The organism is Mesorhizobium sp. C416B (genome assembly GCF_030323165.1).
Lineage (GTDB): Bacteria > Pseudomonadota > Alphaproteobacteria > Rhizobiales > Rhizobiaceae > Mesorhizobium.
The window spans coordinates 1,009,953-1,458,267 of record NZ_CP100471.1 but is presented as its reverse complement, the minus strand read 5'-3'; the positions used below and the strand labels follow the sequence as shown (position 1 = coordinate 1,458,267).

Here is a 448,315-nt window from a genome sequence, read left to right as displayed (position 1 = left end):
AGCGTGCGCAAGCCAACCCGTTCCGCCGCCAACTGCCCGTAGAAAGTGGTGCCATAGGCTGCCGCCTTGGTGAAATAATCCTTCGCATTGCCGGGACCGCCGACTTCCGCCGCGCGGCCAAGCCAGTAATAGGCGCGTGACAGCGACATCGGTCCCTGCGCGAGATCGGCGATGCGGGCAAAATGGGTCGAGGCCGTCGCAGGATCGTTGAGGCCGCGCAACGCATACCAGCCGGCGTGGAATTCGGCCTCGGCGGCGCTGGCGGGGCTTTCGGCGGCATGCGCGGCAACGATCTTGTAGGCGGTCTTCCAGTCGCCCTGGTCGACCAGTGCGCGCGACAGCACGCGGCGCTCGACCCACCAGGCATCGGGATCGACCAGCGCGTCGCGGCTCGTTGGCGCTTTCATCATCACCGCGGCGGCGTCCGCAAACTTCCGCTGCTTGCGCAGATATTCGGCTTGCGCGAAGAAATAGCCGGCCGATTGCTGCGCGGCAGGCACCGCTTTCAACAGCTTGGCCGCGTTCTTGTCGCCACGCGAGGCGGCGGCCCAGGCATCGGCCAGCGATTGCGCGCCGGCAAGTGCTGCGACCCGCAGTGCCGAATTCTCCCGGTCGGCATAAAACATCCGTTCCATGCGGAAACGATGGTCGGCAGCCGGAATGATGGCGCCAAACTCCTTGCTGACGGCCGCCTCGTCCCTGGCTTCCAGCTTCTCGGTGCGCCAGAATGGCGACAGCACGGAAAGCGCAGCCTTGGTGTTGCCAAGAGCTACATAAGAACGGGCAAGGATGACCACGCCTTGAAAGGTCAGCGGCTGGCTGCCGTCAAAGGCTTTCACCACGGTCTGCGGCGAGGGGTTTTCGCGATAAAGCGCGCGCTCGCTGTTCTTGCGCAGAGCGATGGTGCCCGGCCAATTCGGCAACATCTTTGCGGTATCGGCAATCTCGCTGCTCGGCACACGGCCGCCGCCATAGAGCGCGATCGCCCAGGCCAGGATATGGCGGTCCAGCGAATTGGCCGGCAATGTTTCGCGCACCGCTCGTGCCGCGGCGATATCGCCGGTCGCCAATGCGTCGAGACCGCTTTTCAGCACGACGATACTGGCGGAGGGCGCATCGGTCTGCGCTCTGTCTTGCATGTCAGGCATCGGGATCGATGAGGTCGTCTGCTCGTCGACGCTCTCGTTTGCCGCCGTCCCCACTATCAGCAGGGCAACGGCGCCAAGCAATTTGAAGCGGAGTGGCCGACCGGCCGGCATGATCCTGATCTTTCCCTGTTGCGGCACTTTAGATGGCAAGCCCAGGTGCCCGAGAGCCTAGACTTAGGTCGTGAAGAGCCCGTAAACAAAGGGTTATCGAGGCCGTTCGAATTGCGCTTGCTGGCACCATCGGCATGCTTGCCGCGCAACAGTGTCGAGACTATGGTGCGCGGCTTCGCTTTCGGCTAGAAGGCGCCCGATGCAGTCGCCCAAAAGTGGGAACCGGTTTTGGGACGACGACATGCATAAACAAACAAGTTCCAAGGAGTTGGACGACATGCTGAGAGGCTCGCTTACTGCGCTCGTGACACCGTTCGAAAAGAGCGGGCGTTTCGACGAGAAAGCCTTTCGCGCCTTCGTCGAATGGCAACTTGGCGAGGGCACGACGGGCCTCGTCCCGGTCGGCACCACCGGCGAGTCGCCGACGCTGTCCCATGACGAGCATCGCCATGTCGTCAAGGTCTGCATCGAGGTGGCCAAGGGCCGCGCTCCGGTCGTCGCCGGCGCCGGCTCCAACAACACCGCGGAAGCGGTCGGTCTGGTGCAATATGCCGAGCAGGCGGGCGCCGACGCCGCTCTGGTCGTGACACCCTATTACAACAGGCCGACGCAGCGCGGCCTGTACGAGCATTTCGCCGCCGTCGCCAGGGCGACCAAGCTGCCGATCATCATCTACAACATCCCGCCGCGCTCGGTGATCGACATGATGCCGGAGACGATGGGCAGGCTGGCGCACGACTTCAAGAACATCGTCGGCGTCAAGGATGCCACCGGCAAGGTCGAGCGCGTGTCCGAACAGCGCGCCACCTGCGGCAAGGAGTTCATCCAGCTTTCAGGTGAGGATGCCTCTGCCCTCGGCTTCAACGCTCATGGCGGTGTCGGCTGCATCTCGGTGACGTCGAATGTCGCGCCGCGGCTGTGCGCCGAATTCCAGGAAGCCACACTGTCCGGTGACAGCGCCAAGGCGCTGGAATTGCAGGACCGTCTGCTGCCGCTGCACAAGGCCATCTTCCTTGAGCCCGGCCTGTGCGGCGTCAAATACGCGCTGTCGAAGATTGGCAAGGTCGAGAACGTGGTGCGCTCGCCGCTGGTGACCATCGAGGCGTCGACCGCCGAGAAGATCGATGCGGCGATGAAGCACGCCGGCTTGATAAATTGAGGATGAGGCGCCACCTCTCCGCATCATGAACCAGGTCAGAAAAGCCGATCCAAACAACAAAACCGTTGCGGAAAACCGCAAGGCGCGGTTTTCCTATGAGGTGCTCGACACCGTCGAGGCCGGCCTGGTGCTGACCGGCACCGAGGTCAAGTCGCTGCGCCAGGGCCAGGCCAACATCCAGGACAGCTACGCCTCGGTCGAGGGTGGCGAGATCTGGCTGATCAATTCCTATCTGCCGGAATACCTGCAGGCCAACCGCTTCAACCACGAGCCCAGGCGGCGTCGCAAGCTGCTGCTCAACAAGCGCGAGATGGCAAAACTGGCGCAGAGCATCGACCGCGAAGGCATGACGCTGGTGCCGCTGAAAATCTACTTCAACGACCAGGGCCGTGCCAAGCTGCTGCTCGCCGTCGGCCGCGGCAAGAAACTGCACGACAAGCGCGAGAGCGAAAAGCAGCGCGACTGGTCGCGCGAAAAGGGCCGGCTCATGAAGGAACGCGGCTAGAATCTCAGGCAGCCCCAGAAAAGCCAGACATCGGCTTTCAAGTTTCGAACAGCTGCAACAGCAAAACACGATGGGGAAAGGTTTGAAGAACCGGATCATCCTCTGGGGTGCGGCCAGTCTGGTCTTTGCCGGCCTCGTCGCAGCAGGCGGCTTCTTCTATTTCCGGACCTTCTCGCCCGATCGTGACAGCTATCCGGTCAGGGGTATCGACGTTTCCCATCATCAGGGTGAAATCGACTGGCGCCGCGTTGCCGCCGACGATGTCGCCTTCGCTGTCATCAAGGCGACCGAGGGCGGCGACCATGTCGACGATGCCTTCGCCAAAAACCTGCGCGAGGCGCGCGCGGCCGGGCTTGCGGTCGGCGCCTATCACTTCTTCACCTTCTGCCGGCCGGGCGCCGACCAGGCGAAAAATTTCATCGCGGTGGTGCCGCACGACCAGCCGCTGCTGCCACCGGTCGTCGACATCGAATTCGGCGGCAACTGCCCGCAACGCCCGTCGCCGGAGCAGCTGAGCGCGGAACTCCAGGCCTTCCTCGGACCGGTTGAAGCTGCGTTCGGCAAGCCGGCGATCATCTACCTGACCGACGAGGCCGAGGACGCCTATGCCGGGAAAATCGACGTTCCCCCGCTCTGGCGTCGCTCGTTGCTCCTGGAGCCAGGTCGCAACGACTGGATCTACTGGCAGTACCACAATATGGGCCGCGTCGACGGCATCGTCGGCGATGTCGATCTGAATGTGCTGAAGGGCGGGCAGGAGAAGCTGGCTGAGTTGTTTGCCGCGCCTTGACCTGGCGTGCTCGACCGGCGCGAGATTGGAACCAAACATCGCGGCGCTGATCGGCCCTACCCAGCGTTCCGGCCAGTCTGCGCGCTAACGAAGGTCAGGTTCAGACCGAGCGCTTCCGGGATTTTCATGATTGTCGCAAATTCCGGGTTCCCGTCGCCGCTCAAGGCTTTGGAGAGCGCCTGTCTCGTCATGCCTGCCTCTCGGCAAGCTTCGTCATGTTCTGCGCCCGGGCAAGGCCAGGGGCAAGATCGTGCTGGCGGGGTTCTGAAGGCGTTAATTGCGCAGGAACTCAGCGATGTCGCTGAAAACCTTGACGAACATCGTCTCCGTCAAGACACCGGTGTTGGTGTTGTAGCGCGAGCAATGATAGCTGGAAAACAGCGTGACGCCGCCGGCCGGCAACCGACCGCCGTGCTTGAACGGATAGGCAGCGACGCGCTGACCGAGCGCCCTGACGGTCGACTGGTGGGCGATCGAGCCCAGCGCCAGCACGGCGCGCAATTTTGGAAAGCGCGCGATCGTCGGCACCAGAAAGCTGCGGCAAGTGGATATCTCGGCGCCGACCGGCTTGTTCTCCGGCGGCACGCAGCGCACCGCATTGGTGATCGCGGTGCCGATCAGTTCGAGCCCGTCATCCGGCCGCGCCTTGAACTCGCCGCGGGCAAGACCGTGAGCGATCATCGTTGAGTAGAGCAGGTCGCCGGCATAGTCGCCGGTGAACGGTCGCCCGGTGCGGTTGGCGCCGCGCAGGCCGGGCGCCAGCCCGACGATCAGCAGTTCGACGGCCTCGTCGCCCTCCGGCGGCAGGAAGCTCGGCACCGGCGCATTGAACCAGGACGGTTCGCGCTGCCGCCAGTCTGCGATGAAATCATGCAGGCGCGGGCAGAGCGGGCAGTCGCGGTCGGGTTCGGGAGCGGCGTCCAAGGCCGCCGCCGTCAATAGTCTTCCTCTTCGACTTCGGCCGGCTCGGGCCTGCGCACCGGCCGTTCGGAGGGATCGCGGCCGACCTCGTTCTTCAGCGAGGTCAAATCGATGAAATGGTCGGCCTGGCGGCGCAGATCGTCCGAGATCATCGGTGGTTGCGAGGCCATGGTGGAGACGATCGAGACCTTGCGGCCGCGCCGCTGCAGCGCTTCGACCAGTGTGCGGAAGTCGCCGTCGCCGGAGAAGATGACATAGTGGTCGACAACATCGGCAAGTTCGAGCGCATCGACGGTCAGTTCGATGTCCATATTGCCCTTGATCTTGCGGCGGCCGGTCGAGTCGGTGAACTCCTTGGCCGGCTTGGTCACCACCTTGAAGCCATTATAGTCGAGCCAGTCGATCAGGGGACGGATCGAAGAGTATTCCTGATCCTCGACCAGAGCGGTGTAGTAATAGGCCCGCAGCAAATAGCCGCGCTTCTGGAAGCTGGACAGCAGTTTGCGGTAGTCTATGTCGAAGCCGAGTGCGCGCGAGGTGGCGTAGAGATTGGCGCCGTCTATGAAAAGAGCGATTTTTTCACGGGGGTCGAACATGGCAATATTCCTTTTTCGAAATAGGTGGCGGACTAATCGAAATGGGTCGTTTATATCGCTCGGCTCGTAAATAAACCGGCTGACCTTTCGTCAACCGAGATAGCGCCAGTTTTACGGCAATCCAAGGGTGCCGGGGCGCACTGCAAGCAATTGTGATCGGAGCCGTGTCGTCGCCCGGTAGGCGGGCTTCGCCGGCAAGGCATTCAGCGGCGCCAGAAGCTGGCATTCGCCAGCCCATGGGGCCACAGAGCCATAATGCTTGTATTTTGGCGGCGTTCGGGTTATGGACCGCGCCTGTTTTCCATCAAATCCAGGCATGAAAGGGGCAATCAATGGCCCGCGTAACCGTTGAAGACTGCATCGACAAGGTCGACAACCGCTTCGAGCTCGTGCTGCTCGCCGGCCACCGTGCCCGCCAGATCAGCCAGGGCGCGCCGATCACCGTGCCCCGCGACAACGACAAGAACCCGGTCGTAGCGCTGCGCGAGATCGCCGACGAGACGCTGTCGCCCGACGACCTCAAGGAAGATCTGATCCACTCGCTGCAGAAGCATGTCGAGGTCGACGAGCCCGAGGCCGACGGCGAGGCGATCGCCGACCAGACCGGCAACGCAGTTGCAGCTACCGATGCCGACGACGCCGAAGAAAACGTCACCTTCGATCGCATGACCGAGGAAGACCTTTTGGCCGGCATCGAGGGCCTGGTTCCCCCGGAAAAGAGCGACGACTACTAATCGCTGCCCTGGACCTGCCGGGAATATGGTTCCGGCACTTCCGTCCCGTGAGTTTCGTGGCTATCTATGAGATGCGCCGTACATCAGTGCGGCGCATCAATCATTTCAGCACCGTGAGAACCCGCCCATGATGCGTCAGTATGAGCTTGTCGAGCGCGTCGCGCGCTACAAGCCTGACGTCAACGAGGCGCTGCTCAACAAGGCCTATGTCTACGCCATGCAGAAGCATGGCCACCAGAAGCGCGCTTCCGGCGATCCCTATTTCTCGCATCCGCTCGAAGTCGCCGCCATCCTCACCGAAATGCACATGGACGAGGCGACGATCGCCGTCGCCTTGCTGCATGACACGATCGAGGACACCACCGCGACGCGGGCCGAGATCGACGATCTGTTCGGCCCCGAAATGGGCAAGCTGGTCGAAGGCCTGACCAAGCTGAAGAAGCTCGATCTCGTCTCCAAGAAGGCCGAGCAGGCGGAAAACCTGCGCAAGCTGTTGCTGGCCATCTCGGAGGATGTCCGCGTTCTGCTGGTCAAGCTCGCCGACCGTTTGCACAACATGCGCACCCTCGACCACATGCCCGAGGCCAAGCGCCTGCGCATCGCCGAGGAGACGATGGACATCTACGCGCCGCTGGCCGGGCGCATGGGCATGCAAGGCATGCGCGAGGAACTGGAAGAGATCGCCTTCCGCTTCATCAATCCGGAAGCCTACCGCGCCGTCACCGCGCGGCTTGCCGAGATATTCGAGCGCAACAAGGGTGTGCTGACCGACATCGAAAAGGCGCTGTCGGCGCTGTTCGAGAAGCATGCCATCAATGCCGGGGTGAAGAGCCGGCAGAAGAAGCCGTGGTCGGTGTTCCGCAAGATGGAGGCCAAGGCGCTGTCCTTCGAGCAGCTCTCGGACATTTTCGGCTTCCGCGTCGTCGTCGACAGCGTCGAAGACTGTTACCGCGCGCTCGGCGCCATCCACACCACATGGTCGATGGTGCCTGGCCGCTTCAAGGATTACATTTCTACGCCCAAGCAGAACGACTACCGTTCGATCCACACCACCATTGTCGGCCCGTCGCGCCAGCGCGTCGAACTGCAGATCCGCACCCGCGAGATGAACAAGATCGCCGAATATGGCGTCGCCGCCCATTCGATCTACAAGGACACCGGCGGCAAGACGAACGGCGCCGCCCATGCGATCTCGAAGGAGACCAACGCCTATGCCTGGCTGCGGCGCACCATCGAGCAACTGGCAGAAGGCGACAACCCGGAAGACTTCCTCGAAAATACCAAGCTGGAGCTGTTCCAGGACCAGGTATTCTGCTTCACGCCGAAAGGCATGCTGATTGCGCTGCCGCGCGGCGCCACGCCCATCGACTTCGCCTATGCCGTGCACACCGATGTCGGCGACACCTGCGTCGGTGCCAAGGTCAACGGCCGCATCATGCCGCTAATGACGGAACTGAAGAACGGCGACGAGGTCGAGATCATCCGCTCCAAGGCGCAAGTGCCGCCGGCGGCCTGGGAGTCGGTGGTGGTCACCGGCAAGGCGCGCTCAGCCATCCGCCGCGCCACCAAGAACGCCATTCGCAAGCAATATTCAGGTCTTGGTGCCCGCATTCTCGAGCGCGCCTTCGAACGCGCCGGCAAGACCTTCACCAAGGAAAGCCTGAAGCCGGTGCTGCACCGGCTGGCGCGCAAGGACATCGAGGATGTGCTGGCCTCGGTCGGGCGCGGCGAACTTGCCTCGACCGACGTCATGAAGGCCGTCTTCCCAGACTACAAGGACGAGCGCGTCACCGTCAGCGCCCCCAAGCAGCGCGAGGAGGGCTGGTCGAAGATCCGCAACGCCGCCGGCATGCTGTTCCAGATGCCCGGCACACGAGCCGCGCGCAAGGACAAGGACCAGCCGCGCGATGGCGCGGTGCCGATCCGCGGCGTGCGCGGCGACCTGCCGGTGCGTTTCGCGCCGGAAGGGGCCGTGCCTGGCGACCGCATCGTCGGCATTGTCCAGCCGGGCACCGGCATCACCATCTATCCCATCCAGTCGCCGGCGCTGCAGGCCTTCGACGACCAGCCGGAGCGCTGGATCGACGTGCGCTGGGACATTGACGAGCAGACCAAGGAGCGCTTTCCGGCGCGCGTCTCGGTCACCGCCATCAACGCGCCGGGCTCGCTCGCCGACATCGCCCAGGTCGTTGCCTCCAACGACGCCAACATTCATACGCTGTCGATGGTGCGCACCGCGCCCGACTTCACCGAAATGCTGATCGATCTCGAAGTCTGGGATCTGAAGCACCTCAACCGGCTGCTGTCGCAGCTCAAGGATAATTCGAGCGTCAGCGATGCGCGGCGTGTGAATGGGTGAATAGTGAATAGTGAATAGTGAATAGTGAAAGAAGGCGTTCTCACTACCATTCACCATTCACCATTCACCATGGACATGGGGCGAGTTATGAATACCGACGAAGTTCTGGGCATTTTCCGCGAGGCAGGCGCTGTTCTGGAGGGACATTTCATCCTGACGTCGGGTCTGCGCAGCCCGGTCTTCCTGCAGAAGGCGCGCGTCTTCATGCATGCCGACAAGACCGAGCGGCTTTGCAAGGCGCTGGCCGAAAAGATCCGCAAGGCGGTGCCGGGCAAGGTCGACTACGTCGTCGGCCCGGCGATCGGCGGCCTGATCCCGGCCTATGAGACGTCGCGCCATCTCGGTGTGCCAGCAATCTGGGTGGAGCGCGAAGGCGGCGAGTTCAGGCTGCGCCGCTTTGAGATCGCGCCGGGATCGCGCGTCGTCATCGTCGAGGACATCGTCACCACTGGTCTTTCGATCCGCGAAACCATCGACTGCCTGCGCGCGATTGGCGCCGAGGTCGTGGCGGCGGCCTGCATCATCGACCGCTCGGCCGGCAAGACCAATGTCGGCGTGCCGCTGATCGCGCTTGCCGAATATGAGGTGCCGGCCTATCCCGCCGACCGCCTGCCGCCGGAACTTGCCGCCATCCCGGCGATCAAGCCGGGTAGCCGCAACATTTAGGGGACATCACCATGATCGCCGGCATCGATCATTTCGTGCTGACGGTCCGCTCGGTGGAGGACAGCTGCGCCTTCTACCAGCGGGTGCTTGGCCTCAAGCGCCTCGACGAGCCGAACCGGCCGACGGGGTTGCTGTTCGGATCGCAGAAGATCAATCTGCATCAGGCAACGCACACTTTCGAACCGAAAGCCAAGACGCCGATGCCTGGGTCCGGCGATTTCTGCCTGATCGCCGCAAGGCCGCTTGCCGAGATTTGCGCCAGTCTGGAAGCCAACGGCGTTGCCATCGAAGTCGGCCCGGTCGAGCGCACCGGCGCCCGCGGTAAGATGATGTCGGTCTATTTCCGCGATCCGGACAGCAATTTGGTCGAAGTCAGCGAATATCGGGAAGAGTCTATCCGCCTCGGCGTCGTCTTCGCGCGGACATTGCCGTCGTCAGGGAGCTTTCATCGATATTGTCCTCAGTTTCGCCCCAATGGCGCTCTTGTTACCCGCCTGCGGCAGACCATCGTTACCCGCCTGCGGCAGACCATCGCGGCGGCGTTTCATTGTTCCGCCGCAAGGCAGTCGCTATATCAAAGTCGTTGTTGCCTTTCTGCGCCCTCGAAGCGCAAGATGGAGCGACCGCGCCCGGCCAGGGATGGTTGCAATTTGGGCGTGACGAACCGGGAACTGGAACAGAGTGCTTTTTCGACGCCGAAAGCCTGATGGCATTCTGGAGCGGGTGCGTACCTATCTGTGGCCGCGCCGCTCGTTTTCGCGCTCGTTGCAATATTTCTCCAAGCGCATCCTGCGGCTGAAGGCGACACCGCATGCGGTCGCGGCCGGCGTCGCGGCCGGTGTTTTCGCCTCCTTCTTTCCGCTCGGCTTCCATTTCGCCGTCGCCGCCGTGCTCTGCTGGGTGGTCGCCGGCAATCTGGTGGCCGCCGCCCTCGGCGCGGTATTCTTCGGCAATCCGCTGACTTTCCCGCTGCTGTGGGGAGCGTCCTGGGAAGTCGGCAAGCTGATCCTGCATGAACGCCTGCCCAAGAACGGACCGCCTGCGCATCTTGGTGAGATGATGCACACGCTGTCGTTTGCAAAACTGTGGCATCCGGTGCTCGAGCCGATGCTGATCGGCGCTGTGCCGCTCGGCCTGATCTTCGGGCTGATCTTCTACGGTATCACCCGCTGGGGGATGACAGCCTTTCGCGAGCAGCGCAGGAAGCGCATGGCAGAGCGGGCGCATAAGGCCGAGCACCGCGGACGGGAAGTTCCGGCGGAATGATCATCGGCATCGGCAGCGACCTGATCGACATCAGACGCATCGAAAAGTCGCTGGAACGGCATGGTCAGCGCTTCATCCAGCGCATCTACACCGAGCTCGAACAGGTCCGCTCGGAAGGCCGCAAGGGCCGCGCAGCCTCCTATGCCAAGCGCTTCGCCGCCAAGGAGGCCTGCGCCAAGGCGCTTGGCACCGGCCTGGCGCAGGGCGTGTTCTGGCGCGACATGGGGGTCGCCAACCTGCCCAGCGGCGCGCCGACGATGGCGCTGACCGGGGGAGCGGCGGCACGGCTGGCCAAAATCCTGCCACAGGGGCACAGAGCGGCGATCCACCTCACAATCACCGATGATTTCCCGCTTGCTCAAGCCTTTGTGATCATCGAGGCGTTGCCCGCCGAACAAGCGCCACATTGATTGCATCAGACGACCGCTATCTAACGCCGACTTGACGTTGCCCAGCGCGCGCCGAGACTCTATACCATCCAACGCACAATCGAGGACGACATGAGCGTGGCTGAAAAATCCGAGAAGAAATCCGGCGGGCTTGGCGAAATCGTCAGCGTCATCATCCAGGCTTTGCTGCTGGCCATGGTCATCCGCACGTTGCTGTTCCAGCCCTTCTCGATCCCGTCCGGCTCTATGCGGCCGACCTTGCTCGAAGGCGACTATCTGTTCGTCACCAAATGGTCCTACGGCTTCTCGCGTTATTCGCTGCCATTCGGCCCCGACATCTTTTCCGGCCGCATCTGGGGTTCCGATCCGAAGCGCGGCGACGTGGTGGTCTTCAAGTTCCCGCCGGATCCGTCGCTCGACTACATCAAGCGCGTCGTCGGCCTGCCGGGGGACAAGATCCAGATGAAGGACGGCCAATTGTTCATCAACGGCCAGGGCGTGCCTCGTGTGAAAACCGGCCAGATCCAAAATCCTGATATCACGGAAGTGCCTGAGCCGGTCGACGTCTATCGCGAGACCCTGCCCAACGGCGTCAGCTACGACACGCTCGACCTGACACCGAATTCGATCACCGACAACACCCGCGAGTTCGTCGTGCCCCCCGGCAACTATTTCATGATGGGCGACAACCGCGACAATTCCTCCGACAGCCGCCTCAGCGTCGGCTACGTGCCGGCGGAGAACCTTGTCGGCCGCGCTAACATCGTCTTCTTCTCGATCGCCGGGAAGGCGAGCCCGCTCGAGATCTGGAAATGGCCGTCGCTGGTGCGCCTGTCGCGCCTGTTCCATTTCGTGAATTGATGGCTTTGAAGCGCCCGACGGGTGAAACTCTGGCCGATTTGGTGACAGCCAAAACCGGCCATTCCTTCCGGGATGTCCGTTTGCTCGAGACCGCGCTGACCCATTCCAGTGCGGTCAAGGCAAGCAGCAACAACCAGCGCCTCGAATTCCTTGGCGACCGCGTGCTCGGCCTGATCGTTGCCGACCTGCTTTTCGAAAAGTTTCCTGAAGCGCCGGAAGGTGAAATCGCCCCGCGCTTCAATGCCCTGGTCGATGCGCGGACATGCTCCGAGATCGGCATTGAAATGCAGCTCGAAGATCTGGTTCGGGCCGACGCTGCCTTGAAGGCGCGCTCGCGCGGCTCGGGCGGAAACTATCTGGCGGATGCGGTCGAGGCGCTGATCGCGGCGGTCTATATCGACGGCGGCCTCGATGCCGCAAGGCAATTCGTCCTGCGTTACTGGGAGCCGCGCTCGCAAAAGGTGGTGGCCAAGCCGCCCAATCCGAAATCCGACCTGCAGGAATGGATCGCCAAGACCAGCGATGTCAGGCCCGAATACGCGATCGAGAAACGCGAGGGACCTGAACATCAGCCGGTTTTCACGGTGTCCGTGAAGGTCGGCGGTTTTGCGCCGGCAAGCGGCACGGGCGGCTCTCGCCGCGCAGCCGAAGAAGCGGCGGCATCGGCGTTTCTTATGCGCGAGGGCATCTGGGCCAACCAAGGGAGTGCGGCGTGACCGGCAGCGAAGATCTCCCTCCGGCAGCGGAGGCCACGCATTCCGGCTTCGTTGCCCTGATTGGGGCGCCCAATGCCGGCAAGTCGACGCTGGTCAACCAACTGGTCGGCGCCAAGGTGTCGATCGTCACCCACAAGGTGCAGACCACCCGCGCCATCGTGCGCGGCATCGCCACGCATGACAACGCGCAGATCGTCTTTGTCGATACGCCCGGCATCTTCAAGCCGAAGCGCCGGCTCGACACCGCGATGGTGACCACCGCCTGGGGTGGCGCCAAGGACGCCGATATCGTGCTGCTGCTGATCGATGCCGAGCGCGGCATCAGGGGTGACGCCGACGCCATCCTCGAGCGGCTGAAGGACGTCCGCCAGCCGATGGTGCTGATCCTCAACAAGGTCGACCGGGTCAAGCACGAGGCGCTGCTGGCCCTGGCTGCGGCAGCAAACGAAAAGGTGCCGTTCAAGCGCACCTTCATGGTCTCGGCGCTGACCGGCTCCGGCTGCAAGGATTTGCTCGACTATCTCGCGCAAGCGCTGCCGGTCGGCCCCTGGTACTATCCGGAAGACCAGATCTCGGACCTGCCGATGCGCCAACTGGCCGCCGAGATCACCCGCGAGAAGCTGTATCTGCGGCTGCATCAGGAGTTGCCCTATTCCTCGCATATCGAGACCGAGAAATGGGAAGAGAAACCGGACGGCTCGGTGCGCATCGACCAGACCATCTATGTCGAGCGCGACAGCCAGAAGAAGATCGTGCTCGGCCACAAGGGCGAGACCATCCGCGCCATCGGCCAGTCGGCGCGCATGGAAATAGCCGGCATTCTCGAGCAGAAAGTGCACCTGTTCTTGTTCGTCAAAGTGCGTGAAAACTGGGGCGACGACCCCGAGCGCTACCGCGAGATGGGGCTTGAGTTTCCCCATTGAGCTTCATCGTCTAGAAATGCCGCCCGGCAGTTTGAGACGATGACATGCCTGATCCAAAACCGACCATCGATACCGATCTCGTGCGCCGGTTGATCGCCGCGCAATTTCCGCAATGGCGGCATCTGCCGGTGAGGCCGGTGGCGTTTGGCGGCTGGGACAACCGAACCTTCCACCTCGGCAATGATATGACTGTGCGGCTGCCGAGTGCCGCACCATATGCCTTGCAGGTCGAAAAAGAGCACCGCTGGCTGCCCAGGCTGGCGCCGCTTCTGCCGCTGCCGATCCCGGTTCCACTGGCGATGGGCGAGCCTGGGGAGGACTACCCCTGGCAATGGTCCGTCTACCGCTGGATCGACGGCGAAACAGCCAAGACCGCCGAAATCGCCGATCGCCGACAGTTCGCGGTCGATCTGGCCAAGTTCCTCATTGCGCTCCGGCGGATCGATCCGGCGGGCGGGCCGCCCGCGGGCCAGCACAATTTCTTCCGCGGCGGATCGCTGAGCGTGTATGACAACCAGACAAGGGAAGCACTCCAGGCGCTGGAGGGGCAGATCGACACCCAGGCGGCCACCGCTGTCTGGGATGCGGCCCTTGCCGCCACCTGGCAAGGGTCGCCCGTCTGGTTTCACGGCGACGTCGCCTGGGGCAACCTTCTGGTCCAAAACGGCCGCCTGAGCGCCGTCATCGACTTCGGCACCTCCGGCATCGGCGATCCATCCTGCGACCTGGCGATCGCCTGGACATTCTTCCAGGGCGAGAGCCGGGAGGCATTCCGGGCTGCCATCCACGTCGATGAAGCGACCTGGGCGCGCGGCCGCGGCTGGACGCTGTGGAAGGCGCTGATCACCGTTGCCGGACACGACGCCAACCAAGCCGAAGCCGAGCGATCGCGCCGCGTCATCGACGACGTCCTGGCCGATCACCGGGAATTCGTGTGATCAGAGCCTTTCGACGATGTGTGGGGATCCAATGTCAGCACAGATCGCACGCGGCGCGCCAAAATCTTGATTTCGCCACGCAACCGGTGACAAGCTCCTGCCATGGAATGGCGCGACGAGGGAATCATACTCGGCACCCGCAAGCATGGCGAAACCAGCGCCATTCTCGAGGTAATGACGCGTGCGCATGGCCGCCATCTCGGCCTGGTGCGCGGCGGCCGATCGCGCAAGCAGCAGCCGGTGCTGCAGCCCGGCAACCGCGTCGACCTTTTGTGGCGGGCACGCCTAGACGAGCATCTCGGCACCTTCCAGGCCGAGGCGATCGAGATGAACGCCGCCCGGTTGATGGACAGCGCTGTCGCCGTGTACGGCCTGCAGACCATGGCCGCGCATCTCAGGCTCCTGCCGGAGCGCGACGCCCATGGCGGCCTGTATGAGACGCTTGCCGTGATGATCGCCCATCTGGACGATTCGGATGCCGCCGGGGAACTGGTGGCGCGCTTCGAACTGCTCATCCTCGACGAACTCGGCTTCGGCCTCGATCTCAGCCAGTGCGCGGCGACCGGCGCCAGGCAGGATCTGGCCTATGTCTCGCCGAAATCCGGCCGTGCGGTGTCGCGAGCCGCCGGTGCGCCGTGGCGCGACAAGATGCTGGCGCTGCCGGCCTTCCTGCAGCGCGGCTCCGGCTTGCGGGCGGACCACGCGGCACTCGAGGACGCCTTCCATTTGACCGGTTTCTTTTTCACCCGCCATGTCTACGAGCCGCGCGGCATCGAACAGCCCGATGCCCGTGCCGGCTTCCTCGCCGCCTTGCGCAAGCATCATTCGGCCGGCAATGCCGCCACGACGGCAGACGCTGCGCCACAAGGGGGAGGGAGACTCGGTGGGTGCTGACCTCCGCAAACCGTCCAGGTTCACCGCAAAAGCTGCATGCGGCAGCATTCCCTCCCCTTGTGGGGAGGGTTAGGGTGGGGGTACTCGAAGGGCAAGGGCCTCAGCCGGCTTTGCGACGCTCCATGAAATCATCGAGGATGGCGCGCTGGCCGCCGAGGATCTTGCGGTTGGCCTCGGCCAAGGGAAACCAGCCGGCCCTGTCGATTTCGGGAAATTCCCTCGTCGCGCCTGACCTTGGCGGCCATTCGATCGTGAACATGTTGCTTTTAACGGCATCGGCATCGAAATCGGCTTCGACGCTCCAGGCGATGACGATCTTGCCGCCGGCTTGCCGATAGCTGCCGACAGGTTCGAAATCGCCATCGATGCTGACTCCGAGTTCTTCCCCAGCCTCGCGCCGGGCGGCGGCCAACTCATCTTCATTGTCCTCGACGAGGCCCTTGGGGATCGACCAAGCGCCTTCATCCTTCCTTGCCCAGAACGGGCCGCCGGGATGGACGAGCAGAAATTCGAGAATGCCGGCCCTTGTCCGGTGGATCAGCAGCCCTGCACTTCGTTTCGGCATTCGATTTCCTCGTAGTTCATCCGAGGATAGCATGGCTCCTGGGCAAGTGGCGGCGGCATGCCATTCCTGGCTATCTCAGATGATGGGTGAGGATAAAGACCGTAGGCCGCTGGAATTTGCCGACGAAACATGCTCGATAACTTCTTTTCGGCCACCATTGCGGTGGCGTGACTTGAATAGCCGTCTGGGTTGGCCGGGTGGCCGCCGCAATTGTCAGTGAAAACTGGCCTGGTTTGGGGGAACCGCCATGTTTGAAAGCCTGATTGGCGCCGTCGTCGTTATCGTGCTTTTTGTCCTCGTCTTGCGCCAGCAGGGCCGCGTCAGTCTGATCGAGCGCGAGCTCGGAGCGCTGCGCAGCCTGGTTCTGTCCGGAGTGCATGCGACACCGCCCGTTGCCAAACCGGCCGAGCAGGCTGCAAGCGCACCGGCGGATGCCGCTCACGCTAGCGCACCAGTTGCCGACATAGCTTCGCCAACAACAGCAGACGCGGCACATGCCCAGGCACCGGCCGCCGAAGCCGATGCGGCCACCAGCGAGGCCGTGCCAGAACTGTCAGCCGCGGCCAGGGCGGCATTCACCGGATCCGCGCCTGCCGCCACGGCGAAGGCAGCCCGCCAGTCCGAGGTCGAAACCGCGCTCGGCACACGATGGGCGGTCTGGGTCGGCGGCGTCGCGCTGGCCCTGGGCGGCCTGTTCCTGATCCGCTACACCATCGAGGCCGGCATTTTCGGCCCCGAAGTGCGGCTGTCCCTGGCTGCGCTGCTCGGCCTGGTGCTGATCGGCGGCGGCGAGTTCATCCGCCGCACCGGCTTCAAGGTGCCGGTGCAAGGGGCTGCAGGCGCCTATATTCCGGCGATCCTGACGGCTGCCGGCGCCTTCATTCTGTTCGGTACGGTCTATGCCGCGCACGCCATTTACGGTTTCGTCGGCCCGGCCTTCGCTTTCGCCGTGCTCGGCGCCATCGGCGTAGCGACCATTGTCGCCGCTCTCGTCCACGGTCAGGCCCTGGCCGGCATCGGCCTTGTCGGCTCGATGGCGACGCCGGCGCTTGTGTCCTCGCAGGCGCCCAACCCATGGGCGCTGTTCGTCTACCTGGCGATCGTGCTTGCCGCCACAGCCGTGATCGCCCGCATTCGCGACTGGAAATTCCTGATTGCGGCCGCCTTCTTCGGCACCGGCGCCTGGACCATCGCCTACATGATGAGTACGCTCGTCGCCGACCTTGCCGTCATCCGGTTCGCCGACCTTGCCGTCGTCCTGTTCATCGACGCGGTGACGCTGGCGGTGCTTGCCTTTGTTTGGCTGGGCAGTCGTGGCGGCGAAGCGGAACCTGCAAAGGCGGGCTTCGACTGGCCCTCGATCGTGCCTGGCGTTTTCGTTGCGTTTTCAGCGCTAGGCCTGTCCGTCGACACGACGCTGGTCGCCGCCGGTGGCGCCTTGCCGGGCGCCTTCGTCCTCGTCGCCCTTGTCGCCACCGCACTCTACCGGCCGCGCGCGCTGCCGCTGCTGCATGCCGCCGGCGTGGTGAGCGTGATGATCCATCTCGGCATCATTCCGCCCACCACCATCGGCTCCGACATAACCCAGGGGAATATCGGCTTTGACGGCATGCCGGTGGCGGCCGGAAATCCGTTGACGCTGCGCATCGGCATTGGCCTCGGCCTGGTCTTCATCGGCGCCGGCTTCTGGGCCGCACGCCGCTTCGCCGCCTCAGCACGGGTCCGCGCGGCATGCTGGGCGGCATGGGGCGTCGCTGCGCCGCTGCTTATTCTGCTGACGCTGTGGCTTGCCTACGGCAATCTCGACCGCGACCTTGTCTACGCAGCGATAGCTGCCCTTCTGGTTGTTGTCTTCGCTGCCGGTGGCGAATGGATCGCGCGCGCCGAACAGCCGCCGCTCAAGGGCGACATCGCCGTCTCCTTCGCGCTTTGCGGCTCGGCTCTGGCCGGCCTGCTGATGCTGCACATGGCCTTCGGATCCGGCTGGACGACCATTCTTGCCGGCGTTGCCGCCATCGTGCCGGCGCTGGCGACGCGGTGGCGCAGCTATCCGGTGCTTGGCTGGATTTCGGTCGGCGCGGTCGTTGCCGTGCTGGGCCGCGTCGCCTTCGATCCGACCATCGTCGGCGCCGAGTTCCTGACGACGACGCCGGTGTTCAACTGGCTGCTGCCGGGATACGGCGTACCGGCGCTGGCCTTCGGCTTTGCCGCCTGGCAACTCGCGCGTACCACCCCCGCGCTACCAACAACTGGCAATGGCCGGCCGCGCCTTGCGATGGAGGCGGGTGCAGCCCTGTTTGCGCTGCTCACCGTCGCCATGCTGGTGCGCCACGCCATGCATGGCGGCGTCATCGACACCGGCCCGGTGACGCTCGCCGAACAGGCGATCTATACGCTGATCGCCATCGGCGCCGGCGCGATACTGGTGGCCATCGACATGCGCTCGCCAAGCTCTGTGCTGCGCTACGGCTCGATGGCTGCCGGCGTGCTCTCGGTCGCCTTCATCGTCCTCCAGCATTTCCTGGTGCTCAATCCGCTGTTCACCGACGAATCGACCGGCCAGATCCCGGTGTTCAACCTCTTGTTCCTGGCTTATCTCCTGCCGGCCATCGCTGTCGGCGGGCTGGCGCTCTATGCCAGGGACAAGCGGCCGCCATGGTATGCGCAGATGCTGGCGGTGGTGGCGGCATTGCTTGTCTTCGCCTACGCCACACTGTCGGTCAGGCGCGTGTTCAAGGGCGAGTTCATCGGCCTGTGGAGCGGCCTCGGCCAGCTCGAGACCTACACCTATTCGGCGCTCTGGCTGGTCATTGGCGTCGTGCTGCTCACCGCCGGCGTCTGGCTGAAGTCGCAGGTGCTGCGCATTGCGTCGGCGGCGCTGATCGCGATCGCCGTGGTAAAAGTCTTCCTGTTCGACATGTCGGAACTGGAAGGCGTGCTCAGGGCGCTGTCCTTCATCGGTCTTGGCGCCGTGCTGATCGGCATCGGCCTATTCTACCAGCGGCTGCTGACGCGGGCGGCGAGGGAGGCCAACGCTGCAACTTGAAGTGATATACGAGATGGAATATATGAATATCCAACGGAGGATATTCGATGCCGCTCTATATCCGCGACGACGAAGTGGATGCGCTGGCCAGCAGATTGCAACGCGAGACGAACGCTCCGAGCAAAACGGAGGCGGTGCGGGTCGCGCTCGTGCACGAACTTGAGCGCAATCGGGCGAAGGTGCCGCTGCGCGATCGGATCGCCAGTCTTCAGGACAGGGCCAGGAAGCTTGGCCTGCCCAATCCCGATTTCGATATGAAGAAGTTCACCGACGAGATGTGGGAAGACTGATGTTTGTCGACGCGTCGGTGATCGTCGCCATTCTCAACCAGGAACCTGGGTGGGAGGAATTGCTGAAGCAGCTATCCGGTTTTTCCGGGCAGGTCTGGGTTTCTCCGTTGGTTCACTTCGAAGCAACACAGGCATTGGCAAGGGCCGGCGCCGGCCCGCGCAGACCCAGCGCTGAAGCCCTTCTCCATGCCCGCGATCTGATCGATGAGTTCATTGTGGAGATCATGGGAGAGAGTCTGACCATTGACGACAACATCAGCTCTCGGGCCATTGACGCGAGTGCCGGTTACGGCAAAGCCGTTGGCCACAAGGCGGATCTGAATCTCGGGGACTGTTTTGCTTACGCCTGCGCGAAAAGCCGCGATCTTCCACTGCTGTACAAAGGCCATGATTTCGCACTGACCGATTTAGGATAATTCGGCCCTTTTGTTGATTGCGGGGAATAATTTAGCCGATCAACTCGTTATCTCACTGCTTGGGTGACCGGGGCGGCAGACCGCTTCGCGCTGGCCGCTTGCGCCGCGCCGGGAAGGCGCGTTCAATCGGGTTAAACAAGGGCGACCTCAGAACCAGCGGTCATGGACGAAAAGAAGGCAGCAATCCTTGGCGAAATACCGCGCTTGCGCCGCTACGCACGCTCGCTTCTGCGCGACCGCGAATCCGCCGACGATCTCGTCCAGGATTGCCTCGAACGAGCGCTCTTGCGGCTTGAAAGCTGGCAGACAGGAGAAAGCCCCCGGAGGTGGCTGTTTACGATCATGCATCATTTGTTCATCGATCAGATGCGCAAGGTGAACCGGCGCGGTGAGGCGGCGATCCTGCCGCTTGACGCAAACGAGGCGCAGGCAGTCCCCGCCGAGCAGGCGGAGAACGCCGCCTCGCGCGAGATCATCGACGCATTGCAGGCGATCAGCCCCGACCGTCGCGCCGCTCTCGTCATGGTCGCCATCGAAGGATTCTCCTATGCCGAAGCCGCCAACATTCTCGGCGTGCCCGCCGGCACGCTGATGTCGCGCATAGCGCGCGGACGCGAGGAGCTGCGCAGCTTGCTCGATGACACGGCGCGCCGCCGCTCGATAAGGATCGTCGAGAAATGACCCGCCGCGATTTTTCCGAACGCGATATCCACATGGCTCTCGACGGCGAGTTGCCGGGCGACGAGCGCGCCGCCTACGACGCCTGGATCGACGCCAATCCCGAAATGAAGGCCAAAAGCGCCCGCTACACCGCCGACCGCACCGCGTTGCGCGCCGCCTTTGCCGGTGTGCTCGACGAGCCCGTGCCGGTGCTGTTCAAGCAGATCGTTAGCGGTGAAGGCGCGACCAAAGCGGCGGCGCGGCAGTCGCGCTGGTGGCTTGCGCCCGCGGCGGCCGCAGTGCTCGTCATCGGCGGTCTTGGCGGCTATTTTGCCGGCATCGACGGCATCGGCAGGGAAGATGGCGCCGATGACCAACTGGCCGAAGAGGCGATCGCCGCCCATGTCATCTATGCCGCCGAACAGCGCCATGCGGTGGAAGTGCCGGCAAGCGACAAGGATCACCTGCAGACCTGGCTGTCCAACCGCGTCGGCCTGAAACTGGTGGCGCCGGATCTGGTGGCGGAAGGCTTCCAGCTGGTTGGCGGCCGGCTGCTGCCCGCCGGCCAGGGCAAGGCAGCGATGCTGCTTTACGAGGACGCCAAGGGTCAGCGCATCTCCTTGTTCGTTACCGCTGATTCCTCAGCCAAGTCCAAGGGCACCTACATGGCCGAGGCCGACGGCCCCGAGGCGGTCTACTGGCTGGACAAGGGCTATGCCTGCGCCGTCGTCGGCTCGCTGCCGCGCGAGCAACTGGCTGCGGTCGCCAAGCGGGCCTACGGTCAGCTTCTGGCTGGTATCGCCAGTTGAGCACATTCGGTTTTGGCGTCATGCGCCGAGGCGGCGCCGCACCTGGCGGTGCCGCGGTCACCGCCCGCCACTCGCGGTGGAACTGTCACAATTCGGCCCTATTCAAGGTGCGATAGCGCTTGGCTGATATCGGCGTTTCGGCTGATGTTTGCGACGTTTTTGACCGCGGCCTTTTCCTCCACCCAATCGAGGTTTTCCAAACCCGCATGCCTGCCGAGATTCGCAAGGCCCGCGCGTCCGACGTCGATGACCTCGCCGCCATCGAGAAGGCGGTCTTTTCCAGTGACCGCATTTCCCGGCGCTCCTTCCGCCTGTTGATCGAACGCGAGACAGCCGAGATGCTGGTCGCCGAAAGCGATGGCCGTGTCGCCGGCTACGCCATCGTGCTGTTTCGCAAGGGCAGCGGCGTCGCCCGGCTCTATTCGCTTGCCACCAGCCCGTTTTTCAGCGGCCGCGGCATTGGCCGCATGCTGCTTGCAGCGGCCGAAGAAGCTGCCTTCGAGCACGACCGCATGATGTTGCGCCTCGAAGTGCGCGAGGACAATCTTCGCGCCATCGGCATCTATGAGCAGAGCGGCTACCGCAAGATCGGTCGCGAGCCTCACTATTACGAGGATGGCGCCACCGCGCTGCGCTACGAAAAGACCTTGCGCGGCGATATTCCGGTCGCCACCAAAGTCCCGTTCTACCAGCAGACCTGCGAGTTCACCTGCGGTCCATGCTGCCTGATGATGGCGATGGCCAATTTCGATTCCGGCTTCGTGCCCGATCCGGTCATGGAAATCCGCCTATGGCGCGAGGCAACGACCGTGTTCATGATGTCCGGCCCGGGCGGCTGCGAGCCCTTCGGCCTTGCGGTTTCCGGCTACGAAAGCGGGCTTGCGGCGGAAATCTTCGTGTCCTTCTATGGCGCGCTGTTCTTGCAATCGGTGCGCAGCGACGACAAGCGCCGGGTGATGGAACTTGCCCAGGTGGACTTTCGCCGCCGCGCGGAACTTTACGGCATCCCGGTGAATTACCGTCCATTCACCATCGACGATATCCGCGGCGCCCTGGCTCAGGGAAAACTGGTGCTTGTGCTGATCAGCGGCTTCCTGATGTTCGGCAAGAAGGTGCCGCATTGGGTGCTGGCTATCGGCGACGATGGCGACCACATCCTGATCCACGATCCCTGGGTCGAGGACGAAAGACAGGAGACCATCCTCGATGCCGCCAACATTCCCGTGCCGCACGGCATCTTCATGAACATGGCGCAATTTGGCCGCGACGGACTGCGTGCTGCCATCACTCTTGGGAAACGCTGATAACAATGACCTGGGTCATCCTCACCGGCCGTCAGAACGATCTCGACCCGGCGGCGACGCCGCACAAGATCATCACCAACCGTGACTATCTTGCGCATCCGGCGCTGTTTCGCGGCCAGCAGCCGAAGGTCATCAACCTGTCGAACAATTACGCCTACCAGAGCCGCGGCTATTATGCCTCTCTGCTCGCCGGTTCGCGCGGCCACAAGGTCATCCCGACGGTCGAGACGATGATCGACCTGTCCGAGCGCAAGCTCTACGAGCACGCGCTGCCGGAACTGGAGCTGGCGCTCAACAAATGCCGCAAGGATCTCGGAGGCGTTTTCCCGCAAAAAATCTGCATCTTCTTCGGCATCGGACCGTCGAAGGTCTGGGACCGCTTCGCCAAGCTGTTGTTCGACTGGTTCCGCGCTCCGGCGCTTGAGGTTCACATCAAGGACAGCGCCGAATGGGCTTCGATCCGCAAGATCGGATTCCTGCCGCTGGCCAGGATGGCCGAGGAGGAAGAAGCCTTATTCGTGCAGGCGCTCGAGACGTACACCAACCGCGAGTGGCGCGACACCAAGGGCCGCACCCCGGCACGGTACACCTTCGCCACGCTGGTCGATCCGCATGAGGAACTGCCGCCGTCGGAGATTTCCTCGCTGCGTTACTGGGCCAAGATCGCCGAAAAGATGGGCGTCGAAATCGAGCCGATCACCAGGAAGGACCTGGCCAAGCTCGCCAATTACGACGCGCTGTTCATCCGCGAGACCACCTCGATCTCAAACCACACCTACCGCTTCGCGCGCCGCGCCCAGCAGGAAGGCATGCCGGTGATCGACGACCCGCTGTCGATGATCCGCTGCACCAACAAGGTCTATCTCAACGAACTGATGGCCTACAACAAGGTGCCGGTGCCGCCGACGGTGATGATAGCCGGCACCTCGGATCTCGAACTGGCGGCGCAGACGCTCGGCTTTCCGCTGGTGCTGAAGATCCCGGATTCATCGTTCTCGCGCGGCGTCAAGAAATGCGGCAACTTCGAAGAACTGAAGACGCTCGCCACCGAGTGGCTGGAGGATTCCGATCTCCTGATCGCGCAGAAATTCATCCCGACCGAATATGACTGGCGCGTCGGCGTGCTCGGCGGGCAGCCGCTGTTTGCCGTGCATTATCTGATGGCGAAAAAACACTGGCAGATCGTCAACCACAAGGCCAGCGGCAAGCCCGACCAGGGCGGCATCAAGACCTTCACGCTGAAAGAGACGCCGCCGCATGTCGTCGACACCGCGGTGAAGGCGGCGCGCTGCATCGGCGACGGGCTTTACGGCGTCGATCTCAAGGAAACCAAGGATGGCGTCTTCGTCATCGAGGTCAACGACAACCCGAACCTCGACCATGGCTGGGAGGATTCCGGCGAAAAGGACGAAGTCTGGGTGCGGCTGACGCAATGGTTCCTGGAGCGGCTGGACCGTCCCGGGCGTTAGTTTGCCGTCCCGGGCGGCAATTCAACCGAGGGGGAAAAATGCAGTTCATCGTCATCGAGGATTTCACCGGCTGCGACCGCAAGGAGATCTACCGCCGTTTCGGCGAGCGCGGCAGATTGAAGCCGGACGCGCTTGTCGTGCATCACTCCTGGATCGCGGCTGATATGAGCCGCTGCTTCCTTTTGGTCGAAGCCGATGACGTCACGCTGCTGCAGCGCTGGGTCATCGAATGGTCTGACCTGGTGGAGTTCGAGATCATTCCCGTGGCGACGAACAAGGACATGGTCGCCGCACTGGCCGGCCATCTCTGAGCAGTTCGGTCCATCAGCCGAGCACCGGCGAACCCACCGACCGCCGGCATTCCTCAATCAGCCAATTGCGAAACGCCGCCACCAGGTCGCGCCTTGCACTGCGTTCCGGGATCGTCAGGCAATATGGCTGACGCAGCGCGATCGATAGGGCATTAGCCCGGACCAAACGGCCCTCTTCCAGCGCCCCGGCGCAATAAATGCCTTGCGCCAGCGCCACGCCCAGCCCTGAAATGGCAAGGTCGAGCGCTGCCCGCGACGAGTTCGCCGACAGGCCGCGCTGCACTGCGCGGCCGGGTTCTATGCCCGCCGCCTCGAACCAGGTGCGCCAAGACGGAAACGACGCGCCGGTCGGTCCCCAGTCGGTGTGAATCAGTGGCAGTCCGGCGAGGCTGTCGGTTTTGGCGGTGAGTTCTGGCGCGCAGACGGGGTAGACGGCGTCCCTGACGATCTCCTCGCTCGGGTGTTCACGATAGTGCGGGCCGAAGGACAGCCGGATGTCGATCAGTTCGCGGTCGAACGGCACCGGATCGTCATCGCCGCGCAGGGATATGTCGACGGCGCCGCGGCTGGCGACAAAGCCGGCGAGGCGTTCGGAAAGCCAGCCCATCGCCATGGACGGCGGCACCGATACGACAAGCCGCGGGCGGAAGGCATCGCTGCCACGCGCGATGCTGCCGATCTCCCGAAAAGCCAGGGTCAGCCGGGGCAGCATCTCGACACCGGCTTCCGTCAGCACCACGCGGCGGTTGACGCGATGGAACAGTTTTCGACCCATCTGCTCCTCGACGGTGCGAATGAGCTGGCTGACCGCAGCCGCCGAGATCGAGAGCTCATCCGCCGCTGCGGCGAAACTCCCCGAGCGCGCCGCCGCCTCGAAGGCTTGAAGTCCTCTCAGGGAAGGAAGCGCGGTCATTGGGTGATCCGATAGGTAAGGTCAGCTTATCTGTGTCGCAGAAATCCTCGTCTTTTGAAAGCTTTCTTATTCGAGTAGCTTGGCGCCATGACCGTATCGGCCCAGTTTGAACCCAGAGACCATCGCGACGTCATCGCGTTCCTGACCAATGAGCAGCGCAGCCGCCTGACCGGCAAGTCGGACGGGCCGGGTCTGGTCCAACTCGCCTTCCATCTCGGCGCGATTGTGGCTATCGGCGGGCTGATTGCGGCCAAGGTGTCGTACTGGCCGCTGTTGATGTTGCCGCAAGGCATTCTTATCGTCTTCCTGTTCACGCTGCTGCATGAGACGGTGCACAGGACGGCGTTCGAGACGCAGTGGCTCAACGATGCCGCCGCAAGGGTCTGCAGCCTGGCGATCGCGCTGCCCGCCGACTGGTTTCGCTATTTCCACTTCGCCCATCACCGTTTCACCCAGGATCCCGAGAACGATCCGGAACTCGCCTTCCCGAAACCGGAGACGATGCGGCAATACATCGTCCACGTCTCGGGCCTGCCGGTGTGGTGGGGGCATTTGCAGACACTCTACACCAACGCGATTGGCGGCTGCCACGACAGCTACGTGCCGCCGAAAGGCCTGCCCAAGGTGCGCACTGAAGCCCGCGCCATGATCGCTTTCTATGTCGTGGTCGCCGCGCTAGCCCTGTGGTTCGAGGCAAGTGTACTGCTCTATGTCTGGATCGTGCCGGCGCTGCTCGGCCAGCCCTTCCTCAGGCTCTATCTGCTGGCCGAGCATGGCCGCTGCCCGCTTGTCGCCAACATGCTGGAAAACACCCGCACCACGCTGACCAACTGGCTGGTGCGCAAAGTCGCCTGGAACATGCCGTATCACGCCGAGCACCACGCCTATCCCGGCGTGCCCTTCCATCAGCTGCCGGCCTTCCACCAGCTGATCGAGCGCCATCTCAAAGTCGTCGAACCCGGCTATGTCAGCTTCCACGAGAAATACGTCGAGACCTTGCGCTGAGGCGCTCGGCCGTCAGCGTAGCGTCTGCTCAACGAGCGTGACGAAATAGCGGAGCACGGTGGGGACGATGGCGTCGTTGAAGACATAGCGATCGCCGTGCAGCCCTTCGCCCGGTCTGACCGCTCCTGCGCCGACCCAGGCATAGCAGCCGCCGGCTTCGCGGACCATGTAGGCAAAATCCTCGCAGCCGAGGCTCGGGTTGAATGCGGTCTCGACCTGCTCGCGGCCGACAACCGCGGTTGCCGCCTGGACGGCCCGGTCAGTGGCAGCCGACGTGTTGACCAGCGGCGGGTAGCCTTTCTTGTAGGCGAGCTTGGCGGTGAGGGCATGCGCCGAGGCAATGCCTTGCGCGATGTCGCCGATCAGCCTTTCGCAATGGTCCGACAAAGTGGGCTCGAAGAAGCGGCAGGTTCCCTGCAGCCAGACCTTGCCCGGCACGATGTTGCCGACATTGCCGCCATGGATCTGGGTGATCGAAACGACCAGCGCCATTTGCGGGTCGACCGAACGGCTGACGATGCGCTGCACGGCTTGAACGAAGGCGCCGGCCGCGAGCACGGGATCGTCGCCTAGCTGCGGCATGGCAGCATGCGCGCCGGTCCCCTCAAAGTTCAGTTCGAAAGTGTCGACGGCCGCCATCATCGACCCGGCACGGGCCGCGATCTTTCCGAGCGGCAGCCCCGGCCAGTTGTGGACGGCGTAGACGGCTTCCACGGGGAAGCGCTCGAACAGTCCGTCCTCGATCATCCGCATGGCGCCGCCTTCATTTTCTTCCGCCGGCTGGAAGATGAAACAGACGGTGCCGTCGAAGGCTCTGTTGTCGGCGAGCAGCTTGGCGGCGCCGAGCAGCATCGCGATGTGCCCGTCGTGGCCGCAGGCATGCATCACGCCGTCTTTCTTCGACGCATATGGCAATCCTGTCTTATCCAGCACGGGCAAGGCATCGAGTTCGGCCCGAAGCCCGATGGCGCGCACGCCTGGCCGTCCTCTGAGGACGCCAACCACGCCGGTGCCGCCTATGCCTTCATGAACCTCGTCGAGCCCGAAGGTGCGCAGCTTGTCGGCGACGAAGCGCACGGTCTCATACTCTTGGAAACCGAGTTCGGGGTTGGCGTGGATGTGATGCCGCCATTCCACCACCTGCGGGGTGAGGGCGGCGATGGGGTCGTTGTGCAGCATTGCGCTCTCCTTGCCGGCTATCCTAAATTCGGCCTTGTCGATGCCAGCACGTAAAGGTTTTGCGCCGGCAGCGTCTTGAACAGGATTGACCGTGTCTGGAATTCAACAGCCTCAGGAGACGACGCAGTTCTGGCGTCATCCGCGCTTTCGCGATCTTGGCATGCTCAAGGCGCGCTTCACGCGGCATCGCTACCAGCTGCACACGCACCCGACCTATGTCGTCGCCCTGATCACGCAAGGGTGCGAGCGGGTCCGCATCGGCAACGAGACTGTCCTCGCGCCGTCGGGCACGGTTCTGCTCGTCGATCCGGAGATATGGCATGACGGCGAGGCGGGTGCCGACCAGGGTTGGGCTTACCGCACCTTCTATCCGTCGGCCTCGCTCATGGGTGCGATCGCGGACGAGCTCGGGCAGGATCGCCCGCCGTTGTTTTCGCAAGCGATCGTCGATGATGCCGATCTCGTCCAGGCAGTAGGCGTCGCGCACTTGGCTTCGACATCGAATGATGCCACCAGCGCCGAAACATCCATGCTGATCGCCTTGCGCAAGCTCATCCTGCGCCATGGCGATTGGGGCGGCCGGCGGCGCGAGGCGGTCGAAAGCTTCGGATCGAAAAGCCGGCTCCGGGTCTATGAACAGGTCATCGAAGACCATCTGAACTCGGACCTCGATTTGCAGCGGCTCGCTGAAGCCGCAGGCGTGACGCGCTTTCAAGTTATCCGCGATTTCAGGAAAGTGCTGGGTCTCACCCCTGCTGCCTTCATCCGTGACCGCAGGCTGCGCCGTGCCGATCTGCTGATCCGGCAAGGTTCAGATCTCGCCGGTGCCGCCTTTGCGGCCGGCTTCTCCGACCAAAGCCATCTCTCGCGCACCTTCCGCGCCGCGCATGGAATGACGCCGGGGATGTTCAGGCGCGCCGGGACGCTGCCCTCGTCTTGAGAAGTCGAGCCATGTCGGCGGCCTTTGACGGCATGCCGATCAGAAAGCCCTGCGCCTCGACGCAGCCAGCCTTGCGCAATATGTCGAGCTGCGCTTCGGTCTCGACGCCTTCGGCGGTGACGGTGATGCCAAGTTCGGCACCAAGCCCGATGATCGTGCGCACGATCGCCGCCGTGTCCTTGTTGTCGATATCGTGGATGAAGGAGCGGTCGATCTTGATCTTGTCGACGGGAAAACGCCTGAGATAGCCGAGCGACGAATAGCCGGTGCCGAAATCGTCGAGCGCGATGCGGATACCGAGTTCGCGCAGCTGCCTCAGCGTCTTCAGCACCGTCTCGCTCTCATCCATCAGCACGGTCTCGGTGATTTCCAGTTCGAGCCGGCTGGCCGGCACACCGGAAACGGCCAGCGCCGAAATCACGCTGCGGGCAAAGTCGGCGCTTCTGATCTGCACTGCCGAGACATTGACGGCGATGCGCATTCCAGGCGGCCAGCCGGCGGCCACGCTGCAGGCCTGTTTCAGCGCCCATTCGCCCAGCGGAACGATCAGCCCGCTGTCTTCGGCGGCTGCGATGAAATCGTCGGGCGCCACCAGGCCGCGCGTCGGTGAATTCCACCGCATCAACGCTTCGGCGCCGACGATCTTGCCCGACGCGATGTTGGTGATCGGCTGGAACTCCAGCACGAACTCCCGCCGTTTCAGTGCCGTCTCGAGATCGGTTTCGAGCGCCAGGCGCGCCCGCACCAAGGCATCCATGCCGGGCTCGAAAAAGCGGTAGACGTTGCGGCCTTCGCTCTTGCCGCTGTAAAGCGCCATGTCGGCGTTCTTCAAAAGCGTGTCGGCGTCCTTGCCGTCACCGGGATACAGCGCGATGCCAAGGCTGATGCCGACATGCATGTCGCGGCCCTTGTCGCGAAACGGCTGGCTGACGACAGCGACGATGCGTTTTGCCAGTTGTTCCGCATCGGTGGCGCCTTTGGGATTGAACTGCAGGATGGCGAACTCGTCGCCACCGAGGCGGGCGACCACATCGGTGTCGCTGCGCAGGCTGTGCCGCAACCGCTCCGCCACGCATTTCAGCAGCCAGTCACCGGCCGGGTGTCCCCAGGTGTCGTTAACGGCCTTGAAGCGATCGAGGTCGAGCGAGAAGATCGCCAACGGTGTATCGCCGGTCATCGCCTGGTCGAGCCGTTCGCGAAACATCGAGCGGTTGGGCAGGTCGGTCAGCGTGTCGTAATGGGCAAGGTGGCTCATGCGCTCTTCGGCGCGCCGGCGCTCGGTGATGTCTTCGAAGGTCGCCACCCAGCCGCCACCGGTAAGCGGCCGGCGCGCAACCAGCAGCGTTCGGCCATCGGCAAGGCTGCGGTCTGTCGAACGCTCCTCACCGGCCTGCAGGCTGGCTCTGGTGTTGGCGATCTCGCCGTCGATTTCCATCGACGGATAGATGCGCAGTCGCACCATCTGTTCGAGCAGGGCGCGCTGGCTCATGCCGAGCGGGAAGTCGTCAGGCGTGACCTTGTAGAGGTCGAGGAAGCGCTGGTTGCGCACGATCAGCGTGCCTTCGGCGTCGTACATCAACAGGCCTTGCGACATGTTGGCGAGCGCCGCATCGAAGCGGCGGTGCTGCTCCTTCAGTTCCTGCTCGGCCCGCCTTTGCTCCGTAATGTCCTCATAGATCGACACCCAGCCGCCTGAGGCCAGCGGCCGGTGCGTGATGGAAACGATGCGTCCGTCCGACAGTATTTCCTCGTAGGTCGAGGCTTGCGCGCGCTCGATATAGGGCTTGCGGATGGCATACAGGTCTTCGGCGCTCTGTGAGGCGACACCGATGTCGACGCTGTGCTTTAGAATGTCCAGGAACGCGATGCCGGGCCGCACGATCTTCGCGTCGAGGGAGAAGATGCTGATATAGTTGCCGTTGCAGATGATCATCCGCTCGTCGGCGTCGAACATGCACAGCCCATGCGACATATTCTCGACGGCCGCGGAAAAGCGCTCGTTCTGGTGGCGCAGTTCGTCGGCGATCTGCCGTGGCGCGGCGACGCCTCCGGCTCCCCGTCTGCGGACGGGCGAACCACCCTTGACGTGCGCAACGGACATGAGGCGTGCCTGCTGACCGTGATCGAAACCCGGTACTGTGGTTACCGCTGGTTAATTTAGCGTATGTTCACTGCGCCGAATGCACGGCAACCGTTGCCTGGCGTTGCTTTTCAAGCGTTGCGTAGCGTTTGAGGAAGGCAGCTTGCGCCGAGGTCACCGAGTGCGGCTTAAAGTCGAAGCGGTCGGCATTGAACCCGCGCGGCCGGCCGAAGAACTCGGTTGCTTCCGCGGTCGAGAAACCGGCAAGCAGCGTCGCCTCGTAATAGGCGGCGATCTGGTCGGCGCGCTTGATCTCCTTGCGCAAGCCGACGCCGAGTTCGGGCGGCAGCGAAAAGCGCTGATGGATGGCGCGCTGGAGACGCAGCTCACACTCCTTGTAGGAGCCGCCCATTACCGATTTGAACGGCGAGATCATGTCGCCGATGACATATTCCGGCGCGTCATGCAGCAGTGCTGCCAACTGAGCGTTGGCCGAGGCGTCCGGCTGCAACTCGCTGAACAGCGCCTCGACCAGCAGGGAATGCTGGGCGACCGAAAAGGCGTGATCGCCGCGGGTCTGCCCGTTCCAGCGGGCAACGCGGGCAAGCCCGTGGGCGATGTCTGAGATTTCGATGTCGAGCGGCGAGGGATCGAGCAGGTCGAGCCGCCGCCCCGACAGCATGCGCTGCCACGCGCGCGGTGGCGCTCCGACGCGATCGGCAGCCATCAGGCGTCCTCCGCGCCGATGGCTTCCCTGGGAAAGCTGAACTTCGCCCAGGACGGGATGGCGAGCGAGACGGTGACATCACCGGCCAGTACCGGCTGGCCAGCGTCGAGCGCCGCCTTGACCCGGTCGATGCGGGCAATGGCGAGTCCGGCCGTGCCCGCGCTGGAACCGAGCGTGCCGACCGGCCGCCCCGCAACCGTCAGCTCCGAGCCCGGCGCGGGCAAGGCATGGTCGGCCGAAACGATCAGCACGCGCCGCCTGGCGGTGCCGCGATGCTGCATGCGCGAGACCACTTCCTGGCCGACATAGCAGCCTTTCTTGAAGCCGACGCCGCCGGTCTCGTCGAGCAGCACGTCGTGAGGGAAGGCATCGCCGAGCTGATAATCGGGACCGCTTTCGGCAATGCCGTTGGCGATGCGGAGCGTCTGCCATGCAGCCGGATCGCCACCTACGGATGCGCCGCCATAGGAACGGCTCACAACCACATCGCGGAAGCGGGCATCGGCAAGTGTCGTTGAATCAGAAGGTGAGGCGCTTGAATCATCGCCCCACGCAACCGTCACAAGCACTTGATCCTGCTTCGCGATCTCGGCCTTGGCGCGCAGCTTGTAAAGCATCAGCCGGCGCAGGAAGTCGTCTGCGACGTCGGCACGGCAATCCAGCCGGAATCCGTCCTCGCCGCTACGCGAGATCAGGAAATCAAACAGGATCTTGCCTTGCGGCGAAAGCAGCGCACCGGGTTTTGCCGCACCGGCGCCCAGCGTGTCGAGGTCGGTGGTGAGGATGTTCTGCAAAAAATGCTCGGCCTCCGGGCCTGACACAGAAATGAGAGCGCGGTCTTTGAGCAGGGCAAAAGGCATGGGCGGCAAAGAACCTGATCTTGCAAAACGGTCGGCCTTTACGTAAGCCGACGATACTCCCCCCGCAAGAGACCGAACGCCCATGGCCACCACCTACGACCTCATCCTGACTGGCGGCACGGTGGTCAACCATGATGGCGAGGGCGCGGGCGATGTCGGCGTCAAGGGTGGTCGCATCGTCGCAATGGGCGATCTTCGCCAAGCTTCGGCCGGCGAAGCGATCGACTGTCGCGGGCTGCACGTCCTGCCAGGCGTCGTCGACAGTCAGGTGCATTTTCGCGAGCCGGGGCTGGAGCACAAGGAAGATCTGGAGACGGGCTCGCGCGCGGCTGTGCTGGGCGGGGTCACCGCCGTCTTCGAAATGCCCAACACCAATCCGCTGACCACCAGCGAGGCGGCGCTTGCCGACAAGGTGCGCCGCGCCACCAGCCGGATGCATTGCGACTTCGCCTTCTGGGTTGGCGGCACGCGCGAGAATGCCGATGATGTCGGTGAGCTCGAGCGGCTGCCGGGTGCTGCCGGGATAAAGGTGTTCATGGGCTCGTCCACCGGCGACCTGCTGGTCGAGGACGACGAGGGTGTCGCATCGATCCTGCGCAACACCCGCCGCCGTGCCGCCTTTCACTCGGAGGACGAGTTCCGGCTGCGCGAGCGCCTGGGCCTGCGCGTCGAGGGCGACCCGTCATCGCATCCCGTCTGGCGCGACGAGATCGCGGCGCTTCGCTGTACCGAGCGGCTGGTGCGCATCGCGCGAAACACCCGCGCCCGCATCCATGTGCTGCATATCTCCACTGCCGAGGAAATCATCTTCCTCCAACAGCACAAGGATGTCGCCACCTGCGAGGCGACGCCGCACCATTTGACACTCGCCGCCGACGACTATGCGCGGCTGGGCACGCTGATCCAGATGAATCCCCCGGTTCGCGCGGCCCGCCATCGCGACGGCGTCTGGCACGGCATTGCGCAAGGCATCATTGACGTGCTCGGCTCCGATCACGCCCCGCACACGCCGGCCGAGAAGGCAAAGCCCTATCCGGCCTCGCCGTCTGGCATGACCGGGGTGCAGACGCTGGTGCCGATCATGCTCGACCATGTCAATTCAGGCCTGCTGACCCTGCAGCGCTTCGTCGACCTCTCCAGCCACGGCCCGCAGCGCATCTTCGGCATGGCCAGGAAAGGCCGCATCGCCGCCGGCTACGATGCCGATTTCACCATTGTCGACCTCCAGCGGCGCGAGACCATCACCAATGCGCAAGCCGGCTCCAGGGCCGGCTGGACGCCCTATGACGGCAAGGAAGTCACCGGCTGGCCGATCGGCACCATCGTGCGCGGCCGTCGCGTGATGTGGGAAGGCGAGATCGTCACGCCCGGGCAGGGCAGGCCGGTAGAGTTTTCCGAGGCGCTGCCGGCTTAGCGGTTTCTTGCTGCGTTGGATTTTTTAAGCGCTATCCACTACGTTAAGGGCATTATGAACGCAGATATCGCGCCCATGATCGTCCCTGCGGAGTTTCCGGAGCTCCAGGCGCTCGCCTGGAACCGCGATGCGGCACGCCCGATTCCGGCCGAAGAGGCATTTGCGCTGTATGAGCGTAATTGGCGGTTTGTCGATCAAAAGCGTCTTACTGTGCGTGAGAAGATGCTTATCCAAAGTTTGGCAGACAAATTCGGTCACGGCGTGCTCTTGACCGCCGGCTGATTTCCCTCACCTGATCGTTCCTCGCAGCCGGAATATCAACAGGACACACCGCGAGCGTCATGATGGAATTCAAGAGGCCCGAGCACCAGATCATTGCCGAAGCGCTCGGGTTGATGGATCGCCATTTCCTGACCGCAAACCAGTGCTGGTTCGGCGGTGGCACTGCGATCGTTATGAAATTCGGGGAATATCGCCGCTCACTGGATGTGGACTTCCTGTGTGCCGACAGTGATGGCTATCGCGAATTGCGGACCTCCGCAGCCGAACGTGGCGTCAGAGCATTCTTTCCTGAGCCGGTCGAGGCTGTTCGGGACTTCCAGATCGATCAATATGGCTTGCGGACGATCGTGCGGTTGAAAGGCCAAACGATCAAGTTTGAAGTCATCCGCGAAGGCCGCATAAAACTGCGAGGCCATTTCGACGACGATCTGAATGTATCCGCCCTGGTCCCGGCGGATATGTTTGCCGAGAAGTTGCTGGCGAACGCGGATCGATGTCAGGACCGTGCAATTGCATATCGCGATGCCATCGATCTTGGAGTGCTGGTTGGCATCTATAAGGAAATCCCGAGCGACGCTGTTGGCAAGGCGAAGGCGGCCTATGGCGTGGATATCGAGCGCAAGGTGGCTTGGGTGGTAAACAGGCTGCGGGACAAGGAAGAATTGCGGCATGCCGCCGAGGTGCTGCAAATGGATCCCAACGCGGCGGTCGAAGCGATTTCGGCCCTTCGAAATGAAGGTATCCGCATATGGCCTGACACAGGCCTCGAGCTTTCTAGCCCTAGCCAGTAGCCATCCCAGGGGAATCGCCGTTCAATCCCCGGCGACGAAGAATGTCCACTGCCCGGCCGGCGTGATGCCGACGCGGTAGAAGATGTAGGCGCCGAACTGCTTCATGTCGTCATAGTCGCCGGCGGTGACGATCTTGAACAGTTCGACCCGCTGTCTGGCGTTGAGCTTGTCCAGCGGCAGGGCGAAGAAATACGGCCAGACATAGAGTTCCTGCGGTGTGCCGACGTCTACATGGACATAGCCGGCATTGAGCACCTCTTCCAGGATAGCGAGGATTTCCTGACCTTCCTTGTCGCCCGATAGCCCTTTCAGGAACGCGATCGGGTCGCCCTCGATTTCGCCCAGCGACAATTGGGTCATGGTGTCGCCCTTGCCGATCAGCGGCCGCAGCTTCTCGATGTCGCCGCTGACGCAGGCCTCGACCATCAGATCGCGCATGCGCCTGACGGGCTCCGGCAATTTGGAAAGGTCGTAGACGACTTCAGGCACCGGCCCTTCGGGATCGGCACTTGGGTTGGCCACGCCGCCATCGTTGGCGGGGGCTTCCGGTTGGCTTTGTTCGGGCTCCGTGGGCGATTTCGGCTGGCTGGCGGCCGGTGGCGCCGTGCCGGGCAGATCGGGCATTGGCACTGAATTTTCAGACGGCGCCGTCTCACCATTGGCTGGTGGCCCGGCAGGAGCTGGAAGCTCCTCGCGCTTGATCTCGCTCAGCGCATAGGCAGGGTTGCTGGTCAGGACAAGCGCCAGCGGAACCGCGGCGCAGGAAGCGGCAAGCCAGATGCTGAGGACCACGCCGCGAGGCCGGCCTGACATCGAAAAATTCACCGCTTGCCTCTCCTCGGGCCTAGGCTCTTCAGGCATGATGCCCAAACGACTCGCCGTCGTCAAAGAACCGGTAAGCTGGCAGTGCACCCTCTGAGACGCGCGACGCCTAGTGCCGAAACCGCTCCGGCTCAAAGGCGCCGGCGATCACCTTTTCACGCATGCGATCGAGCAGGGCAAGGGCCGAGGTTTCGCCATTGGCTCGCAGCATCTCGCCGAACGCGGTTTCAAGCGCTGCCTCGGCGATGATTTCAGGTTCTATGCCGGCCGACAGACCTTCCGCCCAGGCCTCGCTATGGCTTTCCACCGCGGTCAGGCGCTTTTCTTCCCTGACCAGCGCGTCGATGTCGTTGACGCCATGTTCCATTTGCGATGTCCACCTTTTCAAGCGGCGGTCCGACGGGTCGGATCCGGCTTGGGCTGCCCCTATCTCACGCAGGCTAAGTAAGTATCTGTAAATACGACATTTTTTTGATCGTCTTTACAAACTTCGTCGCCTGCGTTCGGTCCGATTCAAACTTAGCCGATTAGACCGGTGAGGGGGATGAAAACCTTCAGTTTGAGTTAATTCCGCATTCGCGCGCTAACGTTTCGTTAATGCTGTTGCGCAAGTGCAACACCAAGATTGCATCAACGTGCCGTGGATACAAGGCGGGTGCTCGAAAAGGCGTTGGCTAAACGCCGTCTGGCGCTCGTCAGTTGCCGTAACGCGAGGCGATGTCGCGCGACAGCGTCTCGCCTTCCTTCATGTAGCGGCTGATGGCTTCGGTCGCTGACGGCGTGCATTGGGTATAGGTGCCGCCGAAGGAACGGTAACCGCGGTTGAAGCTGGCGATGAAGCGGGCACGCCGCTCCGGATCGGGATTTTCCGAATCGATCAGCTTTTCCATCTCGGTGCGCCACTGGTCGCCCTTTTCGCCGCACAGATTGCGCAGGAAATGCAGCGACCCCAGCACCTCGGCCAGTCGCATCAGCCCGGGCTCGAACGGCGACTCGGCGGCCAGCGCCGGCTGCACGGCAAAAGCCGTGGCGGCGGCGATGCATGCGGCAAGGAACAGCGAGGTGCGGGTCATAAGTCTATCTGACGAAACATTTTGTCGCTTGCAAGGCGATTCTCGGAGCGGCAGATATCGGCCTGCTTCAGGCCAAAAGCTCTTCAGCCACCTCCATGACGTCACCCGCGAGCGGCAGCGTCGCCATTTCATCAAGACTATAGAAGGCGGCGGTCTCGGCATCGTCGCTGGCCGTCGCTTCGCCGCCGGCATAAACGGCGCCGAACACGGTCAGCAGATAGTCGACCGGGTGGTTCTCGCCGCTGCCGTCGATGTGGATGTCGCGAAGCGGACGATAGCCCTGCGCCCGCAGCCCGGTTTCCTCCAGCAATTCGCGCGACGCTGCTTCTTGCAGCGTCTCGCCGGGCTCGACCTTGCCGCCGGGAAAGGCATAAAGCCCCTGCGACGGCGGCCGCGCCCGTTTGACCAGCAGCACCGTCCTGCCGCGCACGACGGCGACCGAGACTGCGGGAAGTGTCTTGCGCTGCTCGTTCATCGATCTCGTTTTCGCCTATGTGAGGCCAGACCCTTGTGGACCGGCCGGCGGCATTGAGCTTTAGCGGTTGCGCAACGCCGGTTCCATCGCCACTTTCGCGATCGGATCATTTCATCGAGCTTGCCAATGTGCGGACGCTTTGCCCTGACGGCCAAGCCGGACCAGACCGCCGCCTTGCTCGGCCTGGCGGAGCTGGAGGATTTTCCGGCCCGCTACAACATCGCGCCGACGCAGCCGGTGCTAATGGCGCTGTCGGGACCGCCGCGCATGCCGGGCTCGAATTTCCCGGATCGCCAGGCGATGCTGGTGCGCTGGGGGCTGATCCCCACCTGGGTCAAGGACACCAGGGAATTTCCGCTGCTCATCAACGCGCGTTCGGAAGGCGCTATTGAAAAAGCCTCGTTCAAAGCCGCCATGCGCCATCGCCGTGCCTTGGTGCCGGCCTCCGGCTTCTATGAGTGGCAGCAATCCGGCAGCGGCAAGAAGGGCCAGCCCTACTGGATACGGCCGAGGCGTGGCGGGTTGATCGCCTTTGCCGGGCTGATTGAAACCTATTCCGAGCCGGGCGGTTCGGAAATGGACACCGGCGCCATTCTTACCGTCAACGCCAATGCCGGCATCGCCCATATCCATGACCGGATGCCGGTGGTGATCGCGCCTGAAGATTTTGACCGCTGGCTGGACTGCCGCACGCTCGAACCGCGCGATGTGGCCGACCTGCTCAAACCCGCGCTGCCCGATTTCTTCGAGGCAATTCCGGTCTCCGACCTCGTCAACAAGGTCGCCAACACCGGGCCGGAGATACAGGACATGGGCATCGTCGAGCCCGGCAAGGTCAGGCGCCAGAAGCCCGGCGCGGACGGCAGTCAGATGACGCTGTTTTAGAGCGCGTTCCCAAGAAGCCAGTCCGGCCTTCGGGAAGAACCTGCTCAATAGGAAGAGCTGTTGTTTCAGGCGCGCTATGGGGCCTCAGCCTTCCGTTCCGGCGCACGCCTTGTCGGCGGCGGCACGATGCCTGTTCAGGCAGCGCGGGGCGAAGTGATTTTCGGCGCCGGCTTTTTATTCTTCGCGGTATGGAGAAGGGCGGCGACGATCGCGGCCGGGCCGATCGCACGGTAGTGGTTGGCGAGCGCCGGTTGCTTGGCGCGGCTCGATTCCTGCTTGGTTCGTGACATCGATCTCTTCCCTGGTAACATTTCCGTGTCTGCGTTTGCCGGCCGAATCTGACCGAATCGTGACCTATGGTGGACTAGCCGGCGAATGTTTCATGACTGTGCCGACATGTTTAATAAAATGTTTCAGCGGCTCCTGACCTATGATCCAGCGACGCTTTTGCCGGAAGTTGCGACTTGACGGCAACACCGGCCAAGGCGATAAAGCCGCCGATGAAAACGTTTTTCGCCATTTGTGGCATTTGCATTATTGGCTAGCTTCGCGCTGGTCCGGACGTTTTCGCCTCATCTTTCCCCAGAGTGGACAAACGCCCCGGCCAGCAGGCTGGAGCCCGATTTGTGCCTTGGCACAGGTAGGCTCCATCCAGAACTTAACGGACCGGAAGGGCACGCATGTCTGACGCATCGAAGGGTCTCAGCCTCTACAACACGCTAACGCGGACGAAGGACGTGTTCGTCCCGATCGACCCGTCGAATGTGCGCATGTATGTCTGCGGTCCGACCGTCTACGACTTTGCCCATATCGGCAATGCGCGTCCGGCGATCGTCTTCGACGTGCTGTTCCGTTTGCTGCGTCACCTCTACGGCGAGGCTGGTGTCACGTATGTGCGCAACATCACAGATGTCGACGACAAGATTAACGCCCGCGCGCTGCGCGATTTCGGCGCCGAGATCGCGTCGGGAAACCTGACGCTCAACGAGGCGATCCGCCGCGTCACCGAAAAGACCGCCGACCAGTACCACAAGGATGTCGCCGCACTCGGTTGCTTGCCGCCTACGGTCGAGCCGCGCGCCACCGAGTTCGTTGCGCGCCGCGCCGACGGCAAGGTTGACATGATCACCCTCATCGAACGTTTGATCGAACGCGGCCACGCCTATGTCGCCGCCGGCGAAGTGCTGTTCGACACCGCCTCGATGCCGGATTATGGCGAGCTGTCGAAGCGCAATCTCGACGAACAGCAGGCCGGTGCGCGAATTGCCGTCGACGCTCACAAGAAGAACCCGGGCGATTTCGTGCTGTGGAAATTGTCGTCACCGGAAGAGCCCGGCTGGGACAGCCCGTGGGGCAGGGGCCGTCCGGGCTGGCACATCGAATGCTCGGCCATGTCGGCCGCCTATCTCGGCGATGTCTTCGACATTCATGGCGGCGGCCTCGATTTGATCTTCCCGCACCATGAGAACGAGATCGCCCAGTCGCGTTGCGCCCACGGCACCGACGTCATGGCCAATGTCTGGATGCACAACGGCTTCCTGCAGGTCGAGGGCCAGAAAATGTCGAAGAGCGTCGGCAATTTCTACGCGATCGCCGAACTGCTGGAGACCGAAACTTTCGGCGGCCGCAAATGGCCGGGCGAGGTGCTGCGTCTGGCGATGCTGATGACGCATTACCGCGAGCCGATCGATTTCTCCGTGCGCAAGCTGGAGGAAGCCGAGAACACGCTGCGCAAATGGAAACGCGCGGCTGACCTGGCGCCGTCGGCAGGGCAAGTCCCGGCGGAGATTGTGGCGGCGCTGTCGGACGACCTCGCCACCTATGCCGCCTTCCAGCAGCTCACGCAGCTTGCCGGTGAGGCCGCGGAGGGCAACGAAGCGGCCGCATCGCTGAAGGCATCGCTGTTGTTCCTCGGCTTCGATATCGGCGCGGCCGCCGTGGATGAGGACAGCGTTGCCAAGTCGATCGCGCAGCGCCTGGAGTTCATCGCCGCCAAAAACTGGGCCGAAGCTGACCGCATCCGCGACGAGCTTCTGGAGCAAGGCGTGCAGCTGAAGGACGGCAAGGATCCTGTCACCAACGAACGCGTGACGACGTGGGAGGTGAAGCGGTGAGGGTGGCGCTAGGCACCCACCTCTGTCCTGCCGGACATCTCCCCCTCAAGGGGGGAGATTGGACGGCGCGTCGGCTTTCGCCAATCGCCGACGTTCAAGGGTTGGAGCCGTCATTGAAACTGCTGATCTCCCCCCCTGAGGGGGAGATGTCCGGTAGGACAGAGGGGGGTGCCTCGCGATGAACCATTATCGCGTATCTCCCATCAATCGCGGCAACGCGCGCAAGATGCGCAAAGCCATGACAGAGGCAGAACTAAAAATCTGGAATGAGATACGCGCCCACCGGCTCATGGGACTGGCCTTCCGGCGCCAGATGCCGATCGCCGGTTACATCGTCGATTTCGCCTGCCCTATCAAAAAGCTGATCGTCGAGTTGGACGGTTCTCAGCACGCTCAGGCCGAAGCATCAGCATCTGACGCCGCGCGAACCGCCAAGCTGGAAGCGCTGGGCTGGACCATCCTGCGCTTCTGGAAGGACGACGTCATCCGCGATATCGACAATGCCTGCCAGCACATCGTCATCGGGGCCGGCTTGGCCGGCGCCGACGTGCCGGCGCCAGCAAGGGAGGAGCTTGTTTCATGATCGACCATCTCGGCATCAATGTCGCCGACTTCGACGCGTCGAAAGCCTTTTATGACCAGGCGATAGCGCCGCTTGGCGCCTCGCTGATCTACATGGTGCCACTGGAATATACCGGCGGCGCCAAGGTCGGTGGCTATGGCCGCGACCGGCCGGTGTTCTGGCTGCAGGCCAGCGATGACAAGCCGAGGACCCATCAGCACGTCGCCTTCACCGCGCGCAGCCGCGCCGAGGTCGACGCCTTCCATGCCGCGGCGCTCGCCGCCGGCGGCAAGGACAATGGCGGGCCGGGGCTGCGCCCGCATTATCACCCGGACTATTACGGCGCCTTCGTCTTGGATCCCGACGGCAACAATGTCGAGGCCGTCTGCCATGCGCCCGAATGACTATGAAACGGAGTGAGACGCCATGAGCCTCGACAACCGGCCGATCTACACCGGTGGCTGCCAGTGCGGCGCGGTGCGCTTTCGCGTCGAGGGTGCGCTGGGTGACGCCTCGATCTGCCATTGCCGCATGTGCCAGAAGGCGTTCGGCTCATTTTACGCGCCCCTGGTCTCGGTGCGTGGCGCCAAACTCGACTGGACGCGCGGCGAACCGAAATATTTCGCCTCGTCCAGCCATGTCGATCGCGGCTTTTGCGCCAATTGCGGCACGCCGCTGACCTTTACCGCGCCCGACGGCATCGGCCTCGCCATCGGCGCCTTCGACAATCCGGCTGATATCGTGCCGCTGATCCAGTGGGGCACGGAGGCAAAACTTCCCTATGTCGATACCATCCCGCAATTGCCGGGCGAGGACACTATGGCCGACATGTCGTCGGCGCCTTATCTCGCCGAGCTCGTCTCCTACCAGCATCCCGACCATGACACCGAACAATGGGACACCGAACACCGGCCGCCAGAGGGAAAATCATGACCGATGAAGTTCGAACCGGCGGCTGCCAGTGCGGTGCCGTGCGTTTCCGCATCAAGGGCAAGCTCGGCCGGGCGTCCATCTGCCATTGCCGCATGTGCCAGAAACAGTTCGGTTCGTTTTTCGGCGCGCTGGTGACAGTGCCCAAGGATGGCGTCGAATGGATGCGCGAAGAGCCCACCTATTTCCAGTCGTCGGTCAACATCGATCGCGGCTTCTGTGCCCGCTGCGGTACACCGCTGACCTATCGCCAACCTGGCGCACTGGAGATCGCCATCGGCGCCTTCGACGACCGCTCCGATCTGGCGCCGCAGATCCAGGTCAACTACGCGGTCCGATTGCCTTGGGTGGAAACGATCTTTGACCAGCCCATGCATCAGGATCCGGATTTCTACTCCCGCCAGGAGCAGATCATCTCCTTCCAGCATCCCGACCACGAAACCACGGACTGGCCCGCGCACGGCCTGAAGATATGAGCAATGAAATGAACAGTGAACTTCGTACTCTTTATCCAGAGATCGAGGCGTACGAGTCCGGCATGCTCGATGTCGGCGACGGCCATCATATCTACTGGGAGCGCTCCGGAACCAGGGGCGCCAAGCCGGCCGTTTTCCTGCATGGCGGTCCCGGCGGCGGCTTCTCGCCAAAACATCGGCAATTGTTCGACCCGAAGCTTTACGACGTCATCCTGTTCGACCAGCGCGGCTGCGGGAAATCGACACCCAACGCCTCGCTCGAGGCCAACACCACCTGGCACCTGGTTGCCGACATCGAGCGGCTGCGTGAGATGTGCGGCTTCGAAAAATGGCTGGTGTTCGGCGGCTCGTGGGGCTCGACGCTGGCGCTGGCCTATGCCGAGACGCATCCTAATCGCGTCAGCGAGCTTGTCGTGCGCGGCATCTACACGCTGACCCGCGCCGAACTCGAATGGTACTATCAGTTCGGCGTCTCCGAGATGTTCCCCGACAAATGGGAGCGTTTCCTGGCGCCAATTCCTGAAGCCGAGCGCGGCGACATGATGGCCGCTTACCGCAGGCGGTTGGTCGGCGCCGATGGCAAGGCGCAGCTGGAAGCCGCCCTTGCCTGGAGCCTGTGGGAAGGTGAGACGATCACGCTGCTACCGGAGCCGGAGACCAGCGACAAGTTCGGCGAGGACGACTTCGCCATCGCCTTTGCCCGCATCGAGAACCACTATTTCGTCCACGCCGGCTGGCTGGAGGAGGGGCAGCTTCTGCGCGATGCCTATAAGCTCGCGGATATTCCCGGCACAATCGTCCACGGCCGCTACGACATGCCGTGCCCGGCGCGCTATGCCTGGGCCCTGCACAAGGCCTGGCCGAAGGCGGATTTCCACCTCATCGAAGGCGCCGGCCATTCCTATTCGGAGCCGGGGATTCTGGATCGGCTGATACGCGCGACGGATGGGTTTGCGAGGAAATGACAGCGCGTGGCACCCCCCTCTGTCCTGCCGGACATCTCCCCCTCAAGGGGGGAGATTGGCTGTCATCGGCGCTTTCGCAAATCTTCATCGCTGCAGGAAACGATCCGACGCTAAAGCTGCCGATCTTCCCCCTTGAGGGGGAGATGGCCGGCAGGCCAGAGGGGGGTGCTCGCGCGCCAACAGAACAATGACCAAACAACGCCTCTATCTCTTCGACACAACCCTCCGCGATGGCCAGCAGACGCCGGGCATCGACTTTTCCGTCGAGGACAAGATCGCGATTGCCAAGCTGCTCGATGAGTTCGGCATGGACTATGTCGAAGGCGGCTATCCCGGCGCCAATCCGACCGACACCGCCTTCTTCCAGCAGAAGCGCACGGCGAAGGCAAAGTTCGTCGCCTTCGGCATGACCAAGCGGGCAGGCGTGTCGGCATCCAACGACCCGGGCCTGGCAGCGCTCGTGCAGTCCAAGTCCGACGCCATCTGCTTCGTCGCCAAGAGCTGGGACTATCATGTCCGCGTCGCGCTCGGCTGCACCAATGAGGAAAACCTCGACTCCATCAAGGCTTCGGTCGAAGCAGCAATCGCCGCGGGCAAGGAAGCGATGGTCGATTGCGAGCATTTCTTCGACGGCTTCAAGGCCAATCCGGACTACGCACTGGCCTGCGCCAGGACTGCCTATGAAGCCGGCGCGCGCTGGGTGGTGTTGTGCGACACCAATGGCGGCACGCAGCCCTCGGAAGTGCGCGCCATCGTCGACAAGGTCATTGTTTCAGGTATTCCGGGCGGCCATCTCGGCATCCATGCCCATGACGACACCGGCCAGGCGGTGGCCAATTCGCTCGCCGCCGTCGAGGCCGGCGTGCGCCAGATCCAAGGCACGCTGAACGGCATCGGCGAGCGCTGCGGCAACGCCAATCTGGTCTCGATCGTACCGACGCTGGCGCTGAAGCCGGCCTTCGCCGATCGGTTTGAAACCGGCATCTCGGCCGAGGCGCTGACCGGGATATCCCGGCTTTCCCGCGCCTTCGACGAATTGCTGAACCGTGCTCCGGAAGCGCAGGCGCCCTATGTCGGCGCCTCGGCCTTCGCCACCAAGGCCGGCATCCATGCCTCCGCACTGGCCAAGGAGCCGGCGACCTATGAACATGTGCCGCCCGAGGCGGTAGGCAACCGCCGCCGCGTTATGGTTTCGGACCAGGGCGGCAAGGCCAATTTCCTCGCCGAGCTGAAGCGGCGCGGCATCGATGTGCCCAGAGACGACCATCGTCTCGATGCGCTGATCTCGGTGGTCAAGGAGCGCGAGGCCGAGGGCTACGCCTATGAGGGCGCCGATGCCTCCTTCGAGCTGTTGGCGCGCAAAATGCTGCACGGCCTGCCGGAGTTCTTCAACGTCACTTCGTTCCGCTGCATGGTCGAGCGCCGCTTCGATGCCAACGGCCAGTTGAAGACGGTCTCCGAAGCCATCGTCAAGGTGATGGTCGAGGGCGAGGAGAAGATGTCGGTGGCCGAAGGCCACGGCCCGGTCAACGCGCTCGACATCGCGTTGCGCAAGGACCTCGGCAAATTCCAGAGCGAGATCGCCGACATGGAGCTCGCCGATTTCAAGGTGCGTATCCTCAATGGCGGCACCGAGGCGATCACTCGCGTCCTGATCGAATCGCATGACGGCACCGGCGCACGCTGGTGGACGGTCGGCGTGTCGGAAAACATAATCGACGCCTCCTTCCAGGCGCTGATGGATTCGATCGTCTACAAGCTGATGAAGAACCGCGACATGGCGGGATTGGTGGCGGCGGAGTAGGGTTGCAAGACGTGGGTTTCCTCGCCCCCCGAAGTGGGGCGAGGAACTGGCGCCGCCCCTTGAGCCATCAGCGGAAGTCCATTGATCCATCATAATTTTGCGATGGTTTTGGATGGCCCACTGGGCCATAGCGTTTGCCATGGCCAGCGACACGATCCAGCCCGACGCCGACTCCAAAGCCCGCAGCGGCTTTCTCCTCGCGCTCGGCGCTTATCTGCTATGGGGCCTGTTGCCCTTCTACATGAAGGCGGTTGCGCATCTGCCGCTGATCGAGGTGATCGCCCACCGCATCGTCTGGTCGGTGCCGATTGCTGCTGCAGTGCTGGTCTGGGCCGGCCGCACAGCCGATTTCAAGGCGGCGATCCGCTCGCCGCGCAGCATCGCCATGGCGGCGCTGACGGCGACCCTGATCTCCGTCAACTGGGCCATCTATGTCTGGGCGATCTCGGTCGACCGCACCGTCGAGACCGCGCTCGGATACTACATCAACCCATTAGTTAGCATCGTCGTCGGCGCGTTGTTGCTCGGCGAGAAGCTCGACCGGCTGCAGATCGCGGCCGTGTTGCTGGCGGCGGTCGCAGTTGCCGTTCTGACCGTCGATGCCGGCAAATTGCCTTGGGTGTCGTTGGCGCTGGCGTTTTCCTTCGCTGCCTATGGGTTCTTCCGCAAGACGCTGCCGATCGGCCCGAGCCAGGGCTTTCTGCTCGAAGTGCTTTTGCTGTCGGTGCCGGCGCTTGCCTACATCGTCTTCCTGGTCGTCAACGGCCAGGACCATTTCATCTCCAGCAACGGCACCGATATGGCTTTGCTCATCGGCTGCGGCCCAGTCACCTCGGTGCCGCTGCTTCTGTTCGCCTTCGGCGCCAAGCTTCTGCGCCTCTCCACCATCGGCATCATGCAGTACATCGCACCGACCATGGTGTTCCTGATAGCCGTGCTGATTTTCGACGAGCCGTTCGGCACCACGCAAGCAATTGCCTTCGCGCTGATCTGGGCGGCATTGGCGATGTATTCCTGGTCGATGTTTCGTGGCCGTGAAATCCGCCCGGTGGCGTTGGCCCCGAAGTAGGGAGCCTTTCGATGTACGTGCTGCATATCGCCAACAAGAACTATTCGTCATGGTCGCTGCGGCCATGGGTGCTGATGCGCACCCTCGACATTCCGTTCGAGGAGCAATTGACGCCGTTTCCGACCGGGCCCAGTTTCGATCTCTACCGGGCGTTCTCGCCCAGCGGGCGCGTGCCTTGCCTGGTGGATGACGGCTGGGCTGTCTGGGATTCGCTGGCTATTGCCGAGTATCTCGCCGAGCGCCACCATGGTGTGTGGCCTGCCGAGGCCAAGGCGCGAGCCTGGGCGCGCTCGGCCGCCGCCGAAATGCATTCTGGTTTCACGGCCTTGCGCGGCGCATGCCCGATGAATTGCGGCTTGCGGGTGAAACCGTTGCCGATGTCGGACGCGCTGAAGCAGGATCTGTTCCGTTTGGGCGATCTCTGGAACGATGGCCTTGCCCTGTTCGGCGGGCCGTTCCTTGCCGGCGGCCATTTTACCGCCGTCGACGCCTTCTTTGCTCCGGTGGCGTTCCGTGTGCTATCCTATGGGCTGTCTTTCGAAGGGGCAGCTGCAGCCTATCCCCCGCAATTGCTTGGCCTGCCGGCCATGCATGAATGGTATGCGGCGGGTCTCGCCGAGACCTGGCGGGAGCCGGACCATGAGGCGGAGGTCGCTGCCGCCGGCACCATCGTCGAGGATCTTCGCGCTACGGCGTGATGGGCATTCCAGGAAAAGCGCGTCGCGTTCCCTTGGGAATTGCGTGAAAACAAAGGGGTCGGGGCGTTACGTCCGCCCGAGCCGCCTTACGAACATGTAGGTCGCCGCGGCGATCACGATCGAAACCGCCGAGACCACCCAGAAGCCCATCGGCGTATTGACCATGGGCAGGCCACCGACATTCATGCCGAACAGGCCTGATATGATGGTCATCGGCAACAGCACCGCCGTCATCACCGACAGCACATAGAGCAGCTGGTTGGACTGCATTGTCAGCTTGGCCATCAACTCGTCCTGCAGCAACCTTGCGCGTGCCTGCAACTGCTCGCCGTCGTGATAGAGCGTGTGTGCCCGGTGCGAGAGCCTTGTCGCCATGTCATTGATCCGATCGGGCAGCTCATTGCGATGCGAATGGTCGAGATGGCGAAAAAGGTTTGTGAGCGTCGCCATCTGCCGGTGGATGACCACCAGTTGACGGCGCGCCTCGACCAGCGGCTGCCGCTCGCCGTGCCAGGCATCGCGCACGATACGGTCCTCGATGCCGTCCAGCGTATCGCCAAGACCGTGGAGCTCGGCCGCCATGCCGTCGAGCGACTGGCCCATGACCGCTTCGACCAGGTCGGCGGGGGAGCGGAATTTGCGCGAGCCGCTCTCCACCGCCTTGCGGATGAGATCGACCGATTCCAGTGGCTGCTTGCGCGCGCCGATCAGCGTCTTGTCGTTGAGCGCAAAACGGAAATGGCCGAGCCCGCGCGCTTCCGCCGAATAGTCGTGGCGCAGATCCGGCAGGTCGCCATAAAGCCAGGCATCCTCGAGATCGATGTGGCAACCCTGGCTGGCGCCGAGGAAAGCTTCGCGCACCGGCCCGGGCAGAGCCTGCTCGGCGGCGATCTCATGACGGGCGCGCAGGTCGGACAGCTGGTAGCTGCGCCATGTCCATGCAACCTCGGCCGCGTCCTTGGTGCGCAGGCCCTCGGCGGTGAAATGGTAGATGAAGAACAGCCCGTGCTCGTCGGGCAGGTAAGGCGACAGGCCTTCCGCGTTGAGAGCAATGTTCACGGCTCGCCTCGCCAAGAAATTTCGACCAGGTTCAGATTTCGACTATGCCGACGCGCGGATGCCGACCCGTCCTTCGTAACACGAGGGAGGCGGGTTCCGTGTGACGGTTTCTTGACAGGCGATCACAGTTTGTCGAGCAGCGTTTAGAGTGTTTGCTGCTATCGCCGACGAATGGAGCTCACCCATCGCAACGGTCCGGTCAATCGCCATCTGCGTGACGCAAGCGCCGCATCGCGCTCCGCCACCAGGTCGTCTCGGATCCTGGCCAGCGCGCTACGCTCGGCTACGAGGCCGTCTTGGCCCAGGGCGAGCGCGTCACGCTCCGCCATGAAGCTGTCTCGGGCTTGGATGAGGTCCTGCTGGGCGTGAGCAAGCGCATCACGCTCCGCCATGAAGCTGTCTCGGGCTTGGATGAGGTCCTGCTGGGCGTGAGCGAGCGCGTCACGCTCCGCCATGAAGCTGTCTCGGTCTCGGATGAGGGCCTGTTGGGCGTCAGCGAGGGCGTCACGCTCGACGATGCCCTTTCCCAGTTCGCCGTGTAGCCGTTTAGCGGCCAGGTTCCCTGCGGCAACGGCCTTGCCAACCACATCGCAGCTCTCATCGAACGTCGCCCGCACCCTGTCGAGCTGGTCGCGCAAGTCCTGGCTGTCGCCTTCAGACGCCATACTGCGCAAAATGGCATAGGCACTGCGGACTAACGGCGTGGCATCCGGATGGTTTTGCAGATCAGCGACCGAGGCCCGCTGATGATGCAGATCCTTGTCCAGGAACTCGGCGATTGCGGCGTCGGCGTGATCGGACGTGACAGGCCAGACGATTCCGGTCTCCCTGGCCGCGCGGTCCATCTGATGTCGCCAGTCGCTCAACAGGTCTTCGTGGCGCAGGATACAGCGCGGCATGTGTCGCGAATGATGCTCCGCTTCGAGCACGTGCCTGAGCCACAGCATGAACGCTGTCGGCAGTGCCATTTGATCCCGTTCCTGCAGCGAACAGGCGACTTCGAGCGGGTTGCGAACAGGCAGAAATGCGATCGGGTCAATCCTGAGATCGGCCAGGATCGAGGCTATGAAGGGAAGGAACCGGCAGATCCGCGGATCCTTGACGAAAAACAGGGGGGCATCGCCGAACTCGCTGGCAATGATCGCCGTCATCATGGGCCGAAATCGCTCGGCTGCCGGCGACTGCAGCCACTGCCGATCTAGCGGCAGCCAATCTTGCCAGGAGGAGGCCGCCGCCGTGAGCAGGTGGTCGTCGGCGATGGTGAGTGGGGTACTTTCCCAATGTCCCTTGGGATTGTGGAGGCTCCCGGGCAGCAGATGTTTCGGCGGCGTGGCTCCATGCGCGGCGACGAGGGCGCCGAGCGCCGAGGTGCCGCTGCGGTGCATTCCGAGGACCAGGATCGCCGTCCTTGGTTCCGACGCGATCTCGCCCTTCGCGGCCGTCAATCGCTCGCGCGGATTCATCTCCCCTTTGTCTCGCTCTCCAAATTTCCGTTCCCGCCCAATGTTCTCCGATAACCAACTGCGAAGCGGGTTGCAAATGGAAATCGTCGCCAACGTGCTTACATTGCGCACAAGACGGAACTCAAGAAAAGCTGGACAGATCGAAGTCAGCTGCCCCAACGCTACAGATCCTTGCCAAGCAGATGCAGTCGATCAGTGGCTTCGCATTGGACTTCTGCTTCTGGGCCAGGCTGGCCTTGTTGCTGTCGCCGATCCAGGTGTTGCCCAGTGTTTCGTAGCCGGCAGCCTTGAGCGCCAGCACGACGCGGCGCAGTTGGTGCGCCAGGCCGACGACACCAACCGGGCTCAATTCCTGGCCGCCTGCGCCAAGGCCGGCTTCGTCCTCACATCTTGTCAATTACAGACTGCACGCCTTCCGTCGGCGCATCGACCGACGACCCCGCCACCATGATGGCGGCGACGATGGCCTCGGGGTCTTCGACCACCAGCGGCTTGACCCGTTGCGCGGTGTGGATGAAGCCTTCGCTGGCCATATGGTCGAGCAGCGCCAGCATCGGATCCCAGAATCCTTGAACGTTGGCGAAGACGATCGGCTTGCGGTGATGGCCGAGCTGGCCCCAGGTCATGATCTCGACGATTTCCTCGACCGTGCCGATGCCGCCGGGCAGCGCCACAAAGGCGTCGGATTTCTCGAACATCTTGTGCTTGCGCTCGTGCATGTTGTCGGTGATCAGCAACTCGTCGAGCCGGTCAAGCGCGGTTTCGGTCGCCTCCTTGTTGATGAGGAAGCGCGGAATGATGCCCGTTACCTTGCCGCCGGCCTTGAGTGCGCCTTCGGCGACTGCGCCCATAATGCCTTTGGTGCCGCCGCCATAGACCAGCCGCAGGCCGGCTTTGGCGAGCGAGCGGCCAAGCAGGTGCCCGGCCTTGGCATAGATTTCATCGCGGCCCGGAGACGAGCCGCAATAGACGCAGACGGATCGAATCGTGTTCATTCGTGATTGGTGATTGGGTCTGAATGCGGGGTCAAGCCCCAAGGGCTGACAAGCCCGGGCTTTTTCTTGTCGGTGCCGGCAAAACACGCTAGACCGGCTTCAGGTGGCTAAGGGGTAGGGGAAATATGGCTGGTAATCCATTGAAGGCGTTTCTGTTCGCGGCCGGTGGGACCGTCGCGGTCGTCGGAACCGCCTATGTATCGGGCGCACTCGACCCGTATCTGAATCCCACGCCGCCTGCGGCGATTGCATCGCTGACGCCGCCGGCTGAAAAGCCGGCCGATCCGGGGACCGAGGGAAGGCTGCCGCCGGCGCCCGCCGCGCCCACCGATGCCAAGGCTCCCGCAGCACCCGCGCCTGCCGACGCAACGGCTCCCGCGACCGAAGCTGCGGCTCCGGCGGCACCTGCCGCGCCCGCTGCTGCCCCAACAACCCCAGCGCCGGCCGCGGCCGGCCCGGTTGCGCCGAGCTTCGACGTCGTGCGCGTCGAAAGCAACGGCTCGATCGTCGTTGCCGGCAATGCTGCGCCCAATTCGAAGATCGAGATCCTCAACGGCTCCTCGGTGCTTGGCTCGACTGTCGCCGGTCCGGACGGCGCCTTCGTCATCGTTCTCGACGATCCGCTGAAGCCCGGCGACTATACGATTGCGTTGCGCGCGACGGCCGGCGATGTGGTTACCCCTTCCGTGCAGACCGCCGTCGTTTCGGTTCCCAAGGACGCCGCCGGCCAGGTGCTGGCGATGGTCGAGGAACCCGGCAAGCCGGCCGAGCTGCTTAGCGTCCCGGCGCCTGAGACCAAGCCCGCGGCACCGGCCGCCGGCGATCAGGCCGCTGCCCCAGCCGCTGAGGCGCCTGCTACGGCTGCGCCTGCCGTGGCCGCTGAAACAGCACCTGCTGCTCCGGCTGTGGAAGCCGCAACTGCCCCTGCAGCGCCAGCAGTACCTGCAGCGCCGCCGGCGGCAGGCGTGGCTGCACCCAAGATCGTCGTCGAGGCGGTCGAGATCGACGGCAACAAGATCTTCGTCGCCGGTCTGGCTGACGCCGGCCGCAAGGTGCGCGCCTATGCCAACGATATCCTGCTTGGTGATGCGGTGACCTCGCCCGACGGTCATTTCCTGGTCGAGGCGACGCGCGACATCCCGGTCGGCAGCTACACCATCCATGTCGACGGTCTCGACGCCGACGGCGTGAAGGTCGTGGCCCGCGCCGCCGTGCCGTTCGAGCGCGAACCCGGCGAAGCGATCGCCGCCGTGGCGCCCGCGGAGGCCAAGCCCACCGAGACCAAGCCCGCCGAAGCAAAGCCTGCTGAGCCGGCCGCACCGGCTGCTGCCGAAGCACCGGCCGCTCCGAAGCCTGCGGCGCCAGCCACTATCGCGGCTGCCCCTGCGAAGCCCGCACCAGCTGCTGCCGCATCCGCACCAGCCGCACCGGCGGCTGAAGCGCCGGCTCCGGCTGCCCCGGCGGTTGCCGGGGCACCTGCGGCACCGGCAGCGCCCGCCGCTGAGGTTCCAGCCGTCGTCGCGGCGGCAACGCCCGATGTGCCAGAGACGGTGGCGCCAAAGCTTGAACATGCCGACGGCGCGGTGATCATCCGCAGACACGACACGCTGTGGCGGATCTCGCGGCGCGTCTACGGTCACGGCGTGCGCTTCTCGACCATCTATCTCGCCAACCAGGACCAGATCAGCGATCCCGACCGCATCTGGCCCGGGCAGGTGTTCAAGGTTCCGGAAAAGTCCAAGGAAGGCGAAGCCGCCGACCTCAAGGCGATGGGCGAGCAGGTGACAACGGCGCCGGTGAAGACGCAGTAGCGGCCGAGCGCTTGATCTCCCCCTTGAGGGGGAGATGGCCGGCAGGCCAGAGGGGGTCGCCGCGCATAGAACGCCGACCTTCTCTTTGCTGCAAACGACGTTGCGTCAGGACGTACCGACCCCCTCTGTCGCCTTCGGCGACATCTCCCCCTCGAGGGGGAGATTAGGTCGCTCTACCCATCGGGTTAGCTTGCCACGCACCCGTTCATCGTCTATCGCCGATGAACGATGGCAGACTCGCTCGCTGAACCAGACCACGCAAACTTGGCACCGCCTGAAAGCCGCGCCGTTGCCGCCCGCTTCGCGGCACTCTCGCATCCGGCGCGCATCGAGATCCTTAGACATCTCTCGGCCAGCAATTCCTGCTGCTGCCGCGAGGTGGTCGATCATCTCGATCTGGCGCAGTCCACCGTGTCCCAGCATCTGAAGATCCTGGTCGAAGCCGGGCTGGTCCGCTTCCAATCCGACCGTCAGCGCTCGCGCTACGAAGTCGACCGCGCCGCGCTCGCCGACGTTTCCGCATCGCTGACCGCACTCGTCAATTCCTGCTGCTCCGGCCGCTGACCTCTCACCCCAAAGGCAAGACAAGTGGCAGAAAAAACCGTTTCCGATAGCTCGACCTTCGGCACCTTGCGCAATCTGTGGCCCTATATGTGGCCGGCCGACCGCCCCGATCTCAGGGCACGCGTCACCTGGGCGACGCTGCTTCTGGTCGTTGCCAAGCTGACACTGGTTGCCGGGCCGTACTTCTTCAAATGGGCGACCGATTCTCTGGCCGGTGACGCCAAATCGCCGCCGCCGCTGCCATCCTTCCTGCTGGCGCCGGTGATGCTGGTCGTCGCCTACAATGTCGTGCGGCTGGTGCAACTCGGCTTCAACCAGCTGCGCGACGCGCTGTTTGCCCGCGTCGGCCAGTATGCGGTGCGTCAGCTTGCGTTCCGCACCTTCGTTCACATGCACCAGCTGTCGCTGCGCTTTCACCTCGAGCGCCGCACCGGCGGCCTGTCGCGCATCATAGAGCGCGGCACCAAGGGCATCGAGACGATCGTGCGCTTCATCATGCTGAACACGGCGCCGACCATCCTCGAATTCGCGCTGACCACCGGCATCTTCGCCTACACTTATGGCTGGAAATATGTGGTCGTGGTGGCGGCCACGGTGTGGCTCTACGTCTGGTTCACGGTGCGCGCCAGCGACTGGCGCATCTCGATCCGCCGCGACATGAACGACAGCGACACCGACGCCAATACCAAGGCGATCGACTCCCTGCTCAACTACGAGACCGTCAAATACTTCAACAACGAGGGTATGGAGGCCGAGCGCTTCGACCGTTCGATGGCGCGCTATGAAATGGCGGCGACCAGGATATGGACCTCGCTCGGTTGGCTGAATTTCGGCCAGGGCATCATCTTCGGTCTCGGCACCGTCATCGTCATGTGCATGTCGGCGCTGGAGGTGCAGGCCGGCACGCAGACGGTCGGCGATTTCGTCTTCATCAACGCCATGCTGATGCAGCTTTCGGTGCCGCTCAATTTCATCGGCTTCATCTACCGCGAAATCCGCCAGGGGCTGACCGACATCGAGCAAATGTTCGACCTGCTCGATGTGCCGCAGGAGATCACCGACAAGCCCGATGCCAAGCCACTCGCCGTTACAGCCGGCAAGGTCGAGTTCCGCGACGTGCACTTCGCCTACGATCCCAACCGCAAGATCCTGAAAGGTGTCTCGTTCGAGGTACCGGCCGGCAAGACGGTGGCCATTGTCGGACCGTCCGGCGCCGGCAAGTCGACGATTTCGCGGCTGCTATTCCGCTTCTACGACGTCCAGGGTGGTCAGGTGCTGATCGACGGCCAAGATGTCCGTGATGTGACGCAGGCGAGCCTGCGCGGCGCGATCGGCATGGTGCCGCAGGACACCGTGCTGTTCAACGACACCATCGCCTACAACATCCGTTACGGTCGCATCGGTGCCAGCGAAGAGGATATGCAGAAAGCCGCCGAGCTTGCCCAGATCGGCCCGTTTATCGAACGGCTGCCGGAAGGTTATCGCTCGATGGTCGGTGAGCGCGGGCTAAAGCTATCGGGCGGCGAAAAGCAGCGCGTGGCGATTGCCCGCACGATTTTGAAGGCGCCGCCGATCCTGATGCTCGACGAGGCGACCTCGGCGCTGGACAGCCACACCGAACAGGAGATCCAAGCCGCCCTCGACCTGGTCAGCAAGGGCCGCACCACCATCGTCATTGCCCACCGCCTGTCGACGGTGATCACCGCCGACGAGATCATCGTACTCAAGGACGGCGAGATCGCCGAACGCGGCACCCATGCCGAGCTGATGCGCCAACATGGCCTCTACGCCTCGATGTGGGATCGCCAGCGCGAGGCGACGGAAGCCGAAGAGAGGCTTCGGATTGCCAGGGAGAGCGATGAGTTGGGTGTGGTTGTGCGCAGAAGGACTTCGGAGGTGAACTAGGCGGCGGAGCGCCAATCTCCCCCCTTGAGGGGGAGATGTCGCCGAAGGCGACAGAGGGGGTCACCGCGCGTGGAGCGCTAACCTTCATCGGTCGCAAGGGGGCGCATCCAGTCGAACCGACCCCCTCTGGCCTGCCGGCCATCTCCCCCTCAAGGGGGGAGATATGCAGCGTCGTCGCCATCATCACCACCGAAAGTTTCCCCTTGACCTCAACCTAAGTTGAGATCGCAAACCCGTTCCTGAGCCACCGAACCCAAGTCGTTCAAGAACGGAGACAGATTCAAATGGATAAACTTGCCGAGGCAGCCGTGTTCAGGGTCGACAAATTCGTCGTTCCTGCCGAGGCCCGTGAAGAAATCCTTCGCAAGGTCAGGGCGACTCATGAATTGCTGCGTCTGCAGCAAGGCTTCGTCCAGGATTTCGTGCTCGAGCAATTTTCGGGCCCGGGCGAGTTCAACCTGGTCACCATTGTCGAATGGGAAAACCAGGCGGCCGTCGACTATGTCGTGCCGATCGTCAAGGCAGCCCATGAGCGGGCGGGCTTCAACCCGCAGGAGACCATTGCCCGGCTGGGTGTGAAGGCCGATATCGCCAACTATCAGCGTCTGCCTGAGATGTAGGAGGGCCAGTCCGTGCCAGGTGCGGGCGCTTCGACGCTCATTGCCTGGCCGGTGCGGGCATCGCTGATCATATGTTCGAAGCCGCGCCATTGGGCGGCAACGATGAACAGTGTCGTGCCATCCGGCCCGCCCAGCATGCAGGCAAAGCAGCCGCGATCGGCATCGACTGTCTGCAACACCTCGCCACCTTCGCGCACCCGCACGCAGCGCTTGTTGGGAACATCCGCGTACCAGGCAGCCCCTTCGGCATCGAGGCAGATGCCGTCGGGAAAGCCATCGAGATCGGCCCAGACCCGGCGGTTGGAAAGCCCGCCATCCTCCGCGATATCGAAGGCGGTCAGCCGGTTGGCATGCGACTCCGCCACGATCAGTGTCCTGTTGTCCGGCGTCACCGCCATGCCGTTGGCGAAAGCGATGTTCTCGGCCACTTGTCGAACCGAGCCGTCCGGCGTGATCAGCACGATGGTGCCGGGCCCGAAATGCTCGCTCGGTGCAGGCGCCGACCCGCCGCCATTGACATAGATGTTGCCGCGCCCGTCGACGACGATCTCGTTCCACGGGCTGTTTGACAGCGACCGAAGATCGGCATGGGTGGCCAGCGTTCCATCCGCCTCCTGCCGCAGCAACAAGCCATCCCGACCCGAGACGATCAGCAATCGGCCATCCGGCAACCAGTCGATCGAATAGGGCAGGATGGCCGGCACGGTGAGCATCACCTGGTTCCCGCCGTCCTCATCCACCGCGACGATCTCTCCGGTTCCCCAGTTGCAGAGCCACAGGCGTCCGTCGTGCCAGCGGGGAGACTCTCCGAAAGCGAGGCCTTCTGTAATGACCTTGGCGTTCAGGGCGACTGATTTCGAGGATGGCATCTCTGACCCTGGTTTGTCGACTCGCCGCAATTCGGCATTGTCGCGAAGCGCTTTCCTGCCAAGGACGTATGAATCTGTGGCGCCCCGACATGACCGTCGACAATTCGGCAAACCATCGTGCGAATGCCTCTGGATCAGAGTGCCTTTAATCCTTGAGGGCAGCTGATATTGTCGCGTCGGAAATAACCCGTTCGCGCAAGTTTTGCGACCAAGAGAGTATTTTCGATGTTCGGTTTCTTTTCCCGCAAATCCAAGAAAACGCCCGAGAAGTCGGCATCAGATTCTGGAAAGCAGTTGGAATTCGGCCTGCCGTTGCCAGTCGTCGTACTGCGTTCGAACGTCGAGGATCCTGATGAAAAGCCGTTTTTTCTCGTCTTCGCTGTCATGCAATTCGTCACAGCGATGGTTTCCAAAGGACTCTATCGTTATCCCGAAATCGACACCAAGGCGATGCAGGTCCTTCATGCCGACTCGTACTCTTCGGAGGTAAAGAACGGCGGCCATAGTCAATTCATCCACAATGCCGGGCAGGAAATCGGCGCCATGATTGCCAACGCACGAGCTGGACTCACTGCTTGTGGCGCAAAGGGCCAGCTTGCGACTTTGGAAAAGATGTCCAGCTGGATTGCAGACCATCCCAACGAAGCCGCCCAGCAGACGGGCTTCGAGGGCGGGCGGGATGATTTTCTCGATACACTTGATCATGCGTTCTACGTTGCGGATGAGGCCGCGCCCATGGAAAACCTTTTGGCGCGCTGGATCGCGTCATGGCCTGATCTGCAAGTTGTCGATAGTGACGATTACGACGACGTCATACACCGGCTGGTGATGGCCAATCCGAAGCGCGAAGGCAGGCTTCTTCATAAGTCCGTTGGCAGCTTGGCAGGCCAGATGATCTTGAGCTGGCGCGATGTCGGGGCCGGCCTTGCCTGCGCCAAGATCGCGCCGCCCGAGATCAAAATCGCGTTCGGCATGGCAAGGATGCTGAACATAGAAGGAGAGAAACAGCTGGTTTTTCAACTTCAGACCAGCGCGAAGAAGACCCGACTATGCAGTGCGACGGAGACACACGTCACGGTCTACGAGTACATCGCTCCAGAAGAGTTGCTTGTCATACCGCCAGGCGAGAGCCCGCTAGCGGCTAACGCCCCGAAAGTTGGCGCCAAGCTTGGCATTGCTGAAGAGCCCGAGATCACAGCGGTCATTGAGCTGGCGGAACGTTACCATGCTCCCGCCGCCGTCGACCTCCTGCTCCGCAAGGCAGGCTTCGACCCGACGGATGCCATCGTTTCTGCGAATTCGGTGGTGCAGAAGGAGGAAGGAGCAATCGTGAATTGGGTGGTGCTGCATCAGGCCAAGTCTTCCTTTTCCAATCGTTGCGGAACGGCGGTGTGCTCTTGCGCGGCAAGGATGATGAAAGCCTCGCTGAGGCCGCTATGGCCGAGCTCAATGCCCACTTTGATCTCTCCGCTGCGGCGGGTTAGCGACAGCAAGCCTACTTTTTCTCCGTCAGGAAGAACGTGCCATCGGCATGGCCGTTGGCACCGCATGACAGGGGCTCCGATTTGCCATCCTTGCCGGCGCCGCTCTGCTCGACGACAAGCGCATCGCCGTCGCGGCGAAAGGTGAAGACGAATCCAGTCGGTTTGTCGTTGTCGTCGGTGTCCTCAAGTCGAAGCGTATTGCGGTTTGCGACCGTGCCGTCGATCTCGCATGACCCACTTCCTGAGACTGGATTGGAAACGACATCTTCCGAGATCTCGACCTTGCCTCCGCCAACAGCCTTGATGTCGACGCTGCCGCGCACGCTGCTCCATGTGCCGATCAAACCTGCATCGGGGGGCTTGCGTATGCCGGACAGGAAGGTTGCGCGGTCGCGCAGGAATTCGCCGAGATCGAAAGTCTGTTGGTTCTTGGGCGAACTTTCGTTGAAACCGGCGATCTGATCGCGATAGGCGATGAAATCGCTTTGGTCGTCCCGCAGCGCCTTCCCGGCATGAGCATCGAGCCTCTTCAGCAGCGCGGTATAATTCTTCGCGACGTCGGCATCGGCTTGCGCCAGGACCGGATCGGCGCAAATGGCCTTTTCCGCCAAGCTGGCGGCCTTGGCGCAGTCGAAGGATGGCTTGCCTTGCGCAACTGCGTGGTCGCTCGCTGCCACAAGTACGGTCAAAACGGCACCCACGGCTGACGATCGTATGGCAACAAGATACGTTTTGCCTGAATTGGCGCCATGGCAGTCGGCCTTTTCGCCGCGCGTTCAGCCGGCGTTGGCCCGAACTCTGGCGGCAAAGCAGCCGACAGGCAAGCACGTCACCGTTCCTGCCGGCTGCGGACGATGCGGCCTTGCCCAATGTTGCGTTGCGGCAGCGGAGCCTTTCCGGTATTGAGGCCGGACCTGAAACAGGGACCGCCCCCATCCCATGAGCCCCATCCGATGAGCCTTGTCGATTCGATCAAGAATGCCTTCGTTCCGATCCATCGCGAGGGCTATCCGTTCATTGCCGCCTTTGGTGCGGGCACGCTGTTCCTCGGCTATTTCTCCTCGGTGCTGTTCTGGATCGGCCTGATCCTGACCGCCTGGTGCGTCTATTTCTTCCGTGACCCCGAGCGTGTCACCCCGGTCGATGACAGGCTGGTGGTCAGTCCCGCCGACGGCGTCATCTCGGCGGTCGGCCCGGCCGTGCCACCGCGCGAGCTCGGCCTCGGCAACACCGAAATGACCCGCATCTCGGTGTTCATGAATGTCTTCTCCTGCCATGTGAACCGTGCTCCCGTGCGCGGCCGCATCACCAAAATCGAGCACCGGCCGGGCAAGTTCCTGAATGCCGAACTCGACAAGGCAAGCTCGGAGAACGAGCGCAACGGGCTGGTCATAGACAGTCCCAACGGCATCGTTGTCGCCGTGCAGATTGCCGGCCTGGTGGCGCGCCGCATCGTCTGCTGGGCCGAGACCGGCGGCTCCATTGCCGTCGGCGAACGCTTTGGCCTGATCCGCTTCGGCTCGCGCGTCGATGTCTTCCTGCCGTCGACCGCGGTGCCGCGCGTCGCCGTCGGCCAGACGGCGGTCGGCGGCGAAACCGTGCTCGCCGAATTCGGCGGCGTCGCCGCAACCCCGCTCGTCAGGATTTCGTAAGCGGTGGGCGCGCCGTTCAAAAAGTTCGAGGCCCATGGCAGCGGCGGCCCGCGCATCCGCGAAATTCCGATGCGCATGGTGCTGCCTAATCTGGTCACCGTGCTTGCCATCTGCGCCGGCCTGTCCGGCATCCGCTTCGGCTTCGAGGGCCGTTTCGAGCCGGCCGTGGTGATGGTGCTGCTCGCCGCCTTCCTGGACGGCATAGACGGGCGCCTGGCGCGCATGTTGAAGGCGACATCCAAATTCGGCGCGCAGATGGATTCGCTGGCCGACATCGTCAATTTCGGCGTCGCGCCGGCACTGGTGCTCTACGCCTTCCTGCTCGACCGCGCCGGCTCCTTCGGCTGGATCGCAGCTCTTCTGTTCACCATCGCCTGTGGCCTGCGGCTGGCGCGCTTCAACGTGCTCGACGAAGACCATGACCGGCCGATCTGGCAGAGCGAATACTTCGTCGGCGTGCCGGCGCCGGCCGGCGCCGTGCTGGTTATGCTGCCGCTCTATCTGTCCTTCCTCCGGCTCGGTCTCGAGCCGGACCGCCTGACGGCATTCGTCGCCACCGGCTTCACTGTGCTGGTCGCTTTCCTGCTGGTCAGCCGGCTGCCGGTCTATTCCGGCAAAAGCCTGAAAGTGCCGGGCGACAAGGTGCTGCCGATCATCCTGGCGGTCGTTCTCTACGTCCTGCTGTTGATGACCTATCCCTGGTACACGCTGACCGCCTCTGTCGCAGGCTATCTCATCTTCCTGCCTTTCAGCGTGCGGGCGTATTCGAAGCGCGCCAAGCGCGAGGGCGAAAAAGTGCCGCCGTCGGATATTGGGTAGTTGCTATCTCCCCCCTTGAGGGGGAGATGTCGCCGAAGGCGACAGAGGGGGTCGGTACGCCCCGGACGCGACCTCGTTTGAGCGAAGAGGACGTCGGCGCTTCACGCGAGGCGACCCCCTCTGGCCTGCCGGCCATCTCCCCCTCAAGGAGGGAGATACGCTAAGCCGCCAGGCCCAGCCCCAGCTTCTCGATCGCCAGGTTCCGCGTCGAGACATAATCCGTCTTGCCGGAACCCAGCACCGGGATCTCCCCGACCTTGACGATGTCGTTGGGCACCATCAGTTCGGCCGCACCTGCCTTCTTGCCGAAGGCGCGCAGTTCTTCCGGATCGGCGTCGTCGGCGGTGGTGACCAGCACGATGCGCTCGCCGCGCCTCTTGTCCGGCACCGCCACCGCGGCGTGGCGCTCTTCCGGCCACAGCGACTGCACCAGCATCTCGACGGCGCCCAACGACACCATCTCGCCAGCGATCTTGGCGAAGCGTTTTGCCCGGCCGCGAATGGTGATGAAGCCTTCGCGGTCGACCGAGACGATGTCGCCGGTGTCGTGCCAGCCGTCCAGCGGCTGCAATTCGCCGGGCCGGTCAGCGGTCATGTAGCCCATCATCAAATTCGGCCCGTCGAGCCACAGGCGGCCGGCACCCTCGATACCCTCGACCGGTTCGAGCTTCATGCGCATCGCCGGCAACAGCCGTCCGACCGTGCCGTCGCGACCATGGATGGCGGTGTTGACGGCGACGACGGGAGCGGCCTCCGTCAGCCCGAACCCCTCGATGATCGAGGCATCGAAGCGCTCGCGATAAACGCGCCGCGTCTCCGGCTTCACCGCTTCCGCGCCGGCGACGACGAAGCGCAGGCTGGAGAAATCGCCATCCTTGGCGGTGCGGGCATAGTTGGCAAGGAAAGTGTCGGTGCCGAACATGATGGTCGGCTTCACCTTGCGGGCGATCTCCGGGATGATCTTGTAGTGCAGCGGTGACGGGTAGAGGAACAGTTTCACCCCGGTCACCAGCGGCAGGATGGTACCGCCGGTCAGGCCGAAAGAGTGAAAAACCGGCAGCACGTTGAGCAGGATGTCGGACGGCGAAATGGTAATGCGCGCCTCGGCCTGCATGGCGTTGGCCTGGAGATTGCGGTGCGACAGCACCACGGCCTTGGGCGTGCCTTCCGAGCCTGAGGTGAACAGGATTGCGGCGGGCTTGGCCGCATCCTGCCGCTGCAGCGGGAACCGCCACAGCACCGCTGCTGCGAGCTTTTCCAGCGTGGTGACGCTTGCGCGCACATCCTCCAGCCACAGCATTTTGGCGCCGCCGGCCTCGATGGAGGCGATGATGTCGGCAAGCGCCGCCTTCTCGACGAACGCGCGCGAGGAAACCACCGTTCGGATGACTGCCGCGCGCATCGCGGCGGTTACGCTGGCCGGCCCTGCCGTGTAGTTGATCATCGCCGCTACCCGGCCGACCGAGAGCAGGCCGACGAAGGACAGCACCACGCCATTGGCGTTGGGCAGCAAAACCCCGACCGCTTCGCCGGGCGCCGCCACCGCCTCGAAACGGCGGCCGAGCACGCGCGCGCCGATGAACATTTTTCGATAGCTGAGCGAGCCGCTGATCACATCCTCGATGATCGGATGCGAGGCGCCGGTGCGATCCGCGGCATCGCGCATGGCCAGGAACAGGCCGCGATAGAGGTTGCTGCCATAAAGCCGCGCCTCGGCGATGCGGTCGAACAACGCATTGGTGTTGGAAGCCTGGTCGGGGTTGCGCGCCACCAGTTCGGCAATCGTCATTGGCTCCAGTACGCTGATCGAGAGTTTTGGGAACCAGTGGCGCGGCGCCCGGTTCTTTGGCGTCAAGGAAACCGGCAGGTCGCGCGAGCCGGTGACGAAGATCGGCACGATGCGGGCGTCGGCCTGCATGGCGATGCGGGTGACGGCGCGGAACAGGCGAAACGTCTTCACATCGGGCTCGACGTCATCGGGCAGATAGACGGCAAGCCGGCCTTTACCCTTCAGCACCCTGACCAGCCGCCGGCTGACGAAGAGATGCTCGGCGTTGAAGGCGATGGTGCGGCCAAGCTCGCGCCAAGGCTCCATCCAGGGCGAGCGCGCCGAGGCCTCGTCGAGAATGTGCAGCGTGTCGTCGGGCAGCAGCGACAGCATCAGCGCCGGCTCGAAGCGTGACTGGTGCGAGACCACATAGATCACCGGCGTCGGCGCGTTGCGGGCAATGCGGATGCGCCGGTCATCGATCCGGTAGGCGAGCTTGAACGGCACATAGAGCAGCGCCTGGGTAAAGCGCAGGTCGAGACGAAACGTCTCGATAGCGCCAATCAGCAGCCAGGCCAGCACGAGGCCTGCAAGCAGCGCCAGTGTCAGGATCATGCCGCGTCTCTCCCAACGGTCCGGTATGCGGCTCTTCGTCCGCTTCGAGAGCAGAGGGTAGCGCAATGGGGAGCAAGGTCAATGCGCGGGTGCGAGGGAGCGGTGTTCCACCTGACCTCGCCAGGCAATGACCCAAACGCAGGCCTTGAAATGTTGCGACACGTGTCGTAAATAAAGCGACACGTGACGGAGAGGTAATATGGCCATTTCCCCGCTGGGTTTTGCCGAGGCACCACATATGGAGCCGGAGTTCGAACGAATGGTCGACCTGTTTGGTGGACGGAAGGTTCTTGGATTCTCGGTAGCCAGTCCTCTTGAGGCACATGAAATGATCCTGCATGGAATTCCGGGCCAGGCGCTCGAAAGCCTCGTCAGGCATCTGATGGTCATTGATCCCGCCGATGCGTTTGAGACCGCATTCGGCATGAGCGAGCGGACATTTCAGCGGCACAAATCGGATCACTCCAAGACCCTCAGTCGGGAGCAAGGTTCCAGAACCTGGAACTTCGCCAAGCTCCTGACAAAGGCCACGTCCGTGCTCGGGACTCAGGAAGACGCGGAAAAATGGATGATCGAGTCTGTCATGGGTTTGGACAATCGCCGGCCGATCGATCTGCTGGCCACGGCGGCGGGCACTGCGCTTGTGCAGGAGTTTCTTGAGCGGCTCGACTATGGTGTCTACGCGTGACGCCTTTGCCGGGCTCCCTCGGAACAGGGCAGTTGTTGGGCTGGAGGCTTGATCACAGACGCTTCAAGGCGAGCTGGGACAGTGGCGAAGGAGCCTTCAAGCTTGGGGGAAGGTGGAACAGCAAAGGGATCAGAGCCGTATATGCGTCCATCGACCCATCGACCGCCATCTTGGAGGTGGCGGTCCACAAGGGGTTTCGCACGCTGGATACTGTCCCTCACGTGCTGACGGCATTCGACATCGTCGATCCATCAGAGATTTATGTGGTCCAAACCGACGATATTCCGAACGCGAACTGGCTGCGTCCCGGCATCCCGGGCGCGGGACAGCAGCAGTTCGGCGATGGTCTGCTGGCAAAGCATCCGTTCTTTCTGATCCCCAGCGCGGTATCCCAGCACAGCTGGAACCTGGTGTTCGATCCCAACCGGGCGGCAGGCCTTTATAGCTTGCATCTCCGGGAGGATTTCGTGCTTGATACAAGGCTTCATCCTCCCGCTGGGTAGCAATCAGGCCGTGGCCTTCAGCCGCCCACTGATGAACCGGAACTCCTGCGACTTGCCGCCATAACCGTAAGCAGCGGCCGGGACTTCATGCACGAAGGCATAGCTTTCCTCGTGCACACCACCCAGCAACTTACCAAAGGCCTCAAAGATCGCCTTCAGATAAGCCTCCAGTTCCAGCTTGGTGTTGGTGCCGTCGACCACCTTGATGTCGAGCCAGAAGGTGTTGGCGCCATGCTCCGCCAGCGATTTGCCGCCGGCGAACCAATGCTGCGGGTCGACATAGGTGACGGCGACGGCGGTAATCGTCGGGTCCTTGCGCAGATGGGTTGCCGTCAGCTCGGTGATTTCCTTGGCGATTGTGGCGGACAGCTTGGCGTCGGGCTTGCCGGTGACGCTGATGTTGATGATGGGCATTTTTCTCTCCTTCGTTTGAGCGGCGTCTGTTTGCCGTTGGAGAGACAATGCCATCATCTTTGAATCAAAAAAATCGAATTGTTTCGAACAAAAGGTTCTGTATTATCGAAGCATGCAAGCTCTCGATCCCGATCTGCTCAAAACCTTCCTTGCCTTTGTCGATGGCGGCTCGCTGGCTCAGGCTGCGTCTGCTGTCGGCCGCTCGCCCTCGGCGGTGACCGCGCAGATGCAGCGTCTGGAGGAGATCGTCGGCGAACCGCTGCTGGTGGCGCAGGGGCGCGGGCGCGGGCTGACGCCGGCCGGCGAGGATCTTGTCGGTCATGCCCGCCGCATTCTTGCCGTGCACAGCGAGGCCTGGCTGGCGCTCAAGGGCGCGCGTGCCGCTGGTCGCGTCGCCATCGGCACGACACAGGATTTCGCCGATAGCGGCCTGCCGGAGCTGCTGCGCGCCTTCGCGACCAGCCATCCGCGCGTCAGGGTCGAACTCCGCGTTGGCCGTTCGGCCGAGCTTGGCGAGGCGCTGCAGGCCGGGCAGCTCGATCTGGCCGTTGTCATGCGCAAGACGCCGGCCAATGACGAAGTCGGGCTGTTCAGTGAGCCGATGCTGTGGCTGTGCTCGCAAAAAGGGCTTGCCGTGCGGGAAGAGGAATTGCCGCTGGCGCTGCTCGACCCCTATTGCGGCTTTCGCGAAGCAGCACTCGCGGCCCTCGATGCTGCCGGCCGCCGCTACCGCATCGCCGCCGGCAGCGCCAGCCTTGCCGGCTTGCGTACGGCGGTCAATGCCGGCATCGCGCTGACCTTGCGCACCGCCCGCTTTGCCCATTCAGGCATTGCCGAAGCACCGCGCGAATTCGCCCTGCCGCCGGTGCCGACAGCGCAATTCGCGATAAAACTCGGCCAGGGCGCTGAGCGGCCGGCACGCGATCTTGCCATCCTGCTCAGCGACAACCTCGCCTTGCCCGGCTTTGCCGGCTGATGTCCAAAGAAAAAGCCGACCTTTACGGTCGGCTTTGAGGAGGACGGGTCGAGGGGTTTGGGGGGACTTGGGGGGTGACCCGTCGCACATAAAACTGCCTGATCCGCATGATGGTTCCATGACTTGGAAAATAATTATTGGGTTGCCGCACTTTTTCTCGCAGCCAGCCAGTCGCGCCCCGCATGGGCGAAAACCGCGCAGAGTACTATGGCGCCGCCGATCAGGCTGGCGGCCGGCGCGATCTCGCCGAGGAACAGGAAGGCGAACAGGATCGCAAACGGCACTTCGGCGGCACCGAGAAGGCCGGACTCAGGCGCCGGGATCAGCCGCGAGCCTTCTGTCCACAGGATCGACGCCGCTGCGAACGATCCTCCGAAGGCGACGAGCAGCACGGCGTCGCGAGCAGAAATCGCCAGGGGGTCGGTGACGAACCAGCCGAGCACGAACAGCAGAAGCGCCGAGACTGCGCCCGCCCACACCACCGGCGTGTCGCGGAAGGCGCGCACCATGATCATGTAGAGCGCACTGCCGGCGGTCATCAGCAGCGCGAGCCCATCGCCAAACAGATGACCGCTGCCGAAGCCGGAGCCGACCATGATCACTACGCCGCACAGCGAAACGGCGGCGGCGGCAAGCGTCTGCGCCCGGAACGGCTCGCGCACCAGCACGAAGGCGAGCAGCGCGGTGATGAAAGGCGCGGTGGCGTAGATGACCGCGACATTGGCGACATAGGTGAATTTGAACGCCGAGATGAAGGCGATGCTGGCCGCGGCGCCCTCGAGGGCCAGCAGCCAGCCGCGCCAGCCAAGCCGCAAGCTTTCCCGCCCGCCGGAGCGGCGCCGGCGCCACAGCACATAGAAGGTGATCAGGATCGCGCCGACAAAGCCGCGCCAGCAAGTGATGGTCAGCGGGTCGGCGTGGATCGATTTGGTCAGCACGCCGGTGAGGGCGAAGAAAGCCGCCGAAGCCGCCACCAGCATGATGCCGAGCGTACGCTCGGCAGCGGTATCTGTGGTGCCTGGGCCGTCGAGCGCTTCCGTCATCTCAGCAGCCTATCCGTCTTCTCCTGCCACCATGCTGTCAGCACGGGGGTACTCATAGCCGCTTGCGGAAATGCTCGTTGCCGATGATCAGCAGGCCGGCGCCGACGATCAACGCCGCCCCCAGAAACACCTCGCGACGCGGCACGTCGCCCCAGATCGCAAAGCCGAGCCCGAAGGCCCAGACCAATGAGGTGTATTCGAACGGCGCCACGATCGACACCGGCGCCCGCTTCATGCCTTCGTACAGCATAAATTGCGCCACGCCGCCGAGCGCGCCGACGCTGATCAAAAGCAGCAACTGGCGCCAGTCCGGCATCTGCCAGACCAACAGCGCCGGCACCGCGGAAAACACCAGGAAGTAGAAATTGTTGAGCACAAGCTGGATCAGCGTGCGCTCGGCCAGCGCCGTCTTGCGCAACAGCACCACGGCAATGCCCCACAGCACTGCCGCAGCCAGTACCAAGAGCATCGGCACGGACAAGCCGAGACGAGTGGGATCACAGGCGATGAAGACGCCGACGAAGCCGATGAACACCGCCAGCCAGCGCAACAGCGGCACCTTTTCGCCAAGCATCACCACCGACAGCACGGTGACGATGATCGGGGCGGCGTAATAGATGGTGGTGAGTTCGGCCAGCTGCAGGGAGCGGGCCGCGTTGTAGTAGCAGAGCCAGGCGCCGAGCGTGAAGGCGCTGCGCACCAGCATCGGCCGCACGATGGGCGAGCGCATTGTGTCGGCAAAGATGGGCGGTCCGCCGATTGCAGCACAGCCGATAAGCACAGCGATCGAGCGGAAGAACATGATCTGCCAGACGCTGATGCCGACGACCAGAAGCTTGATCGCGGCGTCCTGCGTCGAAAACAGGAAATAGGCGCAGCCGGTGAACAGGATGCCGGCAAGCACCCTTTCGCGGGTTTCCAGAATGGCAATATCGGCCATGCGGCGTGTCCGGCGCTGTCAAGAGGACGAAGAAGAAGCCTGCGCCAATCAGGCTCCCATTGCAGGCTATACGGGCGAAAGCCCGCGGGGCGCTACGCCAGTGGCAAGCTTGCGTTGGCGCAGCCTGGCCGACAGCGTGGGCACGCCGTTCACTGTGTTGCCTGGTAGAGCTGTGAAGCGCCCTCCTTCAGGGCGCGTCGGCCGCCCGGCCTGAGATACATCATGTGGCCGCCCTCGATGACGTCGAGACGGATAGGTTTTGCCCCGCCGAGCGTCGGGATTTGGCTCACCAGATAGCGTGAGGCCAGATAGGGAGTGACCAGATCGGTGTCGCCGTTGACGATCACCACGCCGAGCCCCGGGTTGAGCGAGCGCGCCCGCTGCAGATCGTCCATCACCCCGGCATAGCCTTGCCGCGAGCCGCCATAGTCCCAGGCGCGGGTCACATCGCCATTGAGCAACCTGTAGCTGACATCGGTGCGAAAATTCAGCTCGTCGCGCGCATAACCGACAAAGGCCGAGGTCAGCGCCGGCACGCTGCGGTCGAGCACCGGATCCGGGCCGGCGCTGCGGGCGCTCTCCGGGGCGATGTCGCTGGTGGCGATGGTGCCGTCATACGGGCTGAGCACTTTGCCACTGGCGCGCTGGAATTCGCGCGCGAACAGGCCGGTCGGGATGCGGGCGAAATTGCGCTGCACGAGGTCGAGCGGCAGGCCGGTGATCTCGGCCACGCGCTGGCTGGCCAGCCGCCCGCCCTGTTCCAGCCCGCCGGTCAGAGCCGTGAGGTAGTCGCCCAGCGCATACTTTTCGACCTCCGCGAGCTTTTCGCGCAGTGCTTCGCCGCTGAGGCCTTCGCTGCGCAGGCGCACCGCCGCCAGCGAGGGCAGTTCCAGCGCCCAATGCAGTGGCTGGAATTCGTCGGGCAGCACCAGCGTGAACTCCAGTGCAGGCGAGATCAGCACGATGCCGTTGGGGCTCAGGCCGACATCTTCCTGCAGGGTCCTGACGAGAAGTGCCGCGCGGAACCCGCCATAGCTTTCGCCGGCGAGGAAGAGCGGCGATCCGGTGCGGCCGTTCTGGGCGAGATAGAGCCGGATGAAAGCGCCGATCGAACTGGCGTCCTGGCTGACGCCCCAAAAATCTTTCGTGTCCTGGCCGGGGGCCTCGCGGCTGTAGCCGGTGCCGACCGGATCGACGAAGACGAGGTCGGTCATGTCGAGCCAACTGTCGGGATTGTCGATCAGCTTTTGCGGCGGCGGCAGGAATTGGCCATCGGCGCCGGTCGCGACGACACGCGGGCCGAGTGCGCCGAGATGCAGATAGGCGGATGCCGCGCCCGGGCCGCCATTGAAGACGAAGGTGATGGGGCGAGCCTTCTCCGCGCCCGCCAGTGGCGGCAGCGTGTAGGCGACATAGAAGATTTCCGCGGTGACCTCGCCCTTGCCGGATAGCAGCGACAGCGTGCCGGCCTTTGCCTGATAGTCCAGCTTGCGCCCGGCAATGGTGATTGAATGGCTGGTCGTCTGCGGTGCCGGCAGCAGCGACAGCACGCCGCCTGCCGGGGCGGGGCGCTCGGGCGTTTCGGCGAGGCCGGGCTGCGCGAAGGCTGCAAGCACCAACAGGGTAAGCGAGATCAGTTTCAGCTTGAACGGCATGATGCCTCCGCGGGAATGACTCTGCTTAGGTATGGCTCGGGCGGTCGAAGTCAAAGTAACTCTTCGCGAGCTAGCGTTCCTTCACGCCCCCTCTGTCCTGCCGGACATCCCCCACAGGGATGGAGATTGGATGTCGCGACCGCCTTCGCTAATCGCCGGCGTAGAAAGCGCCATCGGCGGAGCTGCAGATCTCCCCCCTGTGGGGAGGTGGCCGGTAGGCAGAGGGGGGCGCTGTCTCGCCGGCATATCAGTGCTATCAAAGCGCGACGGACTCGAAAAGGAATGCAACATGGACGCCACCGCACTCAAGGCCATGCAGGCACCGATCAAGGAGGCTTATCGCGACGATTCCTCTCGAGCGCTGATCACGCTTCGCGCCAAAGGCTCCATCGACGACCAGTCGATTGCCTGCAAGGTCGAGACGGGCAGGGCGCTGGCGGTCGCCGGCCTGCATCCGGCGACCGGCGGTTCCGGGCTCGAATTGTGTTCGGGCGATATGCTTTTGGAGGCGCTGGTGGCGTGCGCCGGCGTGACGCTGAAGGCAGTGGCGACGGCGCTGGAATTCAGGCTTGGCGCAGCCACCGTCGAGGCCGAAGGCGATCTCGACTTTCGCGGCACGCTGGGCGTGGCCAAGGACGCCCCCGTGGGCTTTCGCGCCATCCGGCTGAATTTCAACCTCGACACGGATGAGCCGCAGGCGCGCATCGATTCGCTCATCAAGCTGACCGAACGCTATTGCGTGGTGTTCCAGACCATCAACAGCAAGCCGGAGCTGACGGTGAGTGCGCGCGCCTGATCTCCCCCCTTGAGGGGGAGATGTCGCCGAAGGCGACAGAGGGGGTCGGGCCGACTGGACGCGACGCCCTTTGTGCGGAAGGAGGTTGGCACTCTACGCGAGGCGACCCCCTCTGGCCTGCCGGCCATCTCCCCTCGAGGGGGGAGATTGCGCTACTGCGCCGCCGGCTCTTCCGCATCACCCTCATCGGTGAAAGGCGAGGCGCTCGGCACGCAGTTCACCGCCCAGCCGGCCGGCGTCGGCTGCTTCTGATATTCGGTGATGGCGTTGGTGCACTGTTCGCGTGTGTCGAAGGTGCTGGGCAGCACCACCATGCCGCCTTGCGGGCCGGCGATCACCAGGTACCAGACCAATGCTACGCTGGGAGCAGCCATGGGAATTCCTCGCTTTGCTGGGTGTCGGAGTCGGTTGACCCTAGCAACTCCCGGCTGATGGCGAAAGCAGGGTGATGGGGGAGCGGCTCGCCGGACCATCACAGACCCGTGAACAGAACCGCTCCCGAGCCCGCTTAGTTCGCGGCAAAGCAGTAGAACAGGCCGTCGCCGCCGGTGCCTTTCAGCGCCTCCTGGCTGCAGCCGCCGCGCGAGGCATGCGAGGAGTTCCAGGATTTCGCCGCCGCCGACTCGTCAAGGCCGGTGCGGTCGTGGTGGCCCATCATCGCCGCGCCCTCCGCCCCGCTCAAGGTCCAGTCGCCGCAGGTCTGGTCGGCGATCTTGGTGCCGTCGGGCTTCGAGCCGGTCAATATGTCGTGCCGGTTCGGCTTGTCGCCGCGGCCGTTGACCACCTCGCCCTTTTCGTTGAGCGCCGTCTGCTTGGTGATGGCGTTGGCGTCGCTGTGCAGCGAGGCGACGTCATCGGCAATCTTCTCGCCCTTGGCGTTGACCCAGGGACCCTTGCCGATACGGTCGCGCGCATCGACATTGGCGCTCGAGAGATAGGCGTGCCATTCCTTGCCGGTAACCCCAGCCGCTTCCGCCAGCGAGGCGCAATGCGCGTCGGCACCCTTGAGACCGCCGAGATCGGCGCCTTTGCCGGAACCGACGCTGGTGACGAAGAAACTTATCTTGGCGTCTTGCGCCAGCGCCACGCCGGCTGTGGCGGCAATCGCGGCGGCGGCAACGAGAAGAAGTCTACGCATGTCGGTCCTCCGGTTTCGAATGTCCTACATTCGAAGAAACGTAACTGGAGGCCTGTTTAATCCCGCTACAACCCGGTTTATTCCGGCTGCCGGTAGGCGACGAAGCGGTTGTTCTTGACCTGGAAGATCAGCCCCGTCTCTTTCAGCTCGGGGCTCGCCAGCGGCACGATGCGTTTTGCAACCTCTGAGGGGTGCGGCAGCGTTTCCGGATCCTCGCCGGGCGCGGCCTGTGCACGCATGGCGGTGCGGGTGGCGCCGGGGTCGACGGCATTGATGCGGAGCACCAGGCTCTGCGTCTCATGCGCCCAGGAACGCGTCATGGCTTCCACAGCCGCCTTCGACGCCGCATAGGGCGCCCAGAAGGCGCGCGCCGAATGCGCGGCCCCGGACGACATGAGAATGGCGCGGCCGGCGTCGGACAGCCTGAGCAGCGGGTCGACCGAGCGGATCAGCCGCCAGGTCGAGGTGACATTGATGGTCATAACCTTCTCGAAGGTTTTGGCCTCGACATGGCCGATCGGCGAGATGACGCCGAGCACACCGGCATTGGCCACCAGAATGTCGAGCTTGCCCCAGCGCTCGTGAATGGCGCCGCCCAGCCGGTCGATGCCGGCCATGTCTGAGAGGTCGAGAGGCACCAACGTCGCTTCGCCCTTGCCGGTTTTCGCGCGCTCGGCCTTGATCTGGTCGTCGAGTTCTTCCAGCCCGCCGACGGTCCGGGCTACCGCAATGACATGCGCGCCGGCGGCGGCAAGTTCCTTGGCGATGAAGTAGCCGATGCCGCGCGAGGCGCCGGTAACGACCGCGACGCGGCCGGAGAGGTCGAGGGTCATGCGAGCGCTTTCAAGGATAGCAGTTGGGCTTTACGCCCCGTTGTTCGCCAGCAGCGACAGCGTGCGCACATTGTCGTGGCCTTCGAAGTCGAGCAGGCGGGTCGGGTACTGGCCGGTGAAACAGGCGTCGCAGAATTGCGGCTGCTCATTGTCGCGGCTGGCTTCGCCGACGGCGCGGTAGAGCCCGTCAATGGTGAGGAAGCCGAGCGAATCGACACGGATGAACTCGGCCATTTCCTCGATCGACATGCGCGATGCCAAAAGCTTCGACTTCTCCGGCGTGTCGACGCCGTAGAAGCACGACGCGCTGGTCGGCGGCGAGGCGATTCGCATGTGCACTTCCTTGGCGCCGGCGTCGCGCACCATCTGCACGATCTTCTGGCTGGTGGTGCCGCGCACGATCGAATCGTCGACCAACACCACGCGCTTGCCCTCGATCATCCGGCGGTTGGCGTTGTGCTTGAGCTTGACGCCCATATGGCGGATCGAATCGCCGGGCTGGATGAAGGTTCGGCCGACATAGTGGTTGCGGATGATACCGAGTTCGAAGGGGATGCCTGCCGCCTGGGAAAAGCCGATTGCCGCCGGCGTGCCGGAATCCGGCACCGGCACGACGATATCGGCATCGACCGGGCTTTCCTGCGCCAATTCGGCGCCGATACGCTTGCGCACTTCGTAGACATTGCGGCCTTCGACCGAGGAGTCCGGGCGGGCGAAATAGACATATTCGAAGATGCAGAAGCGGGTCTTCTGCGGCTCGAAGGGGAACAGGCTCTCGATGCCCTTCGAGGTCACCACGACCATTTCGCCGGGCTTCAGGTCGCGCACGAAGCGGGCGCCGATAATGTCGAGCGCGCAGGTTTCGGAGGCCAGGATCCAGGCGCCGTCGAGGTCGCCGAGCACCAGCGGGCGGATGCCGAGCGGATCGCGGCAGCCGATCATCTTCTTGGAGGTCATCGCAACCAGCGAGAAAGCGCCTTCAACCTGACGCACGGCGTCGATGAAGCGCGAATTCAAATCGCGTTCCTTGCTGGTGGCAACGAGATGCAGCAGCGTCTCGGTGTCGGAGGTCGACGAGAAGATCGCGCCCTGTTTCTGCAGCGCGCGCTGCACGGTCATGGCGTTGGTGAGATTGCCGTTATGGGCGACGGCAAAGCCGCCATCGGCGAGTTCGGCGAAGAAGGGCTGGATGTTGCGCATGCCGGCGCCGCCCGTCGTGGCATAGCGCGTGTGGCCGATGGCACGGTTGCCTTGCAGGCTGTCGATGACGTGCTGCTTGGTGAAGGTGTCGCCGATCAGGCCGACATGGCGTTCGACATGGAACTGCGTGCCGTCATAGGAGACGATGCCGGCCGCTTCCTGGCCGCGATGCTGCAGCGCATGCAGGCCTAGTGTGACGATGGCCGCAGCGTCCTGCCGGCCGAAAATGCCGAACACCCCGCATTCATCGTGGAAATGATCGTCTGCTTCGGCGGAAAGGACGTCGTCCGCGTCTGCCTTCGAAACTGCCATGGGGCTCAAGCTCCGCTAAAATGGCCATATAGTGCGATAGCACCGCGAAAGCAACGCACGTCGTGCGCCGTTCACACCATAGTCAGGCCGGAACTGCCGGGATGGCGCCTGTCAGGCACCATCCGTCCGTATCAGTTTGCCGGCGCGGCTGGGGCCGGAGCCGGAGCAGCGGGTGCGTTATCGGCCGGAGCGTCGGTCTCGTCGTCGGGCGCCGGCGTATCGTCACCGGTTGCCGGAGCATCCGCCGCCGGTGCATCGGCCGCCGGAGGCGTCTCGGCTGCCGGCTGATTCGGATTGAGCTTCTTCAGGATGGCGTTTTCCGGATCTTCGGGCAGCAGGCTTTCCAGCTTGGCGCCGATGGTCTCGAGCAGCGGCTTCGACTTGGCGTTGGCGATCCAGGCAGGGGCCTTGGCGCCGGCCAGCCAGTTGAAGAACAGCAGTGCCACGGCGACGACGAGGACGCCGCGCGCGGCGCCATAGAGGAAGCCCAGCGTACGGTCGAGCGCGCCGATCCTGGAATCGATGATCCAGTCGGCTAGCTTCATGGTGATGACGGAAACGACGATCAGCGCGATGAGGAAGACGATGCCGGCGGATGCCGCCATGGCGATCTTGTCGCTTTCGACATAGGGCTGAACGTAAGGCAGCACCGGCTTGTAGAAGAAGAATGCCGCCGCGGCGGCAGCCGCCCAGGACACGACGGACAGGATTTCGCGTGACAGGCCGCGAACCATGGCGAGCATCGCCGAGACCAGGGTGAAGCCGACGAGAATTCCGTCCAGCAGCGTAATCGGCATGTCTTTCGCCCCACTCAGATTGTCTTTTCACGGCTCGGGCGAGCCGCGTCAATCTTCCACGTCGACACGGCTGCGCCGTGAGCCGGCTATGCGTGCGACGAGATCGGCAAGTTCGGTCGGCTGGAAAGCGCCGGCCCCGATCCCCCCGACAACCTCCTCGCTGCCCAAGGGCAGAACCGCACTTCCAAAACCCAGCTTTTCGGCCTCTTTAAGGCGCTGCTGCGCATGCGCAACCGGCCTCACTGCGCCCGACAGGCTGATTTCGCCGAAATAGACGCAATCGGCGGGAAGGGCAAGACCGGTGAGCGACGAAACCAGTGCAGCGGCAACCGCCAGATCGGCCGCCGGCTCGGAAATCCGGTAGCCGCCGGCGACGTTGAGGTAGACATCGTGGGTGCCGAAGCGCACGCCGCAATGGGCTTCGAGCACGGCAAGGATCATCGACAGCCGTGCGCCGTCCCAGCCGACGACGGCACGGCGCGGCGTGCCCAATGTGGACGGCGCCACCAGCGCCTGGATCTCGACCAGCACCGGACGTGTGCCTTCCATGCCGGCAAATACCGCGGCACCCGGCGATTTTGCGTGGCGTTCGCCGAGGAACAGCTCCGACGGATTGGCGACCTCGCGCAAGCCCTTGTCCGACATCTCGAAGACGCCGATCTCGTCGGTCGGCCCAAAACGGTTCTTCACCGTGCGCAGGATGCGGTAGTGATGGCCGCCTTCGCCTTCGAAATAGAGAACGGCGTCGACCATGTGCTCGACGACGCGCGGACCGGCGATCTGGCCTTCCTTGGTGACATGGCCGACCAGCACGATGGCAGCACCGGTGGATTTGGCGTAGCGGATCATCGCTTGCGCCGAGGCGCGCACCTGGGTGACGGTGCCGGGCGCCGAGTCGGCCATGTCGGTCCACAGCGTCTGGATGGAATCGAGGATGACGAGGTCCGGCCTTCTGCCGTCGGCTATTGTTGCCAGGATATCCTCGACATTGGTCTCGGCGGCAAGTTCGACCGGCGTGTCGGCGACGCCAAGCCGCTGCGCCCGCAGCCGGATCTGCGCGACAGCCTCTTCGCCCGAGACATAGACGATGCGGTGGCCTTTTGACGCCAATGCTGCTGCGGCCTGGGTAAGCAGCGTCGACTTGCCGATGCCGGGATCGCCGCCGACCAGCAGCGCCGAGCCGCGCACGAAACCGCCGCCGGTGGCGCGGTCGAGTTCGCCAATGCCGGAGATGATCCGCGGCGCATCCTCGATGTCACCGGACAGGCTGGTCAGCACCACGGCGCGGCCCTTGCGCGCATTGCGCGTGTTGGCCGGTCCCGAGCCGATGCCGCCGGCCGTGCCTTCCTCGACGAGTATGTTCCACTCGCCGCAGGCATCGCATTTGCCGGCCCAGCGCTGATGCACCGACCCGCAATTCTGGCAGATGAACTGGACGCGCGATTTAGCCATCAGCAGTCACCTACGCGCAGTGCTGAAGCTAGAAAGGCTGGTGGGGCAGCACCCCCCTCTGGCCTGCCGGCCATCTCCCCCTCAAGGGGGGAGATCAGCAGCTTTGGTCTCGGTGCCCACCCTGCCACGTTGAAAATTGGCGAAAGCCGACATGACATCCAATCTCCCCCCTTGAGGGGGAGATGTCCGGCAGGACAGAGGGGGATGCGAAGGAATGAGGCCTTTCTCAACAGACTACTCGAACCTCTCCGCAATATGATGCTCTTCGGCGAGGTCGGAAAACCGTGTGAACTCGCCATGGAAGGCGAGGCTCACCGAACCTGTCGGGCCGTGGCGCTGCTTGGCGACGATGACTTCGGCCTTGCCGCGCATCTCGTTCATCTCGTGTTCCCACTTGATGTACTCGTCGGTGCCGGGCTTCGGCTCGCGGTTCTTCAGATAATATTCCTCGCGATAGACGAACATCACCACGTCGGCGTCCTGCTCGATCGAACCGGATTCGCGAAGATCGGACAGCTGCGGGCGCTTGTCTTCGCGGCTTTCGACCTGACGCGACAGCTGCGACAGCGCGATGATCGGAACGGAGAGTTCCTTGGCCAGCGCCTTGAGGCCGGTGGTGATCTCGGTGATTTCCTGCACCCGGTTCTGCGACGATTTCGCGCTCGACCCCTGCATCAGCTGGATATAGTCGATGACGATGAGGTCGAGGCCGCGCTGACGCTTCAGCCGCCGCGCCCGCGCCGACAGCTGCGCGATCGAGATACCGCCGGTCTGGTCGATGAACAGCGGGATCTTCTGCATGGTCTGCGAGCAGGCGACCAGCTTTTCGAAATCCATCTCTGAAATCTCGCCGCGGCGGATTTTTGACGACGAAATTTCCGTCTGTTCGGAAATGATGCGGGTGGCGAGCTGCTCGGACGACATTTCCAGTGAGAAGAAGCCGACGACGCCGCCATTGGCTGCCTTGAACGAGCCGTCGGCCTGTTGCGCCGGCTCATACATCTCGGCGATGTTGAAGGCGATGTTGGTGGCTAGCGATGTCTTACCCATGCCCGGACGGCCGGCAATGATGATCAGATCCGACGCCTGCAGGCCACCCATGCGGCGGTCGAGATCGCGCATGCCGGTGGCGAGGCCCGACAAATGGCCGTCGCGCATATAGGCGGCGTTGGCCATGTCGACGGCGGTCTTGACCGCGTCGGTGAAGCTCTCGAAGCCGCCGTCGTAACGGCCGGTTTCGGCCAGTTCGAACAGCCGCCGCTCGGCATCCTCGATCTGTTCGGACGGCGCCATGTCGACCGGCGCGTCATAGGCGATGTTGACCATGTCCTCGCCGACGGTGATCAGCGCCCGGCGCGTGGCCAGATCGTAGATGGCGCGGCCATAGTCGGTGGCATTGACGACGGTGACGGCTTCGACCGCCAGACGAACCACATATTGCGCCACCGTCATGTCGCCGACCTTCTCGTCGGCCGGCAGGAAGGTTTTCAGCGTGATCGGCGTCGCCACCTTGCCCATGCGGATGAGCTCGGCCGCGACCTCGAAGATTTTCCGGTGCAGCGGCTCGTAGAAATGGCCGGCCTTGAGGAAGTCGGAGACGCGGTAGAAGGCATCGTTGTTGACGAGGATGGCGCCGAGCAGCGCCTGTTCGGCCTCGATGTTGTTCGGCGCTTCACGATAAAGCGATTGCTGCTCCGCCACGCCGAATTTTCGCGCTGCCTCTGCCATGATGTCCCCGATTTTGATCCCGGCTTCTCGATATCAGAACGAGATAAATCGGTGCTGACCTTTCTGCATCACCGCACGACCAATCAACCTCGATGCCCCGTTTGTTCACAGGGGCGGCAAACCGTCCACAGAAGAGTGTTTCCGCGCCCCGATTCCGGTTGACTCAGAAAGGCGCTGACTTTTATCCGAGTCGTTGGAACAAAGCAAGAACAATCTCGGTGATTATCAGCTTCTTCCGTCCAATGTATCACCCCAGTCCAGCCGCCGCGCTGCCTTGAACAGCTCGCCTTCGCGCTTGGTGAAAAGTGTCTCGCCGACGCCGCCATCCGGCTGGCACAGTTTGAGCAGCACCTTGCCGGAGCCCGATTTCGGCGGCGCAATCACGCGCGGCTGACGTACAGGCGCGGGTTGCCGCGACGCCACGACGTAGATGAATTTCTCGTCCTCCCACGGCACGTCGGCGTCTTTGGCCAGGCGATGCAGGCGCGAGCGGGCGACGCGGCGCGAAAAATGGCACCAGTCGGGCGGCTCAAGTGGGCAGGGCGCCTCATGCGGACAAGGCGCCAGCACATGCGCCCCGGCCTCCAGCAATTGCCTGCGCACTGCCAGGATGCGCTGCCAGCCGGCCGGTGTGCCGGGCTCGACGATCAGCAGTGTGTCGCCGGTCAAATGCCAGAGCCGGCCGACAAGCTTCGGCAGCGATGCCGGCGCGATCTCGTCCAGCACATAGGCGCAGGTGACGAGGTCGGCAGGCTTAAGATCGGCAAGGTCGATGGTCACGTCGCCGGCGCGCCAGTCCATTCTGGTGGCGATGGTATCAAGGGCGAGCGACTGGCCAACCTTGCGCACCGCGGCGCTTGCTTCAACCAGAACCGCCTCTTCGAGGTCGGGCCACAGGTCTGTAGTGGCCCAAAGCACCGTGCCAGGACCGGCGCCGACATCGAGCAAGCTCGTTGGCTGGAAATCGGGCTGCGCATAGGCGAGTTCGTCGAGACCGGCCCGTACCGCCGCGTAGGTCGCCGGCAGCCGCGTCGCCAGATAGGCTTTTACCGCCATCTCTTCGGCCATGTGCAGGCGGCCGTCGCGCAATTCGGCGCGGTAGCGGTCAGACAGCGTCTTCGCCGCCTGGCGCAGCACCGCCAGCGGTATCGTTTCGAGCAGGCGCTCGACGCCTTGTCGCAGCGAGGCGGGGAGTTCCACGCTCAGGCTCCGCGTGGCGCGAGCACCGGGGCGCCGGCGATCTCGACAAGGGTGGTGGCGATGGTGGGCAGGCAGGTCATTAAAAAAGGTCTCGCGAGAACGAGACCTTTTTCAGTGTCAGAGCCGTCAATGGCAAGCGGCAATCGCAATCGAGGCGTTATTCGCGATCCGCCACCTTGCGACGGCGCGCTGGCTTGGCCGCAACGGACCTGACAGCAACGGACCTGGCAGGCACAGACCTGGCGACAGCAGGCTCGGCGCCCGCCGTCTCCTGGCGATGCCCCATTTCGCGCATTTCCAGCGCCTTTTCACACTTGGCCATGTAGTCGCGCGTCATCGGCAGCGAGTCGTTCTTCTTGGCGATCTGGATCTGGAAGATCACCAGATCCTGCCAGCGGAAGGCGGCTTCCGAAGCCGCCAGATAGAACTCCCACATCCTGCAGAAGCGCTCGTCATAGATGGCCTTGGCCTTGTCGCGGTTGGCGGCAAAGCGCTGGCCCCAATGCTTCAGCGTATCGGCGTAGTGCAGCCGCAGAATCTCGATGTCGGTGACCACAAGCCCCGACTTCTCGATCGCCGGCATCACCTCCGACAGCGAGGGAATGTAGCCGCCCGGAAAAATGTACTTGCGGATGAATGCGCTGGTCGCCCACGGCACGCCGGAGCGGCCGATCGTGTGCAAGAGCATGACGCCGTCGGGCTTCAACAACGTCGCCGACTTGTCGAAGAAAGTGCGGAAGTGGTTGACGCCGACATGCTCGAACATGCCGACCGAGACGATGCGGTCGAAGCGTTCATTGAGTTCGCGGTAGTCCTTGAGGTCGAAATGCACGCGGTCCTGCAAGCCTTGCGCATGCGCCCGGTCGGTGGCGACGCCGTGCTGCTCGGTCGACAGCGTCACGCCTTGCACGTCGACATCGAAAGCCTTGGCGAGATAGAGGCCGAGTCCACCCCAGCCGGAGCCGATATCGAGCACGGTCTGGCCGGCCTTCAGCCTGAGCTTGGCGGCGATATGGCGTTTCTTGGCCATCTGCGCCTCGTCGAGCGTCATGTCCGGCTGTTCGAAGTAGGCGCAGGAATACTGCATGTCGTCGTCGAGGAAGAGCCGGTAGAGGTCACCCGACAAATCATAGTGGCGCTGCACGTTGCGGCGCGCCCGTGATGCGGTGTTGATCTGCTGCAGGCGGCGAAAGGCGTGGCGCAGACCCTCGATGGCCTTCGACCAGGTGGCGTCGATACCGCCGCTGCCCATGTTCTGGAAGGCGATGCGCATCATACCCAGTACGCCGCCCTCGATGATGTCGAGTTCGCCGTCCATATAGGCTTCCGGCACGGCCAGCATCGGATCGAAGGTAATGGCGCGCTCGGCATGCGCGGTCTTGATGTGCATATGAACCGGCTCGCCGCTGCCGTCGCCGAAAACCACTGTCGAGCCCTTCGGCCCGGTGACTTTCAGATTGCCCGTACGCACCAGGCGGTCGAGAACGCGCTTCAACAGAATATTCATCACCAAATGTCCCCTCACGGTCAGACTGGCGGACCAATTCTGCAACAATATATAGGGGTTCGAAAAGTTCCATTTGGCACAAAAATGCCCGGGCGAGAGGCCCGGGCATTGGTCCAGAAAGGCTGGATGACGAGGAAGTGATTGGAGCGCTGCTCCCCTCGCTTCCCGATCAGGCCCCGTGCGGGATCAGGCGTTGTCTTCTTCGCCGCCTTCGAACTCGGTGTTCGGGTCGAAGAAGTTCTCCGGCCGTGCGTTGTCGTTGATGTCATCGCCATAGATGGCTTCGGCGGTGGTCAGCGTCTCGCCCTTGGCCTGGCGCTCGGCTTCGTCGGCCGTGCGGGCGATGTTGAGGCTGATGGTGACCTCGACTTCCGGATGCAGCGCAATCGCCACATTGGTGACGCCGATAGTCTTGATCGGCTGGTTGAGCTGGATCTGGTTGCGGTTGACCGAGAACCCTTCGGCGGTCAGCAGGTCGGCGATGTCGCGGGTCGACACCGAACCGTAGAGCTGGCCGGTCTCGCCTGCGGAACGCACGGCGATGAAGCTCTTGCCGTCGAGCTTTTCGGCAACCTGGCTAGCTTCCGACTTGCGCTCGAGGTTGCGGGCTTCGAGCTGCGCGCGCTGTCCTTCGAACTTCTTCTTATTGGCTTCGTTGGCGCGCAGCGCCTTGCCCTGCGGCAAGAGGAAGTTGCGGGCAAAGCCGTCCTTGACCTTGACGGTATCGCCCATCTGGCCGAGGCGGGAAACGCGTTCGAGAAGAATCACTTGCATGGTCTTGTTCCTTCGTCTGGGCACCGACCGCGGGATCGGCGCCGAATTGAATGGAACAGGTCAGGAAGCTCTGAGCGCCTTGGCGCCGGTGTCGCTGTCCTGCCTGTCGCGGCAGTTAGAGGCTTTTCACCTCAACTCGGGATTTCAATGCATGTCGCCAAGAGTGGTCCCGGTTTTGGGACAACGACATGCATCATCAAATTACCCCTGCGGCGCCCGTCGCCGTGGGAGAAGGAAGCGGGCGGCGAACCGCCCGCCCGAAAGTCTTAGCGAACCACGTAGGGCAGCAGGCCGAGGAAGCGGGCGCGCTTGATCGCCTTGGCGAGTTCGCGCTGCTTCTTCTGGCTGACGGCGGTGATGCGCGACGGCACGATCTTGCCGCGCTCGGAAATGTAGCGCTGCAGAAGACGCACGTCCTTGTAGTCGATCTTGGGCGCGTTGGCGCCGGAGAACGGGCAGGTCTTGCGGCGGCGATGGAACGGGCGCCGGGTCGGGATCTGATTGATGTCGACCATTATTCTGCACCTCCTTCAACGCCTTCGCGCGGACGGCGCGGACCACGATCACCACCGGCGTCGCCAAATGAGCGCGGCGGACGATCGCCACGGTCGCCGCGATCACGGTCGCCGAACGAGCGCGGACCACGATCACCACGGTCGCGGTCGCCAAAGCCGCCGCGTTCCGAGCGCTCTTCGCGCTTCTGCATCATGGCCGACGGGCCTTCCTCATGCGCCTCGACCTTGACGGTCAGGAAACGCAGCACGTCCTCGGACAGGCCCATCTGGCGCTCCATCTCGTTGAGCGCTGCCGGCGGGCAGTTGAGGTCCATAAGCGTGTAGTAAGCCTTCCGGTTCTTGTTGACCCGGTAGGTGAGGGACTTCAGTCCCCAGTTCTCGACCCGGCCGACGGACCCGCCATTTGCGGAGATGACGCCCTTGTACTGTTCGACAAGCGCATCGACCTGCTGCTGCGAGAGGTCCTGCCGGGCAAGGAACACATGTTCGTATAGAGCCATAGTGGTTCAGTGCCTTTCTTCGTTTCTCTCCCGGATCCTCGCGGCAAAAGCCTCTGCAACTTCTCTGACCCGCTGGTCCCGAGGGGGCGAGGAAGAAAGGAGCATTTCGAGACGGTCGAGAGCGGAGACACGGGAGGCGGAAGCGCTTCTGGCTTCACACGAAGGTTTTGGATAAAACCTCCGGCCCTCCGTTCAGCCCCCAGCAAGGACCGGCAGATTGCGGGCGTCTATATAGCAATTTGGCTGGAAGGCAAGGGTAACGCATGCTCCGGACAGCGTCCTGGCGTCGCAGGGTTGGAAAGACCAGGCATCAACTCGTATGCGGGGTACGACCGTTGATCGTTTCGGGGAAGAAGTCCGGAGCCGCCTTACGCTTGCCGAACATCATATCGTATTGCAGCAGGCGGAAATCGTTGATCGCCGGATCGATGTCCTTCTGCCGCGCCCAGTCCGCCGTGGCCTCACCTGACGGTGTCAAAAGCAGATTGCGATCCACGACGCGATAGCGTTCGCGCAGCGCGCCTAAGAAGCCGGTATAGTAGGGGTGCGTGATCCCGGCCGTGGTAAGGATATGGTAGGGCAGGAAGGCCGGGCTCACCGCGCCCATATCCTGCGCCGGACCGGTGCGGTTAGACCAGATGACCAGCGGCGTCTGATGATGCTCCAGTGCCGCCTCCGGCGTCGGTTCCTTGCGCGGCGCGACATTGTCTTTCAGGTAACCGGTTTCGACATAGACGGGGCCGAGCGGCGGCAGATGGTCGCCGAAGAAGGCGATGACCGTCGGCCGCTCGCGCTTCTTCGCCCATTCGATCAATCGTTCGAGGCCACGGTCGGCATCGGCGGAGCCTTCGGCGTAGCTGAGCAGCGATTCCCGCGCCCATGTGCTGATCGGCGCCGCGACCTTGTGGGTCGGATTGTAATAGCGGTACGGCTCGTAGGGACCGTGGTTCTGCAGGCTGACGGCGAAGAAGAACACCGGCCGCTCGCTGGCGTCGGCCTCTGCGATGATCTCGTCGGTCATCGAGGCATCGGAAGCCAGCGGCCCGCGCTTTTCCAGTGGCGGCAGCGTCTCTTCCGAGCGGAAATCGTTGAAGCCGAAATCGGCATAGACGGCGCCCCTGTTCCAGAACCAGTTGGTGCCCGGATGGATGGCGCGCGCCCGGTATCCCTCGCTTTTCAGGAAGGTCGCCAGCGACGGCGTCGGCGTGCGCACATATTGCTGATAGGGGATCGAGCCCGCCGGCAGGAAGGCATTGGAAAAGCCGGTCAGCGCCTCGAATTCGATGTTGGCGGTCATGCCGCCGAATTCCGGCGAGAACATATAGCCGGAACGCAGCGCCCGCACATTGGGGATCGGGTCAGGCGTGATTGTGACGCCGGGCAGCTTGGTCGGATCCCAGAAAGATTCGCTCATCACCACGATGATGTCGGGTTTCTCATCCGGTACCGAGGCCGCCACATCAGGCCTGTCGATCGCGTCGATCGCCTTGTCGGAATAGCCCGCCGGCGCCGAGACATGCGCCATCGGCACGTTGAGCGCGAAGGCCAGCGCAAACCCGTTGGAGGCGTAGTTCTCCTTCTGGTCCCACATGATCGGGATGATCTGCAGCCGGTCGCGGGTCCACGAGAAGGTGGCGTAGTCCATGATCGAGACGAAGAAGGCGAGCAGCGGCACTGCCAGCGTCAGCCGCGCCAGCCGCCCTTTGCGGCTGAGGATCGGAACCTTGCGGCGCCACAACCGCCAGCCATAGATCAGCAGCGACAGGCCGGCGACGATGCCGACCGCCATGGCGAGCGCCGTCCAGGGCCGCTCGCGCACCAGGAGCGGCATCAGTGCCATGATCTGGCGCGAATAAAGAAAATCGGTTGGGTAGAGCGGATCGCCGAGATAATGCGACTTCTGATGCCCGACAAAGGCCAGCGCCAGCGTCAGCGGCGCCACGATCATCAGGCTCTGGTGACTGCGGCCAAGCACGGCGTCCAGTCCCATCAGCACCAATGCAAAGACAATGATGGTGGTCCAGCCCGGCTTGAATGGCTGCAGGAAGAAGTCGACTGTGCCGAAGAAGTCGCCGCGCACGATCCATTCGATGGCGAACACCAGGATGGCGGAGGCAAGCAGCGTGACCAGACCGTAGCGGATGACCGGCCATCTGCGCCCCGGCAGGTAGCCGGTGGACGGATCGTCTTCCAAGAACTGTGGCGCTGGTACGGCCGCGCCCTTCCTGATCCTAGCCACGTCTCTTCCCCCGGCCCAAGCAACGCGCATTTCCACTCGCGCCACCGTTCTGTCATAGAACTGTCATGCAAAAGCTAGCGCCTGTGGCGAAAATAAGAAGAGCCAGCAAACGATTCGTGAGCGGTTTTCATCAGGTGTGATCGGCGACAAGTTTTACCACCCTAGAAGCTTGTATCAACAAAACAGGCTTCATACATGGCTGGTGGACAGGCGGAACCCTATGAAAACACTGCATTTTTCTACAGAAGGCGTATATTCGGAAAAGATAGCGTATTCCTACATCCGATGGTCATCAGTCATCCAAGGTGCTGGCGATTCACTACGTCGCCAAAAACACTTGGCTGAACAGTGGTGCCAGCGAAATGGTGTCAAGCTGGCTGATGATAAAATTATGGTTGATGCCGGTGTGTCAGCTTACCATGGCAAGAACCTTGCCGAAGGTGCCATGGGTGCGTTCGTCACCGCTGCCAAGGAAGGCAAAATTGTCAAAGGTTCGTACCTATTAGTGGAAGCCCTTGACCGCCTAAGCCGTATGCGAACGGTGGAAGTGTTGTCAGTGTTCCTTGAAATTCTCAAAGCTGGAATCGTGCTGGTCACGCTCGGTGAAGAGTCCGAAAGGGTGTTCCGTTGGGAAGACATCATCGAACGGGATTTGGAAGACGCCATTGACGAAATGCGGGCAAGCCATCGCTTTTCGCAGAAGCTTTCAAGGCGTGTGAAAGACAGTTGGATTGGCAGGACCAAGACGGCACGTGATACCGGCAAACCAATTCCCGGCAACCTTCCTGCATGGCTCTATTACGATGCCAATGGGGATTTGCAGATTGACGAAGCGAAGGCTGAAATCGTTCGCCGCATTTTCGATATGTGCATTTCCGGAATGGGTCTGAATGTGATCGCCCAGACTCTGAATCGAGCCGGTGTTCCACCACTAGGTTTGGCGAAGAGGAAGACGATCAAGAACCGTTCCAACTTCTGGACCGTCACCAGCGTTGCCTATTTGCTTCGCTACAAGGCGGTGTTCGGGGAATATCATCGCAAAACCGGTGAAGTTCTGACTGGCATCTTTCCAGTAATCGTTTCGAAGGATGATTTTTACCGGGCAGAAGCAGCACGGGCAACCCGGCTCACAGTGGCAAAGGGCAGGAACGGGAAGGCATACACCAATCTGTTTAAGGGCATCGCCATCTGTCACGATTGCGGTGAACCCATGAACATCAGGAACAACACCAACAAGCGGCTCCAATTCCGTTGCAAGGGAGTGCCCGTCAAGACGTGCAACGCCAAGCCGTGGAACTATCAGGTGTTTGAAGATGCCTTCCTGAATTTCGTCAAAGAGATTGATTTGAACGCCATCATGCACGGTGGTTCGGAGTCCAAGCTGGCTGAAATCACAAGGCAGCTTCAAAGCCTAGACGGTGAACGCCTTAGCCTTGTGAAGTTGGAAGAAACCTATCTGACGGCCATTGATAAAAATGAGAAATTGGAACCGATCTATCAAGGCCGGGTGTTGGCAAACCGTCAAAAGATGGATGCCATAGCCGTGCAGGTGAAGGTGTTGGAAGCTGAACGGAACCAGATACAGGTGGAGCGTAGGGCATCAAACGAATTACTGCCTGCCGAGTTGCCAAGAGATATCAAGGTGCGGGCAAAGGTGGCTGAACACATCAGGACCATTGTGGAATGGGTGACGCTAAAACGTGATCCCAGTTCCAAGTTCGGTTCCAACTTCATGGTGCAGTTCAAGGGCGGTGATAGCCGTTTGGTTCACGTGGATTACACCAATCCCCGCAAGCCGTTTGCGATCACCAACGGTGTCAATTCCGATAAGCCCAATGTGATACCAGAAGATAGCGAGACAGCCTTTGAAATGGCCAAGTACATGATGAAGGCGGTATTTGATGGAGCCAAATGGTTAGCAGAGAATGGGCGAGTGGATGACGCAAATGAAACGATGGAAAAGTTAAAAAGTTTGATGATACCCTCAGTTGCAGGCGTTGCTAAACGATGGTCTCAAGGGACCATCAAGTGATGTTCTTTATGGTTGGTTCGGCTGGTTTGGAAACGAACACGTTTGCCATTGCCCGTGTTATCTTGGTGAAGATGGCTATGGTTGTGCTACCGCTCCAAGAGCAGGAGAAGATGAAACCTGCCACTCAGGGCGGCAAGGTTGGCATTAAGCTCTGGCGACCGCTTCGGCGCTAGCACGATCACGTTTGGCGCATAGGGTCGGTTTGTAGAAGGCTTCACGCCGCCAACCGGGGGCTTTACCGACTCTGATTGTTCGGGAAGTCACTTGCTCCCAGCCGCCAGTGCGCCAGCATGAGCTGCCGGCGGGTTGAAACCAACCATTATGATCGACTCGATGGGGTAATCAGCGCCGACGTTTTTCAGCGCATAGCAGGCGATGGCTTCCTTCGATACGGCTTGTTCAATTTGACAGCCGATTGGCGTCCCGAAGTGGCGGATTCCGATGCTTGCCCAGAAGTCGTTCGAAGCCTGTCGGAATAGGTCCTCTTGGGCACAGGGAAGGGCAAGGAGGCAGTGATAATGAAGGTAGGTGGTATCCACCCCATTCTTCTTCATCGTCTCACTGACGCCTAGCGCAGGCAGAGTGCCGTGTACGCCAAACTTTCTGCGCATGGCCGAGAAATAGGCTCTCACCAATAGGTCTCCTATTGGGCGATCATTTTTGAAAAGGATGAAACGACCAAGTGGTTGCGCTGTCGTCGTGACCCTGCCGGCCAACTGCCTGTATGCAGCGTCGGGACTGTTGGATGCGACGAACGAGATTGTGACGAAGTGGGTCATCTCATGTTTTCGGATATGGTCGAGGATGAGTTCCTTGGCGACATTGGTAGGATTTTTGGCCAGATAATCATTCAGAATTCTGCGAACTAAAAGCGCTGGTGTTGCCGGATGAAGATCGCTTTGCCAGTATGCCAAGGCCTGCATGGGTGGCAGGGTCGAGGCGTACATTAAACATACTGTTTCGGGTCCAAATCGGCGGATTGCAGGATAAAAAGCAATGATAGGTTCATTTCAAACAGCACCTGTGACAGTTCGAAGTTCGCTATTTGATGCCGATCATCTCTGGTTGATGTCCTAAACTTCATATATATAACCCGGTATTGTTCTCGGTATTCGTCGATTATGGCCTTTATAGATTGTGGTTTTTTCTCGATTCCAAGTATGGAATTGATGTCATATGTATCTTCGTCCATTTATTTCTTTCTATAATTATGAATACAATTATTCTGTTGGTGGCTTTTGCCGTTCAAAAAGATTCATGGTAAATCGCTTGGCGAAATTTGCATTTGCAATACGCTCTAGAATACGCTTGGCGTAAAATCGGAGTGTTTTCGTATTACAAATATCAGCCTTATTTATACGTCTGCTCGCATTGCATTAGCGAAATATTATTGCGTTATTTTGCATTATTGCGAAATAATAACAGTCTATGGAAGACTGTGGGTAATAACGTCCAAAATATCAAGGAGCACGTAATTACAGCGTCGCCTGACACGATGATGGGCGATGCTACTCACGTTAAAATGTTGCGGCGCATCGGAATGGCATCGCCAGTCAAAGACTTAAGCTCTTTGAAAATGGCCGCACACAAACGCCCGTGTTGGCACTATGGGCAAACCCAGCGTGTCTTTCTTTCCCAGCGGCGACAGGATTGCGTTGCGATTGTCGGGATGCGCACATCGAGCGCCGAGTCCCAGCGCCACCAGCCACGCCAAATACTGGCAATTCCCGCAGTTGTCGGCTTCGATTGTGGCCATGTTCATTCCGGTGCCGGGTCTGTTGCGTTGCCTGCCTTTTTCAAGGCTTTTCCGCTTGCCAGCTATTTGGCAAACGAGGCAATGAAATAGGTGAATGGACGAGGGGGTTCCAGAGGTCGGAATAGTGGCAGGAAGGGGCCGCTCCTGGCCAGGAGCGGCCCCTATTGCTAGCTATTTTGCAGAGAATGGCTGGGAAGCAGAACCAGTGGCCAACACTTTTCCTGATGCGTCCAAAGCCTTCACGGAAATGTTGTAGAAATGGGTTCCGCTATCCGGGCATGGCCCCTTGTATCGGAACGCTCCGTACTGCAAGGCCGTTTGCCCTTTGTAAGCAACGGTTCCGCCGCCGTGGTTGTAGGCAGAACTGCTGTCCGTCATCGTGATTTGGAGTTTTGTCGTACCTTGAGGCACGCCCGACAATGCTATTGGTGGCGACTTCGGGTCAAAGCATTTTTTCGTCGGACCCCATTCAAACGAAACACCAAGCCCGGAAGCGAACGCTCCCGATGTCGCCACTGAAAACGCAAGTGCAAGCAACAGTTTCTTCATGGTTTCCTCTGCGGACAAGGCGGAGGGAATTGCCCCTATCCAAAACACCAGCCCGGGAGGAAAGTTAAACGATTCCTTTGAAGCAGCAAAACGACAAATGAACGTGCCTAACCCCGACAGTATAGCCGGTTATAAGCGGCAATCAGTCCGTATTCTTCGTCGCTTCCTTCCTTTCTTCATCTAAGGCCAATCGTTCCAGTGGGTCCCTCAGATGGCTGTAGGGCGGGATTTTTCCGGCTTCCTCCAATTCCTTAAGGTTGAACATAGGAATCTTGCGCCGCCTCGATTTGGTGGATTTGCTGTTCATCTAACCGGCTTCCGCCAAAATCCGATATACGGACGAGCGACCCACGCCGAGTGCCACGGCAATCTCGGTGGGCTTCTTGCCAGTTTGATGCATCGAGATGACATCAGATGTTTTGCGCCGGGCGGTGGGGGCACGGCCACGAAACTTGTGTTCAGCCTTTGCCTTTGCAATGCCCTCTCTTTGGCGTGCCAGCATAATCTCACGTTCAAACTGGGCAATCGATCCCACGAGATTCATCAGAAGGCGACCTGTGGGCGATGTCGTATCGATAGCCATATCCAGAATCTTCAGGCCGACCTGTTTGGCTTCGAGCCGGGCGACAATCTGGCTCAGGTCCGCAACCGAGCGGGCGAGACGATCCAAGCGGGTGACAACGAGAACATCGTTCTCTCGTACAAAGTCGATTACCCGCTCCAACTCCGGGCGATTGGAGTTGACCGACGAAACTTGCTCGCTGAACACCTTGTCGCATCCTTGCGACTTCAAGTCTCGTAACTGGGCCTCATAACCTGCGATCTGCTCAACGGTGCTGGTCCTCGCATATCCCACAATCATGCCCGATCCTTTCCCAATAGCGCCTAAGACGTCATAGGATAATATTCCTAAAATGTCAAACCGACTTGTGTGGGACGAGCAGTGGGGGTTACGGTCATTCCCAAAAGAGCAGGGGTTACTGGGAACGGGGCAACCTCCATCCAAACCGTTTGCGTGCTACACGGCGGCAACATGCGCCAAGCGCTGTTCGAGATAGCTTCTCAGTAACGCCGGCTTACGGATGCGGGGCGCAAGGATCTCCAAAAGTGGACGATTTCGCAATATGGCGGGTAGTTCGCCCGCTCGGGCAGCGAGTGGCATACTGTCGAATGCGCCGATAAGTAGCTCTTTGAAAAACCACAACTCAAACTTGCCCCGTAGCCACGTTTTTTGGCCTTCGATAGGGAGGCGACGCATCCAAGTCCGGACGAGCGCCTTTGATACTCCGGAGTCTGTCAAGCCGCACTCCCTTGCGAAGACGCTAATAGCTCCCGGCCTTTTGCTTACTTTGCCGTCGCCTCGGATTTCGAAGATGAGGTGCAGGCGTACATTGTTGTAGTTAGGCTTCTCTCCCAATGATCTCGCAGCGATACACCATGCCATAAAAGGCCGAATCCTCGATGCGAAGGCTATGGAGCTCAGGTTCAGAACGGAGAGGAGTCTTTTAAATTCGGCGTCTCGTCGCCGAAGCTCAGAATATAGCCCCACTAAAATTCTGACCGCCTCTTCACTGACTATTGTATTTTCGATAGAATATGTCTCTGTTACGTATACTATTTGCGGCAGCGGGGGAAGTCCTAACAAATCGTCATTGTCTTTGTCAGCAAAAAACAGGCATCTATCCGTATCAATCCCAGAATCTTCGATTGCCCTTATTACTTCAACAAGTTCCTTCTTTCCTCGGCAGACATAAACCTCTATGTCGGAACCAGTGATAGTCGATCCAATCGCATCAAGATAGTAATGCTTATCATGTTTTCCTTCCAAGAAGGCGTGAAATGCAGAGTCGCCCGGGCTATAGGTTATACGGAACTCATGAAAGACAGCGATGCTGGAGCGTGCCTCACGGATTAACTGTTCTGCGTAATCTCCCTCCATAGAAGCCAACCTTATTTTTCGCTACGGATTTGGGTTAGGCGACGCAGGTCGACAGCATATGGCCTAAGCTCGTTGTCATAAATGAATGGGCTATGGGTAACAGCAAGAACGAATTTACAGCGTTCACTTAGCACGATGTCGGATAGAAACTTCTTTTGCCACCGAACAGACAATGAGAGTTCGGGCTCGTCAATCACCATTATCTGGTCGGCATGGTCATCTAGATAGAGATTCGAAAAAACGGATACTATCTGCTTTTCTCCAGATGAAAGCATGCTGAGGTCTATATTATTTCCTTGTTCGTCCAATATAGACAATCGAAATGAGATCTCGTCATAGACGAACTTTTTTCCGGGCTGCAGATATTGATTGCACACATCAATAAACGAAGATATATTTCGTTCTCTACCTTCGATATCACGTGTGGCTGAAACTAGCCTGCTAAAATAATGCGCAAGATAATTCTCATTGCTTGTAAGCTCAGACTTATCTTTCTCTTGTATCGCCTGTATCTTCACAAGAAGGTGAACTTTGTCGGCTTTTGAGAGAGCATCTTCGCTAACTCTATCCAATATGGACACGATATTTTCGTCCGTCAGTTTGTCAATTGACCGTTTGTTAAACCGGTCCGCTCTGCCTCGGATGACGTCTCTTAAATAGCTGCCCGATAGGTTGTTGTATTGCGCCAGCGAGTAATCTCGGAGCGAGCGAGTGGCGTTCTCGATGTTCCGCCTCACATCCTCCATGCCGAAACTGACTAATTCAACGTAGTAGGTGCCGGAGCGGGATTTCGCCATCTCCGACCAGCCAGATAGCCCTTCAAATTGCCGCATGCGTTTTTCAAAGTCAGGGAATATGTCTTTGATGTCCTTCTCGATGCGGCGATAGGTCGGGAGATATAGAAGGCGTGATCCAACCAACTCAGAAAGCTGTCGCTCTATCTGCAGACGACCCGCTGAGAATAGGTCGTTTTCGGTAGAGAATCGCCGGACCAGAGAGCGCCGAAATTGAGTTAGTTCCTCAACTGGCATGTCTAGGGCAGCGGCAAGGGTGTTTCGAACCGACTGGGACCATTGCCGCTGGTCGAAGAACGGCTCTAAAAGGTTGTGTCTCGACAATCGCTCGAAGTATATTTTATACCGAGACGAAGACGGCAATGATGTGAATGCCTGCTGAAATTCGACAATTCCACTAATATCCTCTCTTTTGGCAATAATTTCGACATCGCCAACAGTTACACTAAGCCGGGAGAACCGATACTCAAGGAGTCTAACCCACTGCCTGCTTAGAAACAGATAAAAAATGTTAGCAACTGTACTCTTGCCAATCCCGTTTGGCCCTACAAGGATTAGAGCGTTGTCCTCTAATACTAATTCAACGTCTCTCGTTTCGAACAAGCCGCTGATAGAGAAATTCGTAATCGCAGCCAAAATGTCACTCCGAGTTCTAGGTCCAAAGCTAACTAGTTCCCCTCCCATACCGCTCCACTGCGACCATGGGCACACAGATAAGGTGCCGTCGATCTTCCCTCACCAGCACGAACACCGCATTGAAAACCAATGTCGGCCCTAACCCGAGCCGGTTTGGCCGCTTCCTGCTGTCAGCCGGTTTTAAGAAGGCGTGATCTGGTTCGACGAAGGGGGGCCGGCATACCGAGGATCGACGGTTATATTAATGACGGGTGCCACAACATTGTTGTTGTGAACGTAAGCCGATGCACCCGCCAAACCCCTCATCATGTTTGCCTGTCGGACCATTGAGCCAAGCATGAAAAGATCGACAATCTGTCCAATGCCAAGCAGCCCAAACGTCAGAAGCCACAAGATACCAGAACCGGTGCGCCCTGTGTAGAAACGATGGAGTCCGCAAACGAGAAAAAAACCACCACACCATAGTACGAAAGCTACAACACCGGATTTCATTTTGTTCCCCCAAGAGATTCTAACAATAACTCAAATCGAGAATTTGGAAAGGGTGGCGACAGCAAATCCGCAAGCTTTGCGGTACTGTCTGCAATTCGCTTCTTAGATGCCGGTTTGGTCTAACCAGATCGCCGTTTTGCATGCCTTGGTGCGGGAGTGCATCTGCTTTGCGCTGACGCACTTCCGAAGGTATTTAAAGGAAGCATCGCAGCCAGCCGGAAGGCCAGAAGAGGCCGTTCACCGCTGCCGAATTGACGGGAATGGGTTTGACAAAGGTCTGATCGTGAAGCCAAGAGGCAGACTCTAGAATGGTCGATGGGAGAAAATTTCTCTCTGACGACAACTCGAACACCACGTGGCAGGAAATGCCGAACGGGAGTCAACCGCCAGATAGTGGCCAAGCAGGAAGCGGACCTAATTCGACTCCTTGCGTTCCAGCCAAAATAGCTAGCCAACCCACACATTTCAGAACCACCTTGTCACAGCCGGGTTCTTTTTTACCGCCCGCCAGCCGCCGCATTTGCGCAATACAGAGCAGCTTTACCGTCCTTGTTTTCGAGCGAGCGAAGACACGTATGGAAAGGGCTGAAATAGATGTACATGGCCATCGCAACCAAAATGGCAGCGCCGATGATAGAGGCCACCTTGATATGAACGTTCATATGGGGCCTACGGCGAGAGTTGGAGATATCGGCAGTTGGCGTAAAATTTGCCGGTCTGCCATATGAATTTGTGTTCCCGCTGGTCTACCGTGGTGCAGCTAGCGCCTAGCATGGTTTTCCCGGTCTGGTTTGTCACCAGCGTCTTGGCGGTATAATTCCAAAAATTGTAATCACCCTTTGTATCCGTTGCCTTCGATAGCTCGGCATAGTCGATGGTTCCGCAAGGGTCAGAGTTTTGAACCGTCGATTGCCACTTCTCGGTTGAGAAGTTCAACCTAAAGGTCTTGTCGAACGTCCAGTTTGTGATCGAGCAGGTCGAACCCTCGACGTTTTCGGAAGCTCTTGCGACCGCTTCGGCGCTAGCAGGATCACGTTTGGCACATAGGGTCACGAACGCTTTCATAATTGCTAGCGTGTCTGTTTTTGATTGCGGCGGTTCCTTACCCCATTTTTCTTTGAACGCTTCCGGATCGCCTTCCGGTGGCGGCTTGCCAGATTCCATCGCCTCGACCAGCGCAGCGAATTTCGGGCAATCCTTGAACTCCCTGTCGGAAGCTTTGCTCAAGTCGCCAACGGCTTTGGAAATGCGTTCTTCGGATTTTGCTTCGTCGGGTTTGGAAACCGTCATTTGCCTGAAATGGCATGTCATCTCACTGTCAACGGGAACATCACAATCAGCGACAATGGCTGTCTTTTCGTCCTCATTGAGAGCGTAAACTGTTCCCGGTGGCTTATCGTCTGCGAACGCTAGCGAAGGCAGGAATGCCAAGGTGAAAAAGACGAACTTGCGCATTTCCGATTGTCTCCCACCACACCATCAGAATTTCTAACTGTACAGCATTCCAGTACCATCGAAATCAGGGTGGCTAATTGATTTGCGGAGTGTGATCGGCAAAAAGCCTTTGGGAACAGGGACTCGAGGTCAGCTCCGGTTCAAGCGAGAGCCGAAATGCCGCCTCCGGGCTTGACTTGGCGGTCCGCCTTGCGTCACAGGCAGGAAAAATCAGCCGCTGGAGAGCGCCCAAATGGCCGTCGCATTCACCTTTCCGGGACAGGGCAGCCAGGCTGTCGGCATGGGGAAGGACCTCGCCGACGCCTTCCCCGAGGCACGCAGGGTGTTCGAGGAAGTCGATGATGCGCTGGGCGAAAAGCTGTCGAAACTGATCTGGGAAGGCCCGGAAGAGGCGCTGACCCTGACTGCCAATGCCCAGCCGGCGCTGATGGCGGTCTCGCTGGCGGCGATCCGCTCGCTGGAAGCGCGCGGCTTTTCGCTGAAGGACAAGGTTGCCTACGTTGCCGGTCATTCGCTCGGCGAATATTCCGCCCTTGCCGCGGCCGGTTTCGTTTCGGTCGCCGATGCCGCCCGGCTGCTGCGCATCCGCGGCAACGCCATGCAGGCGGCGGTGCCGGCCGGCGAGGGCGCCATGGCGGCGATCATCGGACTGGAACAGCCCGACGTCGAAGCCGCTTGCACCGAGGCCGCAACGGGATCCGGCAAAGTCTGCCAGATCGCCAACGACAATGGCGGCGGCCAGCTGGTGATCTCCGGCGCCAGGGCGGCGGTGGAACTCGCCGCGAAACTGTGCACCGAAAAGGGCGCGAAGCGGGCGCTGATGCTGCAGGTCTCGGCCCCCTTCCATTCGGCGCTGATGGCGCCGGCGGCCGATGTCATGCGCGAGGCGCTGGCCGGCGTGACCAAGAATGCACCGGTGGTGCCCGTCGTCTCCAACGTCACTGTAGTCCCGACCAGCGACCCCGACGAGATCGCGCGCCGCCTGGTTGAGCAGATCACCGGCCGCGTGCGCTGGCGCGAAACGGTGGAGTGGTTCGGCGCCAATGGCGTCGCCACGCTCTTTGAGATCGGCGCCGGCAAGGTGCTTTCCGGCCTGGCGCGGCGGATCAACCGCGACATCGCCACGTCAGCCGTCGGAACGCCGGCCGATGTCGAGGCGGCGCTGGCCGCGCTTGCATAATCCACTGGCGATTCAACCCCTCCCGTGGGAAGGGTGTTCTCTTAAGATCAGGAGACGAAAATGTTCGAACTGACCGGCCGCAAGGCGCTCGTCACCGGCGCATCCGGCGGCATTGGCGAGGCGATTGCCCGGGTGCTGCATGCGCAAGGCGCCATTGTCGGCCTGCACGGCACCCGCATCGAGAAACTGGAGACCCTGGCCGGCGAACTCGGCGACCGGGTAAAGCTGTTCCCGGCCAATCTTGCCGACCGTGACGAGGTCAAGGCGCTTGGTCAGAAGGCCGAAGCCGAACTCGAAGGCGTCGACATACTGGTCAACAATGCCGGCATCACCAAGGACGGCCTGTTCGTGCGCATGGCGGACGCGGATTGGGACAGCGTGCTGGAGGTGAACCTCACCGCCGTGTTCCGGCTGACCCGCGAGCTGACCCATCCGATGATGCGCCGCCGCCATGGCCGCATCATCAACATCACCTCGGTGGTCGGCGTCACCGGCAATCCTGGCCAGACCAATTATTGCGCCTCCAAGGCCGGCATGATCGGCTTTTCCAAGTCGCTGGCGCAGGAGATCGCCACCCGCAACATCACCGTCAACTGCGTCGCCCCGGGCTTTATCGAATCGGCCATGACCGACAAGCTCAACGACAAGCAGAAAGACGCGATAATGGCCGCGATCCCGACGCGCCGCATGGGCACGAGTGTTGAAGTGGGGTCGGCCGTCGCCTATCTCGCCTCCAACGAGGCAGCCTACGTCACCGGCCAGACCATCCATGTCAACGGCGGCATGGCCATGATCTGACGGGATACTGCCGGGTGATAAGAAGACATGGCCGGCTTGTGAAAAGAGACCATTTCGCCTTGGACCTCAGCCATTTTTCGTGTAATGCGGCCCGCAACCCGGCGGTTCGGGCAAAAACCGGTCCGGCATCGTTGCGTTTCCGGCAGGACCATCTTTCAGCTTGATTAGCGGCATTCTGCCCGCTAACGAAGACAGACAAACAAAAGACGAGGATGCCCCAAATGAGTGACACCGCAGAGCGCGTCAAGAAGATCGTCATCGAACATCTTGGCGTCGATGCCGACAAGGTGACGGAGCAGGCGAGCTTCATCGATGATCTGGGCGCGGACAGCCTCGACACGGTCGAACTCGTCATGGCCTTCGAAGAAGAGTTCGGCGTCGAGATCCCGGACGATGCGGCCGAGACCATCCTGACCGTCGGCGATGCCGTGAAGTACATCGACAAGGCTTCGGCCTGACACTATCCGCAGTCATCACCGGGGAGGACCTGCGATGAGGCGTGTCGTCGTCACGGGCCTTGGCCTGGTTTCGCCGTTCGGCATGGGCTTCGAGCACAGCTGGAAGGAACTTCTGACCGGCCGCAGCGCCGCCAAGCGCGTCACCGAGTTCGAAGTGGAAGATCTTGCCTGCAAGATAGCCCACGTCATTCCGCGCGGTGACGGCACCAACGGCACGCTCAATCCCGAAGCCGTGCTCGAGCCCAAGGAACTGCGCAAGATCGGCGACTTCATCCTTTACGGGATTGCGGCCGCCGACGAAGCGCTGAAGGATTCCGGCTGGGAGCCCAGCACCGAAGCCGAGCGCTGCGCCACCGGCGTCATGATCGGCTCCGGCATTGGCGGCCTCGAGGGCATCGCCGAGAACGCTATCATCCTGAAAGAGCGCGGACCGCGCCGTATCAGTCCATTCTTCATTCCCGGCAACATTATCAACCTGGTATCTGGCCAGGTATCGATCCGGCATGGGCTGAAAGGCCCCAATCACGCCGTCGTCACCGCCTGCTCGACCGGCGCGCACGCCATTGGCGATGCCGCCCGGCTGATCATCTTCGGCGATGCCGACGTGATGCTGGCCGGCGGCGCGGAATCGCCGGTGACCAGACTATCGCTTGCCGGCTTCGCTGCTTGCCGGGCACTGTCCACCGACCGCAACGACACGCCTGAGAAGGCCTCGCGTCCCTATGACCGCGACCGTGACGGCTTCGTCATGGGCGAGGGCGCCGGGGTCGTCGTGCTGGAAGAACTCGAACACGCCAAGGCGCGCGGCGCCAAGATCTATGCCGAGGTCACCGGCTACGGCCTGACCGGCGATGCCTATCACATCACTGCACCCGCCGAAGACGGCGACGGCGCCTTCCGCTGCATGACGGCGGCGCTGAACCGGGCAAAGCTGACGCCCGCCGACGTCGACTACATCAACGCGCACGGCACCTCGACCATGGCCGACACGATCGAACTCGGCGCCGTCGAGCGGCTGGTCGGCAACGCCGCCTCGAAAATCTCGATGTCATCGACCAAGTCGTCGATCGGCCATCTCCTGGGTGCCGCGGGCGCCGCCGAGGCGATCTTTTCGATCCTCGCTATCAGAGACAACATCGCGCCAGCCACCATCAATCTTGACAACCCGGAACGCGAAACCGCGATCGATCTTGTTCCGAACACGCCACGGCATCGCCAGGTCGACGTGGCGCTGTCCAACTCCTTCGGCTTCGGCGGCACCAACGCTTCGCTGGTATTCCAGCGTTATACAGGCTGATTGCGGTATCGACCGGCGCGCCAGCGGTCTGTCGTCAATTTTGCCATATTCAAGCATACTCTGCCGCTGGGGATTCGTCGCATCGGCCTGAAACCGAAGGCGCTTTTTTTAAAAGCACGATGCGTAGGCTTGAAATGTTAGGGCACGCTGTGCGTCCAATCGGGCGCATGGTCGCTCTAAGAGATCAGATGGTAGGGCGCTAATGAACACCAATCCGGGCGGCAGCGGACAATTCGGACAAAACCAGCAGACCGGCCCGATCGTGCCGAAGACCGCGGCCGAAGCTTTGCGCCCGGAAGCCGGCACACCACCACCAAAGCGCTCGCGCGCCTCGCGCAGCCAAGTCGTCGTGTTCATGAACTTCGTCATCTCCGCGGTGATGTTGATGATCCTCGCCGCCGGCGTTTCGCTCTATTTCGGCAAGCAGGCATTCAACGAACCGGGCCCGTCGGTGGCCGGCGACACCTTCCTGGTCAAGCCGAGCACCGGCGTCCAGGATATTGCCGACCAGCTCGAACGGCGTGGGCTGATCAGCGATGCCCGCATCTTCCGCATCGCCGTGCGGGTCTATGGCAATGATTCAGCGCTGAAGGCAGGCGAATACGAGATAAAGCCGCGCGCCTCCATGCGCGACATCATGGAGCTTCTGAAGAGCGGCAAGTCGGTGATGTATTCGCTGACCATTCCCGAGGGCCTGACGGTCGAGCAGGCGCTGCAGCGCATCGCCGAGCAGGATGCGCTGACCGGCGACATGCCGGCCGCCAAGCCGGCTGAGGGCAGCCTCGCCACCGACACGCTGCGCTTTACCCGCGGCGCCACGCGCCAACAGATGGTCGACAAGCTGCTCGCCGACCAGAAGAAGTTGGTCGACGAGGTCTGGCAGCGGCGCGCGCCCGACCTGCCTCTGGCCAATGTCGACGACTTCGTCACCTTGGCCTCGATCGTCGAAAAGGAAACCGGCCGGGGCGACGAGCGCTCGCGCGTTGCCGCCGTCTTCCTCAACCGTCTGGCCAAGGGCATGCGGCTGCAATCCGATCCGACCATCATTTACGGCCTGTTCGGCGGCAAGGGCAAACCCGCCGACCGGCCGATTTATCAATCTGACATCCAGAAACAGACGCCTTACAACACCTATCTGATCAACGGCCTGCCGCCGACGCCGATCGCCAATCCCGGCCGCGCCGCGCTCGAAGCCGTCGCCAACCCGTCGAAGACCGATGATCTCTATTTCGTCGCCGACGGCACCGGCGGCCACGTCTTTGCCACCACGCTTGCCGAGCACAATGAGAACGTTGCCCGCTACCGGGCACTGCAGAAGAAGCAGGCTGAAGACGCCGCCAAGGGCGCCAAGACTCCGGGCCAGACCGATGCGCCGGCGGATGGCGACGACAACGGTGACGCAAGTGGCGATGCCGCCGGTGACAGCGGTGATGCCGGCGGCGATACGGGTGCCGCCCAGTAGCAGGTCGGCGCTTTCAGACGGATCGACCTTAAGCAACGCGGACAGAGGCGGACGCGCTGCTGCTTGAACGAACAGCGCGGTTCGAAGCGTTTTCGGTCTTGCTCGGGTGCCTCTGCTTCTCGATTTCAGCCCTGCGAGATCGAAAACGACAGCGGAAATCAACATCTTGCCGGTATTGCGATTCTGACATTCGCGCCGCCCGTGATATCGAACGCATGCGCAATTATTAGAATCGGACCATCAGGGAGACACGAGCCGCATCATGAATTTGCAGAGCATGACCGGATTTGCACGCACTGTTGCCGAACATGACGGCGCCTCGATCGCCTGGGAGGTCAAGTCGGTCAACGGCAAGAGCGTCGAGGTCAGGTTGCGGCTGCCGCAAGGTTTCGAGCGGCTCGAACCGACTGTGCGGCAGACGCTGCAGAAGCGCTTTTCGCGTGGCAATTTCCAGGCGACGCTGACCGTCGGCCGCGCCGCCGGCCAGCAGGCGCAGCCAGTGGTCAACGAAGCCTTCCTCAGGGATCTGGCGGGCTTGGCCAAGCGGCTGCAGGACCAGTTCGGTGTTGGTCCGGCAACTGCCGACGGTCTGCTTTCCCTGCGCGGCGTGCTCGATATCCCTGAAACCAGCGAAACCGAGGAGGTGCGGGCAGCACTCGACGCGTCAATCCTGTCCGCACTGGAAACGGCGCTTACAGGCCTCGAGCAGGCACGCCAGAGCGAGGGCGAAGCGCTGCGTTCGCTGCTTTCCGGCCATATCGACGCCATCGAGGCGTTGACGCTTCAAGCCGAGGCCGACCCGTCGCGCGAACCGGCGGCGATCCGCGAGCGGATCGCCGAACAGGTGCGGCTGCTGATGGATGCGTCTGCCAATCTCGATGCCGGCCGGCTGCACATGGAAGCGGCGTTCCTGGCCACCAAGGCCGATATCCGTGAAGAGATCGATCGGCTGAAGACGCATGTGGCGTCGGGCAGAGCGCTGCTGGCAAATGGCGGCGCCATCGGCCGCAAGCTCGATTTTCTGGCGCAGGAATTCAACCGCGAATCGAATACGCTGTGTTCCAAGTCGAACGCCGCCACTGTCACCGCCATCGGGCTGGAACTGAAGGCGGTGGTCGACCAGTTTCGCGAACAGGTCCAGAATCTGGAGTAAACCCGAATGGGTGGCAAGGAGCCGATGGTTGCCAGGGATCTCGGATCCCGCATTCGCCGCCGCGGGCTGATGCTGGTCCTGTCGTCGCCGTCGGGCGCCGGCAAGTCGACGATCGCGCGCAACCTGCTGGAAAGCGACGGCAGCCTGGAATTATCCGTCTCGGTCACCACCAGGCCACGCCGCGGCTCGGAGATCGAGGGCGTCCACTATCACTTCCGCACCACGCGCGAGTTCGAGCGGCTGCGCGATTCCGACGCGTTGCTCGAATGGGCCGAGGTGCACGGCAATTGCTACGCGACGCCGCGCGAGCCGGCTGAACTGGCGCTGGCGCAGGGCCGTGACATGCTCTTCGACATCGACTGGCAAGGCGCCCAGCAGCTCAAGGAGAAGATGCGCGCCGACATCGTCTCGATCTTCATCCTGCCGCCGTCGATGAAGGAATTGAAGTCGCGCCTCAAGCGCCGCGCCGAGGACCAGGAGCACGTGATCGAGACCAGGCTGAAGAACGCCCGCAACGAGATCGAGCACTGGAAGGAATATGACTTTGTCATCGTCAACGACGATCTCGACCGCGCCTTCGCCGAAGTGCGTGGAATCGTGACGGCGGAAAGGCTGCGGCGCGACCGCCGGCCCGGGCTGTTCGATTTCGTCTCGGGGTTGCTGGACGAGAAGACGGAATAGGCAGCTGTCGTTCCCGATGGCCGGCTGTCCCCATGAAGGCGTCTTTGGCAAAGGATCTGGCAATATGACGCTGTGGGCATCTGTTACTGGCTGGCGATATCTTTTATGAGTTCTGCCAATGGGGTTTCCTCGCCAGCAAAGCTCTCAATCATCGCATTCAGGACGTTTTCGCGACCGAGCATATCGGCATTGAATGGGAATCCCGCATTCTCCATCAGCATTGCCAGAAAGGTAAGCTGCGTGCGGCCGTTGCCTTCGCGAAACGGGTGGACGGCATTGATTTCGGCCAAAACATGCGCGGCCCGAACGGCGAAGGCGTCGAGGTCGAGTTCGCAGAGATAATCACCGTCGGCGAGTTCGCCGAAAATTCTATGCATTTCCTGGTTGATATACTCAGGATAGCAGAACCAGTTGCCCCCCTTGCCGATGCGGATGGTGCGAACCTCTCCCGCCCATTCATAAACGTCCTGGAACAGGTGATGATGGACAGCCTTGTAGTGCTCGAAATCCAGACGGCCTGCGGCGATATGTTCGTCGGCCCTGGTCAGGAAAAGTGCCAACTCGAATTCATCGAGTTGGGCTTGGTCTTTGATATTCAGCCTGTTGCGGAGAACGGTCGTGCCTGGGTAGCACAGCGGATCATGTTCAGCGGCATAGACCACCTGCCGATCCTACTTCTTGCGGGTTACTTGGTCCTTGATAAGCGCCCTGCGCTCATCCCCGCTCAGGCCGCGCTCACGGCTTTCCTTCAGAATGAAGCCCATACGTTGCGATAGCTTCAAGCCTTCAACCGCGCTGATTTTTTCGCCCCTGCCGCTGGTCAGGACAAACTGGCCATTTTGGGTCGGCCGGAGGCTTGAGGTACTCTTTTTCATATGACGACAATATCACGCTCGGCGACTCACCGGCAACTGCATGCCGCTATATGCTGCTTGTCGTCGCTGTCACACAGGATGCGATTTGGGTCCTCGGCCGCGCTAGCGCCGCCGGTCAAACCGCGTTCGTCAGCCGCACGAATTCCTCGACGCTGAGCGTCTCCGCACGCCGGGTCGGATCGATGCCGGCGCGCGTCAGCAGTGCCTCGCCACCCAGGCTCTTCACGCTCTGCCGCAGCATCTTCCGGCGCTGGCCGAAAGCGGCTTCGGTGACGCGGCCGAGTTTTTTCACGTCGGTTGACAAAGGGTTGGCGCGCGGCACCAGATGCACCACCGACGACGTTACCTTGGGTGGCGGCGTGAACGCTTGCGGCGGCACGTCGAAGGCGATCCTCGCCTCGGTCCGCCAGCCCGCCAGCACGCCGAGCCGGCCATAAGCATCGCTGCCGGCACCGGCGACAATGCGCTCGGCCACCTCGCGCTGGAACATCAGCGTCATCGATTGATAGAAGGGTGGCCAGCCCGCCACGGTCAGCCAACGGATCAACAGCTCGGTGCCGATATTGTAGGGCAGGTTGGCGGCAATCCTCACCGGGCCGCCTTGTGACGCGGTCTTGGCAAGAGCGGCAAAATCCGTCTTCAGAGCATCGCCGCTGATCACCTCGAGCCGGCCCGGATAGTGGTTGGAGACCTCGGCCAAGGCCGCAAGGCAGCGTTCGTCGCGCTCGATGGCCACGACCCGGCGGGCACCGGCAGCGAGCAGCGCCCTGGTCAGCCCGCCGGGGCCGGGGCCGACCTCGATTACCGTACTGTCGCTAAGGTCCCCGGCGACGCGCGCGATCTTGCCGGTCAAATTGAGGTCGAGCAGGAAATTCTGGCCAAGCGCCTTCTTTGCCTGCAGTCCATGGCGCTCGATCACCTCGCGCAGCGGCGGCAGCCCGTCAATGCTCATGGATTTTGGGCTCATGAATTTTGGGCTCATGATTTGGGCTCATGATTTTTGGCTCATGCAACTGCGGGCTTTGCGCCGGTATCGGCCAGCCGGCGGGCCAGCTTCAGCGCCGCGATCAGGCTGTCGGGACGTGCGATGCCCTTGCCGGCGATGTCGAAGGCTGTGCCGTGATCGGGCGAGGTGCGGATGAACGGCAGGCCAAGCGTGACGTTGACGGCCTCGTCGAAGGCCAGCGCCTTGGCCGGGATCAAGGCCTGGTCATGATACATGCAGACCGCCACGTCGTAGCCGGCGCGGGCGCGCGCATGAAACATCGTATCGGCCGGCAGCGGTCCGAAGGCATCGATGCCTTGCGCCCGCAACATGTCGACCGCAGGACGAATGATGCGCTCGTCCTCTGTCCCCATGGCGCCGCTTTCGCCGGCATGCGGATTGAGGCCGGCAAGCGCGAGCCTCGGCCTGGCGATGCCGAAACGGCGTGCAAGATCGCCGGCGGTGATGCGCGCGATGGCAACGATCAGCTCCGTCGTCAGCGTCTTCGGCACCTCGGCCAGCGCGATGTGGATGGTGACCGGAACGGTGCGCAATTCGGGGCCGGCGAGCAGCATCACCGGCGTCACCGTGCCGCCGGTGTGGAGCGAGGCCAGATGCGCCAGATATTCGGTGTGACCGGGAAAGCCGAAGCCGGCATCGTAAAGCGGCTTCTTCGCGATCGGACAGGTGACGACCGCGGCCGCGTGACCGGCAAGGCAGTCGGCGACGGCGCGATCGATGGCCTCGATGATGCCGGCGGCATTGGCCGGGTCGGGCCGGCCGGGATCGTCGGTGAAGTGGGCCGCCAGCGGCACCACGGGCAAGGCGTGTCGAAAGACACCAGCTGCTTGGGCCGGCACCGTCTCGGCGATTGCCACCGCCGCGCCGAGCCGGCGCGCCCGCGCGGCAATCAGCGCCGGATCGGCGAGAAGATAGAAGGGCGCGGCACCGGAACCGCGGGCGCTCTGCCACGCGGCAATGGCGATTTCCGGACCGACGCCGGATGGATCGCCGACGCTCAGCGCCAGCGGAAGCTCTGTCTCACGCACGGCTGGGCCGGTTCAGCGCGTAACGATCTTGGCTTTCGCCTTCAGCTCTTCGACATATTTGGCCGAGAGCTCGTCGGCGTTCTTGTCGCCGCTGCGTTCGCTCTGGAACACCATCTGGGCCGCCTTGTCGTCGGAAACCTCGCGCGACGAGCAGATGCCGATGAATTCAATGCCGCGATCGGTCTCGCGCACGGCCGTGGCGCCGCCCAGCTTGGTGGCCTTGATCTGCTCAGCCCAGTCCGGCGGCAGTTGCGGCGCCAGCAATCGGGGGAGGTCGCGAACGGTGACGTCGATCAGGCCCTTGGCGAATTCACGCGTGGTGTTGCAGCCATTGAAGCGGGCGCGCATGGCTTCGGCCTCGCGCTTGCGTTTGGCGAGTGTGGCACTGCGCTCGGCCTTCGGTACCACGAAGATCACCTGCTGCAGCATGTACTCGGTGGCACTTGGCTTGGCGCCGCCTTTTTCGAGCATGCGCTTGACCAGATCCTGTTCGCTCACCTGCCCGCCGCCGCCGCTATAGCGTGCGCTCAGCGCCTGATTCCACGCCATCTGGGAGCGGATGAATTCCTTGAAATGCTCCTTGGTCACGCCGGACTGCGCCATGACACCGTCGAGCTGCTTGAACTGCATCTTGTTGCTCGAGGCAAAGCGCTGATAGGCAGCCTCTACCTGGGCGTCGGAGATGCGGATGCCGAGACGCCTGGCCTCCGCCATACGCAGCGTCTGGTCGATCATTTCCTGACCCGCGTCACCCTTCTTGCGCTGCAGTTTCAGGAAGGCAGCCCGGTGCGCGATGTCGCCGGTGGTGATCGGCATGTTGTTGACGACATACTTGATTTCACTGGCGAAGGCCGGCGGTACCATCATGGTGACAGAGACCGAGGTCGCCGCGAACAGGAGCGCGAATCCTGCCGAAAACAGGTATTTCCTCATCGAAAGCATCCCAATTCTAGCCCGGTTTTGGCCGATTCCAGCCCGATATTGGCGAAATCCGTGCCCGCTTTATGCGGCAAAACGATGTCGTCAGCCGGCTCTACTGGATGGAGTCGATCGAGCTTTGGGACGAGCCGAAATCGCCGAGCGTGCGGAACGACAGGTTGAAGCCGACATTCTGCGACACCTCCTTGGTGTTGATGTCGCGTGATTCCGAGTACGTCATCAGGTAGGTGAAGCAGGAATCATTGTAGGCAAAGCCGACGCCGTCCTTGACCAGCACGCTTTGTTGCAGGTCGTAGGTGCCGGTGCCGAAGACGCGCCAGTTTTCGGCCAGGTGCGTCGAGGCGCCGAGCGTGACTTCGTGGCGATCGGTGGTGAAACCATAGAGCGGCTGCGCCTGGATGAAGGCGTATTTGGCGCTCAGCGAAACCGGCAGCCCGGAATAGGCGGCCTTCACCTCGGCACGGCGAACTTCGAAGGTCTGCTCGTCGAAGCGGCCGCTGAGCGAACCGGAGAAGCCGCTCGGGCTGCTGAAGCCGACAAGGCCGACATAGTCGGAGGTCGAAGTCTCCAAGCCGGAATCGGCGCCCGCATTGACCAGATCCGGTGAATCGAACGAGTTGCGGCCGCCCAGCTGGTAGGATTGGCCGAAGATGGCATTGGTGCCCCAGCCATTGTCATAGGCGCCGGAATAGCGGAATCCGACATTGGCGCGGCTGCCGCCTTCGACGCGGTCGTAGCCGGAGAACTTGTCGCGCTCGAACAGCGTCGTGGCATCGAAGACGAAGCTCTGTGCGTCCTCGTTGGGAACGGCGAGCCCGCCGACATACTGCTCGTTCGGGCGCATGAAGACCTGCGCCATCGGCTCGACGATATGGCTGGAGCCGGCCATCGAAAACAGCACCGGCCAGCGCATCTCAAGGCCGGCGGTCGCCATGTAACGGGCGAAGGAAGACCGCATGTCGTCGGCGGCACCGACATTCGTTGCCATCTGGTTTACCGCAGTCAGCGAAGCCGAAGAAGCGTTGAGATAGTCGACGTCGCCCTGCAGAGCCAGAAGGGGCGTCAACTGCAATCCGCCGTCCGTGGTGAAGGTACGCTTCCATTCGGCTTCGGCGGTGAGGCGACCGGATTCGCCCTCGATGCCGCGCACGCGCTGGACGCCTGAGCCCGGCACATAGGGGGTAAAATAGGCCTGATCGAGATCGTCGCGGCGAATGACTCGTGCATTGACGTTGAACGACAGCTGGCCGCCGGCCACCGACATGTCGGGGATGTAGGCATAGTCGAGCGACGGCAACACCCAGGGCTGCTTGTCGCTGCGCGATGCGACGTTGCCGTCCGGTGTGTTTTCCTGAACCTGGAAGCGCATGGCGCGCACATCGAAATAATTGCGGTCGTTTAGGCCGGTCAGGTAGACCGACGATTGATGCACGGCGTCGTTGTAGCCTTCGATCGTGTAGGTACGCGAAAAATTTTTGTCGGTCTGAAGCAGGATATCCCAGCCGAAGTCCCAGCGCGGATTGATGGCGAACTGGCCTTTGGTGCCCATCATCCCGCGGAATTTGTTCGGATCGCCTGCTGGCCCCGAATTGACATTGTAGCCGCCGGGGAAAGCCGCGAAATCACGGAAAGCGCCAGGGTCCTGCTGGTTGATTCCGGCAAGCTTCAGCGTGTATTGGCCATTGTTGAAGCGCTGGCGCCACTCGGCCTCGCCGAGGAAACCCTGCTTGGTGTAGCCGCTGCCGGTAACGGTGAGGTCGTAGGTCGGCGACAAAGCGAAGTAGTAGGGGACTTTGACGCCGACGCCGAGACGATTGTTGTAGCCGATGCTGGGGATCAGGAAGCCGCTTTTGCGCTTGACCGTCGGGTCGGCGATCTCGAACGCCGGCAGATAAGCCAGCGGGAAACCGAAGAATTCGAAATTCGCGTTCTCGAAGCGAACCGTTTTCTTTTCGCCGTTCCAGATGATCTTCCTGGCTTTGATCCGCCAGGTCGGCGCCTTGTCCGGCTTGTCTTCGCAAGGCTCGCAGGCCGTATAGACGCCGTTGTGGAACGTTGTCAGCACCCCGCCCATGCGCTCGGCGCTTTCGGCGGCGAAATAGGCTTTTTCGGGCGTTTCGACGCGCAGCGCATTGACGAAACCGTCAGCGAAATCGTCGGTAATATCGATATGCTGCGAGTTGATCTTGGTGCCGTCGCTGTTGACGATCTCGACATTGCCGCTGGCAACCAGCCGCTTGGTGTTTCGATCATAGACGACGCGCTGGGCGACGAGCTTGTTGCCGCCATAGTCGATCTGGACGCCGCCGATGGCGGTGACCGTCTGGTTGTCGTTGTTATAGACGAGCGTGTCGGCCGCCAGCAGCATCTGGGAGCCGGAGGGAACCTTCGTTGCCACGTCGGTGACGTCCTGCGCCAGCGCAGGGGCCGTCAGCACGCCACAGGCGAGCAGGCATGCCAAGGCGCTCGCCGAATAGAGGCGCGCCAAACCGGCCTGCCTATGGCTGCGCAAAGCCGCCTCCCTCACTAGCCGTCTTCCTTGTATAGCAGGAATGTCACCCCAAAGAACATAGCCACGACAACCGGAACCCATGCAGCCACGGATGTGGGCACGAATCCCGCCACGCCGAATGCCTTGACCAATACCGAAACGACATAAAGCAGAAAGCCGGCGAGGACGCCACCCAGAATCATCGTTGCCGACTGCCCCATCCTCGCAAATCGCATTGAAACTGTTGCCGCAATCAGCGTCATGGCCACAAGCAGGAACGGTAACGCCACCAGCGAATCGAACTGCATGGCGAAGGCATTTGCCTTGAGGCCGAAGGAGCGGGCAACCTCAATCTTGCCGGGAAGGTCGTAAAACGGGATGGTTTCGGGGCGCGCCAGCCGTTCCTGCACGAATTCCGGCTTGAGGTTGGTCGGCAACTGGTCGGTCGTTTCGGAACGGATGTTGCCGTCCTTGAACACCTTGACGTCCTGCAATTCCCAGTAGCCGTCGCGCAGAAAGGCCCGCGCCGCGTCCTTGCGCTCGACGATATTGCCCTGCGGATCGAGGACGAAGAACACGGTGTCGGCCATTTCCAGGCCCTGGTTCAGGATGGCGCGGGCGCCGATGATGGTGTCGCCCGAGTTGGTTTTCTGGCGGATCCACGGCGTGGCATCGGCCGCCACCACGTTCGAATTGCCGGATCGCAGCTGGTTTTCCATCTGCTCCGACCATGAGAAGCCATGCGCGGCGATCGGATTGAGCACGCCGACCGACAATATGCCGAATATCAGCGCACCGATGCAGCAGGGCAACAGAAACTGCCAGGCCGACACTCCGGCCGATCGCGCAATCACCAGCTCGTATTTGCGGTTGAGCGACACCAGCGTCGCCATCGCCGAGAACAGGCCGACGAACGGCACCGTCTGCAGCATGATCATCGGCATCCTCAGCGCCGAGATCGCGACCGCCGTGCCGTAGGTGAAGCCCGGCAGGCCGGTGATGCGGCCGGACAGCTCGGTGAAGTCGATCAGGAACACCAGCGCCAGAAGGCCGATGAAGAACCAGATCGTGATCGACACGTAGCGAAAGAAGAAGTAGCGGCCCAGGGTCCAGCCCATCGTCAGGCTCCCTGGCCGGATGTGTAGCGCCGATTTAGGCGCAGCTTGAGCGCGGTCCAGCCATCGCTGACGCGGCCGGCGAAATTCGTCATCCAGTCGGCCCAGCTGCCGGGCAGTTCCATGCTTCGCGAGGTGACGATGAACCAGATGGCGACCGCCGAGGCGATGACCGGCACGCCATAGACCATATAGGCGTATTGCGGGATCTTGTCCGCCTTGCCGGCGGCAAAGAAGCCCAGCCAGCGCACGAACAGCGCAATGGCGATGGCTGTGATCAGCGGGTGGATGCGCGCCTCGCGGTGTGAGCGCGCATCGCCTGCGACCGCCAGCGCGATCAGCGCGAACACCAGCGAATAGGACCATTCGGAAAAGCGCTGGTCGAGCTCGGCCTTGTAGGCGCCGGGCCTGCGCTGGAAGATCTTGTCGTTCGGATCCGGGTTGAGCAGGTATTGCGTCGTTCGGTCCTTGGGCAGGAGCATGATATCGTTCGCCGCCGACATGAAGGCGGAAAGGTCGAAGGCGTAGGACGTGAAGCGGATGACCGACAGATCGCCGGTCAGCGTCTTGCGATGAATGACGCCGTCATTCATCATCAGCACCTTCTCATCACCCTTTTCGACGACGCTGCCGCTCTTGGCATAATAGATCAGATTGGCGCCTTCCTCGCGCGAATCGGCCACGAAGATGCCGCCGAGCCGGTTGTCCGGCAGCCGCTCGCCTATCTGCAGGAACAGCCCGTCGTCGATCTTGCGGAACGTGCCTTCCTGGATGATCAGCGACAAGAGATCGGCGCGCGAGGATGCGATCAGCTGGCGGTTCTTCTGCCTGGCATAGGGTTCGACGCCATTGTCGACCGCGAAGGAAAAGACGCTGGCCGCCAGCGCGATCAGCAGGACCGGCCGCACAATCGTCCAGCGCGAGGCGCCGGCGGCGTTGATGACGGCCAATTCCGAATCGGAGTTCATGACGCTGAGCGTCTGGGCCACCGCCACCACCAGGGCGAACGGGACCACGATCGGGATGATGGTGGGGATGATGAGGCCCGCGACCTCGAAAAAAGTCAGCGCCGATTGGCCACTATCGGTGACCAGGTCGATGCGGGCAAGCACCTGCGTCGTCCAGACAATGGCCAGCGTCCAGATCAGCGCAGCGAGAAACACCGCCAGTGCGCGACGCATGATGTAGCGTTCAACGACCTTCATGTAAGGCTTTTCTCGATTTGCCGAACGGCATCATGCCCGCGGACAAGGTAGTCGTCCGGCTGCGGCTGTACAACTGGGTGCGTTTGGCCATTTCTTTCAGGCGGTTCGATCCGATTCTCCGTCCCACATCGCCCGTCCCGCAGGCCGGAGTGTCGGCGGCAATGGATAAGAAAGGGAGAACATCGATGGTTAACAACAGGTTGCGGCAGGAAAGCGGGGCCGTGCCGCGACGAATCGTTATCGATTCCGTTGCGCATATGAGCCCCGATTCCGGCAAAGTCTTGCCAAATCAAGGAAAACGACCAAATGTCGCGCATCTTCCCTGAGAATGCATTTTTCCTGAAAATCTGAGCCGTTTCCCGAAAGCAGGACCTGATGACTTTGAGACCATTGATCGCCTTCGCCAAATTTGCCGCACCCAAAAAGGGCAGCATCTTCGTGCTGGCGGCCGACGATGGTGGTCTTGGCGAACCGGCAAAGGCCTGCGACCCCTCAGCAACGCTGGCGCGGGCGTTTCCGGTGGCGGAGTTTTCCGGAAAATTCGCCGGTGTCGTCGAAGTGCTGGCGCCGCAGGGAACATCGCTCGACCGACTGGTGGCGGTCGGCGCCGGCAAGGTCGCCGGCCTCGATGACTTTGCCTGGCTGAAGCTTGGCGGCACCATCGCCGCGTCCCTGCGCAAGGCAGCGGAGGTGGCCGTCATCCTCGATGTGCCGGGCGCAAAGATTGGCGGCAGGCAAGCGGCGAACCTTGCCGCCGGCATCATTCTTCGCAGCTACTCCTTCGACAAATACAAGACCAGGAAAGACAAGGACGATGCCGAGCCGAACAAACCGGTCAAGGTGACCATCCACACCGCCGATCCTGCCGCGGCGAAAAAGGCCTTCGCCGACGAGGTTGCGGTCATCGACGGCGTGCTTCTGGCGCGCGACCTTGTCAACGAACCGGCCAATACGCTCGGCCCGATCGAATTCGCCGCCCGCGCCAAGGAACTGGAAGCGCTCGGCGTCGAGGTCGAAATCCTCACCGAGAAGGAAATGAAGAAGCTCGGCATGGGCTCGCTCCTCGGTGTCGCGCAAGGCTCGCCACGCGGCGCCCGGATGGCTGTCATGCAATGGAAGGGCGGCAAGGCCAAGGACGCACCGGTCGCCTTCGTCGGCAAGGGCGTCACCTTCGACACCGGCGGCAATTCGATGAAACCGGCTTCCGGCATGGAGGACATGAAGGGCGACATGGGCGGCGCCGCGGCCGTCATCGGGCTCATTCAGGCGCTAGCCGCGCGCAAGGCCAAGGCCAATGTCGTCGGCATCGTCGGGCTGGTGGAAAATGCCGTCGACGGCCATGCCCAGCGCCCCGGCGACATCGTCACCTCGATGTCGGGTCAGACCATCGAGGTGCTCAACACCGATGCCGAAGGACGCCTCGTTCTGGCCGACGCGCTGTGGTATTGCAACGACCGCTTCCAGCCGAAATTCATGGTCAATCTGGCGACGCTGACCGGCGCCATCATGGTCGCGCTCGGCCAGCATTATGCCGGCCTGTTCTCCAACAATGACGAACTTTCGGACAGGTTGACGGCGGCCGGCCAGGCGAGTCAGGAGCGGCTGTGGCGCATGCCGCTTGGGCCCGAATACGACAAGCTGATCGATTCCAAGAACGCCGACATGAAGAACATCGGCGGCCGCTATGGCGGCGCCATCATCGCCGCGCAGTTCCTGCAGCGCTTCGTCAAGGAAACGCCGTGGGCGCATCTCGACATCGCCGGCACCGCGATGGGCTCTCCGCCGAGCGAGATCAACCAGTCCTGGGGCTCGGGTTTCGGCGTCAGGCTGCTCGACCGGCTGGTGCGCGACAATTACGAGGGATAAGGCAGGGAATGGCCGATGTCCTGTTCTACCACCTGACCGAATCGACGCTGGAGGATGCGCTTCCCGGCCTGCTCGAGCGCAGCGTCGATCGCGGCTGGCGCGCCGTGGTGCAGACAGGGACCGAGGAGCGGCGCGATGCGCTCGACCTGCATCTGTGGACATTCAGGGACGATTCGTTCCTCGCGCACGCGACCGACCGTGAAGCCCATCCGGCCGAACAGCCAATCCTGCTCACCACGAGCGACGCCAACCCCAACCAGGCGCAGATACGCTTCCTCGTCGATGGCGCCGCACCCGCCGATCTCGCCGGCTACGAACGCGCCGTGTTCCTGTTCGACGGCCATGACGCGGCCCAGGTCGAAGGGGCGCGGACGCATTGGAAGGTGTTGAAAGAAGCGGGCCACGCTGTCACCTACTGGCAGCAGACGCCCGACCGTCGCTGGGAGCGCAAGGCGTAAGTCGCGTTATCGGTCGCTGATCGTAACCTTGTTTATCTTCGCGCCCTGCGGGAGATCTTTCACCTGCCGATGGATTTGGCCGGCGATATGCACCTTCACAACGAAAAACGTCGTTTCCATCTCTCGCAGACTCATTTCGCCGCCAAGCACCGGCGGCTTCTTGAAATCATAGCATTGGCCGGCTGCCGGAATCAGTCCGTTCTTTCGGGCGGCAACGACAAGGCCCGCCAGCAGCAACTCGTCGCGGCGCGCTTCATTCTGCAAGTCGGCCTGAAATTCCGCCCAATGACCCGCAATTCTGGTCAATTTCCCGTCGAGCATATCGAGATGACGAACCGACCCGTCGCCGGCACGGAAAAATATGTCGCCGAAAGCTGACACCGCAGCTGGTTCAAGGCCATCCAGTCCGATCCACTTCCAGCCGTCCAACGCTTCCGCGACTTCGTTCGCAGGTGGTTCGATAAAGAGGAACTGATAGTCATGGGGCCATTCGGCTCTGATCAAGCCCCCTGTATTGGCTCTGTTGGCCTCGGCTTTTCCTTCCTGTCTGGCGTCGGACGCGCCAAAAATTGAAGAAATAAAGCGGAAAAAAGATCTGGCCATAATCGCCCCCGTACGGGTCTTTATACGTGCGAGAGATTCTAGCCGCAATCCACTGAAGGCTCCATAGTTCCCACGCATTCGTCTTGATGATGGCCATCACATTGGATCCGTTTTATGGATTGACTGGATGCAGGCTCATTGGGCGGGCTGAGAATGCGGATCAGGATCATCGGAACCGGGCGGGCCGTGCCGGCTCGATGCGTGACGTCGCGCGCCCTCGATGCGCGGCTGGGGTTTGGCGATGGACATTTCGAGGCCGCGACCGGCGTCATCGAACGCTATGTCTGCGACGCCGAATCGCAGGTCGACCTTGCTTGTGCCGCAGCCCGTCTGGCGCTTGCCGATGCCGAACTTGAGGCAGGCAGTGTCGATCTGGTCATCGGCGGTTGCGGCGTGCCTTACCAGCCGTTGCCGTCGACGGCGCCGCTGGTCATGCAGCGCCTCGGCCTTGCCGATGGGTCGGCGGCCGCTTTCGACGTCAACAGCACCTGCCTGGGCTTCCTCACAGCCTTCGAGACCGCGTCGCGCCTGATCGAGGCCGGGCAATGCCGGACGGCGCTGGTGTTCTCGTCTGAAATCGCCTCGCGCGCGCTGCCGTGGCAGGACCAGCCGGAAATTGCGGCCCTCTTCGGCGATGGCGCGGCGGCCGCCGTGCTGCAACAGGCAGCCCCTGCCGAGGGTCGAGTCGCGGCCAACCTGATGCGCACCTACCCTTCCGCCTATGCGGCCTGCAGCATCGGCTCCGGCGGCACCCGGTTCGACTTTCATCGTGAGCCTGAGGAATTTGCCCGCCACAGCCTGTTCCACATGGAGGGTAAGGAACTGTTTCGCGTCACGTCACGCCATTTCAACGGCTTTGTAGCGGAGTTGCTCGATCGCGCCGGCTGGCGGCACGACGATGTCGACCTCGTCGTGCCGCATCAGGCAAGCCCTTTCGCGCTCGCCCACATGGCGCGCCAGACGGGCTTCGCCAGGGAAAAGCTCGTCGACATCGCGGCGCGCTACGGCAATCAGATCGCCGCTTCCATCCCCTTTGCGCTCGACGTCGCGCGCCGCGAACAACGCATTGTGCCCGGCGCCAAAGTGCTGTTCCTCGGCACCTCGGCCGGCGTGTCGTTCGGCGGCATGGCGCTGGAAGCATGACCGTGGGACGCGTCCTCGTCACCGGCGCTAGCGGCTTCCTCGGCGCGCATGTCATGGCGCGGCTGGCTGCACTGGGCACACCGGCGCTGGGTCTTGGCAGGGACGCCAAACGCTGCGCGGCGCTCGAAGCCGCTGGTCATCGGGTCGTTCGGCTCGATTTGTCTCAACCATTCGATGCAGCTGCCGCGCGCGCTCTCGACGGCGTCGATGCGATCATCCACTGCGCGGCACTTTCCGCGCCCTTCGGCAGGTTGGCGGATTTCCAGACGGCAAATGTCACAGCTACCCGCAACCTCAGCGATTTCGCGCGCGGGCAAGGCGTGCGCCGCTTCGTCCATATCTCCAGCCCGACGGTCTGTTTCGCCTATCGCGACCAGCTCGGAGTTTCCGAGAATGCGGCCTTGCCCCCTCCGGTCAACCACTATGCCCGCACCAAGCGGCAGGCCGAGGAGATCGTGCTGGCGGCGCCTGAGATCAGCCCGGTGGTGCTGCGGCCGCGCGGCCTCTACGGTCCCGGCGACCGCACGCTGCTGCCGCGTCTGCTGCAGGTGGCACGGCAGCGCCCGCTGCCGCTGTTTCGCGACGGCAAGGCGCGCATGGATCTCACTTATATAGAGGATGTCGTCGATGCGGTGCTTGCCGCGCTGTCCGCCGGCAGCGCTGCCGAGGGACAGATATTCAACATCTCCGGCGGCGAAGTGGTGCCGGTCCGCCGCGTTGCCGAGGCGGCCTGCGCCCGCGCCGGCGTGCAGCCGCGCTGGCGCAGAATGCCGCTCTGGCCCGCCATGCTGGCGGCCGGGATAGCGGAGACGGTAGCGAATATATTGCCCGGCCGCCCGGAACCGCCGGTGACGCGCTACGGTCTTGGCCTGTTCGCCTATGCGCAGAGCCTCGATCTTTCCAAGGCAGGCCGCATCCTCGGCTGGGCGCCGAAAGTGTCGTTCGAGGAAGGGCTCGATCGCACATTCGGCAAGGCGATGGAAAGCAGGGGGGCAGCGTGAAGATCGTCTTCGCCAACAGCGCCTCTGTCGGCGCAGCCGAGCGCCTGATCCTGCGCGGCGGCAGCTGGGCGAAGGTCAGGCTACGTGTCCGCTACGGCCTGATCATGCATCCGCGGGCCGGCCCCGTCCTGATCGACACCGGCTACACGCCGCATGTGACACAAGGCAGTGGGCGCAGCACGGCGCTGCGTCTTTACAGTGCGATCCTCCGGCCCCAGCTCAACGAAGCCGAGCAGCCGCTCGCGGTACTGGCGCGCTTCGGCCTGTCTTTGCAGGATGTGCGCACCGTCATCGTCACGCATTTCCATGCCGACCACATGTCGGGCCTGTCGCTGTTTCCCAACGCTCGGCTTATCGCCAATGACACCGCCTGGGCGCGGGCGAAGGCCAAGACTTCCCGGCAGAATCTGCGCCATGGCGTCTTCAAGGAACTGTTCCCGGCCGATTTCGAGAGCCGGCTCGACGGGCTGTCGTCGAAGCGGCGGATCGAACCTCGCGGCGGCGTGCCAGGCGGCGCCGATCTGTTCGGCGACGGCAGCGTCATCGCAGTCGGTCTGCCCGGCCATGCCGATGGCCAGTTCGGCCTTTCGTTCCCAAATCTCGAGCGGCCGCTGCTCTACGCCGTCGACGCGCAATGGTTGTTCGCGGCCCTTGTCGAAAACCGAACTCCCGGTCTGCCGGCAACCCTGCTGGCCGAGGATGCCGCCGCGATCGAGCCGACCAGCGTAATGTTGCGCCGGTTTCTGGCGACCGGCGGCGAGGTTGTTCTTTGTCATGATCCGGCGGTGACGGCCTACGATCTGGCCGGAGAGAGCGCATGAACGGGCCGACGGAAGCGGCCCGTTCGTTTGTGTTGACGCAATGGCTCTCGCGCAAGAGCCGTGAGAATTTCGAACGCTGGCAAGGTCATGCCTTGCGCCGCTTTCTCGACCGCGACCTGCCGCGCGCGCCGTTCTACGGCAAGACGCCGCGTCATCTCGGCGATCTGCCGGTGACCGACAAGGCGACGCTGATGGGCAATTTCGAGCGCTTCAACATCCGCGGCGTCTCGGCCGCCGAGGCCTGGAAGGCGCAGGCAGGCGATGGCCGCATTGGTGAACTGACAGTCGGCGCCAGCACCGGCACGTCGGGCAATCGTGGCCTGTTCATCATTTCCGAAGCGGAAAAATACCGCTGGCTGGGCACCATCCTGGCCAAAGCAGTGCCCGATCTGCTCTGGCGCCGGCAGCGGGTTGCGGTGATCCTGCCGCAAAACACCGGGCTCTACGATAGCGCGCGCAAATCGCGGCGTATCGACCTGCGCTTCTTCGATCTGACGCGCGGTCCGGAGAGCTGGCGCGGCGCTCTCGAAGGTTTCGCGCCGACGGTGATCATCGCGCCGCCGAAGATGCTGCGGCACTTCGCGGTCGAGGGCTTTAGGCTCAAGCCGCAGCGTGTCTTCAGCGCCGCCGAAACGCTCGACCCGGTTGACCGGCCGGTCATCCAGGCATTCTTTGGTCGTCAGCTCGACCAGATCTACATGGCGACCGAAGGGCTGTTCGCCGTCACCTGCCGCCAGGGCGGGCTGCATCTGGCCGAGGATTCGGTGTTCTTCGAGTTCGAACCGGCCGGCGACGGCCTGGCCATGCCGCTGATCACCGCCTTTCGCCGCCGGACCCAGATCATGGCGCGCTACCGGATGAACGATCTGCTGCGGCTGTCCGAAAAGCCATGCCGCTGCGGCTCGCCGCTGCGCACGCTGGACGAGATCGTCGGCCGCATGGACGACGCTTTCCGGCTCGCCTCGCCGCACGGGCAGCTCCTCGTCACGCCCGACATACTACGCAATGCGGTGCTCAAGGCCGACCGGCGCATCGACGATTTCCGCCTGGTCCAGACCGCTGCCGACGTCATCGAACTTAGCCTTGCGCCCGAGCTCGCCGACGAAGCCGCCACTGCCGCGCATGCAGCCGTGCGAACGCTACTGGCCGCGCGCCAGGCGACGGTGAGAGTCAGCCTCCTGCGCAAGAGCCTGCCGTTGGAGACCGGCCGCAAACTGCGTCGGGTCGAATGCCACCTGGGAGCGGCATCATGAACCGGCTCGCTATGTTGCCACTCGATCAGACGAACCGGGTAGAAAACAGCCCGCGTGAGGTCGAAGCCTTCGTTCAGCTTTTCAACGAGGTGCCGGTGCGCGACCTCGTGCGCAATCTGACAGTGGCTGTCGAAACCTTCGAGATCGCCGGCCGCTCCTTTCCGCTGACGCTGAACGACAGAAGCGAAGCGCCGAACTGCTATATCTGCTGCCCGTCCAGCGCCTATATCGACTATGCCATCGACGAGACCCGCAATTTCGTCTCCTCGCCCTTGCTGCAAAAAACGATGCGGATGCTGATCGGCCTGTGCGCGCCGCTGGTCAGGATGAGCGGCCTTGACCATCAGGTTCAGGTCAACAACTGGCTCTATTCGACCAATCCGGTGCCGCTGCTCGATCGCAACGCGGTCGCGGCGATGCGCGACGATCTCACCGCGCGTTTTCCAGATCGCGCTGTTTTCATCCGCTCCCTGAACGAGATCGCCGATCCCTCGACAATCGCAGCGCTGAAGGCGGAGGGTTTTCGAATGCTGGCGGCGCGGCAGATCTACATCTTCGCAGGCGACGGTTCGGCGATGACCAACGACATGAAGCGCGACCGCAAGCGGCTGCCCACGACGCCTTTCGAGCAGGTCGGCAATGGCGACTTCACCGAGGCCGACTATGCGCGCGCCGAAGCGCTCTACCGGATGCTCTATCTCGACAAATACACGCCGCTCAACCCGCACTACACGGCCCGCTATATCGGCGAGACGCACCGTCGCGGCATCCTGCAACTGGCAGGCCTGCGTCGTCCCGGCGGTGAACTGGTCGCCGTCGCCGCTTTGTCTCAGAACGGCAGGACACTGACGCAGCCCATCGTCGGCTACGACACCGGCCTCCCGGTGAGCGAAGGCCTTTACCGCATGATGATGGCGCTGGCGCAGGATCATGCGATGGCGCACAGCCTGTTCTTCAACATGAGCGCCGGTGCCGCCGCCTTCAAACGCTTGCGCGGCGCCGTGGCGACGGTGGAATACAACGCCGTCTATGCTGCCCATCTGCCGCGCCGCCAACGCATGGCGGTGCGGATCATGGAATTTGTGCTCGCGAAGATCGGCATTCCCCTGCTCAGGAGATTTGAACTTTGAGCGACACCCGGCAGCAGAAAGACAAAGACTATTGGCAGGCGGTGATGCGGTCTGCCGACATCAAAGCCAAGCCGAAGCGCATCCTGTTCGACGGCGCGCCACTGGTGCTGTTCCGCTCGGCGAAAGGCATTGCCGCCCTCTTCGACCGCTGCGCTCACCGCCTGGTCGAACTCTCGACCGGCAAGGTCGTCGGTGGCGAGATCGAATGTCCCTATCATGGCTGGCGCTACAATGGGGAAGGGCGCTGCACCGCCATTCCCGGCCATGTCGGCGACGTCCCGCATTACCGTATCCGCCGCTACAGCGCGATCGAGCGCGACGGCGTCGTCTTCGTCTCGGCAGGCACGCCTGGGGGCGAGCCCTATCTCCATTGCATGCAAGGCAAGGATGTCGTCGTGAAGCGGGTGCGAAGCTCGGCGCGATCGACGGTGCTCGACGCCGCCGAGAACATTCTCGACGCCACTCACACCCACTTCACCCACAAGGGTGTCCTGCGCGGCCTGACCGCAAAGCGCCATCTCGTGCGCGTCGAGGTGACCGGCGGCAAGGGCTGGGTCGAAAGCTGCTACACCGGCGAGGACCGCCAACAGGGGCTGGTCAGCCGGCTGCTGGAAGGCGAGCGCGCCAAGACCATCGGCCGCTACCGCCATCCCGGCATCGTCGAACTCGAATATTGGGGCAAGGGCGGCTTGGCGCTGGCGACCACTTTCCATTTGCGTCAGACGGACGAACGGACCGTCGAAGGCGTCGGCTGGCTGATCGGCCCGCGACAGGGCCTGTTCGGCGAACTCAAGGCGCTTGCTTTCCGGCCGCTCTTTGCCTTTGCCCTGCAGCAGGATCGCCGTGTGCTGAAATCGGCCAGCGACAACGCCCGTATATCGCCGCAGGTTCAGCCGGCGATCGGCCCGCTGGATTTCCTGCGCCGCGACATAGCGGCGATCATCGACGGCAAGATGCCACCGGCGGCGGCAGAGCCGCGGGTGCACCAAATCGAGTTGTAATCTAAAGTTCACGGCACTTGATTCCAGTTCTGCTGTAAATTATAGTTCACGGATGATCGAAGTTCGATCCACTGACGAATTCCGAAAATGGCTCAGAGGGCTCACGGACATTCGCGCCGTAAAGAAGATCACCCAACGGATTGTCCGCGTTCAGGCTGGGCTGTTGGGAGACGCCAAGTTCTTCGATGGCATAGGAGAATTGCGCGTAGATTACGGTCCGGGATACCGCGTGTACTTCGTCCGGCGCGGCAACACGGTCATTATCCTGCTCTGCGGCGGTGACAAAGGCTCGCAGGACAGGGACATCGGAAAAGCCAGGAAAATGGCAAAGGAAGTTTGATATGACCCTCAGAACCACACCATTCGACGCCGCCGAATATCTTGATGATGCTGAGTCTCAAGCCGAACTGCTCGCTGATGCGTTCGAGACCGGGGACGCGACTTATATTGCGCACGCCCTCGGCATTGTCGCGCGCGCCCGCGGCATGACAAGCATAGCGAAGGACGCCGGCGTGACCCGAGAGGCACTCTACAAGGCGCTGAGCGAAAAGGGCGATCCGCGCCTCAGTACATTGCTGGGCGTAACCAAGGCGCTTGGCCTGCAATTGTCCGCAAAGCCAGTTAATCCCGTTTAGGCAACCTTAGCAGGACTTACGCACTCAGCTGAAAACGGGAAGTTCCGCTTCAACTCGACTAGTCCTGCTCCGGCCCATTCCACTCGATATCGCGCGTCGACGCAGCCTGAAGGCTGATGCGCTGGCGCAGTGCTGTGCCGGCGATCTCGGCCAGCGTGCGCCACTGCGCCCGCTTCGGCGCGGGGTCGCCCGGCCAGTCGAGCAGCTCATCGGCATCGTGCATCGCCTGACGGAAGCGGCCGAGACCACCGGAGCGCAGTGCCGCCGGCATCCCGTAGATCCACATCGCCAGCCTCACCGTCTGCGGCGCCGTCACGTCGGGCTTCACCTCGGCGCCATCCTCCAGGACCGCGTCGGCGAAGCGCCGCGGATCGCGAAAGAAGTGCAGGCCGCTCACGGCGCGCGGATTGCACTCCAGTGGCAGCACCGTGCCGTTATTCTCGCGCATCAGGTCGAAGGAGATCTGGCCGGTCCAGCCGGCGCCGGCGACGAAGGTTTCGACGAAGCGCCGGGCAGCCGCATCCCCGACTGGCTCGAAACAGATGCCGGCGCCCTTGCCGGCGCAATAAAGCGAACGGTAGAGCGCCAGCGCTTTGAGTTCACCCTCGATCGCCACCGCATAGGCGCTGATCTCTTCACCGGTGATGTAGCGCTGCGCCACCCAAGGAGCGGCGGGCGAGGGGCGGACGGCGTCGAGTTCGTCCGGCGATGGCCGCAGCAGTACGTCACGGGCAAAACGCGACCACACCGGTTTGAACACCAATTCGCGCGATTGGCCACGAACGCCGTCGAGATCGGCCTCGCTTTGCAGCAGTATCGTTTCCGGCACGTCGAGCCCAAGGCTCTGCGCCAGCCGGATGAAGGCATGCTTGTCGTGAACGCGGGCGAGCATCGCCATCTCGGGTGCGAAGAGGCGGGCCGGCATGGCGCGGTGCTGCCAGAGACGACCGAGATAAAAGACTTCCTCGCAGGTCGGGATAACGAGTTCGATGCCTTCCGCGCGGACAAGCGCTTCCACCGCCTTGGCATAGGCGTCGGCGGCAAAGCGCGGCGGCGGCAGGCGATGGTAGGCGGCGCAGGCCGTGCTCGCTGCGGCGATCGGCCGGGCCGGGCTGTCGGCCAGGATCACCCGGCGACCGGCGCCATGCAGCAGCCGCGCCAGGTGCAGCGCCACCGGCGCGCGGGCACCGGTGATCAGCACGGTGCTATTGGGCATGAGCCACCGGCATCGGTTGGAAAAGACGAGTCGATGCTTCTGCGGAAGGCTTCATTCGCCATAAGTGCCACATGGCTTGCGTGCCGCCAACGGACTCCACAAAGGTGGCTCCGCTGCGTCAGCCATCGCTTTTTGGCCTTCAGGGCGTTATTGGCAATCTGTCGAACACCCGGATCTCCTCAATGCGCTTTCTGTTTGTCCTGATACTGCTTGCCGGCGCCGCCATTGGCTTCGTCTATCCCTGGGCCATGAGCAATTTCTCCGGCCACGAGATCGGCGCCTGGCGCGTCTACGACCAGGGACGGTTTAGGCCTGTGACGGTGACGCTGAAAGCTGGCGACGCGCCGGTCAGAGTGCTGGTCGACCTGAGGGCAAAGGCCGAGCGCATTGTCTCGCAGCAGCGCACCGTGCTGACGCTGACTGCCGCCACAGCCGGGCGCACGGTGCTTGCCTCGACGCTGCAATTCAACCACGCCGACAATCCGCGCCAGGTCAGCCCGCAACTGCCCGACAAGATCTTTCGCGACGAGGCCGGCGTGATCGAAACCGTCAGTCCCGGCGCCTATCTCTTCACCGCCGGCCCGGGCGACGCCGACGATATCCCGATACGCGCAGTGGATCTGATACTGCGCTCCGGCGCCGGTGAGATCGATCGACGCGCACGGCCGGTTGGCTATGGGCTGATGGCCGTCGGCCTGATCGGCTTCCTGCTTACTCTGGCTTTCGGCGGTCGCCGGCCGGAGAACCCGAACTCGAAGCCGCCACCGCCGCGTTGGGGCAGAGGCTCCTCGACATGAGCGCGGCATGAACTACCGTCACGCCTATCACGCCGGCAATTTCGCCGACGTCGTCAAGCATGTCGTGCTCAGCCTTCTGCTCGACTATCTGAAGCAGAAGGACAAAGCGTTCCGTGTCCTCGACACTCATGCCGGCATTGGCCGCTACGATTTTTCGTCGGCGGAAGCGCAAAAGACCGGCGAATGGCAAGGCGGCATCGGCCGCCTCATCGACGCCCCGATCGAAAAATCGGCGGCTGCGCTGCTTGCCCCCTATCTTGAAGCGGTGCGTTCGCTCAATCCCGATGGCGGGGTGAAGAAATATCCGGGCTCGCCATTGATCGCCAGGCACCTCATGCGAAAGCAGGACCGGTTGTCGGCGATCGAACTGCACGGCGCAGATGCCGCCAGGCTGAAGACGCTGTTTGCCGGCGATTTCCAGACAAGGGTGATCGAACTCGACGGCTGGCTGGCGCTTGGCGCGCATCTGCCGCCAAAGGAAAAGCGCGGCCTGGTGCTGATCGATCCGCCGTTCGAGGAAGCCGGCGAATTCGACCGCCTCGTCGACGGCATGCAGAAAGCGCACAGGCGCTGGCCGGGTGGCATCTACGCGCTGTGGTATCCGATCAAGGATCGCAAAGCGATCATCGCCTTCCGCAAGGCGCTCAAGCAATCCGGCGTCCCAAAATTGCTCGACATCGAGTTCGAGATCCGGCCGGCATCGCGTGAACCAAGCCTCGACGGCAGCGGCATGGTGGTGGTCAACCCGCCCTTCACGCTGGAGCGCGAACTGCGCATCGTGCTGCCGGTCCTGCACAGATTGCTGGCGGTCGAAAAGCCGGCGCACTGGTCGCTGGAATGGCTGGCCGGGGAGTAGCGACGCTTCGCAGCGGGCGACGCCCGCGGCAAAGACACAAAGTCGCTAGAGGTTTTGACGGTGGCGCCATCCGCGAATGCTCAGCTGTGTTCAACGAACCGAAACCATGGAGATGCACATCTAATCGGCTCGGCGTTGACGCTAATCCCAGAATCCGAGAGATAGATATCTAATTATTAGATTTCGAATCGAATGCCAAGATCGACAGAAGAGGAACTGGTCAACGCGATAGGCTTCGCGATGTCGCGCTGGCAGGATGCCGTCGAAACGTTCGATGGGACCGTCGCCGAAATCTATGTGCTGAGCGCTGCCGAGCGCCGCTGTGTCTCGGTGCGATCAATCACGGCCGGCGGGGCCGGCAAACCTCGTAGCGAGGGAGACAAATCTCACGCCGGCGGCGGTCACGACGTTGATTGACCGGCTGGAAAAGCGCGGCTTCGTCAGCCGCCAGCCGGATCCCGATGACAGGCGCAAGGTCATGGTCGCGGCGGGCAAGAAGACCGAGGAACTCGTCCGGCGCTGCTACCATCCGATCCTCGAGGCGGGCGCCGCATTGCTGGAGAATATTCGGCGGCCGAGATGCAGTTTTTGCTCGGCTTATCAAGAGGTCGAAGCGATGCAGGAGGCGCAGACCGAGAGGGTGCGCGGCAAAGCAAAACCGGTGCGTTGAGAGAAGGCATCGGAGGATGGTCCGGCGAAACGCCGGTCCGGTTTCAAGTGTGTACTGTCAAGGAGACCCTATGCCCCCCATGATCTTCGTCAACCTGCCCGTCGCCGATCTCGCTGCGTCGATGGCATTCTACAAAGCCCTCGGCTTCGACAACAACCCGCACTTCACCGACGACACCGCAGCCTGCATGGTGCTGAGCGAAACGATCAACGTCATGCTGCTCACCCACGCCAAATGGCGTCAGTTCACCGATCGCCCCATCCCGCCGGCCACCTCGAGCGAGGTCATGCTTGCCGTGTCCTGCGACAGCCGCGCGGCGGTCGATGCGATGAACGAGGCGGCGGCGAAAAATGGCGGCGCCGCCGACATCAACGCCCAACAGGATTATGGCTTCATGTACAATCGCAGCCTGGCCGATCCTGACGGCCACGTCTGGGAAGCGATGTGGATGGACCCGGCCGCCATACCGCAGGGCGACGCCAAGCAAGGCTGAACCGGGTTTCGGCGGCCCGCCGGCCATGGGCAGGCCGCTTTTCCTAATGGGCAAGGCGAGCTTTTTCGAAGGTCAGGACGTGGTTTCGCAGCTTCGCACCGGCAAAACCGGTTGCGGAGCGGGAAACCATCGTCAGGGCGACCGCTTGACCGCGCGCCGCCGAATCCGCAAAGTGGGCGCAGTCGACCTTTGAGAGGCTGCCATGACTCGCTTTGCCAAATCCGCTGTTGCTGCCCTGATTTCGCTTTGCACGCCGCTGGCCGCACCCTTTGGCCAGCCAGCGCAGGCCGCCGATCTTTCCGTCTATTCCGACGAGGACAGCGGCGTTTGCGGCGAGGCCTGGGTGCTAAGCAAAATCTCCAGCCGCTTCTCCTACCAGGTGCATCACGTGCCGCATCTGCCGGATGTTTCGATCACCGATTTCCAACGCATCCACCAGCATCGCTATCTCCCGGCCAGCGAAGAATGGCCGATCGGCCGCCGCTATTGCGGCGCCACCGTCAGCCTTTCCGACGGCCGCGCCCGCACCATCTGGTACTTGATCGAGGAAGGCCAGGGTTTTGCCTCGATCGGCGACAATGTCGAATTCTGCGTCTCGGGCTTCGACCGCTGGATGGTCTACAACGGCCGCTGCCGCGTCCTGCGCTAAGGTCGGATAAGAACCGCCGTTGCACCTGCCATCTCCTGCAAGGGGGAGATCTGATGTCGCTCCGGTTTCGCCAATCTCCGAACTGCTGCCGCTGCCTCACATCGCCTTCCCACCAGATACGTAAGCGCAGATCAGCTCGACCAACTGCTTCTGCAGTTCCGGCGCGTCGAGCATGTCTCGCCGCGCGGCATTGTGGATGACGCCCTCGACCGCTGAGGACAGCACCCGGGCCACGGTCTCATTGTCCTTTCTGCGCCTGCGATATTGCGCCACCGCCGCCGTGTAGTGATCCAGATAGCGCGACTGGAACGAGGCATGGGCGGCGCGTGAGCCGCGATCGCCCGGCGCCTCGTCGAGCAGCACCTGATGCAGCGTCGGATGGATGCTGTGCGCATCGATCATGCCGCGCACCAGCTCCTGCGCGAATCGCTTGAGCGGCTTGTCGCCTTCTGCTGATTCGGCGATCACCGACAGCACCTGATCGAAATGTCGCCGGCGAATTGCTTCGACCAGCGACAGCTTGTCGGGAAAATATTGATAGAGCGAGCCGATGCTGACGCCGGCCGCATCGGCCACCTTGTTGGTGGTGAAGCCGGCCCAGCCGAGCGCGCTCAGAACATGAGCACCGGCTTCGATGAGCGCCTCGACCGTCGCTCTCGAACGCGCCTGGCGCGGCTGCTTGCGCATGCGTGAGCGCGGCTTTGCAATGCGAGTAGACATGTCTGCTCCAGCAGCCAAGAATATAGATAACATACTCACATTTTTTGCAAAGGATATAGACCATGGACGCGCTGGATTTGCTCCGCAACCTCTTCGTTTATCAAGCCTGGGCGAATGGTGAATTGCTGGAGAAGCTTGCGGGCCTCGACCAGCAGGAGCATATCGATCAGCGCCACACGGCGACCCGTCTCATCAACCACAACCTTGTCGTATCGAAGATATTCGCCGCGCATCTTTCCGGCACGCGTCATGGCTATGCGTCCGACAACACCGAGGACACACCGGCACTCGATGAATTGAGCGCTGATGTCGCTGCGATGGATCGTTGGTATCTCGACTATATCGAAGCCGTCTCGCCAAAGCTCATGTCAGAGTCTGTGCCTTTCACCTTCACCGACGGCGACAGGGCGATGATGTCACGCCAGGAAATGCTGACACATGTCGTCACGCATGGCGGCTATCACCGCGGCGAGATCGGGCGGATCCTGATGCAGATCGGAATTGCGCCGCCGTGGGATACGTTTGCCGTCCACCTCCACCACGCCGAGCCTTCGCGCCGGCTGCAGGTGCGCGAGCGGGTTGGCGCTTAGGGGCCTGCACCCCTTGGCTTCCAAGGGATCGCGGCTTCCTGGGAGGAGGATTCCCCGATCTTCGTTTCCCATTTCCGTTAGGCATCTCTTGCGCCGAAGCTGGTGATCCCCCTTCTCGTCTGGGAGACGTCCGACACACAACAGGCTGTCCTTCAAGTGCTGTCTTTCCTGGCTTTCATCCAACCACTTTCGATATACGAGTAAAAAGCTCGCGTCTAGTTTAGTGCTGTTCCTGCAACCGTTGGGATGAAGCAAGATCAGCCTCTGCTGTGCGATGATTGTTGCCATCTGATAGGCCGCCGATGACCGCGTGAGATCGACGGCGTTGCAAGAGAATGTGAGCTTGACGAGAAGATCGTGTGAGTCGCGATATCAGAGATTTCTCTCGCAATAGTTCGCTGCGAAGCGGGAAGATTCTTTGCCGATTTCTGTGCCGATCATTGCGATCATGCTCTCAGCGTAACCGAAACTTAATCTGCGAAATTCTATGTAATGCTTCGCTGGCTAGATACGCACGAGTCAGATATGCATTAGCTCGCCGGGTCACTCACGGCCATCGGCACAAACGCAAGGGGCATCGCATGGCAAAGATCACGACGAAGGCGCCGGCGGCGAAAGCGCCGGCAAAGAAAGCGGCACCGAAAGCTGCCGCGAAACCTGCAGCAGTAAAGAAGGCAGCACCGAAGGCAGCGGCAAAGCCGGCCGCCAAGGCAGCGGCAAAGCCGGCAGCTAAGGCAGTAGCAAAACCCGCCGCCAAGGCAGCAGCGAAACCCGCCGCCAAGAAGCCGGCCGCCAAGGCTGTGGCGAAGCCTGCTGCGAAGGCAGCAGCCAAGCCCGCCGCCAAGAAGCCGGCAGCCAAGGCAGCGGCAAAACCCGCCGCCAAGGCTCCGATGAAGGCCGCCGCCGCCAAGTCGACGGCAGCTGTGAAGAAGGCTGCACCGGCCAAGAAGCCAGCCGCCAAGAAGAAGTAACAGCGGACCATCTCAAAGCTCCCGGGAACTTTGCCGACTGGCAGATTTCCGGGAGCTTTTTTGTTGTGATTTAGGTCTCGTTTTGATCCACGTCGTTCTCTCGCAATCGACGCCAATTCTATGCGACATGCATTGGCGACTTCATTGTCGGCGGATTGGCCGCCTGGTTTTGCCCTTCTGGCAGTTGCCCCTCAGGGAAGATCGGCCAACACTAAGGCGGTCGCATCCGATGGGGTTCAGGCGACGCGCTCTAGACCTTTGTTTTACGCGCGTCGTTCTCAAGACCGGAACCGCATTTTTGAGCGACATGCACTGGCCGTCCGAAAACAGGAAACCGATCATGCCGAAGCTGCTCTACGCGTCCTCATCCCCCTACAGTTCCAAGGTGCGCATGGCAGCACTCCATGCCGGCATTGCCGTCGAGCTGGTGCCGGTCAAGACCGAGGACAAGCCTGCTGAACTGATGTCAGCCAATCCTCTCGGCAAGATTCCGGTGCTGGTGCTCGACGACGGCCGCTCGATCCATGACAGCCGCGCGATCACCCAGCATCTCAACCGCGCTTCGAAGAGCCTGTTGTTGCCGCGCAATGCCGACAAGCGCCTCGAGGCCGAAGTGCTGGAGGCGCTGGCCGACGGCATATGCGACTGCGCGCTGTCGATGGTCTATGAGCGGCGCACGCGTCCGGAGGAGATGGTCTATCAACCCTGGCTCGATCGCCAGTGGACCAAGATCACCGCCGCACTCGATTTCCTCAACGCCAATCCGCCGAAGCTGCCGAAGAAGATCACGCTTGGCCAGCTGGCGTTGCGTGCCTGCCTCGGCTACCTCTCTCTGCGCTTCGCCGGCAAATGGGAAAAGGGCCGCGGCCGCCTGACCCGCTGGGCAGCGCGTTTCGATGAGAAGTTTCCGGGGCTGAAGGTGGCTGTGCCGGCCTGACGGGCGAAACAAAAAAAGCCGGGCGCGAGGCCCGGCTTTCTTGTGTCGTGGCTTGAACGACAGTTAGAACTTCATACCGACGCCGAAGGTGACGCGGTTGTCGCTCTCTTTGACCTTGGTGCCGACACTGTCGAAGCTCTTGGAACCGAAGTCGGTGTATCGGTACTCGACACGGCCGAACACATTGTCGGTGATCTTGATGTCGGTGCCGACGCCGGCCGTCCAGCCGAGCATGGTGTTGCTGTCGCTGTCGCCGGGGACCGAGACCTTCTGGTTCTTCAGGGCGCCGCCGCCGGTGCCGTAGAGCAGGATTTCCGGGGTCACGGCGTAACCCAGACGGGCGCGCAGCGAGCCTTCGAAGCCGCCCTTGGAATTGACGCCGCCGCTGTCACCCTTGACGCCATTGTAGCCGAGATCGGCTTCAGCACCGTACACGAAGTTTTCCTGCTGCCACTGGTAGCCGCCGAAAACGCCGCCGACAAAGCCCTTGGTCTTGATGTCGGGGCCGCCGTCCTGGACTTTGGCATGACCGCTGAAGCCGTAGCCGGCGCTGAGACCGGCATACGGGCCGGCCCAGGAAGCGACGGGGAGCTCGGCGATCGGGGCCGGCGCCGGGGGCTCTTCCGAGACGACATCGGCAGCAAAAGCGGTACCGCTGAGGGCGAAGAGCCCGAGCGCAACCGCGAGCGGCGCGAATTTGAGATTGGTTTGCATTGTTGTTTACTCCTTAAGCCACAAGACACGTAGGCTTGTTTGTCCTGAGCGCCATCAACCCGTCCGGGGGGTGAAACGGATCTGGCACTCAACGGTTCCGAATGTCGTGTCAAAATGCGGCGGCAGCGAACCTGAAAATGGGTCATTCCCCGGCACGAATGAGGCCGAAGCTTGACGTTGCATCTTCGCAACAGCGAAATGTCAGTACGCAGGCGATGCTGCACCGCACTCGGCTTGGTGCAACGGGTTCAGCGTCCTATATTGCGGTCCTGCCGACCCGAATCCGGGGCGGTGCCGGCGGCGAAAAAGCCGTTTCGCCACATTCCTGCCCCAGGTGGAAACGGCATTTAACCCCTGGACGCGTCACAATGTGCCGCTAGCCGAATTGAGGCGCAGATTGAGGATTGACAGATGATCGAAGCCGCCGGAACGGCGCTGGTGACGGGCGGGGCGAAGCGGATCGGCAAGGCGATCGTCGAGGATCTGGCCGCGCACGGTTTTGCCGTCGCCATCCACGCCAACCGCTCGACCGCCGAGGCCGACGCGCTGGCTGCGAGCATCAGGGACGGAGGCGGCCGCGCCGGCGTGGTAGCCGCCGATCTGACCGACATGGATGCGGTTGGCGATCTCGTCGGCCGCGCCGCGGCAGCGCTCGGCCCGGTCACGCTTCTTGTCAACAATGCGTCGCTGTTCGTCGACGATAGCGTCGAGGACTTCGACTGGGCGGCATGGGACCTTCACTTCGCCATCCATGTGAAGACGCCGGCGCTGTTGGCGCAAAACTTCGCCCGCGCCTTGCCGCAAGGGCAGGAGGGGCTGATCGTCAACATCATCGACCAGCGCGTCTGGCGGCCGACGCCGCGCTATTTCTCCTATGCGCTGTCGAAGTCGGCCTTGTGGACGCAGACCGAAATGCTGGCACAGGCGCTCGGTCCGCGCATCCGCGTCAACGCCATCGGTCCCGGTCCGGCGCTGAAGAATGCCCGCCAGGACGATGATGATTTCCAAAAGCAGGTCGATGGCCTGATTCTGAAGCGCGGCCCGCAATTGGCCGAATTCGGCGCCACCATCCGCTATCTCTGGGAGGCGCGCTCGGTGACCGGCCAGATGATCGCGCTCGACGGCGGCCAGCATCTTGCATGGCAGACGCCGGATGTGACAGGCATGGTGGAATGAGTCCCGCAGACCAGAAACACAAGACGCGCGCCGGCGCCGCCGACGATATGCCGCCCGACATCGAGCTTGAGGATGAAGCGGTCGAGGAGATCGTCGAGCCCGAGGCCACCGGGCCCGATGTCGCCTTCACAGCGATAGACTGGCAGCCGCATGCCGGCGACGCCGACGGCATGGTCGGCGCGGAGGTCATCCAGACACTGGTCAAGCGGCTGCCCAATGCGCCCGGCGTCTACCGCATGATGAACGCTGCCGGCGACGTGCTTTATGTCGGCAAGGCGCGCAGCCTGAAGAAGCGGGTGACCAACTACGCGCAAGGCCGGTTCCACACCGCCCGCATCGGCCGCATGGTGCGCGAGACATCGACGATGGAGTTCGTCGTCACCCGCACCGAAATCGAAGCGCTGCTGCTCGAGGCCAATCTCATCAAGCGCTTGCGGCCGCGTTTCAATGTGCTGATGCGGGACGACAAGTCGTTCCCTTACATCCTGTTGACTGGCGATCACGTCTCGCCCGGCATCTACAAGCATCGCGGTGCGCGCTCGCGCAAGGGGGACTATTTCGGACCTTTTGCGTCGGCCGGCGCGGTCGGGCGCACCATCAATTCGCTGCAGCGCGCCTTCCTGCTCAGGAGCTGCACCAACTCCTTCTACGAAAACCGCACCCGGCCGTGCCTGCTCTACCAGATCAAGCGCTGTGCCGGTCCCTGCACCGGCGAAATCTCGCATGGCGACTATGCCGAGCTGGTCAGCGAGGCGAAGGATTTTCTGTCGGGCCGCAGCCAGAAGGTGAAGACCGAAATCTCTGCCGCCATGCAGCAGGCCTCGCAGGAGCTCGATTTCGAGCGCGCCGCCATTTATCGTGATCGGCTGGCAGCGCTGTCGCATGTGCAGAGCCATCAGGGCATCAACCCGGCCACCGTCGACGAGGCCGATGTCTTTGCCATCCATCAGGAGGGCGGCCAGGTCTGTATCCAGGTGTTTTTCTTCCGCACCGGCCAGAACTGGGGCAACCGCGCCTATTTCCCCAAGGCCGATCCGGCACTGGAGGGGGCGGAAGTGCTGGGCTCGTTCCTGGCGCAGTTCTATGACGACAAGCCGACGCCACGGAACATTCTGCTGTCGCGAGGCGTCCAGGATCAGGAACTGCTGGCCGAAGCGCTGTCCACCCGCGCCGGCCGTAAAGTGTCGATCTCGGTGCCGCAGCGCGGCGAGAAGAAGGATTTGACCGACAACGCGCTGCAGAATGCCCGCGAGGCGCTCGGCCGCCGGCTGGCCGAAACCTCCACGCAAGGCCGGCTGCTCGCCGGCTTTGCCGAGACCTTCGGCCTGCCGAAGCCGCCGGTGCGCATCGAGGTCTATGACAATTCGCATATTATGGGCACCAACGCCGTTGGCGCCATGGTCGTCGCCGGGCCGGAAGGGTTTGTGAAGAACCAGTACCGCAAATTCAACATCCGCTCGACCGAGATCACGCCCGGTGACGATTTCGGCATGATGCGCGAGGTGATGGAACGGCGCTTTTCGCGGCTGCTGAAGGAACATGGCGATGTCGTTCCCGACGACGCGGCAGCCGGTGGAGCAGGCGACGACATCGAGGAAGACATCTCCGGCAGCTTCCCGGCCTGGCCGGACGTCATCCTGATCGATGGCGGCCAGGGCCAGATGAGCGCGGTGCGCAAGATCCTCGCCGACCTCGGCATCGAGGATCGCGTGGCGGCCATCGGCATCGCCAAGGGCCAGGACCGCGATGCCGGCCGCGAGCGTTTTTTCGTCAGAGGCAGGGACTCGTTTTCGCTCCCTGTGCGGGATCCCGTGCTCTATTTCGTCCAGCGGCTGCGCGACGAGGTCCATCGCTTCGCTATCGGTTCGCACCGCGCGCGGCGCAAGAAGGAATTGGTCAAGAGCCCGCTCGACGAGATCGCCGGCATCGGTCCCGGTCGCAAGCGCGCGCTGCTGCTGGCCTTCGGCACTGCCAAGGCGGTCAGCCGCGCGGCAGTCGAGGATCTGGTCAAGGTCGACGGTATTTCAGAGCAGGTCGCCAAGCTCGTCTACAATCATTTCCATGAGAGCTGAGCGCCGGTGACGCCGCTGTCCCGATGAAATGGCAGCAGCCGTTCTTTTCTCGCAGGCCACTCGAATCCCGGCAATCGCGCGCTATTTTCGTCTGGCCAATCGAATCTCGCCTGTTGACCCCCTACATCCGGTTCTGATTTGAGTACGCAGGCAGAAAGAGTCCCTGAGATATGGCCAAGCGCGCGTTCAACCTGCCCAACATGCTTACCTATGCCCGCATCGTCGCGGTGCCGCTGGTGGTGCTGTGCTTTTTTCTCGAGGGGCATCTGAAATCGAGCGACTTCGCCCGCTGGTCGGCGTTGATCATCTTCCTGCTGGCTTCGATCACCGACTATCTCGACGGCTATCTGGCGCGCGCCTGGCAGCAGACGTCGAACATCGGCAAGATGCTGGATCCGATCGCCGATAAACTGCTGGTCGCCACGTGCCTGCTGCTGCTCGCCGCCGACACCGACCGCCATGCCGGCATCGCAGGCTGGTCGCTGTGGGCGGCAATCATCATCCTGTGCCGCGAAATCCTGGTCTCGGGGCTGCGCGAATATCTGGCGGCATTGAAAGTCTCGGTGCCGGTGACGCAGCTCGCCAAATGGAAGACCGCCATCCAGATGGTCGCCATCGCCTTCCTGCTGGCCGGGCCTGCCGGCGACAAGATCTTCCCGCTGACCACGCAGACCGGACTGGTGCTGCTGTGGATCGCAGCCCTCGTCACGCTCTACACCGGCTACGACTATTTCCGCGCCGGCCTCAAGCACATCATGGACGAGTGAGATGATCACCCGGCTCATTTATTTTGCCTGGGTGCGCGAACGGATCGGCAAGCCTGAGGAAGACGTCGAATTGCCCGCGGGCATCGAGACGGTCGCCGACCTCCTGCGCTGGCTAAAATCGCGGGGCGAGGAATATGGGCACGCGCTGCAATATCCTGATGTAATCCGCGTCGCCATCAATCAGGAACATGTCGAGCATCGCGAAAAGATAGCCGGCGCGCGCGAGATCGCGCTGTTTCCGCCGATGACCGGGGGCTGACACCATGTCCGGCGCGCCGACGGTGCGCATCCAGCGCGACGATTTCGACGTTGCCGCCGAGATCGCGAAACTGACCGAGGGGCGCGCCGACATCGGCGCCGTGGTGTCCTTCTCAGGACTTTGCCGCGACGAGCAGGGCCAGCTGTCGGCGCTGGAACTCGAGCACTATCCCGGCATGGCCGAGGCCGAAATCACCCGCATCGCCGGCGAGGCACTTCAGCGCTGGCCGCTGCAAGGGCTGACCGTCATCCATCGCCACGGCAAGATCGCACCGGGCGAAAACATCGTGCTGGTGGTGGCGGCGTCCTCGCACCGGCAGGCGGCGTTCGAAGCGGCCAATTTCCTGATGGATTTCCTGAAATCGCGTGCACCCTTCTGGAAGAAGGAGCACCGCGTGGACGGCACCGATGGCGGCTGGGTCGAGGCCAAGGACGCCGACGACCAGGCTGCGGCGCGCTGGAAGGCGCGGCCCGAATAAATCTCGGCGCAGCCATGTATTGACCGCATTCCCTTGGCCAAATCGCATCGGCAAAAAGGGAGCAAGGGCATGCTGGACAGGATCGCCGAATTCTTCGTCTTCGGTTTTGTGCCGCTGGTTATCGGCGTTCTGGCCGTTCCCGAGCCTTCCGTCGCCGCCGAGAAAACCCTGAAGGGCGAGGTGATGTATCGCGAGCGCATCGCGCTGCCGCCCAACGCCGTGCTGTCGGTTCAACTTGCCGATGTATCGCTGGCCGATGCGCCGGCCGCCATTGTCGGCGAGCGCAAGGTAGCGCCGGCCGGCCAGGTGCCGATCAAGTTCGAGATCAGCTTCGATCCAACGGTGATCCGGCCCAACATGACCTATGCGCTGCAGGCGCGCATCACCGCCGACGACAAGCTGCTGTTCGTCACGGACTCGCGCTATCAGGTCGATCCGCTCAGCGAGGCGCCGCAGGCCATTGTGCTGAAAATGGTGGCGCCGAGCGACAAGCCGACCTCGGCCTCGCTGTTCGGCCAGAGCTGGCTAGTCGAATATATCGACGGTATCGGCGTGATTTCGGAGCCGCAGGCGACGTTCCGGGTCAGCGAAGCCGGCAAGGCGGGAGGCAGCGGCCCGTGCAACGCCTATTTCGCCACCGCCGAGGTCGAAGGATCGACGATCGCGGTCAACGACATCGGCTCGACCTACAAGGCCTGCGCGCCGGAGGTGATGGCCGAGGAAAAGGCGCTGTTCGAGGCGCTCGCCAAGGCGGCGTCATACCGTGTCGATGGCGGCAAGCTGATCATCGCCGACAAGGACGGCCGTGACATTTTGCGATTCAACGCAGCGAGCTAAGAATCAAGACTGCGGCGGCGGGGGCGCCGGCGTCAGGCCGAACCGGCGCATCAGGTCCATCAGCCTGGTGCGGTCTGGCGGGCCGCCAGTGCTGAAGATGGCGAAGGCCTCGCGAAAATATTCCGGGCCGATCGCCGCCGGTGTCACCACGCACAGCACCTTGGCGGTCGCGGCGGTGTCGTTGTCGAAGCGATGGACCGCGCCGCGCGGAATGCACAGCGCCTGGCCCGGCCCGATATCGTGCCGGTGTCCGTCGACGGTCAGCATCAGCACGCCTTCGATCCCGTACATCGTCTCTTCATAGTGATCGTGGCTGTGCGCCGGGGCGGGCAGGCGCTGCGAGCCGGCGACCGTCAGTTCGAAGGCGGCGATGCTGCCGTTCGACTGGTCGCCGGTAAGCAGGAAGCGCACGGCAAGGCCGCCATGGCTGATTGTCTCGTCGGCCGGATTGACGCTGATCTGGCTAGCTCTGTCTAGCATTTCACCCTCCCATGTGGTAAATCCGATTTACCGAAATGAGTAAACTCGATTTACCCGAGTGTCAATGCCATTATCCAGGGAAGAACCACCAAAGAAGCCACCGCTGATCGGTGCACTGCTGCGCGTTCCGGCCATGGCCATTCACCGCAAGCTGATCAGGGATCTCAGGGCGTCGGGTTTCGAGGACCTCAGCCCGCCGCATATGGCGGTGATCCAATATCCCGGCCCGGATGGCCTTCGGCCGAGCGCGCTCGCCGAGCGCGCCGCGATGAGCAAGCAGGCCATGAATCAACTGCTGAAGACGCTGGAAGCGATGGGTTATATCACTCGCTCGGCGGCACCCGATGAGAGCGGCGGGACCGTCGTCCACTTCACCGACCGCGGGCGCGCCGCATACCAGAAGATGGCCGACATCCTGCTCGACGTCGAGCGGGAATGGGCCGAGGAACTGGGCGAGAAGCGTTTCACGGAGCTGAAAACGCTGCTCGGCGACCTCTGGGACACGCCGCTCATCCGTTGAAAGCGGCATGAAGCCGAAGCCGGGACCTGACCAAAGAAAAAGGCCGGCGAAGTGCCGGCCTCTTGCATACATTGGTTCGCGTCGGCTCAGCCGACGATCTCGGTGTCGGAGAACCAGTACTTGATCTCCTGCGCGGCGGTTTCCGGCGCGTCGGAGCCGTGCACGGAATTCTCGCCGATCGACAGCGCGTGGACCTTGCGGATGGTTCCTTCGGCGGCGTTGGCCGGGTTGGTCGCGCCCATCACTTCGCGGTTCCTGGCAATGGCGTTTTCGCCTTCCAGAACTTGCACGATCGTCGGCGCCGACGACATGAATTCCACCAGTTCGCCGAAGAACGGACGATCCTTGTGGACGGCGTAAAAGCCTTCGGCCTCGCGGCGGCTCATCCACACGCGACGTGAGGCGACGACGCGCAGGCCGGCCTCTTCCAGCATCCTGGTGATGGCGCCGGTAAGATTGCGCCGGGTCGCGTCCGGCTTGATCATGGAAAAGGTGCGTTCGAGCGCCATGGGGTCGTCCTTGTCTTGAGATGGAAAGTCTTGAGATCGGAATGTGGAGTGGCGGGCTCTATACAAGCCGCCCGGCCCATTGCCAAGGGGAGGCGCCCCGGCAGCGTTATTCGACCGCGACCGCCCGCATGGCCGTTCGCAACGCTGTGGTCAAAGGCAAGGCTTTGCGGGAAAATGGCGATTGCGCAGGCACGCACGGTTTCGAAGGGAAACCAGCGGAATGGAAAGACATCGGACCATGTTTGACGGGACGCGCTGGCCCTACCACCACCTCAGGCCGGGCGACATAAAAGGGAGCCTATTGATTATCGGCATTTTTGCTGCCGTGGGCCTTGTTATGCTGCTCTTTCCGGGACTCCGCACAGATACGAACTTCGGCTTCGGCCCCGAATGGCAATGCACGCTGATGCCGAAGGGCGACCCGATCTGCGTCAAGCTGGTCGGCAAAGAGGGCGCGAAGTGACTGTCAGTATCACTACCGCCTGATAACAACGGGCGGCCGCCGGCGCTCCCAGCCCTCGCGCTCCAGCGTCGGCATCTCATGCTCCTCGCTGGGATAGCCGAGGCAGAAATAGCCGATCAGCGTCCACTCAGGCGGGGTGTCCAGGATTGCGGCCATCTCGGCGGCGTCGAGGATCGACACCCAGCCCATGCCGATGCCTTCCGCCCGCGCCGCCAGCCACAGTGTGTGCACCGCCATGACGGCCGAATAGTCGATGGTCGCCGGCATGGTCATGCGGCCGAGCCCGTGGCCCTGTTGCGTCGTGCGGTCGGCGAAAACCGCGAACTGGCAGGGCGCTTCATTGAGACCGGCGAGCTTCAGCCGGGCATAGAGAGCGGCGCGCTCGCCCGAAAAGCATGCCAGCGCCTCGGCATTGCAGCGCTCGAAACAGTCTCTCACCGCGCCCCGCCGCTCGGCGCTCTCGACCACCACGAAGCGCCACGGCTGGCTGAGACCGACGGACGGCGCGACGCTGGCAAGCTCCAGCAGCCGCTCCAGCGTATCCTCGGGCAAAGCCGTCCGCTCGAAGCGCCGCACATCCCGGCGCCAGCGCAGCAGCGTGACCAGCCCGGCGCGAAAATCATCGGTGAAATCGGGGGGTGGTGGCATGGCGATCAGGAGACTTGTGTGGGGAATAGGCAGTAGGCAGTAGGCAGCAGGCAGTAGGCAGTACAGCGCTCAGACCCTATTGCCTACTGCCTATTCCCTAAGCTGCTGCCGCCGCCTCCTTCCAGCAATGCCGGTTGAGCGGACGGGTCGCGTCGTGTCCGACGAGTTCATAGAACAGAATGGTCATTGGCGGCTGCGTCCTCGCGGTCTAATTAGGCGCCTGCGGCTGAAGCGGAACTCGTCGGCGGGAAAAAGATGAAACAGCATTTCATGATGTTCGCGGCCTACAATCAATGGGCCAATGGCCGCATCTACGATGCCGTCGCCGCACTTGACGAAGAAGAGTTCAACCGCGATGTCGGCGCATTTTTCGGCTCGATGATGGGCACGCTCAACCATCTGCTGGCCACCGACCGCATCTGGATGAAACGCTTCACCGGCGAGGGCGACGCGCCGGCAAAGCTCGACGCCATCCTGCACCGCGCATTGCCTGGTCTAAAGCTGGCGCGTGAGGCCGAGGACAGGCGGATCGTCGACTGGGTCGGCGGTTTGACCGAAAAAGCTTTGTCCGGCCGCTTCTCCTACATGACCGTTTCCGACATGCGCACCGTCTCGCAGCGGCTGGCGCCGGCGCTGGGACACGTCTTCAACCACCAGACCCATCACCGCGGCCAGGCGCATACCATCCTGACCATTCTCGGCCGGCCTTCGGTGCAGCTCGACCTGGCGTTTTTCCAACGCACCGACGAAGGCCGCGCCTACGCCTGATCTCCTGACCGCGCTTCCCGTTTAAACGCACGGGAGCGTTAACCGGTGCATTTGCGCGGCCGTCGATGCCCGGCACCAGCTCTGGATCCAAGCCGGGTTTGAGGACCCTGTCGGCACAACGCTGCCCGGTGACTGGGCCAGATGGCTGGGCTGTCAGTGGCCCGCCTTTTGTGGGCCTTCGGCTCCAGGCCGCCGCAGCCACAACCCGCTCCAACTCCGGTGGAATTTCTGTCGAGAGAATTAAACAAAGTTTAAATATTGAAGCAAAAACATATTTTTTTTTAGCAGACCAGTGCACGCCTTGAGAACTACAATCCTTATTCTTGGAAAAAATAAAGAAACTATAAGGAAGACTCGTGCGTAGCTGTGAGTGCATAAGCATATGTCTGCTTTGGTTTGCTGGCATGTTGCAATGCACAAAGCAGAACGGCAACAAGGAGAGTGTCATGGTTAATATCACTCAAAAAATCGCTAGAACACTGGCGGCGGGTGCAATTATCGTCATTTTTGCCGCTCCCGCGAATGCAGGCGGCGGAATTGGCGTCGGTGTCGGCGCATCTATCGGCGGTGCTGGCGGCATCAATGCCGGTGTTGGCGCTTCGATCGGCGGCAGCGGCGGGGTCAAGGCCGGTGCCGGCGCCTCGGTTGGCGGCAGCGGCGGTATCAAGGCGGGTGCTGGCGCAACGGTCGGCGGCAATAGCGGCGTTACAGCAGGCCTCGGCGCCTCAGTCGGCGGTAGCAGCGGCATTAAGGCTGGCGCTGGCGCGACGGTCGGCGGAGCCGGTGGCATCAATGCCGGTGTTGGGGCCACGGTCGGCGGCAGCGGAGGTATCAATGCCGGTGTCGGCGTCAACGTCGGCAGCGGCATCAACGTCGGTGTCGGCGTCGGCATTGGCGGAACGCCGGGCACGCCCGGTACCCCCGGCACTCCAGGAACTCCTGGAACACCAGGCACCCCTGGGACACCCGGTATCGTCGCTAGCATGTCGAACAGCCAGCTGACACGTATGAAGAAGCGCTGCGTCGATGTGCTCGCCAGCGAGGGCACCTACGACAGCGATCTGCGGCAGCTATGCCTTATGATCTCGCGTCGCTGAGACAGGTTTCGCCGGGAGTGTCGAGCCAGCCGTGAGGCTTTACGGCACTCTCCTACCGCATGGCCCAGACTTCCCGAGGGACATGCGCTGACGAGAAGCCTCCGGCCAGTCGGAAAGCCCGCCGCGCAAGTGGCGGGCTTTTTGTCGCCACTCACAAGGCAACCGATCGCGCCTTTCGATTGCCGGAGTTTTTTATCGTTTAACGGAAACGGTGAAACGCGCTATCCCTTTGTCTTGGTAATTCTCAGGGAAAGCGCCCACGCGCTTCTCCCGGGAAAGCTGCTCACACTTTCCTGGAATTGTTCTGGTTAACCACATTCGAATTGCAGGTAAGATTTTAGGGTTTCATTTGTGTTCCCGCTGCAAAATGGCGAACACAGTGGGAGAAATGGCATGCGGGTCGATCTTTCGCCCACGAGCTTGGGCAGGGTCATAGCAGTCACGGTTGTCGGCACGGCGATCTGTATCGCGGCGGCCTTCCTTGTCGATTCCTACAATTTTCCGTCGCTGTCGCCCGAAGCGTTGCGCTGGGCGCAGCTCACCGACCTGTTGCTGCCGCTCGTGCTGGGTGGATCGTTCTTCTCTTTCCTGATGTACAAGATGCGCCAGCTGGCGATCGCCCAGAAGAATCTGAGCATCGTCGCGGCGACCGACAGCCTGACCGCGGTGTTCAACCGCGGCGCGTTTTCGATGCTGGTCGAGGCCTATCTCGAACAGGCGCGCAGCCAGGCCGTCGTCGATGCCGGCGCCCTGCTGATCGTCGACGCCGATCATTTCAAGACCATCAACGATCGATTGGGCCACGATTGCGGCGATCAGGCGCTCAAGCTGATTGCGCAGACGATCAAGGCCCAGCTGCGCGGCGCCGACATCGTCGGACGCATCGGCGGCGAGGAGTTCGCCATCTTCCTGCCCGGCGCCGACCCGTCGCAGTCCTGGCTGGTTGCCGAGGGGATCCGGCGGCGCATCCGCGAGGTCGAGTTTGCCCCGGATGGGCGGCCCTGTCCGCTCTCGGTAAGCATAGGCGGCGTCGCCTTCAGCGGACCCACCACCTATGCCGACATGTTCCTGACGGCCGACCGGCACCTCTACAAGGCCAAGTCCAACGGCCGCGACCAGGTCAGTTTCGAAACGACCGGGCCGCGCGGCCTGCTCGCCGGTGATCCGACGTTGCATTGAGGGCTGGGACCGGTGCGCCGACAGCTCGGCGTAGCGCCTTACGCAATTCCAAGAAAAGTGTGTGTTCCCAGGAAAGCGCTTAGCGCTTTCCTTCGGAATTGCGTCAGAACAAGAAATAGAGTGTTTCGCCGTTTCCCTAAACGATGAAACGCTCTAGAGATAAGCATTTACAGATCAGGCGAGGCGTCTACTATCTGAGTAGGGATGATTCAGAGAGAATTGCCGAATGCTCATACATTTTGTCGATATTTTCGCCGTTGGGACATGTTTTTGTATTTTGGCCGATCCTTGCGCGCTATATTCGATATAGATGGTGAGGTCTTGGGTGGCAAACTTGGCTCTTAGAGCTGAGGTGGTCACCGAGCGTGGGCGTGGTTGGAGGCAGGATGGTATTTTCGGCAAGTAATTTTCTTTTCTTCTTCCTGCCTATCGCACTTGCCATAGCTCTTTTTGCCAAGCCCTCTGCCTTTCGGCCAAGCCTGCTCGTTCTGAGCTTGGCATTCTACTATTGGTCGTCAGGGTCCTATGTAATCATACTCATCGCGGATGTAGTCATCGCCTATTTCGGCGCGCTGGCTGTCGACCTTTGCAAAAGCGCGAGATTGAGAAATGCAGTTGTCGGGGCGGCAATCGTGCTGCTGGTCGGCATTCTCGTGTTCTTCAAATATCTCAATTTCATAGCGGTGAACGTTGACCTCACTTCAGGCAGCAATCTGTCGGCGACATTCGCCGGCATAATCCTCCCCATCGGCATATCCTTTTTTACCTTTCAGGCATTGTCTTACCTGATCGACGTCTACCGTCGTGAAATTCCTGCAGAGCGCAATGTCGTGCTCTTCAGTACGTACTTCACATTTTTTCCGCACCTGATTGCCGGCCCGATTGTGCGGTTCCGGGACGTCGTGGATGATTTTCGAGCGCCGAGAATATCTCTCGAGAACTTCTCCACTGGGGCCACCCGCTTCGCTCACGGCCTCATGAAAAAGGTGATCATAGCCGATGGTATTGCGCCGATCCCCGATGCCATTTTCGCCGCACCCCACGACACCATAGGTTTTGCCACGGCATGGCTGGCGGCCGCGACCTACGGCATCCAGTTGTATTTCGACTTCTCCGGCTATTCCGACATGGCCATCGGGCTTGCCCGCATGTTCGGCATCCGCTTTGCGGAAAATTTTGAGAGACCCTACGCCAGCCGTTCGATCACCGAATTCTGGCGACGCTGGCACATCTCGCTTTCAAGCTGGTTTCGCGACTATCTCTACATCCCGCTGGGGGGAAGCCGGCATGGCAGGATCGCGACCTATCGAAACCTGTTGATCGTCTTCGCGGTAACCGGCCTCTGGCATGGCGCCTCCTGGACGTTTTTCTGCTGGGGTATGTTCCACGGGCTTTTCATCCTGGTCGAGCGCGTGGCCACCGGCACCTGGCCGAAAGTGCTGGAGAAGGGGTGGCTGCGATATGCCTATTTCCTGCCGGTCGTGATGCTGAGCTGGCCGCTGTTCCGCGCGACGTCGCTTGAACAGGCAATGTCTTTGTGGAAGGCGATGGCTTCGCCCGTCGCCGCTGGTGCATTCAGCCTCGATGCGGCTGCGCCGATAGCCACGACCAGCCTGATCGCCCTTGTGGCCGGTGCGGCAATTTACGTTTTGCCCGGCCGGCTTTCGTTCGGCCAGTTGCTGACAAGCGAGACCAGAGGCGATAAGCTGTATGTCGCCGGCGCCTGCTACACGGTTGTTGCCCTGATGGTATGTCAGGTGTTGGCGCTGAGCGGTGGCTACACTCCGTTCCTGTATTTCCAATTCTGATGAAAACAGCCAGAAAAATATGCAGCGCAATAGTCACCGCGGCCTTCGTGGTCATCATCGCGTCGCCGCTGTTGGTGCTGGCTGTTCGCGGCGCCGTTGAACCTTATGGTCAGAAGGACTTTACCGCTTTTCCTGCGCCGGAATCTCTGCGGGCAAGTTCAAGCGGCGCTTTCGATCAACTGGCTTCCGCCCTTCTGGAGCGTTCCTGGTTAAAGCGGTCCGCCATTTCCATTCGAAATACCGTATTACTCAAAGTCGTTCGCCAATACGACCACAACAACATCGCTACTGGAAGAGACGGCTGGATATACTGGAAAGGCGACTGGTTCGAGGGGAAATGTCAGGAACGGTATAACGTGGAATTGGCTGTCTCACGTATGGATGCCATGATTGACGTCGCCGGTGCTTCCGGCATTGAGATGTATTTTACGATAGCGCCTGATAAGTCGACAGTATATCCAGAATTTCTCGACCCTCACTTTGAAAAATACTGGGCCTGCAAACAGCAGAGTGCCGACCTTCTGCGATCGACGATCAGAGCCAAAGCACCTCGGATTGTTGATCACTTAAGCGCACTGCAGGAGGCAAAAGGACGTTCAAACGGCACCGATCTGTATCGCAAGACAGACACCCACTGGAGCTACTTTGGTGCGGCCATCGCCTTTCGCCAATTGCTCGTAGCGATCTTCCCCGATGGCAACGGGGTGCGGCCGCCAGTACTAGCCGGGAAAATGGCTCAGAATCCGACAGATCTCGAGACGCGTATGCTGCTGGTAGGTAACGGCGAACCCGAAAGTGAGATAGACACCCCGGCGGAAATAGAGGCGCTTTCTTCGTTCAAGCAGGTCGACCAAGCGGTCTCCACCGTAATCTTGCATGATTCGTTCTACAATAAAGTCATAGGCTTGACGCAGCCATTCCGACACGCCGTCGAATACTTTATGGACCTTTCCGATCCACAGGGGATCACGAACGCGGTGCTCGCCAGCCAGCGGCTGATCGTCAGCCGCGTCGAGCGAGCGGTCGTCGATTCGGTGTTGATCGGCCCTCTTTCGTGGTCCAGCACGCTGGGTCAGGCTCTGGTCGCGCGCGACGAGTTGGCTGCTAGGGAATGCAGAGATTTTGCCCCTGCCACCGGTGAGCCGAAGCTTCAAGCTATGGTTGTTGGCGCGAGTGGTTTTCTTGCGACCGCCCCTGATCCACAAATGATAGCCACCGTGCCCGTCTCGGATATCAGCCGAACAACCCCCTGCGTTCGCCTGCAGCTTACGCTGAACAGCCCAGATGTGTTCGAGATCTTTTTTTCACCACACGGAGGCGAGGATGGAGCTTTTGTGGCCGGCCGGTCGATTCAACTACCCCTCGGTGCTGGCGACCACGCGATTGCGCTGGTTCTGCCCAACTATCTTGCCGGAAGCTCCATTCGTATCGACCCAGGTGATTCCGGGCAGCAAACGATCATGAGGGATTTAGAGTTTGGCTGGCATTCGAGCGAAGCGACTCCATGATCCTGTTCCTGGGCAGGTCATTTTCGCGACAATGCCGGAACCCTTGACGGTGAAGTGATGGCTACGACGCAGAAAGAGAGAAACATCAATGTTGAAAGCCAGGGGGATAATGGGAAGAAGGACCGCGGGCATTCAGATCAGCAGTATGCTGGGGAGCGAGCCTAATATATTCTGTGAGGCCCGGTGGAGATATCAGGATCAGTAATTGTCCAAGAACTGCTTGAGGCCTCCGCCGCACTCGGTGAATTAAAGGCAAAAGGAAGGAGTCAACGATGTTGCCAATGAAGGAACCGAGTCACAACAGCCCGCCGGTCCGGTCGTCAAAGGCGTTTGAAACCAACGATTTTCTGCGCGCCCTCGCCAAAGTATGGGCGGACAGATACTCGGTCACTCCGGAACTTCATGAATATGATCACATTTTCGGCCATCTGGTCGCTCGATTGTCGACAGGCGAGGAAATAAAGTTATTCGAAGCACTGAAGCACTACTTTGAGAATGGCGCCGCCAATGCGCAACAGGTTCGAGAGCTTATGACATCATTGGGCTTGCCCAGGGATGCCAGGGCGCTGGAATTTGCAAGCGGCTATGGTCGCGTGACGCGACATTTGAAGGACCTGAATTTAGTTGCCTGCGACATTCATCCCGAAGCGGTGTCCTTTTGCACTGAGGTGCTGAGTGTTGCGGCTATTCCTTCGGCCAGCATTCCCGAACACTGGAAACCTGGCGAAAAGTTCGATTTCATCTTCGCCATTTCGCTATGGTCGCATCTTCCGGACGGCTTGTTTCAGCGCTGGCTGTCTGCGGTGTGCGCCGCTCTCAAACCGGGCGGGTACCTGATGTTCTCCACACACGGCGCGCATGCTGCAAGCGTTGTTCCACAACTTGCCGAAGTCATCAGCAATGGCCAACAATATGGCTATCTTGACGGGTCTGATCAGAAGGATCTAGATCCGTCTATCTATGGCTCCACCGTCGTGTTGCCACCGTATGTCATCAAGGCGATCTACGATGCCACGAATGCACGCATCGTATCGTTCAAGCCAGCCGGATGGTGGGGCTTGCAGGATGAGTGGGTCGTTAGGGTTCCCTGACCGGCTTCCTCCGGTGATATAAGGCAGCGGGGCGGTGATGACCGGCCGCCGCAGCGCGAACTGAGTCCAGTCCATTCGGAGGCGAGCGGATCGGAACGGACAGGGTCGGCCGATCAGACAGGAAGTCGACGATCTTCTTCATCGCTGCTGGCGAGAACGCGTCGTCCCAGTCTGTCGGCCAATTGAAGCGCGAGCCCTGCAGCCGCTTGTCGTATTGATCGACGCGCGAGATGGCGTCCTTGAGCCCGGCGACCACGCCCTCCAGTGTCGGTTCCACCGGGATCAGATTGGTCGAGATATCCCGCAGGCTCTCCGCCGTCTTGTTTTCGAACGTGTTGGTCACGGTCCACATACCGGCCGAGGCCATCTCGAGCGGCACCAGGCTGGGATGCGGCGTCAGCATCAACGAGAGGCCGACATCGTGGTGCGGCAGACGTTGAGTATACGTCTGCAGGTCGGTCTTGGGCATCATCTCCAGAACCACGTCGCGCGTCAGCCTGATCTTGCTGGCGCCGCCGATCGAGCCCATGCCGTAGAATTTCCACTTGTCGGCGTCAAAATCAGGAGAACGAGCTAGCTCTGCAAGCGCCATCATTCCGAGCTCAAACATATTGCGCGCGGCGTGGGCCTCCGGGCGGGCGTAGAAAAGAATGCGCCGCTCGCGATCACGCATGTCGTTTATCGATGGTTTGAATTTCTGAATGGCATTGCGGAATACGGCGTGGTTCTTGTCCGCGCCGGGCTTCGAGAAGACGCCGATCCTGTTCAGCTTGAAAAAATCGCGCAGCAAGGGCGTCGAAAAAAGCTGGAATTGCGGAAAGCGGTAAGACTGCTGGAAAAGCGCGGCGATTGTGTTCATAGGCAGGAAATAGGGTTCATATTCCTGGACCATGAACATGAAACGGTCCTGTCCCAATTCTCGGCTGGCGCGGTGCGCGACATGAGCCCCCCAGCCATTGGTCGCGATGAAGCGATCGTCGGGGCTGACGAACAATTCCTCTTTGCGGTCATGCCGATGCTCGATTTCGATGTCGTCGAACAATCGCTCGATGCCTGGATAGCCCTTGATGCGCTCGCGGGCGAGCGTCATGTCCAACTCCGTACGTTCCATAGTCACGATCCGGACGAGAAAACCTTCCCGGCGCAAGCGAAGCGCCAAGCTGAACATGCCGATATAGCCGCCGAAAATGTATTTGAAGTCGATCGTGGCCAGAAGGATGTTGACGCGCTTTGGCTCGTGGCGCGATACGTGCAACGTCAACGGCTGGATATTGCGAAAAATCCAGTTGTTCTCCATATCTTCGATGCTCAGTATCCCGCCGGCGGCGACGGCCATCGGTAGAGCTTCGGACCCTGTCTTGATCTTGCGGACATATCGCAAGTATTTGGTTTTCCTTAATCGATAGGCGAGATTTCTTGCTCTGGCCCCCAAGGCGGCGTTCATCAGCAGGCCCTCGACGTTCAATGTCGAATGACGCCGCAATATTCTTGAAATTTTCAGACGTATCGGTTCGAAGATACCGGTCGTCAAACGTGGGATTCGGTTGGCCGTCTTCTTGAGGGTGCTCGACATTCCAGGGTTTCGCAGCCGAAGTGTTTCGGCGAATACTGCCTTTTCCAGCGCCCCCGAAAAATCCGCGCGTGCTTGCTGCAGCAAGGTCCTGCCTGCGTCGAGCAGGGCGCGCTTGTTTTTTGCGCCTTTCAGGATGGCTCCTATTGAATAGGAGACCCCGCGGTAGCGCTTGATAACCTGCCCGATAACGTTGGCACCGTGCTGATGGTAATCGTACAGAGGCTCCTCGATATAGGAAATCCCGCCGGCAACCTCGGCGGCAAGCGCGATCCATTGGTCGTGGTAGGCGTCCATCAGTCGCTGCGGAAACGGCAGGATACGGTCTAGGATGTCGCTGCGAAAAAGGCTCGCGGCGCCGGTCACGCTATTGGCAAGGAACAGCGAAAGAAAATCCGTATATTCGTTTTTGCGGTCGGTCCAATATGTGTCGGAGATAACCTCGCGGCCGGTCACGATGCGACAATCGCTGAATGCAAGTTTCTTGCTTTCCGGCAAAGCATGGATGAGCTTCGTCAGTTTGTCGGAGTGCCAATAGTCGTCCTGATCCGCCAGTGCGACGAACTCGGCGTTGACGGGCACCAGCGAAAGGCATTCCTCGAAATTGTTGTAGAAGCCTTTGCGCTCCTTGTTTTTGACATAGACGAACCGGCTGTCGTTTTCGATCAGGTCCAGAATGTCGTTGCGGGAGGCTGCGCTGGAACTGTCGTCGGTGATGATGCAGATCCAGTTCCTATGGTTTTGCTCCCGAATCGATCCGATTTGCCGTTTCAGAAGCTCAAGCGGCGGATTGTAAGCCGCCATGCAGATGGCAACCTTGGCCCCTTTGGCAGGCCACTTCACCTTCACCGGACGACGGTTGGCTCCAGGCTGGAACTCGAAGACAGCAAGCGACTGCTCGATCATCTCTCCCGATTTAAGCTCGGCGAGCAGTCGCAGTTCGCGGCTCTCCGGCTCGGCAATCTCCTCGATCGGCAATATCGTGATGAATTCGGAAAACAGGCTGCCGCCGGTCGGATCCTGTGCGGGATGGAAGTAGTGCACGACATCGGGCCGAGCCCAGGAATGGTTCTTGATTTCGTGCTGCCTGGTTCCGTCCAGGACATAGAGCCGTCTGATCGCGTTGCCGGGACAGAAAGCCCAGCCCTGCAGGTACAAAGCAAGCCCCTTGCCGACGTGAAACGAGCGGCTCGACGGAACGTCGAGTCCGCACATAAGCTTGGGATGCTGAGGCGTATTTTCTCCTAAATCTGGCTGCCCGGTTATAGGGATTCCGGCGACCGGAATTTCGGCAGGTAGTGAGTTGTCTTTGTCGGCGACAGGTTCTTTGCGGAAGTCAAAAAACTGCTGGATGCCGAGTTGCGTTACCGCAGCGAACAGGGCGCCGATATTGGCGCTATTCCACCGGTTACTTGTCGTGCGCGATAATACATCTCGTGTATTCGCCAAGTGTCCACCCATCTGCGCGCCGATATTGTTTTTCCATACCGGTCTATGACATGAGGATCTAGAAAAATATCGTGCCGTTCCTCATGCTGTGATGGCAGGGTAGCCATGAGAGCTCAATTTCACAACATGAATTCGAAGCTTGTCGTCATGTTTCATCTTATACTTTTAACAGAATACCGATCTCAGCTTTCAAATCGCAGAAATTTGCACATAAATTAGGCTCTGTTGTGAAAAGTTATATTTTGTCGTTTATGTCTGGCAATGTACATCCTGGGCGGATGAACACGAACAACCGCGAAATTCAATTTGTTTGGCGGAAAATATCGTTTTTCATAGGTGGGCATGCGGAGTGGGGACGAGGCGCCACGCATGCCCTTCTCGAAACCTGTTCAAAAGGCCGGCGCGATCCGGGCCGATGGCGGCAAGCTCTCCAGTCGCCGCAGTGCCGCTGCCTGCGTCTGCGCTGTCGGATGGACTGGTTCGCCAAACCTGGGACCTGATTTGGCCAGACATGCAGCCCGTGCCGGCAAATGGCAGCAATCCGTGGCCAGCCACCGTCAGCAATTGGCGCTAATCTCCGGCGAGCTGATCTTCGGCCACAACGAGGGCAGGGTGTCCAATCTCATGGACCTCAAGGCGGTGCTGGTCATCGCGCTTATCTTCATTCCGCTGGAGCGGCTGTTGCCGCTGCATGCGGAGCACTCGTCGGCGCGCGGGCATTGGCCGAACGACGTCGTCTACCTCTTGTTCAACGGCATCATCATCAAGATTGCCCTGATCATCGTCATCGGCACAGCCATGCTGCTGCTGCACCAGCTTGTTCCGGCCGGACTTACGCAGGCGGTGCGGTTGCAACCGGTCTGGCTGCAGGCGATGGAGGTTCTGGTGCTGGCCGATACCGGCTTCTACCTGTCGCATCGCGCCTTTCACGCCGTCCCGTTCCTGCGGCGCTTCCATTCGATCCACCACAGCGTCGAGGAGATGGATTGGCTGGCAGCGCACCGCGTCCATCCTGTCGACCAGATCCTAACCAAATCGGCGTCGTTCCTGCCGGTCTTCGCGCTCGATTTTCGACCCCCGCCATACTGATCTTCACATTGGTCTGTCAGTGGCAGTCGCTGTTCATCCATTCGACACGCGTATCAGGGTCGGACCGTTGAAATGGCTGCTGGCGTCACCGCAATTTCATCACTGGCATCATGCCAATGAGCGCGAAGCCTGGGACAAGAATTTCGCCGGGCAGCTGCCTTTGCTCGACATGCTGGGAGGCACATTGTTCATGCCCGACAGGATGCCGCAGAATACGACACCGATGACCCGGTTCCCTCGCTCTATCATCAGCAGCTTGCCTATCCCTTTGTCGGCGATCAACTCTTTGTCGGCAACACCGAACAGACCGCCCCGTCGGCAAGGCTGGCAGAGGCCTCGCCGACGTCTGCCGGCAAGTCCGAGTGATCTTTTTGCTGGGCAGGCCCGGTCCCGGCCGTCTCAGACGGCGTAGCCGCCATAACCATGTGCGACCGGCTTGACCGAGACGGCCGGCTGGACCGCGGGCCAGAGGATGCCTGCCGTGACTGCAAAGGTGATCAGGGCATCGCGTGCGGCCTCAGTCGAGATTTCGCCGGCGCGTGCCGCCTCGCAAGCCCTCACGGCCGCGCCATAGCTCAGGCGCCGGCGTGACGGCGGAAATTCGGTCAGGAAATCATGCATCTCGAACAGCGAGGCGAGCATGCGTTTGTGGCCGGCGCCAACGCTAACGGCAACCGGGGTGAAGAACATCGCGTCGTGCATTCTGGCCTCTCTGGATGGGCGGAAGGCGGCGGTCGCCGCTCTCCGATCGCGGGTTGGACGCCAGAAAACGCGGCCGGCGGCCCGAGGTTCCCTGAGAGATGCCATGACAGGACGATTTGCTCTTGAGGTCGCTCCCTGCCGGCTTTCGCGGTTGCGGCTATTTCCACATGCCGCGCATGCGGGCGCCGAGGTCGACGCGGACTTCAGGTCTGTGGCGCGGATCGTCCTTGGCGTGGACGCTCGCCCACGACGTCTGCTCGAAGGCGCCGAGGATCGAGGCCGGGATGAAACGGGTTCGCGAGGCATAGACGTGGCGGTCGCCGCGCGCTGCCTGGCCGTGAGTGAAGAAGCGCTGCGGCGTCACCAGATGCAGGCCGTCCTTGGCCCGCGTCATCGCGACGTAAAGCAGCCGGCGCTCCTCCTCGATGTCTTCCTTGGTGCCGACGCCGAGATCGGCCGGGATGCAGCCATCGACGGTGTTGAGCACGAAGACGTTCTTCCATTCCTGGCCCTTGGCCGAATGGATGGTCGATAGGATCAGATAGTCCTCGTCGCGGTGCGGCGGCCCGGCCTGGTCGCTGGTCGCATCCGGTGGATCCAGCGTCAGCTCGGTCAGGAAGCGCTCGCGCGAAGCATAGCCTGAACCGATCTGCTCGAGCTGCATGAGGTCGGCCCGCCGCGTCGTCGCATCATCGTGCATGCGCTCGAGATGCGGCTCGTACCACAGCCTGACCTGTTCGAGATCGGCCGGCCATTTCCCCGACCGGGCGCGCAGGCCGGAATAGAGTGCAACGAAGGCCGGCCAGTCCTCAGCCGCGCGTTGCGGCGGCCGGTAGCGGGCCAGCCCCATCGCGTCATCGAGCGATGTCGCCATGGTCTCGACGATGGTGCTCGCCGCCGAAGGGCCGATGCCGGGCAGCAGTTGCAGCACGCGGAAGCCGGCGACGCGGTCGCGCGGGTTCTCGGCAAAACGCAGCACCGAAAGCACGTCCTTGACATGGGCGGCGTCGAGGAATTTGAGCCCGCCGAACTTGACGAAGGGGATGTTGCGGCGCGTCAATTCGATCTCCAGCGGGCCGCTGTGGTGCGAGGCGCGAAACAACACCGCCTGCGATTTCAGCACCGTGCCGGCCTCGCGCTCGGCCAGGATGGCCTGGCAGACATAGTTCGCCTGCTCCGCCTCGTCGCGCACGCTGACCAGTTTCGGCCTTTGCGAGGATTTGCGCTCCGACCAGAGGTTCTTGGTGAATCGCTCCGACGCCTCCGAGATGACCGCATTGGCTGCCGCCAAAATAGTCTCGGTCGAGCGGTAATTGCGCTCCAGCATGATGACATCGGCGGCTCGCGCGAATTGTTGCGGGAAATCGAGGATGTTGCGCACTTCCGCGGCGCGAAACGAATAGATCGACTGCGCGTCGTCGCCCACCACCGTCAGTCCGGCGCCGTCCGGCTTCAGCGCCGAAAGGATCGAGGCCTGCAGCCGGTTGGTGTCCTGGTATTCGTCGACCAGCACATGGTCGAAACGCGAGCCCAGATGCGCCGCGATCTCCGGCTCGGCGGCCATCTGCGCCCAGTAGAGCAGGAGGTCGTCGTAATCGAGCACGTTCTGCGCCTGCTTGGCCTCGACATATCCGGCGAACAGCGCCTTCAGTTGTTCGGCCCAGCCGGCACACCACGGAAAGGCCGAACCCAGCACCTCGCCAAGCGGCGCCTGCGCGTTGACGGCGCGCGAATAGATCGCCAGGCAGGTGCCCTTGGTCGGAAAACGGCTTTCGGTCTTCGAGAATCCAAGTTCATGCCGGGCAAGATTCATCAGGTCGGCGGAATCCTCGCGGTCGTGAATGGTAAAGGCCGGGTCAAGGCCGATCGTCAGCGCATAGTCGCGCAGCAGCCTGGCGCCGATGCCGTGAAACGTACCGGCCCAGGCCAGCGCGTCGGCGATGACGGCCGCGTCTCGGCCCAGCACCTCGCCGGCGATGCGTTCGACCCGCCTGGCCATTTCGGTGGCGGCGCGGCGCGAGAATGTCATAAGCAGAATGCGTCTGGGATCAGCTCCCTTGACGATCAGATGCGCGACCCGGTGGGCGAGCGTGTTGGTCTTGCCGGAGCCGGCGCCGGCGATCACCAGCAGCGGCCCGGCGATCTGGCCGTCGCCATGTTCGACGGCGAGCCGCTGCTCGGCGTTGAGCTTCGCCAGATAGGCGGGCTGCAAGGACGAATCAATGATGGCGATGGTCATCGCCTATCAAGCATCGTTTCCGCTTTGTTCGCAACGGGCCGAAGTCGCCCTTATCGCCGTGGCGCGACACCCGTCGCCGCCGACGGGCGCCGCAAGGTGGCGCGTTCGTCGCCAGGCACCGGCAACGGATCGAAATTGTCGGGCACGTCCTTGATGATCTCCTTGGCGATGCGATAGGTCGCGTAAGCGAAAAGGCCGGTAATGAGCAGACGGATCATGGCGCGATCTCCTTTGGGCAACCAACCTCAGAGCCGCCGTTTGGTTCCAGCCGACGCGGTCCGTTTGCGAGCGTGCAACCAAAGCTGAACCACCTCGTTGCCTTACGAAGGAGAGGGCAGACCTAGGAGGTCGCCATGAAGAGGCTTCTGATTCTATTGGCCGCCAGCTTGGCGCTCGCCGCCTGCGACGGCGACATCCAGCCAACCAAAGCCCCGGTGCTCGATCAAACTCCGCAGACGGATTCGGCGCCAAAGCCGGCGGCCAGCGGCGATCAGCCGGCGCAATGATCGTTTTCCGGCGGGAGACGAGAAATGGCTTTCAGGAGAAGAAGGCCGGCGCCGCTTGGGAGGTGAGCTGATAGCGCCGGCCAGGCGGATATCAGGTCCGCCGCAACAACCGAAGATAGCTGAGTCTCTCGCCTGCGTCATGAGGTGGCAGTTTTCGTGCCGGTTCTGCTCATGCCGTCTGCGCAAAACCAGCAGAAAAGACGACAAATCCCGCAAGGCCGCGGAAAGAATCCGACCTCAGGCAATGGCCTTGCGCAGCACCGGGCCGCCGGCAATCCCGGCGTCCAGCTGGCACTGCGTCAGCGCCGCCTCGGCCATGATCCACTGCTTGAACAATTCCACCTTGCGCGTGTAGGGCGCGGTGACCGGGCAGACGAAATACCAGCCGGCGGTGTTGGGGTGATGCACGGCAAACGGCGCGACCAGCCGCTCTGCGCGGATCTCGCTCGCCATATAGGCGCGGTTGGCGACTGCAAAGCCCATGCCGGCATTGGCCGCCTCATAGGACATCATGCAGGAATCGAAATAGATGCTCTTGGTCTCACCGAGCACGGAACTCGCGCCGGCAAAACCCAGCCACGACTGCCAGTTCTGCGTGCAGGTGTCGGAATGCAGCAGCGTGAAATGCCTGAGGTCGTCGGGCGTCACCTGTGACGGCGGCCTATCGCCGAGAACCTCGTGGAACAGCTTCCTGCTGCACACCGGCGTCAAATCCTCCTTGAACAGCAGGTCCGCCTTGAGGTCGGGAAAGCTGCCGTCGCCATAGCGGATCTCGAGGTCGAACTCGGAGGTGGCGAACTCATTGGTGGCGTAGGAGGTCGAGACCCGCATTTCGATTTCGGGATATTGCCGCTGGAACAGCGGCAGGCGGGCAAACAGCCAGCGCGCCGCGAACGTCGGCAGCACCGAAATCTTCAGCACATGCGCCTGCGACTGTCCGGTCGCCTCCATGCTGGCCGCCACGATGCGCTCCAGCGCCTCGCGAACGCGCGACACATAGGTCTCGCCTTCGGGTGTCAGCGACACCGCATTGCCGCCGCGCTGGAAGATCTTGAAGCGCAGCTGTTCCTCGAGGCTTTTGACGCGCTGGCTGACGGCGGAAGCAGTAATAAACTGCTCTTCGCCCGCGCGCGTGAAGTTACGGTGCCGGGCGGCACTTTCGACAATCTTCAGCGAATTGAGGTTGACCTGACTGAGCAGACGCACGCGTTTCGACCTTAAGCTGGGCTTACACTAGCACCAGCATTCCTAATTTTACAGGGGTGGGGAAATTAATCGACAGTTTACCAAGTGATGCCCCCATCCTGGAGAAGTAGAATGAACGCCCATACCATACCTGAACTGCGCTACGCGATGAGCCGAGAAGCCATTATCGGCCATGAGACGGCCTGGAAAGTGTCGGGTTTCGGCGTTGCGCAGTATCTGCATGGCTACGACCCGGCGCTGCTGGCGGCGATCGAAGAGGCGGCGTTGAAGCTCAAGGCCAGCCACGCCGTCCACAAGCACCTCGACCTTACCTTCATCACCGGCGCCGACCGTTTTATCCCGGAGATCAAGGAGTTGCTGCATGACAAGCTGCGCCTGGAACGTCTGTCCGACATGATGGGCACCAAGCTCGAGCCCTATCCGCTGTCGATCGTCGGCTCGACCGTCACTTTCATGAATCCCAAGGACGGCGCCGTCGATTGGCATTGCGACGGTGTCCCGGTCACCGAACTCATTCCGCTGTCGATCAGCAATCCGCTGGTCGGCGGCCATCTCGAAATCTACTGCGACGATTCCGAGACCGGCCGCGCCATCCTTGAATCCGGCCGCGAGATTCCGCGCAACCAGGTCATGCGCATCGACCACAAGATGAACTACGCCACGCTCGGCCAGTTTCTCGGCGTCCTGCACCGCACCGCGCCGATCCAGCTCGGCTCGCGCGTCACGCTGGTCCTCAACCAGCGCTCGGTGGCCAAGCCTTATGTCGACGACAATCGCATGTTCTATCTCGCAGCCGACAATGATCAAGATCGCGAATGGGTCAACGAGCTCGCCGAAGACGTCTGGACGAACCAGCTGCCGGCCTATCGCCGCTTCGAGGAAGAACGTCCGGTTACGGCGGCGGCCGATGCGCCGGTCCCGGGCGGGTCAAGGGAATCCTGGTAGCCAGAGCATAGAAGTGGACGCCGGTTTGGCCGTCGGTAACATCATGGTCGGCGATAATGACAAGGCACCGTCTCGGCGATTCCGGGATGGATCGGGCTCGCCATCGGCCCTGGTCTTCGCCGCCGGCGCGGTCGCCCTGTGGTCGACCAACGCGCTGGTCGGCAAATCGCTGCTGGCCAGCCATCCGGTGTCGCTGGTGCAGTTGCTGCAATTTTGTGGAGCGGCTCTGGTGTTCGCCGTCATCCATCTGGCGAGCCGGAAGAGGGGCCTGCAAGACGCAGCCTTTTCCAAGGGTGCTGACGGCACCCTGGCGCCGGTCGCGGTCGGCTTTATTGGCCTGGTCGGCACCATGGTGCTGCAATACATCGCCTTTGCGTCCATGCCGGTGATCGAGGCCAATCTCGTCGCCTACACCTGGCCGCTGATGGTCGCGGCGGCGGTCATCGTGCTGGGCAAGCGGCAACGCCCCGTGCTTCTGGGTTTGACTGCCGTGCTCGGCTTTGTCGGCGTGGCGCTGGTGATCTCGGGTGGCCGCGGCCAGCCTTTTCTCCAGGGCAGCATCGTCGGCTATCTCGCTGCCTTCGGCTCGGCGCTGTGCATGGCCTTCTATTCGATTGCGGTCGCCCGCCTGGCCACACCGTCGGAGCGTTTGCTTTTGCCTTCGGCATTGGTCGGCGTCGGCCTGACCTTGCTGTGGTGTATTCACGACGGCGCAGCCTGGCCATCCAGCGAGCACCTCCTGCTTGGCCTCTATCTCGGCGCCGGTCCGATGGGGCTGGGATATTATTTCTGGTCGCGCGCCTTGAAGCTTGAAGGCGGTGGCAAGGTTGCGGTCATCGCCTATCTGACGCCGATCGCGTCGACGCTGCTGCTGACACTGTCGGGCGAAAGGCTGACGCTGACCGCGATAGCCGGTGCGGTCCTCGTCATCGGCAGCTGTATTGCGGTGGGCATAGAACGCTCGGAGGCTGAACATGCTTGACGACGATGAACGCCTCGCCAGACAGGAAGCATTCTGGCTGATCAAGGAGTTCGGCGCCGAGGCGCCGCTCTATGCCGCCATGAAGGCCGAAAAGGCGATAGAGCAAAAAGATTTCGGCCGGTGCGCCCGCTGGAAGCGCATTCTGGAGATACTGGCCGACTCCAAACCTGCCGGGTCCGTGCAGTTGAAATCTGCTGGCGCGAAGTCGGCCGTTTCCAAGTATTAGATTTTCTAATTTGCAACGTTGCAACCTGTTGTGGAAACATCCTCCTGTTCCGATTCTTGATCGTTTATTGAGACTTAGCGACCCGTTGGGGGGTGCAGCTAGGTCGATACATCAAGAGAAGTCTTAAAAAAAGCCGGCAACTTCATGACCGGCGGGAGAAACAGAATTGCACACCATCGACAGCAAGACCGCTATTGAACTGACTGCTGACATCGTCTCGGCCTATGTCGGCAACAATCCTCTCCCTGCGTCCGGCCTGCCGGATCTGATCGCCAGCGTCAGCGCATCGGTGCGCAAGCTGGGCAGCATTGCCGCCGTGGAAAGCCCCGCGCTGAACCCCGCTGTCAATCCGAAGCGGTCGGTGTTTCCCGACCACATCGTCTGTCTGGAAGATGGCAAGAAATTCAAGTCGCTGAAACGCCACCTGATGACCGACCATGGTCTCAGCCCGGAGGAATATCGTGGCAAATGGGGCTTGCCGTCGGACTATCCGATGGTGGCGCCGAACTACTCCGCGACCCGTTCGGCACTGGCCAAGTCCTCGGGCCTCGGCCGCAAGCCGGCCGTTCCGGCCGCCGCGGCCAAGGTGACGAAGCGCAAACCCAAAGCCTGAACCAGGCAGCCTCTGAAAAGTCGGTCTGCTGTTTGCAATGGACGGCGCGCTTAAGGCGCGCCGTTTTCATGCCTTATGCCCCCCCGGCGCCCAGGCCCTTGCGAAGCGCCGCCCTCCCGTGCAAAAGCCCCGGCATGCTTATCATCAACGATCTTTCGCTCCGCATGGCCGGACGCTTGCTTCTCGATCATGCCTCGCTGACCTTGCCGGCCGGCACAAAGGCCGGCCTCGTCGGCCGCAACGGCACCGGCAAGACGACGCTGTTCAAGGCCATCACCGGCGACTTTCCCTCCGAGACCGGCTCGATAAGCCTGCCCAAGAACACCCGCATCGGCCAGGTGGCGCAGGAAGCGCCCGGCACCGAGGAGCCGCTGATCGAGATCGTGCTCAAGGCCGATCTCGAGCGCACCGCATTGCTCGAGGAGGAAAAGACCGCCACCGACGCGCACCGCATTGCCGACATCCATATGCGGCTGGCGGATATCGATGCGCATTCGGCGGAATCCCGCGCGGCCACCATCCTCGCCGGCCTTGGCTTCGACGACGCCGCGCAGCGCCGCCCGGCCTCGTCCTTCTCCGGCGGCTGGCGCATGCGTGTGGCGCTCGCCGCGGTGCTGTTTGCCGAGCCCGACCTTCTGCTGCTCGACGAGCCGACCAACTATCTCGATCTCGAAGGCACGCTTTGGTTGGAAAACTACGTGTCGAAATATCCGCACACCGTGCTTCTGATCTCGCACGATCGCGACCTGCTCAACCGCGCCGTCAATTCCATCGTTCATCTCGACCAGAAGAAGCTGACCTTCTGGCGCGGCGGCTACGACCAGTTCGAGCGCCAGTACACCGAGCAGAAGGAATTGCAGGAGAAGGGCCGCGTCAAGCAGGAAGCCGCGCGCAAACACATGGAGTCCTTCGTCGAACGCTTCCGCGCCAAGGCTTCGAAGGCGAGACAGGCGCAGTCGCGCATCAAGGCGCTGGAGAAGATGAAGCCGATTGCCGCGATCGTGAACGACACGGTGCGGCCGTTCTCTTTCCCCGAACCGGTGAAAACGGTGGCGTCGCCGATCATTGCCTTGAACAACGTCAATGTCGGCTACACCGAGGGCCAGCCGATCCTCAAGAAGATGACGTTGCGCATCGATGCCGACGACCGCATCGCCCTGCTCGGCGCCAACGGCAACGGCAAGTCGACCTTCGCCAAGCTTCTGTCGGGCCGGTTGAAGCAGGAGAGCGGCACCATGACGGTGGCGCCGGGCCTGAAAGTGGCGATCTTCGCCCAGCACCAACTCGACGACCTACGCCCGGATGAAAACGCCTATGAGCATGTCCGCCGGCTGATGCCGGAAGCGCCGGAATCCAAGGTGCGCGGCCGCGTCGCCCAGTTCGGTCTGACCACCGAAAAGATGAACACCGCCGCCAAGGACCTGTCCGGCGGCGAGAAGGCGCGCCTGCTCATGGGCCTGTCGGCCTTCGAGGGTCCAAACCTGTTCATCCTCGACGAACCGACCAACCATTTGGACATCGACAGCCGCGAGTCCTTGATCCATGCGCTGAACGAGTTTCCCGGCGCCGTCATCCTGATCTCGCATGACCGGCATCTGCTGGAAGCGACCGCCGACCGCCTGTGGCTGGTCAAGGATGGTGCGGTCAACCCGTATGACGGCGACCTAGAGGACTACAAGACGCTCGTCACCGGCGTGTCCGGCGATCGACGCGGCAAGCGCGAGGCCGAGAAGGCATCAAAGGCCGATCGCCGCCGCGATGCCGCGGCGCGCCGCGCCGCCTTCGAGCCGCTGGCCAAGGAAATCCGCGCCACCGAAGCGCTGATGGACCGCATCCGCAAACGCATCGACCTGATCGAGGATGAACTCGCCAATCCGGCGGTGTACGAAAAGGATCCGTCGACCGCGACCCGGCTCGCCAAGGAGCGCTCGCAGCTGGCACAGCAGTTGGCTGGCCACGAGGAAAAGTGGCTGACCATGTCGGCCGAGTACGAGGAAGGCACGGCGGAGTGATTTACCCTCCCCCTTGTGGGGAGGGTCGATCCGCGAAGCGGAGCGGGGTGGGGGTCCGCGCCGCACCCCACCCCGTCGCTGCGCGCCGACCCTCCCCATCAAGGGGAGGGTAAGATCTGGCCCTACACGCCGCCCGCGAAACCCGCTAAAAACGCCGCATGAACCAGCACGCCAAGGTCAGAATCGGCCACTCCGCCTGTCCGCATGATTGCCCTTCGACCTGCGCGCTCGAGGTCGAACTGCTCGATGGCAACCGCATCGGCCGTGTCCATGGCGCCAAGTCCAATACGTATACGGCTGGTGTGGTCTGCGCCAAGGTCGCGCGCTATGCCGACCGTGTCCACCATCCCGACCGGCTGCTGAAGCCGCTTGTTCGCGCCGACGCCAAGGGCGCCGGCATCTGGAAAGAATCCAGCTGGGAAGCGGCACTCGACCTCGTCGCCGAGAAATTCATCGCGGCCGAGGAAAAATACGGCTCCGAGACCGTCTGGCCTTATTTCTATGCCGGCACGATGGGGCTGGTGCAGCGCGACGGCATCGACCGGCTGCGCCATGCGAAAAAATACTCCGGCTTCTTCGGCTCGATCTGCACCAATCTGGCCTGGACCGGCTGGATGATGGGAGCGGGCGCCTTGCGTGGTCCCGATCCGCGCGAGATGGCGAAGTCCGACTGCGTGGTGATCTGGGGCACCAATGCCGTGGTCACGCAGGTCAATGTCATGACCCACGCCATCAAGGCGCGGAAGGAGCGTGGCGCCAGGATCGTCGTCATCGATGTCTACGAGAACGCGACGATGAAGCAGGCCGATATAGGCCTTGTGCTGAAGCCCGGCACCGATGGCGCGCTGGCCTGCGCGGTCATGCATGTGCTGTTCAGGGAAGGCATGGCCGACCGCGCCTATCTCGAAAGATACACCGACGATCCGAAGGGGCTGGAAGCGCATCTGGAGACGCGCACGCCGGAATGGGCTTCCGCCATCACCGGTCTTGCCGTCACCGAGATCGAGGCTTTCGCACGCCTCGTCGGCACGACGAGGAAAACCTATTTCCGCCTCGGCTATGGCTTTGCCCGCCAGCGCAATGGCTCGGTCAACATGCACGCGGCATCCTGCATCGCCGCCGTCACCGGCGCCTGGCAATATGAGGGTGGCGGTGCCTTCCATTCCAATTCCGGCATCTTCAAGCTCAACCAGGATGTGCTGGAAGGCGCCGCGATGCGCGATCCCAATATTCGCCATCTCGACCAGTCGCGTATCGGCCCGGTGCTGACCGGTGCAGCGGACGCGCTTTACGGTGGCCCGCCGGTGACGGCGATGCTGATCCAGAACACCAACCCGGTGAATGTCGCGCCCGAGCAGCGGCTGGTGAAGCAGGGTTTCCTGCGTGACGACCTGTTCACCTGCGTGCACGAGCAGTTCATGACCGACACGGCAAAGCTCGCCGATGTCGTTTTGCCGGCAACGATGTTTCTCGAGCATGACGACGTCTACAAGGGCGGTGGCAACCAGCACATCACGCTCGGCCCCAAGCTGATCGAACCGCCGGAAGGGCCGCGCACCAACCATTTCGTCATCGAGCAATTGGCGCAGCGTCTCGGCGTCGCAGACCGGCCGGGCTTTGGCCTGACCGAGCAGCAGCATATCGACATCATCCTCGGCAAGCGCGGGCTGGGCTCCTTCGCCAGCCTCAAGGAAGACAAATGGGTCGACCTGCAGCCGGATTTCGAGGCGGCGCATTTCATCGATGGTTTCGGCCATGCCGACAAGAAATTTCACTTCCGCGCCAATTGGAGCGGGCAGGCGGCGCCCAACCGGCCGCCGAAAATCATGGGCCTGTTCGGGCCGGTGGCGGAGCTCCCGGAATTCCCCGACCATGTCGACCTGATCGAGGTCGCGGATGCGGAGCATCCGTTCCGGCTCGCCACATCGCCGGCGCGCAACTTTCTCAATTCGACATTCGCCGAGACACCTGTGTCGAGAGCCAAGGAAGGCCGGCCGGAACTCCTGGTGCACCCGGACGATGCCGCCGCGCTTGGATTGGGCGACGGCGACCGTATCGAGGTCGGCAACCGGCGTGGCGAGGTGGTGCTGCACGCAAAGCTGTTCGAAGGCCTCAAGCGCGGCGTGGTGATCGGCGAGGGCATCTGGCCAAACAGCGCCCATGAGCGTGGCGAAGGCATCAATGTGCTCACCGGCGCCGATGCGCCGGCACCTTATGGCGGCGCTGCCTTTCACGACAACAAGGTCTGGCTGCGGCCGGCGGGCTAAAGCAATTCCAGGAAAAGTGTGAGCGGTTTTCCGTCCGGAATTGCGTAAAAGAGACTGGCTATCCCGGCAGAGGCACCGTCAGCCCCACCTTGACACGGTCCATGGCAACGAAGGTGCGGAATTTTCGGACATTCTTGCTGTCGAAGAACAGTCTGCGCGTCAGGGCCTCATAGGCCCCCATGTCGGCCGCGGTGATGACTAGGATGAAGTCGGCCTCGCCGGTGACGTAGTAGCATTGCTGCACTTCGGGCTCTGCCGAGAATTGCCGCTTGGCCGCGTCGATCAGGTCCGAGCGTTCGCTCTCCAGTTCGACCTCGACGAAAATGTTGATGGGCTGGCCGACCACAACGGGGTTGATGACAGCGACGTTGCCGGCAATGACGCCGGACTGTTCCATGCGCTTGATGCGCCGCTGCACCGCCGGCGCCGACAGGTTGACGGCTTCGCCGATCAGCCGCTGCGGCGTCGTGTTGTCCCGCTGCAGGATGGCAAGGATGGCGAGGTCGAAACTGTCGAGCGAAGGCGATCGAGGCAAAGCGCTATCCTGGCGAAACAAACTTGCATTTCGAAGCGCCAATAACAGCGCTATTTGCGCCTCGGCTGCAATATGATTTCGTCACACCCAAAGGAGGCCACCCGTGTTCCTGCTCAACAGCAATGCCTTGCACCGCCGGCCGCTCGATCCGGTCGATGCCGAAACGCTGGGGAATGCCGGTGCCGATAAGGTCGAGCGCTTTCTTGCCCATCGCGACAATCACCTCGCAACTCCGTTGCATGCATTGCCGACGCTGGCCGGCGAACTCGGCCTCGGCGCCGTCCACATCAAGGATGAAGGCTTTCGCCTCGGTCTCGGCAGTTTCAAGGCGCTCGGCGGCGCCTATGCCGTTTTTCGACTGGTGCTGGAGGAGGCGAGCCGATCGCTTGGTCGGCCCGTTGACGTGGCCGATCTCAACCGGTTCGACGTCCGGGCGGTCGCTGCCGGCATGACGGTTGCCTGCGCCACCGACGGCAATCATGGCCGCTCGGTCGCGGAAGGTGCACAGTTGGTTGGCGCGAAAGCGGCAATCTTCGTTCACGCCGGCGTCAGCGAGGCGCGCATTGCAGCAATAGCCCGCTATGGCGCCGAGATGATCCGCGTCGACGGCAATTATGACGACTCGGTCAGGCAGGCCGCCGAGGTTTCAGCTGAGCAAGGTTGGACCGTGGTGTCCGACACCTCCTGGCCGGGCTACGAGCGCATCCCCGGTCTGGTCATGCAGGGCTATTCGACGATCGTGCGTGAAGCGTTGGGCCAGTTGCCGCAGCCGCCGACCCATGTCTTCGTGCAGGCCGGTGTCGGCGGCATTGCCGCCGCCCTGGCCGGCCATCTCGCCATCGTGCTCGGTGACGCCAGGCCGATTTTCATCGTCGTCGAGCCGGCCCGCGCCGCCTGCGTTGTCGCAGCCGCCCGGGTGGGCCACGTGGTCAAGGTCGCACACGATCAGCCGACGGTGATGGCGATGCTCGAATGCTACGAGGCCTCGCAAGTTGCCTGGCGCGTTCTGGCGCGGGTTGCCGATGCCTTCATGACGGTGGATGAGGAGGAGGCGGTCGCGGTGATGCGGCGGCTGGCACGGCCGGCTGGCAATGATCCAGTGATCGTCGCCGGCGAAAGCGGCGGCGTCGGTCTGGCCGGGCTGATCCGGGCGGTGGCCGACCACAAGGCCGCGCTCGGGCTCGACGACAAATCCCGCGTGCTGCTGATCAACACCGAAGGCGCCACAGACCCGCATCGCTATACCGAGCTGGTCGGGCAGAGCCCCGCCGATGTGCTGGCCGGCAAGCTGAAGGCCGAGGCATAGCCATGATCGGGATCGATGCACAGCGTCTGCTTGGCCGCATCCGGGAACTCGGCGCCGTCGGCCGCGACAGTGAGGAGAGGCTGATCCGGCTCGCCGCCTCCGACACAGACAGACAGGGCCGTGACCTCTTTGTCGGCTGGCTCAGGCAGGCCGGGCTGGAAGTCGCCATCGACCGGGTCGGTAATATCTTCGGCATCTGGCAAAGCCCCGACAATGCCGGGCAGGCGCCGCTGCTCATCGGTTCGCATATCGACACCGTTATCGATGCCGGCATCTATGATGGCTGCTACGGCGTGCTGGCCGGGCTGGAGGTGATCGAGACGCTGCAGGCTTCGGGCTTTTCGCCGTCGCGCCCGGTCGCGGTCGCCGCTTTCACCAATGAGGAAGGCGTGCGCTACACGCCTGACATGATGGGCTCGCTATGCCATGCCGGTGGCGTCAGCGCCAAGGCCGTGCTGGCCGCCATCGGCACGGATGGCAGCGTGCTCGGCCAGGAGCTCGCCCGCATCGGCTATGCCGGCGACCGCGAACCCGGCTTCCTCAAGCCGCATGCCTATCTCGAACTTCATATCGAGCAAGGGCCGGTGCTGGAGCGTGAAGGCGTGCCGATCGGCGCGGTCGAGAATTTGCAAGGCATTTCCTGGCAGCGCATCACCATCGACGGCGCCGCCAACCATGCCGGCACCACGCCGATGTCGATGCGCAGCGACGCCGGCCACGCCGCCGCCCGCATCATCACCTTCCTGCACGATCGGGCCAGGGCTTCAAATGGGCCAACCGTGGCCACGGTCGGCACGATGCGCTTCGAACCCAACGCCATCAACGTCATTCCCGCGCGCGCCGTCTTCACCATCGACCTGCGCGATCCCGACGAACAGCGCCTGCAGGCGCATGAGGCGGCCCTTGCTGCCTATCTCGAGGAGCTTGAGGTTTCGGAGAACGTATCGATCTCGGTCGAGCGGCTCGCCCGCTTCGAACCGGTGCTGTTCGACATCGGCATCGTCGAGCGGATCGAGGCGGCCGCGAAGAACCGCGGTCGCGGCGTCAGGCGCATGACATCGGGCGCCGGCCATGACGCGCAGATGATGGCCCGCCTCGCGCCGGCGGCAATGATCTTCGTGCCGAGCGCCGGTGGCATCAGCCACAATCCGCGCGAACACACTGAAGATGCCGAGCTTGTCGCCGGCGCCAACATCCTGCTTGATGTCGCCAGTGAGCTTGCAAAATAGGTCGGGGAGAAAATGGCTGAGCTCGATCGTGATGTGCTGAAGCAGGAAATGACCGGCTGGCGGCGCGATTTGCACGCGCACCCCGAGTTCGGCTTTGAGGAAAAGCGCACCGCTGCCTTTGTCGCCGCGAAGCTGCGCGAATTCGGGCTGGACGATGTTGCAGAGGGGGTCGGCGGCACCGGCGTCGTTGGCACATTGAAGCGCGGCAGCGGCAACCGGGCGATTGCGCTCAGGGCCGAAATGGATGCGCTGCGCATCACCGAGCAGTCCGCGACCGCCCATCGCTCGCAGAACCCCGGCATCATGCATGCCTGCGGCCATGACGGCCACACCACCATGCTGCTCGGCGCGGCAAAGCTGCTGGCCGCCGAGGGCGGTTTCGACGGCACCGTGCGCTTCATCTTCCAGCCCGCCGAGGAATGGGGCAGGGGAGCGCTGGCGATGCTGGACGACGGGCTGCTGCAGCGCTTTCCCTTCGACGAGATTTTTGGCCTGCACAACATGCCTGGCCTGCCCGTCGGGCATTTCGAGACCCGTGCCGGCCCGTTCATGTCGGCGGAGGACAATTTCGAGATCGTGCTCAAGGGCACCGGCGGCCATGCGGCGCGGCCACATTCCGGGAACGAGACCTTGGTCGCCGCCTGCGCGCTGGTCACCAATCTGCAGACCATCGTCTCGCGCCGGCTGAGTCCCGCCGACATTTCGGTGGTTTCGGTGACCGAGCTGATCACCGACGGCACCCGCAACGCATTGCCCGGCCTCGCCCGCATCCTTGGTGACGCCCGCAGTTTTCGTCCCGAGGTCAGCGCCGAGATCGAGCGCCAGATGCGGGTCATCGCGGCAGGCACCGCCGGTGCCTACAATGTCACCGCCGACGTGACCTATAGCAGGGAATTCGTGCCGCTGCAGAACGATGCCGACCTGGTGGACGCGGCCTTTGTCGCCGCAAGGCGCGTGCTGGCCTATGGCGCCGCCAGCATCGCGGCGGAGCCGATGACCGCCTCGGAGGATTTCGCCCGCTTCCTCGATCACGTACCGGGCTGCTTCGTCTTTCTCGGCAATGGCGAGACCTCGCCGCCGCTGCACAATTCCAGCTACGACTTCAACGATGACGGGCTGTTGCACGGCACGAATTTCCACGCCGCGATCGTCAGGCAAAGGCTGGGCGGCGCGATCGTGAAGTGACGCCTGATCGCCTTCGCAACTGGCCCAAGCGGCACTGCTATCGCCAGCCAGCTGCCGGGTTTAGGGAGATGGCCTGTTGCCGGAGATCGCACGCCGATGGCCAGGGTTTCGCTTCTGGGAATACCGCATGACGAGAACTCGTCCTATCTCAAGGGCGCGGCCGCAGCACCGGCCCTGATCCGGCGCGAACTCAAAAGCGACGCGCACAACTCGTGGAGCGAAACCGGCTTCGATGTGGCGGACAGTTTCGTCGACCACGGCGACATCGACTTTTCAGGCGCCGGCGGTCCATGGGAGCGGATCGAGGCCGAGGTCGGCCGCGCGCTGGATGCCGGCCACCCGTTGATCAGCCTCGGTGGCGATCATGCCATCGCCTGGCCGGTGCTGCGTGCCGTGCGCCGCCGCCATGCCAGGCTAACGATCGTCCAGATCGACGCCCATCCCGACATCTACGATGCCTATCAGGGCAACAGGCGGTCCCACACCTCGTCCTTCGCGCGCATCCTGGAGGAGGGGCTGGCCGACCGGCTGATCCAGATCGGCTCGCACACCCTCGATGATGAGCTTCGTGACCAGCTCAAGCGCTTCGGCGTCGAAATGATCGAGGCGCGGCATTTCAGCGAGGATCTGCAGCTCGATCTCAAGACGCCGGTCTATCTCTCGGTCGATCTCGACGGCCTCGACCCGGCTTGTGCGCCCGGCGTGTCGCACCGCGAGCCCGGTGGTCTTACAACCCGGCAAGTGATCAACCTGATCCAGCGGATCGACCAGCCCATCGTCGGCGCCGATGTCGTCGAATACAATGCAAGCCAGGACGTCTCCAATCTCACCGCGCTGGTTGCCGCCAAGCTGGTCAAGGAGATCGCCGGCATGATGCTCAAGACGCATGGCGCCGGCTGAATCAATCTGGCAGGGCGGCATGGTAGATCATTGTTGCGACTCGCATTTCCAGTGAAAGCCGCCATGCAGCATCCATTGAAAATAGCCATAGCCGGTGCGCTCGGCCGCATGGGCAGGGAGATGGCGCTGGCCGTCGAGACCGATCCCAGGCTGGCGCTCGTCGCCCGCTTTCACAGGCCGGGCAGCGCCGGCGAGGGGCTGGTCGAGCGCGACGAAGCACTGGCGCTTGCGGACGTCGTCATCGATTTCACCACGCCTGCGGCCTCCATCGAATTGGCGAAGACTTGCGCGGCCCGCGGCGGCCCGGCGCTGGTCATCGGCTCGACCGGCTTCGAGCCGGCCGATCTCGCCGCCATCGCTGCTGCTTCGAAGTCCGTCGCCATCGTTCGCTCAGGCAGCTACTCGCTGGGGCTCAACATGCTGGCCGGGCTGGTCGAACAGGCGGCGCGAGCACTTGGTCCCGACACCGACATCGAAATCCTGGAAGCGCATCACCGCATGAAGGTCGACGCACCGTCGGGCACGGCGCTGATGCTGGGCGAGGCGGCCGCTCGCGGACATGGCGTCAGGCTGGACGATGTGGCGAAACGCATCCGCGACGGCCTTACAGGTCCACGCCCTGCCGGCGAGATCGGCTTTGCCGTGCTGCGCGGCGGCAGCATCGTCGGCGAGCACAGCGTGAGCTTGCTGGCCGAGGGCGAGACGCTCACGCTTTCCCATTCGGCGGGCCACCGCTCGATGTTCGCGCGCGGCGCCATTGCGGCAGCACGCTGGGTCGCCGTCCGGCCGCCCCGCGAATACGACATGCGCGACGTACTGGGCTTCACGACCTTTTGAGATGCAAGGGTAACGCAACGAGGGGCGTTGGAGGTCGGAGCCGCCTAGAGAATAGAATATAGCAACAACTACGCCATTTCGCGCCTTCCAACACCGAACCGAACGGTTCGGTTCGCACATTTTTGTGATTGGCAATGGCAGCAACGCACACCCATTTCGGGGTGGTCCGAGCGACGCGAATTCCTCCCAAGGCACGCCACTTGACGGACAGAACTGAAAAATCTGGATTACCTGAAATGACCAAGATCGCACTTACCGCTGCTGCCATCCTCCTTGCCACCGGCACCGCTTTCGCAGGCAGCGACCACTACGGCTCCGACGGCGTCAACCAGCCTGCTGTGACAGCGCCCGCCGGCAACATCGATCACAGTTATACCGCCTCAATCCGCAAGCCGGCCAGCCTCGGCGATTTCACGATCAAGGGCGACTCGAACCAGCCGGAATCCGGCCAGGGCATCTGGGGTCGTTGATTTTCTGGGAAATCGACGACCACAAAGAGCGGTGGGCCCGGCCCACCGCTCTTGTTTTTATGCAATTGATCGGGCCGCAAAGATCTTGAATCAATCCGCCAGCAATTGGTCCTATCTCCTTGTTTGACCGTGGTCTTTTCAAAACACGGTTTGCGGCTGTCACCTGCGGCTAGCCCGTTAGGCAGCTTGGTCTAGCTTAGATCCTTCGGCTTGATGCAATGCGTCAACCGGGCCGCGCCGAAGCCGAGATTCGCCCAGTCGCCGTCGATGACAGAGCGGGCAAGGGCGCCGGTCGGGAATTTCTCTTCAAGTTTCCTGAGAGCAGCCACACTCGATCGCGGACCGGCGAGCCGGCGGGCAAAGTCCTCCAGGCCGGGATTATGGCCGAGCACCAGGAGACAGCCAGCCGATGCGACTGCCTGCTGCACCTCGGCCAGAATGTCGCCAGCCGTGCCTTCGAAAAGCGCCTCGGCGAACTCCACTGTTACGCTCGCCGAAAGTTCCGCCGAGACCAGCCGCCATGTCTCGCGCGTGCGCAGCGCCGGCGACACCAGCGCCAGGTCAGGCAGCCAACTGCGCCGGGCCAGTTCGCGCCCCATCAGCGGCGCCGTCTTCAGCCCGCGCGGCCCGAGCGGCCGGTCGAAATCAGCAAGCGCCGGGTCGTCCCAGCTCGACTTGGCGTGGCGAAGAAGAAGCAGCTGTTTCATCTGTTAGATCTCAGGACCAGGGAATTTCGCGCTGGAAGTCCATGCCGTATCCGCCACCGTATTTAGCGCCAGTAGCGGCATCAAAGGCTGCCGACAAAGTGCCGAAGACGAAAAGGCCGACGCGCCTCTCATCATTGTCCCATTGGACGGCAATATCCGCTTCGGTGATCGCCCAGGCACCCGATCGAATATGAATTGCGCCGATGATCCGCCCAACTACCTCGTCATGCGCTTCGTATAGGTAAAAATAAGCCGTGGCGTTTGCTGGCCCTTCAGTGTCGTCATGTTCAAAGACGCCGGCGAGATCGCCTTTTCTCCGGATCGCGCTGTCAAAAATATCCAAGGGCTTTCAGGTCCTGAAGCGCCTACGGCGTGATCCGCGCCAGATGTTCGAGATCGCGTTCTTCGCGCAGCGGGTCGGGCGCCATCACCACGGAAGTTCCGTTTTCGGCATCGTCGGCGAAATGTGCCAGCACGGTGCGACCGCCTTCCATGTGCGCCTTGCCGTCAGCGACCAGCCCGAGCGCCAGCGCATAAAGCCGGTGCTCGGCCTTCAGCACTCTGGCGGCCAGCGTGTCTTCGTTGTCGCCGACCATCACCGGCACCGCTGCCTGCGCGATGATCGGGCCGTCATCCATCTCTGATGTGACGAAATGCACCGTGCAGCCATGAATGCGAATGCCGGCGCGCAGGGCGCGCGCATGCGTATCGAGCCCTTTGAAGGCCGGCAGCAGGGCAGGGTGGATGTTGAGCATGCGCCCTTGCCACTTCTCGACCAGGCCGCGGGAGAGAATGCGCAGATAGCCGGCCAGCGCCACGATCTCGGCGTTGAACGCAATCAGCGCGGCGTCGATCGCCGCATCATGGGCTTCCTTGCTGGCATGGTCGGCGCGCACGATGACCTTGGTCGGGATACCGCGCGCGGCCGCGATGCCGAGGCCGGCGGCGTTGGCCCGGTCGGAAATGACGCCAACGATCTCGGCCGGATAGGCCGGGTCGCTCGCCGCCGCGATCAGCGCCGTCATGTTCGAGCCGCGTCCCGAGACCAGAACAACCGTGCGTTTCCTGCTCATAGGCCGATCGAGCCCCGATAGATGACGCCGGCGTCGCGCCGCGGAACGATGCGGCCGATCGGCGTCACAGTCTCGCCGGCCTCCTGCAGCACGGCTGCGACCTGTGCCGCCTGGCCGGAGGCGACGACGAGGATCATGCCGATGCCGCAGTTGAAGGTGCGCATCATCTCCTCGGGCGCCACGCCGCCAGTCTTCGCCAGCCAGGAAAACACGGGCGGCACATCGATGGCATTGAGATCGAGTTCTGCGGAAAAGTCCTTCGGCAGGACGCGCGGAATGTTTTCGGGAAAGCCGCCGCCGGTGATATGGGCCAGCGCCTTGATGCCATGCGTGTTGCGGATCGCCTTCAAGATCGACTTCACATAGATGCGGGTCGGCTCGAGCAGCGCTTCGGCCAGCGTCGCCTCATCGTTGAACGGCGCCGGATCGCTCCAGGCAAGCCCGCTGACGCCAACGATGCGGCGCACCAGCGAAAAGCCATTGGAATGCAGGCCCGAGGAAGCCAGGCCAAGCAGCACGTCGCCTTCGACGATATCGTCGGTCGGCAGCAACTGGCCGCGTTCGGCAGCACCGACGGCGAAACCGGCAAGGTCGTAATCCTTGTCGTTATACATGCCGGGCATTTCGGCGGTCTCGCCGCCGATCAGCGCGCAGCCGGCCTGTCGGCAGCCGATTGCTATGCCGCCGACGATTGCCGTCCCCTGGTCGGGGTCGAGCTTGCCGGTGGCGAGATAGTCGAGGAAGAACAGGGGCTCGGCGCCCTGCACGACGATGTCGTTGACGCACATGGCGACGAGGTCGATGCCGATCGTGTCGTGCTTGCCGGCATCGATGGCGATCTTCAGCTTGGTGCCGACGCCGTCATTGGCGGCAACCAGCACCGGATCCGTGAAACCCGCCGCCTTGAGGTCGAACAGGCCGCCAAAACCGCCGATCTCGCCATCGGCGCCCGGCCGGCGCGTCGCGCGCACCAGCGGCTTGATCTTCTCGACCATGAGGTTGCCGGCATCGATGTCGACGCCCGCCTCGGCATAGGTGAGCCCGTTCTTGCGCTTGGCCCGGTCGCCCTTGCTCATCGTCGGCGCATCCCTGTTTCCCTCGGCGGCTCTTCGCATGAATGGTTTCGGGGGGCAAGGATGACGACAGGATACCGGGCTTTTGCCCAAGATAAATACGTGGACAGTCGCCCCTTCACCGCTGGTCCTGCAGCCACAATCCATCTCCATCATCGATCTGCAGAACAAGCATGGCGGGACATGCCTTTGACCATTCCCAACCTCATCACCATCCTGCGCTTCGTGCTGGTGCTGGCAATGCTGAACATGCGCTGGGACTGGGCCTTTGCCGGATTTCTCGTTGCCGGAATTCCGATGGCCCGACGGCTTCATCGCCCGCCGCTTCAACCAGCATTCGAACTCGGCGCCTATCTCGATCCGATGGCCGACAAGGTGCTTCTGGTCTCGATGTTCGTGGTCATGGGCTCCATCGGGCAATTGCCGCTGTGGCTGGTGGTGACCATGGTGTCACGCGATGCGCTGATCATCTGCGCCGTGCTTTTGTCCACGGTCATGGCGCATCCGGTCGAGATGAAGCCGCTCTATGTGTCGAAGGCCAACACCGCCGCCCAGATCGTGCTGGCGCCGTGGTGCTGGGCGAACTTGCCCTTGGCCTCCACCTCGACCCGCTCAGGCCTGCGCTCATATTGCTGTCCGGGGTCTTGACCGTGGCTTCGGCCGCGGCCTATCTCGTGGCTTGGCTGAGGCATATGAGCGGCTATGGCGAAGGCTCCACCCCGGGTAGTTGACAAGAATGCCGCGACTGCCGCGTTAGCAGACGCGGCTGCGTCCCTGGCGTTTCGCCGCCAGATTTTCTTCTGGCTGGGCACGGCAATCTTCCTGGCGCTGTTCCTCTACATTTTTTCCAGCATCCTGTTGCCGTTCGTTGCCGGCATGGTGCTGGCCTATTTTCTCGACCCGGTCGCCGACCGGCTGCAACGCCTCGGCCTCTCCCGGCTGATGGCGACGGTGGTCATCCTGATTGCCTTCATCGTTCTTTTGGTGCTGGCCTTCGTCATCCTGGTTCCGGTACTGGCCACGCAGATGGCCGATTTCGCCAGCAAGCTGCCGGAATATCTGACCCGGCTGCAGTCGCTGATCACCAGCTTCGATCCGAAATGGCTGGAGCAGAAATTCGGCGTCAATGCCAATGGCCTGCGCGACGGGCTGAATTCGCTGCTCACTTCCGGTTTCGGCTTGCTGAGCACCGTCTTCACCTCGATCTGGAGTTCCGGCGTTGCTCTGGTGTCGGTGGTCAGCCTGTTCGTGGTCACTCCGGTTGTCGCTTTCTACATGCTGCTCGACTGGGATCGCATGGTGGCGGTCGTCGACAGCTGGGTGCCGCGCGATTATGTCGGGACGGTCAGGGCGATCTCCAGGGACATCAACACCGCGACCGCCGGCTTCGTGCGCGGCCAGGGCACGCTGTGCCTGGTGCTCGGCGGCATGTATGCCACCGGCCTGACGCTGACCGGGCTGAATTTCGCCATCCTCATCGGCCTCTTCGCCGGGCTGATCTCGTTCATCCCTTATGTCGGCTCGCTGACCGGACTGGTCCTGGCCGTCGGCGTCGCCTTCGTCCAGTTCTGGCCGGACTGGACCATGATCGTTGCTGTCGCCGTGGTGTTCTTCATCGGCCAGTTCATCGAAGGCAACATCCTGCAGCCCAGATTGGTCGGAAAAAGCGTCGGCCTGCACCCGGTCTGGCTGATGTTTGCGCTGTTCGCTTTCGGCGCCCTGTTCGGCTTCGTCGGCCTTTTGATCGCCGTTCCTGCTTCGGCGGCGGTTGCCGTGCTGGTGCGGTTTGCCATTGCCCGCTATCTCGAATCGCCGCTCTACAAGGGACACTCCACCGAGCCCGTCCCGCCGCTGCCCGCCGCTCGCGGTGGCGGGCACCGGTCGCCGCGCGGCTGAACGTGACGGATCATAAGACCGAACCGCCGCGCCAACTGCCGCTCGACCTTGGCCACGGCACCGGCTACTCGCGCGACGAACTGGTGGTGTCGGCCACCAACCGCGAGGCGGCAGCCCTTGTCGATCGCTGGCCGGACTGGCCGTCGCCGGTGATCGTGCTCGCTGGCCCGGCCGGTTCCGGCAAGACACATCTGGGCTCGATCTGGCAGGCGCGGGCCAACGCTGTGGCGGTCGATGCCCAGCGCATCGGCAATGCCATCACCGGGCTTGGCGGCAGGCCCGCGCTGATCGACGATGTCGACAAGACAGCCATCGACGAGGCGGGCCTGTTCCATCTCATCAATGAAGTGCGCGGCGCCGGGGCCACCTTGCTGTTGACGGCGCGGCGCTTCCCCGCCGCCTGGAGGGTGACGTTGCCCGATCTTGCCTCGCGGCTGAAGGCGGCGGCAACCGTCGAGATCCATGAGCCGGACGATTTGCTTCTGGCCGGTGTCATCGCCAAACTCTTCGCCGACCGCCAGGTCGAGGTCGAGCCGCATGTCGTGCAATATCTGGTGCGCCGCATCGAGCGCTCGCTGGCCACCGCCATGCGCGTGGTCGAACGCCTCGACCGCACGGCGCTCGAGCGCAAGACGCCGATCACCAGGGCGCTCGCCGCCGAGATCGTCAGCGCCATGGATGAAGGGCAGGGCGAGTTCGAGGTTTAGGCAGTGGAAGGAGAAGACTCCGCTCCTGTCCCATTTCGAGAAGAAACCTCTGGCATCCATCTTGCAACACTGCGTTTGCCGGCTGACCCCGGTCCTGATCGCGTTCCTGATCGGGTTGTAGGCTCGCCGGGAGTGATGATTGGGGTTCTCGCCCGGCGAGCTTACCTTCAGATAGAATCGCCGCAAGGCCTACGATTGCGCGCCAGCTGTCATTCAGACTTCACCAAGCCGCAAGATCTCATCGTCCTGCATTGAAATGGACCATTAGATGGTCTACTTTTTGGATATGGACCAGAGCATGGTCCATAAAGGAGCGGTCAATGCAGGTATCCGTTACAGACGCCAAGGGGCAGCTCACCGAACTGGTGCGTCGTGCCGAGGCTGGGGATGAAATTATCCTGACCCGCCATGGTCATGCAGCCGTGCGCCTTGTTCCCGTGAAGGCTGCCCCTGACAGGAAAGGCCGCCGGGCATTGCTGGAGGCAATGCGAGCATCCGGCGCTGCCAAGGCAAAGGCCGGGTCGGATGCCGCGCGGAGCCAGGATTTCCTCTATGGCGCTGATGGCCTGCCCGAATGATCGTGGTCGATACCTCGGCCCTGATGGCGATCGTTCTTGCCGAATCTCAATCCAGTGCCTGCATTGCGGCGCTGGAAGCCGAAGACGATATTTTGATCTCGGCTGGCACAGTGGCCGAGGCGCTGATCGTGGCGGATAGGCGCAATGTCGGTGAGGAAATGGCCGGCCTGATCGACGGGCTCGGCTTCGAGGTCACGGCGGTGACACCAGCCTCTGGCCGACGCATAGCCGAGGCGTATGGGCGATGGGGCAAGGGTATTCATCCGGCCGGGCTCAATTTCGGCGATTGCTTTGCCTATGAAGTGGCAAAGGATCGAGCCTGCCGCTTACTCTATGTTGGCGACGATTTTTCGAAGACCGATATCGAGAGCGCTCTATAGAGCTACGTTTATGCCCACAACGCCGCCAGATACCGGACCAGCAGATAGACCACCGTATGCGCTGCCACGTAGCACGCGGCAACGACGACAAAGAACAGCACGCTGGCGGGCCACGAGCGGGGAGGGCCTTGCCTCTTGCTCGGCCGGTTGTTCCAGATCCACAGGGCCGCACAGATAATGGCCCAGACGACGACGAACGGAACCGTGATGCCGATGTAAGCGAAGTAGGCAGGGCCAATCAGCGAAAGCCATGCCTCGAGACCAAGCATCCAGAATCTCCCCTTGCCCGGAGTCTAATGCATGTCGCTCAAAAGTGGTCCCGGTTTTGAGAGAACGACATGCATCAAAACAAAAATCAAAGCGCGTCGCCTGGATACGTTTCAGCGCGACGCGCTTTTAGACCGGCGATAGAAGTGGAAGCGAGGGGATTATCCCTGCGTCGATTTTTAGCCAAACCCGCCGAAGGGATGCTGTTCGATGACACGGGCGCCTGATGCATGTCGCTCAAGTGGCCCCGGTTTTGAGAGAACCGCATGCATCAAACATGCATCAAACAAGACCTCAAGCGCGTCGCGTGAGTCCGTTCAAATGAGACGCGCTTTAGGTCAGATTGGTGCTCCGGTCGCCAAACTCGGCCGTAGCAGGTCTAAAGCGATCGGATCAGCCGCAGACCCTGACCTCTTCGACGACCCTGTGGTGATGGCGCCAGTGCCTGACCAGTTCGATATGGCAGCGGTGATGGCGATGGTGGCGCCGCCATTGGCCATCCTGGTTGTCGCTGTAGTCGTCGCCATAGTCGTCGCTATAGTCTTTGTGGCGCTGGTGATGGCGAAGAATCTGTATATCGCCATCGTCGGACGAATATTGATCGTCGTCATCGGACTGGATAGTCAGACTGGCGGCTTGCGCCGGTGCGATCAAAGCCGCCGTTCCGGCGAACGCGATCATCGAGGCGATGAGAAGGGTTTTCATTGTTTGCTCCTTGGGTTGAACATACACAACTCTCGGAGCGAACTGGTGTTCCAATGTAGGGTCCGATCGGCGAGCGGCTGCTGCTTGGGCAATGCGTGCCGCCATGCGCTACCGGCGAGGCAGCCATTGGCGACCTTGGGAGTGACCTTGGGCAAGGACTGGCTTTGTGGGAAAAAATGGTCGGAGTGGAGAGATTCGAACTCCCGACCCTCTGGTCCCAAACCAGATGCGCTACCAGGCTGCGCTACACTCCGAGCCCTGCGGCGTATACGGTTCCGGACCCTGTCGCGCAACCCCTAAAACATCAAACGGGGCTTGGCGGTCTGCGCTCCCGCGCAATCCTGGCTGCGATCGCCTTGGCCTGGATGCGAGCATTGGCGAAGCAGCCGCGGATGCTTGGCCGCATGCCGGTGAACCACAGGCCCGGCAGTTTCGGGTCGCTGTCGGCGCCGTTGAACAGCGGCACGCCCTTTTGGTCGAGCACGCCGAGCTTGCCCAGCATGGCCTCGAGCCCGGTGCGGTAGCCGGTCGCGGCGATGACGATATCGGGCTGGATCGTCGCGCCATCGTCGAAAACGACCGTGTCGCCGGTAAATTCCCGCACGGTTGGCAGCACGATGATCCTGCGGTCCTTGATGGCATCGACGGCGCCGTCATCGGTGGCGATGGCGGTATAATCCGACGCCAGCCGGCTTGCGCCGCCCGAAGGCGTCGGCGGCAGGCCGTAGGCCGTGAGGTCGCCGAAGGCCCATCGCTGCGTCGCCGCCATCACCGCATCGGCGAGCTTGAACGGCAGCCGCGCCAGGATCGGCGAAAACCGGTGGACGGCGATCTGGCCGAGGCGCTTGGGCAGCAGTGCCGGACCGTTGCGCGCCGACAGCCAGATCTGTCCCGTGCCGGCTGCCGCCAGGTGATTGAGCACGTCGAAGCCGGAATTGCCGGCGCCGACGACCAGCACTTTCTTGCCCGCATAGGCCTTGGCGTCGCCGAATGCGGCCGAATGGATGATGCGTCCGGCAAAGGCCTTCATGCCTTTCCAGGCCGGGATGAAGGGCTGCCGGTCGCGCCCGGTGGCGATGACGACATGGCGCGCCAGCCGCGGCCCGGCACTGGTCCGCACAAGCCAGTGGTCGCCCTCGAAGCCTATCTCCTCGACCGCAATGCCGAACTCGACCGGCAGCCGGTGCATGGCGTGGAATTCGTTCAAATGGCCGATGATGGTGTTTCGGTGCGGAAAGGCAGGGGTGCCGGCAGGAAAGGAAACGCCCGGCAGCGCCGAAAGGTCGCGATGCGTGTTGAGATGCAGTCGCTCGTGCCGCCCGTGCCATGGCTCGGCCAGCCGGGCTTCCTTTTCCAACACCATCACAGGCACGCCGGTCTTGAGCAGCGCATGGGCTGCGGTCAAGCCGGCTGCCCCGGCGCCGATCACGATCGCGCCGTCGAAAATCGCTTGGCTGTCGGCCTCGGCGTGCAAAATCCCTGCGTCCATGCCTCTTTGTGTCACCATCATGACCATGACTTTTGATGCTACGCCAGTGTATCGGGCCGATGCCGCTGCCGAAGCGGCCTGGTTGCAGGCCGCTTCGGCCTTGCCGTCGGCAGTGTTGCACAGTATTGACTGAAATAAGGCGGCGCTACCGCCAACGCAGCTACGAGGTGCCCATGTCCGCGCGAATTTTCAGCCCAGCCAAAACCGCGATGCAGTCCGGCAAGGCCAAGACCGGCCATTGGGTGCTGGAATTCGATCCCGCCCAACGCAAGAAGATCGACCCGCTGATGGGCTACACCACATCGGGCGACATGCTGAGCCAGATCAGGCTGACCTTCGACACCAGGGAAGAGGCGGTGGCCTATGCCGAAAAGCAGGGCCTGGCCTTCCGTGTCGAGGAGCCGAAAGAGACCAAGCGCCGGCAGATTTCCTATGCGGAAAATTTCCGCTATGACCGCAGGATACCCTGGACGCATTGACCGGCGGTCAGCGCCTGGCACATAGACACCAGCCGGCCAAGATATCAAATGCCGGCCAGCGGTCCCGTAGCTCAGCTGGATAGAGCACCGGCCTTCTAAGCCGATGGTCACAGGTTCGAATCCTGTCGGGATCGCCAATTTTGCCGGGTCCATTCCGGACACATAGGTTACGGTTTGTACCTGGCATATGGGTAGCACTCTGAAGGTGTACGAACGAAACAGAACGACCGAGCGCTGCCCTTCCCATCCTGGCGCGTTGCTCGACGACATCGTTCCCGCCGCCGGCAAGACCAAGGTGGAAATCGCCAATCTGCTCGGAATCTCGCGCCCAGCAGCTCTACGATATCATCCGTGAGAAGAAGCCGGTATCGCCTGCCGTGGCCGCCCGCCTTGGCAAGATGTTCGGCGATGGTGCCGCGATCTGGCTCAGGATGCAGGCCGCGTATGATGCCTGGCATGCGGAGCGCGAAGTTGACGTTAGCGCCATCCCGACCCTGCATGCTGCCTGAAGGTAGAGCGCGTTCGCTGACGGCAGCGGTCCCGTAGCTCCGCCGGATAGAGCACCGGCCTTCTAAGCCGATGGTCACAGCTTCGAATCCTGCCAATAATTTCAATACCTTAGGTGAGGCGTCGCGGCGCCGGAGACTGAAGGTCGTCCTTGTTAGCCATCTACCGGTAAAGTTTCGGGTATTTGGCCCTCTCGCTTTGGCAACTTGCCGATCTCTGGGCCGCCATTGCGAAAGCCCTCTCATAGGTATGGATGGCCATGTTGAACTTTCGGGGGTCTGGGGTCAGGTGTTTGTCCCGCCCATCATACAAAAGGACCGGGACGGCGAAAATTGCTTTTCCGTCTTCCGTTGGCCTCAACGCCGGACATCTTTGCCTTACGCCAACGAGGTCACCGGCCATTCTGGCGGCCGAATTTAACCTTGCATCGGACATCCGAGCCAGGAAGTTGATGTTTTGCTGTTCCCCTTGTCCGGCCGAGGCAGCCGACAATGCGAAGAAAATTCCTGCGGTGAATACAGCGAAAGCTAGACGTAGTTTCATTGTGCCCTCCCAAGTTGAGCACAAGAGAGCACGTTTGGACTTGACAGGATAGCCGCGTGTCCAGTGCAAGTTACTGTACGGAACCTTTGCCATACGTCGACTATCAGCCAGTTGTGCGGCCAGTCAGGATAGTCGGAACGCGGCGCGCCTTCGGGTGTTATAGGAGATGGCACCGAAAACCCCGACCATTGCGCGCATCTGGCGCGGCAGGACCTCGCCCGGCAGGGCCGACGCCTATGAGCGCTACAATTACGAGGCTGGTATCAAGCCGCTGATCGAGAAAGCGCTTGGCGTGCAGACTTTTCGCGAGGACACGCCGACGCATTCGGAATTCATCACCATCTCCTATTGGGAGAGCGTCGAGGCGATGGCCGCCTTTACCGGCGGCGATCCGCAAAGCATCCACCATCTCGACCGCGACAAGGAGTTCCTGATCGAATTGCCGAAGGGTGTCCAGGTGCTGCGAATCCGTTCCAGCCACGGACTGGTTGGCGGCAGCTGATGTTTGCGGGCTTTGACGCCAGGACCGTTCAAATGGAGGAGACATCGATCTTTGTCAGGGCCGGTGGCTCAGGGCCGCCGTTGCTGCTCCTGCATGGCTTTCCCGAAACGCATGTGATGTGGCGGGACATCGCCGTGGCCCTGGCGCCGCATTTCAGCGTGGTCGCCGCCGATCTGAGAGGCTACGGACAAAGCGGCTGTCCGGCTTCCGGAGCCAATCATGCCGCCTATTCCAAACGAGCGATGGCGCGCGACATGGTGCAGGTTATGGACGTTCTCGGTTTCGACCGTTTCATGGTTGCCGGCCACGACCGTGGCGGTCGCGTCGCCTACCGGCTGGCGCTCGACCATCCCGAAACCGTGTCGAAAGTCGCCGTTCTCGACATCGTCCCCACGGCCTCCGCCTGGGATCGGGCCGATGCCAGGTTGGCGCTGGCCTTCTGGCCGTGGAGCCTGCTCGCCCAGCCGGAACCGCTGCCTGAGCGCCTGTTGTCCGCAGCACCCGACGCAGTTGTCGACAATGCGATCGCCGGCTGGGGCTCGGCTCCAGATGCTTTTCCCGCTGAGGTCAGGGCCGCCTATATCGAGGCGCTGCGTGATCCCGCCCATGCCCACGCCATCTGCGAGGAATATCGCGCCGCCGCAGGCATCGACCGCGAGCACGACGCGCAGGACCAGGCTGATGGCTGTCGCATCAGATGCCCGCTGCTTGCGCTCTGGAGCGGCGAGGGCGGGTTGGAGAACTGGTATGCGGAGGAGGGCGGCCCGTTGGCGATCTGGCGGCAATGGGCTGATAACGTCGGAGGCGGCTCGGTCAAGGGTGGGCATTTCTTCCCGGAAGAGCACCCCGAAGACACGGCTGCAAGGCTGTCGAGATTCTTCGCAAGCTGACTACGGGCCGATTGCTAAATCCGGCCCTGTGTAGTCCTGTGTCGACTATCTCAGATGCCCGAGGGATTGCAGGATCAAAGTGCTCGAAAGACCAAGCAGGGCGATACCGTACAACCGGTCGATCCACACGGCGTTTGGCCCAGCCAGAAGCCTTGCAGCCCGCGCGCCAAGGGCTGCGTAAAACGTCAGCACAAACACATCGGCAAGCGCGGCGATAATGGCCAGGATGCCATACTGGATCGCGATCGGCTCATCCACGCGGACAAAATGCGGCAGGATCGCGGGGAAAAGCAGCCAGGCCGCCGGATTTGTGACCGCCACCAGGAAGCAGCGCCCAATGAGTGCCTTGGCTGAATGGCGTGTTTCGGGAACGTTAGGGTTGAACGAAGGTCGGGACGCGGTGCGCAGGGTACCGATGGCGACGAAAAGCAGATAGCCCGCGCCGAACATCCTGAGAGCCGAGAGATAGAATTCCGAAGCCAGCAGAAGAGCGCCGAAGCCCAGCGCGACGATGCTGATAAGAACGAAATCAGACAGTACGACGCCGGCCATGCCGAGAAACGCGCGTCGAAAACCGTAGCGGGAGCCGTTGGTGATGGCGAGCACGACGTCCGGTCCCGGAACCGCCATTCCGAGCACCGACACGAAGGCAAATGTCACCAGCGGCAGGTTTCCCATGACGCCGCGTAATGCACCCGGCGCTCACCGTCCGTAACGCCCTTCACACAGCGGCTTGGCTATCGCCGATTGTTGTTGGCCACCTTGGCTCAGTGCCCGCCGCGCATCTTCACCACCACAGTCCTCACCGCCAGGACCAGCACGGTGATGATGATCAGGATCACCGAAAGGGCTGCGATCGCCGGGTCGATGTTGTCGCGCAGGCCCATCCACATCAGCCGCGGCAGCGTGATGGCGTTGACCGAGGTGATGAACAGGGTCACGCCGATCTCTTCCCAAGACAGCACGAAGGAGAGAAGTGCAGCGGTGACGATGCCGAACTTGATGTTGGGCATGATGATGCGCGTCGCGCGTTCCCACACGCCGGCGCCAAGGCCGCGCGCGGCAAGGTCGATGCGGCGGTCGAACTGGCTGAGCGAGACCAGGATCAGCACCGTGGCGAAAGGCACCGTCATCACCGAATGCGCCATGGCGACGCCGAGCCATGTGTCATAGCCAAAGAACGAGCTCATGCCCGAGATCGACGTCAGCAGGAAGTAGAGCGTGATCGCCGAGACCACCGGCGGCACCACCATCGGCAACAGCACGAAGCCGACAAGGGTGGCCGTGAAGCGCGGCTGGAACATCCAGACGCCAAGGCTGAAGCACAGCGCCAGCACGGTGGAGATGACGCTGCTGACGATGCCGATGCGGATCGACAGCAGGATGGCGTCGAGCCAGCGCGGATCCTCGATCAGCGCGCGGTAGTGGCGCAGCGACAGTTCGCCCGTCGGCATAGCCAGCATGCGGCTTGGCGTCAGCGACACCGGGATGACCGCCAGCAGCGGCAGCAGCAGGAACAGTGCCACCAGCACGGCGAGGATCAGCGAGACGGGACCGGGGCGATAGGTCGGCATCAGATCAGTTGCTTCGGTCTGACATAGCGGAACAGCAGCGCCATGAGCGCGCCGACGAACAGCACCAGCACGACGCTGATCGCCGCGCCCAGTCCCCAATCGGGACTCTGGAAGATGCGCAGATAGATCAGCTCGGCGATCATCACGCTGCGGCCGCCGCCGAGGATCGCCGGCGTGACGAAGAAGCCGAGCGAGAAGACGAACACGATCATCGCCGAACCGATGATGCCGGAGCGCGTCATCGGCACGAACACGGTCCAGAAGGTGCGCATACGGCTGGAGCCGAGCCCGCGCGCCGCGAGCAGCACGCGCTCGTCGAGGCTGCGCATGGCGGAGGCCAGCGGGAACACCGCGAAGGGAATGAGGAAATGCGTCATGCCGACGATGACGCCGAACTCGTTGCGCACCAGCGCCAGCGGCTCGGAGATGAAGCCGATCGATTGTAGCCAGGTGTTGATCAGGCCGCGGTTGGACAAAAGCGCCACCCAGCCGAAGGCGCGGGTCAGCACCGAGATCCAGAAGGGGACGAGAATGCAGAATTCAGCGATTATGCGCTGTGCCGGGCTGCCGCGCACCCACACCATGGTGATGGCGTATGCCGCCGCCACGGAAACCACGGTGACGATCAGCGCGATGCGCAGCGTGCGGATGAACACAGACTGCACCAGGGCATCGGTGGCGAGCGCGCCATACTGGCCGAGCCCCGGTGTCGGCAAGGTGACGCTCCACTTGACGACGCCGAGGAACGGCCAGGCGTAGGCCAGCACAAGGAACAGAAGCAGCGGCGCCATCAGCACCGCCGCGCCCATCCTGTCGGAGAGGGTGCCTCTCATCGAAGCTCGTGCCCGGCCTGGTCAGGCCGAGATGATCTTGGTGTATTCGTCGAGTGCTGCCCCGTAATTCTTGGCGTACCAGTCCATGTCGAGCGCGATCTGCTTCTTCATGTTTTCGGGATCGACCGGGTTGATGCGCTTCTTGTCGGCGGGGATCAGCGCATCGGCGGCCGGATTGGCCGGACCCTGTCCGAGCTTGTCGAACATCACCAGTTGCTTTTGCGGATCCTGGGCGCTGGCGATGAACTTCATCGCTGCGTCCTTGCCGCCGGGGTTGCCCTTGAGCACGGCCAGCGCGCCGGGCGAAATCAGGCCCTGATCCCAGATGAACTTGATCTTGCCGCCCGAGTCCTGCTCGATCAGCGAGGCGCGGGTCGACCACACGATCGCCATCGAGGCTTCGCCGTTGAGCAGCACGCTCTGGCTCTCGGCGCCGCCGCCCCAGTAAGCCACGACGTTTTCCTTCAAAGCGGCGATCTTGTCATGCGCTCGCTTCAGGTCGAGCGGGTAGAGCGAGGCCGGCGCGATGCCGTCTGCAAGCAGCGCTGCTTCCCAGCTCGACACGCCCCATTTGTAGAGCGAGCGCTTGCCCGGAAACTTCTTCACGTCGAAGAAGTCGGCCATGCCGGTCGGCGCGTCCTTGCCGTATTTCTCCGAGTCATAGGCGATGACGTAGGAGAAGAAATAGGTCGAGGCCGCGTATTCCCAGCCGAAGCCTTCTCGCATCTTCTTCTTGTCGACGACGGCGTAGTCGATCGGCTCGAGCGCACCCTGGGCGCCGAGCGTGATGGCCGAGAACGGGTCGACATCGACGAGATCCCAGGTCGGCGCGCCGCTCTTGAACTGTGCGGCAATCGCGCCTTCGGTCGGGCCCGAACCGTCCATCTTGACGGCGATGCCGGTCTCCTTAGTGAAGGCCTGGCCATAGGCGGCGTCATAAGCGGTGAGGGCATCGCCGCCCCAGTTCACCAGCACCAGCTCCTTGGCCGCGGCGAAGGCTCCGGTCGAGCGCAAGAGCATCGGCGTGCCGGCCAGCACAAGTGCGGCGAGCTGCGTGAATTGCCGGCGCGAAATCTCGCCGCGCGCTGCCCTAGCGGACAAGCCGTCCATGGCTTGTTTTTTGGTTTCGTTTGTCATGTCAGTTCCCCTTTTTGTTGTTGATAATTCCGGTAGTTGGCGCGAATCCCAGATTCATTGCTGGAAGCCCGCTTTGGTCGTCATCCTCCGTCCGGAAGGAGGAAACCTTTTTCCGCCGGCCAGGTCAGCCAGACGGAATTGCCTTTGCTCAGCGCCGCGGCCGCGACCTCGTTCGGCACCGACACCGTCACCTTGGCGCCCTGGCGCGTCGTCAGGTCGAGCTTGGTCGCCGCACCCAGATAGGTCGAGCCGATGGCGGTGGCGGCGATGCCATTCTCGCCGGTGGCGGCTTCGCGCGCGATCGACATATGTTCGGGCCGGATCGCCAATATGGCGTTGCCGTTCACCGCCTCGGCATTGCCGCGCAGCGTGATCGCGCGGTCTTCGCAGAGCGCGGTCGCGCCATTGTCGGCGCGCTTCACGCCCTTGAGCGGCAGCATGTTGATCTCGCCCAGGAACTCAGCGACGAAACGATTGGCCGGCCGGTCATACACCTCGTCCGGTGCACCGACCTGCAGCAATTTGCCATGGTTGAAGATGGCGACGCGCGACGACAGCGCCAGCGCCTCGCTCTGGTCGTGGGTAACGAAGACGAAGGTGGTGCCGGTCTCCTGATGCAGCCGCTTCATCTCGGCCTGCATCTGGCCGCGCAGGCTCTTGTCGAGCGCTGAGAACGGCTCGTCGAGGAGCAGCACGCCGGGTTCGAACACCAAAGCGCGGGCCAACGCCACGCGCTGCTGCTGGCCGCCGGAAAGCTGCGCCGGCAGTTTCGTCTCATGGCCCTTGAGGCCGACGCGCTCGATCATCTCGGCAACGCGGCGCTTGATCTCGCCAGCCGATTTCTTGCGTACCTTGAGCGGGAAGGCGATGTTGGCCTCGACCGACATGTGCGGGAACAGCGCATAGCCCTGGAAGACCATGCCGGCGGCACGCTGTTCGGCCGGCCGCTCGGTGATGTCGATGCCGTCGCTGAAAAGCTTGCCGGCGGTCGGTTGCACGAAGCCGGCGAGGATCATCAGGAATGTGGTCTTGCCCGAGCCGGAGGGACCGAGCAGCGTCAAAAACTCGCCGCGGCCGATATTGAGCGTCAGGTCGTCCAGCGCCTGGAACGAGCCGAAGCTCTTGCCGATCCCGATTGCCTTGATCTCTGCGGCCCGGCCGGGTTGCTGCATCCTGCCTCTTCCTTGATCGTGGCTTGAGCGTAGGGCAGTGCGCCGGCTCACCGCAACCGAATAGTTTTCGCCTGATCGGCAAATTTGATTCACGGATGGGAGGCTAGTACGGGCTGATCCGGTTCTCCGACAGCTTCGAACTCAACCACCCATTGAATGCTTCCAGCACCGGGTGGCTGGCCTTGGCATGTTCCGACACCAGGAAATACGAGCGCGGCGAGGGGATCGCGATGTCGAAGGGGCGCACCAGACGGCCTTCGCTCAGCGCCCGGCGGCTGGTCAGCTCGTCGCCCATGGCGATGCCCTGGCCGGCGATCGCCGCGGAAAAAACGAGGTTCATGTCCGAGAAGAAGATGCCGCCTTCGGTGTCGGGGTTTTCCACCTTGGACAGCGCCAGCCAGCGCGCCCAGTCCTCGGTGTCGCCGAGATGCAGGAGATTGGCGCGCAGCACGTCGGCCGGTTTTGAAAAGCCGCCGACCTTGTTGAGCAGTGTCGGGCTGCAAAGTGGCGTGAACGAGATTTCGCACAGCAACTCCACCGAGCGGTTCGGCCAGTTGCCGACGCCGAAGGCAATGAAGGCATCGGCGTCCGGATTGCTGACATCGTCCAGCCGCCGCGGCGTCAGGATCGACAGCGCCACGTCCGGATACATCTGCCGGAACTCGCCGATGTGCGTGCACAGGAACAGAGAGGCGAAGCCCGGCGTGCAGGAAACGGCGAACGAACCGCCGACGCCCGTGCCGGCCTGGCGCGTCACCGCATCGCCGAGCACCGTCAGCGCCTTTCTCACATCGGCGGCATAGCGCTGGCCGCGCGGTGTCAGCGCCACGCCCTTGCCGATGCGCTCCAGCAGGTCGAAGCCGAGGTCGCGTTCGAGCAGCCGCAACTGATGGCTGACGGCGCTGCGGGTCAAATGCAGTTCATCGGCTGCGCGCCAGACACTGCCGTGACGGGCAAAACTGTCGAGGGCGCGCAGCGCCTGTGTGGAAGGTATTCGCAAGAGGCCTCAGGTGAACCGAATTTGCATGAACCGGAAAAACATATCACTTTTTGCAATGCCGCTTCACTGCTTTCTTGGGCCGCATGGAGAAACCGGTGACGACCTCGGCGCAAGCCACCGCGCTTGCCTGTCTCGATAGCATCCAGCCGTCGCTGTCGGCGTGGACGCGCACCATTTTCGATTTCGGCGAAACAGCCTGGCGCGAATACCAGTCGGCGGCCTGGTATGTCGCGCGGCTGAAGCATGAGGGCTTTTCGGTCGAGGAAGGGTCGGCCGGCATGCCGACCGCCTTTTGCGCCCACTGGACGAACGGCCCGGGGCCGACCATCGGCATGTACGGCGAATACGACGCCGTGCCCGGCAACTGCCAGGACGCGGCAACGGTGAAGCGATCGCGGCCGGGCCTCGGCAGCGAGGCCGGCGGCCACACCGATCCGCATTCCGGGCTTGGCATTGCCGGCCTCGGCGGACTTCTCGCCACCAAGGCGGCAATGCAACGCCACGGCATCGAGGGGACGCTGCGCTTCACCGGCGAGCCGGCCGAGAAGGTCAGGGGCTCGAAGCCGATCCATGCAGCCAAAGGCTATTATGACGGCCTTGCCGGCATGATCTCGTTCCATCCCTTCTATATGCTGCCGCTCTGCAACACGGCGCGTTGGGACACGCATTGCGGCGCGGCCTATGCGATGATCTACCGTTTTGTCTGCGACGAACCCGAAAACTGGGTTCGCGCAAGCGATGGCGCGCCGATCCCGCAGGCGCATTCGGCGGTGCGGGCGCCCGGCGCCAATGACGCGCTGATGACGATGTACATGACCTCCAAGGCGCTGCGCGATTCCATGCTGCCTCACCAGGGCGGCTGGTCGATCAGCGAGGCGATCCTCACCGCCGGGCAGGCGACCGCCGACAATCTGCCGGCGGGGCTGGCCGAGATCCAGTACATGATCCGCGTGCCGACCATTGCCATGGCAGAGCAGGTCACCGCGGTGCTCGACCGTAATGCGGCCGCGGCCGCGGCGATCAGCGGTTGTCGCTATGAGCGCCATTGGGTGTCGAAGTCGCGGCCGGGCCTCGCCAATCACGCCATGGCAGGGATTGCCTATGAGGCGCTGTCCACCGTTGGCGCTCCGAACTGGGACGACGCGGCGAAAGCGATCGGTCGCGAGGTCCAGGTCAATGCCGGCGGCACCGCGACCGACAACCCTTTCATGGACGAGATGGAGCGGCTGGTTGCGCCGCAAGAGGCCGAGGCAATCCTGCGCCGCGATTTGCCTCCGTCGCAGATCAACTCGACCTCCGACGACTACACCGACATGTCGTGGCACACGCCGACCGCACGCTTCTATGTCGCCCGCCCGGCGCTGCGCTCGGCGAATGGCCATGCCTATCCATCCTGGGCGATGAACGCGCTGGGCGGTATCTCGGCCACCATCGACCCGATGGTCATTTGCGCCGCCAAGACGGTTGCGCTTGCAGCCCTCCGCCTGCTCGAGGACAAGGCCGCGCGCGATGCGGCGATGGACGAATTCGTCACCCGCACCGGCGGCGGCATTGGTGGCTCCAACTGGATCGCGCCGCTTTGCGACTATGACCCGCCGATCAATTTCCGCTGGCCGGAATATGTCACCACCGCGCGGGGGCGCGATTGGTGGATTCCGAGCAGCCAACCCAATCAAGCTGCATAGTCAAATCGAGGAGAACCTTATGACCGTCCATGATCGCATCATCGCCGAACCGTTCTCGCTGCAGCGCCGCAATCCCGCCGGCGGCACCAAGCCGCTGACATCATGGGGCTTTGCCAACGAGACCGACGTGCTGACAGACGTGTTGCTCGGCTCGCCAAACTTCCTGCGCCACCTCTCGACCAGCTCGCTGTCGCGCAAGCATTTGCGCGAAGCGCCCTGCAACGTTCAGATCGCCCAGGCGCAGCACAAGGACCTCGTCGCCGCCTATGAGCATTTCGGCGTCAACATCCACTGGCACGAGCCGACGCCGGAACTGCCGATGCAGGTCTATTCCAGAGACTCCAGCGTCATGACGCCCTACGGCGCCTTCATCACCGCCATGGCCAATTGGTGGCGGCGCGGCGAGAACTATGCCGCCATCCGCACCTATGAAAAGCTCGGCATCCCCATCTACGACATGGTCACGGCTGGCACCTTCGAAGGCGGCGACTTCAACGTCATCGAGGAGGGCGTGGTGCTGATCGGCTGCGGCGGCGCCCGGACGCAGGAAGAGGGCGCCCGCCAGGTGCAGGACTGGTTCGAAAAGGAAGGCTGGGAAACGCGCCTCGCCTTCATCGACGAATATTACGTCCATATCGACCTGATGGTGGTGCCGATCGCCGAGAAGCTCACCGCGGTGTGCCTCGCCTGCACCGAGCCCGGCATTGTCGACTGGCTGAAGGGCAAGGGCCACGAGATCATCGACGTGCCCTTCCAGGACACGATGGCGCTCGGCTGCAACTTCATGTCGCTCGGCAAGGACAGGGTGATCGCGCCGACGTCGAGCCAGTCGCTGATCGGCCAACTCAAGGCGCGCGGCTTCGAGGTTGCTGCCGTCGACATGAGCGAGATTTCCAAGACCGGCGGCGGCATTCACTGCATGGCGCAGGCGCTCAAGCGCGAGCCGGCGTAAGGGCACGAATTGCCGCCGGGACCTGTGACGAACTGCTGCCAGATTTGACAAAACAGGCCCGGCAGAGGAAATTGATGCCGTTAGAGGAGGGATTCTGTGAAGAAAACTTACGAAAAGCCGAGTCTGGCCAAAGCCGGCAAACTCGGATCGCTGGTCGCTTCAAACCCGTCGAAGCCCGCCCCCTGAGCGCAACCAGCCGCTGAGGCCGAAATTCGGTCGTCCTGGTTATCGGCGACCGGATCGCGCTGTATGATTGAAGGGAGCCCGCCGGCTTTGAACGGCGGGCTTTTTGCTTGCGCCAGAGCGCTGCCGCGTCTGCCGGCTAGTCCAATCTGCCCGAACCTGAATTGAACTTGCGCCGGGCGTTTTCCAGATGCGCCCGCATCGCTTGGCCGGCCGCTTCCGGGTCGCGGCGCTCGATCGCCTCGAGCACCGCCTGGTGGCCGGCAAAACTCGTGCGGTTTTCGATCTCCGTATTGGCTACGTGGATGCGCTGATTGATCAGCCATTCGACCTAGCCGTTGATTTTGAAACCAAGCCAGCTTCCCCAAAAGATCATGCCCAAACAAAGCCATAGCGCGAAGACCACATGCGCGCCGTTCCCGCCCACCCGGCGATCAGGGAGTGGCTGGCGTGAGATGGCCGCGCTGACGACGGAACGAGATCGCCTCGTCTGGCCGGCCGGACTCTCGACGGCGTGGTCCGGCCGGAATTCCATCTGCTATGCGGGTATCAATACGGCGATGCGATGCACGCCGACCTCCTTGCTTGTATTCGTCGCTTCATCGGTCTTGCCCTTGGAGCAGGTGTACATATCACCCGTCTTTAGCTTGAATTCCTTGTCCGCTTTCTTGATCGTGAATGCACCTGAGGTAATGGTGCACACCATGTCGTTGTCCATCACGGTTTGAGGAGCATGTGCTCCGGGCTGAAACACAACGTCGATAATTGCGATGCTCTTGTAGGCGGGAATGTCTGCATTGCCGGTGCCGACCTCCACCACCCTGACACCGGGCGCAATCTCCTTGCCCTCTTTCGGGCCGTATTTCTTGATTTTTGCCGATGCCGCCAAGGTGAACAAAGGCGCTACCGCGGCGGTCGTCAGACCGAGGGCAATTGCAGACCTGCGATTCATGGTTTTCATTGCATCCTCCCGATGCTCGTCATGCATGGATATGCACGATCCTCGATATATTAGCACAAACGAATTTACTTGTATGCAAAGTGGCTGTGGCGCAGGCCAGCAAGGAAATGCTCCGCCGGATAATGTCGCTTCACTGTACCTTTTGCCGGAATTTCGAATGACAGGTCGAGCAATCCTGCAGGATGAGATGCAGGATATGCTCCGCCGGCAGTTTGGTCGGATCGGCTTCCTCTGGAATCGAGCGCTTGCCGAGCAGGCTGCCGCCGCCCATCGCCAGGCCGGTGCCCATGCGCATGTCATCGGTGATGACGGCCGGCGCGCTTTCGGCCTTGGCGGCCAGAGCGTCGGCCAGCGTTCCGATATGATTTGCCAGGGCCTCGAATTCCGCCCGTGACTGATCGATCTCCAGCCTGGCCTGCGAAGGCGGTCCAAGCGAGCCGCTCGGAAATTCGGCAATCAGGGCAGGGCCGGTGCGAGCGCGCAGCGTGTCCGCTGCCGCCTTGAAGGCTGCGGCGTCATAGGGTTGCCTGCGGTCGAACATGCCGGCAATGGTTTTCGCAGCCGCCGCCATCTCCTTCATCGACGCCTGGCGGGCCGCGACGATCGGCCCGCTGCCGACGGAGGCGCCCATCGTAAGGGCACAGACCAGCCACAGCAGCGCCGCTTTCACAGTCCATCTCACGGCGCCATGTCCTTGCCCCATCCATCCGTGCTCAGCCAGCCGCAGCAGGGGTTCGACCTGCAGTCGGATTCTTCGGTCGTGATGCCGGTTCTCATCGGTAAATTCCCGTCGCCGGAGGTCTCCGTCTCTGAGCAGATAGACCTTCCAGCCGCCGGAAGGTCAACTGATTGAGAAGGCCGATCAGCGGGCAATCAGCACAGGCTTGCAGCAGGCTGACGCAGCGTTTCCTTGACTTGGATCGCAAAAACGGGCAGCAAGGCGGGGGTGAGGGAGAGCATTCTACCGTGGCGCAGACCATGGAGTGCTCTTTTTTTCGTATCAGGCGCCGCATAATCGGTGGCTGATGGAGGGATTGGTTAACCAACTTTGTCCATCTTTTGATTCAATCGGCAACAGACGCGAAAGGTGCAGGGGGCACCAGCGAACTGTGGATGTCACGGATGCGAGGGTCGCAAGCCTGCATGCCGATTGAGAGTGGTTGTATGGCGTTTTTGCGTTTGAAAGACCGGGGCGATACTCCTGAACGGGGTTTGACTTCGAAGAGATCCGGCCAGCGCTGGGTGGTGGTGCCGGTTGTCGGCGCGGCCTTGGCGCTGTGGTCGGTGGCAACTATGGCCGGCCTCTATTCGCTCGGTACCTCGCTCACCGCAGCCTCCAACAGCCTTCCGCACAGTCTGCTTCTGCCGAACGCAGCACTTGCCGATTCGCGCCGCAGCCTCGCCAATTCGTGGGCGCCGCGGCTTTCGGCGCAAAAATCACAGGCCTCGCTGCTCAGCCAATGCGACGCCGGCTGCGCGCATGCCGCCGCGAACTTCGCGCATGACGGCAAGATGGCGCGGCTGAAGCCGGCCACGCACGCTGTGGCCCCGAGCAGTGTCGCCTCAAACATTGCGCCAAACACCAGCGTCGCTCTCGCCACTTCGCGCGGCATGCGCTTCGACGGCGTGGTGGCCAAGGCAGAGCTGTCGCCGCAAAAGCTGGCTGCCGCCTTCGCCAAGGCCTCGAATGCGCCCTTCATGCTTGCCAGCCTTCCGGTCGCTGCCCGTTTCGCCGAAGTCCGGCTGCCCGATCAGCATGGCCCGGCCTCGGAACGCTTTGGGCCGGAAGTGGCTGAGATCGAACGCTCATCGCGCCTGGCGCTGGCGCTGGCCAACAGCTTGCCGGAAGACGCTGACATGCTGGCCCCGCCGCCGGCCGTTGAAGCAATCGCCGGAGGGCAGGATCCTGAGCAGGCCGAGGTTCAGGTCGCTTCGCTGCCGCCGCAGGACGATCTGCCCGACAACATTGCGTTGCCCGGTTGGCGTCCACGCGCCGAAACCGCTCAGCCTGCCGAGGCTCGGCAAGCCAGCAAGCCCAGGGCAGCCAAGCCACAGACCGACAGGACGCCCGAGAGCCCCGCACCCCAGTCGCCGGGCAATTCGTCGCCGCGCTCGCCACGCAGTACTTCGGAGGTCGCCGCACTGCCTGGCGTGCCAGACAGCCAGAGCATCCAATCAAGCCGGATCAAGCCTGGCAAACGGTCGAAGACACAGGCCGGCGAGATGCTGGCCTATGCCAAGCCGGACGTCCCGGCGGGCGGTGTCGGTCGCGCCTTCAAGGATCTGTTCGCCACGCCCGGAATGGGCGGCGGCGTCGCCGTGTACGATATCTCGGCCAAGACCGTCTATATGCCGGACGGCTCGCGGCTGGAGGCCCATTCGGGGCTGGGTTCGATGGTCGACCAGCCGCGCTTCGTGCACAAGAAGAATGTCGGCCCGACGCCGCCCAACACCTATGATCTGCGACTGCGCGAATCCCGCTTCCATGGCGTCGAGGCGCTCCGTCTCACTCCCGTCAGCGGCGGCAATAAATACGGCCGCGACGGCCTGCTCGCCCACACCTACATGCTGCGCGGCGGCCGTGCGGAATCCAATGGCTGCGTCGTCTTCAAGGACTACGCCCGCTTCCTTGCCGCCTACAAGAAGGGCAAGATCAAGCGCCTCGTCGTCGTGCCGCGCCTGACCAAGCCGCTGACGCGGGTCGCTCAGGAAGGCCGGGGAGCGTAAGGCAGTAGGCAGTAGGCAGTAGGCAGTAGGCAGTAGGGCCCAGGAGCGTCCATCGTCTGTTCCTTGTTTTTCTGCCCCTATTGCCTATTCCCCACTGCCTATTCCCTTTTCACCCCCAGGCAGACTATGAGTGACCCCTGCGGGTCGGCTTCACCACGAGGACATCCATGACAATACGCGCTGTCGTTTGGGGCGAGAACATCCATGAGCGGACCAATGAGGTGGTCGCAGCCCTCTATCCCGAGGGCATGCACACGACCATCGCCAAGGCGCTGAATGCCGACAAGGCGATCTCCGCCTCGACCGCCACGCTCGAGCAGCCGGAGCACGGCCTGCCGGCCGACCGTCTGGCCGAGACCGACGTGCTGGTCTGGTGGGGCCACAAGGATCATGGCGCGGTGGCCGACGAGATCGTCGAGCGCGTCGCCCGCCGCGTTTGGGAGGGGATGGGGCTGATCGTTCTCCATTCCGGCCATTTCTCGAAAATCTTCAAGCGGCTGATGGGCACGCCCTGCACGCTGAAATGGCGCGAGGCGGGCGAGCGCGAGCGGCTTTGGGTGACCAGTCCCAGCCATCCGATCGCCGAAGGCGTCGGCGAATATTTCGAGCTCGAGAATGAAGAAATGTATGGCGAGCAGTTCGCCGTGCCCGAACCGCTGGAGACCGTCTTCATCTCCTGGTTCCAGGGCGGCGAGGTGTTCCGTTCTGGGCTGACCTATCGCCGCGGCGCCGGCAATGTCTTCTACTTCCGCCCGGGCCACGAGACCTATCCGACCTATCACGACGCCAATGTGCACAAGGTGCTGCGCAATGCGGTGAAGTGGGCGCACAATCCGCAGGGCACCAAGTCGGCGATCCTTGAGGCGCCGAACGTACCGGTCGAGAAGGCGCTGGAGCCGATCGTCGAGCGCGGCGGCAAGCTGCACGCTTCGGGCGAGGCCGGCTTCCGCTAAAGCAAAATCCAGGAAAAAAGGCGTAGCGGCTTTCCGCATGGGTTTCCTAGACCGTATCTGCGCCATATGATTGAATCGAACCAATTCGCTCGGAGTGCAGAGAATGCGGCTTTTGATACTGGGTACCGGCTGGATGGCGCAGGAGCATGCCCGCCGCTTCGGCGGTATCGACGGCGTCGAGATCGTCGGTGCTGTCGACGTCGATGAACAGCGCGTTGGCGAATTTGCCGACGGGTTCAAGATACCGAAGCGATTCACATCGCTGGAAGACGCGCTGGCGTGGGGCGAGTTCGATGCGGTCGCCAACGTCACGCCCGACCGCATTCACCACCCGACCACCATGGCGCTGATCGCGGCCGGCAAGCCGGTGCTGTGCGAAAAGCCGCTGGCCGAAGACTTCGGCAAGGCAAGCGAGATGGCCAAAGCGGCTGAGGCCGCCGGCATCGTCAACATGGTCAATCTCACCTATCGCAATGTCGCTGCCTTGCAGAAGGCGCGGCAGATGGTGCTGGCCGGCGAGATCGGCACCGTCCGCCACGTCGAGTCCTCCTATCTGCAGAGCTGGCTGGTGTCGAAATTCTGGGGCGACTGGCGCACCGACCCGAAATGGCTGTGGCGGCTGTCGCGTGACCACGGCTCCAACGGCGTGCTCGGCGATGTCGGCATCCACATCCTCGATTTCGCCAGCTATGGCGCCGCACTCGACATCGACCACGTGTTTTGCCGGCTGCGCACCTTCGACAAGGCGCCAGGCAACCGCATCGGCGAATACGACCTCGACGCCAATGACAGCTTCGCCATGACGCTGGATTTCTCCAACAGCGCCTTTGGCGTCGTTCACGGCAGCCGCTGGGCGACCGGCCACATCAACGAATTGCGCCTGCGCATCTATGGCGACAAGGGCGGCATCGAAGTCGTGCACAATCTCGAGGGTTCGGAACTGAAGGCGTGTGTCGGCGAGGATATCGAGAACGGCAAATGGCAGGTGCTCGACGCCGGCACGGTGCCGACCAATTACCAGCGCTTCGTCGATGCGGTTCGCAGCGGCGTGCAGGCCGAGCCTTCATTCCACCATGCCGCCGAACTGCAGAAGGTGCTGGATCTGGCCATGGTTTCGGAACAGAAGCGGACGGAACTGAGGGCCAGCGCCGATACGCAGTGATGTGAAGGGGAGGAAGAAACTATGGTCTCGCGCCGCGCGCAATGTCTCTGCGGCCAGCTTTCAGCCGTCTGTTCGGGCGAGCCGGTGCGCATCTCGGTCTGCCACTGCCTCGACTGCAAGCGCCGCACCGGCAGCGCCTTCAGCTACAATGTCCGGTTTGCGCAAGCTGATGTATCGATCGAGGGGCGGGCGAAGCAGTTCACGCGCACCGGCGACGAGGGCGGCCGCGTCATCTACAATTTCTGTCCGGAGTGCGGCGCCGCCGTCCACTATCGCATCGACACGCAACCCGGCGTGATCGCCATTCCCGTCGGCGCCTTCGCCGACCCGTCGTTCCCGCCGCCATTTCAGTCTTTTTACCACGAAAGCCGGCGCTGTGAGTGGGTCGAGATCAATGCCGAGCCGCTGGCGACGTTCGACTGAAGGCCGCTTTTTGGATACCCGGAACCGTCCGCACGCTCCGCGCCTTCAAGAGGGCATCGCCCCTGATTGCCATTGCCGGGCCGTTAGCCATCGCGCTCGGCTGCCCCATGAATAGGCATAAGTCAAGACGAATCCGGCTTGCGGCCCGATTGCTGACATGCTTACCTGACGGCATGTGTTCAATGGGGGTATATGGATGGCTAAGGAATCTTCGAATTCCGCTTCTTCAGAAAAGAAGGCGGACGTAAATCTGATAGGTAACACAGAAGGAAACGGGCTGAACTTCATGGGAGTTCAGGCTCGCGAAAACGGAACCGCCGGCGACGCCGTCGGTGTCGACAAGATCCGTGACCTGCTGTTCGGCAACCAGATGCAGGACTATGACCGCCGTTTTTCCAAGCTTGAAGAACGGGTGTTGCAGCGCTTCAAGGATGTCGAGTCCGAGGCCAAGCGCAATCTCGAAATGTACGAGTCGAATGCAAAGAAGCAGATCGATTCGCTTGCAGGGCAATTACGGAGCGAAAAAGATTCACGAGCCGATGCCGACAAAGAGATCGACCGGAATCTTCGCGAGCAAAACCAGGCTCTTGAAAAGCAGGTGCGCACGTTGTCGGATCAGTTGAGCGCGCTCGAGCGCGACGTTTCGGACCGGATAAATCGAAACGATCATTTGCTGCGTGAGGAAATCAAGCAGAAGAATGAAGGCGTTCAGATGCTGATCGAGAAGATGTTTGCCGACCTCAGCAACGTCAAGACCGACCGAAATCTTTTGGCTGGCCTGTTTGTCGAGGTTGCAAAGTGTCTCAATCAGGATCCCGTCGGGAGCAAGAGCAACTCGGACCGTAGCTGGAAAGTGAGTTGATGGGACCTTGACGTCCACCGTCGACCCATTCAACCTTCCGCAAAGAACAGCCTCGAACGATACAGAGATTGATCGCGAGGCTCTGGCTCGTCTTTTGATCGAAATTGCCCGGAACGTTGATCCGGACTACCGTGCGCAGTTCGAGGCGGTTCCAACCGCCGATCCGCGCATGGAAACGCTGCGGCAGTTGCTGGTCAGCCGCGAAATCTCCGAGCTTTCACGCGTCACGCATCTGCTCGACGAACCCGAGCAGCTTGCGGCGGCCGTGGGCGACGTTCTTCCCAGTGCTGCCGGACGAGCGCCTTACGCGCAACTCGGCGAGGCGCTTGCGCCAGCTGTCGAACGGGCTGTGCAACGGTCGATCCAGAAGAGCCCGCGCACGCTGACGGACATATTGTACCCGGTGTTTCTGCCGGCAATTCGCAAGTCGATCGGCGAAAAGATCGACCAGACCTTTCAGTCGCTGAATGAAACTCTAAGGCACATATTCACCTGGCACGGGCTCAAGTGGAGACTTGAAGCCTGGAGAACAGGGGCAAGCTTCTCCGCAGTTGTTCTGAAGCATTCCCTTGTCTACCGTGTGGAACATGCCTTTCTCATTCATCGGAATTCAGGCCTTTTGATAGCGCATGTAACTGCCGACAATGCGACGAGCGAAGATCCTCAGCTCATTTCTTCGATGCTCAGTGCGATTCAGGATTTTGTAAAAGACTCATTTAACGAGAAAGAGCAGAGCGGCCTGGACACAATCCGTTTCGGCGAGCTTCGTCTCTGGTCGGAAGTTGGACCGTTTGCGACCCTGGTTTCGGTGATCCGGGGAAATCCGCCGGAGGAATTGCATGAAATCGTTCGCGATGTGTTGCTTCGCATCCATGAGGAAAGCTCACAGGCCTTAGAGCAGTTTGACGGCGACGGTTCGCAGCTGGCCAGCGTAGAGGCGCAGTTGCAGACCTGCGTCGAGCTGAAGCAGGAGGAATCAAACGACGGATTTCCGTGGCTGGTGGCGGCCGTTGCCCTGCTGCTTTTGAGTCTGGCAGGCGGTTGGTACTTTCTTTCCTGGCAATCAGCGCAGCGCTGGCAGGCTTACGTGTCGCGCTGGCAGGCTTACGTGTCGCGAGTGGAGGCCCAGCCGGGCATCATCGTTGCCGAACAGCAGGTACGCGATGGCCAGTTCTATATTGCCGGCCTGAGGGACCCGCTTGCCGTCGACCCGCAGTCGCTGTTGTCAGGCACGGGAGTCGATCCGGCCGGGGTTCATTCGCAATGGCAATTTTATCAGAGCCTTGAGCCGGAGTTCGTGCTGAAGCGGCTGACGGCGTCGCTGGCTCCGCCGGATTCAGTGCGACTTTCGATTGTCGATGGCCGCATCGTCGCCGAGGGTGAGGCTCCCGACACCTGGATCAGCCGGGCGCGCGCGGCGGCCCAGCAGCTTTCGGCAGGCGGGCCGGTCTTCGATATCTCGGGGGTTCGTGACGTAAGTCCCCAAGTGCGCGAGGCGGAGCGCTGGCACGCCTATGTGTCGCGACTGGAGACCCAGCCGGGCATCATCGTTGCAGACCAAAAGATAAGCGACGGCCAATTCTATATTGCCGGCCTGCGAGACCCGCTTGGCGCCGATCCGCAGTCGCTGTTGTCGGGAACAGAGGTCGATCCCGCCCGGGTTCATGCGCAGTGGCAGTTCTATCAGAGCCTTGAGCCGGAGTTCGTGCTGAAGCGGCTGACGGCGTCACTGTATCCGCCGGAAACAGTACGACTTTCGATCGTCGATGATCGCATCGTTGCCGAGGGTGAGGCTCCCGACACCTGGATCGATCGCGCGCGCGCGGCGGCCCGGCAGCTTTCGGCAGGCGGACCCGAATTCGACATCTCCAAGGTTCGTGACGTGAGCCCCGAAGCACGCGCGGCGGAGCACTGGCAGTATTACGTGTCGCGACTTGAGGCCCAACCGGGAATCATCGTCGCCCAACAAACGGCGAGGGGCGGACATTTCTATATTTCCGGCTTGAGAGACCCGCTTGCCGCCGACCCGCAAGCCCTGCTGTCCGGAACGGACGTTGATCCTGCCCGCGTTCATGCACAGTGGCAATTCTATCAGAGCCTTGATCCGAAGTTTGTGGTGAAGCGGCTGACGGCGGCGCTGTCCCCGCCGAAAACCGTTCAGCTCTCGATCATCCAGGGTCGCATTGTGGCCGTGGGTGAGGCTCCTGCCGGCTGGATCAACCGCGCGCGGGCCGCCGCTGAACAACTTTCGGCGGACGGAGTGGTTCTGGATGTCTCGCAGCTGCGTGAGCTGAACCTCGCAGAACTTAATCATTTGAGGCAGGCGATCCAGACGACCGATATTTTCTTCTCTTCCGGCAAGGTTGTGCCGGGACCGGAGCAGACGCCGGTTCTCGACAGGTTGGCGGATCAAATAAAGGAATTCGCCCAGAGTGCCCGCAATTCCGGCGTAACGGCGCGGTTCATGTTGACCGGGCATTCGGACACCACGGGCCGTGAGACGGCCAACGCGTCGATCAGCGCCGCCCGCGCCGAGACAGTTCGTGCGCTTCTCAACAAGCGCGGCGTTGCTCCCGAACTGCTGCTGGTTCGGGGCGCGGGCACTTTTGAGCCGGCTGTACCTGAAAACAGTCTAACCGGTAGCTCCACCAATCGCCGGGTTTCGATTACGGTAAACCTGGACTAGCGGAGCCCAGCATGTTGCAAAAAAAGATCTGCATGCTGGGCGGCTTCGCCGTCGGAAAGACGAGTCTGGTCCGCAGGTTTGTGCAGAGCATCTTCTCAGAAACCTACTTGACCACCGTCGGAGTGAAAATCGACAAGAAAAGCGTCGCGCTCCCGGACAAAACCGTGGATCTGATTTTGTGGGATTTGGCCGGCGAGGACGATATCGGCTCATTCCGCGTCAGCTATGTTCGAGGTGCAACCGGGCTCGTGCTAGTCGTCGATGGAACCCGCGCTGCTACTCTTGCCGTGGCACTCACGCTGCGCGAACGGGTCGAGGCCGAATTCGGCGCCATGCCGTTCGTATTGCTGTTCAACAAGTCCGATCTGGCCGATCGGTGGGCGATATCGGATCGTGAGATCAACGAGTTGAGGCAACGTGGATGGCAAATCTATCTAACAAGTGCGCTCTCGGGCGAGCAGGTAGATGACGCCTTTCGTCAACTTGCCTTGATGGTCACCAAATAGACCATGCATGAATTGCCAAAAGAAGTCAGAAATTGGTTTTTCAATTTCTTCTTCGACGGGCACGCTGTCGCTTATCTGAAAATCGACCCTGAGCTTTGCATAGCTGCCAAGGGCGGTAATGTTGAACATTACGGGCTGTCATCACTTCGCATCGGCAAGCCTGTTGCCGAGCAGCTTGAATTCATGGAGGGTTTGCTGCCTTGCCCGGAGCTTCCGTTTCGCATGGACATGGTTGAACTGCCCGGCGGGCGTGTCGCCGACCTCCATTTTTTTGCTGACAATGCGTTCGTGTGGCTGCTTTTTCTGGACGCCACTGCCGAACGAGACAACAGGCAGCGGCTTCAACAGAAGGCCTATGAAATGACGCTCCTGCAAGAGAGGGAGCGTCAACTCAACGAAAAATTGCAATCGACGAACGAGGCGTTGAGGAAGAGCCAGGAGGGATTGGCGCGTGAATATCAGCGCGCCGAAAACCTGCTCCTCAACATTCTCCCGGCCTCGATCGCGGAGCGATTGAAAGCGCAAAAGAAAATTGCCGACAACCACGCAGAGGTGAGTGTGCTTTTTGCCGACATCGTCGGTTTTACGGAACGAGCGCGCAGCGTCGGAGCGGTGACGACGCTCGCTATTTTAAACTACTTCTTCAAGGCGGCGGATCGGCTCTCTGAGCGATACGGCTGCGAAAAGATCAAAACAATTGGCGATTGTGTGATGGTGGTCGCCGGCCTGCCCACGGCGCGATCCGATCATGCAAAGGCCCTCACGCGCTATGCGATTGAGCTGCGCAAAGCGGTCAAGCGGGAACGCTTCGCAGGAGAACCGATAAGGCTGAGAATTGGAATTCACTCAGGACCGATCGTCGCCGGCGTCATAGGCAAGAGGCGGTTCGCCTATGACCTGTGGGGTGAGACCGTTAATCTCGCCTCACGTATTCAAACGTCCGCGGAGCCCGATGAAATCCGTATTTCCGATGCAACTTACCAACTGCTTGGACCGAAATTTGCCTGCGACCCACTCGAGGAAACGGAATTGCGCGGTGCGGGTCGCGTGCGAATGTGGCGGCTCCCGAGCTGATCCGTCGCCTGCGGTGCGACCGTGGAGCGCCGATAGCGGCGCCCGAAAGCCATTGGCGTGACCTGATCTTGCGATCGCAAAGCACCCTTTGCGCTTGCCCGGAAGGCCTCTATTCTGGAGCACAGTGGCCGCTGGTGGGATAGAATGTCGGTACTGCCTTTTTTGAGAATCTACGCACCGCTAAATGCGGTGCTGGCTGCGCCTGGGCTTCTGGCGGTGGCTGCGCTCACGATGCCGAACATGTCCGGACGAAGCAGACTGGCTCTGGCTGCCGTGCTCGCTGTCATTTGGGCCGCCTATCTTCTGCAGATGGCCGAGACCCTGCTCAAGCGCTGGGCGGGAGACCTCAGGGACAGGACACCGGCAATCGCGATCGATGTGCTCGCGGTTTTGGTTCCACTCGCCGCATTCCTGCTCGACGGCACGCCCGACCGCAGCCTCTACTGTGCTGTCTGGCTGCTGAAGCCGCTGCGCGACTCGACGTTCTTCCCGCTGCTTGGCAGGGTTCTGGCCAACGAAGCGCGCAACCTGGTCGGCGTCACCACGGTCTTCGGCCTGGTTCTGTTCGGTGTCGCACTCGCGGCCTATGTCATCGAGCGCGACGTCCAACCGGAAAAGTTCGGCAGCATCCCCGAGACAATGTGGTGGGCGGTGGTCACGCTGTCCACTACCGGCTATGGCGACGACATTCCGCAAAGCTTCGCCGGCCGCGTCCTTGCCGGGGCTGTCATGATGTGTGGCATCGGCATCTTCGGGCTCTGGGCCGGCATTCTTGCCTCCGGCTTTTATCAAGAAGTCCGTCGCGAGGATTTCGTCCGCAATTGGCAATTGATTGCCGGCGTTCCGTTGTTTCAGAAGCTTGGCCCGGCCACGCTGGTCGAGATCGTGCGCGCGTTAAGACCCCGCACGGTGCCGGCGGGCGCCGTGATCTGCCGCAGCGGCGAGACCGGCGATCGGATGTTCTTCGTCGTGGAGGGCCGCGTCAGCGTCGCGACGCCGAACCCGGTGGAGCTTGGCCCTGGCGCCTTCTTCGGCGAGATGGCGCTGATCAGCGGCGAACCGCGTATGGCGACCGTCACTGCCGCAACTTCTGTCTCACTGCTGTCGCTGCACGCGGCGGATTTCCAGATGCTGTGCAGCAGCAGCCCGGAAATTGCGGAAATCATCCGCAGGACAGCGCTCGAGCGGCGCGGCGCGGCGCCGGTGGCTTGACCGTACAGCCGATGGTGGCCCGGCTGGAACTGGATGGTACGGCTCTATCGACCACGCGCGAAGGTTCTGGACGGCACGTGGAAGGTCCCAGAGGCGTAGCCGGAGACCTAAACGTAGCCGATCCACTCTACCGGCGGCTCGTTGTTTGGCGCTGTGCGTCGACAGTTCCTGCCCCGCGGCCTTTCGGACGACCGGCTTTGGCTAAGCTCTAATGCCTTAGAATCTTGCTTAGAAAAGCCCGGCTGCGGTCGGTCTTCGGGTCGGAGAAAAACGCTTCCGGCGTGCCGCTTTCGACGATGGCGCCGGCGTCCATGAACACCACGCGCTGCGCCACCTTGCGGGCAAAGCCCATTTCGTGCGTTACCACCATCATGGTCATGCCTTCCTCGGCCACCGCGACCATGACGTCGAGCACTTCGGAAATCATCTCGGGATCGAGCGCCGAGGTCGGTTCGTCAAACAGCATGATCTTGGGGCGCATGCCGAGGCAGCGCGCGATGGCCACACGCTGCTGCTGGCCGCCGGACAGCTGTGACGGGTAGGCGTTGACCTTGTCGGCGAGGCCGACCTTGGCCAGCAAGTCGCGCCCGGCCTGCTCGGCCTCGGCGCGGGGGATCTTGCGCACATGGATCGGCGCCAGCGTGACGTTTTCCAGCGCCGTCTTGTGCGGGTAGAGGTTGAACGACTGGAAGACGAAGCCGATCTCGGTGCGCAGCTGCGTCATGTTGGTGGCGGGGTCGCCGAGGCGCTGGCCGTCGACGACGAGGTCGCCATCCTTGATCGCTTCCAGGCCGTTGATGCAGCGGATCAGCGTCGACTTGCCCGAACCACTTGGGCCGCAGACGACGACCACTTCGCGCGGCTCGACGCTGAGCGTGATGTCCTTCAGCACATTGAGCGAGCCGAACCATTTGTTGACGCCGCGAAAGTCGATCATGCCCGTTTTGGTCAGGTTTGTCTTGGTCGGGCTTGGATTGGTCATGGCGGTCAGCCCTTTGGGTTCGATGTCACAGCTGCACCTCGCCATGCGCCGCGCCCATGCGGCGCTCCAGCCGGCGGGCGAGCATGATCAGCGGATAGCAGACGACGAAATAGCCGACGCCGACCAGGAAGAAGACCAGCAGGCCGTTGGGCACACGCTGCACCACAAGCCAGCCGACGCGGGTGAGGTCGGTCAGCCCGATCGCCGAGACGACGGAGGAATCCTTGATCAACAGTACATATTGCCCGACCAGCGGCGGCAGCACGATGCGCATCGCCTGCGGCAGCACCACCTGGCGCATGCGTTGCCAGCGCGACAGGCCAGACGCCAGAGCTGCCTCAACCTGGCCGGTCGGCACCGAGCGGATGCCGGCGGCGACGATCTCGCAGATGAAGCACGCGGCGAGGTTGGTGAGCGCGATGATGCCGGCCGTGAAGGCATCGAGCTCGATGCCGAATTCCGGCAGGATGAAGAAGATCAGAAAGATCTGCACCAGAAACGGCGTGCCGCGGATCAGGTCGACCCAGGCGCCGATCACGCTCGAGATCAGCCGGTTGCCGCCGGTGCGCAATATGCCGAGGCCGAAGCCAAGCAGCGTGCCCAGCACCAGGCTGATCGCCGACAGCATCACGGTCATGCCAAGGCCGCGCAAGGCGAGGGGGTAGCTGCCGGCCAGGCTTTGCAGCTGTTGCCAGATCATGTGCTGCTCCTTGCCGGCTGCAGACCGAGCCACCGACTGGACAGCCCCGCCAGCCCTTTGAGGCAGTAATAGAGCAGCAGATAGAAAGCGGCGATGGTGAGAAAGCCTTCCGCCGGCATGAAGCGGTCGGACGCCAGCAACTGGCCGGCGCGCGTCAGTTCGGAAACCGAGATCAGCGACAAAAGCGCGGAATCCTTGACCAGCACGATCGCCTGGCCGAGCAGCGGCGGGATCGTCACCTTGAAGGCTTGTGGCAGGATGACCAGGCGCATGCGCTGGACATAGGTCATTCCCGAGGCAACCCCGGCCTCGACCTGGCCGCGCGGGATCGACAGGATGCCGGCGCGGATGATTTCCGCGACATAGGCGCCGCTGTTCAGCGACAAAGCGATGATGCCGACGACGAGCTCGGGCAGGACGAAGCCGAGACGCGGCAGGCCGAAATAGAGGAAGTAGAGCTGCGCCAGCAACGGCGTGGCGCGCACGGCATCGATATAGCCCTTGGCCAGCACGCGAAACAGCTGGCCGCGCTGCAGGTTCATGGCGGCGAGCACGATGCCGACGGCCAGCGCGCCCGCAAAAGACAGCGCCGACAGCCACACGGTCGTGATCAGACCCTGCCCGAACAGCGGCAGATATTCGACGATGGTGCGGAAGCTGAAATTTTCGAGCATGGCGGTGAATTGTGAATGGTGAATGGGCAGTAGTGAGTAGTGAGTGGTGAGCAGTGAAGGGCGTCCGGAATGGCCATTCACCATTCACCATTCACTACTTCCTACTCACTACTCCCTGCTTACCTCTGCTTAGTGATCCTTCTTCCAGGCGTCGGAATTGACCCAGTAGTCGAGGTTCTTCTGCAGGCGGCCGTCGATGCTGACCTGGTTGAGGAACAGGTTCATCCAGATCAACAGGTCCGGCTCGTCGTAGCGGGTGGCGAAGGCAAGCGGCTCCTTCGACAACAGGTCCGGCATGATGGTGAAGGTGCCGACGGGATAGGCTGTCGACTGACCCTTGACCGCCGAGACGTCGTTGACGCCGCAATCGGCTTGGCCGTTGTTGACCGCGTCGAGCAGCAGCGGGCCGCCGCCCTTGTAGCTCTTGATGTCGGCATCCGGGAAGGCGTTCTTGGCTTCCTTTTCGCCGGTGGCGCCCAACAGCACGGCGATCTTGGTGCCCTTGGCCTTGCAGTCCTCGGTTGTCTTGAACTTGCTGTCGGCCTTGGTGAAGACGGTGCTGCCCGTATACATGTAAGGTGTGGTGAAGGCGACCTTCATGCCGCGCGCCAGCGTCGGCGTCATGTCGGCGACGAGCAGGTCGGCCTTGCCCGAAAGCAGCGCCGGGATCAGCCCGTCCCAATCATAGTCGAGGAAGGTGATCTTGACACCCATTTCCTTGGCCATCAGTTCGGCGAGTTCGACCGAACTGCCGGTGCGCTCGCCGGCCGCGCCGACCAGCGAGAAGGGAGGTCCTTGCGTCTGTACCGCGACGCGCAGTTCGCCGCGCTTGGTGATCTCGTCGAGCGTTCCGGCACTGGCAGCAGCGGTCAGGCCCGCAAGCGCAAGTCCGGCGATGAAAAGCTTGGCAATCTTCATTTGGCATTCCTCCTGTTATCGTTGTTGTTCCACTTTGTTATTCCACCCTTTTGGGTGTTTTTTGAGCGGCGGCACCGTTTGCCGGCGGCAGCCACCGTTCGAAAATCCTCAGTCCCAGGCCACCGTCTCGGCAACCTTGATGCCACGCCTGGCCAGCTCGTCGAAGAACGGCCCGTCCGGCACATGCAGCAGCGGGTTCAAAAGCCCTGGTGTGGCGATCTCGCGCCGCGCCAGCATCTGCGCCACGATGCTGGCGGGATAGCCGACGCCAAGGCTCATGCCGAACAGGCCTGATGCCAGGTCGCGTTCGATGATCAGGTCCGACGTAACCGTTTTGGCGCGACCGCCCTCGAGACCGGAAAAGACATTGCGCATCACGCAAAGGTCCTTCTCGTCAGCGCCATACTGCAATTGCGGGCCGAGCAGCCGGCCGAGAAATTCGCGGGGGCTGGCGCCGGTGCCGGGCACCTTGTCTTCGGAGAGGAAGCCGAGTTCCTTCAGCGGCGCCCAGAACGCCGACCATCCCGGCCAGCGCAGTGTATAGCGGCCCGAGCGTTGCAATCCCTTGGCGGCCGCCAGCATCTCGACATAGTGCAGCGCGTCGCCATTGGGGAAAGCTTCCAGCCGGCCGAGGCCCGCGACCTCGATCTCGTGGATGAAGGCATTGTCGTGCTGCCGCCCGGCCGGCACTTCGACGCGCTTGCCATGCTCGATCATCACGCTGTCGCGGTTCTGGCTGACCAGAACCATGTCGAAATTCCAGCTCACCTTGTAGCAGAGCGGCTTCGCCATCGCCTTCGGTTCGGGGATGCCGCCGCAATAGGAATCGATCGAGGAGATCCTAGAGAACTGCTTTGCGGCGCGCGCGTAGAGCACGAGGTCGATGCCGGGATCGAGCCCGCATTCGGTCATGATCGAAACGCCGGCCTGTTCAGCCTCCGCCGCCAGATCGGCAATCGCCTTGCCGTAATTGGTGGTGACCAGCGGCGTGCGCGTTGCGATCGCGGCCTGCACCGCCTCGCGCATCAATGGCTGTGGCAACAGATCGATGGCGGCGTCGACATCCGCCAGCACGGTGGCAAGTGCCGGGCCGATGGGGCCTTCGGGCACGACGAAACGCACGCGGGAAAGGTCGGTCAGCCCGGCAAGCCGTGCAGGGCCGTCAGCCGACGTATCGACGCAGACGACTTCCTCGACACCGGCGCTGGCGACGAGATCGGCGATGGCCGCCCGTCCCTGCAGGCCGAGGCCGCCGAGAACAGCTATTCTCATGCCGGCTCCTTGCGTGACGGTGTTTCTTCCGACCAGCAGCCTTCGGGAAGGCTGACCCATTTGTTGCATGAAGCCATGACGACGAAGGTTTCGCTGCGCACGACTTCCCCGGGAATGCCGGCGCCCGGAATCAGCTCGCTGGTGATGCGGTAGAGGTCGGCGACATCGCCGGCGACGGTCACGTCGACGATGATGTCGAAGCGCCCGGTAACCACCGAGGCCGAGTTGACGAAAGGCAGTTCGGCAATGCGCTGCGCCAGTTCCCGGGCGCGGCCACGTCCCTGAGCGTTGATGCCGACAATGGCAGAGATCAACTCGGGGCGTTCGGTCAGATTGAGCAGCCCGACGATCTTCAAGAGGTTGCGGTCGAGCAGATTGCGCAACCTTGAGCGCACCGTCGGCACCGAGATCGCCATCGTCTCGGCGAGCCGGTTGATGCCGGGCTGGGCATCCTGCGACAACAGCTTTACCAGCCGTCGATCGGTTTGATCGAGATGCTCACGCAAAGGCAAGCCTTTCATAAAGGGAAAGAAACGATCGGATTTTCTTTCGGATATGAAAAATACCTTATGGGGAATTTTTTACAGCAGCAAGAGCTATGTCATCCCTCTGTGTCCCTTCCGTGTGCGTTCGGGCAAGACAGGATCAGGGGCCTCTGTCCTGCTGGACATCTCCTCACAAGAGGGAAATCGCTAGTTTCGTCGAGGTTGCCACATTTGTTCTTGTTTTGTTCCAGCAGCTATGCTACTAATTTGGGGTAGGTGCTGATTCGCGCCGCCAGCCCGCCTTCCGAGGCGGGTTTTTTGTTTTCAGCATACCTTTGAAGGTTCATCGCCGCCTTTGAGGCTGGCGGGACAGCGCCGTTCGGGGCGCTGTGTTCGAAGGCGAAAAAGCAAACGGCGCAAGAGGTGTGCTTCGAATTTCATGGAAAGGAACGGTGAATCGATATGAAGAAGATTTTTCATCTGTTGGTGCTAACTGCAATCTGCACCATTGCTGCTACCATGGTGCCAATTGGCGCCGCATATGCCCAGAATGCGCCCTACTGGCGTGCGGACTGGGAGGAGGGGCCTTGCACCGGAGCCTCGTGCTATACCGACTGGTCTTTCGTTCAGGCGGAGGATCCCGCGGAAGCTGATCCCAACCTGAACGCAATTGTCAGCGGCTTGGTCTCGACCGGCGCGGGGAATGTATCCTCGCACGGCGGCAACAGCTTCGGAAAGTTCGAAACGACGGTGGCTGCCATCAATGCTGGAAAGCCCCATTCCAAAGTCTACAAAGAGTGGCTCTTTCCAGGCGGCCTGGCCAAGAACGACGCTTTCGGACGTCCGCTCCAGGCCGTGTCGCCATCAGGGATCGATGGGACCTATGTCTCGTGGTTTTTCATTCCGTCCAATTACCAGGCGGCCAATGGCTGGACGAATATCTTCCAGTTCAAGGTGACCGAGCAATCGCCTTTCTCGCAGGAACCAACGTGGTGGGTCAACTTGCGCGACAGTCAGACTGAGGATTTGCTGCTGCTGCATGTGGAAAATGCGGCACCCGGAACCTACAATCCGGCTAATGATGTTCCCGCACCGAAGGGCCGTTGGTTTCAGCTGCGCGCGGATCTCTATGAAGGGGTGGGCATCGATTGGTATCTGGACGGGGTGTTTTGGCAATCATCGTCAAACGCAACGTGGCCGGTCGGGCGGGATTCAGACGGATCAGGTACACCTCAGTCATTTGTGTTTGGCGTGGGTCACTATGGTGGAGTTGGCAAGATCTATACGGACGATGCCTATTTGATCGCAAAATAGCTACTGCCAAATTGCCCTGGCGCATAAAACACTAAGCTGCTTCGGGTCCAAACGGGGCAGCTTTTTTTGCACTTGAGCACGTCGCGTTTGAACGGGACCCCTGCGACGCGCTTAAGTCTCTGTTCATGCATGTCGTCGTCCCAAAACCGCTGTGCATTTTGGGGCGACAGGCAGTCGAGGATGTGCGCGACAGCACTAGGCGACGGAGTTCGGAGACGATCTTGCCGCCGCCGTGGTCGCTTGAACGCGACGCGAGGTCGTAGTGAGCAACGCACCCGCATAGCAGGCCGACCGAGTTGCGGCGTAGCCGCAACTCACGCCTTCACCTGATAAGCGGAGAGGCTCATTCGCGACATGGCCAAAAGCGGCCTTTCAATAAAACTATAACTCGCCAGGGACACGGCGATGCAGGCGGTGACAATAGCTATGCCTGCAAGCCATGGTGACACATTGGCGGTTGCAACGACAGGAGCGATCGCGAGCAGCACGATAGGATGGGTCAAATAGAGAGAGTAGGAAGCATCTCCCAGCCTTGCCAGCACGCGAGGAGCAAAAAGTCGGAAGTAGCTCTCCAGGCTGATGCAACCCGCGACAAGGATCAGCGCCGGGATACCTTGAGCAAGGGTTCGCGGCAAGTTGAAGCCAAGTACCATCACCAGTGTGGACACAATAGCGAACCCGACAGCCGAGGCACCCAGGAAAGCGGGCAAACGCACCAGTCTGCCGACCAGATGGCCGACAGCCATGCCGGCAAGGAACTCAAACAGGATTGGCGTGGTATAGAAAAACAGCACAGTGTCGGCGGCGGGTTTGAAGATAATGCGTGCGGCTACGGCGATTGCAAAGACAACGCCAATCGTGGCCATTTGCGTCAGCGCACCAAAACCCATAGTCGCCGCGAACAGAATGTAAAACAGGATTTCCAGATTGAGCGTCCAACCCACGCCAAGCACTGGCTGGACATAGCCTGTGGCCGTATCGAGATAGGGCACGAAAAGCAGGCTGTTGGTAATCTGCTCAAAGGACACTCCACGACCGGCAAACAGCCAAAGTGCGGCGACCATGAGGAAGGTCATGACCCAATAGAACGGAACGACGCGCGTGAACCGCTGCATCAAAAAAGCACGGTGGTCGCGATGTCTGTTCTCCGTCGAGAGAACCATGACGAAACCGCTGATGACGAAAAACAGGTCGACGCCGCTGTTTAGAATGGGAATAGGCAAATCGAGCACGCCTAGTGCGGCCGGAAGATGATAGATAACAACCATAAGGGCTGCTAGCCCCCGCAGGGTCTGTATCGATGTATATTGTTGAATCCGACGCGGCGCAGCCTGATCATTATCCGGAATGACGTTCATTAAAAAATGTCCCCGATACCGGAGAATATTAACACAGATGAGATCGTTGATGCGACGATTAACTGCCGGTTTAATTAATACATAAAATTTGAATAGCTTTCACCGACTTTCGCGGCCTGGGCCTTGCGATCGCCATCGTCTCGGCGATGCCTTGGCGCGCTGCTTGTATGCGCTATCGCCCGGCCTGGAAGATCGCCACCGCTGCCGCCGTCAGCGCGGCATTGCCGGCCGCAACCGTGCCATCCGGCAGATGCTTCCCATCCTCCAGCCCGACGCGCGTCGACCAGTTGCGATCCGCCGCACGGCGCACGAACGGCCACACCGTCGCGTTCTCGCCATGCAGCAGGATGGCACGGCGAATGCCGGCGCGCTCCAGGACCTGTTCGATGCCGTCGGCGACCGCAAAAGCCTCGTCTAGCGTCTGCTCGGAAATCTCGATCAGCACGCGCAGCACGCGCCCGCCATGGTCGAGGCCGACGAGGCGCTCGGCGTCGGCGACCGAGGCCAGACCCGCCTCGATGCCGATGCCGCGCTGGCGCAGGCTCTCCATGACGATCGGTGCCGCCGCCTCGCTGAGATTGACCGAGGCATAGTCCGGCAATTCGCGCCAGCCGGCGATGGCGACCAGCGTGCTTGTATCGTCATTCTCGATCCAGGCGCCGGTAGAAACGCCGATCAGCGTGCCGGGGCAGGCGCGGCGCAGCGCTGCGATCGTCGGGTCCATCGCCGCCGGCGAAACGCTTTCGCGGCGGTCCGCTCCGCGCGCATGGACATGCAACTCGGCCGCGCCCGCGGCAATAGAAGCCGCCCCATCGCGCGCCATCGCCTCGGCATCGAGCGGCAGCGTGGGGTGAAAATCGGCGGCGCGCGCGCCGTTGATGCAGGTCTGGACGATCATGGCTCTCGCGATCCTGTTGCCGATGGGCGAGCCTAGCAAAGGGCAGGGTGGAGAGGAAACGGGCGCGGTAAAGACTGCTGACAGTGTGTTGCGCCAAACCTGGGCAATGCCGAGTTCCTTCGCACCCCCCTCTGGCCTGCCGGCCATCTCCCCCTCAAGGGGAGAGATCAGCTGCGTCTACGGCGTTGCAACGTTGGAGACCGGCGAAGGCAGAGGTGAGGTCCAATCTCCCCCCTTGAGGGGGAGATGCCCGGTAGGGCAGAGGGGGGTGTCTCGCGGAAACCTCAGGTGGTGTTCGGCGTCGCCGCGCCCATCATCGCTACGATCAGCACCGAAGCACCCCGGCCTCCCTTTCAATCGCTGTCCTCGCTCCAGATCAGCCGTAACAGCCGCAGCAGTGTTGCCCGATCTTTTTTCGTCAGCCGTTGCAGGAACCGGTCCTCGTGGTTGCGCACTTTGAGCCGCCATGGCGGCATGGCGGCTTTGGCTGCCTTGGTCAGAGCGAGCACCTGCACGCGCCTGTCCTGCGCATGGTCGTCGCGCTCGACCAGCCCGCGCTCCTCGAGTTCGGCCAGCAGCGGCGCCATGTTGGCGCTTTTCATGCCCAGCCGGCGGCAAAGCTCGGCGGCGCTGATGCCGGGCCGTTCGTCGATTAGCGCCAGCATCCCGTAGGTGACCAGGCGCAGTGAGGCATCGGCCATCTCGGCGGTGAAATCATTGAGCGCCAGTGTCGAAGCGCGCCGCAGATTGTAGCCGATCTGTGCGTCGAGCCTGTCTTCAGGCGCCACCCTAGCCACCTTGCCGCTGCGGTCCGATGTCTCGTCCATGCTGCAACCGATCGCTGCGACCAAGGTTCTTGTCAAGCAAAAAAGACTATGCAACATAGCAATTCTAAAAGCTATGTCACATAGCGATTGATGCAGGGGAAGAGCACAACTCTTCTCCCCGCCACACAGGAACGCAAGCCGGAGGAGAGTTGCCATGACCGAAGAGACCGTTGCCTTCGACATCGAGGACGGCATCGCCTGGGTGCGCTTCAACCGGCCTGAAAAACGAAATTGCATGAACCCGGCGCTCAACCGGCGCATGATGGAGGTGCTCGACCAGCTGGAATACCGCGATGATGTCGGCGTGCTGGTGCTGTCGGGCGAGGGCAGTGCGTGGTCGGCGGGCATGGACCTCAAGGAGTATTTTCGCGAAACCGAGGCCAAGGGGCTGGGCGCCGTCCGCAAGGCGCAAGGCGAGGCCTATGGCTGGTGGCGGCGGCTGCGCTGGTATCGCAAGCCGACCATCGCCATGGTCAATGGCTGGTGCTTTGGCGGCGGCTACGGCCCGCTGTTTGCCTGCGACCTCGCTTTCGCCGCCGACGAGGCGCAATTCGCTCTGTCGGAGATCAACTGGGGTATCTTGCCCGGCGGCGGCGCCACCAAGGTGGTGGTCGATCTCCTGTCGATGCGCGACGCCATGTATCACGCGCTGACCGGTGAGTTGATCGACGGCAGGAAGGCGGCGGCCTGGAAGCTGGTCAATGAAAGCCTGCCGCTGGCGGAGCTGAAGCCACGAGTTACCGAGGTGGCGAACATCCTGCTGAAGAAAAACCCGGTGGCGCTGAAGGCGACAAAGGACGCCATCCGCCGCGTCGGCGAGATGACCTATGACAATGCCGAGGACTATCTGGTGCGCGCGCAGGAAGCGGCCAATTCCTACGACAATGACGGCCGCAAGGAAGGCATCCGCCAGTTCATCGACGAAAAGAGCTACAAGCCCGGGCTCGGCGCCTATGACAAGGCGAGGTGATCAGCCAATATCCAATCGGGGAGGAGAAGCGAGATGCCGGCCTGGACGACTTCAGACCCCGTGGCGCTGCACGCGGGCGCGCAGCCGCAGCGCGTCGCCTGCGTCGATCTCGCATCCGGGCGGCGCTGGACTTACCGTACGCTCGACGAGGCCATCCAGCGCGCCATGGCTGTGCTGGAAGACTACGGCATCGAGCCGGGACAACGCATCGCGACGCTCGCCCGCAACAGCGCCGATCTACTCATCGCGCAGCAGGCCGCCATGCGGCTCGGCGCCATCTTCGTGCCGGTCAACTGGCGCCTTTCCGCCGTCGAGCAGCAGACGGTCCTGGCCGATTGCGAGCCGGTGCTGCTGCTGCACGACGCGGCGCTGATTACGGCGCTGCCAAAAGGCTGTGTACCTGTGGAGGTCAGGGCCTTTGCCGCGGCGGCCGAAGCGCAAGCGCCCGCGCTACGACGCGCTTTGCCGGCGGGCGATGTACCGTCGATCATCCTCTACACCTCCGGCACATCGGGCCGGCCCAAGGGTGTCATCCTGACCGAGGCCAATGCGTTCGCCACCGCGGTCAATTTCGGCGTGCTCGGCCGCGTCGGCAATTCCAGCATCTTCCTCTGCGACGCGCCGATGTTCCATGTCATCGGCCTTATCACCAGCCTGCGTCCGCCCTTGCTGCAGGGCGGCACCGTGCTGATCTCGCCCGGCTTCGAGGCCGGTCTCACCAACCGCCGTCTGGCAGACCCGGACCTCGGCGTCACCCACTATTTCTGCGTCCCGCAAATGGCACGGATGCTGCGCGACGGCACCGCGTTCGCGCCGGCGAACTGGACCACGCTGACGGCCATCTTTACCGGTGGCGCGCCCAATCCCGCCGCCGACATCCTTTGGTGGCTGGAGCAGGGCGTGCGCATGGTCGACGGCTTCGGCATGACCGAAGCCGGCACCGTGCTCGGCATGCCGGTCGAGGCACACCAGATCGCCCGCAAGGCCGGCTCCGCCGGCCTGCCGGCGCCGTCTTTGTCGCTGCGCATCGTGGACGAAGATGGCCACGACGCCGCAGCCGGCGAGCCGGGTGAGATATGGCTGTCAGGCCCCAATGTCACGCCGGGCTACTGGAACCGGCCCGATGAGACGGCGCAGGCCTTTACATCGGATGGCTGGTTCCGCACCGGCGACATTGCGCGCCGCGACGAAGATGGTTTCGTCACCCTCGTCGACCGCCGCAAGGACATGTTCATTTCGGGCGGGGAGAACGTCTATCCAACCGAGGTCGAGATGACGCTGCTCGATCATCCCGACATTTCGGACGTCGCCGTCATCGGCATCGCCGACGGGCGCTGGGGCGAGGTCGGCCGCGCCTTCGTCGTGCTAAAGGCTGGCTGCGTCCTCGATCCGACGGCGCTCGCGGCGCACTGTGCGGCTCGCATCGCCCGCTACAAGGTGCCGAAGGAATTCCTGCTCACCGACGCGTTGCCCCGCACCGCCTCCGGCAAGATTCAGAAACACATCTTGCGCGGGCGGTGAGATCGGGCTTCACCGCCGTCCTCACTGCGCCCGCGCCTTGGCGACGTCGGCCGGCGTGATGGCGGATTGCTTGCCGCCGAAATGCGCCAGCACATAGTTGCCGAGCGCCGCGATCTCGACATTCGAATAGGCATTGGCGAAAGCCGGCATCGCCTGCTTGCCGAGCGGCGTCGTCATATGCGCGCCCTTCAGGATGACCTGGATGAGGTTTGTGCCATCGGGGTCATTGACCGTGCGGCTGCCGCGCAGCGCCGCATAAGGTGTCTGCAGCCCTTCGCCGTTCCATCCGTGACAGCTGGCACAGGCGCCCTGGAACAGCTTCAGGCCGAGCCCGCCTTGCGCCACTGAATCGGCAGACGGAGCGTAGGCGATGGACGTCGTCAGTGTTGCCGGCGGCTCGACTTCGACGATCGCCTTGTCGCTGCTGACTTGCGGCGGAACGGTTTTTACGTAAGTGACGATCGCCTTGATGTCTTCCGGCGTCAAATGGCGCAGGCTGTAGTCGACGGCTTCGCCCATGTTGCCGGTGGCCGCACCACGCCCTTCCGCATGACCCTTGGAGAGATAGTTGGACAGCTGCTCCTCGCTCCAGCTTCCGATGCCGGTCGTCTTGTCCGAACTGATGTTGTAGGCCTTCCAGCCCTGCAGTTCGGCGCCGGCGAATTTCTTGCTGTTGTCGAGCCCATAGAACAGGTTGCGGGGCGTGTGGCATTCGCCGCAATGCGCCATCGCTTCGGTGAGATAGGCGCCGCGGTTCCATTCCGCGCTCTGCTTTTCGTCTTGCTGCAACGGACCGTCGGGAACGAACAACAGGTTCCAGAACCGCAGGACATAACGCTGGTTGAACGGAAAACTCAGATCGTTCTTCGGCGCCTCGGCGTGCACCGGCGGCAGGCTGAACAGATAGGCCTTGATCGCCAGCGCATCTTCCGTGGTCATCCTGGCGTAGGCCGCATAGGAAAAGGCCGGATAGAGATTGCGGCCTTGCTTGTCGATGCCCTGATGCAAGGCACGCACGAACTCCGCGTCGCTCCAGTCGCCGATGCCGGTTTCCTTGTCGGCGGTGATGTTTGGGGAATAGACGGTGCCGAACGGCAGTTTGAAGGCAAGGCCCCCGGCATAGCGCGTGCCGCCTCCGGTTGTGTGGCAGGCGACGCAATCGGCCGCGCGCGTCAGATATTCGCCGCGATCGATCAGCGCCTGACCGGTCGGCAGTTTCGCTGCCGCCACGGAGACGTCCGGCAGCGACGCCGGTTTGAACAGGAAGATCGCAGCGCCGGCGGCGATGACGACCACGACAGCGAGGAGGATGCGGACCAAACTTCTCATGGCCTGGCCCTCACAGCGCTTCGGCTTCGGTTACGATGCCGGTCTCCGGGCGCTCCCTGCTGTTCGCCAGCACCGCCAGCAAGGGTGCTGCGGGCGGCGGCACCATCGACACGCTGGTCTTGTCGGCGCCGTCGCTCTTCAGCTGGTTGCGGTCGATGGGCAGGCTGCGCAGGCGTTTTCCCGTCGCGGCAAAGATCGCGTTGGCAAGGGCAGGCCCGGCCGAAACCGTTGCTGTCTCGCCGATGCCGCCGGGCGATTCCAGGCTCTTGACGTGATAGACCTCGATCTTCGGCGCCTCATTGTTGCGCAGGATGCGGTAGTCGTGAAAATTACTCTGGTCGACGCGGCCATTGCTGAAAGTGATGCCGCTGTAGAGCGCCGCCGACAGGCCGAAGATCAACCCGCCTTCGATCTGGGCTTCGACCGTGTTTGGGTTGATGGCGATGCCGCAATCGACGGCCACCACCGCGCGCTGCAGCGTAATCTCGCCGGCCGCTGAAACCGAGATCTCCAGCACCGCGGCCATGAAGCTGCCGAAGGCATCGTGCAGGGAAATGCCGCGGCCGCTGCCGGCCGGAAGCGGCGAGCCCCATCCCGACTTTTCGGCCGCAAGCTCGAGCACGCCTGCGGCCCGCGGCTGGTTCTTGGTCAGCGCCCGGCGATACTCCACCGGATCCCTGCCCACCGCATAGGCGAGTTCGTCCATGAAACTTTCGACCACGAAGACATTGTGCGTCGGCCCGACACCGCGCCACCAGGTGATCGGCACCGGCGGATCCTCGCGCACCCAGTCGACCTGGATGACCGGCAGATCATAGGGCGGTTTGGCGGCGCCCTCGACGGCATCGTCGTCAAGCTTGTCCTGAGGCCAGCCGCCGGGGATGTAATTACCCAACACCGAACCGCCGGCGACATGGTCGATCCACACGGTTGGCAAGCCGTCGGCGCCGAGACCGGCTGATATCCGGTCGTAGTAGGTCGGCCGGTAGAGATCGTGCTGGATGTCTTCTTCACGCGTCCAGATAACTTTGACCGGGTAGCTCACCTGTTTGGCGATCGCCACCGCCTGGCCGACATATTCAGCGACAAGCCGGCGGCCGAAGCCGCCGCCGATCAGGTGATTGTGCACGATGATCTTGTCGAGCGGAAAGCCCGTGACCTGTGCCGCCCAGCCTTGCGCCTGGGTGGGCACCTGGGTGCCGAGCCAGATCTCGCATTCATCGGCGCGCACATGCACGACGCAGTTGACCGGCTCCATCGGCGCATGGGCCAGGAACGGCAGCTCATAGCTTGCCTCGACCGTGTTGACGGCAGCCTTCAGCGCGCCGGCGACGTCGCCTTCCTGGCGCGCCATGATCGGTGTCTTGTTTTTGGACGCAGCCTTCAAGGTGTTCATCATATCGTCGCTTGAAAGCCTGGCGTTGGCGCCTTCGTCCCAGGTGATGGTGAGGGCCTCGAGGCCTTTCTTGGCAGCCCAGAAATGATCGCCGATCACGGCGACCGCATTGTCCAGCCTGACGATATCGCGCACGCCTGGAACGGCGCGTGCCGCCGTCTCGTCCACATCGCCGAGCTTGCCGCCGATCACCGGACAGGCGGCGACCGTCGCCACCTTCATGCCGGGCACGCGCACATCGATGCCGTAGACCACTGCGCCATTTACCTTGCCCGCCGTGTCGACCCGGCGCAGCGACTTGCCGATCAGCTGGAAATCCGTGGGGGCCTTGAGCTTGACGTCGCTCGGCACCGGTTGCTTGCCGGCTGCGTCGGCGAGCGCGCCATAGGCCAGCTGCCGGCCTGTCGGCTGATGCGTGACCACGCCAAGCTTGGCGCTGCATTCCGAAATCGGAACCGCCCATTGCGCGGCTGCTGCCGCAACCAGCATCGTGCGGGCGACGGCGCCTGCCTTGCGCAGCGATTCCCAGGTAGCCCGCATCGAGGTCGAGCCGCCCGTTGCCTGGCCGCCAAGCGCAGCGGTGGCGTACAGCTTGTCGTTGGGCGGTGCGTCGACGACCTTCACCTGGTCGAGGCCGACTTCCAGTTCCTCGGCAATCAGCGTCGCTTCGCCGGTGTGGGTGCCTTGTCCCATCTCGATGTTGGGCAGGATGAAAGTGATCTTGCCGTCGCTGTCGATGCGGATAAAGGCATCGGGTGAAAAGGCGGCGGTGACGTCGCCCTCGACGGGCTCGGCGGCGGCAAAACCGGGCCTGGTGCCGGCGCCCAGCATGGTGAAGCCGAGCAGAAGGCCGCTGCCCTGCAGGAAGGCACGGCGCGAGGTGAATTTTTGGGTGGGGGAGGAGGACGGCTTGCTCATGGCTGGCTATCTCCCTCAGGCCTTCGCGGCCTGTTTTATGGCCGCTCTTATTCGCGTGTAGGTGCCGCACCTGCAGATATTGCCGGACATGGCGGCATCGATATCGCTGTCGCTCGGGTCGGGGTTGCGCTCCAGCAGCGCCGAGGCCGACATGATCTGGCCGGACTGGCAATAGCCGCACTGGATCACTTCAAGGTCGAGCCATGCCTGTTGCACTTTTTTGCCCGACGGCGTCGCACCGATCGCCTCGACGGTGGTGACATGGCGCGACCCAACCGACGCGACCGGCAACACGCAGGATCGCACCGGTTGCCCGTCAAGCTGCACCGTGCAGGCGCCGCACTGGGCGATGCCGCAACCGAACTTTGTGCCGGTCAGGCCGATGACATCGCGTAGCACCCACAGCAATGGCATATCGCCCGGCACGTCGACACTGCGATCCTCGCCGTTTACATTGAGCGCAATCATGGGCCTCTCCTCGGTTATCCGGATCCCCGTGGACAATGCAGTAGGCACCTGTTTGCCGGTAGTGTCTAATCACATGCATGTTGTTCGGCACCGCAACGCGTGTGCAAATCGCACTCGTGTGCGCGCCACAGTGCCCCTGATCTTTGCCGGGCTGCCAGCTGAAAGGTTTTTGCGATGGCTGAGTTGAAGGTCAGGACCCGCGTCACCGGCGCGACGGCGACGCTGCAGCCCGGCGGCTTGCCTTCCATCACCACTCCGACCGGCGGTGCAGTCGATGTCGTCACCGGCGTCAGCGCGCCGGGCTTCAATCCGCTCGACCTGCTCTACGCCTCGCTCGCCGCCTGCATGGTGCTGAGCGCGCGCATCGCCGCCTCCCGCCTCGGGGTTGCCGCCGCGCTTGGCGAGGTGCGCGCCGAGGTCAGCGGCGAGAAGGCCAAGGACGAGCCGTCGCGCGTCGAAAGGCTCAACATCAGGCTCGACATCTCAGGCGATCTCGACGCTGCGACCAAGCAGCGGATCGTCGAGGACGCCGAAGCGATCTGCACGGTGTCCAACACGCTGCGCGCCGCGCCGCAATTGCATACGACGCTTGGGTGAGGGCTTCGCAGAATGCCTCGCTGCCACCAACCAAGGACCGTCCCATGGCCATGATCCCGCCGATCGACTACGCCTCGGCATCGCATGACATCCGCGCCGAGCACGACAGGGAGCTTGGCCTGCGCGGACGCATGACCAACATGAAGCGCATCCTGCTGCATTCACCGGCGGCCCACCGCATCTATGCCGAATGGTTCACCCTGCGCGATCTGCTCAAGCCCGCACTCGACGACCGCGCTGTCTGGCTGTTGTCGCTGGCGATCTCCGAGAGATGCCGCGCCGAGATACCGCTTACCTTCTTCCGCCGCGCGCTGATCGATGGTGGCCTTGATCCCGAGGCAATCCAGCCAACCTCCGACGAGGCGTTGCTGATCGAATTTGGCAAGGCAGTCGCCGCCGATGCCAATGTCATTCCGAACGACATCTGGGCAGCGCTGAAGGCTCGCTATGACGACACGCTGCTGGTCAACCTCGTCGCCTTCGCCGGCATCATGGTGGCGACCTGCCTGTTCACAAACGCGGTGAGGGTCGATCTGGACCCTGAGTTGGAGGCGTATCGCCGCAAGGGTGCCGATCCGGTCTGATGCGATCGATACGCAGTCGATCTGCAGTGGATATCGCCCGGAAGGATCAGCCGTAGTAGCCGGCTCCAAACAGCAAAAGTGTTTCCACCTGGGAGTCCGCTTCTTTTCCTATGGCTGTCCAGATGCTGATGCCGAGAGCATTCGAAATCGCGCTATCGATCTCGACCTTCACATGGGGGTCGGTTTGTCTCAAGAACCTCAGCGCAACCTCCATGGAAATCGGAAACAGCGACGCGCCACCCAGTTCCAAGATCGCAGGCGAGGTGAATTCTAGCGCTTCGAGTGCGCCATCGGCCTTGTAATAGGCGAATACTCCAAGGTCCGGCCAATGGTCGGCCGGAACGCTGGTTGGGCTCCGCCGGAAGACCTTGAGCTCTCCTGAAAAGAAGGATCTGACAGTCGCCTTAGACGATCCGAGAGGAAGCCCTTTGACGCCATTTAGCGGTTCGATCGAAAGATGCATGTACACAGTTAATCGCTGCCGGCAGCAGATGACAATGTTCATCGCAGGAATCGGGTGGCCCAGGCGCCTCGTTCGCCCCACTTTGACCGCAAGCAAAGGAGGCATCCATGACCATCCATTCGATAAGCACCAAACGCGCAGCCCATTCGGCCGAAGCGCGCATCGCAGCGCAGGACTGGAGTGCTCTGATCGGCGAACTGAACAGCCACGGCAGCACCGTCATGCCGGCGCTGCTTTCACCCGAGGAGTGCACCGAGATCGCCGGTCTCTATCCGCATGAGGACCATTTCCGCAGCCATGTGGTGATGGCCCGCCATGGCTTCGGCAAGGGCGAGTACCGCTATTTCCGCTATCCGCTGCCGGATCTGGTCGGTGGCCTGCGCACCGCGCTCTATCCGAGGCTGGCCGGCGTCGCCAACGACTGGAACGAACGCATGGGCGTGGCACGGCGCTATCCCGATGACCATGCCGCCTTCCTCCAGCTTTGCCACGAAAGCGGCCAAACGCGGCCGACGCCGCTTCTCCTCCAGTATGGCCCCGGCGACTTTAACTGCCTCCATCAGGACCTCTATGGCGACCTCGCTTTTCCGCTGCAGGTCGCAATCCTGTTGTCGCAGCCGGGCGAGGATTTCGCCGGCGGCGAATTCGTGCTGACCGAGCAGCGCCCGCGCATGCAAAGCCGTGCCGAAGTGGTGCCGCTGACCCGGGGCGATGCGGTGATCTTTGCTGTCCACAACCGCCCGGTGCAAGGCACGAAAGGCCATTACCGGGTCAACCTCAGGCACGGCGTCAGCCGCCTGCGCTCGGGACGGCGGCATACGGTGGGAATCATTTTCCACGACGCGAAGTGACAATTCGTCGGACACTGCCAAAGCACTTCACTACCGGCTGCTTATTGACATGGCGAGTTCGGCGGAACAGTCTCCGCTTGTGTAAGAGAGGGGAATTTATGAAACGATCCTATGAGAAGCCGACACTCGTCAGACGGGGCAAGCTCGCCTCGCTCGCCGCCCAGCAGGTGCCGTCAATAGAAGCGGAAGTGCCCGCACCGAACTGAGTACAGAAGCTGGTTCAAAAACAGCCCGTTGCGCAAATCGCGCGGCGGGCTGTTTTGCATTCTGGAGGTGCGGACCGCAGCGGCTTTTGCGCGCGGCGTCAAATGGGCGCTTCCTCTGGCGCGGCCGATCGCGTAAGGGCCGGGGAAAATCCTCCAAGGTTCTTCCAGTCGCATGATCCGTCTTGAAAGCATCATCAAACAGAACGGCCGCCAGCTTGTCTTCATCGAGGCCTCGGCCTCGCTACAGAAGGGCGAGAAGATCGGCCTTGTCGGTCCGAACGGCGCCGGCAAGACGACTTTGTTTCGCATGATTACCGGCCAGGAGCAGCCCGACGAGGGCCAGGTGCAGGTCGATCGCGGCGTCACCATCGGCTATTTCAGCCAGGATGTCGGCGACATGGCCGGCCACAGTGCTGTGGCCGAAGTGATGAACGGCGCCGGGCCGGTCAGCGACGTGGCGGCCGAAATGGCCGAACTCGAGGCGGCCATGGCCGATCCCGAGCAGGCCGACCGGATGGATGAGATCATCGAGAAATATGGCGAGGCGCAGCACCGTTTCGAGGAACTCGACGGCTATGCGCTCGATGGCCGCGCCCGCGAAGTGCTGGACGGCCTGGGCTTCAGCCAGGAAATGATGGACGGCGATGTCGGCAAACTGTCCGGCGGCTGGAAGATGCGCGTGGCGCTGGCCCGCATCCTGTTGATGCGGCCCGATGTCATGCTGCTCGACGAACCGTCCAACCATCTCGATCTCGAAAGCCTGATCTGGCTGGAGCAGTTCCTGAAAGGTTATGAGGGCGCGCTGCTGATGACCTCGCATGACCGCGAGTTCATGAACCGCATCGTCAACAAGGTGGTCGAGATCGACGCCGGTTCGCTCACCGCCTATTCCGGCAATTACGAATTCTACCAGCAGCAGCGGGCGATCGCCGACAAGCAGCAGCAGGCGCAGTTCGAGCGCCAGCAGGCCATGCTGGCCAAGGAGATCGCTTTCATCGAGCGCTTCAAGGCGCGGGCGTCACACGCCGCCCAGGTGCAGAGCCGGGTGAAGAAGCTCGACAAGATCGATCGTGTCGAGCCGCCCAAGCGCCGTCAGATCGTGAATTTCGATTTTCAGCCGGCGCCGCGCTGCGGCGAGGATGTCGTGACGCTGAAGAACGTCCACAAGGGCTATGGCAGCCGCTCGATCTATGAGGGGCTGGACTTCCAGGTCCGCCGCCGCGAGCGCTGGTGCATCATGGGCGTCAACGGCGCCGGCAAGTCGACACTGCTGAAGCTGGTGGCCGGCGCGTCTGACCCGGATGCCGGCACAGTTGCTCGGGGGCCGAGTGTGAAAATGGGCTATTTCGCCCAGCACGCCATGGAGGTGTTGGAGGGCGAACGCACCGTGTTCCAGACGCTGGAGGACGCGTTTCCGCAAGCCGGCCAGGCGCCGCTCAGGGCACTCGCCGGCTGCTTCGGCTTTTCCGGCGACGAGATCGAGAAGAAATGCCGGGTGCTGTCGGGCGGCGAAAAGGCGCGCCTGGTAATGGCGCTGATGCTGTTCGACCCGCCCAACCTGCTGGTGCTGGACGAGCCGACCAACCATTTGGACATCGCCACAAAGGAGATGCTGATCACGGCGCTGTCGCAATACGAAGGCACCATGCTGTTCGTCTCGCACGACCGCCATTTCCTGGCCGCACTCTCCAACCGCGTGCTGGAACTGACGCCAGAAGGCATCCACACCTATGGCGGCGGCTATACCGAATATGTGGAGAGGACCGGGCACGAGGCGCCGGGGCTGCGGACCTGACGCAGGTCCTGCGTCCGCATTTGCGTCCGGCAAAGCCAGGATTTGTCAGCTCGCCGCCAGCCATTTGCGCGACTGCGCGAAGGCCTTGAAGGCTTTGGCATCCATCGGGTAGCCGAACAGGAAGCCTTGCAGGATGTCGCAGCCAAGCTCTTTCAGGATGCGCGCGTGCTCCATCGTCTCGACGCCCTCGGCGATCACTTCGATCCCGAGCGACTTGCCGATGTCGATGATGGACGACACAAGCTGCCGCTGTGCGGTTGAGCTGGTGATGGGGGTGACCAGCTGGCGGTCGATCTTGAGGCGACGGGGCCGCAACTTCAACAGCGAGACGATCGAGGCATGCCCGGTGCCGAAATCGTCGATCTCGACGTCGATGCCGAGCCCCTTGATGTGTTCGATGTTCCAGCTGACCAGCTCGTCGTTTTCGTCGAGGAAAATCGACTCCACCAGTTCGAACGACACGGTCCCTTCCTTGATCGGAAGCTTGCGCAAACCCTTGATCAGGTCCCTGTCTTCCAGGCGCCGTGCGGAAACGTTGACCGAGACGCGCGGGATGTTGAGGTGGCTGCGCGACCAACGCTCGAAATTATCGAGCGCCTGCTCCAGGACGGTGCGGTCGATAAGCGCCACGACATTGAGTTCTTCAGCCAACTTGATGTAGGCGTCGGGGGTCAGCATGCCGCGTTGCGGGTGATCCCAACGCGAGAGCGCCTCGACGCCGACGATCTCCAGCGTCTTGGCGTCGAACTGCGGCTGATAGTAGACGACGAATTCGTTCCGCTCGAGCCCGCCCAGAATCTCGTCGGCGGTCTGCTTGGTCCGCACGATCTCGCTCTGCAGCTCTTCGTTGAAAAACTCGTAGCGGTTGCGGCCGCGGCCTTTCGCCCGGTACAGCGCCAGATCGGCATTGACAAGCAACTGCCTTGCATCGACGCCGCTATTGGCCGCAATGCCGATGCTGACGCCGAACCGGCACTGGTGACCCAGATAGTCGACCGGCTGGCGCATCGCATCGATAATGTGGTCGGCCAGCGCGGCGAGTTCCTTGTCGTCGCGTCCATGGCTCAGCACGACAAACTCGTCGCCGCCGATGCGCGCAACGAAATCGGCACTGCCGACGCTGGCCTTGATGACTTTCGAAGCATGCACCAGCAAAGCATCGCCCGCTGCATGGCCGAGCGTGTCGTTGATCTGCTTGAACCGGTCAAGGTCGAGATGCAGCAACGCCGCACGGCCGTCGGCTTCGCGGTTTTCGGCAAGCATCTCGTCCAGATACCGACGGTTGGGCAGACCGGTCAGCGAATCATGCATCGCGACATGCTCGATGCGGGCTTTGGCCAGGTTCAGTTCGGCATTTTTCGATTCTGAAAGGCGACGTTCACGCATGAGATTCTCGTTGAGCAGCACGTCGCCTGTCACATCCCATTCGGCGCCGATCATTTTTGGCGTGCCGTCGATGTCCCGGAAGAAACTGGCGCGGGTGCGCACATGGCGAATGGTGCCGTCCGGCCGCAGGAGCCGATACTGCGAAGAGTAGGGGCCTTGTGTTGCAACAGCCGAATCGAAATCTGCTTTAGCCCGTTCGAAGTCTTCGGGATGGATCGCCAAGGCCCAGTCGTCATAGCTACGGGTCTTGCCGCCGGCGGGTTTGCCATAGATTTCGTTGATGCGGTCGTCCCATACGAGTTCGTTGCTGACGGTATCGTGCTCCCACACGCCTATAGCAGAGGCTTCCAACGCCAGCTCCAGCCGCCGGGACAGGCGCCTCAACTCGGCGTCATTTTTCTGCCGCTCACCGAAAAGACGTCCTGCCACGAGGATCGGCAGCACCACCAGCGCGCCGGCAAGCGCCATGAGCAGACGCAACAGCCACTCATTTTTCGGAGCGGTCGGCCAACCGCCCTTCGGTATGGCTGAAATTTGCCAGGAGCCTGAAGGCAATTGCACCTCTGCCATCACCGGATTGCCGGACACGACATTATCGCCGCCGAAGAACAGTTCCCCGCCGCCGCCGAGCGCATCCTTGCCGATAAGCGCCACATCGATATCCAGATCAGGGTCGGTCAGTCCGCTGGCAGCGTAGAGCCGATCGACATCGATCACGGCCGAGACGATACCCCAGAAACGGTCGCCGCCACCCGCCGTCGGCACGAAGACCGGGATACGGCCGATGAAGCCACGTCCGCCTTGCGCCAGTTTGACCGGCCCGGCGAGCACCAGCGCGCGCTGGTCACGGGCGCGAAGCGCGGCCGTGCGTTGCGTATCGCTCTTGCGGTAGTCCAGCCCGATGGCTTTTTCATTGCCTTCCAGCGGATATATCAGCGCGATGACGAGGTCGGGGGCGCCGGCAATATCGCGCAACTGCGATTTTTGCTCGAACAAATTACGGGCGAGTGCCCCAAATCTTTGCTGGCCCATATAGGGCTCGGTAACGATTGTCGAAACGAGACCCTGAACCAGCTGGAGATTGCCGCCTATGTTGCCTTCGAGCTTGGCGCGTATGATGTTGACCTTGGCGAGGACGTCGGCGCGCGCCAGCTGATCGGAGACCTCTCTGTTCCTCTGGTCGGCAACCAGGGCGCAGACGAGAAGCACGACAAAGGCAATCGCCGCCGGCAAGTTGGCGGAAGAAAAAACGGCCCGTTTCAACCGGCCGGAATTGAGCATTGCACCTGCCAACTCGATCCGAAGACCTTTCCAGGACAGTAGTCCTTCGGTCGACCATAGTAGCTAAAGCTTAAGTTTGAGCTTCGAGACGAATCCGAGAACAAACGGTAAGCTTTTGGCTGCCAGGGTCCAGCCGAAATCTGAATGAGTGTCCGAAAGTAGGACGCCAGGTTGCAGAGTTCTGCAACCCAGCGGCGAAGTCATATTCGCCTCAGATTGCAACAAGCCGCCTTATCTTGCCGCGCGGGCCCTTGCGGGAGGCTTACTTCCCAGCCATTTGATCGGCCAGCGCCTGCGCCTGGGCGAGCAGCGCCGGGAAAGCCGGGTCAGCCGGCAGGCGCTCCGCCATGCAGGCCCGGTAGTCGCTGTCGCCCTTGTCCCAGGCGGCGTTGGAGGAATCGAACGCTTTTTCGTCCTTCAGGTCCGATGCCTGGTAGGCCTCCTGGAATTTCTGCGCGGCGGCGTCCGCAGCAGCCCACACGGCGTCGCAAGCGGCGATCTTCGGAACGGCAGGGGCTGCCGGCGCTGCGACAATTCTCACGCTGTTGCCTTTGACGAGCGTAACGATGACTTCCTGCTCATAGATCGGCCCGACGTCCTGCGTCCAGCCGCCGAGCCGTGCGAAGGCGATGTCGGCGCCTTCGGGTTTCTTCAATGGAAAGTCGAGCGTTCCCTCGAAGGCGGCGTCGCTGTTGATCGCCTGGGTATAGAAGGCATCCAGCTTAAGCGCCTCATCGATGCCGGCGGGCAGTTTGAAACTTTCGTCGGTCTCGGCGGTTCTGGACTGGAGCCAGCGCTCCAGCAGCCCTCGCGTCGTTGCCACCAGGCTGGGCCCGTCGTCGCCCTTGGTGTATCGCAGCCCATCGAGCATGCCATAGCCGATATCGGAGTCGCTGAGGCTTTCGATATTGATTGTGCCGGTTGGCGGAAAGTCCTTGACCGCCAGCGGCCCGATAATGCCGGCAAGACGCTGCTGGAGGTCGGCCAGCGCCTTCTCGTTCTCAGCGTCGATGGTCTCGATTGCCGCGTTCGCGCTGTTCAGCGCCGCGATATCAGCCATCGCCTTGTCACGCGCGGCGACATAGTCGTCCTCCGGCGAGGCCGCGAAAGCCACGCTGCTCACCAGCGCAAACAGAAACGTCCAGACCCACCGCATGATATAAACCCTGCTCTACGTTCGATATAGTCGTCCTCCGGCGAGGCCGCGAAAGCCACGCTGCTCACCAGCGCAAACAGAAACGTCCAGACCCACCGCATGATATAAACCCTGCTCTACGTTCGATTCCAAGGATACATGACAACATCGGGCTGAAAAAAGACGGCGTTGGAGCTGCCCCCTTGAGGGAGGAGATGGCCGGCAGGCCAGAGGGGGTCGCCGCGCGTGAAGCGCTGACTCCTTTTGCAGCGCGAGACGACGTTAGCGCTTCACGCGCAACGACCCCCTCTGTCGCCTTCGGCGACATCTCCCCCTCGAGGGGGGAGATTGGCGCCTAATCACGCCTTGCGCTTCTCCACCTCCGCCTTCCTCAGCAGGAAGCGCTGGATCTTGCCGCTTGGGGTCTTCGGCAGTTCCGTGATGAACTCGACCTCGCGCGGGTAGGCGTGCGCCGACAGCCGTTTCTTGACGTGCTGGGCCAGCTCTTCGGCGAGCTCCGAATTGCCCTTGTAAGCCGGCGCCAGGACGACGAAGGCCTTGACGATCTCGGTGCGCTGCGGATCGGGCACGCCGACGACAGCCGCCTCGTTGACCGCCGGATGCTCGATCAGCGCGCTTTCGACGTCGAACGGGCCGATGCGATAGCCGGCCGAAGTGATGACATCGTCGGCGCGGCCGATGAAGGAGACCGAACCGTCCGGCTCGTACTCCACCGTGTCGCCGGTGCGGTAGTAGCCGCCCGTGATCGCTGGCGTCTCGGCTTGGTGATAGCCGTCGAACCAGCGCAGCGGCGACTTCGCGATGTCGACGGCGAGGATGCCGGGCTGGTTGGGGCCGAGCTCGTTGCCGGCCTCGTCCAATACCACCATGCGATATCCGGGCATTGCGAAGCCGGCCGAGCCCACGCGCACGACGTGCGAGAGCCCATGATGGTTGTTGACCATCATGCCGTTCTCGGTCTGGCCGTAATGGTCGTGAATGGGCGCGGCGAGATTTGCGTCGAACCAGCGGATGACTTCCGGGTTGAGCGGCTCGCCGGCGCTGCTCACCACGCGCAGTCTGCCTTTGACACGGGCCGCAGCTTCCGCGCCTTCCGCCATCAGCAGGCGATAGGCGGTCGGCGAGCCGGCAAGGCTGGTGACGCCGAGCCGCTCGATGATGTCGTAAGTGCTCTTGGCGTTGAAGGCGCCTTCATGGAAGGTCGTGGCGATGCCGAGCTGCAACGGGCCGGTGATGGCGTAATAGAGGCCGTAGGCCCAGCCGGGATCGGCGATATTCCAGAAGATGTCGTCGGGCAGCAAGCCGATCGCGTCGCGCATATAGGCGCCGAAGGCGAGCAGGGCGCGGAGCGGCACCGGGACGCCCTTGGGCAGGCCGGTCGTTCCCGACGTCGACATCATCATGAACAAGTCGTCGCCCTTGCGCATCACCGGCTGGCAGTCGGGCGAGGCGGTGCCAAGCGCGGCGCGGAAATCGATGTCGCCTGCAGGCAGCACATCGCCATTGCCAAGGATGTTGGCGATTTGCGCTGATGTTTCGACCTCGTCGAGCTTGCCGCGATTGGTCGGGTTGGTCACCACGATCCTGGCGCCGCTATAGCCGAGGCGGTGCTCGATGGCTTTCGGACCGAAGGCGGTGAACAGCGGCTGGTAGACCGCGCCGATGCGCCATGTCCCGAGGATCAGCGCCACCAGTTCGGGGACGCGCGGCAGCATGCCGGCGACGACATCGCCGGCACGGACGCCGGCGGCCTTGAGCACATTGGCGGCGCGCCCCGACATGTCGGCGAGATCGTCGAAGCTGAATTCGCGAAGCTCACCACCGGCCGAGATCGCGCGCAGCGCCAGCCGGTCTTCTCCGGTGTAGCGGCCGCAGCATTCGACATAGGCATTGATGCCGGTCCCAGGGTTGCCATACAACCGCGCGATCTCATCTTCGATGCGAAAGCGCTGAACGGCATCCTCATAGCGCGGCATTTTGCTCATCGCGGTCCTCCCTAAGCGGCGCCCATCTCCCCTTGGAGCGCCTTATCGGTCAGATTGCCTGAAATTGCTGCGCTGGTCGATTACGGCGATAGTCGGGGGATGCGAAGGATCGCAGCGCAGCGACAATCCGCGCGCAGCCACTGGAGTTGACCGAACCGTCCATCCGGCCGATAGCACCGCCAGAATTGCCCCGAGGCCCCAATGACCCCAGACTCAACTTTCGATGACGCGGCCACAGCCGACGAAGAACGCGATGCCGACACCGCCTGGCAAAACGACATCCGCGCGGGCGTGCGCCGCGTCCGCGATCTCGCCTCCCTGCCGCTGTCACCCGCCGAGCGCGCGGCGGCGCAGGAGGCGGTCGTACGCCACAAGGTGCGTGCCCCCAAAACCTATCTCGACCTGATCGACTGGAACGATCCCGCCGACCCGATCCGCGCGCAAATCATTCCATCGCCGGATGAGCTGACGGAAACGGAAGGCGAGCTCGACGATCCGATCGCCGACCATGCCTTCAGTCCGGTGCCGCGACTGACGCACCGCCACGCCGACCGGGTGCTGTTGTTTGCGACCTACCAATGCGCGGTCTATTGCCGTTTCTGCTTCCGCAAGGAATCCCTGACCTCGATCGGCCGCGGCTATACGCGAGAAGCGCTCGAAGAGGCTTTTGCCTATATCGAAGGCCATACCGAAATCCGCGAAGTGATCCTGACCGGCGGCGATCCGCTTTCGCTGCCGGACAAGGCGCTGGCCGAAATCCGCGCCCGCATCGAGACGATCGCGCATGTCAGGCTGCTGCGTATCCACACGCGCGTGCCTGTCGTACTGCCCGCGCGCATCACGCCGGGGCTGGTTGGCGCCTTGCAGGGCCGGCTGATGGTCACAATCGTCACCCATTTCAACCATGCGCGGGAGATCACGCCGGCCACCGAATTGGCCTGCCGCGTCATGCGCCAGGCAGGCTTCGTGCTGCTCAACCAGAGTGTCCTGCTCAAGGGCGTCAACGACACGGTCGAGGTGCTGGAGGAACTCTGCCGCGAACTGATGTACCGGCTCGGCGTCAAACCCTATTACCTGCACCATGGCGACCTCGCGCGCGGCATGGCGCACAGGCGCACCACGATTGCGCAGGGACAGGCGCTGGCCGGCGCGCTGCGCGCCCGCCTGTCGGGCATCTGCAATCCGGTCTATGTGCTGGACCTGCCGGAAGGCGGCGGCAAGGTGCCGCTCGGGCCATGCCATGTCGAGGGGCGGGAAGAGCAGGACTGGCGCATCCGCGGCCAGGATGGCGAGGTGAGGCTGTATCGGGACGTCGTGGTGTAGGCAGGGCGCAGCGGCACGATGACCGCCGCCGTCACATTGTCGATCGGGATGACCATCGCACCAAACTCTCGCCACGACGCGTTCGCCTGCATTCCGTATGTTGACATAAAGATATCCTTATGTGATGGTTGTCGCCTCAAGGATAAAAAATGTCGCAGAATTCTGCATCGCTGGACGTTTTGTTCGGCCCCGTCGCGGCCAAGCCCGACGGTTCGGAAGTGCTTGCGGTGCTCACCGCGGCGGCACGCGAGCGCATCCTCATCCTCGACGGCGCCATGGGCACGCAGATCCAGGGCCTCGGTTTCGACGAGGAGCATTTTCGCGGCGAGGCTTTCGCCGGCTGCGCCTGCCACCAGCAAGGCAACAATGACCTCTTGATCCTGACGCAGCCGAAGGCGATCGAGGAGATCCATTATCAATACGCCATCGCTGGCGCTGATATCCTCGAGACCAACACCTTCTCCTCGACCTCGATCGCCCAGGCCGATTACGGCATGGAGGATGCCGTCTACGCGCTGAACCGGGACGGCGCGCGACTGGTGCGTCGGGCAGCGGCGAGGGCACAGCAGGAAGACGGCAAGCGGCGCTTCGTCGCCGGCGCGCTCGGGCCGACCAACCGCACCGCCTCGATGTCCCCCGACGTCAACAATCCAGGCTACCGCGCCGTCACCTTCGACGATCTGCGCCTGGCCTATGGCGAGCAGCTGCGCGGCCTGATCGACGGCGGCGCCGACATCATTCTCATTGAAACCATCTTCGACACGCTGAACGCCAAGGCGGCGATCTTCGCCTGCAACGAGATATTCATCGAAAAGGGCGTGCGCCTGCCGGTGATGATTTCCGGCACCATCACCGATCTCTCCGGCCGCACGCTGTCGGGCCAGACGCCGACCGCCTTCTGGCATTCGGTGCGCCATGCGAGCCCCTTCACCATCGGCCTCAACTGCGCGCTCGGCGCCAACGCCATGCGCGCGCATCTGGCTGAAATATCGGGCGTCGCCGACACCTTCGTCTGCGCGTATCCGAATGCCGGCCTGCCCAATGAATTCGGACGCTATGACGAGAGCCCGGACTTCATGGCCGCGCAGATCGAGGATTTCGCGCGGGAAGGGCTGGTCAATGTCGTCGGCGGCTGCTGCGGCTCGACGCCGGAGCACATCCGCGCCATCGCCGAAGCGGTGAAAAAATACCCGCCGCGCGCCATTCCCGAGATCGAGCGCACGATGCGGCTGTCCGGGCTGGAGCCATTCACGCTGACCGACGAGATTCCCTTCGTTAATGTCGGCGAGCGCACCAATGTCACCGGCTCGGCCAGGTTCCGTAAACTGATCACGGCGGGCGATTATGTCCCCGCGCTCGACGTGGCGCGCGACCAGGTCACCAATGGCGCCCAGATCATCGACATCAACATGGACGAAGGCCTGATCGATTCGAAGAAGGCGATGGTCGAGTATCTCAACCTCATCGCCGCCGAGCCTGATATCGCCCGTGTCCCGGTGATGGTCGACTCCTCGAAATGGGAGATCATCGAGGCCGGGCTTAAATGCGTGCAGGGCAAGCCGCTGGTCAATTCCATCTCGATGAAGGAAGGCGAGGAAGCGTTCCTGCACCACGCGAAGCTGGTGCGCGCCTATGGCGCGGCCGTGGTCGTCATGGCCTTCGACGAGGCCGGTCAGGCCGACACCAGGGCGCGCAAGGTCGAGATCTGCACCCGCGCCTACAAGCTGCTCACCGAACAGGCCGGCTTCCCGCCCGAAGACATCGTCTTCGACCCCAACGTCTTCGCGGTCGCCACCGGCATCGAGGAGCACGACAATTACGGCGTCGACTTCATCGAGGCCACCGGCGAGATCACCGCCACGCTGCCGCATGTCCACATCTCGGGCGGCGTCTCGAACCTGTCCTTCTCGTTTCGCGGCAACGAGCCCGTGCGCGAGGCGATGCACGCCGTGTTCCTCTACCACGCCATCCAGCGCGGCATGGATATGGGCATCGTCAATGCCGGCCAGCTCGCCGTCTACGACACGATCGAGCCGGAGCTGCGCGAAGCGTGCCAGGACGTCGTGCTCAACCGCGCGCCCAGGGCCGGCGGCACCGCCACCGAACGCATGCTGGAGATCGCCGAGCGTTTCAAGGGCACGGCCGGCAAGGACGCCAGGGAGCGCGATCTCGCCTGGCGCGACTGGACAGTCGAGCAGCGGATTTCCCATGCGCTGGTCAACGGCATCACCGAATTCATCGACGCCGACACCGAAGAGGCGCGGCTTGCGGCCGAGCGGCCTCTGCATGTCATCGAAGGCCCGCTGATGGCCGGCATGAATGTCGTCGGCGATCTGTTCGGCGCTGGAAAGATGTTTCTGCCGCAAGTGGTGAAGTCGGCGCGCGTGATGAAGCAGGCGGTGGCCGGATTGCTGCCGCACATGGAGGCCGAAAAACTGGCCAACGCCGCCAATGGCATCGACAATGGCGAGCGCCAGACAGCCGGCAAAATCCTGATGGCGACGGTGAAGGGCGATGTCCACGACATCGGCAAGAACATCGTCGGCGTCGTTCTGGCCTGCAACAATTACGAGATCATCGATCTCGGCGTCATGGTGCCGGCGGCGAAGATCCTGCAGACGGCTCGCGAGCAAAATGTCGACATCATCGGCCTGTCCGGCCTGATCACCCCGTCGCTGGACGAGATGGTGCACATGGCCGCCGAGATGGAGCGCGAAGGCTTCGACATTCCGCTTTTGATCGGCGGCGCGACAACCAGCCGCGTGCACACGGCGGTGAAGATCCATCCCCGCTACTCCAAGGGACAGACGGTCTATGTCAATGACGCCAGCCGCGCCGTCGGCGTCGTGTCATCCTTGCTGTCGAACGAGACCAAGGGCGGCTACGTCGACACAGTGCGGGCCGAGTACAAAAAGGTCGCCGACGCGCATGCCCGCTCCGAGGCCGACAAGCAGCGGCTGCCGCTGGCCAAGGCCAGGGCCAATGCGCACAAGGTCGACTGGTCGACCTATGAGCCGCCGAAGCCGTCCTTCACCGGCGTCAAGGTTTTCGGCAACTGGGACCTGACGGAGCTCGCGCGCTACATCGACTGGACGCCGTTCTTCCAGACCTGGGAGTTGAAAGGGCGTTACCCCAAGATCCTCGACGACGAGAAGCAGGGACCGGCGGCACGCCAGCTTTTCGAGGATGCGCAGGCGATGCTGACAAAAATCATCGCGGAAAAATGGTTCGCGCCGCGCGGCGTCATCGGCTTCTGGCCGTCCAATGCCGTCGGCGACGACATCAGGCTGTTCACGGATGAGGCGCGCTCGCAGGAGCTTGCCACTTTCTTCACGCTGCGCCAGCAGCTGATCAAGCGCGACAGCAAGGCCAATGTCGCGCTGTCGGATTTCGTCGCACCGGCCGACAGCGGCAAGCCGGACTATATCGGCGGCTTCATCGTCACCGCGGGGATCGAGGAGGTGGCGATCGCCGAGCGCTTCGAGCGCGCCAATGACGATTATTCCTCGATCATGGTCAAGGCGCTGGCCGATCGTTTCGCCGAAGCTTTTGCCGAGCGCATGCACGAGAAGGTGCGCAAGGAATTCTGGGGCTATGCATCAGACGAGAAGCTGGCGCCCGACGAACTGATCGGCGAGCCTTATCGCGGCATCCGCCCCGCGCCCGGCTATCCCGCGCAGCCCGATCATACCGAGAAGGCGACCTTGTTCCGGCTGCTCGACGGCGAGCGCAATGCCGGCGTCAGCCTGACCGAGAGCTATGCGATGTGGCCGGGCTCCTCGGTCTCCGGCATCTATCTCGCCCATCCCGAAAGCTATTATTTCGGCGTCGCCAAAGTCGAGCGCGACCAGGTCGAGGACTATGCCCGCCGCAAAGCCATGCCGCTGGCCGATGTCGAGCGCTGGCTCGGCCCGATCCTCAACTATGTCCCTCAGCACTATGCCGAGGCGGCGGAATAGCGGCTGCGACGTGGCCCAATGGCTGCTCGACCGCTCCCTTGATTTTTCACCGTCGACAAAAATCGCGCCGCACCCGGTTCTCGGCGAGCTGCCGGTTGTCGGTCGGTCAGACTTAGGTCCCTCGCGCCTGCTTTTCTGGAACAAGCCGTGATGTCCCGCATTTTATTGGCAGGGACACAAGGAGTGTCGAGTGAAAGCGATTTTGGGACTGGTCGGCGGCTTCGTGCTGACCCTTGCGGTGTTCGGCAGCGGGCTGGTTTTCGCAGCCTGGCTGCTTGCCGCCAAGCCAGCGCGGGAGGCAAGGCCGACCGTCAGCGTGGCGGAACTGTGGACCCGGAAAGCGCGGCCGGTGGACAAGACGGCGCAGGACTTCGAACGTGTGCCGCCCGAGCAGTCCGCGCCTGCCGACATCGCCGCCAGGGAGCCAGCCCAGGACCCGGCCAGGCAGCAGCCCGATCCCACCGTCACCGGCGCCATCCCGCGGACCGAACTGCCGCCGCCGCATCTCGCCTGGTGCGCCAGCCGCTACCGCTCTTACGATCCCGAGGACAACAGCTACATGTCCTATAGCGGACAGCAGCGCACCTGCGTATCGCCCTATCTCGCCGCCGACCGCGCCGCGCCGCGAGAGGCAAGCTATGTCGAGGGCGCGGGCGCCTACGCGGCCGCCGGCGGCGAACCGGACCATGTCGCCTCCTGCTTCAGCCGCTATCGCTCCTACCGTCCGGAAGACAACAGCTACCAGCCATATTCCGGCGGGCCGAGACGGCAATGCGAGTAGCCAGCGCGAAGGGCGCCGCGAACGATTGCGACCGCGGGATTTCTGGGGTCGTTCGGATCGTCCTCAAAGCCCAGGGGAGGAACCACCATGGAAGACGACCGGCATCACAAGATACAGCAGCGCGCCTACCAGATCTGGGAGCGCGAAGGCACTGGTGACCCCGAACACCACTGGCACCGGGCCGAGGCCGAAATCGACCGCGAGGCGGCGCTGCCGCTGACCGCCGACGACGCCCTGCCGCGCGAGATCGCCAGCACCGACGTCCTGACCGTCGAGGAACTCGCCGTGCGCACCGGCATATCGGGCGACGAGGCGCAGGAGCTGATCGACAGACTGGACACGGACAGGGCGGCGGTTGAGCAGGCGGCGAGGGGGATTGAGGGAAAGAGGCGGGCAACGTCCTGATCGGAGGGCTAGGACGATCTTTCAGAGTGTCTTGTTGACACTTATCACTTGGCAGTCGCGACAGAGGCCGTCATTTCCGACAGCTTTGCGCCCAAATTGATCCGTGCTGGCCATAGCAACATCCGTAAGCGGACGGTGCCGACGCCGGCGAAGCAGCCCAGATGCCGCGATACGAAGTGCCAACCACTTCGCGGCACCAGCGTGCCTGTAGACACTCTCGCCACTTTCTCTATACGACGTCGAGACGGGGTGGCGAGCAACGATGATCACAGTGTTGGTGCACGAGTTGAATCAGACGCCGATGCGGCGGCTGATTTCGTCGGCAGGGCACTTGTTGCCGCTTTTGCGCATGGAAACCTATCAGTCAGTCTTCCGCCGGCTAAACTTTCCCGCGGGTACCTTGGTTTTTACTGATTTTGAGTATCTGAATGGCATGGAAATGATGGCGGCGGCGGATATTGCCGAAGCCGCAAAGCGCGCCGACCCTGATGCTCGAATTCTAAACCATCCCGCGACTGTCCTGGAGCGGTTCGCCCTGCTCCGCCGGCTTCGTATTAGAGGAAGCAACCCGGTCGAAGTATCGCGTCTGGAGCAGGATGAGCGACCAACCCGTTACCCTGTTTTTATCCGGATGGAAGATGGCTTTTGGGGGCCGGAAACCAAGCTTCTGGAAAACCCACGCCAACTTGAAGAGGCGATCGCCGTGCTCCAGGGCAACGCCAAGCCGATGAAGCGGCGCATCGCCGTCTCCTTCGAAGCCGATCGCGATTCGAACGGCTACTATCGAAAGTATGGCGCATTCCGCATTGGGGACGCGATTGTGTCCCAGCACATACTTAGGTCCGTCGACTGGAACGTTAAGTCATCGGCAAGCAGCACCGACCCGGATTTCGTGCGCGAGGAACTCGCCTTCGTAAAGGACAATCCGCACGCTGAGGACCTGCTTCGCGCCTGCAATACGGGCCATATCCAGTTCGGCCGCGTGGACTACACGTTGCGAGACGGCGCATTGGTGATATTCGAGGTCAACCCCAATCCGACTTTTCCGAAGTTCAAAGGTGGCGCAGCCGCCCGTGAGGAACGACGTGGCCACATTATCGCGGCGTTGAAAGTTGCATTCGAGGCAATCGACAGTTCCGGCACCGGGAGAATCGACTTCCTGCCTTCAGCCGGATCTTACCAATTCATTCAGTCGGGCCGCTGGATATGGCCGGTGAGATGGCTTTGGAGAACAAGAATGGCCCGGCGAAGGAAGATGCAATCGCAATGAACGGCCCGCGAGAAAGCCCACCGGCAGGACAACGGCTCTCGATTTACACCGACGAACCACTCACGCAACTTGCCCGTTTTTCGTTTGATTGGGCTGAGGTGCTGTGTGACCCGAGCCATGGGTGTATGCCCTACCATCGCACGTGGAGCATGATCCGCCTGCTGGAATCGAAAGGTGCCAAGCCGGCCGGCGGGGGGTTCTTTGGGCGTGAATTGGCTGCCGTGGCCCAGGAGGGACGCTGTCGCATTCTCCTGTCGGGCGCGGCCGACACCGGCCTGGCGGCAATGGTTCTGGGCCAAACGAGGCCGGTCGGCATCGAGCCCGAATTTGTGCTGATCGATCGCTGTGAAACGACGGTCGAACAGAACAGGCTGTTTGCCCGCTCCGCCGGTTTTGCGCTCGAGACCCACCGCGCCGACATTCGCGGTTGCGACTGTGCGCCGGTGCAGGCAGTTGTCGCGCATAGCGTTCTTAATTTCTTCGACCGCAGCACACGCCAGCAGGTGGTCGACAGTTGGGCGCGTAGTCTCAAGCCTGGCGGACGCCTGCTTCTCTCCCAGAGGTTGCTATCGGAAAAAGACCAGCCGAGGGGGCCTCGCGGCAGCGCTGAAATCGGCCGAAGGCTTTCGACCATCGAGAAGGCCGCCGTCGCGGCGCATTTTCCTGCCGCTGCCGTGGCGGAGCTGAAGACGGCCGTCGAAGCGCTCTGGGGTGAACCGCTGCATGAAGATCGCACTACATATTCAGACCTTGCGGATATGCTGAAGCAATCCAACCTGACGATTGTCGGCTCGGAGCAGCATCATACCGGGAAAAGCGTTTCCCCGCTTGCCGCTGCCGACAGCGTCCAGACAATTCCAAGATACGAAATCGTCGCCGTCAGGATGTAGCCCGACCACTAGAATAAGTGCGACATCGCAGAAGCGGGAAGGTCGATAGCGGCTATCCGATCGAGATAAAACCAGGTCGCCACTGCGACCGCAACCGAGGTGCAAGATGCCAGTGTCGCCGACTTCAAGGTCAGCTTCTGACCGGCTGAAATCCATACCAGGGTAAACAGGGACAGCGCCGGCGGGAGGCCCGCCAGCCAGACAGCGACCGGCAACAGGAGCATCATCATCAACGGCACACGATGGCTTTCCGGGATCGTATGGGTCCGTTCGCCTCCCTGTTTCTCGTGGCCAACAAGCGAGATCGTTTGCACAAGGGCGACCGCGAGCATCGCAAACAGACAACACCAGGCCACGGCCTGCGCGAAGATCGAATAGCCTGGCTGCCCTTGGAGCGATATCGCTGCCATCACAGCGCATCCACCGGTCAACAGCCATGCGACTGCGGCATCGGCACGCTTTGGCTTGACACGTCGCGGCGGCAAAACACCACCGCGCACGATCCATGCGAGGGAAAGCGCGATTATGACCATGATCGTCAACGACGCCGGCCGTTGTAGAGGGTTCAGCCTGCCGACACGGGCCAACTCCACACTGAGCGCCAGGTTTCGCTCGATGAAGCCGCCCAGGACGAATGATATGACAAAAGGAATTTGCGGCCAGGCGAGGCGCTTCAGCATGTAGCCGGCCAGCCCGAAAGCGACGGCTACGTACAGATCGATCAGCAGCCCGTTTAGCTGCACGATCGTCACGAAGCTGACGACAATGATCGGGAGCGCGATGCGGTCGATCCTGAGAGCAGTCAGGCGCGCAAAATATGGTGTCAACACCAATCCCACTGCGGACGTCAGCAGGTTCGACAGCAGCAGCGCGGTAATCAACGTGAACGTCAGGGGCAAGCCGGTCGTCAGCATCGGTATGCCCGGAACGATGCCGTGTACCGTCAGGACTGTCAGCAGGATCAAGCCGCCCTCGCTGCCGGGAAGGCCGAAGGCAACGGTCGGCAGAAGCGAGCCTCCGTCCTTCGAATCGACGGCCGCTTCCGGCGCAATGATGCCCCTGATGTCACCAGATCCGAACCTTGAGCGCTGGTCCTTGGGGGTTGTCTGGATCGCCTGCCCGTAGGCAACGAAGCTGGCGACCGTTCCTCCAACACCTGGAATGATGCCGACCAACACGCCGATGGCCGACGATCGCATTGTTAGTCCCCAATGACGAAAGACAGCAAGCATACCGGTCCAGATCGAGTCGTTCGCGTTTTCCAGGCCAGCCGCTTTTTCAAGCTGCAATCTTTTTCGCCACGAGATGATTTCAGAAACGGTGAAAAAGCCAAGCAGCAGCGCGACCATGTCGACGCCGTCGAAGAGAGCGATGCTCCCAAACGTCCAGCGTGGTTGGCCATAGGTCGGATCAGTTCCGACAAGACCGACCAAAAGCCCCAGCAGCGCCATCGCCAGCGCTTTCAGACGGGACGCGCTTGGAACCGCAATGATCGTCGACAGGCCCCACACGCCGAGCAGCACGTATTCAAACGGTCCGAATTGCAGGATGAACGGCCGAATGATCGGCATGAGCGCTATGAGGACGAGGACGCCAAAAACCGATCCGACGGCCGAGGCCGTTGCCGCGGCGGCTATCGCGGTGCGAGGCAGGCCGGCCCTGGACATCGGATGGCCGTCGAGCAGGGTTGCCGCGCTTGGCGCGTTGCCAGGTATGTTGAAGAGGATAGCCGTTATAGATCCCATGAAGGTCGCGCCGCCGGTCAGGGCGCCAAACAGCAACAACACCGATACCGGATCCCAATGCACGGTTGCGACCAGCAGAAGGGTTGCAAGGCTGGCGCCGCCAATCCCTGGAAGAAAGGACGTAGCCATGGCAACCAAGGTGCCAAGCACCGGGATCAGTATGTTCGGCCAGGAGAATACATTGCCCAGTCCAGTGCCGAGGGCAGCCCAATATCCGGTCATCAGCGCGTTGCTCGCGCATCCCGCTCGAGTTCCGGGTGTTTTTTCAGATACGCTTCCGCCTCATGGAAGGCACTGAGCATATCGTTGATCACGATGACGGTCTCGTCGGCGTCGCGCGGCTCGATTGGACGTTTCTGAGCTTCAAGCGCCACCTTGAACCCATCGCTCTTGACCGCGGCGGAGACGGCGTCACGAAGACAACCTAGCGATTTCTGCTCCATGTCGGCAGGGGCAAAAAATCCCCGCGCTGTCGCCGAAGCTTTCGCGACGGCGATGGCCAACCGCAATCGTTCTTCCTGCTTCTCCTTGGAAAGGCCTTGGCTGCGCTGCCACACCAACCCTCCTTCACCCGCCAGGAAAGCCACGCCTGGCGCGTTCGGGTCAGGTCCCTCCGTGAGAACCAGACCGACTTTGGCTTCGCCTGCGGCGGTCGAGCGCAAGCCTGTCGTCAATGAATTGGATGTCATATCGCCTTCGCCACGCAGGAGCGCGGACATGAGTGCGCCGCTGCCTTCATAGCCCGAGACCACGTCGACCTTGATATCGAGGAGGTGCGCGGTGAGCACTATCGGCAGGATGCCGGCTTCAAGCGATGAAACCGACGCGACCAGATGTTTGGCGCTTTGCAAATCGACATCGTTCCGAACGATCCACGCTTCGGGATCGATGTGAATCAGTCCTATCGGATTTAGCCGATTCATCCAGTTGTCGACGCCAGCCGGAATGTCACCTTGCGAAATTATGTCGGAGACGCTTTCAATCATAAGGACCAGTTCGTCGGATGGCGCATTGGTTACACGCTTTAGCGCCGCAAATCCGCCTGCCGCGGGCATATTCACGACCCTGACATCGAGCTCGGTCGTGCTGGCAAGGGCCGGCGCAAATGCACGGGCATAGGTATCATAGCCGCCGCCGGCAGCGTTGGGGACAACGAGGGTGATTCGCCGGCCGGCGTAGGTGGTTGCGCAAGCGATCTCGCCGCCGCTTGCCGCGGACGGCAGGTAGATTGCCGCGGCGGTGATTGCCGCCAACGCCACACGAAAGAACTTCATCTCGCCAAGCCCCAGATTTCACCCAGTGGTGATACTTTAGATAGCCCTTGCAACGCCAGCGTTGTTCCTTAGCAATCGCGCTTAGTTTCGTGAATGTCGCGGTCTGTGTCGCCAATTGGCGTCCGATCTGCCATGCGGTTATTCAGTTCATTAACCTTTCATTAACCATACCACGGCTAGCGTTTACCTCTCAGTAAGGAATCGCCCGCTGTGACCTTTGCCGCTCCCCTCGAGGCCAAATCCATTCGCTTTCGCGCCCGCTCCTTCGTCGCATTCACGCTGACGCCGGAGGCGCCTTTGGACGTTTGGCTGGAGAGCCTCGATCGCTGGGTCGGCAATTCGCCGGGCTATTTTGCCGGGCGCCCGGTGGTGCTCGACCTGAACGTGCTGAAGCCCGATGTCGTGGCCATCGAAGCGCTGGTCGATCTGCTCGGCCAGCGCGGAATCCGCATCTATGCCATGGAACTCGATGGTGGCGCCGAGCTTGGCACGCATCTGCCGCCGGTGCTGGTCGGCGCCAAGGAGGCGACCACCGACGGGCTGCTGCAGCCGAGCCGCAAGGCGGGCAGGGCGGAGGAGGACACTGCGGTAAGCGACATGAAGGCGGCCGGTGACATCAAGGCAGAGGCCGGCGATTTGAAGGCGGGCGATTTGAAACCGGCGAGCGATGCCAAGGCACAGCCGAAAGACGCCAAAATTGCCGCACCCGACGCTGGCACGCTGATGATCCGCTCGCCGATCCGTTCAGGGCAGCTGATCTTCCATCCGCATGGCGATGTCATCGTGCTGGGCTCCGTCGCGTCCGGCTCCGAGATCGTCGCCACCGGTTCCATCCACGTCTATGGCACGCTGCGCGGCCGCGCTTCGGCAGGCGCTCAAGGGAACACGGCGGCGCGTGTCTTCTGCCGCAGGAACGAAGCCGAACTTCTCTCGGTCGATGGCTGGTATTGCACCGCCGAGGAGATGGACCCGTCAGTCCGGGGCAAGCCTGTGCAGGCATTTCTCGAAAACGGCATGCTGCGCATCGCCCCTTTCAGCTAATGCGTCTCGCCCGACAACGACATAACGAACAACAACGGAGGCTTTATTGATGGGCAAGGTAGTGGTGGTCACCTCGGGCAAGGGGGGCGTCGGCAAGACGACCTCTACCGCGGCTCTGGGGGCGGCGGTCGCCAAGACCGGCAAGAAGGTGGCGCTGGTCGATTTCGATGTCGGCCTGCGCAACCTCGATTTGATCATGGGCGCCGAACGGCGCGTGGTGTTCGATCTCGTCAACGTCATCCAGGGCTCGGCAAAGCTGTCGCAGGCGCTGATCCGCGACAAGCGGGTCGAGACGCTGTTCCTGCTGCCGGCCTCGCAGACGCGCGACAAAGATGCGCTGACCGAGGAGGGCGTGGCCGAGGTCATCGGCAAGCTGCGCTCGGTCTTCGATTATGTCTTCTGCGACAGCCCGGCCGGCATCGAGCGCGGCGCGCAGCTCGCCATGCGCTTTGCCGACGAGGCGGTCATCGTCACCAATCCTGAAGTGTCGTCGGTGCGCGATTCCGACCGCATCATCGGCCTGCTCGATTCCCGCACCTTGCGCGCCGAGGAGGGCGAGCAGATCGCCAAGCACGTGCTGGTCACGCGCTACGATGCGGGACGCGCCGCGCGCGGTGAAATGCTGTCCATCGACGATGTGCTGGAGATCCTGTCGGTGCCGCTGCTCGGCATTATCCCCGAGAGCCAGGATGTGCTGCGCGCCTCCAACCTCGGTTCGCCGGTGACGCTGTCGGAGCCGCTGAACGCCGCTGCCAAGGCTTACATCGACGCGGCCAAGCGGCTCGAGGGCGAACAGCTGCCGGTCATCGTGCCCTTCGAGCGCAAGGGCTTCCTGGATCGTCTTTTGGGAAGGAGGGCGGCATGAACCTGCTCGACATCTTCAAGCGGCGCACCAGCGCGCCGGTGGCGCGCGAACGGCTGCAAGTGCTTCTCGCCTATGAGCGCCGCAACCGCAGCCAGCCCGATCTCGTCTCCATCCTGCGCGAAGAGATCATGGCGGTGATCGCCAAGCATGTGCAGATCGACCAGGATTATCTGCAAGTCTCGATGGACCGCGGCGAGACCATGTCGACGCTGGAGATCGACATCCAGATCCCCAACAAGAGCGCAGTGCCGCTGGCCATGGCGGGGTGAGATTGAAGCTGCTGATCTCCCCCACGAGGGGGGAGATTGCGCTCCTCGCGCTCGCCTGCGCCAAGCACCCCCACCCGGACCTGCGGTCCGACCTCCCCACAAGGGGGAGGTAGGGGGCCAGCGCCTCTCCCCAAAACATTCAACCAACTAGTTGACTATCTAAAATCTCGCCTCTATATTCAACTACATGGTTGAATTAGAGACGCCCCAGATGGACCAGGTTTTTCACGCCCTCGGCGACGCCACGCGCCGGAACATGCTTAACCACCTCGCCGGCGGCGAGCGTACGGTGAGCGAGCTGGCTCAACCCTTTGCCATGTCGCTGGCCGCCGCCTCCAAGCACATCAAGGCGCTGGAGCATGCCGGGCTGATCCGGCGCGAAGTGCGCGGGCGCACCCATGTCTGCCGCCTCGAGGCCCGCCCGCTGGCCACCGCCTATCAGTGGCTCGGCCAATACGCGCGTTTCTGGAACAGCCGGTTCGATGTCCTCGAACAGCTTTTGCGCGAGGAGGCGGGGCGCAAAACGTCGACAACGCCGTCAACGCCGGCACCGGCAAATCCAGAACCATCCAAGCCGGAATCACCCAAGCCAGACACATCCAGGCCAACATCATCCGAGGGAGACGACCGATGAATCAGATGAACAGCTTCGACGGCTACGCCCAGCTGATCCAGCCGGCCACATTGAGGATCGAACGGCTTTTGCCCGGAACCAGGGAGCGCGTCTGGGAATATCTGACGCAGAGCGATCTGCGCCGCCAATGGCTGGCGGCCGGCGACATGGAGATGGAGGAAGGCTCTTCCTTCGAGCTGGTCTGGCGCAATGACGAACTGACCGACCCGCCCGGCGACAGGCCGGCCAGCTTCAGTGGCGGCGAGCAGCGGATGCACAACCAGATCGTCGAGTGCGATCCGCCGCGCAAGCTCACCATCACCTGGAACGGCAGCGGCAATGTCACGTTCGAATTGGCGCAGCGCGGCGACGACGTTCTGCTCACCCTGGTCCACCGCCGCCTGCCGGACCGCTCGAGCCTGATGATGCATGCCGCAGGCTGGCACGTGCATCTCGACCTCCTGGTTGCCCGCGTGGCGGCCGAGAAACCCGAACCGTTCTGGGACAGCTTTAGCCGTCTCGTGGCGGACTACGACCGGCGCCTGCCGGCCTGACCTGACCTGACGCATCGCCCGGTCCAACCGGGCACCATCGATCCCTTGCGCCGGATGCCGGCGCAAGGGCCGGCGAAACACGCGCCTTCGCCAGACACCGCGGCGCGTCATCGGAAGTGAAACCAGGCAACGTGCTTGCATCCCGCAAGCCCGAAGGAGGAAGTCATGCGTAAATTGATCACCGGAATGAAGATCTCCATCGACGGCAAGATCGAAGGCCCCGAAGGCTTCGCCGACTGGGTCGACAACTGGTCGGAGGAATACGGCCTGATGCCTGAGATCGACGCCTGCCTGCTCGGCGGCGTCATGTATGCCGGTTATGAGCGCTACTGGAGCGCGATCCAACAGAACGAGCCGGACCAGCCATTGCCGATGACCGGCAGACTGGTCGACCCGGCCGAACTCGAATGGGCGCGCTTTGCCGCGAAAACCCCGCACTATGTGCTGTCGAACACCATGACGACGTCAGCCTGGGCCTCGACGCGCTTCCTGCGCCGCCTCGACGACGTCGCGGCGCTGAAGCGCGAGCCCGGCAAGAACATCTACCTCATGGGCGGCGCCCGCATCACCGCCAACCTGATCGAAGCCGGCCTGGTCGATGAAATGCGGCTGATCGTCTATCCGCTGCTCGCCGGCGACGGCAAGGCGCTGTTCGGCATGGTGCACGCCCGGCACGGACTGGAACTGCGCAAGGCCGAGGCGCTTTCGGATGGACGTGTGAGCCTGGTGTATGGGCTGGCGAGCTAGCTTCTTTTCCTCTCCCCCGATCGACGGGGGAGAGGAAATGCGTCGGCGTTCGCCTCCCACCCTTGCCCTATCAACAGCCCGCTCGTGCCACACGACAGCCAGGCCCTTTATCCCTATCTCCAGCCTGCGCTACGGCCTGCTGGTCGCGTGGGGAGGGACTGGAATTGACGTCGACGTCGATTGCCGCAGCTGAAGCGAAGGCCTTGCCGATCGGCGCGTTGCTTGGCGCCATGGTGTCGATCCAGATCGGCGCCACCTTCGCCAAGAGCCTGTTTCCGCTGATCGGCGCCAACGGCACCACGGCGCTGCGGCTGGCCTTGGGCGCGCTGATGCTGGCGGCGGTGCTGAGGCCGTGGCGGGTGCGGCCGTCGCGCGCCGTGCTGCCCTGGCTCATCGCCTATGGCGTCAACCTCGCGGCGCTGAACCTGCTGTTTTATGCAGCGCTCGCCAGAATCCCGCTCGGCGTCGCGGTGGCGCTCGAATTCTCCGGCCCGCTGCTCGTGGCGACGCTGTCGTCGCGGCGCGCCACCGACTTCGTCTGGGTGGTGCTGGCCGTTGCCGGCATATTGCTGTTGTCGCCCTTCATCCACTCCGGCAGTGCACTCGACCCGATCGGCGTGATGCTGGCGCTGGCCGCCGGCGGCTGCTGGGCGCTCTACATCGTCTTTGCGCAAAAGGCGGGCGCCGAGCTTGGCAGCCAGACCACGGCTTACGGGCTGGTCATTGCCGCTGCTCTCGCCCTGCCGTTCGGCCTCGCCGAGGCGGGTACCGGCCTGATCGCACCCGCGATCCTGGTCAGCGCGCTGCTGGTCGGGCTGTTCTCCAGCGCCTTGCCGTTCTGGCTGGAGATGGTGGCGCTGACCCGGATGCCGGCCAGGCTCTACGGCACGCTGACTTGTCTGGAGCCGGCGCTGGGCGCGCTGGCCGGCTTCCTGTTCCTGCACGAGATCCTGAGCCCGTTGCAATGCGCGGGCATCGCCGCCGTGGTCGTCGCCGCCTTCGGAGCCGCGCTGACCACCAAGCCGCCGGTGCCATCGCCGGAATAAGTGCCTGAAATGGGTATGTGACGCCGATGCCGTGGTCCGCCGGTCCCGTGTCCGGTTGCTCAAGCGCCTGCAGCATCGATATATGGAACGATGTATGTGCACGAGATCCAGATGAGCAGGGCCGACAGCATTGCTTGAGCCGTCCGTGATCAAGGCAATACTCCTTGTCGGGTTCGCCGCTGTCGTTGCGGCTCTCGCCTGGCGGCTGGCGCGGTCTCGTCTCAGAGCCCGGCTTCGTGAAGATCCGGCCAACGACTACGCCGTGCGCCGGGACTGGTCGGGCAACCACGGCAAGCTCAATCATTCGTCCTTTGTCTATTTCGATGCCGATCGCGACGGCCGCTACGGGCTCGGCGACCGCCCGATGGCCGGCATCATGGTCAGACTGCATGATGGCGACGGCCGCTTCGTCGCCGCGGCGCGGAGCAACCGCGGCGGCTTTGCCAATTTCCTGGCGTCGGCGAAACGTCGGGCCGCGCCCATCCATGTGCCGGGCAGCTACCGCTTCACCGTGTCGGTTCCGCCCGGCTGGCGCTCCAGCAGCGCCAACGAGGTCCAGTCGCAGCACCTCCGGCCGCTGCCGGGCTCGCCCACCGGGCTGGCCTCGGAAGCAATGCTGCAGCCGGTCGGCCTGTTTGCGATACGCCGGCTCAGCGGCCGCGTAGCGGACGGTGTCTCGGCGAGCATCTCGGTGATGGCGAAAGGGCAAGAGGTGGCGGTGCATCCGCTAAGTGCTGGCGCTGGCTTCCGTCTCGATCTGCCCGATGACGCCGACGCGATCGAAGTCACCGGCGATGGCAGGGAACGACGACTGGTCTTGTCGGCCTACCCGACCGAGCTCGGCCTGCTGTCGCCCGAGAACGCGGCTGTCGACAGCGCCGCGTCCTTGCAGGCCATCGGTTTCGACGATGTCACGACGCGCGGCCTGCGCAAGGTGCCGTCCGGTTATGCCGGGTTGACCTGGTTCAACCTGAACGCACTGGCGCGCGATCATACCGAAGGCAGCGAAGGCTACGTCAACGGCAATATCTCGGGAGACCATGTCTGCTATACGAGCAGCGGACACCCGGCCGAATTCTCGAGCGACAAACCGTTCGGGTTCCATTCCGTGATGCTGACGGCGGCATGGTTGAAGTCCGAAGGCGAAACCGCACTGGTCGAGAGCTGGCTTGGCGACCGGCTGATCGCCAGCGACACGATCGTCCTGTCGGCACTGGCGCCCGTCCACTATGCGCCGATGTTGGCGGCGGTGACGCGCGTGCGCCTCTCCACGAGCCACTATTGGCAGCTCGTGCTCGACGATCTGGTGGTTGCGCGCTAAAGCGTGTCGCGATTAATCGGGGTGAAAGGGTTTAGCGCGGATTGGAAGCACCGTTCGCGGTGACCTGCGAGAGCTTGCCTTTTTTGACCAGCACCGGCTTCAGATAGGTTTTCTTCATTATCCACTCTCCACGTCGGGCACCCAAAGCCCTGTTCCCGGCCAGACGGCACGAGGCGTCGGATAATCGGCTGCTAGACTGCGACCGGCCCGGAGCCGTTACCATTGTCGGCTGTAACCTGCGAGAGCTTGCCCTTCTTGACCAGCACCGGCTTCGAATAGGTCTTCTTCATGCCGCATCTCCAGTGTCAGGCGAGGCCGCCAGATCAGGCGACAGTCCGACTCAACGACCTCACTCGATCGGGCCGGAACCCGCTCCATTGGCGAGCGCCGTAACCTGCGAAAGCTTGCCTTTTTTGACCAGAACAGGCTTCGAATAGGTTTTCTTCATAGTGAATCCTCCAAGCTTACGCGATAATGCCAGACGGATCGGCACTGTCAACCTTCGCGGCCTCGCTGTCCCATCCCGGTTTTTCTTGGCGCCGATGCGCTAACTGCAAGTCCACCTTCATCGACAAAGCGTTGTTCTTGGGCGTGCATGGCGTGGCCGGGTTGCGGTGCGAAAAATGTCCGAAACTGCGGCGGGTCTGGCCTGGTTGGTCGGCCTGCTCAAACAGAGCGGCAATGCAGCGCGGAGGGGTCCAGCCTAAACATTGGCCTTGCCGTCGCGCCGCACTCACAGTTCCTTCTCCGCCAGTTCGCGGAAGGCGTCGGGAACCGAGCGCCGGGCTTCCAGCGCCACGGCGCCATAGCCGACAGCCTCTCTGCCAAAGCGCTGGCGGATCTTGTCGATGGCGCGGTCGGCGCCAAAGCGCGCCAGGCCTTGCCTGCTGCCGGGCCGTTGCTTTTCGTCGGCAAGCCCGAGCGGCAGCTCCAACTGTAGCTCGACACTTTCTTCCAGCTGCGACACCGAGATCGCCAGCAGCGAGATGGTCTTCTCCCGAGGGTTGGCGGCCAGCACGCCGCGCACCAGCTCCCCGGCGATTTCGGCCAGCATCGCGGTTGCCGAAATCGGCTGCTCGAGCATCAGCGAGCGTGTGACAGCGTGCAGATCGGCGAAACGCACGCGCACCGTCACCGTGCGCCCGGGCCGTGATTTCGCCCTGAGCCGGCTGGCGACCCGGTCTGCCAGATGCAGCAGGACGGGTCCGAAGATACGCGCCTCGGCCGGCCGTCTGCCAAGCGCCGACTGCGCGCCGGCGGAATGCGACCGCCTGTGGGTTTCGAGCTTTCGCGGGTCGCGGTTCCATGCCAGCGACGACAGCTTTTCGCCGGCGGCGGGCCCGAGCAATCTTCGCAGCGCCCCACCATGCGTCTTTGCCAACTGGCCGATGATCTCGATGCCGATCTCGGCCAGCCGCGCTCTGGTCGCCGGGCCGACGCCCCACATCAGCCCGACCGGCAGATCATGCAGGAAGGCAAGTTCGGTGTCCGGATCGACCACCACCAGCCCGTCGGGCTTGGCCACCTGCGAGGCGATCTTGGCCAGATGCTTGGTGCGCGCCACGCCGATCGAGATCGGCAGGCCGAGCTCTGCCCGGACGCGCCGACGCACCGTGGCGGCGATCTCGGCCGGCGGCCCGAACAGATGCGTGCAGCCGGCGACGTCGGCAAAGGCTTCATCGATGGAAATCCGCTCGACCAGCGGCGTGAAATCGTCGAGCACCGTGATGGCGGCGTCGCCCAGCCGCTGATAGTCGGCGAAATGGCCGCCGACGAAAATCAGTCCGGGGCAAAGCTCGCGCGCGCGTCGTCCGGGCATGCCGCCGCGCACGCCGAAAACCCTGGCTTCGTAGGAGGCGGCAAGCACGACGCCGCCGCCGACGGCGATCGGCTTGCCCCTGAGCGCCGGGTCGAGCAACTGCTCGACCGAGGCGTAGAAGGCGTCGAGATCCGCATGCAGGATGGTGGGCTCCATCCCGACCGTTCCCTTTGCGGCGTTGCAGCATTAGCCGCGTCTGTTGTGAGAGGCGTTTTTGCCGAACAAATAGAGAACAAACAGGGCCTATTGTCAAGCGAAGCGGTTGTCGCCGGCCGGTCCGTTCCAGATCGGGCTGTCGAGTGCTCCGCCTGGGCATCGGACCTGCGGAACATTGTCTCTCGCCTCAGCGTTCATATCCGCGACGGGACGCTGTTTTTGTGGAGGCCGGTATGGGCCAGTTCGAGATGATCGACCTCGTCAGCGTCGTTGACGCCTGCACGAGCGATCGCGTTGCCGGGCACTGCGTGTCAATGGCCAGGGCGGTAGAGGAGTTGCGAGTGCTGACCGGTGATTTCGTATCGCCGGACGAGACGGTGGCCAACGCGCTGTCGGCAGTGGCGCTGGGGCGCGGCTGCGCGGTGGTGTTCGATGAGCGAGCGGGCGCCGACATCTTGCTGACGCCGTAGCGGGCGGCGCCGGGTTGTGGCAGCCAGAAAAGTCGAACAGCGTGCAAAAAGCTGTGCAGGCATGGCCCCATAAGCGGGGCGTGGAAAATTTCTGCGCGTGGGTGTATTCTCCAGGACGCAAGCGGTCGCAGACCGCATAGGGGGAGAAATGACATGCCGAGGGTTTCGGAACTCTTTTTCAAAACTGCCATCTTGTTCCTGATGTTGGGGATTGCGGCCGGCCTGCAGATGGCGATCTCGGGCGACCACGCCGCTTTTCCGGCGCACGCGCATATCAATCTGCTCGGTTGGGTGACGAGCGCCATCTTCGGCGGCTACTACGCGCTCAATCCGCAAAAGGCGGCGCGTCGCGTCGCCATGATCCACTACGGGCTCTACACTCTCGGCTTGGTGATCATGCTGCCGGCGCTGTATGTGATGCTGCAGGGAAACCCGGCGCTTGAACCGATCGTCGCCGGCGGCTCGCTCATTATCGCCGCTGCCGTTCTGGTTTTTGCTTTCGTGGTGTTTTCGCCCGAAACGGCGCGCTCGGTGTCCGGCGTGGTTCCGGCCTCTCGCTGACTGTTCGCGCGCGGCGATCAAAGTCCGACCCGCATTCGCGACCCGCGACACGGGTTGCCAGGCCGATGGCCGCAGCCGCTGGCTGCGGTGTCTATCGCCGCGTCGGCGCTCAACATACCCGAGTCCCACCACGTATTATTTCGTGACTATTTGGCGCCGGAACCTTCCCAGATATCGCGCGTTGCGGCGACTGTATTCGCGCTGCCTTATATATAGGCAGACTTGAGTACGTCCACAGCATGGGTTGGGGGAGGAGCAGGCCACCATGTCGAACAGAGAAATCGGAACGTCGGCCTCACTGGGCCGACGCATCGCCGATCTGAAAGCCAGGATGCGAGACGCCAGCGTTACTGAACACGAGATGCAGACCTTCCAGAAGGTCGCGGCCATCATGGGGGGTGTCGAAGGCTCCCTACGCCTCGACGCCGACGACCTGATCGCGGCGTCCTTCGTCACCGAGGCGCTCGGCGATCCCGGGTCGAACTGAAGGTCAGAGCCCGTCGGCACTCAAGTGCCGGCGGGCGATGGCCCGGTTCGCAGCGTTGCGATGCTGGAGCGTGTCTGCACCGCCCGCGGCGGGGATTTCTTGCGCACTTTGAAGATTTCAGGCGAGCGGCCTCGACGGCGCTTGAAATATTGGGCTTCGCGTTCGTGCTTCTCGGCTGCTTCTCGGCTGTCGAAGGTGCCGAGATTGTCGCCGTCCAGCCCTTGACCACAAGGGCTAAGCCAAACCGCCAAGGCGCCTTAAACGAAGGATCCGGCCAGCCGGATCCTTCGAAATATCGCGATGCTCCGGCATCGCCTTCAGCTCATCCTTGGTCCAACTGGTGACGGCGTGGACGTCCCGGGAAACCTCTCGAAAGTCCGCGGTCGCTGCCTTACACGTCGTCGAACGGGCCGCCGCGCCTCGCCAGATCGTGACCAATGGCGGCTTCCTCGGCGTCGTCGGGCAAGGCATCGTCACTGTCCTGGTAGGGATTGTCGTCATCCTCCTCGGGCAATTCGCCTTCCTTCTCGACACCGGTGGTGTCCGGCAGGCTTTCCTCATCTGCTCCGTCGGGCAGGACCGTTGCGCCACGCAGCGCATCCCAATCCTGCCGGCGCGGCGTCGGCGCTTCCACCTCGTCATTGGCGATCCTGTCGCGGGCATCGTTTTTGCTCGGTGGCGCCTCGACCTCGTCATTGGGTTTTCTGTTTCGTTCTTCCATGATTGCCTCCTCCGGGCGGCTTTGCGTCGAGAAGGTGGAACTCACTTCCGGCTGTCAGGTTCCGGCAACCACTCCATCTCCGTGGAACCAATTGCCGCCAGTCTGCTTTGCCAAGGACTAGTCTGCTTTGCCAAGGAGATGAATCCAGAGGAGCTGGACCATGAAGACTTTCCCCCTCATCCCATGCGTGCTGCTCCTGGCGCTGGCCGACCCGGCGGCTGCGCAGGACAATGGCGACCAGCACGGCCCTGCCGCGCCTTGCCAGGCGCAGCCTCAGGACGATGGTCAGAAGCCGCCGGTCGCCAATGGCGGCGGCGAATCGACCAGCACGCTCGGTCCCTGCGGCGGCGTGCTGCAGCCGCCGCCCAGTGGTGACCAGGGTATGACGCAGCCGCCGCCGGACCAGGGCAAGACGCCGGTGATCAAGCCTGGCGAGGTGCCTGCGCAGCCGCCGAAGCAATGACCTTTGCTTGAAACTTCACGGCGTGGCACGAAGGCGGTCGGTTCCCGTCTTGGCCGGGCGACGCGGTCACCGGATCAATGCCGGCGCCGGCCGCAATCGCCCGGAATTGGAGCCGTGCATCATCCATGTCGAAGGTCTCCTGAGGGATTGTGCTTCAATGCGAATCTTGCGGGTGCGGGTTCTGCTGGCATGACCGGGAAGCCGATCAATTTAGTCTCCGCTTGCGGAACAAGACCGTACCGGCTGCGTTTGCCTCCAGGAGCCCGCCACCTCGATCTGCGCTGTTTTCGCCTCATGCGGGAACACGGCGGAGCTCGCCAACAACGACAGGAGACGAAGATGAAAACCATCCTTATTCCCGCCGTCGCCGGGCTCGCCATGATCGCTGGTATCGGCATTGCCGCCGCCGACGAGGTCATCGTCACGCAGCCGGCACAGCAGCAGGTGATCATCACCCCGGAACAGCGCACGGTCGTGCACCAGTACGTAAAGAAACATCCGCTTGCCTCGGTCAATCTGCTCGGCGTCGAATTGAATGTCGGCACTGCCTTGCCTGATACTGTCGAGCTGCAGGAGGTTCCCGACGTTCAGTACAGATACGCCGTCGTCGACAACCATACCGTGTTGGTCGACCCCAGCACGCGCAGGATTGTCGAGGTGGTCGAGTAACGCTCGACAACCTAACCATTCATCGGTGATACGGCCCTGTCGTTCTTCCTAAAAGGGCGGCAGGGCCGAATGATGAACATGATGAAAGGAGAATTGCCATGTTGCCGCATGTCGAGACCCCGAACTCCGCCAATGTTGCGGCGTGTTGCGACAAGTTGCTGGCCGAGCGCAACACGGCGCTGTTATCGATGAAGGAAGCGATCGCGCTCCTGCGGGAGCGCACCGGCACCGATCGTTCGGATGCCGACCTCGCGGGGCTGATCGTCAAGAAGGCGGCGCTGCTCGGCGTTGCGGTGATTTCCGACCCGCGCTGAGATGTCTCGTCACTCAAGACGCCGGCCGAATTTTCGGCTAATGTTTTCGTGGAATCTGGACCAACCGACCGGACCCAACCACGGAGGCTTAAGTGACGGACGACAAACAGGACCGCATTCGCCAGCGCGCGCACGAGATCTGGGAAAAGGCCGGCCGGCCTGAAGGCGCGCATCAGGAACACTGGGAGCAGGCCACGGCTGAAGTCGATGGCGCGGTCGCCAAGCCCAAAAAGGCGGCGAAGAAAGCTGACGCCAAGCCCGCCAAGGCAGCCGCCAAGCCAAAGGCCGCGAAGCCTGCCGCCGCAAAGTCCGGCAAAGCCAAATCGAAATAAGGCCAGAAATAAGGCCAGTCGAAATAAAGCAAGGCCGGAATTCGCTGGCCGGGCCATCCTTGGCGCCCGCCGTTCAGGCGCGCCCGAGCCTCTCAACCTGACGAATTGCGCCTGCGACGGGCAGCGCAATTCCTTGTGTTTGGCGACAGCCGCCCCTCATGCCTCCCAGGCATAACTCGACAGCGCAAAGCGAATCCCGGCAGCTGTCATAGCCAGTTCGCATTCGGTGATCTGGCGCAGGTGGCGCAGATAGCGCGTTACAGTCTGTGGCAGCCAGCCGGCGCAGGCCTCGACATAGGCGCGGCTGTGAACAAGGGTGCCGGTCGACAGCCTCTCGTCCTTCTCGGCAACGACTTTCAGATATTGGCGGATGAAGCGGATGTCGTCGGCGATGTCCTGGCTGGCCATTCGCCAGGCCCCGGCGAGACGTTGGCACTGATCGAATGACAAGGGCAACAAAGGCGGCGGCAACGACGGGGGTGACGGCAAAGGACGAGAGAGATCGGCGAAGGCAACATGGTTCGCTGTGCTCAAGGACATTCCTCTCTGCAAAAAGAGATATCGTACTTTATGTACGAATCAGCGTCAAGCCAATTTCGTACAATTGGGACGATGGCAATGAATATAGCAGCGGTCGCTTCAGCTAATCACGCATCGTGAATCCTTCAGGAGTCGCACCAATCTCGCGGAGGGCTTTTCCCACGATGGTGTTGACTGTTTCCCTCGTGTCGGCGTCGAACAGGTTCAGGCCGCGCCGGATCGTCTCGCGCCAGTTTTCGCCCTTGTCCCACGCTTCCATGAAGGCGAAGGCAAGGTCGTCCTGGCGACGCGTGGCTTCGAGCGCTTGGGTCAGCAGGCGCGCTTGATGGAGATCCTTCTCCCGCTTGGCCCCAGCGCTCGGCCGAGTCGCGAGGCGACGATCAGCTTGTGGATGGCGTAGCGCTGGGGCGAGGGGACCAGCACAGGCAAGCCCGAGCGATGCAGGAGCGCAGTCCGGATGGGGTCGCGGATAAGGAAATCCAGAAACCGTTTATCAGCTTGAATTTCAACGCAGTTATAAGAAGTTCGTGGAAACCTTATAACGCAACGAACTGACGAGTCGCTCTGAACGCCCGGGCGCCCGGCCCGTCTGGCCCAAAACACTTTGCCGCAGTGCCTTCAACAAACGGCTTCCCCAATGTCGCGAACAATGCTTTAACCCGCTCATCCACAGGGGTGCTCCGTATGGTCGGGGCTGAGATGAGGGCGGCAAGCCTTCGGACCCTAAAGCTGATCTGGATAATACCAGCGGAGCGAGGCGGGCGATGTTTTCAGGCGCACAGATTTCCCTTTATCCCATGACCGACGATTTCGTCGGCGTGATCCTTGGCGCGCTCGGCGCGCTCGATCCGTGGCGCGACCGGCTGCGGATCGAAACCGACGACATCTCGACGCTTATGGTCGGGCCGCCCGAGGTGTTGTTTCCCGCCATGCGCGACCTGTTCGTCGCGGCGGCCAGAAGCGGCAAGCACTGCGTGCTTTCGGCAGCGGTCTCGCGCGGCTGTCCGGGCGAGCCCGACGATCCGATCTGCCGCTCCGACGAGACCGGCGGCCCCGCCATTCCGCTGCACGAGCGCAAGATCGCCGCGATCCGCGCTGTCCAGGCCACGCCGTCGACCGGCCAGCCGGTGGCGGCGCAGTTCTCGCTCTATGTGATGGGCACAGGCGACCATATGGACGAGATCTATGGCTGCATCGATTTCCTGAAGCAGTCCGGCGTCTTTGAACGCTCAAAGAACTTCTGCACCAAACTGCGCGGCGATGCCGGTGCGGTGTTTGCCACGCTCAACGAGGCCTTCTGCCGCTTCGGCCCCGGCGCCGGCCACGTCACCCTCGACATCACGATTTCGGCGAACAGCCCGAGCGGGGTCTGAGCCGCGGCTCAAGCGTCGTTCCTCGAGGATGTTGCCGTGGCTGGTTTATCTGACCCATTGCGTGGAGGAGATGCCTCTGACCCCTCAGCACAAAGAGGAGGGGAGCCATTGGCGATTGGCGAAGACCGCGATGCCCACGAATCTCCCCCCTTGAGCGGGAGATGGCCGGCAGGCCAGAGGGGGTCCCACCGCGTGGAGCGCCGACTTCCTTTTCGCATAGGCAAGGCGTGGGCGCTCTATGCGAGACGACCCCCTCTGTCGCCTTCGGCGACATCTCCCCCTCGAGGGGGGAGATTAGCCGCAGCCATCGCCAAGACCATCCCCGCCGCCTGCGCCTTCGCCCTGCTCCTCGCGGCCTGGGAACTCTACGCCCGCTATGGCGGCGCTGCCCCCATCATTCTGCCGGCGCCGTCGCGCGTGCTGCAGCAGGCCTGGGAGCATCGCGCCGCCCTGGCCGAGAACACGCTGCCCACCATCCGCGCCACATCAGCCGGCTTCGCCTGCTCGTTGGTCGCTGCCTTCATGCTTTCGGCGCTGGTCGATTTCTTGGCCCCGCTGCGCCGCGCGCTGTTCCCGCTGCTGATCGTCAGCCAGACCTTGCCGCTGGTCGCGATCGCGCCGCTCATCGTGCTGTGGTTCGGCTTCGGGCTGATGCCAAAAATCCTGCTTGTGGCGCTCGTCACCTTCTTCCCGATGATGGTGGCGCTGGTCGAAGGTTTTGCTGCGACCAGCAAGGAGATTTCGCAGATGCTCGCCGCCATGGGGGCAGGGCGCTGGCGTATCTTCTGGCTGGCGCGCCTGCCTTCGGCGCTGCCCTATTTCTTCGCTGGGCTGCGCATCTCCATCACCTACGCCGTGGTCGGCGCGATCTTCGCCGAATATGCGGGGGCGGCGAAGGGGCTGGGCATCTACATGCTCAATGCCAAGAACAACTTTCGGCCCGATCTGGTGCTCGCCGCAGTCGCCGTCAGCGCCGCGCTCACGCTTGTCTTGTTCGCCATTGCGGTGCTCGTCCAGCGTCTCGCCATGCCTTGGGAAAATGCGGGGAGCGAGAGCCGCGACGTCAAATCTTCGGGAGACAGCAGCCAATGACACGGCTTGAACTCCGCGACATCAGCAAAAGCTTCGGCGCGCTTGAGGTGCTCGCCGGCATTTGGCTTCATGTCGCGGCCGGCGAGTTCGTCTCCATTATCGGCCCTTCCGGCGCCGGCAAGTCGACGCTGTTCCAGTTGCTGACCGGCGCGCTGAAAGGCGAGGGCGACATGCGCTTCGACGGCGCACCATTGCAGGGCAGCCCCTTCGCCTTCATGCCGCAGCGCGACGCGCTGATGCCGTGGCGGCGCGTCATCGACAACGTGACGCTGGGGCTGGAAGTTCAGGGTCTTGGCCGCAAGGCTGCACGCGAGCACGTCGCGCCGCTGTTTGCCGAGTTCGGCCTTGCCGGCTTTGAGCGCGCCTGGCCGGCGGAACTTTCCGGCGGCATGCGCCAGCGCGCGGCGCTTTTACGCACCGTGGTGCAGCAGCGCGACATGCTGCTGCTCGACGAGCCCTTTGGCGCGCTGGATGCACTGACCCGCGCGGGTATGCAGCGCTGGCTGGAAGGCATGTGGCAGCGCCACCGCTGGACCGCGCTGCTGATCACCCATGACGTGCGCGAAGCCGTCTACCTCTCCGATCGAATCTATCTGATGTCGGCGCGGCCGGCCCGTATCATCGGCGAGATTGCCGTGCCGCTGCCGCGCCCGCGCACCACCGGCAGCGATGCCGCGCGCCAGGCCGCCGCGCTCGAAGCCGACATCCTCGACACGCTGCTCAATCCCGGGACTGACCGGGGCTTGTTTCCGCAGACCGCTCAAAGGAGTTTTTCATGACCGAATTCACACGCCGGCAGGCTTTGCTGCTGACGCTGGCCGCCGGATTGCCGCTGGCCTCGCGCGCTCATGCGGCTGCGCAAAAAATCACCGTCGCGCTCGACTGGACGGTCAACACCAACCATGTCGGCCTGTTCGTTGCCCGCGACAAAGGGTTTTACGGCGAGGCCGGGCTCGATGTTGAGATCCTGCCCTATGGCGATACTGGCGCCGGCACGCTGGTCGCCAACCGCATCGCCGATTTCGGCATTGCCGGCGTCGGCCTGTTTACCCAGCGGGCTGCCGGCGCCGATCTTAAGGCGGTCTACGCCGTGGTCCAGCAGGAGACCGGCCGGTTGGTCTTCAACGCGGATCGCGGCGAGATCAAGAGTCCCAGGAATCTCGACGGTCTGACCTATGGCGGCTTCGGCAGCGCCTGGGAAAACACGCTGATCTCGACCATCATCCGCCACGATGGCGGCAAGGGCGTTTTCGAGACGGTGACATTAGGCACCTCGGCCTATGAGGCGCTGGCCAACGGCTCGGTCGACTTCACGCTGGAGGTCTCGACCTGGGAAGGCGTCGATGCGGAGCTGAAAGGCGTCAGGCAGCGCGGCTTCCGCTACGCCGACTACGGCGTGCCCGACGAGCACACCACCTTGATCGCCTCCAGCAATGCATATCTCCAGGCAAACCCGAAGGCCGCATCGGCCTTCGTCGAAGCAACGCGGCGCGGCTACCAGTTTGCCTGCGATCACCCGCAGGAGGCTGGCGACCTGCTGATCGCGTCCAACAAGGACGCGCTGACCGACCCGGCGCTGATCCACGCTTCGCTGAAGATGCTCGTCGACGGGCACTTCCTCAGAAGCCATGCCGGCGTCATCGGCACCGTCGACAAGGCCAAGATCGAGGCGATCGGAACCTACCTCTTCAGGGCCGGCATATTGCTCGATGGCGATGGCAAGGTTCTGAAGGAGAAGCCGGATTTTGGAGCGTATTTCACGAACGAGTTTTTGGGCGCGTAATCTCCCCCTGGAGGGCATAGGCGCTAAGATAGCTTTGGCATGGACTGAAATTTGCGCTTTCGTGGTGGTTCGCGCCAGCGATATCGCAAGGCATGGAGATTTTGGCGCAGGGCCGCCAAGGAAGGTTGAGTAAAGATGGTCGCGATCAGAGAGGCGACGATCTGGCGGGTTGCGCGCCACAGCAGCGGGCGCCCGTCGCTCAAGGGGGAGAGACACCCAACTCCTGCGAGAGGGGTTCGGTCACAAGCGCGATGAGGAAGTGTGCAAGGATCCAAGGCTTTGCGATCCTTGGGTCCTTGGCGGGAGGAGAGCGCAGCCCGATCAGGCTCTTCAGGCGCTTGAAGGCGAGTTCGATGCGCCAGCGCATGCGGTAGAGCTTGAGGACCGTATCGGCGGGAAACTCCTCCCGGTCAAGCGAGGTCACAAGCAGGACGAAGCCGGCCGCAATCAGCGTCTGCGGTTGAACCTTGTTGCCCTTGGCCCTGGCTTCCTTGTTGATTTTGCGCCGCGCTTCTTGTGCCGCGGCCTCGGATTTGCGCAAGGCGATCAGGCGCATATTCACAGGCTCGCCCTTCTTGAGTGCCAGCCGGGCAGGCGTTTCGCAGACTTCCTCCCGGCAGTTCTCCAGGTAGCCGATGAGATCGAACGCCCTGCCGTTGGCGTCGAGCCATCGCGCGTTTTTCCACGACGCGCGCACAACAACATCGCCGCCTTGCGCCATCACCTTTGCGATCCGCTCGGCCTGCAGATAGGCGCGGTCACCGATGCGGATCTCGCCCGCCACCACCGGCACGCGGTCGATCAACTCGGCCTCGCTCTGGTCGGTGATCTCGATGAAGTCGAACTGCTCGCGCTCAAGCTCGAAGGCGCAGTGCATGCGCCAAAGACCATTGTTCTTCTTCTCATACGCACCGGCCTTGGCAACCGCTGTCGCATCGAGGATGCGGATCAGCCGGCCTTTGGCCAAACCTGCATCCTCGCGCTTCAAAAGGTGCCCAATCAACTGCTGCAGCCATGGTCCTGCATTGCGCAGCCGGCCAAGCAACGCCACGTCCGAAATGTCGGCAATCCCGCTCGCCGCCGCCCAGGCCACGACGCCCCGCATGCCAACCTTGCCAAGGCAGTAAGCCAGTGTCAGGCGCAACAGGTCGCTCGCCGACCTGACGCCGCGCGGGCGCAGGAACGCCTTCGTCTCGCGGGCGCTCTGCGTGAGCAAATCTTCGCCGCCGAGAAGCTCAATCGTCTCGGCCCAGCCGTCATCAACAAGCGATTCGTGTGTCATCGCAGTGTAGAATCACACCCGATTCCGCAGGGCAATACCTATCTTAGCGCCTATGCCCTGGAGGGGGAGATGTCGCCGAAGGCGACAGAGGGGGTCGGTACGTCCTGACGCGACTTCCTATCGCGGACAGAGGACGTCAGCGCCTTACGCGCGGCGACCCCCTCTGGCCTGCCGGCCATCTCCCCCTCGAGGGGGGAGATTGCGCCTCACCGCCTTCTCCCTCACATATCGATCATCGAGCGCTTCACCCGGCCGATGATGGTGATGGCGCCTTCGAGCGCCGGCGGCGGGATGTCCATGTAGGAGGCCGGCTGGAAGGGCGGGTTCTCGTTGGGGCGGTAGCGCTTGTAGGTGGCCTGGCCGGATTCGTCCGAAATGACGTAGCAGCCATTGGTCACCAGCCGCTTGTCCCTGAGGTTGACGAAGATGATCGAATCCGGTGGCGAGATCTTGTTCATCGACGGGCCGTCGACGCGTAGCGCAATCCATTGGCCCTGCTCCAGATCGGTGGTGGGGATGGTCGGATAGTCGCTGAGATTGACCACCATGTCCTGGCTACCGAGTTCGCCGGCGCTGATCCATGAGACAATGGGCACGTCGACGGTGGCCAGCGACGGCATCGGGATCTGCCGGCCCGACTCGTCAAAGCCGAAATGGCCACCCGAAAGGCTGCCGCCGTCGCCGTTGAACAAGAGCCAGCCGGGATCGACGCCGAACAGGCGGCCGTATTTCTCCGCCGCCTTGCGCGACAGCGGCCGGTTGCCGTTCTCGTGACTGATCAGCGTGTTCTTGTTGATGTCGCGCAATGCCCGCGCGGCGTCGCTCGGCGAGGCATAACCCGCCTCCGCCCGTGCCTGCTGCAATCTGTGCCTCGGTTCCTGCATCGTACAAATTGCCTGAAATTTATCGTCCAATACGTACGATTTCGCTTGCGTACGTTTCGTACATATCGTACGCTTAGCGCATGATCGAACAAACCGCAAGCGTTTCCGCAGACATCCTCAGCTTTCTCCCATCGTCCGGGCTGTCCTCCTCCCCGGTCCGGACGCAAACCGGGGCTTCTGCCCCGGATCCGGTCGAACCGTCGTCCCCCCGATCGACCGGAACGGCCGGAGCCGCTCCTCTCCCGGCTCCGGCCACCTCTTCAGCCCATGGCGCCGCCGGTGCGCCAAGGGCTGTCTCCGGCGGGCAGGGTATTTCCTGCATCCGCACGGAAGATGGCACCGTCATCCTGTTCGACCGGCTGACGGGCAGGGCGGTTTCCGCCCTCACCAAAGCGGCCGCCGAAGCCGCCTTGCGGCATCTCGCCGGCTCGCTGCCGGCCGCCAGTATCGGCTGACCGCACCGACCATCCGCTCTGATTTTTTCCCGTGGGCCCTCGGGGCCGGCGCTCGGCCTTTGCGCGCGCAATCAATGGATACCGACATGACTGCCTATACCGACACCGAATTGCAGGAGATCGCCGTCTGGCTGAGGGATGGCCTGTCGGCCACAGGGATCGCCGTCCGCTTCACGGCGCTGCGCGGCAGTCCGGTCTCGCGCAATGCCATCATCGGCATCGTCCACCGCAACAGCGCGTTGAAGACCATCGGCTTCGCCAACCCCAGAGGCGGCAGGTCCGGCGGCCGACCGAGGAAGAATGCGACGGGGAAGACTGCGGCAAACGAGAATACCGCCAAGAGGAATCCGCCGGCGCAGCCAAGCAAGCTCGTAAGGGAAGTAGGAGTTTCGAAGCAGGCCGCGCCGGTCAAACCGGCCGCCAAACCGAGCCGTCAGCCATCGGCCAGGCCTCTGTTGCCAGCCCGTCCGGCGCCCTCGATCCCGGGCGAAGGACGGCTGGTGGTGGACGGCGAAATCTACCGCTTCAATGTGCCGGCGCCGCTCCCTGCCTCGCTCGGGCGTCAGCCGCATGTCGCCGCCATGCGCTTCATCGACTGCCTGTTCGACCGCTGCCGCGCGCCGCTCGACCTGACGCTGGAGGAAGACCCCGACAACGATGCTCCCGGCAGTCGGCCGGGGCTCGAGATGCTGTGCTGCGGCCTGCGCACAAGGGCGCTGAAAAGCTACTGCGAATACCACCAGGCGCGCTTCCACCGGCCTGTGGCGGAGGTGGTGTGAGCGGCTGGGCTCCGTTCCTCGCCTTCGGACGACCCCACCAATGATCGAAAGCCGGCGGGACAGCGCCCCCCTCTGTCCTGCCGGACGTTCGTCGCTCGGAAAGCCAAGCAATTGGCTTTCCGTCCGCTTCGCGGACCACTCCTCAACCCCCACGAGGGGGGCGATCGGATATCGCCGCCGATTTCGCCAATTGCCAACGTTGCAGAGGCGCAGCCGCCGAAACTGCCAATCTCCCCCCAAGTGGGGGAGATGCCCGGCAGGGCAGAGGGGGGCGCGAAGGAACGCCAACCTTCCGGCTCAACAACCCAATCCCACAAGGATCCCCCGATGAGCAAAAAAACCGCGCAGAAAGCCAAACCGCCGAAATTGCCTGCGGGCGAAGCCGAGCAGGTGCGCATCCGCCGCGAGATCGGCCATGATTTCGCGCTGAAGGACGATCGCTTCGGCCGCAAGCGGTTGAGCGTCGGCACCGAAGAGGCGTGGCGCGTCTACGAGGTCTCCAATGACGGCTACACCGCGACCGGCGGCATCGTGCGGGTGCGCAATGTCGATCCGCTGGTCGGCATCACCTCGCTGACCCGCCAGCAGCGTGAGGCCGGCCAGCGGTTTCGCGACGATTTCGAGCGCGCCTCGCGTGACGGGCTGCGGCCGATGCCGTGGGAAGAGCGCATTGACGGCGGCCGCATCAATGGCGGCATCCCCGACCGCGTGCTCAACGCCGGCCGCGCCCACACCCATGCCATCGCCGCCATGGCCCACTGGGAAGTGGCGGAGGTGGTTCGCAAAATCTGCCTCGAAGGCCAGTCGGTGAAGGCGCTCGCCGAACGCACCGGCGAGGGACGAGATGTGGTGGTGAAGCTGTTGAAGGTCGGGCTCGACCTTTTGGCCGTGGATTACGGGATGATGCTGATGCGGAAGCCGCGATAAGGCCGGCAGCCGCGTAGTGAAGCGGCCGGCCGGCAGATGCCGGTCGAACCGGTTTCACCCTATCGGATCACCGTTCGCAAACGCGAATTTCCTCGACGATCCTGTGATGATGGCGCCAATGCTTGACCAACTCTATACGGCAATGGCGATGGTGCCTGTGATACCTGTGGTACCTGAAGCCGTTGTCGTAGGCATCATACTGGTAGTAGGGGCGAGGAGCGTAGCGATCGTAATAGTCGCCATAGCTGTCATTGTAGTCATCGTCATAGTAGCCGTTGCCGATGCCGATCACGACGCGCCCGCCGGCATTCGCCGGGGCGATCATCGCCGCCGCCGCAGTGATAGCGATAGCCGAAGCAAGCAGGAGCTTTCTCATAGCTGCCTCCTATTCAAGGTTGCGCTAATATAACTCGCTGGGCACGACCTCGTTCCATAATTTTGCAAGATGCGAACGACCCCTGCGCCGTGCATTGCGAGGAAAGTCAGCGTCACCTCCTGTCAGCATCGTCCCCCGATTTTTGAACCCTTCGCCGCCCCAGCCATTAATCCGGCATGAAATCAGCAAGGGAAGGACGAGACCATGCATGTCATTCTTGGAGGTACCGGCCATGTCGGCTCGGCGGCGGCAATGGCGCTGTTGCGGCAGGGCGAGGATGTCACGGTGGTGACGCGCGACGAGGCGAAGGCCGCATGGTTGGTTGAACAGGGCGCGGAGGCCGCGGTTGCCGATGTGCTCGATGTCGAGGCACTGCGTGAAATCTTGCGGCGCGGCAAGCGGGCGTTTCTGCTCAACCCGCCGGCCGATCCATCGACCGACACCGACGCCGAGGAGCGCAAGACGGTTGCCGCGATTGCGACGGCACTGGAGGGGTCCGGCCTCGAAAAAGTGGTAGCGGAATCGACCTACGGCGCGCAGGCCGGCGAGGGTGTCGGCGATCTCACCGTCCTTTACGGCCTCGAGCAGAAGCTGAAGGCCCAGGCCATTCCGGCAAGCATCAACCGCGCCGCCTATTACATGAGCAACTGGGATCAGGCCCTGGAGACGGCGCGGCGCGACGGCGTCATCACCTCCTTCTTCCCGGCGGATTTCGAGCTGCCGATGGTGGCGCCGCAGGATCTCGGCGAGGCCGCGGCGAGACGTCTGCTGGAGCCGGCGGACAAGACCGGCACGCACTATATCGAGGGCCCTCGGCGCTACTCAGCCGCCGATGTCGCCGCAGCCTTCAGTGCGGCGTTGCGCAAAAACGTGCGCGTGGTCACGGTGCCGCGCGAGCGCTGGACAGAAACCTACGAAAAACTCGGCTTCTCCAAAGCGGCGGCCGAGTCCTACACCCGCATGACCGGGGCCACGCTGGACAAGCCGGCGGAGCCGGAAAACCCGGAGCGCGGCACGACCAGCCTGGAAAGCTATATTGCTGCGCTCGTCGAGGGCCGGCCGGAAGACCTGTTGAAGGGTGCCGCGTAAAGTGAAGGGTTGCTGTTGAGAAACAGGCGCTTCGACGACCTACGTGGCCCGCTATTCCTATTGCCTGACCGTTCGGCAGTTGCCCGCCGGCGGCGTGGTCTTGCAGATATCGATGGAGGTGCGCGTGTCGCCGTGACCGGTTTCGGTTATCAGATTCAGGTCCAAAAGTTCGTATGTCACGAGGTATCGTATGCTGTCGTCGGGTATTTTTTGCATGGCCGATACGATCCACGAACCTGCTTTCATCTCGGTGAAATAGCTGTCGACCTTGCGTTCATACCATTTGGGTATCGGAACGAGGACGATGGTCTTCTTGCCGTGGATTTTCTTGGCGGTCGGCAGCATGATCCGGTGAATGCCGACAAAGGCGCGGCTGTCTGCCAGGCGCCGTACGCCGCCCGCAAGAACCATCGTACAAGCTGACGAACAGACTGCGCCGACGGGGTTGGCGACGCCGAAGCGGAGGTCGCCCGGCCCGCAGGCTTTTGTGTCTGGCGCGCATTCGGAGAACTCCGTCTTGCCAACCATCGTGTCGAGCCCGCTGGCGCGGATCATATGGCCAAGCGCCATCGCCGCATCGGTCTCGCCGCCCGGGGAATTCAACGCCAAAGGCAATTTGCGGGGGCCGAGTTTTTTCAGCAAAGCCTTCAGCAAAGCTGGCGTGCCGGCCACGATGTGACCTTCCGCCGAAATCCATTCCGGGCATGTCGGCTCGCATCCTGGCGTGCTGTTGCGTACAACGACGAAGTGCATCGGCGGTGTATATGCCAGTATGGCAGGCTCAGGCGTCGTTTGGGCGATCGCGCCGCCAATCGCCAGCAGCACGAAAACCAACGTCCATGCGAATGTCTTCATGCCGAGCCTCGCCTGGCAGAGCATCACTTGAGAAATGGGTCTTTGCAAGCATTATCAAAACAAGCCGAGCACGTGTTTCTATGGGCCGCGCACTATCTCTGCATGATGGACAGGCAGCTACTGGCGGCCCCTGTCTGAACCGTCGTCGCTTTCCGCCGCCCCCTCCCACCCGAACACACTGCGCCCTCCAAGCAGATGCGACTGGTCGAACTCGCCGGCGACGATCTCCTTAAGGCTTGGCCCGGTGACGTAGCGCTCCAGCCGCCGCGCTTCGCCATCCAGCCGCTGCAGCGCGCCGAGCTCTTCCTCGCGGCCGAGCTTGGCCTTGCCGACGGCCGATTTCAGCACCGCGATCGTCTCGTCATAGACTTTCAGCGGCACCGGGAAGGGGTGCCGGTCCTTGCCGCCATGGGCAAGCGAAAAGCGCGCCGGATCGGAGAAGCGGCAAGGCGCGCCATGCACCACTTCCGCCACCATGGCCAGCGCCCTCACTGTGCGCGCGCCGACGCCGGGCACCAGCAGCAGTTCGGGAAAATCGGCCGGCCCGCTTTCTATTGCCGCGGAAATGTTGCCGTGCAGCCGGTGCATGACGATGTCGCTCTCGCGCACGTCATGATGTGCCGGCATCACCAGATTGGGCAGCATCGGCTGCGCCGGGGGCTTCGCAGGCTCCGCTTTCGGCGGCGGCTCCAGCAGGGCAAGCTCGTCAAGGATCCGCTCCGGGCTCATGGTCTTCAACAAATCGAGCTGTCCGGTCCGCGACGGCTCGGCGCGATGGTCGGTGAGGTTGACGATCTCGCCCTGCCGCTCGCCCTCGATCGCCGCATGCGGCTGGTCGACGAAGCTTGTCAGCCCTTCCGACAGCCAGTGATAGCGCCGCGCCTGGCGGCTGTCGCCGTTCATGCCTTGCTGCACCACCACCCAGCGGCTGTCGTCGGTGACGATGAAGCCGTGCAGATAGAGGTCGAAACCGTCCTGCACGGCCGCACTGTCCACCTTGGCGACCAGGCGGCTGGCGGTGGCAAGCGCCGCACCATCGATGCCGACGCGCTCGCCGATCGCGGTCAGCTCCTGCGGCGTCTTGCGCGAATGCGCGCCGCGCCCGCCGCAGACATGGATGCCGAGCTCCCGCGACATCGGGTTCAGCCCGCGCTTCAGCGCGCCGACGACCGAGGTGGTGATGCCCGAGGAGTGCCAGTCCATGCCCATGACGGCGCCGAAAGACTGGAACCAGAACGGATGCGCCAGCCGCCGCAACAGCTCGTCGCGGCCATAGTGATGGATGATCGCCTCGCACAACACCGCGCCCAGTCGCGTCATACGATCGCCCAGCCATTTCGGAACCCGCCCGCCATGCAGCGGCAAGTCCGCACTGCCGCTTCGCTGCGTCAAGTGAATGCTCCGTGGATGCCGCGCACCGGCGGTGCGCCTGTGATGTAGATGGCATTTGGGTGGGGATTTGCAAGCGGGGTGGGGGCGGCGACTATCGTCGCCCTACGCTCTTCTTGGCGTCTCGCCGAAAGATGCAGTTACGCCGCCTGTCGCACCTGGCAATAAGGTCGGCTCCATGCTTGTAGGCGAGACAGGTCTCGAATAGAGCTTACCCAGCCGACGGCAACTATTAAAATCAAAAACGATGTCGCAATTCTGGTGGGTAAATCACAGTCAGACCGCCTGCCAAGAGATCGACGGGCAATATCTCTGGTCGCCCAAAACTCAGAAGAATGGGGCACGCAGCGAGTTCTACAAAAATATGCGTCGGGCGACACCTGGTGACCTCGTGTTGTCTTTTTTCGGTCAAGCCGTGCGCTATATTGGTCGGGTAGCGGAGTTTGCATTCACAGCACCGAAACCACCGGAGTTCAAGAACACTGGAGCCAATTGGAACGAGGAAGGTTGGCTTCTCCCGGTGTATTGGGCGCCGCTCCTGCCGACGGTGCGCCCGTCGGACATAATTGGCGAATTGGGTCCGCTTCTGCCTCCCCGATATTCGCCCATCGACCCAAACTCCGGATCAGGCCGTCAAAACGCCTATCTCGCGAGCGTATCGCAAGAGGTGTTTCACACCATTGTCGCGGGTACAGCTTTCGACCGCGAAGCTCTGAGGCGTGGTGGCGCAAACAGTCTCACTTTCGAAGTCGTCAATGAAATTTTAGAGGACGTCGTTGAGCGCCGTATCCGAGACGACCTCCAACTCGAGGACACTGTAAAGACGAGCGTCATTCAAGCTCGTCGCGGCCAAGGTAAATTTCGTTCCAATGTCGAAGCCATGGAGCGCTCGTGCCGACTCACAGGGGTCACCAATCCCTCGTTGCTGATTGCAAGCCACATCAAGCCTTGGCGCCTATGCGCTTCCGCGCAGGAGCGCTTGGACGGCATGAACGGGCTGCTCCTCACGCCTGATGCCGACCACCTCTTTGACCGTGGCTTCATCAGTTTTGAAGATAGCGGGCAGGTCCTCATATCCCAGCGCGTCGACAAGACTGATTTGCGGCGGCTCGGTTTCGAGCAATTGGTGATGCAGAGTTTCGGCTTTGCCGAAGCCCCCGCCGTCTGGCGCACTAGCACCTTCACCCCGCCGCAGCAGGCTTACCTCGCTCACCATCGAGAGGATGTGTTTGTGGCATAGCTCGCATCAACTGAGCGGTCAGCCGTCAGGTCCCCCTACCTCGCCGCCCCCTAAAACACCGCCTTCTCCAAGACCGGCTCCAGTGATTCAGCAAATGGCGTCGCCAGGTGGTGTCGGTCGCGGAAGGCGAGTTGGCCGTTGATGAACACGTGGCAGGTTTGGGCGTCGCAGAACTGGCTGGTCAGGTCGACATAGGTGGCGCCGGGCACGCTGCGCACGACGTCGCGCTCGGCCGCGGCGATGTCGTCGTTCGCCGCCGCGTCCCTCGGCGTGTCGCAGACTTCAGGCACCTGCCCGCGCCACAGCGCCCGCGCCACGCATTTGTCGGCATAGCTTCCATTGTAGGGAACGTCCCGGATTACCGCGACCTTGATCCCGGCCCGGCTGAATGCCGCCAGCGTCCAGCGCAGGCCGGCCTTCCACTCCTCGTTCCAATCGGCGTGCTTCAGTTCCTCGGGCGATTCCTTCATCACATTGCCGATCGAGAATTCCGAGATCACCACCATGTGCGGGTGCAACGCGATAATGTCCTTGACCGATTGCTCCCGCCACTGGTCGCATTCGGTGTAGTCGCGCTTCAGCCGCCAGTTCCAGGTCGTCACCCGCGAGGCACGGCAGGACGATTTGAGATAGGTGACGAGGCGATAATTGTTCTTGGCCGCCGCGTCGATCAGCGGCGTCGACCAGTGGTCGGCATGCGAATCGCCGAACAGCGCAATCGAGCGCCCGGCGTCCTTGTTGCCGAACACGCAGGCCTTCGGCGTCACCGTCTCAAAGGAGAGAATACAGCCGGCCGCGCGCGCCGTGGACGGCTGCGCGGCGCTGGCGGCAATGCTGCGCTGCTCAGGGTCCAGATCGTGGACGGCAAGCCTGGCATTGGCGTAGGCGGCTGCGACGCCGGTGCCGGTCAGGAGGACGGCCGGCACCAGCGCCCGCGCCGCACTGGCCATCAGCCAGCCATTGCGGCGGATCGGGTTTTCGATGACATGATAGGTGAACCCCGACAGCGCCAGCGTCAGCGCCAAGCAGCCGAGCCGCTGCAGCGGCGAAAGTTCCGGCGTCAGCATCGTGGCATACACGATCACCGGCCAGTGCCAGAGATAGAGCGAGTAGGAGAGTTTGCCGACCCATTGCAGCGGCGCCAGCGCCAGTGCCTCGATCGGGCTTTTCTTAGCGCTCTCCTGCTGCGCGTGCGCCGCTCCTGCCAGCAGCAACAGCACGGTGCCGGCCACCGGCACCAGGGCGAGGAAACCCGGGAAGGGCGTTTCGTCGCTGAAGGAAAGATAGGCGCCGGCAATCAGCGCTAGGCCGAGCCACGCCAGCGGCGTGGCGAGCCGCGGGCGGTTTTGCCAGACTTGCTGCGGCACCATGCTGGCCAGCCCGCCGGCGGCGAACTCCCAGGCGCGTAGCGGCGAGAAATAGAAGGCCCAGGGCTGCGAGACCGTGGTGAGCCACGCGCAGACGGCGAACGAGACGAGGCCGGCAATGCCGATCACCAGGATCGCGCCGCGCTTGCCGGGGCGCAGCCATGCCGCCAGCACAAGCAGCGCCGGCCAGGCGACATAGAACTGCTCCTCCACCGACAGCGACCAGAAATGGACAAACGGGTTGCTGGCCGCATCGGCGGCGAAATAATCAAACGACCAGCGGATCAGCCACAGATTGATCATGTAGGCCGAGGCGAACATGGCGCCTTTGGAATAGAGCGATTGTTCCTCCGGCGACAGGATGAAGGCGCCGGCCACCAGTGTGGCGAGGATGACGAACAGCGACGCCGGCAACAGCCGCCGAGCGCGCCTGGCATAGAAGCGCCACAGGTTGAGCCGCCCGGTCTCGGTGATTTCGGCAAGCAGGTGTTTTGTGATCAGATAGCCCGAGATGACGAAGAAGATGTCGACGCCGGTGAAGCCGCCGGGCAGGCCGGTGAAGCCGAAATGAAAGGCGATCACGCCTGCCACCGCCAAGGCACGCAGTCCTTCGATATCGGGCCGGAACGATGCTGACACGATTTGCCACCTCGTGCTGGTGCATGACCCCGCCTCGGCGAGTAACGATCGCGCCGGGATCATACGTGCGGCAGCTTTGCGCCCAACGGGACACGGCGCTGCAACCGTTCACAGTCGGACCAAGACTCCGCCCTATGGGTCGATATCGCAATGCAACAAATCTAACGCAGTGCAACATTGGAGGAGGCGACGCCGCTGATCTCCCCCCTTGAGGGGGAGATGGCCGGCAGGCCAGAGGGGGTCGGTTCGACCGGACTCGGCCCAATCCTGCAAGTGAAGGCAGGCGCTCCACGCGCGGCGACCCCCTCTGTCGCCTTCGGCGACATCTCCCCCTCGATGGGGGAGATTAGGTCCCCGCCTCCTTCGCCAAATCTCCGACATCCGGGGTCGGCCCTTGCGTTGCCCCCGTCACACGCATCGGCTATCCAACCGGCAGCCATGCAATTCAAACGGAGCCTCCCATGACCAACACCACCATTTTCAAATTCGGCGCTGTCGAGCATGCCGAGGGCGGCGACTTACCGGGCTGGATCGTTGTCGCGGGCCGGCCGACCATGCAGACCGCCGTGCAGCACACCACCGCCGACGGCAAGGTGCTGTCGGGCACCTGGCGGGCCTCGCCCGGCACTTATCACGCCACCTACACCGACTATGAGTTCGTGCACATGATCGCCGGCCGCATCATCATCACGCCCGATGGCGGCACGCCTGTCGAGGTCGGTCCGGGCGATGCGTTCGTGGTCGAAGCCGATTTCAAGGGCACCTGGCAGATCCTCGAGCCGGTAACCAAGCACTTCGTCGTCAAGCTTGCTTGATCGACGTAGTCAAGCTTGCTTGATCGACGTCGCCAGGGTCGCCTGATCGGCTCGTCGTCAGGCTTGCTTGATCGCGTCGTCAGGAGTGCCTGATCGGTGCCGATACACGTCGGCCGGCGCGGTTCATCGCCAGCGTCCCCCTCGCCCAGCAGGGGGAGGGGGACGTAGCGAAGCGAATATCGGTTAAGAGGGCGTCACCTCGTTCGCTTCGAACCGATGCGGATCGAAAAGCTGAGACGATGGCGTTCTGCGGAGCCTGGTCGAGATAACGCAGGCCAGGACTGCTGCCGGGTCGCCGGCGCGTCAGCCAAGAGCGAGCGGCGCACTTCGAGAGTGCATGCCGCCCGTCCGGCGCCGGGCCGTCAATGCTGTTGTTACGAAACCCCCCAGCCCCGTCTCAACCGCCACGGCCATGGCGTGACCCATGGCTTGCTATACGCATGCAGCACCGCGGTCTGTCAACGCCGCCCGCGATGGCCGCGGGGGGTCGCCTTTGCACCTCCCGGCCAGCTTCCAACCGGCCGCGCGGACGCCATTCGCCGCTACAAAATGCGCTTGAAATGGCGGTTTTCCGGGTGTTCCGGCCGCTCCGGAGCGGCCCTTTGGCGCGACAGAGGTCGCGATCTAGGCGATTGGATGAATTTGTCTTTCGCGGCTGAAACGTTTCAGGAGCCGATTTGTAAACCTGACTTTTTTTGGGTGTATTTCCCTCACGTCAGTTTTGCACTCCAGCCGGCCCGATCGACCCGCCGGAGGGCAAGCCTCAGGGGCCGGCGTCGGCGCTCTGAGTCTCTCGGACCGACGGGCGCCGGACCATGCCGCTGACGACATAGGCCGCCGCGCCCAGCGCCGTGATCCAGAAGCTCGTCGGCCAGTCGGTCAGGAAGGCGAGCGTCAGGCTGATCCAGGCGATGATCACGGCAAGCGCGATGGACGTCAGCACGCCGGCTCCGACGCCGCTAGTAAGCCTGAGCGCGGTGGCTGCAGGCGCCACCATCAGCGCGAAGACGAGCAGCACGCCGACGATCTGCACCGCCTCGGACGTGGCGACGGCGACCAGCACCATGAACAGGGTCGAGACAAGAGTGAGCGGCACGCCGCGCGCTTCGGCGAGTTCCGGCTGCAGGCTGGCGAACAGCAGCGGCCGCGCGATCAGCAAAAGCGCGACAAGGATCGCCACCGCCAGCACCGCAAGCACGATAACGGTGCGCAGGCTGATGCCCAGCACATTGCCGAACAGCACGTTGGTCGCCTGCGAGGCGAAGGCGGTGTAGAAATGCAGAAACAGCAAGCCCAAGCCGAGCGACAGCGTCAAAACGATGCCGATGGCGACGTCGCGATGCGCGCGTTCGCCGAGCAGGCCGATGCCGATGCCGGCGGCGACGGTAAACACGGTGAGGCCGAGAAACGGCGACAGCCCGATCAGGCCGGCGCCGGTGGCGCCGGGAAAGCCGACATGGGAGAGCGCATGACCGGCGAAGGTCTGGCCCCGGAGCACGAGGAAATAGCCGACCGCGCCCGAAACGATGCCGACGATGGTGCAGGCATAGAAGGCGTTGCGCATGAATTCATAGTCAAAGATCGTGGACATGCGCCCCGCTCTCCAGTTCGACATCGTCGGCCATGACGAAGATGCGGCCGGCAACCCGCACCACATTGATATGCGTGCCATAGAGTTTCGACAGCACCGGACCGCTGATGACCTCGTCGACGGAACCGATCGCCGCCTTGCGGTTGCCGAGATAGAGCACGCGGTCGACGGCGCGCAGCAGCGGGTTGATCTCGTGCGAGCAGAACAGCACGGCAATGCCGAGCCGCTCGCCGATCTGATGCACCAGGTCGATGATCGCGCGCTGATGGCCTGCATCGAGGCTGATCAGCGGCTCGTCGAGCAAAAGCAGTTGCGGATTGCCGATCAAGGATTGCGCGATCAGGATGCGCTGGCGCTCGCCTCCGGAAAGCTCGCCCAGCGGCCGCCGCGCAAGGTCGCCGGCGCCCACCTCTTCAAGAGCCTTCCACGCCGCCTCCTTCTCGGCAGCCGATGCGACGGGCCAGCCCCAGCGATGCCCGCCGGCGGCACTCAGCACGAAGTCGAGGCCGCTGACGCCGACATCGCCAAGCGCGCGCCGCGCCTGCGGCATATAGCCGATGTCGGCGTTGCCGCGCGTCGGCGATTTGCCAAGCACCGAAATGGCGCCGCCGGCCGGTTTGATCAGGCCGAGAATGGCGCGCAGCATCGTCGTCTTGCCGGCGCCATTGGCGCCGAGCAGGCCGACAAAGGCGCCTTGCGGTAGAGAAAAGGAGACGTCGGATAAAACCCGGCGTCCCCCATAGGTCAGCGTGACCTTGTCGAATTCGATTGCGTTCATTTAGTCACATTCATTCGCAGTCACATTCATTGTGTGCGGGCGGCGAGCGCCTTCTGGACCGCGTCGATCTGGCCGCCGAACCAGGTCTGGATCGTCTGGCCCGCCGGTTCCGTCTCGGTGACGCCGATGACCGTGACCTTGTTCTGCTTGGCGATGTCGAGCAGCCTTGTCGTTGCCTCGTCGGTCACCTGCGAATTGTAGAACAGGATCTTGGCCGAGCCGTCCTTCAGGCTGTTTTCGAACGCCGCCACCTGCGTGGCGCTCGGCTCCGCATCGTTCATCAAGGCCACCTGGAAATCGTAGTTCAGCATCTTGAGACCGAGCGCTTCCGCCATGTAGCCGAAGACCGGCTCGGTAGCCGTCACCTCGGTGCCGGCATAGGTGTTCTTGACGTCGGTGATTTCCTTGTCAATGGCCTCGAGCGAGGTCTGGAATGCCTTCAGGTTCGTCTCATAATACACGGCATTGGCCGGATCGCGCTTGGCAAGGTCGGCGCTCAGCGCCTTGGCGATGGCCGGCAGCGTCGCCGGGTCGTACCACAGATGCGGGTTGTCGCCCGACTTCTTGCCGATCAGGTCGGCGGCGACGATGGTCGTGCGATCCTTGGCTGTCGAGGCCGACAGCAGCTTGTCCATCCACGGATCGTAGTCGGCGCCGTTATAGATGACGATCTTGGCGTCGGCGATGGTGCGCGCCGTCGACGGGCTGGTCTCGAACAGATGCGGATCGTCATCGGGATTGGCCAGGATGCTGGTGACGGTGACGTTGCTGCCGCCGATCTGGCGGGCAAGGTCGCCATAGAAATTCTCGGCCGCCACGATGGTCAGCTTGTCTTCGGCGCGGGCAGCCGTGCCGGTCAAAAGCGGCACCGCGACGAGCAGCGCGGCGAGAAAGGGAATGCGACGCATCCGTGGTCTCCTTGCAGTCTGAAAGGTATGTCGCCGGAGAGGCGGGCTGTGTAACTGTATAACAGTAACAATATAACGTTTGCGTCGAAAATACGGCTGATGTCAATGGGCTTTTCGAGCCGCGCAGTTTTTCACGCGCACAAATGCGTGAGCGGCCTGCGCCGATCAGGCGGAGCCACTCGTGGCGGTATCCTGATGAATTCGCGGCGGGTAAGTTCCTTGCTTGTTGCCGTCAGTTTTGCGGGCGCCTTCCCTCCCACGCGTCCTGCAACAGGGCGCGGATTGCGGCGCGGTCGAAAGGCCGCGGATTCCAGTATGGGTTCCTGGTCGCAATCTCAGCGGCGCGGTCGAGATCGGCCTGCTTGAGGCCGAGTTCTTTCAATGTAAGGGGCGCGCCGACCGCCTTGGCGAAATCCTGGAGACCGCTACCGGCGCTGCCGCCAAACAAGTCGGCGACCGGCTTCAACAAGTCGGGCACCGCGGCGGCGTTGAAGCCGATCGTGTGCGGCAACATCACCGCATGCGTCTCGGCATGCGGCATGTCGAAAGAGCCGCCGAGCGTGTGACAGATCTTGTGATGCAGCGCCATGCCGACGGCGCCGAGCACCGTACCGCACAGCCAGGCGCCGTAAAGCGCATCGCCGCGTGCATCGATGTTTCCAGGCTCCTTGGTCAACACCGGCAGCGCAGTCTTCATGGCGCGCAATCCTTCTTTCGCCATCAGGGTGGAAATCGGATTGCGATCCTGCGCGTAAAGCGCTTCGGCCGAGTGCGCCATGGCGTTGAGTCCTGACGCGACGCTCATCGCTATCGGCAGGCCGACGGTCAGCTCTGGATCGTAGATCACCACTTCCGGCAGGATCCTTGCGTCACGCATTGTGGTTTTTTCGCCGTTCTCGGTTTGACCGAGGATCGGCGTCACCTCCGAGCCGGCATAGGTGGTCGGGATGACGATCTGCGGCAGGTCGGTGCGCCAGGCGATCGCCTTGCCGAGACCGGTGGTAGAGCCGCCGCCAAGCGCGACAACGCAGTCAGCGTTGACCTCGGTCGCCTTGGCCATTGCCGTTTGGGTTACCTCGACCGGCGTGTGCATGGCGGCGCCCGAAAAGGTGCCGGCCGCCAACGCGCCGAGGGACTTAGCAAGCGCCTCGCCGTCGGCAGCCCGATGCGGCGTCGACAGCACCAGCGCGCGATTGCAGCCGAGTTTTTCGATCCAGGTGCCCACCTCGGACGACGCGCCATTGCCGAAGACAATATGCGCAGGGCTGCCGGAGTAGGTGAACGTCCTTGTCATGCCGATCCGCTCCCTTTGCATATTATCACTGTGACGGAGCCGAAATCGAGCGACCAGCTCTCGCCGCCGGCGACATCGTTTGCGTCGTCACCGTCTCGCAAGCGGGGCCTGATCTCTCCCGCGTACTCGCAAACGTATCGCCTTGACCACAAAAACGTCAAAAAAGTATCAGTGAGGTGGACACACCGTGGTGGCGGCTGCATGAATTGCCGCCTAAGCTTCGATCACTGCAGAGAGCGGCAAACGCGGCCTGCGGGAGATGGCACTGCAACTGGTCGCATGACCGGACCGGCGCCGGGAGGAACTGACATGAATCCGGACTTGGAAGTCGTCCAGATCAGACGCGGCGAGTCGTTCAAGGCCTGGGCCCACGGCTACCCCTTCCACACGGTGCGCTGGCACTTCCACCCCGAATACGAAATCCATCACGTCGTCGCCACCACGGGCCATTATTTCGTCGGTGACTTCATCGGCGAGTTCGAGCCCGGCAATCTCGTGCTGACTGGCCCGAACCTGCCGCACAACTGGGTCAGCGACGTGCCGGCAGGCGCCAGCGTGCCGCTGCGCGGCCGCGTCGTGCAGTTCTCGCAAGAGTTCATTGCCGACGCCACCGCCGCGCTGCCGGAACTTGCCGGTTGTGAAAACATACTCGAGCTCAGCCGCCGCGGCGCGCTGTTCTCCACCGCTACCGCCAAGCTCGCCGCACCTGTGCTGGCCGAACTGGTCGAGGCGCAAGGCGTTCGCCGCATCGCGCTGTTCATGGAGCTGATCGATATTCTGAGCCGCGCCGCCGATGTACGGACGCTGACCAGCGCCAGCTATCTGCCAGATCCCTCAGGCTTCATGTCGGCCGGCGTCAACAAGGCGCTTGCCTATATCAACGCCAACCTGACCGAGCCGTTCAGCGAAAGCGATCTGGCGGCGATCGCCGGCCGCAGCCCGAGCGCGTTTTCGCGCAGCTTCCGCCGCCATACCGGCATGGCGCTGGTGCAGTATGTCAACCGGTTGCGCATCAACCTCGCCTGCCAACTGCTGATGAGCGAGGCCGACATGCCGATCACCGAGATCTGCTATGCCGCCGGCTACAACAACATCTCGAATTTCAACCGCCAGTTCCTGACCCAGAAAGGCATGTCGCCTTCGCGCTTCAGGGCCCTGCTGGCGGAAAACGTCAGCGCGGAGATTGCCGCCTAACAGGGAGGACCGGGAGGAGCCTAGACATTTACTGAGGTAAGAACGCGGGGTGCGTTGGAGGCGCTCCGTGCTGGAGATCGCTTGTCCCGAAATCCAGAGATATCTAGAGGATGCGCAGCACGGATCAAGTGCTCCGTTGTTCCTCGCAACAGCCCGACTGCAGTCAAGGCCCGGTGCCATATGGTGTCCAGGGCTTCATGAAACCATTCCTTGAAACGGAGCTATCGAAATGACCAGATTTGCCTGGAAATCGACGGGAGCCATCGCGCTCACTCTTTCTCTTCTTGGCGGCACCGCTGCCTTTGCTGCCCCGGTTACCGACGCCACGGTCGCCTTCTTGATGCCCGACCAGGCCTCGACGCGCTACGAGCAGCACGACTATCCCGGCTTCGTCGCCGAGATGAAAAAACTCTGCCCCGGCTGCAAGGTGATCTACCAGAACGCCGATGCCGACGCCTCGCGCCAGCAGCAGCAGTTCAACTCGGTGATCTCGCAAGGCGCCAAGGCGATCGTGCTCGACCCTGTCGACTCGACCGCCGCCGCCTCGCTGGTCAAGCTGGCGCAGAGCCAGGGCGTCAAGGTCATCGCCTATGATCGCCCGATCCCGACCGCACCTGCCGACTTCTACGTCTCGTTCAACAATGAAGGCATCGGCAAGGCCATTGCCGACTCGCTCGTCGAACACCTCAAGGCGCTAAAGGTCGACCCCGCCAGCGGCGGCCTGCTGCAGATCAACGGCTCGCCGACCGACGCGGCCGCCGGGCTGATCAAGAAGGGCATCCATTCCAGCCTCGACAACAGCGGCTACAAGATCCTTGCCGAATACGACACGCCGGAATGGGCGCCGCCGAAGGCGCAGCAATGGGCAAGCGGCCAGATCACCCGCTTCTCCACGCAGATCGTCGGCGTCGTTGCGGCCAATGACGGCACCGGTGGTGGCGCCATCGCCGCCTTCAAGGCCGCCGGTGTCGATCCGGTGCCGCCGGTGACCGGCAATGACGCGACCATCGCCGCCCTGCAGCTGATCATCGCCGGCGATCAGTACAACACCATCTCCAAGCCGAGCGAGATCGTTGCGGCGGCTGCCGCCAACGTCGCCGTCCAGCTTCTGTCGGGCGAGACGCCGAAGGCCGAAATGACCCTCTACGACACCCCATCGCAGCTGTTCACGCCGGCGGTGGTGACGCAGGAAAACCTCAAGGCCGAGATCATCGACAAGAAGATCAACACCGCCGAAGAGCTCTGCGTCGACCGCTATGCCGAAGGCTGCAAGAAGCTCGGCATTACAAAGTGACAATGCAGGTCGCCCAAAAGTGCGCAGCGGTTTTGGGATAAGACATGCATAAAAGGATGACCTAGAATCCTGATCCTGCTTTCCGGCCGCCCTTGCGGCGGCCGGAAGTTCGCAGTCACTCTTGACCGCCCATCCGGAAAGGTTTGCCACCATGTCTGACATCTCTGACGGACCGGTTTCGGCAGGCGAGCTGGTGCTCAGCCTGCGCGGCATCTCGAAGAATTTCGGCGCCGTTTCGGCGCTCACCGATATCGATCTCGACGTCCATGCCGGCGAGGTGGTGGCGCTGGTCGGCGACAATGGCGCCGGCAAGTCGACGCTGGTCAAGATTCTGGCCGGCGTCCACCAGCCGAGCTCGGGCACCATCAATTTCCGCGGCAGGCAAGTGACGATGCCCGACCCGAGCGCCGCGCTGACGCTCGGCATCGCCACCGTCTTCCAGGATCTCGCACTGTGCGAAAACCTCGACGTCGTCGCCAACATCTTTCTCGGCAAGGAGATCAACCCGCTGCGGCTGGACGAGGTGGCGATGGAAATTCGCGCCTGGACGCTGCTCAACGAATTGTCGGCGCGTATTCCAAGCGTCCGCGAGGCGGTCGCCTCGCTGTCCGGCGGCCAGCGCCAGACGGTGGCGATCGCCCGCTCGCTGCTGCTCGACCCCAAGGTCATCCTCCTCGACGAGCCGACCGCCGCGCTTGGCGTCGCCCAGACGGCGGAAGTGCTGAACCTCATCGACCGGGTGCGCGAGCGTGGGCTCGGCGTGCTGATGATCAGTCACAATATGGAGGACGTGCGCGCCGTCGCCGATCGCATCGTGGTGCTCAGGCTCGGCCGCAACAACGGCGTCTTCGAACCCGACGCCTCGAACCAGGAACTGGTCAGCGCCATCACCGGCGCCGCCAACAATGCAGTGTCGCGCCGCGCCGAACGGCGCAAGGCCGCCGAACAAGCGAACAATCAGGAGCAGCGGCCATGAGCGCGGAGCCCAAGCAGGACACCTCCTCGTCGACGGCGCTCGACCGCAGCGACGTGCGCGTCAAGCACCAGGCCGGCGTTGGTGGCGCCATCAGCGCCTTCTTCGACCGCGTCCGCTCCGGCGACCTCGGCTCGTTGCCGGTCATCGTCGGCCTGGTCATCATCTGGAGCGTGTTCACCGCCCTCAATCCGGTCTTCGTCTCGTCGAGCAACCTCGTTAATCTCCTGTTCGACTGCTCGACCGTCGGCGTCATCGCGCTCGGCATCGTCTGTGTGCTGATGGTCGGCGAGATCGACCTGTCGGTCGGCTCGATCAGCGGCTTTGCTTCGGCCATGGTGGGCACGCTGTGGGTCAACCAGGGCTGGCCGGTGGCGCTCGCCATCCTCGCCGCGATCGCCGTCGGCGGCTTCATCGGCGCGCTCTATGCCTTGCTGTTCAACCGGCTCGGCATGCCAAGCTTCGTCTCGACGCTCGCCGGCCTGCTCGCCGTGCTCGGCCTGCAACTGTATATTCTGGGCTCCACCGGCTCGATCAATCTGCCCTATGGCTCGAACCTGGTGAATTTCGGCCAGTTGCTGGTCATGCCGGACTGGCTGTCCTATGCACTGGCGGCATTGCCCGGCATCGTCATGCTGATCAGCGGCCTGCGCACCGTCAGCCGCCGCCGGGCCGTCAATTTGTCGGCGCCGTCTGTCGGCGGCCTCATCGTGCGCGTCGCCGCCCTGACCATCCTGCTCGAACTGATCGTCGGTTATCTCAACCAGGCGCGCGGCATACCGTGGATGTTCGGCCTGTTCGTCGGCCTGGTGGTGGCGATGAACTATGCGCTGACCCGCACCCAATGGGGCCGCTCGATGACCGCCGTCGGCGGCAACCGCGAAGCGGCGCGCCGCGCCGGCATCAAGGTGCGCTCGATCTACCTCAGCGCCTTCGTCATGTGCTCGATGTTTGCCGCGCTCGGCGGCGTGCTGTCGGCGGCGCGACTGGCCTCGGCCAGCCAGCAGGCCGGCACCGGCGACGTCAACCTCAACGCCATTGCGGCGGCGGTCATAGGCGGCACCAGCCTGTTTGGCGGCCGTGGCAGCGCCTATTCCGCGCTGCTCGGCATCATCGTCATCCAGTCGATCGCCAGCGGGCTGACCTTGCTCGATCTGTCATCGTCGCTTCGCTACATGATCACCGGCGCCGTTCTGGCAATTGCGGTCATCGTCGACTCCCTGGCACGCCGCTCGCGGGTTTCCCACGGCCGCGCCTGAACGCAACCGCAATCGATACGAGGATAGAATGGCTCAGGATTTGAGTGGAAAGGTCGCGGCGATCACCGGCGCCGCGTCGGGCATAGGCCTGGAATGCGCGAGAGCGCTGATTGCCGCCGGCGTTCGCGTTGTGCTCGTCGACCGCGCCGAAGACGCGCTGAAAAGCGTCTGCACCGAACTCGGTCCCGACGCGATCCCGCTGGTGATCGATCTGATGAAGCCGGCCAGCGTCGCGACGATGATGCCGCAAATCCTGGACAAGGCCGGCCCGCTCGATATCTTCCACGCCAATGCCGGCGCCTATGTCGGCGGCCCGGTGCTCGAAGGCGACCCCGATGTGTGGGACCGCATGCTGAACCTCAACATCAATGCGGTGTTCCGCTCCATACACGCCGTGCTGCCGCACATGGTCGAGCGCAAGACCGGCGACATCATCGTCACGTCTTCGATCGCCGGACTGGTGCCCGTGGTATGGGAGCCGATCTACACAGCGTCGAAACACGCCGTGCAGGCCTTCGTCCATACGGTGCGCCGCCAGGTCGCCCCGCATGGCCTGCGCGTCGGCGCGGTGCAGCCGGGGCCGGTGGTGACAGCGCTGATCAGCGACTGGCCGAAGGACAAGCTTGAGGATGAACTGGCCAAGGGCGGTCTGATACAACCGGTCGAGGTCGCCGAAGCCGTGCTGTTCATGCTGACTAGGCCACGCAACGTCACCATCCGGGACCTGGTGATCCTGCCGCAGAGCAATGATTTGTGAGGCAATAGGCATTAGGCAGCAGGGAATGGGGAGAGGCTCTTGCAACTGACGGTTCACTGCTGACCATCTCGCCTGCCTACTGCCTACTGCCTACTGCCTACTGCCTACTGCCTACTGCCTACTGCCTAACTTCTGAGGTTCCCCATGTCCCACTTCCTCGGCATTGATGTCGGCACTGGCAGCGCCAGGGCAGGGGTGTTCGACAGCAAGGGCACCATGCTCGCCTCGGCGAAGCGTGACATCGCACTGTTTATCGAACCCGGTGAGATCGCCGAGCAGTCGAGCGAGGATATCTGGCGCGCGGTGTGCGCCAGCGTGCGTGAAGCCGTGACCAAGTCGGGGCTCGCCGGGCGCGACATTGCCGGCATTGGCTTCGACGCCACCTGTTCGCTGGTCGTGGTCGGCCAGGACGGTGCGCCGCTGGCGGTCGGCGGCTCCGGCGACAGCCAGCGCAACATCATCGTCTGGATGGACCACCGCGCGCTCGACCAGGCGCAGCGCATCAATGCCGGCAAGCACGCCGTGCTCGACTATGTCGGCGGCACCATCTCGCCGGAAATGGAAACGCCGAAGCTGCTGTGGCTGCGCGAGAACCTGCCCGCCACCTTCGATGCGGCCGAGCATTTCTTCGACCTGACTGACTATCTGACCTGGCGCTCAACCGGCAGCCTGGCGCGCTCGATCTGCACGCTGACCTGCAAATGGACCTATCTCGGTCATGAGCGGCGCTGGGACGATGCCTATTTCCGTGCCATCGGCCTCGGCGCACTCGCCGATGAAGGCTTTGCCCGCATCGGCACCGAGATCGTCGAGGGCGGCACCGCGCTTGCCCAAGGCCTGACTGGGGCCGCCGCGACTAATCTCGGCCTGCTGCCGGGAACGCCGGTTGCGGCCGGTCTGATCGATGCCCATGCCGGCGGCGTCGGCACGGTTGGTGGGCAGGGCTCGGTCGGCACCTTGCAGTCGCGCATGGCCTATGTGTTCGGCACTTCGGCCTGCACCATGGCCAGCACCAGCGAGCCGGCCTTCGTGCCCGGCGTCTGGGGTCCGTATTTTTCCTCGATGGTGCCGGGGCTTTGGCTCAATGAAGGCGGGCAATCGGCGGCGGGTGCTGCAATCGACCACCTCGTCGCTTTCCATCCGGCCACGGCTGAGGCATCCGCAAAAGCCAAGGCGGAAGGTCTCGGCCTGACCGCTTGGCTTGGTCAGCAGGCGGCGAAACAGTCCGCCGACCTGTCCGCAGTAGCGCACCTAGCCGATGGACTGCATGTCGTGCCGGAATTCCTCGGCAACCGCTCGCCCTTCGCCGATCCCGAGTCCAAGGCCCTGATCGCCGGGCTTGGCATGGACACGTCCCTCGACAGTCTGGTCGCGCTCTATGTCGCCGGCCTGCTGGGCATCGGCTACGGCGTTCGCCAGATCCTGGCGGCGATGGCCAAAAAAGGCATTGCCATCGACACTATCGTCGTCAGCGGCGGTGCGGCGCAAAGCGAGCTGGTACGTCAGCTTTTGGCCGACACCACAGGCCTGACCGTCGCCGGTTCGACCTCGCCCGAACCGGTGCTGCTCGGCTCAGCCATATTGGCTGCGGTGGCGGCGCAAAAATTTCCCGATGTGATCGCGGCGATGACCGGCATGTCGCGCATCGGCGACATCTATCGCCCGGCCGGTGGCGACCTCGTGCCCTGGCACGACAAGCGCTTCGCCGCCTTCGAATTGCTGCAGCAGGCAGGCCGCGCCATCCGCGATTGAACGGCTTAGCTCACGTCCAGAAATAGCGGACGATGTGGAAGAACACCGGTGCGGCGAAGACCAGGCTGTCGGCGCGGTCCATCATGCCGCCGTGACCCTCGATCAGGTGACCCCAGTCCTTGACGCCCTGGTCGCGCTTGATCGCCGACGCCACCAGCCCGCCGAGGAACCCCATCAGGCAGGCGATGAAGGCGACGCCTGCCGCCGCGAGCGGCGAGAACGGCGTCAGGAACGACAGCAGCGCGCCGAGCAGGCTCGATGACACCAGCCCGCCGATCAGCCCTTCCCAAGTCTTTGATGGCGAAACGGACGGCGACAAAAAATGCCGGCCGAACAGCTTGCCGAAAATGTATTGCAGCACGTCGCTGCCTTGCACGGTGATGATCAGGAAGGCGATGAGCAGGAGGTTGCGGCCCTCGAAACCGGGCACGTTGAGCGTCAGCAGCGCCGGCACATGGCTGACGCAGTAGACCGAGATCATGACCGCCCATTGCTGCGCGGACACGCGCTCGAGGAAGCGCTCGGTGTCGCCGTTGAGCGCGGTGATCGCCGGCATCAAGAGGAAGCAGTAGACGGGGATGAAGATAGTGAACAGCCCGTACCAGGCGGTCCACACCAGCCAGTACTGGAAGGGAATGATGATGCCGAACATGCCGAGCAGCACCCAGTGGTCGCTGCGCCGGCTGTGCGTCAGCGTCACGAACTCGCGCAGCGCGGCAAACGAGATCAGCGCAAACAGGATGGTCATGCCGGTGCGGCCGAAGAAGAAGGCGACGGTGATCGCCAGCACCATCACCCACCAGGCGTTGACGCGCTGGTTCAAGTTGACGAGCGTCGAGGGCAACGGCTTCGGCGCCCGCCACGACAGGATGCCGGCAATGACGCTCGCCGTGGTCAGCACGCAGACAAGGCCGGCCAGCAGGATGACGGTTTCATGCATCGGTGGAAGCGTGAGTGGCATCAGTCGTCTCGATCCGGACGCGGGTTGAGCGACAGCAGCGTCTGGCGCGCGCGCTCGAGGAAGGTGCGGCGTTCTTCGCCGGGCGCGATCGCCACCGGCGGACCAAAGACGACGCGGCACAGAAGCGGCACCGGCAGGAACTGGCCCTTGGGCAGCACGCGCGACATGTTCTCGATCCAGCACGGGATGAGTTCGACATCGGGCCGCGCCATCGACAGATTGTAGAGGCCGGAGCGGAACGGCAGCAGATCCGCCTCCGTCGTGTTGCGAGTGCCTTCGGGAAACAGGATCAGCGAGTGGCCGTCGTCGAGCACCGACAGCATGATCGAGATCGGGTGTTGCGTTTCGTCGGTCCACTGCCGGTGGATGAGCACGGACGACAGCATGTCCTGCGCGATGAAGCGGCGCAGCCGCGACTTGCCCCAATATTCGGCCGCCGCGATCGCATGGGTCCGGGCGCGCACCTTCTCACTCAGACAGGCCGACAGTAGGATGAAATCACCATGGCTGGCATGGTTGGCGAAGTAGATGCGCTGCCGCTCCGACGGCTGGCTGCCGTTCCAGATTGGTCTGACGCCGGTTACCACCCAGGCCGCCGCCGACAGGCCGACCGACGTCACCGTCTGCAGCAAGGTGAAGGTGTTGGCGCGCAGGTGAAGTTTTGTCATGGCTCAAACAAATGCTGCGAAAAGGGATGCCGCAGCAAACATGGCGAGCGCCATGCGCTGCCTTGTCAGCAGGCGGCGCGTGCCTGCCATGCGATGGTCGAGCGAGCGGCCGCCGGCAGTGGTGGATTTCAGGCGCATGCGCGACAGCACATCGTCGACCGCGGCACCCCCGGCGGCCTCGCTGGCGTGGCTTGCCATCAGCCGGAACAGCAGCGCATCGAACAAAAGCAAGGCCGAAAGAGCCAGCGTGGCCACGGCGCTCGCCGCCGCGACCAGCCAGGCCGCCGCCGACAGCGCTGTCGTCTGCGGTCCGGCCACCAGGCCGATGACCGGCGCTGCCATCACAGCCGCGACCACCAGCAGGATCGGCCACACCGCCTGCACCATCAGCCCGGCGGCGAATATTTCGGCCTTCTCGGGAAAATTGTCGCCACTCATGCCGGCCAACTCATGTCGGTTCTTCCAGCCCCGGTTCATCCAGCCCGATCTGAAGGTGCACGGGCCTGCCCGACGCGGCGAGTTTCTTGCGCGCCTGTGCAGCTGTGTACGAGCGCCCCGTCACCACCAGCCAGTCGGCGACGACGGCTGCACTGCGCTGGAAGCCGAGCGCGCAGCAGACCAGGACGGTGCCGCGCCGGCGCGCCAGCTCGATTGCCGCCACCGCTCGCTCCAGCCTGTCGTGAGGCGGCGCCACGAGGTCGAGCATCGCGTAGCTGATCCAGCGGCAGGTCACGCCGCGCGGCCGTTCCATCTCGCCGGCAAGGTCGATCACTGTGCCGAAGCGGTTGGCCTCGTCGGCACTCGGAAACCGGCCGAGGAAAACACCGTCGGTGATCTCCGCTTGCGGCGCCAGTTGGCGGGTCCATACCCACACATTGATCCGGGCGCCAAGCCGGTAGGGCAGGAGCAGGATACGGTTGGCCAGTGAGACGCTACCATCGGCTGCCTTCTGGAACACTTTGGCGCCGGCCCCAGCATAGCCGAAGGCGACGATGGCCAGCGCCAATGCCGGCCACAACAGGATGAGAAAATCGGCGGAGACCAACGCGCCCTCGGCAGCGCCGGCCAGGGCAAGGGCCGCCCCCAGCCCGTAATAACCCGCCAGCCGCCGCGCCCTTGGGTCGGCGGTCAACCGAAAACCCCAGAATGGCAGCTCGCCCTTGGACGGAAACAGCCACAGCGCAAACAGGCCGAGCAGGGCGCCGGTCGGAATGTCGATGAAATGATGCTGCCAGGTCGTCAGCACCGAGGCGCCGATGAGAAAACACCAGACGTGCCAGACCGGGCGGAGAATGCCGCCGAGACGGTGACGTGCCAGAACGTGACGCCAATGGTCCCAGATGATCACCAGGAGTGCGATGTGCAGGGATGGCGCTTGGTTGAACGGCTTGTCGAAACCACCGAGCACCGCAAACAGGAAACCCGGCAGGCCGGTGGTTTCCGGCCGCACGAAGGTCGCCGTCAGCGGGAACGCGATGAAGCAGGCGACGGCAATGATCTGCGCCGAGAGATAGCGGCCGGCGAGCCGGTCGACGCCGCGCCTGGTCGTGTTGAGCAGCAGCGATAGGCCGTAGAACAGATTGATCGACCAATAGGGCACGATCGTCCAGGCGACGAACGGGATGGCGTATTCCCAGGCAAACACGATGCTGCCGACATGGTCGCGCCGCGACGCCAGCCAGTTGGCAAAGCCATAGGTCGAATAGAAGAATGGCGCCAGCAGCGCCAGCCAAAGGGCTGCCCTCAGCACGATGCCCAAATAGGGTTCCCGCGCCGGGGCAGGGTCAGCGACAGGCAGGGCCATGGTCTCAGACGCGCCGTGCGACCGAGACGGTGAAGATGCCCCATTGGTCGATGCGCTGGTCGATCTTTGCGAAACCGGCAGCCGTCACCAACTGGTCCATCTCGCCTTGCGTGCGCCGCCGCATCACCCAGGCCTGTCCGCCGCGATGCGAGGTCAGGCTGCGCGCGATCATCTCCAGCTGCGGATGCCATGGCTGGTTGGTGTAGACGAGCAGGCTGCCGGGTTGCATGGCGCTGGCCAGCCCGCCGAGCGAGCGGGAAATCATCGTGTTGTCGGCGAACAATTCGTAAAGCCCGGAGACGATGGCGAGGTCCGGCGCCGGCTTTTGCCCGGCCAGCATGTCGGCATCGAAGGCGTCGGCCTGGTGGAAGCTGACGCTGGTCGGCAGACGCCGCTCGGCGATCAGCTTCGAACCCAACCCGACATTGAGCTCGGAATAATCCTGCAGCCGCACGCTTGCTGGTGGTTCAGTGCATTTGGCGACGGCATCGAGCACATAGCGGCCGTGACCGGCGGCGATGTCGAGCATGTGGACGGGACGGCCGGCTGCCTTCAGGCTGGCGGCGGCGTTGCCGATCAGCTCTTCCAGATGCAGCTTGCGCTGGCGGATGCCGCGCCAGCCGATGGCGTCGAGGAAGGTGCGGTCGATCATGCGGCCGATGAAGCCGATGCCGCGCGCGTCGTTCTCGTAGACATAGTCGAGCGTCGAGCCGGAATCGAAGCCGGTGGCGATGCCAATCTTCATGCCCGAAGACAGCCAGGCGCCGATGCCGATCGAGGCGCGGCTTATCGCCCAGTAGATACCCTTTGGCGACAGCAGCGCCAGCGGCGAGGCCAGCCTCTCGGCCTCGTCGCGGGTGTAGCCGGCGCGGTCGGCCTGAAGCAAGTCGATGGTTTTCTCCGGCGTGGCAAATTGCTTTTCGAGGAATGGCCGGATCAGGTCCAGCGCCTGCTTGCGATCGCGCTCGCCCAGCGTGTCGTGGAAGAAGCCGGGCAGCACATGCCGCTCCTTGGCGCTGCTGCCGAGATTGACGAAGAACTCGTGCTGCGGTCCATGCCGCACCACCCAATCGCTGCCGGAGATCAAGAGCTGCGTCGGCACGGTGATGGCGCGCGCGTCCGAGACGATGCGGGCAGCGTGGTCGTAAAGCTCGACCAGGATGTTGGAGGCGATCGGTCGCGTGATCAGCGGATCGGCGTCGAAGGAAGCGATGCGCTCGGCATCATGCGTCAGGAACTTCGCCTTGACGTAGGAATTGACGAAGAAGCGGCCCTTGAGCTTCTGCCACAGCGCAATGCCCTCTTTGGCGAAGGGCACGTAGAGCTTGACCGAAAAGGCCGGTGAAGCCACCACCAGCGCGCGGATGTCGGGCGCATAGTCATGCACCCAGGCAGCAGCCAGCACGGCGCCGAACGACTGCGCGATCAGCGCGATGTCGCGCTGGCCAAAACCATCCCGGCCGATCTCACGCACCAGGCAGTCGATGTCACGAACCAGGGCGGCAAAGGATGGCGCATAGCCGCGCTCGCCGGCCGAGCGGCCATTGCCGCGCACGTCCCAGGCGTAGAAGGCATGGTCGGGCATGGCGAGTTCGTCGACCAGATGCGCCATGCGGCCGCCATGCTCGTGGCCGCGATGGAACAGAAGGATCGCACCCTTTGGCGTCGACCCGGCGGCCGGCCAGTAGCGGTAGAAGATCTCGGTGCCGTCATGGCTCTTGAACGTGCGCTCCAGCGCGATGCGCTCGAGGCTTGCCGGTGCTCCGGCTGCAATGGTCTGGTGGATCATGGTTTCCCTCTGGCGGTCGGGCGCCTGACGCTTTGGCATCATGCGCCGCCCGCTCTAAGGCCGCCGCGTATCCGGTTGATGGCGGTTACGACTGACAGTGTAGCCATGACCGGAAACACAAAGGGCACAATCGCTTGGAACCACAGGCCGCAGGCGATGAGGAAGGCGATGACGCCGAGCGCCAGGGCCCGGTCGCTCTTGCCGAACGGCCCGGCATAGTTGCGCCCGCTGCCTGCGGCAACGCCAAGCACGCCGGCGAACTCGACCAGCATGGCGGTAATAGCGAAGGCGACGACACCCCAGGCCGGGAACAAGGTGGCAAAGGCCAGGATCAGCGCTAGGTCCGAGACGACGTCGCAGAGTTCGTTGAGATACATGCCGAGTTTTGATGCTTGTCCATGTTCCCTGGCCAGCATCCCGTCAACGGCGTTGAGCGCCATGCGCACAAACAGCACCACCGGCATCAACAGGAACACCAGGGGACGGAGGGCAAAGGCAGTGACCACCAGGCCTGTGGCGATGGACAGTGCTGCGGCGAGAAGCGTGATCTGGTTGGCGGTGACGCCGGCATCGGCCAGCCGGTCGGCCAACGGCCGCAGCCTGGCCTGAAAGGCCGGTTTCAGTTGATAAAGCGTTGGCATGTGCGATCCCCCAACCGCGGCTCATGACAGTGTCGGCCAGATTGGTCAATCGGCAGGCAGGGCGCAAGGGCTCGCACCAGTATCCGCACCGTTGCGGGACTCGAAACTCCCGAAATGGATGCTGAGGCGGAGCCGAAGATCTCGGCCAAGCAGGATGTTGCGCGCTACAAACCGTCTCGCAAATGAGAACTTTACAAATATTCGTATTTGTGTGAAGTAAATCACTGAAAGGTCGATCATGACAAACAGTCGCTTCGCCACCCGCCTGAATTCCTTCGCCTCGCGGCCGCAAGCCGAATGGCCTGATCTCACCGGCAAGCCGTCCATGCTGCAGATGGCAGCCCGCGCGGCCAAGGTCGACGGGCTGACCGATCTTGATCTTAATTTCCCCGACCATCTCAGTGAAAAGCCGGCTGAAATCCCCCGAAGGCTCGGCGATCTCGGGCTTTCCATCAATGGCTTTGCCATGCGTTACTACTCCAATCCGGCCTTCAAGCTCGGCGCCTTCACCAATCCGGACCCAGCGGTGCGCCGCGAAGCCATCGACTTGACCAAGGCCGGTATCGATGCGGTGCGCGCGGCCGGCGCCAGTCTGATGACGCTGTGGCTGGGCCAGGATGGCTTCGACTATGCATTTCAAACTGACTATGCGACGCTCTGGCAGCACGAAATCGAGGGGATTCGTGAAGTTGCCGCGCATGATCCCGGCTGCCAGATCAGCCTGGAGTACAAGCCTAACGAACCGCGCTCCTACTCGCTGATGCCGGATGCGGCGACCACCTTGCTGGCGATCCGCGAGGTCGGCCTACCCAATCTCGGCGTCACGCTCGATTTCGCCCATGTGCTCTATGCCGACGAACAGCCGGCCTTCGCCGCGGCGCTGATCGCTCGCCACAGCAAGCTGCTCGGCGTCCATCTCAACGATGGCTATGCCAAGCGCGACGACGGCCTGATGGTCGGCGCGGTGCACACGCTGCAGACCATCGAACTGCTGCGCCAGATCCGCCGCGACGGCTACGCCGGCGCCATCTACTTCGACACCTTCCCCGACATGACCGGGCTCGATCCGGTGCGCGAATGCGAAGTCAACATCGCCACCGTCAAGCGCCTGCTGCGCGTTGTCGACCGGCTGGAGAAGGATAACCGCCTGTCCGCCGCCATGGACAGCCAGGACGCCGTGACGTCGCAGGCTATCGTCCAGGAAGCCATGCTCGGGTCGTGACGAGGGGACGTGGATGACGTTGAGCAATCTCGATCTGAAAGCCGTGGGGCCGCGCATCCGCATGATGATGCCGCATCTCACCCCGCTTGAGGCCAAGGTGGTGGAAACCGTCTTCGGCCGGCGCGGTTTCGACGAGACCATTCCGCTCAAGCAGATCGCCGAGGAGGCCGGCGTGTCGGAGGCGATGGTGGTCAAGATCGCCAAGAAACTCGGCTTCTCCGGCTACCGCGACTTCCGCACCGCCGTCTATGAATACAGCCGCCTCCCGACCGCCGAGATGCACCAGGAACTGTCGGTCGACGACAGCTTGGCCGAGATCGTGCAGAAAGTGTTCCGCACCTCGATCCAGGCGCTGGAGGAGACGCTCGCGATCCTCGACATGGACGATTTCGACCGTGCCGCCGATCTGCTCTACCGCGCCAGGAACCGCGATTTCTATGGTGTCGGCGGCTCCGCCCAGATCGCCCGCGACGTCTCGCACAAATTCCTGCGCATCGGCATCCGCGCGTCTGTCTATGACGACTCGCACATGATGCTGATGTCGGCCTCGCTGCTCGGCGCCGACGACATCGCCGTCGGCTTTTCGCATTCCGGCAACACGTCGGCCGTCATCGACGCCATCCATCTTGCCCGCAAGAGCGGCGCCCGCACGCTGGCCATCACCAACTACGACAACTCGCCGCTGGCCCGGATTGCCGACATCGTGCTGTGCTCGACCGCGCAAGGCTCGCCGCTGATGGGCGAAAACGCAGCGGCGCGCATCGCGCAACTCAACATCCTCGACGCTTTGTTCGTGGCGGTGGCGCAGCGCGACTACCAGGCGGCGGAGCGCAATCTCGGCCGCACCATGTCGGCGGTCACCTCGAAACGAAAAGACCGGGGCACATGACGGTTCCGCTGGTCACCGTCTTCGGCAGCCTGCACTACGACATCATGGTCGACGCGCCCGACCGTCCGCGCAAGGGCGAGACGGTGACCGGCCATGCCTGGCAGCCGAAATGCGGCGGCAAGGGCGGCAACCAGGCGGTCTCGGCGGCACGCGCCGGCGTGCGTGCGGCGATGATCGGCGCCGTCGGCGACGACGATTTCGGCACGGCGCTGCTGGCCAATCTCGATCGCGCCGGCGTTGATCGCCGCTTCGTGCGCGTGGCGGCAGGCGCAGGCTCCGGCATCAGCGTGGCGATCTTCGACAGCGATGGCGACTATGGTGCGGTGATCGTCTCCGGCAGCAATCTCACCCTGGGCAGTGATGACATCGCGGCTGCGGGCGAGGTGGTGGTACAGACGGCAGTGCTGTTGCTGCAGAACGAAGTGCCCGATGCCGCCAACATCGCTGCCGCGCGCGCGGTGAGGGCATCCGGAGGCCGCGTCGTGCTCAACGCCGCACCGGCGCGAACACTGTCGGCCGAATTGACCGCGCTGATAGACATCGTCATCGTCAACGCCATCGAAGCGGAATTTTTGGCCGGCGTTCCGGTCGTCGATACGCTCGCCGGCGCAACCGAAGCCGCGCGGCGGCTGATCGATGCCTACCCCTCGGCGATCGTCACCGCCGGCGGCGAAGGTGTCGCCTATTGCGACCGGACCGGCGCGGCCTTCGCACTGGCGGCCGTCCCGGTCAAGGTCGTCAGCACCCATGGCGCCGGCGACGAATTCGTCGGCGCCTTCGCGGCAGGCCTCGCCCGTGGCCATCCGATGGAAGCGGCGATCGCCACGGCCAATGCCGCCGCCGCCTCGCTGGTGGCGACACCGGAGGGAAAGCGCAGCTCGCGTTGAAAACTCAGGCCGCATATTGCCGCCTCCAAACCCGTGCCCCCGTCGATGAGCGAAACGGCAAACCGGGCGCGGCGAGAACCTGCTTGGCTTTGCCCTGATGGAGGCGCGGGACCAAGCTGCGTGGTCGAAAGTAGGGAGCTTCAGTCCGCTTCGCCGGCCGAACTTTTGCCGCACTGCGCCAGCACCTTACCGATCGCAGCGCTCGAGCCCGTCAGCGGAAAGCTGTTCTCGCCATATTTGTCGGCCGTAACCGTGACGTCGCCCTTGCCGCGCAACAGGCCGAGCAGTGGATCGTCTTTGCTCAGCTCAGCCGTGAAGTAATTATACATGGCCTCGAGGTCGAGCTTTTTGGTCACGCTCTTGTCACCGCCCTTGAAGGTGAAGGAAGCGCTGATGCCGGGTTCCAGCTGCTGGCCGGCCGCACCCAGATCGTAGCTCAGCACCGGCTTGTCGAAACAGACGAGCATCAGATGCGCATCGGCCTTCGGTCCGCCGCACACCGAAGCCGTCAGCACGCTGCCGCCTTCGTCTTCTTCCATCTTGGCGCTCCAGTTGCAGGATGCGGCAAAAGCCGGCTGCGCGGCTTGCAGCGCGGCCAGAACGGAACCTGCCATCATGAACTTCGCCAATGCACTTTGCATGATCCCCTCCCAAGCTACATTCAACGAGATCATACAGGACAAAAGGCCTGGTGACAGCGGCATATGCCGTCTTAGCCCCCGGCGCGCCCCATTGATCAAGCCTTTGAGACCGGCCTCGACGTCCAGGGCGGCTCCGGCGCGAAGCGCTTGCCGATCCACTCGGCGAAGGCGCGTGTCTTGGCGGCTTGTCCCTTGGCCGAGGGCATGACGACATAGACCGCGCCTTCGTCGGCCAGCGTCCAGTCCGCCAGCACCGGCACCAGCCGTCCGTCGGCGAGTTCGCGTCCGACAAGCCAGTCGGTGCTCATCATCAGGCCGAGGCCTTGCACCGCGGCTTCGACCAGCACCTCGGCATCGTCGCACACCATCGGCCCCGAGACGTCGACGTTGACGCGGCGTCCCGAACTGTCGGTCATCTCCCAGGTTGGAAAGGTCTGGAAGCCGGAGAAGCCGAGGCAGGCGTGTTCTGTGAGCGCTTCCGGCGCTTCCGGCGTGCCCCGGCGGGCGAGGTAGGAGGGAGCAGCGCACAGCAACCGCCGCCGTGTCGCGATCTTGCGCGCCACCAGGCGCGAGTCCTCCAGCGCGCCGAGACGGACGGCGACATCGAAGTTCTCTGCAACGAGATCGACGAACCGGTTGGAGAACTCGGCCTCGATGCGGACATCCGGGAACGTCGCTAGAAATTGCGGCAGCAGCGGCCCGATCCACATACGGCCAAAGGTTCCCGGCATCGCCAGCCGCAGCAAGCCCCGCGGAGCCCCGCTGGCATGCGCGGAAGCAGCAGCCTCAGCTTCGTCTACCGAGGCCAGGATGGCGCGGACACGCACCAGGAACTCCGCTCCGGCCTCCGTCAACGACACGCTTCGGGTGGTCCGGTGCAGCAGCCGCACGCCGAGCCGCTCCTCCAGCGATTGCAGGCGGCGTGACAGAACCGTCGAGTCGCGCCCGACGCGCAACGCTGCCTTGGTGAAGGAGCGCGCTTCCGTGATGGCCGCAAAGGCGGCCATTTCGGCAAGGCTGGCGGGGTCGTGTGATTGCTGCATAAAGCACAGGATTCAAATGTAAAAATTCCAGATTATCTGCTTGTAGCGCAGCAGATAGCTTCACTCAATCCTGACGATTGACCCCTTAAACAGGAATGCGTGAGCCATGAAAGCCATCGAACTGACCGCCGCCAAGCTGGACGCCTTTCGCGCCACCACCATTGCCACGCCTGAACCGCAGCGCGGCGAAGTGCTGATCCGCCAGCGCGCCGCGAGCCTGAATTTCGTCGATGTGGCGGTGGCCAGCGGCAATTATCGCGTGCCCGGCTTTCCGCTCATTCCCGTCGCCGACGGCGCCGGCGAGATCGTCGCGCTGGGGGAGGGCGTTACGGATTTCGCCGTCGGCGATCGCGTCGTTGCCCATGCCAAGCCGCGCTGGATCGGCGGTCCGCCCCGGCCTAACGAGATGACGCAGATGCGCGGAATTTCGCTGCCGGGGTCGCTCGCCGAATATGTCGCGCTGCCGGCCAACTCGCTCGTGCCGGTACCGGCCCGTCTCTCTTTCGAGGCGGCGTCGACCCTGCCGATCGCCGCGACCACCGCCTGGAACGCCGTCCGCGCCGCCGATGTCGGGCCGGGCTCGGTCGTCGTGCTGCTCGGCACCGGCGGCGTCTCCATCTTCACCCTTCAGCTGGCGAAAGCCGCCGGCGCCACCGTCATCATCACTTCTTCGTCGGACGAGAAGCTGGAGCGGGCGAAGGCACTCGGCGCCGATCATCTCATCAACTACCGCGCAACGCCCGACTGGGACGGCAAGGTGCTGGAACTGACCGGCGGCCTCGGCGCCGACCTCGTCGTCGAGACCGCCGGCACCGCCACCTTCGCCCGCGCCGTCAACGCCACCGCGCCTGGCGGCACGCTGTTCACCATCGGTTTCGTCACCGGCGCCGAGGCCACGGTCGACCTGCTGCCGATCATCATCAAGGCGCTGAAGGTGGTCGGCAACAACACCGGGTCGGTATCTGACCTTCGCGCCGCCGTCCGCGCCATCGCCGCCGCCCGCATCGACCCCGTCGTCGACAAGGTGTTCAGCCAGGAGCAGGCGGCCGAAGCCTACGCGCACATGTCGGCAGGCGGGCAGCATTTCGGCAAACTTGCGTTCAAGCTCGACTGGTAGCCGAGGCGCGCGAGCTGCCAATCTCCCCCCTTGAGGGGGAGATGCCCGGCAGGGCCGAGGGGGTGGTCCGACCGGGCTCGACCTACTGCGGCGGAAGGAGGTTGGCGATCTACGAGAGGGGACCCCCTCTGTCGCCTTCGGCGACATCTCCCCCTCGAGGGGGGAGATTACGCACGCCGCTTCCTAGATCAACTTCTCCAGCGTGATCGGGAGGTCGCGTATCCTTTTTCCAGTTGCGTGGAACACCGCGTTGGCGATCGCCGGCGCTACGCCGACGATGGCCAGTTCGCCGACACCCTTGCCGCCGAGCACAGAGGAGTGCAGGTCGGGAATGCCGACCGAGATGACCTCGATATCGGGGATGTCGGCATTGGTCGGCACCAGATAGTCGCCGAGATTGTTGTTGACGATGCGGCCATGCCTGCGGTCGACAATGCCTTCTTCAAGCAGCGCCTGGCCGATGCCCATGATGATGCCGCCCTTCCACTGGCTTTCGGCCAGCTTGGGGTTGTAGAGCCGGCCGGAATCCAGTGCCGATACCACGCGCGACACGCGCACCGTGCCGAAATCCTCGTCGACGCGCACCTCGATGAAATGCGCGCACCAGGAGTGGCGCGAATAGTCGCCCTCGGTGTGCGGCAGCGCCGCCGCGATGGTGGTGTAGTTCTTGTAGCGATCCTCGGCCGTCGAGTTCGCCGGCATGGTGTCGCCTGTGGCCTCGATGCGGTCGCGGCCGACGCTGGCCAGCAGGTCGGCGATCGAGACATCGGGACCATCGCCGCGCGGCGACCTGATGCGGCCATTGGCGACGACCAGCGTGTTGGCCTGCAGCGCGTGGAAGGGCGAGCGCGGATCGCTGATCGCCAGCCCGACAAGCTGGTCGAGCGCCGATGTCGCCGCCTTGTAGACCGCGCCCGTCATCACGCCGGCCAGCCGCGACCCGCCGGCTACGCCGGCGCGGGGATACCGGGAATCACCGAGCTTCACCACGACATGGTCGGCCGCCACGCCGACCGTTTCGGCCGCCGTCTGCGCCAGGATCGTGTAGGTGCCCTGGCCCATGTCGATCGAGGAGCTTTCGACCTCGACCGAGCCGTTGGCAAGGATACGCACGATGGCCTCGCCGTAAGCGCGCCGCACGGGATAGGTGCCGGCGGCGACGCCCCAGCCGATCAGCTGGTTGCCGTTGCGCATCGAACGCGGTTTGGGCGTGCGCTGGGCCCAGCCGAAGCGTTCGGCGCCAGCCGCGAAAGCCTCGCGCAACTGCCGCGTCGACCAAGCCTTTTTTGCGTGCGGATCCTGCTCGGCGTAATTCCTCAGCCGGATCTCCAGCGGATCGATGCCGACCTCATAGGCGAGCTCGTCAATGGCGCTTTCGATGCCGAAGGCGCTAGGGTTTTCGCCCGGCGCGCGCATGGCGCCAGGCACCACCGAATTCACCCGCACGACATTCTGCTTCGAGGAGAAGTTGGGCGTCGCATACATGATCGAGGTGACCACGCCCAAAGGCTCGACCCACATGCCGTCGATCGACGTTTCATTGACGCCGCGATGCACGATCGACTGGATCTTTCCGTCACGGTCGGCGCCGATCGTCACCGTCTGGCGGGTCGCGGCGCGGCCGCCATAGCCGGTAAAAGTCTGCGGCCGCGTCATCACGACCCGCACCGGACGTCCCAGCATCTTGGCTGCGGCAGCAGCCACCGCGCCATGGCCGAGCGCCAGCGCCTTGGAGCCGAAGCCGCCGCCAATATAGGGCGAGACCAGGCGCACATTCTCGAACGGCACGCCGAACCATTCGGCATAGGTGCGGGCCATGCCGTCGAGCCACTGGCTCGGTTCCCACACGGTGAGCTTGTCGCCCTCCCAGCGGGCGATGAGGCCATGCGGCTCCATCGGCGCCTGGTATTCGCGCGGCGTGTTATAGGCGCCGCAGACGCGCACCGGGGCAGCGGCGAAAGCGGCCTGCGCATCGCCCCATTCCTTGGTCATGGCGGCGATCGGAATGCCGTCGCCCGCCTTGGCGTCGCTGAGGTCGACGATGGCCGGCGTCTCGTCATAGCTGACCTTGACCAGGGCTGCGGCCGCAACGGCCTGCTCGAAGGTCTCCGCGATGACCGCGGCGACATGCTGGCCCGAAAAGGTGATATCGCGCGCCAGCGGGCAGTAGGGCTTGTCCGGCGGCGGTGTGCCGAACCAGTCCGATGCAGTCTTCAGCGGCATGATGGTGTCCGGCGTCAGCACCTTGAGCACACCAGGTGCCGCCTCGGCGGCTGACGTGTCGATCGAGCGCACCTTGCCTGATGCGATCGTGCTTTCGACCAGGACGCCGTAGGTTAGCCCGTCGAGCTGCTGCTCGACGGCATATTTTGCCGCACCGGTAATCTTGGCCGGGCCGTCGACGCGCGACAGCCGCCCGCCAACCTGATCGGCAGTGCCGTCCGAAGCGTCGCCGTGCCGAGTTCTTGGGTCGTGAATGGTCATGCCATGGCTCCCGTCTTGAGGATCGCGCGGGCGACGACGCGCGGCGCCAGTTCGATCTTGTAGTGGTTGGCGCCGTGGTCGACGGCGCCTTCCACGGCGAGCAAGCTGGCGGCCCGCACCCTGTCTTCGCTGGGCACCTTGCCCTTCAACGCCGCTTCCACGGCGTGCGCCCGCCACGGCTTCGTCGCGACGCCGCCCAGCGCGACGCGCAGGTCGCGAATGGTGCGGCCATCGGCTTCGAAGTCGATGCCGACCGCGGCGCTTGCAGCCGCGAACTCATAGGACTGCCGGTCGCGAACCTTGAGATAGGTCGACCGCCGGGCGGCGGCTGAAGCCGGGATGCTGATGGCCGTGATCATCTCGCCCGGTTGGATGGCATGTTCCCTGTCGGGCGTGGCGCCGGGCAGGAGAAAGAAGTCGTCGACGGCAACCTGGCGTTCGCCAAGATGAACCACGGCGTCGAAGGCGACCAGCGCGGTGGCGAGATCGCCGGGATACATGGCGATGCAGGCGTCGCTGGTGCCGAGCACGGCATGGCCGCGGGTGACGCCGCCGATCGCCGAGCAGCCGCTGCCGGCCGAGCGCTTGTTGCAGGCGGAAAAATTCGCGGGATCGCGGAAATAGGGGCAGCGCGTGCGCTGCATCAGATTGCCGCCGATGGTCGCCATGTTGCGCAGTTGCGCGGAAGCCGCCTGCCACAGCGCTTCGGAGACCGCGGGAAAGCGGCTCTTGATCTCGGCATGGTCGGCGACGTGGCTCATCTTGGCCAGCGCGCCGATGATGGCACTGTCAGCGTCGACCTTGATGGCGTCGAGCCCTTTGAGATGGGTGATGTCGACAAGGCTGTCGGGTTCGGCAACGCCGCATTTGGCGAGATCGACCAGCGTCGTGCCGCCGGCAAGCAGCATGGCGCCGGGCAGGGCGGCAGCTTGGCGTGCGGCGTCGATGCTATGGGCGCGAACGTAGGAAAAATCCCTCATGACGCGACCTCCAGTGCCGCCTGGCGCACGGCGGCAACGATGTGCGGATAGGCGCCGCAGCGGCACAGATTGCCCGCCATGTATTCGCGGATCTCGTCATCCGAGCCGGCATGGCCCTCGCGGATGCAGGCGACCGCCGACATGATCTGTCCCGGCGTGCAGTAGCCGCACTGGAAAGCATCCTGGTCGAGGAAAGCAGCCTGAACCGCGTTGAGCGTGCCGTCATCGCCGGCCAATCCTTCGATGGTGGTGATCTCGCGGCCTTCGACCTGTGCTGCAAGCGTCAGGCAGGACAGCACGCGCTGGCCGTCGACATGCACCGTGCAGGCGCCGCACTGGCCCTGGTCGCAACCCTTCTTGGTGCCGGTCAGGTCGAGGCGATCACGCAATGCATCGAGCAGCGTGACGCGCGGCTCGACCTGCAGTTCGTGACTGTGTCCGTTGATGGTGAGACGGATTGGGATAGTGGTGGATTTGGTTTGGTCGGTCATGAGGCGTCTGGCTCCAGTTGCTTGACGCTAGGGGATTGAGATGGCGTCCGAGTGGGAGAGGACAAGGGAAGAGGCGACGGTGCGCCTAATCTCCCCCCTTGTGGGGGAGATGCCCGGCAGGGCAGAGGGGGGCGCGAAGGAATGCGACGTTCCCGATTTACATGCGTCGAAACGAATCTTGGCCGAGGAGGCGCCAGTCAGGCCTCGATAGGCTGGCGGGACAGGGCCCCCCTCTGTCCTGCCGGACATCTCCCCCACGAGGGGGGAGATTGACAGCTCTGCCGCCCCGACTCTCCAGCGGGCAGGGGATGCTTCAGTCTTCACAATCTCAACACGTGACATACCGGCTCCCCTGATTATATGATAAGACTGCTCCACTAAAACGGAGGCGCCTCCGTTTATCTAGCTGGGGGCTTACCCCTTTGGGTTCAATCCCCCATATATCGACAGTGGAGAAAAAATTGACCGAGCAGTCGCAAGCAATTGCCGACGAGAAGCGCGAAGCCGCAGCGCCAAGGCCGCTGCGCGCCGATGCGCAGCGCAACCGCGACCGGCTGGTCGAGGTCGCGGCAGCGGCCTTTGCCGAGCACGGCGTCGATGCCTCGCTGGAGGAGATCGCGCGCCAGGCGGGCGTCGGTATCGGCACGCTCTACCGGCATTTTCCAACCCGCGAGCATCTGGTCGAAGTGGTCTATCGGCGTGAAGTCGAGGCGCTCTGCGCGGCTGCCGATGACCTCGCCAGCCACCATTCGGCCGATGTGGCGCTGGAGCAATGGATGCAGCGCTTCGTCGACTACATCGCCACCAAGCGCGGCCTGGCGGCCAGCCTGCGCATCCTGTTCAACACGAATTCCGCCGTGTTCTCCGACATGTCGGGCCGGGTGTCGCTGGCCTTGCGGCAACTGGTCGAGGCGGCAGTGGCCGAAGGCTCGATCCGCAGCGACGTCGACGCCTCCGATGTGCTGCATGCACTCGGCGGCATCTACTCGGCCCCCGACACCAAGGACTGGCGCGACCGCTCGCGCCGGCTGGTCAAGCTGCTGATGGACGGGCTGCGGTTCGGGGCAGGGAAGAGGTGACCTAGCGGCTCAAGCCGAACCATCGACCGCATAGAACGGAAACGCGCCGGGCAGCCCGCTTGCCGCCATTTCGCCACGCTTCTCGAACCGCAGGCCGGAGCCGACCACGAGATCGCGCACCGTCCTTGATGCGATGATTTCGCCCGGCCGCGCATGGTCAAGCAGACGCGATGACAGTTCGATCGCCGCGCCTGAAAATTGATGGCCCCGCTGCTCGCACTCGCCGATATGCACCGCCGAGCGGACCTCGACACCGGATTGCCGCAAGCGATCGCGGATGGCGATCGCGCACTGGATCGACCGCGTTGGCCGCTGGAACACCGCGAGCACCTTGCCGTCCGATCGCCTGATCTCTCTGCCTTCGGCCGCGAGGAGTTCGCCACGGAGCGCTTCGGCGTGCCGCTCGGCCGGGTCGATGCCGAAAGGCGAGCCCGTCATATCGAGGGACAGCACCGACACAAGCAGCCGTTCGCCTGGGGCCGCCGGCAAGGCGCCGGTGACGAAAGCCTGGATCTCGTCGACGATCCGATCGGAATTCTCGCCCCAGATGACGTGGTCGCGGCCGGCGAACTCAATGTATCGGGCGCCCTCGATGTGCGTCGCCAGGTAACGTCCTTCTTCCCGCTTCACCCAGCCGTCGCCAGTCGTCTGCATGATCAGTGTCGGAACATGGACAGCAGGCAGAATGTCGCGAACATCGATTTCGGCTCCCCAGCGCCACAGGGCGATCGCGTCGGCGGGCGAGGCAGAATTCCTGAGATAGGCGGCGAACCATTCTGTCTCGAACGTGTCGCTCATCAGACTGGGCGCCGCGTTGCTCATATCCGCCGCCGCTCCCCATTCTTTCTCGACGATCGCCAGATCCTCTTCCACCTGCTCGCTTGTCTTCGCCCACGGATAGTCTTGTGACCACCTGCCGCGGGCGTAGGCCCCATTGAGCACGAGTGCCGCTGTGCGCTCGGGATAGGTCGCCGCGAACAGCATGCACATCGGGCCGCCCTCGGAGCTGCCGAAAAGCACCGTGCGCTTTGAGCCAACCGCATCCAGCACTGCCCGCACATCTTCCATCCGCTCTTCCAGGGTCGGCAGACCGACATTGCGGTCCGAGAGCCCGGTGCCGCGCTTGTCCATGCGGATTAGGCGCGAGAAAGTGCCGAGCCGCCGGTGCACATGCGAAAGCCGCGGCGAGCCCCAGGCGTGGTCGAGGTTGGAGACCCATCCCGGCACATGGATCAGGTCGACCGGACCGTCGCCGGTCACCTGATACGCGATGTTGATCCCGGCCGATTTGACATAGTGGGTCGGGGGGGCTGCGAGTTCGTGGCTGAAGCCGGTAGCGTCATCCGCATCAGTCGTGGGTGGCCGTGCCGGCGCCATTGTGCGGCGTGTGCGCAGCGTCTCGAACAATTGCCGCGTCTCCGGCTCCGGCTGCAGCTTGAGATCGCGTAGAAGCGCGGTGCGGCAGTGCTCATATTGCTTCAGCGCGAGATTGGTCCTGCCTTGCGCCGCATAGGCGCGCATCAGGGCACGGTGGACATCCTCCCTCAACGGGTCCATGGCCAGCAGGCGCGCCGCCGCGCGCACGCATGCGGCAGGATCGTTCGTCGCTGCATAATGCGCGACGAGCCTGTCGAGCGCCGCGACGGCCAGTGCCCGCAGCCGCTCGCGTTCGATCCTCAGCCAGTCCTCGAATGGCTCCTCCTTCAGGCCGAAGCCGTCGAGCAGGTCGCCGCGGTAGACATTGAGCGCCAGTTCGAGGTCTTCGGGTGCCGGGCTGGCGACCAGCGCCTCGAACCGCGCGACGTCGAAATCAAGGCCGTCGAGATGCAGAGCGACGCTGTTGCCATCGGTGAGGAAGCGGCCGCCGCCGCACGTCTGCATGGCCTTCCTGACAGACGATACCGCTTGCCGCAGGCTCATTCGCGCCTGCGCCTCGCTGTTGATGCCCCAGAGCAGGGTCGCCAGCTTCTCGCGCGACTGCGAATGCCCCGACTGCAGCGCGAGATAGGCGACCATCGCACGCGCCTTGCGGCTGATGGCTGGAACCGTGGCCCCGACGCCGGCAAAGTCGAAACCACCCAGCAGGTGAAGATAAGGTCCGGTCATCGGATCCGCCACGGTCACAGCGCGACGACGATCCGCTCAAGCTCACTCCATTTCAACACTTATTCCGCCGCCGAGGCGCTTTTCACGATTCCATCACGCAGGTTCCCACGCGTTGCTCACGGCGCTTGAGGAGATTGTTCGCACTGGATCTCTTTTCGCAGGAGGATACCGTGCATCACCCTGGCCCGACCGAGTGGCCCATCTGGCATGACGACCCCGGGCGCGACCGGCAGGAGCTTGGCGCACCATCGCGTCACGATATTGCGCTGGCCCGCTATCTCGAAACACAACAGGCCCATCGGGCATTGGCGGCTCGCAGACTCGATCCGGCGGCGGTCGTGGCCTCTGCACTGGCAGCGTTCGTCCGCTGCCTTTTCCGTGCAGCGCTGCGCCGAATTGTCCGCTGGCCAACCGATGCCGCGACAGGGATGGACGATTTCGGCTTGACGTTGTCCAAGGCTCATGCGGATCTTAGCAAGACCCTTTGGGGCCGCTGAGTGCAGCGCCCTTGGTCGACGATCTCATCCCCAACCGCCGCCGCCGCCGCCAGCCCCACCGCCGCCTCCGCTGCCGCCGAGAGAAGGAATCACGGGCGGCTTTTGCGGGATCTCCTCGGCCGGCTTCACCACTTTGCCGGTGGTCGCCTTCTTGTATCTGACCACCTTTGGCTGAGGTGCTACGCGAACCACCTTGCGATGTTTCACCGGCGGTGCCGGCTCAAACATCGGCGACACCGAGGTGCAGCCCATGAGCCCGGCCAGAACGCCGGATAGAATTATCCCGATGAATGCCTGCCCGATGAATGTCTGCTTGAATGCCTTGCCCACCATGGCCTCCTTATTGTTCAGAACAAATCCCGACGCGGATTGGCTTCTTCCCAGACCCCCCGGGCCGCATTGACCAGTTGCGTGTCCAGCGAACCGGACGCGGGAATCTTCGACTTGAGCTCTCGACGCAGGGCGTCCAAAGCTGCCGTTTTCGGCTTGGTGCCGAACTGCGCCAGGCCCTTTTTGGCGTCCGGCAGCTCCTTGCGCAGATCGAGCGCGACGGCGAATGCCAGGAAGCGCACCGCGACAGCCTGATCGGCCTTGTCGCCTTTCGCCATTTCAAGCGCCGCGCGATCATAGGCGCTCGACGGATCGCCGCGCGTGGTCGCCAGTTCGAACAGCCTTTGCGCTTCCGCCGGGTCCTGGCGCACACCGGCGCCGTCCCTGTACATGCGGGCGAGGCTGCCCGGAGCGTAGGGCTGGCCAAGATCGGTGGCCTGCTGGAACAACGCCTGCGCCGTCTTCGGATCCTTGTCGATGCCCTGGCCGGCCAGGTAATTGCGGCCGAGCAGGTTCATCGAATACATGTCCTGGCGCTGCACCCCCGCTTGCAGGAAGGCGACGGCGCGGGCCGGATCGGCAGGCACGCCGTTGCGGCCCTCGGTGAAGATGGCGGCAAGATCGTTCATGGCATAGGTGTGCCCCATGGCCGCCGCCTTGAGCAGCAGGTCGAGGCCCTTGGCCGTATCGCGGTTGACGCCATAGCCATTGAACAGCGCGCGTCCCCACGAGGTCATGCCGTAAGGATCGCCCTTGTCTGCGGCAGCCTTGTAGAGAGCGTTGGCCTGGGTGCGGTCTATGGTCGTTCCGGTTCCGGTTGCGTTGAGATAGCCGAGTTCGAAGACGGCGCGCACATGGCCTTTCTTGGCGGCGTCCTCGATGGCTGTCCTGGCCTCTCTAACCTGGCCTGCCGCAAGCAGGGCGCGGCCGAGCTCGTAGTGGAAGCGGGCGACGTCTGGATAGGTTTTCACGGCCGCCTCGCAGGCTGCCACCGCACCGGCGCCGATCTCGTTCGGCAGCAGGCCGGGCACCACCCCTTGCAGGTCGAGAGGCTCGCCGGCGGCGGTATCGCAGGCATCGACCGTCGGCGACAGCTTCATTGTCGCGGGCTTAGCCGAGCTGCTGTCGGCCCGGATTTCGAAGCCGACCTCGACCGGCGCGCCGGCGCCGATCTGCGGCTCGTAACGGAGATGGTCGACTTCACCGGCCAGAAGGCTGGATTGCGGCGACAAGGTTCGATCAGGCAATGACAGCGTTCCCGTTGCCGGATACCCCGAGACCTTCAGGCTGACCGCCGGATCGTCGGTGGGGAAATCCAGATTGAGCGCGACCGGGCCGACGCCGACGGGAATATCAAGCTTGCGGTTCTCGATTGCTTCGGCAGCGCCGGTGATGTGGATGCCGCGCTCCAGCACCTGCTGCTTCTGCTCGGCCTCGAGCGAAGCCATGATCTGCTGACCCGCCGCACCTTCGCCGCTCTTGACGCGGAACACCAATATGCCCTGGCTCCCGCCGCCCCAATTGTCATGCGTGGCATAGGCCAGCATATCCACCTCGTCCTGCGTGGCGGCCCCTTTGGGGACATCCATTTGCAGGCGCGGCAGGTCCTTGCCGGCGATCGGTTCGCCCACCGCGACGTCTTTGCCGTCCAGCACCAGACGGCCCATTGCCGGCGGACGTTCGATGCTGACGCTGATAGCGCCGCCATCGACATCGACCGGCTCCGGCAGGCCGAGAGCGACAGGACCGACCCCCGAGAGCACTACCTTCTCCAGCACTGGCGGCAGCGAAGGCCGGTTGTTGCGGCGCACCAGCACCACGTCATCGATCAGCGAGGAATTTTCCCAGGGCACCTGCATGCCGTTGGTGGCCTGCACGACATCGCGGCGCACCGCCGACATGACCGTGCGGATCTCCTGGTTCGGCGCCAGCGCGCGCCGCGAAAAGGCCGATGAAAACGGGCTGAGGTCGCCGCTGCCGTCATAGGCGACCGCGCCTGGTTCGGTGGCGAAGGCAATCAGCGTGTTGAGCGAGCTTCGCACCTGCGCCAGCCCGGTATTGCCGGCGGTGACAAGCTGGTCGCGCAGCCAGTAATTGTTGCGCGGGAAGGGGTTGTTGCGGCAGGCATCGAGGATGATCACCTGGATCTTCGACTTCGAGCGCAGCTGCTCCAGCACGTCATTGAGCTTAATGGCCTGGACCTCGATATCGGCCGCCTTCTTCAACGAGGCGTCGACCGGTATTAGGAAATTCTCGCCGCCGATCTGAAAGCCGTGCCCGGAATAGTAGACGACGGCGAGATCGGCGCCGTCGGCGGCGGCCAGATAGTCCCGGAACTGGCGTTCGAACTGCTGCTTGGTGAGATTCTCGGCGACGAAAACCTCGAACCCCGCCAGCCGGAACGTGGCCGATACGTCCTGGGCATCCTTGGCCGGGTTCTTCAGCGCCGGGGTGTCGCGATAATCGGAATTGCCGATGACGAGCGCGACCCTTCGATCGGCGAAGGCCTCGAAGCTTGTGAGGCCGGCAAGGATGAAGGCCGCGATGAATCCGCAAAGTCGGAGCATGACAAAACTCCTGGTCGCGGCCTGACGCCGAGAACACCGCTTGCGGCATCAAGGTCCGTTGAGAGTATGCAACCTGCCACAGCATAAAGTGAAAGGCCCGTCACCGCCAGACCATGGCAGGCGATTTCTTTCGGCGTTGACCAACCGCAGAGTGCAAGTAGCACGCGCTTCACGAGCAGGTATGTGACAAGTCTCACAGTTCGCTGTTTTGGGGAAATGCCTGGTGCCGGCGGCTGCGCGCCTATTCCTTGAAGAGCAATTCCTTGTCGTTCGAATATTTCACCAGCAGCGGAATGCTGGCGCCGCCGATAACGGGGCCGAGATGGCCAAACGTCCCCTCGATGACGGAGAACGGCTCGGGGCGATCGACAAGGATCCGTGCCAGCTTTCTGCGCATGGCCTTGGCGATCTCCTTGCGCACGCCATTCGGTATGGCGCCATCGATCACCACATTGTCGATGTCGAGCAAGGCAACGGCACTGCGGGCGGCATAGGCAAGCCCGTCCGAAACCTCATCGATCCACGCGGTGAGCGGCTCTCCAAGGTCGCCCCAATCGTCGGGCGACGACCAGATGCGGCCGGCGCCCTCGTCCCCATTGTCCTGGTCGTTGAGCTTGCCGGCCAGCGAATGCAGCGAAGCGACGCGCAGCAACGGGGTCATCCGGTCGCCCTTGCGCCCCGGCGCGGGCACCGGCATGTCGCCCAGCGCCCCGGCCAGCTTGTTGCGGCCGGGGAACAAGTGATGATCGAGCACCAGGCCGCCGCCGATGAAGTGCCCGACATAGGCATAGAGAAAGTCGGCGCGCGATCCGCCGGCGCCAAACATCAGTTCGGCCGCGGCCGACACCGTGGCGTCGTTGTAGAGGAACACCGGCCAGTCGAACGCCCGGTCCAGTTCGGCGCGAATGTCGATTTCCCTCCAGGCATCCAGCCTGCTCGCCGGCACCGCGCCCTCTTCGCTCAGGTTCCACTGATGGAATGGCGAGGCGATGCCAAGACCCGCGATGCGGTCTTGCTCTATCGATCTGTGCTTGCGGCACATGCGCGCGATGGCGCCCTTGGCGAATTTCATCACCTCGACGGGCGTCGGGTAGTCGAACAGTGTGCGTTCGAACGCCATCACGTCGCCGACGAAATTGACCAGGGCGACATCGGCGCTGCGATGGTCGACCTTGAGGCCGAAGGCGTACGCGGCTTTCGGGTTCAACGCATAGGGAACCGAGGGTTGCCCCAGCCGTCCGCGCAAAGGCTCCAGGCGCAGCAGCAGCTTGTTGTCGGCGGCGCGGTTGACGATGGTGGTGATGGTTTGCGCGGCCAGCCCGGTCAGCCGCGTCAAATCGGTCTTGGCCAGCTGCCCGTGCCGGCGGATGAGCGAGACGATCAGGCGTTCGTTGTAGATGCGGCTCTCGGCCTGCGTGGTTCCGCCGCTGCGGCCCTCGGCGATCTTTTCGAGACTGAAGAAGCTGGTTCCGGTCACGCTTTCCCCTGCGCAAGGAGTTTGGCCGCAAGGCGAGCCGATCAAAGCGCTGACGTAGCAATGCGGGCATGGCAAGGCAACACTTAAATCCACCCGATGGAAAAATGTAGTTGACGCCGGCCGGCCTGCTGTCGTTCAAAGTATGCAGGCCTGGAGGAGCAATGCCGTGACGCAGACCCGGACCATCATGTGCTTTGGCGATTCCAATACCTATGGCGCCATTCCCACCCTGGCCCGGGTCGGACGGCACCGCTTCACGCCCGACCGGCGCTGGCCGGGCATCATGCGCCGCCAGCTCGGCAGCGGATGGGATGTGATCGAAGAAGGGCAGGGCGGGCGCACCACCGTGCACGACGATCCGATCGAAGGTCTCCACAAGAACGGGCTCAAATCGCTCCCAGTGTGCCTGGAAACGCATATGCCGCTCGACCTCGTTGTCCTTATGCTCGGCACCAACGATCTCAAGCATAGGTTCTCGGTAACGCCGAATGATGTCGCTGATTCTATTGAGATCTTGGCCAGAATTGTGCTGCGCAGCGAAGCTGGCCCCGCAGGCGTGGCGCCCGCGGTCCTGATTGTTGCGCCGCCGCCGATGCTGGAGGTCGACTGGTTCGGCCAGATGTTCCTGGGCGGCGCTTCAAAGTCGATGCACTTTGCCGGCCTGTTCCGCGATGCGGCCCGGCGCGCCGGCGCCGCCTTCTTCAACGCCGGCGACGTCGTCGAATCGAGCGCGGTAGACGGCATTCACCTCGACAGCGACGCGCATCGCGTGCTCGGCACGGAATTGGCCAAAGCCGTCCAGTCGCTGATCGCCAAGGCGTGATCGCGTGGGCGAGTCACCCGACTATCTCTGATTAATTAATTCCACTGGAAAAACTTTTGACTTGCAAGTGGGAAGGTGGGTATCTGGGGAGACTGGGAAGAGTAGCGACCGCGAGGCTTACGAAGCGCGGCAACAATCAACGACAGGGAGGAAGTAAAATGCGATCTGACAGGAACATGATGCTGGCGACGCTGCTCGGCGTTGCCGCTGTGCTCGCGGGCGGTACCGTCCTGGCAAGCGCGCAGGACGGCCCGGCCGGGCTCACCAAGCCGGCGGTATTTGCGCCGTTCGACCCGAAGGCGCCGGCCTGCAGCCCACCGCCCGGCCTGAGCAAGGTGCTGGCCTTCGCGCAGGACAACGAGCGTGAATTCATGCAGGGCGTCGACCGCGGCCTGGCCGCCGCCGCCAAGGATCGCAGCCTGGAATATCGCCGCGCGCTTGCCAACAATGACGCCGCCAAGGGGGTCGAGCAGGTGCAATTGTTTCTCGCCTCCAAGATCGGCGGTCTGGTCGCAGCCCCCGTGGACCCGGCCTCGATGAGCCGCAGCCTGCAGGAGCTTATCTGGTCGGGCGCCTATGTCGGCACCATCGTGCCGCCGCCGGCGACGTCGCTGCTCAACGCGCCGCAATACGAGACCGGCAAGGTGCTGGCCGAAGCGGCCGCGGCCTACATAAAGGACAAGCTCGGCGGCAAGGCCAATGTCGTCATCCTGTCGCATGACAGCATGGAATTCCTGGCGCCGCGCTTTGCCGCCATGCGCGACATCTTCAAGGCTATGCCAGGCGTCACCATCGTCGCCGACATCTCGCCCAATCCCGTCAACAAGGAAGGCGGCTTTGCCACGATGAGCACTATTCTCCAGGCCCATCCCGACGTCGATGTCGTGCTCGGCGCCGACACCGTCGTGCTCGGCGCGCTGGCTGCGCTGGAAGCGGCGGGCAAGGCGCGGCCGGACCAGTTCCTTGGCGGCATCGACGGCGAGCCGGAGGCGGTCGCCGCGATCAAGAAAGGCGGCAGTCCCTACAAGGCAAGCATCAGCCTGGCGTCGCCGGTCTTCGCTTATGCCATGGGCCAGCACGCCGCCGACTGGCTGGAGGGCAAGAGCATCCCGCAGGCGATGGATATCCTCCCCGTGGCGCTGACCAGCGACTACATGGCCCAATACGAGGCCGACGTGGCCGATCCGGCCGCGGTCTACAAGGACCCGAAGCGCCGCGACATCTATCTCAGGATGTACGGCAACATCTGCTACGATACGCGCGACCAGTATGTGAATTTCCCCTGGTCATCCGAGGCAAAGTAGCGCCTGTTTTTCCCGCGCGATACGGGCGGGTCAGCCTGACCTGAAACCGCCCGCTTCAGTCAGAGGCAAGCATGAGCACAGACAGCCTTCGAACGGGGACGACACCGCTGCAAACGGGCCGGTTTTCATCCTTGCTGCCGGGCGTCAAGGCACCGGGCGAAGCGTCTGGCCGCATCGGGCTGGCGCTGGTCGCGCTGGGCTTGATCGTCGCCTTCTCGCTGTTGAACAAATCGTTCTTCAGCCTCGACAATTTCGTCGTCATCGGCGTCAACTCGACCTCGATCTTGATCGCCGTGCTCGGCACCTCCGCGCTGCTGATCGCCGGCTATGTCGACCTCTCCATCGGCAGCATGGTCGCCTTGATCGGCATCATCACCGCCAAGGTTGCGGTGGCGACGCAGAGTGCGCTGCTGGCGATCTGCGTCGGCCTGGGTCTCGGCCTTTTGCTCGGTCTGCTCAACGGCCTGCTGGTGCGCAGGCTGAGCATCTCGCCGCTGATCGTCACGCTGGCGATGCTGGCGCTCTATGGCGGCCTTGCCTTCGTCGTCTCCAGCACCGCGGTCTATGGTTTTCCCGAGGCTCTGCTCGAATTGGGGCGGGGCAAGATCTTCGGCATCCAGTACACCGTAATCATCGCCGCATCTGTCTTTGTGACCGGAGCCTTTGTCCTGACCACCACGGTCACCGGCTTGAGGCTCTATGCCATAGGCGGGGACCCACGCGCGGCCGAACTCTGCGGCATTCCGGTGGGGCGCACGGTGGTTGGCCTCTACGCCGCCAATGGCTTGCTGATCGGCCTGGTCTCGGTTCTGATCGCCGGTCGTCTCGGCAGCATCACGCCGACCATCGGCGTTCGCTTCGAGCTCGACGTGCTCACCGCCGCGATCCTCGGCGGCGTTGCGTTTTCCGGCGGCTCCGGACGGCCGCTCGGCATCGCCATCGGCGTTGCCACCATCGGCATCCTCAATGCAGGACTGATCTTCGTCGGCCTGCAATCATGGTGGCAATCCATTTCGGTGGGAAGCATGCTGTTGCTGGCGTTGGTGGCCGACCAGGCTGCGATCGGTTTTCGCGGCCGGCGCGCTCGGGCGGCCGCGACCAACTTCACGGTGGCGGACAATGGTGCCGTCGCCTCGGCCGGCCCTGCCGTGACGGCGGGCAATGCAGAAGCCCCGCAAGGTCCGGCATTCTCGATTGCCGGCGCCCGCAAATCCTACGGCGCGCTGACGGCCGTGGAAGAGGCGAGCTTCACGGTCGGCAAAGGCGAGATCGTCTGTCTGCTCGGCGACAATGGCGCCGGCAAGTCGACGCTGGTAAAGATTATTTCGGGCGCCATCCAGCCCGATGCCGGCGCGATGACCCTTGAGAGCCAGCCGATTTCCTTCAGGAGCCCGCAGGATGCACGCGGCGCCGGCCTGGAGACGGTCTACCAGGATTTGGCGCTCTGCCCAAACCTCAGCGTCGCCCACAACATGATCCTCGGGCGTGAGGAAACGCGGCGTTGGCTCGGTGTCTTCCCGGTTCGCGACGACCGAAAGGCCGCCGAGCAGTGTCGTGCCCGGCTTGCCGCGCTGGGCGTCACGCTTCGCGACGAAAACGTTCTGGTGCGCTCGCTGTCGGGCGGCCAGCGGCAGTCCATCGCCATTGCCCGCGCGCTTGCCGATCACGTCAAGCTGATCTGCCTCGACGAGCCTACCGCCGCGCTCGGCGTCAAGCAGACCGCGCAGGTCGTCAAGCTGATCCGTTCGATCGCCCTCAGCGGCACCGGCGTCATCCTGGTCACGCACGACCTGTCCACAGTGCGGGCGCTGGCCGACAGGATCGTGGTGCTCAGCCTCGGCCGAGTGGCCTACGACGGCTCGGCCAGACAGCTGACGGCCGATCAACTCTGGGGCCTGATGGCAAGCGGGACGCTGGCGCCGGCCGCTGGGTAGGAATGCCGATCGCAGGGTCTAAAGCTCGAGGCAGATCTTGCCGAAATGCCTTTGCGCTTCGTAATGCCTGAAGGCGGCGGCGATATCCTGCAGTGGAAAGCTGCTGTCGATGACTGGCTTCAGGCGGTTGACCTCTATGGCACGGATCATGTCCTGCTGGTCGGCTTTGCTGCCGATGGAAATTCCGCTGATGCGGATCTGGTTCGAAAACAGCGCCGGGATCGAAACTTCTGCTGCAAAGCCGGTCAGGACGCCGATGAGTGCGATATGCCCGCCCGTCCGGCAGGCCGTTATCGACTGCGCCAGCGTCGCCGGTCCGCCGACCTCGATCACATGATCGACGCCGCGTCCGTCCGTCAGTTCCTTGGCCCTGCCGCCCCACTCCGGCACCGCCTTGTAGTTGATGACGCTGTCGGCCCCGAGTCGTCTGAGCTTCTCCAGCTTCTCTTCATCGGACGACGTGGCGATGACCCTTGCGCCGGCGGCCTTGGCAAATTGCAGCGCAAACAATGACACGCTGCCGGTGCCAAGGATCAGCACCGTGTCGCCGGGCTTTACCTTGCCGCATGTCACCAGGCCGCGCCAGGCGGTGACGCCCGTGCAGGTCAGCGTTGCCGCCTCGAGATGCGTATAGCCCGCCGGCGCCTTGGTGAAGGCCTGCGCCGGCATGCACACATACTCGCTGGCGAAGCCGTCGAAACTGTCTCCGGGAATGTCGCGGCTTGTATCGGATCTCATGTCGCCGGCCAGCCACCAGGGGTAGAAAACACTGACGACGCTGTCGCCCGGCTTGAACGTGTCGACGCCGTCACCGATCGCGATCACCTCGCCGGCGCCATCCGACAGCGGCACGCGGCCTTCGGCGAGCGGCACCTTGCCTTGTACGGCGAAATCGTCGCGCATGTTCAGCGCGCAGGCGCGAATCCTGACCAGCATTTCTCCCCGCCCAGGCCGGGGCTGATCCTCCTCGACCAGGTCGAGCTTGTCCAACCCGCCCGGCGCTCTCAGCCTGACCAGCTTCATAGTCTCTCTCCGACGTAAAGAGCGTTAGCATGGCGGCGGCGGTCCAGCCTATCGCCGGACCGGCCGGCCGGAAATCACGCGCAGCCAAGGCGCCAGATGGACGGCGCTCATCAAGAGATACATCAGCGGCATGCCGGTGAACGGGGAGGCATCGGCCCCCAGGCACGACATGACGCCGTCGCCAGCGTGAATGCAGGTAAGCAGCGCCATCACGGCGAAAACAGGGGCCGCGGCGAGGCACAGCCAGTCGGCGGTGCGGAGAGAAACTGCATCGGAGCGTTGAGGGACCTCACTGCCGGTGCCTGTGCCGATATCGCTCATGGTCGTAATCCCTTGATGATCAATGGCCGAGTTTCCTGTCCCGTGAGGGACAGGAAACCAAGCTGGATGGGCGCCGCTCCAGGTCCTTACTTGCCGTCCTTGTTGCGGAACGCGGCTTCGCCGGCCGCCGACACTTCCTCCCACGTCTTGTCGGGTGCGGCGTCGTAATTGTCGTGCCAGTTCCACCAGCTGTAGAGCTCGGTCTGCGGATAGCCTTCGGGCGAATCCTCCCAGATTTCCTGGCGGCCGAGCGGCGTTGCGTCGAGGTAGCTCCAGACCGTGCCCATCTGCTCGTCGCCGCGGTTGTTGATGAAGTAGGTGCGATACACTTTCTTGCCGTCCTGGATGAACACGTTGTGGCCGTGCCATTCGTCGACGCCGAAATCCTTGTCGAAACTGTCGGTGATTGTGTACCAGGGCATCTCCCAACCCATCCGCTGCTTCAAGCTGGCAATGTCGGCCTGCGGCGCGCGCGAGGCATAGGCAAGCGTGGTGTTGCGGGCGTTCAGATGGGCGAGATGGCCGACCTGGTCGGCGCCGAGCGAACAGCCGCGGCAGGCATGTTCGGGCCAGCCGTGGACGCCGGGTTCGTAGAAGGCGCGGTAGACGATCAACTGCCGCCGGCCCTCGAACAAATCGAGCAGGCTCGCTTTGCCGTTGGGACCCTCAAACACATAGGCCTTGTCTACTTCCATCCATGGCATGCGCCGGCGCTCGGCCGACAGCGCGTCCCTGGCGCGCATCGTTGCCTTTTCCTTCACCAGCATCTTTTCGCGCTCGGCTTCCCATTCCTGCCTTGAAACGACCGGTGGGGTCTTCATTGCCACGTGCTGGGTCATTGCTTGTTTCCTTTGCCAGTTGTTGAGCCGTTGTGGCTTGTCGTTGCCTGTTGATCGTGAGGCAGGCTAGGGCCGCGAGGCGGCGAGGGCGGAGTTACAAATGTGACGGCATTTGCAGGCGGGCCACCGCAGCAGGGGTGGCGAGGCCGCACGGTGGGCTCGAGGTCCTCGGAAGCAGGCATGGTCGGTTTTTCCTTATTGAGAAGCTTAACGAGACTGTCTGAGATGCTCAGGCTAGCGAATGCGAATATTGCCGTCAACGCAGGCCTGGGCGTCTTCAACCAGTCCAGATGGCTAGGTCGCCGTCCGCGGCTTGCTGCTTGGCGGTGGTGACTTAAGTTAGGGCCGGTAAGGGGAGCGGTGGGAGTTACAAATGTGACGGGATTTGCATGGACTCGCTGATCACCGCGGCAGGGCTGGCGCTGGCGGCGGGCAACCCGCTGGCGGCACTCGACCGCGTCGCCTTGCGCGAGGATGCCCCGGCGCTGGCGTTGCGCGGCATTGCCATGGCGCAGCTCGGCGATTTCCATCGCGCCAAAGTACTGTTGCGTAGGGCCGGCCGTGCCTTCGGTCCAAAGGAGGCGGTGGCGCGCGCCAGGTGCGTTGTCGCCGAAGCCGAGATCGCGCTTGTTTCGCGTGATCTCGGCTGGCCGTCCAAGGCGCTCGACGCGGCGCGGTCGACATTGGAAAAGCATGGCGACCGGCTGAACGCGGCGCATGCCGGGCATCTCAAAGTGCGCCGCCTGCTGCTGATCGGCCGCCTCGACGAAGCTGAAGACGTGCTGGCTGGGCTCGATCCGTCGCCGCTTCCGCCGGCCTCACGCGCCGCGCATGAACTCGCGGTTGCCGGCATCGCCATGCGGCGCCTGAAGACGAAGGCCGCGCGCGCAGCCCTTGAGTGGGCGCGCCATGCCGCCCGCCGGGCCGGCATTCCGGGTCTCATGGCGGAGGTCGACAGCGCCTTCCTGGCGCTGGAGACGCCGGCGGCGCGGCTGATCGCGGGCGGCGAGGAGCATCCGCTGTTGCTCGAAGAGGTCGAGGCGCTGCAGGCGTCGCGCGCGCTGGTCGTCGATACGTTCCGCTATATCGTGCACAAGCAGGAAGCAACGATCTCGCTGGCAACGCGGCCGGTGCTGTTTGCGCTGGCGCGCGCGCTTGCCGAAGCCTGGCCGGCGGATGTGCCGAGGGCGACGCTGATTGCCCGCGCCTTTGGCGGCCGGCATGCCGATGAATCGCATCGCGCCAGGCTGCGGGTCGAGATCGGCCGGCTGCGCGCCGAATTGCGGCCGCTGGCGGGCATCGGCGCGACCAGCCAGGGCTTTGCGCTAAAGCCGCGCGAAGCAGGCTCCGTGGCGGTGTTGGCGCGGCCGATCGAGGAGCGGCACGCCGCGGTGCTGGCCTTCCTGGCCGATGGTGAATCCTGGGCCAGCTCGGCGTTGGCGCTGGCGCTGGGCGCCGGACAGCGCAGCGTACAGCGGGCGCTCGAGCAGTTGGCCGAGACCGGCAAAGTGCAGTCCTTCGGCCACGGCCGGGCGCGGCGCTGGATGACGCCACCGGTCGCTGGTTTCACGACCACCTTGTTACTCCCGTCGCCGCTGCCGAACGGCTAGGAAAGGTGACCATGATCGAGGACCAGGACATGAAACATTCAGCAGCGGAAATCCTGCGCGAATACGGGCCCTTTCCTGATGTCGACACCGTGCACGGCGTGAGCTTCGACGGACAGAATGTCTGGTTTGCGACGGGCGAGCGGCTGACCGCCTTCGATCCGGCAAGCGGTGAGACGCTGCGCTCGATCGATGTCGCCGCCCATGCCGGCACCGCCTATGACGGCCGGCATCTGTTTCAGCTCGCCGGGGACCGCATCCAGAAGATCGACCCGGATACCGGCAAGGTGCTCTCCACCATCCCGGCGCCCGGCGACGGCCGCGATTCCGGCATGACCTGGGCCGAGGGCACGCTCTGGGTGGGGCAGAACCGGGAGCGCAAGATCCACCAGATCGATCCCGAGACCGGGAAAATCCTGCGGACCATCGACTCAAACCGCTTCGTCACCGGAGTGACCTGGGTCGATGGCGAGCTCTGGCACGGCACCTGGGAAGGCGACCAGAGCGATGTCCGGCGCGTCGATCCGCAAAGCGGAAAGGTGCTGGAACGGCTCGACATGCCGGCAGGGGTGGGCGTTTCCGGGCTCGAATCCGACGGCGGCGACCGCTTCTTCTGCGGCAGCGGCCCCGGCGGCATGGTGCGATCGGTGCGCCGGCCCAGATCGGCCGGCAGCGTATAAGGCCGCGGCCGGCGGCGTTCGCCTTATGGTGCGAAACGTCCCGCCGAGATCATATCCCGGAGCCGTCGAGCAGCGGGACGTCTTCGCCTTGCCACGGACTTGGCATTGAAGCCCGGCTCAGATTGGCCGTCGGCAGCGGCATCCAGCATTTCAACTCCGGTTCGGGGTATTCGATCACCCGTCCTGGCGACGAATCGGAAGAGCGCCAGCCCTCCGTGCCGAACTGGTCGCGCGACCAGTAAGCGAGGTCGACCTCGGCCGGCCCCTGTTCCGATGGCCTGACCGTGACCAGGATGCGGCTGCCGTCCTTGGGCGCGCTCGCCATGTGCCGCCAGCGATCGGGTTCGTCCATTCTCATGTCCTCCTGCACGTTGCAGGGATAGTCGCCGCGCTCTTGGCAGCGGTCAACCCGAACTTTGCCCAAGCACGAGATCTGTTTAGTACTCCCGCGCCGTCGGCCGAAACAAGATCTGGTTCATGTCGACCTCGTCGGGCTGGCTCACGGCGAACGCCCCCATGGCGAAAGAATCCGGATGCCGGGCCGCAACAGGAAAATCGAAGCCGGCATGTGAACGGGCTCACATGCCGCCACTGCAAGGAACGCTATGGGACGTCCGGCCATGACAGGGGTTTCGGATGACACTTGCTGATCTGTCTTTTTATCTCTTCACTATTTTCAATGGCTTGCGCGTGGTGTCCTACCTGCCGCAGATCGTGCGGGTGGCCCGGGACAGGCACGGGGCGTCGGCGATTTCCTACGCGACCTGGCTGTTGTGGACAGGCGCCAACGCCACGACGGGACTCTACGCCCACATCAATCTGAACGATCCCGCTCTGGCGGCGATCAACTGGCTGAACGCCGTATGCTGCGTGCTGGTCATCGCGCTCACCGCCTACAAGCGCCATCGCGCACGGCTTCCAGTTGAGGAAGCCGCAAGCCGGTCGGAAGCGACCGCTCTGATGGTCGACAATGTCTGCTGAAGATCACCGCGGCAGATTGCGCTTTTCGAGGCCGCTCTCAGACATGCACGGTGCCATGCGAAAGCTCGCCCTCGTCGCTTGAGATGAGGAAAGCGGCTGCGAGCAGGCCGACATAGAACAGCCCGACCATGCACGCGACATAGATGCCTGGAACCGGGCCGAGCTGCGCCACGCGCGCGGCGTCGAGAAATGACGCGCCCAAGCCTATCGGCGACCCTTCGCGCTGCAGACTGGGCGTCGTGATCTTCAGCACCCACGCCAGCATCAGGATCGTGTACATGAAAATGTAGTTGCGGCGCAGCCGGTGCACCAGCGCCGCGCGTTGCGAGATCAGGAAGCGCGGCGAACGCAGGCCTTCGCCGACGATGGCCAGCCAGTTGGAGGCGTAGTCGGGCTGCGGCGAGAAGATCTGCGCGAAATAATAGCGCTCGAACTGGCGCACCCTGGCCCGGTAGACGTCGAAGAAACGATAGCGCCGCGCCTCGATCCATAGCAGCAGCGTGGTCAGCAGCATGGCAAAGAGCAGCACCCCGTGATGGGCGCTGGGCGTCGACAGTGAGACTGAGAGCATGGCGGCGACGACAGTAATCGCCCAGTTGCTGGTACGGTCCAGCCGGTCGCGCCAGCCGGCCATGCGGGCGATTTCGGCGCGGTGGAAATGCGACATGGTGGCCACGAATTCCGATGAGGTGAGCTTCAGCGCGAACGCATCAGAGGCCCGCGGCGCTGCAGCCGCTTCGTCGGTTTTCATGGTCTTGACCTGGGACATCCCTTGCCACGCGCCTCCCAACGCCATGGCCGGCCGAAACGACGCCGGTCATCCCCATCCGCGCAACGCGCAATCGGTTGAAAATGTTCCGTCGCCGGCCCGGGTCTCGGCGGTTTATCCGCAGTCAGATAGGCCCGTTATGCGATTCAGGTAATGAAGGAACCTGCGGCGCGCCAAGGGAGCGTGGCGTGCAACCGATCTCGCCCGCAAACGTTATACCGGGCACGATGAGGGGGTGCATGTCCTTCGTGGTCAACCGGCGCCGGCCGGTCGCGCTTGCCGCGGCAGCTTTCGCATTCATGCCGGCCGCATCGTTGGCAGCCGAAAAGACCGGCATGTCCAGCGAGGGCATTTTCGTTCTCGAAATCCTCCTTCTGCTTCTCGTCGGCCGCGGCATCGGCGAATTGCTGGAGCGTCTCGGCCAGCCGGCGGTGATGGGTCAGCTCATCGGCGGCATCCTGCTCGGGCCATCGCTGCTCGGCTGGCTATTGCCGGAAGCAGAACGCGTGATCTTTTCAGGCGACGCCACCCAAAAGAGCATGATCAGCGCCATCGCCCAGCTCGGCGTGTTGATGCTTCTGTTGCTCACCGGGATGGAGACGGATCTGCGGCTGGTGCGCAGGGTCGGCCGTGCGTGCTTTTCCATCTCCGCCGCGGGCGTCGCCGTGCCTTTCGCGCTCGGCTTCACCGCCGCACAGTTCATGCCGGCCTCGCTGCTGGCCGACGGAACCGAGCGCATTGTCGCCGGTCTCTTCCTCGGCACGGCGCTGTCGATCTCCTCGGTCAAGATCGTCGCCATGGTGGTGCGGGAGATGAACTTCATGCGCCGCGATCTCGGTCAGATCATCGTCTCGTCGGCCATCATCGAGGACACGATCGGCTGGGTGATCATCGCCATCACCATCGGCATCGCCACCAAGGGGCGCATCGAGCTCGGCAGCCTTGCCTTCACCATTGTCGGCGTCGCCGCCTTCATGGGGTTTTCCTTCACGATTGGCCGCCGCATCGTCTTCGACGCCATCCGCTGGACCAACGATACGTTCCGCAGCGAATACGCCGTCGTCACCGTCATTCTCGCCATCATGGGCGCAATGGCGCTGATCACCGATCTGATCGGCGTCCACACCGTGCTCGGCGCCTTCGTCGCCGGCATACTGGTTGGGGAATCGCCGATCCTGTCGCGTCATATCGAAGGGCAATTGCGCGGCGTCATCATGGCGCTGTTCATGCCGGTTTTCTTCGGCGTCGCCGGTCTTTCGGCGGATCTCACCGTGCTTGTCGACCACGAGCTTGCGCTACTCACGGCCGCTTTGGTGCTGATCGCCAGCTTCGGCAAATTCGCCGGCGCCTTCATCGGCGCCGAGCTTGCCGGCATGAGCCGCAAGGAAGGCATCGCCGTCGGTTGCGGCATGAACGCGCGCGGCTCGACCGAAGTCATCGTCGCCTCGATTGGCCTGTCGATCGGCGTTCTGTCGCACAATCTTTTCACCATGATCGTGACCATGGCCGTCATCACCACGCTCGCCATGCCGCCGACCTTGCGTTGGGCACTCGGCCGCTTGCCGATGGGCGAGAACGAGAAGAAGCGTCTGGAGCGCGAGGAGATCGACCAACGCGGCTTCATCGCCAATCTGGAACGACTGCTGGTGGTGACCGATGAGGGCGTTGTCGGCCGCTTTGCTGCTTACCTCGCCGGAGTCGTGGGCGCCGGCAGGCCGACGACGGTGCTGCATGCCCGAGGCGAGGGGGAGGAGGCCGAGCCCGGCACGGATGCGAAGCTCGAGCCGATCGAAAAGGGTGCCGAGGACAGCCGCGAGGCCGCCAGGAGTTCGGACGAGGAGCTGGCCCGCGCGGCGCCTGTCACGCGGCGCCACGAGGCCGAGCTTTCGGCCGAAACGGTTGCCAAGGAGGCGCGCAAAGGCTATGGGCTGCTGCTGATCGGGCTCGGCCGCGCGGTCACGTCGAAAGGTGGGTTTGCCCGCCGCATCAACGAGATCGCCGGCGCCTTCGAGGGCCCGCTATGCCTGGTGCTGAAGGCGACCGGCGCCGGCCGCCAGATGCCAAGGCTAGGACCTGAAGGCGGGAAGATTCTGGTTCCGGTCAACGGCACCGCGATCGCCCGCCGGGGTGCCGAAATGGCACTGGCGATTGCAGCGGTCACGGGTGCGCGGGTCAAGATACTTTATGTCGCGCGCGTCGGCCGCGACGAACCGCGCGACACTGTCTCGCATCGCCGCAGGGAGGCGGTGCTGAAGGATACCGTCGCACTAGCCGACCGCTATGGCGTCGAGATCGAGACGGCCATCCGCAGCCGGGCTGCCGCCGCCGATGCCATTGCCCGCCAGGCCGGCAGGGGGGCGGCGCTGATCGTCATGGGCGTGGCGCGGCGCCCTGGCGAGGAACTCTTCTTCGGCGAGACGACCACCGGCGTGCTGCAGCGCTGCCAATGCCCGGTGGTGCTGAACTCGGACGCCAGGCTCAGCCGCGACGACGAGGGCAGGGAAGAGCTGCGCTCGGGAACGGGGACAGGGTGATGAGTATTTCCCCTCGAGGGGAAATTTCGCTCATGCCGCCTGCAGCCTCTCTCGGCCGGGCTGCGGCGGGAAGGCGATGGCGATGCCGGCAGCACCGAGGCCGATCAGCGCCGAGCCGATGAACAGCCAGGAATAGCTGGCATAGGCGTCGAAGATCATGCCGCCGGCGAGCGGGCCGAACGACATGCCGAGGCTGGACAACAGGGTCGCGGCGCCAAGTATCGTGCCGATGATGCGCGGCCCGAAATAGTCGCGCGCCAGAACCGCATAGAGCGGCATGACGCCGCCATAGGTGGCGCCGAAGATGATCGCCAGGAGATAGAACTGCTCGAGATTGCCGACGGCGAGATAGGCGGCGATCACCACCGCCTGGATGGCGAGGCCCACGATCAGCACCGGCTTGGCGCCCAGCCTGTCGCCGAGCACGCCGTAGAGCACGCGCCCGCCAAGGCCGGCAAGGCCCTCGACGCTGTAGATCGACACGGCTGCCATCGGCGCCACGCCGCACGACATGGCATAGCTCACCATGTGGAAGATCGGCCCCGAATGCGCCGCGCAACAGGCGAAGAAGGTCATGCCCAGCACCAGGAATTGCGGCGAGCGCAACGCCTGGCCGACTGACATGCCGGGGGCCGCGGCAGGTGCGGGCGCGCTGCCATCCGCTGCCGCGACCGCCGCCGACGGCTGGCGCACCAGGAAGACGGCCGGCAGCAACAGCACCCAAGCCATGATCCCGATGTCGAACATGGCGGTACGCCAGTCATAGGCCGTGATCAGCCAGCGCGCGAAGGGCGAAATGGTCATCGGCGCCACGCCCATGCCGGCCGAGACCAGCGACACGGCCAGGCTGCGATGGGTCTCGAACCAGGCGGTGGTCAGCGCGATCATCGGCGCGAAGAAGGCGCTGGCCGCCATCCCGACGATGACGCCATAGCTCAGCTGGAAGACCAGCAGCGATTGGGCTCGGCTCGCCACCACCAGCGACAGGCCGAGCAGCACCGCGCCGGCAAAAACCACCGGGCGGGCGCCGACACGGTCATAGATGGCGCCCCAGGCAAAACCGCCGGCCCCCATCACCAAGAAATTCAGCGTCATGGCGCTGGAAATGCCGGTTCGCGACCAGTTGGTTTCGAGCGCCATCGGCTCGAGAAAGATCGCCAGCGAAAACATCGCGCCGAGCGCCACACAGGTCATCAGCGCGCCGCACGCGACGATCACCCAACGGTAGGAACTGTTCATGCTCTTCTCCCGAGATCGGTTCCGATGCAGCGCCACTCGCTCCAGCTCCGTTGCGCCGCTTGCGTCCGAAGGACGTTGGCGGGATTTCGAATCCGACAATCCGGTTGCATTTTTTATCCGGTCTGCGTGGAAGTCCATCCGGATATGACAAAAGCAGGGGTGTAAGGCTGCCAAGCGCGCCGACAAGATAGACTGCCGAATTGACGAGCCGCTCCGCGGCACTAGCTTTGTGGTCTCGCGACGGGAGATATCGCTCATGGAACTGCATCGCGGCCGCCTCATCGACCACGTCCAGCTGGTGGTCAGGGACCTCGCGGCGAGCCGGCGCTTCTATGAAGCCGTCTTCAAGATGCTCGGCATTCCGATCGGCGGCGAGGCCGAGGACTATTTCTGGGCCGACGAGCTGTTCATCTCAAGCCTCGACAGCCGGGCGGCGAGGGGACAACTGACCGGGCGCCATCATCTGGCCTTCCAGGCCAGCGATAACGCCATGGTCGATGCCTTCTACAGGGCCGGCCTCGATGCCGGCGGGGCCGACAATGGCGCGCCGGGTGAGCGGCCCTACCACCCCGGCTATTACGCCGCCTTCCTGCTCGACCCCGACGGCAACAACATCGAGGCGGTGTTTCACGGGCCGGCAAAGCGAAGTGCCGCTTCGGTCGAGATCAATTTCTAGCGCAGGTTCACGAGGAGTGGGTTGCGGTGATCCGTCCGGAGTTCTCGTAAAAACAAAGAGTTGAAGCGGTCCACGGATTCAATCGCTGAACTGCTTCACATTGGCGGCGCGTAGCGGTTCACCACCATTCCGCAGGCATAGGCTTTAGAGCCGAGCAGGCGCAATTTCCGGAAGCCGCCACGGTCGAAAATCCGCTCGCCGTCGCCCAGCGCGGCCGGATTGATGAACAGCTGGAACTCATCGACCAGTCCCGCTGCAATCAGCGCCGAGGCAAAGCCGGCGCCGCCGAACACCGCCATGTCGCCTTCACCTTCAGCTTTCAGCGCCTTGACCTCGCGCGGCAGGTCGCCGCTGGCAAGCGTCGTGCGCTCCCACCGCGATGCCGCGAGCTTGTCGCTCAGCACCACCTTGCGCGCCTCGACGATGCGCTGCGCAAAGGCGTAGAAGGGATCGCGCGGATAGTTTTTTGCCGCATTGCCCCAATGGGTTAGATAGCCTTCTTCGGCCATCTTGCGGCTGAGCAGAATGGTGTCGATGCCGGCGAACACCGCGTTGAAATCCTGCTTCAAGTCGTCGTCCCACGGGCAGTTGGCGCCCCATTCCCAGAGCTGCCAGTGCTCATCGCCGGCCGCGCCGACAAAACCGTCGACCGATATCTGCATCTGCAGGATCAGTTTTCTCATCGTCGTTCTCCTGATTGAGCTCTGGTGTCAACAGCGCCAGGTCAGGCGGCGTTGGTTATTGCTTTACTTTCGGAACCATTGACATGAGTGAAAAATGATGTCAATTGTAAAGTGATTTAAAAATGGAAGCATTTAAATGTCGACCAGGGAAAGATCCGGCTGTCCCATCAGCCTGTCGCTCGAATTGCTCGGTGACCGCTGGACGCTGCTGATCATCCGCGACATGATTTTCGCGGAAAAAAGGCACTTCCGGGAGTTCCTGCTATCAGGCGAAGGCATCTCGTCGCGCACCCTGGCCGAGCGGCTGCAGACCTTGCAGGATGAGGGCATCGTCACAAGAAGCGACGACCCCACGCACAAGCTCAAGGCGATCTATAAGCTGACCGAGGCGGGCATCGACCTGTTGCCGGTGCTGGCGACGCTCGGCGCCTGGGGCAGCAAGTACCGCAACGCCGATGACGAGCTGGCAAGGATCGCCGACGAACTGGCCGCGGGCGGCGAGGCGGGCATGGAGCAGATAAAGAAGAAGCTGCGCGCCGAGCATATCGGCTAGCGAGCAAGGCCAGCCCTCCCTTCGGGCCGATGGCGGGCTAGATCGACACGACGTCGCGCAGCCTCACCCTTCCCATCCCGCAAATCGCTGTGGCCGGAGCCATGTCTGCTTCGGATTGCCATCGCCCGAACCACGGCCTCTTCCAGCCAGCGCGCGGTGGGGGGGCGGCATGCATGCCGATTGGGCCCCATGCCGCCATGCACGTAGAGCTCTTCGACCGCGGTGCGGCCGGCGACAGGCAGCCCGTCCGACAGCATGGGCGATTGCCGGGATAGACATTCGTCACCGGGGGTGAGCCGAGACCGGACAGGATGCGCAGCGTGCGCGCCGCGATGCGAAGGCGTCTCGGCGCTAGCGCGCCGATCCACCTTCTCCAACAAGGGGAGAAGGTGAGGCGCGCCTTGTCCCGCCTGCGCTTCTACACGTAGCCTAAGGAGCTAGCGGGAGGAGAATCGCTTGGACACCACTGTCGTTATTGTCGGCGCCGGGCCCGCCGGCCTTGCGGTCGGTGCCTGCCTGAAGCGGGCAGGAGTGGATTTCATCCTGCTCGAAAAATCGCAGGAGATCGCGCCCGCCTGGCGGCGGCACTATCGGCGGCTGCATCTGCATACGGTCAAGTCGTTCTCGTCGCTGCCGTTCCTGCCCTTTCCCAAAAATTATCCGCGCTACGTGCCGCGCGAAATGGTGGTCCGCTATCTCGACGACTACGCGGAAAAATTCGATCTGCGCCCGCGCTTCGGTGTGACGGTGAAAGCCATTCGCCTCGGGGACGGCGGTTTTCTGGTCGAGACAGGATCGGACAACCTCAAGGCGCGCCATGTCGTTATCGCCAGCGGTAACAATGCCGAGCCGATCATCCCCCGGCTCCCTGCCATCGAGGCTTTCAACGGCGAGGTGCTGCACAGCGCCGACTATACGCAAGCGGCGCCTTTTGCCGGCCGCTCGGTGCTGATCGTCGGCATGGGCAACACCGGCGCCGAGATCGCGCTCGACTTGGCGGAAAGTGGCGCGCGTCCGACCATTTCGGTGCGCAAGGGCGTCCACATCGTGCCGCGCCAGCTGTTTGGCGTGCCGATCCAGATGGTCGGCATCGCCAGCCGGCCAATGCCGCAGGCGCTGAACGACTGGATGTTTCCGATCATCCTCGATTTCGCGCTGGGCAAGCTCGAGAAATACGGCATCGTCAGGCCGAAGCAGGGCATCCTGCAACAGATCGACGAAGTCGGCCGCATCCCGGTCATCGACGTCGGCACGGTCGACGCCATCACCAAAGGCGCCATCAAGATCGCGCCCGACATAGCGGGCTTCACCGAGCGTAGCGCTGCGTTCACCGACGGCAGTCAGGAAAATTTCGACGCCGTCATCCTCGCCACCGGCTATCGCCCGGGCTACGAAAAGTTTCTGCCCATGGAATTGCAGCCGGAGCGCAGTGGCGTCAACGCCCGCGCCTCGCAACTCGGCCTCTACCTCGTCGGCTTCTACAATCCGGTCACCGGTCTGCTCAGGGAAATTGGACGCGAGGCGAAGGCAGTGGCGGCCGACATTGCTCGGCGAGGCTGAAGGGGCGGCGTCGGCCAAGCTGCGGATCTCCCGCCTTGCGGGGAGATCGGCTATCCATCACAGCCGCGCCGCATCGCCCTCATCCAGCAGCCATTGCCGCACGGCTTGCGTCGGTTCTGGGTGCCGTTGCTTGCGCGGCATCACGACATAGAAATCGTGCGTCCCCCGCATCTCCGCGTTGATCGGCTGCACCAGCCGGCCGGCGGCAATGTCGGCGGATACGAGAAACCGGCTGGCCAGCGCGATGCCCTGGCCGGCAATGGCGGCGTCGATCGCGAGGCCTGTCTGGTTGAAGCGCATGCGTTTGGCCTCGGTGGCCATCCTCAGGCCGAGTACTATCTCCATGAATTCCGGCCACAGATTGTGCGAGTCGTGCAGCAGGACGTGATGCTGGATATCGGCCGCCGCGATCTCGTTCGCGCCGGTCGGCAGCAGGGCAGGGCTGCAGATGGCGATGATCTGCTGTGGAAACAAAAGATCCACCATCAGGCCGGCGCCGGAGGGCAGGCGGCCTTGCCTGACCGCAATGTCGACGCCATCGGCCTGAAAACTCGACAGGCTTTCGCTGGCCAGGATTCGCAAATCGACCAGCGGGTTGTGCGCGACGAACTCCGGCAGTTTGGGGATCAGCCATTTGGTGGCAAAGCTCGGCGTGACGCTGATCGTCAGCCGCGCCGGTTCGGGCCGCAGCAGCAAGGTGGCCTCCGAGATCAGCTCGAAGGCGCGGCGGATGTTGGGCATATAGGCGCGGCCCTCATCGGTCAGCGCCAGGCCGCGCGGCAGCCGGTCGAAGAGTTTTGTGCCGAGATCGGCCTCCAGCCCGCGTATATGCTGCGCCACCGCCCCTTGCGTCACGTTCAGCTCTTCGGCGGCGATGCGGAAGTTGAGATGACGCGCGGCGGCTTCGAAGGCACGCAGCGCATTCAATGGTGGCAGGCTCAGGAAGGCTTCAGGCATGCAGGAGTTTTTCTACAGCTTGATTTCAGGCTTTCTGGTTCGAACCAGATGGCAACACCGTTTATAGCATTGCTCGAAGGTCGGAAACATGGGCTTCAGAGTCCCGCCAACCCGTGCGAAGGAAAATCGAGATGAGTGTAGAAAAAGTAGCAGTCGTCGTCGCCGGTGGCAGCGGTATGGGCGCGGCGGCGGCCAAGCGGCTGGCGGCGGACGGGTTCAAGGTCGCGATCCTGTCGTCCTCCGGTAAGGGCGAGGCTCTGGCCAAGGAGCTTGGCGGCCTCGGCGTCACCGGCTCCAACCAGTCGAATGACGATCTGCAGCGGCTCGCCGACCTGACGCTCGAGCGCTACGGCCGCATCGACGTGCTGGTCAACAGCGGCGGCCACGGGCCACGCGCGCCGATCCTCGAGATCTCGGACGAGCAGTGGCACACCGGTCTCGACGTCTATCTGATGAACGTCATCCGGCCGGTGCGCATCGTGGCGCCGCAGATGGTCAAGCAGAAGGCCGGCGCCATCATCAACATCTCGACCGCCTGGGTGGTCGAGCCGAGCCCGATGTTCCCGACATCCGCCGTGTTCCGCGCCGGTCTTGCCGCCTACACCAAGATCTTCGCCAACACCTACGCCGCCGACAATGTGCGCATGAACAATGTGCTGCCCGGCTGGATCGACAGCCTGCCGGCCACCGAGGAGCGCCGCGACAGCGTGCCGATGCAGCGCTACGGCACCTCGGAGGAAATTGCCGCGACCATCGCCTTCCTCGCTTCCGAAGGTGCGGGCTACATTACCGGCCAGAACATCCGCGTCGACGGCGGCATCATCGGCGCGATCTGACCGCGCCGGTCGCCTTGCGTGAGCCGGCGCGTCACTCCTTCACCGCGCCGGTCATCGACGAGACATAGTGCTCGACGAAGAACGAATAGAGCACCACCACCGGAAGCGAGCCGATCAGCGCTCCCGCCATCAGCGCCCCCCATTCGTAGACGTCGGAGCGCACCAACTCGGTCAGCACACCCACCGGCACGGTCTTGTTTTCCGAGGACTGGATGAATGTCAGCGCGTAGATGAACTCGTTCCATGACAGGGTGAAGGCGAATATGCCGGCGGAGATCAGGCCCGGCACCGAGAGCGGCAGCACGATTTTGGTGAGGATCTGCCACCGGCTCGCTCCGTCTATCAGCGCGCATTCTTCCAGTTCGAACGGGATGGAGCGGAAGTAACCCATCAACAGCCACGTGCAGAACGGCACCAGGAAGGTTGGATAGGTAAGGATGAGCGCGAAGGGCGTGTCGTAGAGCCCGAGGTTGAACACCATTACCGACAGCGGAATGAACAGGATCGAGGGCGGCACCAGATAGGCGAGGAAGATGCCGAGGCCGACCTGCCGCGCCCCGGAAAACCGCAGCCGCTCGATCGCATAGGCGGCGAACACCGACGCCAGCAGCGACAGGAAAGTAGCGGCGGTCGAGATGATGATCGTGTTGAGCAGCCAGCCCGGATAGGAGGTCTCGAACAGGAGATAGCGGATATGCTCCAATGTCGGATGCACCACCCAGAACGGATTGAACTGCGCATAGTCGGTCATCTCGAGATTGGGCTTAACCGCCGTGATCGTCATCCAGTAAAACGGAAACAACAGCACGAAGACGAACACCAGCAGCGGCAGATAGACCGTCACCACGCGGCGCGGCAGGCTCTGCAGGTAGCCCATGCCGCCTTCGTCGATATCCCCACGTTTCGCCTTCCTTGTCGCGGCCGTCTTGACCATGTCAGTCTCCGCCGCCTTGTTGCCATTTGCGGCGTTGCAGGCCGAAATAGCTGAACAGGATCGCCGCCAGCAGGAACGGGATCATGGCCACCGCGATGGCCGCGCCCTCGCCAAGCTGGCCGCCGGAAATGCCGCGCTGGAAAGACAATGTCGCCATCAGATGCGTGGCATTCACCGGTCCGCCCCGGGTCAGCACGTAGATCAGCTGGAAATCGGTGAAAGTGAACAGCACCGAGAAGGTCATGGTGATGGCGATGATCGGCGTCAGCAGCGGCAGAGTCACATAACGAAACAACTGCCAGCGACTGGCGCCGTCGAGCGTGGCCGCCTCGTAGAGCGACTGCGGAATGGTCTGCAGGCCGGCGAGCAGCGTGATGGCGACGAAAGGAATGCCGCGCCAGACGTTGGCGGCGATAACCGAAGCGCGCGCATTCTCCGGATCGCCGAGGAAATTGATGCGGTGGTCGATCAGGCCCATTTGCTGCAGCGCCCAGGACAGGATCGAGAACTGCGAATCGTAGATCCACCAGAAGGCAATGGCTGACAGTACGGTGGGCACCACCCACGGCAGCAGGACTATCGCGCGGAAGAACGATTTGAACGGCAGGTTTTCATTGAGGATGAGCGCCAGCCAGAGGCCGAGCACGAACTTCAGGATCGAGGCGCTGACCGTGTAGAGCAGCGTGTTGAAGACGGAGAGCCAGAAGACGGTGTCATTCCAAAGGTACTGATAATTCTCGACGCCGATGAAGATGCCGGGGCGGCCGATCCGGGCATCGGTGAAACCGAGCCAGACGCCCAGCCCGAGCGGATAGGTCAGGAAGACCAGCAGCAGCGCCGCCGCCGGCAGCATGAAGCCGAAGCCCAGCGCGTTGCGGCTTTCGGAGATCCGCGAAAGCATCGACGGACGCGGCTGGGCGGCAACGGACGGCACGGCCATGGAGGGCTCCTCATCGGGGAATCAGGTCACGGCGTCAACGGCCGCCATGGGATTGTGCGACGGGCCGGGCAGCGCACTAGACGCTGCCCGGCGGTGCCGTGATCAAACGCGGTAGTAGTGGTTGGCGCGCTTCTCCGCCTCCTCCATCGCCTCCTGCGGCGTCGCCTGGCCGGTCACCGCCTTGGCAAACATGTCGACCAGGACATAGTCGGCCATGGTCGCCGCCGAGGCATAGCCGAGCGGCCCGGCATAGCCGTTGGGGCGCAGCGTCGCCGAGGCCTTGGCATAGGCGGCATTGTTCGGGTCGGCCGTCCACACTGGATTGTTGTCGAAGGCCTTCAGCGTCTGGCAGCAATAGCCCGCCGAGGAGGTGATCCAGTCGGTCATCTGCGGATCCTCGAACATGAACTGCAGATAGGCCTTGGCCGCATTGGGGTAGGGCGTGTAGTTGAAGATGACGGCGGTGGTCACCTGGAACAGTTCGACCGATTTCCCGACGGGACCGATCGGCAGGTTGGTGGTGCGGATGTCCTTGGCGATCTCAGCCAGCTTCGGATCGTTGTCCTTGTTGATCTTGGCCGTATTGTAGGCGGAAATGCCGTTGGCGATGACGCCGAGTTCGCCGGCCAGGAAGGCGCGGTTGTTATTGACGTCGAGCCAGCTTTCGGTCCCGGGAATGAAGGTCTTGTAGAGTTCCTGCGCGTATCCGATCGCCTTTAGCGTCTCGGGGCTGTTGATCGCCACCTTGCCGCTCTCGTCGACCATCTGGCCGCCATGGCTCCACAGCAGCCAGTGCGCGTAATTGTTGCCGTCGCCGACGCCGTGGCCGTGCGTGAAGCCGGCCGGATGTCCCTTCGCCTGCAACGCCTTGCAAAGCTCGAGGAAGCCTGCCGTGTCCTTCGGAAATTCGGAGAAGCCGGCCTCCTTCACCCAGCTTTCGCGATAGACGATGGCATTGCCGATCGTGGCCAGCGGCAGGCCGACGAACTTGCCGTCCCGCGTCGCATATTGCTTTGGTCCGTCGTGCCAGCCGCCATATTTCGAGCCCAGATAGTCGCCGAGCTCGGTCACGTCGTGCAGCTTGTCGGGATATTGATGCGGGTCGTCGAACCAGACGAACATGAGGTCCGGCCCGGAACCGACATTGGCGGCGACCGCTGCCTTGGGGCGAATGTCCTCCCAGCTTTCCTTGTCGACACGAACCTCGACACCTGTCGCCTCGGTGAAGCGCTTGGTGTTGGCCAGCCATTGATCCTCATCGCCCTTGACGAAGGGCGACCAGCGCAGCAGCCGCAGCTTTGCGCCTTCCTCGGGCTTGTATTTCAAGCCCTCCTGGGCAAAAGCCGGCGAGCCGACGAACCGGCTTCCCAGAGCTCCCGCCGCGGCACCTGCGGTCGTGCGGATTACATCGCGTCTCGTGAATTTCATGGTCGTCTCCTCCGGTTTATCTTCCTTGCTATGCGGTCCTTACCATCCGTTACGCGTTTCAAATCGTGTTCCGGTCTTGCCGTCAAAGAGATGAATCAGGCCAGGCGCGGCAGAGAGCCGTATGGATTCGCCCGGTGTTAAGGCATGGCGTTCGCGGAAATTGGCGACGATCTCGTCGCCGCCGGCGGTGCGGCCGATGATCTGCACTTCCGACCCGGTCGGCTCGACCACCGCGACGGTGACTGGAATGCCTTGGTCTGACGATAGCCGCAAATGCTCGGGCCGTATTCCCAGCACCACCGGATGACCGTTGCCAACGGCCGGCGCGCCGGCCAGCGGCACGGAAATTCCCCCGGCGCCGCGAAAGGACGGAGACCCGTCGGTGACGATCTCGCCCTTGATCAGGTTCATGGCGGGCGAGCCGATGAAACTGGCAACGAAGAGATTGTTGGGCCTGTCGTAGAGCTCCAGCGGCGGGCCGATCTGTTCGACGATGCCGTCATGCATGACGACGATCTTGTCGGCCATGGTCATGGCCTCGATCTGGTCGTGGGTGACATAGACTGTCGTCGTCTTGAGCCGCTGGTGCAGTTCCTTGATCTCGGCGCGCATCTGCACCCTGAGCTTGGCGTCGAGATTGGAGAGCGGTTCGTCGAACAGGAAAACCTGTGGATCGCGCACGATCGCCCGGCCCATGGCGACGCGCTGGCGCTGGCCGCCGGAAAGTTGGCGCGGATATCGCGTCAGCAATGGCACCAGCCCGAGGATTTCGGCGGCGCGCTGAATGCTGGTAGCGCAATCGGCCTTCGAAACACCTTTGAGCATGAGCGAGAACGCCATGTTCTCGGCGACCGTCATGTGCGGGTAGAGCGCGTAGTTCTGGAACACCATGGCAACGTCGCGCTCTTTCGGCGCAACGTTGTTGACGACCCGATCCCCGATCGCGATCTCGCCCCGAGAAATCTTTTCCAGGCCGGCGATCATCCTGAGAAGGGTCGATTTTCCGCAACCCGACGGGCCGACCAGCGTGACGAATTCGCCGTCGTCGATATCCACACTGACGCCATGCAGGACCTCGACGGTACCGAACGATTTGTAAACATCGCCGATCGCGACAGACGCCATCGATCTCCTCCCGAATGCTTCTTGCGACGCCCCGAAGGAAACCGCTCCTCTCCCGCCTCGCGACCGTCTCCCATTCCCCCAACAGGTCGCGTGACGATCAGACGGTAGCGCTACCAAGCCTGCCTGTAAAGCGGCCATGCGGCCGGTGCTCTTGTCGTTCGGAACACCGGCGCAATGACCGGTTCGCCGGCAAACTACCCCCCATTCACAAAAGCCAGCACCAGCTTCTGCAGGTTTCCGCCGGGGCCGAATTCGACCCGGTCGAAGTCGCGGCTCGCCTGCCGCTGAGCCAGCGAGATCTGGGCGAGTTGCCTCGTCAGCTCGGTTCTGATCTTGCTGCAGGCGGGGTCATCAGTAACGGTCAGGCCGACGCTCACCGCCTCGATCTTGCGCACCATCTCGGCGATGGCTGCGCCATGCACTCTCTCGTGGGCGGCGAGCCCGGCGATGAACACCGTCCAGTTCTTCTGGACGGAAGCCGGCAACGGTTCGGCCGGCTTCGGCAAGGTGTAGGTGATGATCAGTTTCGGGCGCGCCGATTTGAGCACGCAGGCGTCGCCTTGCGGCCTGTAGTCCCTGGTCCAGGTCAGCTTGAAATTGGTGTGCGCAATGACCCGACCCTTGCCGAGCAAGGGGCCGGCTTCGCCGATCGCGGCATAGAGTTCCGGGCCGGTCCGCCCTGCGATGGCGTAGGTCTCGACCTTTTCGACCGGCTTCCAGTCGGCGCGTGCCGGCGACGCCAGCAGGGAGGCCGCGAACAGGAGAAAGAACATGGCTGGTTTCATGGAAACGTCAGAGACACTGGGCTGAGGCAAAGATCAACCCGGCGCAATGCACTCAGGTCCCACGGCAGGCCGCGTCATAGTCGGCCAGCACCTGATCGACAGCTTCGAGAAGGATAGCCTCGGGATTGCCCGCCGGCCCGAGTTCGGCCGGCAGCGCCGGCAGGAATTGCCGCATCAGCGTTTCGGGAATGGCAACGTCGTCCAGCGCCTTGCGCAGGCGCTCGACGGCCGCGACAGCGGTGGGGTTGCTCCAATAATAGCGGATGCGGTCGCTGTAGCTGTAATGCCGCTGCACATAGAGCTCTGCTTCATTGCCATGATAGTGGCTGTGCCAATGGCCGGGGGCTGCCAGCATCGCGCTTTCCATGGTCCGGGCGAGCGACCGGTCGCCATAGTCCCTGGCCATTTCGGAGGCGATCAGGTCGAGCCCGTAAAGCGCCTCGCGCAAGGCGAAGGTCAGGCCGGGGCCGACCTTGAGGATAGGAAAGCCGTTTGCGATCAGCGCGGTCAAAGCCGCACGGGTCTGGTAGTCGGTCGAATGCGCCTCGTAGACGAGCGACGGCTGCTCATCGAGCAAGCCGGTCAGGCCCTTGGATTTTTCGGGCGCGTAGGCGACGACATTCTGGCTGCCGAATTCCACGCCCGGCTGCACCACCACGGCCATGACGCGGCTGAACGCCTCGGTCAGGCCTTCGCGGGCAAAGATCTCCCGGTGAACCTCGATCGTGCGCCGCGCCGCCGCCGCCTCGGTCGGCTTCAACTCGCTGATCGCATGGTCGACGCCGCCGGGGGCGGGGACTTCGGTGCCGATGATGTAGACCGGCAAGGTGCTGCCTGCGGCGTGCGCGCCCGTTTCGGCCGCCTTTGCCAGTCGCGCCGCCCGGGTGGCGATGGTCTCGTCGTCAAGCGCCGCCGGCTCGCCGGCGCAGCCCATCGATGCGTCGAGATGGATCTTGGTGAAGCCGGCCGCGATATAGGCGCCGACCATGGCCTCGGCCTTGTCCATCGCCTGCGCCGCCGGCTCTGCGCGCCACGGGTTCGGTCCCAGATGGTCGCCGCCGAAGATGATGCGCGAGGCTTCCAGCCCCTCGCGACAGGCGATCTCCAGCACGAAGGCGACGAACAGCGCCGGGGTCATTCCGGTATAGCCGCCGAACTGGTTGACCTGATTGCAGGTTGCCTCAATCAGCAGGTTTTTCTCCCTGTCGGCAACGGCGCGCCTGATCGCCGTCTGGATCACCAGCGGATGCGCGGAGCAGATCGAGGTGATGCCGTAGGGCGAGCCGTTTTTGCGCGCGCTGGCGAGGCCTGCAAGCGGGTTGGCGCTCATGTCCGTCTCGCTGTTCCCTTGATGAATTGGTCAAGCGCATCGAAGCCGGCGGTGCCTTCCATCGGGCCGCGCCGGGTGATGTTGCGGGCGCCGGCGGCATTGGCATAAAGCAGCGCCTTGCCGGGCTCCATCCCCTGGCGGCGGCAAGTCAGGTAGGTGGCGCCAAAGCAGTCGCCGGCGCCCGTCGGGTCGACTTCCTCGACTTGGAAACCGGCGCAGTCGATCCTGGCGCCGTCGGCGCCGAACCAGGAAGAGCCGTCAGCACCGCGCTTCAGCACGATCTCGCCGACGCCCCTGGCAAACAGCGCCGCCACCGCCTGATGCTCGTCATCGACGCCCGCCGTAGCGAGCAATTCGTCGCCGGACGGCAGCAGCAGGTCGGCATCGTCGATGAGGGCGGAAAACAGTGCGCCGTCGGAGCCGTCGATCAGCTCCTTGCGCACATTCGGGTCGAATGAGGTCGAGCCGCCGCGGGCACGAACCGCCTGCACTGCGTAGCTGACGATCTCCTTCAGCCCTGCCACCGACAGCGTCGATCCCATGATATGCAGATGGCCGGCCCTGTCCGCCAGCAGGCGCGCAGCAGTGGTCAGGTGGATCTGCCCGGCGGCGGATTCGGCGATGTTGTAGACGAAGTCCCTGATACCATCGGGCCGGTAGCGCACGAAGGCGCATCCCGTCGGGAAGCGGTCGCTGATATCGACGGCTGAGACGTCGACGCCGTCGAGCTCCAGCCTGTCCAGGTTGAGCGTGCCGAAATCGTCGCGGCCGACGCAGCCGATAATGCCGGCGCCGCCTCCCAGCCGGGCGACCTGATCGATGAAGATCGCCGGCGCACCGCTGGGGAATGGCCCGACAAGCGATTGCGGCTCGAGGAAGCCGAAACCCAGTTCCGTCGCCATGATCTCGACCAGGATTTCGCCGGCGACAATCGTTGGCCCCACGGCCTCGGCGGCGATCTCGCTTCGGCGCGAAAGGCTCATGCTTGCGATTCCTCTCACACGCAAACTGATTGCTTGCCCGCGCAGTTATCCGACGCAAATGTTTATCGGGTAAATCGCACATACAGCGAAGTCAATAAAACTCTACATGCGTATAGTTTATCTGTTTCCGCGCGTACACATTGCAGGATTCGGGTGGCTGGGATCGTGGCACCGTGCAAATCAGGCGTCGACCGCAGCGAAAGGACAGCCATGCTCACGCTTCATGATTATTTGCCGTCGCAAAACGGTTGGAAGGCGAGGGTCGTGCTCGGCCTGCTCAACATTCCCTATGAAAGCCGCCTGGTGTCGATTTTCGAGGGCGAGAGCCACACCGACGCCTTCCTGAAGCTCAACCCGGCCGGCGCCGTTCCTGTGCTCGAACTCGAGGATGGCCGTGCGATCGCCGAATCGAATGCGATCCTCATTTATCTCGCCGAAGGCACGCCCTTGCTGCCGGCGGATCGCTATGTCAGCGCGAAAGTTATGCAATGGCTGTTCTTCGAACAGTACCATGTCGAGCCGGTCATCGGCTCCCTGCGCTTCTGGACGCTGGCCGGAAGGCTGGAGCGCAACCAGGCGACGCTTCCGGCCAAGCGCGAAGCCGGCGCCCGCACGCTGGCAGCGCTGGAGCGGAGCCTGAACGACACGCCGTTCCTTGTCGGCGACATGCTCACCATCGCCGACATTGCTGTCTATGCCTACGGCCACCGTGCCGAAGATTGCGGCTTTGCGCTGGCGGCTTATCCGGCGGTTCGTGCCTGGACGGGCCGGGTACGCGACGCCATCGGTCCCGGCTATCCCGTGCATCTCTACAGCATCGATCGGCATTCGGCTGCTTGAAGGCAAAAGGCGCGTTCACCTTGCTTAGTCGAAAAGAAGACCCAGATTCTGCTTTGTCGGCGGCTTTCGCTTGCAATCCGTTGACTGGATGGCCGGATCCCGGCGTCAACTCGACGACCGGCCGGCACTTAGCATGGAGGTGACCATGACACGCGACGACATCATTTCGGTGTTGGGGCCGGTAGACGAGGCGGTCATAGCCGACATCGCGCTGACCGGCGCCACCCTTCAAGAACTGCGCGAGGCGTTCGCCTGGCTCGGTGCCGACGAGGCGCTGGTCAACGAGGGCCGCCCCTTGCCGGGAACGAAGGTGGCGCGGCTGATCGAACTCCTCGATATGCCGGACGACGAGGACGGTCCACAGGCGGTGGCGGCGCAGGGGTTAGGGCAGTAGGGCCCTGACTACTGCGGTTTCCCATTCACTTCACGCCCTCGACAGCAGCCGGCGCATGATCAGCGAGGCATGGCCGGCGACGCCGTGCGCGGCCGGGCGGTGTTCGACCACCTCGAAACCGTGCTTGCGATAGAAGGCGATCGCCCGGTCGTTGCCCTCGATCACTTCCAGCGCAATGCTGGGGATGCCGGCATGCGCGACAAGCACCGCGTGCAGCAGGTCGGTGGCGAGCCCGCTGCCGAACTCTGACTTGTCGATGTGCAGCCGGTCGAGCAGGACATCGCCACGATCGTCCATCGCCGCCATCGCGTAGCCGGCGATCGAACCGTCCGGCCGTTCGGCCACGAACGACATCTTGTTGTCGTCCAGAAGTTCGGCTGCCAGCCGCTCGGGCGCATGCTTGTCGTCCGAGAGGCGTGCCGTGGTCTCGGGTCCCAGGATCGGCGAATAGGTGCGCCGCCAGGAGTCTCCCAGCAGCCGCGACACCGACGGCACGTCCTTTGCGGTCATGGTTCTGATCTCGGTCATGGCTGTGCCATCATGCCAAGCTCGCGCCGGCAATCAAGCTGCACGACGCGCGATCTGCTTCTTCGTCGTCTTGGTGCGATCTGGGCTGCGCGACGTTTCTGCGAGACGTACATCACCCAATCCTGCCAACACCACCGGAGCATGGTCCTTGAATCTGACGACAAGGTCGAGTTCGCCCCCGAGAGCCTTAACGTAGCCGCGCAAGGTCGACAGAAGAAAATCCGACCGCTTTTCGAGCTGGGCAACGGAGACCTGTTTCTTGCCCAACTTGCGGCCGACATGCTCCTGTGTGAGTGCCCGAGCCTTGCGAAGCTGCTGAAGGGTTTCAAACTCCTCAAGCAGCTCCCTGGTACGGAGGTCGGACGCCTTGATCAGTTCGGGAGACATCGTTTCGGCAAATACGTCATCGGCGGAAATGGCCATCACTTCTTCTCCTTCTTGTGCCCTTCCTTGGCAGTTTTCTGCCCCTCTTTCACGCGCTTTAAATGGACGTCGAACCTCTTATCGGCGATCTCGATCAGCTTCTTGTAGAAGCGCTTCTCGTTGACGCCCGATTTATCTCCCGCAACAAGGAAAATGGCCTTTCTCTCAGGATCGAACGCGAACGCCACTCTCCACACGCCATCAGCAGCATCGAACCGCAATTCCTTCATGTTCGCGTGCCTTGAGTCGTTCAGCGTATCGACCCTCGGCCTGCCATAAGACGGACCCAGCTGCTTCAGAACATTTGCCAAAGCACGGATTTCGACCTTTACGTCGTCCTTCAGCTTGGAGAATTCCGTTCTGAAGTCATCATCGAATTCCACAATCCATGTCATTAAAGATAGCTTTCACCTTATATAATGTCAAGTGAATGTCATGGACGACATTATCTCGGTGTGCCGAAATCCTTACCGCCTCACCCGCGACTTCAGCCAACGATCGAAGGCCACGGCCAGGATCAGGATCAGGCCAATGACGATGCTTTGCGTGTAGGACGAGACATTGTTGAACTGCAGCCCGTTCTGCAGCACGCCGATCAGTGCAGCGCCCACCACCGTGCCGCCGACCGAGCCGATGCCACCGAATAGCGAGGTGCCGCCGATGACGACGGCGGAAATCACCGTAAGTTCGTAACCGATCCCGGCTACGGCTTCGGAGGAGTTGAGCCGTGCTGACAAAACGAAGGCCGCCAGCCCGGCGAAGAAGCCGACGATGACATAGACCGAGATCAGAATGCGGTCGACGCGCAGGCCCGACAGGCGTGCGGCCTCGGCATTGCCGCCGACGGCATAGACGGCGCGGCCATAGCGCGTATAGCGCAGCACGATGTGGCACAGGATGGCCGCCGCCGCGAAGATGATCGCCGGCACCGGCACCGGTCCGATGAGCCCGGTGCCGAACCAGCGCATCGAGGCGTCGAAACCGGAGATCGGTCCGCCATTGGAGATGGTCAGCGTCAGGCCGCGAAACACGGTGAGCCCACCCAGCGTGACGACGAAGGGCGGCACTTTCAGCCGGGTGATGGCAAAGCCCTGGACGCCGCCGGCCAGCGCCCCGACAGTGACGGCGGCAAGCAAGGCGGCGAACCAGCCATAGCCTTGCGTGCCCGTGGTCGACAGCGACAGCGTGTTGGCGGTGCCGCCCTTGGCCACCACCGCGGCCACCATGCCGCAGAAGGCGAGCAGTGAGCCGACCGACAGGTCGATGCCGGCAGTGAGGATGACGAAGGTCATGCCGAGCGCGATCAGCCCGGTGATCGAGATCTGCCTCAAAATGTTGAACAGGTTGATTGGATCGATGAAGCTCGGCTTCAGCACGGTGAAGATGACGATCAACACCGCCAGGAACATCAGCGGCCCAAAACTCATCAGAAGCCGCGCGATGTTGATGCCGCTGCGCTGGGTCTGTTCGGTGGTGCTGGTCATTGCGTTGCGTCCTGCTTGCGGTCGAGCGCCATCAGTTCCATCAGTTTTTCCTCGGTCGCTTCGATGCCCGGCATTTCGCCAGTGATACGGCCGCGCCGCATCGTAACGATGCGATCCGACACTGCCAGCACCTCCGGCAGTTCCGACGAGATCATCATGATGGCGATGCCGCGCGCAGCCAACTGGACCAGGATCTGGTGCACTTCGGCCTTGGCGCCGACATCGACGCCGCGCGTCGGCTCGTCGACGATCAGTACTTTCGGGTCGCGCGCCAGCCAGCGGGCCAGGATCACCTTTTGCTGATTGCCGCCGGACAGGCCCTCGATCGCCTGCTCGGGCGAGGCCATGCGGATCGACAGTGCCTTGCGATAGCCGGCCAGCGCCTCGCGCTCGCGCCGTTCGGCCATGAAGCCGGCCCCATTGCTGTAGCGGCCGAGCGAGGCGATCGAGAAATTGTTGAGAATGCCCAGTGCTGCAAAGATCGCCTGGTGCTTGCGGTCTTCCGGCACCAGCCCGATGCCGAGTTTGATGGCGTCTGCGGGGGAGGCCGGGGCGATCGGCTTACCGTCGAGCGCAATCGTGCCGGCGGCGATGCGGTCGGCGCCGAAAATGGCGCGGGCAAGCTCGGTGCGGCCGGAACCGACGAGGCCGGCAACGCCGAGGATTTCGCCGGCCTTCAGATCGAGGTTGACGCCTTCGAGTACGATGGCATGCGGCGCCAACGGGTCGCGTACCGTCCGCAGCCCGCGCACCGAGAGCCTGACCTCGCCGGCGACATCGCGCTGCGTCGGCCGCGCGTAGAGCTCGGAGGCGGCGCGGCCGACCATCTTCTCGATGATCTTCGGGATCTGGATCGGCTGGCCGTCACGGTCGAGATGACCGGCCAGCCTGCCATCCCGCAGCACGGTCATGCGGTCGCAAATGGCGGACGCTTCCTCCAGCCGGTGGGTGACGAACATGATGGCGACACCGTCCTTGCGCAGCCTGTCCATGATCGACATCAGTTTCTGCACCTCGGTCTCGGTCAGCGCCGAGGTCGGCTCGTCCATGATGATCAGGCGGCTTTCCAGCGACAGAGCGCGGGCGATTTCGACCAGCTGCTGTTCGGCTACCGACAGCGAGGACACCGGCGTCGCCGGATCGATGTCGAGACCGACGCGGGCGATGATCGCGCGCGAGGCGTCCTCCATCCTGCGCCAGCTGACCAGCCCGAGCGGCCCGAGCGGCGCGCGGCCGATGAAAATGTTTTCCGCAACCGTCAGCGTCGGGATCAGGCTCAGTTCCTGATAGATGGTGACGATGCCATGCCGCTTCGCATCCTGCGGACTGGACGGCGCGTAGTCGGCGCCGTCGAAGACGATGCGGCCGCTTGACGGCGGCATCACGCCGGACAGGATTTTCAACAGCGTCGACTTGCCGGCGCCGTTCTCGCCGAGCAGGCCAAGGATCTCACTGGGCCGCACCTCGAGCGAAACGTCGATGAGCGCGGTGACGCCGGAAAAATGCTTGGTCACGCCTTCGACGGAAAGGAGCGGTGGCGATGATGCGGTGGGTTCAACGGCGGACAAGCATTGCTCCCGGATTGCGATAGGCAGCGGGACAGCGCCCCCCTCTGTCCTGCCGGACATCTCCCCCACACGGGGGGAGATCAGCAGTTTTGCCGGCAGCACTATTTCTATAACGTTGGCGATTGGCGAAAGCAGACGTGACGGCCAATCTCCCCCCAAGTGGGGGCGGTGTCCGGCAGGACAGAGGGGGGCGCGACAGAGCGCGACCTCCACCCGTCATGGGCCCTACTCTCACTTCGTCTCGTTCAACCTCTCCGCCTTGTCGAGATTGTCCTTGCCGATGACGATCGGCGTCAACAGCACCAGCTTCTCCTTCGGCTGGGTCTTGTCCCTGGCGAAGGCGACCGCTATCTGCACCGCCTTGCGCGACTGTTCGCCGGGGAACTGCTCGACCGTGCCGGCGAGCTTGCCGTCGCGCACGGCGACCAGCGCTTCCGGCAGCGCGTCGAAGCCGTAGATCTTGACGTCGGTGAAGTTGCGCGCGGCACAGGCTTCGAGCGCGCCGAGCGCCATGTCGTCATTGGCGCAGATGATGGCGTCCGGCTTGCCGTTGGCGGCAAGCCCGGCCTCGGTCACCGACAGCGCTTCGGCGCGGGCGAAGTTGGCGGTCTGCTCGAAGATGATCTGGTACTTGTCCTTGAGCGGATCGAGCACATTGTGGACGCCTTTGTTGCGGTCGATCGCGGGCCCGGCACCCGGCTGGCCCTGCAAATGGAACAGCTTGGCGCCGTTCGGGAACGCCGCCACCATGGCCTGCGCCTCGGCTTCGCCACCCTTGACATTGTCAGCGCCGACATGGGCGAGAATGCCCTCGACGCCGTCGACGCGGCGGTCGATCGTCACCACCGGAACGCCGGCCTTGACCGCTTCCTCGATCGCCGGCGCCAGCGCGTTGACGTCAAGCGGCGAAATCACGATGGCGTTGACCTTCTGCACAAGTGCGGCCTCGATGTCGGCGGTCTGCTTCGGCGCCGAGTTCTGGCCGTCGCTCTCGGTCAGATTGACGCCTTGCGCCTGCGCCTCCGCCTTGATCTCGTTCAGCATGTGCACAAAGAACGGAAAGCCGAGATTGGGCACCGAGCCCAATATGGTCAATTTGTCGGCGGCAAAGGCCATGGGCGCGGCCAGCGCCATGGCGCCGGTCGCCACGGTCGACAACAGGAATTCGCGTCTGTTCATCAGATATCCTCCACATGAACGCAGGAGCCCGAAACCGGGAGCGGCTCGGGACGGTCCTTGCGTCAATTCAAAAATGGAGTGTCCTGTGAACGCCCCGAGGGGACGCGAGGCGCTCCAGCCGGTCCGCCGCAACGTTCTCCTCCGCACGGCGCCGACCGGAGGATGCTAGCCAAGGAAAATCGATTACGCAAGGTGAGGCGAGGGGCTGAAACTGCTAATCTCCCCCCTTGTGGGGGAGATGTCCGGCAGGACAGAGGGGGGCGCTGTCCTGCCGACATTGGCCAATTTCACTTACATCTTTGAGCTAACCTCTACGCAGAATACTTGATGCGGGCGATCCTTCGCGCCCCCCTCTGCCTTGCCAGGCATCTCCCCCACGAGGGGGGAGATTGGCAGCTTAGACGCCTCTACCGATCGATCGTCGTCATCACCCGCTCATTGTAGCGCGGCCCTGAGACCTTGCCGGGCGCAAGGGCTGCGTCGAGCGCAGCAGTCTCGGCCGGGTCGAGCTGGATCGCGGCCGCAGCAACATTTTCTTCGAGATACTTGCGCCGCTTTGTCCCCGGGATCGGCACGATGTCAATGCCGAAACCGTCGCCCTTGCCGAGCACCCAGGCCAGCGCGATCTGTGCGGGCTTTGCCCCTTTGGCCGCGGCCACCTCCTGCACCGCAGCCGCAGCCGCGACATTAGCGTCGTAGTTGGCGCCCTGGTAGCGGGGGTCGCCGCGGCGGAAATCGCCTTCCGGATAATCCTCGGCGCGCTTGACGTCGCCGGCGAGGAAACCGCGGCCGAGCGGCGCGAACGGCACCAGGCCGATGCCGAGCTTTTTGAGCAGCGGGATGATCTCCGGCTCCAGATTGCGCTCCCAAAGCGAATACTCGCTCTGCAGCGCCGAGACAGGGTGCACGGCATGCGCACGGCCGATATTCGCCGCGCCCGCTTCCGACAGGCCGAAGAAGCGCACCTTGCCATCGGCAACCAGCCGGCCGACCGTGCCGGCGACGTCTTCCATCGGCACCGCCGGATCGACGCGATGCTGGTAGTAAAGGTCGATATGGTCGGTGCCGAGCCGCTTCAGCGAGCCCTCCAGCGCCTCGCGGATATGGTCGGGCCGGCTGTCACGCTCCGTGCCGACCTGTCTGCCGTTTTCGATGCGGAAGCCGAATTTGGTGGCAAGGGTTACCTCATCGCGCCGGCCCTTCAGCGCCCGCCCGAGCAGTTCTTCATTGGCATAGGCGCCGTAGACTTCCGCCGTGTCGAGGAAGGTACAGCCGAGTTCGATGGCTCGGTGCAGGGTGGCGATCGATTCCGCCTCGTCGGCAGGGCCGTAGGACTGGCTCATGCCCATGCAGCCGAGGCCGATCACCGAGACCTGCAGCCCCTGGCTGCCGAGTTTGCGGGTGCTGAGGGTCATTGCCGTTCTCCTTGGGGCTGAGGAAAACTATAGCGGCCGCTCCTCCAGTTTCCATAGCTGTTCGGCGGAAGAACAGCGCTTCCCTTGACAAAACCCAGCCGCAAGCGCCTTTGCTGGCGGCCATTGGGGGCCATGGGGATACCAATGAAGAAGATCTACGAGAAGCCGACGCGGAACCGGCGTCAGCAGCTCTCGCGCGTCACCGCGCTCATAATTCCTTCGGACCACTAACCGAATATTGTCGTCGTCATTGCAAAGCCCACTGCCGAGGCGCAGCGGTTTTTTGCTGCCGCCGGATCGTAGCGCTGCCAGAAGCAGGCGGTCAAAATTGACAGAGCAGCCGATCTCCAGCATCCTTATGCCGCCGCCATGTCTTGCGGTCGTGTGTATGAGTGAGCCATGGCCAGTTCCGTCACCAGCCAGAATTCCAAGCGCGCCGCGGTGCGCAAGGCGCTCGACCGCCACAAGGTCTACGTCACCGCGCAAAGCTTTTCCGGCGGCGTCTACTCGGCCCGCGTGCTGGTCGACGGCGAGGCCTACTGGGTCGACGAGTTCCGGCTGAGCCAGCTCCAGCAAGGGCTGTCCCCGGCCGAGCTAGACCTGACGCCGGCCACCGACGATTGAGTGTGAACGCCGTTCCTTCGCACCGCGCTGGGAAATTTGAAATGTTGGCGGGACAGCACTGTGCAGGAACGCTGCGCAGGGAAGGTTCGTCCGCCGCCGCCGCTCCCGCCTGACCCATGCCAACCCCGCCAACACTCAAGGCCTATCGCGCCAAGCGCGAATTTACGAAGACGCCGGAACCGGCGGGCGGGGTCATTTCAGGCGACGGCAACCGCTTCGTCGTCCACAAGCATCACGCCACCGCCGACCATTACGATTTGCGCCTGCAGGTCGGCGGCGTGCTGAAAAGCTGGGCGGTGCCGCGCGGGCCCTCGCTCAACCCGGCCGACAAGCGGCTCGCAGTCGAGACCGAGGACCATCCGCTCGAATATATCGACTTCGAGGGCGTCATTCCCGAAGGCGAATATGGCGGCGGGCCGATGATCGTCTGGGACACCGGCACCTGGGCACCGATGGACGATGTCGACAAGAGCCTGCGCACCGGCGCCTTCAAGTTCCGGCTGGCCGGCGCCAAGTTGAATGGCGGCTGGATGCTGACCCGTCTGAAGCCCAAGCCCGGCGAAGACAGCGAGAAGAAAAACTGGCTGCTGTTCAAGGAGCGCGATCTCGCCGCCGATGCCGGCCTCGACATCCTGGAAGCGCGGCCGGAAAGCGTGAAGTCCGGCAAGCGGATCGAGGAGCTGGTGGCGCCGCCGAAGAAGCCGGCCCGCCTGCCGCCCAAACCCGGCGCGCTGAAACCCGGCGCGCTGCCCGGCGCTGTCAGGGGCGATCCGCCGTCGCGCATCGAGCCGCAGCTCGCCACGCAGGTGCCGAAGCCACCGGGTGGGCCAGTGGAAGACACAGGTGAACTCTGGTTGCACGAAATAAAATTCGACGGCTACCGTACCATGGCGCATATCGCCGATGGCGAGGTCAGGCTGATCACCCGCGGCGGCATCGACTGGACGAGGCGTTACGGCGACCTGCCGCAGGCATTCGCCCGGCTGCCCCTCAGCCAGGCGATCATCGACGGCGAGATCATGGTGCTGGACGAGAAGGGCATCTCGCGTTTCGCGCTGCTGCAGGATGCGCTGTCGGCGGGTGCGGGCAGCAAGCTCCATTTCTATGCCTTCGACCTGCTGCATCTCGACGGCTGGGACCTCCGCAAGGCGCCGCTCGCAAAGCGCAAGGCCCTGCTCGCCGAACTGCTAGCCGGGCAGGGCGCTAACTCCGCCATCCAACTGAGCGACCATGTCGAAGGCGACGGACAGGGGCTTTACGATCAGGCCTCGATCCTTGGGCTGGAAGGCGTCGTCTCCAAGCGCGCCAACGCCATCTACCAGAGCGGCCGCACGAAGAGCTGGACCAAGGTCAAAGCGCTTGAGACCGGCGATTTCATCATCGCCGGCTACACCGTTTCCGACGCGGCCGAAGGACTGGCGGCAATCGGCATGGCTGAATTCGCGGATGGTGAACTGCACTATCGCGGCAAGGTTGGCACCGGCTTCGATGCCGCGACGGCGGGCGACTTGCTGGCCCGGCTGCAGCCGCTGCGCGACGGCGCGACAGCACCCGAGGGTGTGCCGCGCGAGATCATGCGCGAGATGAAATGGGTGCGGCCGATGCTGTCGGCCCGCATCCACTACGCCAACCGCACGGCCGACAATTCGCTGCGCCACGGTGTGTTTCGCGGCCTCAGGGATGTCGGCCTGTCGACGCCGGTGTCGCCGAAGCGCAAGCGGCTGATCGCCGAAGCCGATCTCGCAACCATCTGGGTGACCAATCCGGAGCGGCGGCTGTTCGGCAAGACCGGACCGACCAAACTCGACATCGCCGTCTATTACGCGCTGGTCGGCGATTTCATGCTGCCGCACATTATGGGCCGCCCGGTGTCGCTGGTGCGCTGCCCGACGGGCCTGCCGAAGGACTGTTTCTTCCAGCGCCACGCCTTCACCGGCATGCCGCCGTCGGTGGTCACTTTTGACGCCACCAACTTCGAAGGTGAAACCAAATCCTATCTGTCGGTCGAGGGAGCAAAAGGCTATCTGGCACTCGCGCAGTTCGGCGTCGTCGAGTTCCACACCTGGGGCACGCATCGCTTGAGCCTCGACAAGCCCGACCAGATCGTTTTCGATCTCGATCCGGGTGAGGGCATCGCCTGGCGCGAGGTGGTCGAGGCCGCCGTCCACATCAAGGGCGAATTGGAACGGCTCGGCCTGGTGCCGTTCGCCAAGACATCCGGCGGCGGCGGCATCCACATAACCGTGCCGGTGACGCAAAAGCAGAACTGGAAGAAGCTGCACCAGGCGACCAGCGCCATCTCCACGCATCTGGCGGCCACGGCGCCCGACACTTTCACCACCACAATGGGCAAGGAAAACCGGAAGCGCCGCATCTTCATCGACTACCACCGCAACGCGCGCGGCCACACCTCCGCGGCGCCTTATTCGCTGCGCGCCCGCACCAACCTGCCGGCGTCGACGCCGGTGAACTGGAGCGACCTTGAGACGATCGATGCGCCGCAGGATCTGAACTATTCCTCGCTGCCGGGGTTGTTGGCGACCTCGGGCGACCCCTGGGCGGACATGGAGGATTTCGCGAGGGATTTGCCGGCCTTCAAATAAGGTTTTTCTCCCCATTTCATGGGGGCGAGGAACCCAAGTCCATCGACGCTTCGGACAATTTGAATTATTCTCGGCCTTGGACCTTCAGGGCGACTGGAAGATTTCGCTAGGGATTTGCCTGTATCGTGCCCGGTCGGTGTAGGATTTCCGCAGCACCATTCGTCCTTTGGACGAAGCGCTGCAGTAAGCATGATCCCGAAAAGTGGGAACCGGTTTTCGGTTAAGATCATGCTCAGTCTGAAATGTCAGTGCATGGCCGCGTAGGAGAGTATCATGGCGCCCAGGGCAAGTTGGAAAGGTTACCTCAAGCTCAGCCTCGTCAGCTGTCCGGTCCGGCTCTATCCGGCAACGACGACCAGCGAGCGCATATCGTTCAACCAATTGCACAAGAAGACCCACAACCGCATCAACATGAAGCCGGTCGACCCTGAACTCGGCCTCGTCGAGCGCGCGGACCTGGTCAAGGGTTACGAATACGAGGACAAGCAGTACATCATCATCGATGAGGCCGACCTCGAAGCAGTGCGCATCGAATCCAATCACACGATGAACATCGAGGCCTTCGTCGACGAAGACGAGGTCGACGTCATTTATCAGGATGCGCCGTACTACATGGCGCCGGATGGCGCCATGGCGGAGGAAACCTTCGCCGTGCTGCGCGAGGCAATGCGCAAATCCGGCAAGCTGGCCATTGCCCGCCTTGTCCTGTCCAGCCGCGAGCGCGTGGTGACGATCGGCGCGCGCGAGAACGGCATGTTCGTGTGTACGTTGAGGAACCCGAACGAAGTGCGCGGCACGGCTGAATATTTCGGCAACATCCCGGCTGGCAAGCCGGATCCCGAAATGCTGCAATTGGCCGAAGCGCTGATCAAGCAGAAGGAAACCACCTTCGATCCGAAGAACTATGAGGACCGCTACGAGATCGCGCTGATGACGATGATCCGCGAGAAACTGAAGGGCCATAAGCCGATCATTGCGGCGGCGCCCGAGCGTGGCAATGTCATCAACCTCATGGACGCGTTGAAGGCGAGCCTGTCGCAATCAGCCAAGCCGCCGGCCAAGTCGAAGAGCAAGGCCGACGACGCTGAAAAACCTGCCGCCAAGGCTAAGGCGGGTGCGGCCAAGGAAAACCCGTTAAAGGCCAATCTGCTCAAGGCCGTCGGCAAGAGCAAGGGGTGACGGCGCCGACCGGTATAATCCCGGGCGCCGTCTTCGGCGCCATCGGCGCGCTGGCGGCATTTCCGCTGCGGCTCGCGGCCCGTGAGGTGGAGCGTCAGCACGGCCAGTTGCGGCGCGGCGTCACCAGGCGCACCAGCCATGTTGTGTTCGGCCGAACGCTGATCGCCAAGGCCGGCACGGCGAAGGGCGGCGATGCCGAGATTGAACGCCGTGTTGCCGCCGAGCGTGCCGCCGGCCGAACGCTCCTTAGCGAAAATGGCTTCCTGCGCCTGCTTGGTCTGATGAAGGCGCCGGAGGCGTCTTCGCTGTCCAGGCAGTCTCTCGTCGACCAGTCCAGACTGTCCGGTGCCGACCTCGACCTGCTCAGCCTGTTCGACGCCTTCGAGCACGATTGTGAACCCTACTCGTTCCGCGATCTGATCCTTGCCCGCAAATATGCCGGGCTGGTTGCCGGCGGTGCATCCTGGGGCGCGATCGCGCGCTCCGTGCATCGCTCCGGTCCGGTCGCTTCGCTCACCGCCAAATCGCTCAATGTCGGCTCGCAGCATGGCCGGCCCGATCAGATCTATCTCGAGGATGGCCAGAGCGAACTCGACGGCCAGCTGCTGTTCGATCTCGGCAGCGCAAGCGCAGCCGGCGACGACACGCTGGAAGAATTGTTCGCCGAGGCTGAAAGCGCGGAAGAGGAGGGCCGGCACGACGATGCCGCGGCGCTCTACCAACGCTGCCTCAGCATCGATCCGAGCGACGCCATCGCCGCGTTCAACCGCGCCAATTGCTTGCGTGGCGCCGGTCGCGTGGCCGACGCGGCGCATGACTATGCAAGAGCGATCAAGCTCGATCCGGCGTTCGTCGAGGCCTGGTTCAACCTCGCCGGGCTGATGAGCGACGAAGGCAAGATCGCCTCGGCGCGCCGGCATCTGGTCAAGGCAATCGCGCTCGACAAGAGCTACGCCGATCCGGTGTTCAACCTTGCCCGGCTGGAGTTCGACGCCGGCAATCTGACCGAAGCCCGCCGCCACTGGGTGCGCTATCTCGAACACGATGCTGACAGCGAATGGGCGCGCACTGCGCAAAAGGGGATACAGTTCGTCGATCTGCAGCTGGCGCGGACGGCGGGGTGAGGCTGCCGTGGATAATCTTGTTCAGATTTCGAGTATGGGATTAACCGCGTGCTTCATCGTTTTGGCGGTGCGGGAGGCCCGCGAGCTGCTCTTCTACTGGAGCAATGGCTGGAATTTTTTCGAAGACAGCAAAATCAATTGGGCCACATATTACAACCGCAGAACTTGGCCATTTCCCCAGCGCCCCGAGGACCGTATGTCGAACAAGCAGCGCGTTTGCTTCGGCCGGCCATTCTTCATCGTGCTCGTGGGGTTTTTTGCAGCCATTTTCACCCATGTTACCCTGCATCCGGAGCAGTGGCGTAAGGAAGTTCACGGTTCCAAAACCACCTACCACTATATCGGGGTCCCGCAGCCTGATGCCCACTAGCTTCCTCTTCGACGGCTTTGACACAGCCCCGGTCACCATCGTGCTGGCCCACGGCGCCGGCGCATCGATGGATTCGCCTTCGATGACCGCCACCGCCAAGGCGCTCGCCACCGCCGGCTTCCAGGTCGCGCGCTTTGAATTCCACTATATGGCGGCCCGCCGCTATGGCCAGCGCAAGCCGCCGCCGCGCGCCGAGACGGTCAACCCGGAATACATAAAGGCCATCGCCGATCTGAGAGCCATGGGCGTCACCGGGCCGCTCATCATCGGCGGCAAGTCGATGGGCGGGCGCGTCGCCTCGATGGTTGCCGACGAGATGTTCGCCAAGGGCGAGATTTCGGGCCTCGTCTGCCTCGGCTATCCCTTTCATCCGCCGGCCAAGCCAGAGCAGCTCAGGACAAAACATCTCGCCGACCTCAAGACGCCGACGCTGATCTTCCAGGGCACCCGCGACGAGTTCGGCACGAAAGAAGAGGTCGCGACCTACGGCCTTTCCAAAGCCATCGAGGTGATCTGGCTGGAGGATGGCGACCACGACCTCAAGCCGCGCAAGAGCGTGTCGGGTTTTTCGACCGCCGATCATTTGAAGACGCTGGCCGGGACGGTGAAGGCGTGGACAGGGCGGATCGTTTCCTGATCGCCAAATGAAAATCGCCACCTTCAATATCAACAACGTCAACAGCCGGCTGCAAAACCTGCTGGCATGGCTGGCGGCAGCCAAGCCAGATGTCGTCTGCCTGCAGGAGCTGAAGGCGCGCGACACGCAGTTTCCGCGCACGGCGCTGGCCGACGCCGGCTATGGCGCGGTGTGGAAGGGCGAACCGACCTGGAACGGCGTCGCCATACTGGCGCGAGGATCCGAGCCGGTGCTGACCCGTGACGTCCTGCCCGGCGATACCGGCGACAAGCAGAGCCGCTACATCGAGGCGGCGGTGTCGGGCATCGTCATCGCCTGTGTCTACGCGCCCAACGGCAACCCGCAGCCGGGGCCGAAATTCCAGTACAAGCTGGCCTGGCATGAAAGGCTGGAGGCGCATGCCGCAGAACTGTTCGACACCGGCCTGCCGGTGGCGCTGGTCGGCGACTACAACATCGTGCCCGAGCCGCGCGACATCTACGCCACCCGCTCCTATGACGACAACGCGCTGGTACAGCCGGAAAGCCGGGCGTCGTTCCAGCGTCTGCTCGAGCAGGGCTGGACCGATGCGCTGCGCAAGAAGCATCCGAAGGAAACGCTCTACACATTCTGGGATTATCGCCGCAACCGCTGGCCGCGCGATGCCGGGCTGCGGCTCGACCACATCTTGCTGTCGAAGAAACTGGCGCGCCGCCTCACCGCTGCCGGCATCGACCGCGATGTCAGAGGTGAGGACGGCGCCAGCGACCACGCGCCGGTATGGGTCGAATTGAAGTGAATTTGGCTGCGTGATCGCGCCCACTTTCGTGGGCGCAGTTTTGCACTATTTGTTTCGCTGCGGCGGCCGCATGATGAGCAAGGTGCGGCACCGGAGGGGGAGTCCGATGGACAGGTTGGCCGAAAGGCTGTTTGCGCTTCCGCTGCTGGCGGCCGCTTTGGCTTGTCTGGTGCGGGCGTATCTGCTGCTCGGCGACAGAGATTTCAGCTGGAGCGGGATCGACCACATGCTGCACGGCCCAGCCACGCTGCGACCGGTGGTGTTCCTGACCGTCGGCGGGCTTTGCCTGCTTGGCGCCCTGTTGTTCTGGGCCGGACTGCTGCCGGGTCGGCGAAGCCAGCCTGCTGGAACGCCGCTTTTTGGCCGCGACGCCGAGATGGAATCCAAGGGTCGCCCGGGCTGGCGGCGCGCCTTCCTCATGTTGCCGGTGCTCGCCGTGTTGGCGCTGCTGGCCGACCACTTCCCTTGGGCGCGTGACGCCGGCCCGGGCGCTGAGGTCGTCGCCCCGAGAGAGCCCAAAGCCGAGCCGAAGGGCCAGGATATCGCCGGCGTCCCACCGGACCTGGCGACGCCGGCGGTTCCACCGAGTTCGCCGCCGCTCGCCACGCCTCCCGAGCCAACCCCGCCTGAGCAGGCTGCCAAACCGCCGGAACCGGCGCAGCCTACGCCTCCGGCTGCTCCCCCTCGGCCGCCACAAGTCGCACTCGCTCCGGCGACACCGCCACCGCAAACCGTCGCGCCGTTGCCGCCGCCTCCGCCGGCGCTGCCGACCGAGCCCGACGGCCATCGCGACGCCGTCGTCTGGCTCGCCGTCTCGGCCGATGGCCGCGACATCATGAGCGCCAGCACCGACCATATGATCAAGCTCTGGGACATCGCCGGCAAGCGGCTGATCCGCAACCTTGGTGAACACAAGGACATGGCGCGCACGGCGCTGTTCATGCCCGACGGCGCAACCGCGCTGACCGCCGGCGACGATGGCGAGATCGTGCTGCGAAAGCTTGCCGACGGCGCGGTGCTGCATGTCTTCTCGTCGGGCGCGAATGGCGGCGTGCGCAAGCTGGCGATCAGCCCGGACGGCAAGCGCGCCGTCAGTGGCCACGACACCGGCAACGTCATCGTCTGGGATCTCGTCAACAAATCGGTGCTGCATGTGATGACCGGACATGACTGGCCGATCAGCACGGTCGCAATCTCGCCCGACGGCACGCGCGCGCTCAGCGGCTCCATCGACGGCACGCTGAAATTCTGGGACGTCGAAAGCGGCAAGCAATTGCGAAGCTGGCACGGCCACGAGCAGGGCACTTACGGCGCTGTCTTCACCGCCGACGGCCATCATGTCGTCACCGGCAGCGGCGACTACACGATCAAGCTCTGGGACCTCGACACGTTTAGGGAATTGCGCCGCTTCGAGGGCCACGAAGGCACCGTCTATACGCTGGCGCTGTCGGCCGACGGCAAGCGCCTGGCCTCCGGCTCGCTCGACGGCACGGCGCGGCTGTGGGATCTCGGCACTGGAGACCAGATCGCCATGTTCGACAGCCGCACCGGCCCGATCTACGCCGTTGCCTTCGCCACCGACGGCACACTGGTCACGGGCGGCGACGATCGCACCATCAGGAATTGGCCGGCGGCTGGCGGCGATGGCGAAATCCTGTTCGCCGGCGCACCGCAGTAGCGACATCAAATGCTTGGATATTCCAGAACAGCCTGGCTTGCGCTATGGATTACTGGTGGCTGCAAATGGATTGGGGCCGGTGAGCAACAACGACTGGGCGCCCAAAGTGGATACACCTGTCTACAGCCCGCCCAAGTCGCGTCGCCGAGGGGTCCTTACCGTCGTTCTGGTGTTGCTGGCGGCTTTTGTGCTGCTCGGTCCTGGCCGAAATTACTATGTGCAGTGGTCAGCCATTAAGAAGATTCAAGCGGCTGTCCTGGCAAAGGATTATCGCGAGCAATTCCATCAGATCTCCGTGCTGGCCGACATGGGAAATGCTGACGCACAGTACAATCTGGGATTATTGTACTGGCGTGGCCAGGGTATTGCCCAAAATGACAGGCAGGCGACCTACTGGTGGGGCAAAGCAGCCGAGCAAGGAAATTCAGATGCGGCATCCTTGCTCGCCCAGGCCTATTCCCATGGCCGAGGTGTCGAAAGAAACGACCAACTGGCGTTAAAATTTGCCACACAGTCGGCCGACAAGAGCAACGCGAATGGTTACTATGCCATTGGCACCCTGTACGCGCAGGGCCAAGGTGTTCCGCAAAGCTATGAGCAAGCTCTCTCCTGGTGGCGCAAGGCAGCCGATGGCGGCAGTACCGAAGCTGCCTACTGCATCGGTCGATCCTATTATCTCGGTGAAGGCGTCGAGAAGGACGATCAGCTCGCCGTGATGTGGGTGCGAAAGGCGGTCGACATGGGTGAGCCGAATGCCCAGTCTTTGTTGGGCACGCTGTATTCGCTTGGTCACGGCGTCGGTCAGGATGACCGCCTGGCCTTCGAATGGTGGATGAAAGCCGCGATCGCCGGTGTGCCGGAAGCGCAATACTCATTAGCAAATGCGTATGAATTGGGAAAAGGCATCGGCAAGGACGACGCCCTGTCGTTCGCCTGGTTGGTCAAGGCGGCGGAACAGGACAATGTCCGGGCGCAGTCTGCGCTGGCCTTTGCCTATGCTACGGGCAAGGGCATTGCCAAAAGTGATGCCGAAGCATCGTCCTGGTGGCTGAAGGCGGCGAGCCAGGGAGACGCCTATGCGCAGGCGAACCTCGGCCTTGCATATTGGACGGGCGCCGGACTGACTCAGAGCGACGCTGATGCCGTTTCGTGGTGGCTCAAGGCCGCAAAGCAGGGGGACGTTTCGTCTGAACTGTACCTGGCTGTTGCCTATGCCCGCGGCAGAGGGATAGCCAAGGATGAAAAATCCGCCGAATTCTGGTTGCTGGAGGCAGCCAAGGCGGGAAATGTCGAAGCAGAACTCAACCTTGGCAAGCTTTATTACACCGGGATCGGCGGCAAGCCGAACTATCCGGAATCTGCCAAGTGGTTTTCCACATCGGCAAGCCACGGAAATGCCGAGGCCAGGACCTTCCTCGAAATGATGAAGGAAAAAGGCCAGTTCGACAGCAAGACGCTGTGAGCTCAGGGTCAGGCAACGCCGATGACGTCGGTGAGGTCGTTGCGTCGCCGTCACGCCTTTCGTTTGCGGCGTGACACTCGCATCGCACGATGCGAAGACTCATTTGCCGCTGCATCTCGAGAACCCCATGCCCAACCTCCAGCCCGTCGAAGCCTCGATCGCCGACCTGCGCCGCGCGCTGGAGGCCGGCACCGTCACCAGCGTCGAGCTGGTCGGTGCGTATCTCAGGCGCATCGCGCATTACGACCGCCATGGCATCGCGCTCAATGCCGTGCCGGTGCTTAACCCGGCAATGTTCGAGGAGGCGGCGGCCTCCGACCTGCGCCGCCGCAAAGGCGCTTCCCTCGGGCCGCTCGACGGCATCCCCTACACCGCCAAGGACAGCTATAAGGTCAAGGGCCTGACGGTGGCCGCCGGCTCGCCCGCCTTCGAGCATCTCGTCGCCAATGAGGACGCTTTCACCATTGCCAGGCTGAGGGCCGGTGGTGCTGTGCTGATCGGGCTGACCAACATGCCGCCAATGGCGAATGGCGGCATGCAGCGAGGCGTCCATGGCCGCGCCGAGAGCCCCTACAATGCGGACTATCTGACCGCCGCCTTCGCTTCCGGCTCGTCCAACGGTTCCGGCACCGCGACCGCTGCGAGCTTTGCCGCTTTCGGGCTGGGCGAGGAGACATGGTCTTCCGGCCGCGCGCCGGCGTCCAACAATGCACTTGTCGCCTACACGCCGTCGCGCGGCGTCATTTCGGTCAGGGGCAACTGGCCGCTGGTGCCGACCATGGATGTGGTGGTGCCGCACACGCGCGGCATTGCCGACATGCTGGAGCTGCTCGACGTGATCGTCGCCGACGATACCGAGACGCGCGGCGATTTCTGGCGCGCGCAGCCCTGGGTGTCGATCGCGAAAAGCGCTGATCTCAGGCCGCCAAGCTACACTACACTCGCCTTGGAGGGCTCGTTGAAAGGCAAACGCCTCGGCGTGCCGAAAATGTATATCGGCCGCGACGGCGGCGCGCTCAAACCCATCGAGACCCGCGCCTCGGTGCTCGACCTCTGGCGGCAGGCAGCGCGTGACTTGGAAAAGCTCGGCGCGGAGGTGGTCGAGGTCGATTTCCCCGTCGTCTCGAACTATGAGCGCGACCGTCCGGGCACAAAAACCATGGTCGAACGCGGGCTGGTGCCGGAAGCATTCGCCGAGCGCGAAATCTGGGATCTCTGCATCTGGGGCTGGGACGATTTCCTGCGCGCCAATGCCGACCCGGCCATCCCCGACCTGGCCACGGTCGACGGGCCAAAAATCTTCCCGCGGCCGCCGGGCGCGCTGCCGGACCGCTATGGCGACGACGGTTTCGATCTGGCGGACTATGTCACACGCGCCAAACAGGGCGTGACGCCATTGCTGGATATTCCAAGGCTGGCGGAAGGTCTGAAGGGATTGGAGGCGACGCGGCGCATCGACTTCGAGGACTGGCTGGACGAGCACAGGCTCGACGCTGTCGTGCTGCCGGCGGTCGCCGATGTCGGCCCGGCCGATGCCGACGTCAACGAGACCTCTGCAGCAATCGCCTGGCGCAACGGCACCTGGGTTGCCAATGGCAATCTGGTGTGGCGTCATCTTGGCATCCCGACCGTCACCGTGCCTATGGGAACGATGGCCGATATCGGCATGCCGGTCGGGCTGACCTTTGCGGGCAAGGCCTATGATGATGCGGAGTTGCTGCGGCTCGCCGGCGATTACGAGCGCGCCACCCAACGCCGCACGGCCCCGCCGCGCACGCCGGAATTGCCGGGCGATGTGTTTGCGCAACATGGTGGATCGAAGTCCAGCGATGCGCCGCCGCCGGCACTCAGGCTTGTTGCGGAGACGATGGGGCAAGGAGACCAGGCCGAGATCGCCGTGACGGTTGAACTCGATGCGGAGACCGCTGGCGTCAAGGTTCACGTCAATGGCGAACCGGTCGCTCTGCGGCGCAGCGGCACAAGCTTTCACGGTCGCATCCTGGTGCCGGCCGGCGAGCATGAAAGAATGCACAGTGTGTGGCGAGGCGCTTACGGGTCGATCGTTACGGCCGTCATGCGGCTGGAGGATGGACGCACGGCTGGTGCTTACGTGGTCGCGGGTGGAATCGGGTGAGGGTACAGGTAATCTCCCCAAGGGGGAGATCAGCAGCTTCGCCGTCTTGACCCTCCCATCGCCCGCGTTATCTTCGCGCCATGTCAAACCTCGCTCCCCTCATCGTCATCGATCTCCAGACCAACATGTTCGACGGGCGCGTCGAGCCGCCGATCCATGATGCGCCGGGCATAGCCGAGCGTACCCGCTCGCTGATCGGCTGGGCGCGGCGCGAGGGGCGCCGGATAGCGTTCGTGCGGCATGACGGGCCGGCCGGCGATCCGCTGGCGCCGGGCGAGCCGGGTTGGCCGGTATGGCCGGAACTCGGCCAGGCCAAGGACGAGCCGACATTCTCCAAGACCGTCCGTAACGCCTTCTCGAATGCCGAGCTTGGCGCCTGGGTGGCCGGGCAGGGGGCCGGCGAAGTCGTGCTCGCCGGAGCGCAGACCGATTTCTGCATCGCCGGCACCGTCAAGGGCGCCCTGGCCGAAGGCTTCGGCGTCACTGTCGTTTCCGATGCGCACTCGACGCTGGACACTGAAGGCGAAACCGCGACCGAGATCATCGCCCGGTACAATGCGGACTTCACCGATGCCGGCGTCACGCTGGTGACGACGAAGGCGCTGACCGGCGACTGAAGCACCGCGCTTCGAAGAGTGGGAGACTGCCGTGCCAACCCTGAAATTGCCGGCCGAAGGCGGGTGCCGCTGCGGACGTGTGCGGCTCAAGATTTCCGCAAAACCGCTTTTGACCATGGCTTGCCATTGCACCGGCTGCCAGCGCATGTCGGCCAGCGCCTATTCACTGAGCGCCGCCATTCCCTCGGACGGCTTCGAAATCATGCAAGGCGAGCCGGTGATCGGCGGGCTGCACGGCGCCTCGCGTCATTACTTCTGCCCGCATTGCATGAGCTGGATGTTCACCCAGCCCGAAGAGCTCGACTGGTTCGTCAATCTGCGCCCCACCATGCTCGACGAGCCCGGCTGGTTCACGCCGTTCATCGAGACATGGACCAGCGAGAAACTCCCCTGGGCAACGACGCCTGCGGTGCACAGTTACGAGGCGCTGCCGGCCTTTGAGGAATATGAGGGGCTGGTGGCGGAGTTCGGTGAAACCGCGAATCTCCCCCCTTGAGGGGGAGATGGCCGGCAGGCCAGAGGCGACCCCCTCTGTCGCCTTCGGCGACATCTCCCCCTCGAGGGGGGAGATAAGCCCCGCTAAAAATTTCCATCGAATCGATTGCGCAAACGTTTCGATCACCCTAAGCTCCCTTGAAATCCGCCATCAGAGCGGACGGGAAACGCATAAGGGAGGAGCGCTTGCAGGCGCTGATATGTCTTGCCGACAATGGCTGAAGTGGCGCGGCGCGCCGGCGTGTCGGTGTCGACCGTCTCGCATGTCGTCAACAACACGCGCTTCGTTTCGCTGGAAAAGGCGAGGCTGATCAACGACGCCATTGCCGCCATGGGCTACCAGCCCAACGAGCTGGCGCGCTCGCTGAAGGCCTCAACCACCAACAGCGTCGGCCTGGCGATCTCGGCAATCTCCAACCCTTATTTCACCGACATCATCTGCGCGGTCGAGGCCGAATGCGCACGGCTTGGGCTGATGGTGTTTCTGTCGGATACCCAGGAGGATCCCGACCGCGAACTGCAGGTGGTGCGCGCTTTCCATCAGCGCCGCGTCGACGGCGTCATCCTGGCCCCGTCGGGCTCGCCGCAGCGCGCCATCGATTACCTCGCCGACAAGAAGATGCCATGCGTTCTGATCGACCGTTTCGCCGACGAGCGCTTCGACCAGATCGGCGTCGAGAACGAAACGTCGATGCGCGCGCTGATCGACCATGTCGCCTCCTTCGGCCACAAGCGCATCGGCTATATCGCCGGACAGCCCGGCCTGACGACGACGCGCGAGCGCATCGAGGCGTTCCAGGCTTCGCTCGCCGCCAATGGACTTGAGTGCGTGACGCGCTATCTCTCGGCCGAGAATGTCGACACGGCGGCGGCGACCGCATCCACCCACGCCATCCTGTCGCTGCCGTCGCCACCAACCGCATTGGTCACCGGCAACAACATGACGACGATCGGAGCCGTCCGCGCCATCCGCGAAAAAGGCCTCACCATTCCGGGCGATCTGTCGCTGGCCGGCTTCGACGATTTCGAATGGGCCGATTGTTTCGAGCCGCGCCTGACGCTGGTGGCGCAGCCCTGCACCGAGATCGGCAGGCAGGCCGCGGCCCTGCTCAGCGCCCGCATCGCGGCGACCGGTTCCGCGCCGCGTTCGGTGCGGCTGCAGGCGACGCTGCGGGCGCGCGCCTCCTGCGGGAGGCCGACCCACACGAGGCTAACATGACCGCGCCGCTGCTGGTGATGACCGGCGCCGTCAAACGCTTCGGCGGCGTGCAGGCGCTGCGCGGCGTCGACTTCGACCTCAAGGCGGGCGAGATCCACGCGCTGCTCGGCGAGAACGGCGCCGGCAAGTCGACCCTGATGAACCTGTTGTCGGGCGTCTACACGCCGGACGAAGGCACGATCGAGATCGACGGCAAACCCGTGCGTTTCAACAACCCGCGTGAGGCGCAAGCGGCCGGCATCGCCACCATCTTCCAGGAGCTCGACCTGGTGCCGTCGCTGGATGTCGCCGCCAATCTGTTCCTCGGCCGCGAACTGATGCGTCCGGGCGGCTTCCTCGACGTGCCGGCAATGCGCCGCGAGGCCAAGAAGCGGCTGGAAGCCATCGAGATCGCCATCGATCCGGCCGCCATGGTGGCGGATCTGTCGATCGGCCAGCGCCAGGTGGTGGCGATCGTCAAGGCGCTGTCCTACGCCTCCCGCGTGCTGATCATGGACGAGCCGACGGCCGCACTCACCGTCGGCGAAGTCGAGCGGCTGTTCGATATCATGCGCAAGCTCGCCGCCACCGGCGTCGGCATCGTCTACATCTCGCACCGGCTGGAGGAAGTGCCCGGCATTGCCGACCGGGTGACGGTAATGCGCGACGGCCGTGTCGCCGGCATCACCGAGCCGCACGCGCCGCAGGCCGAGCTGGTCAGGCTGCTGGTCGGACGTCCGCTGGACGAGCTCTATCCGCAGCGCGCCAAAGCGGCGGGCAAGCCGCTGCTCAGCCTGAGGAACGCCAGCTTCAGGCTCGCCCGCGATAGCGCCGGCTGGCAGGCGCCGCAAGGTGTTTCGCTCGATGTCCATGAAGGCGAGATCGTCGGCCTGGCCGGCATTATGGGGGCAGGGCGCACCGAACTGCTCTCCGCGCTATACGGCACCGGCCTGTCCGGCCGCTGGGAGGGCGAGGTCGCCATATCGGGCAAGCCGGTGAAACTGGATTCGATCAGTGCTGCCCGCCACGCCGGCATCGCCTTCGTCACCGACGATCGCCGGGGCTCGGGCCTGATGCTGCGCATGGCGGTCGGCCTCAATCTGGTGATGTCGGTCATATCCAGAATCTCGCCGAACTGGCTGGTCTCGCCGCGCCGCCAGGCCGAGGCGGTGAAGGAATCCTTCGGTCAGTTCGACATCCGCCCGAAGAACCCTGATATCGCCGTCGGCGCACTGTCCGGCGGCAACCAGCAGAAGGTGGTGCTGGCAAAAGAAATCCTCGGCAACCCCCGCCTGTTGCTGCTCGACGAGCCGACGCGCGGCGTCGATGTCGGTGCCAAGGGCGAGATCTACCAGCGGCTCAGGGCACTCGCCGCGCAAGGGCTCGGCATTCTGGTGGCGTCCAGCGAGATGCCGGAACTGATCGGTCTGTGCGACCGCATCGTGGTGCTGCGCCAGGGGCGCAATGTGGCGGAATTTTTGGGCGGCGTCGACGAGCACACGGTGCTGGCCGCGGCTAACGGCAGGGAGGCCTGATGTCTCAGGACAACAACCCAGTGGCAGCGAGCCCGGTGATGGCGGCGCCTCAAAAGCATCGCGACCCGCTGGCGCTCATCGTGCGCTTCCAGAGCCTGATCGGCCTGGTGCTGGTGGCGATCGGCGGCATCATCTTCTCGCCGCGCCGCCACGGCGAAATCCTGTTCCTCAACCCCGACAACATCGCCAACATCGTGCGCGCCGTGTCGGAGACCGGCATCATCGCCATCGGCATGACCTTCGTCATCATCACGGCCGGCATCGACCTGTCGGTCGGCGCGGTGCTTGGCCTGTCCAGCGTCGTCACCGCCTCGATGATGATCTCCGGCGGCTTCGGCCTGATCCCCACCATCCTCGCCGTGCTCGCTTTGGGCATCTTCTTCGGCGCCATCCAGGGCACCATCTCCACCCGCTTTCGGCTGGAACCGTTCATCGTCACGCTGGCCGGCCTGCAGGCCGCGCGCGGGCTGGCGCTGGTCGTCTCCGGCAATCAGTACATCAACATTTCCTATGGCGAAGGGCCGGGCCTGGCGCCGCCGGTGTTCGCCGTGCTGGGCGAGCGGCTGTTCAACAACACCGTGCCCGTGGCGACGCTTGTGTTCGTCGTCTTTGCCGCGATCGCCACCATCGTGCTCAACACCACGCGCTTCGGCCGCTATGTCTTTGCCGTCGGCGGCAATGAGCGCGCCGCGCGCATATCCGGCGTGCCGGTGTCGATGGTGAAGATCTCGGTCTACGCCATCACCGGCTTTGCCGCCGCCCTTGCCGGCATCGTCCATGCCGGCCAGTTCAATTTCGGCAGCGCCAATGACGGCATGGGCTATGAGCTGACGGCCATCGCCGCCGTGGTCATCGGCGGCACCAGCCTGTTCGGCGGCGCCGGCTCCATGGTCGGCACCGTCGCCGGCACCATCATGCTGGGCGCGCTCGCCAACATCCTGCAGCTCAACAACATCACGCCCGCCATGCAGCTGCTCGCGACCGCCGCGATCATCGTCCTGGCGGCAGTGCTTCAATCCCTCGTTCGCCGCCGCGAGGGGTTGGGTCGTTAGTGCATGTCGCGCAAAAGGTTTTGCGATGACGACATGCACAAACAAACAAGGAGGAGACGGCAACACGTGAACGTCAAACCAAGGTCTGGCCCCCCGGCCGGACGAGGAGGAGAGTGAGTTATGAAAACGACACTAAGAGGATCGACCCTCAAGGCCGTGCTGCTGGCAGGCGCCGGCCTGTGCATTGCAGGCTCCGCTTACGCCGCCGAGCCGCTGGTGAAAGCCTGCGCCAAGGACGGCCAGTTCGTCATCGGTTTTTCGCAGGCCAACAATGCCGAGCCCTACCGCCAGCACGTCAATGACGAGCTGGAGGCGGCGGCCAAGGAAGTGCCTGGCTTCACGCTGCAGATCGCCGACGGCGCCGGCAACGTCAACACGCAGACCTCGCAGGTCGACAATTTCATCACCCAGAAGGTCGATATCCTTTTGATCTCGCCCTTCGAGGCCGCACCGCTGACGCCGGCGGTGAAGCGCGCCATGGATGCCGGCATCCCGGTCATCGAGCTTGACCGCAAGACGGTCGGCGACCCGGGCAAGGACTACACCGCCTTCATCGGCGGCGACAATTTCAAGATCGCCGAGGAAGCCGGAAAGTACACCGCCAAGACGCTGCTGCCCGACGGGGGCGAGGCGGCGGTGCTGCAAGGCCTGCCGAGCTCGACGCCGGCGGTGGAGCGCCTCAACGGCTTCAAGGAAGGCGTGAAAGGCAACCCGAAGGTCCAGATCGTCGCCGAGCAGGCCGCCGACTGGGTGCCGGACAAGGCGCAGGTCGCCTTCGCCGCCATGCTGCAGGCGCACCCCGACATCAAGGTGCTCTACGCCTCCAACGACATGATGGCCGCCGGCGCGCTGCTCGCCGCCAAGGGGGCGGGCAAGGACGTCAAGATCATCGGCACCGACGGCCTGCCAGGCCCGGCCGGCGGCATCGAGGCGGTGGCCAAGGGCGACTGGGTCGCAACCTTCACCTACCCGACGGGCGCCAAGGAAGCGATCGAGATGTCGAAAAAGATCCTGCTCGATTGCGCGACCGAGGTGGACAAGACGGTGACGGTGGAGACCACCGCGATCACGGCCGAGAATGCCAAGCAGCTGATGGGGAAGTGAGGGGGCGGAGTCCGGCACTGAGGTTGATGCGCAAGGCCCCGGGAGGGGCCTTGTTTGTTTAGCGCAAGGCACATGGTTGCATTCTCCGGTGACGTTGAATGGCCGCTTCACGACTTGTCCAATACGGATAGCCGCTCATTCGCATCCCAGAAGCGAACGTATAGGAGCTCTTCATTGGGTCAGAGCACGCAACGTGGATCGCTTCTTGCCTGCCTTGAGCGAACCCAGCAAGGGCAACTAGAGCAATTTTTCCTAAACCATCTGCCAAGCTATTGGCTAAGGTGTGTTCCCCACTTGTTCTACACTTGCCATGTGCTAGCGTTGCAGCCATGGAAACAGCCCCAATGCCGGACGCAGACGCTGAGGCCGGCTACGATTTTATCGAGCTCGGACGCACGTTCAATGCGTTCTCGGACTACGTTGCCGAGAGCGACGATTTGGACGTCTCCAGCGTATTTCATGTGGCTCGAGAGCTGACATGGACGGACTTGCTTAGAGAATACCGCGTCGTGCTTTTGTCCGAAGCCGGCTCGGGCAAAACCGCTGAAATCCGCAGTGCTGCCAAGAAAATTCGAACGAGCGGAAAGCCGGGATTCTTCCTTCGTCTCGAGCATGTCGTCACAAACTTTGAAGATGCGTTCGAAGTAGGCACTTATGCCGAGTTTGAGACCTGGCGCGGGTCGAATACCGAAGGCTGGTTGTTTTTGGACTCGGTTGATGAAGCACGGCTTCGCAGCCCGAACGATTTTGATCTGGCCATCCGCAAGCTGGGCCGAGTGCTCGACGCAGCAAAGGCGCGGACACACGTTTTAATCACCGGTAGAATTGCGGCATGGCGACCCAAAACCGATCTGGCAATCTGTTCAACGCACCTCTCATATACTCCTCCGACGACCAGTGAAGTCTCCGTTCAAAGTGAAGAGGAAAGCTTTCTCGGTGCAAGCGACGCGGCGACAGCAGCCAGCACCAAAACACAGAAGAAGCCACCGCCGGTCTTCAAGGCTTTCGCCCTTGCCGATCTGAGTTCGGGGCAGATCGAAGCCTTCGCGCAAGCCCGCGGCATCGCAGACAGCAAAGCGTTCCTGGACGCCGTAGCGCGTGCCGATGCGTGGTCGTTTACGGCGCGTCCGCAGGACCTGGAGGAACTGACAGGGTTTTGGATCGAGAACCAGCGCATCGGCAGCCGACTTGAGGTGATCCGCAGCAGCATTGATCGTCGATTGGTCGAGCGCGACCCAAACCGTGCAGAACAACGTCCGATGACGCTGAATCGTGCGCTTGAAGGAGCGCGCCTGCTCGCCGTCGCGGCGACCCTTTTGCAAAATCAGGTCATCCGCGTCCCCGACGCGGTCCCCAGCGCGGCTGGTATTCCAATCCAGTCAGTGCTGCCTGGCTGGGACGAGAAGGAGCACACGATCCTGCTGTCTCGCCCAATATTTGATGAAGCAATCTACGGAACGGTACGCTTTCATCATCGCTCGGTGCGAGAGTACCTGACGGCTGAATGGTTCGCAGGCCTACTTGGACGCGAGACATCCAGGAGAAATATTGAGGGCCTGTTTTTTAGAAGCCAGTACGGCCTTGATATCGTCGTGCCAGCGCTCCGACCGATTCTGCCTTGGTTAACTCTTCTCGATGAGAGAATCCGAGCACGCGTTCGCAAGGTCGCCCCTGAGATCATCTTTGAAGGTGGCGACCCAAGCCATTTGCCGCTGGAACTCCGCCGCTACATCTTGCAGGAAGTATGCGAGCAGATGGCCGCCGGCGATATTGGCCGATCAATACGGGACTATTCTGCCGTTGAGCGCTTTGCCAACGTTGATCTCACGCAAGAGGTTCGCGACCTTTTAGGTAAGTACGCAGACAATGCTGATCTGACCGCATTCTTGCTTCGCATGGTCTGGCTAGGGCAATTGAAAGAAGCATTGCCCGAGGTGCTTCAGATCGCCCTGACCCCTGGAGGGGATCACTATGTGAGAACCAACGCGTTTCGTGCTCTGAGAGCGTCAGGGTCTGATGATGATAGACGCCAGGTGAGGGATAGTTTTCTCGCCGAGGGCGCGGTGCTCAACCGAGAATGGTTCGCCGAGTTGCTTGAGGGAGTAGAGCCAACTGCCGAGGCGACCAGTTGGCTTATCGCCGCGCTCGGCAAAGTTGAGACAAAAGAGCGTTACTCGGTCGATCATCTTACGGAACGCGTCACTGAATTTGTGACCGATGCATCCATCCCCCAACTGAGCCGACTGATCTCCGCACTGAACGAGCTTTTGGGCCGCGCCCCATTCGTGGAGCGCCGCCATTGCGAAATATCCGAAGTACATAAATGGTTGATGGTGCCAGCCGCCAAGGGCGCAGAGCGGCTGATCGAAAATAGGGATTCCGCTGCGTTGGCCGACGACACGTTGGACCTTCTCCACAAGATCGCGACGGCGCGAGGATACGGTTTCGACGATATTCGCGAGATAAAGGAGGACTTCGCACAACTCGTATCCGGCTGGCCCGAACTCAATCGCGCGCTATTCTGGCGCGAAGTCCTTGGCCACCGTGAACGGCTACAGGCCGGTGAGACACTTACTGACCACTGGCGTGTTTCGATTTTCGGAACTTTCACATCTTTTGGCGATGCCGACTTTGGCTACGTGGTTGAACAGATCAATAAGCGCGCCCTGGTCGACGACAGGCTGCTGGTCCTGTCCCTGGCATTCTCCATCTATGTTAAGGCGGGCCGCCCCGCTGCGTGGCGTGCTGCACTTAAGGGTGCCGCAGCCGCGGACGCTGTACTCACAGCAAAACTCAGAACCTATCTCAAGCCGCCGGCGCAAAAGGCGGAGACGCGCCGCTGGAAACGGACAAATGGCCACTGGAAGAAGCGAGATGCGAAGCAAAAATTGAAGAATGATACCTATCACGCAGACTGGAAGTCGCATCTCGTAGGAAAGCTGGCAGAGGAGCAGACGGCGGTTGATACAAAACCCGGCCAGCTAACAAACGCACTGCTTTACCTCCTCGATCAAACGAGAAAAAACGAGGCGCGATCAGGCAGGTGGACAAACTACAATTGGAAAGACCTTATCCTCAACTACGGGCAGGAGGTCGCCCAGTTTTTCCGCGACGGCACAGTGAACTTTTGGCGCCACTATGTGCCGAAGATCCGCTCCGAAGGTGCGCCCGACAATTCGACGCCGCACGCCGTGATTATCGGGCTTACTGGGCTTGAGATCGAGGCGACCGAGATGGAAGGGTGGGCGACGCATCTGTCTAATACCGAAGTCGAGAATGCCTGCCGATATGCGTCTTTCGAGCTGAACGGGTTTCCTGTCTGGTTCCCGCACCTTTTTCAAGCGCACCCTGAGACCGTCTCCAACTTCCTCTTGCAGGAGATTCGTTTCGACTTATCGAGGGACGAAGAAGTCACAGACACAAACTACATTCTCAGTGATCTTGGTTGGAGTGGAAGCTGGGCATGGGATGCTCTGGCGCCCAAACTCAGCATGATGCTCTCGAAGTCGGAACCAAAAAACCTGTCAAATCTTGATCGGCTTTTGAAGATACTTCAGGGCTCAAATCTTGACGGTGAATATCTCGCTGCTTTGGCAAAGCGCAAATGCAGTAGTTTGCGCAATCCAAAGCATCTGGCGCGTTGGTTTGCCGTGTGGACCGGGGTCGCGCCTGCCCACGCCATCGCTGCGCTGACTGCACATTTTGCCAAAATGAAACTTAAGAAGAAAAGAACTGACTTCGCGATGCTTTATGCGTCGCATCTTTGGGGCGGTCGGCGAACGGATGGCACTGGTGTGCGACAGGCGTTCAAAACACCAGCATATCTCAAGACGCTATACTTACTCTTACATGAGCATATCAGGCGGAAGGAAGACATCGAGCGGGCAGGAAAGGATGTCTACTCACCGGGCCTTCGGGACGATGCGCAAGATTCCCGCAATGGCATCTTCGAGGCGTTGAATAAGATACCTGGCAAAGAGGCCTATCTTGCCCTCCTTGAACTCTCGCAAGCTCATCCTGAGGAGTCATCGCGGCCGTGGATGGCGCATCTTGCCAAGGTCAAGGCTGAGCAGGATGGAGACATGCTCCCGTGGACGGCGCAGCAGGTTCGGGATTTTGGCGACAAACTGGAAAGGACTCCCCGCAATCACCGCGAATTGGCTGAGCTCGCCATCCTCCGCTTGCTCGATCTTAAGGACGATCTTGAAAACGGCGACAGCAGTGTTGCGAGTATTTTGCGCCCAGTCTCCCTGGAAACCGACATGCGGAAATTTCTGGGCAACGATCTAAGAAGCAAGGCGCTGAGCAGATACACGGTGACTCAAGAGGAACAACTTGCTGACGACAAGAGGATGGATATCCGCTTTCATGGCATAGGATTCGATGGACCTGTACCGGGCGAGCTAAAACTCGCCGATAAGTGGACCGGGCCAGAATTGCTGGAGCGGCTGGAGAACCAGCTTTGCGGAGACTATCTACGCGATAACCTTTCTAACCGGGGCTTGTTTGTACTCATATATCGGGGTCACCGACAGGGCTGGGATATTCCGGGCACAGGAAACCGTGTGGATTTTGATGGTCTGGTGAAAGCCCTGGCACAGCGGTGGGTGGAAATATCGGCATCGTTCCCTAACGTTGAGGATGTGACCGTCATTGGGATCGACCTGACAGCGAGGAATAAGTGAGAATGTGGGCGGCCTGACAAGAGTGAGGCTGAGCTTTCCTGTGTTCTGGCCAGCATCGCTCGTGAACTCTTACCACTCTCGTGCAGTCGGCCGGATATTGAGGCGGTGCAGAATCGGAGCCACATGATCGCGCTCCTGCCAGAGTCTAGCCAGCCGATAGCCACTTACCTTGCGTTCAGCTCCGCCAAGTAGGTCTTCGCAGTTGGGGCGCCGTACGACAATGCTACGACAACCACGAGTTGGACCGGATTGGCGCCGAACCCGGCCGGGCGCGCCTAAACGCCGTCGGATTTATTGCGCCGGAGCGGGCGCCGGCGCCGGTGCCACGGGCGCTGCCGCCGCAGCCGCGAACCCGCACTGCTTCTGTTCCATCTCGATCTGCTTCGTGATGCGGATGGCGTTCTGGGCGTAGGCTTCCGTTACCGAGCCGCTGTTGACGGTCTTGTCCTTCAGCGGGCTGACGGCTGCGCAGAGGTGGAAGACGTGCTCGGTGTCGGACTTGGCGGCGCCGTTTTCCGGCGCGATCCAGTAGACGACATCCTGGCCATTGGGGTGTGCCGCGTCCTTCGTCGCCGCGGCCACCGTGGTGGAGTCGGTGGCGATCGCCTGCGCCTGGGCGGCGACCTCGGGCGAACAGGCCGTGGTCGGCTGCCCCGCCTTGATCTGTTCCGCGCAGGTGTTCATGTCCTGCGTGTACTGCTCGACCGATGGCGGCTGGTAGCTGACCCCGATCAGCGTCGCCAGCACGGCCAGCACGGCGCCGATACCGCCGGCCACCTTCTTGCTCTTCGGGTCCATGTTCTTGTCGTTGAGGATCAAGACAACCAGCGGCAGGAAGGCAATCAGGGTGATGATCGCGCCGAGCTGGTTCTGGACAAAGAACCGGAACGTGTCGGATTCGCGGGCCGGGTCCTTCCGGTTGGCCGCCTTCCAGAGCAGGCTGCCGGCGATGGCGAAAATCGCGATCCCGACCAGAATGCCGATCAGCAGCGGCAGGTTGCCCTGATCGAACTTGTGCTTGTAGAGCAGTACGATCCCGGCGATCTCGCCGCCAATGGCGATGACCCACGACAGCACGGCGAACAGGCGCAGCCGCGTGGCCCCGGACTTCTGGCCCTGCGTTGCCTGCCAGTCCTTGGTAACGTCTACGGTCGGCTTGTTGTCGGTCATGACCAGATCCCCCGGTATCGACACGTTTGCGGGGCGGCGTCAAAGGCGCCCGGCGCAGCGTCATTGATCGAACGTCGCCTGCCTCGGCGCGAAAGCGCCGCCGCAGACCCCATCCTTATTGCGCATGATGGGATTCGTCCATAGCCGAGCGGGCGGACGAGGATGCCGGCGATGGCGCGGAGGAGGGCAGGGCAATCGCATATGGCGGCGCCAGCCCCACTCCGTCCGCCGCGGCCACTTCCCCCATGTCCATGGGGAGAGGAAACCCAGCCCATCAAGGCCGCCACCTCGGTGATTGGCATTTCCTCTCCCTCCGCGGAGCGGGGCAATCGCATATGACAGGTTTCCGCTCTACGAATACCCCCACCCTTAATCCCTCCCCACAAGGGGGAGGGAGACTTGGTAGGCGCTGATCGCCGCAAGTCGCCTAGGTTCGACGCCAGAAAGGGTGGCTTGCGGCAGCGTTCCCTCCCCCTTGTGGGGAGGGTTAGGGTGGGGGTCCTCTTCGTAAGAACTCATATGTGATCGCCTTGCGCCGACGAAGGGAAGGTGGGTCGCCGAACCCGAGGGAGCGCCATATGCGATCGCCCTGCCATAGGTCGGATCACGCCACCGCGGGAACGCAACTAATTTGTATACAAATGTTTCTGGGCGGCATCGGTTTGTGAAGCGCTTCACCGTTGCCGCGCAATCGATCGGTTACAGAGGCGGCGCAAGAGCGGGCCTGAGGCAGCGCTCTGCTGCTGCATGGAGGTAACCGATGTTTGAAAGTCTCAGCAGAATTCGCGCTGCCCTGGCGCGCGCCAGCAAGCACAGGAAGACCGTGCGCGCACTGAATGCGCTGCCGACGGAGATCCAGAAGGACATTGGCTGGACGGAGTCGAGGTCGATCGATGAGATAAGGCTGCCGTTCTAGGGCCGCATCCAGCGTCGCTAATATATCGCTCGCCATCGATTGTTCGGAAGCGTACAGTGCAGCATCGTCGGCCACATCAATGGGCGCTGACGCTTGGGAGCGACCATCGCACTCCTGCCCCGACAGGAGGCATTGGAGCCATGGCGGAGCAACCGAGACAGTCCGGTCTGAGCGCCGAGACGCTCGCGGCCTTGGCGCGGGAAACCGGGGCCTCCGAGCAGCAGATACAAGAGATCGCATCGCTGATCGGCAACGATCGCTCGTCCATCGTGCGCGAAGCGCGCATGGTTGCGGCTGACCGCCCGAAGCGCTGATCCAGGAAAAAGCTGCTGGATTGATTGATGGGGCGTCGCCCCTGATTTGTCGGTTTTGTACGAAGTACAATGGCTGAATCCGAGTCAGCTATCGTCCAATGACCGTTTGCATTTGGGCAGGGCGCCGACGGCTGGGAGATGACATGTGCTCTTGCCCTTGACGGGAGAGAGCGATGGACCAGTCGGTCAGCAAGGAGAAAAGCGGCCTCTTGCGCCGCATGAACCCGGCCGACTTCGCACTGCTTGCGCCGCATTTGCACCATCGTGTGCTCGATCTCAAAGCCCCGCTCGAAATGGCGGGCGAGCCGGTCGCCTCGGTCTGCTTCCTGGAAAGCGGCCTGGCCTCGGTGGTGGCGAGGAACCGGCCGGGGCTCGACACCGAGGTCGGCATCATCGGCCACGAAGGCATGTCGGGCTCCGCTTTGGTGATGGGCGCCGACTGGGCGCCCCATGATTGCTACATGCAGATGCCGGGCGAGGCGGTGTGCATCGATTCCGAGCCGTTCAAGGCAGCGTTGCAGAAAAGCCCGACGCTTCGCGCCTTCCTGCTGCGCTATGCCCACTACCTGCACGGCCAGACCAAATCCACGGCGCTGAGCAATGCCCGCGCCAAGCTCGAGGATCGGCTGGCCCGATGGCTCCTGATGTGTGACGACAGGGTGGTCGGCCATCAGATCCAGATCACGCATGAGTTCCTGTCCGTCATGCTCGGCGTCAGGCGTCCGGGCGTCACCATCGGCCTGCAGATCCTGGAAGGGCGCGGCCTGATCCGGTCGCGGCGCGGCGAGATCGTCATTCGCGACCGGGATGGCCTGATCGCCGTCGCCGACGGTTTCTACGGCCAGGCCGAGGCCGAATACGAACGCCTGCTGGGCTGAGCCTGGCACGGGCTGGAAATGGCCGACGCGAATGCCGGTGAAAGCATGTTGCCAGAGCCGCGCCGGCCATTTGCGGCCATCTGGGGAGAGGCCGCCCGGCAAATCTATCATCGGCGCAAAAGCGGGCAACGAACCGCAATGGCTTGGTAAAAACCGTACAATCGAATTGTGTTGAACCTTGGTTCGGCAAGAGTATGAATCTGCTGTCGTCGACCATGTATATGGGGCGCTGGCGCCTGAGGCTTCGACAGGCTCGCGCGCCCGATGTGAACGGGGAAAACCGAAATGGCAGAACTGCTTTTCGATGTATCCGCCTTCGATTGCGCCATCCTGCGCGCCGCCTTCATCAAATCGGTGATGGAAGACAATGTCCCGGAAAAGCGCTGGCGCGCGCTCGCCGCTTCCCTGGTTCGCGACCTGACCGACCACGAAGACGTCGAGCCGGATCTGCTCGGCTGGATCACGCGCAAGTAGCAATATCCTGACGGTCCGGCGGCTACCCCAGCCACCACCACAGCGCCGCGATCGCCGCAAGCACCGCCGCCACCGACAGCCCCAGCATGATGTAGCTGCCCTTGATGATGTCGCGGATGATCTTCTTCACGCTTTCGCGGTCGTTGAGGTTGGGGAAGGGCTCGTTGGGCAGCGCCACGCCGAGGAAGCCGCAGAGCGGCGCCCAGCCATCGCTGACCTTGAACACCAGAAGCTTCTCCGGCGGCACGGCCGCTATCACCTCCTCGGTGTAGGCGTTGTAGCGCGCCACCGCCTTGGCGCGGTCGTCCATCACGCCGGCAAGCGTGCGGCCCCAGATCAGTCTGTGCGACATGTCGCCGAATTTGCGGCCGAACGGCGTCAGCCATTCCAGCACCTTGAACTGCCACAATGTCTCGGTGAAGTGGATGGTGTCGATGGTGCTGTCGTACCAGGCCTCGGCGCCGCGCGGATGCAGGGTGAGCAGCACCTTGGCGTCGGGATAGGCGGCCATCAATTCGCGCCACACGCAGCATCCCGGATTGTCGACCGTCGCCTTGTAATTGGCAAAGACTCTGGTCCAGTCGTGCTGGCTGCCGGGCGGGCTGTTGGCCACCTTGCGCCAGAAGTCGAGATGGCCCTTGCTGGCCTTGTTGAGGATGACTTCCTGCATGTGGTAGCTGGGAAGGCCCAGCCTGTTCAGCGCGGCAAAGGTCGACCATGTGCCGGTGCGGCCGAATCCGGCCCCGATGAGCTCAAGCGTCATTTTAACCCCCCTTGTTGAGACCGCTTTTCTTTTTATGCCGGTCCGCTCGGAATGAGGTTGCATCCGCGCCCCTCGGCGCGCAACAATTTTCCCTGTCCAGGGCAGAAATGTGTTTGCTTTTTCGTCTGGGCCACGCGGAATGAGGGTCTGGCTATTCCAGCGGGTGAGGGAGCCTGATAATAGGTCAGTCAGATTGACCTAAATCGCATGGGCCGGAACCGTCATGCTGGACCAGATGCCGTATCCCGGGAGGTGGGCTCGTGAGTTTGATGGACCTGTTGGCGTCGCGCGCCTCGCGCATGAAGGCGTCGGAAATCCGCGAGCTGCTCAAACTGCTCGACCAGCCCGATATCATCTCCTTTGCCGGCGGCATCCCCGATCCGGCCTTGTTTCCGGCGCAAGCCATCGCCGATGCCTATGCCTCGGTGCTGGGCGGCGCGGAGGCGAGCGCAGCACTTCAGTATCAGGTCTCCGAAGGCTATCTGCCGCTCAGAAAATGGCTGGCCGGCCAGATGGGCAAGCTTGGCATCGCCTGCGACGAGCACAACATCTTCATCACCTCCGGCTCGCAGCAGGCGCTGGATTATCTGGGCAAGCTGTTCCTGTCGCCCGGCGACACAGCGCTCGTGACGTGGCCGACCTATCTCGGCGCGCTCCAGGCCTTCAACGCCTATGAGCCGCGCTACGACCGGCTGACGCCGAATGGCGGCAACATGACGCCGGCCGCCTACCAGGCGGCGGCTGCTGCCCCCTCTACTTTTGCAAAAGAGGGCGGCAAGGTGAAGTTCGCTTATCTCGTTCCGGATTTCGCCAACCCGACCGGCGAGACGCTGAACCGCCAGCAGCGCGAGGCGGTGCTCGACCTTGTCGGCGAGCTCGACATTGCCGTCATCGAGGACGCCGCCTATCGCGCGCTGCGCTATGACGGCGAGGGCCAGCCGCCGATGCTGGCGCTCGACTGCGAACGCTCAGGCGGCATCGACAATGCCCGCACGCTCTATTGCGGCTCGTTCTCAAAGATTCTGTCGCCGGGCATGCGCGTCGGCTGGGTCTGCGCGCCGCGCCGCGTCGTCGAGCGACTGGTGCTGATGAAGCAGGCGTCGGACCTGCACAGCCCGTCGATCAACCAGCTGGTCATGCACCGCGTCTCCGAGGCCGTGTACGACAGCCAGGTGGAAAAGCTGATCGGCGCCTATCGCCAGCGCCGCGACGGCTTGCTTGCAGCACTTGAGGCCGAAATGCCGGATGGCGTCAGCTGGAGCCGACCGGAAGGCGGCATGTTCGTCTGGCTGACATTGCCTGAGGGTTCGGATGCCACCGCGCTGCTCGCCCGCTCGGTCAAGGAAGCCCGCGTGGCGTTCGTGCCGGGCAACGCATTCTACGCCGACGGTTCGGGCCGCAACACGATGCGGATGAGCTTTACGCTCGCAGATGAACGCGCCGTGGGTGAGGGCGTGCCGAGGCTGGCGAAATTGATGAAGGGCTAGGCGCCCTACCTCCCCCTTGGGGGGAGGTCGACCGAAGGTCGGGTGGGGGTGCTTGGCGCCGACCCCCACCCCGATCCGCTTTGCGGATCGACCCTCCCCACAAGGGGGAGGGTAAAAAAGTCACTCCGCCACAACCAATTTATCCTGCGTCTTCGTATCGAAATCGCTGGCGTCGTGGCGCTCGTGCAGTTGCATGGCGGGGTCGCCGAAGGCGCGGTTGACCATGCGGCCGCGTTGCACGGTCGGGCGGGCGTCGATCGCCTTGGCCCAGCGTTGTACGTGCTCGTAGTCCTGCACCGACAGGAACTCGGCGGAATCATTGTACATGCGGCCGAGCGCAAGGCCGCCATACCAGGGCCATACCGCCATGTCGGCGATCGAATAGAAGGCGCCGCCGAGATACTCAGTCTCCGCCAGCCGTCGGTCGAGCACGTCGAGCTGGCGCTTGGTCTCCATGGCGAAGCGGTCGATGGCGTATTCGAACTTTTCCGGCGCATAAGCGTAGAAATGGCCGAAGCCGCCGCCGAGATAGGGCGCCGAGCCCATCTGCCAGAACAGCCAGGACAAGGTTTCCGCGCGCGCCGGCTGTTCGGTCGGCAGGAATTCGCCGAACTTTTCCGCGAGATAAAGCAGGATCGAGCCGGACTCGAAGACGCGGACAGGCGTCTTGCCGCTGCGGTCGAGCAGCGCCGGGATCTTGGAGTTGGGATTGACCTCGACAAAGCCCGAGCCGAACTGGTCGCCATCGTTGATGCGGATCAGCCAGGCGTCGTATTCGGCGCCCTTGTGGCCGAGCGCCAGAAGCTCCTCCAGCATGACAGTCACTTTGACCCCATTCGGCGTCGCCAGCGAATAGAGCTGCAGCGGATGCTTGCCGACCGGCAGCACCTTGTCATGCGTCGGACCGGCAATAGGCCGGTTGATGCTGGCGAACGTGCCGCCATTGGCTTTCTTCCAGCTCCAGACTTTCGGCGGGATGTATTCGGTCATGCGGGGAATTCCTTGGGTTTGGCGGGGCGAAAACGACGGCGCGAGACTGATGGCGGAAAAGTCGGCGGAACGTAGATACTGGAACACATAGGTGCAATTCAGAAAGGTTCAACTTGTGTTGAACTATTATCGATGTCGGCGCCGCCCCTCATGGCCCTGCCGGGCACTTCTCCCCGTATAGTGACGGGGAGAAGGACGCTGTCGCCTACTGATTTCGCCAATTGCCAGCGTTGCCAAGAGCGCCGATGTTGCGGCCATCTCCCTTCTCCCCGTCGCTATACGGGGAGAAGGTGCCGGCAGGCGGATGAGGAGCAGCGCCAGCCTCTGAAATGATTGCCTTGTTGCCTAAGCCCTTGCGCCCTGTGCAGCGCGGCATACCTATAGAGGATACTGCCCACGCATAATCTGCCAGGATGAAAGCATGCCCATCGATCCCGTTTCCCCGCTCTTGCGCTCCGTCGTTGGCGTGCGCGCCATGGTTCCCGACGATGCCTTCACGGCCAATGCCCTGGGCACGCGCCGGGAAGGCAGCGGCGTCGTCATCCGCGGCGACGGGCTGGTGCTCACCATAGGCTATCTCATCACCGAGGCCGAGGAAGTCTGGCTGACCGACCAGGACGGCCGCGTCGTGCCGGCGCATGCGCTGGCCTATGACCAGGAGACAGGCTTCGGCCTGGTGCAGGCGCTGGCGCCGCTCGGCCTGCCGGCGGTGGCGCTGGGTGACGCCTCGAAGGCCAAGATCGGCGACCCCGTGGTGTTTGCCGACGGCACCGGCCGCTCGGTCAAGGCACACATCGTCACCAAGCAGGAATTCGCCGGCTATTGGGAATATCTGCTCGACGAGGCGATCTTCATTGCCCCGGCGCATCCGTCCTGGGGCGGCGCGGCGCTCATCGGCCAGGATGGCAGCCTGCTCGGCATCGGTTCGCTGCTTTTGCAGATGAGCCGCAACGGCGAGGTCGCCGACATCAACATGGTCGTGCCGATCAACCTTCTGACCCCGATCCTCGACGATCTCCTGACGCGCGGCCAGGTGGCGAAGCCGCCGCGCCCATGGCTCGGCGCCTTCTCGGCCGAGAGCAACGGTGCGGTCGTGGTGATGAGCGTCGCCGAAGGCGGCCCCGCCGCCAAGGCCGGCCTGCGCCAGGGCGACATCATCTCCGACGTGCGCGATGGCGAGGTCGACGGTCTCGCCGATTTCTACCGCAAGCTATGGCAGAATGCGGCGGGTTCGGAGATTCCTCTCAGGGTCGTGCGTGACGGTCGTGAGACTTGGCTGCGAGTGAAATCCGCCGACCGAAACAGCTTTTTGAAGAAACCGCATCTGCAGTGAAGCCAATCTCCCCCCAAGTGGGGGAGATGCCCGGCAGGGCAGAGGGGGGGCGCGAAGGATCGCGACCTCTCGATCTATTTTCTGACAAGAATCGCGGGATAAACGTGGCTGACACTGGCCGGTGCGTTGGCGGGACAGCGGCCCCCCTGCCGGCCATCTCCCCCACGAGGGGGGAGATTGGCTGCCCCCTCAATCCCCGCATACCCTAAAAGGCGTCCCCGTGTCCCACTCCGCGAAGGGCACGACCTGGCCTTCGACAGACACGATACTGTTCACCTTGCTGTCATCGTCCTGCGTCTGCATACTTTTGCCCTTGCCGGTCAGCACGTCGTAGTCGCAGCTGCTGTAGACGACAACGGACTGGTATTTGTAATGGTCATAGGCAACGCCGGCGACGACGAAGGCTTCGTTGCGCCAGGCGATGGTCAGCGTCATGTCGGTCCGCTCGCCGGGGCCGATCAGCCCCGGCAGATAGATCTTGATCGAGCCGTTGGGCAGCAAGGTCAACTCCGGTTCGATGCCGGAGCCCTCATAATGCGGCTGGTCGTAGTCGTTCCATTCGCCGTAGACCTGCTCATGCACGACGCCGGCGGGTTTCAGAAAATTGTACTTTTTGTCCCTCAGGAAGAAATGCATGTCCATGGTATCGTCTTCGGGCTCAGTCTCGACGATCATCGCCAGATCGGCGGCGCCGTCGCCATTGAAGTCGCCGGTCAGCGCGGTGATGATCTTCTGGGTTTCGATGGGTTCGGCGAGCGCCGAGGCCGGCAGCAGAAGGATGAGGCCGAGTAACATCGATCGCATGGCATTTCCCCCGAATTGCAGTCTGCCTTGCCCGGCTCGACCAGCCGGGAAACTGCCACGGCCGTCGGCTGGGGCGCAAGCGGGCTCGGAATAAGTTAGGATTATCGACGCTGCCGACGGAAACCGGCATCGATAACCGATACAGCCCGCATAAACGAGGTGATGATGGCGCCGATCAAAGTCGATCCGGACAAGGTTCGCGAATTTCCCGATTCTGAAAGCTTCTACGCCTGGCTGCGGGAGAACCACGCCGGCGAGAGCGAGGTCTGGATCAAGGTCCACAAGGTCGGCTCGGGCCTCGCCTCGATCACGCCGAAGCAGGCCATCGACGTGGCGCTGTGCTTCGGCTGGATCGACGCGGTACGCAAAGGGCTCGACGACAAGAGCTTTCTGCAGCGCTACACGCCTCGCGGCAAGAAGAGCATCTGGAGCAAGATCAACATCGACAATGTTGCCCGCCTGGTCGAGGAGGGCAGCATGACCGAACACGGGCTGAAACAGGTCGAGGCGGCCAAGGCCGACGGCCGCTGGGACCGTGCCTATGGCTCAGCCATGGAAATCCCCGCCGATCTGCAGGCCGCCATCGATGCCGAGCCAAAGGCGAAAGAGATGCTGGCGAAGCTTTCCGCCCAAAACCGCTTCGCGCTCGCCTTCCGCACTCACAACATGAAGACGGAGGCGGGGCGCAAGAAGAAGATCGAGGCTTTCGTCGCGATGCTGAAGCGCGGCGAGACGATCTATCCGCAGAAGCGGTGAGGCGACGGCAAGCGGCTGCCATGATGCGCGCAGCTAAAAACCCGCTTGTGAGGTTCTGGCCTCGCTTGCCCGGACATAACATATTGTTTTTACGGTATTTTCCACTCGTCATGCGGGTGATAGCTGCGATAGTGGAAAAAAGTAACAACATATTGTTAATTAAGAGTTTTCCACTATGTTAACTTGATCCTGGCTTGAGAGTGGAAAACGATGCTGAGAGAGTTGACCGGCGAACAGCGGCGCCAACTCATAGATACGCAACAGGTCTACGAGGCCTGGCAGCATGCTGATGACCAGCGCCAAAGGCGCTTTGCAGGCAGCATGCGCTGGGTTGAGCGCAGCGGTGCTGAATACCTGCTGCGGAAGGTCCGGCAGGTCGAGAATTCACTCGGGCCGAAAAGCAGCCAGACGGAGAAGGCGTTCGCTGCGTTTTCCGAGGGCAGGGTGCAGAACAAGGATCTGCTGGCAGGTCTGGCCGATCGCCTGAACGGCCTGGCGAAAGTCAATGTGGCAATGGGGTTGGGCAGGGTACCGGCCATCGCCGCACGGATATTGCGGCGGTGCGCCGAAACAGACCTGCTGGGCAAGCAGTTGCTGGTCGTCGGCACGAATGCGCTGTTCGCTTACGAGGCTCTGGCGGGCGTCCAGATCACCAGCGGTCTCACGGCAACCGGCGACATTGACCTGCTCTTCGATTCCCGACGCCGCATCAGCTTCGTGACCGGCGAGAGGGTAAGCCAGTCCGGCCTGATAGGCGTGTTGCGTAAAGTGGACAGGTCCTTCAAGCCGCTCCAGCCCCGGGCCTTCAGGGCAGCGAACCGTGATGGCTATCTGGTCGACGTGATCCGTCCGCAGGCAAGACATGTCCTCAAGAACAACGCCACTACCTCGATTACACAGCTTGTCGATGACCTCGACAGCGCACCCATGGAGGGGCTGCAATGGCTCATCAACGCCCCGAAGGTGGAGGCTGTGGCGATCGATGAGCGTGGCTATCCCGTAAGCATGCCGACGGTCGACCCTCGAATGTTCGCTCTGCACAAGGCTTGGCTGGCCACGCTGCCTGATCGGTCTGCGGTCAAGGCAATGAGAGATCGTGAACAGGCGGAAGCGGCTGCACGCATTGCCACGGGCTATCTTGCGCTTCCGCTGGACAGCGAGCATCTCAAACGGCTTCCGGGGGCACTGCTGGACGCTGCGGCCGCAACGCTCTCGCTGCCTGGCCCGAGCGGCTTTTCCGAAGACTCTCCAATTGAGCCCGACTGGTAGCGGCCGCGCTAGCACGCCATGCTACGAAAATAGCATTCTCGCCTCGCGAAATGTGATGATACGGTTCCCGGCGCACCCAGGGCGGAGGGGTTGCCAAGAGGAGAAGTGGCGGGCGCTGGCCCGGATTTCAGCGAGAACCGGACGGAGCTGTTGAACCATTGCAAGGCCGCCGCGTTTTCCAGCGTCGGCCACAAGGGAGGAACCACCTGTGAAAGCATCCTATCTCGTCTCAGCCGCGCTGCTTGCGTCGACTGCGATGCCGGCGGCGGCCGGCGAAATTTCCGACGGCAAGGTCAAGATCGGCATCCTCAACGACCAGTCGGGCGTCTATGCCGATTTCGGCGGCAAATGGTCGGTCGAGGCCGCCAGGATGGCGGTCGAGGATTTTGGCGGCAAGGTGCAGGGCGCGCCAATCGAGATCGTCAACGCCGATCACCAGAACAAGCCCGACATTGCCTCCAACATTGCGCGCCAGTGGTACGACACCGAGCAGGTCGACGCGATCATGGAACTGACGACATCCTCGGTGGCGCTCGCCGTCCAGGGGTTGTCCAAGGAAAAGAAGAAGATCGACATCGTTACCGGAGCGGCATCGGCCGACCTGACCGGCAAGCAATGCTCGCCCTACGGTTTCCACTGGGCTTACGATACCCACTCGCAGGCGGTCGGCACCGGCGGCGCGCTGGTGCAGCAGGGCGGCGACAGCTGGTATTTCATCACCGTCGACTATGCCTTCGGCTATTCGCTGAAGGAGCAGACCACAAAGGTTGTTGAGGCAAGCGGCGGCAAAGTGCTGGGCGAGGTGCGTTACCCCTTGGGATCGACGGATTATTCCTCCTTCCTGCTGCAGGCGCAGTCCTCCGGCGCCAAGGTTATCGGCCTTGCCAATGCCGGCCTCGACACCTCCAATACCATCAAGCAGGCGGCCGAGTTCGGCATCGTCGCCGGCGGCCAGCGGCTGGCAGCACTTCTGTTCACGCTTGCCGAGGTGCACGGCCTCGGACTGCAGGCGGCGCAGGGCGTGGTGCTCACCGAAGGGTTTTACTGGGACCGCGACGACAAGAGCCGCGACTTCGCCGGGCGCTTCTTCAAGCGCACCAACCGCATGCCCAACATGATCCAGGCCGGCACCTATTCGGCGGTGCTGCAATATCTCAAGGCCATCGACAAGGCCGGCACCGACGAGACCGAGGCGGTCGCCAAGCAACTCCATGAAATGCCCGTCGACCACATCATCAACGCCAACGGCAAGGTACAGGCCGACGGCTCGATGGTGCACGACATGTATCTCTACCAGGTCAAGAAGCCCGAGGAGTCGAAGAAGGACTGGGATTACTACACCTACCTTGCGACCATTCCGGGCGACAAGGCCTTCATCAAGGCTGAAGACAGCGGCTGCCCGCTCGTCACCAAGTGACACTGGCGCAAGCCGTGGCCGTCCAGCCGGACGGTGCCGAAATCAAGCCGCGGGTGGTGCTCTCCGCCCGCGGCCTGCGGCGCGACTTTGCCGGTTTCGTCGCCGTCAACAATGTCGACCTCGACGTCCATCACGGCCAGATCCATGCGCTGATCGGGCCGAACGGCGCCGGCAAGACGACAATCTTCAACCTCTTGACCAAGTTCCTGCAGCCGAGCAGCGGCAGGATCGAACTGTTGGGCAACGACATCACCCGCACCGCGCCGGCCAGGGTGGCGCGCATGGGTCTCGTCCGCTCGTTCCAGATATCGGCGATCTTTCCGCATCTGAGCGTGCTCGACAATGTCCGCGTCGCCTTGCAGCGGCCGAGCGGGCTCGGCTTCCAGTTCTGGCGCTCGCTGGCCGCGCTTGACCAACTGACTCCACGGGCGCGCGAACTGCTTGCCGTCGTCGGTCTCGACGATGTCGCGCATCGTCCGGCCGGCGATCTCTCCTATGGCCGAAAGCGCGTGCTCGAGATCGCCACCACGCTGGCGCTCGACCCGAAAGTGCTGCTGCTCGACGAGCCGATGGCCGGCATGGGGCACGAGGATGTCGGCCTCATTTCCGGCATCATCCGCTCGCTGGCAACGGACCGCGCCGTGCTGATGGTCGAGCACAATCTCACCGTCGTCGCCGACCTTTGCGACTGGATCACCGTCATGCAGCGCGGCCAGGTGCTCGCCGCCGGCGACTACGCAACGGTGAGCAACGATGAGCGCGTCAGGGTCGCCTACATGGGGACCGAGCAGGGGAACCGAGCATGAGTGAGCCGATGCTTGCCGTGCGCGATCTCCACGCCTGGTATGGCGAGGGCCATGCGCTGCATGGCGTCAACCTCGACGTTTTTCGCGGTGAGACCGTGACGCTGCTCGGCCGCAACGGTGTCGGCAAGACCACAACGCTGCGCGCCATTATGGGGCTGGTCCGCAAGCGCAGCGGCAGCGTCGCCTTCGACGGCAGCGGCCTGATGCGCCTGCCGCTGCATCGTGTTGCCCATCGCGGCATCGGCTTCGTGCCGGAGGAACGCGGCATCTTCGCCACGCTCACCGTCGACGAAAACCTGATCCTGCCGCCGGTGGTGGCCAAGGGCGGCATGAGCGTCGAGGAAATCTTCGATCTCTTTCCCAACCTCAAGGAGCGCCGCAACAGCCCCGGCACCAAACTCTCCGGCGGCGAACAGCAGATGCTGGCCATCGCCCGCATCCTGCGGACGGGCGTGCAGATGCTGCTGCTCGACGAGCCGACCGAGGGCCTGGCGCCGGTCATCGTCCAGCGCATCGGCGAACTGCTGGCGACCTTGAAAAAGCGCGGCATGACCATCCTGCTCGTCGAGCAGAATTTCCGCTTCGCCGCCCGCATGGCCGACCGCTTCTACCTGATGGAGCACGGCAAGGTGGTGGAGGGTTTTGCCGTAAGCGAGCTTGCCGCTCACACGCAACAGCTGCACGAGGTATTGGGGGTATGATGACGACAGCCCACGGCAGTACCCCCACCCCGCTGCTGCGCAGCGACCCTCCCCACAAGGGGGAGGGTGGAGGGCCACCGCCCTACCTCCCCCTTGTGGGGAGGTCGGACCGAAGGTCCGGGTGGGGGTACGTGCCGCACAGACGCATCCCGCTTGCAACACCCTCGGTGACGCCATGACCATGATCTTCGGCATCCCCGTCCAGGCCTTGCTCGGCCAGATGCTGGTCGGGCTGATCAACGGCTCCTTCTACGCCATGCTGAGCCTCGGCCTGGCCGTCATCTTCGGCCTGCTGCGGATCATCAATTTCGCCCATGGCGCACTCTATATGCTCGGCGCCTTCATCGGTTACCTGCTGCTCGTCCATCTCGGCATCGGCTACTGGCCGGCGCTGCTCCTGGTTCCGCTCATCGTCGGCGTCTTCGGCATGGCGGTCGAGCGCGTGGCGCTGTCGCGGCTCTACCGCCTGGATCCGCTCTACGGGCTGCTGTTCACCTTCGGACTGGCGCTGGTCATCGAAGGCGTGTTCCGTTTCTACTACGGCGTGTCGGGCAACCCTTATGCCGTTCCGGCGCAGCTTGCCGGCGGCACCAATCTCGGCTTCATGTTCCTGCCCAACTATCGCGGCTGGGTGGTGGTGGCCTCGCTCATTATCTGCATCGGCACCTGGCTCCTGATCGAAAAGACCAGGCTCGGCTCCTATCTGCGCGCCGCGACCGAAAATCCCGAGCTGGTGCAGGCCTTCGGCGTCAACGTGCCGCTGCTTCTGACGCTCACCTATGGGCTCGGCGCGGCGCTCGCCGGCCTTGCCGGTATTCTCGCCGCGCCCGTCTACCAGGTCAGTCCGCTGATGGGCTCCGATATCATCATCGTCGTCTTTGCCGTCGTCGTGGTCGGCGGCATGGGTTCGATCCTCGGGGCCATCGTCACCGGCTATATGCTTGGCCTCGCCGAGGGCCTGACCAAGGTGTTCTATCCCGAGGCGTCGAACCTCGTCGTCTTCGTCATCATGGCGGTCGTGCTGCTCCTGCGCCCCGCCGGCCTGTTCGGAAGGGACGCCTGAGATGAGCGAGGCAACCCTTCACCAACATCGCACCGCCGCCTCCGTGCGGCTGGAGCGGGTATTGCTGGCATTGGCCATACTGGCGCTGATAGCCGCGCCCTTCTTCGTCTATCCGATCTTCCTGATGAAGATGCTGTGCTTCGCGCTGTTTGCCTGCGCCTTCAACCTGCTGCTCGGCTACACCGGGCTGTTGTCGTTCGGCCACGCCACCTTCTACGGCGCCGCCGCCTATTTCTGCGCCTACGCCGTCAAGGCATGGGGCTGGCCGCCCGAGGCCGGCATCCTGCTCGGCACCGCCGGAGCGGCCGTGCTCGGCCTGGTCATGGGCTTCCTCGCCATCCGCCGGCAAGGCATCTATTTCTCGATGATCACGCTGGCGCTGGCGCAGATGTTTTATTTCTTCTGCGTCCAGGCGCCGTTCACCGAAGGCGAGGACGGCATACAGGGCGTGCCGCGCGGGCATCTGTTCGGCATCGTCGATCTCAACGTCACGTTCAACATGTATTTCGTCGTGCTTGCCGTCTTCCTCATCGGCGTCTTCGCCGTCTGGCGCATCGTCAACTCGCCGTTCGGCATGATCCTGCGTTCGATCCGCGAGAACGAGAACCGCGCCATCTCGCTGGGCTATTCGGTCGGCCGCTACAAGCTCGCCGCCTTCGTCATGTCGGCAGCCCTTGCCGGGCTTGCCGGCGCGACCAAGGCGATCGTCTTCCAGTTCGCGACGCTGACCGACGTCACCTGGCAGATGTCGGGCGAGGTGATCCTGATGACGCTGCTCGGCGGCATCGGCACCATGGTCGGTCCTGTCGTCGGCGCCGGCCTCGTCGTCGGCCTGGAAAACACGCTCGCCACCTCAGGCTTCCCGGTGACCATCGCCACCGGCCTGATCTTCATGATCTGCGTGCTGGTCTTTCGCCGCGGCATCGTCGGCGAGATTTACGCGCGCTGGCTGGCGCCGGCCAACGGCGAGGCGGGCCGCGATCAATAGGTGATGGTCACCACCACCGTGTCGGTGTAGACGCCGGCCGAGGGCGTCGTCTGCGGCGGCACGCGGCCATAGACGGTGAGCGCCTGGGCCGTACCGGTTCCGGTGCCGGCCACCGTGCTTCCCGGCGTTCCGGCGTCACCCCAAGGCTGCGAGCGCGCCAGATCCTTGTAGAGGCCGTAGGTGATCCTCTCGGCGCCCTTCGACATCTTGCGATTGGTCGGTGTGCCCCCTGTCGTGCCGCCATTGAGGGAAACCGTGTACGCGGTCGACGGGGTGCAGGTGACCGTAACCTGGCCGGTGGCATCGGCATTGGCGTCGAGCACGCCCTTGGAGCCGAAATCGATGTTCTGGGTGGCGACCAGGCAGTTTGCCGCGACCGTGGCGTTGATGGTGAAGGTCGGACTGGTGCCCAAGTTGCCCGCGCCGGTGTTGCAGCTGCTGCTCAACAGGGTTGTCCGGGAGCGGAACTCGAGTTGCCCGCCCGAAAATGTCGACAGATAAGTGCCCGGCGGAACGGTCGCCTGGCCGCCGGGAACCCGGCCATAGAGCGTCAGGGTGTCGATTGAGTTGCCGAAGAGATTGGGGCTCAGCAGCAGCGGTGGCGGGCGCGAGGCATAGGCCCAGTTATAGGTGCCCCAGACAACGCTCATTGCGGGGTCCGAATAGAGTTGATAGTTGAGGCTGTTGACGCCGCTCGCCATCTGCCGGGCCGCCGCCGAGGTTGCACCGCCGGTGCCGGCGGCAATATGCGGACAGACCAGGACGGGCAGCAGCAATGGCAAACTGCCGCTGCAAGTCGCGGTGAAGGTGGCTGTCGATGTCGCCGCGGTGCCCGACAGCGTGTCGATGAGGCCGAAATTCAAACTGGTGACGGTGTAACTGCAGCTCTGCGCCCGGGCGAGCGACGGGAGCAGCACCAGCAGCAGGGCGATGATTACGGCGCGCAGCATTTTTCCTCCAGCTATCATTGGCACACCACGTTCCCGATCACCACTTGTCGGCCGCGCGCCGCCTCGAAGGGAAACTCTGCCCGGCATGAACCGCCGTCAGCGCGCTCGACCTGCACTGAATTCTGCTTGCCGAGGCCCTTGATGTAGGCCTGCCCGTCATAGCCGACGACAAAGTCTTCAGTGCCGCCATCGACGCGTCCCGACAGTCCGGCTTCGAGCGGCGTTCCGCTCGAGTCGACCAGCGTCACCAGCGCGGCCTGCGCCGCCTCGGACACGCCGAACTTCAGCACGACGCCGTTGCGGTCGGCTGGGACGACGGTCTCCTTGGTAGCAGGGACATCCGCGTCGACTGGTAGATTCTTCGGGTCGATGGAGACCGTGTTCAGCTCATAGGAGTTGAGCCCGGTGACCAGGATGCGGCCTTTGCTGTCGGTCCTGCCTACAGGCCGGTTCTGATGCAAGACCTCGACATCAGGCGTGCCGACATCGACGACGGCAAAGGCATCGTCGATGCGGTTGGTGGCGAACACCCCGCCGCCTGCGACCGCAATGGCGCCGTCCATCTGGCCGGTCACGCGAAAGTCCTTGTCGAATTGCTGGGCGCCGGCCTCGAAACGCGCAAACGGCGCGCGGTAGCTGACAGCTGCCGAACGATTGGGGACCTCGCCCTCCGAGGTGCGCAGCCGCCAGCCGATGCTGCCGTCCTCGGCCCGCTCCGATTTGGCGAGGTCGGCAGTGACATTGAGGCCGTCAGGGCCTTGCTCGACGCCTGTCGACGCCGAGATGTCGTCGTTGAACGGGATCGAAATCCCGGCGAACACGCCATAGCTGCTGTCGTCGTCGAGATCGGCGAAGGCGGTGGCATAGAGCGTGCTGCGCTTGAAGATCGCCTGGCTGTAGGACAGGCCGACGATCTGGCTGTTTTCGCCCTCGGCGCTCTTCAAATGCGTATAGGACAGGTTGAAGCTGGAGAAATCGATCGGCATCGGCACGCTGAGCGTCACCTGGTCGACCGCGCGCGGCACGCCGGCGCTGAAACGGGTGAAGTCGTCGGGGTCGAGAACCGGCTCCGCCGTCATCGAGGCGATGTCTTCATAGCCGCCAAAGGCCCGCTGCATGTGGGCGTTGATCGCCCAGCCGTCATAGCCGAATTCGACACTGGCATCGACCAGCGAGCCGGTGCGCCGGTCATGATGGCTGCCGGCGACCGCCAGCGAAGCCGCGCCATATGCCCCGAGCGGGAAGGCAGCACCTATGCCGCCATTGATCAGATCGGCGCCGCCCTCGGCATGGGCTTCCAATGTCAGCCGGTCGGTCACGCCGTAACGCGCGCTGGCGACCCCTATGACGCGGCCGTCATAATCGTCGGAGGAGATGCCGAAATTGCGCCGCGCCATCCCTGCCTCGACGGAAAAGTCGAGCAGTCCCTGGCGCAGCAGCATGCTGGAGGCATAGAACGGCAAGGTGGCCGTGGTCTCGCGGCCGAGGCTGTCGCGCAGCACCACCTGCGCCTGTCCGGCGCCCGTGAACACCGGCAGATTGGTGACCTGGAACGGCCCGGGCTGGATGTCGCCGGAATAGGTGCGCACGTTCTGCGTATAGACCTCGAGCGTCGACGGCACCGCCGCCGTGCCGCCGAAGGAGGGCAGCGGCAGCGTCACCAGGTCCGATCGCAGGTGGAAGTTGCGTTGCGCCTGGATGCCGCCGAGATAGACCGGACGCGTCCACGACAATCCACCGGAGATGAAGTCGCCGGCGCGGTAGGTCATCAGCCGGTCGGGGTCGGAATAGCTCCATGTCGTGTTGAGCCGCGTGAAGCCGCCCAGCCTGCCGTCGGAATAGCCGGCGATGAAGGATTGGCTGAGCGTTCCATAGGGGCTGAACACGCGCGCATCGAAGCCGCCGGAAACGCCTTGGAACAGCTCGACGTCCTTGTCGAACAATGTGTTGGAGCTGGCAAACAGCGAATAGTTGAGAACCGCGCCCAAGCCCGATTGCGGCGCCGGCCGGTCCTGCAAGCGCAAGCCGAGATCCACCATGCGCGCCTCGCGGCTGTCATTGGCGGCGGTGACGTAGAGGCGCTGGGCTACCTCATCGATCCGAAACGAAACGTCGGCCAACTGGTCGAGCCTGACCAGGCCGCCGGCGTCGGCTATGTCCTCCGGCGGTTTCAGGCCGACCTCCTTCAGCTCTTGGGGCGCCGCCGCCAGCCCACCATCCGGCATCTCGATAAAATTGCCGACCAGCTTGGTCGAAACGTCGTTGATGAACACCTCGAGATAGAGGCTGCGGCCCGCTGGCAAAACGGAAGCCGGCTGTTCGAGGTTCGTCACGGCCGGAAATTCCTGCGAACGCACCGCCAAGCAAGGTGTGAAAGTCGCAACCGCGACGATGACAGCGACGCTACTTGCCCTTGACGGCAACGTTGGCATCGAAGGGTCCAAGATCGCTCTGTGCCTTCAAAAGCACGGAGCCCGCGGACAGTGATTTGCCGCTGCCGATCGGCCACTGCATGGTCGCGCCGCCCAGCACATAACCGACGAGCCCGTTTCGGTTGCCGAGCTTTTTGCCGTTCTGGGTCAGGGATAGATTGGACAAGCGGAGACGACTTTCACCGGTATTGCTGGCTGTCAGCACAAGACTGCCGCCCTTGCGCGAAACACTCCAGGCGACTGCCGGCGCGGCGGCATCGGCGTCGCGGAAAAACACCGGGACCGAATAGCGCAGCGCGAGCGCGACCGTACCGGCCTTCTTGCGCGACGGGTCGGGTAACTCGTCGACGATGACGCGGTAGCTTTCCTCGGCCCGCACCGGCGCCTTGCTGACGCGCACGACGCGAACCACGTATTGGGCATTGGGTCCGAGTTTGGTCGATGGCGGGCTGGCGACGACGTCCGTAGTCGGCGTCAGCTGCTCGATCCCGCCAGCCTGGCTCCAGGCGAAGACGCGTATCTGCACATTGATCGGCCGCTTGGGGTCATCGTTGCTGAGGTTGAGAACCGCCGAGGCGTCGGGCGAGATCAGCTCGAGACCTGTCGGCGCCACCCTGAGCGAAGCGGCTTGTGAGAGACCGGCGCACAGCAACAGAACAGCCGTGGCTCCGATGCATGAAAGCATGGATCGCATGATCGTCCTCGTGTTGGTATCGATTGTCAGTACGTTATGGTGATCGCAACGGTGTCGGTGTAGAGGCCCGCCGCCGGTGTCGTCTGCGGTGGAACACGCCCGTAGACCGTCAGCGGCTGAATGGCGCCGTTGCCGGTTCCGCCGACCGTGTCGGTGGGGATCGTGGTGCCCCAAAGCTGCGTCCGGGTGCTTTCCCTGTAGATGGTGTAGTCGATCGTCGCCGACGCCGGCCCGGTCATCTTGCGAACAGCAACAGTTGCGCCCGCGCCCGCTCCGGCGCTCAGACCAACATTGTAGGACTTGCCGGTCGTGCATTGCACGTTGATGGTGCTGGTCTGGTCGACATTCGCATCAATGACACCGTGCGAGCCGAAATCGAGATCGCTCGCCGTCTGCACCTTGCATTCGTCGGTAATCGTGATGCGGACATTCATGCTGCCCGTCGCGGTCGCGGCGATCGCGGGCAGGATGGGAAGCAGCGACGCTCCCGCCAGCAGCGCATATTTCAGCAATCTCATGCGTGTTTCCTCCGTCGGGCAGACCGTTCCTCGCAACACAGTCTTGACCCGGATTTCACTCCTACAGCTCCTCCGTTGCATGCTTCGCAAGACATCAACGATACAGTAATGTCAGAAGCGAACTGTGCAATGATTATTACAACTTAGATTCGGATTACGACAGCGAATAACTTCGGTATGTATCGGATAATTTTGGTTAATATTTGGTTAACAGAGATGAAATGGACATTTTTCCGAAATGAAAGTTCGTCTGTCGAAAATTTATTTTGCTTCTCGTGCCGAAAAGGCGAAAATATCTGGCAAATCATCTTGATTTTGTAGAGTCTCACCTGTCGTCCTTTATTATCGATATTTCGCGGCGTGCACCGGCGCCAAGCGGCCATCGCCATAGCCGCGCCGGTAGCTGTTCGCGCCTGTCCAAGCCTTGCGGTCGTGCTGACAGGGCCGCATTCGCCAAAACCGTGTTCCGCCCGGCCCAAGCATGGCCGTCCCGGCTGAGATAAATCCACCGCCGTCGGATCGCGGCGAAACACATGCGAATCGTTCTTGCCACGCTGGCCCGGATTTCCTTCGGCGGCGCATCGGCCAGACGGGAGATGCGCCTGTTGTCCCTTGGAGCCATGATCCACGGCCGGCAGCCGCGCGGACCGGCTGCCAGACGTCAGAAAAGGAAGAACGATGAAGAAGACCTATGAAAAGCCACAGCTCGAAAAGCGCCAGAAGCTGTCGCGTGTGACCGCTGTCGCCGGCCCATCAGTGGCCAGTGAGAGCTGACGCCGTCGACCGGCATCGAGCCACCAGCGGACAAGGAGAGCAGTCATGGATCAGCATGCGAACCCGTCACCCGGCTTCAGGCGCAATCCGGGCAAGGTGATCACCGTCGAGCCCTTCAACGGGCGTGTCGTCGTGTTTGCAAACGGCACCATCATCGCTTCCTCGGCAAAAGCCAAAATGGTGACCGAGCCGCCCCATCCCTTCTCCTTCTACATCCCGTTCGAGGACATCGACTTCCGCAAGCTCAGGAAGACGGAGCGGTCGACGCTGTGCCCCTACAAGGGCGACTCCAGCTACTGGAACGTGCTGCCGGCGGGCGAAACCGGTAACGACGCGATGTGGGCCTATGAGCAGCCCTTCGACGAGATGGCCGAGATTCGCGCCCACGGCGCCTTCTATCCCGACCGGGTCGCCATCGACGCCACGCCGCGCTAGCGCGTCATGCCTGTCGCCCAAAAGTGCCCAGCGTTTTTGGAGCCGACGACAGGCATGAACAGAGGAATTTTTCAGATCAGCCAAAGCTGTCCTCACCCGGGGGCGCAGCGGTTTTGCGGCAACGGCATGCCGAAACAAAGACAAAATGTCATGGACGAAAAGCAGAGAGCCATTCTCGACGAAATCCCGCGCCTGCGCCGCTATGCGCGCTCGCTGCTGCGCGACCGCGATTCCGCCGACGATCTCGTCCAGGACTGCCTGGTGCGGGCGCTGCTGCGGCTGGACAACTGGCAGACGGGAGAGAGCCCGCGAAAATGGCTGTTCACGATCATGCATCATCTGTTCATCGACCAGATGCGCAAGGTGAACCGGCGAGGCGAGGCGTCGATACTGCCGCTGGAGGCCGGCGAGGCGCAAGCCTCTCCCGCCGACCAACTGGAGAACGTCGCCGCGCGCGAGATCATCGACGCGCTGCAGGCGATCAGCCCGGACCGCCGTGCCGCGCTGACCTTGGTCGCCATCGAGGGCTTCTCCTATGCCGAGGCCGCCGAGATGCTCGGCGTGCCGGCCGGCACGCTGATGTCGCGCATCGCGCGCGGCCGTGAGGAACTGCGCGGCCTGCTTGAGGACAATGCGCGCCGCCGCGCGATAAGGATCGTCGAGCCAGGCCCGGGCAGGGCGGTTCCAATCAGGGCGCCAATTGCATGACGAGCCCCAATCGCATGATGACGCCTTACGGCATGGTCCGGCACGATTGCAGGCCTTGTCCGCACTGTGGGCGCGGCGCACCCGGTAACGCTTTCTTCTCTGCTTGCGTGCATAGTGGCGGCGACGGAGTGAGCGAAACCAGGGCATGGCTGAAGAGAAAATACGCAACGGCGAATTCTGGGCGCTTGCGCTCGAACGCGCTCATCTCGGCGTATGGGACTGGGATATTTTGAGCGGCGACTGTTTCTATTCGCCAACCTGGTCGCACATGCTGGGTTATGAGGATGGCGAGCTTGCCAACAGCGACGACCTCTGGCTGAAGCTGACGCATCCCGACGACCGCCAGCGGGCGCTGGCCAGCGGAGAGCGGCACATTTCCGGCCTGACCGCCTCGATCGAGACCGAGCTGCGCCTCAAGCACAAGGACGGTCACTGGATCTGGGTGCTGGACCGCGGCGGCATTGTCGAGCGTGACGAGACGGGCAGGCCTGTCAGGCTGATGGGCGTGCAGACTGACGTCAGCCGGCAGAAAGAGGCGGAAGCCGAACTGGAGCGGGTCAATGTGCGCTTTCGCCTGGCGCTGGCGGCCAGCGGCACCGGCATCTGGCATCACGATATCGACGCCAACAAGAGCTATTGGGACGCCCGCACCAGGGAGATATTCGGCCTGGTCGCCGACACCGACGAGGTGGCCGCCGACCTCTGGCATTCCTATCTGCACCCCGACGACAAGGATGCCGCAGAGCGCGCCCATCTGGCGCCGCTTTCGACCGACGGCGTCGTCGCCGCGCAATACCGCATCGTCAGGCGCGACGGCGAAATCCGCCATGTCGAATCGCTGGTGCGCTTCATCGCGGCGCCTGAGACAGCGGGCCAGATTCTCGGCACCGTGCGCGATATCACCGAGGACAAGAAACGCGAGCGGGAACTCGCCTACGCCGCTCACCACGATGCGCTGACGGGCCTCTTGAACCGTGCCGCCTTCGACCGGCTGCTGGCCGTGCACATCGCCACCGAGCGGGCTTTGCCGCTGGCGGTGTTTTACGTCGATCTCGACTACTTCAAGGCGCTCAACGACTTCGCCGGCCACGCCGCCGGCGACCTGGCGCTGAAGGGTGTGGCCGCCGGTATTCTGGGCTGCCTGCCGGCATCGGCGCGTGCCGCGCGCCTCGGTGGCGACGAGTTCGCGCTGCTGGTGCCCAATTGCCAACCGGCCAAGGCCGAGGCGCTGGCCGGCGCCATCCTTGCGGCGGTCCGTGACGCCGACCTCGGACTGCCGGTGACCTCGCGAAAACTCGCGGCCAGCATCGGCATCGCCTTCGTCGAGGACACCACCACCACGGTTGCCGATGCGTTGGCCTGCGCCGACGACGCCTGCTATGCGGCCAAGGCGGCCGGGCGCAATCGCTTCGCGGTGTTTTCGGCCGATGCGGCGTCGGGCTCCGGCGGCCTCAACGCTGCGCGTGTCGCCGCCGACACTGTCGACGCCATGGATGACGGGCGGCTGAAACTGTTCGGCCAGGAAATCCATCTGCTCGGCCAGCCCTGGCAGGAGAGCCGCCATGTCGAGGTGCTGGCGCGGCTTGCCGGGCGCAATGGCAAGCTGATCCCGCCCAACGAATTCATTCCGGTCGCCGAGCGCTTCGGCATTGCCTCGCGGCTGGACCGCTGGATCATCAGGACAGCGCTTTCGCAGCATGGCAAGGCGATGCGGTCAGGCGCCATCATGCTCGGCTTCAATCTGTCGGCGCAGACGCTGAGCGATCCGCTGCTGTGGGATTTCGTCGACGCCGTCATCGCCGAGACCGGGGCGCCGCATTCCGGCATCGGCTTCGAGATCACCGAGACCGCGGCCGTCACCAATTTCGACGCCGCCGAGCAGTTCGTGCGCAAGGCGCGCGAGCGGCAATGCCGCGTCAGCCTCGACGATTTCGGCGCCGGCATGAGCTCGTTCGAATATTTGCGGCGCTTTCCGGTCGATCAGATCAAGATCGACGGCTCGTTCATCGAGAATATCGCGGAAAGCCGTTTCGACCGCGAGATCGTCTCGGCCATAGCGGGCATCGCCAAAAGTCTCGGCTGCGCGGTGGTGGCCGAAAAGATCGAACAGCAGGAAGCGCTCGACATTTTGCGCGGCATGGGCGTGGCCTATGGCCAGGGTTTTCTGCTTCACCGGCCGGAGCCGCTAGAGGCGATCGTCGCGCGGGCCGGCGAACAGTCACCGGCCAGCGGACAGTCGCCGGAAAAGCGCTTCGGCTGACGGCTTCTCATCGCCCGAGCTGGCGCGACTTGTCCGGCTAACCGGCGTCGGCCTTCTCCTGCTTTCGCTGCGCCGCCTCCTTCTTGCGGCGCAACACCTCGTCGGTGCCGACAAGGTCCTTCGAGCCGCCGGAAATGGCGGTCGAGAGGACGGCGGGCGGATCGCTGGCCGGAAAACTGTCTTCGAGGCCTGATTGCAACTGCTCCTCGAGCGTCTGCGGGTTCTCGGAGCGGCCTTCGGCGCGGCGCTCGCCAACGGCTTCGACATCGCTCTTGGTGTCGGGGTGAGCGCGGGCTTCCGATATCGTCGACACCACCAGCTCGATGGCGAACTCTTTCATCGCCTCGGCTTGCGGCCCATCGACATCAGAGTCTTCGATCAGGCGGATGAGCGACTTTTCCAGGGCGCCCAGTTCCTTGACGCCCTGACACCGCGCCAGACGCTTGGTGAGCGAACCGATCAGCGCCGGGGCAAAGGTCGAATAGGCAAGCCTGCGTGTGTCGTCGACCTGCTCGGGATGAAGCTTTTGCAAGGACATAGATGCCTCCAGTCAATCAGCCGTGCAGCTTCTGCCGCTGGCCCCTCCTTAGGAAACAGAGGGGAGGGCAAGAGGTTCCATACAGTCCTCGACAGGGTCGACGAGTTCAACTCCACAGCGACGCCATGGTCAGCGACGCTTCGAATATCTGCTCCCTGTTCTCGTTCAGCATCTTGACGGTGATCCGCCGGTGGTCGCCCTCCGGTATCTCGTCGCGCGCCACATCGTGCAATATGCGCAGCGCTTCGGCTCCCGCACGCTCCCGGCTGGGAAAAAGCTGCCCCTCTTCATCAATCTGGGTCTCGGCGTTGTACAAGTCGAAGTAGAACCGTTCCATGTGTGCAAGGATCCCTGCGTGAGAACGCTAAGGCGCATCGCGGTTGAAGGACGCAGGCGACGCGCTTCAGGTCTGTGTTTTTATGCATGTCGTTGTCTCAAAATCGGGGCCATTTTTGAGCGACATGGATTAAATCCCAACCCGCACCCATGGTTCCATGCGACTGTGTCCTGAGCAGATTTCCTGCCAGGAGCCGTCGCCGTGCCGGCCGATTGCAACCGCACCCGATCTCCGGCGTTTGGCTAGGCCACGAATGTCCACGAAATCTCGAACTGGATCCTCGATGCTAGAACCGCTTTATCTCAACCTTGGCCAGCATGACGCTTTGTCCGAGCAGGAAAAGGGGCTGCTGGCCGCCGCCATGACCATCGAGATGGATTTTGCCACCGGTCAGGACATCGTTTCCGAGGGATCGAGGCCAGGCTACAGCACGCTCATCATCGAGGGTCTGGCGGCGCGCTACAAAGTGCTGGAGGATGGCGGGCGCCAGTTCACCTCGTTGCAGGTGCCAGGCGATTTTGTCGATTTGCACGCCTTCCTGCTCAAGACAATGGACCATGGCATTATAGCTTTGTCGCCATGCCGGGTGATCGCCGCCGACCACAGTCGGCTAAGGACGATCACCGAACAGGCACCTCATCTCAGCCGCTTGCTTTGGCTGGACACGCTCGTCGATGGCGCCATCCATCGGGAATGGATCGTGGCCATGGGCCGGCGGTCCAAGACTTCGCATCTGGCGCATCTTGTGTGCGAGCTGTTCGTGCGGCTCCAGGTCGTCAAGCAGACCAACGGCATGAGTTTCCGGCTTCCCCTGTCGCAGGCGGAACTGGCCGATGTGCTTGGGCTTTCGGTCGTCCACATGAACCGGGTCATCGGCGCGCTGCGCAAGATCGGTGTGATCGGCTGGGCGAATTACATGGTGACCATTCTGGACTGGCAGCAACTGGTGGAAATCGCCGAGTTCGACCCGACTTATCTCAGCATGAACCGCGAGCCGAGATAGGCCATCCGCCGTTCGCCATGACATCGCCGGCAATCCGTCAGCCGGTCTTTCAACGATGCCCATCCAGCGACGCCAATTCGTCGAGCAGGGCAAGGGCGGCACTTGGCTTGGCCGGCTTCAGCAAGCCCTGTTGGGCGGCGGCATTCTGGAAAGCGGCAAAGGCGATGTCCGGGCGGCAAATGCCGTTCAACGCGTCGTCCACCAGCCTGTCGGCCGCCTTGTAGGCCGCCGTCTGCTTGTTCTTCCATGTTCCGCCTAGCGCCCTCCTGGCGTCGGTGATCGACGACACCGTCATCGCGCTTCCGTCCACGAATCTGATCGTCAGGGGCAGAAAACGGCTCATGCGCTCACCATCCAAACCATTCGCATCTCGCCCGGATCGATCTCATCACTTGCCTCCTTGAAAACGGGATCGCCATAAACGAGGAAATCACAAACTGGTTGCAGCCCGGCGAGCTACATGTTGCTTGCCGGCCAGATCGGCCGATGCGGACGATAAGGCGGCCGCGGCACCGGCTTCAACGGGATGTCGGCGAGCGAGTTGCGGATCGGCCTGTACAGTATCGGCGAAGACGCGGCGCGGCGGTGCAGTACCGCGGCAGACAGTTTGGCAATCAGATTTCGAACGTCCATGGGACACCTCGAGCGCGTTGAGAGTCCCCCCATGGCGATCACCTACCACCTCACCCCCACCATCCGCATTTAACTTTGATATAGGCCGGACGAATACGCGCCGCGCGCAATGTCTGCCGCCGAGATTCTGCCGATCCTCGGCGGCGGCTATTGAGGGCGGCGCCAGGCTGGCGGTCACGCATCCCAGCAGCGACGTCGCAGACGCTGCTGCAACCGGATGAATTTTCGTGCATTCTTGTGCATGGCCACAATGCTTCGAACCGACACGCCGGCAAAATGCTGCTCCTATTGCGGTTCGCGAGAGCATGACTACGAGGATTGTCCGAAGCGCAAAGCAGAGGCGGAGCGGCAGTGGGAAGGCCAGGCAAAGCCCGGCGCCGAATCCGAGGCGACGGCCGAAGTCTAGCTTGGCTCGAACAGCTCGATCACGTTGCCGGACGGGTCTTCACAAAGAATCTGTCGCCCGCCCGGACCTTCGACGATCTGGTTGCGGAACCCCACGCCGGCCTCGCCCATCTCAGTCACGATTGCCGGCAATTGCTCGACCTCGAGCACGAAGCGGTTCCATCCGCCCGGCTCGGGTGTCCGGCCGTCCGGCATCGGCCTGGCTGCCGACGCCAAGGGACCGGCGAGCCAGAGCGAGAGGTCGCCGCGCGTCAGGATGGCCATCGCCGGACCGAATTGCTGCTTCAGCGCGAAGCCCAGATGGCTCGTATAAAACGCGATGGACAGATCGACATCGCGGACCAGATATCGGACGGACACCATTCGCAGGCTCCCTCACAAACGCCCCTCCCGAGAGATAGCTGGCGGGACAAGTCGGGGCAAGCCCGCGCGCACGCTTCGGGCGCCTACGGTGCGATTGCGTGGTCGGCCTGTCTGTCTCTCACGAAGGCCGTCAGCAGCTCCATTCCCGCCGGCCAGTCGCCCAGCCCGCTATTGCTGTTGATGTGACCAAGCGGCCCGGCGATGTGCAGTTCGCTGCCCCATTGTGTGGCTTTCTCACCGGCATAGCCGTTCGGATCATAGGGATCGTCGGTGCTGGCCACGATCAGCGAGGGGAAGCGAAGCGGCCCGCGCGGCGTATCGGCGAAGGGAATTCCGTAAGCGGGATAGACCGGCGAGGCCGGGTCGGGAACCGCAACCAGAAACGCCCCGCCGATCCGACGGCTCGACACCGCCTGCCAATGCGCGACCAGCAGGCAGCTGAGACTGTGGGCGACGAGCACCGGCGGGGTCTTTGCCTGTGACACCGCGACGTCCAGCGCCGCCACCCAGTCGTCGAAATCCGGCAGCTCCCAGCTTGCCGGGCTGAAGCGGCGCATCGCCGGGTCGGCCTGTTGCCAGCGTGTCTGCCAGTGGGCCTCGCCCGATCCGCCGCTGCCCGGCAGAATGATGAGGTCGGTCATGGAAAATCCTGTTTCTTCGCCGCAGATGATGTCCCAATCCTAGGGCTTCTCCTTGTTCGCGGAATGAGAGATCATCGGAAAGCGACGAAGAATTCCGATGGATTGAAGGTGTTCATGGCAAACGGCGATTACCGGCCACGGCTCGACCCCACCGATATGGCAATCATCGAGATCATGCAGGAGGATGGCCGCATCGGCATTTCCGAACTCGGCCGCCGCGTCGGCCTGTCCCAGCCCGCGACGTCGGAGCGGGTGAAGCGGCTGGAGGAGCGCGGCATCATCGCCGGCTACCGGGCCGCGATCGATCCCACCGCCCTCGGTCTCGGCACCATGGCCATGATCCGCCTGCGCACCACGCATGAGCACATCCAGACCTGCCTGAAGAAATTCGCGGCCATGCCGGAAGTGGTCGAGGTGCTGCGGGTGACCGGCGAGGATTGTTTTCTGGTCAAGGTGGTCGTGCCGTCGCCGCCCGACCTCGAAAGCATCGTCGACGCCATCGGCCGCTACGGCGCGGTGACGACCAATGTGGTGCTGCGGGCCGAGCCGCCGAAACGGTTGGGGCGGGAACTGATGGCGAAGCTCTGAGCGGCCACGCGCCGCAAGAGGATTGCAAGCGCCTCCTTTCGCGAGCTCCGGCTTTGCCGGGAAAGAATTTCGCGGGCTGGTGTAGGATCGGCGGCGTGGCGCCCGTCCTTGGGACGAAACCCGTTACAAACCTGGAGGACATCTCATGGAAGCCGTTCAATCGCCGTGGCAGACCACGGCTATTCTCATCGCCCGCCTGACCTTGGCCGCCATGTTCGCGATGGGGGCAGCCTTCAAGTTCATGGATATGGGCATGACCGCCGGCTACATCGCCGCCGCCGGCTTTCCCTTCCCGCTGTTTCTGGCCTGGTGCGCCGCGATCCTCGAAACGCTGCTGGTGATCGCCTTGCTGACCGGAGCGTTCTTCACGCCGGCCGCCCTGATCGCCGCCGTCTACGTGGTCTTCCTCGGCTTTGCCTTCCACGGTCCGTCGCACTGGGCCGGCAACCAGGCCGAGTTCGGCGCCTTCATGTCCCATTTCCCGTTCGCCGCCGGCCTGCTGTTTGCCGCCGTGCATGGACCGGGCAGCGTGCTTGCCTCGAAACTTGGCCGAGGGTGAGGCCCCGCGTCGGCAGACCGCCTCACATCTGGTCGTTGTAGGGTTCCTTCATCTGGCCGACCATGCGGGCCAGTTTCGAGAAGGACGGCATGTCCGCCTCCGGCTGGCATTGATTGGCCAGTTCCAGCAGTCTGATCGGAAAGTTGACGGCGTCGCGGTTGGACTCCGACATGCCGTCGGACCGCTCCTCGCCGGTTTCGATGGCCTCGGCCTTGCGCAGCGCGATGTCGATATCCTCGACCGTGAGCAGGCCCTTGCGCACCAGCACCTGATTGATCGAAGCGACGGCCATCAGCAGGCCTTCGAGTTGCAGATTGGCGACGTTCATTGCTGTTGCTCCCATTTGGCTCACGCTCAACGCATGAGCCGCTGTTACGATCCGGACGGGGATGCAAGCGATAGGCGTCGGCCGATGGCCTGCGCTACTCTTCCATCCAGCGGCGGCCATATTCGGCCCACAGCGCCTTGACCTCCCGGCTGCCGAGGCGCGGGGCCGAGCCGTCGCCATAGGCGATCGAAACGCAGCTGATGTCGTAATGGGGATGGGCGTCGATGACGAAGCGGATCGCCTCGCCGAGCGGCCTTCTGCCGATGACCGGATCGGCCTGGCCTTGGCCGACGCTGCGAACGCCCGAAACAGTGGCTGGCGCTTGCCGCATCCTGAACACGGATGCCATGGCTGGTTTGTCCATCCCGCTCTCCCCCGAGTTGGAGTGGAATGATTCCATAAGAGCCAGCTAATGACCAGTCGCTAGACGGCCTGTCGAAGGCTGCGTCTTGTATCCTGCAGCCCGTTGAAGGACTGTTCAGGCCAGCGGATCCGCCGCCGGCGGCCTGGCGGGAAGGCCGAGCCTTGTCCGCTCGCCGTCGGCAAACTCCTCGGCCGCTTCCTGGGCCATGAACAGATGCTGGGTCACCGTGCCATTCTCGGCAACCAGCACCGCCCATTGGCGGCGGTCCACACGTTCCACGCGAACGTCATTGGGCTCTCCGGCCACCACGATCGTCCTCCAGCAGGCGTACGGCACGGAGGGGGCGTGCCTTTACGCCTTGGTCTTGCTCTTGGCCGGCGCCTTGGCGGCCGGGGCCTCGGGTGTCCTGATGCCGAGCCCGAACTCCTTTGCCAGCTCCGAGCGCTTGGCGGCGTAGCTGGGCGCCGTCATCGGATAGTCGCCGGGCAGGTCCCATTTGGCGCGATAGGCTTCCGGCGTCATGCCATGGGCGGAGCCGAGATGACGCCGCAGCGACCTGAACTTCTTGCCATCCTCGAGGCAGTAAATGAAATTCGGCGTTACCGAGCGCTTGCGGTTGACCGCGGGCTCAGGCGCAGGTTGCGGCGGAGCAACGGGATTGTCCACGGCCGCGAGCGCTGCATTGACGCTCTCGATCAACGCCGGCAGGCTATCCGGAGGCACTGAATTGTTGCGCACGAATGCCGCGACGATGTCGGCGGTCAGATTTATATTTCGGATTTTGTCCTCAGACATGGCTTCTTTTGCCCCCTTGATGCCAAAGGACAAATTATCAGACAACATCCGCCGACGGCATGGCACTTTAGAACATATGCATATGACTTGACGCCGGATGTGGTAGCGCTAGCATCGCCGAGTCTCCGATCGATGTCGATGTAGGAATTCTTTCCTGACATATCTTGACCGGTGAGGGCAGCTATGCTATGATTTGTCGATGTTGCTGATTTGCGCCACCAACCCGCCGCCGAGGCGGGTTTTTTGTTTCAGGCCGGCTTGGAAGCGATGATGGCCAGTGACGCGAGTTTTCCCTCGCTCAGGCTGCTTATGTAGTTTTTTCGCCGATGCACGAACTCGGCGCCGAGCACGATCTCATTGGCCTGCTGCTGGGCGGGCGACGGAACCATGCTGGAATTTGCCCGTTTCAACGCCAGCTCGACGTGATCGCCGGTTTCGTCGATGACGTCGTCGACCTGGAATCCGGCTGAAGCAAACAGAGCCTTCAGGGTTTCGCGGTCGACGAGATGGCTGGCCACAGCCGACACCGCCCAAGGCAAGGGATAGTGAGGCTCGCCGTCCGCCAGCACCGCCTCGGTCCAGACAAGCCTGGCCTTCGGCTTCAGTACGCGCCACGCTTGCCCGATGACCGCCGCCTTGTCGGCGATATTCATGCCGACATAGAAGCAGATCGCCGCGTCGAATGTGTCGTCCGCAAAAGGCAGCCTTGTCGCATCGGCCTCATGGAAACGCACTTTGTCGCCGAGGCCGCAGAGCTCGGTCAATCGGCGGGATGCCTCGACGAACGCCTGCGTCAGGTCGACGCCGTCGACGCTGCACCCATAGGTCTCGGCAAGGAACCGGGCCGGGCCGCCAATGCCGCTGCCGATGTCCAGAACCCGATCGCCGGCGGAGGGCGCAAGACGCGCAGCATGGTCCTGCGTGGCGATCAGCTCGCGGCCATGAAGCTGATCGAACGGATAGAGTTGTTTGGCTGCGAGGCTGCCGGCCTTTGCGTCCGGCACAGCCGACAGGATGCGCTCGACAATGCCGCCGCTGCCATAGTGACTGGTCACATCGCTCATTTCGCTCTCCGACGAGACCCAGCATCCCATCGATGCGGCCCTCGCGCAATGCGCGCCGCCGCCAAGGACGAGGCTTTGACCGGAGTAGGAATTATTTCTTATCTGCATTGACGGGTGAGGGCAGCTTTGCTATGATTTGTCCATGGTGCTGATTTGCGCCACCGACCCGCCCACGAGGCGGGTTTTGTTTTCCTGATGCCCACAACGTGCGGATATCGGATGTCGGCGGGACAGCCCCCCTCTGGCCTGCCGGACGTTCGTCGTTCGGAAAGCCAAGCAATTGGCTTTCCGTCCGCTGCGCGGACCACTCCTCAACCCCCACACGGGGGGGAGATCGGACTGCCGCCTTGCTTTCGCCAATCGTCAGCGCTGCAAATTGGTCGCGACCCTGGAGCTGCCAATCTCCCCCCTTGAGGGGGAGATGTCCGGCAGGACAGAGGGGGGCGTGAAGGAACGCTATCCTCGGTTCATTCTGCCTTATCCGCGAGGCCTCCCTTGTCCAACCGCTATGCCACCATCATCACCGACGATGACGGCCGCGAGGTCGTCAGCGCCATTGGCGTGTTCGAGGGCGCTGCCCCGCAGGCGCGCATCGGCCGTATCGAGCCGGTCGTGCCGGGCGTGCTGATCGGCATGGTTCGCGGTGGTCCTGTCGATGCCATCGGCGGCTTCGGCTTTCCGCGCGGCGCGCACGACGCAAGGGCGATCGCCAGGGCAAGCCTGAAAGCCGCGTCTGCCGGAAAGCGCCACGCGCCGGCCGCTGATGCAGCCCGCAAGGCCGCCCCAACACGGTCAGGGCCAAAATCGGCACGGCGCAAGTCCGGCAAGATCAAGTCCGGCAAGATCAAGTCCGGCAAGATCAAGCGGCCAGCGAAACAGGCACCTACCGCCGAGCCCGCCGGGATCTCGGATCATGGCTGACCGGACGGCGCCGCGTGCGCGCCCTGGCCGCAAGGCGACTGCCGCCGCTGCCAAGCCGAAGCGGACGAAGAAGACGCTTGGCGATGATTTCCTCGACGCGGTTCGCGCCGATTTCAGCGCCCATGGCGCCGGCGTCATTGCCGCGGTCCGGGCCGACAAGCCCGACCAGTATCTGAAGATCGTGCAATCGGTGCTACCCAAGGATCTGGCCAAGGATTTGCATGTTTCATCTGACAATCTGGAAGCCCTGAGCGATGACGAGATCCGCCGCCGCATCCGTGGCCTCGAAGCCGTCCTCGGGCCGTTTGGCGACCAGCCTGAAGACGCGCCGCCACTATCTGGCGCTGCTGCAGGAGCTGGACCGCAGGCGCAGGACTAACCAGCTTGCCGCCTACCGGCCTTATCCCAGGCAGGCGCAGTTTCACGCCGCCGGCGCGCAGAACCGGGAACGTCTGTTCATGGCCGGCAACCAGTTGGGCAAGACCAGGGCCGGCGGCGCCGAATGGGCCATGCATCTCACCGGCCGCTATCCCGCGTGGTGGCAGGGCAAGACCTTCGACGCCGCCGTCAGGCTATGGGCTGCCGGCGTGACCGGCGAGGGCACGCGAGACAACCCGCAGCGCGTGCTGGTCGGCCCGCCGCAGCAGCAGGCGGCATGGGGCACCGGCATGATCCCCGCCGATGCCATCCGCCAGACCACGATGGGCCGCGGCGCGCCGGGCGCGCTCGACAGCATCGTGGTGCGCTGGGGCGGCGGCGGCGACGTGCAGGCCGATGAATCGGTGCTGTCGTTCAAGAGCTATGAGAAGGGCCGCGAAAAGTGGCAGGGCGAAACCCTGCACGGCGTCTGGTTCGACGAGGAGCCGCCGCTCGATATCTATTCCGAAGGCCTGACCCGCACCAACGCGACGGGCGGCATCACCATGGTGACGTTTACGCCGCTGCTTGGCATGAGCGACGTGGTGCTGCGGTTCTTGACGGCGCAGGAGGTTCTCCCTTCCCCCCTTGTGGGGTGAGCAGCTGGTTCGCGAAGCGAATTCGTCGTGCCAGTGGCACGACGAAAGGCCGGCGAACGCCGGGACGCTGCGGAGCAGCGGGGACCCGGCAGGTTGGATCGGCCACCACCCGGCCCTTCGCAGGCTCAGGGCGTTCGAAGCTCGAAAAGCCAAGCAATTGGCTTTTCGTCCGCCACGCGGACCGCTTCTCACCCCACAAAGGGAGAAGGTAAGAACCGCCACGCCCGGCGCAAATATCGTGCGCGGACAACATCATACGACATTACTTTGAATCAGTTCGGCAGGCTCTACGTCCTGTCACGTCGCTATCTTGACCCCGAGATCAGCGGTGCCTCAGGCGATTGCCGGCAACGATGATTGCCATACGGCGTGGTGCGATATCTGGTTGTGCTCGATGCAATCGGTTGCCAGTTTGCTGATTTCAGGATCGGCGGACGCCTGCGCCCATTCGACGAACGCGTCAACAACGACCAACCTCGCCCGGCTGGCCAGCCCCAAGCCGTAACGGCGCACTACCGGCTCTGAATGGTCGAGCATAGCACGGATCATGCCTGATGCATCACCTCGCCATTGCCCGGAGATATCGGCGATCGCCGAAAACGGCGTTTGCGGCCTGAGCAACGCGGCGTGCTGACGCGCAAGCTTTAACTGCCAGTCTTTTGCAAAGCGCACAAATTTGACGGCTCCCATGCGTACACCATCGTGATAATCATCAAGGGCAAACAACGCCTGCGCGAGATGCTGACCATCGTTCCGCGTACTGCATCGCAAGATAGACTCCACGGCATCGAAGCGCGTGCGCGGGTTGCTGTCCCCAAGCAGCGCGGCCAGCTCACCCACCATCGAACTTATGTTCTGGTTTTGAAAGGTGGCAATAAACGCACCCGCCGCTCGCGTCTCAGCATTGGCAGATGTCAGCAGGAGACGAAGGCTTTCCAACGGCACCGTCTTGCCGAGCTCGCCGAGAAGGTCGTTGGCAAGCGCGCCATCGTCATCATGCGGGGACGACAGCAGCCGCTCCAGCATCTCCTGACCTGTCATGGCATTTGTCGATTTGCCGAGTGGCAGCAGGATCTTACCGCCTTCGCTGAAAAAAAGATGAGCAACCTCGCTGTCCTCGGCGGACAGGCGCATCGCCTCGAATAGATCTGTCATGGCAAAGAGTGGCTGTCCCACCCGCGTAGAGTACAGGCCGCGCAGAATGCACCAGCCCAGACGCATCGATGTCGCCGATGCAGGGCAAGACCTACCGCATAAAGCGATAAAGGAAAAGATGAGAGCGAAGCTTTCCCGTTTCGGCGCGTTGCGGAATTGCGAACCGCGACTAGACTGGTGGCCAGGTTGTCGAGGAACCAAGTCCATGAACAGGCGGCAGGTATTGACAGGCGGTTTGTCTTCGCTTGTCGTGTCGCCGGCGGGTGGTGCTGAGGTATCAAAGCCCCAGGTGCCCAAATGGCGACCCTCGTTTTCACAACCCATCGATCGCATCGAGGAACGGTTCGGCTATTACTTCGACAGAGGCCGTGACTTTGCCATCCTTGAAACGGCACCTGCGTGCTGACGGAAGCCGGCCTGTCCGATGAGGCGGCAGCCATGGCCGCCATCCAGACGCTTGCCATGATTTACAACTATCACCCGGACATGAAGCCGTCTGACATGGATGATGGCAACGTGCTGGTCAGCTACAATCATCCAGCCTTCAATGTCGTGCTTTCCGACGTTGCGAATGCGCATTGGCAAGAGATCGAGGCCCGCCACCAGGATGGGCTGGCTACGGGCGAGGTGCTGATCACGCCGCTGGGGCAGAATGTGTTCGATGAGCTCGGCAAAAAGGCGCTGCTTGGCAGGTGCTACATGTTCATGGATGCGCAGGCGCCAAAGGTGATCCGCATCAAACCCAGTTAAGTCGAATCAGGGGTATTTGGTGCCGGCAAGTTGCCTGGCACGACCTTCGGCGGTTGACGATTTGCGCGTTAATGGGCCGCACAATATTTTCTCTCGACCGGTATACTGATATATATAGAGCATACAGGATTGATTGGGAGTGTCGGGGACGCAGACCTCGCGTTTGAACCCTGTTCCTGGATCGGTACGGGTTCTGCAGATTTTTTTACTAGTATCGTAAGGAACATTCGCCTGGCTGGTGCATGCCGATGCACTGGCGGCAATGCCGACAACGATTGCAATCCGAATCATGTGTTCCCCCAAGTCTTGGGTCAGCTTCGCATTGATGAGCGCTGGTATCAATGGCCACACTCTATTGGAGCATGCTTGCATGACCCGTCACGTCACCTTCATGACCATAGACGACGTCGAACACTATTCGCCGGACGAGCGTGCCGCGATCATCGCCGCCTATCCCGAACATGAGCGCGAAGCGAGGGCCAAGGGCATTCCGGTGCTGGGCTCCGGCCGCATCTTTCCGATTGCCGAGGAGCTGATTGCCTGCGAGCCGTTCCGGCTGCCGCGCTACTGGCCGCGGATCGGCGCCCTCGATTTCGGCTGGGACCATCCGTCGGCCGCGGTCGAGCTGGCCTGGGATACGGAGGCCGATGTCGTCTATATCTCCAAGGCGGCGCGGGCCTCGCAGCAGACGCCGGCCATGCAGGTACTGGCCCTGAAGCCGTGGGGCGAGTGGCTGCCCTGGGCCTGGCCGCGCGACGGCCGCCGCGAGACGCTGGAAGGCGCGGGCACCGCGCTTGCCAGACAATACGCCGCGCACGGGCTGAACATGCTGTCGGGCCACGCCCGCTTCGCCGACGGCTCGGTCTCGGTCGAGGCGGGGCTGATGGAAATGCTCGACCGCATGCAATCCGGCCGCTTCAAGGTGTTTTCGACGCTGCTGCCCTGGTTCGAGGAATTCAGGCTTTTTCACCGAAAGGACGGCAAGGTGGTGAAACTGCGCGACGATTTGATGGCCGCGACGCGCTACCGCAAACTGACGCTCGCCTATGTCAGTGGCGCCGGCACTTTGCCGACGACGGCCAACGGCATCTGGCTGATGTTCGACCGGGCCGGCGACAGAGGCGCCGACGGGACGGGAGTAGGAGATTTTTTGGGGCCTGCGTCTTCGGCAACCGACAATATTGTCACTTTCGCGGCACGACGGGCAAGGTGGGGAAGGATAGTGGGATCGCGGTGTCCAGCCTGGCGCCGAAGGCCAGCCCGACATTTACCGGGACGCCAACGGGGCCGACCGCAGCGCCTGGAACGAATACCACGCAATTGGCTACAACGGGGTTCGTCAAGGCTGGATTTGATCTGAAACTTGATAGCCGACCCAACCTTGGTGTCGTCGCGCAGACGATCACCGATTGGAACAACGCCCTGGACAATGGCTGGTATATGGCCTCGGCGGCGGCTAATGCGCCAGACGGCGTAAATTGGTTCCTGGGGTTTGTGGAAGCGCACGGAAGCACTGGCTACCGGACGCAGACGGTGCATGATTTCGTCAACGACACTACGGCGGCAGACCAAAAGCTATGGCGGCGCAGGCAGGCTGGCGGTGCCTGGGGAGGATGGATCAAGCTGCAATGGTCGCAGGCCGAACAGGATGCACGCTATGTCCAGTCGTCCACGGCGTTGCTTCAGAAGTTTTATGAAAGCCCGCAACAGACCATCACATCCGGCGGGTCGCTGACGTTGGCTCATGGGCTGGGGGTGAAGCCGAAGCTCTATGCGGCCTTCATTCAATGTACTACGGTTAATTCGGGGTATTCGGTTGGTGACGAGATACCCATTAACCCATCTCTCAATACAACTGATGCGACCGCTCAAGCTATTAGCATCGTGCCAGATGCGACCAATTTGAATGTGCGGATTGGTAATGCTGCTGGCGCACTTAAAGTCCTTAACAAGGCTGGAACAGGTTTTAACGACATAACGAACGCTAGCTGGAAACTCGTTGTGAGAGCGTGGGCCTAGCTTGCGAAATGTGAGCAACGGTCTAAACGTTGGAACATGCATATTACTATTGCAGTGCAAGGCAAAATTCCCTGTCGAGGCTATGGCGGCACCCAGCGGCAAATCGATTGGCTCGCCAGCGCACTCGCATCTCTCGGACATGAAATCACACTCATTGCCGGAGTGGGCTCCACCCATCCGCGTTGCGAGGTCCGGCAGGCCGCGTCAGTAGTGGAATGTCTGGGGGCGATCCCTATCAATACTGACATCGTGCATTTCAACGGCTGGTACGATGTAGAAAGCCCATATCGTGCGCTTTACACTCTGCACGGCTATGTTCCAAACGCCCCGAGGAAGGGGCAAAATTACAGCTTCGTCAGCGCCAGTCACGCGCATCATCATGATCGAGAAACGTTTGTTTACAACGGCTTCCCTGTGGATGCCTACCGGCTGGCAGATCGGAAAGGTGAGCGGCTGTTGTTTTTGGGCGGTATCGCGAGGGCCGGGAAGGGCCTCAACCGGGCCGTCGATCTGGCGAAGAAATTTAACTTCGCTCTCGATATTGCGGGTGGCTCGAGGTGGAAGTTGCTCGGGCGCAGCCAAACCCGGAAAGAGTCTCTGTTCTTCAAGAGCTTATCGCCGCGCTACCGCTTCCACGGCACTGTCGATGGCGAGGAAAAGCTCCGATTGCTCGGCGAGGCGTACGCCTTCCTTAACCCGATCTCCTGGGCAGAGCCGTTCGGCATGGCGGCGGTCGAAGCAATGCTGTGCGGAACGCCTGTGCTGACCACTCCGTGCGGTGCGCTTGCCGAAACGGTCGATGCAGACAGCGGGCGTTTCTTCGAAACCGATGACGAGTTTGCTCACGGTCTCAATGAGATCAACAGCATTTCCGCGCGAACATGCCGTGAATCGGCAGCCGAAAGATTTCCGATCCAGAAAGCCGCAACGGCCTATCTGGAACTCTATAAACGCATCCTTGACGGCGAAGTGCTTCCGTGAGCCCGCTTTAGCCGCTCCATCCAAAATTCCTCTCCCGTGAGGAAGCGTTATAGCTGGCCAACCGACATGCCGTCGGCACAGTCAGGATCAACAGGACACTCGTCTCCTGTGCGTGATCTGTGACTGGCTAAAGTCTCCGAGCTAAATTCCACAATCTCCTGAGGTTACCCATGGACCGCAACTTCGCGCGGGCGCTTGCGCTCGTCCTCAAATCGGAAGGCGGCTGGTCCGACAATCCGGCCGATCGCGGCGGCGCAACCATGAAGGGCGTGACGCTGGCCAATTTCCGCCGCTACGTGAAGGCGGATGCGACGAAGGACGACCTTCGCCATATCACGGATGCTCAGGTGGCGACGGTCTATCGCCGCTTCTATTGGGATGCCGCTGCGGGCGCCGAGCTTCCCGGCGGTGTCGACTATGCCGTCTTCGACTTCGCCGTGAACAGTGGGCCGGGCAGGGCGGCTAAATATCTGCAGGCGGCAGTTGGCACCGCACAGGACGGCAGGATCGGCCCGCCCACGCTCAAAGCTGTCGGCGCCAGGCCACCGGGCGCAGTCATCGACGATCTTTGCGATGCCCGCCTGGCATTCCTGCGGCGGCTGCCCACCTGGCCGGTTTTCGGCAAGGGTTGGAGCGATCGCATCCGGTCGGTCCGTTCCCAGGCGCTGTTGATGTTGGCCCCACCTTCGCCGGGCCCCCGGCCCAGCCACCAGCGCTCTCGCCGAAGCCCGGCAGTGCGATGCCGGTGTCTACCGGCGGGCCGATCAGCCCCGTCGAACGCCTGCGATTCTGGCGTGCGCTGCTTCAAATCCTGAAATCAATTTCGCAAGGAGTTCGACATGATCGCCGTCTTCATCCGCATCGGCTTGCGTTACGGCGCCGGTGTTCTGGTCGCGCGTGGCCTGCTCGGCGCCGACGACGCGGCGGCATTTTCTTCCGACCCCGACATTCAAGCTGGTCTGGAGATCGCCGCCGGTCTCGCCATCGCCTCGGTCACCGAGACCTGGCACTGGCTGGCCCGCAAATCCGGCTGGGAGCACTGACATGGAAGGGTTTCAACAACTGCTCATCGCCTATCTCGAAGCCGCGAAACCCTATGCTATCGGCTTTGCCGCCGGGCTTGTCGCCGGGTGGCTGCTGTGAGCGCGCTCCTCGCCGTCCTGCTTGGCAACAAAGCGCTGCTGGGCTTCCTGGCATCGGTCATCGCCGCCCTTTGCTGGGGCGCTCACCAGCGGCTGGCCGGCGCCAGGGCCGAGCGCGGCAAACTGGCGGCCGCTGAGGCCGCGGCGCGTGCGGTCGCTGAGCAGGTGCAGAACGACGTCGGCGCATTGCCGGCGGACGCTGTTCAAAGGAGCTGAAATCATGGGCAAGGGACTGATGCTTGCGCTGCTTGTGGCGCTTGCCGGGTGCACGACTGCTTCGGGCGGCTTCTGCGCGATTTCGAGCCCGCTGCGCCTGTCGGCCGAAGCCGTCGACGTCCTGTCGGACGCCGAGGCGAGAGCGCTCTTGGCGCACAACCGCAAGGGACAAAAGCTCTGCGGATGGAGGCCTTAGCCGATGCACGACCTCTTCGACATGCTCGGCATCAAGGGACCGGTCGTCGCCGCCGGGCTAGCCGGCGGCGTGCTGCGAGCACTGTCGCGCCATCGCTACAAGCTGCGCGAGATGATTGCCTCGCCGATCTGCGGGGCGCTGGCGGCTGCGTATCTGACGCTGCCTGCCGTCGCCTGGTTCAGGGCAACCGGCATGCCTATCCCCGATCCGGCCGACGACACCACGACGCTCGCCGCCGCCTTTTTGATCGGCGTCTCGGCCATGTGGATTTCCGACATCGTCTTCGAGGTCATCGTGCGGCGGTTCGGCTCGGCCGGCAACGAGTGATGCACTTGAGATGCTGGAAGAAGCCAGCGACAATGCCTACCTAAGGAGCAATCCAATGGAGGTATGATATGGCGACGTCCACCGAACGTGCAGTCCTTGCCGGCGGCTGTTTCTGGGGCATGCAGGATTTGATCCGGCGCTATTCCGGCGTGATCTCTACCCGCGTCGGCTATAGCGGTGGCGATGTGCCCAACGCCACGTATCGCAACCACGGCAGCCATGCCGAAGCCATCGAGATCGTTTTCGATCCGGCCAGGATCAGCTTTCGCACATTGCTCGAATCCTTTTTCCAGATCCACGATCCGACCACCAGGAACCGCCAGGGCAACGATGTCGGAATGAGCTATCGCTCGGCGATCTTCTACACCAGCGACGAGCAGAAGCGCGTCGCCGAAGACACCATCGCCGATGTCGATGCCTCTGGACTGTGGCCGGGCAAGGTCGTCACCGAGCTTGCGCCGGTGGGCGATTTCTGGGAGGCGGAGCCAGAGCATCAGGACTATCTCGAGAAATACCCCAACGGCTATACCTGCCACTTTGTCAGGCCGGGCTGGAAGCTTCCGGTCCGCGAAAAGGCTGTTTCGTAACGCAGCCGCTATCGTCTGCTTATCTGGCGGTCGAACTATTCTTCCGCGCGATCGGTATGCCGGCCGCCTTGTTGAGGTGGCCGTGCTCGGGCTGCCCATAGATGAACGCGCCGTGGACGGGTTTGCCGTCGACCTCAGAGCCTGAGAACGCGACGGCCTCGATCTTCTTTGTTCCGGTCAGGCTCTGGTTTCGAAGATAGGCGAAGGTTCGCACCGCTTCTCCGACAATTCGATCGAGAAACGGTTTTGGCCGCCTCCCGGGCCGTCGCACGAGGCTTGGAAAGCGCTCTCGTCCCGAAACAAAATGGTGCTGTGCGCAAAGCGCCGGCATGATCTGATAGATTCGGTTGAGCGAGCAGGTCATGAATCCTGGGTGAAAAAGAACGAAGTCGACCTCTCCTCTCAGATGCATGGTCCTGCGCAGCAATCTTTGCGCTGCCGATCTGGACATGACATAGCCTGCGGCGCCCGCGTGCAGGCCATAAAGTCTGGCAAGCGAAAACCCATCATCGAGAGCGACTTCCTTGCGTCCGACCCTCACTTTGGCAAAATGCGTTTCCAGCTTGATCACATCGGCATCGCGCGGCACCCATCGATCGGACGCAAGCAGCGAGCCGGCGCCCGCGCCGAAAACGACGTCGTCCTCGAAAACCGCGCCATATTGATCCGCGCCGTTCGCAACGATCTCCCAACACGAGCGGTGGCTCAGGAAACAGCAAACCTCAGCAGCGCTTAGCGGGCTTTTGGCGACAGAGCAGCAATCGGGGCAATCGATGGCGGAGACACGCTCAAATGGTACTCCGATCCGGCCGAACTCGGACGCGACATGCGCCAGCCGATCGCGAGAACGATCAAGATTGATCACCAGACACCTCATCAGCGCCCCCTTGTCCGGTGATCAGTGAATATCACGTTCCCGTTATTGCACAAAATTTGCTTACGTGCGGGGCAGTGGGTAGCGGCGTACGGTGCCGCCGGTTGATTTTGGAGGTTGGGTGGACATTGACGGCGTCCCCCGCGTGGCGCGAGCCTTTACCCTGCGCGCCTAGACGAGTCGCCCTAGAAGCCGAAGAATTGCCGACCGATCATGTATCCGAGCGCGACGACCACAAGGGGAAACAGGGCGGGCGTCAGCCCACCAAGAGCGGAGGTCTTTGGCTGTTGCCTGGAGATGGTCCTGGGTGGATTGCCGAGATTCTTGGTCATCCGGTATAGTAGCAAGCGCTGATTAACGATTCCGTAACCCGATCGAGGCCGCCGCGGCTTTTTGCGTTTCTGGCGCGACCTTGACAATGCCCAGCCCGTGACGCAACTGGGCCGTCTTTGAGAGCATTGTGAGGCAAGGTCAATGCGGGTGACGCTCGTTTTGAAGGGCGTAATACCCTGCCGAGGTTACGGTGGGATTCAGCGTCAGGTCGAATGGCTGGCCACGGAGATGGCTCGTCTCGGACACGAAGTCGTGGTGATCGCTGGCCCTGGCTCCAGCCACCCGCTCTTCGAAGTCCGGCACGCTTCGACCGATGCCGAATGCCGGGCAGCCATTCCGCGCGACACGCAAATCGTCCACACCCATAGTTGGCCCGTCGAGGTGCCATTTCCAACGCTGAATACGCAGCGCGGCTTTATGCCGGACCAGCCCATGCCAGTTGCGAACTGGAGCTTTATCAGCGCCAATCATGCCCGCCAGCATGGGCGCGAGACATTCGTCTACAATGGCTTTCCGGTGGACGCCTATCGTTTGTCGGCTGCAAAGGGCGACCGCCTGCTATTTCTCGCCGGCATTGCACGATCAAGCAAAGGCCTCAACCGCGCCGTCGATCTCGCCAAAAAATTCGATTTCGGTCTCGATATCGCCGGTGGCTCGCGTTGGAAACTGCTGGGCCGAAGTCAGACCCGCCGCGAAGGGTTGTTTTTCAAGAGCCTTGGCAGGCGATACCGTTTCCACGGAATCGTTGACGGCGAGCCGAAGCTTCGCCTTCTCGGCGAAGCGCGAGCCTTCCTCAACCCCATCGCCTGGGAGGAGCCGTTCGGCAACGCACCGGTCGAAGCCATGTTGTGCGGCACTCCGGTGCTGACGACGACGCGAGGCGCATTGCCCGAGACGGTCGATGCCGACAGCGGGCGCTTCTTTGAGACCGATGAAGAATTTGCGGCCGCTTTCGAGGCCGTCGCCGACCTTACGCCTCAGCAATGCCGCGAATCGGCCGCGACGAGATTTCCCATCCAAAAAGCGGCGCGCGGCTATCTGGATCTCTATGCCCGCATCCTTGACGGCGAAGCGCTTCCTTGACGACCGGCGATCCAATCCTCTTCGTCGGCTTCCCCGCGGTCGGCGACTTCGTCCGTTGCCATTCCGCCATCCAGATCATTGCCGCGCGATTTCCTGATCGCCCCATAGATGTCGTCACCTCGCCCGTTGCAGCGCCGCTGGCGCGCCTGATGCCGCATGTCAGGAAGGGCTGGGCGCTTGCCAAGCGTCATCAGCGCCCCGGTTTTGGCGAGCGCAGCCGCCTGGTTGGCGAGTTGCGCAAGGAAAATTACCGTACGGCCTATCTGATGACCAGCAGCACCAAGGCGGCGCTGATGGCGTTCATGGCCGGAATAGAGGAGCGCATCGGCTATCCGCAGGAGTTGCAATTCGGCCTCCTCAATCGCTTCCCCGCCGGCTGGTTGGCCCATCTATGGGCCTTCGGACCCCGCAAGACGCGGCTGTTCGAGGAGGTCTGCTCGATTGCCTCGCTTGGCGAAAAGCCGGCTGCGGGCGCAGAGTGGCCGGCGCCCCGGCTTGTGGTCGATCGGGCCGAACTGGACGAATGGCGCCAGCACAAGAAGATCGATGCCGACCGACCGGCACTGGCGCTCTATACTGCCGACATTGAGAATTTCCGCTCATGGCCCGTCGAGCGCTTCATTTCGATCGCCAGAGACCATCATGATCGCGGCTGGGCAATCTGGATTGTAGGCGGACCGCGCGAGCACGCCGGTGCCGCAAAAATCCGCGCCGCCATTCCTGAGGCAATCGACTTCACCTCGACCCCGTCGATTGCTGACGCGATGTGCCAAATCGCTGCGTCGACCATGTTCCTCGGGGTTGATGGCGGGATTTCCCACGCCGCCGCTGCCCTGAACGTCCCATGCGCGCTCATCTACGGGCTGAATCGCCCCTATGTGCATGGGCCTGTAAACAACCATGTTCGCTTTATCGAACCGCCGCTTTCGACGCCCAACTGGGTCAAGGACACGCGCGGCGTCAGCGAAACTCGGGTGAGGGAGGTTCTGGCTGACCTCTCAGCCGGTATTGCCAACTGACCGGTGGCCTCGCCGGCCCCAAGCGTCTGATCAAACGCTCCGTGGGGGCAACCATAGCCCCGTTTCGGGTTACCCCTTGACACTACCCCTTGGCCCTGCGGTTTTCGGGCTCGTGATTGCCGACCCAATGTGCACGGATGCGGTCGCTGGCTTCAAGGTAGGCCATGTCGATGAGGTAGGTCAGAAGCTTCTGGCCGTCGGCTTCGGCTTTCTGCCGAAGCTCCCGCAGCATCCCTTGCGCGAACTGCAGGTTCTCCATTTTGCTCGGCTGGTCCATTGGTGCCCCCCAATGTCTGCGCATGAACTTTGCGCTGACTATGCTTGCATGAAGATTGCCGTGAAGTGGATATTGCACGTGCGGACCGCGATCCTGCGAAGGCGCTGGCTGCATGAAAGCCGCCCCTTCCGGCTTCAAGATTCGCTACACTATGTGACGGAAAGAAAATAAACAAAGCGTTCTTTTGTACAAGACAGGAAGATTCCTTCAGTTCACACCACGAGATACTTGGACAGCATAGTTGACGTAACGATATTGCGTGGCCTTAAGCTCTCGTTTCCAAACAAAACGTAGCATCGTTGCAACCACAAGACGAATTCCAGCTGACCGGGCCGCTCCGTAGTCAATCGCCGGTTACAAACGGCACCGGGTCTCAGCCCAGGGCTTTGGCCAACCCATCGTTCCACGGCAGCGCAGGCCGGATGATCTACCGCCCGCCTTGGCTTGACGCCAAGGCGGGCTTTTTGCGTTTGGCTTCTACCGGGTGAAATGTTGTCGGACCCGGCCCTGTCGGCATCGGGCGGTTTCGAGAATGAATTTCCTGCCTGCCGGCTGTCTGCGCCGCTCGCGCTAGGCCGACTTGCGTTGCGGCAAGCTAGACGGCGTCTCGACACCGTCAGAAATCAGTTCGGCTGTCCGGTTTGTCGGCTCGTCATCGACCCGGTCGTGCTCGAATTGCCGGGCGGCAGGCAAGGGTTGCAACCAGTGCTCACGGCGATTGACCCAGAGTTCATAGCTGGGCTCCAGCCCTTCGGTGGGCACCTCATCGAGGCTGCCAATCGTCACTTCCACCTCATTCTCACGAACCAAAGGGACCCGGCCGCCGCAGGTGGGACAAAAACTTCTGTCGCCGTAGCTGTTGACGATACCCGTCGTTTCGAACGCCTCGAGCGGCCACACTGCAAACGCCGAAAAAGCCGACCCGCTAGCCTTGCGGCAGTCCTTGCAAGGTTGTGTGCGTCAAGTTCTGCAAAATGGGGCAGCCATGATGCTGGCCATGCGGCTTGGCGCAGAGCGAGCTTCTTGTGCTCGCGCAGGTCGTCCATGTTGATGTATCGGTTGGCCTCCATCCAGTTTTCATTGGTCTCGACGGCCAAGGCCCTGACCAGGCGCAGGCAGCTTTCGGTGTTGGGGAAGATGCGCACGACATAGGTGCGCCGGCGGATTTCCTCGTTGAGCCGCTCCAGCATGTTGGTGGATTTGAGATGCTTGTGGTGCTGTCTGGGCAGCCTGAAGAAGGTCAGGGTTTGTTCGATGGCATCCTCGGCCCAGCCTGTCAGGCGCGGATAGCGTGCCGACCATTTGGCAAGCCATGCGGCAAGATCAGCCCTGGCCTCTGCGAGATCGCGCCGGTCGTAGAGCCAGCGCAATTCCTGCAGGCAGTCGTCGCCGTGCTTCCTCGGCAGATGATCGAGCGCGTTCCTGAGGAAGTGCACGTAGCAGCGTTGCCAGGCGGCTTCGGGGATCACCTCGCCGATCGCTGCCACCAGGCCGGCGTGATCGTCGGACACAACCAACTCGACGCCCTTGAGGCCGCGCGCCTTGAGGCCGACGAGGAAGTCCCTCCAGGCCGAGCGGCTCTCGCGATTGGCCATCTCCACGGCCAGGATCTGGCGCCTTCCGTCCCAGTCGATACCGACCGCTATCAGCACCGCCTGGCTCATGACAACACCGGCTTCACGCACCTTCTCGTAGCGCGCATCGAGGATGAGGTAAGGAAACGGCTCTTGAAGGGGGCGCCTGGCAAAGGCAGCGAGGCTCTCGTCCAGCCGCTTGTTGATGGCCGAGATCGACGAGGCCGAGAAGGCATGGCCGCACAGTTCTTCCGTGATCGCCTTCACCTTGCGGGTCGACACGCCCTGCACATACATCTCCGCCAGTGTCGCCACCAAGGCCCGCTCGGAACGCTGGTAGCGCTCGAACAGCTCGGTGGAGAAGCGCCCGGCCCGGTCCTGCGGAACCCGCAGCTCGAGCTTGCCGACCCGCGTCACAAGGGTGCGGCCGTAATAGCCCGAGCGATAGCCAAGCCGTTCGGGCGTGCGCTCGCTCTTCGAGGCACCCAGCGCCTCGTCCATCTCGGCCTCAAGCACCTCCTGCATCACCGCACGGATCACTTCGTGCAATCCATCCGGGTTCGAAAGCAGAATGTCTTTGACGGCAGCGCTGGCGGTCTTAACTTCAGTCTTGGTCATGGTGGCGTTCCTTCGCGGGAATCAGGTGACGTGAACAATCACCAGCCTGCCATGACCGCCCCTCTCAGCGAATTTGCAGAACTCTCAGCACACTACCCCTTGCAATGGCAAAGGCCAATCCGAAAGGGATCTCCCGTCACCGAAAACTGGATGCCGCCGCACAGGCAGCTGCCGCTCCGCCTTGTATCATTGGGCATGACCGCTCCTCCATCTGGTTGGGCATCACACCGCTACATCTTGCAGCGCCATGCGCACAATCAATTCACGCGCGGCGCAAGGGTTCCATGTCGCCTCGCGCAATGCATCGTCTGAACCCGGGAGCGCCATGGCAACGACCGCCGCAAGGCTGCTGGATATGTCAGTTCGGGAAATCGAACACCGGTTCCCGGCACCAATAGACACGGCACTGGCCATCACGTGTCGGAACGGAGGCAGCGACCGGCACCTCCGGCCAGTCGCACTCGTTGCCGTATTGGCGGACATAGCGATCGTAAGTATTCCGGCCGGTCGTCAACACCGCCGAGTGATGGCTCTGGATCAGGTGCTGCGTCTCCTCGCAGCTCATCGAACGCGTGTCGGGTCGGGCGTAGGCCGTGCTTGTTGCTGCAAACAACGCCGTTCCAATGATCCATGCGGTTGTTTGGGATGTCATGGCGATCCTTATCCTAAAATACGGCCAGGTATTTCAACAGCGAAATGATGCCGATAATGATGACAACGATCTGCGCGATCTGCCTCGTGCGGCCATCGAGCGGCAGACGCTGGATGAGATAGAGCACCAGGATGATCACCAGGAAAGTGATTAGAATGCCGATAAGTACCGATGAAGCCATGTCCCTCACTCCGTCTGGCTACGTCTGAGAAGAGTACGCAGCGGCAAACGCTCTGGCCCTTGATTGGTTCCTGTCGATGCGAAGCCATCGGCGCAGCGTAAAGGCCGCGAAACAACGTTCCGCGGCCTTTGAAGCTGGATGCCGATCAGGGCTGTTTGCCGCAATGTTGTCGTTTGCCATCGGCGACACAGTCCCAGGCAACTTGTTGCTGGCGTCAGGCGGGGCTAACGGGAGAACCGCCTCGGGTTGACGACCTTCCGACAAAGACGGCCTGAGTTGCGCTTCGTTGTCGACATTTGCGCGAGCCCTGAGATCCGGCGCCGCCCGGCGGGTGATCGCCTTTTCTGAGGAGAACAATTGCCGTCCCAAGGGGACGACGGGAACCGAAACCTCGCACGTGCATCTCAGCTACCGCGGAACGGGCAAATCGAGCAGGTGGGGAATTTGGGGTAGGGAAATACGTCATCCAACATGCGGGGATTGGAATCCCAGGTGTCGGGCCCGCCAGTTTGTTGGGAGCGTTGCCCGTTGCAGCCTACACCATCGACACACGGGGCCGCATCACGTTCTACAACGAGGCCGCCGAACCTGAGTGGGACGACGCGCCGCGGTTTTGGCTCCGTCGTCCTCCAGCGGGTTGCGCCACAAGCGCTTAGCGGCACCGGACAACTGGAATTTGGGGAACAAGGCGTCGTCTGGGCGCGCTCAAAGCGCCGCTGAGTTCGGTCCAAATCTCTCTCGCGGATTTTGTCGATTGAAGAGAGGGTCGCGCCTAGGACAATCCCAGCAGGGGAGCGGTTTGGCCGCCTGTGGTGTCGGAATTGCCGATGCCAGGCAGTTCGTGCTTATCGTCGGCAAGCGAAGTCAATCTCCCCGCCTCGACGGAGGTCAGTCCGTCCAACTCCATCACCGCGCCGTAGAGTTGGGCCGTCTGCATCACAAGCCGCTCGACGTCTTCAAGGGCGACGTTCTCGTCCAGGTTACGCAATCGTATGTCCTCGGCAACCACCGCAATATTGACCATTCCGCGCGAGCGCAGCGCGCCCAGGACCCGTGAATTGAGATCCTCCCGTAGCCGAGCCGAATATCCGTAGCGCATGGAAACCTTCCTTTCAGGAGCCGGTTGTCCCGTCGTGATCAAGATGCGCTAACGACCTTCAGATGGCAAGAAGAATATAAAATATTCTCAACTAAATCAAATAGTTAGAAGACTGCACTGGTTGTGCTATCGGCGTATATCCCTCATCGTTGGTCTTGTATGTGAGTCACCCATCAGCCTCTCTTGACGCGCTGCACGGGGACCCCTAGCTATACTGCAATTGAGGCACATACTAACTCACCATATTTTTTGGTCTTGACGGTTGGAGGCGCGAATGGCCGACCTGGAACGACCCGAGCGACTGCAGATCATGCTGACAGCCGAGGAATTGGCTGCCTTGGAAAACTGGCGCTTCGAAAAGCGCATGCCAAGCCGGTCCGCGGCAGTGCGGGAACTGCTGCGGCGCGGCCTGGATGCGGATGGATTCCTGACTGCGGGACAAGGAACTAAGTCTCAGGACTTTGGAATTCTGGGCAGCAGTGTGACTGGCGACGGCCAGTCGGGCGAGTAATTCGACGGCGGTTAGCCAACAATCGCTTTTTCTGGAAGTGCCGCTACCAATTTATTGCGGTGGCGGAAACGCAAAGCGGGTCGGCTCTCGGCAGGGTACTGGTCTCAGCAGGGTACTCTTGGCGTATGGTTGCAAAGCCCGCTCCGGTTCGCCGGAGCGGGCTTTTTGCGTTTTCCGAACAGGAAATGGTCGCGATCGCTTTCAGATACGCTCAAGGTTCTCTTCGCACTCCATGCACGTGACGCTGTGACCGGGGCACCTGAGCCGGTGTGTTCCTCCAGGGCAGCAATGGCCGTTCGAGCTCGCCCACCGGGCACAGACAAACACCTTGCGGGTTCCGTGGCATTGTGGACATTCCATCGGGCGGGCCAGCAGAGCCTCGTTTTCCGAGACACGGCATTCCCTCTCAAGAACCTGGACCATCTGAAACCCCAAGGCCGAAATATGGCTAAGCTATCCATACCCGGAAAGCCTAAATTAGAATTTAATTACATAAGCCGCGAGCCTCCCGAGGGGGAAGTTTCGCGGATGGCAATCTCAGGCCACCGGCAGTCCGCCGCGCGTGTCTCATTCCCAATTTCGGCCGTCTCAAGATCAAGCTCCGGTTGCTCCCGGCATCGGTCGACCCGATTTTGCCCACCGATTTTCGCATTCGGATCGTTATAGGCTTTCGCTTTGCTGGAGCGGCGTTAAAGCTGCCCGGCAAATGCCTGAGCGGGAACAGTCCGTTCCTGCGTCGGTTCGTTTGGACAAGGATGTCTGCCAATGACATTGATGGGCGCAGCGGCACTTTTGATCCTTGTCCTGACTTATGCCGGCGTCGCAATCGGGCGTATTCCAGGCCTCCGTCTCGACCGGGCAGGGATCGCCTTGCTGGGGGGTGCGGCGATGATCGCCATCGGCGCACTCAGTATGGAAGATGCCTATCGCGCCATCAATTTCGACACCATTACGCTGCTGCTCGGCATGATGATCGTGGTGGCGCATCTGAAGGTGTCCGGCGCCTTCCGGGCGCTTGGCGCCTATGCTATCGAGCATGCACACGCGCCTTTCGTGCTGCTGGTGATGGTGACGCTGTTGACCGGCGTGCTGTCGGCGTTCCTGGTCAACGACGCCATCTGCCTGGTCATGGCGCCGATCGTCGTCCACGTCACCCGTGTCATCAACCGCAATCCCATTCCCTATCTGATCGCCACCGCCACAGCGTCCAACTGCGGCAGCGTCGCCACCATCACCGGCAACCCGCAGAACATGGTCATCGGCGCGCTGTCGGGAATTTCCTACCCGGCCTTTTCGGCCGCCCTGGCGCCGGTTGCCCTCTTCGGCCTCGTCGCGGTCGTCGTCATCGTGCGCATCGTCTACCGCGCCGAATTCGCCCGCACCGCCGATCTCAACCCGGAAGTCTATCGCGGCCGCATGCTGCCGGGACAGGTGCTGAAGGCGGTGGTTGTCTGCATTGGCCTGGCCATCGCCTTCTTCGCCGGCGTTCCGGTTGCCAAGGCAGCGCTCATCGGCGGCGCCATCCTGCTGCTCACCCGCGCCATCAAGCCGGCACGCATTTACCGCGAGATCGACGGGCCGCTGCTGTTCATGTTCGCCGGCCTGTTCATCGTTGTCGCCGGCGCCGAAAAGACGCTGCTGACGCCCGACATCATCGCCTCGGCCAAGAACCTCGGGCTGGACGACGTCTGGCGCCTATCGGGCCTCACCGCGGTGCTCTCCAACATCATGAGCAATGTTCCGGCCGTGCTGGCGCTGCGGCCATTCATACCCGGCCTTGAAAATCCCGGGCGTGCCTGGCTGGTGGTGGCGATGAGCTCGACGCTGGCCGGCAACTTCACCTTGCTTGGCTCGGTCGCCAACCTGATCGTCGCCGAACAGGCGCGGGCGGCCGGCACGCAGCTGTCCTTCTCAGCCTTCTTCAAGGTCGGCCTGCCACTGACGCTGCTCACCCTTGCCGTCGGCACGGCATGGCTGGCGGCTGGATTCTAGAGCAACTCCACGAAAAATGTGAAGCGGTTCTCCGTCCGGAATTGCGTCAAAACAAAGAGATAGCGTGTTTCGCCGTCTCCACTAAACGGTGAACGCTCTAGCGGATAGTCGCCGATCCTGACCTTGCCCGAACCAGCGTTGCAGCGGCCTGTCCGGCGGCCTCGACATAGTCGGGGTTGCGGTGGATCAGCATGATCGAGAACGCGCCGTCCATCAAAAGCACGATTTCGCGCGCCAGGGTCTGCGGCTCGTCGACGCCGTGGCCTGTGAGTTCGCCGGCCAGCCAGGTCTCGAAATTCTGCTTATGCCGCGCCCCCGCTTTAACGGCCGGGTGTCCGGGCATGGAAGCGAGTTCGGCTGCCGTGCGCAGAAAGCCGCAGCCTCTCCATTTCGGGTGCTTCGCCACGCGCGCCAGATTGGTGAAAATCGCCTCGACCTTGCGCTCGACATCGCCTTCGGTCATCTCGAACCAGCCGGCCATCTGCTTGAGGTTCGGCTGGTCGCGACCGTCGAGATAGGCCGCGATCAAATCGTCCTTGCTCTTGAAATGATAGTAGAGCGTGCGCTTGGTCAGCCCGGCTTTTTCCGCCACTGCATCGACGCTGACGCGGCCGATCCCCTCGGCATAGAACAGCTTCGTTGCGGCATCGACAATGCGTTTGCGGGTAGGGCTTGGTGCTTCGCTCATACGCAAGTATACCGACTAGTGAATATACATACAACCGAAAGCCTGATCCTCTCCGTCGACAAACACAGGGAAGGAAAAGACATGACCGAGCTTGTGGTCACCGAGGCCCGCAACGGGATCGCCATCTTCACACTTAATCGGCCGGAAAAGCTCAACGCCTTGAACTATGCGCTGATTGATCGCCTGCTTGCGCTCCTCGATGCCGCCGAGACCGACGATGCCATCCGCGCCGTCATCCTCACTGGAGCAGGAGAGCGCGCCTTCTCCGCCGGCGGCGACATCCATGAATTCTCAGGCAGCGTGGCCATCGGCGTCGACGTTGCCCTGCGCGACTTCGTTATGCGCGGACAGCGGCTGACGGCAAGGCTGGAGGCATTCCGCAAGCCCGTCATCGCCGCCGTCAACGGCATCGCCTTCGGCGGCGGCTGCGAGATCACCGAAGCCGTGCCGCTCGCTATCGCCAGCGACCGCGCCTTGTTCGCCAAGCCTGAGATCAACCTTGCAATGCCGCCTACTTTCGGCGGCACGCAGCGGCTTCCGAGACTGGCAGGGCGCAAGCGGGCGCTCGAGCTGCTGTTGACCGGCGATTGGTTCCCGCCGCCGCGCGCCGTCGAACTCGGCCTCGTCAACCAGGTGGTGCCGCATGAGGAGCTGATGTCCACCGCAATTGATCTTGCCCGGCGCATGACCAGGCATTCTCCTGCAGCAATTGCCTCAATCCTCACAGCAGTGGCGCGGGGCCTGAACCAGAGCATCGCGGAAGGCTTGGCTGTCGAGGCCGAGCAGTTCGCCCGCATGGCTCCGACCGCTGATCTGCGCGAAGGGCTGGATGCCTGGATCGCACGGCGCCAGTCGGGCTGTGACGGCTCGTCGACACACATCACCCGGCCGGATGAAGCCAGGCGAGCCTCAACGCAGCAGGACGGGCTTGCGGACCGGGATCAAGGCGCCGTCACGGCCACATGACCTTTCATGTTGGGGTGGAAGCGGCAGAAATATTCGACCGCTTCCGCCTTCCGCAGGCTCAGGCTCGCTGTTGTCTTCGGCGGGATCATCACTTCCCAGCCACCCTTGACGGTAGCCGTATGTGCGAACACGTCCTTGTTCACCCACTTGATCGTGTCGCCGACCTTCGCGTCGACGGTGGCCGGCGAAAAGACAAGTTTGTCGATGGTGACCTGGATGGTTTCGGCCTGCACGGGTGAGGTCCCGAAGACCAGCGCCAGTGCAATCCACAGCTGCCGTTTCGACATGGCCTGGTCCTTACTTCAGCATACCTGCAACATGCTCGGCGTGCTGTTCATGGCCCTGGAAAATCTTCAGGCCGGTCTCCAGCAGGCTCTTCAACTCGGTATTACTGGCCGATGGGATCAAAAGGGTTTCAAGCGCGCCGTCGACCTGTTTGTGGTAGGCGATCTCGTTGTCGACATAGGCTTTGTCAAAGGCTGCGCCGTCGAGTTTGGCGAGCTTCGCCCGCTCCTCGGCCGCAGCCTTGGTCAGCGCCTGGCTGGTTGCGTTGTCTTCCGGCGTCACCTTCAGCTTCTTTACCAGTTCCTGTGCCTGCGCGTTGACCGCTTCGTGGTCGCGCACCATGTCGTTGGCGAAATCCACGACCTCCTTGGTCTTCGATTTTTTGATCGCCTGCTTGGCGGCTTCCACATCGATGACGCCTGCCGTGTAGGCGATGTGGGCGATCTGCGGGTCCGTCGGCTTGTCGGCGGCTTGTGCGAGCGGGGCAGCGCCAAGCAGCAGCAAGGCAGCGAGGGCGGCGGTGTGTCGGGTAAGCATGGCATCTCCTTCGCCCGGACGCGGGATCGCGCCGGGCCATGTTTTTCAGTTGACGGTCATTGGATGCGCAGCGGCGGCAAACGTTCCCGGGGAAATCGGCCAAATCAGCCGATGATCAGCTCTCCAGGCCGAGCCGCTGCATGACGGCGCTGGTCAGCCTGTCGCAGCGCCGGCCGGCAAACGGGAAGGCGTCGAGCAGCACCGGCCCGATCTGGTCGTCGAGTGCCTTGCGTACCAGGGCGCGGGCGCGGTGTAGCCTTGTCTTGACGGTTTCCGGCCGCACGCCAAGCAGCTCGGCGGTCTCCTCGATACTGAGCCCCTCGATAACCCGCGCCACGAACACCGTCCGATAAACATCGGGTAGGCTGTCGGTCGCCCGTTCCACCAACTCGAGGATCTGCCGCTGCGCCATCGTCCGCTCCGGATCGTCGCTGGGATTGAGGGGGAACTGGATGATTTCGGCTTGCGGGTTTTTCGCCACCGTCCGCCGCCTTTTGCGCAGACGACCGAGCGCCTCGTTGATGACGATGCGCGACAGCCAGGTGGCCAATGAGGACTCCCCGCGAAAGGCATCGAGATGGGCAAAGGCTCTGACATAGGCCTCCTGGACGATGTCCTCGGCTTCAGCATCGTTGCGCACCACCCCGCGAGCGATGCGATAGAGCCGCTGATTATGGGTCTTCATGATGATGCGGAAGGCGTTGCCTTCGCGTGCCAGCGCGCGGCGCACGAGAAGCATCTCGCTTGAGGCAGCAGTGGGCATTGGTAGAGACATAGCAGGCATGGCCAGTTCCTCGATCCAATCCCCGTTCGAAACCTCGATCAAGACATTGGATGACATCGCCGGCAAAAGGTTCCCGGCCATTTTCGCCCGGCTCCGACGGCGCCTAGAATACTGCTTCCGCCAGCGGCTTGTCAGCAGCCTGCGCTCGTGCCGTTGCCGCAAGCAGATCGGTCTGCGTGATCAGGCCAAGGATGCGGCTGTCCCCGTCCACGATGATGACTGCATGGGTGCGGCCGTCGGTGAGCACCGGTAGCAGGGCCATGGCGGGCGTACCGGCGGCGGCGGTCGACGCTGTCGACGTAACGCTTCCGACGGCTTCGTCGGCTCGCGCCAATTCCCTTAATCCAACGGTGCCGACCAGCCTGGCGTCCTTGTCGACAACCGGCAGCGTGCGGATATTGTGGTCGAGCAGCAGATGACGCGCCCGATCGGCGGACGCGTGTTCATCGACCGAAATCACGTCGCGGGACATGATGTCCTCGCACAACATGGTTCGGTGTGCGCGCATCGCGCTTGCAGTTCGACCTGTCGCAGCAGCTGTTCGAGATCGTTGCGGTCGATGTCGAAGGTCTCGTCGAGCGCAGCCAGCGCGGCATCGATGTCCTCGGCCCGGAAGCCGATGCGCTCCTGAGCCGGCGGATCGATGGTTCCGTGCGTGCTTTTCGGGGCAGGGGCCGGCACATGCGGGTAGCTGCGTCGCGACAGCCTGTGGAAAGCATAGCCGAGCGCGACCAGCATCATGGAGTTCAGCGCCACCGGCACGAACGGAAACAGGAAGCCCGCACCGATCACGGCCGGCCCGCCGAGCACGGCGGTCAGTGCGGCGGCTCCGCCCGGCGGATGCAGGCAGCGCGAGAACGACATGGCGGCGATCGCCATCGCCACGGCAATGCCCGTGGCGAGAACGGGCTGATGGACGAAATGGGCCACGATCACGCCGACCAGCGCCGATATTGTATTGCCGCCGATGATCGACCATGGCTGCGCCAGCGGGCTTGCAGGCACCGCAAACAGCAGCACCGCCGACGCCCCCATCGGCGCCACCAGCAGCGGCACATGCGGGCCATTGCCAAGCACCAGCGCGCCGATCGCGCCGGTCAGCGCAATGCCGATCATCGCCCCGATGCAGGCGATGAGGCGCTCGCGCAGCGTCGCGCCGGCGAGAATGGGGACAAAGAGACGAAAGGCCATGGCAAGCTCAGTCAGGCTGGAATTGTGCGCGCAGCGCCTGCAATGGCGTTGGACCGACGATTTTGAAAGTCAAACCGATCCGAAAAAGCGCGCATTGGGGAAATAACATTGCGCTTGGTCGACCCATGAGCGGCTTTGCGACGTCGATCGCCTGCGAAAGTCGCTCGCCAACCCTTTCAACGGGTTGGGCGACCAGCGGAATCAGCTTCGCAAGTTTGCTGGTGTCATGCCGCAGCGGCCGCTTCCAGCCCGCGCAGGATATCGGCCTTGAGGTCCTCGACATCCTCGAGCCCGATCTGCAGCCGGATCAGCGGGCCGTCATAGGGGCCCTTGGCGACGGTACGGTCGCCGAGGAAGACCGGCACGGCAAGGCTCTCATAGCCGCCCCAGGAATAGCCGAGACCGAAGATTTTCAACGCATCGAGGAAGGCATGCTGCTGTCTCTGGCCGCCGCCTTTGAGCACGATGGAAAAGATGCCGCTCGAGCCGGAAAAATCACGCTTCCACACCGCGTGGTCGGGGTGGCTGGGAAGCGCCGGGTGCAGCACGCGGGCCACGCCGGGCTGGCCTTCAAGCCAGGTGGCAATCGAAAGCGCGCTCTTTTGATGGTGATCCAGCCGAACGCCCATCGTGCGCAGGCCGCGCAGGACTTGGTAGACGTCGTCGGGGCCGGCGCAGCAGCCCATCGTGTAGAACGTCTCGCAAAGCTGCTTCCAGCAGTTGGCATTGGCAGACACTGTGCCCAGCAGCACGTCCGAATGCCCGGCCGGATATTTCGTCGCCGCATGGATCGAGATATCGACGCCGTGGTCGAGCGGACGGAAATAGAGCGGCGTTGCCCAGGTGTTGTCCATCATGACGATGGCGCCCGTTTCATGCGCCGCCTTGGCGATCGCCGGAACGTCCTGCACCTCGAAGGTGTTGGAGGCCGGTGATTCCGTAAACACGACTTTGGTGTTCGGCTTGATCAAGCTGGCGATGCCGGCGCCGGCATGCGGATCGTAATACTCGACCTCGACACCCAGCCGCTTCAGCATCGTGTCGGCGAAATTGCGGGTCGGATGGTAGACGGAATCGACAATCAGGATGTGATCGCCTGCCGAGAGAAACGCCAGCAACGGGACGGTCACCGCCGCCAGGCCCGACGGCACGATTATTGTGCCGGCGGAGCCTTCCAGCGCGTCGATCGCATGCGCCAACGCATCGGTGGTCGGCGTGCCGCGTGTGCCATAGGTGTATTTCTGGCTGCGCGCCGCCATCACCGACGCATTGGGATAGAGCACGGTCGAGGCATGCACGATCGGCGGATTGACGAAGCCGAAATAGTCGTGCGGATTGTTGCCCGAATGGGCAAGCCGCGTGTTGATACCCATTTCGTTGCCGTCAGTCGCCATTTCTCTTCGCCTTGTGGTGAAAGCGCTAGCCATAGAGCGGCGGCATTGGCCGTGCAACAGCGGGCGCCCGCCAGGCGGTGCCCTTTGCATAGGCCAATTCCCCCATGAATAGTCTGGAAAGCGTGGCGATCCAGAGCCGCGGATTTCATGAGTGGATGTGGATTAGCGTCGACGGACTTTGCCGGTTTTATTTGCGGGGCTTGCTGCTTTCCTGATGCTGTTGTCTGCAATTCAGGCATTTGCGGCAATTGGTTTTCAAAGCTGTCGTGAAACGGTCATTTCCCTTGACCTCACAGAGATAATCGCCTTCGATGCAGTTCGTGAATGGGAGGGGCCGGGCGTCGGTTACGACGCGAGGTTCCGGAATGAGCCGGATGGGAGCCGGGTTCACGCGGGAAAAGATCAGGATTTGCCTGAGGATCAGGGTTTACCTGAAAACAGAAAAGGGTCTGTGGGTTATGAAACATATTGCAATTGGCATTCTCGGTGCCGCTGCGCTTGGATGGATGGCTTCGGCCGCGTCGGCGACAACGCTCGATACCGTCAAGGCGAAGGGCTTCATCCAGTGCGGTGTCTCGACGGGCCTGGCCGGCTTCTCGGCGCCTGACGACAAAGGCGATTGGAAAGGCATCGACGCGGATTTCTGCCGCGCTGTCGCTGGTGCAGTCTTCGGCGATGCCTCCAAGGTCAAGTTCACGCCGCTCAGCGCCAAGGAGCGCTTCACCGCGTTGCAGTCGGGCGAGATCGATCTCCTGTCGCGCAACACCACATGGACCATCAATCGCGATACCGCGCTTGGCCTGAACTTCATCGGCGTCACCTATTATGACGGCCAGGGTTTCATGATCAACGCCAAGAAACTGCCTGGCGTCAATTCGGCGCTGCAGCTTTCAGGTGCGGCAGTCTGCGTGCAGAGCGGCACCACGACCGAGCTCAACCTCGCCGATTACTTCAAGGCGAACAAGATGGAGTACAACCCGGTCGTCTTCGAAAAGCTGGAAGAGGTCAACGCTGCCTATGACGCCGGCCGCTGCGACGTCTACACCACCGACCAATCCGGCCTCTATGGCATCCGCCTGACGCTGAGTGCGCCGGCCGACCATGTCGTGCTGCCCGAGATCATCTCCAAAGAGCCGCTCGGCCCCGCCGTACGCCAGGGGGACGACCAGTGGTACCACATCGTCAAGTGGACCTACTTCGCCCTGTTGCAGGCAGAGGAACTGGGCATCACCCAGGCCAATGTCGAAGAGATGAAGACCTCCGATAATCCGGAGATCAAGCGCGTGCTCGGTCAGGAAGCCGAAACCAAGATCGGAACCGACCTTGGCGTGAGCAATGACTGGGTCGTCAACATCGTCAAGGCAGTCGGCAATTACGGTGAGATGTTCGAGCGCAATGTCGGCACCGGCAGCCCGCTGAAGATCGCGCGCGGCATCAATGCGCTGTGGACCAAGGGCGGCCTGCAATACGCACCGCCGATCCGCTGATCGAAATGTGATCCGGAAGGCAGATCATCTGCCTTCCGGTTTCTCTTTCCAGGGGATGAGCAATGGCATCGCAGGAAGTTCTTCGCGAGGAGCCGAGCCGCGGTTCCTTCATCAACGATCCGAAAGTCCGCGGGTTTTTCTTCCAGGCGGTGGTTGTCATCTTGCTGGTGGCGGGCGTCTGGTGGATCGTCCACAACGTCATCGTCAACCTGCAGCGCCTGCATATTACTTCCGGTTTTGGCTTCCTGAACAACCGAGCAGGCTTTGACATTCCAGTCAGGCCCATCGCTTATGATTCTGATTCGACCTATGGCCAGGCCATTGTCGTCGGGCTTATCAACACCATTATCGTCGCCGTTGCCGGCATTATCACCGCGACCATCATTGGCTTCATTGTCGGCGTCGGCCGGTTATCGCGCAACTGGCTGGTTCGCAAGATTTGCACGGTCTATGTCGAGGTGTTCCGCAACATCCCGCCGCTGCTGGTGATCTTCTTCTGGTATTCAGGCGTGCTCGCGGTACTGCCGGCGCCTCGCGACAGTTTCAATTTGCCGTTCGGCTCTTTCCTCAACCAACGCGGTTTCTATTTTCCGCGCGCTATCTGGGGCGACGGCTCCTGGCTGATGTTTGTCGCCTTGCTTGTCGGCATCGCCATGGCTTTTTTTGTCGCGCGCACGGCACGCCAGCGGCAAATGGCAACCGGCCAGCAGTTTCCCGTATTCTGGACTTCGGCGGCGCTGATCGTCGGCCTTCCGCTCCTGGCCTATTCGCTGAGCGGCTTTCCCTTGAGCTTCGACTTTCCAAAGCAATCGACCTTCAACCTGACCGGAGGCTTTCAGATCGGGCCGGAGTTCCTGTCTCTCTATTTGGCGCTGTCCTGTTACACGGCCTCCTTCATCGCCGAGATCGTGCGCGCCGGCATTCTCGGCGTCAGCAAGGGTCAGACCGAAGCGGCTGGCGCCCTGGGGCTGCGGCCGGGATCTATCCTGCGGCTTGTCGTCGTTCCCCAAGCCATGCGGATCGTCATCCCGCCGCTGACCAGCCAGTATCTCAACCTGACAAAGAACTCGTCGCTGGCCATTGCCATCGGTTACCCCGACCTGACGGCGATCGCCGGCACAGTGCTGAATCAGACCGGTCAAGCGGTCGAGGGTGTGCTGATCATGATGGTCGTCTATCTCATCATCAGCCTGGTGACGTCGGCGGTGATGAATGTGGTCAACGCCAGGATGGCGCTGGTGGAGAGGTAAGACCATGCAGGAACATGATACCTCCTGGGTGCGGACCGAAATGGCACTCGCTCAACAAGCCCCGGCCGGCGTGCGGGGGCCTTTGGCCTGGGTTCGCAAGAACCTGATCGGTTCGGTGGGCGACGTCATCCTGACTGTAGTGGCTATTGCGCTGGTGGTGATGATCGTGCCGCCCGTCGTCAACTGGGCCTTCATCAACGCCCAGTGGACGGGGCCGGACCGGACTGTATGCGCCACGGTGGCGCAAGGCGGCATCCAGCCGGACGGCTGGTCAGGCGCCTGCTGGGCCTTCGTCAACGCGAAGTTCGGCCAGTTGATGCTTGGCCGCTATCCCCTGGAAGAGCGCTGGCGGCCGATCCTGGTCGCCGTCCTGTTCGTGGCGCTGCTGGTGCCGTTGCTGATGCCACGCGTGCCGCGCAAGGGGTTGAACGCCATTCTTCTATTCCTGGCATTGCCGATCATCGCGTTCGTGCTCCTGGTCGGCGGCATCTTCGGCCTGCCGCATGTGGAGACCCAGCTATGGGGCGGGCTGCTGGTGACGCTGAGCCTGTCCTTTGTCGGCATTGCCGTGTCGCTGCCGATGGGCATCGTGCTGGCGCTTGGCCGGCGCTCCAAGATGCCGATCGTCAAGACACTGTGCGTGGTCTTTATCGAGTTCGTTCGCGGCATCCCGCTGATCACCGTTTTGTTCTTTGCCAGCGTCATGCTGCCGCTGTTTCTGCCCGCCGGGGTTTCGTTCGACAAATATCTCAGGGCGCTGATCGGCGTCTCGCTGTTTGCCGCCGCCTATATGGCCGAAGTGGTGCGCGGCGGCCTGCAGGCGATCCCCAAGGGCCAGTATGAGGGTGCGGATTCGCTTGGCCTGGGCTACTGGCAGAAGATGGTGCTGATCGTGCTGCCGCAGGCACTGAAGCTGGTCATCCCCGGCATCGTCAATACCTTCATCGGTATGTTCAAGGACACAAGCCTCGTCATCATCATCTCGATGTTTGACCTGCTTGGCGTCGTCAAGCAGAACTTCTCGGACGCCAATTGGGCGACCCCACAGACCGCGAGATCCGGTCTCATCTTTGCAGCCTTCGTCTTCTGGCTGTTCTGCTTCGGCATGTCGCGGTATTCGATGTACACGGAACGCCGGCTCGACACCGGCCACAAACGTTGATGCATGTCGCCCAAAAGTGTTTAGCGGTTTTGGGACAACGACATGCATCATAGCTAAAAGACAGAACAAAAAGGGGAACCTGCCATGGTCATAGAAAACGCCGTCAGCGCCGAAGAGATCAAGGTCGATGCCAAGAAGATGCACATTTCGACCACCGATGTCGCAATCGACATCATCGGCATGCACAAATGGTATGGCGAGTTCCATGTGCTGAAGGACATCAACCTCAAGGTGATGCGCGGCGAGCGCATCGTCATCTGCGGTCCTTCGGGCTCGGGCAAGTCGACCATGATCCGCTGCATCAACCGGCTGGAAGAGCACCAGAAGGGCAAGATCATCGTCGACGGCAAGGAACTCACCAACGATCTCAAGAAGATCGACGAGGTGCGCCGCGAGGTCGGCATGGTGTTCCAGCACTTCAACCTGTTTCCGCATCTGACCATCCTGGAGAACTGCACGCTGGCGCCGATCTGGGTGCGCAAGACGCCGAAGAAGCAGGCCGAGGAAATCGCCATGCACTTCCTCAAGCGCGTCAAGATCCCCGAACAGGCCAACAAATATCCGGGCCAGCTGTCGGGCGGCCAGCAGCAGCGCGTGGCGATAGCGCGTTCGCTGTGCATGAACCCGCGCATCATGCTGTTCGATGAGCCGACCTCGGCGCTCGATCCCGAAATGATCAAGGAAGTGCTGGAGACGATGGTGGGCCTGGCCGAGGAAGGCATGACCATGCTGTGCGTCACTCACGAAATGGGCTTTGCCCGCAAAGTCGCCAACCGGGTGATCTTCATGGATCAGGGCCAGATCGTCGAACAGAACACGCCGGCCGAGTTCTTCGACCATCCGCGCCACGAGCGCACGAAGCTGTTTCTGTCGCAGATCCTGCACTGAGCATTTTCATGCGAACCAAAAGAGCCCGGCCGTAATGCGGCCGGGCTCTTTTGCTATCTGGGGGGTTGATCTTCTCCATTGAAACACAAAGCCGCCGCCGCATGAGAAAAGCCCTGCGTTTCGTGGCCATGCTGATTATCGTGGTCGCGCTCGCTGCCGCGCTCGGCACGCTGGTGCCGCGTCCGCTGTGGCCGGCGTCAGCGGCGGGTGAGGGCACGCGCCATATTCTGGTGCTGGAGAATCCGATCCACACCGACATCGCCATTCCAGTCGATGACGAGGTGCGCCGGCGCTTCCATTTCCTGGTCGCTGCCGGCATCCCTGTCGACGCCCCGGAAGTGCGCTACATCGTCTTTGGCTGGGGCGGCCGGGCCTTCTATCTGGAGACGCCGAGCTGGTCGCAGCTGAAAGCAGTGCCCGTCCTCAAGGCGCTGACACTGGACGCCTCGGTCATGCATGTCGATATCGCCGGGACCATCGCCGAGCCGCACCCTGCTGTCACCGGTTTCGACATCGATGAGGAACGTTTTGCAGCGCTGCTCAACTATATCGACGCGAGTTTCCAGCAAGGGCCGCATGGTCCGGTCGTCATCGAGAACGCCGCCTATTCCAGCTTCGACCGCTTCTTCGAGGCGAACGGCCATTTCAACGCGCTTGTCGGCTGCAACACCTGGACAGCCGCCGGCCTGCGCACCGCCGGCCTGCGCACCGGCTGGTGGAACCCGCTGTCGGCCTCGCTGGGCTTGTCGATGCGGTTTTATAACTAGCAGTCCTTCATCGCACCGCGACAGTGTTGGATCTTTTGAAGTCAGCGGGACAGCACTCCCCTCTGACCTGCCGGCCATCTCCCCCGCAAGAGGGAGATCAGCCGTTTTGCCCGCGCTCCTGCTGCAACGCCGGCGATTTTGGCGAAGGCGACGGCGACATCCAATCTCCCCCCTTGCGTGGGAGATGTCCGGCAGGACAGAGGGGAGTGGGAAGGATCGCTACGTCGACGATCTAGACTGCCGAGTGTCCGCTCGCCATCCATAGAGCCAGTCGAGGTCGGCGGCGAGCTTGTCGGGCGAGCGCATGGCCAGGAACAGATTGCGGGCGATCGCCACCGGGCCGGCAGCATGCCAGGCGAGGCGGTTTACGGCCCCACGACGCGCGGCCTTGGCGACACGCGGCCGCCGAAGATTTTCCCAGATTTGAAAACTTCTGGGCAGATCGCCAGGGAAATCGGCGATAGCGTCGGCAAGCGTGATGGCATCCTCGATCGCCATTGCCGCGCCCTGCGCGGCAAACGGCGTCATCGCGTGCGCGGCGTCGCCGATCAGCGCGATGCCCTGCGGGCTCGTCCACCGCTTCTGTTCGACGGTGTGGATCGGAAAGGCCGTCCATGGGCCGGCCAGTGCCACAAGCTTCGTCAGGCCCGGCGCGGTGCCGCGCAGGGCAGCCGTGAGGATCGCGGGATCGGCATGGCCCGACCAACCTTCGGCCATGCGCTCACCCTTGGTGAAGGCGGCGAGATTGAAGGCCTGGCCTTTGCTGACGGGGTAGGCGACCATGTGGAAGCCAGGATGCAGGAACGTGGTGACGCAGTCGGCGGCGCCGATCGCGGCAAAGGCTTCTCCGGCCGCACCGTCGGCTGCGATTGTAGCCCGCCAGGCGAGTTCGCCCGAAAAACGGCTTTTGACGAAGTCCTCGCCTGCGAGTTGCGCCCGGACCGCCGACCAGACGCCGTCGGCGCCGACCAGCAGTTTGCCGCGTGCCTCGATCTCGCGGCCGTCCACTTCGGCGGTCACGGCGACATATTGCGCGTCTTTGACGATGCCGGTCACGCGGGCGCCGGTGATGAGCTCAATCTCTGGCCGTTCGGCCATTTGCCCCAGCAGCGCTGCCTGCAGATCTGCGCGATGGGCGACAAGATAGGGCGACTGCCAGCGCGCTTCGGCGGCGTGCCCGAGCGGTACCCGCGCCAGTTCGCGCAGCGTCCCGGCGTCCTTGAGCACGACCGCTTCCGGCCGCAACGCTGCGGGCAGCAGTCGGTCGAGCACGCCGAGTTTTCCAAGAATGCGTGTTGCGTTGGGCGAAAGCTGGATGCCGGCGCCGGCCGCTTCGAGGTGCTGTGCCTGTTCGATAAGCTTTACCGGATAACCCCGTCCAGCGAAGGCAAGGGCAGCGGTCAGCCCGGCGATGCCGGCCCCGGCGATTATGACCTGCCGGGACCTGATGTCTTCCATCGGGCTTGTCGCGGAAGGATCAGGCGGCCTGGTCGATATAAAGGCAACCAGCCGGCAGCGTTTCCGTCGCCCTCAGCTTCGCCGAATAGCGGTAGAGCGTCGAGCAATACGGGCAGACCTTTTCATTGTCGTCGCCCATGTCGAGGAACACATGTGGGTGGTCGAAGGGCGGGTTGGCGCCGGTGCACATGAATTCCTTGACGCCGATGTCGATTGCCGGATGGCCCGCATCGTTCTGGAAATGGGGAATGGAACCGCCTGCCATCGTCGTCTCCTTGATCTCGTCGAAAAGCATCTGGAACATAACAGGCCTGTTTGCAAGATCGATGAAATGAAACTGTCGCAAAAGCCTGTCAGAGGATACGTTGAGCCGGTTAAGTGCATGTCCCTGAAATCGGAACGGTTTTCGCCGAAGGGTCATGCGTCACAAAAGCGTGTTAGAGGCATGGCACGTCCAACGGCGCTCCAAGGGACGGTTGGCGGGGAAGAGCAGGAACCATGAACGAACTGAAGCCGGTGCAGAGCGAATTCATCAATGTCGAGGTGGCGAGCCCCGAGGGCGGCAACCCCGATCGGTTCGTCAACCGTGAGTTCTCCTGGCTGCAGTTCAACCGGCGTGTGCTCGAGGAATCACAGAACGAGCACCATCCGCTGCTCGAACGCGTCCGTTTCCTGTCGATTTCGGCCGCCAATCTCGATGAATTCTTCATGGTCCGCGTCGCCGGCCTTGCGGGCCAGGTGCGCGAAGGCATTGCGCTAAAGAGCCCCGACGGCCGCACGCCGGAGCAGCAGCTGGAACAATTGCTGCGCGAGGTCGAGCGGCTGCAGGAGGACCAGCAGAACAGCCTTTCGGCGCTGATGTTGCTGCTCAACAAGGAAGGCATTGAGAGCATCACCCGCGATGCACTAACCAAGGATGAAAAAGTCTGGCTGGAAGACCATTTCCAGGACCAGGTTTTCCCGGTGCTGACTCCACTGTCGATCGACCCGGCGCATCCGTTTCCGTTCATTCCCAATCTCGGCTTCTCGATGGCGCTGCAATTGCGCCATCGCAAGAATGGCGAGGAGATGAGCGCGCTTCTGCGCCTGCCGGTGGCGCTGAAGCGCTTCATCCGTCTGCCCGACCGCAAGCAGCACGTTCGCTTCATTCCGTTGGAGGAGGCTGTCGGCCTCTATATCGGCAAGCTGTTCCCCGGCTATGAGGTCAAGGGTTCCGGCACCTTCCGCATCATCCGGGACAGCGATATCGAGGTCGAGGAAGAGTCGGAAGATCTCGTGCGCCTGTTCGAGACGGCGCTGAAGCGGCGCCGCCGCGGTTCGGTCATCCGCATCGAATTCGACAAGTCGATGCCCGGCGAATTGCGCGAGTTCGTCGCCGGCGAGCTTGGCGTCTCTTCGAGCCGCATCAGCGTTCTGACCGGCCCGCTGGCGCTCAGCCAGATTTCCGAGATCGTCGCCGTGCCGCGCGACGACCTGAAGTTCACCCCCTACAATCCACGCTTTCCCGAGCGCATCCGCGAGCATGGCGGCGACTGTTTCGCGGCCATTCGCGAGAAGGACATCGTCGTCCACCACCCCTATGAATCCTTTGACGTGGTGGTCCAATTCCTGCGCCAGGCGATGGCCGACCCGGAGGTGGTGGCGATCAAGCAGACGCTCTACCGCACCTCCAACGACAGCCCGATCGTGCGCGCCTTGGTCGACGCGGCCGAGGCCGGCAAGTCGGTAACCGCCCTGGTCGAGCTCAAGGCGCGCTTCGACGAGGAAGCCAACATCCGCTGGGCGCGCGACCTCGAACGCGCCGGCGTTCAGGTCGTGTTCGGCTTCCTCGAACTCAAAACCCATGCGAAAATGTCGCTAGTAGTGCGGCGCGAGGACGGCAAGCTGCGCAACTATGTGCATCTCGGCACCGGCAACTACCATCCGGTGACCGCGCGCATCTACACTGACCTGTCCTTCTTCACCACCGATCCGACGATCGCGCGCGATGTCGCCCAGCTGTTCAACTTCATCACCGGCTATGCCGAGCCGACCGATGAGATGCGGATCGCCATCTCGCCGTTTACGCTGCGCAGCCGTATCCTCAAGCACATTGCCGACGAGGTCGCCTACGCGCTGGCTGGCCGTCCGGCGCGCATCTGGATGAAGATGAACGCGCTCGTCGATCCCAACATCATCGACGCGCTCTATGACGCCAGCCGTGCCGGCGTCGAGATCGATCTCGTCGTGCGCGGCATCTGCTGCCTGCGGCCGCAGGTGCCCGGCCTGTCGGAAAACATCAGGGTCAAGTCGATCGTCGGCCGCTTCCTCGAACACAGCCGCATCTATTGCTTCGGCAACGGCCATGGCCTGCCGTCGGACGAGGCGATCGTCTACATCGCCTCGGCCGACTTGATGCCACGCAATCTCGACCGCCGCGTCGAGACCATGGTGCCGATCACCAACCCGACGGTGCATGAACAGATCCTTGGCCAGATCATGCTGGGCAACATCATGGACAACCAGCAAAGTTTCGACGTATTGGCTGACGGAACCTCCCGGCGCGTCGTGCTGGAGGAGGGTGAGGAACCGTTCAACGCGCAGGAATATTTCATGACCAATCCGAGCCTGTCGGGACGGGGTGACGCGCTGAAGTCGCATGCGCCCAAGCGCATCGCGCAGTTCAAGCGTCGCAAGAAGAACACCGGCTGATGATTTCAACGTCCCAAGGCCGGCTGCAGGATCGCCGGCCGCTGTCCATCATCGACATCGGCTCGAACTCGATCCGCCTTGTCGTCTATGAAGGGTTGGCGCGCTCGCCGACCTTGCTGTTCAACGAAAAGATGCTGGCCGGCCTCGGCCGCGGCATCGTTTCGACCGGCAAGCTCGATCCCGAGGCGGTGACGCGCTCGATGGAGGAGTTTCGCCGTTTCCGCGCGCTCTCCGACCAGGCGGGTGCGGAGCACATGTTTGTGCTGGCAACAGCCGCGGCCCGCGAAGCGATCAACGGCCCCGATTTCATCCACCGCGCCCAGGATGTGCTCAAGACCGAGATCCGCGTGCTCACTGGCCGGCAGGAGGCGCATTATTCGGCGCTTGGCGTCATTTCGGGCTTCCACCCCGCCAATGGCATTGCCGGTGATCTTGGCGGCGGCAGCCTGGAGCTTATCGACATCAATGGCGAGGCGATCGGCGACGGCATCACGCTGCCGCTGGGTGGCCTGCGGCTGCAGGACATGGCCAGGAATTCGCTCGCCCAGGCGGCAAAGATCACCCGCGACGAACTGGCGCGCGCCAAATTGTTGAAGGGCGGGCTGGGACGGCCCTTTTACGCCGTTGGCGGCACCTGGCGAAACCTTGCCCGGCTGCACATGGAAATGACCAACTACCCGCTTGGCGTCATGCACCACTATGAGATCGGTGTCGAAAGCGCCGCCAATTTCCTGAAGCAGGTGGCGAAAGGCGAGATCGAGAAGGTCAAGGGCATCGAAGGTGTGTCGAAGAACCGCCGTTCGCTGCTGCCCTATGGCGCGGTCGTGCTGCAGGAGATCATGGCGGCGATGCAGCCGTCGAAGATCATCGTCTCGGCATTGGGCGTGCGCGAAGGGTTTCTCTATTCGCTGCTCGACCCTGCCGAGCAGAAGGCCGATCCGCTGGTCTCCGCTTCGGAGGAATTGGCGCGGCTGCGGTCGCGCTCGGTAACCCATGCGCATGAGCTTGTCGAATGGACGGACAAGACCTTTGCCGCCTTCGGCATCGACGAGACGGAGGATGAGGCGCGCTATCGCCACGCCGCCTGTCTGCTGGCCGATATAGGCTGGCGCGCACACCCGGAATATCGCGGCAAGCAGTCGCTCAACATCATTGCCCACGCCTCCTTCATTGGCGTCGATCACCCCGGCCGTGCCTTCCTGGCGCTGGTCGGCCTGTTCCGCCACGAAGGCGTGTTCAACGATGCGGCGCCGGAAATCCGCGGCCTGGCGACGCCGCGCTATCTCGAGCGCGCCCGCATCCTGGCGGCGGTGCTGCGCGTCGTCTATCTGCTGACGGCGGCCATGCCCGGCGTCATGCCGCGGCTGAAATGGGAAAACCGCGGCAATGGCACGTTGGCGCTGGTGCTGCCGGCCTCACTTTCCGATCTTTACGGCGAACGCCCGGCCGGACGGCTGGCGCAACTGGCGCGGATCACCAACCGCCGGCTGGTGCTGGCGGTCGAGGGTGGGCAGAGCGTGTCGGTGAAGTAGGCGCGGCCTGACAGCAAAACCATGTCGTCGTCGGCCTCGCGTTCGAGCACCGGCTTCCTCAATCCGTCGCTGCTTCGCAGCGCCACCTCCCCCTCCGGAGGGAAAGGGAAGGGAGCCTCGTTGGAAAGCGTTGGCGGCAATAGGCTCGCGCCCTTCCTCTACCCCGTCGATCGGGGGAGAGGTGGCTCGACGAAGCCGAGACGGAGTGGGGGTCGACCTGGCACGGGCGTCGATGGTTCAACCGGGACGATATTTGACGATATCAGACCGCGGCGCGGCGCCCGTCGATCGACCAGGCCCCGGCGCCGGCCATGGCTAGCGCCAGGAATCCACCGGCGATGGCAATATCCTTCATCAGCATCTGCTGGTGCAGGAAGGTGAGCATCGGGTCATCGCCGCCCTGGCCGTAGTGGCCGATGGAGCCTGCAACGATGCAGAAAGCGGCAAGAAGTATCGCAACGACCGGCGTCTGAAAGCCGACCAGTATCAAGAGACCGGCAATCAACTCGAACAGCCCGGTGCCCCAGGCGGCAAGCGTCGGCAATGGCATGCCGAGGCCGGCGAAATAGCCGGTCGTCCCGGCAATGTCGGCGAGCGCGTGGTAGCCGGAGGGAACGAGCAGGGCGGCGAGCAGCAGCCGGGAAATCAGAAGCAATGCATCGCGGGGCATGGTCATCTCCGTTGTCTGTCCGCAGGCTGTTTCGAGACCGATCCTAGCAGGGATGGGGCGGGCGCGCGCTTGGGCAGACAACGAAAAAGCGGCGTGGAAATTCCACGCCGCTTTTTTCAGGCTTGGGAGGGAAAGCTCAGCCGCGCTTGGCGTCGATCGAGTAGGCGCCAGGGCCCGAGGAAGCCAGCAGCAGGAAACCGCCGGTGATGGCGACGTTCTTCAGGAAATGGATCATCTGGTTCTGGTCGGCCCAGCCGGTATGGGCGACAAAGGCCGAGGCGATGGTGAAGACCGCGAGCACCCAGGCGGCGATGCGGGTCTGAAAGCCAACGAGCACGGCAAGGCCGCCGAGCAATTCGATCAGGCCGACGACAATGGCCGTTATGGTCGGCACCGGCAGGCCCATGGCGCCGAAATAGCCGGCGGTGCCGGAAATGGCGGTGAGCTTGCCGAAGCCGGAAAGCAGGAAGATGGCGGCGAGCAGGATGCGGCCGAGCAGGATGGTGGTGGAGCTGTTGGACGCGATGCCGGCGCCGGCAGCGGAAGTGTTGATGGACATGGTGGCTCTCCGAAAAGGGTTGATGTCCCGTCAGATAGACCAAGCCGACTGTTCACCAAAGCCGCCAGTCCGGCGACACATTGTTCACAGGACGTACATTTCGGGATCGTTCGACCGACGCAAAATTCTTGTCGCGGCCAGCAGCGGCGGGAGCAAATTGTCCCGCCACACAATTCGGATTTCTAGTTGACGCAATTCCAAAGAGGAAGGGCTGCGCGCTTCGAGGAAGGCACTTCCCCTGGAATCGCTTAACCCGGATGCGTCATGTCCTCCGGCCGCACCAGCCGGTCGTAGTCTGCCTCGCTGACCAGCCCGGTGGCCAGTGCTTCCTCGCGCAAGGTGGTGCCCTTCTTGTGCGCGGTCTTGGCGATCTTGGCGGCATTGTCGTACCCGATCGTCGGCGCCAGCGCCGTCACCAGCATCAGCGAGCGGTCGAGCGCGGCCTTGATGTTGTCTTCGCGCGCCTCGATGCCGACGACGCAATTGTCGGTGAAGGAGATCGAAGCGTCGGCCAACAGCTGCACCGACTGCAGGAAGTTGTAGGCCATCAGCGGGTTGTAGACGTTGAGCTCGAAATGGCCCTGGCTGCCGGCGAAGGTCAGCGAGGCGTTGTTGCCGAACACCTGCACGCAGACCTGCGTCAGAGCCTCGCATTGGGTCGGGTTGACCTTGCCCGGCATGATCGAGGAACCCGGCTCGTTTTCCGGCAGCGACAGTTCGCCGAGGCCCGAGCGCGGGCCGGAGCCGAGGAAGCGGATGTCGTTGGCGATCTTGAAGAGGGCGGCGGCCGCCGCGTTGATGGCGCCATGCGAGAACACCATGGAATCGTGCGCGGCGAGCGCCTCGAACTTGTTCGGCGCGGTGACGAAGGCAATGCCGGTAATGTCGGCGATGCGCGCCGCCACCTTTTCCGCAAAGCCGACCGGCGCGTTGAGGCCGGTGCCGACGGCGGTGCCGCCCTGCGCCAGTTCCTGCAGGCCGGGCAGCGTCATCTCGATGCGCTTGATCGAAGAGGCCACCTGCGCGGCGTAGCCGGAAAATTCCTGGCCCAGCGTGAGGGGTGTCGCGTCCTGCGTATGGGTGCGGCCGATCTTGATGATGTGGGCGAAGGCCTTCGTCTTGACCTCGAGCGCAGCGTGCAGATGCTTCAGCGCCGGCAGCAGATCGTGCACGATGCGCTCGGCGCACGCGATGTGCATGGCTGTCGGGTAGGTGTCGTTCGACGACTGGCTCATATTGACGTGGTCGTTAGGGTGCACCGGCTTCTTCGAGCCCATGACGCCGCCCAGAAGTTCGATCGCCCGGTTGGAGATCACCTCGTTGGCGTTCATGTTGGACTGCGTGCCCGAGCCGGTCTGCCAGACGACCAGCGGGAAATGATCGTTCAGCTTGCCGTCGATCACCTCTTGCGCCGCCTCGATGATCGCCTTGCCGACTGCCGGATCGAGCCGCTTCAACTCCATATTGGCTTCCGCCGCCGCTCGCTTGACGATGCCGAGCGCACGCACGATCGAGGCCGGCTGCTTTTCCCAGCCTATCCTGAAATTGCCGAGGGAACGCTGCGCCTGCGCGCCCCAGTAACGGTCGGCGGCAACCTCGATGGGGCCGAACGTGTCGGTTTCGGTTCTGGTCCTGGCAGCGGTCACTTGTCTCTCCGACGATCGAATTCGGCAACGGCGTATCGCGTTGCACAATGGCCTTCAAGCAGAGATTGCGGCCGGCAGGCAGTAAATCGGTTGAAGCAGTAGCGCCGGCCTTCGGGATCCTGCACCCTCCACTTTCGTGTGAAGGAAATTGCTCCTCAGTGCGGCTTGATCCCATGAAGTGGACGGAAACTTGCGGATTTAGCTCGATAAGATCATGTCGAGCTGGCGGATTGCTCTACGCAAACTTCCCCCAGGATCAGCAATGCGCAATTCATGTCTACCTACTCTACCTACGAGCGACGCTGCCACACAAACTACCATCCGTGCCGGCGTCTCACTGGCAACAGCAGCGATGAGGTAGCTTATGCACTTGTCCTTCTGTTCAGTTTCCCGACCAAAATCCGGCATCGCATCCGGATCGAGCTTCGGATCGCGAAACCGAGAATTTCAAGTCCACCCTGGGAGCGCCTCCACATAGCCTCGGAGATTTCCAAGATGCATGGCGGCAAGGTCGAAGCCGTCTCGACGTCGCAAGAGACGCTCTTTGTTCTCCGTATTTTGCTGAAAGCGCGCCTGATCGCGGACCGTCAGCTCGGAACCTTTTTCCTCCAACGGCGCAGCTTTGTCCTGAGATAGGATCTGTAGCCGAACGGAAGTGTTCGCCGTCCGGAAGGCTTGCTTGTCCGCGCCTCCAGACGCTGGCGCACGACGCTCATCAGTCTGCAGAACGCGGGTGTTTCCAATGATTGCACCCGTTTGACGAGGTTGTCGGGCAATGGCTTTGAGCGCCAGTCGAAATAAGCCTCGTAGTCTTGCGGCGTTGCGATCAGGTGCTGGAGATAGGCTGCAAGATCGCTGGCGCTGGCGAAGGCACTGGCGTCAATAAAGGAGTGCTCCGGAACGAACTCGTCCACATTGGGAGCGCCAAGGTAGATCGGCACCGTGCCCGCCATGAACGCGTCATAGATTTTCTCGGTGACATAGTCGGCCTCGATCGAGTTCTCCATGGCCAGGCAGAATTTGTGCCGCGCAATGGTTTCGATCTTGGTCTTCGAGCCCAGATCGGGGCCAGAGACCGATCGGTTGTGGCGATATCGGCCATAAGAATCGATCTTGATGTGGCGCGCCAGTTCGTTCGCCAAATCGACACGGCCGCTATAATTCAGGCCGGCCGACTGGAAGAGTGCGACCGGCGCTTCTTCCGTTTTCGGCACGATTGGTCTGGCCAGCGCATCTTTCCACCACACCGCACGCGGAAGGTAGGGTACCCAGACATCGGACCGGGATTCATGCGTCATGATGATATCGAAGTGCCGCATGATTTTGGGGTCGGCAAGTCGCTTGTAGTTTTGGCCGCATTCCATCGACCAGGCGACCCAATATTGACCAGGGTATTTGTAGGCATCGCCAACTTCGCGAAAGTTCGGAATATGGAAGACGACTGCCGCGGCCTCGGAAATCCGTCGTTTGTCCAGTGTCCACCGCCCGGGCATTTCGCACTGTATCGACGCGATATCGACGGGTTTGCTGAAGAACGTTGTGTAGAAGAGGATCAGTGGATCGATAGACGGCATGGCACCACGAATGTCTGAAGCATTGCTCAATCTGCAGACAGACGCGGTATCGGAAGTTTGGTCAAGTGCTCCGCTTGTTCGAGGCAGAGGGCCATCCAAACGGTCACCCCGCCGTATACCCGCCATCGATCGCGAAAATGCCGCCGCTGGTCCACGCCGCCTCGTCGCTGGCGAGATAGACGGCGATGCCGGCAAGATCGCTGGTCTGGCCGATGCGGCCGAGCGGGTAGCTGCGCTCGACATAGGTTTTCAGCTCGGCCTGCGCTGCCGCCGGCAGGTTGTCGATCGACTTGCGCCGCATGGCGGTGTCGACCGTGCCGGGCGCAATTGCATTGACCCTGATGCCGCCCGGACCAAGCTCGAAGGCCAGCGACTTGGTCAGCGAATTCAGCGCGCCCTTGGACAAGGAATACAGGCTCGACGGCCGCTTCGGGATCATTTTGTCGGCGAAGTAGGACGAGATGTTGATGACGGAGGCGTTGGCGCCGAGATGCGGCAGCAGCCGCTGGGTAAGGAAGAACGCCGCCGTCACATTGAGCGCGAAGGATTGCTGGAATTGGTGCTCGGTGACGGTCTCGAAAGGCACCAGATAAGCGACGCCGGCATTGTTGACGAGGATGTCGAGTGGGCCGGTTGCTTTCGCGCGATCGACCACGGCATCGATGCCGGAAGAGGTCGAGAGATCGGCCGACTGGGTGCCGACGTTGCCCGCCGCCGCAAGTGTCTCGCGGGCGGTCTTGAGCTTGCTGGTGTCGCGACCGACGATCAGCACGTCGGCGCCCTCGCGCAAGAAAGCTTCCGATATCGCCAGGCCGATGCCGTCCGAGCCGCCGGTCACCAGTGCTCGCTTGCCAGAAAGTCTCATTGAAGGCCAAGTCGCATCGAATGCTCTCGCTGTTGCCCGCGTCACGAAGGCAATGCCGATCGGCGAGGGCGGTCAAGCCGCCGGCCTATCGCTCAGTATGAACTTCGGTTGGCCGCGTGCCGATCCGGTTACCGCAGCAGCGACTGCGACGTCGGCGTCAGGCGCAAGGTTTCGGTCCGCCAGGTCACATCGGCCGCTTGCCATTGGAGCGAAGCGGCAACTGCGGCTTCGTAATTGGCATGCGCCTCGGGACTGTTGAAACCCGTCACCGCGATAAAGACGTTTTCGCTCAAGCGCACCGGCAGGCGGGGAAAGCTGTTTTCGGCGTGCTCGGTGATGAAGGCGCCAAGCAACCGTCCGCCGGCGCCGATAAGGACCGGAAGGGCATATGTGTCGAAATTGTCGGCGAAATCGGCTTCGGCGCCAGACCGCAGATGATGAATCTGGATGACAACAACACCGGTCAAGCGATTGTCTGCTCTCAGCTTTCCATCCGGCGGCATGGCGCCTCGCTGCGCGCCTGACAGATCGAAGCCGGCGCCTGGCCATGCCGGCTTCAAGAGCAGTACATCGTCGGAATCGATCATCGTCGCATTGGCGGCGTCGCGGTGCGCCGTCCACACCGGCCCGTCATAGAAGGCGGTGAGCGCCTGCTTCCGCGCTTCCATGCCACCGAAGCCGCGCAGCCAGACGAACATGTCGGGGCGGTCGAGGTCGCGGAACTGTCCGATGATGGTCATGCCGGCGTGTTCCTGGCCTTCGATGAACCGACTGTCGAAGATGTCGATCAGCGTCTCGCGCCGGCCCGGCTTCAGCGTGTACTGCCGCAACTCGACGACAGGCGAAGCGAGCAGTTTTGCCGCCGCAGGCGCATTCAGGGGTACGGTCATTGTGTCGTCTCCAAAAAACAGGATGATCATCCGGTTTATAAAACAGACCGGTTGTCCTGTTTTGTCAATCTGCTATCGTTGGCAAATGTCAGCAGAGATTGCTCGGGCTCCGAAAGGGCCGCCGCGAAAACGCACCAACGATCCCGAAGGGCTGCGCAACAAGGTGCTCGATATCGCCGAAGCGTCGTTCCAGGCGCGTGGCTATCATGCATCCGCTCTTGGCGAGCTGATGACGACCGCAGGCGTCAGCGGCGGCGCGCTGCATCATCATTTCCCGACGAAGAAGGCGCTCGCTCTGGCGGTGATCGAGGAGCGCGTGGCAGCGGCCCTCGATGAAACCTGGATCAACCCTGTACGGGCGGCAGGCTCGGCGCGCGAAGGCGTGCGCGCGGTGTTCGAGGCGGTGGCGACCGACCTTGAGCAGCAAGGCTTCGTGCGCGGCTGTCCGCTCAACAATCTGGCGCATGAACTGTCGCTCGCTGACCCGGATTTCCGCGCCGCTCTGGACGATATCTTTGCCGGATGGCGTCAGGCGGTTGCCGACAAGGTGCGAGCCGACCAGCAGTCGGGGAGGGAGCAGGGCACCGACCCCGAGCGCTTTGCGGCACTCGCCATCGCCGCCTATTCCGGCGCCATGTCGATGGCCAAGGCGGCACAGGATGCCAGCGTGCTGCGCGATTGCCTGGCCGAACTTCAGGGCAGCTCAACGCCGCCATTCCCGAGCAGAGCGAAGCGGCGTCGCAGGATCCTGCTGCGGCCGGGAAAACCTTGAGGCCGGAACTGCGCTGTTCTAGTTGGAAAGCGGCTTGATCGTCTCGTAACCGTTCACCGATTCCGCGCTGGTCCCTTCGTCGTAACGCCGGGCGAGAGACGCTTGCAGATCGGGAGCATAAAGCGCGGTGAATGTGTCCAGCGTTTCGCCGGCGCCGTTCTTGAAGATCTCCGTGACCGCCAGCACGTTGTATTTGCAGCCGCCGACGCTGAACGTCTCCTTGCCCTTGACGACCAGGCTCAGTGTCTTGGTGCTCTTCGGCTGCTTGTTCGGCGACAACTCGACGAATTCGATCGTGCTCTTGGCTCCCGTCTTCAGCGGAAACAGTTTTCGCAGATCGGAAAACGGGATCGTCGCCACCCGTCCGGTATCGCTGTCGCGAAACACTTCGACCAGGCCTGCAAACAGGAACTGTGTCTGCGGTGATTGCGATTCGTAGTTGTTGGAGACGGACACCATGCCGCCGGCCACCGGCCGAAACTCGCTGCGGACGCCAGGCATTTCCAGAACGAAGCCGGCCTTGGCCGATTTTGCGTCGACACAATCGGCGGCATGCACCGCAGCCCCCGGCAGCAACCCAGCCAGCACCACGCCTATCGAAACGGCTCTCATGAAATCCTCCCCTCTGCTTGTATTTGCTGCGCGCCAGCATGACCCAAGAAATGCCAGAGCCTCAGTGCCGTGTCGACCTGCCATTCCTGGCAACTGGACGGTGGGGCGCCGGCTGTGCTGAATTTCAGGTCATGAATCGCAAGCTCGTCCTCTCCCGTCGCAATTTCCTCGCACAGGCAGCCGGCCTTGCCATGGCTGGCATGCTGCCGCGCGCCGCGCTTGGCCAGACCGGCAAGCGCATCCAGCCCATCGACGCCACCTTTCTGTTCATCGCCGATGTCCATGCCTGCCGCATGTCGAGCGGCCTCAGCCCCAACTGCCTGGAGGAAGGCAAGACCGATGCCGCGCTGTTGCGCAATGTCGCTGTCCTCAATGGCTTGGCGGGCCGGCAATGGCCAGTCGAGATCGATGGCGTTGCAACCCGCCTGCGTTCGGCCGGCAGCCGCATCGATGCGCCGCTCGGCCTCGTTGTCGGCGGCGACATCACCGACGATGGCGGCGGCCAGATCACCGAGCCCAGCGAAGGCACGCAACTGTTGCAGTTCAGCCAGCGCTATCAACAAGGCGTCGGCCCGGACCGCGTGCACATGCCGGTCTATGTCGGCCTCGGCAACCACGATCTCGACCAGAACGGCTCGCCGCCCCATGTCGACTGGTATCGGCGTGAACTGCGCGACTATGTCGAGGTCAACCACCGCCCCGGCGTGTTCTTCAAGCCCCCGCTGCCGGCCACCGAATACGATGTCGACACCGACTGCTATTCCTGGGACTGGGGCGGCCTGCATCTCGTCCAGACCCACCGGTTTGCCGGCGACACCGGCCACGGCGCGGTGAGCAGCCTGCCGTGGCTGAAGCAGGATCTGGCGACCTACGCGGCGGATGGCCGTCCCGTCATCCTGTTCCAGCACTATGGCTGGGACACTTTCTCGGTCGAGCGCTGGGACCCGGCCAAGCGCACCTATGACGATGACGGCGCAGGCGCGCCGCATTGGTGGAGCGAGGCCGACCGCCAGGCGATGCTGGCGGCGCTGAAGGGCTACAATGTCATCGCCATCTTCCATGGCCATCAGCACGAAGTGCCGATGATCTACAAAAGCGATGGCCTCGACCTGTTCAAGCCGAAGGCTGCCTATTTGGGTGGCTTCGCGCTGGTGAGGGTAACCGGGGACAGCATGGACGTGGTGCTGGGCGAGGCGGCCGGCGACCACGGCGAGGTCAAGTTCACCAGCGCCTTCAGCAAAAGCCTCAGCCTCTGACAAGAAAAAGGCGCCCTTGAGCCGCCTTCCTCATTGCCTCCAAGATCGAATCAGAGCGCCTTTTTGATCTTGTCCTTCACGTCGCCATAGACCTTCTGCACCTTGCCGGCGGTCTTGTCGGCCGTGCCTTCGGCCTGGGTCTGCCTGTTGCCGGTCGCCTTGCCGCCGGCCTCCTTGACCGAGCCCTTGACCTGCTTGGCCACGCCGGCAACCTGATCCTTGTTCACCATCTTTACATCTCCTGGGCTTTCCGGGGATTCATTCGCAGGAGGCAAACGGGCCGGCTTGGCTTAGGTTCCCTGGGCGGCGATGATCGTCGCATCTGGTCGCTTATATGGTCGCCGAAACGCTTTGCCGCGTCGTATCGTGTGACTAGTGTGACGAAATTTTGGGGAGACCGCCTTGGCTGAATTTACGCTCATCATCGCCAACAAGTGCTTTTCGTCCTGGTCGCTGAGGCCATGGGTGGCGATGAAGCATCTGGATATCCCTTTCGAGGAAGGTTTCGTGCGCCTGCGCACGCCCGAAACCTTTGCCGCTCTGGCGAAAGTCTCGCCCACCGGCCTTGTGCCAGTGTTGAATCACAATGGCAGGATTGTCTGGGAAACCCTTGCCATCCTTGAATATCTCGCCGACTTGTTTCCGGAGAAAAAGCTTTGGCCTCAGGATATCGGCGCCCGAGCGCTGGCCCGCTCGGTAGCGACCGAGATGCATTCCGGCTTTCGCGAGGTGCGCTATGGCTGGCCGATGAATTTGCGCCGGCCGAAGGGCCACAAGCCGCTCGACGCCGAAGGCGAAATGCAGCGCGCGCGCATCGAAACGATCTGGCGCCAGTGCCGGGAACAATACGGCAAAGGCGGCCCCTTCCTGTTCGGTCATTTCACCGCGGCCGATGCCATGTATGCACCTGTCGTCACCCGCTTCGACACCTATGGCGGCAAGCTCGCGCCCGACACGCGCTCCTACGTCGACGCCGTGTTGGCAACGCCGGCGATGCGGCACTGGTATGCGGAAGCAGCGAAGGAGACTTGGCCGGAACCCGGCCCGGACGAATAGGACCACTAATGACATCACGGTGAGTGACCGATGGCCAGCAATGATGGACCGCGTGAGACTACCGCGCCAACAATCTTCCACTGCCGGCTGATCCCGCCTCGGCCGGACTTCGCCTTCACCCTGACGGAGGAGGAGAGGGAGTTGATGGGCCGGCATGCCGACTATCTGCGCGGCAAGCTTGCCGAGGGCACCATGATCCTCGCCGGGCCGGTCGCCGACCCGGCCGGCCCTTGGGGTCTGCTGATCCTGCGTGTCGGCAGCGAAGCCGAGGCAAGAGCGGTCACCGACGGCGATCCGGTGTCGAGCTCCGGCCGCGGTTTCCGCTACGAGATCCTGCCGCTGATCAGCGCGATCCTGTAGGCGAGCGTAAGTTTAAGGAAAAGTGTGAAACGGTTTTCCCTTGGGAATTGTGTCAGAAAACGGCACATACAAGAACGCCTCTCGCACCGTTTAATGTGCGGGAGGCGTCCTTTTGCCAGCATTACTGAGATTGCTCTCTGAATTGCTGACACCACGGAAATGCGCCGGCTTGCGATTGGTTCCGGGGCGTGGAATATTTTTTGGGAACGCCTTGCGCTCCGCCACCTCGTCAGTTGAGGCTTATGCCTCAGGCGTCCTCAGGTTGAATTTGGGCTGTGGCCAAACCAGAAATTGACTCGGCGCTAAGAGAAGTCTATAAGAAATATGTCGATATTTGTTTGACCGACTTTTGTTATCCGCGCATGATGCGCGCCTTTGACGAACTTCCCCATCAAAAATCGAGACAAAACGCTGTTGTGCAGTCGCACGATGGTGAACGAATATTTGCCAGGGAAAGGGTTCTTCATGGCCACCGGCACAGTGAAATGGTTCAACGCCACCAAAGGTTTTGGTTTTATTCAGCCTGACGACGGCTCCGCCGACGTTTTCGTCCACATCTCGGCCGTAGAGCGCGCCGGCATGCGTGACATCGTCGAGGGTCAGAAGCTCGGCTACGAGATGACCCGCGACAACAAGTCGGGCAAGATGTCCGCCGACCAGTTGAAGGCGGCCTGATAAGGAATTCGGCCTTCCGGTGACCACGGATGTACTGGCACCGATGAAAGGCTGAAAGGAGCGCCTTGCGCATCCAACTGGATGCGCGGCGCTTTCATGGAAGGTCAGGCGGTGCCTGGCCTTTTTCATTTTGTGCGTCATGCCGCTAAAAGTGCGCCGCACGCCGGCCGGAACGTGCTAAGGGACGATCCACCAATCTGAACCGCCCATACTGCCCCGCTGCCGTATTGCTTTGGTCGTAATCGAAGACCGCTCTCGCTCTATCGGCACCAGGCTCCCGACAGGAGAAAGTTTTGACCACTCAATCCAAGACCGCCGAACAGGCCGGCTCGCTGTTCAGCAAGACGCAAACCCAGTCGATGTCACTCAACCGCATCCTGTCCGAGCGTGATGCCGTCAGCGAGGCGCGCGAAGCCAAGACCGCGCGCTTGCGCGAACTGCGCAAGGAAAAGGAAGCCGACGACATGGCAGCGGCCGCAGCCCTTGCGGCGCTGCCGAAGCGGGCAGGCAAACGCTGATGGCCACCAAGCGCGTACCGCCGACGCCGATCGATGCCGATGCGACCATAGCGTCCATGGTCCCGGGCCTGGACAAGCCGGTCGAATATGTCCGCCGTGTGCTGGAAAAGCTCGAGCGCTGCAAGCGCGCGCATGGCGATGCCCAGGTGCGCGTCGGCGTGCGCGGCCGTGCCGAAGCCCCGAACTATCTGGTCGAATATGTCCGCGAGGACAAAAAGACCCAGGAGCGCGTGACCTACCAGGATGCCGCCTATAGCGGCAGCACGCATCGCGAACTGGCGGCGCACCACATTGCCGAGGCGAGGAACTGGTCGCCCGAGGAAATGAACATCACAGCGGTCTCGGCGCTGATCGGCCGCTTGCGCAATCCGCGCGCACCATCATCCCGCTTTTCCGACGAGGACTGACATGGCCATAAAGTTTTCCACCAAGGACCAGCCGGCAGCGTCGGCTGCTGCCACTGCAAAGCAGGCCAAGCCCGCTGCCGCGCCGAAGGCCGCCGAACCGTCGGCAACCGATCTGTTCGAGGCGCCAGCCGCCACGCCCAAGGGCAAGGCAGGCAAGAAGAAATAGCGCCTTGCCGCACCAAGCCGATCGCAATCTCGCAGCACCTGGGCTGGTCGCGTTGGCCGCCAGGGATATCCGGTCGTCAAAACAGGACGACCAGCCGGTTTTCGATTGCCAGAGCTGCGGCGCCTGCTGCTCCTACTCGGCCGAATGGCCGCGCTTTTCGACCGAGGACGATGCGCAACTTGACCGGATTCCGGAAAAGTTCGTGTCCGCCGACCTGTCCGGGATGCGCTGCGAGGGCGTGCGCTGTTCGGCGCTTACGGGCGAGATCGGCAAGCACACGGCCTGCGGCATCTACGAGATCCGCCCCGACGTCTGCCACGCCTGCATGCCTGGCGGCGACGATTGCCTGATGGCGCGCAAGGCGCACGAGATGCCAACGATCTAGCCGACGCCCACCTTGCCTCATCCCACATCCCCCGATAGCTTCGACCACGGGCAGGGCGTCGGAGGAACCATGAGCATCGAATTTCTGTTGACGTCGCTGATCGTTGTGGCTTCGCCCGGCACCGGCGTTCTCTACACGCTGAGCGCCGGGCTTTCGCGAGGCGCGCGCGCCTCGATCACTGCTGCATTCGGCTGCACGCTTGGCATCATCCCGCATATGGCCGCCGCCATCACCGGCCTGGCGGCGCTGCTGCACACAAGTGCTGTCGCCTTCGAGACGCTGAAATATCTCGGCGTCGCCTATCTCCTCTACATGGCCTGGAACACGCTGAAGGAGAAGGGCGGCCTGAGCGTCGATGAAAACGCGGCACCCCGCTCGGCAGCCAAGGTCATCACCTCCGGTATCCTGATCAACATCCTGAACCCGAAGCTGTCGATCTTCTTCTTTGCCTTCCTGCCGCAATTCGTCAGCACCACCGAACCGAACGCATTTGCCAAGATGCTGGAGCTATCGAGCGTCTTCATGCTGCTGACCTTCGTCGTCTTCGTCGCTTACGGCATCTTTGCCGCCTCGATCCGCAGCCATGTCGTGTCGCGGCCGATGGTGCTGACCTGGATGCGCCGCACCTTCGCCGGCGCCTTTGTCATGCTCGGCGCCAAGCTGGCGCTGGCTGATCGATAGAACAGGATCTAGCAGGCATCGGCCTACTCTTCGTCGGTTCCGGATCCGGTCCGGATGCCTAGACGCCAGGCCGAGGGAGGAAGGCCGATCATCTTCTTGAAGGCGCGGCTGAACGCTGCCTCGGATTCGTAGCCGATTTCAGCGGCGATGCTGGCCATGTTGCTGGAGCCGGCGCTGAGCAGCTCCGAGGCGATCTGCATGCGCCATTTGGCGAGATAATGCATTGGCGGCATGCCGACCAGCCTGGTGAAGCGTTCGGCGAGCACGCTGCGCGACAGCGCGGAGTCCTTCGCCAGCGCCTCTACCGTCCAGTTATGCGCCGGCCGGTCGTGGATCAGCGCCAGTGCCCTCGCCAGGTGCGGATCGCGCAGGCCAGCCAGCCATCCCGTGGTTTGTGGCGGCAGCGATTCCAAGTAACGGCGCAACACGTCGACAAACATCAGTTCGCTCAGTTTGGTGAGCACCGTTTCACTGCCTGCGCGCTTTTGCGCCACCTCCGTGACAGCCAGGTTGATGAACTGGCTGAGCCAGCCGCCATCGCCTTTGGCATCTCCGGCCTTGATCACCGGCGGCAAAGCCTCGAGCAGTGGATTGAAAGGCTGTGCATCACAGGCGAGATAGCCGCAAACCAGCCTGGCCGAGGTCGCGCCGTCGCCGGCGCAGTTGATGTAAAACGGCATCCGGCCGGCTGTTGCGATGTCGAGAACGTCGGCTGTCGGCGGATCGGCGCGCAACGCCGGATTGCTGGACATAATATGCGGGTCGCTCCTGGTGAAGACGACGACTTCGCCGGCCTCCAGCGCGATCGCTTCCTGGCCGACGATGCGCGCGAAGCAGCGACCGGCCGTTACCACATGGTAGGAGATCAGATGGTCCGCACCGGGCAGGATCTTCGGCAGGATGGACGATGGCGCCGGCGAGCAGACGGCCCACGGCTCGTGGCCCTCAATGTCAAAAAACGTCGCGCCGGTAAGGCGTACCGTCCTCAACAGGTCAGACAGAGCATCCCCGGCCATTCCGTTTCGTCCCGCACCCGGCTAGCCGGTGAGCCATCCCTTTCGAGTTCCGGACGCGCTGTCAAGCGAGGCGGACGCCGTATCATTCAGTTCGCGGCCAGAACTCCTAAACCTGCACCGGTGCTCAAGCGCTGCCGAGAGTGGGCGCTGAGTGCTGTCGAAACCAACCAGGGACAAAAGTCATGACGGTACATAAGGGCGGGTGTTTTTGCGGCGCTGTGGAAATCGAAGTGCACGGAGCCGCCGAGGCAATGGGCTATTGCCATTGCGGTTCGTGTCGATCGTGGTCGGCGTCTCCCGTGAACGCCTTCACGCTGTGGAAGCCTCAGAACGTCAAGGTCACCGGGGGCGCGGAGTTCCTGTCCGGGTTCGAGAAGACCGAAATGAGCGATCGCCAGTTCTGCACGAAATGCGGTGGTCATCTGATGACCGTTCATCCGCCGCTCGGCCTGGTCGATGTCTATGCGGCAACGATACCAGGCGTGAAATTCACGCCTGGGGTTCACGTCAACTACGCTGAGACCGTGCTGCCGATGAAAGACGGGCTGCCCAAGCTCAGGGACTTTCCGGCTGAGCTCGGCGGCTCCGGCATCGCGGTGCCGGAATAAGGGCCCGGCCACTGCTCGCCATTTTTGACAACGACAATTCAAGACAGGAGATTGTTCATGGAAATCGCAACATTTCGCGCCACGCAGGAGCCGATCAAGGATCTCTATCGCAGGGATGCGAAGGCCGCGTTCCTCACCTTGAAGGCCAAAGGCGTCGCCGACGCGTCCACCGTGACCTGCAAGGTCGAGACCGGACGCGGGCTGGCGCTTGCCGGCATCCATCCGATGGCCGGGGGCAGCGGCCAGGAACTGTGCTCCGGCGACATGCTGCTGGAGGCGCTGATCGCATGCGCCGGTGTCTCGATGCGCGCGGCGGCGGCCGTGCTCGAAATTCCGATCAGGTCCGCCGAAGTTTCCGCGGAAGGTGACGTCGATCTTCGCGGCACGCTCGGCGTGACTGCGGGTGTTCCAGTCGGCTTCAAGGAAATCCGCTTGCGGTTCGACATTGACACCGACGCTCCCCAAAGTCAGCTCGACCAACTGCTCGAACTCACGGATCGCTATTGCGTGATCTTCCAGACCATCCAGAATAGTCCCAGCACCACGGTGAAGCTGCACCGCGTCATCCAGTGACCAGAAAACCGGCCCGGAAACTCGACTTGAGCGAGATTCCGGGCTGGGAACGGGAGTGCCGGGCAACGCTTCTATCCTTTGACGTAACCCATCGCCTCGACGATCAGCTCGTCCGCGACACGCATCAGGTTGACGCCGCGGATGGAGTTGCCGTCGGCCATGAAGTAGCGCCAGCGGATCGTCGCCCGTTCACCGGCGACGAAGGTTTCCTCGAGGTCGAAGCGCGTGCCGGGCTGGGTGGCGATCGCCGACCATAGGTCAATGCATGCCTCTTTGCCGGCATGGCGGGCGCCGTCCGGCGCCGGCACGGTGTTTTCGATAACGCAATCCTGCGCCACCAACTCGGCAAGCGCGGACGGATCGTGCAACTGGAACACATCGTTGAAGCGACGCATGATCTCGGCCGTCTGCCGGGACAAATCATTCCCGACTGCGTCCATGATAAGCTCCTGTTTCATCATATTCTCCCGGTTTCATCGATCTTTGACGGCTTTGACCAGCACGGCCTTTAGGGTGATCTGAGGCACGCCGGCCAAGGCGCGCGAGACGAGGCAAGTCGCCTTGGCCGACTGCGCCAGGCGTTCGAACTCGTCTTCGGCGAGATCCGTGACCTCCGCCTCCGTTTCGAGCTCGATGCGGGTGATCGTCGGCCCGGCGGCGGTCGCGCCGAGATGCACCTTGGCGACGGTGCGGATGGTGCGGGCGACGTGGCCTTCCTGGCCGAGGATGAAGGTCAGCGCCATCGAGAAGCAGCCGGCATGTGCTGCCCCGATCAGCTCTTCGGGATTGGTGCCCGGACCGTTCTCGAACCGCGACGGAAAGGAATAGGCGCCTTCGAAGACGCCGCTGCCAAGCCGCAGACGGCCGCCGCCTTCCTTCAGCGTGCCTTGCCATTCTGCGGAAGCTTCACGGATGGTCATGGTCGTTCTCCTGGTTCGGGGTTGAAAAGCGGGCAATTGGGTCAGGCGCAGTCGATGACAACCTTCCCGAACACGTCGCCCTGCCGGAAGTGGCGGTACGCTTCGGGGGCTTCGGCAAAGGGGAAGACCCTGTCGATAACGGGCTTGAGGCGATGCTGCGACACGGCGCGCAGCATGGCCTCGAGATTGCTGCGGCTGCGGACGAACAGGCGGCTGATGGTGGCGAGGCTGCGCTGATAAAGCGCTGCCGGCATCTCGATCGATCTGCCACTGGCGTCCTGCAGCGTCAGCAGCACGATGTGTCCATAAAGCGTGCTGGCAATCAGCGACTGCGCGAAGGTGGCCGGGCCGCCGGTTTCGACGACGAGGTCGATGCCGCCTGTCTGCTCGCGCGCCCAGCCGCCCCATTCCGGTATGTCGGTGCTGGAGACAACGAGGTCGGCGCCCAGCGCCCGCAGCCTGTCGGCCTTCTCCGCGCGCGATGTGATGGCGACAACCCGGCAGCCGAGCAACTTGGCGAACTGCAGAGCAAACAGCGAAACGCCACCCGAACCGATGGTGAGAACCCATTGACCAGGCTTCGGAATCCGGGTCCCGGTCACCGCGTTCCAGGCCGTCACGCCGGCGCAGGTTAGCGTCGCCGCTTCGTGCCAGCTCAGATGATCGGGCAGTCGCGCCGCCCATTGTTCGTCGAGCACGGCAAACTCAGTCAGCATGCCGTCCAGCGTACAGCCGAGCTGGTCGATCAGACCGGCATTGATGCGGCCATCGATCCAGCGGGCGAAGTAGCTGCCGGTGACGCGGTCGCCGACGGCAAAACGGGTGACGGCATCGCCGATTGCGACGACGTCACCGGCGCCGTCGCTCAGCGGCACGATGCCTTGCCGCGCCGGCAACGGATAGGTGCCGCCAAGGATCATCGTGTCGCGCCGATTGAGCGAGGCGGCGCGGACTCGCACCACGATCTCATGCGGTTTCGGTTCCGTCCGCGCCTCGTCGCGCATCGCCAGGGATTCGGTTCCACCAAACCCTTCGAGCCGGTAGCTGCGCATGTCACTCTCCTTAATAGTATATAGACTGATCCACATATTATATAGACCGATTGTCATATTCTTGGCGAGGCCTATAATGCGTCACTGCTGACAGAGGTTGACATGGCCAACGACACCCGCACCCGCATACTCGAGACCACAGGCCTGTTGCTCAGGCAGCGCGGCTATCACGGCACCTCGCTCAACGACATTCTGGGCGCCAGCGGGGCGCCGCGCGGCTCGCTCTATTTTCATTTCCCGGGCGGCAAGGACCAACTGGTCATCGAGGTGACGCGCAACAGCGTTGCCGACGTCACGAAAAGGCTGGGCGAAGCACTGGCAGCCGAAAGCGATCCTGCAGTGGCCGTCCATCACATCTACCAGTCGGTCGGGCGCATGCTGGAGGACAATGATTTTTCGCTGGGTTGCCCCATCGCGCCGGTGGTGCTGGATTCACCCACCGATGTGCCGGAACTGGCGGAACTCTGCCGATCGGCTTTCGAGCAATGGATCGGCTTGCTGCGACAGGCCTTCGTCAGGGCAGGGGTGCCCGAACGCCGCGCGCACGCTTTGGCGCTGCTGATCGAATCGTCGCTGGAAGGGCTTATGGTGATTGCGCGGGCCACCCGCGACCGTGCACCGGTGCTGGTGGTGGCCGACGAGGTGGCGGCACTTGTCGAGCAGGCGGTGCTTGCAGGCAAGGTTGCGCGGCAGGCGGACAGCGCCGCCTAACCATCCGCTTTCCAAAACAAAAAAGGGCGCCTCTCGGCGCCCTTTCCGTATGCATAAGCCAGATAGCTTGGATTAGAAATCCATGCCGCCCATGCCGCCCATGCCGCCGCCGCCCATGCCGCCAGGCATGCCGCCGCCAGCCGACTCCTTCTTGGGAGCCTCCGCGATCATGGCTTCGGTGGTGACGAGCAGGCCGGCGACCGAAGCCGCGTCCTGGAGAGCGGTGCGAACGACCTTGACCGGGTCGACGATGCCCATGGCGATCATGTCGCCATACTCTCCGGTCTGGGCGTTGTAGCCGTAGGTCGCGCCCTTGTTGTCGAGGATCTTGCCGGCGACGATCGAAGCTTCAGCACCTGCGTTCGAAGCGATCTGACGGGCCGGAGCCTGCAGTGCACGACGAACGATGTTGATGCCGGCAGCCTGGTCGGCATTGACGCCGGTGACCTTGATGTTGGCCGAAGCGCGCAGGAGAGCGACGCCGCCGCCTGCAACGATGCCTTCTTCCACGGCCGCACGGGTCGCGTTGAGGGCGTCATCGACGCGGTCCTTCTTTTCCTTGACTTCGACTTCCGTCGCGCCGCCGACACGGATCACCGCAACGCCGCCGGCGAGCTTCGCCAGACGTTCCTGCAGCTTCTCCTTGTCGTAGTCCGACGTGGTCTCTTCGATCTGCTGCTTGATCTGGGCAACGCGGCCCTGGATCTCGGCCTTCTTGCCGGCGCCGTCGACGATGGTGGTGTTCTCCTTGGAGATCGACACCTTCTTGGCGCGGCCGAGCATGTTGAGGCCGACATTCTCGAGCTTGATGCCGAGGTCTTCCGAGATGACCTGGCCACCGGTGAGGATGGCGATGTCTTCCAACATGGCCTTGCGGCGATCACCGAAGCCCGGCGCCTTGACGGCGGCGATCTTCAGGCCGCCGCGCAGCTTGTTGACGACCAGCGTGGCCAGAGCCTCGCCTTCGACGTCTTCCGAGATGATAAGAAGCGGCTTGGAGGTCTGCACGACGGCTTCGAGAACCGGCAGCATGGCCTGGAGGTTGGACAGCTTCTTCTCGTGCAGGAGGATGTAGACGTCCTCGAGCTCGGCAACCATCTTGTCGGCGTTGGTGACGAAGTAGGGCGAGAGATAGCCGCGGTCGAACTGCATGCCTTCGACGACTTCCAGCTCGGTCTCGGCGGTCTTGGCTTCTTCAACCGTGATGACGCCTTCATTGCCGACCTTCTGCATCGCTTCGGCGATCATGGCGCCGACCGACTCGTCGCCATTGGCCGAGATCGTGCCGACCTGGGCAACTTCCTCGGAGGTCTTGATCTTCTTGGCAGCTTTGCCGAGAGCCGCGACGACTTCGGTGACGGCCAGATCGATGCCGCGCTTCAGATCCATCGGGTTCATGCCGGCGGCAACGGCCTTGTGGCCTTCCTGGACGATCGACTGCGCCAGAACGGTCGCGGTCGTGGTGCCGTCGCCGGCAATGTCGTTGGTCTTCGAAGCAACTTCGCGGACCATCTGCGCGCCCATGTTTTCGAACTTGTCTTCAAGCTCGATTTCCTTGGCGACGGTGACGCCGTCCTTGGTTATGCGCGGTGCGCCGAACGACTTGTCGATGACGACGTTGCGGCCCTTGGGGCCGAGCGTGACCTTCACCGCGTCGGCGAGGATGTTGACGCCGCGCAGCATGCGCTCGCGGGCGTCGCGGGAGAATTTTACGTCTTTAGCAGCCATTTTTTAGCTCCTGGCAGGGGGCTTGCGATCAAGCCCGAAATTAGTTGACGGTGAGGCCGATAATCAGCCGATGATGCCCATAATGTCGGATTCCTTCATGATCAGAAGGTCTTCGCCATTGAGCTTGACTTCGGTGCCCGACCACTTGCCGAACAGGATGCGGTCGCCGGCTTTGACGTCCAGCGGGACCAGCTTGCCGGCTTCGTCGCGAGCGCCGGAGCCGACGGCGATGATCTCGCCTTCCTGCGGCTTTTCCTTTGCCGTATCCGGGATGATGATCCCGCCGGCGGTCTTGGATTCGGATTCGACCCGGCGTACGACCACGCGGTCATGAAGCGGGCGGAACTTCGACTTTGCCATTTTTTCTTCCTCGAATGAGAACGGTGAGAGCTGTTCCTCGATCCGGCGGTGCCGGATGTGCGTTAGCACTCACCTGGGGAGAGTGCTAACGTCGCGCTGAAATAAGCGCGTGGCTTTCGAGAGTCAAGGCGCGCGGGAAGGGGCAATAGCGCGAAATTTTTCCAAAGTTGCCTCACGATTCCGGAAAACCCGGCTCGCTGCCTGAACGCAGGCCCGAATGCCGTCCTGTCGATGGGAACTCAATGTCCGAGGCGCAGGCCGATCTCGCGCGTTTCAAAATCCAGCAACAGGCTATTCTTCTCGAAGTAGCGGATGCCGACGATGTTATGCTCGAGCCCGGGAACGATCTCCACCTCGGGATTGTAGGTGGTCTTGAAATTCCAATCGTCCTGTCCGTCGGCTTTTACCAGGACTTTCGTGCCTCGGTTCAGCGACGAATACGGCGCCGAGGCGTCGGTGGGGACCATGATCGTTGAGTTGCCCGTATCGTAAAGCGTTGGCCGGCACGTCGGTTCAAATCCCCATGAGATACAGGCGTCGATCGTGGGAAAATTGTATCGCAAGCTGGCCACTTTCCAGCTTTGCACCCTGAAGTCCCTTTTTACGTCTTTCGGCACGCCAATATGGAGCGCTTCCACTTGCGGGCAGTTGCCGTCCTCGTTTGTGCAGACCTTCCATTTGGCGCCGATCGGCGAGAGGTAATAGCCTTTGTGGAGGCCGGGCCCAAAGTTCACATAGGCAAGCGGAGATTTGATGATCCGGTCTGGTCCGCCTCCGCCAACGGGAGAGATACCGAAAGTGCCTTTGGCCCAAAGCGGGCCACCAACGATTTCGCCGGTACTTCGCCTGACTACTTTGTAGCGGATGAGGAACGGGATTGCAGTGATGGTGGCGACCGGGGATTTCGGCGACCCGAAAGCCACGCGAGCATAGGCAACGTTGCCGTACTCATCGTAAGTTCC

At 62.8% G+C, this 448,315-nt stretch carries 467 protein-coding genes, 2 tRNA genes, 5 pseudogenes and 1 riboswitch (2 of these 475 only partly in view); of the genes and pseudogenes, 264 read left to right on the top strand and 210 right to left on the bottom strand.

All coding sequences use genetic code 11. From position 1 onward, the window contains the following. On the bottom strand, nt 1–1,259 hold the 5' portion of the coding sequence (locus NLY43_RS07450) for a lytic transglycosylase domain-containing protein (protein ID WP_023709788.1). The gene continues 775 nt to the left of window position 1, outside the view; only the first 1,259 of its 2,034 coding nucleotides appear in the window; the start codon lies at nt 1,257–1,259; its stop codon lies beyond the left edge, outside the window. A 277-nt stretch (nt 1,260–1,536) separates the two neighbouring features. On the opposite strand from NLY43_RS07450, the gene dapA reads away from it, so the two are divergent. The 3 genes from dapA (at nt 1,537) to NLY43_RS07435 (ending at nt 3,713) form a co-directional block, all read left to right on the top strand. Then, a complete protein-coding gene (dapA, locus tag NLY43_RS07445; protein WP_023709787.1) occupies nt 1,537–2,418 on the top strand; it encodes a 4-hydroxy-tetrahydrodipicolinate synthase in 882 nt (293 codons plus the stop codon). A 25-nt stretch (nt 2,419–2,443) separates the two neighbouring features. Then, nucleotides 2,444–2,923 carry an SsrA-binding protein SmpB gene (gene smpB, locus NLY43_RS07440; RefSeq protein WP_023687280.1) on the top strand — a complete coding sequence of 160 codons (480 nt, stop codon included), beginning with the start codon at nt 2,444–2,446 and terminating at the stop codon, nt 2,921–2,923. A gap of 82 nt (nt 2,924–3,005) precedes the next feature. Then, nucleotides 3,006–3,713, top strand: coding sequence for a glycoside hydrolase family 25 protein (locus NLY43_RS07435; RefSeq protein WP_023709786.1), 708 nt, complete (start codon nt 3,006–3,008; stop codon nt 3,711–3,713). Nucleotides 3,714–3,769: 56 nt separating this feature from the next. On the opposite strand, the gene NLY43_RS07430 is transcribed toward NLY43_RS07435, so the two are convergent. From NLY43_RS07430 to NLY43_RS07420, 3 genes are all read right to left on the bottom strand, one after another. Continuing rightward, complete coding sequence (locus NLY43_RS07430) at nt 3,770–3,904, bottom strand: helix-turn-helix domain-containing protein (protein WP_156935552.1); 135 nt, start codon at nt 3,902–3,904, stop codon at nt 3,770–3,772. Nucleotides 3,905–3,986: 82 nt separating this feature from the next. Continuing rightward, a complete protein-coding gene (locus NLY43_RS07425; RefSeq protein WP_023709785.1) occupies nt 3,987–4,652 on the bottom strand; it encodes a uracil-DNA glycosylase in 666 nt (221 codons plus the stop codon). After that, nucleotides 4,649–5,230 (bottom strand): LabA-like NYN domain-containing protein, encoded by a 582-nt coding sequence (locus NLY43_RS07420; RefSeq protein ID WP_023670234.1) that lies wholly within the window; start codon nt 5,228–5,230, stop codon nt 4,649–4,651. Before NLY43_RS07420 ends, NLY43_RS07425 begins: the two co-directional genes overlap by 4 nt. Before the next feature lie 332 nt (nt 5,231–5,562). On the opposite strand from NLY43_RS07420, the gene rpoZ reads away from it, so the two are divergent. The 11 genes and pseudogenes from rpoZ to recO all read left to right on the top strand — a co-directional run bounded on the left by rpoZ (nt 5,563) and on the right by recO (nt 14,976). Then, entirely contained in the window at nt 5,563–5,964 is a 402-nt protein-coding gene (rpoZ, locus tag NLY43_RS07415) for a DNA-directed RNA polymerase subunit omega (protein WP_023670235.1), read from the top strand. 127 nt (nt 5,965–6,091) lie between these two features. After that, entirely contained in the window at nt 6,092–8,323 is a 2,232-nt protein-coding gene (locus NLY43_RS07410; protein ID WP_023670236.1) for a RelA/SpoT family protein, read from the top strand. An 87-nt stretch (nt 8,324–8,410) separates the two neighbouring features. Beyond that, the gene (gene pyrE / locus NLY43_RS07405; RefSeq protein WP_023670237.1) at nt 8,411–8,989 is read left to right on the top strand and encodes an orotate phosphoribosyltransferase; all 579 of its coding nucleotides are present in this window, start codon (nt 8,411–8,413) and stop codon (nt 8,987–8,989) included. 11 nt (nt 8,990–9,000) lie between these two features. Then, nucleotides 9,001–9,372 (top strand): annotated as a pseudogene (locus tag NLY43_RS07400) (VOC family protein); the annotation flags it as partial. A 298-nt stretch (nt 9,373–9,670) separates the two neighbouring features. After that, a complete protein-coding gene (locus NLY43_RS07395; protein WP_023709783.1) occupies nt 9,671–10,255 on the top strand; it encodes a DUF2062 domain-containing protein in 585 nt (194 codons plus the stop codon). Further along, a complete protein-coding gene (gene acpS / locus NLY43_RS07390) occupies nt 10,252–10,665 on the top strand; it encodes a holo-ACP synthase (RefSeq protein ID WP_023702683.1) in 414 nt (137 codons plus the stop codon). The genes NLY43_RS07395 and acpS overlap by 4 nt, the downstream gene beginning before the upstream one ends. Nucleotides 10,666–10,755: 90 nt before the next feature. Beyond that, complete coding sequence (gene lepB / locus NLY43_RS07385; RefSeq protein WP_023670241.1) at nt 10,756–11,505, top strand: signal peptidase I; 750 nt, start codon at nt 10,756–10,758, stop codon at nt 11,503–11,505. Continuing rightward, a complete protein-coding gene (gene rnc / locus NLY43_RS07380) occupies nt 11,505–12,221 on the top strand; it encodes a ribonuclease III (RefSeq protein ID WP_023692856.1) in 717 nt (238 codons plus the stop codon). Before lepB ends, rnc begins: the two co-directional genes overlap by 1 nt. After that, nucleotides 12,218–13,144: a GTPase Era gene (gene era / locus NLY43_RS07375; protein ID WP_023670243.1), complete on the top strand. Its 927-nt coding sequence runs from the start codon at nt 12,218–12,220 to the stop codon at nt 13,142–13,144. The genes rnc and era overlap by 4 nt, the downstream gene beginning before the upstream one ends. Before the next feature lie 44 nt (nt 13,145–13,188). Beyond that, nucleotides 13,189–14,082 (top strand): aminoglycoside phosphotransferase family protein, encoded by an 894-nt coding sequence (locus tag NLY43_RS07370; RefSeq protein ID WP_023709782.1) that lies wholly within the window; start codon nt 13,189–13,191, stop codon nt 14,080–14,082. Nucleotides 14,083–14,184: 102 nt separating this feature from the next. Then, nucleotides 14,185–14,976 carry a DNA repair protein RecO gene (gene recO / locus NLY43_RS07365; RefSeq protein WP_023709781.1) on the top strand — a complete coding sequence of 264 codons (792 nt, stop codon included), beginning with the start codon at nt 14,185–14,187 and terminating at the stop codon, nt 14,974–14,976. A gap of 100 nt (nt 14,977–15,076) precedes the next feature. On the opposite strand, the gene NLY43_RS07360 is transcribed toward recO, so the two are convergent. Beyond that, nucleotides 15,077–15,541 carry an NUDIX hydrolase gene (locus tag NLY43_RS07360; RefSeq protein ID WP_023709780.1) on the bottom strand — a complete coding sequence of 155 codons (465 nt, stop codon included), beginning with the start codon at nt 15,539–15,541 and terminating at the stop codon, nt 15,077–15,079. 247 nt (nt 15,542–15,788) lie between these two features. Here NLY43_RS07360 and NLY43_RS07355 point away from each other — a divergent pair, with 247 nt between their 5' ends. The 8 genes from NLY43_RS07355 (at nt 15,789) to NLY43_RS07320 (ending at nt 23,846) form a co-directional block, all read left to right on the top strand. Next, a complete protein-coding gene (locus tag NLY43_RS07355) occupies nt 15,789–18,587 on the top strand; it encodes a DUF2339 domain-containing protein (protein WP_023709779.1) in 2,799 nt (932 codons plus the stop codon). A gap of 47 nt (nt 18,588–18,634) precedes the next feature. Continuing rightward, entirely contained in the window at nt 18,635–18,877 is a 243-nt protein-coding gene (locus NLY43_RS07350) for a type II toxin-antitoxin system VapB family antitoxin (protein WP_023670248.1), read from the top strand. Continuing rightward, entirely contained in the window at nt 18,877–19,293 is a 417-nt protein-coding gene (locus NLY43_RS07345; protein ID WP_023709778.1) for a type II toxin-antitoxin system VapC family toxin, read from the top strand. Before NLY43_RS07350 ends, NLY43_RS07345 begins: the two co-directional genes overlap by 1 nt. A gap of 162 nt (nt 19,294–19,455) precedes the next feature. Next, nucleotides 19,456–19,974 (top strand): RNA polymerase sigma factor, encoded by a 519-nt coding sequence (locus tag NLY43_RS07340; protein WP_023670250.1) that lies wholly within the window; start codon nt 19,456–19,458, stop codon nt 19,972–19,974. Continuing rightward, nucleotides 19,971–20,762, top strand: a complete 792-nt coding sequence (locus NLY43_RS07335) for an anti-sigma factor family protein (RefSeq protein WP_023709777.1) — start codon at nt 19,971–19,973, stop codon at nt 20,760–20,762. The genes NLY43_RS07340 and NLY43_RS07335 overlap by 4 nt, the downstream gene beginning before the upstream one ends. Before the next feature lie 206 nt (nt 20,763–20,968). Beyond that, nucleotides 20,969–22,066 carry a peptidase C39 family protein gene (locus NLY43_RS07330; protein WP_023692865.1) on the top strand — a complete coding sequence of 366 codons (1,098 nt, stop codon included), beginning with the start codon at nt 20,969–20,971 and terminating at the stop codon, nt 22,064–22,066. Between the two features lie 5 nt (nt 22,067–22,071). Beyond that, nucleotides 22,072–23,535 carry a RimK family ATP-grasp domain-containing protein gene (locus NLY43_RS07325; protein ID WP_023692866.1) on the top strand — a complete coding sequence of 488 codons (1,464 nt, stop codon included), beginning with the start codon at nt 22,072–22,074 and terminating at the stop codon, nt 23,533–23,535. 38 nt (nt 23,536–23,573) lie between these two features. Next, nucleotides 23,574–23,846: a DUF3303 domain-containing protein gene (locus NLY43_RS07320; RefSeq protein WP_023670254.1), complete on the top strand. Its 273-nt coding sequence runs from the start codon at nt 23,574–23,576 to the stop codon at nt 23,844–23,846. A 13-nt stretch (nt 23,847–23,859) separates the two neighbouring features. On the opposite strand, the gene NLY43_RS07315 is transcribed toward NLY43_RS07320, so the two are convergent. Continuing rightward, a complete protein-coding gene (locus NLY43_RS07315) occupies nt 23,860–24,759 on the bottom strand; it encodes a LysR substrate-binding domain-containing protein (protein ID WP_023692867.1) in 900 nt (299 codons plus the stop codon). Between the two features lie 87 nt (nt 24,760–24,846). Between NLY43_RS07315 and NLY43_RS07310 the strand changes: the two genes are divergently transcribed. Then, nucleotides 24,847–25,764 carry a fatty acid desaturase family protein gene (locus NLY43_RS07310; protein ID WP_023692868.1) on the top strand — a complete coding sequence of 306 codons (918 nt, stop codon included), beginning with the start codon at nt 24,847–24,849 and terminating at the stop codon, nt 25,762–25,764. A gap of 12 nt (nt 25,765–25,776) precedes the next feature. Here the strand turns inward: NLY43_RS07310 and NLY43_RS07305 are convergent, their stop codons facing one another. Next, complete coding sequence (locus tag NLY43_RS07305; RefSeq protein WP_023709776.1) at nt 25,777–26,943, bottom strand: amidohydrolase; 1,167 nt, start codon at nt 26,941–26,943, stop codon at nt 25,777–25,779. Nucleotides 26,944–27,034: 91 nt separating this feature from the next. On the opposite strand from NLY43_RS07305, the gene NLY43_RS07300 reads away from it, so the two are divergent. Next, nucleotides 27,035–27,883, top strand: coding sequence for an AraC family transcriptional regulator (locus NLY43_RS07300; protein WP_031198851.1), 849 nt, complete (start codon nt 27,035–27,037; stop codon nt 27,881–27,883). On the opposite strand, the gene NLY43_RS07295 is transcribed toward NLY43_RS07300, so the two are convergent. From NLY43_RS07295 to ygfZ, 3 genes are all read right to left on the bottom strand, one after another. Next, nucleotides 27,852–29,984 carry a putative bifunctional diguanylate cyclase/phosphodiesterase gene (locus NLY43_RS07295; protein ID WP_023709775.1) on the bottom strand — a complete coding sequence of 711 codons (2,133 nt, stop codon included), beginning with the start codon at nt 29,982–29,984 and terminating at the stop codon, nt 27,852–27,854. The genes NLY43_RS07300 and NLY43_RS07295 overlap by 32 nt on opposite strands. Before the next feature lie 67 nt (nt 29,985–30,051). Further along, nucleotides 30,052–30,690, bottom strand: a complete 639-nt coding sequence (locus NLY43_RS07290; RefSeq protein ID WP_023670260.1) for an HD domain-containing protein — start codon at nt 30,688–30,690, stop codon at nt 30,052–30,054. Further along, nucleotides 30,690–31,550 (bottom strand): CAF17-like 4Fe-4S cluster assembly/insertion protein YgfZ, encoded by an 861-nt coding sequence (ygfZ, locus tag NLY43_RS07285; protein ID WP_023709774.1) that lies wholly within the window; start codon nt 31,548–31,550, stop codon nt 30,690–30,692. The genes NLY43_RS07290 and ygfZ overlap by 1 nt, the downstream gene beginning before the upstream one ends. An 82-nt stretch (nt 31,551–31,632) precedes the next feature. Between ygfZ and NLY43_RS07280 the strand changes: the two genes are divergently transcribed. The 3 genes from NLY43_RS07280 to NLY43_RS07270 all read left to right on the top strand — a co-directional run bounded on the left by NLY43_RS07280 (nt 31,633) and on the right by NLY43_RS07270 (nt 34,037). Next, complete coding sequence (locus NLY43_RS07280; RefSeq protein ID WP_023709773.1) at nt 31,633–32,964, top strand: dihydroorotase; 1,332 nt, start codon at nt 31,633–31,635, stop codon at nt 32,962–32,964. A 54-nt stretch (nt 32,965–33,018) separates the two neighbouring features. Beyond that, complete coding sequence (locus NLY43_RS07275) at nt 33,019–33,246, top strand: hypothetical protein (RefSeq protein WP_027049982.1); 228 nt, start codon at nt 33,019–33,021, stop codon at nt 33,244–33,246. A gap of 62 nt (nt 33,247–33,308) precedes the next feature. After that, nucleotides 33,309–34,037, top strand: a complete 729-nt coding sequence (locus NLY43_RS07270; protein ID WP_023684480.1) for a nucleotidyl transferase AbiEii/AbiGii toxin family protein — start codon at nt 33,309–33,311, stop codon at nt 34,035–34,037. A 21-nt stretch (nt 34,038–34,058) separates the two neighbouring features. On the opposite strand, the gene NLY43_RS07265 is transcribed toward NLY43_RS07270, so the two are convergent. The 4 genes from NLY43_RS07265 to NLY43_RS07250 all read right to left on the bottom strand — a co-directional run bounded on the left by NLY43_RS07265 (nt 34,059) and on the right by NLY43_RS07250 (nt 36,407). Continuing rightward, nucleotides 34,059–34,862 carry a hypothetical protein gene (locus NLY43_RS07265; RefSeq protein ID WP_023705384.1) on the bottom strand — a complete coding sequence of 268 codons (804 nt, stop codon included), beginning with the start codon at nt 34,860–34,862 and terminating at the stop codon, nt 34,059–34,061. Between the two features lie 106 nt (nt 34,863–34,968). Next, complete coding sequence (locus tag NLY43_RS07260; RefSeq protein ID WP_023673564.1) at nt 34,969–35,226, bottom strand: hypothetical protein; 258 nt, start codon at nt 35,224–35,226, stop codon at nt 34,969–34,971. A 328-nt stretch (nt 35,227–35,554) separates the two neighbouring features. Then, entirely contained in the window at nt 35,555–35,932 is a 378-nt protein-coding gene (locus tag NLY43_RS07255) for a TIGR02301 family protein (protein WP_023705383.1), read from the bottom strand. 67 nt (nt 35,933–35,999) lie between these two features. Then, complete coding sequence (locus tag NLY43_RS07250; protein WP_031198921.1) at nt 36,000–36,407, bottom strand: NUDIX hydrolase; 408 nt, start codon at nt 36,405–36,407, stop codon at nt 36,000–36,002. 126 nt (nt 36,408–36,533) lie between these two features. Here NLY43_RS07250 and NLY43_RS07245 point away from each other — a divergent pair, with 126 nt between their 5' ends. Further along, nucleotides 36,534–37,292 carry an SOS response-associated peptidase gene (locus NLY43_RS07245; RefSeq protein ID WP_023709772.1) on the top strand — a complete coding sequence of 253 codons (759 nt, stop codon included), beginning with the start codon at nt 36,534–36,536 and terminating at the stop codon, nt 37,290–37,292. A 134-nt stretch (nt 37,293–37,426) separates the two neighbouring features. Here NLY43_RS07245 and NLY43_RS07240 read toward each other — a convergent pair whose 3' ends face one another. Next, the gene (locus tag NLY43_RS07240) at nt 37,427–37,582 is read right to left on the bottom strand and encodes a hypothetical protein (RefSeq protein WP_023673568.1); all 156 of its coding nucleotides are present in this window, start codon (nt 37,580–37,582) and stop codon (nt 37,427–37,429) included. A gap of 390 nt (nt 37,583–37,972) precedes the next feature. Between NLY43_RS07240 and cysS the strand changes: the two genes are divergently transcribed. The 9 genes from cysS (at nt 37,973) to NLY43_RS07195 (ending at nt 45,910) form a co-directional block, all read left to right on the top strand. Further along, on the top strand, nt 37,973–39,406 hold the full coding sequence (gene cysS, locus NLY43_RS07235) for a cysteine--tRNA ligase (RefSeq protein ID WP_023709771.1): 1,434 nt from the start codon (nt 37,973–37,975) through the stop codon (nt 39,404–39,406). A 178-nt stretch (nt 39,407–39,584) separates the two neighbouring features. Beyond that, the gene (locus tag NLY43_RS07230) at nt 39,585–39,989 is read left to right on the top strand and encodes an endonuclease domain-containing protein (protein WP_023709770.1); all 405 of its coding nucleotides are present in this window, start codon (nt 39,585–39,587) and stop codon (nt 39,987–39,989) included. After that, nucleotides 39,986–40,372 carry a VOC family protein gene (locus NLY43_RS07225; protein ID WP_023673572.1) on the top strand — a complete coding sequence of 129 codons (387 nt, stop codon included), beginning with the start codon at nt 39,986–39,988 and terminating at the stop codon, nt 40,370–40,372. Before NLY43_RS07230 ends, NLY43_RS07225 begins: the two co-directional genes overlap by 4 nt. Nucleotides 40,373–40,394: 22 nt before the next feature. Further along, nucleotides 40,395–40,901: a GFA family protein gene (locus NLY43_RS07220; protein ID WP_023687308.1), complete on the top strand. Its 507-nt coding sequence runs from the start codon at nt 40,395–40,397 to the stop codon at nt 40,899–40,901. Continuing rightward, nucleotides 40,898–41,374 (top strand): GFA family protein, encoded by a 477-nt coding sequence (locus NLY43_RS07215; RefSeq protein ID WP_023687309.1) that lies wholly within the window; start codon nt 40,898–40,900, stop codon nt 41,372–41,374. The genes NLY43_RS07220 and NLY43_RS07215 overlap by 4 nt, the downstream gene beginning before the upstream one ends. Before the next feature lie 8 nt (nt 41,375–41,382). Next, a complete protein-coding gene (pip, locus tag NLY43_RS07210; RefSeq protein ID WP_023709769.1) occupies nt 41,383–42,339 on the top strand; it encodes a prolyl aminopeptidase in 957 nt (318 codons plus the stop codon). A gap of 187 nt (nt 42,340–42,526) precedes the next feature. Further along, nucleotides 42,527–44,143 (top strand): citramalate synthase, encoded by a 1,617-nt coding sequence (gene cimA / locus NLY43_RS07205; RefSeq protein WP_023709768.1) that lies wholly within the window; start codon nt 42,527–42,529, stop codon nt 44,141–44,143. A 139-nt stretch (nt 44,144–44,282) separates the two neighbouring features. Beyond that, nucleotides 44,283–45,212 carry an EamA family transporter RarD gene (rarD, locus tag NLY43_RS07200; RefSeq protein WP_023673577.1) on the top strand — a complete coding sequence of 310 codons (930 nt, stop codon included), beginning with the start codon at nt 44,283–44,285 and terminating at the stop codon, nt 45,210–45,212. 11 nt (nt 45,213–45,223) lie between these two features. Beyond that, nucleotides 45,224–45,910 (top strand): glutathione S-transferase family protein, encoded by a 687-nt coding sequence (locus NLY43_RS07195; protein ID WP_023698660.1) that lies wholly within the window; start codon nt 45,224–45,226, stop codon nt 45,908–45,910. A 66-nt stretch (nt 45,911–45,976) separates the two neighbouring features. Here the strand turns inward: NLY43_RS07195 and NLY43_RS07190 are convergent, their stop codons facing one another. The 4 genes from NLY43_RS07190 to NLY43_RS07175 all read right to left on the bottom strand — a co-directional run bounded on the left by NLY43_RS07190 (nt 45,977) and on the right by NLY43_RS07175 (nt 49,427). Further along, nucleotides 45,977–46,969, bottom strand: a complete 993-nt coding sequence (locus NLY43_RS07190) for a transporter (RefSeq protein ID WP_023709767.1) — start codon at nt 46,967–46,969, stop codon at nt 45,977–45,979. Nucleotides 46,970–47,127: 158 nt separating this feature from the next. Next, nucleotides 47,128–48,432 (bottom strand): sulfotransferase family protein, encoded by a 1,305-nt coding sequence (locus NLY43_RS07185; RefSeq protein WP_023709766.1) that lies wholly within the window; start codon nt 48,430–48,432, stop codon nt 47,128–47,130. Nucleotides 48,433–48,553: 121 nt separating this feature from the next. Continuing rightward, nucleotides 48,554–48,829 (bottom strand): hypothetical protein, encoded by a 276-nt coding sequence (locus tag NLY43_RS07180; RefSeq protein WP_023727585.1) that lies wholly within the window; start codon nt 48,827–48,829, stop codon nt 48,554–48,556. Beyond that, nucleotides 48,816–49,427 carry an LOG family protein gene (locus NLY43_RS07175; protein WP_023673582.1) on the bottom strand — a complete coding sequence of 204 codons (612 nt, stop codon included), beginning with the start codon at nt 49,425–49,427 and terminating at the stop codon, nt 48,816–48,818. The genes NLY43_RS07180 and NLY43_RS07175 overlap by 14 nt, the downstream gene beginning before the upstream one ends. 125 nt (nt 49,428–49,552) lie before the next feature. On the opposite strand from NLY43_RS07175, the gene NLY43_RS07170 reads away from it, so the two are divergent. The 4 genes from NLY43_RS07170 to NLY43_RS07155 all read left to right on the top strand — a co-directional run bounded on the left by NLY43_RS07170 (nt 49,553) and on the right by NLY43_RS07155 (nt 54,327). Next, nucleotides 49,553–51,238 (top strand): LysM peptidoglycan-binding domain-containing protein, encoded by a 1,686-nt coding sequence (locus NLY43_RS07170; protein ID WP_286460756.1) that lies wholly within the window; start codon nt 49,553–49,555, stop codon nt 51,236–51,238. Between the two features lie 228 nt (nt 51,239–51,466). After that, a complete protein-coding gene (locus tag NLY43_RS07165; protein ID WP_286460755.1) occupies nt 51,467–51,802 on the top strand; it encodes an ArsR/SmtB family transcription factor in 336 nt (111 codons plus the stop codon). A gap of 24 nt (nt 51,803–51,826) precedes the next feature. Continuing rightward, on the top strand, nt 51,827–53,707 hold the full coding sequence (locus NLY43_RS07160; protein WP_023711967.1) for an ABCB family ABC transporter ATP-binding protein/permease: 1,881 nt from the start codon (nt 51,827–51,829) through the stop codon (nt 53,705–53,707). A gap of 284 nt (nt 53,708–53,991) precedes the next feature. Further along, the gene (locus tag NLY43_RS07155) at nt 53,992–54,327 is read left to right on the top strand and encodes an antibiotic biosynthesis monooxygenase family protein (protein WP_023711966.1); all 336 of its coding nucleotides are present in this window, start codon (nt 53,992–53,994) and stop codon (nt 54,325–54,327) included. Here NLY43_RS07155 and NLY43_RS07150 read toward each other — a convergent pair. Then, entirely contained in the window at nt 54,306–55,196 is an 891-nt protein-coding gene (locus tag NLY43_RS07150) for an SMP-30/gluconolactonase/LRE family protein (protein ID WP_031199446.1), read from the bottom strand. The two genes, NLY43_RS07155 and NLY43_RS07150, sit on opposite strands and share 22 nt — an antisense overlap. A 225-nt stretch (nt 55,197–55,421) precedes the next feature. Here NLY43_RS07150 and NLY43_RS07145 point away from each other — a divergent pair, with 225 nt between their 5' ends. After that, nucleotides 55,422–56,825, top strand: a complete 1,404-nt coding sequence (locus NLY43_RS07145; protein ID WP_084561174.1) for a DMP19 family protein — start codon at nt 55,422–55,424, stop codon at nt 56,823–56,825. Nucleotides 56,826–57,123: 298 nt separating this feature from the next. Here NLY43_RS07145 and NLY43_RS07140 read toward each other — a convergent pair. After that, nucleotides 57,124–57,357, bottom strand: a pseudogene (locus NLY43_RS07140) (lysozyme inhibitor LprI family protein); the annotation flags it as partial. 72 nt (nt 57,358–57,429) lie between these two features. Here NLY43_RS07140 and NLY43_RS07135 point away from each other — a divergent pair. Together NLY43_RS07135 and pssA are read left to right on the top strand one after the other, a co-directional pair. Beyond that, nucleotides 57,430–58,332, top strand: a complete 903-nt coding sequence (locus tag NLY43_RS07135) for a phosphatidylserine decarboxylase (RefSeq protein WP_348528080.1) — start codon at nt 57,430–57,432, stop codon at nt 58,330–58,332. A gap of 3 nt (nt 58,333–58,335) precedes the next feature. Beyond that, nucleotides 58,336–59,151, top strand: coding sequence for a CDP-diacylglycerol--serine O-phosphatidyltransferase (gene pssA / locus NLY43_RS07130; RefSeq protein WP_023672701.1), 816 nt, complete (start codon nt 58,336–58,338; stop codon nt 59,149–59,151). A gap of 160 nt (nt 59,152–59,311) precedes the next feature. On the opposite strand, the gene NLY43_RS07125 is transcribed toward pssA, so the two are convergent. Beyond that, complete coding sequence (locus tag NLY43_RS07125; RefSeq protein ID WP_023711958.1) at nt 59,312–61,534, bottom strand: AMP-binding protein; 2,223 nt, start codon at nt 61,532–61,534, stop codon at nt 59,312–59,314. A 199-nt stretch (nt 61,535–61,733) separates the two neighbouring features. On the opposite strand from NLY43_RS07125, the gene NLY43_RS07120 reads away from it, so the two are divergent. Both NLY43_RS07120 and NLY43_RS07115 read left to right on the top strand, forming a co-directional pair. Continuing rightward, a complete protein-coding gene (locus tag NLY43_RS07120) occupies nt 61,734–62,222 on the top strand; it encodes an Xre family toxin-antitoxin system antitoxin (protein ID WP_023711957.1) in 489 nt (162 codons plus the stop codon). After that, nucleotides 62,219–62,725 (top strand): RES family NAD+ phosphorylase, encoded by a 507-nt coding sequence (locus NLY43_RS07115; RefSeq protein WP_023685674.1) that lies wholly within the window; start codon nt 62,219–62,221, stop codon nt 62,723–62,725. The genes NLY43_RS07120 and NLY43_RS07115 overlap by 4 nt, the downstream gene beginning before the upstream one ends. Before the next feature lie 3 nt (nt 62,726–62,728). On the opposite strand, the gene NLY43_RS07110 is transcribed toward NLY43_RS07115, so the two are convergent. Further along, nucleotides 62,729–63,139: a tautomerase family protein gene (locus NLY43_RS07110; protein ID WP_023672705.1), complete on the bottom strand. Its 411-nt coding sequence runs from the start codon at nt 63,137–63,139 to the stop codon at nt 62,729–62,731. Nucleotides 63,140–63,251: 112 nt separating this feature from the next. On the opposite strand from NLY43_RS07110, the gene NLY43_RS07105 reads away from it, so the two are divergent. Then, a complete protein-coding gene (locus NLY43_RS07105; protein ID WP_023693978.1) occupies nt 63,252–64,115 on the top strand; it encodes a LysR substrate-binding domain-containing protein in 864 nt (287 codons plus the stop codon). A 134-nt stretch (nt 64,116–64,249) separates the two neighbouring features. On the opposite strand, the gene NLY43_RS07100 is transcribed toward NLY43_RS07105, so the two are convergent. From NLY43_RS07100 to NLY43_RS07090, 3 genes are all read right to left on the bottom strand, one after another. Further along, nucleotides 64,250–65,158: a DMT family transporter gene (locus tag NLY43_RS07100; RefSeq protein WP_023705367.1), complete on the bottom strand. Its 909-nt coding sequence runs from the start codon at nt 65,156–65,158 to the stop codon at nt 64,250–64,252. A gap of 52 nt (nt 65,159–65,210) precedes the next feature. After that, a complete protein-coding gene (locus tag NLY43_RS07095; RefSeq protein WP_023711956.1) occupies nt 65,211–66,098 on the bottom strand; it encodes a DMT family transporter in 888 nt (295 codons plus the stop codon). Nucleotides 66,099–66,247: 149 nt separating this feature from the next. Then, the gene (locus NLY43_RS07090) at nt 66,248–67,753 is read right to left on the bottom strand and encodes a S10 family peptidase (RefSeq protein WP_023711955.1); all 1,506 of its coding nucleotides are present in this window, start codon (nt 67,751–67,753) and stop codon (nt 66,248–66,250) included. Between the two features lie 289 nt (nt 67,754–68,042). Here NLY43_RS07090 and NLY43_RS07085 point away from each other — a divergent pair, with 289 nt between their 5' ends. Beyond that, a complete protein-coding gene (locus tag NLY43_RS07085; RefSeq protein WP_023672710.1) occupies nt 68,043–68,549 on the top strand; it encodes an OsmC family protein in 507 nt (168 codons plus the stop codon). A gap of 152 nt (nt 68,550–68,701) precedes the next feature. On the opposite strand, the gene NLY43_RS07080 is transcribed toward NLY43_RS07085, so the two are convergent. The 13 genes from NLY43_RS07080 to NLY43_RS07020 form a co-directional block, all read right to left on the bottom strand. Further along, entirely contained in the window at nt 68,702–68,923 is a 222-nt protein-coding gene (locus NLY43_RS07080; RefSeq protein WP_023689120.1) for a hypothetical protein, read from the bottom strand. A gap of 134 nt (nt 68,924–69,057) precedes the next feature. Further along, nucleotides 69,058–69,687: a hypothetical protein gene (locus NLY43_RS07075; protein ID WP_023711954.1), complete on the bottom strand. Its 630-nt coding sequence runs from the start codon at nt 69,685–69,687 to the stop codon at nt 69,058–69,060. Between the two features lie 77 nt (nt 69,688–69,764). After that, complete coding sequence (locus NLY43_RS07070) at nt 69,765–70,520, bottom strand: SDR family NAD(P)-dependent oxidoreductase (protein ID WP_023711953.1); 756 nt, start codon at nt 70,518–70,520, stop codon at nt 69,765–69,767. A 30-nt stretch (nt 70,521–70,550) separates the two neighbouring features. Continuing rightward, complete coding sequence (gene purF, locus NLY43_RS07065) at nt 70,551–72,032, bottom strand: amidophosphoribosyltransferase (RefSeq protein WP_023711952.1); 1,482 nt, start codon at nt 72,030–72,032, stop codon at nt 70,551–70,553. Nucleotides 72,033–72,163: 131 nt separating this feature from the next. After that, nucleotides 72,164–72,829 (bottom strand): CvpA family protein, encoded by a 666-nt coding sequence (locus NLY43_RS07060; protein ID WP_023711951.1) that lies wholly within the window; start codon nt 72,827–72,829, stop codon nt 72,164–72,166. Nucleotides 72,830–72,877: 48 nt separating this feature from the next. Then, nucleotides 72,878–74,281, bottom strand: coding sequence for a DNA repair protein RadA (gene radA / locus NLY43_RS07055; RefSeq protein ID WP_023711950.1), 1,404 nt, complete (start codon nt 74,279–74,281; stop codon nt 72,878–72,880). A gap of 234 nt (nt 74,282–74,515) precedes the next feature. Beyond that, a complete protein-coding gene (locus tag NLY43_RS07050; RefSeq protein ID WP_023711949.1) occupies nt 74,516–76,009 on the bottom strand; it encodes a replicative DNA helicase in 1,494 nt (497 codons plus the stop codon). Nucleotides 76,010–76,234: 225 nt separating this feature from the next. Next, complete coding sequence (locus NLY43_RS07045; RefSeq protein WP_023711948.1) at nt 76,235–77,209, bottom strand: small ribosomal subunit Rsm22 family protein; 975 nt, start codon at nt 77,207–77,209, stop codon at nt 76,235–76,237. Nucleotides 77,210–77,366: 157 nt separating this feature from the next. Beyond that, complete coding sequence (locus NLY43_RS07040; protein ID WP_023711947.1) at nt 77,367–78,716, bottom strand: cyclopropane fatty acid synthase; 1,350 nt, start codon at nt 78,714–78,716, stop codon at nt 77,367–77,369. 186 nt (nt 78,717–78,902) lie between these two features. Further along, complete coding sequence (gene rplI / locus NLY43_RS07035) at nt 78,903–79,490, bottom strand: 50S ribosomal protein L9 (protein WP_023672721.1); 588 nt, start codon at nt 79,488–79,490, stop codon at nt 78,903–78,905. 266 nt (nt 79,491–79,756) lie between these two features. Continuing rightward, nucleotides 79,757–80,005, bottom strand: coding sequence for a 30S ribosomal protein S18 (rpsR, locus tag NLY43_RS07030; protein WP_006203718.1), 249 nt, complete (start codon nt 80,003–80,005; stop codon nt 79,757–79,759). After that, nucleotides 80,005–80,505, bottom strand: a complete 501-nt coding sequence (rpsF, locus tag NLY43_RS07025) for a 30S ribosomal protein S6 (protein WP_023672722.1) — start codon at nt 80,503–80,505, stop codon at nt 80,005–80,007. The genes rpsR and rpsF overlap by 1 nt, the downstream gene beginning before the upstream one ends. A gap of 310 nt (nt 80,506–80,815) precedes the next feature. Then, on the bottom strand, nt 80,816–82,774 hold the full coding sequence (locus NLY43_RS07020; RefSeq protein ID WP_031195194.1) for an LTA synthase family protein: 1,959 nt from the start codon (nt 82,772–82,774) through the stop codon (nt 80,816–80,818). Nucleotides 82,775–82,964: 190 nt separating this feature from the next. Between NLY43_RS07020 and NLY43_RS07015 the strand changes: the two genes are divergently transcribed. Further along, a complete protein-coding gene (locus NLY43_RS07015) occupies nt 82,965–84,776 on the top strand; it encodes a recombinase family protein (protein WP_084561172.1) in 1,812 nt (603 codons plus the stop codon). Between the two features lie 260 nt (nt 84,777–85,036). Here NLY43_RS07015 and NLY43_RS07010 read toward each other — a convergent pair whose 3' ends face one another. Beyond that, the gene (locus NLY43_RS07010) at nt 85,037–85,723 is read right to left on the bottom strand and encodes a hypothetical protein (RefSeq protein ID WP_023711944.1); all 687 of its coding nucleotides are present in this window, start codon (nt 85,721–85,723) and stop codon (nt 85,037–85,039) included. Between the two features lie 443 nt (nt 85,724–86,166). Here NLY43_RS07010 and NLY43_RS07005 point away from each other — a divergent pair, with 443 nt between their 5' ends. After that, on the top strand, nt 86,167–86,622 hold the full coding sequence (locus NLY43_RS07005) for a hypothetical protein (RefSeq protein ID WP_156935528.1): 456 nt from the start codon (nt 86,167–86,169) through the stop codon (nt 86,620–86,622). Between the two features lie 81 nt (nt 86,623–86,703). On the opposite strand, the gene NLY43_RS07000 is transcribed toward NLY43_RS07005, so the two are convergent. The 7 genes from NLY43_RS07000 to NLY43_RS06970 all read right to left on the bottom strand — a co-directional run bounded on the left by NLY43_RS07000 (nt 86,704) and on the right by NLY43_RS06970 (nt 92,397). Further along, on the bottom strand, nt 86,704–87,081 hold the full coding sequence (locus NLY43_RS07000) for a YbhB/YbcL family Raf kinase inhibitor-like protein (protein WP_084561171.1): 378 nt from the start codon (nt 87,079–87,081) through the stop codon (nt 86,704–86,706). A 142-nt stretch (nt 87,082–87,223) separates the two neighbouring features. Continuing rightward, nucleotides 87,224–87,388 carry a hypothetical protein gene (locus NLY43_RS06995; RefSeq protein WP_023711942.1) on the bottom strand — a complete coding sequence of 55 codons (165 nt, stop codon included), beginning with the start codon at nt 87,386–87,388 and terminating at the stop codon, nt 87,224–87,226. Continuing rightward, a complete protein-coding gene (locus tag NLY43_RS06990; RefSeq protein WP_023711941.1) occupies nt 87,389–87,943 on the bottom strand; it encodes a recombinase family protein in 555 nt (184 codons plus the stop codon). A 156-nt stretch (nt 87,944–88,099) separates the two neighbouring features. Further along, entirely contained in the window at nt 88,100–89,020 is a 921-nt protein-coding gene (locus tag NLY43_RS06985) for a DUF4435 domain-containing protein (RefSeq protein WP_023711940.1), read from the bottom strand. Between the two features lie 11 nt (nt 89,021–89,031). Then, entirely contained in the window at nt 89,032–90,450 is a 1,419-nt protein-coding gene (locus NLY43_RS06980) for an AAA family ATPase (protein ID WP_023713394.1), read from the bottom strand. A 180-nt stretch (nt 90,451–90,630) separates the two neighbouring features. Then, nucleotides 90,631–90,942 carry a TM2 domain-containing protein gene (locus tag NLY43_RS06975; protein WP_023711938.1) on the bottom strand — a complete coding sequence of 104 codons (312 nt, stop codon included), beginning with the start codon at nt 90,940–90,942 and terminating at the stop codon, nt 90,631–90,633. A 669-nt stretch (nt 90,943–91,611) separates the two neighbouring features. Then, complete coding sequence (locus tag NLY43_RS06970) at nt 91,612–92,397, bottom strand: hypothetical protein (protein ID WP_023711936.1); 786 nt, start codon at nt 92,395–92,397, stop codon at nt 91,612–91,614. A 232-nt stretch (nt 92,398–92,629) separates the two neighbouring features. On the opposite strand from NLY43_RS06970, the gene fabD reads away from it, so the two are divergent. From fabD to gmk, 7 genes are all read left to right on the top strand, one after another. Beyond that, nucleotides 92,630–93,577 carry an ACP S-malonyltransferase gene (fabD, locus tag NLY43_RS06965; RefSeq protein ID WP_023711935.1) on the top strand — a complete coding sequence of 316 codons (948 nt, stop codon included), beginning with the start codon at nt 92,630–92,632 and terminating at the stop codon, nt 93,575–93,577. A 60-nt stretch (nt 93,578–93,637) separates the two neighbouring features. Next, on the top strand, nt 93,638–94,375 hold the full coding sequence (fabG, locus tag NLY43_RS06960) for a 3-oxoacyl-[acyl-carrier-protein] reductase (RefSeq protein WP_023693966.1): 738 nt from the start codon (nt 93,638–93,640) through the stop codon (nt 94,373–94,375). A 221-nt stretch (nt 94,376–94,596) separates the two neighbouring features. Beyond that, nucleotides 94,597–94,833 carry an acyl carrier protein gene (locus NLY43_RS06955; protein ID WP_006203723.1) on the top strand — a complete coding sequence of 79 codons (237 nt, stop codon included), beginning with the start codon at nt 94,597–94,599 and terminating at the stop codon, nt 94,831–94,833. A 34-nt stretch (nt 94,834–94,867) separates the two neighbouring features. Further along, on the top strand, nt 94,868–96,130 hold the full coding sequence (gene fabF, locus NLY43_RS06950) for a beta-ketoacyl-ACP synthase II (RefSeq protein WP_023685687.1): 1,263 nt from the start codon (nt 94,868–94,870) through the stop codon (nt 96,128–96,130). Between the two features lie 202 nt (nt 96,131–96,332). Then, entirely contained in the window at nt 96,333–97,592 is a 1,260-nt protein-coding gene (gene mltG, locus NLY43_RS06945) for an endolytic transglycosylase MltG (RefSeq protein ID WP_023672727.1), read from the top strand. Nucleotides 97,593–97,854: 262 nt separating this feature from the next. Then, on the top strand, nt 97,855–98,745 hold the full coding sequence (locus tag NLY43_RS06940) for a YicC/YloC family endoribonuclease (RefSeq protein WP_023695597.1): 891 nt from the start codon (nt 97,855–97,857) through the stop codon (nt 98,743–98,745). Between the two features lie 6 nt (nt 98,746–98,751). Further along, nucleotides 98,752–99,426: a guanylate kinase gene (gene gmk, locus NLY43_RS06935; protein WP_023672729.1), complete on the top strand. Its 675-nt coding sequence runs from the start codon at nt 98,752–98,754 to the stop codon at nt 99,424–99,426. Between the two features lie 83 nt (nt 99,427–99,509). Here gmk and NLY43_RS06930 read toward each other — a convergent pair whose 3' ends face one another. From NLY43_RS06930 to lptF, 8 genes are all read right to left on the bottom strand, one after another. Then, nucleotides 99,510–100,088, bottom strand: a complete 579-nt coding sequence (locus NLY43_RS06930) for a Fic/DOC family protein (protein ID WP_023711934.1) — start codon at nt 100,086–100,088, stop codon at nt 99,510–99,512. A 9-nt stretch (nt 100,089–100,097) separates the two neighbouring features. Then, a complete protein-coding gene (locus tag NLY43_RS06925) occupies nt 100,098–100,301 on the bottom strand; it encodes a hypothetical protein (RefSeq protein WP_023693963.1) in 204 nt (67 codons plus the stop codon). Nucleotides 100,302–100,416: 115 nt separating this feature from the next. Next, complete coding sequence (gene rsmA, locus NLY43_RS06920; protein ID WP_023711933.1) at nt 100,417–101,253, bottom strand: 16S rRNA (adenine(1518)-N(6)/adenine(1519)-N(6))-dimethyltransferase RsmA; 837 nt, start codon at nt 101,251–101,253, stop codon at nt 100,417–100,419. Between the two features lie 53 nt (nt 101,254–101,306). Next, nucleotides 101,307–102,335: a 4-hydroxythreonine-4-phosphate dehydrogenase PdxA gene (gene pdxA / locus NLY43_RS06915; RefSeq protein ID WP_031199443.1), complete on the bottom strand. Its 1,029-nt coding sequence runs from the start codon at nt 102,333–102,335 to the stop codon at nt 101,307–101,309. 12 nt (nt 102,336–102,347) lie between these two features. Further along, nucleotides 102,348–103,277: a peptidylprolyl isomerase gene (locus NLY43_RS06910; protein ID WP_023711932.1), complete on the bottom strand. Its 930-nt coding sequence runs from the start codon at nt 103,275–103,277 to the stop codon at nt 102,348–102,350. A 91-nt stretch (nt 103,278–103,368) separates the two neighbouring features. Further along, nucleotides 103,369–105,801: an LPS-assembly protein LptD gene (locus tag NLY43_RS06905; protein WP_023711931.1), complete on the bottom strand. Its 2,433-nt coding sequence runs from the start codon at nt 105,799–105,801 to the stop codon at nt 103,369–103,371. Continuing rightward, nucleotides 105,801–106,883, bottom strand: coding sequence for an LPS export ABC transporter permease LptG (lptG, locus tag NLY43_RS06900; protein ID WP_023711930.1), 1,083 nt, complete (start codon nt 106,881–106,883; stop codon nt 105,801–105,803). The genes NLY43_RS06905 and lptG overlap by 1 nt, the downstream gene beginning before the upstream one ends. Before the next feature lie 2 nt (nt 106,884–106,885). Beyond that, nucleotides 106,886–108,085 (bottom strand): LPS export ABC transporter permease LptF, encoded by a 1,200-nt coding sequence (lptF, locus tag NLY43_RS06895; protein WP_023672737.1) that lies wholly within the window; start codon nt 108,083–108,085, stop codon nt 106,886–106,888. 32 nt (nt 108,086–108,117) lie between these two features. Here lptF and NLY43_RS06890 point away from each other — a divergent pair, with 32 nt between their 5' ends. Genes NLY43_RS06890 through NLY43_RS06880 form a run of 3 tightly spaced genes read left to right on the top strand, consistent with a single transcriptional unit; the run spans nt 108,118 to nt 110,409 of the window. Continuing rightward, complete coding sequence (locus tag NLY43_RS06890; RefSeq protein WP_156935527.1) at nt 108,118–108,411, top strand: hypothetical protein; 294 nt, start codon at nt 108,118–108,120, stop codon at nt 108,409–108,411. Between the two features lie 49 nt (nt 108,412–108,460). Further along, on the top strand, nt 108,461–109,951 hold the full coding sequence (locus NLY43_RS06885) for a leucyl aminopeptidase (protein WP_023711929.1): 1,491 nt from the start codon (nt 108,461–108,463) through the stop codon (nt 109,949–109,951). A gap of 8 nt (nt 109,952–109,959) precedes the next feature. Continuing rightward, nucleotides 109,960–110,409 (top strand): DNA polymerase III subunit chi, encoded by a 450-nt coding sequence (locus tag NLY43_RS06880; RefSeq protein WP_023672739.1) that lies wholly within the window; start codon nt 109,960–109,962, stop codon nt 110,407–110,409. Between the two features lie 6 nt (nt 110,410–110,415). Here the strand turns inward: NLY43_RS06880 and NLY43_RS06875 are convergent, their stop codons facing one another. Beyond that, a complete protein-coding gene (locus NLY43_RS06875; protein WP_023685696.1) occupies nt 110,416–111,012 on the bottom strand; it encodes a T6SS immunity protein Tdi1 domain-containing protein in 597 nt (198 codons plus the stop codon). A gap of 201 nt (nt 111,013–111,213) precedes the next feature. On the opposite strand from NLY43_RS06875, the gene NLY43_RS06870 reads away from it, so the two are divergent. The 8 genes from NLY43_RS06870 to NLY43_RS06835 are packed head-to-tail and all read left to right on the top strand — an operon-like array spanning nt 111,214 to nt 117,996. After that, nucleotides 111,214–112,155 (top strand): 3-oxoacyl-[acyl-carrier-protein] synthase III C-terminal domain-containing protein, encoded by a 942-nt coding sequence (locus NLY43_RS06870; protein WP_245263167.1) that lies wholly within the window; start codon nt 111,214–111,216, stop codon nt 112,153–112,155. Next, the gene (locus NLY43_RS06865; protein ID WP_031199442.1) at nt 112,152–113,156 is read left to right on the top strand and encodes an NAD-dependent epimerase/dehydratase family protein; all 1,005 of its coding nucleotides are present in this window, start codon (nt 112,152–112,154) and stop codon (nt 113,154–113,156) included. The genes NLY43_RS06870 and NLY43_RS06865 overlap by 4 nt, the downstream gene beginning before the upstream one ends. Next, entirely contained in the window at nt 113,153–113,977 is an 825-nt protein-coding gene (locus NLY43_RS06860; protein ID WP_023711927.1) for an MBL fold metallo-hydrolase, read from the top strand. Before NLY43_RS06865 ends, NLY43_RS06860 begins: the two co-directional genes overlap by 4 nt. Further along, nucleotides 113,974–115,230 carry a F390 synthetase-related protein gene (locus NLY43_RS06855; RefSeq protein ID WP_023711926.1) on the top strand — a complete coding sequence of 419 codons (1,257 nt, stop codon included), beginning with the start codon at nt 113,974–113,976 and terminating at the stop codon, nt 115,228–115,230. The genes NLY43_RS06860 and NLY43_RS06855 overlap by 4 nt, the downstream gene beginning before the upstream one ends. Then, nucleotides 115,227–116,360, top strand: coding sequence for a GNAT family N-acetyltransferase (locus NLY43_RS06850; RefSeq protein ID WP_023711925.1), 1,134 nt, complete (start codon nt 115,227–115,229; stop codon nt 116,358–116,360). The genes NLY43_RS06855 and NLY43_RS06850 overlap by 4 nt, the downstream gene beginning before the upstream one ends. Further along, the gene (locus NLY43_RS06845; protein ID WP_286460743.1) at nt 116,357–117,361 is read left to right on the top strand and encodes a Rieske 2Fe-2S domain-containing protein; all 1,005 of its coding nucleotides are present in this window, start codon (nt 116,357–116,359) and stop codon (nt 117,359–117,361) included. The genes NLY43_RS06850 and NLY43_RS06845 overlap by 4 nt, the downstream gene beginning before the upstream one ends. Nucleotides 117,362–117,413: 52 nt before the next feature. After that, nucleotides 117,414–117,701 (top strand): type II toxin-antitoxin system RelE/ParE family toxin, encoded by a 288-nt coding sequence (locus tag NLY43_RS06840; protein WP_023672746.1) that lies wholly within the window; start codon nt 117,414–117,416, stop codon nt 117,699–117,701. Nucleotide 117,702: 1 nt separating this feature from the next. After that, a complete protein-coding gene (locus NLY43_RS06835; RefSeq protein WP_023672747.1) occupies nt 117,703–117,996 on the top strand; it encodes an addiction module antidote protein in 294 nt (97 codons plus the stop codon). 58 nt (nt 117,997–118,054) lie between these two features. Here NLY43_RS06835 and NLY43_RS06830 read toward each other — a convergent pair whose 3' ends face one another. Beyond that, complete coding sequence (locus tag NLY43_RS06830) at nt 118,055–119,212, bottom strand: ATP-grasp domain-containing protein (protein WP_031199441.1); 1,158 nt, start codon at nt 119,210–119,212, stop codon at nt 118,055–118,057. A gap of 182 nt (nt 119,213–119,394) precedes the next feature. On the opposite strand from NLY43_RS06830, the gene NLY43_RS06825 reads away from it, so the two are divergent. The 6 genes from NLY43_RS06825 to NLY43_RS06800 all read left to right on the top strand — a co-directional run bounded on the left by NLY43_RS06825 (nt 119,395) and on the right by NLY43_RS06800 (nt 122,677). Further along, the gene (locus tag NLY43_RS06825) at nt 119,395–120,009 is read left to right on the top strand and encodes a hypothetical protein (RefSeq protein ID WP_023711922.1); all 615 of its coding nucleotides are present in this window, start codon (nt 119,395–119,397) and stop codon (nt 120,007–120,009) included. A gap of 7 nt (nt 120,010–120,016) precedes the next feature. Beyond that, nucleotides 120,017–120,865, top strand: coding sequence for a 23S rRNA (adenine(2030)-N(6))-methyltransferase RlmJ (locus tag NLY43_RS06820; RefSeq protein WP_023673460.1), 849 nt, complete (start codon nt 120,017–120,019; stop codon nt 120,863–120,865). A 192-nt stretch (nt 120,866–121,057) separates the two neighbouring features. Continuing rightward, a complete protein-coding gene (locus NLY43_RS06815; protein ID WP_023689096.1) occupies nt 121,058–121,282 on the top strand; it encodes a hypothetical protein in 225 nt (74 codons plus the stop codon). Continuing rightward, nucleotides 121,275–121,535: a MarR family transcriptional regulator gene (locus NLY43_RS06810; RefSeq protein ID WP_023689095.1), complete on the top strand. Its 261-nt coding sequence runs from the start codon at nt 121,275–121,277 to the stop codon at nt 121,533–121,535. The genes NLY43_RS06815 and NLY43_RS06810 overlap by 8 nt, the downstream gene beginning before the upstream one ends. 70 nt (nt 121,536–121,605) lie before the next feature. After that, nucleotides 121,606–122,028 (top strand): VOC family protein, encoded by a 423-nt coding sequence (locus NLY43_RS06805; RefSeq protein WP_023689094.1) that lies wholly within the window; start codon nt 121,606–121,608, stop codon nt 122,026–122,028. A gap of 202 nt (nt 122,029–122,230) precedes the next feature. After that, a complete protein-coding gene (locus NLY43_RS06800) occupies nt 122,231–122,677 on the top strand; it encodes a hypothetical protein (protein ID WP_023711921.1) in 447 nt (148 codons plus the stop codon). Between the two features lie 96 nt (nt 122,678–122,773). Here NLY43_RS06800 and NLY43_RS06795 read toward each other — a convergent pair whose 3' ends face one another. After that, complete coding sequence (locus NLY43_RS06795; protein ID WP_031193538.1) at nt 122,774–123,397, bottom strand: TetR family transcriptional regulator; 624 nt, start codon at nt 123,395–123,397, stop codon at nt 122,774–122,776. A gap of 62 nt (nt 123,398–123,459) precedes the next feature. On the opposite strand from NLY43_RS06795, the gene NLY43_RS06790 reads away from it, so the two are divergent. The 3 genes from NLY43_RS06790 to NLY43_RS06780 all read left to right on the top strand — a co-directional run bounded on the left by NLY43_RS06790 (nt 123,460) and on the right by NLY43_RS06780 (nt 125,895). Next, nucleotides 123,460–123,987: a DinB family protein gene (locus NLY43_RS06790; RefSeq protein ID WP_023711920.1), complete on the top strand. Its 528-nt coding sequence runs from the start codon at nt 123,460–123,462 to the stop codon at nt 123,985–123,987. A 581-nt stretch (nt 123,988–124,568) separates the two neighbouring features. Beyond that, nucleotides 124,569–124,958 carry a hypothetical protein gene (locus NLY43_RS06785; RefSeq protein ID WP_023711919.1) on the top strand — a complete coding sequence of 130 codons (390 nt, stop codon included), beginning with the start codon at nt 124,569–124,571 and terminating at the stop codon, nt 124,956–124,958. A 340-nt stretch (nt 124,959–125,298) separates the two neighbouring features. Then, complete coding sequence (locus NLY43_RS06780) at nt 125,299–125,895, top strand: glutathione S-transferase family protein (RefSeq protein WP_023689091.1); 597 nt, start codon at nt 125,299–125,301, stop codon at nt 125,893–125,895. Nucleotides 125,896–125,958: 63 nt separating this feature from the next. Here the strand turns inward: NLY43_RS06780 and NLY43_RS06775 are convergent, their stop codons facing one another. Further along, nucleotides 125,959–126,609 carry an outer membrane protein gene (locus NLY43_RS06775; protein WP_023673452.1) on the bottom strand — a complete coding sequence of 217 codons (651 nt, stop codon included), beginning with the start codon at nt 126,607–126,609 and terminating at the stop codon, nt 125,959–125,961. 411 nt (nt 126,610–127,020) lie between these two features. Between NLY43_RS06775 and NLY43_RS06770 the strand changes: the two genes are divergently transcribed. The 6 genes from NLY43_RS06770 to NLY43_RS06745 all read left to right on the top strand — a co-directional run bounded on the left by NLY43_RS06770 (nt 127,021) and on the right by NLY43_RS06745 (nt 132,198). Next, complete coding sequence (locus tag NLY43_RS06770) at nt 127,021–127,785, top strand: SDR family oxidoreductase (protein ID WP_023684725.1); 765 nt, start codon at nt 127,021–127,023, stop codon at nt 127,783–127,785. Then, the gene (uvrC, locus tag NLY43_RS06765; protein ID WP_023711918.1) at nt 127,782–129,857 is read left to right on the top strand and encodes an excinuclease ABC subunit UvrC; all 2,076 of its coding nucleotides are present in this window, start codon (nt 127,782–127,784) and stop codon (nt 129,855–129,857) included. The genes NLY43_RS06770 and uvrC overlap by 4 nt, the downstream gene beginning before the upstream one ends. Before the next feature lie 170 nt (nt 129,858–130,027). After that, nucleotides 130,028–130,624: a CDP-diacylglycerol--glycerol-3-phosphate 3-phosphatidyltransferase gene (gene pgsA, locus NLY43_RS06760; protein WP_023673449.1), complete on the top strand. Its 597-nt coding sequence runs from the start codon at nt 130,028–130,030 to the stop codon at nt 130,622–130,624. A 1-nt stretch (nt 130,625) separates the two neighbouring features. Next, a complete protein-coding gene (moaD, locus tag NLY43_RS06755; RefSeq protein WP_023711917.1) occupies nt 130,626–130,883 on the top strand; it encodes a molybdopterin converting factor subunit 1 in 258 nt (85 codons plus the stop codon). Between the two features lie 4 nt (nt 130,884–130,887). Beyond that, nucleotides 130,888–131,361 (top strand): molybdenum cofactor biosynthesis protein MoaE, encoded by a 474-nt coding sequence (locus tag NLY43_RS06750; RefSeq protein ID WP_023711916.1) that lies wholly within the window; start codon nt 130,888–130,890, stop codon nt 131,359–131,361. A 69-nt stretch (nt 131,362–131,430) separates the two neighbouring features. Next, complete coding sequence (locus NLY43_RS06745; protein ID WP_023711915.1) at nt 131,431–132,198, top strand: YbaY family lipoprotein; 768 nt, start codon at nt 131,431–131,433, stop codon at nt 132,196–132,198. Nucleotides 132,199–132,201: 3 nt separating this feature from the next. On the opposite strand, the gene NLY43_RS06740 is transcribed toward NLY43_RS06745, so the two are convergent. Next, nucleotides 132,202–132,678 (bottom strand): cupin domain-containing protein, encoded by a 477-nt coding sequence (locus tag NLY43_RS06740; RefSeq protein ID WP_023711914.1) that lies wholly within the window; start codon nt 132,676–132,678, stop codon nt 132,202–132,204. A gap of 64 nt (nt 132,679–132,742) precedes the next feature. Here NLY43_RS06740 and NLY43_RS06735 point away from each other — a divergent pair, with 64 nt between their 5' ends. Further along, entirely contained in the window at nt 132,743–133,198 is a 456-nt protein-coding gene (locus NLY43_RS06735) for a MarR family winged helix-turn-helix transcriptional regulator (protein ID WP_023711913.1), read from the top strand. Nucleotides 133,199–133,284: 86 nt separating this feature from the next. On the opposite strand, the gene ndk is transcribed toward NLY43_RS06735, so the two are convergent. Further along, nucleotides 133,285–133,707: a nucleoside-diphosphate kinase gene (gene ndk, locus NLY43_RS06730; RefSeq protein ID WP_023673443.1), complete on the bottom strand. Its 423-nt coding sequence runs from the start codon at nt 133,705–133,707 to the stop codon at nt 133,285–133,287. Between the two features lie 238 nt (nt 133,708–133,945). Between ndk and NLY43_RS06725 the strand changes: the two genes are divergently transcribed. After that, nucleotides 133,946–134,170 carry a hypothetical protein gene (locus tag NLY43_RS06725; RefSeq protein ID WP_023754715.1) on the top strand — a complete coding sequence of 75 codons (225 nt, stop codon included), beginning with the start codon at nt 133,946–133,948 and terminating at the stop codon, nt 134,168–134,170. Between the two features lie 12 nt (nt 134,171–134,182). Here the strand turns inward: NLY43_RS06725 and bluB are convergent, their stop codons facing one another. Further along, a complete protein-coding gene (bluB, locus tag NLY43_RS06720; protein WP_023705333.1) occupies nt 134,183–134,818 on the bottom strand; it encodes a 5,6-dimethylbenzimidazole synthase in 636 nt (211 codons plus the stop codon). 255 nt (nt 134,819–135,073) lie between these two features. On the opposite strand from bluB, the gene NLY43_RS06715 reads away from it, so the two are divergent. The 6 genes from NLY43_RS06715 (at nt 135,074) to NLY43_RS06690 (ending at nt 142,269) form a co-directional block, all read left to right on the top strand. Beyond that, nucleotides 135,074–135,586: a DinB family protein gene (locus tag NLY43_RS06715; RefSeq protein ID WP_023673440.1), complete on the top strand. Its 513-nt coding sequence runs from the start codon at nt 135,074–135,076 to the stop codon at nt 135,584–135,586. A gap of 446 nt (nt 135,587–136,032) precedes the next feature. Then, nucleotides 136,033–136,683 (top strand): hypothetical protein, encoded by a 651-nt coding sequence (locus NLY43_RS06710; protein WP_023689083.1) that lies wholly within the window; start codon nt 136,033–136,035, stop codon nt 136,681–136,683. 393 nt (nt 136,684–137,076) lie between these two features. Further along, nucleotides 137,077–137,862: a GGDEF domain-containing protein gene (locus tag NLY43_RS06705; protein ID WP_023711912.1), complete on the top strand. Its 786-nt coding sequence runs from the start codon at nt 137,077–137,079 to the stop codon at nt 137,860–137,862. Between the two features lie 386 nt (nt 137,863–138,248). Next, nucleotides 138,249–139,670, top strand: coding sequence for an MBOAT family O-acyltransferase (locus NLY43_RS06700; RefSeq protein ID WP_023711911.1), 1,422 nt, complete (start codon nt 138,249–138,251; stop codon nt 139,668–139,670). Continuing rightward, nucleotides 139,670–141,178 (top strand): alginate O-acetyltransferase AlgX-related protein, encoded by a 1,509-nt coding sequence (locus NLY43_RS06695; RefSeq protein ID WP_023711910.1) that lies wholly within the window; start codon nt 139,670–139,672, stop codon nt 141,176–141,178. Before NLY43_RS06700 ends, NLY43_RS06695 begins: the two co-directional genes overlap by 1 nt. A gap of 272 nt (nt 141,179–141,450) precedes the next feature. Beyond that, nucleotides 141,451–142,269, top strand: coding sequence for a class I SAM-dependent methyltransferase (locus tag NLY43_RS06690; RefSeq protein ID WP_050590315.1), 819 nt, complete (start codon nt 141,451–141,453; stop codon nt 142,267–142,269). Here NLY43_RS06690 and NLY43_RS06685 read toward each other — a convergent pair. Further along, the gene (locus NLY43_RS06685; RefSeq protein ID WP_198025480.1) at nt 142,256–145,288 is read right to left on the bottom strand and encodes a rhamnosyltransferase WsaF family glycosyltransferase; all 3,033 of its coding nucleotides are present in this window, start codon (nt 145,286–145,288) and stop codon (nt 142,256–142,258) included. The two genes, NLY43_RS06690 and NLY43_RS06685, sit on opposite strands and share 14 nt — an antisense overlap. 501 nt (nt 145,289–145,789) lie before the next feature. Here NLY43_RS06685 and NLY43_RS06680 point away from each other — a divergent pair. After that, nucleotides 145,790–146,377 carry a sterol desaturase family protein gene (locus NLY43_RS06680; RefSeq protein WP_245264011.1) on the top strand — a complete coding sequence of 196 codons (588 nt, stop codon included), beginning with the start codon at nt 145,790–145,792 and terminating at the stop codon, nt 146,375–146,377. Between the two features lie 108 nt (nt 146,378–146,485). Here the strand turns inward: NLY43_RS06680 and NLY43_RS06675 are convergent, their stop codons facing one another. From NLY43_RS06675 to NLY43_RS06660, 4 genes are all read right to left on the bottom strand, one after another. Further along, a complete protein-coding gene (locus NLY43_RS06675; protein WP_245264012.1) occupies nt 146,486–146,659 on the bottom strand; it encodes a hypothetical protein in 174 nt (57 codons plus the stop codon). Nucleotides 146,660–146,776: 117 nt separating this feature from the next. Further along, nucleotides 146,777–147,079 carry a DUF982 domain-containing protein gene (locus NLY43_RS06670; protein ID WP_023670262.1) on the bottom strand — a complete coding sequence of 101 codons (303 nt, stop codon included), beginning with the start codon at nt 147,077–147,079 and terminating at the stop codon, nt 146,777–146,779. 157 nt (nt 147,080–147,236) lie between these two features. Beyond that, nucleotides 147,237–149,318, bottom strand: a complete 2,082-nt coding sequence (locus NLY43_RS06665; protein ID WP_023711906.1) for an ATP-dependent helicase — start codon at nt 149,316–149,318, stop codon at nt 147,237–147,239. A gap of 50 nt (nt 149,319–149,368) precedes the next feature. Beyond that, nucleotides 149,369–149,536: a hypothetical protein gene (locus NLY43_RS06660; RefSeq protein ID WP_023711905.1), complete on the bottom strand. Its 168-nt coding sequence runs from the start codon at nt 149,534–149,536 to the stop codon at nt 149,369–149,371. A gap of 135 nt (nt 149,537–149,671) precedes the next feature. On the opposite strand from NLY43_RS06660, the gene NLY43_RS06655 reads away from it, so the two are divergent. After that, a complete protein-coding gene (locus tag NLY43_RS06655) occupies nt 149,672–149,824 on the top strand; it encodes a hypothetical protein (RefSeq protein ID WP_023693936.1) in 153 nt (50 codons plus the stop codon). 237 nt (nt 149,825–150,061) lie between these two features. On the opposite strand, the gene NLY43_RS06650 is transcribed toward NLY43_RS06655, so the two are convergent. After that, entirely contained in the window at nt 150,062–151,030 is a 969-nt protein-coding gene (locus NLY43_RS06650; protein ID WP_023711904.1) for a LysR substrate-binding domain-containing protein, read from the bottom strand. Between the two features lie 111 nt (nt 151,031–151,141). On the opposite strand from NLY43_RS06650, the gene NLY43_RS06645 reads away from it, so the two are divergent. From NLY43_RS06645 to NLY43_RS06620, 6 genes are all read left to right on the top strand, one after another. Then, nucleotides 151,142–151,975 carry a hypothetical protein gene (locus tag NLY43_RS06645; protein ID WP_023689075.1) on the top strand — a complete coding sequence of 278 codons (834 nt, stop codon included), beginning with the start codon at nt 151,142–151,144 and terminating at the stop codon, nt 151,973–151,975. A 13-nt stretch (nt 151,976–151,988) separates the two neighbouring features. Then, a complete protein-coding gene (locus NLY43_RS06640; protein ID WP_245262692.1) occupies nt 151,989–152,957 on the top strand; it encodes a DMT family transporter in 969 nt (322 codons plus the stop codon). Continuing rightward, complete coding sequence (locus tag NLY43_RS06635) at nt 152,950–153,183, top strand: hypothetical protein (protein WP_023711903.1); 234 nt, start codon at nt 152,950–152,952, stop codon at nt 153,181–153,183. Before NLY43_RS06640 ends, NLY43_RS06635 begins: the two co-directional genes overlap by 8 nt. 166 nt (nt 153,184–153,349) lie before the next feature. After that, the gene (locus tag NLY43_RS06630; RefSeq protein ID WP_023670270.1) at nt 153,350–153,796 is read left to right on the top strand and encodes a Ros/MucR family transcriptional regulator; all 447 of its coding nucleotides are present in this window, start codon (nt 153,350–153,352) and stop codon (nt 153,794–153,796) included. 134 nt (nt 153,797–153,930) lie between these two features. Further along, nucleotides 153,931–155,808: an ABC-F family ATP-binding cassette domain-containing protein gene (locus NLY43_RS06625; protein ID WP_023705325.1), complete on the top strand. Its 1,878-nt coding sequence runs from the start codon at nt 153,931–153,933 to the stop codon at nt 155,806–155,808. Nucleotides 155,809–155,966: 158 nt separating this feature from the next. Next, entirely contained in the window at nt 155,967–158,075 is a 2,109-nt protein-coding gene (locus tag NLY43_RS06620; RefSeq protein WP_023711902.1) for a molybdopterin-containing oxidoreductase family protein, read from the top strand. Between the two features lie 58 nt (nt 158,076–158,133). On the opposite strand, the gene NLY43_RS06615 is transcribed toward NLY43_RS06620, so the two are convergent. Then, nucleotides 158,134–158,610, bottom strand: coding sequence for an Lrp/AsnC family transcriptional regulator (locus NLY43_RS06615; RefSeq protein ID WP_023711901.1), 477 nt, complete (start codon nt 158,608–158,610; stop codon nt 158,134–158,136). 103 nt (nt 158,611–158,713) lie between these two features. Here NLY43_RS06615 and NLY43_RS06610 point away from each other — a divergent pair, with 103 nt between their 5' ends. The 6 genes from NLY43_RS06610 to NLY43_RS06585 all read left to right on the top strand — a co-directional run bounded on the left by NLY43_RS06610 (nt 158,714) and on the right by NLY43_RS06585 (nt 164,537). After that, a complete protein-coding gene (locus tag NLY43_RS06610) occupies nt 158,714–159,916 on the top strand; it encodes a diaminopropionate ammonia-lyase (RefSeq protein WP_023711900.1) in 1,203 nt (400 codons plus the stop codon). Between the two features lie 2 nt (nt 159,917–159,918). Further along, complete coding sequence (locus NLY43_RS06605; protein WP_031199436.1) at nt 159,919–161,145, top strand: Zn-dependent hydrolase; 1,227 nt, start codon at nt 159,919–159,921, stop codon at nt 161,143–161,145. A gap of 12 nt (nt 161,146–161,157) precedes the next feature. After that, nucleotides 161,158–162,330, top strand: coding sequence for an amidohydrolase (locus NLY43_RS06600; RefSeq protein ID WP_023711898.1), 1,173 nt, complete (start codon nt 161,158–161,160; stop codon nt 162,328–162,330). A 96-nt stretch (nt 162,331–162,426) separates the two neighbouring features. Next, nucleotides 162,427–163,230, top strand: a complete 804-nt coding sequence (locus NLY43_RS06595; RefSeq protein WP_023711897.1) for an agmatinase family protein — start codon at nt 162,427–162,429, stop codon at nt 163,228–163,230. 63 nt (nt 163,231–163,293) lie between these two features. After that, nucleotides 163,294–164,067 carry a 4-hydroxy-tetrahydrodipicolinate reductase gene (gene dapB, locus NLY43_RS06590; protein ID WP_023711896.1) on the top strand — a complete coding sequence of 258 codons (774 nt, stop codon included), beginning with the start codon at nt 163,294–163,296 and terminating at the stop codon, nt 164,065–164,067. 236 nt (nt 164,068–164,303) lie between these two features. Then, nucleotides 164,304–164,537 (top strand): DUF680 domain-containing protein, encoded by a 234-nt coding sequence (locus NLY43_RS06585; protein ID WP_023684758.1) that lies wholly within the window; start codon nt 164,304–164,306, stop codon nt 164,535–164,537. Between the two features lie 191 nt (nt 164,538–164,728). Here NLY43_RS06585 and NLY43_RS06580 read toward each other — a convergent pair whose 3' ends face one another. The 4 genes from NLY43_RS06580 to purM are packed head-to-tail and all read right to left on the bottom strand — an operon-like array spanning nt 164,729 to nt 167,393. Further along, nucleotides 164,729–165,244 carry a SixA phosphatase family protein gene (locus tag NLY43_RS06580; protein WP_023711895.1) on the bottom strand — a complete coding sequence of 172 codons (516 nt, stop codon included), beginning with the start codon at nt 165,242–165,244 and terminating at the stop codon, nt 164,729–164,731. Nucleotides 165,245–165,254: 10 nt separating this feature from the next. Then, nucleotides 165,255–165,587 carry a hypothetical protein gene (locus NLY43_RS06575; RefSeq protein WP_023711894.1) on the bottom strand — a complete coding sequence of 111 codons (333 nt, stop codon included), beginning with the start codon at nt 165,585–165,587 and terminating at the stop codon, nt 165,255–165,257. Nucleotides 165,588–165,609: 22 nt separating this feature from the next. Further along, complete coding sequence (purN, locus tag NLY43_RS06570; RefSeq protein ID WP_023711893.1) at nt 165,610–166,317, bottom strand: phosphoribosylglycinamide formyltransferase; 708 nt, start codon at nt 166,315–166,317, stop codon at nt 165,610–165,612. Further along, nucleotides 166,314–167,393 carry a phosphoribosylformylglycinamidine cyclo-ligase gene (gene purM, locus NLY43_RS06565; RefSeq protein ID WP_023711892.1) on the bottom strand — a complete coding sequence of 360 codons (1,080 nt, stop codon included), beginning with the start codon at nt 167,391–167,393 and terminating at the stop codon, nt 166,314–166,316. The genes purN and purM overlap by 4 nt, the downstream gene beginning before the upstream one ends. 180 nt (nt 167,394–167,573) lie before the next feature. On the opposite strand from purM, the gene NLY43_RS06560 reads away from it, so the two are divergent. The 5 genes from NLY43_RS06560 to NLY43_RS06540 all read left to right on the top strand — a co-directional run bounded on the left by NLY43_RS06560 (nt 167,574) and on the right by NLY43_RS06540 (nt 170,951). Next, entirely contained in the window at nt 167,574–168,038 is a 465-nt protein-coding gene (locus tag NLY43_RS06560) for a CDP-alcohol phosphatidyltransferase family protein (protein ID WP_348529724.1), read from the top strand. A gap of 54 nt (nt 168,039–168,092) precedes the next feature. After that, a complete protein-coding gene (locus NLY43_RS06555) occupies nt 168,093–169,286 on the top strand; it encodes an AI-2E family transporter (protein ID WP_023711891.1) in 1,194 nt (397 codons plus the stop codon). A 2-nt stretch (nt 169,287–169,288) separates the two neighbouring features. Further along, entirely contained in the window at nt 169,289–169,993 is a 705-nt protein-coding gene (hdaA, locus tag NLY43_RS06550; protein ID WP_023711890.1) for a DnaA regulatory inactivator HdaA, read from the top strand. A gap of 320 nt (nt 169,994–170,313) precedes the next feature. Beyond that, a complete protein-coding gene (locus NLY43_RS06545; protein ID WP_023711889.1) occupies nt 170,314–170,571 on the top strand; it encodes a type II toxin-antitoxin system Phd/YefM family antitoxin in 258 nt (85 codons plus the stop codon). Continuing rightward, complete coding sequence (locus tag NLY43_RS06540; protein ID WP_023713400.1) at nt 170,568–170,951, top strand: type II toxin-antitoxin system VapC family toxin; 384 nt, start codon at nt 170,568–170,570, stop codon at nt 170,949–170,951. The genes NLY43_RS06545 and NLY43_RS06540 overlap by 4 nt, the downstream gene beginning before the upstream one ends. An 8-nt stretch (nt 170,952–170,959) precedes the next feature. Here the strand turns inward: NLY43_RS06540 and NLY43_RS06535 are convergent, their stop codons facing one another. The 4 genes from NLY43_RS06535 to NLY43_RS06520 form a co-directional block, all read right to left on the bottom strand. After that, complete coding sequence (locus NLY43_RS06535) at nt 170,960–171,220, bottom strand: hypothetical protein (protein WP_023701878.1); 261 nt, start codon at nt 171,218–171,220, stop codon at nt 170,960–170,962. 391 nt (nt 171,221–171,611) lie between these two features. Then, entirely contained in the window at nt 171,612–171,923 is a 312-nt protein-coding gene (locus NLY43_RS06530) for a hypothetical protein (protein WP_023689055.1), read from the bottom strand. Nucleotides 171,924–172,100: 177 nt separating this feature from the next. Beyond that, nucleotides 172,101–172,177 (bottom strand) — tRNA-Pro (locus tag NLY43_RS06525). Between the two features lie 50 nt (nt 172,178–172,227). Beyond that, nucleotides 172,228–173,412, bottom strand: coding sequence for a flavin-containing monooxygenase (locus tag NLY43_RS06520; RefSeq protein WP_023711887.1), 1,185 nt, complete (start codon nt 173,410–173,412; stop codon nt 172,228–172,230). A 173-nt stretch (nt 173,413–173,585) separates the two neighbouring features. On the opposite strand from NLY43_RS06520, the gene NLY43_RS06515 reads away from it, so the two are divergent. The 3 genes and pseudogenes from NLY43_RS06515 to NLY43_RS06505 all read left to right on the top strand — a co-directional run bounded on the left by NLY43_RS06515 (nt 173,586) and on the right by NLY43_RS06505 (nt 174,400). Then, on the top strand, nt 173,586–173,891 hold the full coding sequence (locus NLY43_RS06515; RefSeq protein ID WP_023670294.1) for an ETC complex I subunit: 306 nt from the start codon (nt 173,586–173,588) through the stop codon (nt 173,889–173,891). A gap of 60 nt (nt 173,892–173,951) precedes the next feature. Continuing rightward, nucleotides 173,952–174,028: transfer RNA gene (locus NLY43_RS06510), tRNA-Arg, on the top strand. A 50-nt stretch (nt 174,029–174,078) separates the two neighbouring features. Further along, nucleotides 174,079–174,400 (top strand): annotated as a pseudogene (locus NLY43_RS06505) (HigA family addiction module antitoxin). Nucleotides 174,401–174,560: 160 nt separating this feature from the next. Here the strand turns inward: NLY43_RS06505 and NLY43_RS06500 are convergent. Then, nucleotides 174,561–174,941, bottom strand: a complete 381-nt coding sequence (locus tag NLY43_RS06500) for a hypothetical protein (protein WP_023684767.1) — start codon at nt 174,939–174,941, stop codon at nt 174,561–174,563. Between the two features lie 166 nt (nt 174,942–175,107). Here NLY43_RS06500 and NLY43_RS06495 point away from each other — a divergent pair, with 166 nt between their 5' ends. Together NLY43_RS06495 and NLY43_RS06490 are read left to right on the top strand one after the other, a co-directional pair. Continuing rightward, entirely contained in the window at nt 175,108–175,443 is a 336-nt protein-coding gene (locus NLY43_RS06495) for an antibiotic biosynthesis monooxygenase family protein (RefSeq protein ID WP_023738659.1), read from the top strand. Next, on the top strand, nt 175,443–176,333 hold the full coding sequence (locus NLY43_RS06490) for an alpha/beta fold hydrolase (RefSeq protein WP_023684769.1): 891 nt from the start codon (nt 175,443–175,445) through the stop codon (nt 176,331–176,333). The genes NLY43_RS06495 and NLY43_RS06490 overlap by 1 nt, the downstream gene beginning before the upstream one ends. A 45-nt stretch (nt 176,334–176,378) precedes the next feature. Here the strand turns inward: NLY43_RS06490 and NLY43_RS06485 are convergent, their stop codons facing one another. The 6 genes from NLY43_RS06485 to NLY43_RS06460 form a co-directional block, all read right to left on the bottom strand. After that, nucleotides 176,379–176,963, bottom strand: coding sequence for a LysE family translocator (locus tag NLY43_RS06485; RefSeq protein ID WP_280790913.1), 585 nt, complete (start codon nt 176,961–176,963; stop codon nt 176,379–176,381). Nucleotides 176,964–177,100: 137 nt separating this feature from the next. Next, nucleotides 177,101–177,907 (bottom strand): ABC transporter permease, encoded by an 807-nt coding sequence (locus NLY43_RS06480; RefSeq protein WP_023711886.1) that lies wholly within the window; start codon nt 177,905–177,907, stop codon nt 177,101–177,103. Beyond that, complete coding sequence (locus tag NLY43_RS06475; protein ID WP_023670301.1) at nt 177,907–178,740, bottom strand: ABC transporter permease; 834 nt, start codon at nt 178,738–178,740, stop codon at nt 177,907–177,909. The genes NLY43_RS06480 and NLY43_RS06475 overlap by 1 nt, the downstream gene beginning before the upstream one ends. A gap of 21 nt (nt 178,741–178,761) precedes the next feature. After that, nucleotides 178,762–179,877 (bottom strand): ABC transporter substrate-binding protein, encoded by a 1,116-nt coding sequence (locus tag NLY43_RS06470; RefSeq protein ID WP_023711885.1) that lies wholly within the window; start codon nt 179,875–179,877, stop codon nt 178,762–178,764. Between the two features lie 80 nt (nt 179,878–179,957). Beyond that, a complete protein-coding gene (locus tag NLY43_RS06465; RefSeq protein WP_023670303.1) occupies nt 179,958–181,049 on the bottom strand; it encodes an ABC transporter ATP-binding protein in 1,092 nt (363 codons plus the stop codon). 103 nt (nt 181,050–181,152) lie between these two features. Then, nucleotides 181,153–182,049 carry a LysR substrate-binding domain-containing protein gene (locus NLY43_RS06460; protein ID WP_023670304.1) on the bottom strand — a complete coding sequence of 299 codons (897 nt, stop codon included), beginning with the start codon at nt 182,047–182,049 and terminating at the stop codon, nt 181,153–181,155. Between the two features lie 83 nt (nt 182,050–182,132). Between NLY43_RS06460 and NLY43_RS06455 the strand changes: the two genes are divergently transcribed. Next, nucleotides 182,133–183,734 carry a zinc-binding metallopeptidase family protein gene (locus NLY43_RS06455; RefSeq protein WP_031199435.1) on the top strand — a complete coding sequence of 534 codons (1,602 nt, stop codon included), beginning with the start codon at nt 182,133–182,135 and terminating at the stop codon, nt 183,732–183,734. Nucleotides 183,735–183,753: 19 nt separating this feature from the next. Continuing rightward, nucleotides 183,754–184,686, top strand: coding sequence for a dimethylarginine dimethylaminohydrolase family protein (locus NLY43_RS06450; protein WP_023711883.1), 933 nt, complete (start codon nt 183,754–183,756; stop codon nt 184,684–184,686). 322 nt (nt 184,687–185,008) lie between these two features. Here NLY43_RS06450 and NLY43_RS06445 read toward each other — a convergent pair whose 3' ends face one another. From NLY43_RS06445 to NLY43_RS06435, 3 genes are all read right to left on the bottom strand, one after another. Next, complete coding sequence (locus NLY43_RS06445) at nt 185,009–185,119, bottom strand: FCD domain-containing protein (RefSeq protein WP_023711882.1); 111 nt, start codon at nt 185,117–185,119, stop codon at nt 185,009–185,011. A 288-nt stretch (nt 185,120–185,407) separates the two neighbouring features. After that, entirely contained in the window at nt 185,408–185,830 is a 423-nt protein-coding gene (locus NLY43_RS06440; protein WP_023684778.1) for a hypothetical protein, read from the bottom strand. A gap of 130 nt (nt 185,831–185,960) precedes the next feature. After that, nucleotides 185,961–186,512: a cytochrome c gene (locus tag NLY43_RS06435; protein ID WP_031199434.1), complete on the bottom strand. Its 552-nt coding sequence runs from the start codon at nt 186,510–186,512 to the stop codon at nt 185,961–185,963. Nucleotides 186,513–186,994: 482 nt separating this feature from the next. On the opposite strand from NLY43_RS06435, the gene NLY43_RS06430 reads away from it, so the two are divergent. The 9 genes from NLY43_RS06430 to NLY43_RS06390 all read left to right on the top strand — a co-directional run bounded on the left by NLY43_RS06430 (nt 186,995) and on the right by NLY43_RS06390 (nt 197,435). Next, nucleotides 186,995–188,557 (top strand): tlde1 domain-containing protein, encoded by a 1,563-nt coding sequence (locus tag NLY43_RS06430; RefSeq protein WP_084558234.1) that lies wholly within the window; start codon nt 186,995–186,997, stop codon nt 188,555–188,557. A gap of 167 nt (nt 188,558–188,724) precedes the next feature. Beyond that, nucleotides 188,725–189,510: a ThuA domain-containing protein gene (locus tag NLY43_RS06425; RefSeq protein ID WP_023701869.1), complete on the top strand. Its 786-nt coding sequence runs from the start codon at nt 188,725–188,727 to the stop codon at nt 189,508–189,510. Nucleotides 189,511–189,613: 103 nt separating this feature from the next. Next, nucleotides 189,614–190,672, top strand: coding sequence for a Gfo/Idh/MocA family protein (locus NLY43_RS06420; protein ID WP_023711879.1), 1,059 nt, complete (start codon nt 189,614–189,616; stop codon nt 190,670–190,672). 21 nt (nt 190,673–190,693) lie between these two features. Further along, nucleotides 190,694–191,095: a GFA family protein gene (locus NLY43_RS06415; protein ID WP_023689042.1), complete on the top strand. Its 402-nt coding sequence runs from the start codon at nt 190,694–190,696 to the stop codon at nt 191,093–191,095. 196 nt (nt 191,096–191,291) lie between these two features. Beyond that, nucleotides 191,292–191,957 carry a hypothetical protein gene (locus tag NLY43_RS06410; RefSeq protein WP_023670314.1) on the top strand — a complete coding sequence of 222 codons (666 nt, stop codon included), beginning with the start codon at nt 191,292–191,294 and terminating at the stop codon, nt 191,955–191,957. 7 nt (nt 191,958–191,964) lie between these two features. Continuing rightward, the gene (locus tag NLY43_RS06405) at nt 191,965–194,643 is read left to right on the top strand and encodes an OmpA family protein (RefSeq protein WP_031199432.1); all 2,679 of its coding nucleotides are present in this window, start codon (nt 191,965–191,967) and stop codon (nt 194,641–194,643) included. Between the two features lie 11 nt (nt 194,644–194,654). Further along, on the top strand, nt 194,655–195,149 hold the full coding sequence (locus NLY43_RS06400) for a Rab family GTPase (RefSeq protein ID WP_023689040.1): 495 nt from the start codon (nt 194,655–194,657) through the stop codon (nt 195,147–195,149). Nucleotides 195,150–195,152: 3 nt separating this feature from the next. After that, on the top strand, nt 195,153–196,223 hold the full coding sequence (locus tag NLY43_RS06395) for an adenylate/guanylate cyclase domain-containing protein (RefSeq protein ID WP_023689039.1): 1,071 nt from the start codon (nt 195,153–195,155) through the stop codon (nt 196,221–196,223). Between the two features lie 144 nt (nt 196,224–196,367). Further along, entirely contained in the window at nt 196,368–197,435 is a 1,068-nt protein-coding gene (locus NLY43_RS06390; protein WP_023693904.1) for a cyclic nucleotide-gated potassium channel, read from the top strand. 208 nt (nt 197,436–197,643) lie between these two features. Here the strand turns inward: NLY43_RS06390 and NLY43_RS06385 are convergent, their stop codons facing one another. The 6 genes from NLY43_RS06385 to NLY43_RS06360 all read right to left on the bottom strand — a co-directional run bounded on the left by NLY43_RS06385 (nt 197,644) and on the right by NLY43_RS06360 (nt 202,487). Further along, on the bottom strand, nt 197,644–198,372 hold the full coding sequence (locus NLY43_RS06385; RefSeq protein ID WP_023670319.1) for an amino acid ABC transporter ATP-binding protein: 729 nt from the start codon (nt 198,370–198,372) through the stop codon (nt 197,644–197,646). Nucleotides 198,373–198,442: 70 nt separating this feature from the next. Then, nucleotides 198,443–199,117 carry an amino acid ABC transporter permease gene (locus NLY43_RS06380; protein WP_023684787.1) on the bottom strand — a complete coding sequence of 225 codons (675 nt, stop codon included), beginning with the start codon at nt 199,115–199,117 and terminating at the stop codon, nt 198,443–198,445. Beyond that, the gene (locus tag NLY43_RS06375; protein WP_023695534.1) at nt 199,114–199,791 is read right to left on the bottom strand and encodes an amino acid ABC transporter permease; all 678 of its coding nucleotides are present in this window, start codon (nt 199,789–199,791) and stop codon (nt 199,114–199,116) included. Before NLY43_RS06375 ends, NLY43_RS06380 begins: the two co-directional genes overlap by 4 nt. Before the next feature lie 129 nt (nt 199,792–199,920). Next, nucleotides 199,921–200,709, bottom strand: a complete 789-nt coding sequence (locus NLY43_RS06370) for an ABC transporter substrate-binding protein (protein ID WP_023711877.1) — start codon at nt 200,707–200,709, stop codon at nt 199,921–199,923. Between the two features lie 108 nt (nt 200,710–200,817). After that, the gene (locus NLY43_RS06365) at nt 200,818–201,981 is read right to left on the bottom strand and encodes a saccharopine dehydrogenase family protein (RefSeq protein ID WP_023711876.1); all 1,164 of its coding nucleotides are present in this window, start codon (nt 201,979–201,981) and stop codon (nt 200,818–200,820) included. Next, entirely contained in the window at nt 201,978–202,487 is a 510-nt protein-coding gene (locus NLY43_RS06360; RefSeq protein WP_023670324.1) for an Lrp/AsnC family transcriptional regulator, read from the bottom strand. Before NLY43_RS06360 ends, NLY43_RS06365 begins: the two co-directional genes overlap by 4 nt. Nucleotides 202,488–202,928: 441 nt before the next feature. Between NLY43_RS06360 and NLY43_RS06355 the strand changes: the two genes are divergently transcribed. Next, on the top strand, nt 202,929–203,780 hold the full coding sequence (locus tag NLY43_RS06355) for a hypothetical protein (RefSeq protein WP_023711875.1): 852 nt from the start codon (nt 202,929–202,931) through the stop codon (nt 203,778–203,780). A gap of 314 nt (nt 203,781–204,094) precedes the next feature. Here the strand turns inward: NLY43_RS06355 and NLY43_RS06350 are convergent, their stop codons facing one another. The 3 genes from NLY43_RS06350 to NLY43_RS06340 all read right to left on the bottom strand — a co-directional run bounded on the left by NLY43_RS06350 (nt 204,095) and on the right by NLY43_RS06340 (nt 206,863). After that, nucleotides 204,095–205,138 carry an acyltransferase family protein gene (locus NLY43_RS06350; protein ID WP_084561166.1) on the bottom strand — a complete coding sequence of 348 codons (1,044 nt, stop codon included), beginning with the start codon at nt 205,136–205,138 and terminating at the stop codon, nt 204,095–204,097. 172 nt (nt 205,139–205,310) lie between these two features. Further along, nucleotides 205,311–206,036 carry a 3-keto-5-aminohexanoate cleavage protein gene (locus NLY43_RS06345; RefSeq protein WP_023711873.1) on the bottom strand — a complete coding sequence of 242 codons (726 nt, stop codon included), beginning with the start codon at nt 206,034–206,036 and terminating at the stop codon, nt 205,311–205,313. 353 nt (nt 206,037–206,389) lie between these two features. Beyond that, nucleotides 206,390–206,863 (bottom strand): MarR family winged helix-turn-helix transcriptional regulator, encoded by a 474-nt coding sequence (locus NLY43_RS06340; protein ID WP_031199431.1) that lies wholly within the window; start codon nt 206,861–206,863, stop codon nt 206,390–206,392. A 154-nt stretch (nt 206,864–207,017) separates the two neighbouring features. Between NLY43_RS06340 and NLY43_RS06335 the strand changes: the two genes are divergently transcribed. Both NLY43_RS06335 and NLY43_RS06330 read left to right on the top strand, forming a co-directional pair. Continuing rightward, nucleotides 207,018–207,833 (top strand): p-hydroxycinnamoyl CoA hydratase/lyase, encoded by an 816-nt coding sequence (locus NLY43_RS06335; RefSeq protein WP_023701859.1) that lies wholly within the window; start codon nt 207,018–207,020, stop codon nt 207,831–207,833. A gap of 33 nt (nt 207,834–207,866) precedes the next feature. Then, entirely contained in the window at nt 207,867–209,354 is a 1,488-nt protein-coding gene (locus NLY43_RS06330) for an AMP-binding protein (RefSeq protein WP_023711871.1), read from the top strand. A 21-nt stretch (nt 209,355–209,375) separates the two neighbouring features. On the opposite strand, the gene NLY43_RS06325 is transcribed toward NLY43_RS06330, so the two are convergent. From NLY43_RS06325 to NLY43_RS06315, 3 genes are read right to left on the bottom strand one after another with little or no spacing between them, the layout of a single operon-like run. Beyond that, nucleotides 209,376–210,683 carry a c-type cytochrome gene (locus NLY43_RS06325; RefSeq protein ID WP_023711870.1) on the bottom strand — a complete coding sequence of 436 codons (1,308 nt, stop codon included), beginning with the start codon at nt 210,681–210,683 and terminating at the stop codon, nt 209,376–209,378. A gap of 10 nt (nt 210,684–210,693) precedes the next feature. Beyond that, entirely contained in the window at nt 210,694–212,997 is a 2,304-nt protein-coding gene (locus NLY43_RS06320) for a xanthine dehydrogenase family protein molybdopterin-binding subunit (RefSeq protein ID WP_023713403.1), read from the bottom strand. Nucleotides 212,998–213,012: 15 nt separating this feature from the next. Then, complete coding sequence (locus tag NLY43_RS06315; protein WP_031199430.1) at nt 213,013–213,465, bottom strand: (2Fe-2S)-binding protein; 453 nt, start codon at nt 213,463–213,465, stop codon at nt 213,013–213,015. A 174-nt stretch (nt 213,466–213,639) separates the two neighbouring features. On the opposite strand from NLY43_RS06315, the gene NLY43_RS06310 reads away from it, so the two are divergent. Then, on the top strand, nt 213,640–214,062 hold the full coding sequence (locus tag NLY43_RS06310; RefSeq protein WP_023670326.1) for an OsmC family protein: 423 nt from the start codon (nt 213,640–213,642) through the stop codon (nt 214,060–214,062). 44 nt (nt 214,063–214,106) lie between these two features. Then, nucleotides 214,107–214,646, top strand: a complete 540-nt coding sequence (locus tag NLY43_RS06305; protein WP_023684792.1) for a carboxymuconolactone decarboxylase family protein — start codon at nt 214,107–214,109, stop codon at nt 214,644–214,646. Nucleotides 214,647–214,692: 46 nt separating this feature from the next. On the opposite strand, the gene NLY43_RS06300 is transcribed toward NLY43_RS06305, so the two are convergent. Further along, nucleotides 214,693–215,151 (bottom strand): hypothetical protein, encoded by a 459-nt coding sequence (locus tag NLY43_RS06300; protein ID WP_031202147.1) that lies wholly within the window; start codon nt 215,149–215,151, stop codon nt 214,693–214,695. A 65-nt stretch (nt 215,152–215,216) separates the two neighbouring features. On the opposite strand from NLY43_RS06300, the gene NLY43_RS06295 reads away from it, so the two are divergent. Together NLY43_RS06295 and NLY43_RS06290 are read left to right on the top strand one after the other, a co-directional pair. Continuing rightward, on the top strand, nt 215,217–215,960 hold the full coding sequence (locus tag NLY43_RS06295) for a 2OG-Fe(II) oxygenase (RefSeq protein WP_023701853.1): 744 nt from the start codon (nt 215,217–215,219) through the stop codon (nt 215,958–215,960). A 378-nt stretch (nt 215,961–216,338) separates the two neighbouring features. Then, nucleotides 216,339–217,961, top strand: coding sequence for an ABC-F family ATP-binding cassette domain-containing protein (locus NLY43_RS06290; RefSeq protein WP_023701851.1), 1,623 nt, complete (start codon nt 216,339–216,341; stop codon nt 217,959–217,961). Between the two features lie 45 nt (nt 217,962–218,006). Here the strand turns inward: NLY43_RS06290 and NLY43_RS06285 are convergent, their stop codons facing one another. The 3 genes from NLY43_RS06285 to NLY43_RS06275 form a co-directional block, all read right to left on the bottom strand. Then, nucleotides 218,007–220,628 (bottom strand): bifunctional diguanylate cyclase/phosphodiesterase, encoded by a 2,622-nt coding sequence (locus NLY43_RS06285; protein WP_031199429.1) that lies wholly within the window; start codon nt 220,626–220,628, stop codon nt 218,007–218,009. A 262-nt stretch (nt 220,629–220,890) separates the two neighbouring features. Next, complete coding sequence (locus NLY43_RS06280) at nt 220,891–221,784, bottom strand: hypothetical protein (protein ID WP_023701849.1); 894 nt, start codon at nt 221,782–221,784, stop codon at nt 220,891–220,893. Between the two features lie 338 nt (nt 221,785–222,122). After that, the gene (locus tag NLY43_RS06275; RefSeq protein ID WP_023711869.1) at nt 222,123–223,769 is read right to left on the bottom strand and encodes an acyl-CoA synthetase; all 1,647 of its coding nucleotides are present in this window, start codon (nt 223,767–223,769) and stop codon (nt 222,123–222,125) included. A gap of 201 nt (nt 223,770–223,970) precedes the next feature. Between NLY43_RS06275 and NLY43_RS06270 the strand changes: the two genes are divergently transcribed. The 6 genes from NLY43_RS06270 (at nt 223,971) to NLY43_RS06245 (ending at nt 232,397) form a co-directional block, all read left to right on the top strand. Further along, nucleotides 223,971–225,092 carry a KamA family radical SAM protein gene (locus NLY43_RS06270; protein WP_023711868.1) on the top strand — a complete coding sequence of 374 codons (1,122 nt, stop codon included), beginning with the start codon at nt 223,971–223,973 and terminating at the stop codon, nt 225,090–225,092. Nucleotides 225,093–225,241: 149 nt separating this feature from the next. Next, nucleotides 225,242–229,051: a methionine synthase gene (gene metH, locus NLY43_RS06265; RefSeq protein WP_023711867.1), complete on the top strand. Its 3,810-nt coding sequence runs from the start codon at nt 225,242–225,244 to the stop codon at nt 229,049–229,051. A 190-nt stretch (nt 229,052–229,241) separates the two neighbouring features. Then, entirely contained in the window at nt 229,242–229,832 is a 591-nt protein-coding gene (locus NLY43_RS06260) for a BA14K family protein (RefSeq protein WP_023711866.1), read from the top strand. Between the two features lie 87 nt (nt 229,833–229,919). After that, the gene (locus NLY43_RS06255) at nt 229,920–230,237 is read left to right on the top strand and encodes a DUF2934 domain-containing protein (RefSeq protein WP_023693883.1); all 318 of its coding nucleotides are present in this window, start codon (nt 229,920–229,922) and stop codon (nt 230,235–230,237) included. Between the two features lie 262 nt (nt 230,238–230,499). Then, entirely contained in the window at nt 230,500–231,507 is a 1,008-nt protein-coding gene (locus NLY43_RS06250; protein ID WP_023693882.1) for a hypothetical protein, read from the top strand. Beyond that, nucleotides 231,456–232,397, top strand: coding sequence for a class I SAM-dependent methyltransferase (locus NLY43_RS06245; protein ID WP_198025479.1), 942 nt, complete (start codon nt 231,456–231,458; stop codon nt 232,395–232,397). Before NLY43_RS06250 ends, NLY43_RS06245 begins: the two co-directional genes overlap by 52 nt. Before the next feature lie 8 nt (nt 232,398–232,405). Here NLY43_RS06245 and NLY43_RS06240 read toward each other — a convergent pair whose 3' ends face one another. Further along, entirely contained in the window at nt 232,406–234,364 is a 1,959-nt protein-coding gene (locus NLY43_RS06240; RefSeq protein ID WP_023711864.1) for a tripartite tricarboxylate transporter permease, read from the bottom strand. After that, the gene (locus NLY43_RS06235; protein ID WP_023693880.1) at nt 234,364–235,416 is read right to left on the bottom strand and encodes a Bug family tripartite tricarboxylate transporter substrate binding protein; all 1,053 of its coding nucleotides are present in this window, start codon (nt 235,414–235,416) and stop codon (nt 234,364–234,366) included. Before NLY43_RS06235 ends, NLY43_RS06240 begins: the two co-directional genes overlap by 1 nt. A gap of 210 nt (nt 235,417–235,626) precedes the next feature. On the opposite strand from NLY43_RS06235, the gene minC reads away from it, so the two are divergent. From minC to NLY43_RS06195, 8 genes are all read left to right on the top strand, one after another. Next, the gene (gene minC / locus NLY43_RS06230) at nt 235,627–236,457 is read left to right on the top strand and encodes a septum site-determining protein MinC (protein ID WP_023695517.1); all 831 of its coding nucleotides are present in this window, start codon (nt 235,627–235,629) and stop codon (nt 236,455–236,457) included. Nucleotides 236,458–236,506: 49 nt separating this feature from the next. Beyond that, complete coding sequence (gene minD, locus NLY43_RS06225) at nt 236,507–237,322, top strand: septum site-determining protein MinD (protein ID WP_023670342.1); 816 nt, start codon at nt 236,507–236,509, stop codon at nt 237,320–237,322. Further along, nucleotides 237,319–237,591 carry a cell division topological specificity factor MinE gene (minE, locus tag NLY43_RS06220; protein WP_023684809.1) on the top strand — a complete coding sequence of 91 codons (273 nt, stop codon included), beginning with the start codon at nt 237,319–237,321 and terminating at the stop codon, nt 237,589–237,591. The genes minD and minE overlap by 4 nt, the downstream gene beginning before the upstream one ends. Nucleotides 237,592–237,778: 187 nt before the next feature. Continuing rightward, nucleotides 237,779–238,225 carry an ArsR/SmtB family transcription factor gene (locus tag NLY43_RS06215; protein ID WP_023711863.1) on the top strand — a complete coding sequence of 149 codons (447 nt, stop codon included), beginning with the start codon at nt 237,779–237,781 and terminating at the stop codon, nt 238,223–238,225. Beyond that, nucleotides 238,222–238,758, top strand: coding sequence for an SRPBCC family protein (locus NLY43_RS06210; protein ID WP_023711862.1), 537 nt, complete (start codon nt 238,222–238,224; stop codon nt 238,756–238,758). Before NLY43_RS06215 ends, NLY43_RS06210 begins: the two co-directional genes overlap by 4 nt. 165 nt (nt 238,759–238,923) lie before the next feature. Next, nucleotides 238,924–239,505, top strand: a complete 582-nt coding sequence (locus NLY43_RS06205) for a dihydrofolate reductase family protein (protein WP_023711861.1) — start codon at nt 238,924–238,926, stop codon at nt 239,503–239,505. A gap of 164 nt (nt 239,506–239,669) precedes the next feature. Further along, nucleotides 239,670–240,551, top strand: a complete 882-nt coding sequence (locus NLY43_RS06200) for an EamA family transporter (protein WP_023711860.1) — start codon at nt 239,670–239,672, stop codon at nt 240,549–240,551. 145 nt (nt 240,552–240,696) lie between these two features. After that, nucleotides 240,697–241,872, top strand: a complete 1,176-nt coding sequence (locus NLY43_RS06195; RefSeq protein ID WP_023711859.1) for a hypothetical protein — start codon at nt 240,697–240,699, stop codon at nt 241,870–241,872. A gap of 191 nt (nt 241,873–242,063) precedes the next feature. Here the strand turns inward: NLY43_RS06195 and NLY43_RS06190 are convergent, their stop codons facing one another. From NLY43_RS06190 to dinB, 3 genes are all read right to left on the bottom strand, one after another. Continuing rightward, complete coding sequence (locus tag NLY43_RS06190) at nt 242,064–242,162, bottom strand: hypothetical protein (protein WP_023684816.1); 99 nt, start codon at nt 242,160–242,162, stop codon at nt 242,064–242,066. Between the two features lie 59 nt (nt 242,163–242,221). Beyond that, nucleotides 242,222–242,320 (bottom strand): hypothetical protein, encoded by a 99-nt coding sequence (locus NLY43_RS06185; RefSeq protein WP_023670351.1) that lies wholly within the window; start codon nt 242,318–242,320, stop codon nt 242,222–242,224. A gap of 285 nt (nt 242,321–242,605) precedes the next feature. Beyond that, a complete protein-coding gene (gene dinB / locus NLY43_RS06180; RefSeq protein ID WP_023711858.1) occupies nt 242,606–243,847 on the bottom strand; it encodes a DNA polymerase IV in 1,242 nt (413 codons plus the stop codon). Between the two features lie 233 nt (nt 243,848–244,080). Here dinB and NLY43_RS06175 point away from each other — a divergent pair, with 233 nt between their 5' ends. The 3 genes from NLY43_RS06175 (at nt 244,081) to NLY43_RS06165 (ending at nt 245,365) form a co-directional block, all read left to right on the top strand. Continuing rightward, entirely contained in the window at nt 244,081–244,317 is a 237-nt protein-coding gene (locus NLY43_RS06175; protein ID WP_023689015.1) for a hypothetical protein, read from the top strand. A gap of 153 nt (nt 244,318–244,470) precedes the next feature. Next, entirely contained in the window at nt 244,471–244,878 is a 408-nt protein-coding gene (locus NLY43_RS06170) for a heme-copper oxidase family protein (RefSeq protein WP_023693868.1), read from the top strand. Nucleotides 244,879–245,143: 265 nt separating this feature from the next. Next, nucleotides 245,144–245,365, top strand: a complete 222-nt coding sequence (locus tag NLY43_RS06165; RefSeq protein ID WP_023670355.1) for a hypothetical protein — start codon at nt 245,144–245,146, stop codon at nt 245,363–245,365. Nucleotides 245,366–245,756: 391 nt separating this feature from the next. Here NLY43_RS06165 and NLY43_RS06160 read toward each other — a convergent pair whose 3' ends face one another. Then, the gene (locus NLY43_RS06160) at nt 245,757–246,086 is read right to left on the bottom strand and encodes a hypothetical protein (RefSeq protein ID WP_023705173.1); all 330 of its coding nucleotides are present in this window, start codon (nt 246,084–246,086) and stop codon (nt 245,757–245,759) included. A gap of 160 nt (nt 246,087–246,246) precedes the next feature. On the opposite strand from NLY43_RS06160, the gene NLY43_RS06155 reads away from it, so the two are divergent. The 4 genes from NLY43_RS06155 (at nt 246,247) to NLY43_RS06140 (ending at nt 247,864) form a co-directional block, all read left to right on the top strand. After that, on the top strand, nt 246,247–246,549 hold the full coding sequence (locus tag NLY43_RS06155) for a hypothetical protein (protein ID WP_023684824.1): 303 nt from the start codon (nt 246,247–246,249) through the stop codon (nt 246,547–246,549). 339 nt (nt 246,550–246,888) lie between these two features. Beyond that, nucleotides 246,889–247,218, top strand: coding sequence for a DUF1236 domain-containing protein (locus NLY43_RS06150; RefSeq protein ID WP_023670359.1), 330 nt, complete (start codon nt 246,889–246,891; stop codon nt 247,216–247,218). Nucleotides 247,219–247,316: 98 nt separating this feature from the next. Next, nucleotides 247,317–247,532 (top strand): hypothetical protein, encoded by a 216-nt coding sequence (locus NLY43_RS06145; RefSeq protein WP_023670360.1) that lies wholly within the window; start codon nt 247,317–247,319, stop codon nt 247,530–247,532. Nucleotides 247,533–247,624: 92 nt separating this feature from the next. Then, nucleotides 247,625–247,864: a DUF2934 domain-containing protein gene (locus NLY43_RS06140; RefSeq protein ID WP_023684825.1), complete on the top strand. Its 240-nt coding sequence runs from the start codon at nt 247,625–247,627 to the stop codon at nt 247,862–247,864. A 156-nt stretch (nt 247,865–248,020) separates the two neighbouring features. Here the strand turns inward: NLY43_RS06140 and NLY43_RS06135 are convergent, their stop codons facing one another. From NLY43_RS06135 to NLY43_RS06125, 3 genes are all read right to left on the bottom strand, one after another. Continuing rightward, nucleotides 248,021–248,272, bottom strand: a complete 252-nt coding sequence (locus NLY43_RS06135) for a hypothetical protein (RefSeq protein WP_023684826.1) — start codon at nt 248,270–248,272, stop codon at nt 248,021–248,023. A 235-nt stretch (nt 248,273–248,507) separates the two neighbouring features. Then, entirely contained in the window at nt 248,508–248,663 is a 156-nt protein-coding gene (locus NLY43_RS06130; RefSeq protein ID WP_023711857.1) for a hypothetical protein, read from the bottom strand. Nucleotides 248,664–248,713: 50 nt separating this feature from the next. Beyond that, entirely contained in the window at nt 248,714–249,007 is a 294-nt protein-coding gene (locus NLY43_RS06125) for a GSU2403 family nucleotidyltransferase fold protein (RefSeq protein ID WP_245264013.1), read from the bottom strand. 58 nt (nt 249,008–249,065) lie between these two features. Beyond that, nucleotides 249,066–249,178, top strand: a riboswitch (TPP riboswitch). Here NLY43_RS06125 and NLY43_RS06120 point away from each other — a divergent pair. From NLY43_RS06120 to NLY43_RS06105, 4 genes are all read left to right on the top strand, one after another. After that, the gene (locus tag NLY43_RS06120; protein WP_023711856.1) at nt 249,169–249,777 is read left to right on the top strand and encodes a YkoF family thiamine/hydroxymethylpyrimidine-binding protein; all 609 of its coding nucleotides are present in this window, start codon (nt 249,169–249,171) and stop codon (nt 249,775–249,777) included. (Overlaps the previous riboswitch by 10 nt.) Before the next feature lie 255 nt (nt 249,778–250,032). Then, complete coding sequence (locus NLY43_RS06115; RefSeq protein WP_023711855.1) at nt 250,033–250,869, top strand: ABC transporter permease; 837 nt, start codon at nt 250,033–250,035, stop codon at nt 250,867–250,869. After that, entirely contained in the window at nt 250,866–251,648 is a 783-nt protein-coding gene (locus NLY43_RS06110; protein WP_023711854.1) for an ABC transporter ATP-binding protein, read from the top strand. Before NLY43_RS06115 ends, NLY43_RS06110 begins: the two co-directional genes overlap by 4 nt. Beyond that, nucleotides 251,645–252,652 carry an ABC transporter substrate-binding protein gene (locus tag NLY43_RS06105; RefSeq protein ID WP_023711853.1) on the top strand — a complete coding sequence of 336 codons (1,008 nt, stop codon included), beginning with the start codon at nt 251,645–251,647 and terminating at the stop codon, nt 252,650–252,652. The genes NLY43_RS06110 and NLY43_RS06105 overlap by 4 nt, the downstream gene beginning before the upstream one ends. Before the next feature lie 199 nt (nt 252,653–252,851). Here NLY43_RS06105 and NLY43_RS06100 read toward each other — a convergent pair whose 3' ends face one another. Both NLY43_RS06100 and NLY43_RS06095 read right to left on the bottom strand, forming a co-directional pair. Further along, a complete protein-coding gene (locus tag NLY43_RS06100) occupies nt 252,852–253,934 on the bottom strand; it encodes a transposase (RefSeq protein WP_286458476.1) in 1,083 nt (360 codons plus the stop codon). Between the two features lie 221 nt (nt 253,935–254,155). Then, a complete protein-coding gene (locus NLY43_RS06095; protein WP_023689008.1) occupies nt 254,156–254,818 on the bottom strand; it encodes a LexA family transcriptional regulator in 663 nt (220 codons plus the stop codon). A gap of 80 nt (nt 254,819–254,898) precedes the next feature. On the opposite strand from NLY43_RS06095, the gene NLY43_RS06090 reads away from it, so the two are divergent. The 3 genes from NLY43_RS06090 (at nt 254,899) to NLY43_RS06080 (ending at nt 256,979) form a co-directional block, all read left to right on the top strand. After that, nucleotides 254,899–255,273 carry a hypothetical protein gene (locus NLY43_RS06090; RefSeq protein ID WP_023713513.1) on the top strand — a complete coding sequence of 125 codons (375 nt, stop codon included), beginning with the start codon at nt 254,899–254,901 and terminating at the stop codon, nt 255,271–255,273. 86 nt (nt 255,274–255,359) lie between these two features. Further along, nucleotides 255,360–256,052, top strand: a complete 693-nt coding sequence (locus NLY43_RS06085) for a hypothetical protein (RefSeq protein ID WP_031202224.1) — start codon at nt 255,360–255,362, stop codon at nt 256,050–256,052. 327 nt (nt 256,053–256,379) lie between these two features. After that, complete coding sequence (locus NLY43_RS06080; protein ID WP_023712490.1) at nt 256,380–256,979, top strand: DUF6456 domain-containing protein; 600 nt, start codon at nt 256,380–256,382, stop codon at nt 256,977–256,979. Nucleotides 256,980–257,046: 67 nt separating this feature from the next. On the opposite strand, the gene NLY43_RS06075 is transcribed toward NLY43_RS06080, so the two are convergent. Next, a complete protein-coding gene (locus NLY43_RS06075; RefSeq protein WP_023693854.1) occupies nt 257,047–257,355 on the bottom strand; it encodes a hypothetical protein in 309 nt (102 codons plus the stop codon). Nucleotides 257,356–257,559: 204 nt separating this feature from the next. Between NLY43_RS06075 and NLY43_RS06070 the strand changes: the two genes are divergently transcribed. After that, the gene (locus tag NLY43_RS06070) at nt 257,560–258,444 is read left to right on the top strand and encodes an NmrA family NAD(P)-binding protein (protein WP_023712491.1); all 885 of its coding nucleotides are present in this window, start codon (nt 257,560–257,562) and stop codon (nt 258,442–258,444) included. 57 nt (nt 258,445–258,501) lie between these two features. Here NLY43_RS06070 and NLY43_RS06065 read toward each other — a convergent pair whose 3' ends face one another. Continuing rightward, the gene (locus NLY43_RS06065; protein ID WP_156933462.1) at nt 258,502–259,269 is read right to left on the bottom strand and encodes a COG3904 family protein; all 768 of its coding nucleotides are present in this window, start codon (nt 259,267–259,269) and stop codon (nt 258,502–258,504) included. A 147-nt stretch (nt 259,270–259,416) separates the two neighbouring features. Next, nucleotides 259,417–260,691: a DUF763 domain-containing protein gene (locus tag NLY43_RS06060; protein WP_023712493.1), complete on the bottom strand. Its 1,275-nt coding sequence runs from the start codon at nt 260,689–260,691 to the stop codon at nt 259,417–259,419. Nucleotides 260,692–260,935: 244 nt separating this feature from the next. On the opposite strand from NLY43_RS06060, the gene NLY43_RS06055 reads away from it, so the two are divergent. After that, nucleotides 260,936–261,928 (top strand): HNH endonuclease, encoded by a 993-nt coding sequence (locus NLY43_RS06055; RefSeq protein ID WP_023702917.1) that lies wholly within the window; start codon nt 260,936–260,938, stop codon nt 261,926–261,928. A 50-nt stretch (nt 261,929–261,978) separates the two neighbouring features. On the opposite strand, the gene NLY43_RS06050 is transcribed toward NLY43_RS06055, so the two are convergent. Continuing rightward, nucleotides 261,979–263,934, bottom strand: a complete 1,956-nt coding sequence (locus tag NLY43_RS06050; RefSeq protein WP_023712494.1) for an acyltransferase family protein — start codon at nt 263,932–263,934, stop codon at nt 261,979–261,981. A gap of 461 nt (nt 263,935–264,395) precedes the next feature. Here NLY43_RS06050 and NLY43_RS06045 point away from each other — a divergent pair, with 461 nt between their 5' ends. Continuing rightward, a complete protein-coding gene (locus tag NLY43_RS06045; protein ID WP_023688994.1) occupies nt 264,396–264,749 on the top strand; it encodes a cupin domain-containing protein in 354 nt (117 codons plus the stop codon). A gap of 763 nt (nt 264,750–265,512) precedes the next feature. Here the strand turns inward: NLY43_RS06045 and NLY43_RS06040 are convergent. From NLY43_RS06040 to NLY43_RS06025, 4 genes are all read right to left on the bottom strand, one after another. After that, nucleotides 265,513–266,340, bottom strand: coding sequence for a metal ABC transporter permease (locus tag NLY43_RS06040; protein WP_023685454.1), 828 nt, complete (start codon nt 266,338–266,340; stop codon nt 265,513–265,515). After that, entirely contained in the window at nt 266,324–267,118 is a 795-nt protein-coding gene (locus NLY43_RS06035) for a metal ABC transporter ATP-binding protein (RefSeq protein ID WP_023685455.1), read from the bottom strand. Before NLY43_RS06035 ends, NLY43_RS06040 begins: the two co-directional genes overlap by 17 nt. Before the next feature lie 26 nt (nt 267,119–267,144). Beyond that, a complete protein-coding gene (locus tag NLY43_RS06030; RefSeq protein ID WP_023712495.1) occupies nt 267,145–268,026 on the bottom strand; it encodes a metal ABC transporter solute-binding protein, Zn/Mn family in 882 nt (293 codons plus the stop codon). A gap of 232 nt (nt 268,027–268,258) precedes the next feature. Continuing rightward, nucleotides 268,259–269,320, bottom strand: coding sequence for a maleylacetate reductase (locus NLY43_RS06025; RefSeq protein ID WP_023712496.1), 1,062 nt, complete (start codon nt 269,318–269,320; stop codon nt 268,259–268,261). A gap of 309 nt (nt 269,321–269,629) precedes the next feature. Here NLY43_RS06025 and NLY43_RS06020 point away from each other — a divergent pair, with 309 nt between their 5' ends. From NLY43_RS06020 to NLY43_RS05995, 6 genes are all read left to right on the top strand, one after another. Then, nucleotides 269,630–270,514: an AraC family transcriptional regulator gene (locus NLY43_RS06020; RefSeq protein ID WP_023702911.1), complete on the top strand. Its 885-nt coding sequence runs from the start codon at nt 269,630–269,632 to the stop codon at nt 270,512–270,514. 229 nt (nt 270,515–270,743) lie between these two features. Next, nucleotides 270,744–271,808 carry an ABC transporter substrate-binding protein gene (locus tag NLY43_RS06015; RefSeq protein WP_023672498.1) on the top strand — a complete coding sequence of 355 codons (1,065 nt, stop codon included), beginning with the start codon at nt 270,744–270,746 and terminating at the stop codon, nt 271,806–271,808. Between the two features lie 151 nt (nt 271,809–271,959). After that, the gene (locus NLY43_RS06010; protein WP_023715131.1) at nt 271,960–272,784 is read left to right on the top strand and encodes an ATP-binding cassette domain-containing protein; all 825 of its coding nucleotides are present in this window, start codon (nt 271,960–271,962) and stop codon (nt 272,782–272,784) included. After that, on the top strand, nt 272,781–274,040 hold the full coding sequence (locus NLY43_RS06005; RefSeq protein WP_023672500.1) for a sugar ABC transporter permease: 1,260 nt from the start codon (nt 272,781–272,783) through the stop codon (nt 274,038–274,040). Before NLY43_RS06010 ends, NLY43_RS06005 begins: the two co-directional genes overlap by 4 nt. 28 nt (nt 274,041–274,068) lie before the next feature. Further along, nucleotides 274,069–274,797, top strand: a complete 729-nt coding sequence (locus tag NLY43_RS06000) for an SDR family oxidoreductase (RefSeq protein WP_023685460.1) — start codon at nt 274,069–274,071, stop codon at nt 274,795–274,797. Between the two features lie 144 nt (nt 274,798–274,941). Next, on the top strand, nt 274,942–276,549 hold the full coding sequence (locus tag NLY43_RS05995) for an FGGY-family carbohydrate kinase (protein WP_023712497.1): 1,608 nt from the start codon (nt 274,942–274,944) through the stop codon (nt 276,547–276,549). A 10-nt stretch (nt 276,550–276,559) separates the two neighbouring features. On the opposite strand, the gene NLY43_RS05990 is transcribed toward NLY43_RS05995, so the two are convergent. Genes NLY43_RS05990 through NLY43_RS05965 form a run of 6 tightly spaced genes read right to left on the bottom strand, consistent with a single transcriptional unit; the run spans nt 276,560 to nt 282,412 of the window. Then, nucleotides 276,560–277,489, bottom strand: coding sequence for a phosphatidate cytidylyltransferase (locus NLY43_RS05990; RefSeq protein ID WP_023713517.1), 930 nt, complete (start codon nt 277,487–277,489; stop codon nt 276,560–276,562). 20 nt (nt 277,490–277,509) lie between these two features. Continuing rightward, the gene (locus tag NLY43_RS05985; RefSeq protein WP_023685463.1) at nt 277,510–278,178 is read right to left on the bottom strand and encodes a lysophospholipid acyltransferase family protein; all 669 of its coding nucleotides are present in this window, start codon (nt 278,176–278,178) and stop codon (nt 277,510–277,512) included. 3 nt (nt 278,179–278,181) lie between these two features. Next, nucleotides 278,182–278,616: a hypothetical protein gene (locus NLY43_RS05980; RefSeq protein WP_031199625.1), complete on the bottom strand. Its 435-nt coding sequence runs from the start codon at nt 278,614–278,616 to the stop codon at nt 278,182–278,184. A gap of 10 nt (nt 278,617–278,626) precedes the next feature. Further along, nucleotides 278,627–279,982 (bottom strand): phosphatase PAP2/dual specificity phosphatase family protein, encoded by a 1,356-nt coding sequence (locus NLY43_RS05975; RefSeq protein ID WP_023712500.1) that lies wholly within the window; start codon nt 279,980–279,982, stop codon nt 278,627–278,629. 4 nt (nt 279,983–279,986) lie between these two features. Beyond that, entirely contained in the window at nt 279,987–281,768 is a 1,782-nt protein-coding gene (locus NLY43_RS05970) for a bifunctional alpha/beta hydrolase/class I SAM-dependent methyltransferase (RefSeq protein ID WP_031199626.1), read from the bottom strand. Nucleotides 281,769–281,809: 41 nt separating this feature from the next. Continuing rightward, on the bottom strand, nt 281,810–282,412 hold the full coding sequence (locus NLY43_RS05965; RefSeq protein WP_023712502.1) for a CDP-alcohol phosphatidyltransferase family protein: 603 nt from the start codon (nt 282,410–282,412) through the stop codon (nt 281,810–281,812). Between the two features lie 238 nt (nt 282,413–282,650). On the opposite strand from NLY43_RS05965, the gene NLY43_RS05960 reads away from it, so the two are divergent. From NLY43_RS05960 to NLY43_RS05950, 3 genes are read left to right on the top strand one after another with little or no spacing between them, the layout of a single operon-like run. Further along, nucleotides 282,651–283,634, top strand: a complete 984-nt coding sequence (locus NLY43_RS05960) for a sugar phosphate isomerase/epimerase family protein (RefSeq protein ID WP_023712503.1) — start codon at nt 282,651–282,653, stop codon at nt 283,632–283,634. 13 nt (nt 283,635–283,647) lie between these two features. Then, complete coding sequence (locus NLY43_RS05955) at nt 283,648–284,523, top strand: MurR/RpiR family transcriptional regulator (protein ID WP_023695491.1); 876 nt, start codon at nt 283,648–283,650, stop codon at nt 284,521–284,523. Next, nucleotides 284,520–285,410, top strand: a complete 891-nt coding sequence (locus NLY43_RS05950; protein WP_023695490.1) for a ribokinase — start codon at nt 284,520–284,522, stop codon at nt 285,408–285,410. The genes NLY43_RS05955 and NLY43_RS05950 overlap by 4 nt, the downstream gene beginning before the upstream one ends. Nucleotides 285,411–285,550: 140 nt before the next feature. On the opposite strand, the gene NLY43_RS05945 is transcribed toward NLY43_RS05950, so the two are convergent. Then, a complete protein-coding gene (locus tag NLY43_RS05945) occupies nt 285,551–286,051 on the bottom strand; it encodes a hypothetical protein (protein WP_023713519.1) in 501 nt (166 codons plus the stop codon). A gap of 95 nt (nt 286,052–286,146) precedes the next feature. After that, nucleotides 286,147–287,094, bottom strand: coding sequence for a LysR family transcriptional regulator (locus tag NLY43_RS05940; protein ID WP_023688979.1), 948 nt, complete (start codon nt 287,092–287,094; stop codon nt 286,147–286,149). A 106-nt stretch (nt 287,095–287,200) separates the two neighbouring features. Between NLY43_RS05940 and NLY43_RS05935 the strand changes: the two genes are divergently transcribed. Further along, entirely contained in the window at nt 287,201–288,211 is a 1,011-nt protein-coding gene (locus NLY43_RS05935) for a zinc-dependent alcohol dehydrogenase family protein (RefSeq protein WP_023712504.1), read from the top strand. A gap of 183 nt (nt 288,212–288,394) precedes the next feature. Here the strand turns inward: NLY43_RS05935 and NLY43_RS05930 are convergent, their stop codons facing one another. Genes NLY43_RS05930 through NLY43_RS05920 form a run of 3 tightly spaced genes read right to left on the bottom strand, consistent with a single transcriptional unit; the run spans nt 288,395 to nt 292,166 of the window. Continuing rightward, on the bottom strand, nt 288,395–290,695 hold the full coding sequence (locus NLY43_RS05930; protein WP_023712505.1) for a xanthine dehydrogenase family protein molybdopterin-binding subunit: 2,301 nt from the start codon (nt 290,693–290,695) through the stop codon (nt 288,395–288,397). Beyond that, on the bottom strand, nt 290,692–291,675 hold the full coding sequence (locus NLY43_RS05925) for an FAD binding domain-containing protein (RefSeq protein ID WP_023712506.1): 984 nt from the start codon (nt 291,673–291,675) through the stop codon (nt 290,692–290,694). The genes NLY43_RS05930 and NLY43_RS05925 overlap by 4 nt, the downstream gene beginning before the upstream one ends. Then, nucleotides 291,672–292,166, bottom strand: coding sequence for a (2Fe-2S)-binding protein (locus NLY43_RS05920; protein ID WP_023712507.1), 495 nt, complete (start codon nt 292,164–292,166; stop codon nt 291,672–291,674). The genes NLY43_RS05925 and NLY43_RS05920 overlap by 4 nt, the downstream gene beginning before the upstream one ends. 461 nt (nt 292,167–292,627) lie before the next feature. Between NLY43_RS05920 and NLY43_RS05915 the strand changes: the two genes are divergently transcribed. After that, complete coding sequence (locus tag NLY43_RS05915; RefSeq protein WP_023712508.1) at nt 292,628–293,245, top strand: TetR/AcrR family transcriptional regulator; 618 nt, start codon at nt 292,628–292,630, stop codon at nt 293,243–293,245. Between the two features lie 9 nt (nt 293,246–293,254). Here the strand turns inward: NLY43_RS05915 and NLY43_RS05910 are convergent, their stop codons facing one another. Next, complete coding sequence (locus tag NLY43_RS05910) at nt 293,255–295,351, bottom strand: alpha/beta fold hydrolase (RefSeq protein WP_023705137.1); 2,097 nt, start codon at nt 295,349–295,351, stop codon at nt 293,255–293,257. Nucleotides 295,352–295,485: 134 nt separating this feature from the next. Between NLY43_RS05910 and NLY43_RS05905 the strand changes: the two genes are divergently transcribed. After that, complete coding sequence (locus NLY43_RS05905) at nt 295,486–295,848, top strand: hypothetical protein (RefSeq protein ID WP_023685480.1); 363 nt, start codon at nt 295,486–295,488, stop codon at nt 295,846–295,848. Between the two features lie 24 nt (nt 295,849–295,872). On the opposite strand, the gene NLY43_RS05900 is transcribed toward NLY43_RS05905, so the two are convergent. The 3 genes from NLY43_RS05900 to NLY43_RS05890 form a co-directional block, all read right to left on the bottom strand. Beyond that, nucleotides 295,873–296,181: a hypothetical protein gene (locus NLY43_RS05900; RefSeq protein ID WP_023685481.1), complete on the bottom strand. Its 309-nt coding sequence runs from the start codon at nt 296,179–296,181 to the stop codon at nt 295,873–295,875. Nucleotides 296,182–296,195: 14 nt separating this feature from the next. Beyond that, nucleotides 296,196–298,745 carry a caspase family protein gene (locus NLY43_RS05895; protein ID WP_023712509.1) on the bottom strand — a complete coding sequence of 850 codons (2,550 nt, stop codon included), beginning with the start codon at nt 298,743–298,745 and terminating at the stop codon, nt 296,196–296,198. A 241-nt stretch (nt 298,746–298,986) separates the two neighbouring features. After that, nucleotides 298,987–300,222, bottom strand: coding sequence for an ROK family protein (locus NLY43_RS05890; protein ID WP_023712510.1), 1,236 nt, complete (start codon nt 300,220–300,222; stop codon nt 298,987–298,989). 166 nt (nt 300,223–300,388) lie between these two features. Here NLY43_RS05890 and NLY43_RS05885 point away from each other — a divergent pair, with 166 nt between their 5' ends. The 3 genes from NLY43_RS05885 to NLY43_RS05875 all read left to right on the top strand — a co-directional run bounded on the left by NLY43_RS05885 (nt 300,389) and on the right by NLY43_RS05875 (nt 304,283). Beyond that, on the top strand, nt 300,389–301,045 hold the full coding sequence (locus tag NLY43_RS05885) for an SGNH/GDSL hydrolase family protein (RefSeq protein ID WP_245269856.1): 657 nt from the start codon (nt 300,389–300,391) through the stop codon (nt 301,043–301,045). 158 nt (nt 301,046–301,203) lie between these two features. After that, nucleotides 301,204–302,349, top strand: coding sequence for a sugar ABC transporter substrate-binding protein (locus NLY43_RS05880; RefSeq protein WP_032996900.1), 1,146 nt, complete (start codon nt 301,204–301,206; stop codon nt 302,347–302,349). A gap of 71 nt (nt 302,350–302,420) precedes the next feature. Further along, a complete protein-coding gene (locus NLY43_RS05875) occupies nt 302,421–304,283 on the top strand; it encodes an ATP-binding cassette domain-containing protein (protein WP_084561193.1) in 1,863 nt (620 codons plus the stop codon). An 18-nt stretch (nt 304,284–304,301) separates the two neighbouring features. Here the strand turns inward: NLY43_RS05875 and NLY43_RS05870 are convergent, their stop codons facing one another. From NLY43_RS05870 to NLY43_RS05860, 3 genes are all read right to left on the bottom strand, one after another. Beyond that, the gene (locus NLY43_RS05870) at nt 304,302–305,306 is read right to left on the bottom strand and encodes a zinc-dependent alcohol dehydrogenase family protein (protein WP_023712514.1); all 1,005 of its coding nucleotides are present in this window, start codon (nt 305,304–305,306) and stop codon (nt 304,302–304,304) included. A 48-nt stretch (nt 305,307–305,354) separates the two neighbouring features. Beyond that, the gene (locus NLY43_RS05865; RefSeq protein ID WP_023712515.1) at nt 305,355–305,627 is read right to left on the bottom strand and encodes a hypothetical protein; all 273 of its coding nucleotides are present in this window, start codon (nt 305,625–305,627) and stop codon (nt 305,355–305,357) included. Nucleotides 305,628–305,713: 86 nt separating this feature from the next. Further along, entirely contained in the window at nt 305,714–306,466 is a 753-nt protein-coding gene (locus NLY43_RS05860) for a DUF899 domain-containing protein (protein ID WP_023712516.1), read from the bottom strand. A gap of 389 nt (nt 306,467–306,855) precedes the next feature. On the opposite strand from NLY43_RS05860, the gene NLY43_RS05855 reads away from it, so the two are divergent. After that, nucleotides 306,856–308,076, top strand: coding sequence for a hypothetical protein (locus NLY43_RS05855; protein WP_023712517.1), 1,221 nt, complete (start codon nt 306,856–306,858; stop codon nt 308,074–308,076). 29 nt (nt 308,077–308,105) lie between these two features. Further along, complete coding sequence (locus NLY43_RS05850) at nt 308,106–308,753, top strand: Vgb family protein (RefSeq protein WP_031199631.1); 648 nt, start codon at nt 308,106–308,108, stop codon at nt 308,751–308,753. Nucleotides 308,754–308,802: 49 nt separating this feature from the next. On the opposite strand, the gene NLY43_RS05845 is transcribed toward NLY43_RS05850, so the two are convergent. Next, nucleotides 308,803–309,105 carry a hypothetical protein gene (locus NLY43_RS05845; RefSeq protein ID WP_023712519.1) on the bottom strand — a complete coding sequence of 101 codons (303 nt, stop codon included), beginning with the start codon at nt 309,103–309,105 and terminating at the stop codon, nt 308,803–308,805. Between the two features lie 284 nt (nt 309,106–309,389). Between NLY43_RS05845 and NLY43_RS05835 the strand changes: the two genes are divergently transcribed. Next, complete coding sequence (locus NLY43_RS05835; RefSeq protein WP_023673886.1) at nt 309,390–309,734, top strand: PQ-loop domain-containing transporter; 345 nt, start codon at nt 309,390–309,392, stop codon at nt 309,732–309,734. A 37-nt stretch (nt 309,735–309,771) separates the two neighbouring features. Here NLY43_RS05835 and NLY43_RS05830 read toward each other — a convergent pair whose 3' ends face one another. Then, nucleotides 309,772–310,485, bottom strand: coding sequence for a DUF2270 domain-containing protein (locus NLY43_RS05830; RefSeq protein WP_031199632.1), 714 nt, complete (start codon nt 310,483–310,485; stop codon nt 309,772–309,774). Between the two features lie 257 nt (nt 310,486–310,742). On the opposite strand from NLY43_RS05830, the gene NLY43_RS05825 reads away from it, so the two are divergent. Beyond that, complete coding sequence (locus NLY43_RS05825; protein ID WP_023712521.1) at nt 310,743–313,037, top strand: cation:proton antiporter domain-containing protein; 2,295 nt, start codon at nt 310,743–310,745, stop codon at nt 313,035–313,037. Between the two features lie 30 nt (nt 313,038–313,067). Here the strand turns inward: NLY43_RS05825 and NLY43_RS05820 are convergent, their stop codons facing one another. Next, nucleotides 313,068–314,276 carry an MFS transporter gene (locus tag NLY43_RS05820; RefSeq protein WP_023712522.1) on the bottom strand — a complete coding sequence of 403 codons (1,209 nt, stop codon included), beginning with the start codon at nt 314,274–314,276 and terminating at the stop codon, nt 313,068–313,070. Between the two features lie 247 nt (nt 314,277–314,523). On the opposite strand from NLY43_RS05820, the gene NLY43_RS05815 reads away from it, so the two are divergent. Then, the gene (locus NLY43_RS05815; protein WP_156935571.1) at nt 314,524–314,952 is read left to right on the top strand and encodes a VOC family protein; all 429 of its coding nucleotides are present in this window, start codon (nt 314,524–314,526) and stop codon (nt 314,950–314,952) included. Nucleotides 314,953–315,047: 95 nt separating this feature from the next. Here the strand turns inward: NLY43_RS05815 and NLY43_RS05810 are convergent, their stop codons facing one another. Then, complete coding sequence (locus tag NLY43_RS05810) at nt 315,048–315,635, bottom strand: dihydrofolate reductase family protein (RefSeq protein WP_023699142.1); 588 nt, start codon at nt 315,633–315,635, stop codon at nt 315,048–315,050. Nucleotides 315,636–315,771: 136 nt separating this feature from the next. Here NLY43_RS05810 and NLY43_RS05805 point away from each other — a divergent pair, with 136 nt between their 5' ends. Together NLY43_RS05805 and NLY43_RS05800 are read left to right on the top strand one after the other, a co-directional pair. Further along, nucleotides 315,772–316,188: a winged helix-turn-helix transcriptional regulator gene (locus tag NLY43_RS05805; protein WP_023712523.1), complete on the top strand. Its 417-nt coding sequence runs from the start codon at nt 315,772–315,774 to the stop codon at nt 316,186–316,188. A gap of 456 nt (nt 316,189–316,644) precedes the next feature. Beyond that, nucleotides 316,645–317,748 (top strand): flavin-containing monooxygenase, encoded by a 1,104-nt coding sequence (locus tag NLY43_RS05800; protein WP_023712524.1) that lies wholly within the window; start codon nt 316,645–316,647, stop codon nt 317,746–317,748. Nucleotides 317,749–317,805: 57 nt separating this feature from the next. On the opposite strand, the gene gcvA is transcribed toward NLY43_RS05800, so the two are convergent. Continuing rightward, the gene (gene gcvA / locus NLY43_RS05795; RefSeq protein WP_023712525.1) at nt 317,806–318,705 is read right to left on the bottom strand and encodes a transcriptional regulator GcvA; all 900 of its coding nucleotides are present in this window, start codon (nt 318,703–318,705) and stop codon (nt 317,806–317,808) included. Between the two features lie 131 nt (nt 318,706–318,836). On the opposite strand from gcvA, the gene NLY43_RS05790 reads away from it, so the two are divergent. Continuing rightward, nucleotides 318,837–319,541 (top strand): SDR family oxidoreductase, encoded by a 705-nt coding sequence (locus NLY43_RS05790; protein WP_023712526.1) that lies wholly within the window; start codon nt 318,837–318,839, stop codon nt 319,539–319,541. Between the two features lie 31 nt (nt 319,542–319,572). Here NLY43_RS05790 and NLY43_RS05785 read toward each other — a convergent pair whose 3' ends face one another. From NLY43_RS05785 to NLY43_RS05755, 7 genes are all read right to left on the bottom strand, one after another. Continuing rightward, a complete protein-coding gene (locus NLY43_RS05785) occupies nt 319,573–320,475 on the bottom strand; it encodes a carbohydrate ABC transporter permease (RefSeq protein ID WP_023673469.1) in 903 nt (300 codons plus the stop codon). Between the two features lies 1 nt (nt 320,476). Next, a complete protein-coding gene (locus NLY43_RS05780) occupies nt 320,477–321,376 on the bottom strand; it encodes a carbohydrate ABC transporter permease (protein ID WP_460221873.1) in 900 nt (299 codons plus the stop codon). 141 nt (nt 321,377–321,517) lie between these two features. Continuing rightward, on the bottom strand, nt 321,518–322,843 hold the full coding sequence (locus tag NLY43_RS05775) for an ABC transporter substrate-binding protein (protein WP_023712527.1): 1,326 nt from the start codon (nt 322,841–322,843) through the stop codon (nt 321,518–321,520). A gap of 39 nt (nt 322,844–322,882) precedes the next feature. After that, nucleotides 322,883–323,968 (bottom strand): ABC transporter ATP-binding protein, encoded by a 1,086-nt coding sequence (locus NLY43_RS05770; RefSeq protein WP_023673472.1) that lies wholly within the window; start codon nt 323,966–323,968, stop codon nt 322,883–322,885. Nucleotides 323,969–324,162: 194 nt separating this feature from the next. Then, nucleotides 324,163–324,753, bottom strand: coding sequence for a DUF922 domain-containing Zn-dependent protease (locus tag NLY43_RS05765; RefSeq protein WP_023673473.1), 591 nt, complete (start codon nt 324,751–324,753; stop codon nt 324,163–324,165). Nucleotides 324,754–324,805: 52 nt separating this feature from the next. After that, complete coding sequence (locus tag NLY43_RS05760; RefSeq protein WP_023712529.1) at nt 324,806–326,083, bottom strand: D-tagatose-bisphosphate aldolase, class II, non-catalytic subunit; 1,278 nt, start codon at nt 326,081–326,083, stop codon at nt 324,806–324,808. Further along, entirely contained in the window at nt 326,080–327,066 is a 987-nt protein-coding gene (locus NLY43_RS05755; protein ID WP_023712530.1) for a tagatose kinase, read from the bottom strand. Before NLY43_RS05755 ends, NLY43_RS05760 begins: the two co-directional genes overlap by 4 nt. A 210-nt stretch (nt 327,067–327,276) precedes the next feature. On the opposite strand from NLY43_RS05755, the gene NLY43_RS05750 reads away from it, so the two are divergent. After that, on the top strand, nt 327,277–327,906 hold the full coding sequence (locus NLY43_RS05750) for a glutathione S-transferase family protein (RefSeq protein ID WP_023703088.1): 630 nt from the start codon (nt 327,277–327,279) through the stop codon (nt 327,904–327,906). A gap of 145 nt (nt 327,907–328,051) precedes the next feature. Continuing rightward, the gene (locus NLY43_RS05745; protein ID WP_031201948.1) at nt 328,052–328,300 is read left to right on the top strand and encodes a hypothetical protein; all 249 of its coding nucleotides are present in this window, start codon (nt 328,052–328,054) and stop codon (nt 328,298–328,300) included. Nucleotides 328,301–328,330: 30 nt separating this feature from the next. On the opposite strand, the gene NLY43_RS05740 is transcribed toward NLY43_RS05745, so the two are convergent. The 7 genes from NLY43_RS05740 to NLY43_RS05710 all read right to left on the bottom strand — a co-directional run bounded on the left by NLY43_RS05740 (nt 328,331) and on the right by NLY43_RS05710 (nt 334,897). After that, nucleotides 328,331–328,828 carry a GNAT family N-acetyltransferase gene (locus NLY43_RS05740; protein ID WP_023693790.1) on the bottom strand — a complete coding sequence of 166 codons (498 nt, stop codon included), beginning with the start codon at nt 328,826–328,828 and terminating at the stop codon, nt 328,331–328,333. Between the two features lie 33 nt (nt 328,829–328,861). Continuing rightward, nucleotides 328,862–329,251, bottom strand: a complete 390-nt coding sequence (locus NLY43_RS05735; RefSeq protein ID WP_023693789.1) for a helix-turn-helix domain-containing protein — start codon at nt 329,249–329,251, stop codon at nt 328,862–328,864. After that, entirely contained in the window at nt 329,251–329,634 is a 384-nt protein-coding gene (locus tag NLY43_RS05730; RefSeq protein ID WP_460221707.1) for a type II toxin-antitoxin system RelE/ParE family toxin, read from the bottom strand. Before NLY43_RS05730 ends, NLY43_RS05735 begins: the two co-directional genes overlap by 1 nt. An 84-nt stretch (nt 329,635–329,718) precedes the next feature. Further along, on the bottom strand, nt 329,719–330,735 hold the full coding sequence (locus NLY43_RS05725; protein WP_023693787.1) for an ABC transporter permease: 1,017 nt from the start codon (nt 330,733–330,735) through the stop codon (nt 329,719–329,721). After that, nucleotides 330,732–332,363 carry a sugar ABC transporter ATP-binding protein gene (locus tag NLY43_RS05720; RefSeq protein ID WP_460221708.1) on the bottom strand — a complete coding sequence of 544 codons (1,632 nt, stop codon included), beginning with the start codon at nt 332,361–332,363 and terminating at the stop codon, nt 330,732–330,734. Before NLY43_RS05720 ends, NLY43_RS05725 begins: the two co-directional genes overlap by 4 nt. 171 nt (nt 332,364–332,534) lie before the next feature. Next, a complete protein-coding gene (locus NLY43_RS05715) occupies nt 332,535–333,482 on the bottom strand; it encodes a substrate-binding domain-containing protein (protein ID WP_023693785.1) in 948 nt (315 codons plus the stop codon). A 407-nt stretch (nt 333,483–333,889) separates the two neighbouring features. Then, complete coding sequence (locus tag NLY43_RS05710; RefSeq protein WP_023693784.1) at nt 333,890–334,897, bottom strand: aldo/keto reductase; 1,008 nt, start codon at nt 334,895–334,897, stop codon at nt 333,890–333,892. Nucleotides 334,898–335,296: 399 nt separating this feature from the next. Here NLY43_RS05710 and NLY43_RS05705 point away from each other — a divergent pair, with 399 nt between their 5' ends. The 17 genes from NLY43_RS05705 to hyoA all read left to right on the top strand — a co-directional run bounded on the left by NLY43_RS05705 (nt 335,297) and on the right by hyoA (nt 358,172). After that, nucleotides 335,297–335,521: a hypothetical protein gene (locus tag NLY43_RS05705; RefSeq protein WP_023699154.1), complete on the top strand. Its 225-nt coding sequence runs from the start codon at nt 335,297–335,299 to the stop codon at nt 335,519–335,521. A 116-nt stretch (nt 335,522–335,637) separates the two neighbouring features. Then, nucleotides 335,638–338,124: a DNA ligase D gene (gene ligD / locus NLY43_RS05700; RefSeq protein ID WP_023712533.1), complete on the top strand. Its 2,487-nt coding sequence runs from the start codon at nt 335,638–335,640 to the stop codon at nt 338,122–338,124. Nucleotides 338,125–338,397: 273 nt separating this feature from the next. Then, the gene (gene ku / locus NLY43_RS05695; protein ID WP_023712534.1) at nt 338,398–339,303 is read left to right on the top strand and encodes a non-homologous end joining protein Ku; all 906 of its coding nucleotides are present in this window, start codon (nt 338,398–338,400) and stop codon (nt 339,301–339,303) included. Further along, entirely contained in the window at nt 339,300–340,427 is a 1,128-nt protein-coding gene (locus NLY43_RS05690) for a tetratricopeptide repeat protein (RefSeq protein ID WP_023712535.1), read from the top strand. The genes ku and NLY43_RS05690 overlap by 4 nt, the downstream gene beginning before the upstream one ends. A 7-nt stretch (nt 340,428–340,434) precedes the next feature. After that, on the top strand, nt 340,435–340,797 hold the full coding sequence (locus NLY43_RS05685) for a hypothetical protein (RefSeq protein WP_031215833.1): 363 nt from the start codon (nt 340,435–340,437) through the stop codon (nt 340,795–340,797). Then, complete coding sequence (locus NLY43_RS05680) at nt 340,787–341,434, top strand: alpha/beta hydrolase family protein (RefSeq protein WP_023712537.1); 648 nt, start codon at nt 340,787–340,789, stop codon at nt 341,432–341,434. The genes NLY43_RS05685 and NLY43_RS05680 overlap by 11 nt, the downstream gene beginning before the upstream one ends. 7 nt (nt 341,435–341,441) lie before the next feature. Next, on the top strand, nt 341,442–342,212 hold the full coding sequence (locus NLY43_RS05675) for an exodeoxyribonuclease III (RefSeq protein WP_023712538.1): 771 nt from the start codon (nt 341,442–341,444) through the stop codon (nt 342,210–342,212). 106 nt (nt 342,213–342,318) lie between these two features. Continuing rightward, a complete protein-coding gene (locus NLY43_RS05670) occupies nt 342,319–343,890 on the top strand; it encodes a WD40 repeat domain-containing protein (RefSeq protein ID WP_023712539.1) in 1,572 nt (523 codons plus the stop codon). Next, nucleotides 343,856–345,352, top strand: a complete 1,497-nt coding sequence (locus NLY43_RS05665) for an SEL1-like repeat protein (protein ID WP_084561194.1) — start codon at nt 343,856–343,858, stop codon at nt 345,350–345,352. The genes NLY43_RS05670 and NLY43_RS05665 overlap by 35 nt, the downstream gene beginning before the upstream one ends. A gap of 127 nt (nt 345,353–345,479) precedes the next feature. After that, nucleotides 345,480–347,486, top strand: coding sequence for an amidase (locus tag NLY43_RS05660; protein WP_023723557.1), 2,007 nt, complete (start codon nt 345,480–345,482; stop codon nt 347,484–347,486). Nucleotides 347,487–347,566: 80 nt separating this feature from the next. Beyond that, entirely contained in the window at nt 347,567–348,103 is a 537-nt protein-coding gene (locus tag NLY43_RS05655) for an isochorismatase family protein (protein ID WP_023712542.1), read from the top strand. A gap of 31 nt (nt 348,104–348,134) precedes the next feature. Then, nucleotides 348,135–348,599 carry a GFA family protein gene (locus tag NLY43_RS05650; protein WP_023743916.1) on the top strand — a complete coding sequence of 155 codons (465 nt, stop codon included), beginning with the start codon at nt 348,135–348,137 and terminating at the stop codon, nt 348,597–348,599. 204 nt (nt 348,600–348,803) lie between these two features. Then, nucleotides 348,804–349,817, top strand: coding sequence for a LacI family DNA-binding transcriptional regulator (locus NLY43_RS05645; RefSeq protein WP_031199634.1), 1,014 nt, complete (start codon nt 348,804–348,806; stop codon nt 349,815–349,817). Continuing rightward, nucleotides 349,814–351,331, top strand: a complete 1,518-nt coding sequence (locus NLY43_RS05640; protein ID WP_023712545.1) for a sugar ABC transporter ATP-binding protein — start codon at nt 349,814–349,816, stop codon at nt 351,329–351,331. The genes NLY43_RS05645 and NLY43_RS05640 overlap by 4 nt, the downstream gene beginning before the upstream one ends. Further along, the gene (locus tag NLY43_RS05635; RefSeq protein ID WP_023735417.1) at nt 351,331–352,383 is read left to right on the top strand and encodes an ABC transporter permease; all 1,053 of its coding nucleotides are present in this window, start codon (nt 351,331–351,333) and stop codon (nt 352,381–352,383) included. Before NLY43_RS05640 ends, NLY43_RS05635 begins: the two co-directional genes overlap by 1 nt. A gap of 120 nt (nt 352,384–352,503) precedes the next feature. Continuing rightward, nucleotides 352,504–353,487, top strand: coding sequence for a substrate-binding domain-containing protein (locus NLY43_RS05630; RefSeq protein WP_023689831.1), 984 nt, complete (start codon nt 352,504–352,506; stop codon nt 353,485–353,487). A gap of 344 nt (nt 353,488–353,831) precedes the next feature. Beyond that, entirely contained in the window at nt 353,832–358,172 is a 4,341-nt protein-coding gene (gene hyoA / locus NLY43_RS05625) for an NACHT domain-containing antiphage protein HyoA (RefSeq protein ID WP_023712546.1), read from the top strand. A 291-nt stretch (nt 358,173–358,463) separates the two neighbouring features. On the opposite strand, the gene NLY43_RS05620 is transcribed toward hyoA, so the two are convergent. Further along, a complete protein-coding gene (locus NLY43_RS05620; protein ID WP_023712547.1) occupies nt 358,464–359,342 on the bottom strand; it encodes an SLC5/6 family protein in 879 nt (292 codons plus the stop codon). Nucleotides 359,343–360,102: 760 nt separating this feature from the next. Here NLY43_RS05620 and NLY43_RS05615 point away from each other — a divergent pair. From NLY43_RS05615 to NLY43_RS05600, 4 genes are all read left to right on the top strand, one after another. Next, nucleotides 360,103–360,258 carry a DUF1127 domain-containing protein gene (locus tag NLY43_RS05615; protein ID WP_023671409.1) on the top strand — a complete coding sequence of 52 codons (156 nt, stop codon included), beginning with the start codon at nt 360,103–360,105 and terminating at the stop codon, nt 360,256–360,258. A gap of 140 nt (nt 360,259–360,398) precedes the next feature. Continuing rightward, nucleotides 360,399–360,572, top strand: coding sequence for a hypothetical protein (locus tag NLY43_RS05610; RefSeq protein ID WP_023671410.1), 174 nt, complete (start codon nt 360,399–360,401; stop codon nt 360,570–360,572). A gap of 173 nt (nt 360,573–360,745) precedes the next feature. After that, nucleotides 360,746–361,450 carry a Crp/Fnr family transcriptional regulator gene (locus NLY43_RS05605; RefSeq protein WP_023685922.1) on the top strand — a complete coding sequence of 235 codons (705 nt, stop codon included), beginning with the start codon at nt 360,746–360,748 and terminating at the stop codon, nt 361,448–361,450. A 285-nt stretch (nt 361,451–361,735) separates the two neighbouring features. After that, nucleotides 361,736–361,924: a hypothetical protein gene (locus NLY43_RS05600; protein WP_023671412.1), complete on the top strand. Its 189-nt coding sequence runs from the start codon at nt 361,736–361,738 to the stop codon at nt 361,922–361,924. 22 nt (nt 361,925–361,946) lie between these two features. On the opposite strand, the gene NLY43_RS05595 is transcribed toward NLY43_RS05600, so the two are convergent. Continuing rightward, entirely contained in the window at nt 361,947–362,687 is a 741-nt protein-coding gene (locus NLY43_RS05595) for a sulfotransferase family protein (RefSeq protein WP_023712548.1), read from the bottom strand. Between the two features lie 269 nt (nt 362,688–362,956). On the opposite strand from NLY43_RS05595, the gene NLY43_RS05590 reads away from it, so the two are divergent. After that, nucleotides 362,957–364,174 carry an aminotransferase-like domain-containing protein gene (locus tag NLY43_RS05590; protein WP_023712549.1) on the top strand — a complete coding sequence of 406 codons (1,218 nt, stop codon included), beginning with the start codon at nt 362,957–362,959 and terminating at the stop codon, nt 364,172–364,174. Nucleotides 364,175–364,294: 120 nt separating this feature from the next. Here the strand turns inward: NLY43_RS05590 and yghU are convergent, their stop codons facing one another. Further along, on the bottom strand, nt 364,295–365,164 hold the full coding sequence (yghU, locus tag NLY43_RS05585) for a glutathione-dependent disulfide-bond oxidoreductase (RefSeq protein WP_023712550.1): 870 nt from the start codon (nt 365,162–365,164) through the stop codon (nt 364,295–364,297). A gap of 421 nt (nt 365,165–365,585) precedes the next feature. Here yghU and NLY43_RS05580 point away from each other — a divergent pair, with 421 nt between their 5' ends. Next, a complete protein-coding gene (locus tag NLY43_RS05580; protein WP_023712551.1) occupies nt 365,586–366,497 on the top strand; it encodes a S1C family serine protease in 912 nt (303 codons plus the stop codon). A gap of 189 nt (nt 366,498–366,686) precedes the next feature. On the opposite strand, the gene NLY43_RS05575 is transcribed toward NLY43_RS05580, so the two are convergent. Then, the gene (locus NLY43_RS05575; protein WP_023715162.1) at nt 366,687–367,301 is read right to left on the bottom strand and encodes a hypothetical protein; all 615 of its coding nucleotides are present in this window, start codon (nt 367,299–367,301) and stop codon (nt 366,687–366,689) included. Between the two features lie 165 nt (nt 367,302–367,466). Here NLY43_RS05575 and NLY43_RS05570 point away from each other — a divergent pair, with 165 nt between their 5' ends. From NLY43_RS05570 to NLY43_RS05540, 7 genes are all read left to right on the top strand, one after another. Continuing rightward, on the top strand, nt 367,467–368,057 hold the full coding sequence (locus NLY43_RS05570; protein ID WP_023715163.1) for a YdeI/OmpD-associated family protein: 591 nt from the start codon (nt 367,467–367,469) through the stop codon (nt 368,055–368,057). Nucleotides 368,058–368,279: 222 nt separating this feature from the next. Further along, nucleotides 368,280–369,326 carry a GSU2403 family nucleotidyltransferase fold protein gene (locus NLY43_RS05565; RefSeq protein WP_023712553.1) on the top strand — a complete coding sequence of 349 codons (1,047 nt, stop codon included), beginning with the start codon at nt 368,280–368,282 and terminating at the stop codon, nt 369,324–369,326. Between the two features lie 208 nt (nt 369,327–369,534). After that, a complete protein-coding gene (locus NLY43_RS05560; RefSeq protein WP_023712554.1) occupies nt 369,535–370,743 on the top strand; it encodes an ABC transporter substrate-binding protein in 1,209 nt (402 codons plus the stop codon). 14 nt (nt 370,744–370,757) lie between these two features. Continuing rightward, nucleotides 370,758–371,549 carry an ABC transporter ATP-binding protein gene (locus tag NLY43_RS05555; protein WP_027049713.1) on the top strand — a complete coding sequence of 264 codons (792 nt, stop codon included), beginning with the start codon at nt 370,758–370,760 and terminating at the stop codon, nt 371,547–371,549. Beyond that, nucleotides 371,546–372,250 (top strand): ABC transporter ATP-binding protein, encoded by a 705-nt coding sequence (locus tag NLY43_RS05550; protein ID WP_023712556.1) that lies wholly within the window; start codon nt 371,546–371,548, stop codon nt 372,248–372,250. Before NLY43_RS05555 ends, NLY43_RS05550 begins: the two co-directional genes overlap by 4 nt. Nucleotides 372,251–372,425: 175 nt before the next feature. After that, a complete protein-coding gene (locus tag NLY43_RS05545; RefSeq protein ID WP_023671423.1) occupies nt 372,426–373,313 on the top strand; it encodes a branched-chain amino acid ABC transporter permease in 888 nt (295 codons plus the stop codon). A gap of 1 nt (nt 373,314) precedes the next feature. Beyond that, nucleotides 373,315–374,301 (top strand): branched-chain amino acid ABC transporter permease, encoded by a 987-nt coding sequence (locus tag NLY43_RS05540; RefSeq protein WP_023712557.1) that lies wholly within the window; start codon nt 373,315–373,317, stop codon nt 374,299–374,301. Here NLY43_RS05540 and NLY43_RS05535 read toward each other — a convergent pair. Genes NLY43_RS05535 through NLY43_RS05520 form a run of 4 tightly spaced genes read right to left on the bottom strand, consistent with a single transcriptional unit; the run spans nt 374,295 to nt 378,895 of the window. Then, nucleotides 374,295–375,251, bottom strand: a complete 957-nt coding sequence (locus NLY43_RS05535; protein WP_023712558.1) for a Csu type fimbrial protein — start codon at nt 375,249–375,251, stop codon at nt 374,295–374,297. The genes NLY43_RS05540 and NLY43_RS05535 overlap by 7 nt on opposite strands. A 14-nt stretch (nt 375,252–375,265) precedes the next feature. Next, entirely contained in the window at nt 375,266–377,683 is a 2,418-nt protein-coding gene (locus tag NLY43_RS05530) for a fimbria/pilus outer membrane usher protein (protein WP_023756419.1), read from the bottom strand. Then, entirely contained in the window at nt 377,655–378,377 is a 723-nt protein-coding gene (locus NLY43_RS05525) for a fimbrial biogenesis chaperone (protein WP_023730420.1), read from the bottom strand. The genes NLY43_RS05530 and NLY43_RS05525 overlap by 29 nt, the downstream gene beginning before the upstream one ends. A gap of 26 nt (nt 378,378–378,403) precedes the next feature. Next, complete coding sequence (locus NLY43_RS05520) at nt 378,404–378,895, bottom strand: Csu type fimbrial protein (protein WP_023685937.1); 492 nt, start codon at nt 378,893–378,895, stop codon at nt 378,404–378,406. 819 nt (nt 378,896–379,714) lie between these two features. Between NLY43_RS05520 and NLY43_RS05515 the strand changes: the two genes are divergently transcribed. The 3 genes from NLY43_RS05515 to NLY43_RS05505 all read left to right on the top strand — a co-directional run bounded on the left by NLY43_RS05515 (nt 379,715) and on the right by NLY43_RS05505 (nt 383,072). Continuing rightward, entirely contained in the window at nt 379,715–380,104 is a 390-nt protein-coding gene (locus tag NLY43_RS05515; protein WP_023697761.1) for a DUF427 domain-containing protein, read from the top strand. A gap of 150 nt (nt 380,105–380,254) precedes the next feature. Further along, nucleotides 380,255–380,812, top strand: a complete 558-nt coding sequence (locus NLY43_RS05510; protein WP_023712561.1) for an RNA polymerase sigma factor — start codon at nt 380,255–380,257, stop codon at nt 380,810–380,812. 145 nt (nt 380,813–380,957) lie between these two features. Beyond that, nucleotides 380,958–383,072, top strand: coding sequence for an EAL domain-containing protein (locus NLY43_RS05505; protein ID WP_023712562.1), 2,115 nt, complete (start codon nt 380,958–380,960; stop codon nt 383,070–383,072). 37 nt (nt 383,073–383,109) lie between these two features. Here NLY43_RS05505 and NLY43_RS05500 read toward each other — a convergent pair whose 3' ends face one another. Further along, nucleotides 383,110–383,610, bottom strand: a complete 501-nt coding sequence (locus NLY43_RS05500) for a hypothetical protein (protein ID WP_023671434.1) — start codon at nt 383,608–383,610, stop codon at nt 383,110–383,112. Nucleotides 383,611–383,716: 106 nt separating this feature from the next. Next, the gene (locus NLY43_RS05495; RefSeq protein WP_023671435.1) at nt 383,717–383,947 is read right to left on the bottom strand and encodes a DUF6894 family protein; all 231 of its coding nucleotides are present in this window, start codon (nt 383,945–383,947) and stop codon (nt 383,717–383,719) included. 283 nt (nt 383,948–384,230) lie between these two features. Between NLY43_RS05495 and NLY43_RS05490 the strand changes: the two genes are divergently transcribed. Beyond that, on the top strand, nt 384,231–384,950 hold the full coding sequence (locus NLY43_RS05490) for a Crp/Fnr family transcriptional regulator (protein ID WP_023671436.1): 720 nt from the start codon (nt 384,231–384,233) through the stop codon (nt 384,948–384,950). Nucleotides 384,951–384,999: 49 nt separating this feature from the next. Here NLY43_RS05490 and NLY43_RS05485 read toward each other — a convergent pair whose 3' ends face one another. Together NLY43_RS05485 and NLY43_RS05480 are read right to left on the bottom strand one after the other, a co-directional pair. Then, on the bottom strand, nt 385,000–385,293 hold the full coding sequence (locus tag NLY43_RS05485; RefSeq protein WP_023712563.1) for a DUF982 domain-containing protein: 294 nt from the start codon (nt 385,291–385,293) through the stop codon (nt 385,000–385,002). A 113-nt stretch (nt 385,294–385,406) separates the two neighbouring features. Further along, nucleotides 385,407–385,583 carry a hypothetical protein gene (locus NLY43_RS05480; protein WP_023712564.1) on the bottom strand — a complete coding sequence of 59 codons (177 nt, stop codon included), beginning with the start codon at nt 385,581–385,583 and terminating at the stop codon, nt 385,407–385,409. Between the two features lie 241 nt (nt 385,584–385,824). Here NLY43_RS05480 and NLY43_RS05475 point away from each other — a divergent pair, with 241 nt between their 5' ends. Next, entirely contained in the window at nt 385,825–385,989 is a 165-nt protein-coding gene (locus NLY43_RS05475; protein WP_023685945.1) for a hypothetical protein, read from the top strand. On the opposite strand, the gene NLY43_RS05470 is transcribed toward NLY43_RS05475, so the two are convergent. After that, nucleotides 385,986–386,351, bottom strand: a complete 366-nt coding sequence (locus tag NLY43_RS05470) for a VOC family protein (protein WP_023712566.1) — start codon at nt 386,349–386,351, stop codon at nt 385,986–385,988. The two genes, NLY43_RS05475 and NLY43_RS05470, sit on opposite strands and share 4 nt — an antisense overlap. 83 nt (nt 386,352–386,434) lie before the next feature. Next, complete coding sequence (locus NLY43_RS05465; protein ID WP_023712567.1) at nt 386,435–386,992, bottom strand: RBBP9/YdeN family alpha/beta hydrolase; 558 nt, start codon at nt 386,990–386,992, stop codon at nt 386,435–386,437. Nucleotides 386,993–387,106: 114 nt separating this feature from the next. On the opposite strand from NLY43_RS05465, the gene NLY43_RS05460 reads away from it, so the two are divergent. Together NLY43_RS05460 and NLY43_RS05455 are read left to right on the top strand one after the other, a co-directional pair. Next, entirely contained in the window at nt 387,107–387,580 is a 474-nt protein-coding gene (locus tag NLY43_RS05460; RefSeq protein ID WP_023693744.1) for an Lrp/AsnC family transcriptional regulator, read from the top strand. A gap of 145 nt (nt 387,581–387,725) precedes the next feature. After that, complete coding sequence (locus tag NLY43_RS05455) at nt 387,726–388,139, top strand: DoxX family protein (protein ID WP_023712568.1); 414 nt, start codon at nt 387,726–387,728, stop codon at nt 388,137–388,139. Nucleotides 388,140–388,161: 22 nt separating this feature from the next. Here NLY43_RS05455 and NLY43_RS05450 read toward each other — a convergent pair whose 3' ends face one another. The 5 genes from NLY43_RS05450 to NLY43_RS05430 form a co-directional block, all read right to left on the bottom strand. Next, the gene (locus tag NLY43_RS05450; RefSeq protein WP_023671444.1) at nt 388,162–388,467 is read right to left on the bottom strand and encodes a hypothetical protein; all 306 of its coding nucleotides are present in this window, start codon (nt 388,465–388,467) and stop codon (nt 388,162–388,164) included. Between the two features lie 94 nt (nt 388,468–388,561). After that, entirely contained in the window at nt 388,562–388,831 is a 270-nt protein-coding gene (locus tag NLY43_RS05445; protein WP_023671445.1) for a hypothetical protein, read from the bottom strand. 114 nt (nt 388,832–388,945) lie between these two features. Beyond that, entirely contained in the window at nt 388,946–389,140 is a 195-nt protein-coding gene (locus NLY43_RS05440; RefSeq protein WP_023689866.1) for a hypothetical protein, read from the bottom strand. Between the two features lie 42 nt (nt 389,141–389,182). After that, on the bottom strand, nt 389,183–389,626 hold the full coding sequence (locus NLY43_RS05435; RefSeq protein ID WP_023671447.1) for a Ros/MucR family transcriptional regulator: 444 nt from the start codon (nt 389,624–389,626) through the stop codon (nt 389,183–389,185). A gap of 248 nt (nt 389,627–389,874) precedes the next feature. Continuing rightward, nucleotides 389,875–390,690, bottom strand: a complete 816-nt coding sequence (locus NLY43_RS05430) for a class I SAM-dependent methyltransferase (protein WP_023693742.1) — start codon at nt 390,688–390,690, stop codon at nt 389,875–389,877. A 495-nt stretch (nt 390,691–391,185) separates the two neighbouring features. Between NLY43_RS05430 and NLY43_RS05425 the strand changes: the two genes are divergently transcribed. Genes NLY43_RS05425 through NLY43_RS05415 form a run of 3 tightly spaced genes read left to right on the top strand, consistent with a single transcriptional unit; the run spans nt 391,186 to nt 392,627 of the window. Further along, nucleotides 391,186–391,611 (top strand): hypothetical protein, encoded by a 426-nt coding sequence (locus tag NLY43_RS05425; protein WP_023712569.1) that lies wholly within the window; start codon nt 391,186–391,188, stop codon nt 391,609–391,611. Next, the gene (locus tag NLY43_RS05420; protein WP_023671450.1) at nt 391,604–391,990 is read left to right on the top strand and encodes a hypothetical protein; all 387 of its coding nucleotides are present in this window, start codon (nt 391,604–391,606) and stop codon (nt 391,988–391,990) included. The genes NLY43_RS05425 and NLY43_RS05420 overlap by 8 nt, the downstream gene beginning before the upstream one ends. Continuing rightward, entirely contained in the window at nt 391,890–392,627 is a 738-nt protein-coding gene (locus tag NLY43_RS05415) for a terminase large subunit domain-containing protein (protein WP_245260097.1), read from the top strand. Before NLY43_RS05420 ends, NLY43_RS05415 begins: the two co-directional genes overlap by 101 nt. A 333-nt stretch (nt 392,628–392,960) precedes the next feature. On the opposite strand, the gene NLY43_RS05410 is transcribed toward NLY43_RS05415, so the two are convergent. Then, nucleotides 392,961–394,106 (bottom strand): HEAT repeat domain-containing protein, encoded by a 1,146-nt coding sequence (locus NLY43_RS05410; RefSeq protein ID WP_156935569.1) that lies wholly within the window; start codon nt 394,104–394,106, stop codon nt 392,961–392,963. A 75-nt stretch (nt 394,107–394,181) separates the two neighbouring features. On the opposite strand from NLY43_RS05410, the gene NLY43_RS05405 reads away from it, so the two are divergent. The 10 genes from NLY43_RS05405 (at nt 394,182) to msrA (ending at nt 400,000) form a co-directional block, all read left to right on the top strand. Beyond that, nucleotides 394,182–394,532, top strand: a complete 351-nt coding sequence (locus NLY43_RS05405) for a hypothetical protein (protein WP_023671453.1) — start codon at nt 394,182–394,184, stop codon at nt 394,530–394,532. A 370-nt stretch (nt 394,533–394,902) separates the two neighbouring features. Beyond that, complete coding sequence (locus NLY43_RS05400; protein ID WP_023712571.1) at nt 394,903–395,892, top strand: phage terminase large subunit family protein; 990 nt, start codon at nt 394,903–394,905, stop codon at nt 395,890–395,892. Next, nucleotides 395,853–396,551 (top strand): pyocin knob domain-containing protein, encoded by a 699-nt coding sequence (locus NLY43_RS05395; RefSeq protein WP_198025526.1) that lies wholly within the window; start codon nt 395,853–395,855, stop codon nt 396,549–396,551. The genes NLY43_RS05400 and NLY43_RS05395 overlap by 40 nt, the downstream gene beginning before the upstream one ends. Before the next feature lie 36 nt (nt 396,552–396,587). Beyond that, nucleotides 396,588–397,532, top strand: a complete 945-nt coding sequence (locus NLY43_RS05390) for a glycosyltransferase (protein WP_023723553.1) — start codon at nt 396,588–396,590, stop codon at nt 397,530–397,532. A gap of 170 nt (nt 397,533–397,702) precedes the next feature. Continuing rightward, nucleotides 397,703–398,347 (top strand): glycoside hydrolase family 108 protein, encoded by a 645-nt coding sequence (locus NLY43_RS05385; protein WP_023689877.1) that lies wholly within the window; start codon nt 397,703–397,705, stop codon nt 398,345–398,347. A gap of 24 nt (nt 398,348–398,371) precedes the next feature. Next, nucleotides 398,372–398,575: a Pam3-gp28 family putative phage holin gene (locus NLY43_RS05380; RefSeq protein ID WP_023689878.1), complete on the top strand. Its 204-nt coding sequence runs from the start codon at nt 398,372–398,374 to the stop codon at nt 398,573–398,575. Between the two features lie 96 nt (nt 398,576–398,671). Further along, nucleotides 398,672–398,890, top strand: a complete 219-nt coding sequence (locus tag NLY43_RS05375) for a hypothetical protein (RefSeq protein WP_023697741.1) — start codon at nt 398,672–398,674, stop codon at nt 398,888–398,890. 4 nt (nt 398,891–398,894) lie between these two features. Next, nucleotides 398,895–399,086, top strand: coding sequence for a hypothetical protein (locus NLY43_RS05370; protein WP_023671459.1), 192 nt, complete (start codon nt 398,895–398,897; stop codon nt 399,084–399,086). Between the two features lie 3 nt (nt 399,087–399,089). Further along, nucleotides 399,090–399,413, top strand: coding sequence for a hypothetical protein (locus NLY43_RS05365; RefSeq protein ID WP_023689880.1), 324 nt, complete (start codon nt 399,090–399,092; stop codon nt 399,411–399,413). A 68-nt stretch (nt 399,414–399,481) separates the two neighbouring features. Continuing rightward, nucleotides 399,482–400,000 (top strand): peptide-methionine (S)-S-oxide reductase MsrA, encoded by a 519-nt coding sequence (gene msrA / locus NLY43_RS05360; protein ID WP_023689881.1) that lies wholly within the window; start codon nt 399,482–399,484, stop codon nt 399,998–400,000. A 19-nt stretch (nt 400,001–400,019) separates the two neighbouring features. On the opposite strand, the gene NLY43_RS05355 is transcribed toward msrA, so the two are convergent. Beyond that, nucleotides 400,020–400,865 (bottom strand): glycosyltransferase family 25 protein, encoded by an 846-nt coding sequence (locus NLY43_RS05355; RefSeq protein ID WP_023712573.1) that lies wholly within the window; start codon nt 400,863–400,865, stop codon nt 400,020–400,022. Between the two features lie 483 nt (nt 400,866–401,348). Between NLY43_RS05355 and NLY43_RS05350 the strand changes: the two genes are divergently transcribed. Together NLY43_RS05350 and waaF are read left to right on the top strand one after the other, a co-directional pair. Continuing rightward, entirely contained in the window at nt 401,349–402,290 is a 942-nt protein-coding gene (locus NLY43_RS05350; RefSeq protein ID WP_031199643.1) for a glycosyltransferase, read from the top strand. Next, entirely contained in the window at nt 402,287–403,309 is a 1,023-nt protein-coding gene (gene waaF / locus NLY43_RS05345) for a lipopolysaccharide heptosyltransferase II (RefSeq protein WP_023712575.1), read from the top strand. Before NLY43_RS05350 ends, waaF begins: the two co-directional genes overlap by 4 nt. 82 nt (nt 403,310–403,391) lie before the next feature. Here the strand turns inward: waaF and NLY43_RS05340 are convergent, their stop codons facing one another. The 7 genes and pseudogenes from NLY43_RS05340 to NLY43_RS05315 form a co-directional block, all read right to left on the bottom strand. After that, nucleotides 403,392–403,586: a hypothetical protein gene (locus tag NLY43_RS05340; protein WP_023689885.1), complete on the bottom strand. Its 195-nt coding sequence runs from the start codon at nt 403,584–403,586 to the stop codon at nt 403,392–403,394. 570 nt (nt 403,587–404,156) lie between these two features. Beyond that, the gene (locus tag NLY43_RS05335) at nt 404,157–404,486 is read right to left on the bottom strand and encodes a GFA family protein (protein WP_023713538.1); all 330 of its coding nucleotides are present in this window, start codon (nt 404,484–404,486) and stop codon (nt 404,157–404,159) included. Nucleotides 404,487–404,584: 98 nt separating this feature from the next. After that, nucleotides 404,585–405,778, bottom strand: a pseudogene (locus NLY43_RS05330) (IS256 family transposase); the annotation flags it as partial. A 92-nt stretch (nt 405,779–405,870) separates the two neighbouring features. Next, the gene (locus tag NLY43_RS32695) at nt 405,871–405,975 is read right to left on the bottom strand and encodes a GFA family protein (protein ID WP_502882153.1); all 105 of its coding nucleotides are present in this window, start codon (nt 405,973–405,975) and stop codon (nt 405,871–405,873) included. Nucleotides 405,976–406,136: 161 nt separating this feature from the next. Beyond that, entirely contained in the window at nt 406,137–406,430 is a 294-nt protein-coding gene (locus tag NLY43_RS05325) for a hypothetical protein (RefSeq protein WP_023713698.1), read from the bottom strand. 13 nt (nt 406,431–406,443) lie between these two features. Next, complete coding sequence (locus tag NLY43_RS05320; protein WP_023671469.1) at nt 406,444–406,611, bottom strand: Thivi_2564 family membrane protein; 168 nt, start codon at nt 406,609–406,611, stop codon at nt 406,444–406,446. 772 nt (nt 406,612–407,383) lie between these two features. Continuing rightward, nucleotides 407,384–407,710: a hypothetical protein gene (locus tag NLY43_RS05315; protein ID WP_023712723.1), complete on the bottom strand. Its 327-nt coding sequence runs from the start codon at nt 407,708–407,710 to the stop codon at nt 407,384–407,386. 274 nt (nt 407,711–407,984) lie between these two features. On the opposite strand from NLY43_RS05315, the gene NLY43_RS05310 reads away from it, so the two are divergent. Next, a complete protein-coding gene (locus tag NLY43_RS05310; RefSeq protein WP_023684337.1) occupies nt 407,985–408,221 on the top strand; it encodes a hypothetical protein in 237 nt (78 codons plus the stop codon). A 765-nt stretch (nt 408,222–408,986) separates the two neighbouring features. Next, a complete protein-coding gene (locus NLY43_RS05305; RefSeq protein WP_031199686.1) occupies nt 408,987–410,213 on the top strand; it encodes an anion transporter in 1,227 nt (408 codons plus the stop codon). A gap of 97 nt (nt 410,214–410,310) precedes the next feature. Here NLY43_RS05305 and NLY43_RS05300 read toward each other — a convergent pair whose 3' ends face one another. Further along, nucleotides 410,311–410,901 (bottom strand): TetR/AcrR family transcriptional regulator, encoded by a 591-nt coding sequence (locus NLY43_RS05300; protein ID WP_023705688.1) that lies wholly within the window; start codon nt 410,899–410,901, stop codon nt 410,311–410,313. An 81-nt stretch (nt 410,902–410,982) separates the two neighbouring features. Between NLY43_RS05300 and NLY43_RS05295 the strand changes: the two genes are divergently transcribed. Then, the gene (locus NLY43_RS05295; protein WP_023712725.1) at nt 410,983–411,867 is read left to right on the top strand and encodes a crotonase/enoyl-CoA hydratase family protein; all 885 of its coding nucleotides are present in this window, start codon (nt 410,983–410,985) and stop codon (nt 411,865–411,867) included. Here the strand turns inward: NLY43_RS05295 and NLY43_RS05290 are convergent. The 5 genes and pseudogenes from NLY43_RS05290 to NLY43_RS05270 form a co-directional block, all read right to left on the bottom strand. Continuing rightward, nucleotides 411,843–412,154, bottom strand: coding sequence for a cupredoxin domain-containing protein (locus NLY43_RS05290; RefSeq protein WP_023712726.1), 312 nt, complete (start codon nt 412,152–412,154; stop codon nt 411,843–411,845). The genes NLY43_RS05295 and NLY43_RS05290 overlap by 25 nt on opposite strands. Nucleotides 412,155–412,164: 10 nt before the next feature. Continuing rightward, complete coding sequence (locus NLY43_RS05285; RefSeq protein WP_023712727.1) at nt 412,165–412,689, bottom strand: DUF4142 domain-containing protein; 525 nt, start codon at nt 412,687–412,689, stop codon at nt 412,165–412,167. Nucleotides 412,690–412,804: 115 nt separating this feature from the next. Beyond that, nucleotides 412,805–413,473: an RNA polymerase sigma factor gene (locus NLY43_RS05280; RefSeq protein WP_023705692.1), complete on the bottom strand. Its 669-nt coding sequence runs from the start codon at nt 413,471–413,473 to the stop codon at nt 412,805–412,807. A 103-nt stretch (nt 413,474–413,576) separates the two neighbouring features. Then, nucleotides 413,577–414,664, bottom strand: a pseudogene (locus tag NLY43_RS05275) (HPP family protein). Nucleotides 414,665–414,888: 224 nt separating this feature from the next. Further along, the gene (locus tag NLY43_RS05270; protein WP_023700668.1) at nt 414,889–416,058 is read right to left on the bottom strand and encodes a cystathionine beta-lyase; all 1,170 of its coding nucleotides are present in this window, start codon (nt 416,056–416,058) and stop codon (nt 414,889–414,891) included. A 458-nt stretch (nt 416,059–416,516) separates the two neighbouring features. On the opposite strand from NLY43_RS05270, the gene NLY43_RS05265 reads away from it, so the two are divergent. The 5 genes from NLY43_RS05265 (at nt 416,517) to NLY43_RS05245 (ending at nt 421,612) form a co-directional block, all read left to right on the top strand. Beyond that, entirely contained in the window at nt 416,517–417,545 is a 1,029-nt protein-coding gene (locus tag NLY43_RS05265) for an amino acid ABC transporter substrate-binding protein (RefSeq protein ID WP_023671480.1), read from the top strand. A 62-nt stretch (nt 417,546–417,607) separates the two neighbouring features. After that, on the top strand, nt 417,608–418,795 hold the full coding sequence (locus NLY43_RS05260) for an amino acid ABC transporter permease (RefSeq protein WP_023700667.1): 1,188 nt from the start codon (nt 417,608–417,610) through the stop codon (nt 418,793–418,795). Nucleotides 418,796–418,799: 4 nt separating this feature from the next. Beyond that, nucleotides 418,800–419,957, top strand: coding sequence for an amino acid ABC transporter permease (locus tag NLY43_RS05255; protein WP_023700666.1), 1,158 nt, complete (start codon nt 418,800–418,802; stop codon nt 419,955–419,957). Between the two features lie 84 nt (nt 419,958–420,041). After that, a complete protein-coding gene (locus NLY43_RS05250; RefSeq protein ID WP_023671483.1) occupies nt 420,042–420,845 on the top strand; it encodes an amino acid ABC transporter ATP-binding protein in 804 nt (267 codons plus the stop codon). 101 nt (nt 420,846–420,946) lie between these two features. Then, nucleotides 420,947–421,612, top strand: a complete 666-nt coding sequence (locus NLY43_RS05245; protein ID WP_023712730.1) for a TIGR02117 family protein — start codon at nt 420,947–420,949, stop codon at nt 421,610–421,612. A 219-nt stretch (nt 421,613–421,831) separates the two neighbouring features. Here NLY43_RS05245 and NLY43_RS05240 read toward each other — a convergent pair whose 3' ends face one another. Next, nucleotides 421,832–423,070, bottom strand: coding sequence for an FAD-dependent monooxygenase (locus tag NLY43_RS05240; RefSeq protein WP_023712731.1), 1,239 nt, complete (start codon nt 423,068–423,070; stop codon nt 421,832–421,834). 19 nt (nt 423,071–423,089) lie between these two features. After that, nucleotides 423,090–423,335, bottom strand: a complete 246-nt coding sequence (locus NLY43_RS05235) for a zinc-finger domain-containing protein (protein ID WP_023705697.1) — start codon at nt 423,333–423,335, stop codon at nt 423,090–423,092. Between the two features lie 233 nt (nt 423,336–423,568). Between NLY43_RS05235 and NLY43_RS05230 the strand changes: the two genes are divergently transcribed. Further along, entirely contained in the window at nt 423,569–425,761 is a 2,193-nt protein-coding gene (locus tag NLY43_RS05230; RefSeq protein WP_023700662.1) for an RNA degradosome polyphosphate kinase, read from the top strand. Beyond that, entirely contained in the window at nt 425,761–427,293 is a 1,533-nt protein-coding gene (ppx, locus tag NLY43_RS05225; RefSeq protein WP_023697723.1) for an exopolyphosphatase, read from the top strand. Before NLY43_RS05230 ends, ppx begins: the two co-directional genes overlap by 1 nt. Nucleotides 427,294–427,555: 262 nt before the next feature. Here ppx and NLY43_RS05220 read toward each other — a convergent pair whose 3' ends face one another. From NLY43_RS05220 to NLY43_RS05195, 6 genes are all read right to left on the bottom strand, one after another. Further along, the gene (locus tag NLY43_RS05220; RefSeq protein WP_023712732.1) at nt 427,556–427,963 is read right to left on the bottom strand and encodes a DoxX family protein; all 408 of its coding nucleotides are present in this window, start codon (nt 427,961–427,963) and stop codon (nt 427,556–427,558) included. Nucleotides 427,964–428,099: 136 nt separating this feature from the next. Further along, entirely contained in the window at nt 428,100–428,522 is a 423-nt protein-coding gene (locus NLY43_RS05215; RefSeq protein WP_023671490.1) for a DoxX family protein, read from the bottom strand. A 248-nt stretch (nt 428,523–428,770) separates the two neighbouring features. After that, on the bottom strand, nt 428,771–430,168 hold the full coding sequence (fumC, locus tag NLY43_RS05210; protein WP_023712733.1) for a class II fumarate hydratase: 1,398 nt from the start codon (nt 430,166–430,168) through the stop codon (nt 428,771–428,773). Nucleotides 430,169–430,755: 587 nt separating this feature from the next. Beyond that, complete coding sequence (locus NLY43_RS05205; RefSeq protein ID WP_023712734.1) at nt 430,756–431,742, bottom strand: glycosyltransferase family 10 domain-containing protein; 987 nt, start codon at nt 431,740–431,742, stop codon at nt 430,756–430,758. A 103-nt stretch (nt 431,743–431,845) separates the two neighbouring features. After that, nucleotides 431,846–432,607, bottom strand: coding sequence for an SDR family NAD(P)-dependent oxidoreductase (locus tag NLY43_RS05200; protein ID WP_023712735.1), 762 nt, complete (start codon nt 432,605–432,607; stop codon nt 431,846–431,848). A 128-nt stretch (nt 432,608–432,735) separates the two neighbouring features. Further along, nucleotides 432,736–433,497: an NIPSNAP family protein gene (locus tag NLY43_RS05195; protein WP_031199689.1), complete on the bottom strand. Its 762-nt coding sequence runs from the start codon at nt 433,495–433,497 to the stop codon at nt 432,736–432,738. Nucleotides 433,498–433,582: 85 nt separating this feature from the next. Here NLY43_RS05195 and NLY43_RS05190 point away from each other — a divergent pair, with 85 nt between their 5' ends. Then, on the top strand, nt 433,583–434,269 hold the full coding sequence (locus NLY43_RS05190) for a TetR/AcrR family transcriptional regulator (protein WP_023712737.1): 687 nt from the start codon (nt 433,583–433,585) through the stop codon (nt 434,267–434,269). An 18-nt stretch (nt 434,270–434,287) separates the two neighbouring features. Here the strand turns inward: NLY43_RS05190 and NLY43_RS05185 are convergent, their stop codons facing one another. After that, the gene (locus NLY43_RS05185) at nt 434,288–434,881 is read right to left on the bottom strand and encodes a hypothetical protein (RefSeq protein WP_023712738.1); all 594 of its coding nucleotides are present in this window, start codon (nt 434,879–434,881) and stop codon (nt 434,288–434,290) included. Between the two features lie 131 nt (nt 434,882–435,012). Here NLY43_RS05185 and NLY43_RS05180 point away from each other — a divergent pair, with 131 nt between their 5' ends. Then, nucleotides 435,013–436,137, top strand: a complete 1,125-nt coding sequence (locus NLY43_RS05180; protein ID WP_023712739.1) for a metallophosphoesterase — start codon at nt 435,013–435,015, stop codon at nt 436,135–436,137. Nucleotides 436,138–436,187: 50 nt separating this feature from the next. Here the strand turns inward: NLY43_RS05180 and NLY43_RS05175 are convergent, their stop codons facing one another. Next, complete coding sequence (locus NLY43_RS05175; RefSeq protein ID WP_023671498.1) at nt 436,188–436,367, bottom strand: CsbD family protein; 180 nt, start codon at nt 436,365–436,367, stop codon at nt 436,188–436,190. Nucleotides 436,368–436,539: 172 nt separating this feature from the next. On the opposite strand from NLY43_RS05175, the gene NLY43_RS05170 reads away from it, so the two are divergent. From NLY43_RS05170 to NLY43_RS05135, 8 genes are all read left to right on the top strand, one after another. Continuing rightward, the gene (locus tag NLY43_RS05170) at nt 436,540–437,193 is read left to right on the top strand and encodes a glutathione S-transferase family protein (RefSeq protein ID WP_023712740.1); all 654 of its coding nucleotides are present in this window, start codon (nt 436,540–436,542) and stop codon (nt 437,191–437,193) included. 30 nt (nt 437,194–437,223) lie between these two features. Beyond that, on the top strand, nt 437,224–437,553 hold the full coding sequence (locus NLY43_RS05165; RefSeq protein WP_023723612.1) for a YciI family protein: 330 nt from the start codon (nt 437,224–437,226) through the stop codon (nt 437,551–437,553). 465 nt (nt 437,554–438,018) lie between these two features. Further along, complete coding sequence (locus NLY43_RS05160; protein ID WP_023671502.1) at nt 438,019–438,228, top strand: cold-shock protein; 210 nt, start codon at nt 438,019–438,021, stop codon at nt 438,226–438,228. Nucleotides 438,229–438,521: 293 nt separating this feature from the next. Next, entirely contained in the window at nt 438,522–438,746 is a 225-nt protein-coding gene (locus NLY43_RS05155) for a hypothetical protein (RefSeq protein WP_023712741.1), read from the top strand. Then, nucleotides 438,746–439,153, top strand: a complete 408-nt coding sequence (locus tag NLY43_RS05150; RefSeq protein WP_023671504.1) for a hypothetical protein — start codon at nt 438,746–438,748, stop codon at nt 439,151–439,153. The genes NLY43_RS05155 and NLY43_RS05150 overlap by 1 nt, the downstream gene beginning before the upstream one ends. A gap of 1 nt (nt 439,154) precedes the next feature. Continuing rightward, complete coding sequence (locus NLY43_RS05145) at nt 439,155–439,319, top strand: hypothetical protein (protein ID WP_023712742.1); 165 nt, start codon at nt 439,155–439,157, stop codon at nt 439,317–439,319. A gap of 4 nt (nt 439,320–439,323) precedes the next feature. After that, nucleotides 439,324–439,704: a YkgJ family cysteine cluster protein gene (locus NLY43_RS05140; RefSeq protein WP_023712743.1), complete on the top strand. Its 381-nt coding sequence runs from the start codon at nt 439,324–439,326 to the stop codon at nt 439,702–439,704. A 69-nt stretch (nt 439,705–439,773) separates the two neighbouring features. After that, nucleotides 439,774–440,385, top strand: a complete 612-nt coding sequence (locus NLY43_RS05135) for a LysE family translocator (protein ID WP_023689918.1) — start codon at nt 439,774–439,776, stop codon at nt 440,383–440,385. Nucleotides 440,386–440,408: 23 nt separating this feature from the next. Here NLY43_RS05135 and NLY43_RS05130 read toward each other — a convergent pair whose 3' ends face one another. Next, on the bottom strand, nt 440,409–441,401 hold the full coding sequence (locus NLY43_RS05130) for an AraC family transcriptional regulator (protein WP_023694696.1): 993 nt from the start codon (nt 441,399–441,401) through the stop codon (nt 440,409–440,411). A gap of 182 nt (nt 441,402–441,583) precedes the next feature. On the opposite strand from NLY43_RS05130, the gene NLY43_RS05125 reads away from it, so the two are divergent. Together NLY43_RS05125 and NLY43_RS05120 are read left to right on the top strand one after the other, a co-directional pair. Further along, a complete protein-coding gene (locus NLY43_RS05125) occupies nt 441,584–442,009 on the top strand; it encodes a GFA family protein (protein WP_023715197.1) in 426 nt (141 codons plus the stop codon). 57 nt (nt 442,010–442,066) lie between these two features. After that, nucleotides 442,067–442,582 (top strand): OsmC family protein, encoded by a 516-nt coding sequence (locus NLY43_RS05120; RefSeq protein WP_023671510.1) that lies wholly within the window; start codon nt 442,067–442,069, stop codon nt 442,580–442,582. A gap of 71 nt (nt 442,583–442,653) precedes the next feature. On the opposite strand, the gene NLY43_RS05115 is transcribed toward NLY43_RS05120, so the two are convergent. Genes NLY43_RS05115 through NLY43_RS05105 form a run of 3 tightly spaced genes read right to left on the bottom strand, consistent with a single transcriptional unit; the run spans nt 442,654 to nt 444,554 of the window. After that, nucleotides 442,654–443,040 (bottom strand): nuclear transport factor 2 family protein, encoded by a 387-nt coding sequence (locus tag NLY43_RS05115; RefSeq protein ID WP_023712744.1) that lies wholly within the window; start codon nt 443,038–443,040, stop codon nt 442,654–442,656. Between the two features lie 15 nt (nt 443,041–443,055). Further along, nucleotides 443,056–443,502, bottom strand: a complete 447-nt coding sequence (locus NLY43_RS05110; protein ID WP_023684306.1) for an OsmC family peroxiredoxin — start codon at nt 443,500–443,502, stop codon at nt 443,056–443,058. 41 nt (nt 443,503–443,543) lie between these two features. Continuing rightward, complete coding sequence (locus tag NLY43_RS05105; RefSeq protein ID WP_023712745.1) at nt 443,544–444,554, bottom strand: zinc-dependent alcohol dehydrogenase family protein; 1,011 nt, start codon at nt 444,552–444,554, stop codon at nt 443,544–443,546. Between the two features lie 102 nt (nt 444,555–444,656). Here NLY43_RS05105 and NLY43_RS05100 point away from each other — a divergent pair, with 102 nt between their 5' ends. Beyond that, nucleotides 444,657–445,265 (top strand): TetR/AcrR family transcriptional regulator, encoded by a 609-nt coding sequence (locus tag NLY43_RS05100; RefSeq protein WP_023684303.1) that lies wholly within the window; start codon nt 444,657–444,659, stop codon nt 445,263–445,265. 72 nt (nt 445,266–445,337) lie between these two features. On the opposite strand, the gene groL is transcribed toward NLY43_RS05100, so the two are convergent. The 3 genes from groL to NLY43_RS05085 form a co-directional block, all read right to left on the bottom strand. Continuing rightward, nucleotides 445,338–446,993 carry a chaperonin GroEL gene (gene groL / locus NLY43_RS05095; protein WP_023709705.1) on the bottom strand — a complete coding sequence of 552 codons (1,656 nt, stop codon included), beginning with the start codon at nt 446,991–446,993 and terminating at the stop codon, nt 445,338–445,340. Nucleotides 446,994–447,056: 63 nt separating this feature from the next. Next, nucleotides 447,057–447,353: a co-chaperone GroES gene (gene groES, locus NLY43_RS05090; RefSeq protein ID WP_006203049.1), complete on the bottom strand. Its 297-nt coding sequence runs from the start codon at nt 447,351–447,353 to the stop codon at nt 447,057–447,059. A 239-nt stretch (nt 447,354–447,592) separates the two neighbouring features. After that, nucleotides 447,593–448,315 carry the 3' portion of a hypothetical protein gene (locus NLY43_RS05085; protein ID WP_023712749.1) on the bottom strand. 201 nt of this gene lie beyond the right edge of the window, so only the last 723 of its 924 coding nucleotides appear in the window; the start codon falls outside the window, past its right edge — the gene reads right to left on this strand; the stop codon is at nt 447,593–447,595.

Coding starts and splice junctions, on each gene's coding strand:
- NLY43_RS06150 (WP_023670359.1), top strand. CDS start 246,889: ATGAAAACCATCCTTATTCCCGCCGTCGCCGGGCTCGCCATGATCGCT.
- NLY43_RS05165 (WP_023723612.1), top strand. CDS start 437,224: ATGGCCAGCAATGATGGACCGCGTGAGACTACCGCGCCAACAATCTTC.
- NLY43_RS06330 (WP_023711871.1), top strand. CDS start 207,867: ATGCCGGCCTGGACGACTTCAGACCCCGTGGCGCTGCACGCGGGCGCG.
- pip (WP_023709769.1), top strand. CDS start 41,383: ATGAACAGTGAACTTCGTACTCTTTATCCAGAGATCGAGGCGTACGAG.
- NLY43_RS05610 (WP_023671410.1), top strand. CDS start 360,399: ATGGCGGAGCAACCGAGACAGTCCGGTCTGAGCGCCGAGACGCTCGCG.
- NLY43_RS06335 (WP_023701859.1), top strand. CDS start 207,018: ATGACCGAAGAGACCGTTGCCTTCGACATCGAGGACGGCATCGCCTGG.
- yghU (WP_023712550.1), bottom strand. CDS start 365,164: ATGACCGAATACATCCCGCCGAAAGTCTGGAGCTGGAAGAAAGCCAAT.
- NLY43_RS06580 (WP_023711895.1), bottom strand. CDS start 165,244: ATGAAACAGCTGCTTCTTCTTCGCCACGCCAAGTCGAGCTGGGACGAC.
- NLY43_RS06420 (WP_023711879.1), top strand. CDS start 189,614: ATGCGGCTTTTGATACTGGGTACCGGCTGGATGGCGCAGGAGCATGCC.
- NLY43_RS06535 (WP_023701878.1), bottom strand. CDS start 171,220: ATGCTTGGTCTCGAGGCATGGCTTTCGCTGATTGGCCCTGCCTACTTC.
- NLY43_RS06700 (WP_023711911.1), top strand. CDS start 138,249: ATGGTATTTTCGGCAAGTAATTTTCTTTTCTTCTTCCTGCCTATCGCA.
- NLY43_RS06160 (WP_023705173.1), bottom strand. CDS start 246,086: ATGGAAGAACGAAACAGAAAACCCAATGACGAGGTCGAGGCGCCACCG.
- NLY43_RS06390 (WP_023693904.1), top strand. CDS start 196,368: ATGTCGGTACTGCCTTTTTTGAGAATCTACGCACCGCTAAATGCGGTG.
- NLY43_RS05490 (WP_023671436.1), top strand. CDS start 384,231: ATGCTAGAACCGCTTTATCTCAACCTTGGCCAGCATGACGCTTTGTCC.
- NLY43_RS07420 (WP_023670234.1), bottom strand. CDS start 5,230: ATGTTCGACCCCCGTGAAAAAATCGCTCTTTTCATAGACGGCGCCAAT.
- NLY43_RS05735 (WP_023693789.1), bottom strand. CDS start 329,251: ATGGCCATTTCCGCCGATGACGTATTTGCCGAAACGATGTCTCCCGAA.
- NLY43_RS05100 (WP_023684303.1), top strand. CDS start 444,657: ATGGCCAACGACACCCGCACCCGCATACTCGAGACCACAGGCCTGTTG.
- NLY43_RS05255 (WP_023700666.1), top strand. CDS start 418,800: ATGCAGGAACATGATACCTCCTGGGTGCGGACCGAAATGGCACTCGCT.
- NLY43_RS05280 (WP_023705692.1), bottom strand. CDS start 413,473: ATGCCTGCTATGTCTCTACCAATGCCCACTGCTGCCTCAAGCGAGATG.
- NLY43_RS07110 (WP_023672705.1), bottom strand. CDS start 63,139: ATGCCCATCATCAACATCAGCGTCACCGGCAAGCCCGACGCCAAGCTG.
- moaD (WP_023711917.1), top strand. CDS start 130,626: ATGATCACCCGGCTCATTTATTTTGCCTGGGTGCGCGAACGGATCGGC.
- NLY43_RS05400 (WP_023712571.1), top strand. CDS start 394,903: ATGACCCGTCACGTCACCTTCATGACCATAGACGACGTCGAACACTAT.
- NLY43_RS06325 (WP_023711870.1), bottom strand. CDS start 210,683: ATGAGAAGTTTGGTCCGCATCCTCCTCGCTGTCGTGGTCGTCATCGCC.
- NLY43_RS05995 (WP_023712497.1), top strand. CDS start 274,942: ATGTCCCACTTCCTCGGCATTGATGTCGGCACTGGCAGCGCCAGGGCA.
- NLY43_RS06280 (WP_023701849.1), bottom strand. CDS start 221,784: ATGCGGTGGGTCTGGACGTTTCTGTTTGCGCTGGTGAGCAGCGTGGCT.
- NLY43_RS06105 (WP_023711853.1), top strand. CDS start 251,645: ATGACCGAATTCACACGCCGGCAGGCTTTGCTGCTGACGCTGGCCGCC.
- NLY43_RS05510 (WP_023712561.1), top strand. CDS start 380,255: ATGGACGAAAAGCAGAGAGCCATTCTCGACGAAATCCCGCGCCTGCGC.
- NLY43_RS05125 (WP_023715197.1), top strand. CDS start 441,584: ATGACGGTACATAAGGGCGGGTGTTTTTGCGGCGCTGTGGAAATCGAA.
- NLY43_RS06000 (WP_023685460.1), top strand. CDS start 274,069: ATGGCTCAGGATTTGAGTGGAAAGGTCGCGGCGATCACCGGCGCCGCG.
- NLY43_RS05950 (WP_023695490.1), top strand. CDS start 284,520: ATGACGGTTCCGCTGGTCACCGTCTTCGGCAGCCTGCACTACGACATC.
- ppx (WP_023697723.1), top strand. CDS start 425,761: ATGATTTCAACGTCCCAAGGCCGGCTGCAGGATCGCCGGCCGCTGTCC.
- NLY43_RS05920 (WP_023712507.1), bottom strand. CDS start 292,166: ATGACCGACCAAACCAAATCCACCACTATCCCAATCCGTCTCACCATC.
- NLY43_RS05365 (WP_023689880.1), top strand. CDS start 399,090: ATGCACGACCTCTTCGACATGCTCGGCATCAAGGGACCGGTCGTCGCC.
- NLY43_RS06075 (WP_023693854.1), bottom strand. CDS start 257,355: ATGAGAAAGCTCCTGCTTGCTTCGGCTATCGCTATCACTGCGGCGGCG.
- NLY43_RS05830 (WP_031199632.1), bottom strand. CDS start 310,485: ATGAAAACCGACGAAGCGGCTGCAGCGCCGCGGGCCTCTGATGCGTTC.
- NLY43_RS06010 (WP_023715131.1), top strand. CDS start 271,960: ATGTCTGACATCTCTGACGGACCGGTTTCGGCAGGCGAGCTGGTGCTC.
- fabF (WP_023685687.1), top strand. CDS start 94,868: ATGAGGCGTGTCGTCGTCACGGGCCTTGGCCTGGTTTCGCCGTTCGGC.
- NLY43_RS06475 (WP_023670301.1), bottom strand. CDS start 178,740: ATGAGAGGCACCCTCTCCGACAGGATGGGCGCGGCGGTGCTGATGGCG.
- NLY43_RS05980 (WP_031199625.1), bottom strand. CDS start 278,616: ATGAGTGGCGACAATTTTCCCGAGAAGGCCGAAATATTCGCCGCCGGG.
- NLY43_RS06695 (WP_023711910.1), top strand. CDS start 139,670: ATGAAAACAGCCAGAAAAATATGCAGCGCAATAGTCACCGCGGCCTTC.
- NLY43_RS05595 (WP_023712548.1), bottom strand. CDS start 362,687: ATGACGCTTGAGCTCATCGGGGCCGGATTCGGCCGCACCGGCACATGG.
- recO (WP_023709781.1), top strand. CDS start 14,185: ATGGAATGGCGCGACGAGGGAATCATACTCGGCACCCGCAAGCATGGC.
- NLY43_RS06595 (WP_023711897.1), top strand. CDS start 162,427: ATGGCCAGGGTTTCGCTTCTGGGAATACCGCATGACGAGAACTCGTCC.
- NLY43_RS05655 (WP_023712542.1), top strand. CDS start 347,567: ATGTCAAACCTCGCTCCCCTCATCGTCATCGATCTCCAGACCAACATG.
- NLY43_RS05880 (WP_032996900.1), top strand. CDS start 301,204: ATGCGATCTGACAGGAACATGATGCTGGCGACGCTGCTCGGCGTTGCC.
- NLY43_RS06385 (WP_023670319.1), bottom strand. CDS start 198,372: ATGATCGACTTTCGCGGCGTCAACAAATGGTTCGGCTCGCTCAATGTG.
- NLY43_RS06380 (WP_023684787.1), bottom strand. CDS start 199,117: ATGATCTGGCAACAGCTGCAAAGCCTGGCCGGCAGCTACCCCCTCGCC.
- NLY43_RS05230 (WP_023700662.1), top strand. CDS start 423,569: ATGAACGAACTGAAGCCGGTGCAGAGCGAATTCATCAATGTCGAGGTG.
- NLY43_RS05195 (WP_031199689.1), bottom strand. CDS start 433,497: ATGACCGTACCCCTGAATGCGCCTGCGGCGGCAAAACTGCTCGCTTCG.
- NLY43_RS06690 (WP_050590315.1), top strand. CDS start 141,451: ATGTTGCCAATGAAGGAACCGAGTCACAACAGCCCGCCGGTCCGGTCG.
- radA (WP_023711950.1), bottom strand. CDS start 74,281: ATGGCTAAATCGCGCGTCCAGTTCATCTGCCAGAATTGCGGGTCGGTG.
- NLY43_RS06040 (WP_023685454.1), bottom strand. CDS start 266,340: ATGTCCACGATCTTTGACTATGAATTCATGCGCAACGCCTTCTATGCC.
- NLY43_RS06540 (WP_023713400.1), top strand. CDS start 170,568: ATGATCGTGGTCGATACCTCGGCCCTGATGGCGATCGTTCTTGCCGAA.
- NLY43_RS07255 (WP_023705383.1), bottom strand. CDS start 35,932: ATGACCCGCACCTCGCTGTTCCTTGCCGCATGCATCGCCGCCGCCACG.
- purN (WP_023711893.1), bottom strand. CDS start 166,317: ATGAGCAGGAAACGCACGGTTGTTCTGGTCTCGGGACGCGGCTCGAAC.
- NLY43_RS07355 (WP_023709779.1), top strand. CDS start 15,789: ATGTTTGAAAGCCTGATTGGCGCCGTCGTCGTTATCGTGCTTTTTGTC.
- NLY43_RS06875 (WP_023685696.1), bottom strand. CDS start 111,012: ATGGCCAGATCTTTTTTCCGCTTTATTTCTTCAATTTTTGGCGCGTCC.
- NLY43_RS05295 (WP_023712725.1), top strand. CDS start 410,983: ATGACCGAGCTTGTGGTCACCGAGGCCCGCAACGGGATCGCCATCTTC.
- ku (WP_023712534.1), top strand. CDS start 338,398: ATGGCGCCCAGGGCAAGTTGGAAAGGTTACCTCAAGCTCAGCCTCGTC.
- NLY43_RS06975 (WP_023711938.1), bottom strand. CDS start 90,942: ATGAAATCCGGTGTTGTAGCTTTCGTACTATGGTGTGGTGGTTTTTTT.
- NLY43_RS06645 (WP_023689075.1), top strand. CDS start 151,142: ATGAACGCCCATACCATACCTGAACTGCGCTACGCGATGAGCCGAGAA.
- NLY43_RS07310 (WP_023692868.1), top strand. CDS start 24,847: ATGACCGTATCGGCCCAGTTTGAACCCAGAGACCATCGCGACGTCATC.
- NLY43_RS06660 (WP_023711905.1), bottom strand. CDS start 149,536: ATGATCCGTCTGCTCATTACCGGCCTTTTCGCTTACGCGACCTATCGC.
- NLY43_RS05435 (WP_023671447.1), bottom strand. CDS start 389,626: ATGTCTGAGGACAAAATCCGAAATATAAATCTGACCGCCGACATCGTC.
- NLY43_RS05120 (WP_023671510.1), top strand. CDS start 442,067: ATGGAAATCGCAACATTTCGCGCCACGCAGGAGCCGATCAAGGATCTC.
- NLY43_RS07135 (WP_348528080.1), top strand. CDS start 57,430: ATGGCAGTCGGCCTTTTCGCCGCGCGTTCAGCCGGCGTTGGCCCGAAC.
- NLY43_RS05710 (WP_023693784.1), bottom strand. CDS start 334,897: ATGACCCTCAGCACCCGCAAACTCGGCAGCCAGGGGCTGCAGGTCTCG.
- rpoZ (WP_023670235.1), top strand. CDS start 5,563: ATGGCCCGCGTAACCGTTGAAGACTGCATCGACAAGGTCGACAACCGC.
- NLY43_RS05875 (WP_084561193.1), top strand. CDS start 302,421: ATGAGCACAGACAGCCTTCGAACGGGGACGACACCGCTGCAAACGGGC.
- NLY43_RS05850 (WP_031199631.1), top strand. CDS start 308,106: ATGAAACATTCAGCAGCGGAAATCCTGCGCGAATACGGGCCCTTTCCT.
- NLY43_RS06245 (WP_198025479.1), top strand. CDS start 231,456: ATGGCTTTGGAGAACAAGAATGGCCCGGCGAAGGAAGATGCAATCGCA.
- NLY43_RS07315 (WP_023692867.1), bottom strand. CDS start 24,759: ATGACCGCGCTTCCTTCCCTGAGAGGACTTCAAGCCTTCGAGGCGGCG.
- NLY43_RS05455 (WP_023712568.1), top strand. CDS start 387,726: ATGGAAGCCGTTCAATCGCCGTGGCAGACCACGGCTATTCTCATCGCC.
- NLY43_RS06395 (WP_023689039.1), top strand. CDS start 195,153: ATGCATGAATTGCCAAAAGAAGTCAGAAATTGGTTTTTCAATTTCTTC.
- NLY43_RS07010 (WP_023711944.1), bottom strand. CDS start 85,723: ATGTACGCCTCGACCCTGCCACCCATGCAGGCCTTGGCATACTGGCAA.
- NLY43_RS05965 (WP_023712502.1), bottom strand. CDS start 282,412: ATGCCAACGCTTTATCAACTGAAACCGGCCTTTCAGGCCAGGCTGCGG.
- NLY43_RS05450 (WP_023671444.1), bottom strand. CDS start 388,467: ATGAACGTCGCCAATCTGCAACTCGAAGGCCTGCTGATGGCCGTCGCT.
- NLY43_RS05575 (WP_023715162.1), bottom strand. CDS start 367,301: ATGCGATCGATGTTACTCGGCCTCATCCTTCTGCTGCCGGCCTCGGCG.
- NLY43_RS06440 (WP_023684778.1), bottom strand. CDS start 185,830: ATGAAAACCATGAATCGCAGGTCTGCAATTGCCCTCGGTCTGACGACC.
- NLY43_RS06625 (WP_023705325.1), top strand. CDS start 153,931: ATGCTTATCATCAACGATCTTTCGCTCCGCATGGCCGGACGCTTGCTT.
- NLY43_RS07220 (WP_023687308.1), top strand. CDS start 40,395: ATGAGCCTCGACAACCGGCCGATCTACACCGGTGGCTGCCAGTGCGGC.
- NLY43_RS05235 (WP_023705697.1), bottom strand. CDS start 423,335: ATGGCAGGCGGTTCCATTCCCCATTTCCAGAACGATGCGGGCCATCCG.
- NLY43_RS07100 (WP_023705367.1), bottom strand. CDS start 65,158: ATGACGGAAGCGCTCGACGGCCCAGGCACCACAGATACCGCTGCCGAG.
- NLY43_RS05725 (WP_023693787.1), bottom strand. CDS start 330,735: ATGACCAGCACCACCGAACAGACCCAGCGCAGCGGCATCAACATCGCG.
- NLY43_RS06750 (WP_023711916.1), top strand. CDS start 130,888: ATGTCCGGCGCGCCGACGGTGCGCATCCAGCGCGACGATTTCGACGTT.
- NLY43_RS05865 (WP_023712515.1), bottom strand. CDS start 305,627: ATGAGCGATATCGGCACAGGCACCGGCAGTGAGGTCCCTCAACGCTCC.
- NLY43_RS06450 (WP_023711883.1), top strand. CDS start 183,754: ATGACCGTCCATGATCGCATCATCGCCGAACCGTTCTCGCTGCAGCGC.
- NLY43_RS05460 (WP_023693744.1), top strand. CDS start 387,107: ATGGCAAACGGCGATTACCGGCCACGGCTCGACCCCACCGATATGGCA.
- NLY43_RS07260 (WP_023673564.1), bottom strand. CDS start 35,226: ATGGAACATGGCGTCAACGACATCGACGCGCTGGTCAGGGAAGAAAAG.
- NLY43_RS07215 (WP_023687309.1), top strand. CDS start 40,898: ATGACCGATGAAGTTCGAACCGGCGGCTGCCAGTGCGGTGCCGTGCGT.
- NLY43_RS05985 (WP_023685463.1), bottom strand. CDS start 278,178: ATGACAAAACTTCACCTGCGCGCCAACACCTTCACCTTGCTGCAGACG.
- NLY43_RS06745 (WP_023711915.1), top strand. CDS start 131,431: ATGCTGGACAGGATCGCCGAATTCTTCGTCTTCGGTTTTGTGCCGCTG.
- NLY43_RS06350 (WP_084561166.1), bottom strand. CDS start 205,138: ATGAACGTCATTCCGGATAATGATCAGGCTGCGCCGCGTCGGATTCAA.
- NLY43_RS06415 (WP_023689042.1), top strand. CDS start 190,694: ATGGTCTCGCGCCGCGCGCAATGTCTCTGCGGCCAGCTTTCAGCCGTC.
- NLY43_RS05930 (WP_023712505.1), bottom strand. CDS start 290,695: ATGACCATTCACGACCCAAGAACTCGGCACGGCGACGCTTCGGACGGC.
- NLY43_RS06910 (WP_023711932.1), bottom strand. CDS start 103,277: ATGCTTTCGATGAGGAAATACCTGTTTTCGGCAGGATTCGCGCTCCTG.
- NLY43_RS05370 (WP_023671459.1), top strand. CDS start 398,895: ATGGGCAAGGGACTGATGCTTGCGCTGCTTGTGGCGCTTGCCGGGTGC.
- rsmA (WP_023711933.1), bottom strand. CDS start 101,253: ATGAGCATTGACGGGCTGCCGCCGCTGCGCGAGGTGATCGAGCGCCAT.
- NLY43_RS06085 (WP_031202224.1), top strand. CDS start 255,360: ATGACTGCCTATACCGACACCGAATTGCAGGAGATCGCCGTCTGGCTG.
- NLY43_RS07290 (WP_023670260.1), bottom strand. CDS start 30,690: ATGGCTGCCGATCGCGTCGGAGCGCCACCGCGCGCGTGGCAGCGCATG.
- NLY43_RS05670 (WP_023712539.1), top strand. CDS start 342,319: ATGGACAGGTTGGCCGAAAGGCTGTTTGCGCTTCCGCTGCTGGCGGCC.
- uvrC (WP_023711918.1), top strand. CDS start 127,782: ATGAGTCCCGCAGACCAGAAACACAAGACGCGCGCCGGCGCCGCCGAC.
- lptF (WP_023672737.1), bottom strand. CDS start 108,085: ATGAAGGTCGTTGAACGCTACATCATGCGTCGCGCACTGGCGGTGTTT.
- groL (WP_023709705.1), bottom strand. CDS start 446,993: ATGGCTGCTAAAGACGTAAAATTCTCCCGCGACGCCCGCGAGCGCATG.
- lptG (WP_023711930.1), bottom strand. CDS start 106,883: ATGGGCTGGACCCTGGGCCGCTACTTCTTCTTTCGCTACGTGTCGATC.
- NLY43_RS05615 (WP_023671409.1), top strand. CDS start 360,103: ATGTTTGAAAGTCTCAGCAGAATTCGCGCTGCCCTGGCGCGCGCCAGC.
- NLY43_RS05220 (WP_023712732.1), bottom strand. CDS start 427,963: ATGCCCCGCGATGCATTGCTTCTGATTTCCCGGCTGCTGCTCGCCGCC.
- NLY43_RS05955 (WP_023695491.1), top strand. CDS start 283,648: ATGACGTTGAGCAATCTCGATCTGAAAGCCGTGGGGCCGCGCATCCGC.
- NLY43_RS05820 (WP_023712522.1), bottom strand. CDS start 314,276: ATGAACAGTTCCTACCGTTGGGTGATCGTCGCGTGCGGCGCGCTGATG.
- NLY43_RS05475 (WP_023685945.1), top strand. CDS start 385,825: ATGGCCACAATGCTTCGAACCGACACGCCGGCAAAATGCTGCTCCTAT.
- NLY43_RS05720 (WP_460221708.1), bottom strand. CDS start 332,363: ATGTCCGGCAGGACAGAGGGGGGCGCTGTCCCGCTGCCTATCGCAATC.
- NLY43_RS07125 (WP_023711958.1), bottom strand. CDS start 61,534: ATGATCCTGACACTGGCGCTGCTTGCAGGCCTCGTGCTGGCCTGGCTG.
- NLY43_RS07240 (WP_023673568.1), bottom strand. CDS start 37,582: ATGTCACGAACCAAGCAGGAATCGAGCCGCGCCAAGCAACCGGCGCTC.
- NLY43_RS06490 (WP_023684769.1), top strand. CDS start 175,443: ATGTTTGCGGGCTTTGACGCCAGGACCGTTCAAATGGAGGAGACATCG.
- NLY43_RS05130 (WP_023694696.1), bottom strand. CDS start 441,401: ATGGCCGGGGATGCTCTGTCTGACCTGTTGAGGACGGTACGCCTTACC.
- NLY43_RS06830 (WP_031199441.1), bottom strand. CDS start 119,212: ATGCCCAATAGCACCGTGCTGATCACCGGTGCCCGCGCGCCGGTGGCG.
- NLY43_RS06740 (WP_023711914.1), bottom strand. CDS start 132,678: ATGCTAGACAGAGCTAGCCAGATCAGCGTCAATCCGGCCGACGAGACA.
- minE (WP_023684809.1), top strand. CDS start 237,319: ATGAACCTGCTCGACATCTTCAAGCGGCGCACCAGCGCGCCGGTGGCG.
- NLY43_RS06670 (WP_023670262.1), bottom strand. CDS start 147,079: ATGCACGACGCGATGTTCTTCACCCCGGTTGCCGTTAGCGTTGGCGCC.
- NLY43_RS05760 (WP_023712529.1), bottom strand. CDS start 326,083: ATGAGCGCCAACCCGCTTGCAGGCCTCGCCAGCGCGCGCAAAAACGGC.
- NLY43_RS06455 (WP_031199435.1), top strand. CDS start 182,133: ATGGAGAAACCGGTGACGACCTCGGCGCAAGCCACCGCGCTTGCCTGT.
- NLY43_RS06090 (WP_023713513.1), top strand. CDS start 254,899: ATGATCGAACAAACCGCAAGCGTTTCCGCAGACATCCTCAGCTTTCTC.
- NLY43_RS05770 (WP_023673472.1), bottom strand. CDS start 323,968: ATGGCGTCTGTCGCGATCGGCGATGTTTACAAATCGTTCGGTACCGTC.
- NLY43_RS07195 (WP_023698660.1), top strand. CDS start 45,224: ATGTACGTGCTGCATATCGCCAACAAGAACTATTCGTCATGGTCGCTG.
- NLY43_RS05535 (WP_023712558.1), bottom strand. CDS start 375,251: ATGCTGCGCGCCGTAATCATCGCCCTGCTGCTGGTGCTGCTCCCGTCG.
- NLY43_RS07275 (WP_027049982.1), top strand. CDS start 33,019: ATGAACGCAGATATCGCGCCCATGATCGTCCCTGCGGAGTTTCCGGAG.
- NLY43_RS05785 (WP_023673469.1), bottom strand. CDS start 320,475: ATGGTCAAGACGGCCGCGACAAGGAAGGCGAAACGTGGGGATATCGAC.
- NLY43_RS06485 (WP_280790913.1), bottom strand. CDS start 176,963: ATGGCGGTTCCGGGACCGGACGTCGTGCTCGCCATCACCAACGGCTCC.
- rarD (WP_023673577.1), top strand. CDS start 44,283: ATGGCCAGCGACACGATCCAGCCCGACGCCGACTCCAAAGCCCGCAGC.
- NLY43_RS07185 (WP_023709766.1), bottom strand. CDS start 48,432: ATGAATCCGCGCGAGCGATTGACGGCCGCGAAGGGCGAGATCGCGTCG.
- NLY43_RS05675 (WP_023712538.1), top strand. CDS start 341,442: ATGAAAATCGCCACCTTCAATATCAACAACGTCAACAGCCGGCTGCAA.
- dinB (WP_023711858.1), bottom strand. CDS start 243,847: ATGGAGCCCACCATCCTGCATGCGGATCTCGACGCCTTCTACGCCTCG.
- mltG (WP_023672727.1), top strand. CDS start 96,333: ATGAACACCAATCCGGGCGGCAGCGGACAATTCGGACAAAACCAGCAG.
- NLY43_RS06070 (WP_023712491.1), top strand. CDS start 257,560: ATGCATGTCATTCTTGGAGGTACCGGCCATGTCGGCTCGGCGGCGGCA.
- NLY43_RS05310 (WP_023684337.1), top strand. CDS start 407,985: ATGGCCGACCTGGAACGACCCGAGCGACTGCAGATCATGCTGACAGCC.
- ndk (WP_023673443.1), bottom strand. CDS start 133,707: ATGGCGCTCGAACGCACCTTTTCCATGATCAAGCCGGACGCGACCCGG.
- minD (WP_023670342.1), top strand. CDS start 236,507: ATGGGCAAGGTAGTGGTGGTCACCTCGGGCAAGGGGGGCGTCGGCAAG.
- NLY43_RS07105 (WP_023693978.1), top strand. CDS start 63,252: ATGCAAGCTCTCGATCCCGATCTGCTCAAAACCTTCCTTGCCTTTGTC.
- NLY43_RS07040 (WP_023711947.1), bottom strand. CDS start 78,716: ATGAATATTCTGTTGAAGCGCGTTCTCGACCGCCTGGTGCGTACGGGC.
- bluB (WP_023705333.1), bottom strand. CDS start 134,818: ATGCCACCACCCCCCGATTTCACCGATGATTTTCGCGCCGGGCTGGTC.
- NLY43_RS05620 (WP_023712547.1), bottom strand. CDS start 359,342: ATGACCGACAACAAGCCGACCGTAGACGTTACCAAGGACTGGCAGGCA.
- NLY43_RS05745 (WP_031201948.1), top strand. CDS start 328,052: ATGACACGCGACGACATCATTTCGGTGTTGGGGCCGGTAGACGAGGCG.
- NLY43_RS05500 (WP_023671434.1), bottom strand. CDS start 383,610: ATGTCCTTGCAAAAGCTTCATCCCGAGCAGGTCGACGACACACGCAGG.
- fabD (WP_023711935.1), top strand. CDS start 92,630: ATGGCCGTCGCATTCACCTTTCCGGGACAGGGCAGCCAGGCTGTCGGC.
- NLY43_RS06375 (WP_023695534.1), bottom strand. CDS start 199,791: ATGCTCGAAAATTTCAGCTTCCGCACCATCGTCGAATATCTGCCGCTG.
- NLY43_RS07165 (WP_286460755.1), top strand. CDS start 51,467: ATGGCAGACTCGCTCGCTGAACCAGACCACGCAAACTTGGCACCGCCT.
- NLY43_RS05470 (WP_023712566.1), bottom strand. CDS start 386,351: ATGGTGTCCGTCCGATATCTGGTCCGCGATGTCGATCTGTCCATCGCG.
- NLY43_RS06030 (WP_023712495.1), bottom strand. CDS start 268,026: ATGCGTCGCATTCCCTTTCTCGCCGCGCTGCTCGTCGCGGTGCCGCTT.
- NLY43_RS05900 (WP_023685481.1), bottom strand. CDS start 296,181: ATGGTGGGCAAGGCATTCAAGCAGACATTCATCGGGCAGGCATTCATC.
- NLY43_RS06285 (WP_031199429.1), bottom strand. CDS start 220,628: ATGCTCAATTCCGGCCGGTTGAAACGGGCCGTTTTTTCTTCCGCCAAC.
- NLY43_RS05600 (WP_023671412.1), top strand. CDS start 361,736: ATGGCAGAACTGCTTTTCGATGTATCCGCCTTCGATTGCGCCATCCTG.
- NLY43_RS06780 (WP_023689091.1), top strand. CDS start 125,299: ATGCCGAAGCTGCTCTACGCGTCCTCATCCCCCTACAGTTCCAAGGTG.
- NLY43_RS06145 (WP_023670360.1), top strand. CDS start 247,317: ATGTTGCCGCATGTCGAGACCCCGAACTCCGCCAATGTTGCGGCGTGT.
- NLY43_RS06400 (WP_023689040.1), top strand. CDS start 194,655: ATGTTGCAAAAAAAGATCTGCATGCTGGGCGGCTTCGCCGTCGGAAAG.
- cysS (WP_023709771.1), top strand. CDS start 37,973: ATGTCTGACGCATCGAAGGGTCTCAGCCTCTACAACACGCTAACGCGG.
- NLY43_RS06840 (WP_023672746.1), top strand. CDS start 117,414: ATGATCGAAGTTCGATCCACTGACGAATTCCGAAAATGGCTCAGAGGG.
- NLY43_RS06500 (WP_023684767.1), bottom strand. CDS start 174,941: ATGAAACTACGTCTAGCTTTCGCTGTATTCACCGCAGGAATTTTCTTC.
- NLY43_RS05910 (WP_023705137.1), bottom strand. CDS start 295,351: ATGACCGGACCTTATCTTCACCTGCTGGGTGGTTTCGACTTTGCCGGC.
- NLY43_RS05825 (WP_023712521.1), top strand. CDS start 310,743: ATGTCCTTCGTGGTCAACCGGCGCCGGCCGGTCGCGCTTGCCGCGGCA.
- NLY43_RS06340 (WP_031199431.1), bottom strand. CDS start 206,863: ATGGACGAGACATCGGACCGCAGCGGCAAGGTGGCTAGGGTGGCGCCT.
- NLY43_RS05665 (WP_084561194.1), top strand. CDS start 343,856: ATGGCGAAATCCTGTTCGCCGGCGCACCGCAGTAGCGACATCAAATGC.
- NLY43_RS07050 (WP_023711949.1), bottom strand. CDS start 76,009: ATGGCAGAGGCAGCGCGAAAATTCGGCGTGGCGGAGCAGCAATCGCTT.
- NLY43_RS06005 (WP_023672500.1), top strand. CDS start 272,781: ATGAGCGCGGAGCCCAAGCAGGACACCTCCTCGTCGACGGCGCTCGAC.
- ygfZ (WP_023709774.1), bottom strand. CDS start 31,550: ATGCCTTTTGCCCTGCTCAAAGACCGCGCTCTCATTTCTGTGTCAGGC.
- NLY43_RS06710 (WP_023689083.1), top strand. CDS start 136,033: ATGGTTAATATCACTCAAAAAATCGCTAGAACACTGGCGGCGGGTGCA.
- NLY43_RS06020 (WP_023702911.1), top strand. CDS start 269,630: ATGAATCCGGACTTGGAAGTCGTCCAGATCAGACGCGGCGAGTCGTTC.
- NLY43_RS07325 (WP_023692866.1), top strand. CDS start 22,072: ATGACCTGGGTCATCCTCACCGGCCGTCAGAACGATCTCGACCCGGCG.
- NLY43_RS05240 (WP_023712731.1), bottom strand. CDS start 423,070: ATGGAAGACATCAGGTCCCGGCAGGTCATAATCGCCGGGGCCGGCATC.
- NLY43_RS06770 (WP_023684725.1), top strand. CDS start 127,021: ATGATCGAAGCCGCCGGAACGGCGCTGGTGACGGGCGGGGCGAAGCGG.
- NLY43_RS05855 (WP_023712517.1), top strand. CDS start 306,856: ATGGACTCGCTGATCACCGCGGCAGGGCTGGCGCTGGCGGCGGGCAAC.
- NLY43_RS07245 (WP_023709772.1), top strand. CDS start 36,534: ATGTGCGGACGCTTTGCCCTGACGGCCAAGCCGGACCAGACCGCCGCC.
- NLY43_RS05270 (WP_023700668.1), bottom strand. CDS start 416,058: ATGGCGACTGACGGCAACGAAATGGGTATCAACACGCGGCTTGCCCAT.
- NLY43_RS06585 (WP_023684758.1), top strand. CDS start 164,304: ATGACCAAGATCGCACTTACCGCTGCTGCCATCCTCCTTGCCACCGGC.
- NLY43_RS06820 (WP_023673460.1), top strand. CDS start 120,017: ATGAACTACCGTCACGCCTATCACGCCGGCAATTTCGCCGACGTCGTC.
- NLY43_RS06715 (WP_023673440.1), top strand. CDS start 135,074: ATGAAACAGCATTTCATGATGTTCGCGGCCTACAATCAATGGGCCAAT.
- NLY43_RS06735 (WP_023711913.1), top strand. CDS start 132,743: ATGCCATTATCCAGGGAAGAACCACCAAAGAAGCCACCGCTGATCGGT.
- NLY43_RS05660 (WP_023723557.1), top strand. CDS start 345,480: ATGCCCAACCTCCAGCCCGTCGAAGCCTCGATCGCCGACCTGCGCCGC.
- NLY43_RS06215 (WP_023711863.1), top strand. CDS start 237,779: ATGGTTGAATTAGAGACGCCCCAGATGGACCAGGTTTTTCACGCCCTC.
- NLY43_RS06205 (WP_023711861.1), top strand. CDS start 238,924: ATGCGTAAATTGATCACCGGAATGAAGATCTCCATCGACGGCAAGATC.
- NLY43_RS06775 (WP_023673452.1), bottom strand. CDS start 126,609: ATGCAAACCAATCTCAAATTCGCGCCGCTCGCGGTTGCGCTCGGGCTC.
- NLY43_RS07410 (WP_023670236.1), top strand. CDS start 6,092: ATGATGCGTCAGTATGAGCTTGTCGAGCGCGTCGCGCGCTACAAGCCT.
- NLY43_RS06925 (WP_023693963.1), bottom strand. CDS start 100,301: ATGAAAAAGAGTACCTCAAGCCTCCGGCCGACCCAAAATGGCCAGTTT.
- NLY43_RS07350 (WP_023670248.1), top strand. CDS start 18,635: ATGCCGCTCTATATCCGCGACGACGAAGTGGATGCGCTGGCCAGCAGA.
- NLY43_RS05190 (WP_023712737.1), top strand. CDS start 433,583: ATGTCAGCAGAGATTGCTCGGGCTCCGAAAGGGCCGCCGCGAAAACGC.
- NLY43_RS06995 (WP_023711942.1), bottom strand. CDS start 87,388: ATGAACAGCAAATCCACCAAATCGAGGCGGCGCAAGATTCCTATGTTC.
- NLY43_RS05445 (WP_023671445.1), bottom strand. CDS start 388,831: ATGGACAAACCAGCCATGGCATCCGTGTTCAGGATGCGGCAAGCGCCA.
- NLY43_RS07060 (WP_023711951.1), bottom strand. CDS start 72,829: ATGCCGATTACGCTGCTGGACGGAATTCTCGTCGGCTTCACCCTGGTC.
- NLY43_RS06250 (WP_023693882.1), top strand. CDS start 230,500: ATGATCACAGTGTTGGTGCACGAGTTGAATCAGACGCCGATGCGGCGG.
- NLY43_RS06985 (WP_023711940.1), bottom strand. CDS start 89,020: ATGGAGGGAGATTACGCAGAACAGTTAATCCGTGAGGCACGCTCCAGC.
- fabG (WP_023693966.1), top strand. CDS start 93,638: ATGTTCGAACTGACCGGCCGCAAGGCGCTCGTCACCGGCGCATCCGGC.
- pyrE (WP_023670237.1), top strand. CDS start 8,411: ATGAATACCGACGAAGTTCTGGGCATTTTCCGCGAGGCAGGCGCTGTT.
- NLY43_RS05740 (WP_023693790.1), bottom strand. CDS start 328,828: ATGACCGAGATCAGAACCATGACCGCAAAGGACGTGCCGTCGGTGTCG.
- NLY43_RS05895 (WP_023712509.1), bottom strand. CDS start 298,745: ATGCTCCGACTTTGCGGATTCATCGCGGCCTTCATCCTTGCCGGCCTC.
- NLY43_RS07155 (WP_023711966.1), top strand. CDS start 53,992: ATGGATAAACTTGCCGAGGCAGCCGTGTTCAGGGTCGACAAATTCGTC.
- NLY43_RS06110 (WP_023711854.1), top strand. CDS start 250,866: ATGACACGGCTTGAACTCCGCGACATCAGCAAAAGCTTCGGCGCGCTT.
- NLY43_RS05420 (WP_023671450.1), top strand. CDS start 391,604: ATGGCTGACCGGACGGCGCCGCGTGCGCGCCCTGGCCGCAAGGCGACT.
- NLY43_RS06635 (WP_023711903.1), top strand. CDS start 152,950: ATGCTTGACGACGATGAACGCCTCGCCAGACAGGAAGCATTCTGGCTG.
- NLY43_RS06705 (WP_023711912.1), top strand. CDS start 137,077: ATGCGGGTCGATCTTTCGCCCACGAGCTTGGGCAGGGTCATAGCAGTC.
- NLY43_RS05630 (WP_023689831.1), top strand. CDS start 352,504: ATGAAAACGACACTAAGAGGATCGACCCTCAAGGCCGTGCTGCTGGCA.
- NLY43_RS07095 (WP_023711956.1), bottom strand. CDS start 66,098: ATGGCCGATATTGCCATTCTGGAAACCCGCGAAAGGGTGCTTGCCGGC.
- acpS (WP_023702683.1), top strand. CDS start 10,252: ATGATCATCGGCATCGGCAGCGACCTGATCGACATCAGACGCATCGAA.
- NLY43_RS06655 (WP_023693936.1), top strand. CDS start 149,672: ATGAAGAGGCTTCTGATTCTATTGGCCGCCAGCTTGGCGCTCGCCGCC.
- NLY43_RS07080 (WP_023689120.1), bottom strand. CDS start 68,923: ATGGCTGCTCCCAGCGTAGCATTGGTCTGGTACCTGGTGATCGCCGGC.
- NLY43_RS06210 (WP_023711862.1), top strand. CDS start 238,222: ATGAATCAGATGAACAGCTTCGACGGCTACGCCCAGCTGATCCAGCCG.
- NLY43_RS06530 (WP_023689055.1), bottom strand. CDS start 171,923: ATGAAAACCCTTCTCATCGCCTCGATGATCGCGTTCGCCGGAACGGCG.
- NLY43_RS06665 (WP_023711906.1), bottom strand. CDS start 149,318: ATGACCATCGCCATCATTGATTCGTCCTTGCAGCCCGCCTATCTGGCG.
- NLY43_RS05545 (WP_023671423.1), top strand. CDS start 372,426: ATGACCATGATCTTCGGCATCCCCGTCCAGGCCTTGCTCGGCCAGATG.
- NLY43_RS05145 (WP_023712742.1), top strand. CDS start 439,155: ATGGCCATAAAGTTTTCCACCAAGGACCAGCCGGCAGCGTCGGCTGCT.
- NLY43_RS06235 (WP_023693880.1), bottom strand. CDS start 235,416: ATGAAGTTCTTTCGTGTGGCGTTGGCGGCAATCACCGCCGCGGCAATC.
- cimA (WP_023709768.1), top strand. CDS start 42,527: ATGACCAAACAACGCCTCTATCTCTTCGACACAACCCTCCGCGATGGC.
- NLY43_RS07075 (WP_023711954.1), bottom strand. CDS start 69,687: ATGCGTAGACTTCTTCTCGTTGCCGCCGCCGCGATTGCCGCCACAGCC.
- NLY43_RS07175 (WP_023673582.1), bottom strand. CDS start 49,427: ATGAACACGATTCGATCCGTCTGCGTCTATTGCGGCTCGTCTCCGGGC.
- NLY43_RS05780 (WP_460221873.1), bottom strand. CDS start 321,376: ATGCTTTCGCGGATCTCCGAAAGCCGCAACGCGCTGGGCTTCGGCTTC.
- NLY43_RS05765 (WP_023673473.1), bottom strand. CDS start 324,753: ATGAAACCAGCCATGTTCTTTCTCCTGTTCGCGGCCTCCCTGCTGGCG.
- NLY43_RS05480 (WP_023712564.1), bottom strand. CDS start 385,583: ATGGACGTTCGAAATCTGATTGCCAAACTGTCTGCCGCGGTACTGCAC.
- NLY43_RS05975 (WP_023712500.1), bottom strand. CDS start 279,982: ATGGCCCTGCCTGTCGCTGACCCTGCCCCGGCGCGGGAACCCTATTTG.
- NLY43_RS05525 (WP_023730420.1), bottom strand. CDS start 378,377: ATGCGATCCATGCTTTCATGCATCGGAGCCACGGCTGTTCTGTTGCTG.
- NLY43_RS05315 (WP_023712723.1), bottom strand. CDS start 407,710: ATGCGCTACGGATATTCGGCTCGGCTACGGGAGGATCTCAATTCACGG.
- NLY43_RS05325 (WP_023713698.1), bottom strand. CDS start 406,430: ATGACATCCCAAACAACCGCATGGATCATTGGAACGGCGTTGTTTGCA.
- NLY43_RS05110 (WP_023684306.1), bottom strand. CDS start 443,502: ATGACCATCCGTGAAGCTTCCGCAGAATGGCAAGGCACGCTGAAGGAA.
- NLY43_RS05390 (WP_023723553.1), top strand. CDS start 396,588: ATGCATATTACTATTGCAGTGCAAGGCAAAATTCCCTGTCGAGGCTAT.
- NLY43_RS06805 (WP_023689094.1), top strand. CDS start 121,606: ATGCCCCCCATGATCTTCGTCAACCTGCCCGTCGCCGATCTCGCTGCG.
- NLY43_RS06795 (WP_031193538.1), bottom strand. CDS start 123,397: ATGTCTACTCGCATTGCAAAGCCGCGCTCACGCATGCGCAAGCAGCCG.
- NLY43_RS06725 (WP_023754715.1), top strand. CDS start 133,946: ATGTTTGACGGGACGCGCTGGCCCTACCACCACCTCAGGCCGGGCGAC.
- NLY43_RS05505 (WP_023712562.1), top strand. CDS start 380,958: ATGGCTGAAGAGAAAATACGCAACGGCGAATTCTGGGCGCTTGCGCTC.
- NLY43_RS05180 (WP_023712739.1), top strand. CDS start 435,013: ATGAATCGCAAGCTCGTCCTCTCCCGTCGCAATTTCCTCGCACAGGCA.
- smpB (WP_023687280.1), top strand. CDS start 2,444: ATGAACCAGGTCAGAAAAGCCGATCCAAACAACAAAACCGTTGCGGAA.
- NLY43_RS05250 (WP_023671483.1), top strand. CDS start 420,042: ATGGTCATAGAAAACGCCGTCAGCGCCGAAGAGATCAAGGTCGATGCC.
- NLY43_RS05935 (WP_023712504.1), top strand. CDS start 287,201: ATGAAAGCCATCGAACTGACCGCCGCCAAGCTGGACGCCTTTCGCGCC.
- NLY43_RS06815 (WP_023689096.1), top strand. CDS start 121,058: ATGCCAAGATCGACAGAAGAGGAACTGGTCAACGCGATAGGCTTCGCG.
- NLY43_RS06370 (WP_023711877.1), bottom strand. CDS start 200,709: ATGAAGATTGCCAAGCTTTTCATCGCCGGACTTGCGCTTGCGGGCCTG.
- NLY43_RS05205 (WP_023712734.1), bottom strand. CDS start 431,742: ATGCCGTCTATCGATCCACTGATCCTCTTCTACACAACGTTCTTCAGC.
- NLY43_RS06410 (WP_023670314.1), top strand. CDS start 191,292: ATGGCTAAGGAATCTTCGAATTCCGCTTCTTCAGAAAAGAAGGCGGAC.
- NLY43_RS06515 (WP_023670294.1), top strand. CDS start 173,586: ATGTCCGCGCGAATTTTCAGCCCAGCCAAAACCGCGATGCAGTCCGGC.
- NLY43_RS06095 (WP_023689008.1), bottom strand. CDS start 254,818: ATGCAGGAACCGAGGCACAGATTGCAGCAGGCACGGGCGGAGGCGGGT.
- NLY43_RS07270 (WP_023684480.1), top strand. CDS start 33,309: ATGGAATTCAAGAGGCCCGAGCACCAGATCATTGCCGAAGCGCTCGGG.
- NLY43_RS06835 (WP_023672747.1), top strand. CDS start 117,703: ATGACCCTCAGAACCACACCATTCGACGCCGCCGAATATCTTGATGAT.
- NLY43_RS06800 (WP_023711921.1), top strand. CDS start 122,231: ATGACTCGCTTTGCCAAATCCGCTGTTGCTGCCCTGATTTCGCTTTGC.
- NLY43_RS06170 (WP_023693868.1), top strand. CDS start 244,471: ATGCCGAGGGTTTCGGAACTCTTTTTCAAAACTGCCATCTTGTTCCTG.
- NLY43_RS06885 (WP_023711929.1), top strand. CDS start 108,461: ATGACTTTGAGACCATTGATCGCCTTCGCCAAATTTGCCGCACCCAAA.
- NLY43_RS06470 (WP_023711885.1), bottom strand. CDS start 179,877: ATGACAAACGAAACCAAAAAACAAGCCATGGACGGCTTGTCCGCTAGG.
- rnc (WP_023692856.1), top strand. CDS start 11,505: ATGGCTTTGAAGCGCCCGACGGGTGAAACTCTGGCCGATTTGGTGACA.
- NLY43_RS06100 (WP_286458476.1), bottom strand. CDS start 253,934: ATGACACACGAATCGCTTGTTGATGACGGCTGGGCCGAGACGATTGAG.
- NLY43_RS07070 (WP_023711953.1), bottom strand. CDS start 70,520: ATGACCCTCGACCTCTCCGGCCGCGTCGCGGTCGTTACCGGCGCCTCG.
- NLY43_RS05135 (WP_023689918.1), top strand. CDS start 439,774: ATGAGCATCGAATTTCTGTTGACGTCGCTGATCGTTGTGGCTTCGCCC.
- groES (WP_006203049.1), bottom strand. CDS start 447,353: ATGGCAAAGTCGAAGTTCCGCCCGCTTCATGACCGCGTGGTCGTACGC.
- gcvA (WP_023712525.1), bottom strand. CDS start 318,705: ATGCCTGAAGCCTTCCTGAGCCTGCCACCATTGAATGCGCTGCGTGCC.
- NLY43_RS05185 (WP_023712738.1), bottom strand. CDS start 434,881: ATGAGAGCCGTTTCGATAGGCGTGGTGCTGGCTGGGTTGCTGCCGGGG.
- NLY43_RS06290 (WP_023701851.1), top strand. CDS start 216,339: ATGATCCGTCTTGAAAGCATCATCAAACAGAACGGCCGCCAGCTTGTC.
- NLY43_RS06015 (WP_023672498.1), top strand. CDS start 270,744: ATGACCAGATTTGCCTGGAAATCGACGGGAGCCATCGCGCTCACTCTT.
- NLY43_RS06495 (WP_023738659.1), top strand. CDS start 175,108: ATGGCACCGAAAACCCCGACCATTGCGCGCATCTGGCGCGGCAGGACC.
- NLY43_RS05805 (WP_023712523.1), top strand. CDS start 315,772: ATGTCGACCAGGGAAAGATCCGGCTGTCCCATCAGCCTGTCGCTCGAA.
- lepB (WP_023670241.1), top strand. CDS start 10,756: ATGAGCGTGGCTGAAAAATCCGAGAAGAAATCCGGCGGGCTTGGCGAA.
- NLY43_RS07360 (WP_023709780.1), bottom strand. CDS start 15,541: ATGCCGAAACGAAGTGCAGGGCTGCTGATCCACCGGACAAGGGCCGGC.
- NLY43_RS06465 (WP_023670303.1), bottom strand. CDS start 181,049: ATGCAGCAACCCGGCCGGGCCGCAGAGATCAAGGCAATCGGGATCGGC.
- NLY43_RS07145 (WP_084561174.1), top strand. CDS start 55,422: ATGTTCGGTTTCTTTTCCCGCAAATCCAAGAAAACGCCCGAGAAGTCG.
- NLY43_RS06365 (WP_023711876.1), bottom strand. CDS start 201,981: ATGAGAATAGCTGTTCTCGGCGGCCTCGGCCTGCAGGGACGGGCGGCC.
- metH (WP_023711867.1), top strand. CDS start 225,242: ATGTCGCAGAATTCTGCATCGCTGGACGTTTTGTTCGGCCCCGTCGCG.
- purF (WP_023711952.1), bottom strand. CDS start 72,032: ATGGCAGTTTCGAAGGCAGACGCGGACGACGTCCTTTCCGCCGAAGCA.
- NLY43_RS05515 (WP_023697761.1), top strand. CDS start 379,715: ATGGATCAGCATGCGAACCCGTCACCCGGCTTCAGGCGCAATCCGGGC.
- NLY43_RS05755 (WP_023712530.1), bottom strand. CDS start 327,066: ATGAGCCTTTCGCGCCGAAGCGAGATCGCCGCCGAGGCCGTGGGGCCA.
- NLY43_RS05150 (WP_023671504.1), top strand. CDS start 438,746: ATGGCCACCAAGCGCGTACCGCCGACGCCGATCGATGCCGATGCGACC.
- NLY43_RS07280 (WP_023709773.1), top strand. CDS start 31,633: ATGGCCACCACCTACGACCTCATCCTGACTGGCGGCACGGTGGTCAAC.
- NLY43_RS06600 (WP_023711898.1), top strand. CDS start 161,158: ATGGCTGAGCTCGATCGTGATGTGCTGAAGCAGGAAATGACCGGCTGG.
- NLY43_RS06785 (WP_023711919.1), top strand. CDS start 124,569: ATGGCAAAGATCACGACGAAGGCGCCGGCGGCGAAAGCGCCGGCAAAG.
- NLY43_RS07230 (WP_023709770.1), top strand. CDS start 39,585: ATGAACCATTATCGCGTATCTCCCATCAATCGCGGCAACGCGCGCAAG.
- NLY43_RS05350 (WP_031199643.1), top strand. CDS start 401,349: ATGCGGGTGACGCTCGTTTTGAAGGGCGTAATACCCTGCCGAGGTTAC.
- NLY43_RS05485 (WP_023712563.1), bottom strand. CDS start 385,293: ATGAGCCGTTTTCTGCCCCTGACGATCAGATTCGTGGACGGAAGCGCG.
- NLY43_RS06855 (WP_023711926.1), top strand. CDS start 113,974: ATGAACGGGCCGACGGAAGCGGCCCGTTCGTTTGTGTTGACGCAATGG.
- NLY43_RS05960 (WP_023712503.1), top strand. CDS start 282,651: ATGACAAACAGTCGCTTCGCCACCCGCCTGAATTCCTTCGCCTCGCGG.
- NLY43_RS05430 (WP_023693742.1), bottom strand. CDS start 390,690: ATGAGCGATGTGACCAGTCACTATGGCAGCGGCGGCATTGTCGAGCGC.
- dapA (WP_023709787.1), top strand. CDS start 1,537: ATGCTGAGAGGCTCGCTTACTGCGCTCGTGACACCGTTCGAAAAGAGC.
- NLY43_RS05265 (WP_023671480.1), top strand. CDS start 416,517: ATGAAACATATTGCAATTGGCATTCTCGGTGCCGCTGCGCTTGGATGG.
- NLY43_RS05385 (WP_023689877.1), top strand. CDS start 397,703: ATGGACCGCAACTTCGCGCGGGCGCTTGCGCTCGTCCTCAAATCGGAA.
- NLY43_RS05495 (WP_023671435.1), bottom strand. CDS start 383,947: ATGGAACGGTTCTACTTCGACTTGTACAACGCCGAGACCCAGATTGAT.
- NLY43_RS06035 (WP_023685455.1), bottom strand. CDS start 267,118: ATGAACGCAATCGAATTCGACAAGGTCACGCTGACCTATGGGGGACGC.
- NLY43_RS06080 (WP_023712490.1), top strand. CDS start 256,380: ATGAGCAAAAAAACCGCGCAGAAAGCCAAACCGCCGAAATTGCCTGCG.
- NLY43_RS06605 (WP_031199436.1), top strand. CDS start 159,919: ATGATCGGGATCGATGCACAGCGTCTGCTTGGCCGCATCCGGGAACTC.
- NLY43_RS32695 (WP_502882153.1), bottom strand. CDS start 405,975: ATGCCCAATGATACAAGGCGGAGCGGCAGCTGCCTGTGCGGCGGCATC.
- NLY43_RS06175 (WP_023689015.1), top strand. CDS start 244,081: ATGGGCCAGTTCGAGATGATCGACCTCGTCAGCGTCGTTGACGCCTGC.
- NLY43_RS06825 (WP_023711922.1), top strand. CDS start 119,395: ATGCGCTTTCTGTTTGTCCTGATACTGCTTGCCGGCGCCGCCATTGGC.
- ligD (WP_023712533.1), top strand. CDS start 335,638: ATGCCAACCCCGCCAACACTCAAGGCCTATCGCGCCAAGCGCGAATTT.
- NLY43_RS05300 (WP_023705688.1), bottom strand. CDS start 410,901: ATGAGCGAAGCACCAAGCCCTACCCGCAAACGCATTGTCGATGCCGCA.
- NLY43_RS05715 (WP_023693785.1), bottom strand. CDS start 333,482: ATGAACAGACGCGAATTCCTGTTGTCGACCGTGGCGACCGGCGCCATG.
- NLY43_RS06430 (WP_084558234.1), top strand. CDS start 186,995: ATGGCGTTTTTGCGTTTGAAAGACCGGGGCGATACTCCTGAACGGGGT.
- gmk (WP_023672729.1), top strand. CDS start 98,752: ATGGGTGGCAAGGAGCCGATGGTTGCCAGGGATCTCGGATCCCGCATT.
- NLY43_RS06045 (WP_023688994.1), top strand. CDS start 264,396: ATGACCAACACCACCATTTTCAAATTCGGCGCTGTCGAGCATGCCGAG.
- NLY43_RS05680 (WP_023712537.1), top strand. CDS start 340,787: ATGCCCACTAGCTTCCTCTTCGACGGCTTTGACACAGCCCCGGTCACC.
- NLY43_RS06425 (WP_023701869.1), top strand. CDS start 188,725: ATGACAATACGCGCTGTCGTTTGGGGCGAGAACATCCATGAGCGGACC.
- rpsR (WP_006203718.1), bottom strand. CDS start 80,005: ATGGTCGACATCAATCAGATCCCGACCCGGCGCCCGTTCCATCGCCGC.
- rplI (WP_023672721.1), bottom strand. CDS start 79,490: ATGCAAGTGATTCTTCTCGAACGCGTTTCCCGCCTCGGCCAGATGGGC.
- NLY43_RS07305 (WP_023709776.1), bottom strand. CDS start 26,943: ATGCTGCACAACGACCCCATCGCCGCCCTCACCCCGCAGGTGGTGGAA.
- NLY43_RS06240 (WP_023711864.1), bottom strand. CDS start 234,364: ATGACCGGATATTGGGCTGCCCTCGGCACTGGACTGGGCAATGTATTC.
- NLY43_RS06165 (WP_023670355.1), top strand. CDS start 245,144: ATGTCGAACAGAGAAATCGGAACGTCGGCCTCACTGGGCCGACGCATC.
- NLY43_RS06345 (WP_023711873.1), bottom strand. CDS start 206,036: ATGATCGTCCAGACCTGCATCAACGGCGCGCGCGCCGCCGATTTTCAC.
- NLY43_RS05105 (WP_023712745.1), bottom strand. CDS start 444,554: ATGCGCAGCTACCGGCTCGAAGGGTTTGGTGGAACCGAATCCCTGGCG.
- NLY43_RS06025 (WP_023712496.1), bottom strand. CDS start 269,320: ATGACAAGGACGTTCACCTACTCCGGCAGCCCTGCGCATATTGTCTTC.
- NLY43_RS05705 (WP_023699154.1), top strand. CDS start 335,297: ATGGCCAGTTCCGTCACCAGCCAGAATTCCAAGCGCGCCGCGGTGCGC.
- NLY43_RS06790 (WP_023711920.1), top strand. CDS start 123,460: ATGGACGCGCTGGATTTGCTCCGCAACCTCTTCGTTTATCAAGCCTGG.
- rpsF (WP_023672722.1), bottom strand. CDS start 80,505: ATGGCTCTATACGAACATGTGTTCCTTGCCCGGCAGGACCTCTCGCAG.
- NLY43_RS06300 (WP_031202147.1), bottom strand. CDS start 215,151: ATGAACATTGTCATCTGCTGCCGGCAGCGATTAACTGTGTACATGCAT.
- NLY43_RS06970 (WP_023711936.1), bottom strand. CDS start 92,397: ATGCGCAAGTTCGTCTTTTTCACCTTGGCATTCCTGCCTTCGCTAGCG.
- NLY43_RS06295 (WP_023701853.1), top strand. CDS start 215,217: ATGACCATCCATTCGATAAGCACCAAACGCGCAGCCCATTCGGCCGAA.
- NLY43_RS05215 (WP_023671490.1), bottom strand. CDS start 428,522: ATGTCCATCAACACTTCCGCTGCCGGCGCCGGCATCGCGTCCAACAGC.
- NLY43_RS05410 (WP_156935569.1), bottom strand. CDS start 394,106: ATGGGTTGTGAAAACGAGGGTCGCCATTTGGGCACCTGGGGCTTTGAT.
- NLY43_RS06620 (WP_023711902.1), top strand. CDS start 155,967: ATGAACCAGCACGCCAAGGTCAGAATCGGCCACTCCGCCTGTCCGCAT.
- NLY43_RS05590 (WP_023712549.1), top strand. CDS start 362,957: ATGGACCTGTTGGCGTCGCGCGCCTCGCGCATGAAGGCGTCGGAAATC.
- NLY43_RS05285 (WP_023712727.1), bottom strand. CDS start 412,689: ATGCTTACCCGACACACCGCCGCCCTCGCTGCCTTGCTGCTGCTTGGC.
- NLY43_RS05945 (WP_023713519.1), bottom strand. CDS start 286,051: ATGCAAAGTGCATTGGCGAAGTTCATGATGGCAGGTTCCGTTCTGGCC.
- NLY43_RS05580 (WP_023712551.1), top strand. CDS start 365,586: ATGCCCATCGATCCCGTTTCCCCGCTCTTGCGCTCCGTCGTTGGCGTG.
- NLY43_RS05175 (WP_023671498.1), bottom strand. CDS start 436,367: ATGGTGAACAAGGATCAGGTTGCCGGCGTGGCCAAGCAGGTCAAGGGC.
- NLY43_RS05160 (WP_023671502.1), top strand. CDS start 438,019: ATGGCCACCGGCACAGTGAAATGGTTCAACGCCACCAAAGGTTTTGGT.
- NLY43_RS05520 (WP_023685937.1), bottom strand. CDS start 378,895: ATGAGATTGCTGAAATATGCGCTGCTGGCGGGAGCGTCGCTGCTTCCC.
- NLY43_RS06560 (WP_348529724.1), top strand. CDS start 167,574: ATGCCTTTGACCATTCCCAACCTCATCACCATCCTGCGCTTCGTGCTG.
- NLY43_RS05640 (WP_023712545.1), top strand. CDS start 349,814: ATGACCGCGCCGCTGCTGGTGATGACCGGCGCCGTCAAACGCTTCGGC.
- purM (WP_023711892.1), bottom strand. CDS start 167,393: ATGAGCAAGGGCGACCGGGCCAAGCGCAAGAACGGGCTCACCTATGCC.
- NLY43_RS07335 (WP_023709777.1), top strand. CDS start 19,971: ATGACCCGCCGCGATTTTTCCGAACGCGATATCCACATGGCTCTCGAC.
- NLY43_RS05340 (WP_023689885.1), bottom strand. CDS start 403,586: ATGGACCAGCCGAGCAAAATGGAGAACCTGCAGTTCGCGCAAGGGATG.
- NLY43_RS07430 (WP_156935552.1), bottom strand. CDS start 3,904: ATGACGAGACAGGCGCTCTCCAAAGCCTTGAGCGGCGACGGGAACCCG.
- NLY43_RS05530 (WP_023756419.1), bottom strand. CDS start 377,683: ATGCCAACGTTGCCGTCAAGGGCAAGTAGCGTCGCTGTCATCGTCGCG.
- NLY43_RS05550 (WP_023712556.1), top strand. CDS start 371,546: ATGAGTGAGCCGATGCTTGCCGTGCGCGATCTCCACGCCTGGTATGGC.
- NLY43_RS06850 (WP_023711925.1), top strand. CDS start 115,227: ATGAACCGGCTCGCTATGTTGCCACTCGATCAGACGAACCGGGTAGAA.
- NLY43_RS05775 (WP_023712527.1), bottom strand. CDS start 322,843: ATGAAATTCACGAGACGCGATGTAATCCGCACGACCGCAGGTGCCGCG.
- NLY43_RS06955 (WP_006203723.1), top strand. CDS start 94,597: ATGAGTGACACCGCAGAGCGCGTCAAGAAGATCGTCATCGAACATCTT.
- NLY43_RS06355 (WP_023711875.1), top strand. CDS start 202,929: ATGAAGAAGATTTTTCATCTGTTGGTGCTAACTGCAATCTGCACCATT.
- NLY43_RS05925 (WP_023712506.1), bottom strand. CDS start 291,675: ATGAGGGATTTTTCCTACGTTCGCGCCCATAGCATCGACGCCGCACGC.
- NLY43_RS05465 (WP_023712567.1), bottom strand. CDS start 386,992: ATGACCGACCTCATCATTCTGCCGGGCAGCGGCGGATCGGGCGAGGCC.
- NLY43_RS06185 (WP_023670351.1), bottom strand. CDS start 242,320: ATGAAGAAAACCTATTCGAAGCCTGTTCTGGTCAAAAAAGGCAAGCTT.
- NLY43_RS06480 (WP_023711886.1), bottom strand. CDS start 177,907: ATGCCGACCTATCGCCCCGGTCCCGTCTCGCTGATCCTCGCCGTGCTG.
- NLY43_RS06865 (WP_031199442.1), top strand. CDS start 112,152: ATGACCGTGGGACGCGTCCTCGTCACCGGCGCTAGCGGCTTCCTCGGC.
- NLY43_RS06990 (WP_023711941.1), bottom strand. CDS start 87,943: ATGATTGTGGGATATGCGAGGACCAGCACCGTTGAGCAGATCGCAGGT.
- NLY43_RS07370 (WP_023709782.1), top strand. CDS start 13,189: ATGCCTGATCCAAAACCGACCATCGATACCGATCTCGTGCGCCGGTTG.
- NLY43_RS06890 (WP_156935527.1), top strand. CDS start 108,118: ATGCCCGCGGACAAGGTAGTCGTCCGGCTGCGGCTGTACAACTGGGTG.
- NLY43_RS07085 (WP_023672710.1), top strand. CDS start 68,043: ATGGACGCCACCGCACTCAAGGCCATGCAGGCACCGATCAAGGAGGCT.
- NLY43_RS06545 (WP_023711889.1), top strand. CDS start 170,314: ATGCAGGTATCCGTTACAGACGCCAAGGGGCAGCTCACCGAACTGGTG.
- NLY43_RS07225 (WP_023673572.1), top strand. CDS start 39,986: ATGATCGACCATCTCGGCATCAATGTCGCCGACTTCGACGCGTCGAAA.
- NLY43_RS06305 (WP_023684792.1), top strand. CDS start 214,107: ATGGCCATGATCCCGCCGATCGACTACGCCTCGGCATCGCATGACATC.
- NLY43_RS07150 (WP_031199446.1), bottom strand. CDS start 55,196: ATGCCATCCTCGAAATCAGTCGCCCTGAACGCCAAGGTCATTACAGAA.
- NLY43_RS06315 (WP_031199430.1), bottom strand. CDS start 213,465: ATGATTGCGCTCAATGTAAACGGCGAGGATCGCAGTGTCGACGTGCCG.
- hyoA (WP_023712546.1), top strand. CDS start 353,832: ATGCCGGACGCAGACGCTGAGGCCGGCTACGATTTTATCGAGCTCGGA.
- NLY43_RS06120 (WP_023711856.1), top strand. CDS start 249,169: ATGTTTTCAGGCGCACAGATTTCCCTTTATCCCATGACCGACGATTTC.
- NLY43_RS05790 (WP_023712526.1), top strand. CDS start 318,837: ATGAGTGTAGAAAAAGTAGCAGTCGTCGTCGCCGGTGGCAGCGGTATG.
- NLY43_RS06190 (WP_023684816.1), bottom strand. CDS start 242,162: ATGAAGAAGACCTATTCGAAGCCGGTGCTGGTCAAGAAGGGCAAGCTC.
- NLY43_RS06130 (WP_023711857.1), bottom strand. CDS start 248,663: ATGGAAGCGTGGGACAAGGGCGAAAACTGGCGCGAGACGATCCGGCGC.
- NLY43_RS05940 (WP_023688979.1), bottom strand. CDS start 287,094: ATGCAGCAATCACACGACCCCGCCAGCCTTGCCGAAATGGCCGCCTTT.
- NLY43_RS05320 (WP_023671469.1), bottom strand. CDS start 406,611: ATGGCTTCATCGGTACTTATCGGCATTCTAATCACTTTCCTGGTGATC.
- NLY43_RS05860 (WP_023712516.1), bottom strand. CDS start 306,466: ATGACCCAGCACGTGGCAATGAAGACCCCACCGGTCGTTTCAAGGCAG.
- NLY43_RS05570 (WP_023715163.1), top strand. CDS start 367,467: ATGGCGCCGATCAAAGTCGATCCGGACAAGGTTCGCGAATTTCCCGAT.
- NLY43_RS06055 (WP_023702917.1), top strand. CDS start 260,936: ATGTCGCAATTCTGGTGGGTAAATCACAGTCAGACCGCCTGCCAAGAG.
- NLY43_RS07340 (WP_023670250.1), top strand. CDS start 19,456: ATGGACGAAAAGAAGGCAGCAATCCTTGGCGAAATACCGCGCTTGCGC.
- NLY43_RS06270 (WP_023711868.1), top strand. CDS start 223,971: ATGACCCCAGACTCAACTTTCGATGACGCGGCCACAGCCGACGAAGAA.
- NLY43_RS05870 (WP_023712514.1), bottom strand. CDS start 305,306: ATGAAGCTGGTCAGGCTGAGAGCGCCGGGCGGGTTGGACAAGCTCGAC.
- NLY43_RS05380 (WP_023689878.1), top strand. CDS start 398,372: ATGATCGCCGTCTTCATCCGCATCGGCTTGCGTTACGGCGCCGGTGTT.
- msrA (WP_023689881.1), top strand. CDS start 399,482: ATGGCGACGTCCACCGAACGTGCAGTCCTTGCCGGCGGCTGTTTCTGG.
- NLY43_RS06155 (WP_023684824.1), top strand. CDS start 246,247: ATGAAGACTTTCCCCCTCATCCCATGCGTGCTGCTCCTGGCGCTGGCC.
- NLY43_RS07120 (WP_023711957.1), top strand. CDS start 61,734: ATGGCCATTTCCCCGCTGGGTTTTGCCGAGGCACCACATATGGAGCCG.
- dapB (WP_023711896.1), top strand. CDS start 163,294: ATGCAGCATCCATTGAAAATAGCCATAGCCGGTGCGCTCGGCCGCATG.
- NLY43_RS05200 (WP_023712735.1), bottom strand. CDS start 432,607: ATGAGACTTTCTGGCAAGCGAGCACTGGTGACCGGCGGCTCGGACGGC.
- NLY43_RS05260 (WP_023700667.1), top strand. CDS start 417,608: ATGGCATCGCAGGAAGTTCTTCGCGAGGAGCCGAGCCGCGGTTCCTTC.
- NLY43_RS05635 (WP_023735417.1), top strand. CDS start 351,331: ATGTCTCAGGACAACAACCCAGTGGCAGCGAGCCCGGTGATGGCGGCG.
- NLY43_RS07090 (WP_023711955.1), bottom strand. CDS start 67,753: ATGCCGTTCAAGCTGAAACTGATCTCGCTTACCCTGTTGGTGCTTGCA.
- NLY43_RS06940 (WP_023695597.1), top strand. CDS start 97,855: ATGAATTTGCAGAGCATGACCGGATTTGCACGCACTGTTGCCGAACAT.
- NLY43_RS07020 (WP_031195194.1), bottom strand. CDS start 82,774: ATGCGCGTTGCTTGGGCCGGGGGAAGAGACGTGGCTAGGATCAGGAAG.
- NLY43_RS07295 (WP_023709775.1), bottom strand. CDS start 29,984: ATGTCCGTTGCGCACGTCAAGGGTGGTTCGCCCGTCCGCAGACGGGGA.
- NLY43_RS05605 (WP_023685922.1), top strand. CDS start 360,746: ATGGACCAGTCGGTCAGCAAGGAGAAAAGCGGCCTCTTGCGCCGCATG.
- NLY43_RS07330 (WP_023692865.1), top strand. CDS start 20,969: ATGCCTGCCGAGATTCGCAAGGCCCGCGCGTCCGACGTCGATGACCTC.
- NLY43_RS05810 (WP_023699142.1), bottom strand. CDS start 315,635: ATGAGAAAACTGATCCTGCAGATGCAGATATCGGTCGACGGTTTTGTC.
- NLY43_RS05750 (WP_023703088.1), top strand. CDS start 327,277: ATGCTCACGCTTCATGATTATTTGCCGTCGCAAAACGGTTGGAAGGCG.
- NLY43_RS05245 (WP_023712730.1), top strand. CDS start 420,947: ATGAGAAAAGCCCTGCGTTTCGTGGCCATGCTGATTATCGTGGTCGCG.
- NLY43_RS06255 (WP_023693883.1), top strand. CDS start 229,920: ATGGAAGACGACCGGCATCACAAGATACAGCAGCGCGCCTACCAGATC.
- NLY43_RS06880 (WP_023672739.1), top strand. CDS start 109,960: ATGGCCGATGTCCTGTTCTACCACCTGACCGAATCGACGCTGGAGGAT.
- NLY43_RS07000 (WP_084561171.1), bottom strand. CDS start 87,081: ATGAAGAAACTGTTGCTTGCACTTGCGTTTTCAGTGGCGACATCGGGA.
- NLY43_RS05115 (WP_023712744.1), bottom strand. CDS start 443,040: ATGAAACAGGAGCTTATCATGGACGCAGTCGGGAATGATTTGTCCCGG.
- NLY43_RS05290 (WP_023712726.1), bottom strand. CDS start 412,154: ATGTCGAAACGGCAGCTGTGGATTGCACTGGCGCTGGTCTTCGGGACC.
- pgsA (WP_023673449.1), top strand. CDS start 130,028: ATGGCCAAGCGCGCGTTCAACCTGCCCAACATGCTTACCTATGCCCGC.
- NLY43_RS05305 (WP_031199686.1), top strand. CDS start 408,987: ATGACATTGATGGGCGCAGCGGCACTTTTGATCCTTGTCCTGACTTAT.
- NLY43_RS07320 (WP_023670254.1), top strand. CDS start 23,574: ATGCAGTTCATCGTCATCGAGGATTTCACCGGCTGCGACCGCAAGGAG.
- NLY43_RS07015 (WP_084561172.1), top strand. CDS start 82,965: ATGAAAACACTGCATTTTTCTACAGAAGGCGTATATTCGGAAAAGATA.
- NLY43_RS05540 (WP_023712557.1), top strand. CDS start 373,315: ATGAGCGAGGCAACCCTTCACCAACATCGCACCGCCGCCTCCGTGCGG.
- NLY43_RS06310 (WP_023670326.1), top strand. CDS start 213,640: ATGGCTGAGTTGAAGGTCAGGACCCGCGTCACCGGCGCGACGGCGACG.
- NLY43_RS06555 (WP_023711891.1), top strand. CDS start 168,093: ATGGCGAAGGCTCCACCCCGGGTAGTTGACAAGAATGCCGCGACTGCC.
- NLY43_RS06275 (WP_023711869.1), bottom strand. CDS start 223,769: ATGAGCAAAATGCCGCGCTATGAGGATGCCGTTCAGCGCTTTCGCATC.
- NLY43_RS07250 (WP_031198921.1), bottom strand. CDS start 36,407: ATGAACGAGCAGCGCAAGACACTTCCCGCAGTCTCGGTCGCCGTCGTG.
- NLY43_RS05990 (WP_023713517.1), bottom strand. CDS start 277,489: ATGCATGAAACCGTCATCCTGCTGGCCGGCCTTGTCTGCGTGCTGACC.
- NLY43_RS06135 (WP_023684826.1), bottom strand. CDS start 248,272: ATGGCCAGCCAGGACATCGCCGACGACATCCGCTTCATCCGCCAATAT.
- NLY43_RS05835 (WP_023673886.1), top strand. CDS start 309,390: ATGACACTTGCTGATCTGTCTTTTTATCTCTTCACTATTTTCAATGGC.
- NLY43_RS06520 (WP_023711887.1), bottom strand. CDS start 173,412: ATGGACGCAGGGATTTTGCACGCCGAGGCCGACAGCCAAGCGATTTTC.
- NLY43_RS07345 (WP_023709778.1), top strand. CDS start 18,877: ATGTTTGTCGACGCGTCGGTGATCGTCGCCATTCTCAACCAGGAACCT.
- NLY43_RS06320 (WP_023713403.1), bottom strand. CDS start 212,997: ATGAGCAAGCCGTCCTCCTCCCCCACCCAAAAATTCACCTCGCGCCGT.
- NLY43_RS05845 (WP_023712519.1), bottom strand. CDS start 309,105: ATGGACGAACCCGATCGCTGGCGGCACATGGCGAGCGCGCCCAAGGAC.
- NLY43_RS07170 (WP_286460756.1), top strand. CDS start 49,553: ATGGCTGGTAATCCATTGAAGGCGTTTCTGTTCGCGGCCGGTGGGACC.